Origin of the sequence: Bradyrhizobium sp. SZCCHNR3119, assembly GCF_032487775.1 — a bacterium.
Classification (GTDB): Bacteria; Pseudomonadota; Alphaproteobacteria; order Rhizobiales; family Xanthobacteraceae; genus Bradyrhizobium.
On sequence record NZ_JAUEUV010000001.1, the window covers coordinates 3,057,368 to 3,518,740 of the forward strand.

General features: G+C 64.3%; 420 protein-coding genes, 3 tRNA genes, 2 other RNA genes and 1 riboswitch (2 of these 426 only partly in view). Of the genes, 234 read left to right on the top strand and 191 right to left on the bottom strand.

All coding sequences use genetic code 11. The annotated features are described in order from the left end of the window. On the top strand, positions 1–132 hold the final stretch of the coding sequence (locus QX034_RS14260; protein ID WP_315701970.1) for a type II toxin-antitoxin system RelE/ParE family toxin. Its footprint begins 150 nt before the window's first position; the window shows 132 of its 282 coding nt (coding positions 151–282); its start codon lies off the left edge, out of view; its stop codon occupies positions 130–132. A 10-nt stretch (positions 133–142) separates the two neighbouring features. Continuing rightward, complete coding sequence (locus tag QX034_RS14265; RefSeq protein ID WP_316195497.1) at positions 143–448, top strand: HigA family addiction module antitoxin; 306 nt, start codon at positions 143–145, stop codon at positions 446–448. 346 nt (positions 449–794) lie between these two features. On the opposite strand, the gene QX034_RS14270 is transcribed toward QX034_RS14265, so the two are convergent. From QX034_RS14270 to QX034_RS14285, 4 genes are all read right to left on the bottom strand, one after another. Further along, positions 795–2,078: an IS701 family transposase gene (locus QX034_RS14270; protein WP_315727656.1), complete on the bottom strand. Its 1,284-nt coding sequence runs from the start codon at positions 2,076–2,078 to the stop codon at positions 795–797. Between the two features lie 668 nt (positions 2,079–2,746). Continuing rightward, positions 2,747–3,571 (bottom strand): PhzF family phenazine biosynthesis protein, encoded by an 825-nt coding sequence (locus QX034_RS14275; RefSeq protein WP_315701968.1) that lies wholly within the window; start codon positions 3,569–3,571, stop codon positions 2,747–2,749. 739 nt (positions 3,572–4,310) lie between these two features. Beyond that, a complete protein-coding gene (locus tag QX034_RS14280; RefSeq protein WP_409998193.1) occupies positions 4,311–5,219 on the bottom strand; it encodes an NAD(P)-dependent oxidoreductase in 909 nt (302 codons plus the stop codon). Between the two features lie 6 nt (positions 5,220–5,225). After that, entirely contained in the window at positions 5,226–6,047 is an 822-nt protein-coding gene (locus QX034_RS14285) for an N-acyl homoserine lactonase family protein (protein WP_316195498.1), read from the bottom strand. A 362-nt stretch (positions 6,048–6,409) separates the two neighbouring features. On the opposite strand from QX034_RS14285, the gene QX034_RS14290 reads away from it, so the two are divergent. The 4 genes from QX034_RS14290 to QX034_RS14305 all read left to right on the top strand — a co-directional run bounded on the left by QX034_RS14290 (position 6,410) and on the right by QX034_RS14305 (position 12,968). Continuing rightward, positions 6,410–7,930, top strand: coding sequence for a caspase family protein (locus tag QX034_RS14290; RefSeq protein ID WP_315703121.1), 1,521 nt, complete (start codon positions 6,410–6,412; stop codon positions 7,928–7,930). Positions 7,931–8,117: 187 nt separating this feature from the next. Beyond that, a complete protein-coding gene (locus QX034_RS14295; protein ID WP_409977484.1) occupies positions 8,118–8,747 on the top strand; it encodes an OmpA family protein in 630 nt (209 codons plus the stop codon). Positions 8,748–8,886: 139 nt separating this feature from the next. After that, the gene (locus QX034_RS14300; protein ID WP_315701964.1) at positions 8,887–9,813 is read left to right on the top strand and encodes an efflux RND transporter periplasmic adaptor subunit; all 927 of its coding nucleotides are present in this window, start codon (positions 8,887–8,889) and stop codon (positions 9,811–9,813) included. Continuing rightward, positions 9,813–12,968, top strand: coding sequence for an efflux RND transporter permease subunit (locus QX034_RS14305; RefSeq protein WP_315701963.1), 3,156 nt, complete (start codon positions 9,813–9,815; stop codon positions 12,966–12,968). The genes QX034_RS14300 and QX034_RS14305 overlap by 1 nt, the downstream gene beginning before the upstream one ends. Before the next feature lie 19 nt (positions 12,969–12,987). Here QX034_RS14305 and QX034_RS14310 read toward each other — a convergent pair whose 3' ends face one another. Together QX034_RS14310 and QX034_RS14315 are read right to left on the bottom strand one after the other, a co-directional pair. Beyond that, entirely contained in the window at positions 12,988–14,484 is a 1,497-nt protein-coding gene (locus QX034_RS14310; RefSeq protein ID WP_315701962.1) for a glycosyltransferase family 39 protein, read from the bottom strand. Between the two features lie 483 nt (positions 14,485–14,967). Beyond that, complete coding sequence (locus QX034_RS14315; RefSeq protein ID WP_315701961.1) at positions 14,968–15,642, bottom strand: Crp/Fnr family transcriptional regulator; 675 nt, start codon at positions 15,640–15,642, stop codon at positions 14,968–14,970. Positions 15,643–15,839: 197 nt separating this feature from the next. Here QX034_RS14315 and QX034_RS14320 point away from each other — a divergent pair, with 197 nt between their 5' ends. After that, entirely contained in the window at positions 15,840–17,879 is a 2,040-nt protein-coding gene (locus tag QX034_RS14320) for an AsmA family protein (RefSeq protein ID WP_316195500.1), read from the top strand. Between the two features lie 186 nt (positions 17,880–18,065). After that, positions 18,066–20,546 carry an adenylate/guanylate cyclase domain-containing protein gene (locus QX034_RS14325; protein WP_315701959.1) on the top strand — a complete coding sequence of 827 codons (2,481 nt, stop codon included), beginning with the start codon at positions 18,066–18,068 and terminating at the stop codon, positions 20,544–20,546. 39 nt (positions 20,547–20,585) lie between these two features. Here the strand turns inward: QX034_RS14325 and QX034_RS14330 are convergent, their stop codons facing one another. Beyond that, entirely contained in the window at positions 20,586–21,047 is a 462-nt protein-coding gene (locus QX034_RS14330; RefSeq protein ID WP_409977485.1) for a MarR family winged helix-turn-helix transcriptional regulator, read from the bottom strand. Positions 21,048–21,318: 271 nt separating this feature from the next. On the opposite strand from QX034_RS14330, the gene QX034_RS14335 reads away from it, so the two are divergent. The 5 genes from QX034_RS14335 (at position 21,319) to fahA (ending at position 26,934) form a co-directional block, all read left to right on the top strand. Continuing rightward, positions 21,319–22,956: an FAD-dependent oxidoreductase gene (locus QX034_RS14335; protein ID WP_315703120.1), complete on the top strand. Its 1,638-nt coding sequence runs from the start codon at positions 21,319–21,321 to the stop codon at positions 22,954–22,956. A 9-nt stretch (positions 22,957–22,965) separates the two neighbouring features. Next, positions 22,966–23,205: a DUF2783 domain-containing protein gene (locus tag QX034_RS14340; protein ID WP_315701957.1), complete on the top strand. Its 240-nt coding sequence runs from the start codon at positions 22,966–22,968 to the stop codon at positions 23,203–23,205. Between the two features lie 10 nt (positions 23,206–23,215). After that, complete coding sequence (locus tag QX034_RS14345; RefSeq protein ID WP_315701956.1) at positions 23,216–24,175, top strand: MBL fold metallo-hydrolase; 960 nt, start codon at positions 23,216–23,218, stop codon at positions 24,173–24,175. Next, positions 24,172–25,518 carry a homogentisate 1,2-dioxygenase gene (gene hmgA, locus QX034_RS14350; RefSeq protein WP_315742679.1) on the top strand — a complete coding sequence of 449 codons (1,347 nt, stop codon included), beginning with the start codon at positions 24,172–24,174 and terminating at the stop codon, positions 25,516–25,518. The genes QX034_RS14345 and hmgA overlap by 4 nt, the downstream gene beginning before the upstream one ends. Before the next feature lie 141 nt (positions 25,519–25,659). Beyond that, positions 25,660–26,934: a fumarylacetoacetase gene (fahA, locus tag QX034_RS14355; protein WP_315742680.1), complete on the top strand. Its 1,275-nt coding sequence runs from the start codon at positions 25,660–25,662 to the stop codon at positions 26,932–26,934. 78 nt (positions 26,935–27,012) lie between these two features. Here fahA and QX034_RS14360 read toward each other — a convergent pair whose 3' ends face one another. Next, a complete protein-coding gene (locus QX034_RS14360; RefSeq protein ID WP_315731337.1) occupies positions 27,013–27,489 on the bottom strand; it encodes an Lrp/AsnC family transcriptional regulator in 477 nt (158 codons plus the stop codon). A 121-nt stretch (positions 27,490–27,610) separates the two neighbouring features. Here QX034_RS14360 and hppD point away from each other — a divergent pair, with 121 nt between their 5' ends. Then, complete coding sequence (hppD, locus tag QX034_RS14365) at positions 27,611–28,729, top strand: 4-hydroxyphenylpyruvate dioxygenase (protein WP_315701952.1); 1,119 nt, start codon at positions 27,611–27,613, stop codon at positions 28,727–28,729. Between the two features lie 30 nt (positions 28,730–28,759). Here hppD and QX034_RS14370 read toward each other — a convergent pair whose 3' ends face one another. From QX034_RS14370 to QX034_RS14390, 5 genes are all read right to left on the bottom strand, one after another. Further along, positions 28,760–30,073, bottom strand: coding sequence for a hemolysin family protein (locus tag QX034_RS14370; protein ID WP_315701951.1), 1,314 nt, complete (start codon positions 30,071–30,073; stop codon positions 28,760–28,762). Between the two features lie 163 nt (positions 30,074–30,236). After that, entirely contained in the window at positions 30,237–31,250 is a 1,014-nt protein-coding gene (locus QX034_RS14375) for an MBL fold metallo-hydrolase (RefSeq protein WP_315701950.1), read from the bottom strand. 81 nt (positions 31,251–31,331) lie between these two features. Next, positions 31,332–32,144 (bottom strand): amidohydrolase family protein, encoded by an 813-nt coding sequence (locus tag QX034_RS14380; protein ID WP_409977765.1) that lies wholly within the window; start codon positions 32,142–32,144, stop codon positions 31,332–31,334. Positions 32,145–32,545: 401 nt separating this feature from the next. Further along, on the bottom strand, positions 32,546–34,483 hold the full coding sequence (locus tag QX034_RS14385; RefSeq protein ID WP_315701948.1) for a carbohydrate porin: 1,938 nt from the start codon (positions 34,481–34,483) through the stop codon (positions 32,546–32,548). 442 nt (positions 34,484–34,925) lie between these two features. Next, positions 34,926–35,741 (bottom strand): creatininase family protein, encoded by an 816-nt coding sequence (locus QX034_RS14390; RefSeq protein WP_315731345.1) that lies wholly within the window; start codon positions 35,739–35,741, stop codon positions 34,926–34,928. Between the two features lie 85 nt (positions 35,742–35,826). On the opposite strand from QX034_RS14390, the gene QX034_RS14395 reads away from it, so the two are divergent. The 6 genes from QX034_RS14395 to QX034_RS14420 all read left to right on the top strand — a co-directional run bounded on the left by QX034_RS14395 (position 35,827) and on the right by QX034_RS14420 (position 40,609). Beyond that, the gene (locus QX034_RS14395; RefSeq protein ID WP_315731342.1) at positions 35,827–36,846 is read left to right on the top strand and encodes an ABC transporter substrate-binding protein; all 1,020 of its coding nucleotides are present in this window, start codon (positions 35,827–35,829) and stop codon (positions 36,844–36,846) included. Between the two features lie 25 nt (positions 36,847–36,871). Then, positions 36,872–37,684 (top strand): ABC transporter ATP-binding protein, encoded by an 813-nt coding sequence (locus tag QX034_RS14400; protein WP_316195502.1) that lies wholly within the window; start codon positions 36,872–36,874, stop codon positions 37,682–37,684. Between the two features lie 38 nt (positions 37,685–37,722). After that, entirely contained in the window at positions 37,723–38,508 is a 786-nt protein-coding gene (locus QX034_RS14405) for an ABC transporter permease (RefSeq protein WP_315701946.1), read from the top strand. Continuing rightward, positions 38,508–39,491, top strand: coding sequence for a 2-hydroxyacid dehydrogenase (locus QX034_RS14410; protein WP_315701945.1), 984 nt, complete (start codon positions 38,508–38,510; stop codon positions 39,489–39,491). The genes QX034_RS14405 and QX034_RS14410 overlap by 1 nt, the downstream gene beginning before the upstream one ends. Before the next feature lie 95 nt (positions 39,492–39,586). Continuing rightward, positions 39,587–40,183, top strand: a complete 597-nt coding sequence (locus tag QX034_RS14415) for an AprI/Inh family metalloprotease inhibitor (protein ID WP_315703117.1) — start codon at positions 39,587–39,589, stop codon at positions 40,181–40,183. Between the two features lie 108 nt (positions 40,184–40,291). Then, complete coding sequence (locus QX034_RS14420; RefSeq protein WP_315701944.1) at positions 40,292–40,609, top strand: hypothetical protein; 318 nt, start codon at positions 40,292–40,294, stop codon at positions 40,607–40,609. 44 nt (positions 40,610–40,653) lie between these two features. Here QX034_RS14420 and QX034_RS14425 read toward each other — a convergent pair whose 3' ends face one another. From QX034_RS14425 to QX034_RS14460, 8 genes are all read right to left on the bottom strand, one after another. After that, a complete protein-coding gene (locus QX034_RS14425; protein WP_315701943.1) occupies positions 40,654–41,367 on the bottom strand; it encodes a hypothetical protein in 714 nt (237 codons plus the stop codon). Between the two features lie 159 nt (positions 41,368–41,526). Beyond that, positions 41,527–43,809, bottom strand: coding sequence for a multicopper oxidase family protein (locus tag QX034_RS14430; RefSeq protein ID WP_316195504.1), 2,283 nt, complete (start codon positions 43,807–43,809; stop codon positions 41,527–41,529). Between the two features lie 152 nt (positions 43,810–43,961). After that, on the bottom strand, positions 43,962–44,672 hold the full coding sequence (radC, locus tag QX034_RS14435) for a RadC family protein (protein WP_315701941.1): 711 nt from the start codon (positions 44,670–44,672) through the stop codon (positions 43,962–43,964). Between the two features lie 84 nt (positions 44,673–44,756). After that, positions 44,757–45,284 (bottom strand): alpha/beta hydrolase, encoded by a 528-nt coding sequence (locus tag QX034_RS14440; RefSeq protein ID WP_315701940.1) that lies wholly within the window; start codon positions 45,282–45,284, stop codon positions 44,757–44,759. Further along, a complete protein-coding gene (locus QX034_RS14445; protein WP_315728026.1) occupies positions 45,233–46,180 on the bottom strand; it encodes a glycosyltransferase in 948 nt (315 codons plus the stop codon). The genes QX034_RS14440 and QX034_RS14445 overlap by 52 nt, the downstream gene beginning before the upstream one ends. A gap of 319 nt (positions 46,181–46,499) precedes the next feature. Beyond that, on the bottom strand, positions 46,500–47,303 hold the full coding sequence (locus tag QX034_RS14450; RefSeq protein WP_315701938.1) for an intradiol ring-cleavage dioxygenase: 804 nt from the start codon (positions 47,301–47,303) through the stop codon (positions 46,500–46,502). Between the two features lie 139 nt (positions 47,304–47,442). Next, entirely contained in the window at positions 47,443–48,267 is an 825-nt protein-coding gene (gene map, locus QX034_RS14455) for a type I methionyl aminopeptidase (protein ID WP_315701937.1), read from the bottom strand. 88 nt (positions 48,268–48,355) lie between these two features. Next, entirely contained in the window at positions 48,356–49,675 is a 1,320-nt protein-coding gene (locus QX034_RS14460; RefSeq protein ID WP_315701936.1) for a mechanosensitive ion channel family protein, read from the bottom strand. Between the two features lie 220 nt (positions 49,676–49,895). Between QX034_RS14460 and QX034_RS14465 the strand changes: the two genes are divergently transcribed. After that, positions 49,896–51,689, top strand: a complete 1,794-nt coding sequence (locus tag QX034_RS14465; protein WP_315701935.1) for a potassium/proton antiporter — start codon at positions 49,896–49,898, stop codon at positions 51,687–51,689. Between the two features lie 16 nt (positions 51,690–51,705). On the opposite strand, the gene QX034_RS14470 is transcribed toward QX034_RS14465, so the two are convergent. Beyond that, positions 51,706–52,230, bottom strand: coding sequence for a hypothetical protein (locus QX034_RS14470; RefSeq protein WP_315701934.1), 525 nt, complete (start codon positions 52,228–52,230; stop codon positions 51,706–51,708). A gap of 110 nt (positions 52,231–52,340) precedes the next feature. Beyond that, the gene (gene mepA, locus QX034_RS14475; RefSeq protein WP_315701933.1) at positions 52,341–53,339 is read right to left on the bottom strand and encodes a penicillin-insensitive murein endopeptidase; all 999 of its coding nucleotides are present in this window, start codon (positions 53,337–53,339) and stop codon (positions 52,341–52,343) included. A 482-nt stretch (positions 53,340–53,821) separates the two neighbouring features. Here mepA and QX034_RS14480 point away from each other — a divergent pair, with 482 nt between their 5' ends. After that, positions 53,822–56,047 carry a putative bifunctional diguanylate cyclase/phosphodiesterase gene (locus QX034_RS14480; RefSeq protein WP_315701932.1) on the top strand — a complete coding sequence of 742 codons (2,226 nt, stop codon included), beginning with the start codon at positions 53,822–53,824 and terminating at the stop codon, positions 56,045–56,047. A gap of 60 nt (positions 56,048–56,107) precedes the next feature. Here QX034_RS14480 and lepA read toward each other — a convergent pair whose 3' ends face one another. After that, complete coding sequence (lepA, locus tag QX034_RS14485; protein ID WP_315701931.1) at positions 56,108–57,919, bottom strand: translation elongation factor 4; 1,812 nt, start codon at positions 57,917–57,919, stop codon at positions 56,108–56,110. A gap of 115 nt (positions 57,920–58,034) precedes the next feature. On the opposite strand from lepA, the gene QX034_RS14490 reads away from it, so the two are divergent. Continuing rightward, a complete protein-coding gene (locus QX034_RS14490) occupies positions 58,035–59,639 on the top strand; it encodes a glycosyltransferase family 39 protein (RefSeq protein WP_315701930.1) in 1,605 nt (534 codons plus the stop codon). 62 nt (positions 59,640–59,701) lie between these two features. Here the strand turns inward: QX034_RS14490 and QX034_RS14495 are convergent, their stop codons facing one another. The 5 genes from QX034_RS14495 to QX034_RS14515 all read right to left on the bottom strand — a co-directional run bounded on the left by QX034_RS14495 (position 59,702) and on the right by QX034_RS14515 (position 63,707). Further along, entirely contained in the window at positions 59,702–60,031 is a 330-nt protein-coding gene (locus tag QX034_RS14495; protein WP_315701929.1) for an HPr family phosphocarrier protein, read from the bottom strand. Continuing rightward, a complete protein-coding gene (locus QX034_RS14500; RefSeq protein WP_006611446.1) occupies positions 60,028–60,429 on the bottom strand; it encodes a PTS sugar transporter subunit IIA in 402 nt (133 codons plus the stop codon). The genes QX034_RS14495 and QX034_RS14500 overlap by 4 nt, the downstream gene beginning before the upstream one ends. Positions 60,430–60,561: 132 nt before the next feature. Then, positions 60,562–61,086 carry an HPr kinase/phosphatase C-terminal domain-containing protein gene (locus QX034_RS14505; protein ID WP_315701928.1) on the bottom strand — a complete coding sequence of 175 codons (525 nt, stop codon included), beginning with the start codon at positions 61,084–61,086 and terminating at the stop codon, positions 60,562–60,564. Next, complete coding sequence (locus QX034_RS14510) at positions 61,083–62,891, bottom strand: sensor histidine kinase (protein WP_315701927.1); 1,809 nt, start codon at positions 62,889–62,891, stop codon at positions 61,083–61,085. The genes QX034_RS14505 and QX034_RS14510 overlap by 4 nt, the downstream gene beginning before the upstream one ends. Positions 62,892–63,005: 114 nt before the next feature. After that, positions 63,006–63,707 carry a response regulator transcription factor gene (locus tag QX034_RS14515; protein ID WP_008966744.1) on the bottom strand — a complete coding sequence of 234 codons (702 nt, stop codon included), beginning with the start codon at positions 63,705–63,707 and terminating at the stop codon, positions 63,006–63,008. Positions 63,708–63,921: 214 nt separating this feature from the next. Here QX034_RS14515 and QX034_RS14520 point away from each other — a divergent pair, with 214 nt between their 5' ends. Both QX034_RS14520 and QX034_RS14525 read left to right on the top strand, forming a co-directional pair. After that, a complete protein-coding gene (locus QX034_RS14520; protein WP_315703116.1) occupies positions 63,922–64,662 on the top strand; it encodes a HugZ family protein in 741 nt (246 codons plus the stop codon). Positions 64,663–65,062: 400 nt separating this feature from the next. Beyond that, positions 65,063–66,679: a phosphoenolpyruvate carboxykinase gene (locus tag QX034_RS14525; RefSeq protein ID WP_315701926.1), complete on the top strand. Its 1,617-nt coding sequence runs from the start codon at positions 65,063–65,065 to the stop codon at positions 66,677–66,679. A 145-nt stretch (positions 66,680–66,824) separates the two neighbouring features. Here the strand turns inward: QX034_RS14525 and QX034_RS14530 are convergent, their stop codons facing one another. Continuing rightward, positions 66,825–67,646: a thioesterase family protein gene (locus QX034_RS14530; protein ID WP_315701925.1), complete on the bottom strand. Its 822-nt coding sequence runs from the start codon at positions 67,644–67,646 to the stop codon at positions 66,825–66,827. A gap of 98 nt (positions 67,647–67,744) precedes the next feature. Then, complete coding sequence (locus tag QX034_RS14535) at positions 67,745–70,258, bottom strand: glycogen/starch/alpha-glucan phosphorylase (RefSeq protein WP_315701924.1); 2,514 nt, start codon at positions 70,256–70,258, stop codon at positions 67,745–67,747. 241 nt (positions 70,259–70,499) lie between these two features. Between QX034_RS14535 and QX034_RS14540 the strand changes: the two genes are divergently transcribed. Then, a complete protein-coding gene (locus QX034_RS14540) occupies positions 70,500–70,961 on the top strand; it encodes a GNAT family N-acetyltransferase (RefSeq protein ID WP_315701923.1) in 462 nt (153 codons plus the stop codon). Between the two features lie 209 nt (positions 70,962–71,170). Continuing rightward, positions 71,171–71,602, top strand: a complete 432-nt coding sequence (locus tag QX034_RS14545) for a hypothetical protein (RefSeq protein WP_315701922.1) — start codon at positions 71,171–71,173, stop codon at positions 71,600–71,602. Positions 71,603–71,650: 48 nt separating this feature from the next. Here QX034_RS14545 and QX034_RS14550 read toward each other — a convergent pair whose 3' ends face one another. Next, entirely contained in the window at positions 71,651–72,400 is a 750-nt protein-coding gene (locus tag QX034_RS14550; protein WP_315703115.1) for a DUF2865 domain-containing protein, read from the bottom strand. A 253-nt stretch (positions 72,401–72,653) separates the two neighbouring features. Beyond that, positions 72,654–73,217 (bottom strand): orotate phosphoribosyltransferase, encoded by a 564-nt coding sequence (gene pyrE / locus QX034_RS14555; RefSeq protein WP_315742695.1) that lies wholly within the window; start codon positions 73,215–73,217, stop codon positions 72,654–72,656. Between the two features lie 192 nt (positions 73,218–73,409). On the opposite strand from pyrE, the gene QX034_RS14560 reads away from it, so the two are divergent. Next, a complete protein-coding gene (locus QX034_RS14560) occupies positions 73,410–74,036 on the top strand; it encodes a glutathione S-transferase family protein (RefSeq protein WP_316195506.1) in 627 nt (208 codons plus the stop codon). A gap of 359 nt (positions 74,037–74,395) precedes the next feature. On the opposite strand, the gene QX034_RS14565 is transcribed toward QX034_RS14560, so the two are convergent. Both QX034_RS14565 and QX034_RS14570 read right to left on the bottom strand, forming a co-directional pair. Further along, positions 74,396–75,304: an amino acid ABC transporter substrate-binding protein gene (locus QX034_RS14565; protein ID WP_315742700.1), complete on the bottom strand. Its 909-nt coding sequence runs from the start codon at positions 75,302–75,304 to the stop codon at positions 74,396–74,398. 167 nt (positions 75,305–75,471) lie between these two features. After that, positions 75,472–76,344 (bottom strand): LysR family transcriptional regulator, encoded by an 873-nt coding sequence (locus QX034_RS14570; protein ID WP_315742702.1) that lies wholly within the window; start codon positions 76,342–76,344, stop codon positions 75,472–75,474. Positions 76,345–76,540: 196 nt separating this feature from the next. Here QX034_RS14570 and QX034_RS14575 point away from each other — a divergent pair, with 196 nt between their 5' ends. Then, positions 76,541–77,173, top strand: a complete 633-nt coding sequence (locus QX034_RS14575; protein WP_315742710.1) for an RraA family protein — start codon at positions 76,541–76,543, stop codon at positions 77,171–77,173. 82 nt (positions 77,174–77,255) lie between these two features. Here the strand turns inward: QX034_RS14575 and QX034_RS14580 are convergent, their stop codons facing one another. The 4 genes from QX034_RS14580 to QX034_RS14595 all read right to left on the bottom strand — a co-directional run bounded on the left by QX034_RS14580 (position 77,256) and on the right by QX034_RS14595 (position 83,436). Next, positions 77,256–77,891: a LysE family translocator gene (locus tag QX034_RS14580; RefSeq protein WP_315728022.1), complete on the bottom strand. Its 636-nt coding sequence runs from the start codon at positions 77,889–77,891 to the stop codon at positions 77,256–77,258. Positions 77,892–78,860: 969 nt separating this feature from the next. After that, on the bottom strand, positions 78,861–79,400 hold the full coding sequence (locus QX034_RS14585) for an NADPH-dependent FMN reductase (RefSeq protein WP_316190689.1): 540 nt from the start codon (positions 79,398–79,400) through the stop codon (positions 78,861–78,863). Between the two features lie 27 nt (positions 79,401–79,427). Next, positions 79,428–82,511, bottom strand: a complete 3,084-nt coding sequence (polA, locus tag QX034_RS14590; RefSeq protein ID WP_316190690.1) for a DNA polymerase I — start codon at positions 82,509–82,511, stop codon at positions 79,428–79,430. A 40-nt stretch (positions 82,512–82,551) separates the two neighbouring features. After that, entirely contained in the window at positions 82,552–83,436 is an 885-nt protein-coding gene (locus tag QX034_RS14595; protein WP_316195508.1) for a LysR family transcriptional regulator, read from the bottom strand. A 100-nt stretch (positions 83,437–83,536) separates the two neighbouring features. Here QX034_RS14595 and QX034_RS14600 point away from each other — a divergent pair, with 100 nt between their 5' ends. Continuing rightward, positions 83,537–84,505, top strand: a complete 969-nt coding sequence (locus tag QX034_RS14600; protein ID WP_315765558.1) for a quinone oxidoreductase — start codon at positions 83,537–83,539, stop codon at positions 84,503–84,505. A 16-nt stretch (positions 84,506–84,521) separates the two neighbouring features. Here the strand turns inward: QX034_RS14600 and QX034_RS14605 are convergent, their stop codons facing one another. Beyond that, positions 84,522–85,574, bottom strand: coding sequence for an acyltransferase family protein (locus tag QX034_RS14605; RefSeq protein ID WP_316195510.1), 1,053 nt, complete (start codon positions 85,572–85,574; stop codon positions 84,522–84,524). A gap of 152 nt (positions 85,575–85,726) precedes the next feature. Between QX034_RS14605 and QX034_RS14610 the strand changes: the two genes are divergently transcribed. From QX034_RS14610 to QX034_RS14635, 6 genes are all read left to right on the top strand, one after another. Next, on the top strand, positions 85,727–87,046 hold the full coding sequence (locus QX034_RS14610) for a UDP-glucose/GDP-mannose dehydrogenase family protein (RefSeq protein WP_315701910.1): 1,320 nt from the start codon (positions 85,727–85,729) through the stop codon (positions 87,044–87,046). A gap of 117 nt (positions 87,047–87,163) precedes the next feature. Then, entirely contained in the window at positions 87,164–89,638 is a 2,475-nt protein-coding gene (hrpB, locus tag QX034_RS14615) for an ATP-dependent helicase HrpB (protein ID WP_316195512.1), read from the top strand. A gap of 167 nt (positions 89,639–89,805) precedes the next feature. Next, positions 89,806–90,303, top strand: coding sequence for a TIGR02281 family clan AA aspartic protease (locus tag QX034_RS14620; protein ID WP_315703114.1), 498 nt, complete (start codon positions 89,806–89,808; stop codon positions 90,301–90,303). 112 nt (positions 90,304–90,415) lie between these two features. Next, a complete protein-coding gene (locus QX034_RS14625) occupies positions 90,416–90,664 on the top strand; it encodes a nucleotidyltransferase family protein (RefSeq protein ID WP_315701908.1) in 249 nt (82 codons plus the stop codon). After that, the gene (locus QX034_RS14630) at positions 90,654–91,013 is read left to right on the top strand and encodes a DUF86 domain-containing protein (protein WP_315701907.1); all 360 of its coding nucleotides are present in this window, start codon (positions 90,654–90,656) and stop codon (positions 91,011–91,013) included. Before QX034_RS14625 ends, QX034_RS14630 begins: the two co-directional genes overlap by 11 nt. A 101-nt stretch (positions 91,014–91,114) precedes the next feature. After that, positions 91,115–92,614, top strand: coding sequence for a phosphomannomutase/phosphoglucomutase (locus tag QX034_RS14635; protein ID WP_315701906.1), 1,500 nt, complete (start codon positions 91,115–91,117; stop codon positions 92,612–92,614). 21 nt (positions 92,615–92,635) lie between these two features. Here the strand turns inward: QX034_RS14635 and QX034_RS14640 are convergent, their stop codons facing one another. The 3 genes from QX034_RS14640 to QX034_RS14650 form a co-directional block, all read right to left on the bottom strand. Then, positions 92,636–93,145, bottom strand: a complete 510-nt coding sequence (locus tag QX034_RS14640; RefSeq protein WP_315701905.1) for an Lrp/AsnC family transcriptional regulator — start codon at positions 93,143–93,145, stop codon at positions 92,636–92,638. 189 nt (positions 93,146–93,334) lie between these two features. Next, entirely contained in the window at positions 93,335–94,270 is a 936-nt protein-coding gene (gene nudC / locus QX034_RS14645; protein WP_316174062.1) for an NAD(+) diphosphatase, read from the bottom strand. A gap of 3 nt (positions 94,271–94,273) precedes the next feature. Beyond that, positions 94,274–94,693: an HIT family protein gene (locus QX034_RS14650; protein WP_315742299.1), complete on the bottom strand. Its 420-nt coding sequence runs from the start codon at positions 94,691–94,693 to the stop codon at positions 94,274–94,276. Between the two features lie 162 nt (positions 94,694–94,855). Here QX034_RS14650 and ffs point away from each other — a divergent pair. The 6 genes from ffs (at position 94,856) to QX034_RS14680 (ending at position 98,822) form a co-directional block, all read left to right on the top strand. Continuing rightward, positions 94,856–94,952, top strand: an RNA gene (gene ffs, locus QX034_RS14655) — signal recognition particle sRNA small type. Positions 94,953–95,062: 110 nt separating this feature from the next. After that, positions 95,063–96,964 carry a DNA polymerase III subunit gamma/tau gene (locus QX034_RS14660; RefSeq protein ID WP_315742301.1) on the top strand — a complete coding sequence of 634 codons (1,902 nt, stop codon included), beginning with the start codon at positions 95,063–95,065 and terminating at the stop codon, positions 96,962–96,964. A gap of 13 nt (positions 96,965–96,977) precedes the next feature. After that, positions 96,978–97,298: a YbaB/EbfC family nucleoid-associated protein gene (locus QX034_RS14665; RefSeq protein WP_315701901.1), complete on the top strand. Its 321-nt coding sequence runs from the start codon at positions 96,978–96,980 to the stop codon at positions 97,296–97,298. Positions 97,299–97,325: 27 nt separating this feature from the next. Beyond that, on the top strand, positions 97,326–97,925 hold the full coding sequence (recR, locus tag QX034_RS14670; protein WP_315701900.1) for a recombination mediator RecR: 600 nt from the start codon (positions 97,326–97,328) through the stop codon (positions 97,923–97,925). A 21-nt stretch (positions 97,926–97,946) separates the two neighbouring features. Further along, on the top strand, positions 97,947–98,372 hold the full coding sequence (locus tag QX034_RS14675) for a hypothetical protein (RefSeq protein WP_315701899.1): 426 nt from the start codon (positions 97,947–97,949) through the stop codon (positions 98,370–98,372). A 66-nt stretch (positions 98,373–98,438) separates the two neighbouring features. Continuing rightward, entirely contained in the window at positions 98,439–98,822 is a 384-nt protein-coding gene (locus QX034_RS14680; RefSeq protein ID WP_315701898.1) for a hypothetical protein, read from the top strand. Here QX034_RS14680 and QX034_RS14685 read toward each other — a convergent pair. The 3 genes from QX034_RS14685 to QX034_RS14695 form a co-directional block, all read right to left on the bottom strand. Next, the gene (locus QX034_RS14685) at positions 98,812–100,206 is read right to left on the bottom strand and encodes an AmpG family muropeptide MFS transporter (protein WP_315728924.1); all 1,395 of its coding nucleotides are present in this window, start codon (positions 100,204–100,206) and stop codon (positions 98,812–98,814) included. The two genes, QX034_RS14680 and QX034_RS14685, sit on opposite strands and share 11 nt — an antisense overlap. A 148-nt stretch (positions 100,207–100,354) precedes the next feature. Further along, a complete protein-coding gene (locus tag QX034_RS14690; protein WP_315701896.1) occupies positions 100,355–100,597 on the bottom strand; it encodes a GIY-YIG nuclease family protein in 243 nt (80 codons plus the stop codon). Between the two features lie 92 nt (positions 100,598–100,689). Next, positions 100,690–101,898: a DNA recombination protein RmuC gene (locus QX034_RS14695; protein WP_315701895.1), complete on the bottom strand. Its 1,209-nt coding sequence runs from the start codon at positions 101,896–101,898 to the stop codon at positions 100,690–100,692. 179 nt (positions 101,899–102,077) lie between these two features. On the opposite strand from QX034_RS14695, the gene def reads away from it, so the two are divergent. The 4 genes from def (at position 102,078) to QX034_RS14715 (ending at position 106,807) form a co-directional block, all read left to right on the top strand. Beyond that, positions 102,078–102,605 carry a peptide deformylase gene (gene def / locus QX034_RS14700; RefSeq protein ID WP_315701894.1) on the top strand — a complete coding sequence of 176 codons (528 nt, stop codon included), beginning with the start codon at positions 102,078–102,080 and terminating at the stop codon, positions 102,603–102,605. 176 nt (positions 102,606–102,781) lie between these two features. Continuing rightward, on the top strand, positions 102,782–103,729 hold the full coding sequence (gene fmt, locus QX034_RS14705) for a methionyl-tRNA formyltransferase (protein ID WP_315701893.1): 948 nt from the start codon (positions 102,782–102,784) through the stop codon (positions 103,727–103,729). Between the two features lie 120 nt (positions 103,730–103,849). Beyond that, on the top strand, positions 103,850–104,587 hold the full coding sequence (gene truA / locus QX034_RS14710; RefSeq protein WP_315701892.1) for a tRNA pseudouridine(38-40) synthase TruA: 738 nt from the start codon (positions 103,850–103,852) through the stop codon (positions 104,585–104,587). A 162-nt stretch (positions 104,588–104,749) separates the two neighbouring features. Beyond that, positions 104,750–106,807: a methyl-accepting chemotaxis protein gene (locus tag QX034_RS14715; RefSeq protein WP_315765545.1), complete on the top strand. Its 2,058-nt coding sequence runs from the start codon at positions 104,750–104,752 to the stop codon at positions 106,805–106,807. Positions 106,808–106,838: 31 nt separating this feature from the next. Here QX034_RS14715 and dapE read toward each other — a convergent pair whose 3' ends face one another. From dapE to rpmH, 10 genes are all read right to left on the bottom strand, one after another. Continuing rightward, positions 106,839–108,005: a succinyl-diaminopimelate desuccinylase gene (dapE, locus tag QX034_RS14720; RefSeq protein WP_316195513.1), complete on the bottom strand. Its 1,167-nt coding sequence runs from the start codon at positions 108,003–108,005 to the stop codon at positions 106,839–106,841. Positions 108,006–108,070: 65 nt separating this feature from the next. Beyond that, the gene (gene dapD / locus QX034_RS14725; protein ID WP_315742312.1) at positions 108,071–108,916 is read right to left on the bottom strand and encodes a 2,3,4,5-tetrahydropyridine-2,6-dicarboxylate N-succinyltransferase; all 846 of its coding nucleotides are present in this window, start codon (positions 108,914–108,916) and stop codon (positions 108,071–108,073) included. A gap of 274 nt (positions 108,917–109,190) precedes the next feature. Next, a complete protein-coding gene (locus QX034_RS14730; protein WP_315763907.1) occupies positions 109,191–109,883 on the bottom strand; it encodes a pyrimidine 5'-nucleotidase in 693 nt (230 codons plus the stop codon). A gap of 201 nt (positions 109,884–110,084) precedes the next feature. Continuing rightward, entirely contained in the window at positions 110,085–111,149 is a 1,065-nt protein-coding gene (locus tag QX034_RS14735) for a DUF1036 domain-containing protein (protein ID WP_315742314.1), read from the bottom strand. 80 nt (positions 111,150–111,229) lie between these two features. Further along, on the bottom strand, positions 111,230–112,126 hold the full coding sequence (argB, locus tag QX034_RS14740; protein ID WP_315701886.1) for an acetylglutamate kinase: 897 nt from the start codon (positions 112,124–112,126) through the stop codon (positions 111,230–111,232). A gap of 70 nt (positions 112,127–112,196) precedes the next feature. Beyond that, positions 112,197–112,568, bottom strand: coding sequence for a DUF423 domain-containing protein (locus QX034_RS14745; RefSeq protein WP_315701885.1), 372 nt, complete (start codon positions 112,566–112,568; stop codon positions 112,197–112,199). Next, the gene (yihA, locus tag QX034_RS14750; RefSeq protein WP_315701884.1) at positions 112,565–113,224 is read right to left on the bottom strand and encodes a ribosome biogenesis GTP-binding protein YihA/YsxC; all 660 of its coding nucleotides are present in this window, start codon (positions 113,222–113,224) and stop codon (positions 112,565–112,567) included. The genes QX034_RS14745 and yihA overlap by 4 nt, the downstream gene beginning before the upstream one ends. A 129-nt stretch (positions 113,225–113,353) precedes the next feature. Beyond that, entirely contained in the window at positions 113,354–115,222 is a 1,869-nt protein-coding gene (gene yidC, locus QX034_RS14755; protein WP_315701883.1) for a membrane protein insertase YidC, read from the bottom strand. A 23-nt stretch (positions 115,223–115,245) separates the two neighbouring features. Further along, positions 115,246–115,629, bottom strand: a complete 384-nt coding sequence (gene rnpA / locus QX034_RS14760; protein ID WP_315701882.1) for a ribonuclease P protein component — start codon at positions 115,627–115,629, stop codon at positions 115,246–115,248. 31 nt (positions 115,630–115,660) lie between these two features. Next, positions 115,661–115,795, bottom strand: a complete 135-nt coding sequence (gene rpmH, locus QX034_RS14765) for a 50S ribosomal protein L34 (protein WP_006609582.1) — start codon at positions 115,793–115,795, stop codon at positions 115,661–115,663. Positions 115,796–116,195: 400 nt separating this feature from the next. Here rpmH and QX034_RS14770 point away from each other — a divergent pair, with 400 nt between their 5' ends. Continuing rightward, complete coding sequence (locus tag QX034_RS14770) at positions 116,196–117,671, top strand: HAMP domain-containing sensor histidine kinase (protein ID WP_315701881.1); 1,476 nt, start codon at positions 116,196–116,198, stop codon at positions 117,669–117,671. Between the two features lie 345 nt (positions 117,672–118,016). Next, positions 118,017–118,093: transfer RNA gene (locus tag QX034_RS14775), tRNA-Arg, on the top strand. A 220-nt stretch (positions 118,094–118,313) separates the two neighbouring features. Here the strand turns inward: QX034_RS14775 and QX034_RS14780 are convergent. Next, positions 118,314–119,246 carry a LysR family transcriptional regulator gene (locus tag QX034_RS14780; RefSeq protein ID WP_315701846.1) on the bottom strand — a complete coding sequence of 311 codons (933 nt, stop codon included), beginning with the start codon at positions 119,244–119,246 and terminating at the stop codon, positions 118,314–118,316. Between the two features lie 108 nt (positions 119,247–119,354). Here QX034_RS14780 and QX034_RS14785 point away from each other — a divergent pair, with 108 nt between their 5' ends. After that, a complete protein-coding gene (locus tag QX034_RS14785; RefSeq protein WP_315730840.1) occupies positions 119,355–119,768 on the top strand; it encodes a hypothetical protein in 414 nt (137 codons plus the stop codon). A 677-nt stretch (positions 119,769–120,445) separates the two neighbouring features. On the opposite strand, the gene QX034_RS14790 is transcribed toward QX034_RS14785, so the two are convergent. Both QX034_RS14790 and hpxZ read right to left on the bottom strand, forming a co-directional pair. Next, positions 120,446–121,348 carry a DUF3891 family protein gene (locus QX034_RS14790; RefSeq protein ID WP_315701844.1) on the bottom strand — a complete coding sequence of 301 codons (903 nt, stop codon included), beginning with the start codon at positions 121,346–121,348 and terminating at the stop codon, positions 120,446–120,448. A gap of 5 nt (positions 121,349–121,353) precedes the next feature. After that, a complete protein-coding gene (gene hpxZ, locus QX034_RS14795) occupies positions 121,354–121,824 on the bottom strand; it encodes an oxalurate catabolism protein HpxZ (protein ID WP_315701843.1) in 471 nt (156 codons plus the stop codon). 418 nt (positions 121,825–122,242) lie between these two features. Between hpxZ and QX034_RS14800 the strand changes: the two genes are divergently transcribed. Beyond that, complete coding sequence (locus tag QX034_RS14800) at positions 122,243–123,136, top strand: LysR family transcriptional regulator (protein WP_315701842.1); 894 nt, start codon at positions 122,243–122,245, stop codon at positions 123,134–123,136. 187 nt (positions 123,137–123,323) lie between these two features. Here the strand turns inward: QX034_RS14800 and QX034_RS14805 are convergent, their stop codons facing one another. The 19 genes from QX034_RS14805 to QX034_RS14895 form a co-directional block, all read right to left on the bottom strand. Next, positions 123,324–125,495 (bottom strand): CDC48 family AAA ATPase, encoded by a 2,172-nt coding sequence (locus QX034_RS14805; RefSeq protein WP_315701841.1) that lies wholly within the window; start codon positions 125,493–125,495, stop codon positions 123,324–123,326. Positions 125,496–125,519: 24 nt separating this feature from the next. Then, positions 125,520–126,077, bottom strand: a complete 558-nt coding sequence (locus QX034_RS14810; RefSeq protein WP_315701840.1) for a hypothetical protein — start codon at positions 126,075–126,077, stop codon at positions 125,520–125,522. A 40-nt stretch (positions 126,078–126,117) separates the two neighbouring features. Further along, positions 126,118–126,633, bottom strand: a complete 516-nt coding sequence (locus tag QX034_RS14815; protein ID WP_315701839.1) for an Hsp20/alpha crystallin family protein — start codon at positions 126,631–126,633, stop codon at positions 126,118–126,120. Next, a complete protein-coding gene (locus QX034_RS14820; protein ID WP_315701838.1) occupies positions 126,630–126,962 on the bottom strand; it encodes a gas vesicle protein in 333 nt (110 codons plus the stop codon). The genes QX034_RS14815 and QX034_RS14820 overlap by 4 nt, the downstream gene beginning before the upstream one ends. Positions 126,963–126,974: 12 nt before the next feature. Beyond that, a complete protein-coding gene (gene gvpJ / locus QX034_RS14825; protein WP_315701837.1) occupies positions 126,975–127,583 on the bottom strand; it encodes a gas vesicle protein GvpJ in 609 nt (202 codons plus the stop codon). Beyond that, a complete protein-coding gene (locus QX034_RS14830; protein WP_315701836.1) occupies positions 127,570–127,842 on the bottom strand; it encodes a gas vesicle protein GvpG in 273 nt (90 codons plus the stop codon). The genes gvpJ and QX034_RS14830 overlap by 14 nt, the downstream gene beginning before the upstream one ends. Before the next feature lie 192 nt (positions 127,843–128,034). Then, on the bottom strand, positions 128,035–128,763 hold the full coding sequence (locus QX034_RS14835; RefSeq protein WP_315742326.1) for a GvpL/GvpF family gas vesicle protein: 729 nt from the start codon (positions 128,761–128,763) through the stop codon (positions 128,035–128,037). Positions 128,764–128,811: 48 nt separating this feature from the next. After that, positions 128,812–129,171 (bottom strand): hypothetical protein, encoded by a 360-nt coding sequence (locus tag QX034_RS14840; RefSeq protein WP_316195517.1) that lies wholly within the window; start codon positions 129,169–129,171, stop codon positions 128,812–128,814. 141 nt (positions 129,172–129,312) lie between these two features. Further along, positions 129,313–129,633, bottom strand: coding sequence for a hypothetical protein (locus tag QX034_RS14845; RefSeq protein ID WP_315767600.1), 321 nt, complete (start codon positions 129,631–129,633; stop codon positions 129,313–129,315). Between the two features lies 1 nt (position 129,634). Next, positions 129,635–130,663 carry a gas vesicle protein GvpN gene (gvpN, locus tag QX034_RS14850; RefSeq protein WP_315767598.1) on the bottom strand — a complete coding sequence of 343 codons (1,029 nt, stop codon included), beginning with the start codon at positions 130,661–130,663 and terminating at the stop codon, positions 129,635–129,637. Beyond that, positions 130,660–131,256 (bottom strand): hypothetical protein, encoded by a 597-nt coding sequence (locus QX034_RS14855; RefSeq protein WP_316195519.1) that lies wholly within the window; start codon positions 131,254–131,256, stop codon positions 130,660–130,662. The genes gvpN and QX034_RS14855 overlap by 4 nt, the downstream gene beginning before the upstream one ends. Positions 131,257–131,370: 114 nt before the next feature. Beyond that, on the bottom strand, positions 131,371–131,589 hold the full coding sequence (gene gvpA, locus QX034_RS14860) for a gas vesicle structural protein GvpA (protein ID WP_253707812.1): 219 nt from the start codon (positions 131,587–131,589) through the stop codon (positions 131,371–131,373). A 202-nt stretch (positions 131,590–131,791) separates the two neighbouring features. Continuing rightward, positions 131,792–132,202, bottom strand: coding sequence for a response regulator (locus QX034_RS14865; protein ID WP_315701830.1), 411 nt, complete (start codon positions 132,200–132,202; stop codon positions 131,792–131,794). A gap of 1 nt (position 132,203) precedes the next feature. Beyond that, the gene (locus QX034_RS14870) at positions 132,204–133,673 is read right to left on the bottom strand and encodes a PAS domain S-box protein (protein WP_315701829.1); all 1,470 of its coding nucleotides are present in this window, start codon (positions 133,671–133,673) and stop codon (positions 132,204–132,206) included. Positions 133,674–133,770: 97 nt separating this feature from the next. Then, positions 133,771–134,586: a GvpL/GvpF family gas vesicle protein gene (locus QX034_RS14875; RefSeq protein ID WP_316190700.1), complete on the bottom strand. Its 816-nt coding sequence runs from the start codon at positions 134,584–134,586 to the stop codon at positions 133,771–133,773. Continuing rightward, positions 134,573–135,976 (bottom strand): sigma-54 dependent transcriptional regulator, encoded by a 1,404-nt coding sequence (locus QX034_RS14880; RefSeq protein WP_315701827.1) that lies wholly within the window; start codon positions 135,974–135,976, stop codon positions 134,573–134,575. Before QX034_RS14880 ends, QX034_RS14875 begins: the two co-directional genes overlap by 14 nt. 444 nt (positions 135,977–136,420) lie before the next feature. Then, the gene (locus QX034_RS14885) at positions 136,421–137,104 is read right to left on the bottom strand and encodes a helix-turn-helix domain-containing protein (RefSeq protein WP_315701826.1); all 684 of its coding nucleotides are present in this window, start codon (positions 137,102–137,104) and stop codon (positions 136,421–136,423) included. A 168-nt stretch (positions 137,105–137,272) separates the two neighbouring features. Beyond that, positions 137,273–137,596, bottom strand: coding sequence for a c-type cytochrome (locus tag QX034_RS14890; RefSeq protein WP_315728922.1), 324 nt, complete (start codon positions 137,594–137,596; stop codon positions 137,273–137,275). An 88-nt stretch (positions 137,597–137,684) separates the two neighbouring features. Further along, a complete protein-coding gene (locus QX034_RS14895; protein WP_315701824.1) occupies positions 137,685–137,897 on the bottom strand; it encodes a hypothetical protein in 213 nt (70 codons plus the stop codon). A 161-nt stretch (positions 137,898–138,058) separates the two neighbouring features. Between QX034_RS14895 and QX034_RS14900 the strand changes: the two genes are divergently transcribed. Continuing rightward, positions 138,059–139,105, top strand: a complete 1,047-nt coding sequence (locus QX034_RS14900) for a zinc-dependent alcohol dehydrogenase family protein (RefSeq protein WP_315701823.1) — start codon at positions 138,059–138,061, stop codon at positions 139,103–139,105. Between the two features lie 261 nt (positions 139,106–139,366). Beyond that, positions 139,367–140,617, top strand: a complete 1,251-nt coding sequence (locus QX034_RS14905; protein WP_316195521.1) for a cyclin-dependent kinase inhibitor 3 family protein — start codon at positions 139,367–139,369, stop codon at positions 140,615–140,617. A 20-nt stretch (positions 140,618–140,637) separates the two neighbouring features. Here QX034_RS14905 and draG read toward each other — a convergent pair whose 3' ends face one another. Together draG and QX034_RS14915 are read right to left on the bottom strand one after the other, a co-directional pair. Continuing rightward, positions 140,638–141,534 carry an ADP-ribosyl-[dinitrogen reductase] hydrolase gene (gene draG, locus QX034_RS14910; protein ID WP_316195523.1) on the bottom strand — a complete coding sequence of 299 codons (897 nt, stop codon included), beginning with the start codon at positions 141,532–141,534 and terminating at the stop codon, positions 140,638–140,640. 10 nt (positions 141,535–141,544) lie between these two features. Next, entirely contained in the window at positions 141,545–142,387 is an 843-nt protein-coding gene (locus QX034_RS14915; protein ID WP_316195525.1) for an NAD(+)--dinitrogen-reductase ADP-D-ribosyltransferase, read from the bottom strand. 249 nt (positions 142,388–142,636) lie between these two features. Between QX034_RS14915 and QX034_RS14920 the strand changes: the two genes are divergently transcribed. Genes QX034_RS14920 through QX034_RS14930 form a run of 3 tightly spaced genes read left to right on the top strand, consistent with a single transcriptional unit; the run spans position 142,637 to position 143,425 of the window. Then, positions 142,637–142,834, top strand: a complete 198-nt coding sequence (locus tag QX034_RS14920; RefSeq protein WP_315767588.1) for a hypothetical protein — start codon at positions 142,637–142,639, stop codon at positions 142,832–142,834. Between the two features lie 49 nt (positions 142,835–142,883). After that, positions 142,884–143,132, top strand: coding sequence for a hypothetical protein (locus QX034_RS14925; protein WP_315701818.1), 249 nt, complete (start codon positions 142,884–142,886; stop codon positions 143,130–143,132). 56 nt (positions 143,133–143,188) lie between these two features. Further along, positions 143,189–143,425, top strand: coding sequence for a hypothetical protein (locus QX034_RS14930; RefSeq protein ID WP_315701817.1), 237 nt, complete (start codon positions 143,189–143,191; stop codon positions 143,423–143,425). Here the strand turns inward: QX034_RS14930 and QX034_RS14935 are convergent. The 4 genes from QX034_RS14935 to QX034_RS14950 all read right to left on the bottom strand — a co-directional run bounded on the left by QX034_RS14935 (position 143,410) and on the right by QX034_RS14950 (position 149,131). Beyond that, a complete protein-coding gene (locus tag QX034_RS14935; protein ID WP_315701816.1) occupies positions 143,410–143,967 on the bottom strand; it encodes a PAS domain-containing protein in 558 nt (185 codons plus the stop codon). The two genes, QX034_RS14930 and QX034_RS14935, sit on opposite strands and share 16 nt — an antisense overlap. Before the next feature lie 333 nt (positions 143,968–144,300). Beyond that, positions 144,301–145,251, bottom strand: a complete 951-nt coding sequence (locus tag QX034_RS14940) for an aldo/keto reductase (protein WP_315742348.1) — start codon at positions 145,249–145,251, stop codon at positions 144,301–144,303. Between the two features lie 238 nt (positions 145,252–145,489). Then, positions 145,490–146,620 carry a TAXI family TRAP transporter solute-binding subunit gene (locus QX034_RS14945; RefSeq protein ID WP_409977746.1) on the bottom strand — a complete coding sequence of 377 codons (1,131 nt, stop codon included), beginning with the start codon at positions 146,618–146,620 and terminating at the stop codon, positions 145,490–145,492. Between the two features lie 480 nt (positions 146,621–147,100). Next, positions 147,101–149,131 (bottom strand): acyltransferase family protein, encoded by a 2,031-nt coding sequence (locus QX034_RS14950; RefSeq protein WP_316195527.1) that lies wholly within the window; start codon positions 149,129–149,131, stop codon positions 147,101–147,103. 945 nt (positions 149,132–150,076) lie between these two features. Between QX034_RS14950 and QX034_RS14955 the strand changes: the two genes are divergently transcribed. Then, positions 150,077–151,603, top strand: coding sequence for an FAD-dependent oxidoreductase (locus QX034_RS14955; RefSeq protein WP_315701812.1), 1,527 nt, complete (start codon positions 150,077–150,079; stop codon positions 151,601–151,603). Between the two features lie 152 nt (positions 151,604–151,755). Here QX034_RS14955 and QX034_RS14960 read toward each other — a convergent pair whose 3' ends face one another. The 4 genes from QX034_RS14960 to QX034_RS14975 all read right to left on the bottom strand — a co-directional run bounded on the left by QX034_RS14960 (position 151,756) and on the right by QX034_RS14975 (position 155,576). Further along, positions 151,756–153,780 carry a YgiQ family radical SAM protein gene (locus QX034_RS14960; RefSeq protein ID WP_315728919.1) on the bottom strand — a complete coding sequence of 675 codons (2,025 nt, stop codon included), beginning with the start codon at positions 153,778–153,780 and terminating at the stop codon, positions 151,756–151,758. Between the two features lie 84 nt (positions 153,781–153,864). Continuing rightward, positions 153,865–154,584, bottom strand: a complete 720-nt coding sequence (locus QX034_RS14965; protein WP_315701810.1) for a hypothetical protein — start codon at positions 154,582–154,584, stop codon at positions 153,865–153,867. A 180-nt stretch (positions 154,585–154,764) separates the two neighbouring features. Next, positions 154,765–155,241 carry a J domain-containing protein gene (locus tag QX034_RS14970; protein WP_315701809.1) on the bottom strand — a complete coding sequence of 159 codons (477 nt, stop codon included), beginning with the start codon at positions 155,239–155,241 and terminating at the stop codon, positions 154,765–154,767. Then, complete coding sequence (locus QX034_RS14975; RefSeq protein WP_315742354.1) at positions 155,238–155,576, bottom strand: Rieske (2Fe-2S) protein; 339 nt, start codon at positions 155,574–155,576, stop codon at positions 155,238–155,240. Before QX034_RS14975 ends, QX034_RS14970 begins: the two co-directional genes overlap by 4 nt. A 242-nt stretch (positions 155,577–155,818) precedes the next feature. On the opposite strand from QX034_RS14975, the gene QX034_RS14980 reads away from it, so the two are divergent. Then, entirely contained in the window at positions 155,819–156,649 is an 831-nt protein-coding gene (locus QX034_RS14980) for a hypothetical protein (protein ID WP_315728930.1), read from the top strand. Between the two features lie 303 nt (positions 156,650–156,952). After that, a complete protein-coding gene (locus QX034_RS14985) occupies positions 156,953–158,929 on the top strand; it encodes an SPFH domain-containing protein (RefSeq protein ID WP_315701807.1) in 1,977 nt (658 codons plus the stop codon). 143 nt (positions 158,930–159,072) lie between these two features. Here QX034_RS14985 and QX034_RS14990 read toward each other — a convergent pair whose 3' ends face one another. The 3 genes from QX034_RS14990 to QX034_RS15000 all read right to left on the bottom strand — a co-directional run bounded on the left by QX034_RS14990 (position 159,073) and on the right by QX034_RS15000 (position 159,887). Then, a complete protein-coding gene (locus tag QX034_RS14990) occupies positions 159,073–159,357 on the bottom strand; it encodes a hypothetical protein (RefSeq protein WP_315701806.1) in 285 nt (94 codons plus the stop codon). A 15-nt stretch (positions 159,358–159,372) separates the two neighbouring features. Then, positions 159,373–159,507 carry a hypothetical protein gene (locus QX034_RS14995; protein WP_315701805.1) on the bottom strand — a complete coding sequence of 45 codons (135 nt, stop codon included), beginning with the start codon at positions 159,505–159,507 and terminating at the stop codon, positions 159,373–159,375. Between the two features lie 128 nt (positions 159,508–159,635). Beyond that, positions 159,636–159,887: a hypothetical protein gene (locus QX034_RS15000; RefSeq protein WP_315701804.1), complete on the bottom strand. Its 252-nt coding sequence runs from the start codon at positions 159,885–159,887 to the stop codon at positions 159,636–159,638. A 298-nt stretch (positions 159,888–160,185) separates the two neighbouring features. On the opposite strand from QX034_RS15000, the gene QX034_RS15005 reads away from it, so the two are divergent. Both QX034_RS15005 and QX034_RS15010 read left to right on the top strand, forming a co-directional pair. After that, positions 160,186–160,494 carry a hypothetical protein gene (locus tag QX034_RS15005; RefSeq protein WP_315701803.1) on the top strand — a complete coding sequence of 103 codons (309 nt, stop codon included), beginning with the start codon at positions 160,186–160,188 and terminating at the stop codon, positions 160,492–160,494. Between the two features lie 53 nt (positions 160,495–160,547). Continuing rightward, positions 160,548–160,742 (top strand): hypothetical protein, encoded by a 195-nt coding sequence (locus QX034_RS15010; protein WP_315701802.1) that lies wholly within the window; start codon positions 160,548–160,550, stop codon positions 160,740–160,742. Positions 160,743–160,777: 35 nt separating this feature from the next. On the opposite strand, the gene greA is transcribed toward QX034_RS15010, so the two are convergent. Continuing rightward, positions 160,778–161,260, bottom strand: a complete 483-nt coding sequence (gene greA, locus QX034_RS15015) for a transcription elongation factor GreA (protein ID WP_315763957.1) — start codon at positions 161,258–161,260, stop codon at positions 160,778–160,780. Between the two features lie 978 nt (positions 161,261–162,238). Between greA and QX034_RS15020 the strand changes: the two genes are divergently transcribed. From QX034_RS15020 to QX034_RS15035, 4 genes are all read left to right on the top strand, one after another. After that, positions 162,239–163,588 carry an MFS transporter gene (locus tag QX034_RS15020; RefSeq protein WP_315701800.1) on the top strand — a complete coding sequence of 450 codons (1,350 nt, stop codon included), beginning with the start codon at positions 162,239–162,241 and terminating at the stop codon, positions 163,586–163,588. A gap of 81 nt (positions 163,589–163,669) precedes the next feature. After that, complete coding sequence (locus QX034_RS15025) at positions 163,670–165,373, top strand: glycosyltransferase (RefSeq protein WP_315763960.1); 1,704 nt, start codon at positions 163,670–163,672, stop codon at positions 165,371–165,373. Positions 165,374–165,381: 8 nt separating this feature from the next. Then, positions 165,382–166,263, top strand: a complete 882-nt coding sequence (locus QX034_RS15030) for a glycosyltransferase family 2 protein (RefSeq protein WP_315701798.1) — start codon at positions 165,382–165,384, stop codon at positions 166,261–166,263. Positions 166,264–166,395: 132 nt separating this feature from the next. Further along, complete coding sequence (locus tag QX034_RS15035) at positions 166,396–167,127, top strand: helix-turn-helix domain-containing protein (protein WP_315701797.1); 732 nt, start codon at positions 166,396–166,398, stop codon at positions 167,125–167,127. A 12-nt stretch (positions 167,128–167,139) separates the two neighbouring features. Here QX034_RS15035 and QX034_RS15040 read toward each other — a convergent pair whose 3' ends face one another. Together QX034_RS15040 and QX034_RS15045 are read right to left on the bottom strand one after the other, a co-directional pair. Next, the gene (locus tag QX034_RS15040; protein ID WP_315701796.1) at positions 167,140–167,724 is read right to left on the bottom strand and encodes a PepSY domain-containing protein; all 585 of its coding nucleotides are present in this window, start codon (positions 167,722–167,724) and stop codon (positions 167,140–167,142) included. Between the two features lie 174 nt (positions 167,725–167,898). After that, entirely contained in the window at positions 167,899–169,059 is a 1,161-nt protein-coding gene (locus QX034_RS15045; RefSeq protein ID WP_315701795.1) for a patatin-like phospholipase family protein, read from the bottom strand. Between the two features lie 239 nt (positions 169,060–169,298). Between QX034_RS15045 and QX034_RS15050 the strand changes: the two genes are divergently transcribed. Genes QX034_RS15050 through QX034_RS15070 form a run of 5 tightly spaced genes read left to right on the top strand, consistent with a single transcriptional unit; the run spans position 169,299 to position 174,281 of the window. Further along, positions 169,299–169,601, top strand: coding sequence for an STAS domain-containing protein (locus tag QX034_RS15050; protein ID WP_315701794.1), 303 nt, complete (start codon positions 169,299–169,301; stop codon positions 169,599–169,601). Between the two features lie 15 nt (positions 169,602–169,616). Next, positions 169,617–169,982: a response regulator gene (locus QX034_RS15055; protein WP_315701793.1), complete on the top strand. Its 366-nt coding sequence runs from the start codon at positions 169,617–169,619 to the stop codon at positions 169,980–169,982. After that, positions 169,979–172,072 (top strand): chemotaxis protein CheA, encoded by a 2,094-nt coding sequence (locus QX034_RS15060; protein ID WP_316195530.1) that lies wholly within the window; start codon positions 169,979–169,981, stop codon positions 172,070–172,072. The genes QX034_RS15055 and QX034_RS15060 overlap by 4 nt, the downstream gene beginning before the upstream one ends. Continuing rightward, positions 172,072–172,542: a chemotaxis protein CheW gene (locus QX034_RS15065; protein WP_315701791.1), complete on the top strand. Its 471-nt coding sequence runs from the start codon at positions 172,072–172,074 to the stop codon at positions 172,540–172,542. The genes QX034_RS15060 and QX034_RS15065 overlap by 1 nt, the downstream gene beginning before the upstream one ends. Before the next feature lie 32 nt (positions 172,543–172,574). Beyond that, entirely contained in the window at positions 172,575–174,281 is a 1,707-nt protein-coding gene (locus tag QX034_RS15070) for a methyl-accepting chemotaxis protein (RefSeq protein ID WP_315767571.1), read from the top strand. A 174-nt stretch (positions 174,282–174,455) separates the two neighbouring features. Here the strand turns inward: QX034_RS15070 and QX034_RS15075 are convergent, their stop codons facing one another. Beyond that, positions 174,456–175,535, bottom strand: coding sequence for an HD domain-containing phosphohydrolase (locus tag QX034_RS15075; RefSeq protein ID WP_315742364.1), 1,080 nt, complete (start codon positions 175,533–175,535; stop codon positions 174,456–174,458). Between the two features lie 410 nt (positions 175,536–175,945). Here QX034_RS15075 and QX034_RS15080 point away from each other — a divergent pair, with 410 nt between their 5' ends. From QX034_RS15080 to puuE, 9 genes are all read left to right on the top strand, one after another. Continuing rightward, positions 175,946–178,030: a chemotaxis protein CheA gene (locus tag QX034_RS15080; RefSeq protein WP_316195532.1), complete on the top strand. Its 2,085-nt coding sequence runs from the start codon at positions 175,946–175,948 to the stop codon at positions 178,028–178,030. Next, the gene (locus QX034_RS15085) at positions 178,030–178,500 is read left to right on the top strand and encodes a chemotaxis protein CheW (RefSeq protein WP_315701791.1); all 471 of its coding nucleotides are present in this window, start codon (positions 178,030–178,032) and stop codon (positions 178,498–178,500) included. Before QX034_RS15080 ends, QX034_RS15085 begins: the two co-directional genes overlap by 1 nt. 32 nt (positions 178,501–178,532) lie before the next feature. Further along, a complete protein-coding gene (locus QX034_RS15090) occupies positions 178,533–180,353 on the top strand; it encodes a methyl-accepting chemotaxis protein (protein ID WP_315701790.1) in 1,821 nt (606 codons plus the stop codon). Positions 180,354–180,435: 82 nt separating this feature from the next. Next, complete coding sequence (locus tag QX034_RS15095) at positions 180,436–180,927, top strand: chemotaxis protein CheW (RefSeq protein WP_315701789.1); 492 nt, start codon at positions 180,436–180,438, stop codon at positions 180,925–180,927. A gap of 1 nt (position 180,928) precedes the next feature. Next, on the top strand, positions 180,929–181,774 hold the full coding sequence (locus QX034_RS15100) for a CheR family methyltransferase (protein WP_315703111.1): 846 nt from the start codon (positions 180,929–180,931) through the stop codon (positions 181,772–181,774). Between the two features lie 16 nt (positions 181,775–181,790). Further along, positions 181,791–182,885 (top strand): chemotaxis response regulator protein-glutamate methylesterase, encoded by a 1,095-nt coding sequence (locus QX034_RS15105; RefSeq protein WP_315701788.1) that lies wholly within the window; start codon positions 181,791–181,793, stop codon positions 182,883–182,885. Between the two features lie 7 nt (positions 182,886–182,892). Beyond that, positions 182,893–184,623, top strand: coding sequence for a chemotaxis protein (locus tag QX034_RS15110; protein WP_315767568.1), 1,731 nt, complete (start codon positions 182,893–182,895; stop codon positions 184,621–184,623). Positions 184,624–184,740: 117 nt separating this feature from the next. After that, positions 184,741–185,097: a hydroxyisourate hydrolase gene (gene uraH / locus QX034_RS15115; protein ID WP_315763984.1), complete on the top strand. Its 357-nt coding sequence runs from the start codon at positions 184,741–184,743 to the stop codon at positions 185,095–185,097. Positions 185,098–185,100: 3 nt separating this feature from the next. Then, positions 185,101–186,528 carry an allantoinase PuuE gene (puuE, locus tag QX034_RS15120; RefSeq protein WP_316188801.1) on the top strand — a complete coding sequence of 476 codons (1,428 nt, stop codon included), beginning with the start codon at positions 185,101–185,103 and terminating at the stop codon, positions 186,526–186,528. 251 nt (positions 186,529–186,779) lie between these two features. On the opposite strand, the gene QX034_RS15125 is transcribed toward puuE, so the two are convergent. Together QX034_RS15125 and QX034_RS15130 are read right to left on the bottom strand one after the other, a co-directional pair. Then, positions 186,780–188,255: an amidase gene (locus QX034_RS15125; RefSeq protein ID WP_316195535.1), complete on the bottom strand. Its 1,476-nt coding sequence runs from the start codon at positions 188,253–188,255 to the stop codon at positions 186,780–186,782. A gap of 492 nt (positions 188,256–188,747) precedes the next feature. Beyond that, positions 188,748–189,158 carry a RidA family protein gene (locus QX034_RS15130; protein ID WP_316196071.1) on the bottom strand — a complete coding sequence of 137 codons (411 nt, stop codon included), beginning with the start codon at positions 189,156–189,158 and terminating at the stop codon, positions 188,748–188,750. A gap of 886 nt (positions 189,159–190,044) precedes the next feature. On the opposite strand from QX034_RS15130, the gene thrC reads away from it, so the two are divergent. From thrC to QX034_RS15150, 4 genes are all read left to right on the top strand, one after another. Beyond that, a complete protein-coding gene (gene thrC, locus QX034_RS15135) occupies positions 190,045–191,460 on the top strand; it encodes a threonine synthase (protein WP_315701782.1) in 1,416 nt (471 codons plus the stop codon). Further along, the gene (locus tag QX034_RS15140; protein ID WP_315701781.1) at positions 191,460–192,749 is read left to right on the top strand and encodes a pitrilysin family protein; all 1,290 of its coding nucleotides are present in this window, start codon (positions 191,460–191,462) and stop codon (positions 192,747–192,749) included. Before thrC ends, QX034_RS15140 begins: the two co-directional genes overlap by 1 nt. A 91-nt stretch (positions 192,750–192,840) precedes the next feature. After that, positions 192,841–193,428, top strand: a complete 588-nt coding sequence (locus QX034_RS15145) for a GNAT family protein (RefSeq protein WP_315701780.1) — start codon at positions 192,841–192,843, stop codon at positions 193,426–193,428. Positions 193,429–193,563: 135 nt separating this feature from the next. Then, a complete protein-coding gene (locus QX034_RS15150; RefSeq protein ID WP_315701779.1) occupies positions 193,564–194,220 on the top strand; it encodes a hypothetical protein in 657 nt (218 codons plus the stop codon). A 133-nt stretch (positions 194,221–194,353) separates the two neighbouring features. Here QX034_RS15150 and QX034_RS15155 read toward each other — a convergent pair whose 3' ends face one another. The 5 genes from QX034_RS15155 to QX034_RS15175 form a co-directional block, all read right to left on the bottom strand. After that, positions 194,354–194,845, bottom strand: a complete 492-nt coding sequence (locus QX034_RS15155) for an ATP F0F1 synthase subunit B (RefSeq protein WP_315701778.1) — start codon at positions 194,843–194,845, stop codon at positions 194,354–194,356. Continuing rightward, positions 194,845–195,414, bottom strand: coding sequence for a F0F1 ATP synthase subunit B' (locus tag QX034_RS15160; protein ID WP_315701777.1), 570 nt, complete (start codon positions 195,412–195,414; stop codon positions 194,845–194,847). The genes QX034_RS15155 and QX034_RS15160 overlap by 1 nt, the downstream gene beginning before the upstream one ends. 28 nt (positions 195,415–195,442) lie before the next feature. Next, positions 195,443–195,670 carry a F0F1 ATP synthase subunit C gene (locus QX034_RS15165; protein WP_006615622.1) on the bottom strand — a complete coding sequence of 76 codons (228 nt, stop codon included), beginning with the start codon at positions 195,668–195,670 and terminating at the stop codon, positions 195,443–195,445. A gap of 40 nt (positions 195,671–195,710) precedes the next feature. Then, a complete protein-coding gene (locus QX034_RS15170) occupies positions 195,711–196,454 on the bottom strand; it encodes a F0F1 ATP synthase subunit A (protein WP_315701776.1) in 744 nt (247 codons plus the stop codon). 72 nt (positions 196,455–196,526) lie between these two features. Further along, complete coding sequence (locus tag QX034_RS15175; protein ID WP_315701775.1) at positions 196,527–196,904, bottom strand: AtpZ/AtpI family protein; 378 nt, start codon at positions 196,902–196,904, stop codon at positions 196,527–196,529. Between the two features lie 398 nt (positions 196,905–197,302). Here QX034_RS15175 and QX034_RS15180 point away from each other — a divergent pair, with 398 nt between their 5' ends. Both QX034_RS15180 and QX034_RS15185 read left to right on the top strand, forming a co-directional pair. Then, positions 197,303–197,890, top strand: coding sequence for a hypothetical protein (locus QX034_RS15180; protein WP_315701774.1), 588 nt, complete (start codon positions 197,303–197,305; stop codon positions 197,888–197,890). A gap of 34 nt (positions 197,891–197,924) precedes the next feature. After that, entirely contained in the window at positions 197,925–198,392 is a 468-nt protein-coding gene (locus tag QX034_RS15185; protein ID WP_315701773.1) for a secondary thiamine-phosphate synthase enzyme YjbQ, read from the top strand. Positions 198,393–198,482: 90 nt separating this feature from the next. On the opposite strand, the gene QX034_RS15190 is transcribed toward QX034_RS15185, so the two are convergent. Further along, a complete protein-coding gene (locus QX034_RS15190; protein ID WP_315701772.1) occupies positions 198,483–200,108 on the bottom strand; it encodes an MFS transporter in 1,626 nt (541 codons plus the stop codon). 393 nt (positions 200,109–200,501) lie between these two features. Between QX034_RS15190 and QX034_RS15195 the strand changes: the two genes are divergently transcribed. Then, positions 200,502–201,176, top strand: coding sequence for a response regulator transcription factor (locus QX034_RS15195; RefSeq protein ID WP_315701771.1), 675 nt, complete (start codon positions 200,502–200,504; stop codon positions 201,174–201,176). Positions 201,177–201,312: 136 nt separating this feature from the next. On the opposite strand, the gene QX034_RS15200 is transcribed toward QX034_RS15195, so the two are convergent. Continuing rightward, positions 201,313–202,281 (bottom strand): carbon-nitrogen hydrolase family protein, encoded by a 969-nt coding sequence (locus tag QX034_RS15200; protein ID WP_315701770.1) that lies wholly within the window; start codon positions 202,279–202,281, stop codon positions 201,313–201,315. 91 nt (positions 202,282–202,372) lie between these two features. Between QX034_RS15200 and QX034_RS15205 the strand changes: the two genes are divergently transcribed. Further along, on the top strand, positions 202,373–203,299 hold the full coding sequence (locus QX034_RS15205; protein WP_315701769.1) for a LysR family transcriptional regulator: 927 nt from the start codon (positions 202,373–202,375) through the stop codon (positions 203,297–203,299). 198 nt (positions 203,300–203,497) lie between these two features. Here the strand turns inward: QX034_RS15205 and QX034_RS15210 are convergent, their stop codons facing one another. From QX034_RS15210 to QX034_RS15260, 11 genes are all read right to left on the bottom strand, one after another. Further along, a complete protein-coding gene (locus QX034_RS15210; RefSeq protein WP_315742376.1) occupies positions 203,498–207,016 on the bottom strand; it encodes a PAS domain-containing hybrid sensor histidine kinase/response regulator in 3,519 nt (1,172 codons plus the stop codon). 300 nt (positions 207,017–207,316) lie between these two features. Then, a complete protein-coding gene (gene hemA, locus QX034_RS15215; RefSeq protein WP_315765513.1) occupies positions 207,317–208,546 on the bottom strand; it encodes a 5-aminolevulinate synthase in 1,230 nt (409 codons plus the stop codon). A gap of 258 nt (positions 208,547–208,804) precedes the next feature. Continuing rightward, positions 208,805–209,866, bottom strand: coding sequence for an MBL fold metallo-hydrolase (locus tag QX034_RS15220; protein ID WP_315742379.1), 1,062 nt, complete (start codon positions 209,864–209,866; stop codon positions 208,805–208,807). A gap of 250 nt (positions 209,867–210,116) precedes the next feature. After that, complete coding sequence (locus QX034_RS15225; protein WP_315765512.1) at positions 210,117–212,255, bottom strand: HAMP domain-containing methyl-accepting chemotaxis protein; 2,139 nt, start codon at positions 212,253–212,255, stop codon at positions 210,117–210,119. A gap of 274 nt (positions 212,256–212,529) precedes the next feature. Beyond that, positions 212,530–213,261, bottom strand: coding sequence for an outer membrane protein (locus QX034_RS15230; protein WP_315701764.1), 732 nt, complete (start codon positions 213,259–213,261; stop codon positions 212,530–212,532). A gap of 227 nt (positions 213,262–213,488) precedes the next feature. Then, positions 213,489–213,800, bottom strand: a complete 312-nt coding sequence (locus QX034_RS15235) for a hypothetical protein (RefSeq protein WP_315701763.1) — start codon at positions 213,798–213,800, stop codon at positions 213,489–213,491. Between the two features lie 377 nt (positions 213,801–214,177). Then, positions 214,178–214,552, bottom strand: a complete 375-nt coding sequence (locus QX034_RS15240) for a helix-turn-helix transcriptional regulator (RefSeq protein WP_315701762.1) — start codon at positions 214,550–214,552, stop codon at positions 214,178–214,180. 4 nt (positions 214,553–214,556) lie between these two features. After that, complete coding sequence (locus QX034_RS15245; RefSeq protein WP_316195536.1) at positions 214,557–214,811, bottom strand: type II toxin-antitoxin system RelE/ParE family toxin; 255 nt, start codon at positions 214,809–214,811, stop codon at positions 214,557–214,559. 293 nt (positions 214,812–215,104) lie between these two features. Continuing rightward, positions 215,105–217,369 (bottom strand): xanthine dehydrogenase family protein molybdopterin-binding subunit, encoded by a 2,265-nt coding sequence (locus QX034_RS15250; RefSeq protein WP_315701760.1) that lies wholly within the window; start codon positions 217,367–217,369, stop codon positions 215,105–215,107. After that, positions 217,362–218,435 carry a xanthine dehydrogenase family protein subunit M gene (locus tag QX034_RS15255; RefSeq protein ID WP_315701759.1) on the bottom strand — a complete coding sequence of 358 codons (1,074 nt, stop codon included), beginning with the start codon at positions 218,433–218,435 and terminating at the stop codon, positions 217,362–217,364. The genes QX034_RS15250 and QX034_RS15255 overlap by 8 nt, the downstream gene beginning before the upstream one ends. Then, the gene (locus tag QX034_RS15260; RefSeq protein WP_315701758.1) at positions 218,432–218,932 is read right to left on the bottom strand and encodes a (2Fe-2S)-binding protein; all 501 of its coding nucleotides are present in this window, start codon (positions 218,930–218,932) and stop codon (positions 218,432–218,434) included. The genes QX034_RS15255 and QX034_RS15260 overlap by 4 nt, the downstream gene beginning before the upstream one ends. 196 nt (positions 218,933–219,128) lie before the next feature. On the opposite strand from QX034_RS15260, the gene QX034_RS15265 reads away from it, so the two are divergent. Next, the gene (locus QX034_RS15265; protein WP_316195537.1) at positions 219,129–219,734 is read left to right on the top strand and encodes a TetR/AcrR family transcriptional regulator; all 606 of its coding nucleotides are present in this window, start codon (positions 219,129–219,131) and stop codon (positions 219,732–219,734) included. Positions 219,735–219,875: 141 nt separating this feature from the next. On the opposite strand, the gene QX034_RS15270 is transcribed toward QX034_RS15265, so the two are convergent. After that, the gene (locus tag QX034_RS15270; protein ID WP_316195539.1) at positions 219,876–220,577 is read right to left on the bottom strand and encodes an alpha/beta fold hydrolase; all 702 of its coding nucleotides are present in this window, start codon (positions 220,575–220,577) and stop codon (positions 219,876–219,878) included. A 174-nt stretch (positions 220,578–220,751) separates the two neighbouring features. Here QX034_RS15270 and QX034_RS15275 point away from each other — a divergent pair, with 174 nt between their 5' ends. The 5 genes from QX034_RS15275 to QX034_RS15295 all read left to right on the top strand — a co-directional run bounded on the left by QX034_RS15275 (position 220,752) and on the right by QX034_RS15295 (position 225,371). Beyond that, on the top strand, positions 220,752–221,606 hold the full coding sequence (locus QX034_RS15275; RefSeq protein ID WP_316195541.1) for an alpha/beta hydrolase: 855 nt from the start codon (positions 220,752–220,754) through the stop codon (positions 221,604–221,606). A gap of 122 nt (positions 221,607–221,728) precedes the next feature. Further along, the gene (locus QX034_RS15280) at positions 221,729–223,804 is read left to right on the top strand and encodes a HAMP domain-containing methyl-accepting chemotaxis protein (protein WP_315701754.1); all 2,076 of its coding nucleotides are present in this window, start codon (positions 221,729–221,731) and stop codon (positions 223,802–223,804) included. Between the two features lie 136 nt (positions 223,805–223,940). Then, positions 223,941–224,408 carry a metallophosphoesterase family protein gene (locus QX034_RS15285; RefSeq protein ID WP_315701753.1) on the top strand — a complete coding sequence of 156 codons (468 nt, stop codon included), beginning with the start codon at positions 223,941–223,943 and terminating at the stop codon, positions 224,406–224,408. A gap of 155 nt (positions 224,409–224,563) precedes the next feature. After that, positions 224,564–224,860, top strand: a complete 297-nt coding sequence (locus QX034_RS15290; protein WP_316195542.1) for a hypothetical protein — start codon at positions 224,564–224,566, stop codon at positions 224,858–224,860. A 91-nt stretch (positions 224,861–224,951) separates the two neighbouring features. Continuing rightward, positions 224,952–225,371, top strand: a complete 420-nt coding sequence (locus QX034_RS15295; protein WP_316195543.1) for a very short patch repair endonuclease — start codon at positions 224,952–224,954, stop codon at positions 225,369–225,371. Here the strand turns inward: QX034_RS15295 and QX034_RS15300 are convergent. The 4 genes from QX034_RS15300 to QX034_RS15315 all read right to left on the bottom strand — a co-directional run bounded on the left by QX034_RS15300 (position 225,327) and on the right by QX034_RS15315 (position 228,556). Then, a complete protein-coding gene (locus QX034_RS15300; RefSeq protein ID WP_316195545.1) occupies positions 225,327–226,586 on the bottom strand; it encodes a DNA cytosine methyltransferase in 1,260 nt (419 codons plus the stop codon). The genes QX034_RS15295 and QX034_RS15300 overlap by 45 nt on opposite strands. Further along, positions 226,586–227,764, bottom strand: coding sequence for a hypothetical protein (locus QX034_RS15305; protein WP_316195546.1), 1,179 nt, complete (start codon positions 227,762–227,764; stop codon positions 226,586–226,588). Before QX034_RS15305 ends, QX034_RS15300 begins: the two co-directional genes overlap by 1 nt. Positions 227,765–227,833: 69 nt before the next feature. Continuing rightward, on the bottom strand, positions 227,834–228,001 hold the full coding sequence (locus QX034_RS15310; RefSeq protein ID WP_316195548.1) for a hypothetical protein: 168 nt from the start codon (positions 227,999–228,001) through the stop codon (positions 227,834–227,836). A 480-nt stretch (positions 228,002–228,481) separates the two neighbouring features. Next, positions 228,482–228,556: transfer RNA gene (locus QX034_RS15315), tRNA-Thr, on the bottom strand. A 423-nt stretch (positions 228,557–228,979) separates the two neighbouring features. Here QX034_RS15315 and QX034_RS15320 point away from each other — a divergent pair. The 13 genes from QX034_RS15320 to aqpZ all read left to right on the top strand — a co-directional run bounded on the left by QX034_RS15320 (position 228,980) and on the right by aqpZ (position 242,603). Beyond that, the gene (locus QX034_RS15320) at positions 228,980–229,198 is read left to right on the top strand and encodes a hypothetical protein (RefSeq protein ID WP_315701747.1); all 219 of its coding nucleotides are present in this window, start codon (positions 228,980–228,982) and stop codon (positions 229,196–229,198) included. A 26-nt stretch (positions 229,199–229,224) separates the two neighbouring features. Further along, positions 229,225–230,940, top strand: coding sequence for an FAD-dependent oxidoreductase (locus tag QX034_RS15325; RefSeq protein WP_315701746.1), 1,716 nt, complete (start codon positions 229,225–229,227; stop codon positions 230,938–230,940). Between the two features lie 122 nt (positions 230,941–231,062). Continuing rightward, positions 231,063–231,566 carry a hypothetical protein gene (locus tag QX034_RS15330; RefSeq protein WP_315701745.1) on the top strand — a complete coding sequence of 168 codons (504 nt, stop codon included), beginning with the start codon at positions 231,063–231,065 and terminating at the stop codon, positions 231,564–231,566. Positions 231,567–231,671: 105 nt separating this feature from the next. Next, entirely contained in the window at positions 231,672–232,961 is a 1,290-nt protein-coding gene (gene murA / locus QX034_RS15335; RefSeq protein WP_315730165.1) for a UDP-N-acetylglucosamine 1-carboxyvinyltransferase, read from the top strand. A gap of 19 nt (positions 232,962–232,980) precedes the next feature. Continuing rightward, entirely contained in the window at positions 232,981–233,439 is a 459-nt protein-coding gene (locus tag QX034_RS15340; protein WP_316195549.1) for a DUF2948 family protein, read from the top strand. Between the two features lie 71 nt (positions 233,440–233,510). Next, positions 233,511–234,806 (top strand): histidinol dehydrogenase, encoded by a 1,296-nt coding sequence (gene hisD / locus QX034_RS15345; RefSeq protein ID WP_316195550.1) that lies wholly within the window; start codon positions 233,511–233,513, stop codon positions 234,804–234,806. Next, a complete protein-coding gene (locus QX034_RS15350) occupies positions 234,803–235,309 on the top strand; it encodes a UPF0262 family protein (protein WP_315701741.1) in 507 nt (168 codons plus the stop codon). Before hisD ends, QX034_RS15350 begins: the two co-directional genes overlap by 4 nt. A 54-nt stretch (positions 235,310–235,363) precedes the next feature. Continuing rightward, on the top strand, positions 235,364–235,825 hold the full coding sequence (locus QX034_RS15355) for an arsenate reductase ArsC (protein ID WP_315701740.1): 462 nt from the start codon (positions 235,364–235,366) through the stop codon (positions 235,823–235,825). Between the two features lie 192 nt (positions 235,826–236,017). Further along, the gene (locus QX034_RS15360; RefSeq protein ID WP_315728914.1) at positions 236,018–236,647 is read left to right on the top strand and encodes a Maf-like protein; all 630 of its coding nucleotides are present in this window, start codon (positions 236,018–236,020) and stop codon (positions 236,645–236,647) included. Between the two features lie 48 nt (positions 236,648–236,695). Further along, positions 236,696–236,902 carry a DNA gyrase inhibitor YacG gene (gene yacG / locus QX034_RS15365; protein WP_315764039.1) on the top strand — a complete coding sequence of 69 codons (207 nt, stop codon included), beginning with the start codon at positions 236,696–236,698 and terminating at the stop codon, positions 236,900–236,902. Between the two features lie 174 nt (positions 236,903–237,076). Continuing rightward, positions 237,077–237,152: transfer RNA gene (locus tag QX034_RS15370), tRNA-Phe, on the top strand. Positions 237,153–238,484: 1,332 nt separating this feature from the next. After that, positions 238,485–241,517 carry a hypothetical protein gene (locus QX034_RS15375; protein ID WP_316195552.1) on the top strand — a complete coding sequence of 1,011 codons (3,033 nt, stop codon included), beginning with the start codon at positions 238,485–238,487 and terminating at the stop codon, positions 241,515–241,517. 345 nt (positions 241,518–241,862) lie between these two features. Then, a complete protein-coding gene (aqpZ, locus tag QX034_RS15380) occupies positions 241,863–242,603 on the top strand; it encodes an aquaporin Z (protein WP_315764045.1) in 741 nt (246 codons plus the stop codon). A gap of 108 nt (positions 242,604–242,711) precedes the next feature. On the opposite strand, the gene QX034_RS15385 is transcribed toward aqpZ, so the two are convergent. Next, on the bottom strand, positions 242,712–243,122 hold the full coding sequence (locus QX034_RS15385) for a flagellar basal body rod protein FlgC (protein WP_315764049.1): 411 nt from the start codon (positions 243,120–243,122) through the stop codon (positions 242,712–242,714). Positions 243,123–243,480: 358 nt separating this feature from the next. Here QX034_RS15385 and QX034_RS15390 point away from each other — a divergent pair, with 358 nt between their 5' ends. Then, the gene (locus QX034_RS15390; RefSeq protein ID WP_315764052.1) at positions 243,481–245,415 is read left to right on the top strand and encodes a methyl-accepting chemotaxis protein; all 1,935 of its coding nucleotides are present in this window, start codon (positions 243,481–243,483) and stop codon (positions 245,413–245,415) included. 89 nt (positions 245,416–245,504) lie between these two features. On the opposite strand, the gene QX034_RS15395 is transcribed toward QX034_RS15390, so the two are convergent. Continuing rightward, entirely contained in the window at positions 245,505–247,406 is a 1,902-nt protein-coding gene (locus QX034_RS15395; RefSeq protein WP_316195554.1) for an alkaline phosphatase family protein, read from the bottom strand. Between the two features lie 309 nt (positions 247,407–247,715). On the opposite strand from QX034_RS15395, the gene QX034_RS15400 reads away from it, so the two are divergent. From QX034_RS15400 to glgA, 10 genes are all read left to right on the top strand, one after another. Further along, a complete protein-coding gene (locus QX034_RS15400) occupies positions 247,716–248,666 on the top strand; it encodes a sugar-binding transcriptional regulator (protein WP_315701729.1) in 951 nt (316 codons plus the stop codon). A gap of 281 nt (positions 248,667–248,947) precedes the next feature. Continuing rightward, on the top strand, positions 248,948–250,279 hold the full coding sequence (locus QX034_RS15405) for a sugar ABC transporter substrate-binding protein (protein WP_315701728.1): 1,332 nt from the start codon (positions 248,948–248,950) through the stop codon (positions 250,277–250,279). 340 nt (positions 250,280–250,619) lie between these two features. Continuing rightward, complete coding sequence (locus QX034_RS15410; protein ID WP_315701727.1) at positions 250,620–251,492, top strand: sugar ABC transporter permease; 873 nt, start codon at positions 250,620–250,622, stop codon at positions 251,490–251,492. Positions 251,493–251,495: 3 nt separating this feature from the next. Beyond that, on the top strand, positions 251,496–252,326 hold the full coding sequence (locus QX034_RS15415) for a carbohydrate ABC transporter permease (protein WP_316195555.1): 831 nt from the start codon (positions 251,496–251,498) through the stop codon (positions 252,324–252,326). Positions 252,327–252,340: 14 nt separating this feature from the next. Continuing rightward, a complete protein-coding gene (locus QX034_RS15420) occupies positions 252,341–253,345 on the top strand; it encodes an ABC transporter ATP-binding protein (protein WP_315701725.1) in 1,005 nt (334 codons plus the stop codon). Positions 253,346–253,392: 47 nt separating this feature from the next. Continuing rightward, positions 253,393–254,166, top strand: a complete 774-nt coding sequence (locus QX034_RS15425) for an SDR family NAD(P)-dependent oxidoreductase (RefSeq protein ID WP_315742445.1) — start codon at positions 253,393–253,395, stop codon at positions 254,164–254,166. A 31-nt stretch (positions 254,167–254,197) separates the two neighbouring features. Next, a complete protein-coding gene (locus QX034_RS15430; RefSeq protein ID WP_315701723.1) occupies positions 254,198–255,850 on the top strand; it encodes an FGGY-family carbohydrate kinase in 1,653 nt (550 codons plus the stop codon). Further along, complete coding sequence (locus QX034_RS15435; RefSeq protein WP_315701722.1) at positions 255,847–256,794, top strand: carbohydrate kinase; 948 nt, start codon at positions 255,847–255,849, stop codon at positions 256,792–256,794. The genes QX034_RS15430 and QX034_RS15435 overlap by 4 nt, the downstream gene beginning before the upstream one ends. A 152-nt stretch (positions 256,795–256,946) precedes the next feature. Beyond that, positions 256,947–258,209 (top strand): glucose-1-phosphate adenylyltransferase, encoded by a 1,263-nt coding sequence (glgC, locus tag QX034_RS15440; RefSeq protein WP_315742448.1) that lies wholly within the window; start codon positions 256,947–256,949, stop codon positions 258,207–258,209. After that, positions 258,206–259,666, top strand: coding sequence for a glycogen synthase GlgA (gene glgA / locus QX034_RS15445; RefSeq protein WP_315806195.1), 1,461 nt, complete (start codon positions 258,206–258,208; stop codon positions 259,664–259,666). The genes glgC and glgA overlap by 4 nt, the downstream gene beginning before the upstream one ends. 18 nt (positions 259,667–259,684) lie before the next feature. Here glgA and QX034_RS15450 read toward each other — a convergent pair whose 3' ends face one another. From QX034_RS15450 to QX034_RS15460, 3 genes are all read right to left on the bottom strand, one after another. Then, entirely contained in the window at positions 259,685–260,989 is a 1,305-nt protein-coding gene (locus QX034_RS15450) for an MFS transporter (protein WP_316190587.1), read from the bottom strand. Between the two features lie 179 nt (positions 260,990–261,168). Then, positions 261,169–261,960 carry a protein-L-isoaspartate O-methyltransferase family protein gene (locus tag QX034_RS15455; protein WP_315703110.1) on the bottom strand — a complete coding sequence of 264 codons (792 nt, stop codon included), beginning with the start codon at positions 261,958–261,960 and terminating at the stop codon, positions 261,169–261,171. Continuing rightward, positions 261,957–265,427: an adenylate/guanylate cyclase domain-containing protein gene (locus QX034_RS15460; protein WP_315701718.1), complete on the bottom strand. Its 3,471-nt coding sequence runs from the start codon at positions 265,425–265,427 to the stop codon at positions 261,957–261,959. The genes QX034_RS15455 and QX034_RS15460 overlap by 4 nt, the downstream gene beginning before the upstream one ends. 213 nt (positions 265,428–265,640) lie before the next feature. Here QX034_RS15460 and QX034_RS15465 point away from each other — a divergent pair, with 213 nt between their 5' ends. From QX034_RS15465 to QX034_RS15475, 3 genes are all read left to right on the top strand, one after another. Further along, on the top strand, positions 265,641–272,015 hold the full coding sequence (locus QX034_RS15465; RefSeq protein WP_316195556.1) for a non-ribosomal peptide synthetase: 6,375 nt from the start codon (positions 265,641–265,643) through the stop codon (positions 272,013–272,015). A 60-nt stretch (positions 272,016–272,075) separates the two neighbouring features. Further along, on the top strand, positions 272,076–272,339 hold the full coding sequence (locus QX034_RS15470) for a hypothetical protein (RefSeq protein WP_315701716.1): 264 nt from the start codon (positions 272,076–272,078) through the stop codon (positions 272,337–272,339). Positions 272,340–272,507: 168 nt separating this feature from the next. Continuing rightward, the gene (locus QX034_RS15475; RefSeq protein ID WP_316195558.1) at positions 272,508–273,986 is read left to right on the top strand and encodes a D-aminoacylase; all 1,479 of its coding nucleotides are present in this window, start codon (positions 272,508–272,510) and stop codon (positions 273,984–273,986) included. A 12-nt stretch (positions 273,987–273,998) separates the two neighbouring features. Here QX034_RS15475 and QX034_RS15480 read toward each other — a convergent pair whose 3' ends face one another. Next, positions 273,999–275,066 carry a LacI family DNA-binding transcriptional regulator gene (locus tag QX034_RS15480; RefSeq protein ID WP_315728905.1) on the bottom strand — a complete coding sequence of 356 codons (1,068 nt, stop codon included), beginning with the start codon at positions 275,064–275,066 and terminating at the stop codon, positions 273,999–274,001. Positions 275,067–275,182: 116 nt separating this feature from the next. Between QX034_RS15480 and QX034_RS15485 the strand changes: the two genes are divergently transcribed. Further along, positions 275,183–276,484, top strand: coding sequence for a M24 family metallopeptidase (locus QX034_RS15485; protein WP_315728904.1), 1,302 nt, complete (start codon positions 275,183–275,185; stop codon positions 276,482–276,484). Positions 276,485–276,635: 151 nt separating this feature from the next. After that, positions 276,636–277,601, top strand: a complete 966-nt coding sequence (locus tag QX034_RS15490) for an NAD(P)-dependent oxidoreductase (RefSeq protein WP_315728903.1) — start codon at positions 276,636–276,638, stop codon at positions 277,599–277,601. 7 nt (positions 277,602–277,608) lie between these two features. Here QX034_RS15490 and QX034_RS15495 read toward each other — a convergent pair whose 3' ends face one another. The 3 genes from QX034_RS15495 to QX034_RS15505 all read right to left on the bottom strand — a co-directional run bounded on the left by QX034_RS15495 (position 277,609) and on the right by QX034_RS15505 (position 280,556). Further along, a complete protein-coding gene (locus tag QX034_RS15495; RefSeq protein ID WP_315701711.1) occupies positions 277,609–278,922 on the bottom strand; it encodes a tetratricopeptide repeat protein in 1,314 nt (437 codons plus the stop codon). 1 nt (position 278,923) lies between these two features. Further along, the gene (locus QX034_RS15500; protein WP_315701710.1) at positions 278,924–279,934 is read right to left on the bottom strand and encodes an aldo/keto reductase; all 1,011 of its coding nucleotides are present in this window, start codon (positions 279,932–279,934) and stop codon (positions 278,924–278,926) included. Positions 279,935–280,133: 199 nt separating this feature from the next. Continuing rightward, complete coding sequence (locus QX034_RS15505) at positions 280,134–280,556, bottom strand: PaaI family thioesterase (protein WP_315701709.1); 423 nt, start codon at positions 280,554–280,556, stop codon at positions 280,134–280,136. A 135-nt stretch (positions 280,557–280,691) separates the two neighbouring features. Here QX034_RS15505 and QX034_RS15510 point away from each other — a divergent pair, with 135 nt between their 5' ends. Continuing rightward, positions 280,692–281,879 carry a hypothetical protein gene (locus QX034_RS15510; RefSeq protein WP_316195559.1) on the top strand — a complete coding sequence of 396 codons (1,188 nt, stop codon included), beginning with the start codon at positions 280,692–280,694 and terminating at the stop codon, positions 281,877–281,879. A 126-nt stretch (positions 281,880–282,005) separates the two neighbouring features. On the opposite strand, the gene QX034_RS15515 is transcribed toward QX034_RS15510, so the two are convergent. Further along, on the bottom strand, positions 282,006–282,314 hold the full coding sequence (locus tag QX034_RS15515; RefSeq protein ID WP_315701707.1) for a hypothetical protein: 309 nt from the start codon (positions 282,312–282,314) through the stop codon (positions 282,006–282,008). Positions 282,315–282,516: 202 nt separating this feature from the next. On the opposite strand from QX034_RS15515, the gene QX034_RS15520 reads away from it, so the two are divergent. The 9 genes from QX034_RS15520 to QX034_RS15560 all read left to right on the top strand — a co-directional run bounded on the left by QX034_RS15520 (position 282,517) and on the right by QX034_RS15560 (position 291,969). After that, positions 282,517–282,990, top strand: coding sequence for a hypothetical protein (locus tag QX034_RS15520; RefSeq protein ID WP_315701706.1), 474 nt, complete (start codon positions 282,517–282,519; stop codon positions 282,988–282,990). A gap of 160 nt (positions 282,991–283,150) precedes the next feature. Beyond that, positions 283,151–284,101, top strand: a complete 951-nt coding sequence (locus QX034_RS15525; protein WP_315701705.1) for a TAXI family TRAP transporter solute-binding subunit — start codon at positions 283,151–283,153, stop codon at positions 284,099–284,101. Positions 284,102–284,270: 169 nt separating this feature from the next. Then, complete coding sequence (locus tag QX034_RS15530) at positions 284,271–286,364, top strand: TRAP transporter permease (protein WP_315703109.1); 2,094 nt, start codon at positions 284,271–284,273, stop codon at positions 286,362–286,364. After that, the gene (locus QX034_RS15535; protein ID WP_315703108.1) at positions 286,361–286,735 is read left to right on the top strand and encodes a DUF1850 domain-containing protein; all 375 of its coding nucleotides are present in this window, start codon (positions 286,361–286,363) and stop codon (positions 286,733–286,735) included. The genes QX034_RS15530 and QX034_RS15535 overlap by 4 nt, the downstream gene beginning before the upstream one ends. Before the next feature lie 18 nt (positions 286,736–286,753). Next, a complete protein-coding gene (locus tag QX034_RS15540; protein WP_316195560.1) occupies positions 286,754–287,554 on the top strand; it encodes an SDR family oxidoreductase in 801 nt (266 codons plus the stop codon). Positions 287,555–287,791: 237 nt separating this feature from the next. Next, positions 287,792–288,577 carry a tetratricopeptide repeat protein gene (locus tag QX034_RS15545; protein WP_315701703.1) on the top strand — a complete coding sequence of 262 codons (786 nt, stop codon included), beginning with the start codon at positions 287,792–287,794 and terminating at the stop codon, positions 288,575–288,577. A gap of 159 nt (positions 288,578–288,736) precedes the next feature. Continuing rightward, positions 288,737–290,647, top strand: coding sequence for a propionyl-CoA synthetase (locus tag QX034_RS15550; protein WP_315701702.1), 1,911 nt, complete (start codon positions 288,737–288,739; stop codon positions 290,645–290,647). Positions 290,648–290,750: 103 nt separating this feature from the next. Next, positions 290,751–291,023, top strand: a complete 273-nt coding sequence (locus QX034_RS15555) for a hypothetical protein (RefSeq protein WP_315701701.1) — start codon at positions 290,751–290,753, stop codon at positions 291,021–291,023. A gap of 196 nt (positions 291,024–291,219) precedes the next feature. Then, positions 291,220–291,969 carry an OmpW/AlkL family protein gene (locus QX034_RS15560; RefSeq protein WP_315701700.1) on the top strand — a complete coding sequence of 250 codons (750 nt, stop codon included), beginning with the start codon at positions 291,220–291,222 and terminating at the stop codon, positions 291,967–291,969. Positions 291,970–292,062: 93 nt separating this feature from the next. Here the strand turns inward: QX034_RS15560 and QX034_RS15565 are convergent, their stop codons facing one another. Continuing rightward, a complete protein-coding gene (locus tag QX034_RS15565) occupies positions 292,063–292,755 on the bottom strand; it encodes a DUF1013 domain-containing protein (protein ID WP_315701699.1) in 693 nt (230 codons plus the stop codon). A gap of 240 nt (positions 292,756–292,995) precedes the next feature. On the opposite strand from QX034_RS15565, the gene ispH reads away from it, so the two are divergent. The 3 genes from ispH to rnhA are packed head-to-tail and all read left to right on the top strand — an operon-like array spanning position 292,996 to position 295,412. After that, entirely contained in the window at positions 292,996–293,964 is a 969-nt protein-coding gene (gene ispH / locus QX034_RS15570; protein WP_315701698.1) for a 4-hydroxy-3-methylbut-2-enyl diphosphate reductase, read from the top strand. A gap of 6 nt (positions 293,965–293,970) precedes the next feature. Continuing rightward, entirely contained in the window at positions 293,971–294,951 is a 981-nt protein-coding gene (locus QX034_RS15575; protein ID WP_315701697.1) for a homoserine kinase, read from the top strand. Further along, a complete protein-coding gene (gene rnhA, locus QX034_RS15580) occupies positions 294,948–295,412 on the top strand; it encodes a ribonuclease HI (protein ID WP_315701696.1) in 465 nt (154 codons plus the stop codon). Before QX034_RS15575 ends, rnhA begins: the two co-directional genes overlap by 4 nt. A gap of 182 nt (positions 295,413–295,594) precedes the next feature. On the opposite strand, the gene QX034_RS15585 is transcribed toward rnhA, so the two are convergent. The 5 genes from QX034_RS15585 to QX034_RS15605 all read right to left on the bottom strand — a co-directional run bounded on the left by QX034_RS15585 (position 295,595) and on the right by QX034_RS15605 (position 302,669). Then, a complete protein-coding gene (locus QX034_RS15585) occupies positions 295,595–296,080 on the bottom strand; it encodes a peroxiredoxin (RefSeq protein ID WP_315701695.1) in 486 nt (161 codons plus the stop codon). Between the two features lie 124 nt (positions 296,081–296,204). After that, on the bottom strand, positions 296,205–297,893 hold the full coding sequence (locus tag QX034_RS15590; RefSeq protein ID WP_315701694.1) for a long-chain fatty acid--CoA ligase: 1,689 nt from the start codon (positions 297,891–297,893) through the stop codon (positions 296,205–296,207). A 172-nt stretch (positions 297,894–298,065) separates the two neighbouring features. Beyond that, complete coding sequence (locus tag QX034_RS15595) at positions 298,066–299,559, bottom strand: D-alanyl-D-alanine carboxypeptidase family protein (protein ID WP_315701693.1); 1,494 nt, start codon at positions 299,557–299,559, stop codon at positions 298,066–298,068. Between the two features lie 173 nt (positions 299,560–299,732). Next, positions 299,733–301,523 (bottom strand): glucan ABC transporter ATP-binding protein/ permease, encoded by a 1,791-nt coding sequence (locus QX034_RS15600; RefSeq protein ID WP_316174162.1) that lies wholly within the window; start codon positions 301,521–301,523, stop codon positions 299,733–299,735. Between the two features lie 96 nt (positions 301,524–301,619). Further along, positions 301,620–302,669 (bottom strand): ABC transporter substrate-binding protein, encoded by a 1,050-nt coding sequence (locus QX034_RS15605; RefSeq protein WP_315701691.1) that lies wholly within the window; start codon positions 302,667–302,669, stop codon positions 301,620–301,622. 243 nt (positions 302,670–302,912) lie between these two features. Here QX034_RS15605 and QX034_RS15610 point away from each other — a divergent pair, with 243 nt between their 5' ends. From QX034_RS15610 to QX034_RS15630, 5 genes are all read left to right on the top strand, one after another. Continuing rightward, entirely contained in the window at positions 302,913–303,308 is a 396-nt protein-coding gene (locus QX034_RS15610; protein WP_315701690.1) for a hypothetical protein, read from the top strand. A 104-nt stretch (positions 303,309–303,412) separates the two neighbouring features. Then, complete coding sequence (hisE, locus tag QX034_RS15615) at positions 303,413–303,814, top strand: phosphoribosyl-ATP diphosphatase (RefSeq protein WP_315703107.1); 402 nt, start codon at positions 303,413–303,415, stop codon at positions 303,812–303,814. 87 nt (positions 303,815–303,901) lie between these two features. Next, on the top strand, positions 303,902–304,483 hold the full coding sequence (locus tag QX034_RS15620; RefSeq protein ID WP_315701689.1) for a YqaA family protein: 582 nt from the start codon (positions 303,902–303,904) through the stop codon (positions 304,481–304,483). A gap of 64 nt (positions 304,484–304,547) precedes the next feature. Continuing rightward, positions 304,548–305,180, top strand: a complete 633-nt coding sequence (locus QX034_RS15625; RefSeq protein WP_315742464.1) for a hypothetical protein — start codon at positions 304,548–304,550, stop codon at positions 305,178–305,180. Between the two features lie 166 nt (positions 305,181–305,346). Next, positions 305,347–306,315, top strand: coding sequence for a nitronate monooxygenase family protein (locus tag QX034_RS15630; protein ID WP_315701687.1), 969 nt, complete (start codon positions 305,347–305,349; stop codon positions 306,313–306,315). A gap of 80 nt (positions 306,316–306,395) precedes the next feature. On the opposite strand, the gene QX034_RS15635 is transcribed toward QX034_RS15630, so the two are convergent. The 3 genes from QX034_RS15635 to QX034_RS15645 form a co-directional block, all read right to left on the bottom strand. Next, positions 306,396–307,967 (bottom strand): ABC transporter substrate-binding protein, encoded by a 1,572-nt coding sequence (locus tag QX034_RS15635; protein ID WP_315701686.1) that lies wholly within the window; start codon positions 307,965–307,967, stop codon positions 306,396–306,398. A 653-nt stretch (positions 307,968–308,620) separates the two neighbouring features. Next, the gene (locus QX034_RS15640; protein ID WP_315703106.1) at positions 308,621–310,231 is read right to left on the bottom strand and encodes an ABC transporter substrate-binding protein; all 1,611 of its coding nucleotides are present in this window, start codon (positions 310,229–310,231) and stop codon (positions 308,621–308,623) included. A 217-nt stretch (positions 310,232–310,448) separates the two neighbouring features. Beyond that, positions 310,449–311,099: a hypothetical protein gene (locus QX034_RS15645; RefSeq protein WP_315701685.1), complete on the bottom strand. Its 651-nt coding sequence runs from the start codon at positions 311,097–311,099 to the stop codon at positions 310,449–310,451. Positions 311,100–311,628: 529 nt separating this feature from the next. Here QX034_RS15645 and minC point away from each other — a divergent pair. The 15 genes from minC (at position 311,629) to QX034_RS15720 (ending at position 325,737) form a co-directional block, all read left to right on the top strand. After that, positions 311,629–312,318, top strand: coding sequence for a septum site-determining protein MinC (minC, locus tag QX034_RS15650; protein ID WP_315701684.1), 690 nt, complete (start codon positions 311,629–311,631; stop codon positions 312,316–312,318). Positions 312,319–312,338: 20 nt separating this feature from the next. Next, a complete protein-coding gene (gene minD, locus QX034_RS15655; RefSeq protein ID WP_315701683.1) occupies positions 312,339–313,154 on the top strand; it encodes a septum site-determining protein MinD in 816 nt (271 codons plus the stop codon). Beyond that, complete coding sequence (minE, locus tag QX034_RS15660) at positions 313,151–313,426, top strand: cell division topological specificity factor MinE (RefSeq protein WP_315701682.1); 276 nt, start codon at positions 313,151–313,153, stop codon at positions 313,424–313,426. Before minD ends, minE begins: the two co-directional genes overlap by 4 nt. A gap of 74 nt (positions 313,427–313,500) precedes the next feature. Further along, a complete protein-coding gene (locus QX034_RS15665; protein WP_315742466.1) occupies positions 313,501–314,274 on the top strand; it encodes a thioesterase family protein in 774 nt (257 codons plus the stop codon). A 130-nt stretch (positions 314,275–314,404) separates the two neighbouring features. Continuing rightward, positions 314,405–315,061, top strand: a complete 657-nt coding sequence (locus QX034_RS15670; protein ID WP_316174167.1) for a hypothetical protein — start codon at positions 314,405–314,407, stop codon at positions 315,059–315,061. Between the two features lie 180 nt (positions 315,062–315,241). Beyond that, positions 315,242–315,490, top strand: a complete 249-nt coding sequence (locus QX034_RS15675; protein ID WP_316174169.1) for a hypothetical protein — start codon at positions 315,242–315,244, stop codon at positions 315,488–315,490. Between the two features lie 125 nt (positions 315,491–315,615). After that, positions 315,616–316,308 (top strand): hypothetical protein, encoded by a 693-nt coding sequence (locus tag QX034_RS15680; protein WP_316174171.1) that lies wholly within the window; start codon positions 315,616–315,618, stop codon positions 316,306–316,308. Between the two features lie 23 nt (positions 316,309–316,331). After that, a complete protein-coding gene (locus QX034_RS15685) occupies positions 316,332–316,589 on the top strand; it encodes a hypothetical protein (protein ID WP_315701677.1) in 258 nt (85 codons plus the stop codon). A gap of 88 nt (positions 316,590–316,677) precedes the next feature. Next, positions 316,678–316,896, top strand: a riboswitch (cobalamin riboswitch). A gap of 222 nt (positions 316,897–317,118) precedes the next feature. Continuing rightward, positions 317,119–319,128: a TonB-dependent receptor plug domain-containing protein gene (locus tag QX034_RS15690; protein ID WP_315701676.1), complete on the top strand. Its 2,010-nt coding sequence runs from the start codon at positions 317,119–317,121 to the stop codon at positions 319,126–319,128. 95 nt (positions 319,129–319,223) lie between these two features. Beyond that, entirely contained in the window at positions 319,224–319,802 is a 579-nt protein-coding gene (locus QX034_RS15695; protein WP_315701675.1) for a hypothetical protein, read from the top strand. Between the two features lie 228 nt (positions 319,803–320,030). Then, positions 320,031–321,824, top strand: a complete 1,794-nt coding sequence (locus QX034_RS15700) for a peptide ABC transporter substrate-binding protein (RefSeq protein ID WP_316195561.1) — start codon at positions 320,031–320,033, stop codon at positions 321,822–321,824. Positions 321,825–321,874: 50 nt separating this feature from the next. Then, complete coding sequence (locus tag QX034_RS15705) at positions 321,875–322,834, top strand: ABC transporter permease (protein ID WP_315701673.1); 960 nt, start codon at positions 321,875–321,877, stop codon at positions 322,832–322,834. Further along, complete coding sequence (locus QX034_RS15710; protein ID WP_316174178.1) at positions 322,800–323,741, top strand: ABC transporter permease; 942 nt, start codon at positions 322,800–322,802, stop codon at positions 323,739–323,741. Before QX034_RS15705 ends, QX034_RS15710 begins: the two co-directional genes overlap by 35 nt. Beyond that, a complete protein-coding gene (locus QX034_RS15715) occupies positions 323,741–324,742 on the top strand; it encodes an ABC transporter ATP-binding protein (protein ID WP_316196073.1) in 1,002 nt (333 codons plus the stop codon). The genes QX034_RS15710 and QX034_RS15715 overlap by 1 nt, the downstream gene beginning before the upstream one ends. Continuing rightward, a complete protein-coding gene (locus QX034_RS15720; RefSeq protein WP_316174180.1) occupies positions 324,739–325,737 on the top strand; it encodes a dipeptide ABC transporter ATP-binding protein in 999 nt (332 codons plus the stop codon). Before QX034_RS15715 ends, QX034_RS15720 begins: the two co-directional genes overlap by 4 nt. A gap of 27 nt (positions 325,738–325,764) precedes the next feature. Here the strand turns inward: QX034_RS15720 and QX034_RS15725 are convergent, their stop codons facing one another. Then, positions 325,765–327,624, bottom strand: a complete 1,860-nt coding sequence (locus QX034_RS15725; RefSeq protein ID WP_315701670.1) for a feruloyl-CoA synthase — start codon at positions 327,622–327,624, stop codon at positions 325,765–325,767. A 233-nt stretch (positions 327,625–327,857) separates the two neighbouring features. Between QX034_RS15725 and QX034_RS15730 the strand changes: the two genes are divergently transcribed. Continuing rightward, on the top strand, positions 327,858–328,343 hold the full coding sequence (locus tag QX034_RS15730; RefSeq protein ID WP_315742477.1) for a MarR family winged helix-turn-helix transcriptional regulator: 486 nt from the start codon (positions 327,858–327,860) through the stop codon (positions 328,341–328,343). A gap of 23 nt (positions 328,344–328,366) precedes the next feature. On the opposite strand, the gene QX034_RS15735 is transcribed toward QX034_RS15730, so the two are convergent. The 3 genes from QX034_RS15735 to QX034_RS15745 all read right to left on the bottom strand — a co-directional run bounded on the left by QX034_RS15735 (position 328,367) and on the right by QX034_RS15745 (position 335,288). Beyond that, a complete protein-coding gene (locus QX034_RS15735; RefSeq protein ID WP_315701668.1) occupies positions 328,367–330,352 on the bottom strand; it encodes a cache domain-containing protein in 1,986 nt (661 codons plus the stop codon). A 904-nt stretch (positions 330,353–331,256) separates the two neighbouring features. Beyond that, on the bottom strand, positions 331,257–334,133 hold the full coding sequence (locus QX034_RS15740; RefSeq protein ID WP_315701667.1) for an EAL domain-containing protein: 2,877 nt from the start codon (positions 334,131–334,133) through the stop codon (positions 331,257–331,259). Positions 334,134–334,289: 156 nt separating this feature from the next. After that, positions 334,290–335,288 (bottom strand): NAD(P)H-quinone oxidoreductase, encoded by a 999-nt coding sequence (locus QX034_RS15745; RefSeq protein ID WP_315701666.1) that lies wholly within the window; start codon positions 335,286–335,288, stop codon positions 334,290–334,292. A gap of 86 nt (positions 335,289–335,374) precedes the next feature. On the opposite strand from QX034_RS15745, the gene QX034_RS15750 reads away from it, so the two are divergent. Continuing rightward, complete coding sequence (locus tag QX034_RS15750) at positions 335,375–335,566, top strand: DUF1192 domain-containing protein (RefSeq protein WP_315701665.1); 192 nt, start codon at positions 335,375–335,377, stop codon at positions 335,564–335,566. Positions 335,567–335,954: 388 nt separating this feature from the next. Further along, complete coding sequence (locus QX034_RS15755) at positions 335,955–336,464, top strand: DUF1465 family protein (protein ID WP_315701664.1); 510 nt, start codon at positions 335,955–335,957, stop codon at positions 336,462–336,464. 126 nt (positions 336,465–336,590) lie between these two features. On the opposite strand, the gene rpmE is transcribed toward QX034_RS15755, so the two are convergent. Continuing rightward, entirely contained in the window at positions 336,591–336,818 is a 228-nt protein-coding gene (rpmE, locus tag QX034_RS15760; protein ID WP_315701663.1) for a 50S ribosomal protein L31, read from the bottom strand. Positions 336,819–337,075: 257 nt separating this feature from the next. Here rpmE and QX034_RS15765 point away from each other — a divergent pair, with 257 nt between their 5' ends. Beyond that, the gene (locus QX034_RS15765) at positions 337,076–338,929 is read left to right on the top strand and encodes an ABC transporter transmembrane domain-containing protein (RefSeq protein WP_315701662.1); all 1,854 of its coding nucleotides are present in this window, start codon (positions 337,076–337,078) and stop codon (positions 338,927–338,929) included. Between the two features lie 88 nt (positions 338,930–339,017). On the opposite strand, the gene QX034_RS15770 is transcribed toward QX034_RS15765, so the two are convergent. The 3 genes from QX034_RS15770 to QX034_RS15780 all read right to left on the bottom strand — a co-directional run bounded on the left by QX034_RS15770 (position 339,018) and on the right by QX034_RS15780 (position 341,555). Further along, positions 339,018–339,467, bottom strand: a complete 450-nt coding sequence (locus QX034_RS15770; protein WP_316195562.1) for a GNAT family N-acetyltransferase — start codon at positions 339,465–339,467, stop codon at positions 339,018–339,020. After that, positions 339,464–340,489, bottom strand: a complete 1,026-nt coding sequence (locus tag QX034_RS15775) for a peptidoglycan -binding protein (RefSeq protein WP_315701660.1) — start codon at positions 340,487–340,489, stop codon at positions 339,464–339,466. Before QX034_RS15775 ends, QX034_RS15770 begins: the two co-directional genes overlap by 4 nt. A gap of 79 nt (positions 340,490–340,568) precedes the next feature. Further along, complete coding sequence (locus QX034_RS15780; protein WP_315701659.1) at positions 340,569–341,555, bottom strand: flagellar motor protein MotA; 987 nt, start codon at positions 341,553–341,555, stop codon at positions 340,569–340,571. A gap of 175 nt (positions 341,556–341,730) precedes the next feature. Between QX034_RS15780 and QX034_RS15785 the strand changes: the two genes are divergently transcribed. The 4 genes from QX034_RS15785 (at position 341,731) to QX034_RS15800 (ending at position 347,947) form a co-directional block, all read left to right on the top strand. Next, entirely contained in the window at positions 341,731–342,546 is an 816-nt protein-coding gene (locus QX034_RS15785; RefSeq protein ID WP_315701658.1) for a DUF1295 domain-containing protein, read from the top strand. Between the two features lie 275 nt (positions 342,547–342,821). Continuing rightward, positions 342,822–344,021 (top strand): efflux RND transporter periplasmic adaptor subunit, encoded by a 1,200-nt coding sequence (locus QX034_RS15790; RefSeq protein WP_315701657.1) that lies wholly within the window; start codon positions 342,822–342,824, stop codon positions 344,019–344,021. A 4-nt stretch (positions 344,022–344,025) separates the two neighbouring features. After that, positions 344,026–347,175 (top strand): efflux RND transporter permease subunit, encoded by a 3,150-nt coding sequence (locus QX034_RS15795; protein ID WP_315701656.1) that lies wholly within the window; start codon positions 344,026–344,028, stop codon positions 347,173–347,175. Positions 347,176–347,371: 196 nt separating this feature from the next. Next, entirely contained in the window at positions 347,372–347,947 is a 576-nt protein-coding gene (locus tag QX034_RS15800) for a hypothetical protein (RefSeq protein WP_315789500.1), read from the top strand. 67 nt (positions 347,948–348,014) lie between these two features. Here the strand turns inward: QX034_RS15800 and QX034_RS15805 are convergent, their stop codons facing one another. From QX034_RS15805 to tkt, 8 genes are all read right to left on the bottom strand, one after another. Further along, complete coding sequence (locus QX034_RS15805; protein ID WP_315701654.1) at positions 348,015–348,806, bottom strand: inositol monophosphatase family protein; 792 nt, start codon at positions 348,804–348,806, stop codon at positions 348,015–348,017. A gap of 116 nt (positions 348,807–348,922) precedes the next feature. After that, positions 348,923–350,020: a tetratricopeptide repeat protein gene (locus QX034_RS15810; RefSeq protein ID WP_315742483.1), complete on the bottom strand. Its 1,098-nt coding sequence runs from the start codon at positions 350,018–350,020 to the stop codon at positions 348,923–348,925. Between the two features lie 16 nt (positions 350,021–350,036). Continuing rightward, the gene (locus QX034_RS15815; RefSeq protein WP_315701652.1) at positions 350,037–350,708 is read right to left on the bottom strand and encodes a thiamine phosphate synthase; all 672 of its coding nucleotides are present in this window, start codon (positions 350,706–350,708) and stop codon (positions 350,037–350,039) included. Between the two features lies 1 nt (position 350,709). Continuing rightward, positions 350,710–351,732 carry a class I fructose-bisphosphate aldolase gene (locus tag QX034_RS15820; protein WP_315701651.1) on the bottom strand — a complete coding sequence of 341 codons (1,023 nt, stop codon included), beginning with the start codon at positions 351,730–351,732 and terminating at the stop codon, positions 350,710–350,712. Positions 351,733–351,930: 198 nt separating this feature from the next. Continuing rightward, on the bottom strand, positions 351,931–352,998 hold the full coding sequence (gene fba / locus QX034_RS15825; protein WP_315701650.1) for a class II fructose-bisphosphate aldolase: 1,068 nt from the start codon (positions 352,996–352,998) through the stop codon (positions 351,931–351,933). Positions 352,999–353,058: 60 nt separating this feature from the next. Next, positions 353,059–354,252, bottom strand: a complete 1,194-nt coding sequence (locus QX034_RS15830; RefSeq protein ID WP_315701649.1) for a phosphoglycerate kinase — start codon at positions 354,250–354,252, stop codon at positions 353,059–353,061. Between the two features lie 103 nt (positions 354,253–354,355). Further along, on the bottom strand, positions 354,356–355,363 hold the full coding sequence (gene gap, locus QX034_RS15835) for a type I glyceraldehyde-3-phosphate dehydrogenase (protein ID WP_315701648.1): 1,008 nt from the start codon (positions 355,361–355,363) through the stop codon (positions 354,356–354,358). Positions 355,364–355,602: 239 nt separating this feature from the next. After that, positions 355,603–357,588, bottom strand: a complete 1,986-nt coding sequence (gene tkt, locus QX034_RS15840; protein ID WP_315701647.1) for a transketolase — start codon at positions 357,586–357,588, stop codon at positions 355,603–355,605. 324 nt (positions 357,589–357,912) lie between these two features. On the opposite strand from tkt, the gene QX034_RS15845 reads away from it, so the two are divergent. Both QX034_RS15845 and QX034_RS15850 read left to right on the top strand, forming a co-directional pair. After that, complete coding sequence (locus QX034_RS15845) at positions 357,913–358,251, top strand: DUF4164 domain-containing protein (RefSeq protein ID WP_315703104.1); 339 nt, start codon at positions 357,913–357,915, stop codon at positions 358,249–358,251. Beyond that, the gene (locus QX034_RS15850; protein WP_315701646.1) at positions 358,248–358,631 is read left to right on the top strand and encodes a cell division protein ZapA; all 384 of its coding nucleotides are present in this window, start codon (positions 358,248–358,250) and stop codon (positions 358,629–358,631) included. The genes QX034_RS15845 and QX034_RS15850 overlap by 4 nt, the downstream gene beginning before the upstream one ends. 54 nt (positions 358,632–358,685) lie before the next feature. Here QX034_RS15850 and QX034_RS15855 read toward each other — a convergent pair whose 3' ends face one another. Together QX034_RS15855 and QX034_RS15860 are read right to left on the bottom strand one after the other, a co-directional pair. Continuing rightward, a complete protein-coding gene (locus QX034_RS15855; RefSeq protein ID WP_316166073.1) occupies positions 358,686–358,889 on the bottom strand; it encodes a hypothetical protein in 204 nt (67 codons plus the stop codon). A 72-nt stretch (positions 358,890–358,961) separates the two neighbouring features. Then, positions 358,962–359,237, bottom strand: coding sequence for a DUF3551 domain-containing protein (locus QX034_RS15860; protein WP_315701644.1), 276 nt, complete (start codon positions 359,235–359,237; stop codon positions 358,962–358,964). 119 nt (positions 359,238–359,356) lie between these two features. Between QX034_RS15860 and QX034_RS15865 the strand changes: the two genes are divergently transcribed. From QX034_RS15865 to QX034_RS15875, 3 genes are all read left to right on the top strand, one after another. Continuing rightward, complete coding sequence (locus tag QX034_RS15865; RefSeq protein ID WP_316195563.1) at positions 359,357–360,265, top strand: LysR family transcriptional regulator; 909 nt, start codon at positions 359,357–359,359, stop codon at positions 360,263–360,265. A 333-nt stretch (positions 360,266–360,598) separates the two neighbouring features. Continuing rightward, complete coding sequence (locus QX034_RS15870) at positions 360,599–361,429, top strand: SDR family oxidoreductase (RefSeq protein WP_315701642.1); 831 nt, start codon at positions 360,599–360,601, stop codon at positions 361,427–361,429. A 68-nt stretch (positions 361,430–361,497) separates the two neighbouring features. Next, positions 361,498–362,748, top strand: coding sequence for a LysM peptidoglycan-binding domain-containing protein (locus tag QX034_RS15875; RefSeq protein WP_315701641.1), 1,251 nt, complete (start codon positions 361,498–361,500; stop codon positions 362,746–362,748). Here QX034_RS15875 and QX034_RS15880 read toward each other — a convergent pair whose 3' ends face one another. Next, complete coding sequence (locus QX034_RS15880) at positions 362,749–363,660, bottom strand: LysR family transcriptional regulator (RefSeq protein WP_315701640.1); 912 nt, start codon at positions 363,658–363,660, stop codon at positions 362,749–362,751. A 132-nt stretch (positions 363,661–363,792) separates the two neighbouring features. Here QX034_RS15880 and QX034_RS15885 point away from each other — a divergent pair, with 132 nt between their 5' ends. Further along, a complete protein-coding gene (locus QX034_RS15885; protein ID WP_315701639.1) occupies positions 363,793–364,944 on the top strand; it encodes an HlyD family secretion protein in 1,152 nt (383 codons plus the stop codon). Positions 364,945–365,128: 184 nt separating this feature from the next. Then, positions 365,129–366,751, top strand: coding sequence for an MDR family MFS transporter (locus QX034_RS15890; protein ID WP_315701638.1), 1,623 nt, complete (start codon positions 365,129–365,131; stop codon positions 366,749–366,751). A 270-nt stretch (positions 366,752–367,021) separates the two neighbouring features. Here QX034_RS15890 and QX034_RS34035 read toward each other — a convergent pair whose 3' ends face one another. From QX034_RS34035 to QX034_RS15905, 4 genes are all read right to left on the bottom strand, one after another. Further along, a complete protein-coding gene (locus QX034_RS34035; protein ID WP_409977524.1) occupies positions 367,022–367,360 on the bottom strand; it encodes a DUF6438 domain-containing protein in 339 nt (112 codons plus the stop codon). Positions 367,361–367,553: 193 nt separating this feature from the next. Next, positions 367,554–367,928 carry a DUF6678 family protein gene (locus QX034_RS15895; protein WP_315759775.1) on the bottom strand — a complete coding sequence of 125 codons (375 nt, stop codon included), beginning with the start codon at positions 367,926–367,928 and terminating at the stop codon, positions 367,554–367,556. After that, positions 367,907–368,188, bottom strand: a complete 282-nt coding sequence (locus QX034_RS15900; protein ID WP_315701637.1) for a hypothetical protein — start codon at positions 368,186–368,188, stop codon at positions 367,907–367,909. Before QX034_RS15900 ends, QX034_RS15895 begins: the two co-directional genes overlap by 22 nt. A gap of 152 nt (positions 368,189–368,340) precedes the next feature. Further along, positions 368,341–368,796 carry a DsrE family protein gene (locus tag QX034_RS15905; RefSeq protein WP_315701636.1) on the bottom strand — a complete coding sequence of 152 codons (456 nt, stop codon included), beginning with the start codon at positions 368,794–368,796 and terminating at the stop codon, positions 368,341–368,343. A 647-nt stretch (positions 368,797–369,443) separates the two neighbouring features. Between QX034_RS15905 and QX034_RS15910 the strand changes: the two genes are divergently transcribed. The 4 genes from QX034_RS15910 to QX034_RS15925 all read left to right on the top strand — a co-directional run bounded on the left by QX034_RS15910 (position 369,444) and on the right by QX034_RS15925 (position 372,590). Further along, the gene (locus QX034_RS15910) at positions 369,444–370,544 is read left to right on the top strand and encodes an IS4 family transposase (protein WP_315701243.1); all 1,101 of its coding nucleotides are present in this window, start codon (positions 369,444–369,446) and stop codon (positions 370,542–370,544) included. A gap of 378 nt (positions 370,545–370,922) precedes the next feature. Next, positions 370,923–371,083, top strand: a non-coding RNA gene (gene ssrS / locus QX034_RS15915) — 6S RNA. A 92-nt stretch (positions 371,084–371,175) separates the two neighbouring features. Continuing rightward, a complete protein-coding gene (locus QX034_RS15920; protein ID WP_315701635.1) occupies positions 371,176–371,763 on the top strand; it encodes a 5-formyltetrahydrofolate cyclo-ligase in 588 nt (195 codons plus the stop codon). A 2-nt stretch (positions 371,764–371,765) separates the two neighbouring features. Then, a complete protein-coding gene (locus tag QX034_RS15925; RefSeq protein WP_315701634.1) occupies positions 371,766–372,590 on the top strand; it encodes a TIGR00282 family metallophosphoesterase in 825 nt (274 codons plus the stop codon). On the opposite strand, the gene QX034_RS15930 is transcribed toward QX034_RS15925, so the two are convergent. Beyond that, positions 372,591–374,015, bottom strand: coding sequence for a methyl-accepting chemotaxis protein (locus tag QX034_RS15930; protein ID WP_315701633.1), 1,425 nt, complete (start codon positions 374,013–374,015; stop codon positions 372,591–372,593). A 50-nt stretch (positions 374,016–374,065) separates the two neighbouring features. After that, positions 374,066–375,766, bottom strand: coding sequence for a methyl-accepting chemotaxis protein (locus QX034_RS15935; RefSeq protein WP_315701632.1), 1,701 nt, complete (start codon positions 375,764–375,766; stop codon positions 374,066–374,068). Positions 375,767–376,002: 236 nt separating this feature from the next. On the opposite strand from QX034_RS15935, the gene QX034_RS15940 reads away from it, so the two are divergent. The 8 genes from QX034_RS15940 (at position 376,003) to QX034_RS15975 (ending at position 381,572) form a co-directional block, all read left to right on the top strand. Further along, positions 376,003–376,749 (top strand): YebC/PmpR family DNA-binding transcriptional regulator, encoded by a 747-nt coding sequence (locus QX034_RS15940; protein WP_315701631.1) that lies wholly within the window; start codon positions 376,003–376,005, stop codon positions 376,747–376,749. Positions 376,750–376,833: 84 nt separating this feature from the next. Further along, complete coding sequence (ruvC, locus tag QX034_RS15945; RefSeq protein ID WP_315701630.1) at positions 376,834–377,361, top strand: crossover junction endodeoxyribonuclease RuvC; 528 nt, start codon at positions 376,834–376,836, stop codon at positions 377,359–377,361. Next, positions 377,358–377,975, top strand: a complete 618-nt coding sequence (gene ruvA / locus QX034_RS15950; RefSeq protein ID WP_315701629.1) for a Holliday junction branch migration protein RuvA — start codon at positions 377,358–377,360, stop codon at positions 377,973–377,975. Before ruvC ends, ruvA begins: the two co-directional genes overlap by 4 nt. Positions 377,976–378,020: 45 nt before the next feature. Next, on the top strand, positions 378,021–378,440 hold the full coding sequence (locus QX034_RS15955) for a cytidine deaminase (protein ID WP_315701628.1): 420 nt from the start codon (positions 378,021–378,023) through the stop codon (positions 378,438–378,440). Further along, on the top strand, positions 378,437–379,483 hold the full coding sequence (gene ruvB / locus QX034_RS15960; RefSeq protein WP_315701626.1) for a Holliday junction branch migration DNA helicase RuvB: 1,047 nt from the start codon (positions 378,437–378,439) through the stop codon (positions 379,481–379,483). The genes QX034_RS15955 and ruvB overlap by 4 nt, the downstream gene beginning before the upstream one ends. Before the next feature lie 88 nt (positions 379,484–379,571). Next, positions 379,572–380,495, top strand: a complete 924-nt coding sequence (locus QX034_RS15965; protein ID WP_315701624.1) for a metallophosphoesterase — start codon at positions 379,572–379,574, stop codon at positions 380,493–380,495. 72 nt (positions 380,496–380,567) lie between these two features. Further along, on the top strand, positions 380,568–381,017 hold the full coding sequence (gene ybgC, locus QX034_RS15970) for a tol-pal system-associated acyl-CoA thioesterase (RefSeq protein WP_315701622.1): 450 nt from the start codon (positions 380,568–380,570) through the stop codon (positions 381,015–381,017). Positions 381,018–381,104: 87 nt separating this feature from the next. Next, complete coding sequence (locus QX034_RS15975; protein WP_315701620.1) at positions 381,105–381,572, top strand: nuclear transport factor 2 family protein; 468 nt, start codon at positions 381,105–381,107, stop codon at positions 381,570–381,572. 48 nt (positions 381,573–381,620) lie between these two features. Here the strand turns inward: QX034_RS15975 and QX034_RS15980 are convergent, their stop codons facing one another. Further along, a complete protein-coding gene (locus QX034_RS15980; protein WP_315701617.1) occupies positions 381,621–382,265 on the bottom strand; it encodes a glutathione binding-like protein in 645 nt (214 codons plus the stop codon). Between the two features lie 89 nt (positions 382,266–382,354). Between QX034_RS15980 and QX034_RS15985 the strand changes: the two genes are divergently transcribed. Beyond that, complete coding sequence (locus QX034_RS15985) at positions 382,355–383,014, top strand: TetR/AcrR family transcriptional regulator (protein ID WP_315701616.1); 660 nt, start codon at positions 382,355–382,357, stop codon at positions 383,012–383,014. A 159-nt stretch (positions 383,015–383,173) separates the two neighbouring features. On the opposite strand, the gene QX034_RS15990 is transcribed toward QX034_RS15985, so the two are convergent. After that, complete coding sequence (locus tag QX034_RS15990; protein ID WP_315701615.1) at positions 383,174–384,139, bottom strand: glyoxylate/hydroxypyruvate reductase A; 966 nt, start codon at positions 384,137–384,139, stop codon at positions 383,174–383,176. Positions 384,140–384,291: 152 nt separating this feature from the next. Here QX034_RS15990 and QX034_RS15995 point away from each other — a divergent pair, with 152 nt between their 5' ends. From QX034_RS15995 to QX034_RS16010, 4 genes are all read left to right on the top strand, one after another. Next, complete coding sequence (locus QX034_RS15995) at positions 384,292–384,660, top strand: YciI family protein (RefSeq protein ID WP_315701613.1); 369 nt, start codon at positions 384,292–384,294, stop codon at positions 384,658–384,660. Next, on the top strand, positions 384,657–385,928 hold the full coding sequence (locus QX034_RS16000; protein WP_315767507.1) for an RNA polymerase sigma factor: 1,272 nt from the start codon (positions 384,657–384,659) through the stop codon (positions 385,926–385,928). The genes QX034_RS15995 and QX034_RS16000 overlap by 4 nt, the downstream gene beginning before the upstream one ends. 114 nt (positions 385,929–386,042) lie before the next feature. Further along, entirely contained in the window at positions 386,043–386,456 is a 414-nt protein-coding gene (locus QX034_RS16005; protein ID WP_315701611.1) for a DoxX family protein, read from the top strand. Positions 386,457–386,486: 30 nt separating this feature from the next. Next, the gene (locus QX034_RS16010) at positions 386,487–386,897 is read left to right on the top strand and encodes a VOC family protein (RefSeq protein ID WP_316166261.1); all 411 of its coding nucleotides are present in this window, start codon (positions 386,487–386,489) and stop codon (positions 386,895–386,897) included. Positions 386,898–386,902: 5 nt separating this feature from the next. Here the strand turns inward: QX034_RS16010 and QX034_RS16015 are convergent, their stop codons facing one another. From QX034_RS16015 to QX034_RS16025, 3 genes are all read right to left on the bottom strand, one after another. Further along, positions 386,903–387,349: a hypothetical protein gene (locus QX034_RS16015; RefSeq protein ID WP_315701610.1), complete on the bottom strand. Its 447-nt coding sequence runs from the start codon at positions 387,347–387,349 to the stop codon at positions 386,903–386,905. A gap of 4 nt (positions 387,350–387,353) precedes the next feature. After that, a complete protein-coding gene (locus tag QX034_RS16020; protein WP_315742506.1) occupies positions 387,354–388,136 on the bottom strand; it encodes an SDR family oxidoreductase in 783 nt (260 codons plus the stop codon). 788 nt (positions 388,137–388,924) lie between these two features. Further along, a complete protein-coding gene (locus tag QX034_RS16025; RefSeq protein ID WP_315742507.1) occupies positions 388,925–389,446 on the bottom strand; it encodes a helix-turn-helix domain-containing protein in 522 nt (173 codons plus the stop codon). A gap of 124 nt (positions 389,447–389,570) precedes the next feature. On the opposite strand from QX034_RS16025, the gene QX034_RS16030 reads away from it, so the two are divergent. The 19 genes from QX034_RS16030 to QX034_RS16120 all read left to right on the top strand — a co-directional run bounded on the left by QX034_RS16030 (position 389,571) and on the right by QX034_RS16120 (position 409,855). Then, on the top strand, positions 389,571–389,819 hold the full coding sequence (locus QX034_RS16030) for a hypothetical protein (RefSeq protein WP_315742509.1): 249 nt from the start codon (positions 389,571–389,573) through the stop codon (positions 389,817–389,819). Between the two features lie 185 nt (positions 389,820–390,004). Then, positions 390,005–390,418 carry a YciI family protein gene (locus QX034_RS16035; RefSeq protein WP_315701605.1) on the top strand — a complete coding sequence of 138 codons (414 nt, stop codon included), beginning with the start codon at positions 390,005–390,007 and terminating at the stop codon, positions 390,416–390,418. A gap of 35 nt (positions 390,419–390,453) precedes the next feature. After that, the gene (locus QX034_RS16040) at positions 390,454–390,870 is read left to right on the top strand and encodes a YciI family protein (RefSeq protein ID WP_315701604.1); all 417 of its coding nucleotides are present in this window, start codon (positions 390,454–390,456) and stop codon (positions 390,868–390,870) included. A 33-nt stretch (positions 390,871–390,903) separates the two neighbouring features. Next, positions 390,904–391,272 carry a hypothetical protein gene (locus QX034_RS16045; protein WP_315701602.1) on the top strand — a complete coding sequence of 123 codons (369 nt, stop codon included), beginning with the start codon at positions 390,904–390,906 and terminating at the stop codon, positions 391,270–391,272. 276 nt (positions 391,273–391,548) lie between these two features. Next, positions 391,549–392,256: a TetR/AcrR family transcriptional regulator gene (locus QX034_RS16050; RefSeq protein ID WP_315701600.1), complete on the top strand. Its 708-nt coding sequence runs from the start codon at positions 391,549–391,551 to the stop codon at positions 392,254–392,256. 119 nt (positions 392,257–392,375) lie between these two features. Further along, positions 392,376–392,861, top strand: coding sequence for a DUF2852 domain-containing protein (locus QX034_RS16055; RefSeq protein ID WP_315701598.1), 486 nt, complete (start codon positions 392,376–392,378; stop codon positions 392,859–392,861). A gap of 533 nt (positions 392,862–393,394) precedes the next feature. Beyond that, on the top strand, positions 393,395–394,108 hold the full coding sequence (gene tolQ / locus QX034_RS16060; protein ID WP_315701597.1) for a protein TolQ: 714 nt from the start codon (positions 393,395–393,397) through the stop codon (positions 394,106–394,108). A gap of 39 nt (positions 394,109–394,147) precedes the next feature. After that, positions 394,148–394,624, top strand: a complete 477-nt coding sequence (locus QX034_RS16065) for a biopolymer transporter ExbD (RefSeq protein ID WP_315701596.1) — start codon at positions 394,148–394,150, stop codon at positions 394,622–394,624. Further along, a complete protein-coding gene (locus QX034_RS16070) occupies positions 394,621–395,658 on the top strand; it encodes a protein TolA (RefSeq protein ID WP_315701594.1) in 1,038 nt (345 codons plus the stop codon). Before QX034_RS16065 ends, QX034_RS16070 begins: the two co-directional genes overlap by 4 nt. A gap of 47 nt (positions 395,659–395,705) precedes the next feature. Then, complete coding sequence (gene tolB / locus QX034_RS16075) at positions 395,706–396,998, top strand: Tol-Pal system beta propeller repeat protein TolB (RefSeq protein ID WP_315742513.1); 1,293 nt, start codon at positions 395,706–395,708, stop codon at positions 396,996–396,998. A 226-nt stretch (positions 396,999–397,224) separates the two neighbouring features. Beyond that, a complete protein-coding gene (locus tag QX034_RS16080; protein WP_316188774.1) occupies positions 397,225–399,561 on the top strand; it encodes a putative bifunctional diguanylate cyclase/phosphodiesterase in 2,337 nt (778 codons plus the stop codon). Positions 399,562–399,707: 146 nt separating this feature from the next. Then, positions 399,708–400,433: an N-acyl amino acid synthase FeeM domain-containing protein gene (locus QX034_RS16085; protein WP_315742515.1), complete on the top strand. Its 726-nt coding sequence runs from the start codon at positions 399,708–399,710 to the stop codon at positions 400,431–400,433. Between the two features lie 328 nt (positions 400,434–400,761). Continuing rightward, a complete protein-coding gene (gene pal, locus QX034_RS16090; RefSeq protein ID WP_315701587.1) occupies positions 400,762–401,253 on the top strand; it encodes a peptidoglycan-associated lipoprotein Pal in 492 nt (163 codons plus the stop codon). 171 nt (positions 401,254–401,424) lie between these two features. Further along, complete coding sequence (ybgF, locus tag QX034_RS16095) at positions 401,425–402,468, top strand: tol-pal system protein YbgF (protein WP_316188773.1); 1,044 nt, start codon at positions 401,425–401,427, stop codon at positions 402,466–402,468. An 89-nt stretch (positions 402,469–402,557) separates the two neighbouring features. Next, complete coding sequence (gene tilS, locus QX034_RS16100) at positions 402,558–403,691, top strand: tRNA lysidine(34) synthetase TilS (RefSeq protein ID WP_315742517.1); 1,134 nt, start codon at positions 402,558–402,560, stop codon at positions 403,689–403,691. 238 nt (positions 403,692–403,929) lie between these two features. Beyond that, positions 403,930–405,852, top strand: coding sequence for an ATP-dependent zinc metalloprotease FtsH (gene ftsH, locus QX034_RS16105; RefSeq protein WP_315701583.1), 1,923 nt, complete (start codon positions 403,930–403,932; stop codon positions 405,850–405,852). A 187-nt stretch (positions 405,853–406,039) separates the two neighbouring features. Continuing rightward, positions 406,040–407,269 (top strand): glycosyltransferase family 87 protein, encoded by a 1,230-nt coding sequence (locus tag QX034_RS16110; protein ID WP_316195564.1) that lies wholly within the window; start codon positions 406,040–406,042, stop codon positions 407,267–407,269. Positions 407,270–407,440: 171 nt separating this feature from the next. Further along, positions 407,441–408,115 (top strand): TetR/AcrR family transcriptional regulator, encoded by a 675-nt coding sequence (locus tag QX034_RS16115; protein ID WP_315701579.1) that lies wholly within the window; start codon positions 407,441–407,443, stop codon positions 408,113–408,115. A 150-nt stretch (positions 408,116–408,265) separates the two neighbouring features. Beyond that, a complete protein-coding gene (locus QX034_RS16120; protein WP_316184574.1) occupies positions 408,266–409,855 on the top strand; it encodes a glycosyltransferase family 87 protein in 1,590 nt (529 codons plus the stop codon). Between the two features lie 225 nt (positions 409,856–410,080). On the opposite strand, the gene QX034_RS16125 is transcribed toward QX034_RS16120, so the two are convergent. Both QX034_RS16125 and QX034_RS16130 read right to left on the bottom strand, forming a co-directional pair. Next, positions 410,081–410,542 (bottom strand): hypothetical protein, encoded by a 462-nt coding sequence (locus QX034_RS16125; RefSeq protein WP_315806197.1) that lies wholly within the window; start codon positions 410,540–410,542, stop codon positions 410,081–410,083. A gap of 282 nt (positions 410,543–410,824) precedes the next feature. Further along, on the bottom strand, positions 410,825–411,226 hold the full coding sequence (locus QX034_RS16130) for a RidA family protein (RefSeq protein WP_315806198.1): 402 nt from the start codon (positions 411,224–411,226) through the stop codon (positions 410,825–410,827). 227 nt (positions 411,227–411,453) lie between these two features. Here QX034_RS16130 and QX034_RS16135 point away from each other — a divergent pair, with 227 nt between their 5' ends. The 3 genes from QX034_RS16135 (at position 411,454) to QX034_RS16145 (ending at position 413,417) form a co-directional block, all read left to right on the top strand. After that, positions 411,454–411,744: a hypothetical protein gene (locus QX034_RS16135; protein WP_315707298.1), complete on the top strand. Its 291-nt coding sequence runs from the start codon at positions 411,454–411,456 to the stop codon at positions 411,742–411,744. 236 nt (positions 411,745–411,980) lie between these two features. Continuing rightward, positions 411,981–412,628, top strand: a complete 648-nt coding sequence (locus QX034_RS16140) for an HAD family hydrolase (RefSeq protein WP_315806199.1) — start codon at positions 411,981–411,983, stop codon at positions 412,626–412,628. Between the two features lie 147 nt (positions 412,629–412,775). After that, on the top strand, positions 412,776–413,417 hold the full coding sequence (locus QX034_RS16145) for an IS5 family transposase (RefSeq protein ID WP_315806200.1): 642 nt from the start codon (positions 412,776–412,778) through the stop codon (positions 413,415–413,417). A 6-nt stretch (positions 413,418–413,423) separates the two neighbouring features. On the opposite strand, the gene pyk is transcribed toward QX034_RS16145, so the two are convergent. Together pyk and QX034_RS16155 are read right to left on the bottom strand one after the other, a co-directional pair. Continuing rightward, positions 413,424–414,860, bottom strand: coding sequence for a pyruvate kinase (pyk, locus tag QX034_RS16150; protein WP_315806201.1), 1,437 nt, complete (start codon positions 414,858–414,860; stop codon positions 413,424–413,426). After that, the gene (locus QX034_RS16155; protein ID WP_315701571.1) at positions 414,857–415,444 is read right to left on the bottom strand and encodes a DUF1036 domain-containing protein; all 588 of its coding nucleotides are present in this window, start codon (positions 415,442–415,444) and stop codon (positions 414,857–414,859) included. The genes pyk and QX034_RS16155 overlap by 4 nt, the downstream gene beginning before the upstream one ends. A gap of 205 nt (positions 415,445–415,649) precedes the next feature. Here QX034_RS16155 and QX034_RS16160 point away from each other — a divergent pair, with 205 nt between their 5' ends. Together QX034_RS16160 and QX034_RS16165 are read left to right on the top strand one after the other, a co-directional pair. Further along, the gene (locus QX034_RS16160; RefSeq protein WP_315701570.1) at positions 415,650–415,946 is read left to right on the top strand and encodes a DUF1244 domain-containing protein; all 297 of its coding nucleotides are present in this window, start codon (positions 415,650–415,652) and stop codon (positions 415,944–415,946) included. A gap of 353 nt (positions 415,947–416,299) precedes the next feature. Further along, positions 416,300–416,575, top strand: coding sequence for a DUF2312 domain-containing protein (locus QX034_RS16165; RefSeq protein ID WP_315701568.1), 276 nt, complete (start codon positions 416,300–416,302; stop codon positions 416,573–416,575). Between the two features lie 134 nt (positions 416,576–416,709). Here QX034_RS16165 and QX034_RS16170 read toward each other — a convergent pair whose 3' ends face one another. The 3 genes from QX034_RS16170 to QX034_RS16180 all read right to left on the bottom strand — a co-directional run bounded on the left by QX034_RS16170 (position 416,710) and on the right by QX034_RS16180 (position 422,645). Then, complete coding sequence (locus tag QX034_RS16170) at positions 416,710–418,338, bottom strand: DUF882 domain-containing protein (protein WP_316175071.1); 1,629 nt, start codon at positions 418,336–418,338, stop codon at positions 416,710–416,712. A 281-nt stretch (positions 418,339–418,619) separates the two neighbouring features. Further along, complete coding sequence (locus tag QX034_RS16175; protein ID WP_315701565.1) at positions 418,620–420,794, bottom strand: murein L,D-transpeptidase; 2,175 nt, start codon at positions 420,792–420,794, stop codon at positions 418,620–418,622. 345 nt (positions 420,795–421,139) lie between these two features. Next, positions 421,140–422,645, bottom strand: a complete 1,506-nt coding sequence (locus tag QX034_RS16180; protein WP_315701564.1) for a sigma-54 dependent transcriptional regulator — start codon at positions 422,643–422,645, stop codon at positions 421,140–421,142. Positions 422,646–422,764: 119 nt separating this feature from the next. Here QX034_RS16180 and QX034_RS16185 point away from each other — a divergent pair, with 119 nt between their 5' ends. The 13 genes from QX034_RS16185 (at position 422,765) to QX034_RS16245 (ending at position 434,633) form a co-directional block, all read left to right on the top strand. Then, positions 422,765–424,735, top strand: coding sequence for a M3 family oligoendopeptidase (locus tag QX034_RS16185; protein ID WP_316195567.1), 1,971 nt, complete (start codon positions 422,765–422,767; stop codon positions 424,733–424,735). Between the two features lie 89 nt (positions 424,736–424,824). Further along, positions 424,825–425,049: an AbrB family transcriptional regulator gene (locus QX034_RS16190; RefSeq protein WP_315701562.1), complete on the top strand. Its 225-nt coding sequence runs from the start codon at positions 424,825–424,827 to the stop codon at positions 425,047–425,049. Further along, positions 425,046–425,432 carry a type II toxin-antitoxin system death-on-curing family toxin gene (locus QX034_RS16195; protein WP_315701561.1) on the top strand — a complete coding sequence of 129 codons (387 nt, stop codon included), beginning with the start codon at positions 425,046–425,048 and terminating at the stop codon, positions 425,430–425,432. The genes QX034_RS16190 and QX034_RS16195 overlap by 4 nt, the downstream gene beginning before the upstream one ends. Before the next feature lie 94 nt (positions 425,433–425,526). After that, positions 425,527–425,679: an aa3-type cytochrome c oxidase subunit IV gene (locus QX034_RS16200; RefSeq protein ID WP_315701560.1), complete on the top strand. Its 153-nt coding sequence runs from the start codon at positions 425,527–425,529 to the stop codon at positions 425,677–425,679. Positions 425,680–425,785: 106 nt separating this feature from the next. Beyond that, a complete protein-coding gene (locus QX034_RS16205) occupies positions 425,786–426,913 on the top strand; it encodes a Re/Si-specific NAD(P)(+) transhydrogenase subunit alpha (protein ID WP_315701558.1) in 1,128 nt (375 codons plus the stop codon). Positions 426,914–426,936: 23 nt separating this feature from the next. Next, on the top strand, positions 426,937–427,254 hold the full coding sequence (locus QX034_RS16210) for a proton-translocating transhydrogenase family protein (protein ID WP_315701557.1): 318 nt from the start codon (positions 426,937–426,939) through the stop codon (positions 427,252–427,254). Between the two features lie 41 nt (positions 427,255–427,295). Next, the gene (locus QX034_RS16215) at positions 427,296–428,693 is read left to right on the top strand and encodes an NAD(P)(+) transhydrogenase (Re/Si-specific) subunit beta (protein ID WP_315701556.1); all 1,398 of its coding nucleotides are present in this window, start codon (positions 427,296–427,298) and stop codon (positions 428,691–428,693) included. A gap of 66 nt (positions 428,694–428,759) precedes the next feature. Beyond that, the gene (locus QX034_RS16220; protein WP_316188768.1) at positions 428,760–429,935 is read left to right on the top strand and encodes a serine hydrolase; all 1,176 of its coding nucleotides are present in this window, start codon (positions 428,760–428,762) and stop codon (positions 429,933–429,935) included. A 35-nt stretch (positions 429,936–429,970) separates the two neighbouring features. Beyond that, positions 429,971–430,771: an alpha/beta hydrolase gene (locus QX034_RS16225; protein ID WP_315701554.1), complete on the top strand. Its 801-nt coding sequence runs from the start codon at positions 429,971–429,973 to the stop codon at positions 430,769–430,771. Positions 430,772–430,871: 100 nt separating this feature from the next. Continuing rightward, positions 430,872–432,206 (top strand): sodium:proton antiporter, encoded by a 1,335-nt coding sequence (locus tag QX034_RS16230; protein WP_316196075.1) that lies wholly within the window; start codon positions 430,872–430,874, stop codon positions 432,204–432,206. A gap of 64 nt (positions 432,207–432,270) precedes the next feature. Continuing rightward, the gene (locus QX034_RS16235) at positions 432,271–433,368 is read left to right on the top strand and encodes an ionic transporter y4hA (protein WP_315701553.1); all 1,098 of its coding nucleotides are present in this window, start codon (positions 432,271–432,273) and stop codon (positions 433,366–433,368) included. A gap of 17 nt (positions 433,369–433,385) precedes the next feature. Continuing rightward, positions 433,386–433,670 carry a cupin domain-containing protein gene (locus QX034_RS16240; RefSeq protein ID WP_315701552.1) on the top strand — a complete coding sequence of 95 codons (285 nt, stop codon included), beginning with the start codon at positions 433,386–433,388 and terminating at the stop codon, positions 433,668–433,670. Between the two features lie 93 nt (positions 433,671–433,763). Beyond that, positions 433,764–434,633: a hypothetical protein gene (locus QX034_RS16245; RefSeq protein WP_315701551.1), complete on the top strand. Its 870-nt coding sequence runs from the start codon at positions 433,764–433,766 to the stop codon at positions 434,631–434,633. 250 nt (positions 434,634–434,883) lie between these two features. Here the strand turns inward: QX034_RS16245 and rpsU are convergent, their stop codons facing one another. The 3 genes from rpsU to purE form a co-directional block, all read right to left on the bottom strand. Next, positions 434,884–435,186, bottom strand: coding sequence for a 30S ribosomal protein S21 (rpsU, locus tag QX034_RS16250; protein ID WP_315701550.1), 303 nt, complete (start codon positions 435,184–435,186; stop codon positions 434,884–434,886). A 167-nt stretch (positions 435,187–435,353) separates the two neighbouring features. Continuing rightward, complete coding sequence (locus QX034_RS16255) at positions 435,354–436,463, bottom strand: 5-(carboxyamino)imidazole ribonucleotide synthase (RefSeq protein WP_315701548.1); 1,110 nt, start codon at positions 436,461–436,463, stop codon at positions 435,354–435,356. Next, positions 436,460–436,948, bottom strand: coding sequence for a 5-(carboxyamino)imidazole ribonucleotide mutase (gene purE / locus QX034_RS16260; RefSeq protein WP_315701547.1), 489 nt, complete (start codon positions 436,946–436,948; stop codon positions 436,460–436,462). Before purE ends, QX034_RS16255 begins: the two co-directional genes overlap by 4 nt. 304 nt (positions 436,949–437,252) lie before the next feature. Here purE and QX034_RS16265 point away from each other — a divergent pair, with 304 nt between their 5' ends. After that, complete coding sequence (locus tag QX034_RS16265; protein WP_315747766.1) at positions 437,253–437,948, top strand: GGDEF domain-containing protein; 696 nt, start codon at positions 437,253–437,255, stop codon at positions 437,946–437,948. 69 nt (positions 437,949–438,017) lie between these two features. On the opposite strand, the gene QX034_RS16270 is transcribed toward QX034_RS16265, so the two are convergent. The 3 genes from QX034_RS16270 to QX034_RS16280 form a co-directional block, all read right to left on the bottom strand. Then, positions 438,018–438,269, bottom strand: a complete 252-nt coding sequence (locus tag QX034_RS16270) for a hypothetical protein (RefSeq protein WP_315701545.1) — start codon at positions 438,267–438,269, stop codon at positions 438,018–438,020. Between the two features lie 75 nt (positions 438,270–438,344). Further along, positions 438,345–438,554, bottom strand: a complete 210-nt coding sequence (locus QX034_RS16275; protein ID WP_315701544.1) for a hypothetical protein — start codon at positions 438,552–438,554, stop codon at positions 438,345–438,347. 232 nt (positions 438,555–438,786) lie between these two features. Beyond that, the gene (locus tag QX034_RS16280; protein ID WP_315701543.1) at positions 438,787–438,993 is read right to left on the bottom strand and encodes a YdcH family protein; all 207 of its coding nucleotides are present in this window, start codon (positions 438,991–438,993) and stop codon (positions 438,787–438,789) included. Positions 438,994–439,281: 288 nt separating this feature from the next. On the opposite strand from QX034_RS16280, the gene QX034_RS16285 reads away from it, so the two are divergent. Further along, complete coding sequence (locus QX034_RS16285; protein WP_315701541.1) at positions 439,282–439,467, top strand: YdcH family protein; 186 nt, start codon at positions 439,282–439,284, stop codon at positions 439,465–439,467. 145 nt (positions 439,468–439,612) lie between these two features. Here QX034_RS16285 and QX034_RS16290 read toward each other — a convergent pair whose 3' ends face one another. Then, positions 439,613–440,716: an NAD(P)/FAD-dependent oxidoreductase gene (locus tag QX034_RS16290; RefSeq protein ID WP_315701539.1), complete on the bottom strand. Its 1,104-nt coding sequence runs from the start codon at positions 440,714–440,716 to the stop codon at positions 439,613–439,615. A gap of 216 nt (positions 440,717–440,932) precedes the next feature. Here QX034_RS16290 and QX034_RS16295 point away from each other — a divergent pair, with 216 nt between their 5' ends. The 5 genes from QX034_RS16295 (at position 440,933) to QX034_RS16315 (ending at position 448,317) form a co-directional block, all read left to right on the top strand. Further along, positions 440,933–443,626 (top strand): EAL domain-containing protein, encoded by a 2,694-nt coding sequence (locus QX034_RS16295; protein WP_315701538.1) that lies wholly within the window; start codon positions 440,933–440,935, stop codon positions 443,624–443,626. A 42-nt stretch (positions 443,627–443,668) separates the two neighbouring features. Further along, positions 443,669–445,228, top strand: a complete 1,560-nt coding sequence (locus QX034_RS16300; RefSeq protein ID WP_315764152.1) for a glycerol-3-phosphate dehydrogenase — start codon at positions 443,669–443,671, stop codon at positions 445,226–445,228. 32 nt (positions 445,229–445,260) lie between these two features. Beyond that, complete coding sequence (locus QX034_RS16305; RefSeq protein ID WP_315701536.1) at positions 445,261–446,433, top strand: ABC transporter ATP-binding protein; 1,173 nt, start codon at positions 445,261–445,263, stop codon at positions 446,431–446,433. Beyond that, positions 446,430–447,344, top strand: coding sequence for an ABC transporter permease (locus tag QX034_RS16310; protein ID WP_315764155.1), 915 nt, complete (start codon positions 446,430–446,432; stop codon positions 447,342–447,344). Before QX034_RS16305 ends, QX034_RS16310 begins: the two co-directional genes overlap by 4 nt. A 157-nt stretch (positions 447,345–447,501) precedes the next feature. After that, a complete protein-coding gene (locus QX034_RS16315) occupies positions 447,502–448,317 on the top strand; it encodes an ABC transporter permease (protein WP_315701534.1) in 816 nt (271 codons plus the stop codon). A 13-nt stretch (positions 448,318–448,330) separates the two neighbouring features. On the opposite strand, the gene QX034_RS16320 is transcribed toward QX034_RS16315, so the two are convergent. The 5 genes from QX034_RS16320 to QX034_RS16340 all read right to left on the bottom strand — a co-directional run bounded on the left by QX034_RS16320 (position 448,331) and on the right by QX034_RS16340 (position 454,754). Then, on the bottom strand, positions 448,331–449,317 hold the full coding sequence (locus tag QX034_RS16320; RefSeq protein ID WP_315701533.1) for an alpha/beta hydrolase family protein: 987 nt from the start codon (positions 449,315–449,317) through the stop codon (positions 448,331–448,333). A gap of 7 nt (positions 449,318–449,324) precedes the next feature. Beyond that, entirely contained in the window at positions 449,325–450,176 is an 852-nt protein-coding gene (locus QX034_RS16325; protein ID WP_315701532.1) for a carbohydrate ABC transporter permease, read from the bottom strand. Then, on the bottom strand, positions 450,173–451,048 hold the full coding sequence (locus QX034_RS16330) for a sugar ABC transporter permease (protein ID WP_315701531.1): 876 nt from the start codon (positions 451,046–451,048) through the stop codon (positions 450,173–450,175). The genes QX034_RS16325 and QX034_RS16330 overlap by 4 nt, the downstream gene beginning before the upstream one ends. 187 nt (positions 451,049–451,235) lie before the next feature. Continuing rightward, entirely contained in the window at positions 451,236–452,603 is a 1,368-nt protein-coding gene (locus tag QX034_RS16335) for an ABC transporter substrate-binding protein (RefSeq protein ID WP_409977530.1), read from the bottom strand. A 183-nt stretch (positions 452,604–452,786) separates the two neighbouring features. Continuing rightward, positions 452,787–454,754 (bottom strand): AsmA family protein, encoded by a 1,968-nt coding sequence (locus tag QX034_RS16340; RefSeq protein WP_315764549.1) that lies wholly within the window; start codon positions 454,752–454,754, stop codon positions 452,787–452,789. A 312-nt stretch (positions 454,755–455,066) separates the two neighbouring features. Between QX034_RS16340 and QX034_RS16345 the strand changes: the two genes are divergently transcribed. Both QX034_RS16345 and QX034_RS16350 read left to right on the top strand, forming a co-directional pair. Beyond that, on the top strand, positions 455,067–455,795 hold the full coding sequence (locus QX034_RS16345; protein WP_315701527.1) for a CoA transferase subunit A: 729 nt from the start codon (positions 455,067–455,069) through the stop codon (positions 455,793–455,795). Beyond that, positions 455,795–456,445, top strand: coding sequence for a CoA transferase subunit B (locus tag QX034_RS16350; RefSeq protein ID WP_315701526.1), 651 nt, complete (start codon positions 455,795–455,797; stop codon positions 456,443–456,445). The genes QX034_RS16345 and QX034_RS16350 overlap by 1 nt, the downstream gene beginning before the upstream one ends. Positions 456,446–456,529: 84 nt before the next feature. On the opposite strand, the gene QX034_RS16355 is transcribed toward QX034_RS16350, so the two are convergent. From QX034_RS16355 to QX034_RS16365, 3 genes are all read right to left on the bottom strand, one after another. Continuing rightward, positions 456,530–457,408, bottom strand: a complete 879-nt coding sequence (locus tag QX034_RS16355) for an SUMF1/EgtB/PvdO family nonheme iron enzyme (RefSeq protein WP_315701525.1) — start codon at positions 457,406–457,408, stop codon at positions 456,530–456,532. A gap of 72 nt (positions 457,409–457,480) precedes the next feature. Continuing rightward, complete coding sequence (nirK, locus tag QX034_RS16360; protein WP_315701524.1) at positions 457,481–458,575, bottom strand: copper-containing nitrite reductase; 1,095 nt, start codon at positions 458,573–458,575, stop codon at positions 457,481–457,483. Between the two features lie 224 nt (positions 458,576–458,799). Next, entirely contained in the window at positions 458,800–459,021 is a 222-nt protein-coding gene (locus QX034_RS16365; RefSeq protein ID WP_315701523.1) for a hypothetical protein, read from the bottom strand. Between the two features lie 181 nt (positions 459,022–459,202). On the opposite strand from QX034_RS16365, the gene hemN reads away from it, so the two are divergent. Both hemN and QX034_RS16375 read left to right on the top strand, forming a co-directional pair. Next, positions 459,203–460,555: an oxygen-independent coproporphyrinogen III oxidase gene (hemN, locus tag QX034_RS16370; RefSeq protein WP_315730140.1), complete on the top strand. Its 1,353-nt coding sequence runs from the start codon at positions 459,203–459,205 to the stop codon at positions 460,553–460,555. Positions 460,556–460,758: 203 nt separating this feature from the next. Continuing rightward, positions 460,759–461,373: the 5' portion of an NnrS family protein gene (locus QX034_RS16375; RefSeq protein WP_315730139.1), read on the top strand. Its footprint extends 582 nt past the window's final position; only the first 615 of its 1,197 coding nucleotides appear in the window; it begins with the start codon at positions 460,759–460,761; the stop codon falls past the right edge of the window.

Sequence of the window (461,373 nt, forward strand, 5' to 3'; positions counted from 1 at the left end):
GGCAATCGGCTCGAGCCGCTGGCGGGGGATCGCCAGGGACAACATTCGATCCGCATCAACGACCAATTCCGGGTGTGCTTTGTTTGGACGGCCGAAGGGCCCGCGGAGGTCGAAGTGGTGGATTATCATTAGGAGGGACGCAATGACCAACAAGCTCAAGCCCATGCATCCCGGTGAAGTTCTGCGGGAAGAGTTCCTCGTTCCGCTCGGGATGTCGGCGGGTGCTCTCGCCAAGGTGTGCGGCTTGCCTCGGACCCGGATCGAGCGGATTGCCAGTGAGCAGACCGGCATTACCGCAGACACCGCGCTTCGACTCGCCAAGGCGCTCGACACGACGGCTCAGCTTTGGCTCAATCTGCAGACGGACTACGACATTCAGGTCGCGAAGCGCGGTCTCGGCAAGGTTCTGGACCGCATCGAGACGGTGAACAAGCCGAGAGCTGCCTGATCGGCGGATGTGCCTGATACGGCGCTGAAGCGAGCGCCGGCGCAGCCATGAGTAAAGGCGAACGCCTAGTCGCGTGCGCAACTCCAGCATATTCAGATCGTAGGGTGGGTTAGCGGCCGCGCCAAGCATTTTGATGTCGGCCCGGAGTGTCGTTCGCGATCGCCTAACCCACCACGCTGTTCGCACGGGATTGGCGGGTTACGCTCCGCTAATACTACTGCGTCACAAATTTCTCCGCGTTTTTGGCGCCGAGACAAGGCCGCAACATGGACATCGGGGCAATGTTCTTACCAGGGCTCGGATCAGCCGGACGCGCATGGTTGCGATCGAGTTCGGCACGTGGCGCTCAGGCCGCGTAGGCGGCTCCTCTGGGTCGATAATCGGCGGGTAAGGGAGGCGCCTGGATTCTCGGGGCGCAACGCGGTCCTGAGGGGGGAATCGTCGCCTGCTCGGCGATCAGGAAGCCGTAAGCCGCGATGCAAAGCGTGGCGTGATGATGGAAGCCGCGCCAGCCGCGTCCCTCATAGTGCCCGAGTCCGACTTCCTGCTTAAGCTCCTCATAGTCGCGCTCGACGCGCCAACGCAGCTTGGCAAAGTCGACAAGGTGCCGGAAGCTGGTGTTCGCGGGCAATGTCGAGAGCCAGTATTTGGTGGGTTTCTTTTCCCCTTCAGGCCACTCGATCAGCAGCCATTCCGATTGGAGCTTCTCCGGGATCAGCTTGTTGTGCCCGACACGAACGCGCATACGGGCGAACCGTGATGACAGCCATTCGGCCGACCCCTCCCGCCACCTGATCGTGCGCCAGGCCTCCTTGGGCAGGCCGCGAGCTACTTTCTCGGCCGGTACCAGGTCCGGCTCGTCACGACGACCCGTGTTGTTCAGCGGCTTTCCCTTCCGCCGCGGGCCGCTCCCGGGCCGCCACATCAGGGTGTTCGGCAGAATGCCCGCAACATAGGTCAATCCGAGAGACGTGAGTTCTGTGCGCAGCTCCGAGTCACGGCCATAGCCGGAGTCCATCAAGACTGCCCCACGTGGAAGACCGGCTTCGCATGCACGACGTATCTGCTCGAGCGCGATCTTCGACTTGGTCATGAACTTGATGTCTTTGGGCACACCCGCCTTGTTTCGCCGGACGCGGTTCTTGCTCCAGGCTTCCGGCAGGTACAGCCGATAGGCCACCGGCAGGCTGGCGGCGTGATTGGCAATCGACAGCGATACCGTCACTTGGCAATTGGCCTGCTTGCCGAGCTCGCCACAATATTGGTGGTGCACGCCAACCGAATGCTTTCCCTTCTTGGCAAACGACGTGTCATCGAGAATCCAGGCCTCGATCGGCCCGGCTTTTTCCATCGCCGGCAGCACCATCTCGCGCACCTTGGCCAGCACCTTCTCGTCCGACCAGGAGGAGACACCGACAAAGTGCAGCAGCGACTGATGCTGGGCCGCCGTGCGGGCCGGAGCTGTCCTAGCTGCCATCGGTTCCACGCTCTTGCGCTCCCCGGGCAGCATCAGGCCTGTACAATAGTCGTGCAGCGGGCTTATTCTGTCTGCGTGCCCGATCTCGCTCGCGAGACCTTCGACATAGGACGCAAATCGACGCGCACTGGCTTCTTCAAGCTTGAGATCCATTCGACCCTCCCGCGCGTGAAAGTCTGAATCTCTACAAATACTTGATTCTTAGCCTGACGTACCGGCGGTTTTTGACTCAGTAGTACTAACCCGCCCTACGAGCTCACGTGAAGAAGGGCGCCGCGGTCGAGCTGCGTTGAGCCGCAGATTCTCACCTCCCCCGTCATTCCGGGGCGGTCGCAACGCGCCGAACCCGGAAATCCCGAGGTTGCGAGATGAGACCGCGCCTCCTTCGTCATTGCGAGCGCAAGCGGAGCAATCCAGGAATCCGAACGCCGCTGTCGTCCCCGCCTAGCGCGCAATTGCGCGCGGAGCGGGGATCCATAACCACCGACCTTTGTTGCTGCTACGATGAGTTCGGCAGCTCGCGCATCACAAGCGCCTCTGGAACATGAGTCCGACTCAAGGCCGGGACGATAGCGGTGGAAGTGGCGAAGCGGATTGCAGTGACTACGTTCGGCCGCGGTCCTGTATGGTGGGCAAAGGCGCGAAGCGCCGTGCCCGCCATATCGCCCAACGATCAATGGAGGGATCAATGCAATGATCAATGGTGGGCACGCTATCGCTTTGCCCACCCTACGGTCTGGTCGCGGTCGTGTAACCCGCCACGTTACTCGCACGCGATTTGCGGAGTGCGCTGGGTCTCACTGTGATCAGCGCTTCGCCGGCTACATCTGCCGAGCTGCTCCTGACACCCGGATGCTCGCACCGGGTTCAGAGGTGATCTCGGCTTGTAGCCGCGACGGCATACCCATGTCCTCCCCCTGTAGGATTTCGATCCTACCACCATGAGGCCATCCAAGATCGCGAAGATATCCCGCGAGGGCCGCCGCTGCGGCTCCCGTCGCCGGGTCTTCGTAGACGCCTCCCGCTGCGAATGGATTGCGGGCACGGAAGAGCGTATCGGTTTCTGCATGGACGAGACTGATGGTAACGATCCCCGCTGCAATCATGAGCCGCCGTCCTTGCTCTAGGTCATAGTGCATCGCGGCCAGCTTCTGGCGGCTCGTCAGGCCTAGCACGAGATGCCGAGCACCAGCCTCAGCGATTGCGGGAGGCAGCCGTGGGTCGAGATCAGCAACGGTATACGAGAAAAGGCTGAGTGCGGTCTCGACCAACTCCTTCGGCGCCTGTTCGCTGCGCGTGCGCGGTGATTGCAAGGCCGCCATAAGCTCGGGATTCTGCCATCCCGTTACCGTGATCCGCGTGTTGTTGAGTTGAAGCGCGAAGGTTCCGTCGCCATGGGCAAGAGCAAGCGCGGCCCCAAGCGCGATTGTTGCGTGCCCGCAGAACGGCACCTCGATCTCAGGAGCAAAGTAGCGTACCCGCCAGCCGTCCTCGTTCGGTGCGGCGAACACTGTCTCCGAGTACCCCACCTCTGCGGCGACCGCCAGCATCCGGTCGGCAGGAGGGAGGGCTTTGCAGAGCACGACACCTGCGGGGTTGCCCCCGTTCGTTCCTTGGGAAAAGGCGGCAATCCGCTGCACGTTCATTCGTCTCTCCAATGTCAAGATCACGGAACATAAGCTTACCGTTTTTCGTGCGCGTGACGCACCACCTTACTCGCACGGGACCAGCGGACGACGCTCCGCTAATCCGCTCTCGAGCTCACATCCCCCAACCCGATGGGCAATTCCGCATTCCCGTCATGCCCAAACTGCCCGTCGTGCCAGTTTGCCGCACGCTCCTGGCCTTGCCGTGTCGGGCAAATCACAACGATGATCTCGCTTATCCCGCGGCGATGAAGAGGGGCGTTTCGGCCGATCGTCACGAGGCGTAGCGGCGGGGAGCGGTGGACGCATTGGACTTGAGGCTCTGCATTGGCGAGCCGGCGAGCAAGTTCGACGCGGACGGTCAAGTCGCGTGGTCCTGATACCCCGACGCTGGTATCAAGTTCGCGACGATGCGCCTTGCGCATCGTGTGGATGACGGTGGCCAACAAGCCCGGCGCACCGGGGAGATCGCGAAGCAGCCGTTAAAACCATCGCGCAGGGAAGGCCGGGTCGTCCGGCTGGACCTGTGGTACCTGCCGCCTGCATTTTTTCTGCAGGCGGGCCACGGGCCTCAGTCGAGGTCCGGCCTTCCCTGCGCCCTCTCGTTTTCGAGGGCGATGTCGGCAGCATGACTCGGACGTATCTGCGTCGCGGGAAGGCGTTGTCACGTCAGCCTGGGCTGTTTGACACATGAATCAGACATCGGATCGCGTGGGTGCAGGCACTTAGTCCCGGGTCCTTAGTCCAGAGAGCGATCGATCAGCTTCGCAATGACCGGGAAGTACGCCTTGCCGGTGCCGGCATCGATCGCCTCCTGCAGGATGGTGCCGGTGAGCTCCGCGCCGCGCAGCGCCACGCCGGCATCGGCTGCGAGTTCGAGCGCATAGGACAAATCCTTCAGCGCATATTCGGTCGAGAAGGCGCGTTCCGGAAATGCGCCGGGCACGATCGCCTTCAGGCCATGGTTGCGGAGCGCGAAGCTGTCGGCCGAGCCCTTCGACAGCGTCTGCAGCAGGAGCTCGGGATCGACGCCGCTGCGGCGCGCCACGGCGACGGCTTCGGCCAGCGCGGTCACCGTCTCGAACAGCACCATGTTGTTGAGGATCTTGGTGACCTGCCCTGCGCCGACCTCGCCGCAAAGGGTGACGTCGGTGGCAAAGCAGCGGATGAGGGGCTCGATCGCCGCGAACAGCTCGGGCGAAGCGCCGACCATCACGCTCAGCGTGCCGTCCTGCGCCGCCTGCCGCGTGCGCGCGATCGGCGCGTCCACCCAGGCGGCGCCTTTGATCTGCAGCTGCGCGGCGAAGTCGCGGGTCTGCTTGACCGAGGAGGTGCCGAGATCGACCACGATCTGTTGCGGCCTGATATGGGCGAGAATGCCGTCGCCCTCGAATGCTGCGCGCACATGCGTGGCGCTCGGCAGGCACAGGAAGATCAATTCGCTCTGCCTGACGACATCGGCGACGGAAGCCGCGATCGCGGCGCCTGCCGACTCGATCCGCTCGAGCGGCTCGCGCGCGAGATCAAAGGTGATCACGCCGGCGTTGCTCTTGGTCACGAGGTTGCGGCAGATCGGCTCGCCCATGACGCCGAGACCGATGAAGCCAAGCCTCTTGTATGAAGAAAGCATCTTGTATGATGAGGTCATCGCGGCTCACTCTTTCACGAATGAGCGCGATGGCGCCTGATGCAGAGCGAACACGTCCACCGTCTCGCTCGCCTGCGGATAGATCTCGGCGACGATCGGATCATGTCCGGGGATGATGCGATCGGGATGGCCGGCGAGCCGCTCGACGATTTCCCAGCCGTGGGCCATGTCGCCGAGATTGTAGATGATCGGGTAGGGGCTGCGCCTGTGCAGATTGGCGAAGTAATGCGCGGCATCGGAGGCGAGCACGACCGGACCCCGCGCGGTCTCCACCCGCACCGCCTGCAGCCCGTCGGAATGACCGCCGACCCGGTGTACGGTGATGCCGGGCGCGATCTCGCCATCGCCGCAGTGGAAGACGACGCGCTCGCGATAGACATGCCGCACCATCGCCGTGACGTGCTCGACGGAGAACGGATGCCGCAGCAGGCCGTTGCACATGCAGCGGCCGGTCGCGTAAGCCATCTCGCGCTCCTGCAGATGGAAGCGCGCATTCGGGAAGCGGTCGAGATTGCCGGCGTGGTCATAATGCAGATGCGTGACGACCACCTCCCGGATCTGCGCCGGCGCCACGCCGAAGGCGGCCAGCGCCTCGACCGGATCGCAGGTGAGCTTGCGGTTGCGCAGCCGCGCCTCCTCGGCGTTGAAGCCGGTGTCGACCAGGATGTCGCGCCCCGGCCCACGGATCAGCCAGACGAAATAGTCGAGGTCCTGCGCCGTGCTCTCATGCGGGTCCGGCTGCAGATGGTTCATCTGCGGCGTGCGCCCCGACATCGTCGCATAGCGCAGCGCATAGATCTCATAGGCGATCTCATGGGCGTTCCCCATCCGGTCGTCTCTCCCCGTCGTTGTGGTCTCGTTCGGAATGCAGCAAGCCACTCCCGATCGTCGCGGTCAATGAGACCGAGAGCAGCTCGGTCGCCGCTGGCCTCATGTGCGGCCGGTCACATTCGCAAGCCGTCCAAGACGGGCATGCTCCGACGTCGAAGATCGTGCTGCAGAGAGAGGAGGCGAGAGGCGGTGCGATGCGTCGCGATTGTGACGCTTCTGCCGAGGTTCCCAGCGGTTGACGTCGGGTCACCGCGATTTGATAATGCCTGGTGCGGGGGGTAAGGTCGCTGCGGCGCAAGCGCGATCGGCGCCTTCTGTTGCTGACCTCTGGACCGCCCAAAGTCTGGACCGCCATCGTGATGACGCTTCGCCTGCTCCTCCTGCTCGGTTTGATCGTCCCTGCCGTTGCATCCGTACCCTGCTTCGCCGCCGCCGATCGCGTCGCGCTGGTGATCGGCAACGCCAAATATCCCGATGCCGACGCGCCGCTGACGGAGCCGGTGAACGACGCGCGCGACCTCGCCGATGAGCTGAAGCGCGACGGCTTCAACGTCGATGTTCTGGAGAATGCGGGCGGCGAGGCGATGCGCCACGCGCTCGATCGCCTGTACGGGAAGATCAAGCCCGGCACGGTGGCGCTGGTGTTCTTCTCCGGCTACGGCATCCAGTCCAACCGGCAGAGCTACCTGATCCCGGTCGATGCGCAGATCTGGCAGGAGGCCGATGTGCGGCGCGACGGCTTCAGCCTGGAGACGGTGCTGGGCGAGATCAACGGCCGTGGCGCCGGCGTCAAGATCGCACTGATCGACGCCTCGCGCCGCAATCCATACGAGCGGCGATTCCGGACCGCCTCGGCCGGGCTCGCACCGGTGATCGCGCCGACGGGGACGTTGGTGATGTATTCGGCCGCGCTGTCCGCGGTGGTCTCCGACAGCGGACGCGATCACAGTCTGTTCGTGCAGGAGCTGTTGAAGGAGATCCGCGTCCCTGATCTCTCGGCGGAAGAGACCTTGAACCACACCCGCGTCGGCGTCACCCGCGCCTCGCGCAATGAGCAGGTGCCGTGGATCTCCTCTTCGCTCGCTGAGGACTTCACCTTCGTCACGGGGCCGGCTGGCAACCGCCCGGCCGGCGGCGCCGCGGAGACGAACGTCACGCCGCCGCCCGCCCCGACACCGAGCCCGACGCAGGTCGTGGTGGCGCCGCCCGCTCCGCCTCCTGCGCCACCGATGCCGAGCCCGGCGCCTAGCCCGGTGCAGAAGGCCGACACGCCGCCGCCGGCACCGGCGCCGACAGCGACGCCTGCACCTGTGCCGCCTGCGGCCAGCAATTCGCCCAGTCCCGAGCCCAACGTGGCCCCGACGAGCACCCAGGTGGCGCTCGCCGACGATCCGACCATCAAGAGCCTGTCCGCCAAGATCGCTGCCAATCCGGATGATGTCAGCGCGCTGTATCGCCGCGGCCAGGTCTACGCCAGCAAGGGCGCCTATGATCTTGCGATCAAGGATTTCGACGACACCATCCGTATCAATCCGAAGGACGTCGAGGCGCTGAACAACCGCTGCTGGGCGCGCACCGTGATCGGCGAATTGCAGACCGCGTTGCGGGACTGCAACGAGGCGCTGCGGCTGCGGCCGAATTTCGTCGACGCGCTGGACAGTCGCGGGCTGCTCAACCTGAAGAGCGGCGCCAACAAGAATGCGATCGCCGATTTCGACGCGGCGCTCAAGATCAATCCGCGGCTGACGTCCTCGCTCTATGGCCGAGGTCTCGCCAGGCAGCGCAGCGGGGCGGCCCAGGAGGGGGCGCTCGACATCGCCAATGCCAAGGCGATGGACCCCAACGTCGTGCAGGAATTCGAAAGCTACGGCGTTCGCTGAGCAATTTCGCGATCGCAGCAACCGGCGCCGTTCGAACCCCAGGACGGCCCGGAATGACAAAAGGGCGAACAGCCACGGGAAACAGCGAAGGGACGCGGGCGGGCCTCGCCGTCGCTCGATCGGTGAGGACCCGCGCTCTCCGCACAGGAGGAACTGCCAGATGACGAGACCAACTCTCCCCGCCACGATGCTCGCGACGATTGCGATCGGAGCGGCGCTGTCGCTCGGCGCGGCCAGGGCCCTCGCCGCCGAGGACGTGACCGAGGATCAGATCGTCCGTGCGCTGGCCGGGCCGAAGAAGCCGCTGACGCGGGGCCTGTCGATGGCGCCGCCGGCGGAGGAGACGCCGGCCGTCTCGCCCGAACAGGACAAGTTCCTGCAGAGCGTGCGCGGCCGTACCGCACGCTCGCTGTCGTCGGCCGAGCGCGAGGAGATCGCCGCGATCGCCAAGGCCAGGCCGAACATCGACCTCGAGATCACCTTCGAGTACAATTCGGCCAACATCAGCCAGAAGTCGCTGGCGTCAGTGCAGGCGCTTGGCCGCGCGCTGACCAGCCCGGACCTGAAGGGATCGACCTTCCTGGTCGCCGGTTACACCGATGCCGCCGGCAGCGATGCCTACAACCAGGACCTCTCGGAGCGGCGCGCCGATTCCATCAAGCGCTATCTGGTCGAGAAATACGGCATCGCCGGCGCCGATCTCGTGACCGTCGGCTATGGCAAGAGCAAGCTGAAGGACCCAAGCCACCCGCTGTCGGAAGTGAACCGCCGCGTGCAGGTCGTGAACACGCAGAGCAAGACGGCGGCTGCGAAATAGTGTCTGCAGGGATCGAATTTGCGCCTCGCATGCGACTGAGGATCGGCCTGGGCGTTCCTCCCGCAGCATTGCGGGGCGCATATCCGTCACAAGCGGGCGTCCGCCGTCTCCGCCGCGAAGCTCTGGGATCAAGCCATCGATGAAGCTCACCGAGACTATCAAACCCGCCGCCGGCGCGGTGCTCGTCGCAGTCCTGCTGGGCGGCTATTACTGGTTCGAGCACCGGTCGCGACGGGTGGAAGACGAGCCGCGAATGCAGGCGCAGGTGGTCGTCACCAAGGCGGTGAACGCCTGCTTTTCCGATCTGGTGCGGGTCACCGGCTTTGTCGTGCCGCGCCGCGAAGCCGTGGTCGGCGCCGATCACGAAGGCTCGCGGGTCACCGACGTGCTGGTGAAGGAAGGCGATGCCGTCACCGAGAACCAGGAGCTGGCGCGGCTCACGCCGCCACCGCCGCAGCCGGGCGCACCGGCCGCAGCCGCCGGGCGGGCAGTGTCGCTGCGGGCGCCCGCGGCCGGCCTTGTCACCGAGGTTCGCACCATGGTCGGCGCGCCTGCCTCGCCGCAGGCCGGACCGATGTTCCGCATCGCCGTCAACAACGAGCTGGAGCTCGATGCCGAGGTGCCGAGCGTGCACCTGCTGAAACTCAATCCCGGCGCATCCGTCCGGATCAGCCGCGACGAGCAACCGGACATCATCGGGCGTGTACGGGTGGTTTCGCCGCAGATCGATCGTTCCACCCAGCTCGGCCATGTCAGGATTGCGCTCTCCGGCAATCCTGCCGTCAAGCCGGGAATGTTCGCGCGCGCCAGCATCGACGCCAAGCGCAGTTGCGGCGTCGCGGTTCCCAACACCGCGATCGATCATCTCACCATCCAGGTGGTCAAGGGCGACACCATCGAGACCCGCAGGGTCCGCGTCGGATTGGTATCGGACACCTCGACGGAGATCCTGGAAGGTCTCGACGTCGGCGAGGTCGTCGTGGCCGACGCCGGCAGCTCGCTGCATGATGGCGACCAGATCAAGACCATGTTCGCCGAAGACCTCGATCGCACCCGGGTACGCTGATGGCACTCAATATCTCGGCATGGTCGATCCGGCACCCGCTGCCGCCGGTGGTTTTCTCCATCATCCTATTGCTGCTCGGCTGGATCAGCTTCACCAAGCTCGCGGTGACCCGGCTGCCAAATGCCGACATTCCGGTGATCTCGGTTGCGGTGTCGCAGTTCGGCGCGGCGCCGGCCGAGCTCGAATCCCAGGTCGCCAAGACGATCGAGGACGGCGTCTCCGGCGTCGAAGGCGTGCGTCATATCTCCTCCTCGATCACCGACGGCCTGTCGGTGACCACGATCCAGTTCGCGCTGGAAACCAATTCCGACCGCGCGCTCAACGACATCAAGGATGCGGTGACGCGCGTGCGCGCCAATCTGCCGCAGAATGTCACTGAGCCCTTGATCCAGCGCGTCGACGTGATCGGACTGCCGATCGTGACCTATGCCGCGATCTCGCCGGGCAAGACGCCGGAGCAGCTGTCCTTCTTCGTCGATGACGTCGTCAAGCGCGCGCTGCAGGGCGTGCGCGGCGTGAGCCAGGTCGAGCGCATCGGCGGCGTCCAGCGCGAAATCCTGGTCTCGCTCAATCCCGACCGGCTGCAGGCGATGGGCCTGACCGCCGTCAATGTCAGCCAGAGCCTGCGTGGCACCAATGTCGATCTGGCCGGTGGGCGCGCCGAAATCGGCAAGAACGACCAGGCGATCCGCACGCTGGCCGGCGCCAAGACGCTGAACGATCTCGCCGGCACCATGATCCCGCTGTTCGGCGGCGGCGAGGTCCGGCTCGACGATCTCGGCACCGTTACGGACACGATCGCGGATCGCCGGACCTTCGCCCGCTTCAACGGCGATCCCGTGGTCGCGCTTGGCATCAAGCGCGCCAAGGGAGCGAGCGACGTGGTGGTCGCCGCGGCCGTACAGAAGCGCATCGATGCGCTGAAGGTCGCCTATCCCGACGTCGATCTGAGGCTGATCGATACCTCGGTCGATTTCACCAAGGGCAATTACGAGGCCGCGATCTCGACCCTGTTCGAGGGGGCGATCCTGGCCGTGATCATCGTGCTGCTGTTCCTGCGCGACATCAGGGCCACCGTGATCGCGGCCATTTCGCTGCCGCTGTCCATCTTCCCGGCCTTCTGGGCGATGGACATCCTCGGCTTCTCGCTCAACCTGGTCTCGTTCCTCGCGATCACGCTGTCGACCGGCATTCTGGTCGACGATGCCATCGTCGAGATCGAGAACATCGTCCGCCACATGCGGATGGGCAAGTCGCCTTATCGCGCCGCGCTCGAAGCGGCCGACGAGATCGGGCTGGCCGTGATCGCGATCAGCCTCACGATCATCGCGATCTTCACGCCCGCAAGCTTCATGTCGGGCGTTGCGGGACAGTTCTTCAAGCAGTTCGGCATCACCGTGTCGGTGCAGGTGTTTTTCTCGCTGCTCGCCGCACGCTTCGTGACCCCGATGTTGGCCGCCTATTTCCTGAAGCACCAGGCGCATGAGGAGCCGCCGTCCGGCCGCATCTTGCGCGGCTATCATGCCGTCGTAAGCTGGTCGGTGAAGCACTACTTCATCACGGTTGTCATCGGTTTTGCGATTTTCGCGGCTTCGATCCTGAGCATCAAGCTGCTGCCGCAAGGCTTCCTGCCGGCTCAGGACACCGCGCGTTCGCTGCTTGCAATGGAGCTGCCGCCCGGCTCGCAGCTTGCCTTCACGGAGCAGGTCACGGAGGGCATCGTGGCGCGGCTGCGCAAACGGCCGGAGGTGCGGAGTGTGTTCGTGGACGGCGGCCGCTCGCCGCCCGGCATCATGGAGGTGCGCCGCGCGGCGCTGATCATCAACTACACCCCGAAATCGGAGCGGAAGGTCACCCAGAAGGAGCTCGAACGCGAGATCGGCGAGGAGCTCAACAACGTCCCTGACATTCGCTTCTGGTTCCTGGATGAAAACGGCCTGCGCGCGATCTCGCTGGTGGTGACCGGTTCGGACAGCAAGATCGTCGACAATGTCGCAAGTGAACTCGCTTCGCAGATGAAGCGGATTCCGATCATCTCGAACGTGGTCTCGGAGACGGCGCTCGACCGGCCCGAATTGCGGATCCAGCCGCGGGCCGATCTCGCCGCCCGGCTCGGCGTATCGACCGAGAGTTTGTCTCAGACCATCCGCGTCGCCACCATCGGCGATGTCGGACCGGCGTTGGCAAAATTTGATGCCGGCGGCCGCCTGATCCCGATTCGGGTTCAGCTCGAGGACGCCGCGCGCGGCAACGTGCAGACGCTGGAGCAGCTGCGCGTCCCGCTTGGCATGCACGGCGAAAAGGGCGGCGTGCCGCTCTCGGTGGTCGCCGACATCAAGCTCGATCAGGGGCCGACCAGCATCAATCGCTACGACCGCGAGCGCCAGGCGACGGTGGCGGCCGACCTCGTCGGCTTCGCCGCGCTCGGCGATGCCACCCGGCAGATCAACGAGCTGCCGGTCATGAAGACGCTGCCGAAGATCGTCAGGGTCAGCCCTTCCGGCGATGCCGAAAGCCTGAATGAGCTGTCCGAAGGGTTCGCCACGGCGATCACATCCGGACTGATGATGGTCTATGCGGTGCTGGTCTTGTTGTTCGGCACTTTCCTGCAGCCGATCACGATCCTGTTCTCGCTGCCTTTGTCGATCGGCGGTGCGATCGCTGCACTGCTCCTGACCGGCAAGCAGCTGACCACGCCGGTCTGGATCGGCATCCTGATGCTGATGGGCATCGTCACCAAGAACGCGATCATGCTGGTCGAATTCGCCATCGAATCGATTCGTGCGGGCCAGCCGCGGGAGGCGGCGATGATCGACGCCGGCCTGAAGCGGGCGCGGCCGATCGTGATGACGACGATTGCCATGGTCGCCGGTATGATACCGAGTGCGCTCGCGGTCGGCGCCGGCGGCGAGTTCCGCTCGCCGATGGCGCTGGCGGTGATCGGCGGGTTGTTGTTCTCGACCGTTCTGTCGCTGGTCTTCGTGCCGGCGATGTTCATGGTGATGGATGACATCGGCGCGCTGTTCGGGCGCCTTGGCCGACGCCTGATCGTCTCGTCCGCTGCGGATGAGGCCGCCGATCAAGCTGCGGCTTCACCGCAAAAGGATGCGCAGGAGAAAAAGCCGCCGACGAGGATCTCGCCGGCTGCGGAGTAACTGAACGCCGTGCAGCCACTCAGTTGAGCATGGGCGGGCTTCGACGCTGGGCGCTGAAATCCTGAGCGATGCCGTTGCTCGGCGATGGCTTTGGCGCCTCATCGGTCGCAGGCGGCACGATCAGCGCGACGAAGCCCTGGCTCGCGCCCTCCAAGCCGAACAGGCTGGTGGTCAGCGAGAACGAGCTGCGAACGGCGCGATTCGTCCGCGCAGCGGCACTGTCCATGCCCGCCACGCAGGAGATATCGGTGTCGTAACACAGAGCTGCCCATCCCTGTGTGAAGGCATCATCCGGCAGCTGAAGCTCATGCGGATGCACCAGGCCGGTGTCAAAGACCGGATGATCGGGACTGTAGAACGCGGCCGCGAAGGCCAATCCTTCATCGCCGCCGACCGCTGGCAGCGCCGTGTCCGACAATGCGTGCCATTGACGCGTCAGCTCCGCGACCGCCGGCTGATAGAAGTTGCGCCCCTCATGCAGCGGAAAATAGTTGCGGTAGAGCGCGTGCAGCGGCGCGGCCACGAACGCGGCGAGGACCGCGACGCCGACGGCGGCGACAAGGAGATTGGCCGTCCGCTCGCGGGGAGCTTGATAGCTCGCGCCGCACACGATCACCACGACGAACAGGAACACGCCTTGCAGCCCCCAAAGCGGCGGCATATCCGTGCCGAACACTGCTGAAACCAACGCCGGAAGGACAATGGTTCCGATGCTGATGCTCGACAGCAACTGCAATCCGGGATCAAGCTTGAATATGTCGTCCAGCAATCGGCTCAAGCGAGGCCGCGCCATCACCAGCCAGATCAGGCCCGGGATTGCGATCAAACCGCCCATGGCGAGAAGGAATCCGGTCGCCTCGATCAGCGCCGGTCCAAGCGCCTTGCCGGAATGCCGCTCGATGGCGTAGGCAAATGGCTGAGCTCCGGTCGTTGCCAACCAATAGATGTGTGGAGCGAGGGCTGCGAGCCCGGTCGCGGAAGCGATCCATGGCGCCGAAGACGTATAGTAAGCTCGCCGCTCGCGATGCAGGAGGGCGGCGATCGCAAAGCTGCCGATCAGAAAGACCGAATAGTATTTGCCGAGCATTGCCAGAGCGCCTGCGGCGCCGGCGGCCATCGCCCAGCCTGGAGCACGGGTCTCGAACGAGCGCAGAAAACAATAGGTCGCAAGCGGCCACGTCGACAGCAGAATGGCGTTGGCGTTGAAGCGTTGTGCATGGAGCTGATAGACCGGCAACAGCATCAGCAGCAGCAGCACGATCAGGCGCTTGTCGCCACGCGCGAAACGGTGGGTGATCAGATCGACCGCCCATAATCCGACTGCCGAATTGGTCAGCGCCAGCAGGTTGAACGACCAGTTGGTGAGCGGAAAGACGATGGTCCAGGCCCGTGCGGTCCACGCCATCAGCGGCGGATGTTTCGATGAGCCCCAATCGAAGCTGCGGCCGAGCGACCAAGTTTCCAACACGTCCTGGTGAAGATCGCCGCCGATATAGGCAAGCGAAAAATAGATCATCCACAATGCGACGAAGCCTGTGAGGAGAAGCGGAATGGTCCATCCTTGTTCGACCCCGCGAGCCAAGCTCGAGACGGTCGCTCGCCAATCCCAGGACCAAGGCGCCGAAGAGCTTTCCTTACGCGCAGCCACCAACACCGCGAGACACATCGGGACTGATACTCACTGCTCTTGGAGCGTGCAAAGCCTTGCCCACGCGTACGAACGCGCGGGATGAATGGTCATCGCCGCTGCCGGATTACTTGTTTAGAACCATTAAAAAGCGTTCATGTCGCAAATTGTGAGGAGTGGTGGCCCAATTGCGATCATGTTTAGTCAGCGCAGATATGAAACGATGCGCGCCGCCCGATTTGCGTCACGCTTGCAGCCTGGAAAGGACAAGTTTGAGCTTGGGCGTGACAATAAAGTGCTTTGTCTGTGTGCTGCCTTGTCAAAGCCACGAAAAAGCACCGTGGGATTGGCCCGCATCAACGCGGCGTGCCGCTAATCGCTATGTGCGATCGCGCTGAGCGTGGTCAGGTCTTGAAGCAGGATGCGACCCCGCTGCAGTTCGAGAATCCCGTCCTTGCGCCAGGTCTGCAGTTGCCGATTGACGCTTTCGCGCGCTGCGCCGACGAAGATGCCAAGCTGCTCCTGGGAGATGTGGACCTCGGAACCGAAATCGTCGGCCAATGCGCACAGCCGCCGGGCAAGCCGGATCGGAAGCGGCTGCAGCACGGATTCTTCCATCCGTTCGCTTTGCCAGCGGATGCGTTGGCAGAGCAGCTGGATGATCTTGATCGCGACTTTCGGTTCGCGTTCCAGGAAGTCGAGAAACTCCTCACGCCGGAGCACGAACAGCTCGGTCGCTTGGCTTGCTGTGGCGTCCGCGGTGCGCTCCTGGCCGTCCAGTACGGCGACCTCGCCAAAGAGGTCGCCTGGCCCCATGAAGTTCAGAGTCAGCCGGGTGCCATCGGTTGCACCGGTCTCGATGCGGATTTGGCCGCGCCGGACTCCGAACAAGGCGTCACCAGGATCGCCTTTCTGGAACAGCACCTCACCCGCAGCGATATGCTGGGTATGACACAGGGTGGAGAGACGCTGCAGTTCGTCGTTTCCGAGGTCCGCGAACATCGGGTTCATTTTCAGAATGACCGCAAACTCGGCCTGCGTGCTCATCACTATGCCCTTAGGAACAGTTTGAAACCGTCAGTTACGGAAGCCGCTCTGGCAGAAGTGTGTCATACGTCACATAAAGTTGCGAGCTGCGCTGATTATTTTTGGCGCGTTGGAGCGATCGGTTGTCTGCGGGGCCGGTTGGCTCTGCTTGGGTCGCAGCGACTTGTCCGGCTCGCGCATCCGATTGGAACGTCGATATGAAAGCAGTGAGATACGCGGGCGCTGTGGTCGGTGTCGTCCTGGTGGTCTTCGTGGGGCTGCTGGCCTTTGGTGCGCCTGCAAGCCTGCTGGTCGCTGCGACCCAGGACCGGATCGAGCGCGGCACCGGCTACCGTTTGAGTATCGCAGGTGCCGCGAATATCGGACTGTTGCCGACACTCAACGCCACATTCGGCGATGTTACGCTGCAGGATCCCAAAGATCGCGACGGCAGCCGTCGGCTGACCATCGGCAAGGTGAGAGCCGAGCTGAGATGGTCGAGCCTGTGGTTGGGCCGCCCGGAGATCACCGCTCTCACCATCGAAAAGCCGGCGCTCTATCTGCCCTTGCTTCGGGAGCGGCGGCGCGATGAGTCCGCGCGCGATGCCGGATCTGCGGGATTCGGTACGATTGCTTCGGTCTCGATCGATCATGTCACGGTCACGGAAGGTGCCGTCATTCTGTCCAACCCCCGCGACCACGTGGAGCAGCGCATCGATGCCATTGCTGCGAGCGCCGCGCTATTGCCCGACAACACGACCAAGATCATCGGCAGCGCGCGGACCGGCGAGCGTCCGCTCGCATTCGACATCACGGCGGATGTTTCTTCGATGCAGCGGGCAGTTCCGATCGAGTTCAAGATCGACATGCCGGATACTCTGCGTTCGCCATTGTCCGGCCGCGCCGAGCTGCGGTGGAACGGAAAGCTGATCGCCATCAACAATCTCGGCGGAATGCTTGATGATGGTGCTTTCAACGGCTGGGCCTCCGTCGACATTGCGAGCAAGCCGCTGTTGAAGCTCGATCTGGACCTGCGGCGGCTTGCGGTCGGGAGCTCAAATGCTCCATCTGCTGGCCAGCGGCAGGGATGGAGCACGGCCTCGATCGACCTCCGCGCCTTGAACTATATCGACCTCCAGGCGAAGCTCTCCGCTGCCGAGTTCGATTTCGCCGGTGCACAACTCGGACCGGCCACGCTCGACGCATCGCTGGCCGGGGGTGTGCTGAAGACGGCCGTCGGCAATCTCCATCTCTACGACGGACAAGCCAGCGGTGAACTCATCGTCGATGCATCCGGGGGAAATCCAGCCTATGCGATGCATTGCGATATCGTCGGCGTGCGGGCGCTGCCGTTGCTGCAGGGTCTCGCCGATTTCGACAAAATCGACGCCAAGATGCAGGGGAAGCTCGCACTGCGCTCAAGCGGCGCCAGCGAACAGGCCATCATGTCCAATCTCAACGGTTCGGCGTTCCTGCTTTTCCAGGATGGTGCGATCCGCGGCATCAATGTCGCCCGGATGATCCGCTCCCTGACCTCCGCTCCTCTTTCGGGCTGGCAGGACTCGAAGGAGTTGTCGACCGATCTTAATCAGCTTTCTGCTTCGTTCCGCCTTGAACGTGGACAGGCGGTCACCGACGATCTCGATCTGATCGGGCCGTTGGTCAAGATGACGGGCGGCGGCACGGTCGACGTCGGCAACAAGACCTTGGCGTTGCGGGTCGAGCCCAAGCTCGTCATGACCATCGAGGGACAGGGCCGCAGGTCGGACCCTATCGGCCTCGGCATTCCCGTGATGATCGAGGGGTCCTGGAGCGAGCCGCGGATCTATCCGGATGTCGCGGGCATTTTGAGCGATCCGGATACCGCCTATGCCAAGCTGAAGCAGATGGGCCAGGGCCTGTTCGGCAAGGATGCCGCCGGATTGAGCGACCTGATCAATGGCATCGGTGGCTTGATCGGCAACGGCACCTCCAATCCGCCGGGCGGAAACTCCGGCGCAACTCCGCAAACTGCACCATCGGATCCGCTCGGAGGCGATCTCGGTGCCGCGATCGGCAATCTGATCCAGCAGGGTCTGCAGCAGGGGCAGAATGTCCGCAAGCGCGCCATCGTGCCGCCTTCGAGCCCCGATCCGTCGGTTCAACCTCCAGCGGCACAGGTCCCTGATCGGCAGGGGGCTCCGCCCGACACGTCACGTGACGGTGCGCAGGAGAGCCAGCCCATGAACGACATGTTGCGGCGCCTCTTCAACCGCTGACATCCGGCGCCTCCCGCGACGGACAACGCCCGCGGCTCCTGGCACGATTGTGTGCTAGACAGCGTTCGGCGGTCTTCTCGCGCAGTCGGCCACTCGGACGTATGCTGCCGTGACGGCTGCCGACGGGTTTAGTCTGTCATGGGGCACGGATGCGCGAGCCCTTGAAGGACAGCGCACGAGGATCGGATGAACGGGGTTGAGCACTGCGGCACGGCATTGCGCCAAAGCCTGTTCTCAAAACAAGGCCTGTTCGCCAAATATGTGGTTGCGCTGGTCGGCCTCGTCGTATTCGTGCTCGCGGTCAATGGCGTTACCGAGACCTGGATCAGCTATCGTGCCATCAAGGCCAGGCTGGTCGGCGCGATGTCCGAGAAAGCCGATGCTGCGGCAATCCGGATCGAGCAGGCGCTGTCTGACCTCCAGCGTCAGGTCAGTTGGGTCACGCGGGCGAGCGCCACCAAATTGGAGGATCGCCAGGCCGACTATATGCAGCTGCTGACGCAGGTGCCGGCTGTCACCCAGCTCTATCAGATCAATGGCGAGGGCCGCGAGCAGCTTCGAGTCTCGCGCACCGCGATCCTCAAATCGGCCGGTACGGATTTTTCGCGTGATCCGCGCTTCACTGAAACTGTCACCCGCGGGATGAGCTTTTCGTCCATCACGTTCCAGGGCACGCAGCCTGTCATGTCGGTCGCGGTTGCGCATTCCGGCTTCAATGCCGGCGTCACGGTAGCCGACATCGATCTCGGCTTTCTCGAAGATTTCGTGACCGATGCCCGGGTGGGCAAGGTCGCCGTTGCCTATGTGGTCGATCCACGTGGTCGGGTGTTGGCGAGCTCTACAAACGGGCCTGCTGTAGGGCAGGATGTCGCCAAGCTGCAGCAGGTGGCGGCGGCGATCGGCCCGCGCGGACACCCGGTCGCGTCAGGAGCCGATGCCGACGGCCGGGCGGTGCTCACCGCAGCGTCGGTGCTGCCGAAGCTCGGCTGGGTCGTGCTGTTCGAGCAGCCGACGATGGTTGCATTGGCGCCGGTCCGCGATCAGCTCCTGCGCGGCGCGCTCCTAATCGGGCTTGGCCTCGTGGTGGCCACGCTGGCCGGCACCGTGCTGGCGAGGCGCATGCTGGTACCGGTCACGGCGTTGCGCGCCGGCGCGCGCCGGCTCGGCGCCGGGGACTTCAGCCATCGCATCGAAGTGCATACCCGCGATGAGCTGGAGGAGCTCGCCGAGCAGTTCAACGGTATGGCGGCTCAGCTCGCCGAGTCCTATTCCGAGCTCGAGGCGAAGGTGGAGGAGCGCACGCGCGAGCTTGCGCAATCGATCAACGAGCTGAAAGTGCTTGAAGAGGTCGGCCGAGAGGTGGCGTCGTCGCTCGACGTCAACGCAGTGCTGCCCACCATTGCCAGCCGCGCGCTCGAGATCACCCATGCCGATGCGATCCTGATCTATTCCTATGATGCCGCGAAACGTCAATTCGAGCTGGTGGAAGCGACGGGCATAGACGAGGTGCAATGGGCTGAACATCCCGTTTTGGCCGAGGACGACGCCCTGCTCGGCGATGCCGTGCGGAGCGGCGAGCCGATTGCGATCGCCGATCTGGCGACTGGGCCGGATCTGCCGCTCCGTGATGTTGCGCTTGCGGCTGGCTTCCATGCGGTGCTGTTCACGCCTCTGGTCGAGCAGCAGGGTGTGGTCGGCGCACTGGTTGTCTTACGGCGCGTCGCTGGCCCGTTTGCGCCGAACCTGATCGGGCTGGTGCGCACCTTCGCCCACCAGGCCGTGCTCGCCATGCGCAACGCGCGGCTGTTCAGCGAGGTCGATCAGAAGGGCCGCGAGCTCGCCCTCGCCCACGCTAAAGTGCAAGAGCAGGCCGCCAAACTGCAGGAGCAGACCGCGCAACTGCGCGAGTGGAATAGGTCTCTGGAAGAGCGCGTCGAGAAGCAGCTCGGCGAGATCGAGCGCATCCGGCGGCTCGAGCGCTTCCTGGCGCCGCAGGTCGCCCAGATCATTGCGTCGTCCGATGGCCACCATGCTCTGCTCGAAAGCCACCGCCGCGAGGTGACGGTGGTGTTCTGCGACCTGCGCGGCTTTACCGCCTTTACCGAAACCACCGAGCCGGAAGAGGCGATGGATGTGCTGCGGGACTATCACGCTGCGCTCGGACAACTGATCTTCCGCTACGAGGGCACACTGGACCGCTACGCCGGCGACGGCGTCATGATCCTGTTCAACGCGCCGATCCCGTTCGAGGATCACACCAAGCGCGCGGTCAGGATGGCGGTCGAGATGCGAGACGAGATCGGCCGTCTCACCGAGCGTTGGCGCAATCGCGGCCACAGTCTCGGCTTTGGTGTCGGCATTGCGCTCGGCTATGCGACGCTGGGTCAGGTCGGCTTCGAACATCGTTTGGAATATGCCGCGATCGGCAGCGTGACCAATCTTGCCTCGCGCCTGTGCGACGAGGCGAAGGCCGGGCAAATCATCGCATCCCGGCGTGTCTATGGCATGGTCGAACCCTGGGTCGAAGCGGTGCCGATCGACGATCTGCAGCTCAAGGGCTTCAATCACCCGGTGCTGGCGATGGAGATCTTGCGCTGGCGCAATGAGGTGGAGAACGTGATCGACGTCTCCGCTGCGGCGACGGCGCGGCGGAAACCGTCGTCATAAACGCCTACGTCGCTCCGCTCTGCGTCATGACGGCGCCGATCAATACGCTTCCTTTGCGTCGGCCTCTTCGCTGGTCTGGATCAGGCCGAGGCTCTCCTCGATCTTTCCGATCAGGCTATCGAAAATCTTGCGCTCCTGATCCGACAGGCAGGACATGATCTCGCGTTCCTTCCGCTGCAAACGGGGGATCAGTTCCTCGTACAGTGTCTTGCCCTTGCGGCTGAGGCGAAGCCGGAACTCGCGGCGATCATCGGCATTTTCGACCCGTTCGATCAGTCGCCGCTCCAGCAGCGTCGTGACAGCGCGGCTGATGGTGGATTTGTGCGTGCGCGTGCAATGGGCGACATATTGCGCACTGCAGGCATCGCGGCGGAAGCCCAGCGTTGCCAGCACCCGCCATTCCGGAATGTCGAGACCGTAACGCTCGCGATATTCGCAGGCGAGCGCCGCGCTGACCTCGGCGGCGAGCCGATTGAGCCGGAACGGCGTGAATTTGAACAGATCGAGCCGCTCCGATCGCTGTGGCGTCGCGACATCGCGTGTTGCCTCGGTGGTCTTCGCCTGTTGCCGGGCGGGGCTCACGGACGATTTAGCCAAGACGGGCTCCAATTTTTTGAGTTGACGCGGCCGAGGCCGTCGGGTGTAAGATAGTTGCAGATGCGACTATATGGCAAGATGCCGGTTGCGCATCGTTGGAAACGTCAAAAACCACTTCGATAAGAACGCCGGCGACAACGGCGGTCGCGAGACAGGCGAGCAGGGCACGCGAGCGATGGTGCAGGCCAATTCGGCAGAGACCACGGGCAAGGCCAAGGTTCAATTCGGCTATCGGCGCCATCCGGACCAGGATAGCGGCGAGCCGGCCGAACATCCGGTCGTGGTGGTCGGCGCCGGTCCGGTCGGCCTCTCCTTTGCGATCGACTTGGCGCAGCGTGGCCACGCGGTGGTGCTGTTGGACGACGCCGACCGCATCGGCGAGGGATCGCGTGCGATCTGCTTTTCCAAGCGGGCGCTGGAATATTGGGATCGGCTCGGCGTCGGCGACCGCATGGTCGATAAGGGCGTGGTGTGGAACGTTGGTCGGATCTTCCACGGTCCTGCAGAGCTCTATCAGTTCAACCTGCTGCCCGAACCGGGCCACAAGCGTCCGGCGTTCATCAATCTGCAGCAGTTCTATGCCGAGGCCTATCTGGTCGATCGCGTCAACGAACTGCCGGCCATCTCGCTGCGCTGGCGCAACAAGGTCGCCGCGCTCGAGCAGAGGAACGATCATGTGCTGCTGACGGTCGAGACGCCGGATGGGCCGTATCGGCTCTCGGCGCAGTATGTCATCGCCTGCGACGGCGCGCGCTCGACGCTGCGCCAGATGGTCGGCGCCGACTTTTCCGGCAAGGTGTTCGAGGACCAGTTCCTGATCGCCGACGTCAAGATGGCGGCCGATTTTCCGACCGAGCGCTGGTTCTGGTTTGATCCGCCGTTTCATGCCGGACGCTCGGCGCTCTTGCATCGGCAGCCGGACGACGTCTGGCGCATCGACCTGCAGCTCAGCCGTTATGCCGACCCTAACGTCGAGAAGCAGCCCGAGAACGTGCGGCCTCGGATCGCGCGGATGCTGGGCCACGATGCGTTCGAGTTCGAATGGATCTCGCTCTACAAATTCCAGTGCCGACGGATGGAGCGGTTCATCCATGGCCGCGTCATTTTCGCAGGCGATGCCGCGCACCAGGTCTCACCGTTCGGCGCGCGCGGCGCCAATTCGGGACTGGAGGACGCAGAGAACCTGGCCTGGAAGCTCGATCGTGTGCTGCGCGGCTTCTCACCGGCAACTCTGCTCGATACCTATCACCTGGAGCGGAGCGCGGCAGCCGACGAGAATATCCGAGAGTCTACGCGCGCGACCGATTTCATGGCGCCGAACTCGCATCAGGAGGCGCGCCTGCGCAAGATGGTGTTGGCGCTCGCCAAGGAGACCGAGTTCGCCAAGCGCATGGTCAACGGCGGCCGGCTCTCGGTGCCCTCGGTCTATGACACGCCGCTTTCGACGGCTGATGCCGAGTTCTGGCAGGGCGGATCCTGCCCCGGCACGTCCATGGCGGATGCGCCGCTGCGCGATTCCGAGGGTCGTCCGCTGTTCCTGACCGACGCGTTCAGCTCAGCGGGGCGGGGCTTCACGCTGCTCTCCTTCGAAAACGGTTGTGCCGCCGATGACCTGCCGGACGACATGGGCGCGATCAGGATCGGCGGCGCACGCGGCTTGATCGACGCGGAAGGCTTGGCTCGCACGCGCTACGGCGCCGATCCCGGAACGTCCTATCTGCTGCGGCCGGACGGCTACGTCGCCGCGCGCTTCCGGCATCCGACGCGCTCCGCGATCGAGGCCGCGGTGGCGCGTGCAGCGGGATTGAATTGAGGTGGGCGCATGACGCTTTCGACCAGCTCCAATTTCAGCAAACCAGACGACGCCTTCCGTGCCATCGTCGAGGCGCATCGTGGCCTGTCGGACATCGAGAGCGCCGATCTCGATGCCGCGCTGGTTCTCATTCTGGCCAACCACATCGGCGACATCGGCGTGTTGCGCGAGGCGATCACGCTCGCCAAGCGGCGCACGATGGAAGCCGGTCAGCAACAACAGGCAGCCGCACCGGAGCTGCAGAGATAGGGAATCCATGATGGCGAAAGGCTTTGCATCCACCGGGGACCTCGCGGAGAAAAAGGTCACCTTTTCCGAGATCGGTCCTGATCTCTACGCGTTCACCGCCGAAGGCGATCCGAACTCGGCGGTGATCGTCGGCGACGACGGCTGCATCGTGTTCGATGCGCAGGCGACGCCGGCAATGGCGAACAAGGTGATCGAGCGTGTCAGGAAGGTCACCGACAAGCCGATCAAATATGTCGTGCTCTCGCACTATCACGCCGTCCGCGTGCTCGGCGCCTCGGCCTACCACGCGCAAGGCATCGTTGCCTCGCAGGAGACCTATCGGCTGATCGCCGAGCGCGGTCAGCAGGATTGGGATTCCGAATATGGCCGCTTTCCCCGGCTGTTCCAGGACGCGGAGAGCATTCCCGGCCTGACCTGGCCGACGCTGACCTTCGAAGGCGAAATGTCGATCTATCTCGGCAAGCGCGAGGTGCAGCTGATCCAGATCGGAGCCGGACACACCTCGGGCGATATCGTCGCCTGGGTGCCGGACGCCGAGGTGATGTTCTCCGGCGACCTGATCGAATATCACTCCGCCTGCTATTGCGGCGACGCTTACTTGCGCGAATGGCCTTCGACCTTGAACGAGGTGCTGGGCTTCAACCCCAAGGCTATCGCGCCCGGTCGTGGTGACGCGCTGAAGGGCACCGCGACCGTACGCGAGGCGATCGCGATGACCCGTGACTTCGTCGGTTCACTCTATGGTGCAGCGGAGATGTCCGTCGCCAAGGGCCGCAGCCTGAAGGAGTCGATGGCGGCGACGCGCGAGGTGATGGATCCGAAATTCTCGAGCTTCGCAATCTACGAGCATTGCCTGCCATTCAACGTGTCGCGCGCCTTTGATGAGGCGAGTGGCATCGAAGAGCCCGTGATCTGGACGGCGGAGCGCGATCGCGAAATGTGGGCCCGCCTGCAAGGAGACGCGTCATGAACATCAACACCGCGCCTGGCAAACTGAACCAGGCTTCGTCGCAGATCACGCCGGGCTATATGTCCGGCTTCGGCAATTCGTTCGAAACCGAGGCGTTGCCGGGGGCCTTGCCGACCGGGCGCAACTCGCCGCAGCGCTGCGCCTACGGCCTCTATGCCGAACAGCTCTCCGGCTCGCCATTCACAGCGCCGCGGGGGGCCAATGAGCGCTCGTGGCTGTATCGCATTCGTCCCTCCGTCAAGCACTCCGGCCGCTTCGCCCGCGTCGAGGCCGGGCTTTGGCGCACGGCCCCCTGCCACGAGCAGGAGATCACGGTGCAGCAATTGCGCTGGGATCCGACGCCGATTCCCGCAGGCGAGGTGACGTTCCTGCAGGGCGTGCAGACCATGACGACCGCGGGCGACGCCGCAACGCAGGCCGGCATGGCGGCGCATGTCTATGTCATCACCAAGTCGATGGTCGATCAGCATTTCTACAATGCCGACGGAGAGCTGATGTTCGTGCTGCAGCAGGGTAATCTGCTGTTCGTCACCGAGTTCGGCCGCATCGACGCGGAGCCGGGCGAGATCGTGGTGATCCCGCGCGGGGTCAAGTTCCGGGTCGAGCTGCCGGCGGGCGCTGCACGCGGCTACCTCTGCGAGAATTATGGCGGCGCCTTCACCTTGCCGGAACGCGGACCGATCGGTGCCAATTGTCTCGCCAACGCACGCGACTTCCTGACTCCGGTGGCGTCGTACGAAGACAAGGACACGCCGACCGAGCTCTATGTCAAATGGGGCGGCGCGCTGTTCAGGACCGAGCTGCCGCATTCGCCGATCGATGTGGTCGCCTGGCACGGCAACTACGCGCCCTACAAATACGACCTGCGCACCTTCTCGCCGGTGGGCGCGATCGGTTTCGATCATCCCGATCCATCGATCTTCACCGTGCTGACTTCGCCGTCGGAGACGGCGGGCACCGCCAATATCGATTTCGTGATCTTCCCGGAGCGCTGGATGGTGGCGGAAAACACCTTCCGCCCGCCCTGGTATCACATGAACATCATGTCGGAGTTCATGGGCCTGATCTATGGCGTCTATGATGCCAAGCCGCAGGGCTTCGTACCCGGCGGTATGAGCTTGCACAATTGCATGTTGCCGCATGGTCCGGATCGCGAGGCGTTTGATCATGCCAGCAATGGCGAATTGAAACCGGTCAAGCTCACCGGCACCATGGCCTTCATGTTCGAGACGCGGTTCCCGCAACGGATCACCAGGCATGCCGCGGAGTCCGGCACGATGCAGGAGGACTATGCCGATTGCTGGAACGGTCTGGAGAAGCGGTTCGATCCAACCAGGCCGTAGCCATAAATCTCGTCGTCATTCTCAGAGCGCCGCGTTATCAGCGAGCCCGGAATCCATGACCACGGTCGTGCGTATGGATTCCGGGGCCGGCCCTGTCGGGCCATCCCGGGATGACGAGAGAGAGTCAGTAGGATTATGACATTGCCCCATCCCAACGATCCCTCGCTCCGTTCTTTCATCCCGGTCGATCCGGCCTCCGACTTCCCGATCCAGAACCTGCCCTATGGCGTGTTCTCGGCGGCCGACTCGCCGCAACGTCGTATCGGCGTTGCCATCGGCGATTTCGTGCTCGACCTCGCCGTGCTCGAGAGCGAAGGATTGATCGACCTTGCGCCGGCTTATGACGTGTTTGCGCAGGACTCGCTAAATCCATTCATGTCGCTCGGGCCCGCGGTCTGGTCGAAGACGCGGGCACGGATCAGCGAGCTGTTGCGTCATGACAATCCGGAGCTGCGCGACAACAAGGCGCTGCGCAGCCGCGCGGTGCTCGCCCGCGCCGGCGTGACGATGCACCTGCCGTTTCACGTGTCCGGCTACACCGATTTCTATTCGTCGAAGGAACACGCCACCAATGTCGGCGTGATGTTCCGCGGCAAGGACAACGCGCTGCAGCCGAACTGGCTGCACATGCCGATCGGATATAACGGTCGCGCCTCGACCGTTGTCGTGTCGGGCACCAAGGTGCAGCGTCCGCGCGGACAGCTCAAGCCGCCCAACGTGGACGTGCCGAGCTTCGGTCCCTGCAAGCGGCTCGATTTCGAACTGGAAATGGGCGTCGTCATCGGCCAGCCCTCGAACATGGGCGAGATGCTGACCGAGGTGCAAGCCGAAGCCATGATCTTCGGCTTCGTGCTGCTCAACGACTGGAGCGCGCGCGATATCCAGCAATGGGAATATGTGCCGCTCGGGCCATTCCAGGCCAAGGCATTCGCGACGTCAATCAGCCCGTGGGTGGTGACGCGGGAGGCGCTGGAGCCATTCCGCGTGGCGGGGCCGAACCAAGAACCGACGCCGCTGCCCTACCTGCAGCAGAAGGGCGCGCAGAACTACGATCTCAAGCTCGACGTCTCCTTGCACGCTCCCGGCATGAAGGCGGCGCAGACGATCTGCCGCACCAATTTCAAATACATGTACTGGTCCAGCGTGCAGCAGCTGATGCATCATGCATCGAGCGGCTGCGCCATGAGCATCGGCGACCTGTTAGGAAGCGGCACCATCTCCGGTCCCGAGAAGCATCAGCGCGGCAGCCTGCTGGAGATCAGCTGGAACGGCACGGAGCCGGTTGAGCTTGCTGATGGCATCAAGCGCTCGTTCCTGGAGGACGGCGACTCGCTCGCCATTCGCGGCTGGTGTCAGGGCGACGGCTATCGCATCGGATTCGGCGAGGTTGAGGGGACGGTCGCAGCGGCCGGATGAGCCCCGTCATTGCCGGCTCGCTCATTCCATTCGCGCCCCGGAATGACGGTTGCAGTTAAGAACTGTCGCTGGATGACCTCAGCGCACCACGGACCGCAGCGGCAGCTTCGCGCTTTCCTTCAACCGGTCGAGCACGATCGACGAGCGCACATGGGCGACGCTCTGGTGCGGCATCAGCACGTTGTTGACGATGTCGGACAGGCTCTTGAGGTCGCGCAGCACAGCCTTGAGCAGGTAATCGGCATCGCCGGTCAGCGCATAGGCTTCCTGGATCTCCTCGACCCGATTGACGAGTGAGCGGAATCTCTTGGCATTGTCCGGCGAATGGGTCGCGAGCGTGATCTGGATGAAGGCGATCAGCTCGAAGCCGAGCGCCGCACCCGCAAGTTCGGCGCGATAGCCGGATATCACGCCCTCCTCCTCCAGCCGCATCCGCCGCCGCGAGCACTGCGAGGCGGAGAGCCCGGCGATGTCGGCCAGCTCCTGGTTGGTGAGGCGGCCGTCGTCCTGTAGGGCGGCCAGGATCTTGAGATCGAAGGCGTCGACTGAAATCATGCATCAATCCTGCATCCAATGCACGGATCGTGCACATCCGGCCGAAAATGGCAATCGTTTGCACGCCCCGTGCAGGTCCCGTGAGCCAGGATGCCTGATCGACATTTGGGAGAATCCGCCGATGGGTCCGTTTCCGCACGATGCGCCGCCTGCCACGATCTCGGCCGACAATCCGATGGGCACGGACGGGTTCGAGTTCGTGGAATATGCGCATCCGGAGCCCCCGCAACTGCACGCCCTGTTCAAGCTGATGGGGTTTGTGCCGGTTGCCCGCCACAAGACCAAGGCGATCACGTTGTATCGCCAGGGCGACATCAACTATCTGGTCAATGAGGAGCCGGGCAGCCATGGCTGCAGCTTCGTCGCCGAACACGGCCCCTGCGCGCCGTCGATGGCGTTCCGGGTGGTCGATGCGAGGGCCGCTTATGATCGCGCAGTCGCGCTCGGCGCGGAGCCGGCCGATGTGTTACCTGCGCAGAAGACGCTGGATGTGCCGGCCATCAAAGGCATCGGCGGCAGCCTTCTGTATTTTGTCGATCGCTACGGCGCCAAAGGCTCGGCCTATGATTACGAATTCGATTGGCTCGGCGCGCGCAATCCAAGCCCGACCGGCGCGGGCCTCTATTATATCGACCACCTGACCCACAACGTGCATCGTGGCCGCATGAATGTGTGGGCCGGCTTCTATGAGAAGCTGTTCAACTTCCGCCAGATCCGCTTCTTCGATATCGAAGGCCGCGCCTCAGGCCTGTTTTCGCGGGCCCTGACCAGTCCCGACGGCAAGATCCGGATTCCGATCAATGAGGACGCCGGCGATTCCGGGCAGATCGAGGAATATCTGAAGCTCTATCGCGGCGAGGGCATTCAGCACATCGCCTGTGGGGCGCGCGACATCTATGCGACGGTAGAGGGGCTGCGGGCCGCCAGCCTGCCGTTCATGCCGTCGCCGCCCGCCACCTATTTCGAAAAGATCGATAGCCGGCTGCCGAAACATGGCGAGGATGTCGCCCGCCTCAAAGCGAACGGCATCCTGATCGACGGCGAGGGCGTCGTGGACGGCGGGCACACCAAGGTGCTGCTGCAGATCTTCTCGGCGAACGCGATCGGACCTATCTTCTTCGAGTTCATCCAGCGCAAGGGCGACGACGGCTTCGGCGAGGGCAATTTCAAGGCATTGTTCGAGTCGATCGAGGAGGATCAGATCCGTCGCGGCGTGTTGAAGGTCGAGGCGGCGGAGTAGATCTCGATCAAAACCGACCCCGCCGCAAATCTACGCTGCCGGCGGCGTACCGTTCTCATCCTGCGGAAGCCGCATCGCCAGGATCTTGTCGATGCGGCGGCCATCGAGATCGACGATCTCGAAGCGCCAGCCGTTGAGATCGAAGCTCTGGCCCACGTGGGGAACGCTGCCGAAATGCTGCAAAACGAGGCCCGCTATCGTGTGGTAGCCGCGATGTGGCGGCACCTCGATCGACAATAGGTCGGAGAATTCATCGAGCGGCATCCAGCCCGAGATCAGGTATGAATCGTCTGCCCGCCGAACATAGGCGGGTTCGGGTGGCCCCTCTTCGGAGGTGAAGGCGCCGACGATCGATTCGAGAATATCCGCGGCCGTGACCACCCCGTCGAAGGCTCCGTATTCATCATGTACGAGCCCCATATGCACGGGCGAGCCCTTGAGAATCGCGATCACATCGCGGGCATCGACGCTCGAGGGAATGATCGGCACCTCGCGCACCAGGCTGCGCAGATCGGGTGTTTCGTCGCGCAAATAGGCCGCGAGCAGGTCCTTCGCCTGTAGCACGCCGATCGGACGGTCGCGCTCGCCATCGGATACCGGCAGGCGCGAATGCGGGCTCTTCGCCAGCAATTCGCGGATTGCCTTGGGATCATCGTTGAGATCGATGACGTCGACCTCGGGCCGCGGCGTCATGATGGCGCCGACGGGACGATCGCCGAGCCGCATCACACCGGCGATCATCTCCTTCTCGCCGGGTTCCAGCACGCCTGCCGTTTCCGCTTCGCGCACCAAATGATGGATCTCCTCCTCGGACACTTTGTCGTCGGAAACGCCGCTGCGGCCGAGCAACTTCAGGATCAGCTTGCCGGAAACATCGAGCAGCACGACCAGCGGCAGCGAGACTTTTGCGAGCAGCTGCATCGCCGGCGCGACCCTGACGGCGACGGCTTCGGGATCGCGCAGCGCAAGCTGCTTTGGCACCAGTTCGCCGACGATCAAAGTCGCATAGGTGATGCTGGTCACGACAAGGCCGACCCCGGCGATGTCTGCGAGCGACGGCGACAGGCCAAGGTCGAGCAACCACTGCGTCAAGCGCTGGCCGAGCGTGGCTCCGGAAAACGCGCCCGAGAGCACGCCGACCAGCGTGATCCCGATCTGGACCGTCGACAGGAACTTGCCGGGATCGGCGGCCAGTGTCAGAGCGCTCCGTGCGCCTCGGATGTTCTTCTCGGCCAGCAGCGCCAATCGCGCCGGACGCGACGAGACGATCGCCAACTCCGACATCGACAGCAGGCCGTTGATCACAATCAGGACGATGACGATCGCAAGTTCAACCGAGAGCATGGGAGCCTTCGTTGCGCCGATACGGCGGGAATCGATCCTGGCTCCCTTATATAGGATCGCGGCCGCCGTTTCGCGCCCGAATGCCGGCTGGCGACCGCATCAAGCGAACCTCGGAAGCGGAGCACGAGGAGATTCCAAGTTTCGATCAACTCCCCCGACCGTTTCACACGACCATCAGGTCCTTTGCGACGATGATCTTGCCCTTGAAGTATTTTGCCGCCCCCTCGCGCCAAGTGTCGTCGGCAATGCTGTCGAGCGGGGGCGTGAGATGCGACATGATCAGCGTTTTGACGCCCGCTTCCTGCGCGATACGACCGACGTCCTCCGATGGCGTGTGATCGGCTTTCATATGCGCCATGAAGTCATCGAACTTGACCGGCTGCCCTTTGGCGATTTCCGCTTTGACGTAATTCTCCACGGCTGGAACGTACATGGTCTCATGCACGAGCACGTCGGCGCCCTTGGCCATCACCGCGATCGCCTCCAGCGGCGCAGTGTCGCCGGAAAAGGCGATCGAGCGGTCCTTGAAATCGAAACGATAGCCGAGCGCCGGCTTTACCGGCGGATGCTCGACCACGATCGAAGAGACCTTGACGTTATCGTCCTGCATCACCGGGCCGGCGCCGGAGATTTCCTTCACACTGATTTCAGTTAGCGGCTTCGCGTGGAAGTCCTCAGCCCAGAAATCGACAGTCTGCCTGTAGGCGCGCAGGAAGTCCTCCGTCATCTGCTTGAGCGGTGGCGGACCGTAGGCGCGAACGTCGGGCGACAGACCGTGTATCCAACCGACGATCAGTAACGGGCCGTATTCGATATTGTGATCGGCATGGTGGTGGGTGATGAAGATAGACCGAAGCGCACTGAACGGGATACCGGTGTGTGCGTATTGATCCGTGACCCCCATGCCGCAATCGAGCACATAGGCCGAGCCGTTGCTAAGCATGACGTGCGAGGTCATCCGCCGAGAGCGGCCGGGCACCGGACCGGCGCCGGTGCCGAGCAGCACCAGCTTGGTGCCTTTGGCGCCTTTCAATGCGGCCTGGGCCTGTTGCGGTGTCCAGCGCGGTCCAGCTGTCTGTGCGGCCGCCGGGGAGGCCGTGCTCAAGGCAGGCGCCGCGGCGAGCCCGGCAAGGACATGACGGCGCGAAAGCCCAGGCAGGCGTGAGGTGTTGGTCACGATTTCTCTCCTTGCAGGCCTGACGTTTGCTGTTCTCTCTGCTCTGGTTGGTCGATGCGGCTCCGATCGATTGAAGCGGGGCTATAGGCGCAAGATCTTCTCGGCGTTGCCGTGGCACACCTTAGCGCGCGCGATTTCGCTGATCGGCGCGGATTCGATGAAGGCTCCGGCGGTCGTCGAATCCTCATAAGGATAGTCGACCGAGAACATCACACTGTCTTCGCCGAGCGCGGCAATCGCGCCGACCAGCGCATTCGGATCGCAGACGCCGGACGTGGTGATCATGATGTTGCGCCGGATGATGGTGGAGGGCAGATCGTCGCGCGGAAGCTTTTCGCCCAGCTCCATCTCCCAGCGGCTATCCAGGCGCCAGAGCAGGTGAGGCAGTGTCTCTCCCATATGGCCGAGGATGATCTTCAACCGCGGAAAGCGCTTGAAAGTACCGGCGAAAACGAGCCGCAGCGCGTGCGCCGCGGTGTCGGCGGTCCAGGCCCATACCGGTCCGTCGAGCTCAGGCCGGCCCGCAAACATCGCAGGTTGGTCGGCGAGTTGGCCGGGATGGAGGTACACCGGGACATCGAGGTCGTGCACGCGCTCCCAGAACGGCAGGTACATGTCGGCGTCGAGATAGTGCCCGGCGGTCTGCCCGTTGATGAGCGCGCCTTTGAAGCCGAGCTCCCTGACCGCGCGCTCCAATTCAGCTCCGGCGGCGACGCCATCCTGTGTGGGAAGATGGGCAAAGCCCGCGTATCTGTGCGGTCGCTTCTGTACTTGCCGCGCCAGCACGTCGTTGGCCTCGCGCGCGAGGCGAATTGCCAGATCAGTATCCGCGACCGCCTGAACGCCCGGCGTGGTAACCGACAGCACGGAAAGTTCGATGCCCGCGGCGTCCATCGCCTCCAGCCGCAGCTGGTCGAAGTCGGCGAGGCGGCGTTCGATGTCCGCGAATAGCGTGTCGCTCCGAGTCGGCCTCGCGACGTATGTCTTGGCAAGTTCGGGGGTCGAATAGTGCTCTTCGAGGGCGATCTTACGGATGGGTCGCGTAGCCTTGGTCTCGGCGCTGAGCCCCTCGGTCACCGCAATTCGCCCATCGCTCCGGCGGAGGTCGATCATGAGCAGGTGGCCCCGTCATTCGCGAGCCCGCCGCAGTGAGTGCCGTTTGTCGATGACGTCATCTCGGCTGGCCTTGCTGCATCAAGATCTGCAAAGGCTGCCACGTCCCTCCCTCGCGGCGTTGATCTGGATCAACGGTGAATCCGAGACGGACGCCCACCCAGATGAGGCTTCAGAGACGATCAGAACTCGGCGTGCAGGCGGGCCGAGACAATCGAGACCGGCCCGCGGTCGGCATTGTAGGCGGGATTGGCGATGAACTGGTAGTCGGCCGTGGCCGTGAAGTTCTTGGTGACCTGATAGGCGTAATAGGCTTCGAAAATCTGCTCAGGCCGGTAGTTGAGCCTGCTGTCACCGATCAGGAGCCCGGTGCCGCCAGCCGCGAGGAAATCGCGATGCGCCGCCGACAGGCCGTTGATGGCGCCGCCGATGCCAATCGTATCGTTCGCCCGGCCCCAGAAGCTGCCCTTGATCGAGACGCCGCCGGAGAGACTGCGGTCGATGTCGGTGAATGACAGGATCTCGTTCTGGCCGTCATTCCAACTCACGCGCGCGAACACGCCGACATCGGGAATGACCTGCTGCTCGAGATTGGCATAGAAGCCGTATTTCGGATTCACGTGGCGGATGCTCGCCATCACGTTGTTGATGTCTAGCGTCGGATCGCCGGCCTCGATCGCCAGCGCCTGGCGATAATTGCCGGTCACGCCCTGATTGCCGAATACGCCGAGCCTTAGCTTGCCCGGTTGCGTGAAGATGTTGTGGCGCTCCTCGAACTCGACGACCGCTCCGCCACCGGAGAGGCTGAGCTTGTCGCTGTTCGGCTGTGACGGCACCTGCAGCACTGCGCCGCGGATCGCCCAATCCTTGCGGTTGAGCTCGACCATCGCGCCTCGCGTATAGCCCGGAAGATCGGCCGGGAAATCATAGGCACCGGCTTCCCACAGCGCCCAGTTCATGAAGTCGGCGCGCGGATCGTGCGCGTAGGCGTTGTTGTCGAAGAAATCGCCGACCGCAAAGCGGCCGACGACCAGGGTCACGCGGTCGATGTCGCGCTTGCCGGCGAGCTGGTTGGGGCCGTCGGCGACGTCTTCCTGCTCGCCACCGAGGCCGAAGGTCTGCTTGATGTAATAGCGCTGCGCACGAATGCGCGGATAGGCCGCGCCGGCCTTCTGGGCCTCGCCATTCGGGAAGCCGGCAACGCCGAGCGTTCCGTCGAGGCCGAAGCCCTGCGCAATTTCAGGGTTGAAATAGAATTCGCCGCCGTCCCACAGCCGGACGCCGAGAAAGGCGGTCGTGGTCCAGGTGGACTGGAGCTGACCACGGCCGGGCAGGCTGTTCGGACCGCTATAGGGGGATGAGAAGCTGGGATAGCCTTGCGGCAGGAAGGTCGTCTGCGCGTGGACGTTCCAGTTGTCGGACTCGGGCAGCTTGGGATTTTCGGAGGCCTTCGGTGACCAAAGGCTGTCACCGAACTGATAGTTGAGGCCGACCTTGACCAGATGCAGTTGCGGATCGACCGTCACCGGCGCCAGGCCGAAGCGGTCAAGATTGTAGCTGCGGCGCGCCAAGTCGATATAGTCGTATTCGAGCTTGGCGGTCCAATTGCCGCTCACGGCAAATTCGAGACCCGCACCCGCCGCCCAGCCCAGCTGGGTTTGCCCAACCATGGCGCCGCTGCCGTCATTGACCTCGACATGCGGATGACCCCAGGCAAAACCGCCGGTCACATAAGGCATCCAGCGATCGAAGGTATAGCCGACGCGGCCGCGCAACGTTCCGACATAATCGAGCATCGTGTTGAACGGCGTCGGGGTGAGCCGTGCAACCGCGATCTGATCGACGGGGCTCGGAAATGACGCATCCGTCTCGATCCCGAGCACGACCCGGTTGGCCAATTGATAGTTGTAGCCGATCTGATAGCCACCGATCAGGCCGGTCACACTATGTGGAAACAGCACGCCCTGCATGGGAATGGGATTGGTGCCCGCCCCGAGGCTGCCGCCGCCATAACCAAAATGGCCGCCGAGATAAAAGCCGGTCCAGTCATAAGCGGGCTTGAGGGGCGATGCCTTGGCCTTGAGCGGCAGATCGGTCGCGCCGGCTGGGTCAGCCAACATCACCGCGGCACCCAGCGCAGCGCAAGCGAAGGTAAACTCTTGAGGGTAGAGACGGATCATTGAGCGGGCTGGTCCAAGCAAGGCATCACGCGGCAGCGATTACAATTGCGGGTTCAGTCAGACCTGATTTGCCCGTACCCTGTCACCAGGAAAACGAGCCGCACTCGCTCCTCTGCCGGATAATGCACAAATGGCCCAGCAGCATGTTACGCGTAACGGAACCATAATTGCGAATCATTCGCAAGTTCAACGCGCACAATGCCGCAGGTGCTTCGTTGGCACGGTTCTGTGACGCCCGTGCAACGCTATGCCGACGCGATGCGGGCTGCTCGCGGTGGCCGCCAGCCCGCTTGGAGTCCATCTGTTCGGACGCGGTCCGAATCGAGGGCTGGGCGTGTGGTGGTAAAAAATCGCTTTTATGTAGCAAGCGGTTAGCTTGCCCTCAGCCGCGAGCGCCGGGGCCACTGCCGAGCGTCTTCACGTCGAATTTATCGACGTCATCAAGCAGCTCGCAGAACGCGTGCGCACCGTGCGCGATCAGGCGTTCGCCCTTTTCGGCGCTCGCTTGCGCCGCATCGCCGACCGCGCCGCTCGCATTGAGATCCTGTGTCTGCCAAGCCATTGGCGCCGGCCGTTGTGTCGACAGCCGGCGATAGCGCGCCTCCATCGCGGTCCCCGCGGACGGAAAATTGGCGATCGCATCCATGCGGACGAGATCGGGATGTCGCGCCAGCATGATCGCGGTCTCGACCGCGCCGCCATGAATGCCGTAACGCAACTCGTCCTCCGCAAACAAACCATCCGGCGCGCCGAAGCGCGACCACGACGTGGTGACCGCGAGCATGCCGAACGCTGCGCGCAGATCCTGCGCCACCAGCGTCATGGCCGCGCTGTTGCCGCCATGGCTGGTGACCATCACCAGCTTCTTGAGGCCGGCCCGGGCCACGCTTTCGCCGATCGCAAACCAGCTCTTCAGCGCGACCTCGGTCGGTAAGGTCAGCGTGCCCGGAAAATCGATGTGCTCGGTGGAAATTCCGACCGGTTGCAGCGGCAGAAACGTCACCGGCAGTTTGTCCGATAAGAGATCGCGAACCGCAGCGAGATAGGCTTCTGCGATCAAGATATCGGTACCGAGAGGCAGATGCGGCCCATGCTGCTCGGTGGCGGCCAGCGGCAGCACTGCGATCCAGCCCGCGACATCGGACGTCTCCAGCTCGGGCCAATGAATGGCGGTCCAGTCGCGGGGCGGGAAGGGCATGGGAAGCATTGTTTCTTTCGTCGGTCGGCCGGGTTAGTACTCCACCAACCCCATCATGGGCCAGAATGAACCGGAGAGTCCAATCATGGCGCAGGCGCTTCTGTTCCGAATGTTAACGGCGGCTTGGCTGGCCGTGGCGGTGACGTTTGCGCCTGCGGCGGCCGAGACCCTGGACAAGGTCTCCTTCGGTACCAATTGGGTGGCCGAAGCCGAGCATGGCGGCTTCTTCCAGGCGCTCGCCGACGGCACCTATAAGCGATATGGCCTCGACGTCACCATCGTGCCGGGCGGGCCGAACGACAACAATCGCATGCTCCTGATCGCAGGCAAGCTCGATTTCTTCATGGCCGCGAACACGCTGATGTCGTTCGACGCGGTCGCCAACAACGTTCCGGTGGTGTCGATCGCCGCGATGTTTCAGAAGGACCCCCAGGTGTTTCTGACCCACCCGGAATCGAAGGTCAGCAAGCTCGAGGACCTGAAGCCGCTGACTTTATTCGTCTCCAAGGAGGGGATCTCGAGCTACTATCAATGGCTGAAATCCGAATACGGATTCTCCGAGAAGAACGTCCGTCCTTACACATTCAACTCGCAGCCCTTCATCGCCACCCCGCAGAGCGCGATGCAGGGCTATGTGACGTCCGAGCCGTTTGCCGTGGAGCGCGCCGCCGGCTTCAAGCCGGGCGTGATCCTGCTCGCCGATTACGGCTTCAACACCTATTCGACCCTGATCGAGACGCGCTGGGACATGGTCGAGAAGAAGCCGGATCTGGTGCAGCGCTTCGTCGATGCCTCGATCGTCGGCTGGTATCACTATCTCTACGGCGACAATTCCGCCGGAAACGCGATGATCAAGAAGCTCAATCCCGAAATGACCGACGATCTGCTGGCCTATTCGGTCGCCAAGATGAAGGAATATGGCATCGTCGATTCCGGCGATTCCTTACGCGACGGGATCGGCGCGATGAACGACGAGCGGGTTACCAGCTTCTTCGACAAGATGGTGCGGGCCGGCGTGGTCAAGCCCACTATCGATTATCGCAAGTCCTATACGCTGCGCTTCGTCAACAAGGGCGTCGGCCTCGATCTGCGGCCGAAGAATTGATCCGGCGCGAAACGCCGCACACGCGATGGCTGACCTGTCTCCGTCTGTTCCTTCCCGCATCGCTCCAGCGCCGGCCGTGAGGCTGAGCAGCGTCACCAAGACCTATGATAGCGGGGTGATTGCGCTCGGGCCGCTGGACCTCGATGTCGCGCGGGGCGAATTCATCTCGCTGCTTGGGCCCTCGGGCTGCGGCAAGTCGACCGCCTTGCGGTTGATCGCCGGGCTTGCCGCGCCGACCACCGGCAGCGTCATGTTGGCAGAGGGCGCAAGCGCTTCACGGCCGGATCACAGCATCGGCTTCGTGTTCCAGGAACCGACCTTGATGCCGTGGACCAGCGTGCGCGAGAACGTCGGATTGCCGCTGAAGCTTGCGCATATGCCTGCGGTGGAGGCGCGGCCGAAGATCGAGGCGGCGCTTGAACAAGTCGGTCTGGCCGACTTTGCCGGGCGATTTCCGCGCGAGTTGTCCGGCGGCATGAAGATGCGGGTGTCGCTGGCGCGTGCATTGGTCACCAGTCCTGAGATTCTCTTGATGGACGAGCCGTTCGCGGCGCTCGATGAAATCACCCGCTTCCGCCTCAACAACGATCTGTTGGCATTGTGGCGGAGCTTGCGCATGACGGTGATCTTCGTCACCCATTCGGTGTTCGAATCCGTCTATCTGTCGCAGCGCGTCCTGGTGATGACGGCGCGGCCGGGCCGCTTGGGCGCGGAGATCCGCATCGCAGCCGAAGAGCCGCGCGGCGACGACTTCAGGACCTCCGTCGCCTATGCCGATCATTGCCGCCGCGTATCGGAGGCGCTGGCGCCGGCCTATTCGGGAGCGTCGGCCCTGTGAGCCCGCTCCCCAAACAGACGCCGGACGCGTCCGCGGGAATGGCATTGCGGCCTGCGCTCGGCCTCGTCCTGCCGGTGTTGGTGCTGGCTTTGGGCCTGGGCATGTGGGAGTTCGTGGTTCGGTTCAACGGCATCCCGCCTTACGTGCTGCCCGGCCCGGTGCTGGTGCTGCAAACGCTGGTTTCAGATTGGAACGTGCTGTCGCAATCGCTGCTGACGACGCTGATCACGACCGCGGAGGGTTTTGCCGCAGCGGCGATCGGTGGCATTGGGCTGGCATTGCTATTCAACCAATCGAAATGGCTGGAATACGCGCTGTTCCCTTACGCCATCGTGCTGCAGGTCACGCCGGTGATCGCGATCGCGCCGCTGCTTCTGATCTATCTGCCGCAGCAGACTGCGGTCGTCGTCTGCGCCTGGATCGTCGGCTTCTTTCCGGTGCTGTCGAACACGGCGTTGGGCTTGAACTCGGTCGATCGCAATCTGCTTGGTCTGTTCCAGCTCTATCGCGCCTCGAAGCTGCAGACCTTGCGTTACCTGAAGCTGCCGGCGGCGCTGCCCTACATTCTGGGCGGCCTGCGCATTGCCGGCGGGCTGTCGCTGATCGGCGCCGTGGTCGCGGAGATCGCGGCCGGCAGTGCCGGCGCCGGCTCCGGCCTCGCCTATCGCATTGCGGAATCCGGCTACCGTCTCAACATTCCACGCATGTTCGCAGCGCTGGTCCTGTTGTCGGTAGCCGGGATTGTCATCTACGCCGCGCTGGCGCTATTTTCGCACCTGGTTTTGCGGCGCTGGCATGAAAGTGCGCTTGGAAAGGACATGTGATGGCGGCTGTTCCGTCTGACAAGATCGACCTTCTGATCTACGGGCCGCTGCGGCCGATCCTCGAAAAAGGCTTTCCGGACAATTTCAATCTGCATTTCGCCGAGACGCGCGGCGATCTCGAACGGCTCCCGGCCGGCGTGATCGAGTCGATCCGCGGCATCGCCATGACCTTCCATACGGTTACGGCCGATGCCGCGACCATGGCGCGCTTTCCGAAGCTCGAGATCATCGCAAGCTTCGGCGTCGGCTACGACAACATCGCCGCGGCGCATGCCGGCCAGAACGGCCTCGTCGTCACCAACACGCCGGACGTGTTGACCGAAGAGGTTGCCGACGTCGCGTTGGGGCTTCTGATCGCCACCTTGCGTGAGTTCATCAAGGCGGATCGTTACGTGCGGTCCGGCCTCTGGCTGGCTCAGCCTTATCCGCTCTCCGTCGGCTCGCTGCGCAACCGCACGGTGGGGATGGTGGGCATGGGGCGGATCGGCCAAGCGATCGCGCGGCGCCTCGATGCCTCCAAGGTGCCGGTGGTCTATCACTCGCGGAAACCCGCGGCCGGGGTCGCCTATCAGCACTATCCGGACCTGATCGAGATGGCCAAGGCGGTGGATACGCTCGTGGTCATCGTGCCCGGCGGCGCCGGCACCAACAAGATGATCAATGCCGAGGTGTTGAAGGCGCTCGGGCCGAGCGGCGTCGTCATCAACGTTGCGCGCGGTTCCGTCATCGACGAGCAGGCGCTGATCGCCGCCCTGCAGTCGGGCGGCATCCTGGCTGCGGGCCTCGACGTGTTCGAGAAGGAGCCGAACGTTCCGGACGAGCTGAAGAGCATGCAAAATGTCGTGCTGCTGCCACATATCGGTTCAGCCGCGGTGGTAACACGCAATGCCATGGACCAGCTGGTGGTCGACAATCTCAAGGCTTGGTTTGCCGGCAAGCCGCCGCTGACGCCGGTGGCGGAAACGCCGGTGAAAGGTCGCTGATGCTTCGCCTTCTCCCGTTGCTTTTCGCGCTGCTGCTCGGCTGCGTGCATCCTGCGCCGGTCGCAGCGCAGGATGCCGCGGGCTTGAAGAAGGCGATGATCGGGCAATGGGAGCTCGCGACGACCGAGCGCAGCAAGACCTGCGTCGTGACATTGAAGCCGGATTCGTCGCCGCGTGGATTAAAGCTCGAGCTCGAGCCGAATTGCGCCGCGGCGCTGCCCTTCACCAAGGACATCGTCGGCTGGAACGTGAGGGGGCTCGACATCGTGCGGCTGCAGGATGCGACCGGTGAAGCCGTGATCGATTTCACCGAAGTCGAGACCGGAATCTTCGAGGGCGTGCGCCAAGGCGAGGGTGTCTACATCCTGCAGAACCTGGCGGCGGCGCGTTCACTGGCGAAGTCGATGGACCAGATGATCGGCGACTGGGCCATGGTGCGCGGCAATGGCGACACGATCTGCGGGCTCACGCTCACCAACAACGACGCAGGCAACGACAATTTCCAGGTGTTTCTCAAACCGAAATGCGATGCCGCCGTCGCGGCCTTTGCGCCGACGCAATGGCGGCTCGAGCACGGTCAGATGATCCTGATGTCCGACCGAGGCGAGACCTGGCGCTTCGAGGCCGATGACAACGCCCAGTGGCGGCTGGTGCCCGACAGCGCCAATCCGCTGATGATGCTGCGACAGTGATCATCACGTCAACTTTGCGATCGGTGCCTTGACCGTGCCTTGATCTACGCCAAAGAGCCGTAGCCACGAATGGTGTAAGCAATTTCGAATTGAAATGGAGGGGTTAACATGATCCGACATATCGCGACGCGCTTCGGGACGTTGGCCGTGCTCGGGCTCGCGCTTGCCGCGCCGCTTCATGAGGCTGCAGCGCAAGATGCGTTGGGCGGTGCCATCCTGGGTGGCGCCGGTGGTGCGATCATCGGCGGCGCGATCGGCGGTGGCCGCGGCGCGGCGATCGGCGCGGTGCTCGGCGCCGGCACTGGTGCTGCAATCGCCGCCGAAGGCGAGCGCCGCCGTGGCGGCTATTACTACTATCAGAGAGGCTGCTACCTGCAGCGCCCGGACGGCGCCTATGTCCGGGTGCATCCGCGCTATTGCTATTGAGCCTCGCGGGCCTGCGGCGCGACGGCTCTTGATGGTCGCATCTGTTACTTGCGGTGGTAAAGCCCGGTAAATGTGACGCCGGCGCCACCGCAATCGTTGTTGTCTTCGACCAGCAGCCACAGGCCGATCCGCTGCATGCGGACGCGGCATTCGTCGCCCTGATTCGGGCGCTCGAACGGCGTGCTGCCGTCGTCCACGAATGCAAGCATGCCGTCCTTCGGCGCGGCTTGCGCGCCGATCGCGCCATTGTGGAAGTCGCGCGCGGTCGGCACGACCTGCACGCCGTCGATCCTGAGCTTGCCGCCTTCGCCCTTGGCGATCGTGATGCCGCCGCCCGGATGCTCCCAGCTGCCGAGCCAGTCCGAAAGCGTCGGAGTGGTCATCGGTGCGACAGTGGTCAGCGCTGCGTTCGGCAGCCAACCCCTGCTCCAGGTCTGCTTTTTCGCCGTCGGCGATTGATAGGTGATGCAGGTGAATTCGCCGGAGACCTTGCCTACGAGCACGAGATCATTGGTCACGAGATAGGCCGCTCTCCGGCAGGCCTCCGTGGCGGCGGGGCAGGTCGAAGCCTTGAAGTCGTCATCATAAGGGCTCTTGATGAAGTTGACCCGCGGCTGCGCCGTGACCTTCGCGACCGTCAGGGGACGCGTGTCGTCCCAGTCGATTCCGAGGCAGTCGTTCGGGTTCGCGGTCTCGGCCAGGGCCGAACTCACCGAGAGCGCGGCGCCGAGGACCACGCCGATCAGCCTTGCCTGCATTCGAAATCTCCATGCGCGGAAAGCGTTACGGAACTGAGTTGGCGCAGCAGCCTCCCCGGTTCAAATCCGCGCTGCGCGCTCGAACCGGCAGCACGGGACAGCAGGGCCGATCGCAACGGATTCGCCTCTGCGGCTGCCCCCGCCCGCCTAACCGCGCCTTCACGGCGAAGGCGGCACGACGCTGATCTTGGCCATCATGCCCCCGTCTTCATGTTCGAGGATGTGGCAGTGGAAGACAAAGTCGCCGGCCTCTTTGAAGGTGATATCGACCACCACCCGGCTCGGACGGCAACTGCCTCGCTTCCATGCCCCGACCGTCCCGTCACAGCCGGTCCCGCTGGGCAGCGGGATGTTGTCATGCAGGACAATGGGCTCTGCGTCAGGAGGAGACGATTGGCCGTTCGCCGGTCGATCGGTGTTGCCGGGCAGTTGCGTCGCGACGACCGAAAACCGGCTTTGGTGGATGTGGAAATTGTGGTCTTCAGCGGCGATGTTGATGAGCTCCCAGCGCTCGGTCACGCCCTTCCCGCCCGCTGCAAGCGGCAGGCAAACGGCAGGCGCCGCCGCATGATCAAACACCTTGATCGCCAGATCGCCGGTCGGCGCCGTCAGCGCTTGATCTCTCCCGACCTCGCGGTAGCCCAATCCGAATGAGAGGCTGTTCGGGTCTTCGTTCGGGAGTCCGAAAATCACCTGCCGCACCCAGTCCGGCGCAAGCGCGGAACAGGGCGCATATTTCCGGGGAGCGTTGAGCTCGGCCAGTCTCGCCGCGAATGCCGCATGTTGCGATGGGCCAACGCGCGCCTGCGACGGCGCGGCGAGGCGTGAAATCGGCGTCGGTTCTTCCAGCCCACTGACGCGCGTCTTGGCAACCTGTCCGAGCGCGCCTTGAGGTCCGAACATCGTCTTGGCCTGCGCCTCGATGCCGAGATAGGAGAGCGGCTTTTGCGCGGCCAGGGCAGGAGCAAAATCGACACGCGCCAGCTCGATGCCGGGCCAGGTGTCGCCAGCGCTGCCGGTATTGAAATTGTAGCTGCGTAGTGCGGCACTGGCCTTTCCGTCCGCGACTCCGGCGCTCTTGCGCGAAACCCAGACGTCGACGCGCGAGCTCGGCATCATCCGGATCCGATCGGCGCATACCGGCTTGCTCCGCCCGGCCGCAGTGGGCGCCCCGGCCGAGGCAACGCATTCGGAAATGTTCAGCTTGTCCGCAAACAGCGCTTGCAGACGCGCGGTCGGTATCTGTGATCCGACATCCGGGCTGACACCGTCGATTGACAGCACCTGGAACTGGAGGTCGCGTCCGCTCGCGTCGTCCTGCAATGCGAGCGAGTAGGTTGCACTCCCCGACGTGTTTGCGATGCGCCAGATCTCTCCTGCGGAATCGACCGACAATGTCGGGTCGATGGCGCCGTTGATGGTGAAGAGCCACTTGCCTTGCGAGTAATCGGTCGGCTGTTGCGCGCCCGGACATAAGCCTTTGCCGAGAACGGCGGTGCCTTGCGGCTCAAGCTCGCCGCAGAACTTCGGATCTTCCTGCAGCTTCAACGTGCCGTCGGCGCGAAGCTGGGTGTCCTTCAGCACCAGATGCCGGACTTTCACTTTATCGGGTTCGCAAGGCTTGGCGCCGCAGCGATATTGCGAAACGCTGCCGACGGTGATGATACCGGCGAGGCCGGCCGTGATCTGGTTGAGCGCCAGCCCATGGGCATGCGGGTGAAACCAGAACAGTCCCTCGGGATGATCGACGAGGTCGATATCGTAGTTGATCACCCCGTCGGGCGTGATGTCGAATTGGCTGGCATGATCGCCGCCATGGTGCATCGCCGAACCCGCCGGATCAGCCCTGTGCGCAAGCTGGCTCGGCGGATCATTGGCCGGATTGATGCCGAGCACGAAGATGTAGTCGCCGTAGCTGTCGCCCGGATCGTCGGCTCGACGTGGCTCGACGATGAGCCCATGGGTGTGCAGGTTGGTTGGATTGTAATGCAGCAAGGTCTCGCCGTTCTCGCCGACGTGCTTGAACTCGCCTTGCGGCACGTCCTTCATGACCGCCGGGAGGCAATTGACGAGGCGAACCTTGAGCCGTTGCGTTCGTGCAAGCTGTAGCCGGACGCCGCCATAAGGGCTTACCGCTTCGTCCTCAACGGTTGGACAGGTGGTTCTCTTGCCGGAGGATCCTTTCTTGCCAGGGCAGCGTCGCGCATCCGGACCCGCATCCTTCTGGAGGCATGCCTCGTAGACCCAGCCGACCGGAGAGCCTGGCAGCTCTGCCAGTCTCTGCTCGCGGGCAACCAGCAGAATCTCGAGCGGTCCTTTCTTGGCCTGGAGAACCGGCGGAATCGGTAGTTCATCGGCAGCCGGCGAATGCGTGCCCGCCAGGAGGACGGAGATGAACGGAGCTAGAAAAGCGAAGGCATGAAAAATGCTGCTGCGGCGCATGGCAATTGCATTATATATCTGTTGCAATATCGGCGTGCGCCGGTGAGAGGGCGCACGGTCGCCTTCGACAAATAAATTTTGTTACATCTTGAGATTGTATAGCGTCGCCGCGTTCGGCTGACAACCGGTCCGAAAGGGAAACGAGGCGGCATTTAGATCAGCTGCAGGCCTCTCAGGCTGGAATGCCCGTTTTTGCCGACGATGATGTGATCGTGCACGGCGATGCCGAGCGGCTTGGCGATATCCACGATCGCCTTCGTCATGCGGATATCGGCTTGCGACGGCGTCGGATCGCCGGATGGATGATTGTGCACCAGGATGATCGCGGTGGCGGAGAGTTCGAGCGCGCGCTTGATCACTTCGCGCGGGTAGACGGGCGTGTGATCGACGGTACCGGTCTGCTGCACCTCGTCGGCGATCAGGTGGTTGCGCTTGTCCAGGAACAGGAGCCGGAACTGCTCCTTCTCGGCGAAGGCCATGCTGGTGCGGCAATAGGTGATGACCTCCTGCCACGATGACAAAGCGTGGCGCTGCTTCAACTCGCCTTTAGCGATCCGGCTGGCGGCGGCTGCGATCAGCTTGAGCTGCGTGACGACGGCCTCGCCGACGCCCTCGACTTCGCGCAGCAGCGGTCCAGGTGCGTGAATAACTTCGGCGAAGGAGCCGAACTTCTTCAACAGCGCCTTCGCAAGCGGCTTCATGTCGCGTCGCGGCTGCGCCGCGAACAGCACCATCTCGAGCAGCTCATAGTCGCTCAGCGCGTCGGCGCCGGCCGCATGGAAGCGCTCGCGCAACCGCTGCCGATGGCCGTGATAATGCGGCGGCTCGGCGCTCTCGGTGGGATGTTTGGGCTCGCTGGACATCGGAGGGGGAGCATGCCTTGCGGCGAGGAATTTGCAACCGCCAAGTGTAACTGGCGCGCCGCCCGCGGACGCTCTCACATCGCGTCAGGGGGCGCGCGGCCTCATCCCCACCGCCAGGAAACGCTCGATCATCGCATTGACCTGGTCGGCCACCTCGATCGTATTGAAATGACCGGCCAGCATCGTCTTGGCGACGACGAGCTGCGGACACAGCTGCTGCAGGCGGTCGAGGTCGCGCGCCATGTTGACCATCGGCACATCGGCGGAGATGTAGGCCATGGGCAGCCGGCAGGTCGCGGCCGCCGGTTCGGGGTCGTGTGACAGGGCGTTGACGAAGGCCGAGACGGCGACATACTGCGGCGTGGCCTCGCAGGGCGGACGGATATACGCGTCGAAGATCGCCTTACGCCGGGCCGGATCGTCATAGTCGCAGCCGATCTCCCAGGCATTCGCCCGCGAGGTGGCCAGATAATTCGGTCCGCTGATGCCTTCGACCAATTGGCGAATGGCAGGCGCCTCCCGGAGGTGGCTCGGAGGCAGCACGATCGAGTCGATCATGATCAGGCCGCTCGCGAGGTCCGGATGGCGGCCGCAGAGCTCGAGCGAGAGCATGCCGCACTGCGTAGCAGGTGGACGTTATTCGGCGCCTTCAGGCTTGCGACATCGACATTGGGGCCGGCGGTCGTGACCGCCTCGACCTCGATGAGGCCCATGGCATCGATGATCCGCTGCACCAGCTCGCCTTGGCCCTGCGCGCCGGTGCTGCAGCTGATCAGCACGCGCGGCTGCTTGACGGTCGCCTTCCACGGGGCGCGCCAAGGCTCCGACCAGCTGGGCTGGTCGAGCAGCGGCCCGACATATCTGACGTTGGTGGGAAGCCAGTCGGCCTCGAAGTCGAACGCGCGGCTCGTCGCCAACAACACGCGAGCCGGCCGGTCGAACAGGTCCATGACATGGCTGACGCCGGCAACGCCGAGATGCGCACAGCTTTCGTTGAGATCCGGCAGGAACTCGTTCATGAAATCCGAGAACCGTTGGTTGGCAGCATCGATTTCGGCGCGTTGCTGCAGGGTCTTCGCCGCGCCTAAGCCGCTGGTGGCGGGCGGCTGGCCGGCCAGAGGTCGAATGCCGATGTGCGGCGAGAGCATTGCTGCGGGGGCGCCGGCGGCTTCGGCTCCGAGCACGATATCCAGGCTTAGAACGGCGTCGGTTTCAGCCCTGCCGAGTTCGTCGCGGATGTCGGCTGCATAGCGCGTCGCCGGCTCGAATACCGTACGTTTGATCAAGTCTCCCATATTGGCGAAGTCGGTCGGGTCTGCGTCGTTGCCGACCGGAGCGCGATCCCAACTCACGAAATCGAATGCAGCGGCCAGGACCTCGTCACGCATCGCCGGGTCGGCCATCACCCTGACGAGGTGCCCCCTCTGCCGAAGCTGGCGGCCGGCCGTGAGCAGAGGATTGAGGTTGCCGGATGTGCCCCATGATGCGAGCAGGAAATTGTACGACACGATGCGAGCCTCCATGATTGTCCGACGGATCCGTTCAGGTGTCGGCGAAGGCGGGCCAGCGCTCGGCTGGACGCCGACGAACGGCCTGATGCGGCACGCCTCGGCAATGTCGGCTACGGGAGAATGTCGCGTCGAAATGCGATGGTTACGCGTGTAATGGTCCGGTTACGGTGTGTAGCTGGCGGACTCGGGCCGCCATATCTCGGCCATGACAGGGCCTCTACCGGACAAGTTTGTTCGTCGTCGCCGATGCGGCACGATCGGGCGTCGCGCGCAGCCGCGCCTGCGGCTGCCGGCGCAACTAAGAACGGAGCGGCAGTCAGAACGGGCTGCGCCTCAGGCCCGGCACCAGCGCGGCCAGGCGATCCTTGATCCACGGCGCGCGGGTGGGCGGACCGCTCGGCATGATGTCGGCGCTCGGCCTCGCATTGCGATCGACCGCCAGCGTCAGCAGCGCGACATAGCGGTCGCGCTCCTCCTTCACCGCACAATAGGCGCGGTGGTCGGGATCGGCTTGTGTGGCGACCCGATCATTGGCGTTGATCACCAGGCGCTGTTTCGGCCGTCCCGTGTAGTCGGGCACATTGTTGTAGATGAATTCGTTCAGTGCTTCCGGGAAGAAGGTCTGTCCCGTCAACGCGGTATGCTCATCCAGGAACACCTTGAAATGGACATGCGTGGCACGTCCCGCATACCAGCCTGGATAGATGGTGCTGAACGCGGCCCAGCCCGCGGCATCGGCAAGCTGCGTGCCGCGCAAGAATGTCTTGCCGGTCTGGTCGATATTGTGCCCGTCGCCTTGGTCGCGAAACGCCGAATAGAGCCCGTGCGCGTCGCAATGCCAGATATCGACCCGCGCGCCCGCGATCGGCGTACATGATCCGGCTTCGATCACGCGCAGCTGCAATGATAAGGGCACGCCGGGCCGGCCTTCGGTGATATCGGCGCGCACCAGCTTCGGGTCGAGGTAATAGGGCCCTTCTTCGGATTGCGGCGTCAGGATGCAGGAGTCGTCGACAGCGGAAGCGGTCGCCTCCGCGGCGCGCCCAGGACCGGCCGGCAACAGGCTTGCTGCTCCGGCAGAGGCGAGGCCCAGAAATCCCCGGCGTGTTGCGTGTGTCAAGCATGCCTCCTCTCGCGCGATGGAGGCTGCACTCCATCAGCGCGGGATGGCAACAATCGGACCGCCGCACGAGGCGGCCAAAGCCGACGGGAGGCGCCGCCCAGATTTGGACGATCGACTTAGACGTCAGACTTACATGTCAGACTTGGACGAAAGGCTTCTCGCCGTGACGCTCGGACAGCGTGAAAATCTCGACACCGTCATTGGTCACGCCGACCGAATGCTCGAACTGCGCCGACAACGAACGGTCGCGGGTCACCGCGGTCCAGCCGTCCGAGAGGATCTTCACATGCGGCTTGCCGAGATTGATCATCGGCTCGATCGTGAAGAACATGCCGGGCTTGAGCGGCACGCCTTCGCCGGGTCGCCCGACATGGATGATGTTCGGCTCGTCGTGGAACAGGCGGCCAAGGCCATGGCCGCAGAAGTCACGCACCACGCTCATCCCCTGCGGCTCGACGAAGCTCTGGATCGCATGTCCGATGTCACCGGTGGTGGCACCGGGTCTGACCGCGGCGATGCCGCGCATCATCGATTCATAGGTCACTTCGATCAGCCGCTCCGACTTGCGCGAGATCGCGCCCACCGCGTACATCCGGCTGGAGTCGCCGTACCAGCCGTCGACGATGAAGGTGACGTCGATGTTGACGATGTCGCCTTCCTTCAACGGGCGATCGCTCGGCATGCCGTGGCAGACGACGTGATTGATCGAGACGCAGGTGGAATAGCGATAGCCGCGATACATCAGCGTGGCCGGATAGGCGCCATGGCTGAAGGCGAACTCGCGGACGAATTCGTCGATTCGCGAGGTCGGGATACCGGGTTTGACGAGGTCGGTGAGTTCGTCGAGGCACTTGGACACCAGCCGGCCGGCCTTGCGCATGCCGGCAAAGCCGGCCGCTCCGTGCAGCTTGATTTGGCCGGTCTTGCGCAATGCGTTGTCGGTGGCTTCGATGTAGCTCATGGGCGCGGTTTGTTCCCGAGAATTCGCTGGTTTAAGGGTCTAATTTAATGATCGTAGCGCCCCGCGCAAGCGCGGGGAGCACCGGAGCCTAGCCCGTCGGCACTTCCACCGTGGTTTCCACGGGGAGCGCCCCGCCACGGACGCGGATTTCGCGCACGGGATAGGGCACGCGGATGCCCTCGCGCTTGAAGGCGTCCCAGAGCGACAGCATGATCTCGCTCTTGATGCTGTCCATGTCGCCGGGATCGGAAATCCAGGCCGTCAGCGAGAATTTCATCCCGGCTTCGGTGAATTCGGTGAGCAGGCAGTTCGGCGGCTTGGATTTCAGGGTCCGCGGCGTGGCCGCGGCGATTCCGATCGCGAGCTTGCAAACGAGCCTGGGATCGGCGTCGTAATTGGTGCCGAAATTGACCTTCACCAGCGTGTTCTTGTCGGTGTAGGTCCAATTGGTCACCTTCTGGGTCACGAGGTCTTCATTGGGGATCAGGAATTCGCGGCCATCGCCCGCGGCGACCGAGATGTAGCGGGTGTTCATGGCGCTGATGCGCCCGGAACTGTCGCCGATGGTGACGAGATCGCCCGGCTTCACCGATTTGTCGGCGAGCAGGATGATGCCGCTGATGAAATTGGCGACGATCTTCTGCAGGCCGAAACCGATGCCGACGCCCGCGGCGCCCGAGAAGATCGCCAGCGCCGAGAGATTGATGCCCACCGCGCTCAAGGCGATCGCGACCGCCAGGATCAGCAGCCCCATGCGCACCATTTTGATCAGGAGCACCTGGATCGACGGCGTGAGATCGGTAGAGCGGGTGATGCGGCCTTCGACGAAATTGCTGGCGATGTTGGTCAGCCACAGGGCTGCGATCAGCAGCACGCCGAGCTTGATGACCAGGAGCGGCGTCAGTCGCAGGCCGCCCAGCACCACCGACACCGAATCGAGGGCGTCGAGCACGGCGTCGAGCTGGCCGATGATGCTGAGCGCGGCGACGAGCCAGGCCGAGATCGACACCACCCGCACCAGCAGCGTGTTGCGGATCACCGAGGTGACGAGCCGAATCACGAGCCAGGCGAGCGCAAGCTTCAATGCGACTGCGAGCAGATAGCTGCGGCTCGGCCAGGTCCACAGCACCATGACCGTGCGAGCGATCCGCATCAGGATCACGAAAACCACCGTCGTCAGGCTTTCGACCAGGACGCGCAGGAACTGCCTGAGCGGCCCCGGCCAGCCCATCGCCAGCGAGGTCAGATCGATGCGGGAGCGGATCGCCGCGCCCGCGGCAAAGGCCAATCCGGCCCCGGCCAGCAGCAGGCCGAACTGCAGGTAGAACCAGGGCGAGGTGACCTCGGCGCCAACCGACCGGGCGGCCGTCTGCAGGGCGGTCAGAACGTCGTTGAGGTCGAAGTCCATCGGGATTCTCGGATTGGAGCGGAGCCCCGAATCGATGTGGTGATTCGGGGAATTGGCGGGTCTTCCGCACGAGTGGGCCGCGCGGACGCCCATATACCAGTATACAGGCGATGCGCGTAACCGCCCAAAATGGACATATCGCCGCGATTTGCGCAAATCCGGTTGGCGGGCGAGTATGGCGCCGATAAGACTGTAACAGTCGGATTCAGTTGCACTTTTGATGTCCTCTCTCGACGCCGTCAGTATTGCCATTCTTCTGGGCGCGGTCCTCGTCATGGCCGGCATCCTGTCGAGCCTGCTCGCGCTGCGGTTCGGGGCCCCCCTGCTACTGGCGTTTCTGGTGATCGGCATGCTGGCCGGGGACTCCGGCCCAGGCCATATCGAATTCCAGGACGTGCGGACCACCTATCTGGTGGGATCGGTCGCGCTCGCGCTGATCCTGTTCGACGGCGGCTTGCGGACCCGCTTTCAAAGCATCCGCGCCGTGCTGGCGCCATCGATGGTGCTGGCCACGATTGGTGTGCTGCTGACCGCGTTCATCACTGCACCGGTCGCCAAATACGCGCTGGATTTGAATTGGACCGAGGGGCTCCTGGTGGGCGCTGTGGTCGCGTCGACCGATGCGGCCGCCGTCTTCCTGTTGGTCCATGCGCAGGGGCTGCGGCTACGTCCCCGCGTCGGCGCGACGCTCGAAGCGGAGTCCGGCAGCAACGATCCCTTTGCGGTGTTTCTCACGCTGACCTTGGTCGAGTTGATCTCGGTCGGTCACGGCTCGTTCGGCCATTTCATGGCCGAGCTTGCACGTGAGGCCATCCTGGGCGTTTTGTTCGGCGTCGTCGGGGGACGCTGCGTGGTGATCGCGCTGAATAAAGTGGCGCTGCCGCAGGGCCTGCACGCCCCCTTCGTCACGACGGCAGCCCTCGTCATTTTCGGCGCGGCGCAGATTGCCCACGCCTCCGGCTTTCTCGCCGTCTATCTGGCCGGCATCATCATCGGCAACCGGCCGACCCGCGCCCACAATTCGATCGTGACGTTTCTCGATGCCGCGACCTGGCTCGCGCAGATCGTGATGTTCGTGCTGCTCGGGCTTCTGGTCTCGCCGTTGCGGCTGCTCGACAGCATCGTGCCGGCGGTCGCCGTTGCGCTGGTGCTGATGCTGGTGGCGCGGCCGCTTGCGGTGTTCGTGTGCCTGATGCCGTTTCGCTTCAACTGGCGCGAGAAGCTGTTCATGGCCTGGACCGGCCTGCGCGGCGCGGTCGCGATCTTCCTGGCCTCGATCCCGATGCTGGTCGGCCTGTCCAAGGCCTATCTCTATTTCGATGTCGCCTTCGTCGTGGTCATCATCTCACTGGTCGCCCAGGGCTGGACGCTCGGTACGGCGGCGCGGCGCTTGCAGGTGGCGCTCCCGCGCACCGATCGCGGTCCCCGCCGCGTCGAGCTCGATCTGCCTGGCCAGCTGGAGCAGCAGCTGGTCGGCTATCCGATCCGCGCCAAGAGCCTGTTCTTTCGACGCGGCCTCATCCCGTCCTGGTCGAAGCCGACGCTGGTGATTCGCAACGAGCAGATCCTTTCGCCGGTCGAAGCCGACCCGATCGCGCCCGGCGACTATCTGTATCTGCTGGCGCCGCCCGAGAAGGCCGAGTCGCTGGACCGCTTCTTCGTCGACATGCCGCCGTCCTCGGCACCTGATCCGCATCTGCTCGGTGATTTCATGGTGTCGGCCGAGCACACGCTCGAGGAGCTCGCGGAGATCTACGGCGTCAAGGTGGCCGAAGGCGAGGCCAAGCTCACGCTCGCCGACTATTTCGATGTCCATCTCGATCACGCGCCGAAGGAGGGAGCGACGCTCGCACTCGACGCCATCGTGCTGGTGGCGCGCTCGATCTCGGGCGGACGGGTCAATGTCGTCGGCCTGCGCCTGCCGGAGGAGGAAGAGGCTGCGCCGGTCGCGACGCGCACCGAGCAGCTCAAGCGCAAACTGGCCGATGTCTGGGCCTCGGTAGCGGGGGTTTAGATGTCAAGAAGCGTCATCATTCCGCGGGCAGGATCGCGATCGAAATCGCGTCCTCCTTGGTGCCGCTGATCTGCAGCACGAGGGGCTTGGCCGCGAGTTCGTATTTCATGGTTTTGCGAATCCCGCCGCAGTCGGTGGCGCCGCTGAAGGCGATCGGCTTGATGAAATGTCCGTCCTGCAGCACGTCGATCCAGCCGCCGCTGGAGAGGCTGATGGTGTAGATGCCGGGCTTCGGTGCGGTCGTGATCCGCGCAAAGCCGGCGAAGGTGCCGTCCTTCGGCGCGCGTTCCGGCGCGGAGGGCAGCTTCGCCTCGGCTGGTGGGACCAGGCCGAGTGTGAAGCCCGATTGGGGGATGGCGGCGAATTCGTTGCCCGAGGCGAGCCGCGCGCGATCAGGGGCCGTCAACGCGGCGCGTTCGCGGTCGATGGGCCATTTGAACTTATCGCAGCCGCTCGGCTCTTCTGCCGCAAGGGCGGTGGTGGCGCCGATCAGGGTCAGTGCAAGCGCAAAAGAGGCAGATGAAGGCCGAGAGATGGACATGACGACACCAGGCAATCCGCCGCGGCAGGGCGAGGACTTTTGATCAAGAGAGCTGCGGGCGGGACCGTCATCCCGGATGATGAAAGCGCTTACGGCGCTTCGGTATGATATTAGCGGATGTTCCCCGCTTTGGTGATCCCAATCCCGTTAGCCATCCCGGCATTCGTCTTTGCATCCGGCGCATGCAACACGGCGCGGCACTCCGGCGGCAATTGCGCCATCGTGATCGGAGGCACCGGCTTGGGCGGCTCCTTGGGCGGCGGCGGATGCAGCACCGAGTCCTGAAACCAAAAGGCCAGATCGGCGGCGCTGCAACCATCGCCGCCCTCCTGCTCCTTCTGGCCGTGACACTCCTTGTCGCCCGGCGGGCAAGTGATCCGGATATGGAAATGATAGTCGTGGCCCCACCAGGGCCGCACCTTCCTCAGCCAGCTGCGGTCGCCCTTGGCGTCGCGGCACAGCGCCTTCTTGATCGCGGCGTTGACGAAGATGCGCTGAACCGCCGGCTCCCGCGCGGCGTCGCGGATGACGGCAAGATGTCCCGGCGTAAAGACGCGCGGATCGACGTCGAGCCGATCCTCCCGCACCATCATGACCGCTGACGTCTCCTCGCGCTCCTCCCGCGACAGGCGGTGATCGGGCATCGGCGTCAGCCAGATGTCGGCATCGAGCCCGATCTGATGGCTGGCATGGCCGCTCAGAGCCGGGCCGCCGCGCGGCTGGCTGATATCGCCGACCAGAATGCCGGGCCAGCCGGCGTCCTTGTGCGCCTTGGCCGCCAGCCGCTTCAGCAGCGCGATCAGTTGCGGGTGTCCCCAGTTGCGGTTTCGTGACAGCCGCATCACCTGCCAGGCGTCGCCGTTGATCGGCATCGGCTCGGCGCCCGCAAGACAGCCGCGATTGTAAGTCCCGATCACCTTGGTCGGCAGCGCCGCAGACAGCAGCTTGCGCGCGAACAGTTCCTTTGCAGGCGTGTCGGGATCGTCCGGGTGCTCCAGCGGAGGCAGCGGCTTCGGATCGACGCTGCCCTTGTCCTGCGCCGAGGCAGGCCACGCGGTCAACGTGGCGATGATGGCGAGAAGCGCGATCAGAGGAGGGCGAGCTTGCATCGGATCACTCTGTTCTGTCGACCATACCACAGGTCGTCGCTTCTGCCCATTTTGCCGCGCCGGGTCCCGCGCTCAGCCAGGTGCTCGGACGGTCCTCGTTCCTGGAGCCGCCGCCGATCGGCGGATGGAACGCAGCTCGACGGGCGGAGGCATGTGAGATGCACCGCGCCATTAAGCGCTTGGCAACCTTGATCCCAACTCGGCGGTTTCCCGCGTCGGCCGTGGAACACACGCCTTGGGTGTGCCTCTGCGCGCGTTCATTTCTCTCCATTACTCGGTATGCGGGATTATTACCACCCGGCGTTTCGTCCTGCTTATCGTCGGTTGTAGACCGCTTGTGATCCGCTTGTGCGACGGGGGCTCGCGCTGTTTTCAAGGCATCGCCTTCAGGTTGCATAGCAAAACCGTCGGCGGAACGAGATACCATTTTTTCAGACCTTGGCCGACAACATCGTGATTGAGTAAGTTGAGTGAGGCGGTGCATGCGGCCCATCAGGCCAATGAAGCGAAAGAAACCGATGCGGGTGCCGCAGGCACGCGCGCAGTTCCGTCCCGTCAAACCCAATCCATTGCTCCCGACGCTGGCGGCCTCGCCGCCGATTGAAGCGGAGGAGATCGCACGCACCCGCGCCGAAGCTGCGGCCGCCATTGCCGACGCCCAAAAGGCGCACGAACGCCTGGTCGAGGCGATCGATATTCTGCCGCAAGGCATCGTCTTCCTCGATGCGGAAGGCCGTTACATCCTCTGGAACAAGAAATACGCCGAGATCTACAATCGCAGCTCGGACCAGTTCCAGCCGGGTGCGCGGCTGCAGGATACGATCCGGGTCGGCATTGCGCGCGGCGATTACCCCGAAGCGATCGGGCGGGAAGACGAATGGGTCTCCGATCGGCTCGACAAGCTGTTTCATCCGTGCGGGCCTCACGAACAGAAATTGTCGGACGGCCGTGTCATCCTGATCGAGGAGCGTCTGACCGACGATGGCGGCATTATCGGGCTGCGCGTCGATATCACCGCGTTGAAGCAGCGCGAGGAGTCCTTTCGCCTCCTGTTCGACGGCAATCCTGTTCCGATGATCGTCTGTGCGCAGGACGATGGGCAGGTCCTTGGCGTCAATGACGCGGCCGCAGAGCACTACGGCTACAGCCGGGCCGAGTTCAAGCAACTCGGCATCCGCAACCTGCAGGCCTTCGAGAGCGATCCGCCCTGGGCCAATGAGCGCCCGAGCGAAGAGCAGGCCGCGCGGACCTGGAAGCATGTGCGCGCCGACGGCGCCCTGATCGATCTCGCCATCTATTCGCGGCACCTCGTCTATGAGGAGAGGCCCGCGGTTCTGCTGGCGCTGATGGACATCACCGAACGCAAGCGGGCGGAGGCGCGGCTTGCGTTCTTGGCCCAGCACGATGCGATGACCGGCCTGCCCAACCGCAACCTGCTGCGTCAGCAGATGGACGACATGCTGGCGCAGACGCGGCGCGGCTCCGACAAGATGGCGGTGCTGGTGCTCGGGCTCGACAGTTTCAAGTCTGTCAACGACACGCTGGGCCACGGCGTGGGCGACAAGTTGTTGCGCGCGGTCGCCAAGCGGCTGCGGTCGGTTCTGCGCGAAAAGGACATCGTGGCGCGTCTCAATTCGGACGAGTTCGCGGTGGTCCAGGGTGGCCTGAGCCGCCCGGAGGATGCCGCGCAGCTGTGCCGGCGGCTGTTGCAGGCGCTCGCCGATCCTTATTTGCTCGACGGTCATTCCATCGTGATCGGGGCCACGGTCGGCATCGCCATGGCGCCCAGCGACGGCGACGACGCCGAGAAGCTGCTGAAGAACGCCGATATGGCGCTGTCACGCGCCAAGAGCGAGACGCGCGGCACGTTCAGCTATTTCGAGGCGGGCATGGATGCGCGCGCCCAAAGCCGCCGCAAGATGGAAATCGAATTGCGCGATGCGATCCGGCGCGAAGTCCTGCAGGCTTACTATCAGCCGCTGATCGACCTCTCGAGCGGGCGCATCACCGGCTTCGAGGCGCTGGTGCGCTGGCCGCATCCGGAGCGCGGCATGATCCCGCCCTCGGAGTTCATTCCGATCGCCGAGGAAACCGGGTTGATCTCCGCCCTCGGTCGGCTGATGCTGCGCCAGGCCTGCTTTGATGCGGCGAGTTGGCCCGACGACGTTCGTGTCGCCGTCAATCTGTCGCCGCTGCAGTTTCGGGTCGGCAATGTGCTGTCGCAGGTGATGGACGTGCTGAAGCAGTCCGGCCTGCCGCCGACGCGGCTCGAGCTCGAGATCACCGAGACCCTGGTGTTGGAAAAGAGCGGCCAGGTGCTCGCGACGTTGCATGCGTTGCGCGCGCTCGGGGTGCGGATCTCGATGGACGATTTCGGCACCGGCTATTCCAGCTTGAGCTATCTGCGCAGCTTTCCGTTCGACAAGATCAAGGTCGACCAGTCGTTCATTCGCGATCTCGCGGCCAACCGCGAGGCCCAGGCGATCGTCCGCTCGATCGTCAGCCTTGGCAAGGGGCTTGGCGTGACCATCACCGCCGAGGGCGTCGAAACCGAGGCCGAGCTGCGCTGCCTGCGCGCCGAGGGCTGCCACGAAGGACAGGGCTTTTTGTTCAGCCGGCCGCGCCCCAACGCCGAGATCGTCGGACTGCTGCAGGCGCAATACGATGCGGATCAGAGGTCGTCCGGCCCGAGGGTGCTGGTGGCCTAGCTTAAGCAGACCTTTACCGCGCTTGCCGAGCCGCCCCAGGCGCGACCCATCGAGGCTGCCTCAGCTATCCACCTTGAGCGCGGCGATGAAGGCTTCCTGCGGAATGTCGACCTTGCCGAACTGCCGCATCTTCTTCTTGCCTTCCTTCTGCTTCTCCAGAAGTTTTCGTTTACGCGTGATGTCGCCGCCGTAGCATTTCGCGGTGACGTCCTTGCGCAGCGCGCGTACGGTCTCGCGCGCGATCACCTTGCCGCCGATCGCCGCCTGGATCGGGATCTGGAACATGTGCGGCGGGATCAGCTCCTTCATCTTCTCGACCATGGCGCGGCCGCGCCCTTCGGCACGGGTCCGATGCACCAGCATCGACAGCGCGTCCACCGGCTCGTTGTTGACGAGGATCTGCATCTTGACCAGATCGGCCGGCTTGTAGTCGGTCAGGTGATAGTCGAACGACGCATAGCCCTTGGAGACGGATTTCAAGCGGTCGTAGAAGTCGAACACCACTTCGTTCAGCGGCAGATCGTATTTCACCATCGCGCGGGTGCCGACGTAGGTCAGCTCCTTCTGGCTGCCGCGGCGGTCCTGGCAGAGCTTCAATACGCTGCCGAGATATTCGTCCGGCGTCAGGATCGTGGCCTCGATCCAGGGCTCCTGGATCTCGGCGATCTTGACCACGTCGGGCATGTCGACCGGGTTGTGGATCTCGATCTCGGTGCCGTCGGTCAGTTTCATCTTGTAGATGACGGAAGGCGCGGTCGCGATCAGGTTGAGGTCGAATTCGCGGCTGAGCCGTTCCTGGATGATCTCGAGGTGCAGCAGCCCGAGGAAGCCGCAGCGGAAGCCGAAGCCCAGCGCGGCCGAGGTCTCCATCTCGAAGGAGAAGCTGGCGTCGTTGAGGCGCAATTTGCCCATCGCGGCGCGCAGCGTTTCGAAATCGTCCGCATCGACCGGGAACAGGCCGCAGAACACGACCGGGATCGCCGGCTTGAAGCCCGGCAGCATTTCCGACACGGGCTTGCGATCGTCGGTGATGGTGTCGCCGACGCGCGTGTCGGCCACTTCCTTGATCGCGGCGGTGATGAAGCCGATCTCGCCGGGGCCGAGCTCGTCGACCTGCTGCATCTTCGGCGTGAAGAAGCCGACGCGCTCGACGTCATAGGCGGCACCGGTGCCCATCATCCGGATGCGCTGGCCCTTCTTCATGACGCCGTCGACGATGCGCACCAGCACGACGACGCCGAGATAGACGTCGTACCAGCTGTCGACCAGCAGAGCCTTCAAGGTCGCCTCGCGGTCGCCCTTCGGCGGCGGCAGCCGGGTGACGATCGCCTCCAGCACGTCCGGAACGCCCAACCCCGTCTTGGCTGAGATCATCACCGCGTCCGAGGCGTCGATGCCGATCACGTCTTCGATCTGCTGCTTGATCTTGTCGGGCTCGGCGGCCGGCAGATCGATCTTGTTGAGGACCGGGACGATCTCGTGGTTGTTGTCGAGCGCCTGATAGACGTTGGCGAGGGTTTGCGCCTCAACGCCCTGGCTGGCGTCGACCACCAGGAGCGAGCCTTCGCAGGCCGCCAGCGACCGCGAGACCTCGTAGGCGAAGTCGACGTGGCCGGGCGTGTCCATCAGGTTGAAGATGTAATCCTTGCCGTCCTTGGCCCGGTAGTGCAGGCGCACCGTCTGCGCCTTGATGGTGATGCCGCGCTCGCGCTCGATGTCCATCGAATCGAGCACCTGCTCCTTGCCCGCCATCTCGCGGTCCGACAGGCCGCCTGTCATCTGGATCAGGCGGTCGGCCAAGGTCGACTTTCCATGGTCGATATGGGCGACGATGGAGAAGTTGCGGATGTTGGGAATGGGGACGGTCGTCATGCGCCGCGCAGATAGCATTCAGGCCCCAAAGCAGCAACCATATTGCTGAATTTGAAGGAGCTTTCTTCACGGCAAGCTGATTCCATCGGGCCGGAAAACGCGGTACCGAGAGGCCATGTCGAGCACGTCTTTTCTTCCCGCGACGGCGCGTGCGCGCGGCCGCGCCCCTCTTGCCCGGATGTCGGCCTGGATCGCGGCGCGCGCCAGCGATCCCGCAACCGGCCTGTGGCTGGTGGTCACGTTTGCGGTCCTGCACGCGGTGCTCTGGACCGTGATCCTGACCAATCTGAAGGCGGCGCAGGACATCCATATGGATGTCGCGGAGGCCTATGCCTGGGGCAGCAAGTTCCAGCTCGGCTATGGCAAGCATCCGCCGCTGTCGGGCTGGATCGCCGGCCTCTGGTTCATGGTCTTTCCGGTCAAGGATTGGGCGACTTACGCGCTGGCCATGACCACCGTCAGTGTCGGCCTCGTCATCTGCTGGTTCATCAGCCTCAAGGTGGTTGATCGGCGCCGGGCGTTCTTCGTCGTGGTCATGCTCGCGCTCTATCCGATCTTCAATTTCAAGGGCTTCAAATACAATCCCGACCTGCTGCAGCTGGTCACGCTGCCGCTCGTGATGCTGGCCTATCTCAACGCCTTCAAGAAGCGCAGCGTCGTTTCCGGCATCTGGCTCGGCCTTGCCGGCGCGGCTGCCCTGATGACGAAATATTGGGTGCTGACGATGATCGGCGCGATCGGGCTGGCTGCGCTGATCCATCCCGAGCGGCTTAGATTCCTGGCCTCGCCCGCGCCCTGGGTCGGCATCGCCACGATGATCGTCGCGATGATTCCGCACCTCGTGTGGCTGTGGGACGTCGATTTCGTGCCGCTGACCTACGCGGGTGACGTCTACACGCTGTCGGATCGGGGGAGGGCCGCGCAGCTCGTGCTCGGCTATGTCGGCCATAATCTGGCGCTGCTCGCGCTCCCGATTGCGCTCGCCGCCCTGGTTCTGGCGTGGCCGCCGCGCTGGGCTTTCCGCAATTGGCGCTCTGGTCCAAATCCCGGCGTCAATGTCAGCCAGGCGCTCAATGTCTGGATGGTGCAGGCGATCGTGGCGATCGGGCCGCCGCTCGGTGGGCTTGCCTTCACGATCTATATGAAGACCGACTGGGGCATCTCGCTGTTCTTCCTGGTGCCGCTGGCGCTGGTCGCCATTCCCGCTCTGCGTATCCGCCAAGCGGTGGTGGTTCGTTTGACCACGCTGTGGCTCGTGCTCTCGCTGCTGACCCTGGTGGCCTCGCCCTCGATCGCGCTGCGCGAGATGAAGGCGAGCCCAAATGGCTCGACGAGTTATGCGGCCCGGTCGCAATTGGCCCGTGAGCTGACCGACGCCTGGCATGCCCGCTTCGGCTCGCCCTGGCCGCTCGTCGCCGGCTATTCGGAGATGAACACGCCGATGACGTTCTACAGTCCCGACCACCCGCGGCCGTTCACGGTGCCGTTCATGGCGGACGAGACCTGGGGATCGGGCTTGACCTCGCTGGAGGATCTCAACCGCGAAGGCTTCATCGGGATCTGCGACACGACCGATAACCGGATCGCCGCCTGCGAAGCCTGGATGGCGCAGCAGGCGCCCAAGGCCGAGAAGCTCGTGATGACCACACAGCGCTTCTTCCGCGGTCAGCAGGGTCCTGCGATCGAATGGAAGATCTTTATTCAGCCGCCGGGGAAGTAGCCCGGAGCGCGTGATTCCGAGACGCCGCGTCACGACCGCCAGGAATGACGGCAAGGGCCGGCTTACACCCCTTCTTCGTGAAACTTGTCGTTGACGAGCTCGGTAATCGCCTGGAGGGCGGCTTCGGCCTCAGGTCCGGCGGCGGAGACCAGGATCGTGGTCCCAGGGGCGGCGGCCAGCATCATCAGGCCCATGATCGAGCGCCCGCCCACGGTTTCGCCGCCGCGGGTCACCCAGACTTCGGCCTGAAACTGCTCGACCGTCTGGACGAATTTGGCCGAGGCGCGGGCGTGCAAGCCGCGCTTGTTGGTGATCAGGAGCTCCCGGGATAACGCATCTGCGGGCACCGCTGGCCCGGCGACGTGGTTCTGGGGAGCGTCCTCGTCACTCATTTGCCGGCGAGCACACGGCTGGCGATCGTCACATATTTGCGGCCGGCTTCCTGGGCCATGGCGATCGCGTCCGGCAAGGAACGCTCCTCGCGGACCTTGGCCAGCTTCACCAGCATCGGCAGGTTGATTCCGGCGAGCACCTCGACCTTAGGTCGGCTCATGCAGGAAATCGCGAGGTTCGACGGCGTGCCGCCGAACATGTCGGTCAGAATGGCAACGCCATCGCCGGTATCGACGCGGTTCACGGCTTCGATGATATCGCTGCGACAGAGATCGGAGTCATCGTCCGCGCCGATTGTCACGGCTTCGATTTGTTTTTGAGGACCCATGACATGCTCGAGCGCCGCTCTGAACTCGTCGGCGAGGCGCCCATGGGTCACCAGTACCAGGCCAATCATTGGATACTCCTCGCGGGCGCCTTGGGTGCACCGCACGAACGCGCCACTTTGACCATCCAGAGCCCCTGCGCAAGAGGGGATGTGTAGCAGTCTCCCGGAATCTGACTTGCGGAAGGGGAGGCAGTGCGCGGTCTATTCGGGCGCGATAGTGCCGATGATATGGTTACCAATTCCCTTCACACAATCGGCCGAAAGGTTACTGGAACATGAAGTTTGAGTAGTAGTCAGTTCGGCTACAACCAATGGGAGGGGTGAAAACCCGCGTCCCACCGGGATTCTCGGTAAAGAAGCACCATAGAGTTCGCACCGGAGGGATTCCGGCGCGGGCAACCGCGCCGCATCGTCTGCCATCAAATCGACAACGAGTCCGACCCTGGCCTCGGACACGAAGTCGCAGGCTCGGATTCCGAGGCCGCGAATCTCGATCAGGCCAGCCAAGGCCGGGGCCGGGCTGACCCATATTTCTTTGCCGGCTGTGGCGAGATGAACACGGTCGTCGCCCACGAGGATCGTGGGGGAAATCTGTCCCGCGCGGCCCGCCAGAATGAGCTCGAAGGCGAGGCGGGATTTGCCGGAACCGGAAGGCCCCCGGATCAGCACGGCACGGTCGCCGACTTTGACGGCGGAGGCGTGGACGCTGGCGCCCACCGCACTCATGGCGCGGGTAGCCGGACGATAAAGCGGGCGCCGGCGGCCGTAGGCATTCCATCGGCGTCCACCGGACCGGGGCGGTTCTCGGCCCAGATGCGTCCGCCATGGGCCTCGATGATCTGCTTGGAGATCGAGAGCCCGAGCCCCGAATTCTGGCCAAAGCCCTGGTGCGGCCGGTCGGTATAGAAGCGCTCGAAGATCCGCTGCAGGGCGTCCTCGCGAATGCCGGGGCCGTCATCGTCGACCACGATCTCGATCTCGGAGCGCACGCGGCGGCAGGTGATGCGGACCTTGCCTCCGGGAGCGGAGAAGGATTGCGCGTTCGACAACAGGTTCGAGATCACCTGGCCGAGCCGCGAATCGTGGCCGGGAACGGAGAAGGTGTCGTTGACGCCGCGCCCCTCGAACCGGACCTCGACGCCGACGTCATGGCCGAGCTTGGTCTCGTTGGCGACCGAGGTCAGCGTCGTCAGCAGCCGCCGCACGTCGACCAGGGTCATGTCCTGGCGCTGCAGCTCGGCGTCGAGCCGGCTGGCATCGGAAATGTCCGAAATCAGGCGGTCGAGCCGCTTCACGTCATGCTCGATCACTGCGAGCAGCCGGCTGCGGCTGTTGTCGTTGCGCGCCAGCGGCAGCGTTTCGACGGCCGAGCGCAATGAGGTCAAGGGATTCTTCAGTTCGTGCGCGACATCGGCGGCAAACATCTCGATCGCCTCGATGCGGTTATAGAGCGCTTCCGTCATGTCGCGCAGCGCGCCGGACAGATGACCGATCTCGTCGCGGCGACGGGTGAAGTCAGGAATCTCGACACGGGTCTTGATTCGGCGGCGGACGCGCTCGGCGCTGTCGGCAAGTCTCCGCACCGGCCCTGCGATCGTGCTGGCCAGCAGCAGCGAAAGCACGATCATGACGGCGGAGGCGACGCCGCCGACCTTCAAAATCGCAAGCCGTTCGGCCGTCACCATCTGGTCGATATCGTCGCCCTGCGTCGACAGCATCAAGGCGCCGTGGATCGTTCGCGAGCGTTGCACGGGAACGGCGACCGAGACGATCACCTCGCCCCGCACATTGACCCGCACCATGCTGCGCTTCTGGCCGCGCAGCGCATCGGCAACTTCCTCATAGGCGTTGCCGTTTTCGGGTCCATGTTCGCGATAGAGCGGCAGATCGCCGCGATTGAGCCAGGTGCGCACCGAGATCAGAGCGCGCTCGGCCAGTCCGGGCTTTTCCGAAGCCGGCGGCGGCAGATCGAAGCGCAGCACGTTTTCGAGATTGCGGCTGTCGAGCAGGATCCCGCCATTGGGATCGTAGATGCGCGCCCGCGTCTTGGTCGGTGAGATGAGCGTGCGCAGGACGGGAGCGACGCGCTCCGGATTGATGGGGAAGTCGAGTGGCGAATATTCATCGGGCGCGCCGTAGCTTTCGCCCGGCTTGAGGTCGAGCAGCCGTTCCGGATCGATGGTGATGGTGTTGGTCTGCACGGTCGCGGAGGCGGCGATCGCGCCCGCGATGATTTCGGCCTGCACGAGCAGGCTCTGCGCACGGGCATCGATCAGGCCGGCGCGGAACTGCGAGAGGTAAAGAATGCTCGCGACCAGCGCCAGCAGGCCCGCGATGTTCAGCGAGACGATCCGCCGGGTCAGGCTGGAGAACGAGAGCGCGAACAGGAATTGCCCGGCGCGTCGCAGCCAGCTCAGCGGCCGCTGCCAACCCGAGACGGCAGGCGTCTCTTCCGGGGCGTTGTCGATCACGACAGCCGCCGATGTGCCTTCCGCATTCAGGCCGTGGTCAGGATGCGTTCGATCGAGCAATGGGTGGTGCCCCGTTTTCGGCGTTGCTGCGCCCGGCAGTCCGCCTCGACGCAGTCTACCCCAATGAGGTCACGCCGTCAGCGCGCGAACCGCGCGCTGCGACCCGCAGCGGCCTCAGGTTTCCTTGAAGCGATAGCCGACACCGTAAAGGGTTTCGATCATCTCGAAATCCTCGTCGACCATCTTGAACTTCTTGCGCAGCCGCTTGATGTGGCTGTCGATCGTGCGGTCGTCAACATAGACCTGATCGTCATAAGCCGCATCCATCAGCGCGTTGCGGCTCTTGACGACGCCGGGACGCTGGGCCAGCGCCTGCAGGATCAGAAACTCCGTGACCGTCAAGGTCACCGGCTCGTTCTTCCAGGTGCAGGTGTGCCGCTCCGGGTCCATCCGCAACAGGCCGCGATCGAGCGCCTTGGCGTCATTCTCCTTCGGCAGCGCCGTCGGATCCTTCGGCTGCGAGCGCCGCAACACCGCCTTGACGCGCTCGACCAGGAGACGCTGCGAGAACGGTTTGCGGATGAAATCGTCGGCACCCATCTTGAGGCCGAACAATTCGTCGATCTCTTCGTCCTTGGAGGTCAGGAAGATCACCGGCAGATCGGATTTCTGCCGCAGCCGACGCAAGGTCTCCATGCCGTCCATGCGCGGCATCTTGATGTCGAGGATAGCGAGATCGGGCTGGCTGGTGCGGAAGCCGTCGAGGGCCGACGCCCCGTCGGTGTAGGTCATGATGCGATAGCCTTCGGCCTCGAGTGCGATCGAGACGGAGGTCAGGATGTTGCGGTCGTCATCGACCAAGGCGATTGTGGGCATGAGCCTGCTTTCACAGTCTGGTTAGCTGAAACGGCGAGCAATCCAGCTAGGCGCCGCATAAATGGCTTCGAACGTGGTCAACGAGCAATGCAAGCTGGGCTGAAGTGTGACCGAGTTCCACAAAACGCGTGACGAAGCGCGCGTCGCAGTCCGAAACAAGGCCCCTTTAGCCGAAAAAACACCCTCATTGCAACAGGATGGGCGAGAGATAACCATGCAACCGACTTCTGATTTTAATCCGTCCCACCTTGCCAAATCGCTACTGCGCCGGAGCCGGCAGGGGGCATTGGCGACGTTGATGCTCGACTCCGGCGATCCCTATTGCTCGCTCGTGAACGTCGCGAGCTCGCCTGATGGCTCGCCGATCCTCTTGATTTCAAGGCTCGCCGTGCACACCAAGAACGTCTTGGCCGATCCGCGGGTCTCGCTGATGCTGGACGAGCGCGCGCCGGGCGACCCGCTGGAGGGCGCGCGGATCATGCTGCTGGGTCGCGCGGAACAGGTCGGCGCCGAGCAACGTGATACCTTGCGAAGACGGTATCTGAATGCTCACCCGTCGGCAGAAAATTATGCCGATTTTGCTGATTTCTCGTTTTTTCTGATTCGCCCGTCGGGACTGCACCTGGTGGCCGGATTCGGGCGCATCCTTGATCTGAAGCCGGCGCAATTCCTGACCGACACGTCGGATGCTGCCGGTTTGCTCGAAGCAGAACAGGGCGCCGTCGACCACATGAACGCCGATCACCGCGAGGCGCTCGGCCTTTACGCCACTCGGCTGCTCGGAGCCGAACAGGCCGACTGGCGCTGCACGGGATGCGATCCCGAGGGCCTCGATCTCGCAGCTGATGGCAAGGTGCTGCGGCTGGATTTTCCGGAGCGCGTGACCTCGCCCGGCGAGTTGCGCAAGATGCTTGTGAGGCTGGCCGAGGAGGCGCGCGCAAAGCGGCTTGCTTGAACGCTGCCGTCGTTAGTCGCGACTTGAGCGTCCGCAGACGAGAACAATGTGCGGTCGGGATGGTCGCGACAGCCGCGCCGGCAAGGGTCGCGCGCTGTTGCGCGTCGCGCAAGCGATGGCGGCCGGGTCCAGCTCATTAGTATGATGATTACTGCGACGCAGCATCGGCTGTTCCGCATCGCGTCGCTTTGTCACTGCGCCTAACACTTGTTGATGTGCATCAGGCCGGCAGCGGTGCAATAAGCAATTGGCGCGGATCGTCTTGGCAAGCCCGGCGTTGGTCAGTATTAGGTCCAAGCCCGAGCCATGACAGGCAATGCGTAACGGTAACGGTCAACGCGCAACAAGCGCTTTCAATCGATCGCGCAGTATAGACGCGGACTCTCAGGAGGGGACTTTCGTGCAAGAGACGGGTATTCGCAACGGCGCCTTCGGTGCTGATAAGTTCGGCTTGAAGAATCTGAAGCAGGTGCATTGGAATCTCGGTGCGCCGCAGCTCTACCAATATTCGCTCGCGGCGGGCGAAGCGGTGCTGTCCGCGGATGGTGCCTTGTGCGCGGACACCGGCGAATTCACCGGGCGCAGCCCCAAGGACAAGTTCACGGTCCGCGATGCTTCCACCGACAAGAAGATGTGGTGGGCGGGCAATCAGTCGATCACTTCGGAGCAGTTCGAAACGCTCTATCAGGATTTCCTCAAGCACGCCGAAGGCAAGCGGCTGTTCGCGCAGGATCTCTATGGCGGCGCCGATCCGAGCTTTCGGATCAAGACGCGTGTCTTCACCGAGCTCGCCTGGCACTCGCTGTTCATCCGCACGCTCCTGATCCGCCCTGAACGGATCGAGCTCGACACCTTCGTGCCGGAGCTCACCATCATCGACATGCCGAGCTTCCGCGCGGACCCGAAACGTCACGGCGTGCGCTCGGAGAACGTCGTTGCGATCGATTTCGCCCGCAAGATCGTCCTGATCGGCGGGTCTTATTATGCGGGCGAGATGAAGAAGAGCGTGTTCACCACGCTGAACTATTATCTGCCGGAAAAGGGTGTGATGCCGATGCATTGCTCGGCCAATGTCGGGCCGAACGGCGACACTGCGGTCTTCTTCGGTCTCTCCGGTACCGGCAAGACCACGCTCTCGGCCGATCCGAACCGCACGCTGATCGGCGACGACGAGCACGGCTGGGGCGGCGACGGCGTGTTCAACTTTGAGGGCGGCTGCTATGCCAAGTGCATCAAGCTGTCCAAGGAGGCCGAGCCGCAGATCTACGCCGCAAGCAAGCGCTTCGGTGCGGTGCTCGAGAACGTCGTGCTCGATGAGGACAGCCGCGAGGTCGACTTCAACGACGGCTCCAAGACCGAGAACACGCGCTCTGCCTATCCGTTGGATTTCATTCCCAACGCCTCGCGCACCGGACGCGCGCCGCATCCGAAGAACGTGGTGATGCTGGCCGCCGATGCCTTCGGCGTGCTGCCGCCGATCGCCAAGCTTTCGCCGGCCCAGGCGATGTACCACTTCCTGTCCGGCTACACCGCCAAGGTCGCGGGCACCGAGCGCGGGCTCGGCAAAGAGCCGCAGCCGGAATTCTCGACCTGCTTCGGCTCGCCGTTCCTGCCGCTCGATCCGTCAGTCTACGGCAACATGCTGCGGCAGCTGATCGCCGAGCACAATGTCGACTGCTGGCTGGTCAACACCGGCTGGACCGGCGGCAAATATGGCGTCGGCAGCCGCATGCCGATCAAGGTGACGCGCGCGCTGCTGACGGCGGCGCTCGATGGTTCGCTGCGCAATGTCGAATTCCGCACCGACAGGTATTTCGGCTTTGCGGTGCCGACCGCGCTGCCGGGCGTGCCCAGCGAGATCCTCGATCCCGTCAACACCTGGAGGGACAAGGCCGAGTTCGATGAGACCGCGCGTGCGCTGGTCGGCATGTTCCAGAAGAACTTTGCCAAGTTCGAGGCCCAGGTCGACGCCGAGGTCCGCGCGGCGGCGCCGGATCTGAAGCTGGCAGCGGAGTAGTTCGTCGCCCTGTTCTGAAATACTGGATCGCCCGGTCAAGCCGGGCGATGACAGTTGTAGGGGCGGCGTCTTTCTCGACGCAAACGCGATGCGGTGTTTATGAGCTTCGCCGGGACGACGCCGAGCGCGCCGAGGCGTGGTGGCCTCACGCCTTGAAATAGGCGATCTGTGTCGTGGTCGCGAGCAGGCGTCCCGACGGCGACCACAATTCGCCGTGCTGGTCCTGATAGCTTCTGTTGAAGACCTTGGCGTCGGCGACCGCGAGCACATGGGTGATGTCTTCGGCCGCGAGGTCGTCGCGGCCGACATGGAAATAGGTCGTCAGCGATACCGTGCCGAACGGCACCAATTCGCCGCGCGCGTGGAAGACGCGGCCGAAGAACGCGTCCGACATCGACATGAGCGACAGCATGTCGAGCCTGCGCGGCTTGCGGTCGGAGATCCAGAGCTTGGAATAGGCGCTCTGCGGCTCTGCCTTGGCGCCGCCAGCGAGATCGGGCTGGCCCTCGACGAAGCGAAAATCATACTGCCGGGTCCACGACATTCCTGTATCGGCATGCCGCTTCACCTGATCGAAAGGCGGGGCGTCCGGCCTTTGCGCCGGCTGGTGCGACCAGGACGGGCGACGCTCGGCAAACACAGCGGTGGCGACGGTGGCCGGATCGGCATCGCCCTGGCTCAGTTCGACATACCAATGCTGCGAGGAGCGGTTGGCCTTGACCAGACGGACGTCGAGATCGAACGGGCCTTCCGCGATCGGCGCGCAATAATTCACCGTCAGCGCCAGCGGATCTCCCGCAGCGTGCGGATGCTCGATCAGCGCGCGCAAGACGGTGGCCGCGGTGACGCCGCCGAACGGGCCGACAAAGGCCCAGTAATCCGGGCAGGTCCTGCCCTGCCAGCGGCTATCACCGGCGGTGACGCGGGTGGCCTGGTCGAAGAGGTGGTCCATCATTGTGCCGGGCATGCGTTTCTCTCTGACGCTCATCGTATGATGAGCATCATGTCAAAGGCAATGACGTCCGACGTCATTGCCGGCATGCGCGCCGTGCTCTGTGTGAGCTGTCAGCCCCGCTGAGCCTGCGGCTCGATCGCCCCGATCGGCCCCACCGGCACGTTCCAGATATCGTCGGCATATTCGCGGATGGTGCGGTCGGAGGAGAACCACGCCATCCGTGCGACGTTGAGGATCGAGGCGCGCGTCCAGGCCGGCATCACCTGCCAGCGCGCGTCGATGCCGCGCTGCGCCTCGTAATAGGAATCGAAATCGGCTGAGACCATGTAGTGGTCGAGATGGCGCAGCGCGTGCGCGATCGGCTGGAACCGGGATAGGTCATCGGGCGAGAACTCACCTGATCCGATTGCATTGATCGCGCGCGCAAGCCGCGGCGAGCGCTGGATGATGTCGCTGGCATCGAGCCCCTGCTGCCGCCGTGCCACCACTTCCATCGCCTCCATGCCGAAGATCGCGATGTTCTCCGCGCCGACATTGTCGCGAATTTCGATATTGGCGCCGTCCAGCGTGCCGATGGTGATGGCGCCGTTCAGCGCGAGTTTCATGTTGCCGGTGCCGGAGGCCTCCATGCCGGCCGTCGAGATCTGCTCCGAGAGGTCGGCGGCGGGAATGATGGATTCCGCCAGGCTGACATTGTAGTCGGCGAGGAACACGATCTTGAGCCGGCCGCCGATGGCCGGATCGTTGTTGACGACCTCGGCAACGTCGTTGATCAGCTTGATGACGAGCTTGGCATAGCGATAGCTGGCCGCGGCCTTGCCGGCGAAGATCTTTACCCGCGGCACCCAGTCGCGCTGCGGCTCGTCCTTCATCGCCTGATAGAGCGCGATCGCCTCCAGAATGTTGAGCAGCTGGCGCTTGTATTCGTGGATGCGCTTGATCTGCACGTCGAACAGCGCGGCCGGATCGAGCCGGACGTTCATGCGCTCCCCGACCAGCCGCGCCAGCTGGATCTTGTTGTGATGCTTCACCGCGCGGAATTTCTGGTGGAAGCCGCTGTCGCTGACATAGTCCTCGAGCCCTGCGAGCAGCGTGGGATCATCGACGACGGCGTCGCCGCAGGATTCGCGGAGCAGATCGGTCAGCTTCGGATTGGCCAGCATCAACCACCGACGGAAGGTGATGCCGTTGGTCTTGTTGGTGATGCGGCCGGGATAGAGATGGTTGAGATCGTGGAACACGGTCTCCTTCATCAGGTCGGAGTGCATCGCCGAGACGCCGTTGATCCGGTGCGAGCCGACGAAGGCGAGCTGGCCCATGCGCACGCGGCGGCCGCTCTTCTCGTCGATCAGCGAGACTGAGGCGCGGTAATCGATATCGCCGGGCGCGCGCTCCTCTGCGAGCGCCAGATGTTGCGCATTGATGCGGTAGATGATTTCGAGATGCCGCGGCAACAGCCGTTCGAACAGCTCGACCGGCCAGGTTTCGAGCGCCTCCGGCAGCAGCGTGTGGTTGGTGTAGGACAGGGTGGCGACCGTGATCTTCCAGGCCTCGTCCCAGCGGAAATTGTGCAGATCGACCAGGATGCGCATCAGCTCGGCCACCGCGAGCGAGGGATGCGTATCGTTGAGTTGCACCGCGGCCTTCTGCGGCAGGCTGCGGAGGTGGCCGTCGGACGCGAGATGCCGCTTGACGAGATCCTGCAGCGAGGCGGACACGAAGAAATATTCCTGCCGCAGCCTGAGCTCGCGTCCCGCAGGACTCTCGTCGTTCGGATACAGGAACTTGCAGATCGCCTCGGCGCGCGCTTCCTCGGCGGAGGCGCCGAGATAATCGCCGGCGTTGAAGACGTCGAGTTTGAGCGGATCGGGCGAGCGCGCGGACCACAGCCTGAGCGCATTCACGTGATGGCCGCGCCAGCCGACGATCGGCGTGTCATAGGCCACCGCCTGGACCGTCTCGCCGGGATGCCAGATGGCGCGGTCGCGCCCCCCCTTCTCATCCACATGCTCGACACCGCCGCCGAAATGGACGTGGTAGACGATCTCCGGCCGCTGGAACTCCCAAGGGTTACCGAACGAGAGCCACACGTCCGGATATTCCTGCTGCCAGCCGTCGACGATGACTTGCCGGAACAGGCCGTAATCATAGCGGATGCCGTAGCCGATCGCCGGGATCTGCAGGGTCGACATGCTCTCCATGAAGCAGGCGGCGAGCCGGCCGAGGCCGCCATTGCCCAGCGCGGCATCCGGTTCGGATTTGCGAAGATCGGAGAGGCCGACGCCGAGATCGCCGAGCGCGGTCTCGAACACCTTCATCAGGCCCATATTGTTGAGCGCGTCGGTGAAGAGCCGGCCGATCAGGAACTCGAGGCTGAGATAATAGACCCGCTTGCGGCCGGCGTCGTAGCTCTCCTTGTCGGCGGTCAGCCAGCGGTGCACGATGCGGTCGCGCAATGTCAGCGCCGCGGCGTAGTACCAGTCGTGCTGGGTCGCCTGGCTCGCCTCCTTGCCGATCGCAAGGCGCAGCTTGGCCAGGATGTCGCTCTTGATCTCCGCCACCGCCAGTTCGTCGACGGGCTGGCCGGTGCTTACAAAGCTGCGCTGGGGCGGTTGGTTTGTCACCGTGGAACCTGTGATGCTGATGTCAGTCCAGTGAAGAGCATACGACGGATGCGCCGCCTTCGGAAACCCGGAGCGGTCCGGGGCAGTGGGAATGCTGACAAGTTATGCAAGGTTCAGGCCGAGTTCCTGCTGTTGCAACCGAGCGGAATCGATGATGTCGCGAACGTGCGACGCAATAGGTGGGCGCACTGACGACGCGGCGTGATCAAACTGCAGTGAGCGACGGTGGGGAGTGGAGCAGATGCCGGAAGCAAGGTTGGCGCGGCCAGATGACCTGGATGGCGTGATTGCGCTTTTCCAGGCGTCCGAGGTCAGCGCCGTTGTTGGCCCACGCGAGCGTGCGGCTCATGTGTGGGAACGGATCCTGTCGCGCGAAGGTGTGGCGGTTTTCGTTTCGGAGATCGATGGAGCGGTCGTCGCAACCTGCATGCTGATCACCGTGCCCAATCTCTTGCGCTCCGGCCGCCAGCACGGGTTTCTCGAAAATGTCGTAACGCATCCCGAGCATCGCGGCCGTGGTCACGGCCACGCCGTGGTTGCTGCGGCTCTGGACGAAGCGTGGCGGCAGGACTGCCATCATGTGCTGCTGCAAAGCGGCCGAACCGACCCGCGCGTGCGCCGCTTCTACGAGAGCTGCGGCTTCAGGTCAGATGTGCGGACGGCCTACGTGGCGCAGCGCTCGCAGGACCTCTGCCATCCGTGAAGTCGCGCTGCAAACTCATAAGCGCGGCCAGCTGGGCAACAGGCCCGATAGCTCGTTTCCTGCGCTTGGCTTTCGCCAGGACGACGATAAATCAGCTCTTCACAAGTGCGCAAGAACAAATTAAGAACATCTGTGATAGGAGCTGTAGACGCTTTGATTCGGTGCCCCCGGCGCCATCACACCTCATCCGCGCATCCAGCGAGGACACCATGTCCAGTATCGCCTTCGATCCCCTGGCTCTCACCCGCATTGCCGATTTCGCCCGGACCTTGTCGCGGCTGCACCGGACGGCGCGTCGCCGCCCGGTCGATGACGACCAGATCGACCGCGAGTTCAATGCAGTCTGCCTGTCGATCTGGGGCTATACGACCGACGACATTTCCGACGATCTGTTCTCCGCCACCGATCACACCTTCCTCGATGGGCTGGACGAGGCGCGGGCGCGCATCTTTGCCGCCGAGCAGGGTTATGACCTCGTCGATGACGACGGCATGCTGACCGACTGGTGGGGATTTTGCTGGATGATCCTGGCCGAGAAGCGCGGCCTGTTGACGCCGGAGAACCGCGCCGCGGCGCGGGTTGCGATCGAGGAGAAATATCTCACCGCGCCGAACGTGATCGGCGTGATCGTGGGGCGGTGAGCCGGCAAGTCCTTGCGCGGCATTGCGCCCTGCGCGAGCGCTGACCGATCAGTCCATTTCCGCGCGCTTGTCGCGGCCGGGCACGGCTTTCGGCGCGATACTCAAAGGCGGCGCCACGCTGGCGGTGATATCGGCAGATGCCGGGTCGGTCGCTGCTATGTCAGCACGCACCGGCGCGACCTTCAGCTCGGTCAGGCGGGCGCGGACCTCGTTCGTCAATCCCGGATAGGATGCCACCGGCGTGAAGTCGGCAGCTTGTGCCGTGCCGCCGCGCGGTCCGGTATAGGCAACCAATCCCTCGGTGGTGGCGACGACATCGCCCGGACGCAGCGAATTGTCGAGCGCCAGATCGACCGGCGCGAGGCCGGCGGGATCGCGGCCGTTGCAGGTGCAGTCCGCGCGGAGCGCCTTGCGATAAGCGAAGGCATTCTCGCTGTCCGCATAGCGCTCGCCGTTCGCCGCCGCGGCGTAATCGATGCTGGAGCCGAAATAGACCTTGGTTGCACTGGCTGGGCAGAAGGCCTGGCACATCTGCGCCGGCGAGGCGAGGCCGCGCATCAGCGGAAAATAGCGTCCATCGCAGGTCCGCACGCAGAAGGCGGGTCCCGAGCCGGAGGCCGCCGTGCGCGGCTGCGGCTGGGCTTGCGGATTGTTGCCGAAGGGGTCGAAGCCATTTCCCTGTTGCTGTCGCTGCGGCTTGGTGAAACCGCCGAACAGGAAATCGAACAGGTTCTCGGCTGCTGCTCGCTGCGGCATCATGGCGATCGATCCGGCCAGCGCCAGCGCGACGATCGGCATGATGTGCCGCCGCCACGGGTGCAAAGACGAGAATTCGTTACGCAACGCCCACTCCCATCCGCAACAGCCACAATCCAGGCGCGCCGCTGCCCGAGATCATGAGACCTCAAACACGCCATCCTTGTGGCGCGGCCTGTCAGCTTTGCGGTAACCTTAACGGAGGATGGTAAATGAGCGGTATGCGTTGCTGCTCGCCCGGCGGATTTGAAGTCGTGATCGGCTCATCCGCGCACTCTTGGTCGGCATCGGACCACTAGGCCGAGAGGAACTCGCTGGCCTTGTACAGCGCGCGGAACGGCAGGCCGGCCTGTTCGAAGGTTTCCGCCGCGCCCTCCTCACGATCCACCATGGTGAACACCAGCGCCACGTCGGCGCCGGCCTCGCGCAGGGCTTCCACCGCCTTCATGGCCGAGCCGCCGGTGGTGGTGACGTCCTCAACCACGACGATGCGCTTGCCGGCCAGGGTCTCGTCCTTGGCGAGCCCCTCGATGGCGAGCCGCGCGCCATGCTCCTTCGGCTTCTTGCGCACGAAAAAGGCCGCGATCGGATGGCCCTTGATCCAGGAGATCTGCGCGATGGCGCCGGCGAGGGGCACCGCGCCCATCTCGAGCCCGCCGATATAGTCGAAGTGCTCGTCCTTCAGCGCCTCATAGGTGAGCTCGGCAAGCAGCGTGGCTCCCTCCGGGTCCATCATGGTCGGCTTCAGGTTGAAATAGAAATCGCTCTTGCGGCCCGAGGCCAGCGTGACTTCGCCACGGCCGAACGAGCGCCTGCGAATGATCTCGAAGAGGCGGGCGCGGGAGGCGGATTTGGACACGGTCATCGATCCCCGTTTGGCTTGGCAGGGGTTGGCAATTATCAGCGGCCCGGCGCTCATGCCACCGGACGAGCCAGCCCGTCAACAGCGGCGAGGCGGCGCCGGCCGGCTTCGCACAGGCGGTGGGGCGCTTTGGCCGCCGAGACCTCCGATGCTACAGACAGCGCCTGAACAAGAGCTGAAGAGGCGCGGATGACCATCGAGCTTTACACCTGGAACACGCCGAACGGCCGCAAGATCTCGGTCGCCCTGGAGGAGATGGGCCTGTCCTACAAGGTCGTTCCGGTCGACATCACCAAGGGTGAGCAGATGGCGCCCGCCTTCCTCGCCATCAGCCCGAACAACAAGATCCCGGCGATCGTCGATCCCGAGGGGCCCGAGGGCAAGCCGGTGTCGATCTTCGAATCCGGCGCGATCCTGCTCTATCTCGGCGAGAAGACCGGCAAGTTCCTGCCGAAATCGCTGGCGGACCGGATCCCGGTCTATGAATGGCTGATGTGGCAGATGGGCGGCTTCGGCCCGATGCCGGGCCAGGTGCACCATTTTATCGCGCTCGACAACGAGCAGGACCGCGCCTATGGGCTGAAGCGCTACATGGCCGAGACGCGCCGGCTCTATGGGGTGCTGGACCGCCGGCTGGCCGCGCATGAGTTCGTTGCGGGGGCGCTGTCGGTGGCCGATTTCGCCATTCTCGGCTGGGCCTGGCGCCATCCCCGCCACAAGGTCGACCTCACCGACTTTCCCAACGTCAAGCGCTGGTACGAGACGCTGATGGCCCGGCCGGCCGTGACGCGAGGGATGGAGGCGAAGCTGGATTGACGGGCGATTGGCGCGTCCTCCGCGGAGGCAGGCTCGACCGCCGCATCCGCGTGTGCTTGCTCCCTCTCCCGCTTGCGGGGCCGACGATCGCATTTGGATTCGGACGGCGGTGATCGTACTGGGGCCTCATGGTTCGAGACGGCGCTACGCGCCTCCTCACCATGAGGGTTTAGGATTTCACCGCAGAAAAGGCCCTCATCCTGAGGGACCGCCGAAGGCGGTCGTCTCGAAGGATGGCCGCGAAAAGACCGGCCGCCCCAGCTTCTTCCTTATATGCGATGGCCCTGCGCTTGCGGGGGAGGGCCAGAGAGGGGGCCGGACGACGAAGGCTTCGGTTTAGGACGAAGAATGTCCCGGCCTCAGTTCTGCACGTAGGTGTCCGGATCGGGGCTGCTGCTGGGCGTCTTGAATGCGGCTCGCAACGCGGCCGGCATCGGATAGTTGAAATTGATCCCGGTCGGCGGAACCGGCGATTCGAACCACTTCCTGTAGAGCGCTTCGATGTCCGAGCTCTGATAGATCTCGGCAGTGACACGGTCGGCAAGAGCCTTGAACGGCGCATCGTCCTTGCGGAACATGATGCCGTAAGGCTCCGGCTTCGAGAAGGAGTCGTTGCTGATCATGTACGCCGCCGGGTCCTTGGACCGCGCGATCGCGACCGCGAGCTGGACGTCGTCAAGCACATAGGCCTGCGCGCGGTCGGTCTCCAGCATGAGGAATGCCTCGGCCTGGTCCTTGGCCGGAACGATGTTGATGCCGAGCTTGCGCTCCAAATTGACCTTGTGCAGCTGTGCGATGTTGGTCGATCCGGCAATCGCGACGGCCGTCTTGCCTTTCAGGTCGTCAATCGTCTCGATCGACAGCGACTTCTTGGCTGCAAAGCGCGTGGCGCTGAGAAAGTGCGTGTTGGCAAACGCCACGAGCTTCTGGCGTTCGGCGTTGTTGGTGGTGGATGCGCACAGCAGGTCGATCGTGCCGTTCGTCATCAGCGGAATGCGGTTGGACGACGTCACCGGAACGGTTTCGATCGTGAGGTTGGGCAGCCCAAGCTCCTTCTTCACGGCGTCCGCGATCCGCGCGCAGATATCGAGCGCATAACCGACCGGCTTCTGGTTGCCGTCCAGGTAGCTGAACGGCACCGACGACTCCTGGAAACCGATCGAAATCTTGTTGCTCTCCTTGATCTTCTGCAGCGTGCCCGTCAGTTCCTCGGCGCTAACGGCGTTTGCGGCGAGCGCTGCCGTCAGCAAAAATCCCCATATGCGCATTGAAGCCTCTCCTCGCACCAATCCTACTCGCACGCCGCAGGTGCCGCACGTGCCCGATGACAGCCTCGCTTTGGCATGCAACGATGAAAAGGGATAAAAACGCTTCACGTCTCATTCCAAAAGGAGATCATTGGGCGCGGCAGGCTTCCGTCGGCGCAGGCACCGCGCTAGCCCTGGAGCTGGCGACCGAAGTCGCAGGTCCTGCGTGCCAGCTGGGCTACGGCGGCCGTGAAGGCCGAGGGCCTGTCGTTGCGATACATGGCCGCATAGGGCACTGCGGGCAGCGCCGGCTTAACGGGCACGATGGCGAGCTTTCTCTCCTCGAAGAGGGGACGGAAACAGCGTTGCGGTAGATAGCTGATGCCGAGGCCGGCCACGGCGAGTCCGACCAGGGCAGTCAGATTGTCGACTGAAATCGCGCGCTTGAAGGAGACGCCGTTCGCTGTGAGCCATTTGTTGAAGAAGAGGCCGGAGCCTGAGCGGCGGCCCTGCATCAGGATCGTATGGTCGCCGAGCTCGTTGAATCCGAGAGCCCGACGCGATTGGACCAGGCCGGGGCGCGCCGTCCAGACGTTCTGGACTTCGGCCAGCCTGACCGATGTCACCTCCGGATCCGAAAACACATCCGGGATCACGATAAGGTCGATGCTGCCTTCGATGAGCCGATCGTACAGGCTGCGGCTGGTGTCCACCTCGGGCTCGATCATCACGGCCGGATGAGCTTCGCGAATAGCCGATACGAGACGCGGCAGCCATGTCAGCGCCGACAGTTCTGTTGCGCCGAGGCGGAGACGGTGGGCCGGTGCCTGCCGTCCGTCCTTCAGCTCCAGGATCTGATCCTGCAACGCCAGCATCTGCCGGCCCAGGGCAAGGATCTGCTCGCCCCTCTCAGTCAGGCGAGCGCCGCGCTGGCTGCGGTCGAACAGCGGAACGCGTGCGGAGGCCTCGAGCTCCTGGATGCGCTTCGAGATGGCCGATTGCGTCGTGTTGAGCTTTGCGGCCGCGCGCTCGAACGTGCCGAGTTCCGCGATCCAGTTCAAGGCCTCAAGCTGTTTTAGAGTGACCATGCGACATGCGAAAAAGAGATGGGTTAATATCTCTATTTATCTGTTTTTCGAATTCATGGCGAGTCCTACACAGTCGAACCATGCCATTCAAAGGAGCGACATCTTCATATGCGGTGTCGCGATGGTGCGGGAGAGCCCCATGGACGGTGCGAGAGAGCGATCAGCGAGGATGGAACACGGCGAACTGCAAGCTGGTGCGCCGATCGATCCCGCAATCATAGCCGCATTCAAGACTGTCGCCACGGCCGTGATTAGCGACAATCTGCAGCGGTTGCCCGGTGCGACGAACTTGCGGCCGTTCTATGCGGGCTCGCCCATGGCCGGGGTTGCGCTGACCGTGAACACGGCGCCGGGAGACAACCTCTTCATTCATCGGGCGCTCGATCTCGTAAAGCCCGGCGATGTCATCGTCGTCAATGGCGGGGGCGACGAGACGCGCGCATTGGTCGGCGAGATCATCGCTGCCATCGCCAGGCAACGTGGCGCGGCCGGAATCATCGTCGATGGCGCCGTCAGGGATTCCAGCGTGCTCATGAACTCCGACTTCCCAGTGTTCGCACGTGCAGTCAATCACCGCGGCCCTTACAAGAATGGTCCTGGCGCGATCAACGTGCCGGTGTCGATTGGCGGCATGATCGTCGCGCCCGGAGACGTGGTGGTCGCGGACGCCGACGGTGTCGTTGCTTTCGCGCCGGCGATCGCCTCTGAGCTGCTGGAGGCCGTGCGCGGCCAGGAGCAGCGCGAAGCGGAGATCATGGCCAGCATCCGCGCGGGGCGCTATCGCGGCGCCTATGCCGAATAGCGGATGAGTGCAATCGGGCGGCGAATGGACGCCGGGGCACTTGTCCGCCTTGTGGTCATTCCGGTCGGCGGGGTGGGAGTACTCACCCCCGCCGCGCCTCGACCGCGATCCGCACCGCCATCCCCGCCAGCACCGTGCCCATCAGATAGCGCTGCACGAGCGCCCAGCTCGGTCGCGTCGCGAGAAACAGCGCGATGGTGCCGGCCGCCATCGCAATGAGGGCGTTTACGCTGACGCTGATCGCGATCTGGATCGCGCCCAGCGCCACCGACTGCGTCAGCAGGCTGCCTGCCGCGGGGTCGATGAACTGCGGCAGTAGCGCCAGATACAGCATTGCGATCTTCGGGTTCAAAAGATTGGTGACGAAGCCCATCACGAACAGCTTGCGCGGGCTGTCGACCGCGAGCTTCTTTACCTGAAACGGCGAGCGTCCGCCCGGCTTCACCGCCTGCCAGGCGAGGTAGAGCAGATAGGCGGCACCGGCGAGCCGCAGTGCGTCATAAGCGAAGGGTACCGCAAGCAGAAGGGCGGTGATGCCGAACGCCGCCGACAACATGTAGACCACGAAGCCGAGCGCGACGCCGCCGAGCGAGATGATTCCGGCCGTGCGTCCCTGCGTGATCGAGCGCGAGACCAGGTAGAGCATGTTCGGCCCGGGTGTCAGCACCATTCCGAACGAGACGAGGGCGAAAGCGAGCAGAGACGAGGTGTGCGGCATCGGTAGCTCGAAGAGAAGGGCTGATGCCGGTTTCTATCTGGTCTCCTCGCGCGAGGTCATTGTCTAAATTGCTCTGAGTGCAATTGAGCAAGCCGCGGCCGAATACTGGATCGCGTCGGTGATATGTTGGCGACGAGACGCATGCGTCCCATGCGCGAATTGCCCGTCGGGTTACTTTGTCGCAGGCCGATGACGTTGCGCCGTCGGGCAAATCAGGCAGAGATTCTCGCATGTCCCGCCGCTGCATGAGGGGCGTTTCGCGAACGTCACGGACCGTTGGCAGTGGGATGCGATGGGTGTGTCTTGCTGCAGCATGGTTCCATCATGCGGACGAACAGCGAGGCATGCACGGTCAAGTCGCGTCGTCCTGATACCCCGATGCTGGTATCAAGCGGGTGATGATGCCTGAGCGCGTCACGCTCGTGATGGTGGCCAACAAGCCCGGCGCACCAGGGAGAACGCGAAGCAGCTGTTAAAACCATCGCGCAGGGAAGGCCGGGTCGTCTCGGCTGAGCCTGTGGTACCTGCCGCCTGCATTTTTTTGTTGCAGGCGGGCCGCGGGCGCCAGCCGGCGCCCGGCCTTCCCTGCGCCCTCATCGAGTTCAGAGGGCGGTTCGCTAGCAGAGCTCGGGCCGATCGTGCCGCGAGATCGCGATCGCATGTCCTCGCGCTGTTTGAGATGTGAATCGAAAATGCCGCGAGCCCTCCGTGCGCGGCGCGAGGTAGCAATCGAACCACGCGCAGTGGGCACGCCGACGCTTTGCCCATCTATGTGCTGGTCATGGGTGCCGTCATTGCGAGGAGCGAAGCGACGAAGCAATCTAGACCGTTTTCCGGGCTCTGGATTGCTTCCGCCGTGGCCCTTCGGGTTATCGCGGACAAGTCGCTTCGCTCACAATGACGACATATATCGATGCCGCTTCATCGCAACTATTCGCCGCGCGCGCATCGAAATGGAGCGGCCCGACCTCATGCGTCGGCCTGGTATCGGGAGATCGCGGCGGCGAAGCGGGCGATCGCATCCCGGAGCGGGTCGGCGAGCGCGTTGTCGGCAAGGATGGAGGCTGCATCGTTCGCCGTCCCTAGCAAAGGCAAGGTAATCGATTCGTCCTTGACCAGCCGGGCCGACATCGTCTCGAGCGTCAGCGTCAGCGCGGCCAGCGCATGGATCGCACGCGGGGATGTATTGATCAGCGCCACCGGCTTGTCCGGAAACTCGAAGCTGCCGACCAGCCAGTCCAGCGCGTTCTTCAGCACGCCGGCGACACCGCGCGCATATTCCGGACTGGAAATCACGATCCCATCAGCTTCCCCGATCTCGGTCCGAAACGCCGCGACCGGCGCGGGAAGCAGGTCGCCGTCGAGATCGGGGTTGAAGAACGGCAGTCTGGCGATGCCGTCGAACAGCACGATGTCGACGCCTCTGGGTGCAAGACGTGCCGCGGCGCGCAGCACCGCGGTGTTGCTCGAGGCCGCACGCAAGCTGCCGGAGATCGCGAGTATCCTCATAAGATCATCCGATCGAAGCGCGTCAGCTCAATGCGCCTCGTCCCAATTGTCGGCGGCGCGAGCGTCGACGTGGAGCGGCACCGACAGCAGCACGGCCGGGAACGGCGCGTCCTGCATCACGTGCTGAACCACCGGAAGCGTCGCCTCGACCTCCTCATTCGGCACCTCGAAGATCAGTTCGTCATGCACCTGCAGCAGCATCTGCGCCGAGAGCTTCTTCTGCGCCAGCGCCTCTTCCACCCGCGTCATGGCGCGGCGGATGATGTCGGCCGCCGTACCCTGGAGCCGTGCGTTGATCGCCGCGCGCTCGTTGAAGGCGCGCACCGAGGCGTTGGAGGCCTTGATCTCCGGGTAGTGGCACTTGCGGCCGAACAGTGTGGTGACATAGCCGTTCTTGCGGCAGAATTCCTTGGTCGCATCCATGTAGTCGCGGATGCCGGGGAAGCGCTCGAAGTAGCGCTTGATGTAGGCCGAGGCTTCCTCGCGCGCGATGCCGAGCTGGTTGGCGAGACCGAATGCCGAGATGCCGTAGATGATGCCGAAATTGATCGCCTTGGCGCGCCGCCGCACCTCGCTCGGCATGTCCTTGATCGGCACGCCGAACATCTCGGAGGCCGTCATGGCGTGAATATCGAGCCCGTCCTTGAACGCCTGTTTCAGCACTGGAATGTCGGCGATCTCGGCGAGCAGCCTGAGCTCGATCTGTGAGTAGTCGGCCGACACCAGCTTGTGGCCGGGCGTCGCGATGAAGGCGCGGCGGATCTTGCGACCGTCCTCGGTGCGCACCGGAATGTTCTGCAGGTTCGGCTCGTTGGACGACAGCCGGCCCGTGGTGGTCGCGGCCAGCGCGTAGGTGGTGTGCACGCGATGGGTCTGCGGGTGGACGTAAGTCGGCAGCGCGTCGGTGTAGGTCGATTTCAGCTTGGAGACCTGGCGCCATTCCAGGATCTTCTTGGCGAAATCGTTGCCCTGTTCGGCCAGATCGTCGAGGATCGACGCGGAGGTCGACCAGGCGCCGGTCTTGGTCTTGGTGCCGCCGGGGATGCCCATCTTGCCGAACAGGATGTCGCCGATCTGCTTGGGGCTGCCGACATTGATCGGCTCGCCGGCCAACTCCTGCAGCTCGGCCTCGACCCTTGCGGCAGTCTGGGCGAAATCGCCCGAGAGCCGCGACAGCACCTGGCGATCGATCGAAATGCCGCGGCGCTCCATGCGGGCCAGCACCGAGACCAGCGGCCGCTCCAGGGTCTCATAGACGGCGGTCATGCGTTCGGCCACCAGGCGGGGCTTGAGCACACGCCACACCCTCAAGATCACGTCGGCATCCTCAGCCGAATAGGCGGTGGCGCGGTCGATCGGCACCTGCTCGAAGCTGAGCTTGTTCTTGCCGCTGCCGATCAATTCGCCATGGCTGATGATGGCATGGCCGAGGATGTGTTCAGAAAGCGAGTCGAGCTTGTGCGAGCCGCGCCCGGCATCGAGCGCGTAGGACATCAGCTGCACGTCGTCATAATTTCTCAAGGTGATGCCGGCCTGCGCCAGCATCACCGCGGCGAACTTGATGTTGAAGCCGACCTTGAGAAGGCCCGGGGATTCCAGGATCGGCTTCAGCGCGTCCAGGGCGTCGCGCTCCTTGATCTGGTCCGGCGCGAGGCCGGCATCGAACAGTCCGCCGCCGTCGCCGGGCTGGCGATGCGCGAGCGGGATGTAGCAGGCGTCGTTGACGGAGCGGGCGAGCGCGATGCCGCAGAACTCTGCCTGCATCGGATCGATCGAGCTGGCCTTGGCTTCAACGGCGACATGACCGACATCATGGATGCGTGCGAGCCAGGCGTCGAGCTCATCGCGGCTGCGGATGGTCTGGTATGTCGCCCGGTCGATCCGCGCCGCCTTCGCGGCCTCCGCACGTGCGGCGACCAGCGCGACCGGCGTGCCCTTGCTGCTGGCGCTCTTGTCGGTGCGGGGATCGCCCCGCTTGCTCTGAGGGCTCCCTCCTCCCTTGAGGGCTGGGGAGGGGGATAAACCCGAGGCACCATTTGCGTGCGACGCCCCTGCCTGCTCCTCCCCCACAAGGGGGGAGGGAACGGAAGCAGCAGTGGTCCCGCCGCTCTTCAAATGCTCGTCCGCGGCAACATCCGCCGGATCGATCTGGGAATAGTCCGCGACCCGGCGCGTGAGCGTGGAGAACTCCATCGCCTTCAGGAACGAGACCAGCTTGCGCGGATCGGGTTCGTGCACCGCGAGCTCGTCAAGCGGCACCTCGAGCTGGACGTGATCGTCGAGCAACACGAGCTGGCGTGAAATCCGCGCTTTCTCGGCATTCTCGATCAGCGCCTCGCGCCGCTTCGGTTGCTTGATCTCGCCGGCGCGCGTCAGCAGTCCTTCCAGGTCGCCATATTCGGTGATCAGCTGTGCGGCGGTCTTGACGCCGATACCGGGCACGCCCGGCACGTTGTCGGTGGAATCGCCGGCCAGCGCCTGCACCTCCACCACCTTCTCCGGAGGCACGCCGAACTTCTCGATCACCTCGGCAATGCCGATGCGGCGGTCCTTCATGGTGTCGTACATCGTCACGCAGTCGGTGACGAGCTGCATCAGGTCCTTGTCGGAGGAGACGATGGTGGTGGTCGCGCCGCGCTCGCAGGCGATGCGGGCATAGGTCGCGATCAGGTCGTCGGCTTCGAAGCCGCTTTGCTCCAGGCAGGGCAGGTCGAAGGCGCGCACCGCCTCGCGGATCAGCGCGAATTGCGGGATCAGGTCGTCGGGCGCGGGCGGCCGGTGGGCCTTGTACTCGGGATAGATATGGTTGCGGAAGGTGACCTCCGACTTGTCGAAGATGATGGCGAGGTGGGTTGGCCGGTTGTCCTCGGGCATGTCGCGGAGCAGCTTCCACAGCATATTGCAGAAGCCGAGCACGGCGTTGACCTGCAGTCCGTCGGACTTGCGGTTGAGCGGCGGCAGCGCGTGGTAGGCGCGGAAGATGTAGGACGAGCCGTCGACCAGGAACACATGGTCGCCCTTTTGGGCGCCTCTGGCAGCCGCCGCCGGCTTGGCGGTCGGCGCAGGGGTATCGGGCGTGGTGGCGTCGGCTTTCTGGGGGGCTTTGGGCATGCGGCCAATTTAGGAATTTTTCGTCCCGATTGACAGCCATTCAAAGCGGCGTGCGCACCGGATTTTTCTCCGGCCGTCCCGGCTTCACGCAGTTCACCAGGAACTGCATGACCGCCCGGACCAGCGGCGCGCGGCTGAGGTCGCGGTGGACCACGAGCCAGATCTCGCGGCTGACCTCGCTGCGCCCGGAATCATAACGCACCAGTTGCGGATCGGGATCGCCGAGAAAATGCGGCAGCGCCGCCAAGCCGATGCCGGCGCGTGCGGCGGCCGCCTGGTTCTCCAGATCGCTGGTCAAGAGGACGATCGCGCGCTGGCCGGCAATCGATTTCAGCCATTGCTGCTGCGGCGCCTCGTCCATGCTGGCGTCATAGGCGATGAAGCTGAGTGCCGATGGCGGCGTTTCGCGCAAATAGCCCGGCGCGCCATAGAGGCTGAAGCCGAACGATCCGATCCGGCGCGCGACTAAAGCTGCGTCCGCCGGACGCGACAGCCTCAAGGCCACGTCAGCCTCGCGGCGGTTCAGCGATGCGGTCCGCTTCTCGCCGATCAGCTTGATCGTGATGCCCGGATGTTGGCGTCGCAGGTCGATCAGCTTTGGCGCGATCATCGCGTTGGCGAGCGAGGGCGGCGCGCTGATCGAGACCTCGCCCACAAGCCCCGGACGCGTCGCCTTGATGGCGCGTTCGACCGCATAGGCTGCATCCTCCATCGGCGCTGCCGCGGTGGCAAGGCGGCGGCCATCCTCGGTCAGCACGTAGAGCCGGGCGCGCCGGTCGACCAGCTTCAGCCGAGTCGCCCGTTCCAGCGCCGCAATGCGGCGGGCCACCGTAACGTGATCGACGCCGAGCGCGCGGGCGGCCGCCGAGAGCGTGCCTTCGCGGGCCAAGGTTATGAAATGGCGCAGATCGGTCCAGTCCAGCATGTGCAAAATCGAACATTAGGGGCGCAAGCTTGGACAGTTTCGCATATCGCCAGCAGCGTTCACAGTAGTCTCGTCAAACACAAACAGATGTGAGGTCGACATGGCCACTGTGGTTCGCGTGAAGGCGCCCGGAGGCGCCGAGAATTTGGAACTCGCTGGGGTCGAGCTGGCCGCGCCCGCGCCTGATGAGATCCGGCTGCGGCAGACCGCTATTGGCGTCAACTTCATCGACATTTATCAGCGCAGCGGGCTTTATCCGCTGCCAGGCAAGATTCCGGGCGTGGAGGCAGTGGGGATCGTGACTGCGGCGGGTGCCGACGTGACCGACGTCGCGGTCGGCGACCGCATCGCCTATGCGGGCGCGCCGGTGGGAGCCTATGCGTCGGAGCGTAATCTGCCGGCTTGGCGCGCGATCAAGCTTCAGCCGGCGCTGTCGGACGAAAGCGTGGCGTCCGTGTTCGTCAAGGGCATCACGGCGTTCATGCTGCTCAACCGCGTCTATCCCGTGCAGGCCGGGAGCAAGGTGCTGGTGCATAGCGCGGCAGGGGGCCTCGGCCAGATCCTGACCCGGTGGGCCAGCCGACGTGGTGCAAGCGTGATCGGTACTGTTGGATCGGATGCCAAGGCGGAGCTGGCCCGCGCCGCCGGCGCGCACCACGTCATTGTCGGTCGCGACGCCGATTTCGCCCAGGCCGTCGCTCGACTGACGGACAGCCGCGGTGTCGACGTGGCGTATGATGGCGTCGGCGGGACCACGCTGGCGAAGACGCTCGACTGTGTGCGGCCGTTCGGTGTCGTTGCCAGCATAGGACAGTCGGCCGGGCCGATCCCGAAGCTCTATGTCGAGGAGATAGGGCCACGGCGCAGCCTGAGCTTGGCGCGGCCGAGCGTGATGGCTTTCATGAATGAGCGGGAGGACTACCAGCGCGCCGCTGCCGCCGTGCTAACTGCACTTGCCAAGCGTGAATTGGTCGGCGTGGGCACGGTCTACGCGTTAGCCGACGCCGCGCAAGCCCATCGTGATCTCGAGAACGGGCGCAGCCGCGGTGCGCTGTACCTCGTTCCCTAAGCTCAGCCGGTGCGCTCTACTGAGCCGCCTGCAGCGCCGGGCGCGGCCTCCTCGGCGCGATCCAGAATGGATCGGGCCGCTCGAACAGGAAATCCGCGTTCAGCCGCAAGGCCAAGCGCCAGATCACCAGTGCCCCGACCACGCCGGCAACGGTGACCAGCAGCGACACCGTGCCGATGTCGGCAATGAGGCCGGTCTTGAGCAGCGCGCTGCGTGTCGCCGCCATCGGCAGGAAGAAGGCGAGATAGATCACGATCGAATGTTCGCCGCAGAAGCGCAAGCCGTTGAGGAGTTGGGCACGCGCCAGCAGGGTGCCGCAAACGATGATGGCACAGGCGCCAGCAAATCCGAGCCCCAGTGAGATCAACGGCCATTCGCTGGCACTGACTGCAACCAGCGTCGCATCGATCGCGGCCCAGCCGATCAATCCCGCGATCGCCAGAGCGGGGCGTGCCCGTGCGCGCTCCGACAGGGCAAACATCTGGTCGGCGAACAGATAGCCGGAATAGATGTAGACGAACCGGGCACAGAACTCGTCGATCACGGTCCAGCCCGTGGCGATCTGCGCCATCTCCAAGCCTGCGGCGATCCCCCAGAGGAACGAGGGGGGCATACGGCGCGTCAGCTTGATGACGACGAAAAAGATCGGCAGCAGGTAGATGAACCATAGCGTGCCGAATGGCTCGATGAAGGATTCCAGATACAAATAGCCGGCGTGAGTCCAGCTGGTCTCGGCGGCAAAGCCAGGGGCCTTGAAGCCGAACTGGATCGTGACCCAGAGGACGTAGAAATAAGCGAAGTGCACGACCTTGCGGTCGAGATAGGTGCGCCAGTCGCGGTCGATGACGAGGGGCAGGAACAGCCCTGAGATCAGGAAGAAATCCGGCATCCGGAATGGTTTTGCAAAGGCGACCACGAGGTGCATGAAGCCGGTATCGCCGGCAGCCAGCTCAACACCCAGCACCGAATGCATCATCACCACCATGACGATGCAGATGCCCTTGGCGTAATCGACCCAGTCGATCCGCGTCCCGGTTCCCGCGGCTGCCGATGTGCCGTTTGCGGTCATGCTGTTCCTCTTTGACGCGGAGCCGGCGCATCTTTGGTTAGAGCTGTTGCAAAGTCCTTATTGTCATCCAAATGTCATGCCGTTTTCTAAATTCCCCTTGGCCCGCAAATGCTCTATGAGGCGGGCGCATTAACCATCGAGGGCGGGTTTTCATGCGAATTGCCATGATCGGCACGGGCTATGTGGGGCTGGTTTCCGGCGCCTGCTTTGCGGATTTCGGCCATCAGGTCACCTGTGTGGACAAGGATGTCGGCAAGATCGCCGCGCTGCAGCGGGGGGAAATCCCGATCTTCGAGCCCGGCCTGGATGCTCTCGTGGCTTCCAATGTGAAGGCCAAGCGGCTCGATTTCACTACTGATCTGAAGGGGCCTGTCGGCGAGGCCGACGCCGTGTTCATCGCGGTCGGCACCCCCTCGCGCCGCGGCGATGGCCATGCCGACCTGTCCTATGTCTATGCCGCCGCACGCGAGATCGCATCCGCGCTGAAGGGATTTACCGTCGTCGTGACCAAGTCGACCGTGCCGGTGGGCACCGGCGACGAGGTCGAGCGCATCATTCGCGAGGCCAATCCGTCGGCCGACGTGGTGGTTGCTTCCAATCCGGAGTTCTTGCGTGAAGGTGCGGCGATCCGCGATTTCAAATGGCCCGATCGCATCGTGGTCGGCACCTCCGATGAGCGCGGCCGCAAGGTGCTGGGCGACATCTACCGCCCGCTGTCGTTGAACCAGGCGCCGATGATGTACACGGCGCGGCGCACCGCGGAGCTGATCAAATACGCGGCCAACGCGTTTCTCGCCACCAAGATCACCTTCATCAACGAGGTCGCGGATCTCGCCGAAAAGGTCGGCGCTGACGTGCAGGAGGTTGCACGCGGCATCGGGCTCGACAACCGCATCGGCTCGAAATTCCTGCATGCCGGTCCTGGCTTCGGCGGCTCCTGCTTCCCGAAGGATACCCGCGCGCTGATCAAGATCGCGCAGGATTACGACACCCAGCTGCGCATCGTCGAGGCCGTGCTCGCCGTCAACGACAACCGCAAGCGCGCCATGGCGCGCAAGGTCGCCGCTGCGCTCGGCGGCAATCTGCGCGGCAAGACGGTCGCCGTCCTCGGGCTGACTTTCAAGCCTGAGACCGACGACATGCGGGAGGCACCGTCGATCCCGCTGGTGACCGGCCTGTTGGACATGGGCGCGAAGGTCCGCGCGCATGATCCGGTCGGCATCGAGCAGGCCAAGAAGGAACTGCCCGAAATCGAATATTGCGATGATCCTTACGTCTGCGCCACGGGTGCGGATGCGATCGTGCTGGTCACGGAATGGGTCCAGTACCGCGCGATGGACCTGGATCAGTTGAAGAAGGTGATGGCGCAGCCGGTCGTGGTCGACCTGCGCAATGTGTATCGCCCCGAGGACATGGCGGCTCACGGTTTCACTTACGAGAGCGTTGGTCGTCCCTCGGTGAGCGGGGCGTGATCCGGACCGATTGTCATACCCCGTGCACGCGGGGTATCCAGAACGCTCGATCTTCGTGATCCGCGAGATCTGAGTTTACTGGATCGCCCGCCTCGCGGGCGATGACGGGTTCCGATATTGTCCCTCCGCTTCGACACGCCTTTGCCCATCGATGCCGTGCTCGACGAGCTGTCGCGCACGCTCGAGCGCAGCAGCTCCGCGGTGCTGGTGGCGCCGCCCGGCGCCGGCAAGACCACCCGGGTGCCGCTGGCGCTGCTCGATGCGCCCTGGGCGAAGAATAAGAAGATCATCGTCCTGGAGCCGCGCCGGATCGCGGCGCGGGCCAGCGCCGAGCGGATGGCCAAGACGCTCGGCGAACGAGCCGGGGATACCGTTGGTTACCGCGTCCGGTTCGGTTCGAAAGTGTCACGCGCGACCCGGATCGAGGTCGTGACCGAAGGCATCTTCTCGCGCCAGATCCTGGATGATCCCGAGCTCAACGGCGTCGCCGCGGTGCTGTTTGACGAATTCCACGAGCGCTCGCTGGATGCCGATCTCGGCCTGGCGCTGGCGCGCGACGCGCAACAGGGGCTGCGCGAGGACCTTCGTATTCTCGTGATGTCGGCGACGCTCGATGGCGCGCGGGTCGCCAAGCTGCTTGGCGACGCGCCGGTGGTCGAAAGCGAAGGTCGCGCTTTTCCGGTCGAGACCCGCTATCTCGGCCGCAAGGTCGATGTCCCGATCGAGCGTCAGATGGCGGAGGCGATCGCAACGAGCCTGCGCGCCGAGTCCGGCTCGGTGCTGGCCTTCCTGCCGGGGGCGGCCGAGATTCGGCGCACGCAGACGCTGCTCGCCGAGCGCGTTCACGATGCCTCCACCGAGATCGTGCCGCTGTTCGGTGCGCTCGATGCCGCCGTGCAGGACCGTGCGATCTCCCCCGCGCCCAAGGGCCAGCGCAAGGTGGTGCTGGCGACCTCGATCGCCGAGACCTCGCTGACGATCGAAGGCGTCCGCATCGTGGTCGATTCGGGGCTGGCGCGCGTGCCGCGTTATGAGCCGGACATCGGTCTGACGCGGCTTGAAACCGTGCGTGCCTCCCGCGCCGCAGTCGACCAGCGTCGTGGCCGCGCCGGCCGCACCGAGCCCGGGGTCTGCTACCGGCTCTGGGACGAACCGCAGACGGCCTCGCTCCCCGCTTACACCCAGCCGGAAATCCTGAGCGCCGACCTCTCCTCGCTGCTGCTCGATTGCGCCCAATGGGGCGTCAGCGATCCCGCAAGCTTGAGCTTCCTCGATCCGCCGCCTCAGCCCGCGCTGAAAGAGGCGCGCGAGCTGCTCCGTGAACTCGGTGCGCTCGATGGCGATGGCCGCATCACCGAGGAGGGCAAGCGGCTGCGGGCATTGGCGCTGCCGCCCAGGCTTGCCCGCATGATCGTGGATTCGGCGCGCTATGGCGCCGCCCAGGACGCTACCGAAACTGCCGCCATCCTCACGGAGCGCGGGCTCGGCGGCGACAGCGTCGATCTCGAGGTGCGCCGCGACCAGTTCCGGCGCGACCGCTCGCAGCGCGCCCAGAGCGCGCGAGAGATGGCGCGGCGCTGGGCCGCGCAGGTGAGTTCTTCTGCACCGGCAGAAGGGGAAGGGGGACTCAGCGTGGGCGTCATGCTCGCCTTTGCCTTCCCCGATCGCGTGGCGCGTAATCGCGGCAACGGCAGCTTCGTGCTCGCCAATGGGCGCGGCGCGGCGGTCGAGCAGACCTCCTCGCTGGCCCGCGCGCCTTACATTGCTGTCGGTGAGCTCACGGGCACCGCGGCCAGCGGCCGCATCCTGCTGGCCGCCCCGCTCGCTGGCGAGGATATCGAGCGGCATTTCGCCGACCAGATCGAGACCAAGGACGAGATTATCTTCGATCGCAATGCAATGGCGCTGCGCGGTCGCCGCAAGCGCAGCCTGCACGCGATTACCCTGTCCGAAGCGCCCCTCGCGCTCGCGCCATCCGATGAGACCGCGCGCATCCTTGCCGCCGGCGTTTGCGACGTGGGCATCGACAAGCTGCCGTGGTCGAAAGCTGCCAAGCAGTGGCGCGACCGCGCGATGTTCCTGCGCAAGGCCGAAGGCGAGACGTGGCCCGATCTTTCGGACGATGGGCTGGTGGCCAAGCGAGAGGAATGGCTCGTGCCGATGCTGGCCGACAAGATCGGCCTCAAGGACATCTCTCCCGGTGATCTCTCCGACGCGATCATGGCGCTGCTGCCGTGGGATCTGCGCGCCCGGCTCGATCGCGAGGCGCCGACGCACTTCGAGGCACCGACCGGGACCATGCTCGCGATCGATTATGAGGCCGAGCAGGGCCCGACCATTGCCGTGCGCTTGCAGGAACTGTTCGGCCTCAACGTTCATCCGTCAATTGCGAAAGGCAAGGTGCCGCTGGTGCTCGAGCTGTTGTCGCCAGCGCAGCGGCCAGTCCAGGTCACGCGCGACCTGCCGGGTTTCTGGCGCGGCAGCTATGCGGCGGTGCGCACCGATCTGCGCGGGCGCTACCCGCGCCATCCCTGGCCCGACGACCCGGCCAATGCGCAGCCGACCCGGCGCGCCAAGCCGCGCGGAACCTAATCAAATCTCGACAACCCGCTACGCTATTAACGCTTCGCTCACCCTTTTCGGCAAAATGGCGGCGGCAGCCTTTCGCCTTCGGTCGCACGCCGGCGTCTTTGATGGTGAGATCGGCTGCGGGGCGAGGCAATCCAAGCATCAGTCGAGCGTTGCGTATGCGTAACATCATGATCTTCGCGGCCGTTCTGGTCGGTCTCGGCACCTTCATGGCGCAACTGGCCGATCGCCTGGCGCCCGCGCCTGCCTCCGCCACAACGGCCAAGCTCGCCGTGGTCGAACCGGTCGCGGCCGGCCAGCGCAGTCTCAGCATTCCCTCTGATACGCGGGGGCATTTCCGGGCCGAGGGCCGCATCGATGGCCAGCGCATCAATTTCATGGTCGATACCGGCGCCTCGATGGTGGCTCTGAACGAGAGTTCGGCGGCGCGCTTCGGCCTGCGTCCGGCCCGCGGCGCGTATAATGCGACCGTCACCACGGCCAATGGCACCGTGAAAGCCGCGCGTACCCGGCTGCCGATGGTGGAGCTCGGCGAGATCACCGTGCGCGATGTCGACGCGCTCGTTCTGCCCGATGAGGCGCTATCGGAAAATCTGCTCGGCCTGTCGTTCCTGTCGCGGCTCAGGCGCTTCGCCTATTCCAATGGCGAGATGGTGCTGGAGCAATAGGGAGCGGATCGCTCACCAGGCCGCATCTCTCCCCAAGATGGTCGCGCCGTGCTATATTGGGCGCATGAACAGCACAGAGGCCATCGAAACCCTACGGCGATCCGAGCGAGCTTTGCGCGCCCGCGGCGTGAAACATGCGGCCTTGTTCGGTTCGGTGGCGCGCGCGCAAGCCACTGATGACAGCGACATCGACATCATGGTCGAGATCGATCCTGATGTATCCTTGACCGTCTTCGACTATGTCGAACTGAAGGAGTATATTGCGGCACTCTTCGATCGCCCGGTTGACGTCGTGAATCGCAGCGCACTCAAGCCTTATGTCCGACCGACGGCGACGGCGGATGCCATCTATGCCTTCTGATAAAGTCGGCGGAACTCTTCAGGACATCCTGCATCACATCGATTTGGCAACCTCGTTGCTCCGAGGCTTCGATCGGACTGCCTTCGAAAGCGACATTCGTACTATTTATGCGGTGACGCGCTGCCTCGAGATCATCTCCGAGGCGTCGCGCCGGTTACCCGATGAGCTGAAGGCGAGGCATCCGGCGATTGCCTGGAAGCAGATGGCTGCGGCAGGCAACGTCTATCGGCACAACTACGAAGACGTCGCAGCCCGATTCGTCTGGGAAACAGTGTGCAAATCTCTTCCGTCCCTGCGACTTGCGGTCCAGATGGAGTTAGATGGTCTGCATTCGCCACCCCAGCACTGAGGTCGCCTCGTGCCAAGAAATTCAGCCCTCGGCCTTTCGATTACCCGCCGATTTCGCTAAGGCTGCTCGGAAGTTGAGTATTTTCTCGAGGTCTCATTCGCATGTTTCCCAAGCCCAAAGCCGTCCTGTTTCCCAATACCTACGCCTTTGAATCCGAGCCGATGGTGAAGCCGACCGGCTTTCGCGAGTACGACGCGCGCTGGCTGTTCAACAAGGAAATCAACCTGATGGGCGTTCAGGCACTGGGCATGGGGCTCGGCGCGCTGATTGCCGAAATGGGTGTGAAACAGGAGATCGTGACCGGCCACGATTTCCGCGGCTATTCCGCCTCGATCAAATACGCGCTGATCTCGGGGCTGATGGCGTCCGGGTGCAAGGTGCACGACATCGGACTTGCGGTGACGCCGATGGCCTATTTCGCGCAGTTCGACCTCGATGTTCCCTGCGTCGCCATGGTGACCGCCTCGCACAACGACAATGGTTGGACCGGCGTCAAGATGGGCGCCAATCGTCCGCTGACCTTCGGGCCCGACGAGATGGGCCGGCTGAAAGAGATCGTGCTGAACGCAGCATTCGGTAACAGGAGCGGGGGCTCCTATCAGTTCCACGAGAATTTCCCGGCGCGCTATATCGCCGATCTCACCAATCGTCCGAAGCTGAAGCGGAAGCTGAAGGTGGTGGCGGCCTGCGGCAACGGCACCGCGGGCGCCTTTGCACCTCAGGTGCTGGAAGCGATCGGCTGCGAGGTCATTCCGCTCGATACCGAGCTCGATTATACATTTCCGAAATACAATCCGAATCCCGAAGACATGGAGATGCTGCACGCGATCCGCGATGCGGTGCTCGCGCACAAGGCCGATGTCGGCCTCGGCTTTGACGGTGACGGTGACCGCTGCGGTGTGGTCGACAATACCGGCGAGGAAATCTTCGCCGACAAGGTCGGCGTGATGCTGGCGCGCGACATGTCGGCGATCCACAAGGATGCGCAGTTCGTGGTCGACGTGAAATCGACCGGTCTCTTCATCACCGATCCGGTGCTGCAGGCGCAGGGCGCCAAGACCGTCTATTGGAAGACCGGCCATTCCTACATGAAGCGCCGCACCAACGAACTTAACGCGCTCGCCGGTTTCGAGAAGTCGGGCCATTTCTTCTTCAACAAGCCGTTCGGCCGCGGCTATGACGATGGCCTGGTCTCGGCGATTGCGATCTGTGAGATGCTCGACCGCGCGCCGGGCAAGTCGATGTCCGATCTGAAGGACGCGCTGCCCAAGACCTGGTCCTCCCCGACGATGTCCCCGCATTGCGCCGACGAGGCCAAGTACGGCGTCGTCGATGCGGTCGTGAAGCATTTCGAAGCGCTGCAGAAGCAGGGCGGCCAGGTGGCAGGACAGCCGATCCGCGATCTCGTCACTGTCAACGGCGTGCGTGTGACGGTGGCGGACGGGAGCTGGGGACTGGTGCGCGCGTCATCGAACAAGCCGGAGCTGGTTGTCGTGGTCGAAAGCCCCGTGTCCGAACGGCGCATGCGCGACATGTTCGAGGCAATGGACTCCGTGCTGCGCACCCATCCCGAAGTGGGTGAGTACAATCAGAAGATCTGACCGTTCTCCCGCAGCCTCTGCTCAGGCCGCCGCGGCCGGCGGCACCGGCAGCGCGGTGACCGACTTGATCTTCTCCATCGCAAAGCGCGAGGTGACGTTCTTCAGCGGCACTGAGGCGATCAGCTTCTTGTAGAAGACATCATAGCTCTGCATGTCGGCGACGACGACGCGCAGCATGTAGTCGACGTCGCCGGCCATCCGGTAGAATTCCATCACCTCCGGCATGGAGCTGACGGCTTCGGCAAATTTCCTCAGCCAGGCGTCGGAATGATCGGGGCTCTCGACCGAGACGAACACGGTGAGACCGAGACCGATCTTGTTCTGGTCGACCAGCGCGACCCGGCGCAGGATCACGCCATCGGCTTCCAGTCGCTGGATGCGTTTCCAACAGGGGGTAGACGAGAGGCCCACCCGGTCTCCAATCTCGGCAACCGACAGCGAGGCATCGTCCTGGAGCACCATCAGGATCTTCCGGTCGATGGCGTCCAGCCGGCGGTTGGATTCCGGGAGTTGCGCGGCAATGTCGGTCATGGGAAGAATTTTGTTCCATATGAGGTCATTGAAACCCTCATATAGAGAAAAACATTCCAAATCAAGGCGGCACGCTGCCGCGGCGGGATCGGCGAAGGCGCGATCCAGAAAAGCGCAGCGCCTTCAGCGCCTTGCAGGTCTTTTTGACACTCGCGCGCCGTCGGAAGGAGAGATCGTGCTGGCGATGGCCTATCCCGCTTTGAGCCATTCGCCGACCAGATGGTGGGCGATGGCGAAAGGATGTGGCCCGGTCAGTCCGTCCGGATGCTGGCGCGTGAGCATCAGCCGAGCCTCCTCGCGGCTGAACCAGCGCGCGTCCTCAAGCTCGGTGCGGTCCACCACAATATCTTCGTTCAGCGCTTTGGCGCGGCAGCCGATCATCAGTGACGACGGATAAGGCCAGGGCTGGGTCATATAATAAGTGACATCGGTGCAGCGGATGCCGGATTCTTCGAACACCTCGCGGCACACCGCGTCCTCGATGGTCTCGGCAGCCTCGACGAAGCCGGCGAGGCAGGAATACATGCCGGACGGAAAGCGCTGCTGGCGACCGAGCAGGCATCTGTCGCCGTGGGCGACCAGCGAGATGACGACCGGATCGGTGCGCGGGAAATGCTCGGTCTTGCAATTCGGGCATTCGCGCTTCCAGCCGCCCTCGCGCATCGCGGTGCGGGTGCCGCAATTGGCGCAGAATCCGTGGCGCTGATGCCAGGACACCATGGACTTCGCCATCGCGATTCCCGCGAGTTGGTCCGGCGGGATACCGCCCTGCATCGCCAAGCCGCGCAGTTCGGTGATCGCAACGTCGTCGCGTCCTGAGAGCGCCTCGGCGGCGCCCTGCGATATGCCCATGCCGAACAGCGCGGCACCATCGCGCAGGCCGAGGAAGATCGTGCCCGGATTGGCCCCGAGCCCCAGCGCCTCGTCGACCGACAGCCGTGCGCGCATGGCTTCGCCATCGCGCTTCAGCAGGATCGAATCGCGATGCACGACATAGGCGCGGGCCGACGGACTGCGCTCCAGCGCGATCAGCCTGTCGTCATGGAAGCGCAGATGCGCGGCACGGTCGATGGTGTTGTGGACGAAAGCGGGCTGTCCGAGCGGAAACAGGTCGAATGGGGACATCGTTCACCCTAGCCAGATCTTGCGGCGGATCGCGCCGATGAAATGCTGCACCTCTTCCGCATCATGCGGCAGCGCCGGCGCGACGCCCCAGACCGGGCGCGGCCAGGCGGCGTCGCTGGTGCGGCGCGCGATGACGTGGATATGGAGCTGCGGCACCATGTTGCCGAGCGCTGCGACGTTGAGCTTGTCGCATTTGGTGATCTCTTTGAGGGCGCGGGAGACGCGCGCGATCTCGGTCATGAGCTGGGCCTGCGCCACCTCGTCGAGATCGATGATTTCGACCGCGCCCTCGCGGCGCGGCACCAGCAGCATCCAGGGATAGTTCGCGTCCTTGATCACCAGCACCCGGGACAGTGGCAGATCGCCGATGTTGATCGTGTCCTTCGCAAGCTGCGGGTGCAGCGACCAGGTAGCGTCGGGCATCGGGGTTCCTGGCAGGGTGATTCGGTGGACTCTTGCGGGCGGAAGGGGTCTTGATGTCACCTAATGCCTTTCGCCGCGCTGGCACAAGCCCACTTGCGAGAGGGCGGCTCCCCGTGAAGCTCACGCTTGCTTTCCGGTCCGTTTGGCCCCAAATAGGGATCGGGAGATTGGCGGTGGACGAGCCACTCGCCAACCGGGTCAGGTCCGGAAGGAAGCAGCCCTAACGAGGTCCGGATCGGGTCGCTCGTCAGTCTCCTACCTGTTTTCTCGAGCGAATCGCGCATCACTAGCGGAGACCCCGCACCGGCGGGCGCTCGCTCCCATTCGGCCGCTGTGTCGGCTGGAAGACGTGCAATTGCGGATCGATCGATGACCGAGGCCGGCGCTTCTCCATCCACGCCCGACAGCGCCGCGCAGGCCGGCCTCGACAGCATAACATCCGCCGCCAAGCCCTATCGGGTGCTGGCGCGCAAATACCGCCCCTCCAGTTTCGAAGATTTGATCGGCCAGGAAGCCGTCGTGCGCACCGTCTCGAACGCCTTCGAGACGGGCCGCATCCCGCAAGCCTGGATCCTGACCGGCGTCCGCGGGGTCGGCAAGACCACCACCGCCCGTATCCTGGCTCGCGCGTTGAACTATGAGTTGCCGGATGGATCGGTGAAGGGGCCGACCATTCACATGCCGGTGCTCGGCACGCATTGCCAGGCGATCATGGAAAGCCGGCACATGGACGTGCTGGAAATGGACGCGGCCTCGCATACCGGTGTCGATGATGTCCGGCAGATCAATGACAGCGTGCGCTATGCGCCCGCCAGCGCGCGCTACAAGGTCTACATCATCGATGAAGTCCACATGCTGTCGACGGCGGCGTTCAACGCCTTCCTGAAGACGCTGGAGGAGCCGCCGGAGCACGCCAAATTCGTGTTCGCCACCACCGAGATCCGCAAGGTCCCGGTCACCGTGCTTTCCCGCTGCCAGCGCTTCGACCTGCGCCGGGTCGAGGCTGACGTGCTGATGAAGCACCTCGCCAATGTCGCGGCCAAGGAGGGCGTGGGCATCGAGCCGGAAGCGCTCGGCATCATCGCCCGCGCGGCCGAAGGCTCGGTGCGCGATTCGCTGTCGCTGCTCGATCAGGCGATCGCCCATGCGGCCGGCGAAGTGCGCGCCGACGAGGTCCGGCAGATGCTGGGGCTCGCCGACCGCACCCGCGTCATCGACCTGTTTCAGCATCTGGCGAGCGGGGATATCGCCGCGGCGTTCCAGGAATTCCGCGACCAGTATGACGTTGGCGCCGATCCGGTGGTGGTGCTGTCCGATCTTGCCGAATTCGTGAACTTCGTCACCCGCGTCAAGTTCGTGCCGGCCACGGCCGACAATGTCGCTTTCAGCGAGACCGAGCGGCTGCGGGGGCGCGATTTCGCCACCAAGCTGTCGATCCGTGTGTTGTCGCGGATGTGGCAGATGCTCTTGAAGGGTATCGCCGAAACCCAGACTGCGACCAGGCCCGCAGCGGCGGCCGAAATGGTGCTGGTGCGGATCGCCTACGCCGCCGATCTGCCGACGCCCGATGAAGCGATCCGGATGATCGAGCAGAATGGCGGCGCCGCACCTGGGGTCTCTTCGGCTGCGGTCCAGCGCAGCGCCCCGGCGCCGACCATGACGACGGCCGGCCTGTCCTCCTCGTCGATGCCGGCGGGCATGGCGCCGCAGCGCGCCCAAGCTCCGAGCCAAGGCTTGAGCCAAGGCCCGACCCTCGCGGCCGTCGGCAGCCCGATGCGGCCGCAGATGGCGAGCCCGCCGCCAGCATCGCAGGACGCAGCCCCCGCGCTTCGGCTTCGTAGTTTCCAGGAACTCGTCGCGCTCGCCGGCAAGAGCCGCGATGTGATGACCAAGAGCGCGCTGGAGGCCGATGTCCGGCTGGTCCGCTTCGAGGACGGGCGTCTGGAGATTGCGCTGGAACGCAGCGCCCCGCGCGCGCTTGTCACCGATCTCGGGCGCAAGCTGGAGGATTGGACCGGCCGGCGCTGGACGGTCGTCGTCTCCAACGAGCCGGGACAGCCGACCTTGCGCGAGCAGAACCTGCGCGCGAAAAGCGAGCGGGAGCGCGCGGCGGAAGCCGATCCGCGGGTTCAGGAGGTGCTGGCCCGCTTCCCTGGCGCCAAGGTGGTCGAGGTGCGCAAGCTTGCCGCCGAGCCGCCGGAATCGGAAGTTAGCAGCGCTGTCGAGCCGGTCGACGAGTCCGACAGCGACGACGATCTGGAATCGTTTTGAGAGGACGTAAGCCATGGCCGACTTTCTCGGCATGATGAAGCAGGCGGCGCAGCTGCAGTCGAAGATGCAGGAAATGCAGCAGGAACTCGGCAATCTCGAAGTCGAGGGTACCTCCGGCGGTGGCTTGGTCGCGGTCCGCATGACCGCGAAGATGGATGTGAAGGGCATCAAGATCGATCCGTCGCTGATGAAGCCCGAAGAGACCGAGATCCTCGAGGATCTCGTGGTGACCGCGTGCAATGACGCGCGCCGCAAGGCGGAAGCCGCGATGCAGGAGAAGATGCAGGCCATCACCGGCAAGCTCGGCCTGCCTCCTGGATTCGGCTTCGGCTAGTTTGCACGTCATGAAGTCCTTGAACTGATGGCCGTCGCCGGTCCCGAGATCGAACGCCTGATCCAGCTGCTCGCGCGCCTGCCCGGGCTTGGGCCGCGCTCGGCGCGCCGCGCCGCGCTGCACCTGATCAAGAAGCGCGAAGCGCTGATGACGCCGCTCACCTCGGCGCTGCAGGTCGCCATCGAGCGTATCCAGGTCTGCAAGACCTGCGGCAACATCGACACGCAAAACCCTTGCACGGTCTGCACCGATCCGCGCCGCGACGGGGCGATGATCGTCGTGGTCGCTGACGTCGCCGATCTCTGGGCGCTGGAGCGCGCGAAAGCCAGCAACGGCCGCTATCACGTGCTCGGCGGCACGCTGTCGCCGCTCGACGGCGTCGGTCCGCAGGATCTGACCATCGATGCGCTGGTGCAGCGCGCGCACGCGCCGGAGGTCCAGGAGATCATCCTGGCGCTGAATGCGACGGTCGACGGCCAGACCACCGCGCATTACATCACCGACCTCCTGCAGGAGGCGAACGTCAAGGTCACGCGGCTGGCGCATGGCGTGCCGGTCGGCGGCGAGCTTGACTATCTCGACGAAGGCACGTTGTCGGCGGCGATGCGGCAGCGAACTCTGTTCTAAGCACACATACGGAAGTTCATGATGACGAAACCCGGATTCGGCAAACGCTTGGCTTTGGGCGCGATTCTGGCGACGACGGTAGCCTCGCTTGCTGTGGCGCAGCAGAGCGATGAGCCGCTCAAGGCTGGCAAGCCGATCAATGCCGGCGACGTGCTGTCGGGCGAATTGAACATGCTGAAGGTCCGCGGAGCCAAGCCTGGCGAGCCGGCCATGGCCTATCAGATCGCCAGCGAACCGCGCCGGTTGCCGCCACCGAACGGGCTCTGCAATCTCGAGACCGGACCCGAGACGTTCCAACTCATGATCGAGAACAAGGCGCAGGCCGCGCAGCTGAAGGGCCTGCTCGGCAAGCAGATCGCGGTGAAGGTCGATCAAGTCTCCTGCGCGCAGGACGCCGGTCAGCTGAGCGAGGCGGTCGTGACGAAATGGAGCTTGGTGAAACGTTGATTCCTGGCTAGGTTGTGTCACGATGACGACGCGCCATATTCGCGCGTCATTGGGGAGGCGGCGGGAGTGAAAGTGCTATACGCGCTTGCGCTTGCGATAGCGCTGGGATCGGGAGCGGCGGCTGCATCCAACAACGAGGTTCAGGCTGACCTCGGTTATCCCACGGTTGCCTCGGCCTTGGAGTCACTACGCGCCAAGCCGGGGACCAGGAGTTCAATGCAATCTGGCTGGACCGTCATCGAGGACAAAGCGGCCCTCAGCGTCTGGTCATTTGCGCCGTCGGGTCATCCAGCCTATCCCACCGCAATTCGGCGCCATGTGGTCCAGGATGGCGATCATCTCTTCATCAAAATGGACGTTCTTTGCGAGGCCGCAAAGCCAGCCTGCGATACGGTTGTCGCGGAGTTCGAGCGGCTCAATGGAATCGTGCGCGATGACCTCAAGCGTTAGCTGAGATCTGCGTCTGCAGTGCGTCGAAATGTCCGCGCCGCTGCAGCCAGCCGAGCAGGATCAGGCTTGGGATCGCCACCAGCACGCAGATGGCGAAGAACAGCGGCCAGCCGGTCGCCTTCGCCACGTAGCCCGCGCCTGACGAGAGATAAGTCCGTCCCACCGCTGCGAGCGCCGTGAGCAAGGCATATTGAGTCGCAGTGTGCAGCGGGTTCTGGCACAGCGCGGAAAGATAGGCGACGAAGATCACGGTGCCGACGGCGCTGGTGAAATTCTCCGCTGAGATGGCGAGCGCCAGCGCCCATTGGTTGACGCCGGTGATCGCGAGCCAGGAGAAGGAGAGATTGGCCAGCGCCTGCACCGCACCGCCGATCCACAGGCTGGTCGCGAGCGAATAACGCCGCGCCACGAAGCCCCCGGCAAAGCCGCCCGCGAGCGTGGCGGCAAGCCCAACGCCTTTGACGATCGCGGCATAATCGACCTTGCTGAAGCCGAGATCGATCACGAACGGCGCCGTCATCGTGCCCGAAAACGCATCGGTGAACTTGAACAGCACCACGAAGGCCAGCGCGGCCAGCGCATCCTTGCGGCTGAGGAATTCGGAGAAGGCGCCGATCGCGGCATGGATCACGCGCGTCATTGCCGTGTCCGCGGCCGTCGCTGCCTCAGCCGTCTTGGATTGCGCCGGCTCGGTCGCGAGGAGAGCTGTGACAGTGCCGATCAGCACCAGCGCGGCCATGACGACGTAGCCCCACATCCACGATGAAGCTCGCGGCAGCCCGCGGCTTTCGAACGCCGAGACGACGACAAGTGTGCCGGCCGTCGAAATCAGCATGCCGATGCGGTAGGCGGCGACATAAGCGGCCATGCCGGCGGCCTGCTCGCTTTCGGGCAGACTTTCGACGCGGAACGCGTCGACCACGATGTCCTGGGTCGATGAGGTTGCTGCGACCAGGAGCGCGGCCAGTGCCACCATGAACGGCGCCCGCGCAGGATCAGTCAGCGCGAGCAGGATGATCGCGGCAATCAGCAGCAATTGCGCGAAGACCAGCCAGCCGCGGCGGCGGCCGAAGGCGGCCGTGAACAGCGGCACGTGCAGCGCATCGACCAAAGGCGCCCACAGGAATTTCAGCGTGTAGGGCGTGCCGACCAGGGCGAACAGGCCGATCGTTCCGAGATCGACGCCGAGCTCGCGCATCCAGATCTGCAATGTCGAGCCGGACAGCGCCAGCGGCAGGCCGGAGGAGAAGCCCAGGAACAGCACCACCAGCACGCGGGGCTGCAGGTAGACGGCGATGCTCTCGCGCCAGGTGGGGGCGGGGGCATCGGCCTCGTGCGAGCCGTTATCGGCGCTGATGTCGGATGCGGCGTCGGGTGCGGTCATGGAAGGCGTGTAGCAGATTTAGTCGCCTCCACCAAAACACTCGTCGTCGCCCGGCTTGACCGGGCGCCCCCGTATTCCAGAGGCAGTAATTATAGAGCTCCGGCAATTTGCGGATAGAGGTCAATCCAGTTCGGGTTTTCTCTTTCGATCAGAGAAGTTTCCAATCGTGTGGCCACTTCTTCAGTCGTTTTTCGCGCCGGATCGCTGGTTCAACCTGATCGAAGACTTCGAAATAAACGAGGCGAGCAACGTCGTATCGCTTAGTGAAGCCGTCGGCCACTTTCATCCCATGTTCCGCAACCCGCCGCATCAGATCGTTGGTGACACCAATATACAGTGTGCCGCCGATACGGTTTGCGAGAATGTAAACGTAGAAGCTGCGTGCGCCCATCTACGGTCTCTGGGATACTGGATCGCCCGGTCAAGCCGGGCGATGACGACTTTTGCTGAGTAGGCTTCGTCCCCCAAATGCAGCAAGCCAACTCACTCTCCCGCCTGCATCCGGCCTGAGAGAGGGAACAAGTCCGGCGCCGCGGCCGGGGTGATCCGCGGGGAATCGACTGATGCGTCGGGCTTGCTGAAATCGAGCTCCTCGATGCGGCCGGCGCGCTTCTCGATCTTGTCGGCGGAGATCAGGATCTGCCTGACATCCTCGTTCACGTCACCGAAATGCTTCTGCAGCTTGAGCACGCGCTCGCGCAGACGACCGAGATCGTCGCCGAGGTGCATGACCTCGTTGCGGATCTGGTCGGCGGCGTCGCGGATGCGCGCGTCCTTCATGATCTGCTGCATTACCTGGATCGCGAGCATCAGCAGCGACGGCGATACCAGCACGATTCGGGCGCGATAGGCCTTCTGGATCACGTCGTCGAAGCCGTCATGGATCTCCGCATAGACCGATTCCGAGGGGACGAACATCAGCGCGGTGTCCTGGGTCTCGCCGGTGATCAGGTATTTCTCGGCGATGTCGTTGACGTGCTTGAGCACGTCGGCACGCAGCCGCTGGCAGGCGAATCGCTTCTCCTCGTCGCTGCGCGCATCATGCAGTGCGGTGACGGCTTCCAGCGGAAATTTCGCATCGATGCACAGCGGACGCTGATCGGGCAGGAATACGACGCAGTCCGGCCGTTTCCCGCTGGTCAGCGTGTATTGGAATGCGTAGCTGCCTTTCGGCAGTCCATCCTGGACGATCGCCTCCATTCGCGCCTGGCCGAAGGCGCCGCGCGCCTGCTTGTTGGCGAGCACGTCGCGCAAGGTCGTGACCTGTGTTGTCAGCTCGGTCAGGTCCTTGTGCGCGTTGTCGATGATGCCGAGCCGCTCGTGCAGCACGCGCAAGGAATCCATCGTGTGGCGCGTCGTCTGCTCCATCGACTGGCCGACGCGATGCGTCACCGAATCCAGCCGCTCGTTGACGGCGCGCGCGAGCTCCGCCTGGCGGCCGGCGAGCACCTGCGTCATCGCATCGACGCGGCCGGAGGCCTCGTTCTGAACCCGCAGCATTTCGGACAGGCGCAGCTCCAGCTCGTCGGCGCGCATGGCCTGCATCATTGCAAGCGCTGCGCCGCGCCGCCCGGACCGGGCCACCGCCACCGTGATGGCAACAAGGAGCAACAGCACTAGCGCGCCGAAGCCGAGCAGTGCGTCAGAGGCCCGGACCGGCAGATCGCCGATCGCGAAGACGACAGGGTTCACGGAGGTCATCGGACCCCTATACCAGATTCCTGAGTAAATAGGAACAAAATAAGAACATTTATGGTTAACCGCGGGTTAAAACTCTTGGTTAACGAGGTTCTAAAAAACACGGTTCGCGATGACTTAAGCGTCGGCGGTTCAGATTGACCGCGTGCCGTCCGGCGCTTAAATCGCCCGCCATGGCCTTACGAGAAATCATCATCCTGCCCGACAAGCAGTTGCGGCTGGTGTCCAAACCTGTCGAAAAGCTGACGCCGGAGATCCGGCAGCTGGTCGACGACATGTTCCAGACCATGTACGACGCGCCCGGGATCGGGCTCGCCGCGATCCAGGTCGCGCAACCCTTGCGCCTCATCACCATGGATCTGTCCAAGCGGGACGAGAATGGCGAGGGCAATCCGGAGCCGCGCGTCTTCATCAACCCGGAGATATTGTCCAGGTCGGACGAAATGTCCGTCTATCAGGAGGGCTGTCTGTCGATCCCCGAATATTACGAGGAGGTCGAGCGGCCCGCGAAGGTGCGGGTCCGTTTCACCGATCTGGACGGCAAGGTGCATGAGGAGGACGCCGAGGGCCTCTATGCCACCTGCATCCAGCATGAGATCGACCACCTCAACGGGGTGCTCTTCATCGACTATTTGTCGAAACTGAAGCGCGACCGCGTCATGAAGAAGTTCGCCAAAGCCGCCAAGCGCGCGGCGGAATGATCGACGTCTCTCTCCGTCATGGCCGGGCAAAAGCGCGAAGCGCGTCTTAGCACGACAAGCCAAGCGACCCCGGCCATCCACGCTGCGGCCTTGAACGACCAAAGACGTGGATGCCCGCGACAAGTGCGGGCGTGACGAGCGCAGGGAGGCTGACCTCGCAAGACGAGATTGCGCCAATGCCCCTTCGCCTGATCTTCATGGGTACGCCGGATTTCGCCGTGCCGACCTTGCGCGAGCTCGCCGCCGACGGCCACGAGATCGCGGCCGTCTATACCCGCGCACCGAAGCCCGGCGGCCGCCGCGGGCTTGCGCTGCAGCCGACACCGGTGGAGCAGGAGGCGCGGCGGCTCGGGATTCCCGTGTTCACGCCGAAGACGCTGAAGACCGAGGCGGCGCTCGCTGAGTTTCGCGCCCACAATGCCGACGCGGCCGTGGTCGTGGCCTATGGCATGATCCTCCCCCAGGCCATCCTCGATGCGCCACGGCTCGGCTGCTACAATCTGCATGCCTCGCTGCTGCCGCGCTGGCGTGGCGCCGCGCCGATCAATCGCGCCATCATGGCAGGCGACGCCGAGAGCGGCGTCATGGTAATGAAGATGGATGCCGGCCTCGACACCGGCGATATCGCGATGGGTGAACGCATTGCGATATCGGATGCGATGACCGCGTCCGATCTGCACGATCAGCTCGCCGCGATCGGCGCCGGTCTGATGGTGCGTGCGATGGCAGCGCTGGCGCATGGCGACCTCACATTGACGAAGCAGCCGGCGGACGGCGTCACTTACGCGGCCAAGATCGACAAGGCGGAAGCGCGGATCGACTGGAACAAGCCGGCGCACGCGGTGCTGCGCCACATCCATGGGCTGTCGCCATTTCCGGGCGCCTGGAGCGAGGTCGAGGTGGACGGCGAAGCGGTTCGCGTCAAGATTCTCCGCTGCGAGCTTGCCTCCGGTTCCGGCGCGGTTCATGCCGATCCTGGCGCGGTGCTCGACGATCACCTGACGATCGCCTGCGGTGAGGGCGCGATCCGCATCATCGAGCTGCAGCGCGCCGGCAAGGCGCCGATGCAGGCTGCGGATTTCCTGCGCGGCACGCCATTGAAGCGCGGTGCCCGCTTTTCCTGAGGCTGTCATACCCCGCGGAAGCGGGGTATCCAGTACGCCGAGACGTCCATTGTCGAACCGAGTGCCGGTGGATACTGGATCGCCCGCCTGCGCGGGCGACGACGGCAACAACAGAACCATATGCCCCGCTACAAGCTCACCATCGAATATGACGGCGCACCGTTCTGCGGCTGGCAGCTGCAGGCGAGCCTGCCCTCCGTGCAGGGCGCGCTGGAGGCGGCGGCGCAGGCGACCTGCGGCGTCGCCACCCGCGTCCACGGCTCGGGACGGACGGATGCCGGCGTTCATGCGACGGGACAGGTCGCGCATTGCGACATCGAAAAGGACTTCCGTCCGGATCGCCTGCGCGATGCGCTGAATGCCCATCTGCGTCCCAACCCGATCGCGGTGCTCTCTGCGGAGATCGTGCCCGACACCTTCGAAGCGCGCTTCTCGGCGCGCAAGCGTCACTACCGCTATCGCATCATGAACCGGCGCGCCAACCTGGCACTTGATGCGGGGCGGGTCTGGCGCGTGCCGCAGCGGCTCGATTCGGACGCGATGCATGAAGCTGCGCAGCGGCTGATCGGCAAGCACGATTTCACCACCTTCCGCGACACCGAGTGCCAGGCCAAGTCGCCCGAGAAGACGCTGGATCAGCTCGACGTCATCAGAGACGGCGATGCCGTGACGGTGCTCACCTCCGCGCGCTCGTTCCTGCACAGCCAGGTGCGCTCGATGGTGGGCTCACTGGTATGGGTCGGGCAGGGGCGGTGGAGTGCGGATGATCTCTCCGCCGCGCTCGCCGCGCGCAGCCGCGCCGCCTGCGGCGTTGTCGCCCCGCCCGAGGGCTTGTATCTGGTGAAGGTGGAGTATTGAGGTAATCCTCACCGGCGGCGCCGAACAGATCGCGCGCGTCGGCTGCAAATGCTTTTCCTTATTGGCTTGCGGTTCTGCATTGCAGGGCCGAGTTTCTTAACTTCAAATTGAAGTCCTCGCAGCTATCCGGGGAGCCTTGGCTCCTCTTCGGCGAGGTCGATCGTGCGCATTCGTCAAGTCTTCCTGCTCTCGCTCCTACTCGGTGCGGTCATCGGTCTGCTCGCAACCATGTGGTTCGCCTGGCAGCAGTTGACGGCGCTCCAGGCTGCCAAGGCAGCAGGCGGTGATGCGCAACTGCTGTCTGCCATGTTGCGGCTGCCGGAGAAGCTGAATCTCGAGCGCGCCATGGTCAATCCACGCCTGGCATCGCCCAACCCTGCGACCGCGGACGAGCTTGCAACGCTGCAGAAGGTCATTCAGGGGTCGGATGATGCGTTCGCCAAGGCCCGCAGTCTCGCGTGGCTGAGCGAAGACACTGCTGCGCTGGATTCGATTCAGCAGAAGCTTCGCGCGGTCCGTGGGGCCGCGCTCGAGGCCGTCGCGCAGCCGAAGGCGGCGCGGTCCGAATCGTTCGTCCGCGATTACGTGCCGCGGATGTTCACGATTCAGGAGACGACGGGCAGCCATGTCGATGTGATCGTTCGCCGGATCAATTCGGCGAACGCGGCGGTCGGCCAGGCGGCCCGTCTCGCCGTGCTCGGCTGGGATTTGCGTGACTGGGCCGGCCGCGCCACCACGACACTCGTCCGGGCCATCGCGACGAAGCAGGCGATGACGGGTGAACCGGCCGAGGCGCTTGCCATGTTCAAGGGGCGCATCGAGCGGATTTGGTCGTCGGCCAAGCTGGCTGCTGCCGAGATTGATCAGAAGCCGATCTTCGTCGCGCTGACCGAGGTCGAGAACGGCTATTGGGCACGCGGTGGCGAGTTCTACACCTCGCAGGTTGCGCCCAATCGCGGCAAGGTGCTCGACCTCGATCCCGATCAGTTCCTGCGTTCGGTGTTCCCGATCCTCGACACGATCCTGCCGCTGCGCGATGCGGCGATCGCGGAGGCTTTGCGCCAGAGCGAAGTGGCGATCGCCGACTCCCAGACCCGTTTCGTCCTGGCGCTGGCCCTAATGCTGATCAATATCGGGGCGGCCGCACTCGGAACGATCTGGTTCAATGCCCGCGTCATCAAGCCGCTCTCCAATCTGACCGAGCTGATCCGCCGCATCGCAGGCGGCGAGCGCGACGTGCAGATCGCCTATCGCGACCGGACCGACGAAGTCGGCACGCTCGCCAACGCCATCGGCGTGCTGCAGGACAAGTCCGCAGAGGCGGACCGGCTGGCGCTGCAGGGCGCCGACGCCGAAGCGCGGCGCGATGCGCGCCGGCAGAAGATCGAGGCGCTCACCCGTCGCTTCGGCGAGGTCATCGACACGCTCTGCGGCCGCTTGAGCGACGCCGCGAGCGGCTTGAAGCAGTCGGCAGAGGCGCTCGATGGCTCCGCCGGCGCCACTGCGTCCCGCGCGACCGCCGTCGCCGATGCAGCGGCGCAAGCGACATCCGGCGTGACCACGGTGGCCGCGGCCTCCGAGGAGCTGGATCATTCGATGAAGGAGATCACCCGGCAGATCTCGGAAGCGGCCTCGGAGTCCTCGAACGCAACCAGCCAGGCGCTCGACACCACCGACAAGGTCCGCACCCTGGCGGGCAGTGCCACCCGCATCGGCGACGTCGTCCAATTGATCCGCGCCATTGCGTCGCAGACCAATCTGCTCGCCCTCAACGCCACGATCGAATCGGCGCGCGCCGGCGAGGCCGGCAAGGGTTTTGCGGTGGTCGCGTCCGAGGTGAAGAGTCTCGCCGCTCAGACCAGCAAAGCGACCGAGGAGATCGAAAGCCAGATCGTGGCGATTCAGAACGAGACGGGCAGCACGGTCGCCGCGATCGAGAAGATCGCCGCCGTGGTCAACAGCATCAGCGGCGTGACCGGATCCGTTGCGACCGCCGTGGCCGAGCAGAGCGCGACCACGCGGGAAATCGCGCGCAGTGTGCAGCAGACCGCAAGCGGCACGCGCGAGGTGTCGTCGTCGATCGCATTGGTCAGCGCGGCCGCGGCCGAAACCCGCGGCTCGGCGCGCTCCCTGCTGGATTCGGCTGCGAGCCTCGCCGGCCAGGCCACCGACCTGCGCCGCGAGGTCGATCAGTTCCTCGCCGAAGTGAAGGTCGCCTGATCCGACAGGTCGCTGGCGTAGTCCGCACCGATCACGCGAAATACTGATCGAGGATGCCGCGATAGATCTTCGTCAGCGTCTCCATGTCGGCCACCGCCGCGCGCTCGTCGATCTGATGCATGGTCTGGCCGACCAGGCCAAACTCGATGACCGGGCAGTAGCTCGAGATGAAGCGGGCATCGGAGGTGCCGCCTGATGTCGACAGCTCCGGCTTGCGCCCCGTCGCCTCTTCGATTGCCGCAACGGCAAGTTCGGTGAACGAACCGGGCTTGGTCAGGAATACGTTGGCGTTGGACGGCAGCCATTCGATATGGGCGCGGATGCGGTTGCCGCAGGCCGTCCTCAGCCGCTCCTCGACCAGTGCTCGCAGCGATTCCTGCGTATGGCAGTCATTGTAGCGGATGTTGAATTTCGCCCGTGCCGTCCCCGGGATCACGTTGCTCGCGGAATTGCCGACATCGACCGAGGTGAATTCGAGGTTGGACGGCTGGAATTGCGCGCTGCCCTGATCGAGCGGCTCGTCGGAGAGCGCGACGATCAGCCGCGAAATGTCCGGCACCGGGTTGGCGGCGCGGTGCGGATAGGCGACGTGGCCCTGCTTGCCTTCGACGATCAGCGTGCCGGATTGCGAGCCGCGGCGGCCGATCTTGATGCAGTCGCCCATCACCTCCTGGTTGGAAGGCTCGCCGAGCACGCAATGATCGAATATCTCGCCGCGCTCCGCCGCCCATTTCAGCAGCTTCACGGTGCCGTTGACCGAGACGTCTTCCTCATCGCCGGTGATCAGGAACGAGATCGAGCCGTTGCCGTCTTCACGCGGCTTTCCATCATGCTCGCGCAAGTAATCCAGCACCGCGGCGACGCTGCAGGCGATGCCACCCTTCATGTCGACCGCACCGCGGCCGTAGAGATAGCCATCCTTCACCTCGCCCGAAAACGCACCCAGGCTCCAGGCGCTCTCGTCTCCGGGCGGCACCACGTCGGTGTGGCCGGCGAAGGTAAGGTGAGGCCCCTCACTGCCGATCCGCGCATAGAGATTGTCGATATCAGCGGTGCCGGGTTCGGAGAAGGTGACGCGCTGCACCTCGAAGCCGGCGTCCTTCAAGAGCGCTGCAAGCACGCCGAGCGCGCCGGCATCGGCCGGGGTGACGGATGGGCAGCGGATCAGGTCACGGGCAATGGCGAGGGCATCGGTCATGCCCTCGCTTAACACGCTCTCTCCGGCTGCCGCTAGTAGGGCCTCGGCGGGCCGGAACGTTCGCCTCAATCCCGCAGCAGCTCGTTGATCGAGGTTTTCGACCGGGTGCGCTCGTCGACGCGCTTGACGATCACGGCGCAGGCGGTCGAGGGCCCGATCTCGCCATTCTTCATCGGTTTGCCCGGCAGCGCCCCCGGCACCACGACTGCATACTCCGGCACCTCGCCGACGAACACCTCACCGGTCTCGCGATCGACGATCTTGGTCGAGGCGCCCAGGAACACGCCCATCGAGAGCACGGCGCCCTTGCGCACGATCACGCCCTCGGCCACTTCCGAGCGGGCCCCGATGAAGCAGTCGTCCTCGATGATCACGGGGCCGGCCTGCAGCGGCTCCAGCACGCCACCGATCCCGGCGCCCCCGGAGATGTGCACGCGCTTGCCGATCTGGGCACAGGAGCCGACCGTGGCCCAGGTGTCCACCATCGTCGCTTCATCGACATGGGCGCCGAGATTGACGAAGGACGGCATCAGCACGACGCCCTTGGCGATGAAGGCGGAGCGACGCACGATTGCGCCGGGCACGGCGCGGAAGCCGGCGTCGCGAAAGCGGTTCTCGCCCCAGCCCTCGAATTTGGAGGGCACCTTGTCCCACCAGGTGGCCTGGCCGGGGCCGCCCGGAATCACGCGCATGTCGTTGAGGCGGAAGGACAACAGCACCGCCTTCTTCAGCCATTGATTGACGGTCCATTTGCCGTCGGTGCCCCGCGCGGCGACCCGCGCCTCGCCCTTGTCCAGCAATTCGAGCGCGCTTTCCACGGCGTCGCGCACCTCGCCCTTGGTCGCGGTCGAGATGCCGTCACGCGCCTCGAAGGCGTTGTTGATGGTGGATTCCAGGGCGGAGAGGGACATCGATCGATCCTTGGATTGGCGGGCGGCGCGCGGTGCATTCAGCAAAACGAGCTAGCTTTTTCTGAATTTGGGGAAGGAGAGTCAAGGATGCTCGTCGGCTCAATCGCGGACGAGGTCCTGGTCCGGTGAGAATGGCGGGACGTTGTTTGGTCCGTCATTTCGGGGCGATGCGAAGCATCGAACCCCGAATCTCGAGAATTCCCGATGCGCAATTACGCATCTGGGGTCTGGTCCTTCGGACCATCCGGGAATGGCGAACTCACGACGAGCGGCGTTACCGCGCCAGCCCTCGCAAGAACCCGGTCAGATCGTCGGTGACATAGTCGACATGAGGATCGTCCCGACCTTCGAGCTCCCAGTCCTCGCGCACCACCTCCTTGGTGCCGTCGGGCACCACCAGCACCGTGGTCATGCCGAGGGCGTGCGGCACCTCCAAATTGCGCGCGAGGTCCTCGAACATCGCAGCCCGCGTCGGGTCGACTTCGTGGAGCTTGAGGAAGCGGTCATAGGTCTGGCGCGCCGGCTTCGGCGTCAGCTCGGCCGCGATGATGTCGAACACGCCGTGGAAGTGTGAGGCGATGCCGAGCCGATCGAGCACCGCATCGACATGATCGACCGAGCCGTTGGTCAGGATCAGCTTGCGCCCGGGCAGGCGTTCGATTGCGGCCCCCATCGCGGGATTCGGTTCAAGCGGCGAATGGTCGATCTTGTGCACATAGGCCAGGAAGTCGTCGGCATGCACGCCGTGCTCGGTCATCATGCCGCGCATCGTGGTCCCGTAGCGGCGGTAGTAGTCCTTCTGGATGCGACGTGCTTCCTCGGCCGAGACGTTCAGCCAATTGGCGACGAACTCGCCGATGCGCGCGTCGACCTGCTGCCACAGATTGACGTGGTGCGGATACAGGGTGTTGTCGAGATCGAACACCCAGGTCTCGACGTGGTCGAAGGTGCGGGAGGATTTCGTCATATCTCTTTCAGCCTGTGATCCGCGGAAGGCTGCCGCAAATTCCACCGTCATCCCCGCGAAAGCGGCGATCCATACCGCGGAATTTATCTGTAACGCACCGCCGATCGTTGTCGTTCTTCGTACCAACGCCGCCGGTGGTTATGGGTCCCCGCTTCCGAGGGGACGACAGCATCGTGTGTGGCGGCACTGCACGCACGCTCATCACGGCAGCGCAAACCGTAACGTCTTGCCGCTGCGGGCGACGTCGACCGCGGTGAAGCCGGTCGCCGCAAAGCCGCGGCTCGGGCAGTCGCCCTGTTCCGAGGTCTCGAACTTGCTCTCGCGGGTGCAGAGTTGCGTCAGCCCGCCCCAGCGCAGCGGCTTGTCCTTGACCTTGATGCTGCGGTTGTCGGCATCGACGGCTTCGGCATAGCTGTACACCTTCTTCGGCTGGCCCGTGATGTCCGGATGCAGGCATTTGCCGGGATCGATGCGATACCAGCCGCGGCTGATCACGGTCCTGCCGTCGTCGGTCGCCACCGCCGCCATCACCTTGTGCGGCGTGTCGTTGCACCAGGTCAGCCCCGTCGGCGAGGGCGCCTGCACCGCATCGACCATGGTGGAAAAGAAATTCGGCTGCGAGACCACATCGGAAGCGAGGCCGCGGCTTTTCAGGAAGGCAGCAAGGGCGGCCTGTGTCTTGGGTCCGTCGACGCCGTCGATCGGCGAAGCGTCGTAGCCGGCAATGCCGAGCAGCCGCTGGATGGCCGCGAGGCGCGCCTGTTCGTCGTCATATTCGGCACTCTCGGCGAGATAGGCGACCAGGTTGCCGTCCTCGGTCTTGGTCGGCGTGATCTGGGTGAAGGGTGCCGGGGTCTGTCCGCTCCGGCACTGCCGTGCGGCGGCGATCACGAAATTGTCCTGCGCCACGCACAGCGTGTCGTTGCCGTTCTCCGCGATCGGCGAGGCGCCGTAGAGGCTGAGCGCGCGCGCATGCAACAGGATGCGGTCGGCGCTGAGTTCGCCCTGCAACACGACGCGGCAGGCCGCGGGATCGATCCGAAACCAGCCGCGCGTCGCGGTGGCCGATTTCTCGTCGACGCCGATCGCGGCCTCGACGACATAGCTCATGCGGTTGCAGAGTTTCAGGTCGGCGGCCGCGGGGCTGGTGGAGACGACAAGGGCGAGAAGAGTAGCGGATAGAGCGAGCGCGCTGCGAGTCCATAGGGACGTAGCGCGCCCGAGTATCTCCACATCGTCATGCCCGGGCTTGACCCGGGCATCCACGTCTTTGTTCCCACGACCGGAGCGAGACGTGGATGGCCGGAACAAGTCCGGCCATGACGGAGAGAGATGGCGGGGTGTTCTCACTTGTGGATCAGCGTGCCGGTGCCCTGGTTGGTGAAGAGTTCGAGCAGCACCGCGTGCGGGACCTTGCCATCCAGGATCACGACGCCCTGCACGCCCTGTTCGAGCGCGTAGATGCAGGTCTCGACCTTCGGAATCATGCCGCCGGAAATGGTGCCGTCGGCGATCAGTTTGCGCGCGTCGGCGACCGAGAGTTCGGGGATCAGCTTCTTCGACTTGTCGAGCACGCCCGGCACGTCGGTCAGAAGCAACAGCCGCTTGGCTTTCAGGGCGCCGGCCACGGCCCCGGCAAAGGTATCGGCATTGACGTTGAAGGTCTGGCCCTCCTTGGAGGTCGCCAGCGGCGCCAGCACCGGGATCAGTTCATAGCCGATCAACTGGTTGAGCAGCGTCAGATCGACTTTTTCCGGCTCGCCCACGAAGCCGAGATCGACCACCTTTTCGATGTGCGAATCCGGATCGACCATGGTGCGCGTCGCCTTGACCGCGCGCACCATGTTGCCGTCCTTGCCGCACAGGCCGACGGCCTTGCCACCGGCTTCGTTGATGTAGCCGACCAGCTGCTTGTTGATCGAGCCAGCCAGCACCATCTCGACGATCTCGATGGTGGCGGCATCGGTGATGCGAAGACCGGCGGCGAATTCCGAGACGATGCCGAGGCGCTTGAGCATGGTCGCGATCTGCGGACCGCCGCCATGAACCACCACCGGATTGATCGCGGTCTGCTCGAGCAGCACGATGTCGCGGGCGAAGGCCTTCGCCGTCTCGTCGTCGCCCATGGCATGGCCGCCATATTTGATGACGATGGTTTCTTCGTCATATTCTTGCATATGCGGCAGCGCTTCGGACAGGATGCGGGCCTGATCGAGCGGGCTGATATGGGTCGCGTCGGTCATGAGAGACAATCTCGCTGGCGGGGAAGTCGCCGCCTTCTAGCCGATTGCCGCATGCTGCGCAAAGCGGCCTTTACCCGCGGCGGGGCCACAATGCCGCGATGCCGAGCACCAGCCAGCTCGCGATCAATAGCGTGCCGCCGGTCGGCGCGGCGAACGGAAACAGGCGGTCGCCGGTGAACTGCCGCATGACGAGATCGCCGGAGAACAGCGCGGCCGCAACAACGAAGCCGCCAGCTGCGATCAGGCCGATGCGGGGGTGGATCACGCGCCGATCGGACAGTGCGCAAGCGCCGAGCACGGCGCAGGCGTGGAACAGCAGCATGGCGGAGGCCGGCAACAGCCGGCTGGCATCGGTCGCATGTGCGGCCATCGCTGCGAGCGCGACGCCCGAGGCGCCCATCAATCCGGCGAGCGCGATCAGGATGCGAACGGCCCGGATCATGCGCCGCGCTCGTTCAACAGGCGCGCGATCGCGGCGCGCAATTCCGCCATGCCGATGCCGGCGCGCGAGGAGGTCGCGAGCACCTGCGGGAAGGCGGCCGGATGTTTGGCCAGCGTGGTCTCGGTCTCGGCGATACGGGCGGCGAGCTCGGCGGGCTTGACCTGGTCGGCCTTGGTCAGGACGAGCTGATAGCTCACCGCCGACTTGTCCAGCGTCGTCAGCACCTCCTGGTCGACATCCTTCAGCCCGTGCCGAGAGTCGATCAGGACATAGACGCGGGCGAGGCTGGTGCGCCCGAGCAGGAACTGGTGGATCAGCGTGGTCCAGGATGCGACCTTGGTCTTCGGCGCGGAGGCATAGCCGTAACCGGGCATGTCGACCAAACGCAGCGGCGTGTTTTCCGGCCCCTCGAAGAAGATCAGCTCCTGGGTGCGGCCCGGCGTATGCGAGGTCCGTGCCAGCGTGGTCTGGCCGGCCAGCGCGTTGATCAGGCTGGACTTGCCGACATTGGAGCGGCCGGCAAAAGCAATCTCAAGCGGGCCCATCGGCGGCAGCGCCTCGATCGAGGGCGAGGCCCAGACGAAGCGCCACTGACCCGCGAACAGCTTTCGCCCCCGTTCGATCAGCTCGGCCTCGTCGGTGGTGCTGGTAGTCATTTGAGAGCAGTCTCACTCTGCGTCATTGCGAGGCGCGAAGCGACGAAGCAATCCAGAACCTTCGTTTCGATGCAGGATTGCTTGGCTTCGCTCGCGATGACGTTGGCCTTGTATCGCGCCGGCCGGGTGTCACGCCGCCCTTTTTTTGAAGAACACGCCCCGGATGTTGTCGAACAATTCCACCTTCACGCCATTGCGGCGCATGATGACGCTCTGCTGCAGCACCGACAAGGTGTTGTTCCAGGCCCAGTAGATGACGAGCCCGGCCGGGAAGCCCGCAAGCATGAAGGTGAAGATCAGCGGCATCCAGTTGAAGATGATGGCCTGCGTCGGATCCGGCGGCGTCGGATTCAGCTTCATCTGGAACCACATCGTGATGCCCATGATGATCGGCCAGATGCCGAGCGCGAGATAATGGCCGAACATCGGCAGCTGCGTCGGGTCGTAGTGCAACAGCCCGAACAGCGTGAACAGGTTGGTCGGGTCGGGCGCCGAGAGGTCGTGGATCCAGCCGTAGAACGGCGCGTGCCGCATCTCGATGGTGACGAACAGGACCTTGTAGAGCGAGAAGAACACCGGGATCTGCAGCAGCACCGGCAGACAGCCTGCGACCGGGTTGATCTTCTCCTTCTTGTAGATCTCCATCATTTCCTGCTGCTGCTTCATCCGGTCGTCCGGATAGCGCTCCTTGAGCGCAGCGAGCTGCGGCTGGATCGACTTCATCTTCGCCATGGAGGCATAGGACTTGTTGGCGAGCGGGAAGAAGATGAGCTTCACCAGCACGGTCACCAGCAGGATCGAGATGCCGAAATTGCCGAAGAACCGGTAGAAGAAGTCCAGCGCCAGGAACATCGGCTTGGTCAGGAAGTAAAACCAGCCCCAGTCGATCAGCAGATCGAAATGGTTGAGTCCGAGTGCCTGATTGTAGCCGCCGAGACCACCGATCGGGAAGTTGATGCCGACGACGCCCGCTTCCTTGGCGCCTGCGAACAGGCGGCTGGAGACGGTGGTGGTCGCTCCGGCCGCGACCGTCTGCGCATCCTCCAGATAATCGGTCTGGTAGCGGCGGACGTTGTCGACCAGATTCGACGAATAGCGCGCCTGCAGCTGGGCATTGGTCTCGGGCAGCAGCGCCGCAGCCCAATATTTATCGGTGATGCCGAGCCAGGCGTCGGTGGCCTTGAAGTTCAGGGCCTTCTCGTCGTCGATCTTCTTGTAGCTGTATTCCTGCAGGCCATGGTCGCCGAGATAGCCGATCAGGCCTTCGTGCAGGATGTAATAGCCGGAGACCTGCGGCGTGCCGTGGCGCGAGATCAGGCCGAACGGATAGAGCGTCACCGGTGCAGTGCCGCCGTTGGTGACCTCATCCTTGATCGTGAACAGATAATGCTCGTCGACCGAAATGGTGCGATGGAAGGTCAGCCCCTCGCCATTGTCGTAAGTCAGCGTGACCGGCGTCGACGGCGTCAGCGTGCCCGAGCCCTGCTGCTGCCAGACCGTGTTCTGGTTGGGAACGCGCACGTTCGAGCCGGCGCCGCCGACCCAGCCGAATTCGGCATAGTAGGGATGGGCGGTGCTCGACGGCGAGAACAGGACGATCGCGGGCGACTTCGGATCGACCGTTTCCCGATATTGCACCAGTGCGAGGTCATCGATCCGCGCGCCCTTCAGCGAGATGCTGCCGGCGAGGCGCGGCGTATCGATCTTGACACGGGGGGTAGCTTCGATCGCGGTCTCGCGCGGCATCACGCCGGTTCCGGAGGGGGCGTTCGCCGAAGGCGCGCTGGGCGCGCCCGAGCTGCCCGGCTGCGGCGCCGAGCTCGAACCCGCCGGGGTGTTGGACGCCTCCGGCTGCGGTGCGGATTTCTTGGCGAGCTCCGCCTGCGCCTGCTGCGCGCGCTGCCGCTCCATCTGCGGCATGTTGTAGAAATATTGCCAGGCGATCAGGACCAGCCCGGACAGGACGACGGCGAGGATGGTGTTGCGATTGTCGGTCATCGTTCTTCTTGTCGTCCGGTCATTCAAACTGGTTGGCGGGGTTTGGCCTGGGACCGCTTTGGATGCGGCCCGGCCTGACGCTGCGGCCGATCGAGCCTCTGCAGCGCGGTCTTGAGATCGTCGAACATGGTCGAGAAGTCGCGCGTGAGCGCGTCGCGTCGGCCGACCAGCACATAGTCACTGTGTGGCCGCATCGACAGAGGATCGAGCCGTTGCACCAACGCGCGCAACCGCCTGCGGATGCGGTTGCGCTCCGTGGCGGTGCCGTTCTTCTTGGTGACCGTGAAACCGATCCGGATCGAGCCCTGGTCCTGGCGTTCCCGCCGCTGGACCACGAAGGCAGGGCTGCTCGCCCGCACGCCATCGGCAACGGCGAGGAAGTCCGCCCGCTGCCGCAGCCGATCCATGATGGAAATCTCCGGGAGAGACGTCCTGGCTTCAGGCGCTCAGACGCTTGCGGCCGCGCGCACGGCGGGCAGCGAGAACCTTGCGGCCGCCGGTGGTGGCGAGGCGCGCGCGGAAGCCGTGACGGCGCTTGCGCACCAGTTTGCTGGGTTGATAGGTCCGCTTCACGGGTCAATCTCCGCTGACGGGCAAGTTGCCAGAGGGCAATATGCCTGTTTAAATTGTCGAGGATGTCCGGTGACGCGGTCAGGCCCAAGAAAGGCCGCTGCCGGCCCAGAAATCGAGCCGCCCCCGGGCAAGCCGGGCCGTCGCGGACAGTTGGCGCGGCTTATACGGGAGCGACCTGTTTTCGTCAATCGCGCGGCAGGCAGTCTGCAGAAAGCCTCCGGAGGTCGCGCTTGGCGTTGGATAGAACGATTCTACCGGGTTCCGGGCGGGATGGCATCGATCCGCCCCGAACATAGGTAATCGAAACCGGAACATGAGCGATCCGTAATTTGACGGGGCTTGGGGCCGGGCTTCATGTTGCGGGGCGGTAAGGGTTGGGATGCCTCGTGAAGGGCGACACGTGTCAGAAACCGACGACCAACCGATTATAGAGCGCCTGCGGCCGAAGCGGTCGCGCCGGCTCGGGTTGTCCGGCAAGCTGCTCTTATTGACCATTCCGCTCGTCATGATCGCGGAAGTGCTGATCTATGTCCCCGCGATCGCCAATTTCTGGACCAACCGGCTCAACGATCGGCTGGCCGCAGCCAACACCGCAGCGCTGGTGCTCGATGCGGCGCCCTCAGGGATGGTGCCGGATTCGCTTGCCCGCCAGATCCTGACCTCGATCGGCGCGCGTGCAGTTGCCATCAAGATGGGCCAGCAACGGCGCCTGCTCGCCAGCGCTGATCTGCCGGCCTCGATCGACCACGATTTCGACATGCGCGACATGACGGCGTGGTCCTCGATCGTCAATTCGCTCAAGATGATGACCGAGACCGGGGATCACGTGATGCGCGTGGTCGGGCCGGCGCCGGGCCGCGCCCAGTTCATCGAGGTCGTCACCGACGAGAAGCCGCTGCGGCGGGCGATGTACCGCTTCTCCCGCAATCTGCTGGTCGTGTCGCTCCTCATTGCCGTGCTGACGGCAGCCCTGGTCTACCTCGCGCTCCATTATCTCTTTGTGCGGCCGATGCGACGATTGACCGCAAGCCTGGTCGGGTTCCATGAGAACCCCGAAAGCGCCGCGCGGATCATCGTGCCGAGCCAGCGCAGCGATGAGATCGGGGTGGCGGAGCGCGAGCTTGCCGACATGCAGCGCGATCTGGTCTCCATGCTGCATCAGAAGAGCCGGCTTGCCGCGCTGGGGCTGGCGGTCTCCAAGATCAATCACGACCTGCGTAACCTGTTGGCCTCGGCGCAGCTGCTATCCGACCAGCTCGCCAGCGTGCCCGATCCGCGCGTGCAGCGCTTTGCGCCGAAGCTGATGCGTTCGCTCGAGCGCGCGATCGATTTCTGCCAGTCGACGCTGTCTTACGGCAGGGTCCAGGAGCCGGCGCCGGATCGTCGCATGGTCTCGCTGGAGTCGGTCGTGGCGGAGGTCCGGGAGACCGCGGGCCTGTCGCCGGATGCGTCGATCACATGGGTCGCGGCGGTCGAGCGCGGCCTCGAGGTCGATGCCGATCCGGACCAGCTGTTCCGGGTTCTGCTCAATCTGGTGCGCAACGCTGCGCAGGCGCTGGAGAGCCGGCCGGGCAATTCCGGCATCCGCCAGATCCGGATCACCGGCCGCCGCGAGGGGGCGGTTGCGATCCTGGAGGTCTCCGACACCGGGCCCGGCGTCCCGGCCAAGGTGCGGGAGCACCTGTTCGAAGCGTTCCGCGGCGCCGGCCGGCCCGGCGGCAGCGGGCTCGGGCTTGCGATCGCGGCCGAACTGGTCCGCGCCCACGACGGCGAGATCCAGCTGGTCGAGGGGACGCTCGGGGCGACCTTCCGCATCACCATTCCCGACCGTCCGGTCGAGCTGCAGAGCATCCGCAAGGAGCGCGCCAGGGCGTGAGCGGGGGGCTGCGGCCGATGCCCGCGCCAATTGCTCCAAGATTTGGGGGGGGCCAGGCGTACCCCTCCCGGCGCGGGCGCCCGCCCGATCTCCCGCGTTCAGGCCTTTCAGGAGAAGGGAACGCAGCGTCCGTTTCGAGCGACCGTACGCGGTAGCCCTCTCTGCCCTTTTTTACGGGAGGTGATCAGCGCCTGCGCCTCATCTCGGCGCAAAAATTGGCGGCAAAATCTGCTCCTGCCACCTTGCCAAGCGTGCCTGGAGCCGTTAGTCAGTGGCCCTTCGCAGGGCCCTCCGCTCGCCGGACCGGCCTTTTGGGGCATTAGCCCGAGACCACACGCGAAAAACGCGCCCGTAGCTCAGCTGGATAGAGCATCAGACTACGAATCTGAGGGTCGGACGTTCGAATCGTTCCGGGCGCGCCAAATTTCCACCATCCAGAACAAAACTCCGAACAATCCGGGTCTGATGTCTATACTCCCGCATCAGCATGTCGATCCTGCCCGTTCGCGTGCGCTCGCGCCGCTCAACCCCCCGGTCGCGATCGGTCATCACCCTCACATATGAACCCCACGTCTACGGCGAGAATCGCCTGCCGATCGCGTCCGGCACGCCGGCCGCGGAACCCTGCTGACGGCTGACGCTTCATCCCGCCTTGTCGCTGAACGCGGCAGGAAGCGTGGCGAGGAACGACATGACGCGCTGCGTGCGTAGGGGCGGGCGGCGGTCGGTGGTGCGCAGCATCCACAGGGACTCCGCCGGCGCGCGCCAGGGCGCAAGCACTTCGACGAGCCGGCCGGTGCGCAGGCCCTCGCGGACAAGCCACGCCGGCCCCCAGCCGACGCCGAATCCATCCGCGATCAAGGCGAGCGAAGCGTGCGCGTCGTCGCAAATGTGCTTGGGCTTGGGCGCGACGCGAACAGGTCCTTTGCCGCGCGGGTCGGCGAAGCGCCAGCTCAGGATCTGGCCGCTCGCGGGATTGCGGAAGCCGACGTGTTCATGCGCGGAAAGCTCGTATGGAGTCGCCGGCGCGCCGCGCGCGTTCAGATAGGCGGGCGAGGCGCAAGCGATCCAGGAGAACGTGCAAAGCCGCCGTGCCTGATGGCCGGGCGCGCGGCCGAGGGGACCCGAGCGGATCGCGACGTCGACGCCTTCCGCAGCGAGATCGAGAATCTCGTTGCGGAATTTGACCTCGATCTCGATTTCCGGCCGTTCCCGCAGGAACGCCGGCAGTCGCGGCAGGATGCAGGCGCGCGCAAACGAGGCGGGAGCGGTCACGCACACCCGTCCGCCATCGCGCGCGACTTCGCCGAGCGCGGATTGGACGCGGGCGAGACTTTCGGCCAGCGCGCGTCCCACCACCATCAGCCGGTCGCCCTCTTCGGTCAGCGCGAGCGAATGGGTGGAGCGATGCAAAAGCCGCATCCCGCGCGCCTGTTCGAAGCGGGCAACCGCCTTGGACATCGCCGAGGTGGTCGTCCCCGCCCGCCGCGCGGCTTCAGCGAAGGAGCCCGCCTCGACGACGCGGACGAAGGCGAGGAGACGCGAGAGATCAGAAGGCAAGGCCGTTGTGGACATCTAGTCCACATAATCATGACGGCGCGGCCGCTACAAGAGTCGTTCCTTTGGGGCCAAATGGGGAGCATTGGCGCGCAATCTGCGCCGCCAGAAACCACGGGAAGTCCCATGAACCCCATCGAAATCACCCTGCAAGCCCTCGACGCCGCTGAGCGCGCGATTCCCCATGGCCAGCCGGTCTATATGCTCAACCTGCTTCGCTACCGTGCGTATGCGCTTTACGAGGACGGCTTCGACGCCGCGCCTTGCTCGGGCCGCGAAGCCCTCAATGAACGCTACAGGCCGGCATTCAGGCGCCTCGCGGCCGGCAAGCCGCTCGCGCGGATGTTTTCCGGGCCATTCCTGGCGAGCCTCGCCGGCCCGCTAGGCGAACGCTGGGACGAAGTGGCGATCAATGAATACGGCGATTTCGCCACCTTCCGCTCGATCGTCGACAGCGAGACTTACCGGCGCGAAGTCGCCCCGCATCGGCACGCGGCGCTCGAAGATTTCCGGCTGTTCGCGCTCGCCAAGACGATGTGAACGAGGCGGCGGCGGCTCCTGCTTTCGCCTTAGACTAATGAGCCAGCGAGTCGCATTACAGCCGCGCCTCGCTGGCGCAGTCCTGCGTTTGTGAGCTCGATCGTAAGTAATGGTGGCGACAGTTCAGTGCGGCGTCGTGGACGGCAATTTCGATAAGCTCGCGTCGGCGCCTGCACCACCTGGCCCCTGCACGCGGCGGACCGATTGGCTGCCGTTTTGCCCTTCGGCAGGCCGGGAACGTTCGCGCGTTACCATCGCTAAGGCAGGCGACGCTGGGCCTGCCATTACTGGTTATCGGACACCCATCCCAGCGAGGACCAATGGGTGCAGATCCCATGATTACAGGGGCGCGTTTTCCGTCTGGTTTGCTCCAATTCATGTAGTGATTTCAATAACATATAAGTTAGTAGTTTTGTTGTGACTGGCACGCCATTGTTTGTCTTAGCCATCATGGAGTTGCGCCATTGCCGCCGCGGTGGAGGTGCCAGTTCGCTCGGTCGAGCGCTAACCGCAGAACGGGGCGCGTCCCGGTTTCCGGATCACGGAATTGGAGATCAGCCCGGCTCGGAAAGTGTCGTGGCACTATCATAGCAACGCCCATGACATCTTCTCCAGGTGGATCACGCGCCATCCGCGCAGCGGAACAATGCCGTCTTTGCGCTTCCCGAAAACCTGGCTTACCGGACGATTTCAAATCGAACGGTCCGTCTTTCGATTCCGGGCCAGCGACGATTGAAGTCGCTGCGAGAGCCGAAGCCTGTCGAGACACGGATCGAAACCAGAACCGGAAGCGGGCTGATGTCGAACGGGTACGGATCGAATCGCAGCCCGCGCTCGCCGACCGGATGCACCTTGATCGTCACCCGCTCCGAGGCGCTCGACCGCGGCACGCGAAGAATATTCCAGGCATACTTCTGGAAGCCTTCGACCGGCTCGTCACTCATGCCCGGCATGAGGCTCGACGACAGATAGATCGCGATGGCATCGAGCACCTGAATGAGGCGTCCGTTATGGGCGACGTTGTCACTGTCGGCCCAGTGCGCCGTCTCGCTGCGTTCGCCGAGCCGGCCGAGCAGCCTCGCCTTGAGGCGCGACATCTCGCCGACGAACTCGGCGACGTCCGCGCGGTCGCGATCGGCCACGGGCGGCAGGTGCTTCCAGAACAGCGGGTGAATATCGTTCTCGTTCGGCGCATCGTCGAGGCGAGGCTTGTAGAGATTGAGGGCATGGTGGGCGATTAGCGCGCTCCCGAAAGGGTTGCTGCGCTCGAACCGCACCGCGCCGATGCGCCAGCGTCCGAACGCGTCCGGCAGATCCGTCATCACGTCGGTGAGGTCAACCGGCAGGTGCCCGACTGGGTCGAGCCGCGGTTCTGCCTCCCACTCCCACCATCCATTGTCATGGATGGCCACCGACCGGACCGCATTCAAGCGCAGCTTGGACTGGTCATCGTCTCCGAACGGGGCGCCCATCGCCATGAACTCGTGATTGCCCCAGTGCGCCGCCAGATATCCAGCCACTTCCATGTGGTCTGGATGCGTGACCATCCAGTACTCATCGCCCACCTGCGTCCTGAACATTTTGCCTATTCCTCCCTTGCCGTCCGATGCGGGCCGTCGGCCCGGCCGGAGCCGGTCGCTTCCCTGTTTTCCTGAGAGACCGCAGGCGGCTCTTCCAGGTAGGACACGTGCGCCGAGACGATCTTCCATCCGTCCTCAAGACGGACCCAAGTCTGTGTCTGTCGTCCGAGCGTCGGTCGTCCCGGCAGTCTGAACTCGACGTGGGCGACGCCGAGGTCCTGTCCGTAAGTGGTCACGAAGCGGCCGACGACCGTTCTTGGGCGTGGGCCGGACGGGCGGGCGGCGCGGAAGGCCGCGATCTCGCCCGCGCCGTGGAGATTTTCCTGCGGCCCGTAGCGAATGACATGTTCATTGGCCGCAAAAAGGTCGGCCAAGCGCGGAAGATCGTTCGACGTCAGGGCAATCTCGTAAGCGTCGACGGCGCGGCAAACGTCCTGAAACACTTCAGGAATGTCGACTGACGTCCGCGTTATCATTGCTTCGCCTCATCGAGGGGGACGGCGCACATGAGGGCGCTTCGCTGCCGGTTCATGCATGACGGTGTGCTCGTTTGATCAGAACCTCAGAGACCTTGCGCACCGCGAGCGAGACAATCTGGGCAAATTGACCCATCGGAATCGCATGGTTCGCCGACACGGAGGCGATGGCGCCGCCCTTGATCTCGCTCTTTGCACGTTCGCCCTGATCTCGTCGATCTTTCCAAAGCTATTCGATCCGATCCGGACCAAAAACCGGAGCTCAGCGAATTGTCTATTCGCTCGCAGCGAATAATGCTGCTATCACTCCCGTGAGACAGTGACCGAATGATTCATGTCCGAGCGCTGGGCAGGCCTGTAGGCCTATATGCGTGGCGAGATCGCTCGGCGATAGCGGCAAACTCTTCTGAGACGCTTCATGGATCGCCTCGACGCAATGCGATCTTTCCGCCGGGTGGTCGAACTCGGCAGCTTTGCCAAAGCCGCAGAGGACTTATGCCTTTCGCCGGCTGGCCTCAGCAAGCAGATCAAATTGTTGGAAGATCATCTTGGTGTCGTGCTGCTGCACAGGACCACGAGGACGATGAGCCTGTCCGAGACAGGTTCGAACTATTTCGCGGAGTGTTGCAGGATCCTCGACGAGGTTGATGAACTTGAGAGGAGCGTGTCCGACGATGCGGCGGAATTGATCGGCCGCCTGCGGGTGAACGCACCGCTCTCTTTCGGAATTACCGTTCTGTCGCCAATCCTGCCGAAGTTCGCCGCGGCTCATCCCAGGCTGGCGATGGATCTGACATTGGACGACAAGCTGCTCGATCCGATCAACGCCGGCTTCGATGTTTCCATACGCGTGCGGGTGGACTTGGCGGATTCATCGATGATCACGCGCAGGATCGCAGATGTGGACCAAATCATTTGCGCGGCTCCGGCCTATCTGCAGGTTCATGGAGAACCGGTCACGGTCGGAGACCTGCATGGACATGCCTGCCTATCCTATTCGCTGGCCGACCAGCCGGGCATCTGGAGGCTGAACGGCCCGAACGGGGTGGCGTCCGTCGCCATCGCGACGCGGCTGACCGCTAACAGCAGCATCATCCTGCGCGACATGCTTGTCGCCGGGCTCGGCATCGGTGCACTTCCGGAGTTCCTTGCGAATCCGCTCATCGAAAGCGGCGCTCTCGTCCGGTTGCTTGAGGATTATCGGTTTCCGGTGCGCCATGTATTCGCCCTTTACCCCACGGGCCGGCACCTGCAGCGCAAGGTCCGTGCTTTCATCGATTTTCTTGCCGAAGAATTGCAGGGCGATGCGTGAGCGATCGTTCGCAGATATGAATATTGCATCATAGCGCCACGGCGAAACGATAGTGCCTATTTTCATCGGACGTGGCGCGCCATTTGCTTGAGAAAACCACGACTATTCGTTCTCGATCTGGTTACCGGCGATGGCGACGCCGCAAAGTGGCGGCGCAGCGACAAGGTTTACGGACCGGTGAACCTCACTACAAGCTCGCCGCGCCGTCCGAGGCCTGCTGCGCCGCGACTGCATCGTCGAAATCTCGTTGCTCGATCCGGACCGCGGCAGCCTCGATCGGCTTTCCGCCGGAGGCAGGGATGATGCGCCGGATCGCGTTGAGAGCCGCACGGTCGCAGACGAACCGGATCTCGGCAGCCGACATGCCGTCGGTCAGCTCGGCCAGAACTGCAACATCGACGTCCTTGTTCACCGGCTTCTTGCGGAGGTGAACGGCGAGGATGGCCTTGCGTCCTGTCAGATCCGGCTTCGAGACTTCGAGATGGAAGTCGAGCCGGCCGGGGCGCAGCAGCGCATCGTCCATCATGTCGAGGCGGTTGGTCGCCGCGATGATCCAGACGTCTCTTAAGGACTCGATGCCATCGAGCTCGGTGAGCAACTGGCTGACGACCCTGTCTGTGACCGGCGAACGATCCTGGCCGCGTTTGGGGGCCAAGGCGTCGACCTCGTCCAGGAAGACGATGCAGGGCGCTGCGTGACGGGCCCGGGCAAAGAGCTCACGCACACCCTGCTCGGACTCGCCGACATATTTCGACAGCAACGCTGGCCCCTTGACCGAGATGAAATTGAGGTTCGACTGCGAGGCAAGCGCCTTCACGATCAGGGTCTTGCCGTTGCCGGGCGGCCCGTAGAGCAGGATGCCGCGCGGCGGCTGCAAGCCGATCTGCTCGAACAGTGCGGGTTGACTCAGCGGCCAGGCGATCGATTCGGTCAACGTGGTCTTGATCGCCTCGAGGCCTCCGACATCTTCCCACCGCACATTGGGGACTTCGACCGCGACCTCGCGCAGGCCGGACGGCGCCACTTCGCCCAGCCCGTCATGGAAGTCGGCCATTTGCACATTCATCGTCATCAGCGCTTCGTAAGGTATCGGCCCGGTGCCGAGCGACAGATCGGGCAGTTGCCGGCGCAGTGCCGCCATCGCGGCTTCCCGGCAAAGCGCGTTGAGATCGGCCCCGGTGAAGCCATGGGTCAATTCGGCGAGGTGGTCGAGATCGACATCGGCATCGAGCGGCATACCGCGTGCGTAGATCGCGAGGATCTCCCGGCGCGCATGTTCGTTCGGAATCCCGATGGCGATCTCACGGTCGAAGCGTCCCGGGCGTCGCAACGCCGGATCGAGGCTGTTCGGCCGATTGGTCGCGGCCATCACGATCACATCGCCGCGGCTCTTCAGTCCGTCCATCAGGGACAGCAGCTGGGCGACGACGCGCTTCTCGACCTCTCCCTCCACGCGTTCGCGCTTCGGAGCGAGCGAGTCGATCTCGTCGAAGAAGATGATGCAGGGCGCGCGGCGCTGCGCATCGTCGAAGATCTTGCGCAGGCGCGCCTCGCTCTCGCCGTAGAACTTCTGGATGATCTCGGGGCCGCTGACATAGATGAAGGCCGCCTCGGATTCGTGGGCCACGGCGCGGGCCAGCAACGTCTTGCCGCAGCCCGGCAGACCGTGGAGCAGAACGCCCTTGGGCGGCGTCATGCCGAGACGCTCGAAGATCTCCGGATGCGTCAACGGCAACTCGATCATCTCCCGGACCTTGGCAACCTCCTGCTCCAATCCGCCGAGATCGTCATAGGTCACGATGTCTTCGGACTCGGTGGCGCGCTGGCCGGCGGTCCCCTCGCGCGGCCGCTCGACGGCGAGGAGGGTGTCGGGATGGATCATCACCGGGCCATCGGGCTCGGTACGGACCACATGGAAATCGCGGTGATTGCCCCCGAACAGGGCAATCCGCACGCGGTCGCCCGCCTTGACGGCGATCCCGTCCAGACGGCGCGCCGTATGCTCGATCTCATCCTCGTGCAGCGCGCCGCTTCCGAGCGGAGCTACGACGACGCGGCGCGCAACCGAATGGCTGACCTTGCGCACCGTCGCCTTCTGCCCCAACGCGATGCCGGCATTGGTGCGTCCGACGCCGTCGATCTGAATGACATGTTCGCCCCGCTGCTCCTTGAAGGTCGGCATCGCCTTGGCGACCGTCTTGCTCCGCCCCTCGATTTCGAGCACGTCGCCGGGCCCCGCACCGATGCGGCGAAGCGCCTCCGGATCGATCCGGACGATGCCGCGGCCGACATCCTCCCGGCGAGCCTCGATGACCGTCAGCAGGAGCTGGCCTTCCGGTTCCGGCGCTTTGCTCGACATGGAACTTCCCCTGTATCGTTAGGCTCATCGTCGGGTCGTCGGCGAGATCACCTCGACCTTGATGCGCGGCGGCAGAAAGCTGGTCACCTTGTGAAGGGCGCCCATGAACAGGATTCCGGTCTCGTCCTCACCGAGAGTCTCATCGATCCGCTTGGCGATGAACCGATCGCGGGCAGCGAGAAGTGCGGCGGCTTTCGCGTCGGTGCGCTCGGCTGATTGCAACAGAGCGTATTCGTCGAGAAGCAGCGCAGGCGATTCGGTCCCCACGATCGTCGCGCCGGCCTTCATGAGGCTCTCCAGGATGCGATGGTTCGGACTCCCCTTGGCCGCAAGCTCCGAGACGATCCGCGCTTCCTGGCCGCAGACCGGAAGGCTGTCCTGGTAGAGTTTGACGTGCGGCAGATCGAGCTTGAGCGCGTTGAGCATCTCGGCGATGAGGCGCCAAATGGCCTCGAATTCCGCCGTCCGTTCCGTCCACTTGCGCTCGCCATAGCGCGCGATGAAGGCGGCCTGATACGCAGGCGCTACCGAGCCCATCTCGGCGACGCTGTGCACGACCGGAACGTAGATCAACCGTGCCATCTCACCATCCGTTCCGCCGCCCGCGCGATGCGCGGGGACGTCACTTCGACTTGGTCAGCCGGACCTCCAGGACGCCGTTGCGCAGACTGATCTGCGGCGTGCCGCCAGCCAGCTTCTCCTCGATGAGCATTTCCTTGCGGTAGAGCCGTTCGCCTGTCCGCGCCTCGAGCAGCAGGATGTCGCCGTCCAGGAGGCAACGGACATCCTTGCGTTCGACGCCCGGCAGCTCGAACAGGATGACGATTTCGTCGGCCTCGTGGAAAATATCCGTGACGGGTTCGAGGAGATCCAGAGAACTCGGCTTCGGCGCTCGACGTCGTGGAGCTTCCGCACGCTGGGGCTCCTCCTCGGGCTCGGAGCGTTCGCCTGCCGCCTCGCGAAGCGTGCGGGTGTTGAACGAATATTCCATCACGCGCCCGTCCTTCTCGTGACGGCCGCGCCGCGGCAGCTGATCGAACTCGGACAGCACGTTGAAGAGGTCCGAGAGACCGCGCGCGATCTTGGTCAGGCCGGCCACGCCCGTCGTGTCGTCGCCGCTCTGTCTATCCTTGGTCATTCTGCCGCACTCCTCTGTTCCGCCGGCACTGCACCGGCACCAAGCGCGCGTTCGATTCGCTCCAACCGTTCGTCCATGGCCGCAAGCGCGAGTCGTTCGCCGGTCGGAAGGCGATCCGCACCACCGTTGTGATTCCACCAATCGAGGCCGAGCTCTCGCGCCCGATCGACCGAGCAGATGACAAGACGGATCTGGATGGTCAGAAGTTCGACCTCGACGAGCTTGACGGTGATATCCCCCGCGATGACGACGCCCTTGTCCAGGATGCGTTCGAGCAGGTCTGCGATATTCGTGCTTTCGACCGAGTGGGTCATGGAGTGGGCGGACATCGTGGCCATCCTTTATGGCGCTCCTTCCTGGAGCGCTAAATCGAGCGAAAGATCCTGGTCTGAGAAGCCGAACTGCCGCTGCAGAAGCAGAATCTCTTCGGCCTGAGCGAACAGCGCCGTCCCCACATTCTCGACCTGCGTGTCGGTCAGGCGTCCGGATTCCATGCGCCGCAGTGCTTGCCGCTCGATCACCTCGTGCAGCAGCTTGACGAGGGTGAGCACGAGACGGACGAGGCCCTGCGCGGTCGATGATCTTCCCTCGGTGCCGCTCGTGTCCCGGAGGCGCGGTGTGCCGAGTCCCATCGCTGCGGCTGCTTCATTGCCGGTCTCGCCCGAGGGGACCGGCGGCGGCGCCGGCGCGGTGTCCGGAGGCGCGAGGCCAGGCGGCTGCGGCCGCCTGACCCCGCTCGCGGTCGGACGCCCCTCCGGCCAGATCGTGTCGATGGAGCCAAGAAGCAGACGGAGATCGAGGAACAGCAATTCGACGTCGGCGACCCCGATCGTCAGATTTCCCTGAGCCGAAACGCCGCAGTGGAGAATCCGGTCGAGCGCTTCCGCCAGATCGAGACGCTGACCGTTCGACCGCGTGGTGCCGGCACGATCCGGCTCAGGAGCGATCATCACCGTTCTCATCTCCTTCACCCTCGACCTGCGCCTGCGCATGCAGCCGATCGAGGCGATCCAGCAGCTTGACCTCTCGCGCGTCGAACTCGGCCTCGGTGATCCTGCCCTCTTCGAGCGCGCGATGAAGCGCGGTCAGGTCAGCCATCGCCGATCGTTCCTGCGCCTCGAGCTCCTTCTGAACTGCCTCGTTCACCTTCTCCAGTACGAACATCAGCCCGCGCGCCGGCGCCGCCAGGAGATCGTCGATGAGAAACATGATCCTGTCCTCCGTCTGCCGTCGTCGTCCGGTCTCGATCCAGCGCCGCGGGGCGTGCCGCGCTGGATCGCTTGACGCTCACGATCTTGCTGAGAACGTGAGCCACGAGGCGAAGCGGTGCGGCCAGCAGATCATCAACGATGAACATCGTCAGGAACTCCGGGCCACCGTCTCGCGAACGAACCTCTCCGCCTATCCGTCGAGCCGCACGAAATTGTGCGGCGGCCAAGGCCCGCCGACGCTGACGACGATGTCGTCGTCGATCTGCGCCGCCGAGGCCTGGACGGTCTCTTCGAACTTGTCGATCGCCGCGCGAGGCACCAGCGCCGCGAGATTGGCGATTTCCCTGTCGCCGCGAACCGGCAACGCGATCACCTCGGCGCAGGACGGGGCCAGCGCGGCCAGGACTCGGTTGGTTCGATCCTCGCGATATTGACCCAAGGCCTCATCGACCATCTGGCCGAGCCGCACCTTTGCGTCGTGCGAAGGCGGCCGGCCGCCGCGAAAAGTTCGATCGCGCGCGATCTGCAGGGCCGGCGTCTGCGCGACCAGCCAGGCGACGGGGTCATCGACCTGAAGGGTCAAGCGCAGCCCCATTTCGACGGCCCCCGAGATCCGCTGCAACTGGGTCGACAGGCTTTCGCAGTGTTGGTCCAGGAAGGAGCGAAGGGCGGCCTCCGACTTCGTGATGGTGCCGAACGCCATCGGCAGGACGTCGAAGCGCGCATTGAGAGCGGCGAGCACGCGCTGTGCTGCGCCGATATGCCGACGCTCGGGGCGGATTGTATCGCGCCCATAGTCGCTCACGACCGCGCTCAACGAATCCGTCCCGTATCGATAGACAGGCTGGTCGAGCACGCCGGGAAGCGGCGGCGGTTCGACCGCTCCGGTGCGGCCGATGGCATAGACAAACAGGCCCATGAGCTACTCCAGTCAGCTACTCGAGTTCACTTCGGCGTGCCGGGTCACTTAATCCGGCAGCTCTTCCCCGTGCTCGTACGATCTCACGGTGAGGTCGCTGTCGAGCTCGACCGTGTAATGTTCGCGTTCGAGAACCTCTTGGGTCAGCGGCAGACCGAGCATTTTGACTTCGAGGTTCAGTACCAGGATCTCGGCTTCCGCCGTCCATCCGGTGTCGGCATGATCGTGCGGAACGATCTTGGTGATACGAACCTCCCGCGCATCGAGCTCGTGAACCAGGAAGTCCCGGATCGCGGCTCTGGCCGCGCCGAGCCTGCTGGTGGGCCTCGCCATCTCCGGGCCGAGCGGCATCTGCACCGGCGCTTTCGGCTGCTGCGGCTCAGCCGCACCGTCGATCTTGGTTGCCATCGGCTCTATCCCTCCCGTCTGCATGGATGTCCGGCGCCTCCGTTGGCGCCGCTACGCTAATGAATTGGCCGGGCTCCGGCACCCTCCCGTCGGCGGGAAGACGAGACGGAGCCCTGCTTGCGGTCGTGCATCGCCGGCGCCTCAATAGGAAAGCCGGAATTTGCGCTCGGCCCGCCGCAACCCCGCTGGCGCGGGACGCGGACCTTGGACCGGCCGGGCGCGCGGCGCTGTCCCGCGCAGGTTGGCCAGGATGTCTGCGATCTCGCCGTCGATCTCGCGAAAGCGAGCGTCGATGACGTCGACCCTGCCGCGCGCAGTCCGCATCTCCTGCAGCTTGCGAGCGCGCTCCAGCTCGAGAAAGCTGATGCGCAGATAGGCCTTGTGAGCGGGGATGCCCGTATCCGATCGCCCCGTCAGGGTGCGGAGATCGGAGACGCCGCGAGGTCTTGCATGCACGGGCATGTCACCCTCCGCCGTTTGATTTGGCCGCCTTGCGGTCGCGGCGCGCCTCGGCCGGCGTGGGCCCGCCGCCGGCGTTGGCGTCGGCATCCAGGCGTCGCAGCAGCCGATCGACCAGGGCTGATGACAATCCGCCTTCGCCCCGTCCAGAAACGGCTTGGCCGAGAATGTCCCGGCAGGCTCCCGCAAAGATCGGATTCTTCGCATCGGCTTCGCCGCCATGCGAAGCCAGGACGCGGGCGAGCGCAATCGAACCACGCAAGGTCGGAAAGCTATGATCCTGTCCTTCGGAGCGGCACAACCTCACGAGATCGACAATCTTTTCTGAGCGGCGGGTATCGAGGCCGGACTTGCTCGCCGTGATCGCGATCTCGGTGTCGCGGTCGCAGTAATTTACATGGATCGTGATCATGCGATCGAGCAAGGCATCCTGGGCGCGGAAGACGCCGGCATATTCAGCCGGATTGGAGGTGAAGATCGCGCGAAACAGCGGATGCACATTGAGATATCCCTCGCCCCTGCCATGCAGCTTCGGCAGGTTGAGGACGCCTTCCGACAGGATACTCAGGAGCGGGTTGTTCGCCTCCGGCTTGCTTCGGTTGAACTCGTCATAGATGATCGTATGACCGAGCCGGCACGCCGCCGTGATCCGATTGTCCATCCACAGCGCGCGTCCTTCCTCCTCGAGCTTGACCACCGAGGCGATGTAATTGTCGACGACGCGCGACTTGTGATAGCCGCTCTCGCGCCCGATCAGGTCGGAGCTGCCGAACTCGTGATCGCCGTGAATGAGCACCGTCGGGCGGCTCAGCTGGGTCGCGACGTGGAAGGCGAGAGTCGTCTTCCCCGTGCCGGCCGGCCCGCAGAAGTGCACGGCGTAGCCTGCGGCGAGATAGGCCAGGGCTCGCTGCGTAATGTCCTGGACCATGGGCGAGTTCACGAATGCGTCGCTCGGCCCCATCGAGATGGAGGCGTCCCCGCCGCCGAATGCCTGACGTCCTTCGTCGAGGTCGGAGAGAAGGGCGACGTTCATGCCGTCTCTCCTTCGCCACGAAGTTCGTGCGAGCCGAACTGGCCGTAACCGCGCGAATGCGGAGCCAGGATTCCACGCCACGCGACGATCGCCGCGCGGCGCTCGCGCGCATAGCCGGCTAGCCGCTCCCGTATCGCGGCAGCACGACGGCGATCGTCCTTGGCGAAGCCGCCGAGCATGGTCGCCACCCCGTTGGTGAGATCCCGCATGAATTCGGCGGCGGCCGCGCGCTGGGCGCTCGCCCGCTCGCGACGATATTGCCGCCGCGCAGTCATCGCTCGCCGGCAACGCGCCAGAAGCGACTTGATCTCGTTGCTGCGCAGCTTGATCGTCGCCACGGCCTCGTGACTTCGCTCGCGCCCGGCCCTGGTCCGCGATGCGTTCATTCCGGCGAGCAGGGAGTGTATCTCGCGATGGCGCGTTTTCGTGACGTCGTCGATGGTTGCCGCCAGCTCGCGGGCCGCGTTAGTTCGGGTTGCTTTCGCTCGCGCCAGCATCGAGCGTACCTCGGTGCGCCGGTCGCGGGTCTGCCGCTTGATTTCGGTTGCCAGCTCTGCGCGTTGCCGGCGGCCCGCCACGATGTTGGTGGCCACGCGGGGAATGTCGTCCGCTACCTTCGCCATCTTTCGTCCTCCGTTTCGAACGTATGTGGTTGCCGGGAGCGCGGCTCGGGAGGAAACGCTCTCCCGGCATCCGTGACGCCCGCGTTAAGCAGGCGCTGCCGCAGAGGCGGTGAGTCCGACCGCTTCGGCGTATTTGAGGTAGGTTTCGACCGATGCCACGACGACGCGGGCTTCGATTGTGATCAGCTCGATGCCGACCAGCGAGACCTTGACCCAGGCGTCAATCACGATGCCCTTGTCGAGGATCCGGTCGACGACTTCCGCGAGGCTCGACGAGTCCGTCGCTTTCTGTACGCGTGCCATTGAAGCTTCTCCTTACAGTGGCGGCCGAAAGAGAGCCAAAGCTCGCCGGCCGTGAACTCCCAATCGCAAATGCGATGCCAGACTCTGTTGCTTCGCCAAAAAAATAATTCTCTTCTCGATCAAGTACTTATCGTCCGGCCGCAGAGTTGAATGACAGTTATTCGCGCTTGCAGGGGTGGTGACGCCCGGGCGGCAGCGGGCATCATCCCCTCTTGCCCGGGCTTTTGCCTGCTTTCGACAACGCCGCAGCGATCCCTTCAATCCGGAATGGTTTGGCGAGGAAGCCATCGATCTCGGCGGCTTGCGCGGCTTCGGATATCGGCACGTCGTCCTCGAAATAATATCCGGACACCATGATGATCCGGATGGCCGGCTGCAGTTCCCGCAGCACCTTGATCAGCCGCAACCCGTCCATATCCGGCAGGCGCGCGTCGATGAATCCGATGGAGAAGGCCTGCTCGGCCACCAGCGCGAGAGCCTCTTGCGCCGAGCTGACGGTCGTCACGTCGCAGCCCAAATCTGCAAGCGCGACATTGAGGACCCAGCACATGTCCTGATCGTCGTCGACGACGAGCACCGTCTTCAGGGATGCGTCCTTTATCTGCTGCGCCATCTCAGCGATCCCCCTCTGCCCGATAGACCGGCAGCCGTACCGTAAACGTCGTGCCGACTCCGGCGGCTGTCCGCACCGACACGCTGCCGCCGTGCTGGCGCACGATGGAATGGGACACCGACAGCCCGAGCCCCGATCGCCGGCTGCCGCCCCGCATCGTGAAGAACGGATCGAATATCTTGGTCAGATGGGATTCCGGAATTCCCTGCCCAGTGTCCCCGATCTCAACGATCACCTCGCGGGATATCCGTCGAATACCGATCGTCAGCTGGCCGCCGTCGGGCATCGCCTGGAATGCGTTCAGCAGCAGGTTGATGACGACCAGTTCGAGCAGGTTCTGAACGCCTTCGGCGTAGATGCCGTTGGCCGGCGGCGGCGGGTCCCACTCGACATTGGTTCTCGCTGCGGCCTCGCCCGACGCGAACATCAACGCATTTTTCGCCACCTCGACCATATTGACCCGGGTCGTTTCCTTGATCGGTCCCGGCCGGGCGAAGCGCAGCAGGCTCTCGACGATGACGGAGGCGCGGTCGATGCCGCCGATGACTTTTGTGACGCATTCTTCGAGCAGGGCCGGCGAGGTGATCCCGCGTCGCAGCAGTTGGGCCGCCGCCGAGCTGACGCCGAGGGGATTGCGGATTTCGTGGGCGATGCCGCCAATGACCATGCCGAGGGCGGCGAGCTTCTCGCCCTGGCGCACCTGCTCCTCCATGGCCCGCTGCTCGACGAGATTTCGCCCGACGACGACGACGGCGGAGACCTCGCCGGTGTCGTTGGTCATTCGCGACAGCCGCCAGGAGACGGGAATCGACGTTCCGCTCCGGCAGCGCATGGGCCACTCGACCGGCTGGTTTTCGGCGATCTCGGCGATGTTGCGGAAGCAGGCCTCCACTTCGCTATTTTCCGGCTCGTCGATGTGCTCGGCCAGCCGCGTACCGCGCACTTCCGCCGCCGCGTAGCCCGTCGACTTCTCGGCCGCGGCATTCCAGGTCATGATCGCGCCCTTCGGGTCGGTCGAGATGATCAGGTCTCCGGCGCTTTCGACGATGCGGGCGAGATGCGTCTGCATCCGGCGTACTTCTTCGCTTAGTTTCAAGAGGTCCGTCACATCATCCATCACGAGAATGGCGCCGCGCGCGTCGTCCTGCAGCCGCAATGGACAGATGCTGTACGAATAGATCCGCAGCGGAACACCGGGGGCGCGATAGCTCATCCGCTGACGGTGCAGCGTATTGCCGGACGCGACGACTTTGCGGATTTGGGCTTCCAGCGCCGTGTCTTCGAACGCCGATGGGAAGATTTCCTGCAACCGGCGCCCCAAGATCGAATTCAGGGTCGCGCGCGATTTCTCGAGGAAATTGTGGTTCACGGTCACGACCGCAAGTCGCTCGTCGAGGATCAGGATCGACGACGGGATCGTCGCCATGAGGGCGTGGAACAGGGTCTCGTAATGCAGCGTCACGAGATTCATCTGTCATCCTCGGCATTATGCGACCGGCCACGACATGGATGTCGTAGCTCCCGGTGCTTGGCCCGGGGCGCTCGCGCGCTCCAGGCAACGGATCACTTCACCTGAGGTCCGGCCGAAAGCTGAAGGGCGGCCACGGACCGGAGAGGCTGAGATTGAGCAGTTGGTTCGGAGCGCAGCCGTTCAGCGCATGGGTGCGGGCCTGCAAGGTTTGAATGTTTTCCGTGGGGACGAGAAGCGCCCAGCGGGCAACCAACTCGTTCCCGCCGCTGTCACGACCGCGCCTGGCCTCGTGCATATCGGTCGTCAGAGCCTGAATGGTCCCGACTGCGCCACGCGCCATTTCAAGCGCCTTGGCGCGTCCCAGTTCATGCAGCTTGGCGCGGTCCCGGCAGATGCGCATATAGCGCGTGCCCTTGGGCAATTCCTGCCAGCCCGGCCATGCATCGCGGGCCAACTCGTCGAGCACGCCGGGATCGGCGAGGGACGCCTTCGCCTGCAGCTCCCACTCCTGCTTGCCGGCAGTCATTTCGAGAAAACGCATGATGGTCGCTTCATGCGCATGCACGAACGCGGACAGACCATCGAGGCTCGAATAGAGCGTACCGAAGGGTACAGGAAAGACCGCAGACCATGTCATGGTCCAGCTGACCAACTCGGCGTGTTGCCGTACGCGTGGCGCGAGCCAGGCGGCGTCGGCCAGATGCTCCGCAGCTGCGGCGCCGCAGTAGTCCTCGGCAGGAACGAGGCCTGCCACCGCCGCGACTTGTCCTGCGCGGTGAAGCAGGAGGCCCTCGCGCTCCAGCGGCGGAGCCCGGACCATGTCGTCAGCCCTGGCGAAGGCAAACAGGGTGACCACGGTCGCCGGTGGCGAGCGATCTGTGATGGCCTCGACAGGCCGCTCAAGGGCGCTCATCAAGAGCTGCCCCTTGGCGTTCCGTCAGCTTCTTCAGCTTCACGCGATACGTCTTGTAGTCCACGCCGAGGATCCGTGCCGCTTCGGCCTTGTTTCCTCCGGCGCGTTCGAGAGCGTCGAACACCGCGTCGCGTTCGATTACGTCGACTTCACTGCGGATGCGTTGGCGCAGCGAGGCCGAGGATGCGGTCATGCGCTGCTGCGAGCCGGCGCGAGCGGAACAGTCCCGGCCAAGGCTGCAGGCAAGATGACTCGGCATCACGTCGTCGGTGGCGAGGAGGACAGCCCGCTTGATCACATTGCGCAGCTCGCGCACATTCCCCGGCCAGCGGTGGGACTGGAGCAGATCGATCGCCGCCGGCGAGATGTCGATCGGCGGACGATTGAGCGCCTCGCAGGCCTGCTTCAGGAATCGCTTCGATAGATAGGGAATGTCTTCCGGCCTCGTGCGGAGCGGTGGCAGGGTGATGACATACTCGGCCAGACGGAAGAAGAGATCCTCCCGAAAGCTCCCGGCCCGAGCGCGCTCCTCCAGATCGTCGTTGCTTGCGGCGATGACGCGCATGTCGACGTGGATCGGGCGCGTGCCTCCGACGCGGAAGATCGTATGCTCTTCGAGGGCTCGCAGCACGGCCTTCTGTCCGCTCAGGCCGAGATTGCCGATTTCGTCCAGGAAGATCGTTCCGCGGTCCGCGGCTTCTTCGAACCAGCCATGGCGACGCTCGTGAGCGCCCGTGTAGGCGCCCTTTTCGTGACCGAACAATTCGCTGTTGGTGAGCGTTTCGCCGATCGTCCCGCAGTCGACGACAACGAGCGGCTGCTCGGCCCGGCGACCATGCTGATGAAGGCAGCGCGCGACGATCTCCTTTCCGGTGCCGGTCTCGCCTTGGATCACGACCGAATAATCCGTCGAGACGACCGCCTGGACCTGGCAAATCAGATCCTCGATCGCCTGGCTCCGCCCCATGGCTTCGGTGAGAGTCGCGGCGACGCCGCTCCGACGCCTGCGATCGGCGCTGCTCCAGCCCTTGAGCGCCCGGCGGACGATGTCCATCAGATGTTCGTTACGGAACGGCTTTGTAATGTATTCGAATGCGCCGCTCTGCATTGCGCTCACGGCACCCGGAATGCTGCCGTGGCCTGTGACGATGATCACAGGGAGATCCGGCGCGAGACGTCTTAGCTGTCGCAGCACTTCGTCGCCACCAAGTCCAGGCATGCGCATGTCGAGCAGTACGGCATCCGGCATCCGGAGCGAGGCGGCTGCCAAGCCTGCTCCACCTGCGTCGGCTTCCGCGACCGTAAAGCCGGCGCCGACAAGGATGTTGCGCATCACCCACCGCATATCCTCATCGTCGTCGATCAGAAGAACCGTGGGCTGCTGCGGCATCAGGTAGCTCCGTCGTTGCGACGGGAGGGCCGGTAAAATTGAGGATAACGTATGTTATATTCGTGGTTGTATCGTGTCAACGAGAGTCATCAGGAGTCGTGTATTAATTTATTTCACGAACGCGACTCGCTCATCTTATGGAGCTACGGGGACACTACTGGCTTCTAGGATTTTTGACAGTATATAAGCTCTGCGTCGCCGCTAAGCAGCGTGCGAGTTCTGCTCAATTCTCAATATTCTATTACGATCTATGGTTTGATATAGATAAATCTTCTACTTAGAAGGGTTGAGACGCTCGGAACGACCCCCGCCACGGACAAGCCTCAGCAAATTGATGGCTCTTCAGCGTCGCCGCCTATTCGCCATGAATATGTCCGCCCTCCCTCTGGGGTTGGCCACTTGACGAGTGGTGGCCAACCGTCGGCGGCGTCGGCCATGCGCAGCTCACGCATCCATGTCGCGCAGGTGCTGACGATTGCGCAGCACGATCTGCCGGGCACCGGAAAACCCGAGAACGCCCTCGGCATGGAGCTGGGACAGCGCGCGGGAGATCGTCTCCAGCGTCAGGCCGAGATAGTCGCCGATATCGCGCCGGCACATCGGCAGCGCCAGCATGCCGGCCCCGGCGAGCCGCCGGTCCATCTCCAGAAGGAATGCCGCGACCTTTTCCATCGCGTTCTTGCGACCGAGCAGCAGCATATGGTCTTCGGCATGCTTGAGTTCGGCGGCGGTCATGCTCCACAATTTGCGTGCCACCTGGACCTCGGTGGTCGCTGCCTTTTCGAGGCTCGAGCGCTTCACCAGGCGTACGGTCGTGTCGACAATGGCTTCGGCGGTCAGGCGGTGGGCCGTGCCGGCTTCGAGACCGAACACGTCGCCCGGCACGTGGAAGGAGCCGATCTGGCGCCGTCCGTCCGACAGCAGCTTGTAGGTCCGGACCGAGCCCGAGACCACCTGATAGACATATTCGGCGGTCTCGCCTTCGCCGAAGATCTCCTCATCCTTCTTGTAGGAGAACTCGCTTGCGACCAGGCCTGCGATCGCTGCGAACTGATCGGAAACGCGGGACACGGACGGCACCGGCTTGTGGGTGACGAGCGGACGGACGTTGAGGGCGGCGGTGAGCATGGCAATCTCCTGTTGATGGAGATCAATTACGCGAGCCGCGCCTGCGTGGAAATTTCGGCAGAATTCTTAAGGTGGTCTCCCTACGTAGATATCCTGAGCCCAACCGCGGCCGAATGGCGCCTGTAAGGCTTCGATCGCAGCAACGCCCGCGCCTCCGCCGCGCTGCGCTCATTTGACCGAGCGGATGTAGTCCGCCAGATCTGCGACATCTGCCTGATTGAGCGAGACCTTCGGCATGTTCGGATGCGGCAGGAGCAGCAGGAAGGCCAGCCTGTTCTGATCGAACTCCGGAATTGTCGCCAGATAGCTGAACGGCGGCGCCCGATCGGTTGCACTCGTCTGCCCGCTTTCGACGAGATGGCAGCTCGCGCACCAGCGTTTTGCGATGTCTTTGCCATGGGCTGCATCTGCGGCCGCACAGGGTGCGGCAATCGCGAAGACGCAACATGCGACGGACAAGAGGACGGTCGAGAGTCTGAAGGCTTCTGTCATACCGAGGGTTCCATGCGTTTGATGCCTGACCTCAACGGAAGCGGCGATCAGTCTGTCGGCCAACCGAATGGCGTGCACGAGGCTGGAACTACGACGGGAAATCGCCCGGAGCCACCTTCACACGATCTGCATGGAGAGACCAGTCATGGGTGCCGTGGATCCGGCAGAATCGTTCCTTGGCTTTCTGTTCGGCCTCGCGTTCGCTTCCCGCATCGAGCTCGACGGCATTCTCGCAGATCTCGCAGACTTGGCCGTTTTCGCCGAGGATGTCCTTCATGAATCGAACGATGAAGCGTGGCATGCGCAACCTCCTGTTCACAAACAGGTGTGATCGGCGAGCTCCGCCATCAAGCCGGTCACGGCCGTCAATTGATCGCAGGATGAATAGGAAAGAGCAGGGTGACGGACAGGCGGGCGCCTGGCGGCGCGGCCCGCGAGGTGTCGTCGAAGCAGGAGCTGCACATGAAAGCACTTGTCTATCTCGGACCCGGAACCAAAAAAGTCGAGGAGCGGCCGAAGCCGGCCGTGGTCGACGCGACGGATGCGGTCGTCAGGATCACGAAAACGACGATCTGCGGGACGGACCTTCATATCCTCAAGGGAGACGTTCCGACCTGCGCTCCAGGACGTATCCTCGGCCATGAAGGGGTTGGCGTCGTCGACGCGGTCGGCGCGGCCGTGACTGGCTTCAAGCCGGGCGACCACGTCCTGGTTTCCTGCATCTCGTCCTGCGGCAAGTGCGACTACTGCCGGCGGGGGATGTACTCCCACTGCGTGACCGGCGGCTGGATTCTGGGCAACAGGATCGACGGGACGCAGGCCGAGTTCGTCAGGATCCCGCATGCGGACACCAGCCTGTACCACATTCCGCCCGGGACGGACGAGGAAGCGCTGGTGATGCTCAGCGACATCCTTCCGACCGGCTTCGAATGCGGCGTGCTCAACGGCAAGGTGCAGCCCGGTTCGACGGTCGCAATCGTCGGCGCCGGGCCGATTGGGCTTGCCGCTCTGTTGACCGCGCAATTCTATTCGCCCGCGCGGATCATCATGGTGGACATGGACGACAATCGGCTCGAGGTCGCGTCACGTTTCGGCGCGACGGATGTCATCAACAATGTCGGCGGCAAGGCCGCCGACAGGATCATGGAGATGACCGCTGGCCGCGGTGTGGACACCGCGATCGAGGCGGTCGGCGTTCCCGCCAGTTTCATCACCTGCGAGGACATCGTCGCGCCGGGCGGGGTGATCGCGAATGTGGGCGTGCATGGCGTCAAGGTCGACCTCCATCTGGAGAAGCTCTGGGACCGCAACATCGCCATCACCACCAGATTGGTCGACACCGCGACGACGCCCATGTTGCTCAAGACGGTTCAGTCCGGGAAATTGGATCCGACGCGGCTGATCACCCATCGCTTCAAGATGGAGCAGATGATCGAGGCCTACGATACCTTTGCCAACGCCGCCAGGAACAACGCGCTGAAGGTGGTGATCGAAGCCCAGTCTGGCTGACATTCGAACTGAGCCCGGATGGTCCTGCCCTGGACGCTTGATCGCGTCCCGGTCGACGCTTTTCCTTCGTCGGTTCGAACGCGCGGCGGGTCTTGCCAACGCGCGTCGTCGTGAAGGCGAGCGGGGAGGCGTGGATCCGCCGCAGCGGGAACGCTGGTTGGGAGTTGAGCGGAAAAGGATTATGGTCGGCAGCTTCAGAGCGGAGCGCGTCGCCGCGGTGGCTACGCTGTTCAATCCAGTAGGGTTTGCGAAAGCGGCTGCATGGTTGGAGCGCGGACGAGCCAGACCCATCCTCTGGAGATCGCGGAGGTGCGGGCGAGCCCCTCGCATGGGCGGATCGGAATCACCTTCTGTCCCGGCAAGCATGACAGCGTCGCGTACACCGGGGCCTGGGCGCGCGAACTCGCCGCCGATCTCGACGTCATCGCTGCCTGGGGCGCGCGCGTGGTGCTGACGCTGGTCAAGCCGGCCGAGCTCGCAGCGCTCAAGGTGCCAAATCTCGGCGCTGAGGTCCGTGCCCGCGGGCTCGACTGGCGGCATCTGCCGATCCCGGACTATTCGGTGCCGCCTCCAGGTTTCGAGGCGCAGTGGCAGAGCCATGGCCGCGAGATCCGCGCGCTTCTGCGCCAGGGCGAGGATATCGTCGTGCATTGCAAGGGCGGGCTCGGCCGCGCCGGCATGATCGCTGCCCGGCTGCTGGTTGAGCTGGGCATGCCGCCCGAGCAGGCCATTCGCGAGGTTCGCCGCGTCCGTCCGGGCGCGATCGAAACCCCGGCGCAGCTCGCTTTGGTGAAGCGGACGAAAGCCATCGACGATGCCGATGAGGAGGTCCTCGAAATCGCCTCGATGCAGAAGATCGGCCGCGGCATGGGCAGTCATCTCGCCGGCATCTATCAGGACGCGGCGGGCCGGCGGTTCTATGTGAAGTCGCTGGAGTCGGCCGCGCATGCGCGCAACGAGATCATCGCGGCCAGGCTCTATCGGCTCGCCGGCGCTCCGACGCTCACTTACATCAAGACCAAGGCGCCGGATCAGGTCGCGACCGTGTTGGTTGCGCTCGCGAAGCGCCATGTGTCGGAGCTCAGCGCGGACGAGCGCAGAGCGGCGCAGCGCTGGCTCGGCGTGCACGCCTGGACGGCCAACTGGGATGCGGCGGGATTCGAGGGCGACAATCAGGGCGTCGTGAACGGGGTTGTCACGACGCTCGACGTCGGCGGCGCGCTCGAGTTTCGCGCGCAGGGGGACCCGAAAGGCAAGGCATTCGGTCCGCGCGTCGGTGAACTCGATACACTGCGCACAGATCCCGACAATCCGCATGCGGTCAGGCTGTTCGGCGACATGAGCCTCGCTGCGATCGAGGACGCCATCGCCGTGGTCACCCGCATTCCCGACGATGCGATCCGGACGGTGGTGACTGCGCATGGCGGCAGCATTGGACTGGCCGAGAAGCTGATCGCGCGCAAGGCCGACATGGCGGCGCGGGCGAGCGCAGCAGGCCGTCACGTCGGTTGATCGGGAGCGTTCCGGGTTGATCAGCCTTCCGGGCCGGCCGCCCGTGACATCGCCAGCAGTTGCACCGCCTGCGCGCGGATCGTTGCTGCGACGTCCTGGTCGAGCGCCGTGAGCCAGCGCCCAGGGATGGCCTCCAGCCCGTAGGTTGCGCCGGCCAGCATCCCGGCGATCGCGCCGGCGGTGTCGGCGTCGCCGCCCTGGTTGACGGTTTGTACGACGATCTCGGCGAAGGAGTCCGCGCCGAAGTAATAATGCAGCACGGTCTGCATGGTGTCGACGATGAAGGCGGAGCATTGCCCCGGATAGGGCGTGAAGCGAAACGCGCGGTGCTTGCCGACAAGGGCCTCGGCCTCGTGCCGCACCGCGTCTTTTCCGCCGCCCTGCAGCAGGCCGTGCGTCATGCGCACCAGCGCAAGGCATGCGTCGTCGGAAAGCGGATGATGATGCGTGGCACGCGCCTGCGCCAGCGTCCACTCCTGGGCCTTGCCGGGCGCGCCCAAGGTCGCGAGCGCCACGGGCAGCACGCGCATGGCCGCGCCGTTGCCGGCGTCGCCCTCGGAGAAGGTGCCTTCGACTGTGCCGTGCGCGACATAACGGCGGATGCCGCGTCGGCAGGTGTTGCCCACATCCGCCGGCCCGCTCATCAGCCAGCTTGCAAATTCCTCGCAGACGTCACGGGCATCGAAACCAGCCTTGCGGATCAGGGAGCGGCCCAGGGCGAGCGACATGTCGGTGTCGTCGGTCACCTCTCCCGGCGCGAGCTTCAGCCAGCCGCCGCCGATGATCTCACGATGCACGCCGTACTGCGCGGCGATCTCGCTTCTGGTCATGAACTCGACGGTGGCCCCGAGCGCATCGCCGATCGCAAAGCCGAGATAGGCGGCGAGCGCGCGATCCTCGAGGTCAGTCGCGGTCATGCGGGCTTTCTCAGACATAGTCCACGCCGACGCGGAATTCGCCGCCGATCACCAGATACTCGCCTTCACCCTTGAGCGGATGCGACGACAGCAGGCTGTTGAAGAACAGGATCTTGCACAACGGCACGCGCGCGGTGAGGATGGTATCGCCGAAGCAGCCGGCAGTGTCGCGGTCGGACGAGAACGAGACCAGGTTGTTCAGCCGCACGACAGCCTCGCGCCGCGCCGTCCGCTCCACGATCCAATGCTCGTCGAACGCGTTGACGCCGCGATACAGCGTCAGATGCGTCTGGCCCGGGAAAGCGAAGCGTCGGATCGCCCATTGACAGAACTCGAACAGCAGATCCAGCTGCACCCAGATCGCGTTGTTGTGGAAGCGGCTCGACATCTTCTCTTCGACATAGCGCGTCCAGGCGCGGCTCGACACCCGCTCGATGATCTCATTGTGGAAGGAGGGACAGATGCCGAACCTGCTCTCGACCCAGCCCTTCAGCACGGCGCCCTCCGCCCCATTGCTGTCGAAGCTCCAGCCCTGGATCAGCCGCAAGAACGACGAACGAAAGCGCCGCTTGTCGGCGGCGGTCGCCGGGCGCTGCTCGGGATCGAGGCCGAACATCGCCATCATGTAGGAGGAGAACGCCTCGCCGGCTTCAGCGAGGTCGTCGGCCTGCGCCAGCATCGTAAACAGGTTCGCGTTCATCTCGACGACGCCCCAGATGTGCAGCGGCACCGGCGCGTCGTTGAAGGCACAACTCGCCAGCCACTCGGAGGGGCGTCCCACGAGATTGGTCGAATGGCCGATGGTGCGCCGCGGGCGCTGTCCTGCGTCGTTCATGACGTTCATGGAGACCATGATGAGGCTTCGCGCGGCGCCAGGAAAGCCCTGCGCAGCCTGTTCGTGCGCCCAATCCTGCGCGATACCGTCAGCTTTGGCGGTGCGGCTGCCGCCGGCTGCTTCCGCGCCCCACCGCTGCTGCGGCGTTCCGCACCCGGCGAGGGATGAGACCGCAGCTCCGGCGAACTACGTAAGGAACGCCCCCGAATGGCCCCTGGGCGCCGGTTTGCGTAAGTTTCGACTGCGGACAACGGCTTCGGTGCTCCGATGAACCATTCGATTTACACCGCCGATCGAGCGACCCATCTGAAGATCGTGATCATGGCTTTGGTGGCGGCAACTGCCGTTGCAGCCGTCAGTATCTCGTTTCGCTCGGCGGACATCGCAGGCCGCGAGAGCGTTGCCGTCGTCGTGGCGGCGAAGGCGCCGGTGATGGCCAGCGCCGTTGCCGGCATCGCGCGCTGAGCCAAGCCGGCGCAGCGACAATTGATGGCGTCTGATCGGGAGCACTGGCATGGATCGCATGGTCGAGTTGAAGCATTTGATCGACGCCGACAAGCGGGTTGCGCAAGGCGCGCATCACATGGCTCGTCAAGAGCAGATCGTTGCGGAGCTGGATAGTCATGGCCACGACGCCACGTCGGCGCTGGCGCTATTGGATACGTTTCGCCGCTGCCAGGCCGGGCATGTGGCGCACCGCGACTCCATCTTGAGGGGATTGCAGCAACATGCACCGCAGCCCGCGCGCTCTACGATGCAGTAGCGCTGCCCGGGATTGACGCAGCGCAACCACGCCGACACAGGGACGGCCTATCAGCCATGGACCGCAATATCGTCTACAAGTGCCCGAGAACGGGGATGAACGTGCAGCATTGGCTCACGGACCTCCCGCCGGACCTCCCGCTGTGCGAGAGCGACCAGGCCTATGTTTCGATGCCGTGCCCAGCCTGCGGATCCCTGCATTTCGTCAATGGCAGCACCGGCAAGCTGCTGGTGCAAAGCGAGCCATCCGGTCGCGGTCCGGCGCGGCCGCGTCGTTCTCAGCGCACCACCTGATCGGTGACGTCTTCCACGTGATGCAGCAGGAAAACCAGCCGTCCTTCATCGTCGTGGATGGGCGTGTTCACCGGCTGCCAGTGTTTTTCGACGAACGCGCCGGCCGGACCGCGCACGTCGTAGCGCTGGATGGCCATCGCATGCGGGCGGCCGGTCTGGGCGACCGTCTTCAGTGACGTGTAGAGGTTGCTGACGCCGTCGGCGAGGGGCTCGTCCGGATTGTCCGGGAAGACCTCGAACAGCGATTTTCCGGCGATGTCCTCGCGCGTCGTGAAGGTCGCGGCGGCGTAGGCGGCGTTGATATCGACGATCTGCAGGCGCGGTCCGGGATCGAGCAGCATGTAGGGATGCGGCGAGCCGTCGAAGTCCGCGAGGAATTGCCGCCGGATCGAGGCTGCGTCGCCGGGCTCGGTCGGGCGTTGCCCGTGCAGCGATGGGGCCGCCCCGTCCTGATCCGCGTCGAGCAGCGCCAGCTCGCGCTTGGCGGTCGCCAGCAGCCGTCCCAGCGTCCCTTGCAGGGTCGGCTCGCTGGTTTCGCTCAAAAGCCGCTGAAAATGAGCGACGTTCTGCTCACAGATGAATCGTTTCATGATCCTGTAAAGCAAATGGCGCGGATGCGCTTACCGCGCTCCAACCCAATTCTATGCCAGGGCGGACCGTGTGGGAAGCCCGCCGGGTGCTTCAGAATGTCCGGATAGCGCGGCTCAGGTCTCCTTGACGGCCGATTAACCCATCCTCGCCCGAGCGAGTCAGATGCTGAGATCGGCCTTCGCGGGGGCTCTTTGCGGGTGCGGCGGGCTAGGCGGCGCGCCGAGACGCGCCGGTGGCTGGGTGCCGACCAGATCGGCGGGGCCGGACTTCCGTCGGTTCGCGGCTCACGCGCTCGCTGCGTCGAGCCGCGCGACCTGGTCCTTGCTGAGCGCGAGCTTGGTTGCCGCGACCAGCGTGTCGACATGCTCCGGCTTGGTGGCGCTCGCGATCGGCGCGGTGACCGATGGCTTGGCCAGCAGCCAGGCGAGCGCGATCGAAGCCGGCTCGGCACCGGTCTCCTTGGCGACCTCGTCGAGGCCGGCCAGGATGCGCATGCCGCGCGGGTTCATGTATTTGGCGACGCTGCGCTCGCCGCGCGGGCTCTTGCCGAAATCGGCTTCCGAGCGATACTTGCCGGTCAGGAAGCCCGCAGCGAGTGAGAAGAAGGTGATGACGCCGACCCCGTTCTGTTCGCAGACGCGCTGCAGCGCGCCTTCGTAGGACGAGCGTTCGGCGAGGCTGTATTCCGGCTGCAGGCTTTCATAGCGCGGCAGGCCGTCGTTCTTGGCAATGTCGAGCGCGGCCTGCAGCCGCTCCGCGGAGAAGTTCGAGGCGCCGATCGCGCGCACCTTGCCGGCCTTGATCAGCTTGTCATAGGCCGCCAGGGTGTCTTCCTGCGGCGTCGTCTCGTCGTCCTTGTGCGACTGATAGAGATCGATCACGTCGGTCTGCAGCCGGCGCAGGCTATCCTCGACCGCGCGGGCGATGTAGTCGGCCTTCAGCCCGACCTTGCCGTCGCCCATGTCCATGCCGACCTTGGTGGCGAGGATGACGCGGTCGCGGTTGCCGCGCAGCTTCATCCATTTGCCGATGATGGTCTCGGACTCGCCGCCGCTATGGCCCGGCACCCAGCGCGAATAGACGTCGGCGGTGTCCAGGAAGTTCAGCCCCGAGTCCAGCACCTTGTCGAGCAGGCGGAACGAGGCGGCCTCATCCACGGTCCAGCCGAACACGTTGCAGCCGAAGCAGAGGGGCGGAACGGTGAGGCCGGAACGGCCGAGCGGACGAAGCTTCATGGGCGCACTCGATTTCTGGCGTGGCGGGTGGGCGACGACGACGGGTCACAATGACCTTGTTCAAAAGGGCTGACCACCCCGGCAACGGCATGGCGGGACATCGCGGGACGTTGATCTGACGGGGGGTGCGGACGGTTTCGCCACCCGCCTACGGAGTCGATACGAATCCGGGTGTCGGTGCTGTGTCGTCCTCTTCGGCTTCAAGGCACGCCGGTCACGTGTCGCGCGGTGGCCCGCCTTACCGCGCCTCCTTGGTCCGCTGCCGTCTTAGGAAATCGCTGTAGAGCTGCGCGGCCTGTTCGGGCGTGAGATTGACCTGAGCCTTGCGCTCCTGGAGGAACTTGCGGAATTCCGCCGGAGATCCTTGGATCTGCGGCGGCGATGGCTCCGTTCGCGCGCCGTCCAGCCATTCCTGCGCCGCCTTGAAGCGTATCAGTCCGGGGACTGTGGCCGACAGCACGGTGTCGCGCCATTTGGGATTGCGTGGCGGCGACTGCAGAATCTGGATCTTGTCGAACAGCGCGTTCACGAAACGCGCCGTGCGCCGGTAACGCTCGCTCTGCTCGGGCCAATTATAGACCATGAGCACGGTGGGCGCCGCGACGGTCTCGATCTTGATGCCCGGCGGCACCAGGTTCGGATATTGGTCGGAGGTGAAGTTCGAGGGGAAGTAGATGTCCTGCAGCGAGCGGTCGTAGGGAACCGAAAGCAGATGCAGTCGGCCGCCGTCGTTCTTGACGCTCTTGATGATGGGCGCATCTCTCGACACGGAGGCGATCCAGGCGTCTCCCTGGCCGTCGATGAGCTTCTGCAGACCGCCGGTCGGATCGGTTTGCGAGTCGATGTCGGCCCGGATGCCGAAGCGTCTGAAGATCGCGCGCGCCGCCGGCAGGCCGATACTGCGTTCGGCGAACACGCGCTTTCCCTCGAGATCCTGCAGGCTGCGGATTTCCGGCCGCGCGATGATATGAACCTCGTTGTAGAACAGCTTTGCGATGTAGCGCACGCGCTGGCCGAGGTCCGGGATGTTGTATTCGTTCTTCACATAGTCCAGTGCGTCGGTCGTGACGAAGCCCATGTCGATGTTCTTCAACATCACGATGTCGATGAGATTTTGCGCCGGGCCCCTGCCCAGGATCGGCAGCACGCGCAGATTCTCGCCGTCGTCGAGGACGGCGGCCATGTCGGAGCCCATCACCGACATCGGACCGCCGATCGGAGCGGTGATCACCGTCACGGTCCCGGAATTCAGCGCTTCCCGATCGGGCAAGGAGCCCATGGAAGGACCCACCGCTGGGGCGGCGGGGGCGACAGCGGCTGCGGGCGCGCGCTGCCGCAGTTGCTGGGCTTTGGCGCTGCCGGCCGGCATCGCAACGACGGTCGAGATGAGTGCGCAAACAACTACGCGCGCTGCACAATGCACCGAACGCTCCCCCAATTTTTCTTACTATGCACGCATGGTTCCATTGGAACCGGGCTGAAGTTTGGCTCAGGTTTGGCGAAGCCCGGATAGCGCCAAGCCCATGGCGGTATTGCGATGGTGGTGGTTCGTCGGCAGCGGTGTAATTGTGGGGCAGCGTAGCGAGCTGAAGTTGGGCGGGACCTCGATCCTTCCGTTGCTCCGGCCGTTCGTGTGCCGGCCTCGGTTTGCGCTATCAACTGCAGCAGATCGTGGGCGGGGTAGCGACCGCGCCCAAACACGTCCGAATTTGTCCGGAGTTCGTCCGCGGCCGCGTAACCCGCCATGTTCTTAATGAGATGGCGGGCTGCGCCTTGCTGGACTAACCAGGCTTACGAGCCGGGCGCGAGGGAAGCCAAGGCGTCGTCATCGTAATTCCCTCCCTCCTGGTCACTTCGCGACAGCGCTCCCCCGCGCGTCGGCCGGTGGCTGGACGTCGCGCTGGATCAACGGCGTAAGCAGGTGCTCAGCAAGGTAAAGGGACGCTCGAGGCCGCAGGTGCGCATTGTCGAAGCTCACGAGGCCTTCGCGCCGGTTGCGGTCGAGATAGATGAGGCAGCCTTCTGCGTTGCAGAAAAAGTCGAACAGGTTCTGGTATTCGAAAGGTTCGTTCGCCTGGAGCTCGCTTCGAAATGCCTTATCGATGCCGAGCGCGTGCTGGTCGAGATGCGTCGAAATTCGTGATGGGGTGAGCTGCCAATAATGCTGCATGACCACCTTGAAGAGAAACGGATCCCAGTGAGGTACCAGTCCGAGAACGATCACCCTCTTCACGCCGAACTGTCGGATTTCGCGCGACACCTGCCGCAGATATTCCGTGTCGAAGGCGTTGTTGAAGGAGATGACCACGACATCGGGGACGACCTGTCGTATCGTCGATAGCGCAAATGAGTTGGACTTTTCGCAGTAGTCGGTTTCCAGCTTCGTTACATCGATCGGGTGTGGACGGCACGCCGAAGCATAGGTGAGCAGCAAGGATACGTCGGACGGAAGCGTTTTCCGCAGGCCGTAAAAAAGATGTGCCGAATGGGAATCGCCCCACAGAAGCACGGTTCTGTGGGAGTGGCTGGTGTAGCAATCCGGGCTGATCGCGGCGCGGGGAACCCGCGTCGGCAGCGGACTCTCGAAGTTGTAGAAGTTGCACTGGTTTTGGTTGACATCCACCATCTCTTCGCGAGCCGGCGATGCGCCGTTGCGAAATGAATCGAAATAGGCTGCGTAGCTGTCGATATCGTCTGGATGAATGGTCCAGCCATAGATCATGGCCAGGGCGCCGACCCCCGCGAGCGTCGCCAACGTACCGCCCAGCAAGGGGACCGATCGCAAGGCGGATCGACCAGAACGAATCGGCTGTTCCAGAAACCTGTACGTGATCCAAGCCAATCCCACGCTGAGCACGACGACGCCGAAGCGGACCGGCGCGGAGCCAGCCCCGCCGAGCCAGGTGCGAGTAAAGACGAGCAGAGGCCAGTGCCAGAGATAGAGCGGGTAACTAATCAGCCCGACTCCGACCAGGATGGGATGCGCAAGAACATGCCGGGCTACCCAGCTGTAAGGTCCGGCGCCGACAAGGATGCAGGTGGCTATGACGGGCATCAGTGCAGCCCATCCCGGAAACGGAGTATTTTTTGAAATCAGGATCAGGCTCGCCGCCAATAGAACCAGCCCTGAAATTGCGAGCAGATCGGAAACGGGCATTCGAAGGCGGGCGTCAGGGATAAAGCCGAATGGCCGTTTGGTGTGTTGGGACGATGCGATCGCCACCAGGCCGCCTGCGAACAGCTCCCATGCTCGCGTGAGCGGCGAGTAGAAGGCCTCTGCCGGGTTGAGAGTCGTCGCTCTGATGTTAAGCAGAAACGATGCGATGAACAGCAGCCCCACGAGGTACGGCAGAGCGCGCTTCTTTGTCCGCCAACACAGCCATAAGAGGGCCGGCCAAACGATGTAATATTGCTCTTCGATACCCAGCGACCACAGGTGCAGCAACGGCTTCGTTTCCGCAGCCGCGTCGAAATAGTTCGCCTCCTTCCAGAACAACAGGTTCGCGGCAAATCCGGCGCTCGCAACGACCTGCTTGCCAAGCTCCTTGTATTCGTCGGTGTATAGAAACACGTAGCCGAGCAAGAGTGCCGTGAAGAGAACCAGGATCAGGGCCGGGAAAATGCGCCTGACGCGACGAGCGTAAAAGGTCGAAAGATGGAACGATCCGTTGGCGAGGTCCGCGACGATGATCGAGGTGATCAGAAATCCGGATATGACAAAGAAGATATCGACCCCAACGAATCCGCTGCGAAGCGCATGAGGGAAGGCGTGGAACAGGACGACTGAGATGACGGCAACGGCTCTAAGTCCGTCGATATCCGGCCTGTACGCCGTGCCATGGATCAGACTCGGTTTCGAATCGGCAACTGGCGCGTGCATGTGCTTTTCCCCAACGATCCGGTCGTGGTTTTAGCTTTTGCTCGCCCCGTCGGCAATCTATGCGCGAGGTTTTTTGCCGTTCGATCAGGAGGGGGCAGCCAAAGCAATCAGGGAGGATGGCCGCTTCGGAGCGACGTGGCGGCCCGCGGTGTTGCGATCCGCAACTCGTGCAATCATCCGCCCGACGGGCATGTTCCGCATGACCTCCCTGCGCAAACTGCCCGTCGTGCCAGTTTGCCGCACGCCCCTGGCCTTGCCGTGTCGGGCAAATCACAACGATGATCTCGGCCATCCCGCGGCGATGAAGAGGGACGTTTCGGCCGATCGTCACGAGGCGTAGCAGCGGGGAGCGGTGGACGCATCGGATTTGGGGCTTTGCATTTGCGGGCCGGCGAGCAAGTTCGATGCGGACGGTCAAGTCGCGTGGTCCTGACCTCCCGACGCTGAGGTCGCGCTGATGCGAAAGCAGCATGCGTAAACGGTGGCCAACAAGCCCGGCGCACCGGGGAGATCGCGAAGCAGCCGTTAAAACCATCGCGCAGGGAAGGCCGGGCTCGTCCGGCTGGACCTGTGGTACCTGCCGCCTGCATTTTTTCCGCAGGCGGGCCACGGGCCTCAGTCGAGGTCCGGCCTTCCCTGCGCCCTCTCGCATTTTCGAGGGCAGACGAACTGCACAACCCCGGGCGCTGATGCGCCGCGGGACCGCGCTTGTGCGCGTGTGCAGAGTTCGAGCGGCGCGTTGTCAGCACGGCCTTTTGAACCGGAGGAACCGATTGTCCGATTGTGGCTTGGTGGCAAGGCAGCTCTGATCTGCCGGAGCCGACGCGGGAGTGGGGACGGGATCGCGTCGAAGCGCCGTCACGCTCTAGGTTTGAATGAGCATGATCTTTTCGGAAAACGCTTCGCACCGTTCCGGATCATGCTCCAGCGAAGGAGGCATCCGCCATGTCCGACGACGAAGGCAAGCTGGAAGGTCCGGATCTCGCGCTCGGCGTGTCGTTGAGCGATTTCAAGAACGGCATGCTGCTCGGTCACGTGGACAAGGAGGCCGTGCTGCTGGTGCGCACGGGCTCCGACACTTTCGCGATCGACGCATTCTGCAGCCACTATCACGGCCCGCTCGCCGACGGCCTCGTCGTCGACGCCAGCGTCCGCTGCCCCTGGCATCACGCCTGCTTCGATTTGCGCACCGGCGAGGCGATGCGTGCCCCTGCGCTCTCGTCGCTGTCCGTCTGGCAGGTCGAACAGGCGGCCGACCGCGTTGTCGTGCGGCGTAAGCGCGATCACACAGGTCCGGCCAGGACGCCGCCGGCCGACGCACCGCGTCGCATCGTCATCATCGGCGGGGGCGCTGCAGGCTTTGCCGCGGCAGAGATGCTGCGCCGCGACGGTTACGGCGGCGAGATCACCATGCTCAGCAACGATGAGGCGCCGCCGGTGGATCGCCCGAACCTGTCCAAGGATTATCTGGCCGGCAAGGCGCCCGAGGATTGGGTGCCGCTCCGGCCGGATGATTTCTATTCCGAATTGAACATCGGTCTTCGGCTGCGCACACGGGTCGCGGCCATCGATGGGAAAGCGCGGCATGTGGTGCTTGGTGACGGCAAGACCGTGCCGTTTGACCGGCTGCTGCTCGCGACCGGCGCCGAGCCGGTCAAGCTGAAGATCCCGGGCGCGGACCAGCCGCATGTTCACATGCTGCGCACGCTGGCCGACTGTCGCGCGATCATCGCGGGTGCCGCAACGGCAAAGCGCGCCGTTGTGATCGGCGCCAGTTTCATCGGTCTCGAAGTTGCCGCCGCGCTGCGCGAACGTGACATCGAGGTGCATGTGATCGCGCCTGAGCGGCGGCCAATGGAGCGCATCCTAGGGCCTGACATGGGCGATTTCGTGCGTGCGCTCCACGAGGAGCATGGCGTCGTCTTTCATCTGCAGGATGGCGTGACGGAGATCGACGGCAGGCAGGTCAGCCTCAAGGGCGGAAGCACGCTCGAAGCCGACCTCGTCGTGGTCGGCATTGGCGTGAAGCCTCGCCTCGATCTGGCGGAGCAGGCCGGCCTCAAGGTCGATCGCGGCGTCATCGTCACCGCGAATCTCGAAACCAGTCTGCCGGGCATCTTTGCAGCGGGTGATATCGCACGCTGGCCCGACCGCTATTCCGGCGACAGCATCCGCGTCGAACATTGGGTAGTTGCCGAACGGCAGGGCCAGACCGCTGCTCGCAATATGCTCGGACTGAACGAGCCCTTCGACGCGGTGCCGTTCTTCTGGAGCCAGCATTACGACGTGCCGATCAACTATGTCGGTCACGCCGAGACATGGGACGAGATCGCGGTCGAGGGCGACATCAAGGCGAAGGACTGCGTGCTGCGCTACAAGCGCGCGGGCCGCGTGCTCGCGGTCGCCTCGATCTACCGCGACATCGACAGCCTCAAGGCCGAGCTGGAGATGGAGCAAAATCCGATACGGTAAATGGGGGCAAATGTGTGCGTGCCAATGCGCCAATGCGGAGGCTGCCGGTTGCCTCGGAAAAAGCTGGCTGGAAAGATCAAGCCTCAAGCCCGGGACGACAGCGGAGAATGCGATGCGCTCTTTCGGCGAGGCCGCCAGCCGTGACCCCAGCGCTACTTCCTGACTCGCACGCCCTTGGTCGTGAAGCGCTGTGGGCGCGGTTCAGGGCGCACGGGCCGTCGCGTGCCGGCGGCCTTGCCGGTGCCGGGCGGCTGGTGCGCGGGCACGAGTTGGTCGGGACGCGAGCCGATCAAGTCGCTGCGGCCCATCGCCTTCAGCGCCTCGCGCAGCACCGGCCAGTTGTCCGGGTCGTGATAGCGCAAGAAGGCCTTGTGAAGCCGCCGTTGCCGCAGGCCCTTGATCGCCTCGACCTTCTCGCTGCCGCCGCGCCGCACGCCGCGCAGCGGATTGACGCCGGTGTGATACATCGCGGTTGCCGTCGCCATCGGCGAGGGCAGGAAGGTCTGCACCTGGTCGGCGCGGTAGCGGTTCTTCTTGAGCCACAGCGCGAGGTTCATCATGTCCTCGTCGCTGGTGCCGGGATGCGCGGCGATGAAGTAGGGAATGAGATAGTATTTCTTGCCGGCTTGCTCCGCGGCGGCATCGAACATCCGCTTGAAGCGGTGATAGGCGCCGATGCCGGGCTTCATCATCTTGTCGAGCGGGCCGCGCTCGGTATGTTCGGGCGCGATCTTCAGATAGCCGCCGACGTGATGCGTCACGAGCTCCTTGATGTAGGCAGGGCTCTCGACCGCGAGGTCGTAGCGCACGCCCGAGGCGACCATCACGCGCTTGACGCCCTTGACTTCGCGCACCTTGCGATAGAGCCGGATCAGGTCGTCATGCGAGGTGTTGAGGTTCGGGCAGATCTCGGGAAAGACGCAGCTTGGCCGCCGGCATGCGGCCTCGACCTTCGGGTCCTTGCATGCCATCCGGTACATGTTCGCGGTGGGGCCGCCGATGTCGGAGATGACGCCGGTGAAGCCCGGCGTCTTGTCGCGGATGCGTTCGATCTCCTGCAGGATGGAGCCTTCCGAGCGGCTCTGGATGATGCGGCCCTCATGCTCGGTGATGGAGCAGAAGGTGCAGCCGCCGAAGCAGCCGCGCATGATCGTCACCGAGAACCGGATCATCTCCCAGGCCGGGATCTTGGCATCGCCGTAGGACGGATGCGGCGCGCGGGCGTAGGGCAGATCGTAGACGGAGTCCATCTCCGCCATGGTCAGCGGGATCGGCGGTGGATTGAGCCACAAATCGCGATCGCCGTGGCGCTGGACCAGCGGCCGCGCATTGTGCGGATTGCTCTCCCGGTGCAGCACGCGCGAGGCGCGCGCATAGGCTTCGCGATCGGTTTCGACCTGCTCGCAGGACGGCAGCCGGATCACGACCTCGCCCTTCTGGCGCGCGGCGCCTTCGTCGGCGGAATCCAGATCGTCGGCATGCAGCTCGGTGGTATTTTCGGGCACGCGGCGGAACAGCGCGACGCCGCGGATATCGTTCAGCTCGCGCGGCGCTTCGCCGGCAGCGAGCCGGTGGGCCACCTCGACCACGGCGCGCTCGGCATTGCCGTAGAGCAGGAGATCCGCCTTGGCGTCGGCCAGCACCGAGCGGCGCACCTTGTCGGACCAGTAGTCGTAATGCGCGATCCGGCGCAGCGAAGCCTCGATGCCGCCGAGGATGATCGGCACATCCTTGAACGCCTCGCGGCAGCGCTGGGCGTAGACCAGCGTGCAGCGGTCCGGCCGCTTGCCTCCCTCGCCGTTCGGCGTATAGGCGTCGTCATGGCGCAGCCGTCGGTCCGCCGTGTAGCGGTTGACCATGGAGTCCATGTTGCCGCCGGTGACGCCGAAGAACACGCGGGGGCGGCCCAGCGCCTTGAACGGTTCGGCCGATTGCCAGTCCGGCTGGGCGATGATGCCGACGCGGAAGCCCTGCGCTTCGAGCAGGCGGCCGATGATCGCCATGCCGAAGGAGGGGTGGTCGATATAGGCATCGCCCGTCACCAGCACGATGTCGCAGGCGTCCCAGCCGAGCGCGTCCATCTCGGCGCGGCTCATCGGCAGGAACGGCGCCGGCTTCTTGGGGGCCGTCCGGTGGCGGGGCCAGGAACTCAGGGGGGCTGCGGTGAGGCTTTCCATTGTCCATGGATAAGACTCCGCACCTGCAAGTTCAACCGCGCGAGACGCCGCTTCGAAGGCCGCCGCGGCCGGAATGATCCGGCCTCAGTGCATCGCGTTCGCGGTCTGGGTCCTGTCCCTGAACCAACCCCAGGCCAGGAAGGCCACGAAGGCGCTCAGCGCGAGCGCCAGCGACACCGGAAAACGGGTCTCCTGGTCGCTTTCGGCGGTCGTGTCGGTCGTCTGCGGTGCAGAGGCGGCATCCGTCGCCGAGACTGCCCCGCTTTCCGGAAGGTCGCTGCGGGCGCTGTCGGCGACTCGGGCGCTCACGAGCGCCTGGACCGGAAGCGCTCGAGTCGCAAGCGCCTGGGCCGGAAAGCGGTCGGCGATCGGATTGGCCGGCGCCGGGGACGCAGCTTCGACGCGCGGCGTCTCCGTGGATTGCGGCGCTGCATCGCGCGGATTCGCATCGTTCGGCTTGGGAATTTGCGCGAACGAATTCAGGCCCAACCGGCGTGCCGCAGCCGCATGATGAAGCTTCCGCTCCAGCTTGCGCTCGTGAACGGCAGTCCGCGCTTGCGATTGAGGCAGGGCTCGCGCCTGCGACCGCAACTGGGGATGGGGCGGAAGGAATTTCGCCATCATCCGATCGGACCAGGACATATACGCTTTGCAGAGCTCGTTGCATGGCAATCCGTTGACAGTGGTCATCCCGGACGCATTCGGGGTCGCCGCATGCGAGGCGCCAAGTCCGGCGAGGGACACTGCGCAGCCGAGCAGCATGGTCACAGCGAGCCTTTGCGTCATCGATTGCAGGTGGCTCATCATCGCAATTCCCCCTTCGGTCGCTTCTCGCTTGTGGGAATAACGACAGCAGCACAGGTCGATTCTTGGATCAGATCGCGTCAATATCCGGATCAGATGCGGTCAAATTTTCGGAGCGGCCAGGGGCTACAGCGTCTGTTCAGCGATCTATTGCAGTGCAAGTCGAGGTCCGGCCGGAGATCAGATCGGCGCTTTCTCGCACTGGCTGAGCAAGGCATCGCGAGCTGCCGTGATGCGGCGGTAAAGCGCGCTGCTGCCGCCGCCATCCGGATGCGCCGTCTTGGCCTTCTGCCGAAACGCAGCCTTGATCTCAGAGGCTGTCAGCACGCCCTCGAGCGGCAGCGCCAGCGCTTCGCGGAATTCGCTGTCGTCATCGCCATTGGCCCGCTGCAGAAGCGCACGGCGCGCTTTCCGGGCCTCGCTGCGCAAGCCGGCCTGGTCCTCCCGCCACCGCTGGCGCGACATGACCAGGCAGGCGCCGAAGGCGATGCGGCCCTCCGTATCGAGTTCGTCGAGACTGAACGGCCCGACCACATCATAGGGCGGCGCGAGCCAGGCGCGCCGGCCATTTTCGCCGTGCTCGATCCGGCCGATCGTCGCCATGTCCACGACACCGAGCGAGCCGTTCCAGACCACCCATTGTGCCGTGTCGGTCACGCCGGCGCGCGGGCTGGCTTGGCCGGCCCGAGATCGACCTGGATCTCATCGCCTTCGATGCGGAGCTCGTAGGGATGCAGCACGTTGCGGACGATATGGGTGACGCATTTGCCGCTTCTGCCGTCGAAGCCCCAATGATGAATCGGGCAGGTGACGGTGGTGCCGTCGAAGCTCGCATCCGTCAGAGGCATGTCCGCGTGCGGGCAGCGTCCGCGATAGGCCTTGAGCTCGCCGCCAGCCGGCCAGACCAGCAGCACGCTCTTGCGGCCGACCTGAAACAGGCTCATGCCGCCTTCGCCCACGGCATTGGCAGGACAGACAGAGGTGAACGCCATCGCGTCGCCTTTCGACAGTTAAGCCTCTCGAACCGGTCATCACGCAAGTTTCGGACCAGCGAAAAAGCACGCCTTGCGGCGCTTCCTCGCGCCACAATGTCGGAAATGCGACGAGCCGGACGATGCGATATGCGCGGGAGCGCGAGGCGGCTTGTTCGGATCGCGATGGCGTGGGATGGAAGCGTGCGCTGCGCGTGCCGGATGCGTGGGCGTTCTTCACCCCGCATGAGGTCACGTTGACCATGTCCGTATCGCGTTTCTTGTTTGCTTTCGCAGCGCTGCTGGTCGCCTCTGCCGCCTTCGCCGCCGACAAGCCCGGTGAGATCAAGGGGACGATGCTGGAGCCCTCGCCCGACAATCTGGCGCTGACCTGGGCCAAGGCCAATCTGGTGCTGCCGGCCATGCTGGTCGGCGGGCGGCGCTGGGAGGGACACGCGGAAGAAGCGCCCGATGTGATCGGCATCGCGCCGCTCGTCATCGTGATGCACGGCTCCAGCGGCGTGGCGCCGGCCGTGAAGGAATTTCAGGTCTGGCTCGCTGACGAGCTCGGCGTCGCCTCGGTCGCGCCCGATAGCCTCGCGATTCCCGATCGGCTGACCTACACCTCGCCGGTCGACGTCGATACCTACGAGCGCGTGCATGCGCTGCGCCTCGCCGAACTCGATCACGCCGTGAAGGCCTCGCGCGAGTGGAGCTGGGTGGATCGGCTGCGCCTCGTTCTTGCCGGCACCAGCGAAGGCGCGGTGGCGGTCGGTCGTTACGCCGGCAAGGAGGCCGCGGCGCGGTTGATCTATTCATGGTCGTGCGAGAGCAACTACTTCGTCACCGAGCCGCGGCTCGGCGTCGGCGCGAAGGAGCCGGTGTTGAACGCGATCGCGGCCCGTGATCCTTATTTCTCGGCCGCCAATCCCTGGAATAAGGACCGGAGCGTCACCGGCTCCTGTGGCGCGGCGCTGAAGGCCGATCCGAAGGCGGAGGTCATGGTGATCGATGCGGACGTGCATACGATTCTGAACCGGCCCGAAGTGCGCGCGCGGACCGCCCAATTCCTGCGCGGCGTGTTGAATCCATGAGGTCGCGCGCATGATGCGGCATGTCCGAAGGGCGGGCAGGAGGCCGCACCGGTCGTCCGTATGAGTCGCCGATCCGGGACCCCGGTTCATCGTCCCAGATGATTTATTTTCAGCTTGAGTTGTTAGCTTGAACGCCGGCGCTTCGGAATAGACCAAAGTATCGAGCAGAATTTGCCGCCGGTGTCTGGGAAATCCCGCTGCAATGCCTAGCTCTCGCGCGCCGATATTGAACGGCGCGATCGCCCGATGGCGCGGGCTGCATCAGCAGCCGCGCTGACATCGCGCGACATTGGAGTTGTCATCATGGATCCTAACAGTCTGATCCAGCCGGCCCTCTGGGCCGCTGCCGTTATTGTGCTGCTTGCGCTGCTCAAGCTCTCCAACACTTTCTGCTACATTCCGAACAATCAGGTCGGCATCGTCGAGAAGCTCTGGACCTTCCGCGGTTCTGTCGCCGAAGGCTTTATCGCGCTGAACGGCGAGGCCGGTTACGAGCCCGAAGTGCTGCGTGGCGGCCTGCACCTGTTCTTCCCCTTCATGTACCGGATCCACCGCTCCGATCTCGTTACGGTCGGCCAGGGCAAGATCGCCTATGTGTTCGCGCGCGACGGCGCGCCGCTTGGCGCCTCGCAGGTGCTCGGCGCCAATGACGGCGAGGACAAGTCCGACTTCGAGGACGCGAGGCGCTTTCTGTCCGCTGGCGGCCAGAAGGGACCGCAGCGCAAGATCCTGCGTGAAGGCACCTATGCCATCAACACCACGCAGTTTGCGATCATCACCGATGAGCGGGTCTATGGTCACGCCCTGAGCGCACAGGAGCGCACGGTGCTCGACGGCATGCAGCTCACCATCGCCGAGCGTTGGGGCTTCACGCCGGTGATCCTTGCCGCCGATCACGATCTCGTCGGTGTCGTCACCGTGCATGATGGGCCGTCGTTGCCGCCCGGCGAGATCATCGCGCCGGAGGTCGGCATCGCGCTCGACGACGAGGCGACGTTTCACAACAACTACCAGGAGCCGGAGAAATTCCTCGCAGCCGGCGGCTATCGCGGGCGCCAGCTTCAGGTCATCGTCGAGGGGACCTGGTATATCAACCGGCTGTTCGCGACCGTCGAAGCCGTGCCGAAGACGGTCATCCCGGTCGGCAATGTCGGCGTCGTCATCTTCTACACGGGCCCGCGCACGGCGGACGTGTCAGGCGAGCAATATCGCCACGGCGAGCTTGTCTCCAATGGCAGTCGCGGCGTCTGGAAGGATCCGCTGCTGCCGGGCAAATATGCCTTCAACACCTACGCCGGTAAGATCGAGATCATCCCGACGGTCAATTTCATTCTGAAGTGGGTGCGCGGCGAAGTCGGCGCGATGAAGCTCGACGAGAACCTGTCGGAGATATCGCTGATCACCAAGGATGCGTTCGAGCCGACGCTGCCGCTCTCGGTCGTGATGCATATCGACTACAAGAAGGCGCCGATGATCATCCAGCGTTTCGGCGACGTGAAGAAGCTGGTCGAGCAGACGCTCGATCCCATGGTCAGCGCCTTCTTCAAGAACATCGCGCAGAAAATGACGTTGATCGAGCTGCTGCAGAACCGCGCCGCGATCCAGGAGGAATCCGCCTCCGTGATGAAGGTCAAGTTCGAGGCCTATTCGCTCGATCTGCAGGAGGTCCTGATCGGGACGCCGCGCGCCGCGCCCGGCGACCAGACTATCGAGAACATCCTGATCCAGCTGCGCATGCGCCAAGTCGCGCGCGAGCAGGTCGAGACCTTCCAGGAGCAGGAGAAGGCCGCGATCCAGGAGCGTACGCTGAACGAAGCCAAGGCGACGGCGGCGGCGCAATCGGCGCTGACTCAGTCGCTGATCCAGATCAAGGTCAATGAGAACGAAGGCGCGGCGGCACTCGCGCGGGCGCAGAAGGACGCCGAGACGCGCAAGGTCACGGCGGCCGCGGTCGGTGAGCAGTCGCGGCTGGAGGGCCAGGGCGAGGCCGATCGTGTGCTTGCGGTCGGAGCCGCCAACGCCCAGGCCACCAAGCTGTCTGTCGATGCCTATGGCGGCCCGGAGTTCCGCCTGGCCGAGCAGAACTTCGCCAAGTTCGCGGACGCGCTGACCCGGATCAACCAGCCCCTGGTGCCGCAGTTTCTGATGTCGGGTGGGCAGGGGCAGGAGACCGGCAGCGCCGGCCTGATCCCGACCGCGATGCTCAGCTCGATGTTCGGCCGCATGATGCCGGACGCGCTGGAGAGGTTGAAGGCCGAGGCGCCGCGGGCGGCGCGGTGAGCTGCGATGATCGATTGATCTTTAGCTAAGAACAAGGCGTGCATGTCGATACGACGTGCAAGCCTATCTTCCCGTCATGAAATCAGGGTGGGGATCCTGGAGCTGCGCCGGCGCGTTGGCGCGGCATCGTTTCCAAGGGCGCATCAACCTTCGAGCGTCGGAAGGCTCATAATGGGCGTCGCCAAAAAGACCTCTCGCAACATGTCTATTGATGATCGCGCGGTAGGACCCGTCGCGAGCGTGAGATCGCTTTCAGGAACGATCCGCTGATGGATCTCCGCGCTGCTCTTGATGCGATAGCGCGGGCTTTCCGAGCTGATCTCGGGTTCCGGCATCAAGCGTATGATTTCGTACGCGCCTGTCGCGGCCGCACGCATCAGGTTCGGCTTCAGTTCGACGAACTGGCCTACGTGGAACTCATGTCTCAAAGTGAAAGACCTTCTCTATTTCTTCTTGCTGGAGCCGAATGTCGGCTGCCACGCGCCGACCTTTTGGCTCGGCGCTGCGGCGATCGACTTGATCTTCTGCTTTTTTGGTTTCTTGGCTTCCCGATTGCCTCTCTGCTCGCCTTTGGCCATGTCGATGTCTCCTCACGTATGATGATGGGCAGGTGTTGAGGTCGGATTATCGTTGCCGGCCGTGCATCGAGAGCGATGGTGGACGCCAGGTCAGCGGGCTTCGAAAAGTGCTGCCGGGGTCGATATCATCACGGCATCGAATCGAATTCATCCGGCACCCGACCGGCGCGAAAGAACACCACGGGCTGATCGTCATAGTCACCGGTTTCGACGTCAGAGGATGTTGAAAAGGCGACCACTCCGGCCTTGGTCAGCGCGAGCTTTTCGGCGGTTCGACGCGCACCATCTTCCGAACGGCACACGATCGGCGCGCCAGCCTTCAATTGATCCCCTTTCGCAGGGTCGAAAGCTTGAACCAGGAAGTGCGTCTGGCGCGACATCGAGACTCCCTTTTCAGAACTGTGCGCCCTTTTTCGCCCAATAGCTAATCATTTGTTTGGATCGCGATCTGCATCCCGTAGGAGCGTGTTGGATGGCCACCGCCAAGTGGCTGAGAGAAAAGGAGTGGCTATTTGGCTTGAAAGCGCGCATGGTACGGCGATGCCCAGACATGTTGAGCTCGCAACGCCGGGAACGCAGGTTCATGATGACGCGTTCGCGACGGGAACCTCATCGATGGATGATGGTCTCGATCCCTCCGCCGGAATTGTCTGATGCCCATCATAGCGACGCCGCCACATGAATGAGCCGCCGATCGATCTCGACAAGCATCGCGGCATCGCCGCGCAGAAGGCGACTGATATCCGGCGCGTGCTTGCAGACGTTGAAGCGAACGCAAAGGTTCTACGGGACCAGCAAGCCGCGATCGAGGACCAACTTCTGTCCGCGCCTGCGACCTCGTGGGCGGAGGCGGCAGCAAAGGCGCGCTACGTGCTGAACCTGTATGCTGCAAGCCTTGCGGCCAATGATACCCACCATCGCGATCTGATCGCGGCCATCGTGGCGGACTTCGCCCGGCTTTCGGCGGTCCCTGGCTCCGACGACTGAACCCGCTGCCCCTGTGCTCGATGCCAAATCGAGCGCGCCACCGAAAGTATATCATGCAAAATCTCTCGCCGCGTCACGTCCAAACGGAGGAGGCGCTTCGTCTCGGTGTCGTTTCCGGTTGGTACGCGACCAAGGTCAGCGGCACCTTCGTGTCGGGCCCGCATGGGTCGTCGGCCGAATGTGTGCGCAGGATTGCCGAGATCGATCCACCGCCGGTCAAGAAGAAGACGAGAAGGCAGCCGGCATAGCGGCTTCGGAAGATCGCAGCCTTACACTTGACACGCTACGCGATGGCGATGATCTCGAGTTCTTGCTGCCCTGAGCCGACCACGTCCCCCACGGCCTTCCCCATCATGGACCTCGCCACCGGTGATACGAAGGAGATCGATCCGGCCTTCGGATCTGCTTCGTCTTCTCCCACGATGCGGTACGTCTGCACGCGGCCGTCGCCGCGGCTGAAGGTGACGGTGCTGCCGAAGGCGACCGTGTCGGTGGATGTCGGACTGGGAACAAGTTGGGTGGTTCGCAGCCGTGCCGAAAAGTAGCGCATATCGCGCAGCGGGACCGCGGCCTGACGCCGTCGCTCGTTCACGTCCTCGATTTTCTGCGTGGCGTCGTAAGCCTCGCGCGCCTCTCGAAGCTGCGCTTCCAGCGCCTTCAGCCCCGCCTCGGTGACCAGGTTCGGATGCGGCGAGATCGGGCGATCCGGAAGCAGCGTCTCGGACGCGGTCTCGGCACTTTCTTCCTTCGTGAAGGCGACGCTCAATCCTGAACTCCGTCTCAATGCATCGTGGGCGGCTTGTCCGCCCTATGCTGACGTAAGCCGCGGCGAACGACCTGCAAGGTCGCCAAGCTGACAATTCGCTGACATGGGCCGACAGGCTTCAGTCAGCGCCGATAAACCATGTTCGCGGCCGAAGGCCCGCCGGATCGGCCGGAGTGGGCCGAAGGTGAGACGCATGCGTAAACTCCTGATCGTGGTGGGGCCCTCGGAAAAGTCCCATCGACCGATGATGCCAGCCGGTCTTGCTGGTGCCGGCGAGGATCAGGACCGTCGTCCAACCGCTATTTCCACCCGAGGCGAGGCCAGCGTGGACAGGCGCCGGGCAGCTTCCCAACGACCGTTTCGGTGGGTGGTCAGTTTGGGCCGCTCGATGTCAGCAGCCCTCGCCGGGCTGAAGGACAGGATCGCAGGTCTGGCGGCCCATGCCCGACGACCCGTGCTCGAAGGGCCCGGCGTCCGGTTCCTGAGCACCTGCTCCAGGGCCGCTCCTTGGCATCGTCTAGCAAGCAACGGGCGGCGCTACCCGCCTGTTACGCGCATGCCACAGCCGGATGGAGATCTGCCGATCCGCGACGGAGTCTCGCTTCGAGATCGAGCCCGTTCGTTGCGCACCGGTCGCGCGGCGCGGCGGCGGCTGCGTCATCGTTGAGCTTGCACCAGCGCTCCATCAGTTCGCGGGCCTCCGACCAACGGGCGCCTGAGCAAACCCTCGAATGCCTTGTGGGCCCCTGTTGAACGTCTCGTAGAGGTCGTTCCGGTCGCCGGGCAGAAAGCCGCGGGTAAAATCCAGAGCCGGCGAGTGCCAATGAGCAGCCACGGCTGCATGCGAGCTCTGCATTGTCAAGGGGTTACTGGGCCGCCCCGCTGTGCCATCAGAGCCCCCATTCCGGGTCATGGACCGTCATCTGCCGGCTCGCGCGGGCTCTTCTCCCGCGCGAATGAGGAGTTTTTAACACGTCAATGTCGACTGTCGCCATCGAGACCTCTCCCGCCGTCCCGCTCAATCCACGCTCCCGCGTTATCCTGGCGAGCCTCGTCGGCACCACCATCGAGTTCTACGACTTCTACGTCTACGCCACCGCGGCCGTGCTGGTGTTCCCGCACCTGTTCTTCCCTGCCGGCAATGACACCACGGCGCTGCTCGCCTCCTTTGCCGTGTTCGGCGCGGCCATGATCGCGCGCCCGCTCGGCGCGGTATTCTTCGGCCATCTCGGCGACAAGCGCGGCCGCAAGATCACCCTCGTCGGCGCGCTGCTTACGATGGGCATCGCCACATTCCTGATCGGCGTGCTGCCGACCTTTCCGGTCGCCGGCTGGATCGCGCCGGCGCTGCTCGTCGTGCTCCGTCTCGCGCAAGGTTTTGCGCTCGGTGGCGAGTGGAGTGGTGCAGCGCTGGTCGCCACCGAGAACGCGCCCAAGGGCAAGCGCGCCATTTTCGGCACTTTCCCGCAACTCGGCGCGCCGATCGGCTTCATCATCGCCAACGGCCTGTTCCTGATCATCGCCGCGATGCTGCCGTCGGGCGATCCGTCGCGGCCGTCGCAGGCGTTCCTCGCCTGGGGCTGGCGCATCCCGTTCCTGTTCTCGGCCGTGATGGTCGTGGTGGGCCTGTGGGTGCGACTCAATCTGGTCGAAAGCAAAGCCTTCGAGAAGGCCGTGCGGACCGGGGCGGTGCACAAGCTGCCGCTCGCGGCCGCGTTGCGCACCTATTGGCGGGAACTGATCCTCGGCACCTTCTACATGCTTGCGACCTATGTGCTGTTCTACCTGATGACCACGTTCTCGCTGTCCTACGGCCGCGCCGCGGTGAGCGCGCCGCTGCCGGGCCTCGGCTATGATTATCGCAGCTTCGTGCTGATGATGATCGTCGGCGTCGTGTTCTTCGGAATCTTCACCCTCGTGTCCGGCCCCTGGGCCGATCGTCACGGCCGCCGCAAGACCCTGATCGCCGTGACCTCGGCGATCGCGGTCTTCGGCCTGCTCTGGGTGCCGATGCTGAAGGCGGGTTTCGTCGGCGTAATGGCCTGGCTCGTCCTCGGCTTTGCGCTGATGGGCATGACCTTCGGCCCGATGGGCGCGCTGTTGCCGGAACTGTTTCCCGCCAATGTGCGCTATACCGGCTCGGGCATTTCCTACAATGTGTCGTCCATCCTTGGTGCTGCGGTCGCGCCGTTCATTGCGATCGCGCTATGGAGCGCCGGCGGCGGCTCCCCGTTCTTGGTCGGTCTTTATCTTTCCGCGATGGCCGTGTTGACGCTGATCGCGCTTCTGATCGGCAAGGAGACGCAGCACATCGACATCGACGCCTGACCAGACAAATTTCTCGCCTGATTCAGCGCGAGGTTACGTTTCAGATCCAGGGCTGTTTCGGCCGGCACGGGCAGGCATGTCATGGATCATCAGGCGTTCAAGCAATCCGCATCCGGCGCGGACACCGGCCGGCGTCCGCGCATCGCCTTTCTCGACATCTTGAAGCCGCAGGAGCTCTCGTTCCTGCGCGACATCATCGCCTATCTTGCGCCTGACCACGACATCCGCTTCCTGCATTCTCGCAACGAGCGCGAACTGCTCGAGGCGATCGCCTGGGCCGATATCGTCTGGCTGGAATGGTGTCTGGAGCATGCGGTCTGGGCCACCAACCGCGTCGATATGCGCGCGCAGGCCAAGAAAGTCATCGTTCGGCTGCATTCGACCGAGGTGATCGACGGCCGCTTTCCGCACCAGGTGAAATGGGAGGCGGTCGATCATCTTATCTTCGTCAGCGAGGATATCCGCGACGAGCTGTTCAAGCAGTTGCCCGAGCTGCCGAAGCACGTCAGCCACTCGGTGATCTCAAACGGCATCGATTGCAATCGCTTTGCGCCTGGGCCGGATGCAGGCGACCCCTTTCGCATCGCCTGGGTCGGCGATGTCGCGATGAAGAAGAATCCAATGCTGGCGCTGCAGATCCTGCGTCGCCTGGTCGATATCGATCCGCGTTATCACCTCCATGTGGCGGGCGAGGTCAACTGCGCGCGCACGGCGCGCTACCTCGACCATCTGATCGGCGCGATGGACCTCAGCCGGTCCATCAGCTTCTACGGGCGGGTCGCCGATATCGAGCATTGGTACCGCGACAAGGGCGTGCTGCTCTCCACCACGCTCTATGAAAGTTTTGGCATGAACATCGGCGAAGCGATGGCGAGCGGTTGCTGGCCGGTGGTGCACGACTATCCCGGCGCCGCCAAGACCTGGCCTCAAGACGCGCTGTTCGCCAGCGTCGATCAGGCCGTCGCGCGCATTCTACAAGCCCAATCCAACGCTTATCGGTCGTTCGTCGTCGAGCGCTATTCGGTCTCGCGCCAGGAGCGGGCCGTCCGCGGGCTGCTCGGCGCGCTCGACAGATCGGCGGCGTTCGACCCGCGCGCCTATTGGGAGCAGCGGCATGTTTCGTTCAAGGGTTCGATCCGCAGCGTCGGTCATATCGGCCTGAGCGACGGACAGAATCAGGCGGATTATGCTGCTAATGCCGAGCGTCTGCGCGGGGCACTGCTTGAGAAATTCCCCGAGCCGAACGGCAAGCTCCTGCTCGATGCCGGCTGCGGCATCGGTCTCGTCTCTGCGCTCTGTGCCGCCCTCGGCTTCGACGTGATCGGAGTCGATTTCTCCGAGACCGCGATCGGAGAAGCCCGCATTCGTGTGCCGAACGGCACGTTCATCGCGGGCGCCTTCGACCAGGTCGCGGTGCCGCCGGTCGACGTCGCCATCTGCATGGACGTGTTCTTCCACATCGTCGATGACGAATTATGGGCGCGCGGCCTCAAGGCGCTCGCAAGCGCGTTGAGGCCCGGCGGTCGGCTGCTGGTTCTTGAGCATTTCCCGGACACACCGAGCGCTGCCCGGCATGTGCGCTGGCGCTCGCTCGATGCCTATCGCAATGCTGCCGCCGTGCTCGGTCTCACCTTGAGCGCAGTCGATACTTATCATCTGCAGCAGATCGGCGCCGACAAGACCCTGCTCGTGTTCGACAAGGCCGTCGCTGAGGTGGCGATGAAGGCTCCTGCGCTCGCGCCCGAGGCGGGCGATAACTTCGCCCCCATGATGCTTGCGAATTAGGTCATCCCATGCCGCGCGTCTCCGTCATCACCCGCACCAAGGACCGCCTGGTCTTCCTGGCGCGCAGCCTGCTCAGCGTACAGCAGCAGCATTTTCAGGATTGGGAGATCGTCATCGTCAATGACGGCGGCGATGCCGAGGCGCTGGACGGTCTGCTCACCCAGATTCCCGAAGGGGTGCGCAACCGCGTCTCGGTGATCCATCACGCCGAGTCCAAGGGGCGCTGGGCCGCAGCCAACGCCGGGGTTCGGGCCGCTCGCGGCGAACTCCTCGTCGTTCACGACGACGACGACAGTTGGCATGAGAGTTTTCTGCCGACCATGGTCGCCGCGCTCGATCGCCAGCCGGCGTCGGTCGCCGGCGTGGTCTGCCATACTCAATGTATCGACGAAGTCGTGCTCGATGGCACCATCACGCGCGAGGGTGTGCGTCCGTTTAATCATTGGATGCGCAATGTGACGCTGTTCCGGATGGCGTCGCGGAATTTCGTTCCGCCGATTTCGTTCCTGTACCGGGCCGGCGTGCACCAGACGGTGGGTCTCTATCGCGAGGAGCTTCCCGTTCTCGGCGATTGGGACTTCTACATGCGCCTGCTATCGCAGTTCGACATCCAGGTCGTGCCGCGCGTTCTCGCCAATTATCATTTGCGCCCTGCCGATGTTGGCGAGCAGTTCGGTAATTCGGTGAAGGCGGGATTACAGAGCCACATAGAGGTTGAAGCGCGCATCCTCAATGCCTTGCTGCGCCAGGATCTGGCGGCAGGCAGGGTCGGGCTCGGGACCATCGCCAACCTGGCTTACGACCTCCGCGAGTTGAGGGAGAACTCGTCGGCGACGATCGGCGGCCTCGCCGAGCTTGCACAGGGGGTGCGCCTTCGCGCGGCGGGTTGACCCGGAGTCCCAGAGCGGGGCCTCTGTTGCCAGGCAGAACGAACGCCGAGACCGGGTCTATTGCCGGTCGAACCAGAACGTGTCATCCGATGACGGACGCCAAATGGCTTCAGTCAGTCGAGATCGCGCCGGATGAGTCGAACCCAGGCCAAAACCCAGGTTAAGCCCCAGGTCAAGACCCGGGCGAAAGCCCAGACCAAAACCAAGCGTGCGGATCCGGTGCGACGGGTCGGCAGACCGCCCAAGGACCTGGCCGGCGACGTCGACCAGCGCATCCTCGATGCCGCGCAGCATGTGTTCCTGAAGCGCGGTTTCGGTGGTGCGACCATCGACGAGATCGCGGAAACCGCGCCGGCCAGCAAGCCGACCATCTATGCGCGGTTCTCCGGGAAGGAGGCGCTGTTCATCGCCGTCGTGGCGCGTGTCGTCCACGGCTTGACGGATTTCGAGAACTATACACCCGTGGGACGGACGCTGCAGGAGAAGCTGATCAATCTTGCCAGCGCCGTCGTCGATTGCGCGCTGAAAGAGGCGGTCGGTCTGCTGCGCGTGACCATCGCGGAATCCGGCCGTTTTCCCAAGCTGAGCCGCGATGCGCACCACGCTTCGCGCGACCACGCGCAGAATGCGGTCGGCAAGCTGCTGGTGGACATGACCCGCGGGCCGACACGCACGGCCAAGCGAGCAGCCGCGGGCCGGAGCGCGGCCGCGACCGCCGAGATATTCCTGGACCTGATCCTGCTTCCCACCCTGATGGGCTGTCTTATGGGTGCCGACGAGGCCACGGTCCGCAAGGAGCTGCCGGACTTCATCCGCGAACGCGTCAATGTCTTCCTCGCGGCGTGCGGCCCGGAGGCGGGTTGACGCCAGGCCCGGTCAGCGTCTGGCGCGCGGCACCGGTTCGAGCTGCACCTGCTTCAGGCCGTCCTTGCTCACCACGATGATGACGAAATTCAACTGGCCGTCCTTGTTCGCCAATCCGCCGGCGATGGCCTTGCCTGCAGCCGATCTCTCCGCGATCAGCACCGCATCGGACATCTTGAGGCGGGCCGAGCGCAGCGCGAGCAGGTTGCGGCGGTCGATCTCGTTCAGGCCCTGCAGCGACGAGAACGGTGTGCTGTTCCTGATCTCCGCGGTTGTCCCGTCCACCTCGCATTCAAAGATCTGGCCGCTGCTGACGGTTCGGACCTTGTACAGCGGCGCGCCGAGCGCCCCATCGAAGCTGATATCCGCCGTGATGGAGCCCGGATGAGCCTTTTCGGCGATCCGCAGCGCCTGGCGCAGCGAGATCCCCGCCTTGCGAAACAGGTCGAGTTCGCGATCGACGGCCTCTTGAGACAGACTCCCGTCGTCTCCCGATTGAGCAGTCGCGGGGGACTGGGGTTCGATCGAAACGGCATGGGCCGGACCGAAGGCCAGTGCGCCGGTCAGGACAAGCGCGCGGAGATATTTGCTTGGCATCGGCTGCTCCTGGTGCATTCCTGCGTCGATCATCCCGCTCCGCACTGGCCGTACAGTGTGGCGGCAGTTTTCGATCGCAGAGCCTCATGAATAAAACTATACTGTATCGTTTATATCGAGCGTACGCAGGTGTCAACTGCGGACAATAGCAGTTCTGCGCCGTTTTGGCGCGGTTCACAGCTCGGGCGGCGAATGCTGCCAGAGCTGTTTGGAGCGGGCCATGTCATAGCCGAGACGATAGAGGCTTCTCATGTAGTCGGTCTCGAAGCCGACCCCCGGGCTCTCGGGAACCGATGCATCGATCGAGGTCATGCTGAAGGCGAGGCCGTTGCGTTTGGCATATTCATATGTTGCCGCGAGATAGGATCGCGTCTCGCGCTTGCTTTTCAGCGAGAGTGAGCGAACCGCAATCGCCCGCGTGCCATTCTCCACAGGTTCGAACGCCGGCGACGTTCGCCCGTTCATGATGACGTAGATCGCGGGCTTGGGCGCAAAGCGGAGCTTTGCGCCGTCCGGCTGGCGCAAAAGGCGATCGGGAAAGGTGAAGACCTGCGTCGAGACCCCGCCATCGACGTGCATCTCATCGATGAAACGGCCATCGGCCGATGCCTGGATCATCATCGGCGGGAACGCGACCGGTGCGCTGGCCGAAGCGGTGAGCACCTGGCGGAACAGCGCGAGTGCGCGGGGGGAGGGAGAGGAGGCGATGGCTCCCATGTCCCATAACACCGGACGGGCGGCATCCAAATCCGTCGTCACCACCAGAAGTCGCCGCCCCTTGGCGTGCTCGATCGCGATCGCCTGCAGGAGTTCCGGCGTGGCATAATGGCTGATCGCCTCGTGCAGCGGCTGGCCGTCGAAGATCGAGGACCCGAACAGTGCGCCGAAAGCGTTGGGCGAGGCGGCAAAGGAACTTGCGAGGCCGCTGGTGTACAGCTCCTTCAGCGTCGCGTCATAGCTCGGTCCGAGGAATGCAAAAGGAGCGATCAGCGCGCCGGTACTGACGCCGGACACGATGGTGAATTCAGGACGGGTGCCGGTCTCGGTCCAGCCGTTGAGCACGCCGGCCCCGAAGGCGCCATCGCCGCCGCCGCCCGAGAGCGCAAGGTAGGCGAACGGCTTGTTCGGCTGTTGTCGGGGCTTGATCGACGAACGGTCAAAACTCTCCGGCGGCGCGTCGGCCCACATCCGGATTTCGCCGAAGCCGTCGATGGTCGCGCGCTTCGCCTCGGTGGCGGAGTAGGTCGCACGCTGCACCGTCGCGCATGCAGCCAGCATGCAGGCGAGGCTGCACAGCGCCGCGGCGACGAGGGATCGACGACGTTTCGAAACCATTGACACGCACGTTTCCTTTTTGAACGAAAACTAAAAGATACTGTATCGTATCATTATTGATGGCCAATAGCAAAGGGCTCTGCTGGTGTTCGATTTACCATCGCAGCCGCACGCAATGCATGTCAGCTCGCGCAACTGCTGATCATTAACGCTTTTCTCATTCCTCAAATCTATCGTCCGTGAGGTAAGCGGTTCACGTCACGAGTTCTGTGGATCGCAGAGCTTTTGGAGGCTGACCGATGTCTGATCTGACTCCACCCAGACAGGCGTTGCGTCTGCCGGCCGACTGCAGCATTGCGGCGATCCGGGCCGTGTGCGACCTGATCCGCGACGCCTTTCGCCGTCACGACAGACTCGAAATCGACTGCTCGAGCGTCGATAAGGCGGATGTGACATCGATTCAGCTGCTGCTGTCGACGGCCAAAACGGGCCGGGCCGAGGGACGCAAGGTCGTTCTGACAGCGTTCTCGCAAGCGCTCCGTAAGACCATGCGCCGCGCCGGGTTCACCAGCGACGAAATGATCGAGCATCATTTCCATTAACAAGAAGAGGCGCCCATGGCGACCATCCTGACCGTCGACGACTCTCCGAGCATGCGCCAGATGATCAGAATGACGCTGGAGCCCGCCGGCCACAGCGTGATCGAGGCAGGTGACGGCGCTCAGGGACTTGCCAAGGCTCAGGCCAGCCGGCCTGACATGGTGATCACCGACCTCAATATGCCCGTGATGAACGGGTTGGAGTTGATCCGAGCGTTGCGCAAGCAGCCGACGCTTACTGGCTTGCCCATTGTCTTCCTGACCACCGAATCCAGCGACGGCGCCAAGCAGGAAGCCAAGAGCGCCGGCGCGACGGGGTGGATTACCAAGCCGTTTGTCCCTGCGCAGTTGCTGGCCGTGGTGGGCAAACTGGTGCGGGCATGAACGTCCTCGACGCCACCGCAGTTTTCCGTCAGGAAGCAAGCGAACTGTTGGAGGCGTTGGAAGGAACGCTGCTGGATCTTGGTCAGCGTCCGGAAGACAAGGAGCTGGTCGACACTGCGTTTCGTGCGCTGCATACGATCAAGGGCTCCGGGGCGATGTTCGGCTTCGACCAGGTCGCAGCCTTCACGCATGAGTTCGAGACCGCGTTCGATCAGGTGAGGAAGGGCGAGATCAGCCCGACGGAAGATCTGATCTCGGTCGCGCTGGCGGCGAGGGACTACATCCGTGCGCTGATCGAGGCACCGGACGACACCGACGCGATCATCGGCGAAGCGATCCTGGATGATCTCAGGCAATTCGTGGCTCCGCGGGAGCAGGCGGCGGAGCTGCCTGCCGCAACGACAGCCGTGGCGCCGGTGCAGGCGGGCGGTGTCGCGGGCTGGAAGCTCTATCTCGAGTTCGAGCAGCAGGTGCTGCGCAACGGCTCGAACCCGCTCGACCTGCTCGACGACCTCTGCAAACTGGGTCCGTGCTTTGCGGTGCCGCTGACCGACGCCATTCCGCTGCTGGATGCGCTGGAGGCGGACGACTGCTATCTCAAATGGGACGTCACGCTGCAGTGTGACTGCGAGCGGAGCGCGATCGACGACGTCTTCATGTTCGTGTGCGACGAGATGAAGCTCGTGGTGACGCCGCTGGCGGTGGCGGATCTGGCGCTGGTGCCCGTTGCTGCAGCACCAGATACGCCGGCGGCGATCGTTGCTGAGGTTGACGCGGTGCCAATCGTCTCCGTTGAGGAGGCGCCGCTTGCCCCGGCCGCCGTCGCGCCCGCCGCCACCGAACCTGCAGCTGCGCCGGCCACACAAGCTCCGGCCAAGGCGCGGCGCGAGGAGGGCAAGCGGGGCGAGGATCGCGCGGTGGCGACGGTGCGGGTGCAGGCCGAGCGGCTCGACGAGCTGATGGACCGGGTCGGCGAGCTCGTGATCGCGCAGGCAAGACTGAGCCAATTGGCCGCGGCAAGCTCGGACCTGTCGATCAAGATGATCGCCGAGGAGATCGAGCGGCTGGCCGGCAGCCTGCGCGACACCACGATGGGCGCGCGCATGGTGCCGATCGGCTCGCTGTTCGGCCGCTTCCGCCGCCTGGTGCACGACCTGTCGCGCGATCTCGACAAGCCGGTCGAGTTCATCACAGCGGGCGAGGACACCGAGCTCGACAAGACCATGATCGAGTGCCTTGCCGATCCCCTGGTGCACCTGATCCGCAATGCGATCGACCACGGCATCGAGGATACGGCGAGGCGGACCGCGGCCGGCAAGACCGAGCCGGGCCGCATCGAGCTGCAGGCGATCCATTCCGGCGCCCAGGTGCTGGTGACGGTGCGCGACAATGGCGGCGGGCTCAACACCGCGCGTATTAGAGCCAAGGCCGAGGAGCAGGGCCTGATCGCGCCGGGCGCGAGCCTGTCCGACAACGACATCCACCAATATCTGTTCCACCCGGGCTTCTCGACCGCACAGACGATCTCGGCGCTGTCGGGCCGCGGCGTCGGCATGGACGTGGTCAAGCGCACCATCGAGAACATGCGCGGCACCATCGACCTTGCGACGAAGCCAGGGCAGGGCACCACGGTGACGCTGCGGCTGCCGTTGACCTTGGCGATCATCGAAGGGCTTTTGATCCGGGTCGGGGCAGGCCGCTACATCATCCCGCTGTCGGCGGTGGAGGAATGCGTCGAGCTGACGGCTGAGGACCAGCGCTCGCGCGGCCGCAGCTTCCTCAATGTGCGCGGCGGCCTGGTGCCGTTCCTGCGGTTGCGCGAGCTGCTGCATGCCGGCGGCACGCCGGACCCGCACCAGAAGACGATCATCATCTCGACCGGGGAGAGCCGGGTCGGGCTGGTGGCGGACCAGATCATCGGCAACCACCAGACCGTGATCAAGTCGCTGTCGAAGCTGCATTCGGACGTCACGATCTTCTCGGGCGCGACCATCCTGGGCGACGGCACCGCGGCGCTGATCCTGGATGTGGCGCAGCTGGTGGCGCTGGCGCAGGCGAAGGCCGAGAAGCAGATGAACGAGGCGGCGTGATGAGCATCGGGCAGAGCCGGGACATGACCGCGGCCGGCGACCAATCGCTGCAGGTGGTGATGATCGGGCTGGGCGAGGAGAAGTTCGCGCTGGAAGCCGAGCTGGTGCGGGAGATCATTGATCCGGTGGCGGTGACGCCGGTGGCGGGCGCCAAGCCGTTCGTGGCGAGCGTGATCAACGTGCGGGGCAATGTGATCCCATTGGCGGACCTTCGCGTCCGCTTCGGGATGCCGCAAGCCGACGCCTCGGTCGACAGCCGGATCGTGGTGATCGAGATCAAGCTGGACAACGAGCCGGTGCTGGTCGGGCTGACCGCGGACAAGGTCTACGAGGTCACCGAGATCACGCGGGCCGACGTGCAGCAGACGCCGCGGGTCGGCATGCATTGGCGGCCGGAATACATCCGCTGCATCAGCAAGTGGCGTGAAGAGTTTGTCATCGTACCGAATATGGAACGCATTTTGAACTAAGGACGTCCTGGGCTGGGACGAGTGGGGCTGATATGAGATTTACCATCAAAGCCAAGCTGGCATGTGCGTTCGGAGTGATCATCGTCCTGTCGATGGCGGCCGGCGGGATCGCTTACATGAAGCTGAGCGATATGATCGCCAATGCAGACAGCATGGCGCTGCGCGCGAAGCGGATGGAGAAGGCTGCGGAGATCGAGAAGGAGATATTGATCCAGCTTCGCAACGAGAAGAACGCCGTCCTCGGGACGGAGCAGCAGGCCGAGCAGTTTGTCGCAGACACCGCGAAGAGCCGGGAGGTCACGCAAAAGACCAGGGACGAGGTCTATGGTCTGGCAAGCGAGACCGGAAGAAAGCTTCTCGACGGCTTCTCCTCTGCCTATTCGCGAATGATGGCGTTCCAGGACGAAACGTTCAAGCTCGCCCGAACGGACAAGGCAAAGGCGACCGAGCGCACGATGAACGAGGGCCGCAAGGTGGTGGCCGAGGCTCTCGAAGCCATGACTGCCTATGTCTCGAACACGAAAAAGCTGCTGGCTGAGCAGGTGGTTCAATCGCGAGTCGAAGGCCAGCAAGCCCAATTCATGCTCATGACCATCATCGGAGCGTCGCTGGCGATCGCGATCGCGGCTGCCATCTGGATTTCACTCAGTATCAGCCGGGCTCTCGGGCGCGCGGTCGATTTGGCGGGCGCGGTCGCCAACGGCGATCTCAACCGGACCATCCCTTCGGCGAGCAATGACGAGATCGGAGACCTCATTCGTTCGCTCAACGGCATGGTGGAAAAACTGCGGCAGGTGGTCACCGAGGCGCTGACCGCGGCGAACAACGTCTCCGCCGGCAGCCAGGAGCTGTCGGCCTCCGCCGAACAGCTGTCCCAGGGTGCGACCGAGCAGGCCTCCTCGGCCGAAGAGGCCTCCTCCTCGATGGAGGAGATGGCCGCGAATGTGAAGCAGAACGCCGAGAACGCCAGCCAGACCGAGAAGATCGCGACGCAGTCCGCCAAGGACGCTGAGACCAGCGGTGCCGCGGTTGGCCGTGCCGTCCAGGCGATGCAGACCATCGCCGAGAAGATCACCATCGTGCAGGAGATCGCACGGCAGACCGACCTGTTGGCGCTGAACGCGGCGGTGGAAGCCGCCCGCGCCGGCGAGCACGGCAAGGGCTTCGCGGTGGTCGCCTCCGAAGTGCGCAAGCTCGCCGAGCGCAGCCAGGCTGCGGCGGCGGAGATCGGCACGCTCTCGACCGACAGCGTCAAGGTGGCGCAGGAAGCCGGCGCGATGCTTGGGAAGCTGGTGCCTGACATCAAGAAGACCGCAGAGTTGGTCCAGGAGATTACCGCAGCCTGCCGCGAGCAGGACGTCGGCTCGGCGCAGATCAATCAGGCGATCCAGCAGCTCGATAAGGTCGGCCAGCAGAATGCCAGCGCCTCCGAGCAGGTGTCTTCGACCTCCGAGGAATTGGCCTCGCAAGCTGAGCAGCTGCAGGCCACCATCTCCTTCTTCCGGATCGACGACGCCGCAATCGATGCGGCCGGGGAAACTGGGGCGCCCATCGATCGCGCCGTCGGCCAGCTGCGCGCCAAGGCGGCCAAGATGGCGGTGGTCGAGCGTGGCGCCAAGAAGTCCGCGCCGGGGCGGGCAGCGCCGCCGCGGCGCAATCTCAAGGCAGCCGGCGGCGGCGGCTTTGCCTTTGCGATGGACGATGGCGTGGACGAGCGCGACGGCGATTTCCAGCGCTGAGCCAGGCGGCAGCGCCGGCCTGCATCGATCGCGCATCGGAGTTCATCGAAGCCGGATCAATCCGGCTTCGATGGCAGCGAGCGCATTCGCATCGGAAGACGCAGTCCGGGTGAAGGCTAAGCTCTCTCGAACTTGATGGCGATCGCGTTTGGGACTGGCGCGCGATGGCCGCGCTCAGGCCACCAGCCGTGACGGCCGGTCCTTGCGCTGGAACGGCGGCAGTGACTGCGTCGTTGCGATCGTCGCGACTTCGTCCCAGCGCGACAGGAACGCGTCGACGCAATCGGGATCGAAATGCCGGGCCCGGTTCCCGACCAGATAGTCGCGGGCGTCCAGCAGCGACATCGGCTCCTTATAGGGACGCCGCGTCGTCAGCGCATCGAAGACATCGGCCACGGCGACCACGCGCGCCGCAATCGGAATCTCCGCCCCCTTCAGTCCATTCGGATAGCCGGCGCCATCCCATCGCTCATGGTGTGCGAGCGCAATCGTTGCCGCGAGCCGGATCAGGTCGCAGTCGCTGTCCGCGAGGATGTGTTCCCCGATCTTGGCGTGAGTCCGCACGATCGACATCTCGCTGTCGGTGAGCCGGCCGGGCTTGAGCAGGATGTGGTCCGGAATCCCGACTTTGCCGACGTCGTGCAGCGGGGCGGCGAGATAGATCTCGCGACAGACGCGCGACGGCAGGCTCAGTTGCTCGGCGATGATCTGGCTGTATTTGGCGACCCGCAACGTATGCTCGCCGGTGTCGTTGTCGCGATATTCGACGGCAAGCGCGAGGCGCAGGATGATCTCCTCCTCGCGTTCCTGCAGCTTGCGCGTTGCAGCTGCGACTTCGACGGCGAGATGCGAGGCGCGGTCGTTGAGGCTTCTGACGGCCTGGCCGAGGCTGACGAGATTGCGCAGGCGCACCCTCACTTCGACGCTGTTGGGACGTTTGGGAAGGAAGTCGGTCGCACCGGCCTCCAATGCGCGCAGCTTGATGTCGTCGGAGTCGCTCGATGTGATCATGGCCACCGGCGTCTCGCTGAAGCCCGCCAGCGAACGCAGCTCGCGGATGAAGCGGATGCCGTCCATCTTCGGCATTTCATAGTCAACCAGTACGATGTCGAAATGGCGCTCGCGGGCGATGTCCAGGGCCTGGACGGGATCAAGGAATGTGCTGGCCTCGACTGCGCCGTCGGCTTCGATGAGACGCTTCAGGAAATCAAGAACCGATGGGCTATCGTCAACGATGAGCGCTTGGGTCAACATCCGCCGATCTCTGCTGAAAATTTGGACGGTAGCACCAAAGTCGCCAAAGCTAGGGGCCGGTTCTTACCTCGCGGTTAATCACCCTGTCCCTTGCAGAAGCCGGGCTCAATCGTCGACGTAAGCTCACTGCCCGCGCATTTACGTAATGATACGGGAAATTTTTCTTATCGCTTTTTAGCAATTCCCTAATCCTCAATTCCTACCCTGATGCCGTCTTGGCGCTTCGAGGGCGCGGCGAGCCAAGATCGTGTGGGGGCATGCGTGGCTGATCCTGTCGACTCGAAATTCCGGCTTCCTGTCAGTTGCGACATGGTGGCCAGCCGTAATGGCCATGGCGTCACGCAGCAGGCCGATCGACGGCCGTCGATTGAGTTCGTCTTGAGCGCCAAATTGGATGAGGCGGGACGGCCATGAGCAGTCTCGATCCCTCCGAGGTTTTTCGCCAGGAAGCAAGCGAACTGTTGGAGGCGTTGGAAGGAACGCTGCTGGATCTTGGTCAGCATCCGGAAGACAAGGAGCTGGTCGACACGGCGTTTCGTGCGCTGCATACGATCAAGGGCTCCGGGGCGATGTTCGGCTTCGACAAGGTCGCGGCCTTCACGCATGAGTTCGAGACCGCGTTCGATCAGGTGAGGAAGGGCGAGATCAGCCCGACAGAGGATCTGATCTCGGTGGCGCTGGCGGCGAGGGATTATATCCGTGCGCTGATCGAGGTACCGGACGACACCGACGCGATCATCGGCGAAGCGATCCTGGACGATCTCAGGCAATTCGTGGCCCCGCGGGAGCAGGCCGCGGAGATGCCTGCCGCAACGACAGCCGTGGCGTCGGCCGGTGCAGCGGGCTGGAAGCTTTACCTCGAGTTCGAGCAGCAGGTGCTGCGCAACGGCTCGAACCCGCTCGACCTGCTCGACGACCTCTGCAAGTTGGGTCCGTGCTTTGCGGTGCCGCTGACCGACGCCATCCCGCTGCTGGATGCGCTGGAGCCGGACGACTGCTATCTCAAATGGGACGTCACGCTGCAGTGTGACTGCGAGCGGAGCGCGATCGACGACGTCTTCATGTTCGTGTGCGACGAGATGAAGCTCGTGGTGACGCCGCTGGCGGTGGCGGATCTGGCGCTGGTGCCCGTTGCTGCAGCACCAGATACGCCGGCGGCGATCGTTGCTGAGGTTGACGCGGTGCCAATCGTCTCCGTTGAGGAGGCGCCGCTTGCCCCGGCCGCCGTCGCGCCCGCCGCCACCGAACCTGCAGCTGCGCCGGCCACACAAGCTCCGGCCAAGGCGCGGCGCGAGGAGGGCAAGCGGGGCGAGGATCGCGCGGTGGCGACGGTGCGGGTGCAGGCCGAGCGGCTCGACGAGCTGATGGACCGGGTCGGCGAGCTCGTGATCGCGCAGGCAAGACTGAGCCAATTGGCCGCGGCAAGCTCGGACCTGTCGATCAAGATGATCGCCGAGGAGATCGAGCGGCTGGCCGGCAGCCTGCGCGACACCACGATGGGCGCGCGCATGGTGCCGATCGGCTCGCTGTTCGGCCGCTTCCGCCGCCTGGTGCACGACCTGTCGCGCGATCTCGACAAGCCGGTCGAGTTCATCACAGCGGGCGAGGACACCGAGCTCGACAAGACCATGATCGAGTGCCTTGCCGATCCCCTGGTGCACCTGATCCGCAATGCGATCGACCACGGCATCGAGGATACGGCGAGGCGGACCGCGGCCGGCAAGACCGAGCCGGGCCGCATCGAGCTGCAGGCGATCCATTCCGGCGCCCAGGTGCTGGTGACGGTGCGCGACAATGGCGGCGGGCTCAACACCGCGCGTATTAGAGCCAAGGCCGAGGAGCAGGGCCTGATCGCGCCGGGCGCGAGCCTGTCCGACAACGACATCCACCAATATCTGTTCCACCCGGGCTTCTCGACCGCACAGACGATCTCGGCGCTGTCGGGCCGCGGCGTCGGCATGGACGTGGTCAAGCGCACCATCGAGAACATGCGCGGCACCATCGACCTTGCGACGAAGCCAGGGCAGGGCACCACGGTGACGCTGCGGCTGCCGTTGACCTTGGCGATCATCGAAGGGCTTTTGATCCGGGTCGGGGCAGGCCGCTACATCATCCCGCTGTCGGCGGTGGAGGAATGCGTCGAGCTGACGGCTGAGGACCAGCGCTCGCGCGGCCGCAGCTTCCTCAATGTGCGCGGCGGCCTGGTGCCGTTCCTGCGGTTGCGCGAGCTGCTGCATGCCGGCGGCACGCCGGACCCGCACCAGAAGACGATCATCATCTCGACCGGGGAGAGCCGGGTCGGGCTGGTGGCGGACCAGATCATCGGCAACCACCAGACCGTGATCAAGTCGCTGTCGAAGCTGCATTCGGACGTCACGATCTTCTCGGGCGCGACCATCCTGGGCGACGGCACCGCGGCGCTGATCCTGGATGTGGCGCAGCTGGTGGCGCTGGCGCAGGCGAAGGCCGAGAAGCAGATGAACGAGGCGGCGTGATGAGCATCGGGCAGAGCCGGGACATGACCGCGGCCGGCGACCAATCGCTGCAGGTGGTGATGATCGGGCTGGGCGAGGAGAAGTTCGCGCTGGAAGCCGAGCTGGTGCGGGAGATCATTGATCCGGTGGCGGTGACGCCGGTGGCGGGCGCCAAGCCGTTCGTGGCGAGCGTGATCAACGTGCGGGGCAATGTGATCCCATTGGCGGACCTTCGCGTCCGCTTCGGGATGCCGCAAGCCGACGCCTCGGTCGACAGCCGGATCGTGGTGATCGAGATCAAGCTGGACAACGAGCCGGTGCTGGTCGGGCTGACCGCGGACAAGGTCTACGAGGTCACCGAGATCACGCGGGCCGACGTGCAGCAGACGCCGCGGGTCGGCATGCATTGGCGGCCGGAATACATCCGCTGCATCAGCAAGTGGCGTGAAGAGTTTGTCATCGTACCGAATATGGAACGCATTTTGAACTAAGGACGTCCTGGGCTGGGACGAGTGGGGCTGATATGAGATTTACCATCAAAGCCAAGCTGGCATGTGCATTTGGTCTTGTGCTGACGCTGTTCATGGTTGCAGGCGCCGTCAGTTATTTCAAACTAAGCGACATGGCGACGACAACCGAAGTTCTGGTCGGCGCAGCCGGCCGCATGGACAAGGCGGCCGCGCTGAAAGAAAACGTTCTCATGCAGATCCGGGCCGAGAAAAATGCTCTCATGGCCGCCACGGACAGCGAGACCGAGCGCTACATCGGCGAGACCGTCAATCTCCGCGCCTCGGTGATCAAGCTCCACGATGAGATCTACGCCGTGGCGACCGAAACCGGCAAGAAGATGCTGGATAAGTTCTCAGCCATCTATAGCAACGCGAATTCGGTCCAGGACCAGACCTTCAAGGTAGGCAAGGCAGACAGAGCGAAGGGGATCGAGCGTTCGGTGACGGACGACCGCAAGGCTTTTGGCGACGTCCTCGCCTCGCTCGATGACTACACTGGCTTCCTCAAGAAGCTGATGGCCGAGCGCTCCGACCAGGCGCGGGAGGATGGCGCGCGAGCGCAGATGATCATGATCAGCCTGGTGCTGGTGTCGCTGGTCCTCGCAATTGTGGCAGCGTTCTGGATTTCGCTCAGCATCAGCCGCGCGCTGTCCCGTGCCGTCGGACTCGCCGACGCTGTGGCCATCGGCGATCTCAGCCAGAACATCAGCGTCTCGAGCAATGATGAGATCGGGGATCTGGTCAAGTCGCTCAACAAGATGACGGCGAACCTCAACGAGACGGCGGCCGTCGCAAACCAGATTGCGCAAGGCAACCTGACCGTCGACGCCAAGCGGCTGTCGGACAAGGATACGCTCGGGATCGCGCTGGAGCGGATGGTCGAGAAGCTTCGTCAGATCGTCTCGGAGGCATTGACCGCCGCGCAGAACGTCTCCGCCGGCAGCCAGGAGCTGTCGGCCTCCGCCGAACAGCTGTCGCAGGGCGCGACCGAGCAGGCGTCCTCCGCCGAAGAGGCTTCGTCCTCGATGGAGGAGATGGCGGCGAATGTGAAGCAGAACGCCGAGAACGCCAGCCAGACCGAGAAGATCGCGGCGCAGTCGGCCAAGGACGCGGAAGCGAGCGGCGCCGCTGTCGGCCGCGCGGTGCAGGCGATGCAGACGATCGCGGAGAAGATCACCATCGTGCAGGAGATCGCACGGCAGACCGACCTCTTGGCGCTGAACGCGGCCGTGGAAGCGGCCCGTGCCGGCGAGCACGGCAAGGGTTTTGCAGTGGTCGCCTCCGAAGTGCGCAAGCTCGCCGAGCGCAGCCAGGCTGCGGCGGCGGAGATCGGACAATTGTCTGGCGACACCGTCAAGGTCGCACAGGAAGCCGGCTCGATGCTGGCCAAGCTGGTGCCCGACATCAAGAAGACGGCCGAACTGGTCGAAGAGATCACCGCCGCCTGCCGCGAGCAGGATGTCGGCTCCGCCCAGATCAACCAGGCGATCCAGCAGCTCGACAAGGTCGGCCAGCAGAACGCCAGCGCTTCCGAGCAGGTGTCTTCGACCTCCGAGGAATTGGCCTCGCAAGCCGAGCAGCTGCAGGCCACCATCTCCTTCTTCCGGATCGACGAGCCTGCTGCGGCCGCTGCCAGGGTCACCGCTTCCGCGCCGATCGATCATGCGGTCGGTCAGCTCCGCGCCAAGGCCGCAACGATGGCCGCGGCCGATCGCGGACCTAAGAAGGCGCCGAGCGCCGCGCCGCGCCGCGCCGCGAAGGCGGCCGGAGGCGGCGGCTTTGCATTCACGCTGGACGACGGCGGCGATGAGCGGGACGCCGATTTTCATCGTTGAGCTCGACATCGGACAATGCGGCGCGGCGCTCTGAGAGCCACGCCGCATCTGAAGTTTCCCCACAGGTTCAAGGAAGGTCAGCATGGCCGCCATCTCGCAATATCTGACGCTCGGCCTCGCCGGGGAAACGTTCGGCATCAGCATCCGCAACGTCCGCGAGATCCTGGACATGCGGCCGATCTCGCGGCTGCCGCATGCGCCGCATTTCCTGCTCGGCATGATCGACGTACGCGGCAGCGGCTATCCGATCGTCGATCTCAGGCTGAAGCTCGATCTGCCGAGCGTGCCGCCGACCGATGCGACCCGCATCATCATCCTCGACGTTCCGATCGAGGACCGCATCGTCGGCGTCGGCTTCGTCGCGGATTGCGTGTTCGAAGTCACCGACATCGACGAAAGCACGACCGAGCCGGTGCCGTCCGTCGGCGGGCGCTGGCAGTCCGACTACATCGCGCGGATCGGCCGCAAGGGAGAAAAGTTCATCATCATCTTCGATCTTGCGCGTCTGATGTCCGATACCGAGATGCCGGTGGCCCGACAGGCCGAATTGGAAGCGGCCAGTGTCGTATCATGAAATGATCTCCGCCGTTCCCGCTACACAGCTGTCCGATCGTCATTTCCGTTCGATTGCCCAGCTGATCGAGACAGAGGTCGGCATCAAGCTGCCGGCGGCCAAGCGGCTGATGCTCGAGGGACGCCTGCATAAGCGCGTCCGCGCCCTGAATTTTTCCGGCATCAGCGAATATGTCGAAACCCTGTTCGAGCCCGGTCAGCTCGAGGTCGAGCTCACGCATCTGATCGATGTCGTCACCACCAACAAGACCGACTTCTTCCGCGAGCCGTCGCATTTCGAGTTCATGAGGGACGTCGCGGTGGCCGAGCTTCTGAAAGCCCGGGGCCGCAAGGACCTCAAGATCTGGAGCGCGGCCTGCTCGATGGGCATGGAAGCCTATACCGCTGCCATGGTCCTGGATGACATGACGAGAACCGGCGGCAGGTCGTTTCAGTTTCGCATCCTGGGCACCGACATTTCGACCACCGTCCTGGCGTTCGCCAAGGCCGCGATCTACACCCGCGACGTGCTCGCGCCGGTCCCGCAGGAGTTCGCGAAGCGCTATTTCCTGAGGTCGAGGGACCGCACCAGCGGCGAGGTGCGCATCGTGCCGGAGCTGCGCCGGCTGACCAACTTCATGCGCATGAACCTGATGGACGGCAGCTATCCTGTCGATCGCGACGTGGACATCATCTTCTGCCGCAACGTGCTGATCTATTTCGAGCGCGAGACCCAACGCAAGGTGATCGAGCAGCTTTGCTCGCACTTGAGGCCCGGCGGCTACCTGATGGTCGGCCATTCCGAATCGATGATCCACAGCGTCGTGCCGGGCCTGAAGCAGGTCCAGCCGACCATCTTCCGTGTCTAGCGAAAGGGGGCGTGTGGTGATCGAGCCAAAGATTCGGGTGCTGATCGTCGATGACTCCGCCTCGGTGCGTCAGATCCTGACGACGATCCTGAGCGAAGATCCCGACATCGAGATCATGGGCACGGCGTCGGACCCGTTTGCGGCGGCGCGCCGGCTGCAAAATGAGCTGCCCGACGTGATCCTGCTCGACATCGCCATGCCGCGAATGGACGGCATCACCTTCCTGCGCAAGATCATGGCGCAGCGCCCGATTCCCGTGATCATCTGTTCGTCACTGACGGAAGACGGCTCCGAGCAGATGCTCGAAGCGCTGGAAGCCGGCGCAGTGGACATCGTGCCCAAGCCCCGCATCGACACCCGGCAGGCGCTGTTCGAGAGTTCGGCGCGGCTGCGCGAAGCGGTGAAGGCGGCGGCGCGTGCGCGGGTGCGGTCGCGCCCGGCGCGCCGGACGCTGGTCGAGAAGAAGCTGACCGCCGATGCGATCATTCCGCCGCCGCTGGCCAGCCGCTCGCGGCCGGTGACTGAGCGCATCGTGTGCATCGGCGCGTCCACCGGCGGAACCGAGGCGCTTGCCGATGTGCTCGAAGCGTTGCCGCCGCATTGCCCGGGAATCCTGATCGTGCAGCACATGCCGCAGGGCTTCACGGCGGCATTCGCGAAGCGGCTGAACGGCACCTGCCAGATCCATGTCAAGGAAGCGGAAGATGGCGAGCCGGTGCAGTCGGGCTCGGCCTATATCGCGCCGGGCGCGCGCCACATGCTGCTGCAGCGGACCGGGGTTCGCTATCACATCGCCATCAAGGACGGCCCGCCGGTGTCGCGGCATCGCCCGTCCGTCGATGTTCTCTTCCGCTCGGCAGCCCAATATGCCGGGCCCAACGCGCTCGGCATCATCATGACGGGGATGGGCGACGACGGTGCGCGCGGGTTGTTGGAGATGCGCAGGCTGGGTGCGGCCACGCGCGCGCAGGACGAAGAGAGCTGCGTGGTGTTCGGCATGCCGAAAGAGGCGATTGCCCGCGGCGCTGCGGAGAAGGTGGTTTCGCTACGCCAGATTCCGCGGGAGATCATGCTGTGGCAGCAGGCCGGCCAGGCCGTCATGACGGATTGAGGCGGTGATGTCCGTGACCGACATGATGACCGATGCAAGCGCTGCGGCGGTGACCGCCATCGCGGACGTATCCTCGCGAATCGAGGAGGCGTTCGCCGAGGTTGGCGATCGGCTCGGCCGCAGCCACGCGGTCTTCAAGGAGCTCGAGGGCGGCCTGTCGGTGCTGTCCCGCGAACTGTCGGGCGGACGGATCGAAGGTGCGTCGCAGGCGCTGCAGGATATCGCGGATCGCTTGAACGCGGTGGCCGACGCGCTGCCGGCCGAAGCTGCGCTGCTCGCCAATATCGGTGAGGAGGCGAAGCAAGCCTCTGCCGTCCTCAAGCTGTTGTCCGGCCATATCCAGACCATCACGATCGTCGCGCGCAGCGCACGGATCGAGGCCGCATCGTTCGATGGCGAGCGCCAGAGCTTTCTCGATTTCACCCGCGAAGCGTTCGAACTCGGGCAGTCGGTGCAATGCTCGGTCGAGGCCTGCGCCCGCGACGGCATCCAGCTCGCCAAGGCCGTCGAGGCCGCGCTGGCGCGGCAGCGGGAATTCGAGAACCTCTATCGCAGCGAGCTGTTGTCGGTCGCCGCCGGGTTGGTAACCGCCCGTTCGGAGCTGGCCGCACAGCAGGTGAACGGGGCGAGGCTGACGGAGATGGCCGCGACGGCCGCAAGCCGTATCGCGTCTGCGATCGCGGAGGCCGTCATGGCGCTGCAATCGGGCGATGCCACGCGGCAGCGGCTCGAACATATCTGCCAGGGGCTGGGTCACACGGCCCAGCACGCGCCACCCATCGTGCCGGAGCCGCTCGGGCCGGCCGGGTCTGCGACCTGGCTGATCGGCCAGCTCCAGGCCGAACAGCTGAGGGATACCAAGCGCGCCTTCGATCTGGATCTCGCGCGCACGGTGAGCGCGTTGAGCGCGATCATGTGCGATGCCGAGGGCCTGGTCGCGCAGAGCCGCGCCATCTATGGCGGCGAAGCCGACGAACCGTCGTCCTTTCTGTCCACGGTGAAGCAGCGATTGTCGCAGGCATCGAGCCTGATCGCGGCCTGCGAGCAATCCGGCGGATCGGTCGATGAGGCGCTGTCCGTGGTCACCGAAACGGTGGCGCGCTTCCGCGAGGCGATTTCCGGCCTCAGCGATGCCGTGGACGACATCATCCTGATCGGCATGAATGCGAGCCTGCGCGCAGCCCGTGCCGGCGTGAAAGGCAACGCGTTCGTGGTGATCGCGAACGAGCTCAAGGCGTCCGCGGACCAGATGTCGGCGGGCGCCATGCGGCTGAAGCCCGTTCTTGACCGGATCGAAAGCTTTGTCGGCGAGCTGCGCGAGCGGCGCGACCAGGGCGATGCCGCCGAGCTCGCCCGGCTGGAGCCTGCGGTGCTGAGCGCGCTGCACGAGGTCGAGGCCGGCAACGCGCAACTGGCCGGGCTGATGACGCGGCTGGCGCGCGAGAGCGCCGCGTTCGACGAACTGCTGAGCCGGGCACGCGATCGCATCACCGCGCTCGATCAGGCATCCGCCCGGCTTCCCGGCGTGGCCGCCACGATCGCCGCGCAGAACAGCGTGCCCGCGCAGGTCGCGCTGACGACAGCCGATCAGCCGCTGCTGGATGAGCTGTTCGCACGCTATACGATGGAGCGCGAACGCGAAGTTCACCGCGACTTGCTGCAGAGGTTCGGCCTCGCTTCCGCCATGCCTGCGCCCGCAGCGCCGGTGGAGGAAGATGACGGCGTGCTGCTGTTCTGAAACCGCACATAAGTCGCGAGCCCCGGGTACTAGGCCCCACGCAACGATCGATATAGGCTTGATGCCCGGAGGCAGGCTCGGGCACTCTGCCGGAGCGATCTGACGAGGACGGCATCGATGGGGCGGCTGAGCACGCATGTACTGGACACGGTGCGGGGAAAGCCCGCGCAAGGCGTCACGATCGAGCTTGCCATGCTCAGGCCGGACGGCGCTTGGCAGCGCCTCAACCAGGTCGTCACCAATGCCGATGGCCGCACGGCCCAGCCGCTGCTCGCCGGCGATGCGTTCAGCGCAGGCACCTATATGCTGACCTTCCACATCGGGGCCTATTTCGAGGCCAGCGGTCTTGCCGTGACAGACCCGCCGTTTCTCGATTTGGTGCCGCTGCGGTTCACGGTCGCGGATGCGGACGCGCATTACCACGTGCCGCTGCTCGCCACGCCCTGGAGCTATTCGACCTATCGTGGAAGCTGAGACATGACCTCCGACCTCTATCCGCGCGACCTGATCGGCTACGGACGCACGCCGCCGCATCCCCATTGGCCGAACGATGCCCGCATCGCCGTGCAGTTCGTGATCAACTATGAGGAGGGCGGCGAGAATTGCATCCTGCATGGTGACGCGGCTTCGGAGGCGTTCCTGTCCGAGATCGTCGGCGCGCAGCCCTGGCCGGGGCAGCGCCACATGAACATGGAATCGATCTACGAGTTCGGCGCGCGCGCCGGCTTCTGGCGGCTGTGGCGGATGTTCACCGCGCGCAAGCTGCCGGTCACGGTATTCGCCATCGCGAGCGCAATGGCGCGCAATCAGGACGTTGTCGCCGCGATGAAGGAGGCGCAGTGGGAGATCGCGAGCCACGGCCTGAAATGGATCGACTACCGCGATTTCGCCGAAGAGGACGAGCGCGCGCACGTCGAGGAGGCCGTTCGCATCCACACCTCGCTGGTCGGTGAGCGGCCGCTCGGCTTCTATCAGGGCCGCACCTCGGTGCATTCGCTCGACGTCGCGATGAAGGAGCAGGGCTTTCTCTACGGCGCCGATTCCTATGCCGACGAGCTGCCCTATTGGGTCGAGGGGCCGCACGGCCCGCAGCTGATCGTGCCCTACACGCTCGACGCCAATGACATGCGCTTTGCAACGCCGCAGGGCTTCAATTCCGGCGATCAGTTCTTCGCCTATCTGAAGGACAGTTTCGACACGCTCTATGCGGAAGGCGCGGAAGCGCCGCGCATGCTGTCGGTCGGCCTGCATTGCCGGCTGGTGGGCCGCCCCGGGCGTGCGGCGGCGCTGGCGCGTTTTCTCGATTACGTAATGAGCCACGACAAGGTCTGGATGGCGACGCGGCTCGACATCGCGCGGCATTGGATCAGGACCCATCCGCCGGCTGGCGGCTATCGTCCGTCGCACATGCCGCGCGCGCTGTTCGTCGAACGCTTCGGCGACATTTTCGAGCACACGCCCGAGATCGCCGAGCGGGCGCACCGCGCCGGTCTTGCCGCGCTGGACGATACACCGGAAGGGCTGTACGTGACGCTGATGGGCGTGGTCCGTGCCATGACGCGGGACGAGAAGCTGGCGCTGATCCGCGCGCATCCGGAGCTCGCGGGCCGCGAGGCGGTGGCCGGCGAGATGACGGCCGATTCCGCCGGCGAACAAGGCCGGCTCGGTTTCACGACGCTGTCGCGCAGCGAGTTCGATCGCGTCGCCGATATCAACCGCCGCTATCGCGAGAAATTCGGCATGCCGCTGATCGTAGCGCTGGCGTTGCATGAGGATCGGGCGTCGGTGATCGCCGAGATGGAGCGGCGCACCGATTACGACATCGAAGCCGAGATCGCGAACGCGATCGCCCAGATCGGCCACATCACCAAGGCGCGCCTCGCCAAGAAGTTCGAGGCCTCGTAAGGCGCGCGCCTTGGCTCTGCCCGCGTGCGGCAAGGATATCGCACGTGGGGACAAACTTGGGCCGACAATATCTCCCGCCGCCGTCCTTCGCGACGCTCGCCTCTGGCGAGCTCCTCAGGACGAGGTCCTTTTTCGCGGCGAATTATCAGACCCTCATGGTGAGGAGGCGCAAAGCGCCGTCTCGAACCATGAGGCCCCCGGTGATCGCTCTAGCGCGTGAGGAGACCGTTGGCACCGTGGGAGCGCAGCACTCAGCTCTTGGTCGCATGCACGGCCGGCGTCTCGCCGCTATTCCATCGGCCCTCGATCGCACGCTCGATCTGGGCGCCGAGCTGCAGCAGCAGCCCGTCATTGGCCTGCTTTGCCATCGCCTGAATGCCGAGCGGCAGCCCGTGCTCGTTTTTCGCCAGCGGCAGCGAGATCGCGGGAATGCCGCAGAGATTGGCGAGCGGCGTGAAGGCGAAATTGCGCCAGAGATTGCCGAACCAGTCGAGCACGTCGGGATTGTCGCTGATGGTCAGATATTCCGTGGTGCCGACCTTCGGCGTCGGCAGCGCGGTGATCGGGGTCAGCATGATGTCCCAGTCCTCGAAGAATGCGCCGAAGCCACGCGACGTCGTGTTGAACACCGCCTGCATCGCTGCGCGTTCGGCGAAGCTGGTATCCTTGCCGGCTTCCCAGATGCGGATGTTGATCGGCTCGATCAGCTCGGCCGGCGGGCGCTGCAGCCCGCGCTGGCTGAGCATGTTGTTGATCACCATCGCGAAGTTCGAGATGTAGCAGGTGGTCTGCGCTGCGAAGGCGGCCGCATAGTCGATCTGCGGCTGCGCATAGGCGACCTCGTGCCCGAGCCCTTCGAGGAAGCGGCCGACACGTTCGAGCTCGGAGATGATCTGCGGGGTCGCGCGGTACTCGCCCCATTGGTGCGACAGCGCGATCTTCAAGCGGCCCGGATCGCGCTTGATCTGCTCGGCATAGGGCTCCGCCGCGCTCCAGTAGGGCATGAATTCGCCCGGCGCACCGCCTCGGCAGGCGTCGACAAAGGCCGCCGTGTCGCGCACCGTGCGCGACTGGCAGCCCTGGATCGAGACCAGGCCGGTGAGATCGGACAGATGCGGCGCGATGGAGAACACGCCGCGCGAGACCTTCAGTCCGATATTGCCGTTGACGCCGGCGGGGATGCGGATCGAGCCGCCACCGTCGGTCGCATGCGCGATCGGCACCGCGCCGGCGGCGACCATCGCGGCACTGCCGGCCGACGAGCCGCAGGTGGTGTAGTCGGTGTTCCAGGGATTGCGCGTGACGTAAACGGACGGATTTTCAGCGGAGCTGCAAACGCCAAATTCCGGTGTCGTGGTACGCCCGATCAGATTGAGCCCGGCCCGGCGCATCTTGGCGGTCAGGAAGGTATCGGCGCCGGCGCGGTTGCCGCGCATGAACAGCGAGCCCATCTCCTGCAGGCGGCCGGCCATGGTCGGCCCGAGATCCTTCATCAGGAACGGCAAGCCGGCGAACGGGCCGGCGAGATCGGCGCCGGCCTTGGCCGGATCGGTGAGCGCGTCGTCGAACAGTTCGACCACGCCGGACAGTGCAGGATCGACCTTGGCGATCGCAGCGGCCGCCTGCGCCGCCAATTCTGTCGCGGTAAGCTCGCCGTTTTTCACCCGCGCCGCAAGCGCCGCGCCGTCATGCCGGGTCCATTCGTCCCAGCTCATAGCTAAAGTCATCGCCAATTCCTCTCGAAGAGACGGCACAGTAGGTTCGCAAGACGGCAAGTCAATCAACCGTGACAGCATGCGCCGCATACGATCCGGTCATGCCGTCGGGCGGTCCCATTATGAGGAACCAGGGCACGCGCACATTTCCTGGTCCAGCGTATCGCAGGCTGACGCAGCGCATTCGATGCGCTTCTTCTTCCGTTCTTATGGGGAGAGGGTTGGGACGAATGAAGTTTTGTGCTCGTTCTTCTCCACGTCGTCATGGCCGGGCTTGTCCCGGCCATCCACGTCGTTCGGTATCTTGGGAAGGACGTGGGTGCCCGGGACAAGCCCGGGCATGACGGCGTAACTGATAAGCAGGCTTTGTGCAGCTTGATCACGGAACTAAGGTCATGCCCTAGCTTCAGCCCGCTATCTTAGGTGTCAGCGATGTCAATACGTCCGCCAGGCGCTCGATTGATAGCAGAGCGATGAAGACAGATCGCTCTCGCCGCGCCTATGCTACGCCACTGTGTTGCGGTCGATGCGCTCTGGAGCGACAGCAATCGCTTCGATCTCGATCACGAATTCCGGTCGCACTAGGCCGGCGACCACGATCAGCGTGGTCGTGGGCGGCGTCCCCGGAAATTGCCGGTCGCGCGATCGCCTGTAGCCCTGCATGTGCTCACGCCCTGTCACATAGACGCTAAGGCGGACAACATCCGACATCGTCATCCCGTCTTCGGCCAGGATCGCCGCAATGTTTGCGAAGCAGATGTCGGCCTGCGCTTCGCTGTCCTCCGGAATGCTCTCGTCGACAGCGATACCGAGTTGCCCGGCAGTGATGACCAGCCGGTTCCCGGCCGGCACGGCGATGCCATGGCTATAGTTTGCCAAAGGTGGTCGAATCGAGGACGGAGACAGTGCTCGCATGACCGCTTCTCGATTGGAGGTGCGTGATTTCACCAATGCTATGTGAGGTCGCGACATGTGGTCAATAAGATGCCGCCTTCGGCAGGACTGGTTTGCCCGTCGCGCAGTCTCTGCGCTGGTTTGGAGCGGAGCGGGGCTCCGAGCCGTAAACATCACCTGCGCGGAAAAGCCAAATTCGTTCGTCGCTTCAAGCTGATCATCCCTGTCCAGTCCTTTTGCGAAAAATATATCTCTTTCGTTTTTTCAGAATTTGATGTTTCCTGCTCATGTCCCGCCTCGATGAGAGGGACGCTTCGCGATCGTCACGAGCGTTGGGTGTGGGATGCGGTGGCCGTGTCGGGTTGCAGCGCGCACTTCGCGAGCGGACGAACAACCTCGATACGGACGGCGAAGTCGTGTGGTCCTGGCGCCTCGGTGCTGGCGCTCAGCGCAACGTTTGCGCGTTGTCGCGACGCGATGATGCTTCGCATCACGCGGACGGGGGCAAGAATGCCGATCCCCGGGGAGATCACGTATAAGCCGTAAGCCCATCGTGCAGGGAGGGCCGGGATGTTTCGGCTGAACCTGTGGTGACTGCCGCCTGCTTTCTTTGATGCAGGCGGGCCATGGGGGCGGCCAGCTCCCGGCCTTCCCTGCGCCCTCTATCCAGAGAGCGCGGACGATCGCCAGGACCCGGACGCAGATGCGCCGCGGGGCGGCGAAGGTGCGCCCCGATGGAACCTGGATGACGCGCGGCACCCGTCGCAGCGATGCCGGACTGTGACAACAACCGGTTTCCCGACGCAGGCAAAACCATTATGGTGCCGGACCGTGTTGCCGCCGGACAGATTACGATGCTTAATTATATCAATGGTTTACGGCGGCCGATGCGGGTCTGGAGAACGGTTTGACGCGCTATTTGTCCACGCGGGGCGAGGCCCCCGTGCTTTCCTTCTGTGATGTGATGCTGACCGGGCTTGCCCGGGACGGTGGCCTGTACGTACCGGAAACCTGGCCGCAGCTTTCGCCCGACACCATCGCCGCCTTCTTCGGCCGGCCCTATTGGGAGGTCGCCGTCGAGGTCATCAAGCCGTTCGTCGCCGGCGAGATCTCGGATGCCGAGCTGGGGCGGATGGCCAACGAAGCCTATGCCTCCTTCCGCCATCCGGCCGTGGTGCCGCTCGATCAGGTCGCCCCGCACCAGTTCGTGCTGGAGCTGTTCCATGGGCCGACGCTCGCCTTCAAGGACGTGGCGATGCAGCTGATCTCGCGGCTGATGGACCACGTGCTGGCCAAGCGCGGCGAACGCACGACCATCGTGGTCGCCACCTCCGGCGATACTGGCGGTGCGGCGGTCGAAGCTTTTGCCGGCCGCGACAATGCCGATTTGATCGTACTGTTCCCGCACGGCCGCATCTCCGAGGTGCAGCGTCGGATGATGACGACGGCGGGCGCGGCCAACGTGCATGCGCTCGCGATCGAGGGCAATTTCGATGATTGCCAGGCGATCGTGAAGGGCCTGTTCAATCACCACAGCTTCCGCGACCAGGTGGCGCTGTCCGGCGTCAATTCGATCAACTGGGCGCGCGTGGTGGCGCAGGTGGTCTATTACTTCACCTCGGCGGTCGCGATCGGCGCGCCGGGTCGCGCGGTCGATTTCACCGTGCCGACCGGCAATTTCGGCGACATCTTTGCCGGCTACGTCGCCAAGCGCATGGGCTTGCCGATCCGCACGCTCCGCATCGCCGCCAATGTCAACGACATCCTGGCGCGCACCTTGAAGACCGGCATCTACGAGGTGCGCGAGGTGCATGCGACCACCTCGCCCTCGATGGACATCCAGGTCTCCTCGAATTTCGAGCGGCTCCTGTTCGAGGCCTCCGGCCGCGATGCGGCCGCGGTGCGGCGGCTGATGGAGAGCCTGAAGCAGTCCGGCCGCTTCGTGCTGCCGGATGCGATGCTGGCGGCGATCCGTACCGATTTCGACGCCGGCCGCGCCGACGAGACCGAGACCGCGGCTGCGATCCGCGCCGCTTTCCGCGAGGCCGGCGATCTGGTCGATCCGCACACCGCCGTGGCGCTCGCGGTCGCCGACCGCGACGGCACCGATACTTCGGTGCCGAACATCGTGTTGTCGACCGCGCACCCGGCGAAATTCCCTGATGCCGTGGAGACGGCCTGCGGCGTGCGCCCGCATCTGCCGGTCTGGCTCGAAGGACTAATGACCAGGCACGAGGATGTCAGGGTGATGCGCAACGATCAGGCCGAGGTCGAAAAATTCATCCTTTCGGTCAGCCGTGCGGCGAAACAGGGAGTTCATTGATGGGCGTCGAAGTCACCAAGCTCCCGACCGGCCTCACTGTCGTCACCGACACGATGCCGCATCTGGAGACCGCCGCGCTCGGCGTCTGGGCCGGCGTCGGCGGCCGAGACGAGAAGCCGGACGAGCACGGCATCTCGCATCTGCTCGAGCACATGGCGTTCAAGGGCACCACGACGCGGAGCGCGCGTGAGATCGTCGAGGCGATCGAGGCGGTCGGCGGCGATCTCAACGCGGGTACGTCGACCGAGACCACGGCCTATTATGCGCGGGTGATGAAGGCCGACGTGCCGCTCGCCCTCGACGTGCTCTCCGACATCCTCGCCAATCCGTCTTTCGTGCCCGAGGAGCTGGAGCGGGAAAAGAACGTGATCGTGCAGGAGATCGGCGCGGCGCAGGATACGCCCGACGACGTCGTGTTCGAGCATCTGAACGAGCTGTGCTATCCCGACCAGCCGATGGGCCGCTCGCTGCTCGGCACTGCGAAGACCCTGAAGACGTTCGATCGCGACAAGCTACGCAACTATCTGGCGACGCATTATCACGGGCCCGACATGGTGGTGGCGGCAGCCGGCGCGGTCGATCACAAGCAGGTGGTCGAGGAGGTGGCGCAGCGCTTTGCGGGCTTCAACGGCGCGCCGGCGCCGCAGCCGCAGCCGGCGAACTTCGGCCAGGGTGGCTCGCGCGTGGTGCATCGCGATCTCGAGCAGGCGCATCTGACACTGGCGCTCGAAGGCGTGCCGCAGAACGACCCGTCGCTGTTCTCCTTGCAGGTGTTCACCAACATCCTCGGCGGCGGCATGTCGTCACGCCTGTTCCAGGAAGTGCGCGAGAATCGCGGCCTCTGCTATTCCGTCTATACTTTCCACGCGCCCTATACCGACACCGGCTTCTTCGGTCTCTACACCGGCACGGATCCACACGATGCGCCGGAGATGATGGAGGTCGTGATCGACATCATCGGCGATGCGGTGGAAACCCTGACCGACGCCGAGGTTGCGCGGGCGAAGGCGCAGATGAAGGCCGGGCTGCTGATGGCGCTGGAAAGCTGCAGCTCCCGTGCCGAGCAGCTGGCGCGTCATATTTTGGCCTATGGCCGGCCGCAGACCCTGCAGGAAATGGTGCAGAAGATCGATGCGGTCAGCGTCGAGAGCACGCGGGATGCGGCGCGGGCGCTGCTGGCGCGCAGCCGGCCGGCGGTGGTCGCGCTCGGCAGCGGCAGGGGTCTGGACACGGCGGTCAGTTTCGCGGAAGGTCTGAGCGGGTCGAAGTCGAAGGCTCAGCTACATTGATGCAGCTCATTGCTGTCGTCATGGCGTCGTCGCGTGATGATGCGGATTGCTGAGCCGATTCGGCGAAGACAGAGCAGGGGGAACATCAGAGGTGGCCCTGTTTCGTTTGCCATCCAACGGGCCTACCGCGCTCGCCCCGCGCGGCGGCGGGCTGCTACTGCGCGCGCCGCAGATGGCCGACTATGCGCAATGGGCGCATTTGCGCGACATCAGCCGCGACTATCTGACGCCATGGGAGCCGATCTGGCCGTCCGACGATCTCACCCGCTCCGGCTTCCGGCGGCGCCTGCGGCGCTATGCCGAGGACATCGCCGCCGACCGCTCCTACCCGTTCATGGCATTCCGGGAGGGGGATGGCGCCATGATCGGCGGCATCACCCTCGCCAATGTGCGACGGGGTATCGTGCAGGCTGGCACCATCGGTTACTGGATGGGCCAGCCCTATGCGGGCCGGGGCTACATGACGGCGGCGCTGCGGCTGCTGTTGCCGACGCTGTTCGGCGAGCTCAATCTGCACCGGGTCGAAGCCGCCTGCATCCCCACCAATACGCCCTCGATCCGGGTGCTGGAGAAATGCGGCTTCACCCGCGAGGGACTGGCGCGGCGCTATCTCTGCATCAACGGGGTCTGGCAGGACCATTTCCTCTACGGCCTGCTGAACGAGGATTTTCGCGGGTAGGGCGGCGCCTGTATTCGGTTGCGGGCGAGAGACGGCCGCTGAATTTTGCTAAGAAGCAGGTGCCTTGGCTTCGCCGCGATCGCGCTGTTAAAGCGAGACGCGGTGGCCGGGCATTGATGAAGCCAGGGACATCAGATGAATGACTTCCGTGTGATCAGGTTGGCAACGCTAGCCGCGGCGTTGGCGTTGGGAACGGCCGCTTTGGCCCCGCCGGCCGCCGCGCAATCGCTGACCGACCGGTTCAAGAGCCTGTTTGGCGGCGGTTCCGACGACAAGCCTGCCGAGCAGCAGAACGCGCCCGTCTCCGCAGGCCCGCAGGCCGATCCGACGGAGGGGCTGAGCTGCCCGCCCGTCACAGTCCGGTCCGGCGCTTCGACCTATGCGGTGGCTGCACCCGGCAAGCAGGCTGTTGGCAACGACGTGCGCTTCCAGGCCACCATCACCAAGATGGCTCGCGAGTGTGCGCTCAACGGCAACGAGATCACGGCCAAGATAGGCATCCAGGGCCGCGTCATTGCCGGCGCGGCCGGCGCGCCGCCCACCGTGGAAATCCCGATGCGCATCGCAGTGGTCGAGGGCGGCGTCGGCGAGAAGGTGATTGCGACCAAGGCCTATCGCACCACGGTGCAGATGACCGAAGACGGCAGCGTGCCGTTCAGCCTGGTGGCGGAGGACATGGTCTATCCGGTGCCGCCGCCGGGCAGCAATCCCGACAACTACGTCTTCTATATCGGCTTCGATCCCCAGGCCCTTGCGCCCGAGCCGAAGTCCCGCGGCAAGAAGAAGCGGTAGGCAAGGCCAGCGGCCAACGGGAATCCCGCCGTGACCGGGCCACCTGCCGACCCGACAACCCGACAAAAAAAGCCGGCGCGATCATCTCGCGCCGGCTTTCGAAGTGATGATACTGACGGCGGGTGAGGCCCGGTCAGTTCAGCTTTTGACGGACTTCGGTGATGCCCTTGGCGATCAAGCCGTCGGCGAGGTCGCCCTTGACCGATTGCGAGAGCACGGTGGTTGCGGCCTGGACCGCGGCGTCCGCTGCGGCTGCGCGGACGTCCGCCAGCGCCTGGGCCTCGGCGAGGGCGATCTTGCTCTCGGCGGCCTTGGTGCGGCGGGCGACGAAGTCTTCCATCTTGGCCTTGGCGTCCGCGGCGATGCGCTCGGCTTCCGCCTTGGCGCTGGTCACGATCTCTTCGGCCTCGCGTTCGGCGCTGGCGCGGCGGGTCTTGTACTCGCTGAGCACCTTCGCCGCCTCTTCCTTGAGGCGCTTGGCCTCGTTCAGCTCGGACTTGATCCGCTCGGCACGATGGTCGAGCGCGGTCAGCATCATGCGGTGGACGCCGAGATAGGCGAACAGCCCCATCAGGATGACGAAGGCGATCGCGACCCAGGTTTCGGGATCGGCAAGCAGGTGCATCAGGCCGCTCCCTTCAACGAGGCATCCACGGCTGCCTGGACGGACTTGCCGTCGGCGGCTTTGCCGGTCAGTTGTTGCACGATCGCGCCCGCCGCATCTGCGGCGATGCCGCGGACGTTGCTCATCGCGGACGTGCGGGTCGCCGCAATGGATTTTTCGGCGGCTTCGAGCTTGGCCGCAAGACTGTCTTCCAGGCTCTTGCGTTCGGCTTCGGAACTGGCCGCAAGCTTCTCGCGAGTCTCGGTTCCGATCGCCTGGGCGCGGGCCCGGGCTGCCGCGAGTTCGCCTTCATACGCTTTCAGCGCGACTTCCGACTCGTTCTTCAGCCGCTGTGCTTCGGCGAAATCGCTATCGATCGCCTTTTGGCGGGCGTCGATGACGCCGCCCACCTTCGGCAGCGCCAGACGTGACACGATCACGTACAGCGCGACGAAGGCGATCAGCAGCGAAACGAGCTGTGAGGGGAAGGTTTCCTTCTGGAACGGAGGGAAACCTCGCCCGCCCTCGGCCTCGGTATGTGCCGTCGTGCCGTGGGCAGCCTCTTGGGGCCCGCCATGACTTTCAGCCACGGGCTTCTCCTGTCCGGCTCAGGCCGTCTTAGACGGCGTACAGCAGGAGCAGCGCGATCAGCAGCGAGAAGATGCCGAGCGCTTCGGTCACCGCGAAGCCGAAGATCAGGTTGCCGAACTGGCCCTGGGCCGCGGACGGATTGCGCAGCGCCGCCGAGAGGTAGTTGCCGAAGATGATGCCGATGCCGGCGCCCGCGCCACCCATGCCGATGCAGGCAATGCCTGCGCCAATGTACTTCGCTGCAACCGGATCCATGAAACGAACTCCTTTGAGGGGTTTGGTGAGACGGGCCGGATCAGTGGCCCGGATGGATAGCATCGTTGAGATAGATGCAGGTGAGGATGGTGAAGACGTAAGCCTGCAGGAACGCGACCATCAGTTCGAGCGCGGTCAGCGCCACCGTGAGCCCGAGCGGCAGCAGCGCGCCGACCTTGCCGACGGTGCCGAGCGTGCCGAGCATGATCACGAAGCTTGCGAACACCTTCAGCGTCACGTGGCCGGCCAGCATGTTGGCGAACAGACGGACGCTGTGCGAGATCGGGCGGGAAAAGAAGGAGATGATTTCGATCAGCACCACCAGCGGCAGGATCACCACCGGAATGCCGGACGGCACGAACAGCTTAAAGAACTTCAGGCCGTTCTTGTAGAAGCCGTAGAGGATGACCGTCAGGAACACCAGGATCGCCAGCGCGAAGGTGACGATGATGTGGCTGGAGACGGTGAAGGTGTAGGGAATGATGCCGACGATGTTCGAGACGAAGATGAACATGAACAGCGAGAACACCAGCGGGAAGAACTTCATGCCTTCGCTGCCGGCACTGGTTCTGATGGTGTTCGCGACGAATTCGTAGGACAGCTCGACCACGGACTGGAAGCGCCCCGGCACCAGCTGACGGCCTGCGCCCATCATCATGATCGCGATGATCGCGACCGCGAGCAGCATGTAGCCGGTCGAATTGGTGAAGGCGATCTCGTGATTGCCGATATGGCCGATCGTGAAGATCTTGTTGAGGTCGAATTGTTCGATCGGATCGATCATCCGCGTGGCGTCTCATTGTTCACCGGCCACGCCGGCGCCTTGGGCAATTCGTTCGACGGCATCCGCATGCCCTCATCGGCGGGTTCGGTCCGGAGCCACGCCTGCAGATCTCACCACGTTCAACACGCCGGCGGCGAAGCCGAGCAGGAAAAACACGATAAATCCGAAGGGCGATGTCGACAGCAACCGGTCGAAGCCCCAGCCGAGCACCGCACCGACAATGACGCCGGCGATCAACTCGGAAGACAATCGGAGACCTCGTGCCATCGCCGAAGCCCTGGCCGCGGAGTCCCCGCTTCCATCTCCCGGTTGGTCAGTCCCGACCTTGCGGTTGTCGCGAAATTCGGACAACCGCCGATCCAGACTTCCGAGCCTTGCGGAAAGCGCAACCTCATCAGGCGACTTGTCGCGATCCCCCTGTCCGCCGTTCTCGTTCGTGCCTTCCGCCATGATGTGGAGACCCGATCAAGCTGCCGCGGGTGTTCAGGAATTGCGCCCCATCGCCCTTTAAAGCCGCGCGGACCATACTGACCGCATCCCCCCAAGTCAAGATTGCGTGTGGAAGTGTTAGCTCCCTGATTTTGCTTAATTTCTCAGTCTGTCGCCAGATCGGTCGGCGGGTGTCACCGCGCCGCATCAACAGCCTTTCCGCACCGCGTGCGCGAGTTCGCCGCGCATCGGCCGGCCCGAGGCGCGTGTTGATTTCTCTCCGCCCTGACCCTACCTCGATGGAGCAGGAAAGTCGGGCGCGACGCCGTGACGCGGCAGTTTCTTGGGACAACGCGGCCCCGACAAAATTTCCGCGCTTGGGCACGTTATCCGGGCCGCTCCATTTGGCGGAGTTCAGCATGAGCCTTATGACGTCGTCTCTGCGTAACCTCACAGCGTCCTCGGTCGCCGCCGTCTGTTTGTTCGGACCCTTGTGCTTGTTCGGATCCTTGGCCGAGGCCGAGGAGGTGGCGTCCGATAGCGAGAACGGCCGCTATACGATGTCGACCACGGCCGACGGCGTGATCCGGCTCGATACGCGGACCGGCGGGATCGCGACCTGCAACAACAGCGCGGGCACCGGCTGGGCCTGCTACGCGGTGCCTGACGAGCGCGCGGCGATGGACGCCGAGATCGGTCGTCTTCAGGCCGAGAACGAGAAGCTGAAGGCGCAACTCGCCGCGCGTGATCAGACCGTCACCGGCAAGATCGACGAGCCGTTGCCGAAGGATCAGGCGCTGCCGAAGTCCGATCAGTTGAAGAGGGCCGAGCCGAAACCGGGAGCGAGTACACCCGATCCCAGATCCGCCGACGGATCGCGCAAGCTCGAGATTCCGCTCCCCAGCGACCAGGACATGGATCGGGCGATGACATTCCTGGAACAGGCTTGGCGGCGGCTGATCGACATGGCGATGCGGGTGCAGAAGGACGTGTCGGGCAGGATCTGAGGGCGCCTCGTCCGAACCCATCGAGGAGCTGTCGATGTCCATCAGATCATTGTCCCGCGGCGCGTCCTCGACTGCCACCGTGAACACGGTCGCGACCTCGTTGCTGACAGCTCAGACCCCGGGTCGAGGCTTCGTCGATCTCACGTCCAAGGTCGCCGCATTCCTTCGTGACGCCGGCGCCAAAGAAGGCGCGGTGACTGTGTTCGTCCGTCACACCTCGGCGTCCCTGACGATCCAGGAGAATGCCGACCCGTCGGTGCTGCAGGATCTCACCACGGCATTGTCGCGGCTAGCGCCGGAAAATGCCGGCTGGATCCATGACACCGAAGGCCCGGATGACATGCCGGCTCACATCAAGACGATGCTGAGCGGAACTTCGCTGCAGATTCCGGTCGTGAGCGGCGAGATGCTGCTCGGCACCTGGCAGGCCATCTATCTGATCGAGCATCGCAGCCGGCCGCACACTCGAGAGGTCGTGCTGCAGTTCATCGGCGCATCCTGATCCGCCACCCGCAAACAGAACGGCCGCGGATCCGATCCGCGGCCGTCTGTGTCAGTACAGGGCGGGCGGCACTCCTGCCGCGCGCGAAGGTCAGGTCGACTGGATGTCGACGTCCTTGGTTTCCGGCAGGAAGATGAAGCCGACCACCGCCGTGATCAGTGCGAACACGATCGGATACCAGAGGCCGGCATAGATATCGCCGGTCGAGGCGACGATCGCGAACGCGGTCGCGGGCAGGAGGCCGCCGAACCAGCCGTTGCCGATGTGATAGGGCAACGACATCGAGGTGTAGCGGATCCTGGTCGGGAACAGTTCGACCAGCATCGCCGCGATCGGGCCGTAGACCATCGTCACGAAGATCACGAGGATCAAGAGCAGCCCGATGATCGCGGCCACCTGCGGACGGAAGATGTCGAACGGATGCGCCATCTTCACGATCGCCGGATTGCCCGCCTTCGGATAGCCGGCCTCCGCAATCGCGGCGGTCAGCGCCGGGTTGCCGCTCTTGGCGTCGGCGTAGGGTACTTCCTTGCCGTTGAACGTCACCTTCACGCCGGAGCCCGCCGGGCCGGGAACGGTCGCGTATTTGACCGACGACTGGGCGAGGAAGGCGCGGGCGGTGTCGCAGGGCGCGGTGAAGACGCGGGTGCCGACCGGGTTGAACAGGTCACCGCAGCCGGCCGGATCCGCCACCACTTCCACCTTGGTCGCTTCGATCGCCTTCTCCAGCGCCGGGTTGGCGTTGGTGGTGATCAACTTGAAGATCGGGAAGAAGGTGAGTGCCGCGATCAGGCAACCGCCCATGATGATCGGCTTGCGGCCGATCTTGTCGGAGAGGATGCCGAACACCAGGAAGAAGCCGGTGCCGAGCAGGAGCGACCAGGCGATCAGGAGGTTGGCGGTATAGCCATCGACCTTCAGGATCGATTGCAGGAAGAACAGTGCGTAGAACTGGCCAGTGTACCAGACGACGCCCTGGCCCATGGTGCCGCCGATCAGAGCGAGCAGCACGATCTTGGCATTGCTCCAGTTGGCGAAGGCTTCCGTCAGCGGCGCCTTCGAGCTCTTGCCCTCATCCTTCATCTTCTGGAACACCGGCGACTCGTTGAGGCGCAGACGGATCCAGACGGAGACGCCGAGCAACAGCACCGAAACCAGGAACGGGACGCGCCAGGCCCATTGCGTGAACGCCTCTTCACCGGTCAGCGTGCGCGTGAAGAGAATCACCAGCAGCGACAGGAACAGACCGAGCGTCGCGGTGGTCTGGATGAACGACGTGTAATAGCCGCGCTTGTCGTGCGGCGCGTGCTCGGCGACATAGGTCGCGGCTCCACCATATTCACCGCCGAGGGCGAGCCCCTGCGCCAGACGCAGTGCGATCAGGATCACGGGCGCAGCAAAACCGATCGTCGCGGCATTCGGTAGCAGGCCGACGATGAAGGTCGACAGGCCCATGATGAGGATGGTGACGAGGAAGGTGTATTTGCGGCCGACGATGTCGCCGATGCGGCCGAACACGATGGCGCCGAACGGGCGGACCAGGAAGCCGGCGGCGAAAGCGAGCAGCGCGAAGATGTCGCGTGTAGCCGGTGGGTAGGCGCTGAAGAACTGGGCGCCGATGATCGTGGCCAGTGACCCGTAGAGATAAAAGTCATACCACTCGAAGACAGTGCCGAGGGACGACGCTAAAATGACAAAGCGCTCGTCGCTCGTCATCCCTCCCGATCTCGCTTGTGTGGCTACCATTGTCGACATTGGCATTCTCTCCCCAGAGTGTTGCTTACTTTCGCTTCGCCCGGACCGATTGCGATCGCGTGCGAAGGGCATTGGCGCCCTAAGTAACATTGCAGTGAAACCAGCCCCAATACGACTTTCGGCCCTGACCGGCTTGAGGTGGGGAGAAATGGCGCGCGGTGCTCAATTCGCGGCGGGCGTGCCCCGCGACGGATGCTGCGTTGCACAAGCAGGAGATTAACTGCTTTCACTGCAAGTGGAATTGCCTACTTGCATGCGACCACCGGTCGGGTGTGTATTCCAAGTGACAGCTTGCGACAGGTCCTGACCGGCTCATCGCCAGCCCCCGAGAGCTTTGTAAGATTATTTCCAAGTATGGTGGCTGCCAGCACCCATCTCGTCATCGCCGATGATCACCCGCTGTTTCGCAACGCGTTGCGACAGGCGGTCGCGAGCGTCGTGAGCGACGCCGTCGTCGACGAGGCCGGCTCGTTCGAGGATCTGACCGCTCTTCTCGAGCGGGATTCCGAGATCGACCTCATCCTGCTCGATCTGATGATGCCGGGCGTCTCCGGTTTCTCGGGCCTCATCTATCTGCGCGCGCAATATCCGGCGATTCCGGTAGTGATCGTGTCGGCCACCGACGACGGCGGCACGATCCGCCGCTCGCTGGACTTCGGCGCCTCCGGCTTCATCCCCAAGCGGTTCGGGGTCGACCCGTTGCGCGATGCGATCGTCAAAGTGCTGGCGGGCGATGTCTGGGTGCCGCCCGACACCGACCTGTCGGCGGCCGCCGACCCCGAGATGAGCAAACTGCGCGACCGCCTGGTGACGTTGACGCCGCAGCAGGTCCGGGTCCTCATGATGCTGTCGCAGGGGCTGCTCAACAAGCAAATCGCTTACGAGCTCGGCGTCTCCGAAGCCACGATCAAGGCGCACGTGTCGGCCATCCTGCAGAAGCTCGGTGTCGAAAGCCGCACCCAGGCCGTGATCGCCGCGGCCAAGATCGCAGGCTCCGCCTGGCGGCAGGAGACGCCGACGGGGAAGTGATCCTTGCTCGCAAGACGCGGATACGGTGAGGATCTGAACGGACCTGACGGCCTTCCTGCCGCAGGATGGCGTGCGCGTCCCTTGGTCGTTCGTGACTCGCCTTCATGGCCTCGCGGGCGTGTCCGGCGTCCACGCGCTATCCGGCCTGCTCGCTGAACGACGCAATCGTCTGCCGTTGACGGTTGACCACCAGGCGCGTCACGTCCGGTCGCGAATAGTGGCCTGCCTGATCAAAATTCTGCCGTTCGCGCCGCACCATCCGCTGATCCAGTGTCGCGACGATCAAGTCCTCAATGTCTGTCACGGGGGCAACGATCCACTCGCCGTCCGGCCCGGCGACGCACGACCCGCCGTTCGCCAGCACATCCGGGCATCTTTCGAGCATTGCTCTTGCCGGGCTGCCATGCGGCACGTCGGTCTTCCGCATCAGGCCAGAGACGGACAACACGTAGCTCCTGCCTTCACGGGCGAGAAAGCGCGTGGTGCCTTCGGTATTGCGCAAGTTGCCCGGCCAAAGTGCCACGTGCAGATCTTCGCCCTGCGCATAGAGTGCTGCGCGCGAGAGCGGCATCCAATTTTCCCAGCAATTGAGCCCACCGACATGGAATGGGCCGACAGGATGCACCTGCAGGCCGTTGCCGTCGCCAGGCGCCCAACTCAGGCGTTCCTCATACGTCGGCATCAGCTTGCGATGCACTGACGCGATCGTCCCGTCGCTGCCGATGTGGACGCGTGAGCAATAGACGCTGTGGCCGCCGCGATCAGCCGGGCGCTCGATGATCCCAAGCATCACTGCAAGGCCAAGTTCCTTGGCAACGTTGGTCACGGGCTCCAGGTGGCCGGCCTCAATCTGGACGGCCTGATCGAGGTAATGTGCGTGAATTTCTTTCTGAAGGCCCGATTCGAATCGGGCGCCATCGGTGTGCTCGATCCAGAACGGATAACCGGGCGCAAGCGCCTCGCCAAACGCCAGGAAGCCGCAACCCCGCTTGGCTGCCGTCACACAACAATCGACCACTTTCTGGAGTGTAGCCGTGCGTTCCAGCCAGACTGGCGCAATCTGGGCCAGGCCGACGGTCAACTGGTCGCGGTCAACGGTGGACATCGTAGAATTCATCTTCTGCCTTCTCGCTATGCGGGACTGCTAGTTGGCGCTATAGCATCAGTCAAATTAATCATATCGATAGGGCACGATCTTGTTTCCTAATATCACTCTGGTCCAGACCCGCTGCTTCTGCGGTGTCGCGGAGAAAGGCAATTTCACCGTCGCAGCCGAGCATCTGTGCCTGTCGCAGTCCGCGGTCAGCCAGGCGGTGGCCGCACTGGAGCGGACGTTGGGTGCTCAGCTTCTTGTGCGGGGTCGGGATGGCGTCACGCTGACGAGCGCCGGGGTTGCTGCGCTGGCCGAGGCCCGCGCAGTCCTTGCGGCGGTCGAACGCCTTGCGGGCAGCGTCCGCCGCGCGGCCACATTGAGTGGCAGCTTGCGCATCGGCGTGGTCCAGAGTGCTGCGATACGCCTGTTGCCGGGCTGGCTCCGTCAGCTCCGTGCCGCCCATCCCGATGTTTCGGTGACGCTCTATGAAGGGACCGACCCGGAAGTCACCGCATGGGTCCAAACGGGGATCGTTGACATTGGCTTCACCAGCCGCACGCACGCGGCGCTGGCCGCATCGCCTGTCTTCCAGGACGACTACGTCGTGCTGGTTCCTCAAGGGCATGCCCTCGCCGCAAGAACCTCGGTCGCCCTGCGAGATCTGGACGGGCAACGCATGTTGTTGTCTGGAGGCGGGTGCGAAACGCTCGTCCAGGAGCTCTTGGCGACCGCCTCGAGCAATCCCGACATCGTCTGCCTTGTGCGCGACAATGCAACACTGGCCAGCATGGTGAGCGAGGGGCTGGGGCTCACCATCATGCCCGAACTGGCGTTGCCGGCGGATCGGCAGGGTTTCGTTACGCTCAAACTGCGTCCGAACATGCGCCGTACACTTCATGCCGTGACGAGGAGTCCCGAGGAGCTCGGGCCTGTACCCTTGGCATTTCTGAAGCTGGTCAAGCGCAGCATGAGATCGGAAGCGAGCAGCCAATTAACACGGCGAAAGGTGAAGCTGTCACGACCGAGATGAGTCGATTTGAGTGAGGGTCGAGGGCTGGCACTTGGCGAAGTCCGTGACAATCGACTTGCCGGAAAGCGGGCTCGCTCGTCTTCCGTCCCGGTCAATGTTGCTTGCCGACCGATGCCGACGGGATCAGAAAATCTGTCATGAGGAAAAGCGCGTGTGCCGCAACTCCGAAACGCGAAGCTCGCCACCGCACCGCGTCCACTACTCCGCCGCGACCATCTGCTGGATGCGCCACTGGCCGAGCAGCGCGCGCAGCGACGCCGGCTTCACCGGCTTGTTGAGCACGGCGATGTTCTCCTCGCGCGCGGCGGCGCGGACATGCGGGCTGCGATCCGCCGTGATCAGGATCGCCGGGAGGGTTTCGCCGAAGCGACGGCGGATATCGCGGATTGCCGCGATGCCGTTGCCGCGATCGAGATGATAATCGACCAACAATCCGGTCACGGCGGCGCCCCGGGCTTCGATCGCCTCGACCGCGGACTCCGGGTCGGGCACCGCGATCACCTCGGCATCCCATGCCGTCAGCAAGGTCTTCATGCCGTCGCGAATGGCGGGGTCGTTTTCGATGCAGACGATCAGAGCGCCTGAGATCGTCGTCTTGGCAAGGGGAGTCGCGCTGGTCACCGCTGCGGTGTGGTTGATCGCCTTGGCGATCGGGACCGTGATCGAGAAGGCCGAGCCGCCGCCCGGCTGCGAGTCGAGCGCAATGCCGTGATTGAGCACGCGCGCGATGCGCTCGACGATCGACAGTCCAAGCCCGAGGCCGCGCGCGATCCGGGCGCCCTGTTCGAGGCGGTGAAACTCCTTGAAGATCTCGCCGCGCTTCTGCAGCGGAATGCCAACGCCCGTGTCGTAGACGCCGATCTGCAGCGACCGGCCGCGGCGGCGGCAGCCGACCAGCACGCGGCCGTGCGGGGTGTATTTGATCGCGTTCGAAATGAAATTCTGCAACAGGCGCCGCAACAACAGGCGGTCGGATTCGACCGGCAGCGAGCACGGCACGAAGATCAGCTCCAGCCCCTTGGCGCGTGCGGCCGGCGCGAACTCGATCTCGAGCGAGCGCATCAGGTCCGCCATCTTGAAACTCGAGATCGCGGGCGTCATGGCGCCGGCATCGAGGCGGGAGATGTCCAGGAGCGCGCCGAGGATCTCTTCGATCGCCTCCAGCGATTCATCGATGTTCTCGACCAGACGCGAGTCCTCGCCGAGCCTCTGCCGCTCGACCAGGCTGGTGACATAGAGCCGCGCGGCGTTCAGCGGCTGCAGAATGTCGTGGCTGGCGGCGGCGAGAAAGCGCGTCTTGGAGATGTTGGCATCTTCGGCGGCGCTCTTGGCCAGCGCCAGTTCCGAGTTGAGCCGGGTCAGCTCTTCGGTTCTGTCGCGCACCCGCTTCTCCAAGGTGGCGTTGGCGCGCTCCAGCGCTTCGGCCGCTTCGAAGGACGGCGTGACGTCGGTGAAGGTGATGACGAGGCCGCCGTCGGGCATCCGATTGCTGCGCACCTCGATCACCATGTGGCGATCGGCCAGGCGCTCCAGATGGGGCTCGCCCTCGGCCGTGTAGGCGGCCAGCCGGCGCGCCAGCAGCGCTTCTCCGTCCTCGTAAGTTGGGGCACCGATCGAGCCTATGAATTCGAGGATTTCCTTCAATGGGCTGCCGATCTGCACCAGATGCGGCGGCAAGCCGAGCAGCTCCACGAATTGCCGATTGGAGCAGATCAGCTGCAGATCGACGTCGAACACGGCGATGCCCTGCCGCACATGGTTGAGCGCGGTCTGCAGGATCTCGCGGTTGAAATGCAGCGCGGCATGGGAATCGTCGAGCAGCTTCAGCGCGGTCTTGGCGGAGACGGTCCGCTTGCGCAGCAGCAGCGACATCACCAGGCGCGAGGACGCCGCGCCGATCGAGGAGGCGATCAGGCGCTCCGCATGGCGCAGCAATTCGAAGTCGGCAGGGGCCGCCGGATCGAGCGTCGTGTGGTGGTTCGCCGCGAAGGCTGCGAAGGAGTCGCGGGCGCGGTCGGGCCCGAGATATTGCGCCACCGTGCTCTGGATGTCCTGCACGGTGACGGTGGACCGCCAGCGCCGGAAGCTCGGCGCGATCGGCGTAAGTTCGGCCGGAACGAACAGATCGGCCTGCACCAGCTCGATCGATGACGGCTGGCGCGCCAGCGACAGCAGCACATAGGTCAGGAAATTGAGCGACAGGCTCCAGAGCACTCCATGCAGGAGCGGCGGCAACTCGGTGCCGAGCAGGGCTTGCGGCCGCAGCGCATCGATGCCGAACGGGCCATGCTGCAGGAACAGGATTCCGGCCGTCGATGTGTCGAGGAAGCTCGGAATGAACAGGGTGTAGAGCCAGACCGCGAAGCCGATGATCATGCCGCCCATCGCGCCGCGCGCCGTGGCGCGACGCCAGAAGAGCCCGCCGAAGAACGCCGGCGCAAGCTGCGCGATCGCGGCAAAGGACAACAGGCCGATCGCGGCAAGCTGGGTGTTGCCGAGCGCGCGATAATACAGATAGGCCATCACCATGATCGCGAAGATCGCGATCCGCCTTGTGCCGAGCAGGAAGCCGGCGAAACCGCGCGTTTCACGGGTGTCCTGCTGGCGCTGCAGCACCAAGGGCACCACGATGTCGTTGCAGACCATGATCGAGAGCGCGACGCATTCGACGATCACCATGGCGGTCGCGGCCGACAGGCCGCCGACGAAGACGATGATCGAGAGCGTGGTCGCGTTCGCCTCGATCGGCAGCGCCAGCACGAACATGTCGCTGTCGACGGCGCCGAACGGGAAGGTGATGAGCCCGGCAAGCGCGATCGGGACCACGAACAGGTTGATGGCAATGAGATAGAGCGGAAACAGCCAGCGCGCCCGCGTCACCTCGGCGTCGTCGGCATTCTCGACCACGCTGACATGGAACTGGCGCGGCAGCAGCATCGCGGCGCAGAACGACAGCAGCGTCATGGTCAGGAAATTGCCGATGCCGGGAATGTATTCGATGGTGCGCTCGGCCTCCGGCGATCGCATCGCACGCTCGATCAGTTCGTGCGGCGAGAACATGATGAAGGTGACGAAGACGCCGGCGGCGAGGAAGGCGACCAGCTTCACGATCGATTCCGTGGCGACGGCGAGCATCAGGCCGTGCTGATGCTCGGTGGCGTCGGTCTGGCGGGTGCCGAACAGCACGGCGAAGGTCGCCATCGCCAGCGTCACCAGCAGCGCCATGTCGCCGACCAGCGGCATGCGCGAGAACGCCTGATCCTCGCTGAGGATGGTTTCGAGCGAGGAGGCGACCGCCTTTAATTGAAGCGCGATGTACGGCACCGAGCCGATGATCGCGATCAGCGCCACCGTCGCCGCCACCGCCTGGCTCTTGCCGTAGCGGGCGCCGATCAAGTCGGCGACCGAGGTGATGTTCTGCGACTTTGCCAGATGGATGACGCGGCGGAGCAGCGGCGTGCCGAAGCCGATCAGCAGGATCGGCCCGACATAGATCGCGAGGAAGTCGACATTGGTGCGGGTGGCGAAGCCGACCGAGCCGAAGAAGGTCCAGGAGGTGCAGTAGATCGCCAGCGACAGCGGGTAGATCAGCCGCGAGAAACGGCCACGCCCGTCCGAAGGCCGCCGGTTGCCAGCCCGATTGCCGCGGCTCGCGACCAGGAACAGGAAGCCGATATAGCCGAAGGCGGCTGCGATCACTGCCCAGTCATGCAACATCGCTTGCGTGTCTCCCGACGTCTCCTCGGCTTCGGGCTTGTCCCGTTATTCGGGAAATCTAGCGCGTTGCGGGAGGGGAGGCGACAGTGATCTTGCTGCGCGATCGCAGAACTTCGCTCATCGTTAGCGATGGCGGGCGTGCGGCATAGGTTCGTCATTCCGGGGCGCCCATAGGGCGAGCCCAGGAATCCATTTTCACGGCGAGGGATGAGGATAGGTGGATTCCGGGCTCGCGCGTTCCGCGCGCCCCGGAATGGCGAAAAGAGGGTCGGCAAACCGGATGCCGCTACCCGAAAAGGTCTACTCCGCCGCCAGCGCCTTCTTGTTCAGCGGCAGGCCGAGCCGCTCCCAGACCTGCACGAGCGACTCGGCGAGGCGGTCGATCAGGCCGTCGTCGTGATAGGGCGACGGCGTGATGCGCAGCCGCTCGGTGCCCTTGGCCACGGTCGGATAGTTGATCGGCTGGATATAGATGCCGTGCTCTTCCAGGAGCAGGTCGCAGGCCTGCTTGCACTTCTCGGGATTGCCGACGAACAGCGGCACGATATGGGTGTCGCTCGACATCACCGGCAGCCCTGCGGCCGAAAGGATCGCCTTGACCCGGGCGGCACGGTCCTGGTGGCGCTCGCGCTCCCAGCTCGAACTCTTCAGATGCTTGATCGCGGCGGCCGCGGCCGAGCAGATCGGCGGCGGCAGCGAGGTGGTGAAGATGAAGCCGGGCGCATAGGAGCGCACCGCGTCGATGATCTCGCCTTTCCCCGCGATATAGCCGCCGAGGCAGCCGAACGCCTTGGCGAGCGTGCCTTCGAGGACGTCGATGCGATGCATGACGCCGTCGCGCTCGGCGATGCCGCCGCCGCGCGGGCCATACATGCCGACGGCATGGACCTCGTCGACATAGGTCATCGCGCCATAGCGTTCGGCGAGATCGCAGATCGCCGCGAGCGGGGCGACGTCGCCATCCATCGAATACAGGCTCTCGCAGGCGATCAGCTTGGGCCGGTCGGGCCCGGCGGCGATCAAGAGCTCCTCGAGATGGGCGAGGTCGTTATGGCGCCAGATCTGGCGCTCGCAGCCGGACTGGCGCACGCCCTCGATCATCGAATTATGGTTCAGCGCGTCCGACAGGATCAGGCAGTTCGGGATCAGCTTGGCCAGCGTGGAAATGCCGGTCTGGTTGGAGACGTAGCCGGAGGTGAACAGCAGCGCCGCTTCCTTGCCGTGGAGGTCGGCGAGCTCCGCCTCGAGCTGCACCAGCGGGTGGTGCGTACCGGCGATGTTGCGGGTGCCGCCGGCGCCGGTGCCGACGCGGGTCGCGGTCTCGACCATGGCGCCGACCACCTTCGGATGCTGGCCCATGCCGAGATAGTCGTTGGAGCACCAGATCACGACGTTGCGCGGGCCGTTTGGCGAATGCCAGATCGCGTGCGGGAACCGGCCGGCGATGCGTTCCAGATCCGCAAATACACGGTAACGGCGCTCCTCATGCAGACGACCGAGGGCGGCACTGAAATACTGGCTATAGTTCATCACGAAACCTAACGTGGCGCGCTGCAGTGCAGCACCGAAAACGGAGCCTCGCGGCAGCGAAGTCTGACGATCTTATTAGAGCGTTTCCAGCTCGGCTGTCGAGTTGGAATCCCGAGCCCGGCGTTGGGCGATTTGTCCAAGCGCCAGCCCTCGGGGCTCAACCATCAAGCGCCGACGATCGCGACTGAACCGCGCTCGCATTGCGGCAACCCTGCGGCGGGATCGCAGCCGGTTCGGGCCGGCGGATTTGCCGCGGCCTCAGGTCGTCCGATACTGGAGCACGCCGCCCACTTCCGCCGCCGTGAGGCGGCCTTCGACCAGCATGTAGTTGACATGTGCGATCAGCTCGCCCGCGGCAAAGCCCATCTGGTGCGGATCGAGCACGTGCTTGTGGAACACGACCGGCACCAGCTGCGCCGAGGTCTTCGGCTCATCGAGGCAGGCTTCCGCGATCATGCGGCAGCGCTCCTCGTGATGATCGGCGAGCTGCTTGATCCGCGTCTTCAGGCCGTAGAACGGCACGCCATGGCCGGGCAGCACCAGCGCGTCGTAGGGCAGGGTGGTGGTGAGGCTCGCCAGCGAGGCCAGATATTCGCCGAGCGAGTTCTGGTCGGGCTCGACCGCCCAGACGCTGACGTTGGGCGAGATCTTGCTCAGGACCTGATCGGCCGAAAGGAACAGCTTGTCGGAGGCACAATAGAGCATCACCTGGTCGAGCGCATGGCCGCCGCCGGTGATCACCTTGAAGCGGCGGCTGCCGATCTGGATCTCGTCGCCGTGGGAGATGCGCCGATAGGAGGGCGGCAGCACCGAGACCCGCTTCAGATAATCCTGGCCGCGGCCGAGCAGCTTGTCGGTCAGCGTTTCGTCCATGCCGTGGCGGCGGAAGAACTGGCGCTGCGCGCCCAGCCGCTCCTCGCTGCCGCGGTTCTGGTGATAGACCGACTGCAGATACTCGACCTGCGACATCAGAAGCGGGCAGTTGAAACGCTCGACGATCCACCCCGCGAGGCCGACGTGATCGGGATGCGAATGGGTCACGATCAGCCGCTTGAGCTTCACATGCTGCAGCGGTCCTTCGAGCAGCCTGGTCCAGGCCGCAATCGACTCCTCATTGCCGAAGCCGGAATCGATGGCGGTCCAGCCGTCGCCGTCTGCGAGCAAATAGATGTTCACATGGTTGAGGCGGAACGGCAGCTTGAGCCGCAGCCAGAGCACGCCGGGCGCGACCTCGACGACCTGATCCTCCCCGGGATGGCTTTCCCAAGGGTATCGCAATGCCTCGGCGGAGGAGTGAACGGGGTGTGTCTTCGAATGCATGCCATCGGCTTAAACGCCGCCGCGGACGAGCGCCAGCCGAAAAAATCGCGGGTGGGTAGCGGCTCGGCGCAAGGCTTGGAAACGAGGCTTGGAAATGAGGTTCGGGGTGACGCTTCATCCTCCGTGTCGTCCCGGCCTTGTGCCGGGAGCCAAACCGCGGAATCCATCTTGAGGGCTCACGGCCGATACCGGCCAACGTCCTTCTGTGGATATAGATCCCAGCGTTCGCCGGGATGACCATGAGCGTGGATCACGCCGCCCTGATGTTGGTCAGGAACGCGTCGACCTCGGCGCGCAGGCTGTCGGCCTCATGTCGCAGGGCGTCGGACGCGCTGAGCACATCTGCCGCCGCGTTGCCGGCCTGGGCAGCCGCGCTGGAGACGCCGGTGATGTTGCCGGAGACTTCGCTGGTGCCGCCGGCCGCTTGCTGGATGTTGCGGGCGATCTCGCGCGTGGCGGCGCCCTGCTGCTCGACTGCGGCGGCGATCGTCGTGGTCACGTCGTTGATCTCGGCGATGGTCTCGCCGATGTTGCGGATCGCCGTCACCGCCGACGATGCGACCTGCTGCATGCCGGCGATCTGGCTGCGGATCTCGTCGGTCGCCTTGGCGGTCTGGCTCGCGAGGCTCTTGACCTCCTGCGCCACCACGGCGAAGCCGCGGCCGGCTTCGCCGGCGCGCGCGGCCTCGATGGTGGCATTGAGCGCCAGCAGGTTGGTCTGCGAGGCGATCACCTGGATCAGGTCGACCACCACGCTGATGCGGCTCGCATTGTCCGCCAGGCCCTGCATGGTGGCGTCGGTCGCGCCGGCCTCCTCCACCGCCTTCTTGGCGATCCCTGCCGAGGTCACGACCTGTCGGCTGATCTCCGCGATCGAGGATGACAGCTCCTCGGTGCCGGCCGAGACGGTCTGCACATTCGCCGAGGTCTGCTCCGCCGCTGCGGCCACCGCGCCGACCAGCGAGTTCGATTGCTCGGCACTGTCCGACATGCTCTGCGCCGTCGTCTGCATCGCGTTCGCGGAGGCCTGCAGGTTGGCCAGCGCATCGCGCACCGTCGCTTCGAATTCGGCGATCCGCGCTTCCATGCGCGCGGCCCGCTCGGCTTTGACCAGGCGATCCTGGTCCTGCTCGGCCGCAAGCGTACGGGCGTTGATCATGCCCTCGCGGAACACCGCGAGCGTCGCCGCCATCGCACCGATCTCGTCCTTCTGGCCGCCATGCCGGATCTCGGCGTCGAGGTCGCCGCTCGAAAGCCGCTGCATCGCCCGTTGCAGGCGGCTGATCCGGCGCAGGATGTTGCCGCCGACATAGAGCCAGACGAACAGAACCGAGCCGATCAGCGTTGCGGTGCCGGCCCCGATCATGATCAGGGTCGCGAGCTCAATGTCCTTGCCCGCGCGCGTGGTCGCGGTCTCGGTCGTGGTGCGGACACCCTCGACCAGCTGCTGCACGCTGATCTCCAGCCCGATATTGAGCTTGCGCGTCTCCTCCAGCACGGTCTGGCCGTAATCGAACGCGTCGAGTTCCTTTTCGCGCAGCTTGAACACGCGCGTCTTGCCTTCGCCGAGCGCAGCGAGCTTCGCCGCCGCCTCGCGCAACGCGGCGGTCGCGCGATTGTTCGGCAGCAGTTCGAGGTTGGATTTCAGCTGCGCCAGCGCTTCCTTGAAGGCCTTCTCGGTCGTCTCCAGCGTATCGGCATCGTTGGCGGAGAGCGCGGCGGCCATATGCGCGGCAATCAGGTTGCCGCTGGCGATGACATTGCCGAGCTGCTCTACAAACCGCGCGGCGGCGGTCGCGTCGTCGACGGAGATCTCCGCGGCGCTGAGCACGGCGTTCAGCTCGGTCTGCGCGTCCAGCATGGGCGCGCTTGCGGCCGCGGTGAAATCGGCCTGGGCCCGGCGCAGCGCGTCGTATTGCTTGTTGTGAGTTGCCGTCACCTCCAGCCGCTCGCGCGCGGCCGAGACCAGGCTCTGGTTGGCCTCGCTGATGTTCTTGATCGTTTCGGCAAGTGGAGCGACGACACTCTTGTCGGCGCCAAGCGTTGCGATCTCCTTCAGCCGCTGCTCGGTGATCTTCTGGATCTCCTGCATCTTCTTCAGCCGCTCATCGAGCGCCTCGTGAGTCTGTGATCCCAGGAGGGCGGGGCCGAGGCTCGCAAGGCTCTGGCTCTGCGCGAGCAGCTGCAGGCTTGCGGTGAGGCGCGGAATGTCGCGGCCCGACAGGTCGACCATGGTGCCGCCGATATAGCGCAGCATCACGCCGGCTCCGGCGCTGATGAGGATGGCCATGCCGGCAATCACGGCAAAGGCGGCGAACAGGCTGCCCTTGACGCCCCATCGCGGACGCAACAAGGCGAACGCCCTGCCGATGCTGAACCGAACCGCCATTCTGTTTCCCCCGACACACAACGACTTGGAGCCGAATTTTGGGCGCAGTATCGCGGTCGCGAGTTAACAAATCCGGGAAAACACTGGATCGATGCAGAAATTTTAGGCGCCTGCGCATTTCATCCAGCGGGATTTAACGGAACGGCAAGACCTGGTCGTTCTGCGCGGAGCGCGACGCCGTCGAAGCGACATGCGGCGACGAGCGGGTGCGCAAAAGGAAGGGGCCGGCATCGCTGCCGGCCCCCTTTGACGTATGTAGGTCGTTGGATGCGGCTCAGTAGCGCGCGGCCACCGGAGCGCCCCAGTTGAAGCGATAGTTCACGCCGGCCTTGAAGGTGTGATCGTCGGTGGTGAAGCTGCCGGTCGGCACCAGTGCCGGCGGCGCGGTGAAGCTCGCGCTGCCGAAATTGTAGTAGTCGTACTCGACCTTGGCCGACCAGCTCGGGGCGAACATGTATTCGAGGCCCGCGCCGACCGTGTAGCCGTTGCGATGGTCGCCGGTGGTGCCGAACCCGACCGGAATCCCGCCCAGCGTCACGCTCTCGTTGTTGTCGGAATAGGCGTAGCCGCCCTTCACGTAGACGAGGCCCGGACCCCAGGTGTAACCGAAGCGGCCGGTGATCGAGCCGAGCCCGCGCTGGCTGTTCTTATAGGTGTAGCCGCCGGGGAACACGGCGCCCACGTTGCCGCCGACCCAGCTGTACTGACCCTCGGCACCGATCACCCAGTTCGGGGCGAACTGCCAGTCGGCACCGACCTGCAGACCACCGAGGAAGCGGCCGTTCGAATTGTTGCCGGTGGCAAGGCCGGAGAAATTGCTGTCGCTGGAGAAGGCGCCGCCGAGATGCGCGCCGAGATAGAAGCCGGTCCAGTTATAGATCGGCGCGACATAGGCCGGAGCCTTGGTCGCATAAGGATAGGAGCGCGCTCCGAGATCGGCAGCGCGAGCGGACTGCGCGCCGGCCAGGACCGCGAGCGCCACAGTCACGAGCAGAAACTTCTTCATCGTTCATCTCCAACGCATACAAACGTCAAGTCGGACACCAAGTGCGGCGTCATCGATGCGTCAGGAGATAGATCGCTTTTGAATAAAATGCTGTCACTCGCGAAACACAGGGGTCCTTAACCCAACCTGTTGGCGTGCGAACGTTTTCTCGTGGTTAGCGGAAGCTTAAGGAAGGCTGAAGCGGGCGTTAAGATCGGCTCGCGCCGTGTCGGTTTGAGACATCGGAATTAAGGTGCGTTAAGCGCTGCGTGAAGAGCTGCGACGGCCTCGGCCAGCTGGTCGCGATGCAAGACATCGTCCTTGGGAATCGTTCCGATGTCGGCGGCGATCTCGCGCAGGATCGCGGCGAGCAGGCCATAGTTCAGATGGAGGTGGATCGACTTGCGGACTTCCTCCGATCCCGGATGTTCCAATGTCAGCGCGAGCCCGCTCGGTTCGAGACGAGCCTCGAAGCGGGAGGAGTGCTCGAAGGTGCCGACGTAGAATTTGTCGGGATATTCGAGCGCGACCTCAGCCTTGTCCGGAACCGGTTTTGACATCAGGTACCTCATTCAGATCGAGCGAATGTTGGCGGGATGGCGCCAATCGGCTTTGCGCCAGATCATGTCCTGCGCCTGCGGCTCGCAGTGGGCACCCGCAGTTCTAGAGCATGATCCGGAAAAGTGGAAACCGGTTTTCCCTCGCGACAAACGCCATAGGCGTTTGCGCGGAGATCATGCTCAATCAAAGAGATGAGATCATGAGGCGAGCCCAAGGAGCGATCGCCTTTCCGGAGGCGAGCAACGTTCCATCAGTACTGTCCATTTTGAGTTCCCGCGGCTCGCTGCTGGTCATCTCACCGCTGCGTAGCGGCTTCAATTCCTCATCGGCTGATCGAAGATAAGGGGACGGCTGCCGGGATCTTGGATGTATCCTGCTAAGCGATATCGTCGATATCGACGCGGAGCGCAGCCGCGATCTTCTTGAACGTATCGATCGTTCCCTCACGATTGCCGGTTTCGAGTTGCGAAATGTACGGCGCGGCAAGGCCGGTTTTCTCGGCCAACTCTTTGCCGGTCATGCCGCGATATTCGCGCCAGACACGGATCTTGTTCTCGCCGTTGATGAGTCTGTCCGCGAATTCAGCGGGGATCAGCTCCTCCTCACCCGTCGCAAGCTTGCGCTTGATCTCATCAACAGCGCGCGCGTCGGCAGCCTCCTCGGCAGCTTCGATCAGGCGCTCATATTCTTCGAAAGGAATCACCACCATACGATCCCCGCTCGGGGAGGTGATGATGTTCAGTTTGCGCATGATCCTAATCCTCGTAAACGCTGCCGCGCGGGCCCACCTTCAGGACGTCCATGACAACGCCGTCTTGGGTAAAGATGACGCGCCAATCACCCACCCGCAGCCGCCATTCGTCCTCGCGCCCTTGAAGCTTCTTCACGTTGTTCGCCAAACTTGCCGGATTCTCCGCGCATTGACGGATTTTCTCCTGGATCAGCTGCGCCGTGTTGCTTGGCAATTTCGCTAGGGCCTTGATGGCGGCTTTGGTGTAGCGAATTTCCATGGGTTGAATATTAGCAAATAGCTAATCGATGTCAATTTCAAAATAGCAAATCGCTAATATTTGTAACTGCCCCTTTTAGCTCGGGCAAAATGCCGCTCCTGAGTTTCTTGCCAGCTACAAGGACATCGGACCGCCTCGATCCGGGCGTTCACGGCACGCGCAGCGATGCCGGAACAGGGCCGGGACCGCGGCAGCGGCCCCGACCGCCAGTTTAACGCTTCAGGAACGCTGTCATTCCGAGGCAGTAGCGCTCCATAGTTCGATACTGTCGCATCGCTCCGGAATGACGCCTGCTAGTTGGTTTGCCGCACCAGGTCGCTGATCCGCACCGGGAAGCGCCGAATCCGCACGCCGGTGGCGTGCCACACCGCGTTCGCCACTGCACCGGCCGAACCGGTGATGCCGATCTCGCCGACGCCTTTGATGCCGAGCGGATTGACGTACGGATCGTGCTCCTCGACCGTGAACGCTTCCATCGCCGGGATGTCGGCATTCACAGGCACATGATACTCGCCGAGATTGGCGTTCATGATGCGCCCGGTGCGTCGGTCGGTGATCGCCTCCTCGTGCAGCGCCAGCGAAATGCCCCAGATCATGCCGCCGAGCAGCTGGCTCTCCACCAGCTTCGGATTGATCACCCGGCCGGCTGCGAATGCGCCGATCATGCGGCTGACCCGGACCTGGCCGAGATCGGGATCGACCTTCACCTCGGCGAACACCGCGCCATGCGAATGCATGGCATATTGCTCGTTGAGCGCCGGATCGGGCGCGCCGCTGCCGGAGGCGTCAATCTCGGCGAGGCCGGCGCGCGCCAGGATGTCGCCGTAAGCTTCGCCGCGGCCCTCGTCGTCGCGCCGGAACAGCCGGCCGTTGCGCGCGATGACGCCGGCATTGCCGGCGCCGAACAGCGGTGAGCGTTCGTCCGAGGTCGCAAGCTCCGCGAGCTTGGCGATCACGGCCGCGCCGGCGTTGTGGATCGCGGTGCCGACGGTGGCGGTATGCGCCGAACCGCCGGCGATTCCGGCATCCGGCAGGTCGGAGGTGCCGGCCTTGTACGCGACCTGATCGATGTCGAGTGCCAGTGCATCGGCCGCGACCTGCGCCAGCGCCGTCCAGGCACCCTGGCCCATGTCGTGCGAACCGGTTTCGATGGCGCCAGTGCCGTCGCGGCGGATCACCGCGCGGGCTTGGCCTGCGAACATCAGCGCGTGGAAGGTCGCCGTCCCCATGCCCCAGCCGACCAGGAAGCCGTCCTTGTCGCGCATCATGCGGGGCTTCAGCGGCCGATCCCACCAGCCGAAGCGCGCCGCGCCCTGCGTGTAGCATTCGCGCAGCGCTTTCGAGGAGAATGGCTTGCCGGTGGCCGGCTCGACCTCGGCGTAGTTCTTGACGCGGAAGGCGAGCGGATCGAGGCCGCAGGCTTCCGCCATCTCGTCCACCGCGCTCTCCAACGCGATCGATCCCGGCGCAATGCCGGGCGCGCGCACGAACAGCGGCGTGCCGGTATCGACGCGCACGGCGTCATATGTGGTCGCGATCGCCGGCGCCGCATACAGCGTATGCGTCAGATGCGCCGCCCCCTCGTAGAAGTCTTCGAAGCTGGAGGTCACCACCCGGGCGTGATGATGAATCGCCGACAACTGGCCTTCGGCGCTCGCACCGAGCCGCAGCGTCTGACGGGTCGGCGAGCGATGGCCGAACGGACCATAGAGCTGCTCGCGACGGACCACGAGCTTCACCGGACGTCCCACCAGTTTGGCGGCGAGGATGCCGAGCACCTGCGGCCCCGCCATGATCCCCTTGCCGCCGAAGCCGCCGCCGAGGAATGGGCTGCGGATCAGGATGTTCTCCGGCGGGATGCCGAACAGGCCGGCGATGCGCGCCTGCATCATCGCAAGCCCTTGCGTCGGCGTGTCGATCACCAGCCTGTCGCCCTGCCAGTTCGCTACGATCGCGTGCGGCTCCATCGCATTGTGGTAATGCGGCGGCGTCTCGTAGGTGGTCTCGATCGACTTGTCGCTGCCGGCCAGCGCCGCCTCGACGTCGCCATGGCGGCTTTCCGCGGGAAAGCCCATGCCGACCACGGGAGGCACATAGGCCCCGTCGGCATCGAGGCCGATGCGCACCGGCTCGACTTCATAACGCGGCGCCAGCAGCGCCGCGCCTTCGGTCGCGGCCTCCAGTGTCTCGGCGATTACGACTGCGATCGGCTGGTTTACATAGCGGACGCGATCGTTCTGCAGCGCCTCGAACCTGAAGGCGAACGGATTGGGCTTGCCGTCGGGATCGTCCGCGAGCGGCGGACGGTTGGCTGAGGTCCTCACCTCGATCACGCCGGGATGAGCCTTGGCCGCTTCGACATCGAGCGAGACCACGCGGCCGCGCGCGATACTGCTCACGGCAAGCACCGCATGGAGCAGGCCAGTCGGATTGTTGTCGGCGGCGTAGCGTGCGGCGCCGGTGACCTTCAGCACGCCGTCGCGGCGGGACAGCGGCTGGCCGATGGTCGAGCCGTGCCGGACGTGGGCTGGATCACGGGACAGGTTGAGTTCAAGCATGATGGAGAACTCCTGGAACGGAGGAAACGGGAACGGAAGAAAACGGAGAGGCGGGTAGCGCCGGCACGCGGTCGGGCGTGCCTTGGGCGGCGGCTTGCAGCGCGCGTACGATCAGGTTGGTTGCGAGCGGGATCTTGTAGGCGTTGTCGCCGGACGGCTTTGCGCCGGCGAGTGCCGCAGCGGCCGCGCGTTGAAACGCGCCGGCTTCGGCGGCTTGGCCGGCGAGCAGGGCTTCGGCTTCGCGCGCCCGCCACGGCTTGGCGGCGACGCCACCGAGCGCGAGGCGCGCTTGCTTGATCGCGCCGTTCTCGACGATGAGACCGGCTGCGGCCGAGACCACGGCGAAGGCGTAGGAGGTGCGCTCGCGCACCTTGAGATACCGCGCGTGTGCGGCGAAGGCGCGCGCGGATGCCGGCAGCCTGATCCCGACGATCATTTCGCCCGGCTCCAGCACGGTCTCGCGCTCCGGCGTGGTGTCTGGCAAAAGGTGCAGTGCCTCCAGCGCGACCTCGCGCCGCCCCGGTTTGCCCTCGATCTCGACGACCGCATCAAAGGCCGCGAGCGGCACGCAGAAATCCGATGGGTTGGTGGCGATGCAGGCCTCGCTCCAGCCCAGCACCGCGTGCTGGCTGTTCTCACCGTCCCGCGCGTCGCAGCCGGCGCCGGGGCTACGCTTGTTGCAGGCCGAGGCCGGGTCGTAGAAATAGGCGCAGCGCGTCCGCTGCAAGAGGTTGCCGCCGACGGTCGCCGCGTTGCGCAGCTGCGCCGAGGCGCCGGAGAGCAGCGCTTCCGCCACGGCCGGGAAGTCGTTTGCGAACACCGGATCGTGCGCAAGGTCGGCATTGCGCACCAGCGCGCCGATCCTGACGTCGCCATTGCCGAGCCGCTCGATGCGGTTCAGTTCGGGCAGGCGCGAGATGTCGACCAGCCGTGATGGCCTGACCACATTGCCCTTCATCAGGTCGAGCAGATTGGTGCCGGCGGCGAGATAGGCGGCGCCGGGCTGGCTCGCGGCAGCAATTGCTTCGGCAATGCTCGCCGGCTTCACATAGTCGAACCGGTTCATGCCGCGCGCTCCGCCTTCGTCTTGCTCGCAAGGGTCTGCTGGGCGTCCTGCACCGCCTCGACGATGCCGACATAGGCGCTGCAGCGGCACAGATTCCCGCTCATGCCTTCGCGGATGCGCTCGGGGTCATCGCCGGCCTGGCCTTCATTGATCAGGCCGATCGCGCTCATGATCTGGCCCGGCGTGCAGAAGCCGCATTGCAGGGCGTCATGGACGATGAAGGCGTCCTGCACCGGGTGGAGCTGGTCGCCGTCGGCCACGCCCTCGATCGTGGTGATCGCGGCGCCGTCGAGGCTGGCGGCCAGGGCGAGGCAGGAATTGATGCGGCGGCCGTCGACCAGCACGGTGCAGGCGCCGCATTGGCCGCGGTCGCAGCCCTTCTTGGTTCCGGTGAGGTCGAGGCGTTCACGCAGGAGGTCGAGCAGCGTGACACGGGGGTCGTCGAGCGCAAGCGTTCGCGGCTCACCGTTGACGGTGAGTCTCACAGTCCAATTCATGCGTTGTTCCGATCGAAGCTATGGCCTAATCGGATCGCGGGCGGCCACGCCTTACGGGCGGTGGTCCGTGCGGGATCCGGGCACCCCTGGGCTTGGCAAGGAGAAGTGACTGGCCCGGGGTGACACGCCCATTTATACGGAGGACGCCTCCGTTTATCAAGGGGGACCTCACAGGGGTTCATCAAGAGCTGGTGAGATGGCGACCAAACCACAAGAGCGGCCCCGGAAGCCGCGTGCCGATGCCCTCCGCAACCGCGAGCGCGTGCTGGAGGCGGCCAAGGTCGTGTTCTCGGCCGGTGGCGCGGACGCGAGCCTCGAGGCGGTGGCGCGGCAGGCCGGCGTCGGCATCGGCACGCTCTATCGGCATTTCCCGACCCGCGAGGATCTGTTCGAGGCGGTCTATCGCCGCGAGGTCGAGCAGCTCTCCGAGCTGGCTGAGCAATTGAAGAGCGAGCCCTCGGCGCTGGAGGCGCTGCGGCGCTGGCTGCGCTCGACCGTGCAATTCGTCGCCACCAAGAAAGGCATGATGGCGGCGCTCGCCATCGTCATGAATGCCAATTCCGAGCTCGCCGCCTATTCGCATGCGCATCTCATCGCTTCGATCGGCGCGTTGCTGTCGCGCGCGGTCGCGGCCGGCGAAGTCCGCGGCGACGTCACCGCGGACGACCTGCTCCGCGCCCTCATCGGCATGTGCTACATGCACGACCAGACCGGCTGGCATCAGAGCGTGCTGCGGCTGCTGGATGTGTTCGTCGATGGGTTGCGGGTGACGAGACCTGGAGCAACTCCATCAATTGATTGATGCTCGCCGATGTCGCCGGCGTTGTGCGCTATGATCTAGGATGATGAAGCGGCCCTACCGCTTCGGGCAAAATGGCTGCGCCTTTCGCCAGCGCGAATCCCCGGGGATGACGGCGCTCTGTCGGCTCCAACGCGAGCCATCTCAGCCCCGCAGCCACTCCACCAGCGCCTGCGCGGTTTCCTCCGGCTGCTCGAGCTGGGGCAGGTGGCCGCAATTGTCGAGCACGACCAGCCAGCTGCCGGCGATCTCGTCGGCCATCTCGGTGGACAGACTGTTCGGGATCATGTCGTCGGTGTCGCTGGTCAGCACCAAGGTCGGGCAGCGGATCGCAGTCAGCGTGGGGCGAGAGTCCGGTCGTGCGATCATCGCGGTCTGCTGCCTGACGAAGCCGTCGACGCCGACATCGTCGGCCATGTCTCGCACGAGCCTGCGCAAGCGTGCATCCTCGCGCCGCGACGGATGCACGAAATTCACGGCTAGCTCGTCGACGATGGCCTGATACTCGCCTTCCCTGGCGCGGGTGATCATGGTGCGGCGTCGCGCACCGGCTTCCGGCGCATCCGGCCGCGCCTGGGTGTTGATCAGCGCCAGCTTGGCGACGCGCTCCGGGGCCTGGCGCATGATCTCGAAGGCGATGTAGCCGCCCATCGAATGGCCGGCGAGCGCGAAGCGCGGCGGCGCCTCTGACAGGATGCGGCGCGCGATCGCGCCCATGCTGTCGTCGCGGATGTGGTTGGCGATCATCACCGGCCCGTGCCGCCACAGCGCGGGAACAAGAGGCGCATAGATCCGGGGGGAGCAGATCAGCCCGGGCACCAGCACGATCGGCAAAGTTTCCGTCATCAGCTTTCCCCCCATGTGTGCGCGTTATTGATCCGGCTACGCCGGCGGCCTAGCCTCTGCCGTCACCTGCGATGCGGCGGTCTGCTACCTCGGTAACACCGCGTCATTGCGCGGCCATTCTGCGGCATTATCGCCGGATGATCGAAGCGTATCACAGTCAAATCGGGAAGCGCCATGCGCCATCTGCTTGTCCTGCTCGTCTTCGGTCTTGCCGCCTTGCAGCCCGCCGCCGCCGAGCCATGGGAGATGCTGCCGCCGACGCCGCAGCCGGTTGCTACGCAGCGCGCCGGTCAGGCCGTCGTGAACGGCATCAAGATCTATTATCGTGTTTACGGCCAAGCGCCGCAGCAGGGCGGGACGCCGGTGATCCTGCTGCATGGCGGCCTGGCGAACGCCGATTATTGGGGGCATCAGGTCGAGGCGCTGGCGCCGCATCACATGGTGGTGGTGATAGACAGCCGCGGCCATGGCCGGAGCACGCGTGATGCGCGTGCTTACGGCTACGATCTGATGGCCGACGACGTCGTGGCGCTGATGGACGAGCTCAAGATCGCCAAGGCCGACATCGTCGGCTGGAGCGACGGCGGCATCATCGGCCTGGATCTGGCGCTTCGCCACAAGGATCGCGTCGGCAAGGTGTTCGCCTTCGCCGCCAATTCCGTCACCTCGGGCGTCAAGGACGGCGTCGAGAAGAATCCGACCTTCGCCGCCTTCATCGAGCGCGCCGGCCACGAATACCGGTCGAATTCCGCCACGCCGAATGCCTATGAGGATTTCGTCGCCCAGATCAGCAAGATGTGGGCGGAGCAGCCGAACTGGAGCGACGCGCAGCTGCAATCGATCACTTCGCCGGTGTGGATCGTCGACGGCGACCATGACGAGGCGATCAAGCGCGAGCACACCGAATATCTCGCGGCCACGATCCCGCATGCGGGGCTGTTGATCCTGCCGAATACCAGCCACTTCGCCTTTCTGCAGGACCCGGAGCTGTTCAACGCCGCGATGCTGCGCTTCCTCGACGGCAAATAGCGCGACCGAAGGACGCGCCCGGCTCCGCATTACTACGGAGAGTGGCCCGTACTTAGCCAATTGTTAGTTGTCCAGGTCACATGTTCCAAACAAATGATAAGCATGTGGTGGAAGCCGGACCTATGAAGATCGGTCAGTTGTTTGCGGTGTCGATGCTGTCGGTGACGGCGCTTGCCGTCGTGCCCGCGGCGGAGGTCGTGGTTGGGCAATATCGGATCCTGGCCGATAGGGCGGATGCCATCAAGACAGTCGAGGCGTTCGGGGCGGTTCTCCTGTTTGCGCAGAACATGGTGGGCAACCGGGCGCCCTACATCACCCCGTTGTTTGCGGAGGGGCCGGCCACCGAAGCGCAGCTGGCGGTGATCGCCAAGACCAGGCAGTCGACCGATGCGGCGTTGGCGAAGGCGCGAAGCGCCATTGCGGAGCTCGGCGACGGCAAAGCGGTTGGCCAGACTCTCGATCAGGCCGGAGCCAAATTCGCCGAGATCCGTGCCGCGACGGACGCCGCGCTCTCCCGTCCGCTGAGCGCCCGCGACCCGGCCGTGACCAAGGGCTTCCTGCCTGGCGTCGCCCAGGTCGCGGTGATGATCGAGCCGATTCTGAACCGCCTGCAAAATGATGTCGCCAACGCGGATGCCTCGCTCACGACGCTGCTCGACGTCTCGCGCACGGCTCAGGACTTGCGCGTCACGGCCGGTGGCCGCGCGGCCCTGCTGTCGCCTGCGCTGAGTGCTCACCGCCTGGTGACGCCGACGGAGAAGGCCACGATGGACCGCGGCCAGGGCCGCATCGAGACGGACCGCGACCGCATGGAAGCGGGCGTCCAGCAGCTCGGCGATCCGGCCGGCCTTGCGGCGGCGCTGAGGAACGCCAAGGAGTCCTATTTCGGGCAGGCGGGGCCGCTGATCGACAAGGAGATCGCGGCGGGGCTGAGCGACACCAATTATTCCATCACCGCCGAGCAGCTGGGTGAGCGGGTGGTTCCGGCGGTCGAAAAGTTCTTCGCGGTTCGGGATGCCGCGATCGCGGAAGCGCGCGACCGCGCCAGCGCCTCGCGCGACTCGGCGCGCGTGATGCTGGCCGTCGCCGCCGCGCTCGTGATTGCCTTGCTCGGGCTCCTGGTCGGCGTCACCATGCTGCTACGCCGCCGTGTGATCGCGCCGATCGTGAACCTGACCAAGGTGATCGGCGAGATGGCCCAAGGCCGCGACGATGTCGCGATCCCTGCGAGCGATCGCGACGACGAGATCGGAGCCATGGCAGGATCGCTGGAGACGTTCAGGGAAGCGCTGCTGGCGAACAAGGCCGCCGAAGCCGCGGCTGCGGCCGATGCGCAGGCCAAGATCGAGCGCGGCCAGCGCGTCGAGCGCTTCACGCGGGAGTTCGAGACCGCGATCGGCGAGGTCATCAGCGTGGTCTCGGAGGCCGCAGGCGAATTGGAGCGCTCCGCCGGCACGCTGACCGCCACCGCCGGACGCTCGCTGGAATTGGCGACCGTGGTCGCCGGCGCCTCCGAGGAGGCGTCGACCAACGTGCATTCGGTTGCTGCAGCGGCCGAGCAGATGACCTCCTCGGTCGACGAGATCAGCCGCCAGGTGCATGATTCCGCGCGCATCGCCGGCGAAGCCATGGAGCAGGCCCGCAGGACCACCGATCGCGTCGGCGAGCTCGCCAAGGCGGCGTCGCGGATCGGCGACGTCGTCGAGCTGATCAACGCGATCGCCGGCCAGACCAATCTCTTGGCGCTCAACGCCACCATCGAGGCGGCGCGCGCGGGCGAAGCCGGCCGCGGCTTTGCCGTGGTCGCCTCGGAGGTGAAGGCGCTCGCCGAGCAGACCGCGAAAGCGACCGGCGAGATCGGCCAGCAGATCGGCGGCATCCAGAGCGCGACGCAGGAATCGGTGGGCTCGATCCAGGAGATCAGCGAGACCATCTCGCGCATGTCGGAGATCGCGTCCGCGATTGCCTCCGCAGTCGAAGAACAGAGCTCGGCGACGCGCGAGATCTCCCGCAACGTCCAGCAGGCCGCGCACGGCACCCAGGAGGTCTCCGCCAACGTCGCCGATGTCCGCAAGGGCGCCGACGAGACCGGCTCGGCCTCCTCGCAGGTGCTGTCGGCCGCGAAGTCGCTCGCCGGCCAGAGCAGCCGCCTGCGCAGCGAAGTCGCGCGCTTCCTGGATTCCGTCCGCGCGGCGTGACGGCAGAGGACGAGTAGTTGGGCAAAGCGACTTGTCCGTCGTAGCCCGGGGGACGAAGGCGGAAGCGCGCCCGCCGCCCAGCTACCAACTCAGTGTGGTAGGCTTCAATGTGATGCCCTTGGTCGGTGATCGCTGAATGGCATTCAGGCTCGGCATCATCTCCGATACGCACGGCCTGTTGAGGCCGGAGGCCGTGCATCGGCTCGCCGAGGTCGATCACATCATCCATGCCGGCGATATCGGCCGCCCAGATGTGTTGGACGGACTCCGCCGCATCGCGCCGGTCACGGCGATCAGGGGCAATGTCGATAGCGCCGAATGGGCCAGAGGCTATCCCGAGACGGCGACGGTGCAGCTTGAGGGCCGATCGTTCTATGTCCTGCACGATGTCAATGCCCTGAGCATCGACCCAGTCGCGCGCGGCATCGACGCGGTGATCTCCGGCCATTCACACAAGGTTCGCATCGAGACGATCGGCGGCGTGCTCTATCTCAACCCCGGCAGCGCCGGCCCGCGGCGCTTCCGCCTTCCCATCACGCTGGCGACGCTCGACCTCGGGCTGGGTGACCTGCAGCCGGTGATCCACGACCTCAGTGGTGGTTGAACGGATGAGTGCGGCGGTGCGCTCCCGTCGAGCACTGTCAGGCACTTCTCCTGCACTGCGGCACACTGGGTTTTGGCTGCGCGGAGGCTCGCGCCGGCTTGGAAAAGGCGCTACGATGGAAAACGTGATGTCAATTGAGCCCAGGGAGGCTCGTCATGAAATCACAAGCTGTCCCCTTCGAAAATCGCTGGACCAACGGTGAGCACGCCCGGCAGTGGCATCGCGAGCTCGAGCGGCTCGGCGTGCAGAATGTCAGGACGATGTTTTGCGAGCACGAAACGCATCATGGCGAGGAGTGCGCCGTCGTCTTCGATATCCCTGCGGGATTTGTGCGAGACTGGCTCGCCTTCCACGACCGCCAGACCGCGCGTCAGCAGCTCCTCTGGCGCGGCAGCGTCATTGCATTGGGCCTGATCGCTGCCTCCGGAGCCGTGCTCGGGCTTTTGAGATAGACTTTCGGTGGGACTTGCGGGTCGGGGTAGGGACGCTCATTACTGAGCGCCCCTACCCCGACCCGTAATTCTTGTGGGATGACCTAAGGCCATGGGCTCGATCGCGCCGCAAGTCCGCTCGAACATGATGCGGAGCATCCGTAAGGAGAATACGGGTCCTGAGAGGGCTGTGCGCAGCCTCATCCGTGCGCTGGGCGCGAGAGGTTACCGCCTACATGCCAAGGAGCTTCCAGGCCGGCCGGACATAGTGTTCCGCCGACGCAAGCTGGCGATCTTTGTCCACGGCTGCTTTTGGCATCAGCATGGCGGCTGCCATCTAGCCAAGAAGCCCTCAGCTCGCGCTGAGTATTGGCTTCCAAAGCTCGCTCGTAATCAAGAGCGGGATTTGGTCGCGCTTCAAGCGCTCGCAGCGGCTGGCTGGGACGCGCTCGTAGTGTGGGAATGCGAGTTATCAAACGTCACGATGCTAACGGCCAAGCTCAAGCGCTTCCTGCGCATCCGGCGCGAGTGATTGCTGAAGCCGCGAAGCTCGATAACCCTTACCAGTGCCGGGATGAGCATCGTGATCGCCTCGCAAGGCGAGATATGTCTCCGGCACCTTGGCCACTTTCTGAGGGCCAATGGGCGGCTTTGGAGACGGCTGTATGGCAAGAGTGGGACGGCCCTTGAGTGCCCTACCCAACAATTGACTGCTGATCGCTCGCGCAAGGACCTCGGCAAGCAGCGAAGGAACTGCATTACCAAGCTGCCGTTGCGCGTCAGCGTATGATCCTGCAATCTGAATATTTGGGAATGTTTGAAGCCGCGCCATCTCCGTAACGCTGAGGCGACGGTTATCCCAGTGGAATGGGCCAGTCGCAGGACCAGGCTGCGCTTGTATCGTCCACGAGGGAGTGTTCTTGGCCAGCTTCAACAGAAACGACCAATATCGGCGTCTCCAACCGAACAGTGGTTCCCCGCCTCCTCGTTCCGTGTGCCAGAGATAATTCTGTCCTTCTGGAATGCTGGGAAGCAAGTCGGCCCACTTGCCTCGAACTCGCAGTTCCTCAAGCTCCTCCTTGTGGAGACGGATGCTTCTGAGGGCGTCCCAAGCAGTGAGATGTCTGTCCTGCGTGGCCATCAACTCGTCGCCTGCGAAGTGTGTTGGTGACGGGAACGTGAAAGCGCTTCCATCGCGAGCGCCTACCACGAACAACCGTCGTCGGAGCTGAGGTACGCCGTAGTCTACCGCATTGAGGATCGCTGTAGTCGCTCGGTACTTGGTGCCTTGCTTCGCGTTGATCTCCGCAAGCCGGGCACTGATGTACTGTAACCCTTCATCCTTGCCACGGAATCCAAGCCCCTCAACATTCTCGATCAGGAATGCGCGGGGTTGCGTCTCCTCAAGAACCCGGAGGTAATTCTCCAACGTCGATGCTCGCGGGTCTCTGAGACGCTTGGTTGTCCCGGTAGCCCAAAAGCCGGATTTTGAGAAAGGTTGACAGGGAGGACCACCGATTAAGGCGTCTGCCTCGCCACATCGCAGCTTTGCCTTGGCCAGGATGGCTTCAGTTGAAATCAGGTTGATGTCGCCTTGAACAACTGGCCAGCGACGGTTGAGGCGGATCGTCTCAACGCATCGCTCGTCCATCTCAACTGCAACCGCCGTGCGGAATCCTGCGGCCTCGAACCCATAGTCCAAGCCACCAGCGCCTGTGTACAGGCTGATCACGGTGAATTTTTTCATCAGTGTCTCACGGAGGCTGCAGCTTGGAATACGGGTATGGGATCAGGTTGCCAGTTGTCATCCACTCGGAGATTGTTCCCTAGCTTGCCCACGCATTTGGCATGGGTCGGTAGGCTCTGCGGAAGGATGTACCTGAACTCCCATCTTTCTGTGACAGCGTGGAGGCAAGCTGCCACAACGTCGAAATCATCAGGGGCGTAATACCTCGAACACGGATCGGCCTTCGAAGCCCTGGTCCGCTGAAAGTCCAACCGGTAGCGGCCACTGGCATCTGTCTCGCGAAGAATGTTCTTGCATTCAACGGTAAGCAAAGGACCGTCATGCAACCTAACATAGAGATCAGCTGCCCCTTCTTTATTGATGGGCTCGCAATGAGTGACGCCGGCTGTTCGTGCGAGAACTTCTCGCAGGTGATGTTCGGCGACCCATCCTCGAACAGCCATCTTAAGGCGCTGCGCACCTGCAATGACATCCAAGACTTCATCAGGCGAAAGGTCAAGCTCCTTGGCCAAAGGGTGTGCGATCTTGGCCAGCTTCGCTGTGGACGCTAAAGTCGAAGGTGACCGAGTGAATAGCTCGCGCTTCTGAGCAAGAAGTTGTCGATTCCCGGCGTCCAGCCCCTGCGCGGCCCGTTCAAACCGGATCAAGTCTAGAAAGTGATCCTTTGTTCCTCCGACCATGACTTCAACCGGATCATCCTCGCGATTAATCCGACTTCTCTCCCATGCGATCCAACCATGCCGCTTGATCTCTTCGGCATTACGGTCCTTGAATTCGATGCGGATGAAGAACTTGGTCGGGTTATGAGCTTCCGGGTCTACGGCCACGAAGAAGTTCTCCTCTGGCGAGATGCCGAGGAAGATGGTGGTGAAGAGGCCAAATGGGTCTTGGAAGATCGGTTGTGGCCTATTGTTGAGCTTGCTGCCATACTTGACCTGGAAGCTACGCTCATCCAACGGACGGTTCTTTGTCACGGTTCTCGTAGCGGTGAATGCGTAAGCGATCACCCCCATCCTCTCACCTGTAGGTGTTTCGAAAGTTATGATGAAAGGGGCCTTCGTGGGCTCAGAAGCATAGATGATTCGGCAGTCTTGTGCCTTTAGCGCCTCAAGCATGAACCGCACCAAAGGTTCGCGGCCTGCTTTTTGAACACCGTATAGACGTGGCCCAGCGAACATTCAGCTCCCCCAATAAGCTGCAGCTTCTGCATTCGGGACGTTACCTGCGCCGCCCTTTGGAAGCCCGAACTAGTATCGCTCAGTACTTAGCTTAATATCAAATTGTACCAATTGCGCGAGAGGCAAAAGGGGCTGGGAGATTGTCTGGCCGGCGTCCAGCTTGAACCCTTCATCCGCTTGCCAGCTTTCAGTATTCGCCTCGACGCCAAAATTATGTTTCGCTTTTTCAGAAATCATGCTATATCCCCCACATCCCGCCTCGGTGCGAGGGGCGTATCGCGATCGTCACGAACGTGGAGGCGGGGAGCGGTGGCCGTGCGGGCGCGCAGCATTCTCTTGAATGCCGACGAACGGGTCCGTGCGGACGGCGAAATCGTGTGGTCCTGACCTCCCGGTGCTGGGGTCAAGCTCGCGTGCTTCGACGCGCATGCGGGTGATGGGGGCAAGAGAGCCGGTCCCCAAGGAGAGCGCGTATAAGCCGTAAGCCCATCGCGCAGGGAAGGCCGGGTGTTCTCGGCCCAACCTGTGGTGACTGCCGCCTGCTTTTCTTTCTGCAGGCGGGCCACGGGCGCGGCCAGCGCCCGGCCTTCCCTGCGCCCTTGCGTTTCGCGAGGGCGGTCGACCAGCAAAGCTCGGACGCGAAACGCGCCGCGAGACCGCGAAGCTGCGCGTTCGGCCAATTCAATGGATCATGAAGGGGAGGAGCCCTGGGTCCCATGGTGCTGCCGGACAGGATTGAACTGTCGACCTCTCCCTTACCAAGGGAGTGCTCTACCACTGAGCTACGGCAGCAGACGGGACATCGCGGGAATCGGCCCTCGAGGGCCGCAACCAAGCGCGGGCGGTTCTTGCCACAAGGTCTCCCCAGGTGCAAGCGCGGCGGCAGGGTGTCGGGGCCAAGAATGGGCCGACGGCGCACCAAATCGGTGAGTATCCTCGCCATTATGCACAAATGCCTGGGCCCGGGCTTGATCCAGGCCGGCGGGCGTCCGGTTGCGAGGCGGGACGGGGGGCTGCCTGTCTGCCGCAACCTCCCCATTAGGGCAGGAGACGCTGGCCGCGGTGGAACTTACCTGTGCCGGCGCTTGCGGGCCTGGTCTTTGCTTTGGCGCTTGCTCGGCTCTTCCTTGGCTTTTGACCGCGTGGCCCCAATTGTGCCTTGAAACGACGTGACGGGACGCTACCTGACGGTGCTTTACTTGACGGGACTTGGGCATGACGGACCAGAAGCAGAGTGGGGCAATTCCCGTGACAAGTCCGGTGAAGGGATCGCGGCAGGAGCGGTTGAAGCGGGCGCTGCGCGAGAATCTCAAGCGGCGCAAGGCGCAGACGCGCGAGCGCAAGCCCGACGACGCGGCGCCTGCGAGCCTTCATGACGCTGGATCGGATGATGCCACCGATCGCGGGCCGGACGGGTCCGCGGGCGGCGTGTGAACTCAGTGACGAAAAGGGGGAGAGCGATGACTGCGGAAAACGAATGGGACAGCGCCGCGGCGGGGCGTGCCGATCTCGCCAAGACAATGCCCCGCTTCGACCAGACCTTTCCGGAGCTGACGGCGCAGGAAATCGAACGGCTGCGCGGCTTCGGCGAGGTCAGGCGCTATCGTGACGGCGAGCAGCTGTTCGCGACCGGCAAGCCGGGGCCCGGCATGTTCGTGATCCTGTCCGGGCATGTCGCGATCACCCAGCGCGACGGCCTCGGCCGAATCACGCCGGTGATCGATCAGGGGCCGGGCCAGTTCCTGGGCGAGATCGCCCAGCTCTCCGGCCGCGCCGCGTTGGTCGATGGCCATGCCGAGGGCGACGTCGAGGTGATTCTGATCCCCCTGGAGCGGTTGCGTGCGCTTTTGATCGCCGAGGCCGAGCTTGGCGAGCGCATCATGCGCGCGCTGATCCTGCGCCGGGTCAATCTGATCCAGGGGGGCGCGGGCGGGCCGGTGATGATCGGGCCGCCGCAATCGGCGGCAACGGCGCGGCTGCAGAGCTTTCTCACCCGCAACGGCTTTCCGCATCATCTGCTCGATCCCGCCAGTGATCACGACGCCGCCGACCTGATCGCGCGCTATTCGCCGCGTCCGTCCGATCTGCCGCTGGTGGTGGTTGCCGACGGCAGCGTGCTGCGCAATCCGAGCGAGACCGAGCTGGCGCGTGCCATCGGCATGATCGGCGGGCCGCGCGGCGAGAAGGTCTACGATGTCGCGATCGTCGGCTGCGGGCCGGCGGGGCTCGCCACCGCGGTGTATGGCGCCTCTGAAGGCCTGTCGGTCGCCGTGCTGGATTCCCGCGCGTTCGGCGGCCAGGCCGGCGCCAGCGCGCGAATCGAGAACTATTTCGGCTTCCCGACCGGCATCACCGGGCTGGCGCTGACGGCGCGCGCCTTCAACCAGGCGCAGAAGTTCGGGGCCGAGATCATGATCCCGGTCTCGGTGACCTCGCTCGATTGCCAGCGCCAGAACGGCGCCTTCGTGCTCTCGCTCGATTGCGGCGACGAGGTGCGGGCGCGCTCGGTCGTGGTGGCGAGCGGGGCGCGCTACCGGCGGCCCGACATCGATCGCCTGAAGGAGTTCGAGGGCCGCGGTGTCTGGTATTGGGCCTCGCCGATCGAGGCGCGGCTGTGCTCGGGCCAGGAGGTCGCTCTCGTCGGTGCCGGCAATTCGGCGGGGCAGGCCGCCGTGTTCCTGTCCGGCCACGTCGACAAGGTGCGGATGATCATCCGCGGCGGCGGGCTCGCCGCCAGCATGTCGCGCTATCTGATCGAGCGCATCGAGGCGACGCCGAACATCGAGCTGATGTTCAACACCGAGATCGTGGCGCTCGATGGCGGCGCCGACACCGGACTGGAGCGCATCACCTGGAAGAGCAGGCTGTCGGCCGAGCAGACCACGGCCGACATCCGCAACCTCTTTCTGTTCGTCGGTGCCGATCCCGCCACCGGCTGGCTCGACGGCTGCGGCGTCACGCTGGATCGCGGCGGCTTCATCGTGACCGGCGCACAGTCGGAGCAGAATGCCGGACGCCTGGTGTCGTCCTTGGAGACCTCGGTTCCCGGGGTCTATGCGGTGGGGGACGTGAGGTCGGGGTCCGTCAAGCGCGTCGGCGGTGCGATCGGCGAGGGCGCGCAGGTCGTGGCGGCATTGCACGGGTTTCTCGCCGACAAGCTGACGCCGCCGGTCTGACGAGGAGGGGCTTATTTGTTGCACCGCTGTGGAACCTTCGCGGGTTCCGTGTGGCAATACCCATTTTCGCCATATCGATCCTGGCATTGTGGCGGGCTCGTCACGGGGGAGGAGCCTGCGCCATGATGCTCGGATTGAGCCTGTCCGCGTTCACCACGCTTCACGTCATCATCAGCCTGATCGCGATCGTGACGGGTCTTGCGGTTACGTTCGGCATGCTCGGCTCACGCCCGCTGCCGGCGCTGACCGCGACCTTTCTGTTGTTTACGATTCTGACCAGCGTCACCGGCTTCCTATTTCCGTTCACCGGGCTCTTGCTGTCGCACATCTTCGGCATCGTCTCGTTGGTGCTGCTCGCAGCCGCCTGCATCGCGCTCTATGGGATGAAGCTGAAGGGCCTGTGGCGGCCGATCTATCTCGTGACCGCGCTGCTCGCGCTCTATCTCAACATGGTGGTACTGGCGGTGCAGGGGTTCCTGAAAGTTCCCGCGCTGCATGCGCTCGCGCCCGGCAATCCGCCGGATGGCACCATCTTCCTGATCGTGCAGGGGGCGTTGCTGCTGTTTTTCGCCGGCCTGGTCGCGGGCATCCTGTTGCGCTTCCGGCCGAGGCCGCTCGTTGCCTAGCCGAGGAGCACGTTCCCCGGCCATTGCGAACTCATGAAATCGCCGTAATGTCGCGACTCTTGCCGGAACCCTCCCTTTCCTCCCGGCAGTCTCAGCAGGATCAGTATGGATCGCATTCGCATCATCGGCGGCAACCCGCTCAATGGCACCATCCCGATTTCGGGGGCGAAGAACGCCGCGCTGCCGTTGATGATCGCGGCTCTTTTGACCCCGGAGACGCTGATCCTGGACAATGTCCCGCGGCTCGCCGACGTCGCGCAGCTGCAGCGCATCCTCGGCAACCACGGCGTCGACATCACCGCAGTGGGCAAGCGGCACGGCGATGGCGAGTATCAGGGCCAGACCTTGCAGATCTCGGCCGGAGAGATCATCGACACCACCGCGCCTTACGAATTGGTCTCGCGGATGCGGGCGAGCTTCTGGGTGATCGCCCCGCTGGTGGCCCGCATGCATGAGGCGCGGGTGTCCTTGCCCGGCGGTTGCGCCATCGGGACCCGGCCGGTGGATCTTTTGATCATGGCGCTGGAAAAGCTCGGCGCTCAGATCGAGATCGACGGCGGCTACGCGGTCGCCAAGGCGCCCGGCGGCCTGCGCGGTGCCGAGATCGCATTCCCGAAGGTCACGGTGGGCGGCACCCATGTGGCGGTGATGGCAGCGGCCCTCGCCAGGGGGACGACCGTCATCAGCAATGCCGCCTGCGAGCCGGAGATCAAGGATCTTGCGGACTGTCTGAACAAGATGGGCGCGCGGATCGAAGGCGCCGGCACGCCGCGCATCGCGGTCGAGGGCGTCGAGGCGCTGCACGGCACCCGGCACAGCGTGCTGCCCGACCGGATCGAGGCCGGCACCTATGCGATCGCGACCGCCATGACCGGCGGCGATGTCCAGCTCGCCGGCGCCAGACCCGAATTGCTGCAGTCCGCGCTCGACGTGCTGGCGGAGGCCGGCGCCGAGATCACGGTCAACCGTGAAGGCATCCGCGTCACCCGCAACGGCGGCGGCATCCGGCCCGTTCAGGTGACGACCGCGCCGTTCCCGGGCTTTCCGACGGACCTGCAGGCCCAACTGATGGCCTTGATGGTGCGGGCGCAGGGGGCCTCGGCAATCACCGAGACCATCTTCGAAAACCGCTTCATGCACGTGCAGGAGCTCGCCCGCTTCGGCGCCAAGATCAGCCTCGACGGCGAGACTGCCCGGATCGAGGGGATTTCGACCCTGCGCGGGGCGCCGGTGATGGCGACGGATCTGCGGGCCTCCGTATCTCTTGTGATTGCGGGGCTTGCCGCGGAAGGCGAAACTATGGTCAATCGTGTCTACCATCTCGATCGCGGCTTCGAGCGGCTCGAAGAGAAGCTGCAGGCCTGCGGAGCGGCGATCGAGCGCATCCGCGACTGACGAATGAGGGTGGGATGCCGTGACCGACCGCCTCAAACTGATCGCGCTCGACGCCGATGATCTCGCGGTCATTTCCACCCATGTGCAGGATGCGCGGGTGCAGATCGCCGACATCATCTGGCGGCAGGCCGAGAAGCGGCTGGTCATCGGCATCAACCGGCTGGATTGGGAGCAGACGCTGTCCGGCCAGACCGAGCCGCGACGGCTGGTGGCGGCGCTCCGGTTCGACCGGGTGCTGGCCTGCAAGTCCCGCAAGATCGACCTCGAGACGCCCGATGCCGTGCTGGAGCTGATCGGGATCGAATTCCATCCGACCGAGCCGCCCGGCGGCTGCGCGCTTCTGCTGTTCTCCCATGGCGGCGCGCTGCGGCTCGACGTCGAATGTCTGGAATGCGAGCTGACCGATCTCGGCCCGGATGAACTTGGTGCCCCCGATCCCAGCGAAGGCGAGGAGGCGGGGCCGGGCGGGAAGGGTTGACGGCCCGGCGCCGCCGCGCCATTGAGCAATGCTGGGTCGCACACCCAAAATCCTGCCGGAAAGCTCCAGAGATGCCCATCCGCCTGACCCGTAACAGCGCCGATTTCGACGAGAATTTCCGGCAGTTTCTCGCCGCCAAGCGCGAGGCCTCCGCCGACGTCGAAGCCGCCGCGCGCGTCATCGTCGATGACGTTGCCAGGCGTGGCGATGCGGCGCTGATCGAGGCGACGGCAAAGTTCGACCGGCTCCAACTGGATGCTTCGTCCCTCCGCGTCAGCCCTGCCGAGATCGCAGCGGCGGTGAAGGCTTGCGATTCCACCACGGTCGAGGCGCTCAAATTCGCCCGCGACCGCATCGAGGCCTTTCACCTCAAGCAGAAGCCGGCCGACCAGCGCTTCATCGACGCGGCCGGCGTCGAGCTCGGCTGGCGCTGGACCGCGATCGAATCGGCCGGCCTCTATGTGCCCGGCGGGACCGCCGCCTATCCGTCCTCGGTGCTGATGAACGCGGTGCCGGCCAAGGTCGCCGGCGTTGCGCGCCTCGTGATGGTGGTGCCGGCGCCGGACGGCAGGCTCAATCCGCTGGTGCTGGCTGCCGCCCAGCTCGGCGGCGTCGCCGAGATCTACCGCGTCGGCGGCGCGCAGGCGATCGCCGCGCTGGCCCATGGCACCACGACCATTGCCCCGGTCGCCAAGATCGTCGGCCCCGGCAACGCCTATGTCGCGGCCGCCAAGCGGCTCGTGTTCGGCAAGGTCGGCATCGACATGATCGCCGGGCCCTCCGAGGTGCTGGTGATCGCCGACGACACCGGCAATGCCGACTGGATCGCCGCCGATCTGCTGGCGCAGGCCGAGCACGATGCCAGCGCGCAGTCGATCCTGATCACCGACAGCCGGCGGCTGGCGGATGACGTCGCCCGCGCCGTCGAAGGCCAGCTCAAGACGTTGCCGCGCGCCGCGATCGCCGGCGCCTCCTGGGCCGATTTCGGCGCCATCATCGAGGTCGATCATCTCGACCAGGCGGTGCCGCTGGCGGATGCCATCGCCGCCGAGCATCTGGAGATCATGACGCGCGACCCCGACGCCTTCGCCGCCAAGGTCCGCAACGCCGGCGCGATCTTCCTGGGCGCCCATACGCCGGAGGCGATCGGCGATTATGTCGGCGGCTCCAATCACGTGCTGCCGACCGCGCGGTCGGCACGGTTCTCTTCCGGCCTGTCCGTGCTCGACTTCATGAAGCGCACCTCGCTGCTGAAATGCGGACCCGACCAGCTGCGCGCGCTCGGACCGGCCGCGATGACGCTGGGCAAGGCGGAAGGGCTCGACGCCCATGCGCGCTCGGTGGGATTGCGCCTCAATCTGCCATGACCCAGAACCCGCCAGCCGACGATGCGACCAATCGGATCGTCGCGGTGACGCTCGACGAGGAGTCGATCGGCCGCTCCGGTCCGGACATCGAGCATGAGCGGGCGATCGCGATCTACGATCTCATAGAGCAGAACCTGTTCGCGCCGGAGGGCGCTTCCGGCACCGGGCCGTTCACGCTGCATCTCGGCATCACCTCGAACCGGCTGATGTTCGACATCCGGCGCGAGGACGGCACGCCGGTGGTCACGCACCTGTTGTCGCTGTCCCCGTTCCGGCGGATCGTGAAGGACTACTTCATGATCTGCGACAGCTACTACCAGGCGATCCGCACCGCGACCCCGGACAAGATCGAGGCGATCGACATGGGGCGCCGCGGCATCCATGACGAGGGCTCGCGCACCCTGCAGGAGCGACTCAAAGGCAAGGTGCGGATCGATTTCGAGACCGCGCGGCGGCTGTTCACGCTGATCACCGTCCTGCACTGGAAGGGCGAGGGCGGCTGATGCGCGCGATCCCGTATCTCGCGGCGGCCCTCCGGGCCGAAGGCCCGTAAGCGCATGGCGGAGGCTCCGCGTGCGCACCATCCGCAGGCGGTGCTGTTCGCCTGCGGCCAGAACAGCGTTCGTTCGCCGATGGCCGAGAGCCTGTTGCAGCACATGTTCCCCCAGGCCCTCTACGTCCGCTCCGCCGGCGTCAAGAAGGGCGAGCTCGACCCGTTCGCGATCGCCGTGATGGCCGAGCTCGGCCAGGACATCTCGCACCATAAGCCCATGACGTTCGAGGAGCTGGAGGACTGGGAGGGGCTGAATTTCGACCTCATCATCACGCTGTCGCCGGAGGCGCATCACAAGGCGCTGGAGTTGACCCGCACGCTCGCCGCCGATGTCGAATATTGGCCGACGCCCGATCCGACCGGCGCTGAGGGCAATCGCGAGCAGAAGCTCGCGGCCTATCGCGAGGTCCTGGACGGTCTGCTGGCGCGGATCCGCAGGCGTTTCGCCCGGCCCGCCGGATTGTGATCGGCGACGGCCGGTTCCACACCGGCTGTCATCGAACCGAAACATCGACGTCGCGTCCCGCTCACGTTACCGTCTTAGACGGAACGTGAATCGCCTCATCTGCAGCGCCGGCATCGGGTTGTGGAATGACAGCCCATCCGATAGGTTCCGCGCGCCTCATTCATCCGAACGAATCTGTTTAGCCCCTCACGCATGCTCGGCCGCCCCAAAATCGTTCTCGCATCCGGTTCGCCGCGGCGTCTGGCGCTGCTCAACCAGGCCGGCATCGAGCCCGACGCGCTGCGTCCGGCCGATGTCGACGAGACCCCGAAACGCGGCGAGCTGCCGCGCGCCTGCGCCAACCGGCTGGCGCGGGTCAAGGCCGAGGCGGCGCTGAAATCGGTCCAGCTCGACGACGAGCTGCGCGGCGCCTTCATTCTTGCCGCCGACACCGTGGTCGCGGTCGGCCGCCGCATCCTGCCCAAGGCCAATCTGGTCGACGAGGCCGCGCAATGCCTGCGGCTGCTGTCGGGCCGCAATCACCGCGTCTACACCGCGATCACCCTGGTGACGCCGCGCGAAGGCTTCCGCCAGCGCCTGGTCGAGACCCGCGTCCGCTTCAAGCGCCTCAGCGACGAGGACATCCAGGCCTATATCGGCTCCGGCGAGTGGCGCGGTAAGGCCGGCGGCTATGCCGTGCAGGGCATCGCCGGCTCCTTCGTGGTCAAGCTGGTCGGCTCCTACACCAATGTCGTGGGGTTGCCGCTCTATGAGACGGTGAGCCTGCTCGCCGGCGAGGGCTTCCCGATCCGCTTCGGCTGGCTCAACACGGTGGGCGTGTAAGCCGCGCCGGGGATGGACCCGCCCGCCATCGCGCCTAGATAGAAGACGATGTCGAACGAATCGCACCTTCAGTCCAAGGGCGCCGTGCAGGCCTCCGCCAAGCCCGTCCGCCGCTGCCCGATCTGCTCCCGCCCGGCCGCCGACGACGTACGCCCGTTCTGCTCGCCGCGCTGCCGTGACGTCGACCTGCACCGCTGGCTCGCCGGCGCCTACGTCATCCCGTCTCGGGAGGGCGAGGAGGACGACGTCGAATAGGCCAGCTTTTTCAGTCTCTTGTCTGCGCGGCGTGCCTTCGTCACGGAGCCGCCAGCCCGGTTCAGCGATGATCTCCGGCATGTGGAAACAATCCGTGCGCAGGCGGTAGACAGCGCCGTCCCGGCCCACTATAACCCGCCGGCTCGTCGGGCTTTTTTCCGCCCCGGCGAGTTCGCCCAGGTAGCTCAGTTGGTAGAGCATGCGACTGAAAATCGCAGTGTCGGTGGTTCGATTCCGCCCCTGGGCACCACGCTTCGCCCGTTGGGCTACGCGTGGCGCGGCCACGCTCGACGCTCTCTTCGACCGTAAAGCGGTGAAGCTTACCCGGCGAAGCTCCCGAGCGAAGCCGGACCGCTCCGCATTCTGATTCAACTGTCAAACAGCCCCGAATTGATGGCCGCCGTCACTTCGGCTGTCATCGCCCGGTTCAACCGGGCGATCCAGCATCCCAGAGACGGCAGTCTTTGCCCGCAACGCCTCCCAGCTCCGTCATTGCGAGGCGCAGCGCGCCGAAGCAATCCAGGGCCAGGCACGAGATGCTGGCAAGAGATTCTGGATTGCGTCGCTTCGCTCGCAATGACGGCGGCATGAGTCCGCAGCCTCGCGGCGCGATCGGCGTCCGAGCTCTGCATCAGACCGCCCTTTCGAAATCGAGAGGGCGCGGGGAAGGCCGGGCATCGGCTGATGCCCGTGGCCCCCGTGCGAACAAAAAGCACGGGGCAGGAACCACAGGTCCAGCCGGATGATCCGGCCTTCCCCGCGCGATGGGTTACGGCTTACTCCGTGCTCTCCCCGGGGATCGGCATTCTTGCCCCCGTCCGCGTGATGCGAGGCATCATCGCGTTGCGACAACGCGTGAAGCGTTGCGCAGAGCGCCAGCACCGAGGCGCCAGGACCACACGGCTTGACCGTCCGCGAAAGCCTGCGCGCGAGAACCGAACCGACGGACTTGGTACCTTCCCGTCGAAGCCTCGCGCGAAAGCCGATCAGCTCGTTCGTCGGCGTCATCAGACGCACATCGAGCCGTCGCGGCCACCGCTCCCCGCCTCACGTTCGTGACGATCGCGATCCGTCCCTCTGCTCGAGGCGGGATGCGCGAGAAGATGCAGGTGATTTGCCCGACGACACAACGGGCGCAGGCTGCGACAGAGTGGCACGACGGGCAGTTTGGGGATGGGGTGGTGTGCGCCTTGAGCCGCTCGCTGCACGGATGATCGGATAAGCGCGCTGAAGGTCGGGCCAGTGGAAATGATTAGGGGAAAGCCGTTCTTGCTCTCATGCATCCCATAAGTACGAGAAAATGATTGACCGCACCTCCCAACCACACGCTAGGGTAGCCACAACGAATAGTGGATGACTGATGCTGATGAGGCCCGCTAGGGCGCCTGACGTTGCCACTGAATGACGGGCCGAACGAATGATTTGCTCGTCAGCGGAGCATCCGAGATAGCGCGAGCTGTGCACGATTTAACAGTAGTCACTGAGAGACCCAGGTAACGTTATGAACTGGACTGATACAAGTTTATGGAAAGCTATTTTGAGCCGCGGCAATCAGAATGCTCGCCTTACCCTTGAAAATTGCATGCCACAGATCGAGACTGTAATCGGCTCCGCCGGAACATCCCCTGTCGACTTTACCTTACATGACGATCAACATAGCTTCCGTGTCGCGGAGCGCATGTTTGCCATTCTCGGACAGCAAGGTGCTTTGCTGACCGACGTAGAGCTTTGCCAATTGCTGCTAAGCGCATATCTTCACGACATTGGCATGTCTCCATCTCGATCTACGATAACCTCCCACTATCAATATCTGTGCAGCGGCGACGATCGACTTCTAAATCCGATCGAGCGACAGTTGCTCCAACATTGGCTCGATGAAAGCTGGCCCGGCGTTGATATCCCTATGAGCGGAATAAACACGGCGACGGGAATTGCGCTAGCCGAGGAGATTTGCGGGTATTACTGCCGAGCTCGCCATAATGATTGGAGCGAAGAATGGATCGACGAAAACCTGAAGAGCGTTAGCCCCGGCCTCTATCCCGGATGGGCCAGTGATTTGATCACTTTATGCAAGAGCCATCATGAGGGCTATTCAGAACTCCTAACTTCGAAATATGACGCCCGCTTGGTCGGCTCCAGAGCTGAGACGCTCAACCTGAGATATTTGGCGGCGATCCTTAGGATGGCCGATGTATTGGAATTCGATCCCGAACGCACACCCGAGATAATCTTGCGGCATAGGAATATCGCGCCGAACAGCCGAATTTATTGGTATCGAGATCACGGCATCGCGTTTTCGATGAATGTAGATGGAGGCGAATTAATCTTCTCGGCTCGAACGCCAAACGCCGTGATTCACAACGCCGTACTGTCCGTAGCCGATCTCGTGAATGCAGAATTGGTCCTGTGCCGCAATCTGAGCTTGTATGGCGCATATCTGCGTGGCGCAATGAAGCCTGATGACCGAGAGCGATACGCCTGGAAATTGCCTATGCAATTAAGTTTGGACGTTCGGGAGCAGGAAGGAAAATTTACCTACATTGATGGAACATTCCAGCCAGAGGTAACAAAGCTGCTTGAGCTTCTTTCCGGCACGCAGCTGTACAGCAATCGGCTTGCTGCTGTTCGCGAGCTAATTCAAAATGCGGCAGATTCAATTGCTGAGCAGATCGCATATGAACGATTGCAGCAGGACGACCCAGGTAATCCGGAATATGAGGTTGCGTTTGCATCGCTACATAAGATTAGAATCACGTTTGAGTTTGATGGCGCTCGGTACTGGTTGCGCTGTAATGATGACGGCGTTGGCTTGACAAAGCGACACATCCAAACACGATTGCTCCGTAGCGGTTCGAGGAACAGGCCTGACTTCAAAGCTCTAGAGCGCGAGGCGGAAAACCGCGGGTTCAAGGTCTTTCGCACTGGACAATTTGGGATAGGCCTTCTTAGCTACTTTATGATCGCCGACCTTGTTGAGTTTACAACGAGGCGGAGCGATGCAACCAAAGATGGCGGGGACGCATCTTGGGCTTTTGTTACTGAGGGGGTGGCGAGTTTCGGAGAGCTAACGAAGGGGGCGCGCGAAAAGCACGGTACGGACGTTCGATTGAGGCTTCGAGAAGAGGTTATCGATGGCGATTCCGAAGGATGGTTTGATCTACTGTTGGACTACATCAGGCGGACCGTTCGTCATTTGCCATGTAAAATTGAGATTAGAAGCAACCTTCGGAATCCTGCAATACAGTGGTCAGTCGGTCCGGGCTGGACGGCACTTCCGACCGAATTCGATGACAAGCTAATTAGTGAATTTTGTGAGGATCGCTATTTCGGACCTAATGCGCTCCTGACTTTTGAAGAGGAGGCGTCAAAGCAGAAGACTGAGGGCCGATTTGCGGAATTGCGGAGCTCTGCGCGAGAGCGGCTTCGCTGGTTCGGTCCTATCGAAGCAAGAGGTGAAAGCTGGCAAATACGGTATTGGCTGCCATACTTCGAGCTTAATGGCGGAGCTTCTGTCGCATTCATTGATCTCGTAGATTCCAACGTTCAGCAGATTCCGGACGATAGGGATGCCCTTTTCCCGAAGGCGCGCGTCCTAACCTCGTGGAAGGGCTTCGCTCTAGAGGCGCCGCACTTACGGCTTGAATATGGGGTCGCTGAAATCGATCTCCTTTCTGGCGCAGAGATCGCAATAGACCGCACACACATATCCAATCTCGACAGGGCGGCAATAACTGAGGCAGTTCGCGGGGTCCAACGCGACGCGCGCGATCGATTCTTAGCCGAGCACAAGAGCTCTCACTTCCAAGTCATTAATAGGCAGGCTTTCAAGTTTATTCGCAAATACGCTGCGCCACTCTTGCCAAATTCGTACTGGATCAATCATGGCAAATTGCAGCCTGTTTCGTATCCATTCGTCGTCATGCCGGTTGCGTCATACGAACGCCGCGCCGAGCGCAACTATCTTGGCTGGAACGGAAAAAACATTCCCGTTATGTCTCCAATAGTGTTCTCTTCGAGCTCCTATTTAAACCTTGCGCGCGAGATCGGTAGTCCGCAATTGGGTCTTCATGGCGTATCTCACATCAGACCTGTAGGTCTTTGGACGGCGCCGCCCGCTCAGAATCAACTCTTCTGGACTTCGAGCTTTCCTTTGGGGTGGGAGAAGCTTCTTTATGTGAGAGCCAATGGAATCCAGTTTTGGAATGCCGGGCACGATCTAACGCGGCTACTAAGCAAGCATCCTAACGTTAGACTCAGAGCAGATAATGTGGAGGGGCAATTTAGAGAAAGTCTATCTTCGGATGTTCTCGCAGTACGTTTCTTGTTTTTGATGATGACTGAGGATATTCGCCCGCTGCAAGCGCTGAAGGATCGTTATCCATCGGAGTTTGAACGGTTTGTAGTCTTGTTGGGCGGAGATAAGCGTCCAATCTACTGGTGGTCTTTCGATTCCATCTACTCCCCTGCTACTAAGACCTGCATGCTGTCTCATGATAAGGTGTTGGAGCAGCGGGCACTCTATGAGCAACGGTACGTATTGTTGCTGCCAGACGGAGAGACATTATCCCCGCCCAAAGACGGGCCTCACGTTCTAAATGATCCTCATGAGGTTTGATGGCCATCTTGTACCGCGCCGCACATAGCGGAGAATGCGAGTATGAGCGCAGCGGTGTTGGGGCTCCGAAGAATTATCAAACGCGGTTAGGTCCTCATCGGACCGTACGACGCCTCTTGACTGATCGCCATCAGCTGCTCCGGTAAGCTGGCCGGTAGCACATTATCGCGGCAGCTCGTAGCAACCAATAAGTTGAGGCACCACTTGCGACGCGCCCATCTTAGTGAGTGCTACAGCTTACAGCCGCGACTCGGCCTTTGACTCAAGGTTGCCGAAGTGATCTTCTTCGCCTGAAGCGGGAGATTCGGAATTCAGCAATCCACACATGTCGAGGGGAGGGCGACCATGAACGGCAACGGCAACAAGCTTGTGGCGGAGGCGATCGGGACGTTCTGGCTGACGTTCGGCGGATGCGGCAGTGCGGTGATCGCGGCCGGAGTGCCCGATGTGGGAATCGGAATGCTCGGCGTGGCCCTGGCGTTCGGTCTCACCGTGCTGACGATGGCCTATGCGATCGGGCACATCTCCGGCTGCCATCTCAATCCGGCGGTGACGGTGGGGCTGGCCTGCGGCGGGCGGTTTCCGACCGGCCTGATCGTGCCTTACATCATCGCGCAGCTCATCGGCGCGATCGTTGCCGCTGCCGTGCTGTATGCGATCGCCAGCGGTGCGCCCGATTTCAGCCTTGCCGACGGCTTTGCCGCCAATGGCTATGCCGATCATTCGCCGGGCAGATATGGGCTCGGTGCCTGCCTGCTCAGCGAGTTCGTGCTGACGATGATGTTCCTGTTCGTCATCATGGGCTCGACGCACGGCAAGGCGCCGGCCGGATTCGCGCCGATCGCGATCGGCCTGGCGCTGACGCTCATTCACCTGATCAGCATCCGCGTCACCAACACCTCGGTGAACCCGGCGCGCAGCACCGGGCCGGCGCTGTTCGTCGGCGGCTGGGCGCTGGCGCAGCTCTGGCTGTTCTGGGTGGCGCCGCTGCTCGGCGGCGCGGCCGGCGGCTTCATCTATCGCTGGCTGAGCCCCGAGCCGGCCGGCGAGGTGATGGGACAGAGCCTCGTCGAGAAGGGCATATAGGAGGCCGCAGCGCTGATAGGGTCGGCGGTGATGAAACCAGCTCGCGCTCGCTGGCTCCGCTGACCCGGGACGGCAGCGCCCTGCGTGCCGCGGCGCGCCGCTTTCGCCTCACGCCCTCACGTCGAGCAGCGCCTTGGTCATCTGGTCGTCGGCCTTCATGACCTTCAGATTGGCCGCATAACTATATTTGGCGACCATCTGGCCGATCATCTCCTGCGCGAGGTCGACATTGGGCGCGGCGACGAGGCCGTTCTGGTTGGCGAAGGGCGCCTGCGGGTCCGAGCTTGCGACGGTGGACGGATTGCTGGTCCTCACGCTGGTCTGCGTGCCGCCATCGGCGCTCGCAGTCTGCACCACATCGAGCGCCGCATAGGCCTGCGGCGCGCCTGAAGGCACCGTGCCGTCAGTGTTCGGTAGCGCGCCCGTGCTCATGACATTGGCGACGTTGCTCGCGGACACTTCGAGCCGGCGCGACGCCGCATTCATGCCGGACAATGCGATGCTGGAAATGCTGCTCATCGACGGGACCCGCGGAGGACGATTCGTGCCGTCATCTAACTAGCGCCTGCAACCGCAAGCAGGACCTAAAATAGACCGCGGCATTTGCGCGCGGCCGGTGAGGCGCCGTTTACCATGAAGGCCGGACAGCCCGGGATCAGCCTGAGCGCCGCGCGCCGGCGTGCAAAAGCGCGGGGCGCCACTTGCGGGAAGCTTTACCGCGCTACCTTAAGGTTTGGCTTACTCTCTGCGCCGATACTGCCGGCAGGGGAAGTCATGCTGCTTCGATCCGGCAGATCGGAGCGCGGTGCGCGCGCCGGATGAGACCTTGCAATCTGCACGGCCCGCGCGTCGCAAAGCATCTGATTGGGGACCGGAGATGAGACTGACTGTCAAGACGAAGTTGGCCGCGGCTTTTGGCCTCGTGATCCTGCTGTCCGCCATTGCAGGTACGGTCGCCTACCTGAAGCTCAACGATCTGGCGACGACGACGGAGGTTCTGACCGGCGCGGCCGGCCGCCAGGACAAGGCCGCCCAGCTCAAGGAGCTGATGCTGCTGCAGATCCGTGCCGAGAAGAACGCGCATCTCGCCTCTGCCGAGGCCGACGTGGAGCGCTACACCAACGATGTGCGCGATCTGCGTGTGAAGTTGCTGAAGACCAAGGACGACGTCTACGCCACCGCCACCGAGACCGGCAAGAAGCTGCTCGACCGCTTCGTTGCCGCCTATGCCCAGATGAACAATGCGCAGGACCAGGCGCTGAAGATAGCCAAGACCGATCGCGCCAAGGGCGTCGAGGTGTCGACCACCGAGGTTCGCAAATCGGTCGGCGAAGCAGGCGCCATTCTCGATGAATATGTCGCCTTCCTGCGCAAGCTGATGGCGGACCGCTCGGACGAGGCGAAACAGGAAGGCGCCCGCGCGGAGATGATCGTCGTCAGCCTGGTCCTCGTCTCCCTGCTGGTCGCGATCGCCGCCGCCGTGCTGATCGCGCTCAACATCAGCCGCGGCCTCGGTCGCGCCGTGAACCTTGCCAATGCGGTCGCAATCGGCGACCTCGGCCAGACCATCGAGGCCTCCAGCGACGACGAGGTCGGCGACCTGATCAAGGCGTTGACCGCGATGACTGCCAACCTCAACGCGACCGCCGCCGTGGCCGGCGAGGTCGCGCAGGGCAATCTGGATGTCGTGGCCAGGCCGCTCTCCGACAAGGACACGCTGGGCCTTGCGCTGCAGAAGATGCTGGCGAGCCTGAACGCCACCGCTGCGGTCGCCAACGAGATCGCGCAGGGCAATCTCACGGTCGAGGCGAAACGCATCACCGACAAGGATAAGCTCGGCATCGCGCTGGAGCGCATGGTCGAAAAGCTCCGCCAGGTGGTGTCCGAAGCGCTGACCGCGGCGCAGAACGTCTCCGCCGGCAGCCAGGAGCTTTCGGCCTCCGCCGAGCAGCTCTCGCAGGGCGCGACCGAGCAGGCGTCCTCCGCCGAAGAGGCTTCGTCCTCGATGGAGGAGATGGCGGCGAATGTGAAGCAGAACGCCGAGAACGCCAGCCAGACCGAGAAGATCGCGGCGCAATCCGCCAAGGACGCGGAGGCGAGCGGCGCCGCCGTCGGCCGCGCGGTGCAGGCGATGCAGACCATCGCCGAGAAGATCACCATCGTGCAGGAGATCGCGCGGCAGACTGACCTCTTGGCGCTGAACGCGGCAGTGGAAGCGGCCCGTGCCGGCGAGCACGGCAAGGGCTTTGCGGTGGTCGCCTCCGAAGTGCGCAAGCTCGCCGAGCGCAGCCAGGCGGCCGCGGCGGAGATCGGCACGCTCTCGACCGACACCGTGAAGGTGGCGCAGGAGGCCGGCTCCATGCTGGCCAAGCTGGTGCCCGACATCAAGAAGACGGCCGAATTGGTCGAGGAGATCACCGCCGCCTGCCGCGAGCAGGATGTCGGCTCGGCGCAGATCAACCAGGCGATCCAGCAACTCGACAAGGTCGGCCAGCAGAATGCCAGCGCCTCCGAGCAGGTGTCGTCCACCTCGGAAGAGCTGGCCTCGCAGGCCGAGCAGCTGCAGGCGACGATCTCCTACTTCCGTATCGAGCAGGGCCACGACCGCGCCTACGCGCCGGTCGATCACGCCGTCGAGCAGCTCCGCGCCAAGGCGTCCGCGATGGGTTCAAGCCCGGCCGCCGGCCGCGGCGCGCGCAAGCCGATCCCACCGGCAAAGCCGATGCGCGCGGCGAAGGTCGCGGCGGGCGGCGGCTTCGCCTTCGACATGAATGGCGGCGGCGATCAACGCGATGCTGATTTCGAGCGCTAGGCGCCCGACCGATCAACATCGACCGCAATGAGAAAGCCCGCAGCGGGTGACCGCTGCGGGCTCTTTGTTGTTGACGGCTGCTTTCGCGATCAGTCGCGCCAGCCCCAGTTCCAGGCCTGGTGGCCGCCGAAGACGCCGTGCTCGTTCCAGCCGTGATGATCGTCACCGTCATGATCGCCGTCGTCGTCGCGATCGCCGAAGGTGAAGAGGTTCATCAGGTCGCCGATCGCCGGACGGTTGAGCGGCTTGTAGCGGTGCTCGGACCGGTCGTGGATCGGGTTCGGCAGGTGGTCGCGGCTGAGCGAGGAGATCTTCGGCAGGCGCCAGTTGCGCTCGATGAATTTCAGCACCGAGACGTGATCATAATAGGTGTGATCGACATAACCCTGCTTGGCATAGGGCGACACCACGATGAAGGGGATGCGAGTGCCGTCGCCGAAGAAGTCGACCGGCTGCACATAGCCGGAGTCGTAGTAGCCGCCGCCTTCGTCGGTGGTGATGATGATCGCGGTCTTGGCCCACAGCTGCGGATTGGCCTTGACGCGATTGATCAGCTCCCCGAGGAACTTCTCATAGAGGTCGGTCGTGGAGTCGGCCGGATGCCCGGCCAGCGCCTCGAACGGACGCACGAACGACACCGCCGGCAGCGTGTTGTTCTGGACGTCGTTGAGGAAGGCGCCGTAGTTCTGCAGCTTGGCTTCCTCAGTCGGGTTCTTCATGATGCTGAGATAACCCGTCAGCGGATCGCAGATGCCGCAATAGGAGTGGAACAGCAGCGACACGCCGTCGACCGAGCTCGCGAAGGTGGTCGGATCGTTGCCGCGGTCGGCGCTGTAATACTTCCAGGAGATGCCGTGCTTGGTCATCACGTCGGCGATGGTCGGCGCCGACTGCGGCGGCAGCGTGAACTGGTCCGAGCCCAGCTTGCGCGTCGCGCTGGAGGTCTGGTTCCAGTACATGTTGTAGTTATTGACGAGGTAATAGGTATTCGACGCGCACTTGCCGTCGGCGACGCCGTGCTTGTAGAGCTGCTCGTTGACGGACGAGACGCCCGGCGCGCTCGGATCCGAGCAGTTGACGTAGGAGCCGCCGCTATAGCCGTCCTGCGTGTAGTAGTTGTTGGTGCCGGAAACCGGATCGGGATTCTCGATCTGGTTGGCGTAAGGCACCGCGGCCGAGCCGTCGAGCTTGTCCGGATTGGTGAAGAAGGCGGCGTGACCGTTCACCAGCGCCTGGAAGTTGGCGCCCGTGCCGCCCATGATCGCCTGGTGATAATTGTCGCTCATCGCATAGGTGTCGGCGAGCTGCTTGAAGAACGGCGCATCGCCGCTCTGCGCCTTGCCGGACGCGTCCGTGTAGGGATTCATGTTGTAGAATCCCATCGAGATCGCGCCTTCTTTCGGGTTGAAGCCGCCGGCCGGATAGGGCGCGCCGTTCGAGCCGGTGCCGATGGTCTGTTCGACCCACACGAACTTGTCGTGCTTGCCGCCGTCGATGTCCTGCCACATCTGGAAGAAGCGGTGCACGGGGTCGCCGGAATAGGCGGCGTAAGGCACGTATTTGGAGATCTGGTACGGGCCGTTGGGCAGGTTGGCCGGGAAGCGGGTGTCCGGCACGTTCTGCGGCAGGCCGATGCCGTAGGTCGTGTAGGGCTGCGGCAGCGTCGTGTAGGCGGCGGTCGAGGCGGTCTCGGCGTTGTAGCGGACCTCGTCGCGGCCGATGCGCTGCTCGGCCTTCTTGAAGTGCGGCCCCGGCGTGCCGTCCTCGTTGACGATCCCCTTGCTCAGGAGGTTGTCGATGGTCTGGCCGGCCTTCGGCTTGTAGGTGCCGAACAGGTTGTCGAACGTGTGGTTCTCGCCGACGATGATGATGACATGCTCGATCGGCGTGGTGGTCGACGCGCCGGCAAAGGCCGGCATGACGCTCGTGGCGGTGAAGAGCACGGATGTGGCGAGGCAGAGCGCCTTGAACCGCCCTGTGGGCACTTTCATGAATCGTCTCCAATTGGGAAAGCTGAGGCGCGACGAAACGTCGCGAAGGTCCTCGCCGCCCTTATCGTGTCCCCACATTTCCGTGCGTTGTCAGTTGCGAGTCGGTTTGATGAAACCAATGTGACGTGGCGGTCACGAACGCTCTTGCAACGCAATCGCAAATAGCCGCTGCCGTGCATGGCGGAGGACGCGGAGCGGCCGATCGGACGGGACAACGCGGTTGCCTCGCGGCGCGAGCTATTGCCCATATGAAGATCATATGTTCTGGTGCGCCGATGCCCGCCCCAGAGAGGGATTTTTAACGGCGCCATGGCCGCCAACGACAGCGACAAGTCCCGTCTCGACGACGCCGCGCGCGCCGGCTGGCTCTATTTCATCGCCGGTCATACCCAGGACGAGATCGCCAAGATGCTGCAGGTGTCGCGCGCCTCGGCGCAGCGGCTGGTCTCGCTCTGCCTCGCCGAGCGTCTCATCACCTTCCGGCTCGAACATCCCATCGCATCCTGCATGGAGCTGGCGGCGCAGCTCAAGAGCCGGTTCGATCTCGTGCATTGCGAGGTGGTGCCCACCGATCCGGCCGCGCCGGCAGCGGCGGCCGGCATCGCTGAGCGCTGCGCCAACCTTTTGGAATTGACCCTGCGCGCGGAGACGCCGGTCATCATCGCGCTCGGCACCGGGCGCGCGGTGCGCGCCGCGGTCGAGCGCGTTTCCCCGATCGATCGGCCCGAGCATCAGATCGTCTCGCTGGTCGGCAACATCCTGGCCGACGGCTCGGCAAGCTTCTTCGATACCGTCGGCCGGCTCGCGGACCGCACCGGCGCGCGGCATTACCCGATGCCGCTGCCGTTCCTGATGGCTTCCGAAGACGAGCGCGACCGCATGGTCCGGCTCGATGCGATCACCAAGGTCAAGGCGGTGGCCGACAAGGCCGACCTGAAGCTGATCGGCATCGGCCAGATGGACCAGAAGGCGCAGATGTATGTCGATGGCTTCGTCACCCGTGACGAGCTCACCGAGATGATGCGGCTGGGCGCGGTCGGCGAGATCACCGGCTGGGCCTATGATGCCAAGGGCCGGCTGATCCAGGGCGGCACCAACCGCCGCCTGACCAGCATTCCGCCGGACGTGCCGGCGAAAGCGATGACCATCGCCGCGGCGCTTGGGCCGGCAAAAATTCCGGCGATCCGCGCCGCGCTTGCCGGGCGCCTGATCAACGGCCTGATCACCGACGAGGCGACCGCGCGCGCCATTCTTGCGTGACGTGCTGCGACTGAGACCGCCGCGGCCGGTTGCGGACTGGCTGCAACCTCACTCCGCCAGGTGAGGGAACGCATCGCACTCGTCTTTGACCTGCCCGCACCCGCACAGCAGCAATCTTCCGCATTGCGTAACTACAAGGCGCCGGGCTGTCCTTGACAAAACTTGACTGCTGTAGTGAACATCAGCTCAACGCGTGAGCATATATTCAGAATGCGCGGGTAAGGGAGGATGCTGTGAGGAACGATGCTGCAAGGCACGCTGCTGTAAGGCACAGTTACAGTTTGAGGACCGGCTTCACTGCGACACGACTTCTGGGCGGCCTGTTCGGCGCCGCGGCGTTGCTCCTGGCAATGCCGGCGAAGGCCGAGACCACCCTGACCATCGCCACGGTCAATAACGGCGACATGATCCGCATGCAGGGTCTGACCGGCGAATTCACCAAGGCCAACCCCGATATCTCGGTCAAATGGGTGACGTTGGAGGAGAACGTGCTGCGCCAGCGCGTCACCACCGACATCGCCACCAAGGGCGGCCAGTTCGACATCCTCACCATCGGCACCTACGAGGTGCCGATCTGGGCCAAGAAGAGCTGGCTGGTGCCGCTCGACAAGCTCGGTCCCGACTACGACGCCGGCGATCTGCTGCCGAAGATCAAGGATGCGGTCTCCGTCGACGGCAAGCTCTATGCCGCGCCGTTCTACGGCGAGAGCTCGATGACGATGTATCGCACCGACCTGTTCGACAAGGCCGGGCTGAAGATGCCGGAGAGCCCGACCTGGGACTTCGTGGTCGATGCCGCCAAGAAGCTGACCGACAAGCAGGCCGGCGTGTTCGGCATCTGCCTGCGCGGCAAGGCTGGCTGGGGCGAGAACATGGCCTTCCTGACCGCGATGTCGAATTCGTTCGGCGCGCGCTGGTTCGACGAAAAATGGCAGCCGCAGTTCAACACGCCGGAATGGAAGAAGACGCTGACAACTTACGTCGAGCTGATGAAGGAGGCTGGCCCTCCCGGCGCGAGCTCGAACGGCTTCAATGAAAATCTGGCGCTGTTCGACGCCGGCAAATGCGCGATGTGGATCGATGCCACCGTCGCTGCATCCTTCGTCACCAACCCGAAGGACTCCAAGGTCGCCGACAAGGTCGGCTTCGCGATGGCCCCGAATACCGGGCTCGGCAAGAGCGCGAACTGGCTCTGGGCTTGGAGCCTCGCAATCCCCGCCGGCTCGAAGAAGGTCGATGCGGCCGAGAAGTTCATCGCCTGGGCCACCGGCAAGGACTATCTCAAGCTGGTCGCCGCCAAGGAGGGCTGGGCCAACGTGCCGCCGGGCACCCGCACCTCGCTCTATCAGAACCCGGATTATCTGAAGGTCGCTCCGTTTGCGAAGCCGACGCTGGCCTCGATCAATGCCGCCGATCCGAACCATCCAACGGTGAAGCCGGTGCCTTACGTCGGCGTGCAATATGCGGCGATTCCGGAATTCCAGGGTATCGGTACGGCGGTCGGCCAGCAGTTCTCGGCGGCGCTCGCCGGCTCGACCACGGTCGATGCAGCGCTCGCCGCGGCGCAGTCGGCGACCGAACGGGAAATGAAGCGGGCCGGCTACATCAAATAGGCCGCGATTTGTGTCAGCTCGTCAAAATTCCTCCCGAGCTGATCCTTGCGGCCATCCCTTGTACAGCTTGGGATGGCCGCCTTTTTCTCTCTCTCTTCTCCGTAGGCTGTTGTGCAGGGCGTAGGGTGGGCAAAGCGAAGCGTGCCCATCGAGAGATGATCAACTCGAACTGACGTGGGCACGGCGCACCGCGCCTTTGCCCAACCGACGCAAGCCATCGGTTCGTCATTGCGAGGAGCCGAAGGCGACGAAGCAATCCAGGATCTTTCCGTTCGACGATACTGGATTGCTTCGCTCCGCTCGCAATGACGACCTCTCATCGCGCGTAAGGAACGACGATATGGCCACCAGACAGACGCAATTGCTGGCGCGGGCGCTGATGTCTCCGGCGGTGCTGCTGCTGTTCATCTGGATGATCGTGCCGCTGGCTCTGACGATCTACTTCTCGACCTTGCATTACAGCCTGCTCGATCCCGGCTCGGAAAGCTTCGTCGGGCTGGAGAATTACACCTACTTCCTCACCGATCCCGCCTTCCTTGCCTCGCTGCAGAACACGCTGGTGCTGGTCGGCTCGGTGCTGGCGCTGACGATCGGACTCGGCATCCCGCTGGCGATCCTGCTCGATCAGCCCGTGATCGGCCGCAATTTCGTGCGGCTGATGGTGATCGCACCGTTCTTCGTGATGCCCACGGTCAGCGCGCTGGTCTGGAAGAACCTGTTGATGCACCCGGTGTCCGGCCTGTTCGCCTGGATCGCGACCTCGCTGGGGTTGACGCCGATCGACTGGTTCACCGACGCGCCGCTTCTCGCCATCATCTTCATCGTCGCTTGGCAGTGGCTGCCCTTTGCCACGCTGATCCTGCTCACCGCGCTGCAGTCGCTCGACGAGGAGCAGAAGGAGGCGGCGGAGATGGACGGCGCCAGCGCGTCGTCGCGCTTCATCTATCTGACGCTGCCGCATCTGGCGCGTCCGATCACGGTGGTGATCCTGATCGAGACCATCTTCCTGCTTACGGTCTTCGCCGAGATCTTCGTCACGACGGGTGGCGGGCCGGGCCTGCAGACCACCAATATCGCCTTCCTGGTCTATTCGCAGGCGCTGATCCAGTTCGACGTCGGCAGCGCGTCGGCCGGCGGCCTCGTCGCGGTCGTCATTGCCAACATCGTCGCCTTCTTCCTGGTGCGGATCGTCGGCCGCAATCTGGAGGCTTGATAAATGGCGCGCAAGGTCACCGGACGACACGTTGCGATCTCGACCATTGCTGCCTGGCTGGTCGGCTTCCTGATCTTCTTCCCGATCCTGTGGATGGTGCTGGCGAGCTCCAAGACCGAGCTCGAAGCCTTCGCGACCCCGCCGTCCTTCCTGTTCTTCCACTGGACCACCGAGAACTATGCCACTGTGCAGGAGCGCAGTGACTATCTGCACCACGCGCTCAATTCGATCATCATCGCCGGCGGCTCGACGCTCATCGCGCTGTTGATCGCGATTCCCGCGGCGTGGTCGATGGCCTTCTCGCCGACCAAACGCACCAAGGACATCCTGCTCTGGATGCTCTCGACCAAGATGATGCCGCCCGTCGGCGTGCTGGTGCCGATCTATCTGATCTACAAGAATGCCGGGCTGCTCGACACCCGTGCCGGCCTCGTCTTCATCCTCTGCCTTGGCAATCTGCCGATCGTGATCTGGATGCTGTTCACCTATTTCAAGGAAATCCCGAAGGACATCCTGGAAGCGGCGCGGATGGACGGCGCCACGATCGGCCGCGAGCTGATCTATGTGTTGACGCCGATGGCGATCCCGGGGCTGGCCTCGACCCTCCTGCTCAACCTGATTCTCGCCTGGAACGAGGCATTCTGGACCTTGAACCTGTCCACCTCGGAGGCGGCGCCGCTGACCACCTTCATCGCCTCCTATTCAAGTCCGGAAGGCCTGTTCTGGGCGCGGCTGTCGGCGGCGTCCACGCTCGCGATTGCGCCGATCCTCATCATCGGCTGGTTCAGCCAGAAGCAGCTCGTGCGCGGGCTGACGTTCGGCGCAGTGAAATAACGAAAGGCCGGATCATGGGACGGATCACGTTGGAAGGAGTCCAGAAGTCGTTCGGGCCGGTCCACATCATCAAGGGCGCCGATCTCGACGTCGCCGACGGCTCGTTCGTCGTGTTCGTCGGGCCGTCCGGCTGCGGCAAGACCACGCTGCTCAGGCTGATTGCCGGCCTCGAAGACGTTTCGGACGGCAAGATCCTGATCGACGGCAAGAACGTCGTGAATGTGCCGCCGGCCAAGCGCGGGCTCTCGATGGTGTTCCAGTCCTACGCGCTCTATCCGCATATGAGCGTGCGCGGCAACATCGCCTTCGGCCTCAAGATGGCGGGCCTGCCGAAGGACGAGATCAACCGCAAGGTGGAGGCGGCCGCCGCCACCTTGAACCTGACGCCGTATCTCGACCGCAAGCCGCGCGAGCTTTCCGGCGGTCAGCGTCAGCGCGTCGCGATCGGCCGCGCCATCGTGCGCGAGCCGAAGGCGTTCCTGTTCGACGAGCCGCTGTCGAATCTCGATGCCGCGTTGCGGGTGCAGATGCGGCTCGAAGTGACGCGGCTGCAGAAGCAACTCGGCACCACGGCGATCTATGTCACTCACGACCAGGTCGAGGCCATGACCATGGCCGACAAGATCGTGGTGCTGAACGCCGGCAAGATCGAGCAATATGGCTCGCCGATCGAGCTGTACCAGAAGCCGGCCAACCTGTTCGTCGCCGGCTTCATCGGCTCCCCGAAGATGAATTTCATCACCGGCGCGGAAGCCGCTATGCGCGGTGCCGCCACCATCGGCGTGCGGCCGGAGCATTTCAACATCGTTAGCGACGGGCAGGGCTGGCCGGGCAAGGTCTTGGTGGCCGAGCATCTCGGCAGCGACACTTTTCTTTATGTCGACGCCGGAGCGCTCGGCACCTTGACCGTGCGCTGCGTCGGCGAGAAGAGCCTCAAGCCCGGCGACCAGATCGCGCTGCAGCCCGACCCCAATCGGATCTACCGCTTCGACGACAACGGCAACGCGATTGTTGCGTGAGAGGTGACGTCCCCTTTGGGCGTCAATGAGAAAGACGGACGACGACCATGTATCTGGAAAAATTCAGGCTCAACGGACAGATCGCGCTGGTGACCGGAGGCGGGCAGGGCATCGGGCTCGCCTGTGTCGAGGCGCTGGCGGAAGCCGGCGCCAAGGTCGTCATCGCCGACCGCGATCCCAAGGTTGCCATTGCGGCGCAGGCCGAGATGAAGGGCAAGGGCTTTGACACCGAAACCGTGATCATGGACGTGACCGACTCGGCGCGCGTCACCGAGGTTGCCGATGAACTGGCGGCGCGGTTCGGCAAGGTCGACGTTCTCGTCAACAATGCCGGCATCGCCCGGAGCGAGACGCCGGCGGAGACCGTCACCGATGAGCATTGGCTCAACGTGCTGGACGTGAACCTGAACGGCACCTTCTGGTGCTGCCGCGCGTTCGGCAAGCACATGTTGGCGGCGAAATCCGGCAACATCGTCAATATCGGCTCGATGTCCGGCTTCATCGTCAACAAGCCGCAGGAGCAGTGCTTCTACAACGCCTCCAAGGCTGCAGTGCACCATCTGACCAAGTCGCTGGCAGCCGAATGGGGTGCGCGCGGCGTACGCGTCAATGCGGTCGCGCCGACCTATATCGAGACGCCGCTGAACGCCTTCGTGAAGAACAATCCGCGCATGTATGATGCCTGGATTGGCGGCACGCCGATGGCGCGGATGGGGCGGGTCGACGAGATCGCGTCGGTCGTTTTGTTCCTCGCCTCCGAGGCGGCCAGCCTGATGACCGGCAGCGTCGTCGTGGTCGATGGCGGCTACACTTGCTGGTAAGCTCGCGTCAAATCATTGGCGGGAGTGAAACATGCGGCAGGCCTTTATCGGCGTCGATGTCGGAACGTCGAGCACACGCGCAGGGATATTCGACGAGGCCGGCCACCTGCTCGCAGCGGCGCGGCACCCGATCAGACTGTGGCAGGAGGCCGGCGACATCGTCGAGCAGTCGTCCGACGACATCTGGAGCGCTTGCTGCATCGCGGTGCGGGCGGCGCTGGCGGAGGCCGGCGTCACCCCTGATGCGGTCAAAGGCCTTGGCTTCGATGCGACCTGCTCGCTGGTGGTGCTGAACAAGCAGGGCGGGCCGCTCACCGTCAGCACATCGGGCGATCACGCGCGCAACGTGATCGTCTGGATGGATCACCGCGCCGTCCCGGAAGCGCGCGACATCAACACCGCTGGGCACGAGGTGCTGCGCTACGTCGGAGGGGTGATCTCGCCGGAAATGGAGATGCCGAAGCTGCTGTGGCTGAAACGGCATCTGCGCCAGAGCTTCGATGAAGCCGGTCATTTCTTCGATCTCGCCGATTATCTCACCTTTCGCGCGACCGGTTCGCCGGCGCGCTCCATGTGTACTGTCACCTGCAAGTGGAACTACCTCGCGCATGACGGGCGCTGGAGCGCCGACTATTTCCGGCGGATCGGGTTGCAAGACTTCGTCGAGGAGAACTATGCGCGGATCGGCACCGACATCGTGGCGCCAGGCACGCCGCTTGGCGCGGGGCTTTCGCGCGCCGCGGCGCAGGATCTCGGCCTCACTCCCGGCACGCCGGTCGGAGCTTCGCTGATCGACGCCCATGCCGGCGGCGTCGGCGCGATCGGCGGCCGCGAGGCCGATGGTGCCGAGGTCAATGTCTGCGAACGGCTCGCTTACATCATGGGGACGTCGGCCTGCATCATGGCAACCACGGTCGAGCCGTGCTTCGTGCCAGGTGTGTGGGGGCCTTATTACCAGGGCATGGTGCCGGGCTTCTGGCTCAACGAGGGCGGTCAATCGGCGGCGGGTGCGGCGATCGATCATCTGCTCCGTTCGCATCCCTGCTATGGGGAGGCCAGCGCCGCCGCGCGGGCTCAGGGCATCGACGTCATCGACTATCTGGAGCGGCGGATCATCGCGCGCGTGAAAGCTCCGGGTGCGGCCGCACTCCTTGCACGCGACATTCATGTCCTTCCCGAGTTTCTGGGCAATCGCTCACCTTACGCTGATCCGGATTCACGCGCGGTGATCGCCGGCCTCGACCTCGCGTCCGACATCGGCGCGATGGAGCGGCTGTTCGTCGCCGCCCTTTGCGGCCTCGCCTATGGTCTCGCCGACGTCATCGATGCGTTCGCAGCGAACGATGTGAAAAGCCGCATCGTGGTGATGGCGGGCGGCGCGTCGCGCAGTCCGCTGGTGCGACAGATCATGGCCGACACCACGGGGCTCGTGGTGGCGCTGCCGCGCACCCAGGAGCCGGTGCTGCTGGGTGCGTCCATGCTCGGTGCGGTCGCGAGCGGCACCTTCCGCTCGATCGGCGACACGATGGCGGCGATGTCGGCACTCGGGCGTTCGAGCGATCCGACCAACCCGAAGCTCGCCGCCTTTCATCGCAGGAAGCGTGAGGTGCACGGGCTGATGCGCAGGCTCGATCGCGACAGTCGCGCGATGATGCGCGACATCGTAACGGAGGGACGCGCATGATCCTGAGTTGTGGCGATGCGCTGATCGATTTCGTGCCGGCGGCTACGGCGGACGGACGGGCCGCTCTGCGGCCGGTCGTCGGTGGCTCCTGTCTCAATGTCGCGGTCGGGCTGGCACGGCTGGAGGTGCCGACCGGCTTTGTCGGCGGCATCTCGACCGACATGTTCGGCCGCATGATCGCCGAGCACGCGCAGAGTTCGCAGGTCGACCTGCGTTATGCGACCCGCAGCGCCGACCAGGCCACGCTCGCCTTCGTGCAGCACATCGCCGGCGAGGCGCAATATGCGTTCTATGACGCCGAGACCGCGGCGCGGAAGTGGACCTATCGGCCGGGCAGCATCCCGTTCGATACGGTGGAAGCGCTGCATGTCGGCTCGACCACCCTGGTCCACGACCACGGCGCGGCCGAGACGCGTGCGTTGATCGACGCGGCCCGTCATCATGCGACGATCTCGTTCGATCCGAACTGCCGGCCGAACCTGGTCACGGACAAGGCGGCCTATCGGGTGCGGATGGACGAATTCGCCAACCTGGCTGGCATGATCAAGATGTCGGATGTCGATTTCGAATACCTCTATGGCGGCGACGATTATGCCGCACGCGCCGAGATCCTGCTGAGAGGTGGCTGTCATCTTTTCGTCGTGACCTGCGGGCCGAAGGGGGCTTTGGCCTGGCACCGCAAGGCCGGTGCGGTCGAGGTCATGGCGCCCGCAATCGAGGTCGTTGACACGATCGGAGCCGGCGACAGCTTCCAGGCCGGCCTGTTGTTTGCACTGCGCGCATTGGGCCGAGTCGGGCGGGATGATCTGGCCGCGCTCAGTGCGGCGGAGCTCCGCCGGACGCTCTCCTTTGCTGCCGCCTGCGCGGCAGTGACCTGCACCCGGCCGGGGGCGGACCCGCCACGATGGCCTGAGATGGTGGCGACCTGGCATCGGCTCGGCTGACCGCGGCCTTGCACAGCGCAACGGGCATTGCATAGCGCAAACGGAACTGGTTGGCTGTTCCTCAGTCATATTAAGGTGGGCAACGGCCCGGTTGCATGCCGGTTCGGCATGCGGGCGGACCGATCGCACTGCCGACGCAAAAGGAGGAAACCATGGCACCCGCCGGAACTGAGCCGCTATCACGCCACGCGCTCGCCTTCGTGCTGGCAGGGGGACGCGGCAGCCGGCTCCTGGAGCTGACCGACCGCCGCGCCAAGCCCGCGGTCCATTTCGGCGGCAAGTCGCGCATCATCGATTTCGCGCTGTCAAACGCGGTCAATTCCGGCATCCGCCGCATCGCGGTCGCCACCCAATACAAGGCGCACAGCCTGATCCGCCATCTGCAGATGGGCTGGAATTTCTTCCGTCCCGAGCGCAACGAAAGCTTCGACATTCTCCCGGCAAGCCAACGTGTGTCCGAGACCATGTGGTACGTCGGCACGGCTGACGCAGTCTATCAGAACATCGACATTCTCGAGACCTACAACAGCAAGTACATCGTCGTGCTCGCCGGCGACCACGTCTACAAGATGGATTACGAACTGATGCTGCAGCAGCATGTCGACCAGCGCGCCGATGTCACTGTCGGTTGCCTGGAGACGCCGCGCGCGGAATCCTCGGGCTTCGGCATCATTCACATGAACGAGGATGAAACCATCCGCGATTTCATCGAGAAGCCGAAAGATCCGCCGCCGATCCCGGGTAAGCCCGACATGTCGCTCGCCAGCATGGGTATCTACGTGTTCGACGCGAAGTTCCTGTTCGACGAGCTCAAGCGCGATGCGGCCGATCCCAACTCGAACCATGATTTCGGCAGGGACATCATTCCCTATCTTGTCAAGAACGGCCGTGCGGTCGCACATCAGTTCAACCGCTCCTGCGTGCGCACCGACCACGATCCGCGCAGCTACTGGCGCGACGTCGGCACGGTCGACGCCTATTGGGCGGCCAATCTCGACCTGACCGACGTGACGCCCGAACTGGACCTTTATGACCGCACCTGGCCGATCTGGACCTATTCCGAGATCACGCCGCCGGCGAAATTCGTCCATGACGAGGATGGCCGCCGCGGTGAGGCGACCTGTTCGCTGGTGTCCGGCGGCTGCATCGTCTCCGGCGCCTGCGTGCAACGCTCGCTGTTGTTCACGGGCGTGCACCTGCACTCCTACTCCAGGCTGCACAATTCGGTGCTGCTGCCTTACGTCAATGTCGGCCGCCATGCACGGCTGCAGAACGTGGTGGTCGATCGCGGCGTGCAGATTCCGGAAGGATTGGTCGTGGGCGAAGACCCCGAATTCGACGCCAAGCGTTTCCGGACAACCGAGAACGGCGTCACTCTCATCACCCAGCCGATGATTGACGGGCTCAATCGATGACGCCCATGCGCGTGTTGTCGGTCGCGTCGGAGATCTATCCGATCGTGAAGACCGGCGGGCTTGCCGATGTGGCCGGTGCGCTGCCGATTGCGCTCAGGACCGAAGGCGTCGAGATGCGCACGCTGGTGCCGGGCTATCCTGCGGTGATGAAGGCGCTGGAGCAGACCAGCGAGATCAGCTCGCTGCCGAATTTCTTCGGCGGCAACGCGCGGCTGCTCGGCGGCTCGCATGGCGAACTCGACCTGTTCGTGCTCGACGCGCCGCACCTCTATGCGCGCGAGGGCAATCCTTACGTCCAACCTGACGGCACGGACTGGCCGGACAATGCGTTCCGCTTTGCCGCGCTGGCGCGCGCCGCGGCCTATATCGGGCTTGGCTCCGCGCCCGGCTTCGTGCCGGATGTGGTCCACGGCCACGACTGGCAGGCCGGGCTGATGCCGGCCTATCTGCTCTACAGCCATCAGCCGCATCCGGTCACGGTCATGACCGTGCACAACATGGCGTTCCAGGGCCGCTTTCCCCGCGACCTGCTGGGCCCCCTTGGGCTGCCGCCGGAATCGTTCTCGATCTATGGGGTCGAATATTACGGCGACATCAGTTTCCTGAAGGCGGGCCTCCAGTTCGCCGATCGCATCACCACGGTGTCGCCGACCTACGCCGTCGAGATCCGGAGCGACGAATACGGCATGGGTCTGGCTGGTCTGCTGCGCCAGCGCGCGAGCGATCTGTCCGGCATCCTCAATGGCATCGACACGGCAGTATGGGATCCCGCGACCGATCCCGCGCTTCCCGCGAACTACAGCGTCGAGCGGCTCGAGGCGCGCGCCGCCAACAAGGCGGCGCTGCAAAGGCGCATGGGGCTCGAGGTCTCGCCGGATGCCTTCCTGCTCGGTGTGGTCAGCCGGCTGTCCTGGCAGAAGGGGCTCGATCTGTTGCTGGCGTGCCTGCCGACATTCGCGAGCGGCGGCATGCAGCTGGCGCTGCTTGGCGACGGCGATGCGGACCTGCGCGATGCGTTTCGCGCTGCCGCTGCCGGCGATCCCGGCCATATCGGCGTCGTCACCGGTTATGACGAAAAGCTGGCGCATCTGATCCAGGCCGGTTGCGATGCGCTGGTGGTGCCGTCGCGTTTCGAGCCCTGCGGCCTGACCCAGCTCTGTGCGCTCCGCTATGGCGCGATCCCGATCGTCGCGGCGGTCGGTGGCCTCGCCGACACCGTGCGCGACGAGAGCGCGGCAGGTCCGGATGCCACCGGATTTACCTTCAGCCCGGTGACGGCTGAAAACCTCGACCAGGCGGTGCGGCGCGCTGCGGCGGCGTTCTTCGCCTCGCGCAGCCATGCCTCGAACTGGCCGCGCATGCAGCTCAACGGCATGCTGACAGACGTTTCGTGGCGGCACCGCGCCGGCAGATATGCCGAGCTCTATCGCAGCCTGGTCGCCCAGCACGGCGGCTGATCGCGGCCGCCGCGAGACTCAGCTCTTCAGCGGCAGCCGCGCCGTCTCCGGCGTCGCCAGCACGGCCAGCGCGCTGATCAGCGAGAGCGCGATGATGTAGAGCGAGATCGCCCAGGATGCGCCGGCCCAGACCAGCAGTGCGGTGGCGATCATCGGCGAGAATCCGCCGCTGAGTGCCGCCGCGACATTGGCGCCGAGCGAGGCGCCGCTATAGCGCACGCGTGTACCGAACAATTCCGGCATGAAGGCGGCCTTCGGCCCGAACAGCAGCGCGTGTGTCATCGTCATGGTGACGATCATCGCGACCGTGATGATGGTCGGATCCCTGGTGTCGAGCAGCCAGAACAGCGGGAAGGCGAGCACGATCGTGGTCAAGGCGCCGGTCAGGTACAGCGCCTTGCGGCCGTAGATGTCGGAGAGCCAGCCCGCCAGCGGCAAGGTGATGAATTCGACGAGAGCGGCATAGACCACCGCGTTGAGCACGACCTCGCGCGGCAGCGCCAGCCTGCTGTTGGCATAGGTGATCACGAACACGGTCAGGATGTAGGCGAGGCCGACCTCGGAGACGGTGATCCCGACAGCCAGCAGAAAGCTCCGCCAGTCGCGCCTGATGACCTCCACCACGGGCTGGGCGACCCGCTCCTTGCGCGCGACCAGTTCCTGGAACGCGGGCGTCTCGGCCAGCCGGAAGCGGACGAACAGGCCGATCGCGACCATGATGATGCTCGCGAGAAACGGCACGCGCCAGCCCCAGTTCAGGAAGCTCGCCTCGGGAAGCGCGCTCATTACGCTGAAGATCGCGGTGGAGGCGGCGACGCCGGCCGGAAATCCGACCTGCACCAGGCTGCCCCAGAAGCCGCGGCGATCGCCGGCATGTTCGGCCACCATGATGACCGCGCCGCTCCACTCGCCGCCGAGCCCGATGCCCTGCACGAAGCGCAGCGCGACCAGGAGGATCGGCGCCCAGATGCCGATCTGCTGGTACGTCGGCAGGCAGCCGATCAGGAACGTGCCGGCGCCCATGATCAGCAGCGTTGCCATCAGCATCGTCTTGCGGCCGAGCCGATCGCCGAAATGGCCGATAATGGCACCGCCGATCGGCCGGGCCACGAAGCCCACGGCATAGGTGCCGAACGCTGCGATCGTCCCCATCAACGGATCGAAGGCCGGGAAAAACAGTTTGTTGAACACCAGCGCGGCAGCCGTGCCGTAGATCAGGAAATCGTACCATTCGATCGCGGTGCCCAGCACGCTGGCGCTCACCACATGGGCGATCGGCGAAGCCGTGGTGCGGTCGGATAGGGTTTCGGTCGCCATCGTCATCGTGCAATCCCTTTTGATGCAATCCACCAGGCTGGCATTCAGTAACAGCCAGGCCTCGATCAAAATGCAGGCTCAGTCGTCAGCATGTGTCATGCTACCGCCGTTTGCGGAAGCCAACCAGAACGCGGCGTGAGCCGTCCACGCAAAACAAGAGCGAGCTGAGCGCGCCACCGCCACGCTCAGCCGCATGGCAGCCCGTGCTCGATCCGACGGAAGCGCACGGGCGCGATCGCCGCCGCGCGCTCCCACCACTCGACCACACGTTGGTCGAGCGCGCTGCCGCCGCGGCCCTGGCCGGGAAATATCGCGATGCGCCGGATCGCCTCCGCCTGATAGCCTTTGTCCAGCCGCCGGATCCTGATCACGGTGCCTTCGCGCGAGGGGCCGGTGAGCGGCAGCAGCAGCCGTCCTCCGGGCCGCAGCGCGTTGATCCATGCCGGATGCGGCTGCGTGAAGCCGGCATGGACGATGATCACGTCGGCCTTGCCGCCGATGTCCCGGCAGCCGTCGCCGCAGACGACCTCGACATTCCCGTAGCTGCGCAGGTTGGCCCCGGCGCGCGCGGCGAACGCCGCGTCGCATTCGATGGCGCGGACGTTACCTTTGGGGCCGACGATCTCGGACAGGATCGCGGAGTAATAGCCGAGGCCGCAGCCGATCTGCACCACGCGCTCGCCCTCCGCGACGTCGAGCACGTCGATGAAATGAGCCCAGAGACTCGGCAATCCGGTGTCCAGGCGCCGGCGCGCATCGATCGCAACCAGCACGTTGTCGTAGAGATGGACCGGATCGGCGCTTTCGGTCTTGTAGTAACTGCGTGAGAATTCGCTTCTGATCCGCCAAGGGCCCTTGCGCAGGAAGGCTTCCCGCGGCACGGCTTCGAGTGCTGCAAGCAGCCGCGCGGAGGCGATGTGCTCCCGGCCCGCAATGCGCGCGACGTAATGCTGCCGCGCGGCTGCGAGCTCGTTCAATCCGTCGGCTCGCTCCATGGCTGATCCTTGCTGTCCAGGCCGAGCTCGTCCATCAGCTGGATCGCGTCCTTCATGTCGGGCGTCTCAAACCCTTCGGTGAATTTGCGGCACACCGGCAGGATGAGCTCCGCGGCCTGCTGCTGCCGTCCGGTGTCGCGCAGCAGGCGGGTGAGGCTGACGGAGCTGCGCAGCTCCCACGACAACGCGCTCTGCTCGCGGGCAATTTCGAGCGATTGGCGAAACAGCTCCTCGGCATCAGGCGCAGCGGTCAGGCCGCCTTGCATCAGGGTGATGTCTCCCTGCAGGCGGTAGATCTCGGCCAGGAGGAAATGGTCGCCGGTGCGCTTGGCCATGGCGAGCGCACCGTCCAGCGCGCGAAGCGCCGCGTCGGGCATGCCGGCGCGGACATAGGCGCAGGCAAGCATGCTTCTGAACCAGGAGCTGGCGAGCCAGGAGTCCGTACCCTCATAGGCATCGAGGCCGGCCTGCAATTGCTTCAGACCGTCATCGATGTCGCCAAGCTCGGCGGCGGCCCAGCCTTTGAGGATGCTGGCTTGATATTTGTAATGCAGAAAGCCGTGTTCGGACGAGATCGCGAAGGCGCGCTCGGCGTGCCGCATGGTGCCCTCGACATCGCGCAGATGCTGGCACAGATAGGCACCGAACTCGCACGCAAAGGCCAAGGTGAACGGATGGCGCAGCGTGCCAGCGATCGAAATTGCCCGTTCGCTGTATTCGCGCGCCATGTCGGGATGGCCGAGAAACCAGAGCAGATAGCCGAGATAGGACAGCGACACGACGCCGGAATCGATGCCATGGCGCTCACGCAGGTCGTCATAAAGATCGCTGCCGTAGAGATTGATGCAGCGCTGCAGATGGTGATGTGAGGCGGTGAACCGGCCGCGATACAGCATGGTCATCGCGATCGCCCGGTGCGCCTCGATCAGATATTCCTTCCTGTGATGCGCCACCTGCTGCGTTTGATTGGCGCGATCGCGCTTGGCGAATTTCAGCAGCTCCACGCTGAGATCGTGAGCCTTCTTGAGATCGGCGCGGATGAAGTGGCAGACCCAAAGCCCGCGCATCGCGGCGAACACCTTGGCCTCGTCGTCGAGGCGCTGACCCAGCTCGAGCGCGCGCGCGAAATTCTCCTCGACCTCCTGCACCGCATAACCTTTGGCGGCGATCAGCGCGGTCCCGAGTGCGAGCCGGAGCTCGAGCTCCATCTCGTCGCACCGTGGCATGTGCGGATTGCCCTGGACGACGCCAAGCCCGCGCCGCAGATGGCCGATGGCTTCGAGATTGGCGCCGGTCTGAGCCGCCTGCCGGCCGGCTTTGAGCCAGAAGCCCGCAGCCGGTTCGCTCTGGCCGGATTCGGTCAGGTGATAGGCAAGCAGTTCCGGCTCCCGCTCGGCCTTGTCGGGATATTGGCTCGCCAGCACCTGCGCGATCCTGGCGTGCAGCTTGCGCCGGTCGCTGTGCAGCAGGCTTGCATGCGCGGCATTCTGGATCATCACATGCTTGAAGGTGTAGGCCGCCTCCGGCGGATAGCCGCGGCAGACGATCAGCCCTGCCTCCTCGAGATGATCGAGGGCCGCTTCGATATGGTCCGGCGTGGCGTCGGCCACCGCGTTCAGGATCTTGTAGGAGAATTCCCGTCCGATGGTGGCGCCGACCTGGGCGATCTTCTTGAACGGCCCGGTGCGGTCGATGCGCGCCATCAGCGAGTCCGTCAGCGTTGCCGGGATCGCGAGCTGCCGCCAGGGTCCCGCGAACACATAGCGTCCCTGCTTTTCGGTCAGCATGTTGGATTCGATCACCGCCTTGGTCAGCTCTTCCAGGAACAGCGGTACGCCGTCGGTCTTGACGATGATCTCCTCGATCACCTCGCGGGGCAGCTCGGTGCGGCCGGCGACACGTTCGACCAGGGTCGTCCGCAGCTCGCGGTTGAGCCGGCTCAAGGTCAGCATCGCCATATGGTGATCGGCCTTCCAGCTGGGCTGAAATTCCGGACGGCAGGTGATCACCAGGAGAATGCCCGCGTTCTGGACCTTCTCCACCAGCAGATCGAGCACCTCGAGCGAAGACGGATCGATCCAGTGCACGTCCTCAAAGCCGACCAGCAAGGGCCGGTCGCTGGCCAGGCCGATCAGGTGGTTGACCAGCGCCACCACCATTGCGTCCTTCTGCTGTTGCGGAGAGAGGTCGAGGCGGGCGTAGCGGTCGGCGGTCGGTATCGACAGCAACGCCGCAAACAGCGGCGCCACGCGCTCCGCATCGCCCTTGGCCGCGGCGACCGTCGCCTCGAGTCCCGACAGCGACGGCGCGCCGGGACTGTCATAGTCGAGGCCGAGGGCGAATTTGAGCTGTTCGACAAAGGGGTGAAACGGGGTGCTGACATAGTAAGGAGAGCACTGGAACGACACATGGCCATGCGGCTCACCCGCGACCCTCTCGCGGATCTCCTGCACGATGCGCGACTTTCCGATGCCGGGATCGCCGGACAGCAGCACGACCTGGCCCTTGCCTTCCTTGGCCTGCAGCCAGCGGCTCATCAGCACCGTTAGCTCTTCGTCGCGATTGACGAGCCGGGTCAGTCGCGGTCCCATCGCGGCGAAACGAGTTTCGACCCGAGACGGGCGGACCACGCGCCATGCCTGGATCTTTTCGGTGATCCCTTTGAGCGCGTGCATGCCGAGATCTTGGTAGTCGAACTTGCCCTTGAGCAGGGACTGCGTCGACTGCGCAATGACGAGGCCGTTGGCCGGCGCAAGCCCCTGCAGCCGCGCGGCGAGATTCAGCGTCTCGCCGACGGCGGAGTCGCGCTCCTCCGTGCTCTGGCCGATGAGGTCGCCGACCACGGCGAGTCCCGTCGCAATGCCGATCCGAACCGCGGGTGTGTGGCTCGGCTTGCCGGCGGGCTTGTCGTCCCGCGCCATCGACAGCGTTCGCACGATCTCAAGGCCGGCGCGCACCGCACGCTCGGCATCGTCTTCATGCGCGTTCGGATACCCGAAATAGACCAGAATGCCATCGCCGACATAGCGGGCCGCGAAGCCTTCGTAGCAGCGCACCACCCGCACGCAGGTCTCGCGGAAGCTTGCGATGATCTCGCGGACGTCCTCCGGATCGAACTGTTCGGACAGCGAAGTCGAATCCACCATGTCGCAGAACATGACGGTGAGCTGTCGCCGCTCGGCCAGCACGGTCGTGCGTGGCGCGGCGCTCTTTGAGTTCTCTTGAGTCTCGGGAGCCGCCGCGCGTAGCGAGGCTGCCGCGCGTTGCAGCCGCTTGCGATCGCCGAGCGGGATGCCGAGTTCGGCGAAATTGGCCTCATTCAGATCGGGGATGACGTCGAGATCGATGCGATGAAGAACGAACAGGTCGTGATATTGGCCAAGTCCGAAATCTTCGAGCCAGCGCGCTAAACCTTCTCCGCGTCCGGAGCTCAGCTCTTGTTTCGGCATAACGACCTGTCTGGCTTAAGCGTCGCCGCAAACGTACCGTCTCCGCATTATTAGATAAATTGGGGACTCCGCTCTACGTTGGGCTGGACACGCTCTCAAAGGTTTAAAACAATAGCCTACACTTTCAGAAAAGGCACCAATTTGCCAGATATTGATTTTCAGTCGTCCCCAGGATCAGCCGTCGAGCCATTCTTCTCGAGCATCGGGGCACTTTTGCAATGTCATGCAGCAGCGAGTCCCGATCGCGCAGCCATTATTGGTCCAACGGGCGCCGCGGTTAGCTATGCGGAGCTCTGGGCGCTCACGTCCGAGCTCTTGCGCGATCTCCGCGCGCTGGGCATCGGCCCCGCCGACCGGCTCGCAGTCATGCTGCCGCGCGGCTCGGAGAACGCGATCGTTTTGACTGCTGTCGCTGCAAGTGCGGTCTGCGTTCCCGTCAATCCGGATTTCACCGCGGATGAGCTGCTGCGCTATTTCAGTGATCTCCGCCTTTCCGCCCTGGTGACGCGTGCAGACATGTCGTCCGCCAGTCGTGGCGTCGCGCACACGCTCGGCATTCCCGTCATCGAGATCGCGCCGAGAGAGCGTGCAGGTTTCGTGTTGACCGGCCGTCCGATCCGGCCCGCCGTGGCAGCGGGTGTGGCGACGTCAGCGGACGACGCTTTCATCTTGCTGACGTCGGGGACGGCCTCGCGGCCGAAAATGGTGCCGCTCACGCAGGCGAGTGTCTGTCGTTCGGCCTACAATGCGGGTGCGGTGTTGCGGCTGACGGGCGAAGACCGTCTGCTCAATGTGCTGCCTTTGTTCCATGCCCATGGTCTGATCTCCGGCGTGCTCACGGCGCTGAGCGCCGGATCGAGCGTGATCTGCACGTCGGGCTTTGATGCGCAGGGCTTCTTCGCCTGCCTGCGCGAGTTGCGGCCGAGTTGGTACACCGCGGTGCCTGCGATCCATCGCGCGCTGCTGTCCGCGTCGGAAGCGCAGGCCGATTCGGTTTCCGACTGTTCGCTGCGCGTGATTCGCTCTGCCTCGTCATCCCTGGCGCCGGCCGTCCTCGAAGGCCTGGAGGCGCTGTTCGGCGTGCCGGTCATCGAGACCTATGGCATGACCGAAGGCGCATCGCAGATCGCGGCCAATCCGATCGAGCTCCGCAAGGTCGGGTCGGTCGGGCGGTCGGCCGGTCCTGAGATCGCGATCATGGACGAGCAGGGCGGGGTGCTCCCGGTGGGCGCCCGCGGCGAGATCATGCTGCGCGGCCCGACCATCACGCGCGGCTATTGCGATGATCCCGCCGCAACCGCAGCCGCGTTTCGTGACGGCTGGTTCAGGACGGGCGATCTCGGCTATCTCGACGCGGATGGCTATCTCTTCATCGCCGGGCGGATCAAGGACATCATCAATCGCGGCGGGCAGAAGGTGTCGCCGGAGGAGGTCGAGCAGGTCCTGCTTCGTCACCCTGACGTGCTGGAAGCGGCCGCTTTTGCGATGCCGCATCCACGGCTTGGCGAGGCGGTCGCAGCCGCGATCGTCCCGAAGCCAAAAGCGAGGTTGGATGCGGACCAACTGCGACAGTTCGCCGGGACGCAGCTCGCCGGATATAAAGTCCCCAGCGTGATCCATCTCGCGACGGCGCTGCCGAAAGGAGCGAGCGGCAAGATCAAGCGGAGCGCTCTCGCAGAGACGTTTGCGGCGCCTGTCAACGCGCCGGCGGCGGGCGCGTCGGCACCGCGGACCGAGGCGGAAATGCAGCTCGCCGGGATCTGGGCTGGACTGCTCGAGTGCAGCGAGATCGGTGTCGATCAGGACGTGTTCGCGCTCGGTGCCGACTCGATCCTGGTGACGCAGTTCCTCTCCCGCGTGCGCGACCAGCTTCGGGTCACGCTGTCATTTCGGGATGTATTCGACGCACCGACGGTGGCGGCCCTCGCCGCGCGGCTGCAGGCAACCTCGCGCAGGCGGGCAATCGCCGCACCAGGCTGGCGCGCCCCGGCCGCCTATGAGGTCGCAGCACCGCTCTCCTTCCAGCAGCAGCGAATCCATTTTCTGGCCGATCTCGATCCGACAGGCTGTCATTATAATGTCGTGGAAGCCGTGCGGCTCACAGGTCCGCTCGACGTTGCGGCTCTCGACGCCAGCATTGCCGAGATCTGCCGGCGCCATGACACCCTGCGCAGCACCTTCTCCGAGCGGCGCGGCAGGCGGGTTCAAATCGCTCAGCCAGCGCCGGCCGAGCTGCATCGGATCGACCTGGGCGACACTCCGGCCGCCGACCGGGATGGGGTGGTGCGCAACGAAGTGCTGCAGATCATGCGGTCGAAAGCCGACCTTGCGCAGCAGCCGCCATTCCAGGCCTGGCTGTTTCATTTGGCTGACGCCGACCATGCACTCGTCATCCGCATCCACCATGTCGCGACGGACGGCTGGTCGCAGCGGCTGTTTTGGGAGGAGCTGGGCGCCCATTACGGGCGCCATTGCGGCCTTTCGGCCGATCGGCTGCCACCGCCTGCGATCCAGTATCGCCAATTCGTCGCCTGGCAGCAGGGTTGGCTACGCACCCAGGCCGCCAAGCAACAGCTGGCCTATTGGCATGCGCAGCTCGAGGGCCTCACGGTGTTGCCGTTGCGGACCGATCGTCCGCGCCCGGTGAGCTTGAGCGGCCGCGGTGCCCGCCATGCTCTGGCGTTCACGCCCGTTTTGTCTGAGCGAATCCGAGCATTCTGCCGCGCCGAAGGCGTCACACCGTTCATGACGCTGCTCGCGGCGTTCCAGGGCCTTCTCTATCGCGTCACCGGCCACGCCGACGTCGCGGTTGGCTCGCTGATCGCCAACCGCAACCAGGTCGAGATCGAGCGGCTGATCGGCATGTTCGCCAATACGATCGTGCTGCGCACCGATTTATCGGGCGATCCGAGTTTCCGTGCGCTGCTCGCGCGCGTCCGCACCGTCACCATCGATGCCTATCGCAACCAGGATCTGCCGATTGAGGAGGTGCTGCGGACCGCGCCGCTGCTGCGCGGCCAGGATGCGGCGCCGCTGTTTCGGGTCATGTTCGTTCTGCAGAATGCCACGACCACGACGCCGACACTTCCGGGATTGTCCGTCGATCTCATCGACGTCGATCCGGGAGTGGCACGCTTCGATCTGACGCTGGAGCTCAACGATTCCGGCGAGGCCTATGCCGGCTTCCTCGAATACAGCACCGACCTGTTCGAAGCTGGCACGATTGCGCGAATGGCGGCGCATCTCGATACGCTGCTTCAGGCTGCCCTCGACGATCCGGGCGCGCCGATAACGCAGTTGGAGATGCTGCCCGCCTCGGAGCGGCGTGAGGTTCTGGAGTTGGCGGCGGGCTCGCGGATCGATTTCGGATCGCAGGGCGATGTGCTGGCGGGCCTCGCCGCGCAGGTCGCGCGCATGCCGGAGGCGATCGCGGTGTCCGATGCCGGGCATCGCATCAGCTATCGTGAACTCGATGCGTCCAGCGCAGCGATTGCCGGCCGGCTGATCAGCGAGGGTCTAGGGCCGGAAGCGGTGGTCGCCCTATGGGGCGCGCGCTCGCCGCATCTGCTGGCGGCTATGGTCGGCGTGCATCGTGCCGACGCCGCGTTCCTCTGTCTCGATCCTGCGCAACCGGCGCCGCGCCTTGTCCATATGCTCAAAGACAGCGGCGCAGCCTTTATTCTGGCGTCGAAGGGCGAGGTCGCGGCGCTGCAGCCGGTCATGGATCAATTGGCGACCGAGGTTCAGCCGAGGATTGCTCTGATCGACGAACTGGTCACGACGCCTCCGTCCGGTGGCGCTGCGTTGCCGAGCGTCGCAGAGACTGGTCTCGCCTATGTCATCTACACGTCGGGCTCGTCGGGTTGGCCGAAGGGTACGCTGATCGAACGGCGCGGGCTGGCAAATCACCTTGCCTCGGTGGTTGCCGCGTTCGGACTTGGCCCTGGCGACGTAGTCGCGCAGACTGCGCCGCAAAGTTTCGTCATCGCGGTGTGGCAGTGCCTGGCTGGACTAACGGTCGGCGCCCGCATTCATGTCTGCGCCGCCGAGGTGGTGAGGGATCCCGTCCTGCTGGCGCAGGAGATCGGCGCGCACGGCATCACCGTGCTGCAGATCGTACCGTCGCTGCTGCGCGCGCTGCTGGAGCAGGTCGAGGACCAAGCCATCACGCGCGCGCTGTCCGGCCTGCGCATCGTCATTGCAACCGGCGAGCCGCTGACCGTGGATCTTTGCCGCAGCTGGTTGACGCACTTTCCGGATATCCCGTTGGTCAATGCCTATGGCGCATCGGAATGCTCCGATGACGTCACCTTGCATCGCATGACCTCTGCACCGGAGCCGGGCGGCGTGGTTTCGATCGGCCAACCATTGCCGAACACGCAGGTCTATGTGCTGGACGGACAGTTTCAGCCGGTGCCGATCGGCGTGGTCGGCGAAATCTGCGTCGGCGGCGCCGGCGTGGCCCGTGGCTACCTCAATGACCCGGCTCGGACAGCTGAGCGGTTTGTGCCCGATCCCTTCTCGGCCATCGCCGGTGCGCGGCTCTATCGCACCGGCGATCTCGGTCGCCGGCGTGCGGACGGGGCGCTCGAATGCCTCGGGCGCATGGATCGCCAGCTGAAAATTCGTGGCCACAGAATCGAGCTGCAGGAAATCGAGCAGGTTCTGCTCGATCACCCGCTGGTCCGCCACGCGATCGTCGAACCGCATGGCCTCGCTGGTCGCGACATCCGGCTGATCGCCCATGTGGTGCCGGCCTCTGGCGGTCGGCTGACCGCGAGCGAGCTACGCAGCTTTATCAAGGCGAAGCTGCCGGGCCATATGATCCCCTCGGCCTTCCTGTTTCTCGACCGGCTGCCATTGAATGCACATGGCAAGGTGGATCGCGCGGTCCTGAAGGCAAGCCCGATCGCGGATGTCACGGAGGGGCCGGAGCCGATCGCGCCCGAGAACGCGATCGAGACGCTCGTCTGCGAGATCTGGGCCGAGGTGCTGAAGCGACGCCGCATTGGCGCCACCGACAATTTCTTCGAGCTTGGCGGCCACTCCCTGCTGGCGGGCCAAGTCATGGCTCGCCTCGCCGCAGCGTTGCAGCTGTCTCTGCCGATGAAGGTTCTGTTCGAGGCGCCGACCGTGACGGCGTTCGCGCAACGGATCGATCAGGCCCGGGCCCAGCAGGTCCAGCCAATGCAGCTCATTCCGGCGATCGCACGGGGGGCTGGGCCGCAGGCCTCAATGGCGCAGGCGCAGATGATCAGGATGGAGCATGCGCTGCCTGGGCTGCCGCAGTTCAATCTGCCCTTCGCATTCCGGCTTGTCGGCCCCATCAAGATCGACGCGCTCGCGCGAGGTCTTTCCGATGTAGTGAGACGTCATGACGTCCTGCGCACCGGGTTCGGCAGGGGTGACGACGAGCCTCACGCGGTCGTGATCGCTCCCGATCAGGTGTCCGGAATCCTGTCGGTGGAGGATCTGGCCGATGGTGCTGCAGACGACGATCGGCCCAGCCAGCGTTTGCGTCTGAGGGCTGCGAAGCTGATCGCACAGCAGGAGGCCTGGACACCGTTCGATGTCAGCCATGCTCCGCTGCTTCGCGCGCGGCTGTTGCGGCTCGCCGTCGACGATCACGTCCTGCTGATCACCTTCCACCATGCCGTCGTCGATGGCTGGTCGATCGGGCTGCTGCTCGAGGAAATCTCGCAAACCTGCTCGTCGTTGCCCGCACCCGAGCCGCTGCTTCCGCCCCAGGGCAAGCTGACCTTCTCCGACGTCGCCCGATGGCAGCGTGCGTGGTGTACGACCGCCGCCGCGGATGAGCAGATGTGTTATTGGCGCGAGGTTCTGCATGCGGCGACGCCGGTGTTTGGTCCTGGGGGGCGCGGCGTCGCAGCGCGGCTTGGCGCACGCACCGGCCACGAGCCCGTCCAGCTTACGCGCAGCCTGATCAAACGGTTGGACGCGTTCGCGAAATCGCAGAACGGGACGCTGTTCATGGGTCTGCTGACCGCACTCAACGCGGTGCTCATGAAGCGGACCGGACGGCAGGATATTTGTATCGCGACCTCGATGGCCAATCGCGTCCAGCCGGCGACCGAGCGCGTGGTCGGGCCGTTGGAAAACACGGTCATCATTCGCACCCGACTCACGCCGGACCTGTCGTTTACTGAAGCCTTCGATCGGGTGCGCCGCGCGGTGCTCGATGCGCATGCCCGGCAGGAACTGCCCTTCAACGTTCTGGCCGAGCAATTGGCCGACAAGGATAGTATCGATCCCGCCGGTCTGATCCAGGTGTATTTCACTCTGCAAAATCCGCTGCGTCAGCCGTTGAGGCTGCCCGGCGTTGCCGTGAATCCGCTCGGAGATGTGGCCCGTGAAGGCCAGCCGGTGCTCCCGGTCAATCAGACCTGGCTTAGTCTGATGCTCAAGGAGCGTCCGACCGGCATCACCGGCACGCTGGGCTACAAGACCGATCTGTTCGCGTCCGACGACATGGCGACATGGGTGGCGGATTTCAGAGCGATCCTCGAGATGGCCATCGCCGGCTCTCGGACGTCATTGGCCGAACTGCTCGATCGCCAGGCGGCTTGAACCGGTTGACGACGCCGAACTCAGATGTTCGGCCTGTGAGTAGCGCGGGATCGATCTTGATTGTTCGCTGGCGCCGGGCAACAGTGCGCCCCGTTGCAATCGGCAACCGCGAGCCGAAAGGAAGGGGTTACTATGGGCTTTGTCAAATATATTGATTTCAGCGCCTTGTCCGATGAAGAGCGGGAAGCTCTGCAGAAGATGCTCGAAAGCCAGAAAGAAGAATTGATGGAGGCCCTGAAGAACGCAAATCAGGGTCTTTCCGCACTGAAGAAGCAGGCCAAGAAGTCTGCGAAGAAGGCCAAGCCCAAGAAGGGCAAGAAGTAAACGGGCCTTGCGCCGGCGCCTTGTCCATTCGATGAGTTCGCCAATTGCCGCCCATTCGTACTCGCCAATGTCCGAAGTTCGCCGGAGTCCGGGGGGGCAAGATATCGTGCCGATGTCTGCGAATGCTGAGTTGCGAACTTCGGCAAGAAGGTGCTGGCGCGAGTCATTATGACTGAGCAGACCCCGGGCTTCGATTTCCTTATCCGCGGCGGCGTCGTGATCGACGGCACCAAGGCGCCGCGATTTGCTGCCGATGTCGGCATTCGCGACGGCCGCATCGCCGCGATCGGCGATCTCGCTGGCCAGTCTGCTCACCGGACGATCGATGCAGACGGCAAGATCGTCGCGCCGGGCTTCATCGATTCCCATACCCATGATGACGGCGCGGTGCTGCTCGACCCGCAGATGGTCTGCAAGATCTCGCAAGGTGTGACCACCGTCGTCACCGGCAATTGCGGCGTCAGCATCGCCCCGCTCAAGCCGGGAACGCCGCGGCCGATGCCGCTGGGTCTGCTTGCCGCCGGCGACGGCCGCAAGGCCGAGTTCGCCACCTTCGCCGCCTATATGGCTGCGCTGCGTGCGGCGCCGGCTTCCGTCAACGTTGCGCCGATGGTCGGGCACACCGCGCTGCGCGCGTCCGTCATGAGCGACCTCGGCCGTGCGGCAACGGATGCAGAGGTGGCCGAAATGCGCGCCTTGGTGCAGGAGGCGCTGGATGCCGGCGCGCTGGGCATCTCCACGGGCACCTATTACCCGCCGGCGGAAGCGGCGCCGACCGAAGAGATCATCGAGGTCTGCCGTCCCTTGACGGGGACAGGCGCGGTCTATGCAACGCATATGCGTAATGAGGCGGATCGCTGTGCCGAGTCGCTCGAGGAGAGCTTTGCGATCGGCCGGGCACTCGACGTGCAGGTGGTGATCTCACATCACAAGCTGGCGGGGCCGGCGAATTTCGGCAAATCCAAGCTCACCCTGCCGATGATCCGTGGCGCGATGCAGTGCCAATGCGTCGCGCTCGACTGCTATCCCTACAACGCCTCCTCGACGATGCTGCACCTCGATCCGGCCAAGCTGCAGGTGAAGGTGGTCGTCGCGGCCTCCAAGCCGCATCCGGAGATGGCCGGCCGCGATCTCTCGGACATCGCCGCCGAGTGGGGCGTCGACCGGCTCGAAGCCGCGAAGCGGCTGCAGCCGGCCTCGGCGATCTACTTCTCGATGGATGAGGCCGACGTGCAGAACATCCTGGCGTTCGAGCCGACCATGATCGGCTCCGACGGGCTGCCGTTCGGCGAGCGGCCGCATCCGCGGCTCTGGGGCACGTTCCCGCGCGTGCTCGGCTATTACTGCCGCGAGCTCAATCTGTTCTCGCTGGAAACCGCGGTGTGGAAGATGAGCGGGCTGACTGCGGCGAATTTCGGCATCCGGGAGCGCGGGACCATCGCGGTCGGCAACCGCGCCGACATCACGATCTTCGACCCGGCCACGGTGCGAGACACCGCGACCTATGACGAGCCCTGCGTGCCCGCCGCTGGCATCGAGGCCGTCATCGTCAACGGCGCGCTGACCTGGTTGCAGGGCGTGCATCAGGGCGCCAACGCCGGACAGGTGATCACGCGCGCCATGCCGGACGGCAAAGCGCTCCAATAACATCCGTTACCGTCAGCGCTGCGCAGGTCCCGACGTCGAGCCGCGCACGATCAGGCTCGGCGCCAGCACGACATGCTCGAGTTTCGCCGCCGGACTTGCGATACGGCCGAGCAGGAGCCGGGCTGCCGCTTCGCCCATCCGACGTTGCGCGATGCGCACCGTGGTCAGAGGCGGCGAGACCATATCCACGAAGGGCATGTCGTTGTGGCCGACCACTGAGATGTCCTGCGGGCACTTGAGCCCGCGTGCGGCGAGCGCGTCGTAGACGCCGAGCGCCAGCAGGTCATTGGCCGCGACGACCGCGCTGGGGCGCGCCTTGCGGTCGAGCAGCCTTAGCGCCGCAGCTCGCCCGGCCTCGCGTGTATAGGCTGCGGCAGTCTCCACCATGATGCCGTCCGCAGTTAGTCCGAGCTGCTTGGCGCTGGCCTCGAAGCCGGCGCGGCGCCGCGCGCCGGTCGAGACGTTTGCCGGCCCGGCGACGTGAGCGATGCGCCGATGGCCGAGACCGACGAGATGATCGACCGCAAACCGCATGCCTGTTTCGTCGTCGCTGGCCGCTGAAGGCAGCCGCGCGCCGGCATCGACCCGGTTGACCAGCACGACCGGCAGCGCCGCATCCAGGCAATGCTTTACGATTCCGTCGCGCAAGCCGACGGTGGCGAGTACGAGGCCGTCGACGCCGCGGGCGATCAGGCGATCGATCAACTCCTGCTGCGAGCCGTTTGCTCCGACGTCGACGACGATGGTCGCATAGCCGGCGGCCTCGAGCTGCTCGGCAATGCCGGACAGGATCGGCGGGAAGCCGGGGTCGGCGATATCGGGCGCGAGCACGCCGATCAGGCCGCTGCGCCCGGTGCGCAGGCCCTGGGCCGCCGTGTTCAGGCGATAGCCAAGGGCGTTTGCGATCCGCTGAACGCGCTGCGCGACATCGTCCGCCACGAGATGCCTCATGGCCGGGCTCAGCGCGCGCGACACGGTCGAGGGATGCACGCCGCAGCGCTCGGCGATGTCCTTGATGGTCGGGCGCGCCGAGAAATTTGTTGCGCGCTTGCGCGGCGATGGCAGCGGGTTCCGTTTCATCTGCGTGATCTTCATGCCGCGTCGCAGCGACGTTTGAACGTCCGTCCGCCTTGACAGCTTTCGGCCATCTGCAATAAACCCGCATTTGCAATCGATTGCAAGCCGGAGATCCGCAGATGACTGCCAGCGCTCTCAAGCCGCATCTTGTCAGTCCCGAGCATCTCGATCCGCATTGGCGTTGGAACCGCGCCATTCCTTCGCATGGCCACGTCTCGGTCGATTTCGAACGCCGTGTCGATTTCGACCGGCTGCGGCGCTACCGGCTGGCGCGCGCGCGTGCGGCGCTGAAGGCGTCGGGCTGCGGCGCGCTGCTGCTGTTCGACGTGAACAACATCCGCTACGTCTCCGGCACCAAGATCGGCGAATGGGAGCGCGACAAGCTCTGCCGCTTCGCGCTGCTGGCGGGCGATGGCGAGCCGATCGTGTGGGATTTCGGCTCGGCGGCCGTGCATCACCGGATCTTCTGCGACTGGCTTGCGCCGGAGAATTGCCGCGCCGGCATGCTCGGCATGCGCGGCACCGTGCCGCCTGCGGTCGGGCTGATGAAGGCGCATGCCGAGGAGGTGATGAGCCTGCTGCGCTCCGCCGGCGTCGCCGACATGCCCGTCGGCGTCGACCTCGCCGAGACCGCGATGTTCTTCGAGCTCCAGAAGGCCGGCATCAAGGTCGTCGATGGCCAGCAGGTGATGCTGGACGCGCGCGAGATCAAGAACATCGACGAGATCATGCTGTTGAACCAGGCCGCGGCCATGGTCGACGGCGTCTATCATTCGATCTACGAGCATCTGAAGCCGGGTGTGCGCGAGAACGACATCGTCGCGCTCGCCAACAAGCTGCTCTACGAGATGGGCTCCGACGACGTCGAGGCGATCAACGCCATCTCCGGCGAGCGCTGCAATCCGCATCCGCACAATTTCACCGACCGGATCCTGCGGCCCGGCGACCAAGCCTTCTTCGACATTCTGCAGTCCTACCAGGGCTACCGCACCTGCTACTACCGCACCTTCAATGTCGGCCGCGCCACGCCGGTGCAGCACGATGCCTACAAGCAGTGCCGCGAATGGCTCGACAACGCGATCGCGCTGATCAAGCCGGGCGTCTCGACCGATACGGTCGCGAAGGTCTGGCCGAAGGCGGAGGAGTTCGGCTTTCCATCCGAGATGGCCGCGTTCGGCCTGCAATTCGGCCACGGTCTTGGCCTTGCTCTGCATGAGCGTCCGATCATCTCCCGCCTGGTCTCGCTCGAGCATCCGATGGAGATCAAGACCGGCATGGTGTTCGCGCTGGAGACCTATTGTCCCGCCGCCGACGGTTACTCCGCGGCGCGGATCGAGGAAGAGGTCGTGGTCACCGACAAGGGCTGCCAGGTGATCACGCTATTCCCGGCGGAAGAGCTGCCGATCGCCAACCGCTATTGAGCAAAAGGACTTGGCGACTAATAAAGTTGTTTTCGCGCTTTCGTCATTGCGAGCGAAGCGATCCAGGGGCGGTGGACATGACTCTGGTTTGCTTCGTCGCTTCGCTCCTCGCAATGACGGAAGCCGTCGCAAGTAGGACGGAGAGATGACAATGACGGCGACGCACACGCTGGGCTGGATCGGCATGGGCCGGATGGGCTTTCCGATGGCCGAACGGCTGTTGAAGGCCGGCCACAAGGTCTCGATCTTCAACCGCACCCGCGCCAAGGCAGAGCCGCTCGCCGCCAAGGGCGGCGTGATCGTGGATCGCCCGAGCGATCTTTCCGCTTGCGACATCGTGTTCTCGATGGTCTCCACGGCCAAGGATCTCGAGCAGGTGTATTTCGGCGAGCATGGCCTCGTCTCCGCCAGCTCGGGCACGCGGCCCAAGATCCTGGTCGATTGCTCCTCGATCGGCGTCGAACAATCCGAGGCGATCGCGGCCCGGTTGAAGGAGAAAGGCTGTGAGTTCGTGCGCGCGCCGGTCTCCGGCAACGGCAAATGCGTCAAGGCCGGCAAGCTGTCGTCCGTGGTGTCGGGATCGAAGGCGGCGTTCGATCAGGTCGCGCCGTATCTGGCGAAGATCGCGGCTTCCGGCGTGTCCTATGTCGGCGACGGCGAGCTCGCGCGCATCTGCAAGATCGCGCACAACGTCTTCCTTGGCGTCATCATCCAGAACCTCGCCGAGATCACGATCCTGGCGCAGAAGGCCGGCGTGCCGCGCCATGCCTTCCTCGACTTCATGAATGCGAGCGTGATGGGCTCGACCTTCACCAAGTACAAGAGCAACGCGCTGGTCAATCTCGACTGGACGACGACCTTCACGCCGGCGCTGCTGCGCAAGGATCTCGATCTCGGCCTTTCGGCGGCGCGCCAGCTCGATGTGGCGATGCCGGTGACGGCGGCCACGCGCGAGGCGCTGCAGGCCCATGTCGGCGCCGCCAGCTTGCAGCCCGATCCCGCCGGCTATCTGGAAAAGGACTTTGCCGCGCTGCTCGAGACCGTCGCGCTCGCCGCTGGCATCAAATTGCAGCCTGAGAACGTGCCGATGCCGACGGGGCTGGAGACGGAAGGATAGTCGAGGCCTACGCGCTCGCCAATGCCCGCCACCGCGTGTCGCGTGCCGAGGGGCGGCGGTGCAGGCGAGCATCGAGCACGGCACGCGCCCGCGCGAGCTTGCCACTGCGGATCAGTGCCAGAATGTAGGTGTCCTCGATCACCTCGCGCTGGGCATGGCTGCCGCCGATCCTGGCGAGATCGCCGATGACGGGGGTGAGCTGATCGACGCAGGCGCGCCAGTTGCTCTCGGCGAACGCGCGCAGCGCGCGCACCATGTGCGGAACGATGCGACCGGCCGCGAGCTTGCCCTCGGCCAAGCGTCGTTCGATCGCAGCGAGCCGTCCGCTCAGCGCGGCGCGATCATGCGTCGCTGCTGCGATCAGCGTCAGGTGCATCTCGACGAACGGCAGGCTCGACCCCGCGAAGCGGTTGTGTGCATAGCTGGATAGATCGGTCCAGGCGCCGGGCGGTACGGATTGTCCGTCTGCCGCGAGCCGCCACAGCAGCGAGGCGCAGTCGGAGAGCGCGTTGAGCGGCGGCGCGGAGACCATGGCCGGCGCGAGCACGTCGGAGTAGAGGGCCAGCGCCTTGGCGGAGTCGCCCTGGTCCAGTGCACCGAGCGCCTGATGCCAGCGGATATGGCCGTGCAGCATGCCGGTCCGGTCGTAGTCGTCGATCCAGTCGGTCACGAGCGCGTCGGCCTCGCCGATCGAACCCTCCTCGAACATCGCATGCAGCAGCGCGTGTACGACATAGGCGTTCTGGCGACGCAGCGCAAAGCTGCGCTCGGTGATGGCGCGCCCTCGCGTGAGCTCGCCGGCCTCGGTCAGCGCCCAGCCATGGTTGGACTTGAACCACCAGTCATCGCCATAGGCGTCTGCGTAGCTGTCGCACAGCTCGCGCCGGGCGGCGTCATGATCGGCACGGCCGGAGAATGCCAGCAGGCCGAACGCCCCGAGCGGCAGTGCCATCACCATCGCGTCGCGCGGCCAGCTCGCAAGATGCGACAACGTCGCGGTCAGCGCCTCCGCGCTGCGGCCCTGGATGGCGAGCGATAGCGTCGCGACATGGCTCCGCTCGCGTGCGGTGCCGTGCCGTTCGACCAGTTCGCGCGCGCGTCCGATGGTCTGCAGGGCAGGCTCGCGCTGCTGATAGATGGCGTGGACCCGAGCGCGGGCGGCATGGGCCAGCGCGAATTCCGGATCGCGCATGATCGCCCGCTCGAATGCTTCGGCAGCACCGGGCCAGAATGCGAGCAGGAGATCGACGCCCTCGCGATAGGCCGTAGCGGCCTCGGCGGAGGTGGTCGACAGTGGCAGCCCGTAACGATCCTCGTCCATATCAGCCCACCAGCGGCCTGCGGCCTTCGATCGGATAGGCCGGATCGTTGTAGCCCGGCGTCGAGGCGTGGCCGGTGACGACGAGGCGATCGATCAATGCCTCGTCATCGGCCGCGAAGGGGTAGTCGAGCGCGCGGAGGTAATCGTCCCATTGCGCCTCGGTGCGAGGGCCGGCGATCACCGAGCTCACGAAGGATGAGTTCAGCACCCAGGCGACCGCGAACTGGCCGGCGGTGAAGCCTTTGGCCTCGGCGTGGCGCTTGATCTCCTGGGCGAGCCGTAGGGACTCCGGCCGCCATTCGGTCTGCATCATCCTGGTGTCGTTGCGTCCGGCGCGGCTGTCCTCGGCCGGCGGAGCATCGGGGCTGTATTTGCCGGTCAGCACGCCGCGCGCCAGCGGGCTATAGGGCACCACGCCGAGACCGTAGTAGCCGCAGGCCGGCAGATGCTCGACTTCCGGCATGCGGTTCATCGCATTGTAATAGGGCTGGCTGACCGCCGGACGGTCGATGCCGAGCCGGTCGCAGATGTTGCAGATCTCGGCCAAGCGCCAGGCGCGATAGTTGGAGACGCCGAAATAGCGGATCTTGCCGGCCCGCATGAGGTCGCCGATCGCGCGTACCGTCTCGTCCAGCGGCGTCGCGTGATCCTCCTTGTGCAGATAGTAGATGTCGATGTGGTCGGTGCCCAATCGCGCCAGGCTTTCATCTGCCGCCTGCAGCACCCAGCGCCGCGACAGCCCGGCGCGATTGGGATCGTCGCCCATCGGATTGGCAAGCTTCGTGGCAAGGACCCAGCTGTGGCGGTCATTCGCAATGGCGCGCCCCACCACCTGCTCGGAGAGACCCTTGTTGTACGCGTCCGCGGTGTCGATGAAGTTGATGCCGGCGTCGTGAGCCCCGGCGATGATGCGGGCCGAGGTTGCCTCGTCGGTCGGGCCGCCGAACATCATGGTGCCCAGGCAGATCGGCGATACTTTCAGGCCGCTGCGGCCGAGCTGGCGGTAGTGCATGGGGTGAGCCTTGTCCTGCTTTATCTTGCCGCGTACGCGGAGATCGGATGGAAACATAGATCTCTCAGCGCGTCATTGCGAGCGCAAGCGGGTGGACGCGTCATTCCGGGGCGATGCGAAGCATCGAACCCGGAATCTCGAGATTCCGGGTTCGCTCGTTTCACTCGCGCCCCGGAATGACGGAGTGAAGGCCAAGCCATCACTCGCTCTTCAGGATCTTGAACACGCCGCTCGCCATCGCGATCACGCGGTGCTCGACGGTGATCTCGGTGGTGATGAAGACCAGGCTGCGCGTGGTGCGCACCACATGTGGCCGCGAAATCAGGATTTCGCCGATCTTGCCGGCTTCGACGAAATGGGTGTCGAACTGCACGGTGGCCATGTGCGGCTTGCCGGCGACGTGGCGCGCGGTCATGCCGCAGCTGCGATCGGCCAGCGTCATGATCACGCCGCCCTGGACCAGGCCCCGGCGATTGTGATGCTTGTCCTCGGTCACCAGTGCGTGTTCGAGAGCACCCTCGACCTGACGCTGCCACAGCGGCCCGATCAGGTGCAGGAAGCCCGTGGTGTCTACGATCTCCCAGCCGTCGGAAATCATCCTGGTTGCGACCTTCTGACTCATCGGCGGCGGTTCCATCCCTGCTACGGCTGCTCGAAAGACGTCATCGCCGGCGGTTCCTGCAGCGTCAAGTTCCCGGAAGCTGCCATCGGCCGGTCTCCGTCTGGAAGTCGCCGCGGTTTCGGCTACAACCGAGCCATGCTCCATCGTCCGATTCGCGCATCCCTGTTGATACTTGCCTGCGGGCTGTCGCTCGCAGCCCCGCCGGCGCTCGCCGCGGGGCCGAACGCGTCGTTGCGGGCGGCTGCGGACGCCATGGCGCAAGCCGCTTCACCGGAGGCGATCGCCGATTATCGCCGCAAGCTTGCCGAATATCAGGAGGCTAGGGCCGCGTTCGAGCAGGAGGCTGGCGCCTATTGGAAGGCCATCGCAGAGAAGCGGCGCGGTCGAAATGCCAAGCGGCGCGAACACCAGCCGATCGCGCTGGACGACTACGTCCTGGAGCAGCCGCCGGTTTATACCGGGCCGAAGCGGCCGGTGAATCCGGAGCCCGAGCAGGAACCGCCGCCGCGCGAGCGCAAATACATCCCTGTCGTCGCCGATCTCGTGAAGGCGGCACGGGAGCAATTCCAATGGCAGCCGCAGCAGCCGGCCAATGACATCGATTTCAAGCGTGCCTATGCCCGCTTCGCCGCCGCGAGCGGGCTGACGCGCGAGCAGGCGGTGCGGGTCTATGCGTTCGAGACCGGCGGCAACGGCCGTCACGACTCGCAGTCCGGTTTCAAGGCCAATCGTGCGATCTCGACCGCGGTCGGCTACAATCAGTTGCTCACCACCAACAGCGTCGAGCTTCTGGCGGAGCAGGGGCCGCTGTTCATCCGGCTGTTGGGGGAGCGCGTCGCCCAGGCGTCCGGCCCGGCTCGGGCGGCGATGGAGCGCAAGCTCTCCGTCCTGAAGAAGATGGTCGCGATCGCGCGCTCGGTGCCGGACGATTGGTCGGCGCACGAGAAGATCGGCGACACCGAGCAGGGTTGGGCCATGCATGCGATGGTGCTCGACATCGATGTCGGCCCGATGCTGCAAACTCATAAACTCCTCACCTCGGTGCTGTTCGCGCGCGCCAAGGGCTACACGCGTCCGCTGACCGCGGCCGAGCTCGAGATGATGAACCTGACCGGAGACGGCACCGGCTTCGACATGGTCACCATGCCGCTGGCGATGCGCGACCAGGTGCCGACCACCAACTTCTTCCAGCGCTCAGGCTATGAGCGCAATCCGGTCGCGGTCCGCCATAACACCGTGGCGAAGCTGCTCGCGGTCACTGACGCCAGGATGGATTCGCTCAGCAACCTGCCGGGCGCGAAGGAATTGGCCGCGGCATTTTAGCGCGGCCAACAGGACGAGTTGGACGAAAGCGCCGGCGCAAATGCGCTGGCTCACCTCCTTCTTCCACGTGGGATTGGGTGAGCACCGCTACCGAGTCCGGAGGTCGCTCGCGCCAGCGACGAAGCTCTATTCGTCTGCGCCGAAGGAGAAGCTGCCGTCCCCCTCCAGATAGGGGCCGGTGCGCATATAGAGCTGGCCGTTCTCGCCGAGGAAGAACAACGTACCCTTGGGGACCTTCCTGGCCCCCTTGAACAGCATGCCGGCGTTCCTGGTCCCCATCTTATAGGCGAGCGTCTTGCCGTCCTTGCCATAGGCATAGCCCATGTTCGGCTTGAGCTCCCACGGAACAGGCGCGGCGGGCGCCGCAAAGGCCGTGACCGCCACCAGGCCGAAGAGGCCGGCCGTCACAAATGTCTTTGATATTAAACTCGTCATCTGATCCTCCCACAGCCCCGTCGGCCGCTATCCCCATCGAACAAATCACGAACGTCATCTGCCCCGCCAATGCAGGGTAGCGGCGAGTTTGTCGCACCGCCTAGCGATTCATTTTACGACTTTTCACCCGGGATCTCGCGACTATGTTGGTGCCATCGTCTAGAAATGAACCGCAAAGCAAATGCGTGCAGGGATGATTCGAATGAACCTCGTCACGAAGATCGGTTTGGGGTTGGCATTGGTGGCGCTGGTTCCGGCAGCGCAGGCCGATCAATTCAAGCTATCCAGCAACCAGCGGATCGCCTGCAGCCGCGGCCTGTCTGCCGGCAAGCTCAACACGGCAACCTGCAAATCCTACAGCTATGTCTTCAACGTCAAGACTTCAGAATATTACCGCTGCCAGATGTCGCTGTCGCTGACGCGCGACAACAAGGAGGTCATCAACGTGCAAGCCGATGGCGGCTGCGCCCAGAAGCCGCGCGTCTTCGACACCGACTCCAACTACGAATTCGATGCCACCGAAACCGAGCCGGCGAACACCAACTCCTTCTTCGGCAACGGCGGCTATTCGATCTGGGTGGCCGACACCACCCAGCAGAAGGTCCGCGGCTGCATTACCATCTCCTCCGGGTTGGGCTCTGATATTTCGAAATGCCTGGACATGACGTTCCGGTGAGACCGGGGAGCAGTATTTATCGGCCGACATCCGGCGACGATCCTCGCCAGCACAAAATCAGGCGGTGCGGCGAGCCGGTCCGGCCTGCAGTCCTTCGGATGGGTTGACCGGAGCTGCACATCCGGCCAATTTGCCGGCAAAATCAAAATAGGGAGGAACGATGCGTTCTATCAAAATCGTAGGCTTGGCACTTTTTGTCGCAGGCTTGGCCTACAGCCCCGTTGCCAAGGCGCAGAGCTTCATCAACGTGCTGACCGGCGGTACCTCGGGCGTTTACTATCCACTCGGCGTTGCGATCGGAAAGATCTACAGCGACAAGATCCCGAACGTGAAGACCCAGGTCCAGGCCACCAAGGCCTCGGTGGAGAACCTGATCCTGCTGCAGCAGGGCCGCGGCGAGCTCGCCTTTGCGCTCGGCGACTCCCTGAAATCGGCCTGGAACGGCGAGGAGGAGGCGGGCTTCAAGAGCAAGCTCGACAAGCTGCGCACGATCGGCGCGATCTATCCCAACTATATACAGATCGTGGCCACCGGCGATTCCGGCATCAAGACATTAGCGGACCTCAAGGGCAAGAGCCTGTCGGTCGGTGCGCCGAAATCGGGCACCGAGCTGAATTCGCGAGCGATCCTGGCCGCCGCGGGCATGAGCTACAAGGATCTGGGCAAGGTCGAATATCTGCCGTTCGCCGAATCCGTCGATCTGATGAAGAACCGCCAATTGAACGCGACGCTGCAGTCGGCCGGTCTCGGCGTCGCCTCGCTGAAGGACCTGTCGACCTCCAGCGAGATCACCGTCGTGGCGGTGCCGAAGGAGGTCGTGGAGAAGATCGGACCGCCGTTCGTGGCAACCGTCATCCCGGCCGGCACCTATAAGGGACAGGACAAGGATGTGCCGACCGCCGCCGTGATCAACTACCTGGTCACGAACGCGACCGTATCGGACGATCTCGCCTATCAGATGACCAAGCTGATCTACGAATCGCTGCCAGAACTCGCGAATGCGCACGCAGCCGGCAAGGAGATCAAGCTGGAGAGCGCCGCGCAGGGCAGTCCGGTGCCGCTGCATCCGGGCGCTATCCGCTACTACAAGGAGAAAGGCCTGATGAAGTAGCGGCTGCATCGCAGTCGTCCTCTCGGCGTTGCCTGATGTCGAACAGGCTGGAATGAGACGCGCACATGGCGATCTGCGATCGTAAATCACTTGAGCTCGGACGAGGCGGCCATCCGGCAGCCCCGCCCGCGCAGGCGCTGGGGGAAGCATGACGTTAGAAGCAGTCAGCATGGAAACGCCGGTCAAGGTCGAGTTCGACAATTTCGAACACGGCTTTCCGGAGGGATTTGGTCCCGGCCGCTGGGGCCATCTGGCGTATGGGATCGGCATCGTCTTCGCCGCCTTCCAGCTCTATGTCGCAGCCTTCAACTATCTGCCGAGCCAGGTGGTCCGCGGCGTCCATGTCGGTTTCCTGCTGCTGCTGACCTTTGGCCTGATCGGAAATTTCACGGCCAAGAGCAATGCCGGCCGCGCGGCGGCCTGGCTGATCGGTGCAGCCGGATTCCTGTGCGGCCTCTACCAATGGATCTTCTATGCCGACTTGATCGCGCGTGACGGCGATCCCACCTATGGCGACCTCGCGGTCGGGACGCTGCTTGCGGTCCTGATCTTCGAGGGCACGCGCCGGCTGATGGGTCTGGCGCTACCTTTGATGTGCGGGGCCTGCCTGCTTTATTGGTTCTTCGGGCAGTATCTGCCGGCGCCGCTCAACCATCGCGGCTACGATTTCGATCAGGTCATCACGCATCTGTCCTTCGGCACCGAAGGCTTCTATGGCGTGCCGATCTATGTCTCGGCGACCTACATCTTCCTGTTCATCCTGTTCGGCTCGTTCCTCGAACACGCGGGCATGATCCAGCTGTTCACCGACGTCTCGCTCGGCCTGTTCGGACGCACCCGCGGCGGCCCCGCCAAGGTCGCCGTGTTCGCCTCGGGCATGATGGGCACGATCTCGGGCTCCGGGGTCGCCAACGTCGTCACCGTCGGCCAGTTCACGATTCCGCTGATGATCAGGTTCGGCTATCGCCGCGCCTTCGCTGCCGGTGTCGAGGCGACGGCATCGATGGGCGGCCAGATCATGCCGCCGGTGATGGGCGCGGTCGCTTTCATCATGGCTGAGACGCTCGGCGTCGACTATTCCGTGATCGTCAAGGCGGCGGTCATTCCTGCCATCCTCTACTTCGCGTCGGCCTTTTGGATGGTGCATCTGGAGGCCGGCAAGCATGGCCTGACCGGCATGAAGGCCTCCGAGATCCCGAGTGCTTGGCACGCGCTGGTGGCGCGCTGGTACCTGGTCCTGCCGCTCGCCGCGCTGGTCTACATGCTGTTCGAAGGCTTCACGCCGCTTTATGCCGGTTCGATGGGCCTCGCGCTGACGGTGGCCCTGATCCTCGGCACCTGCATCACCATGGGCGTTTCGAATCAGGTGCTGCGTTACGTCTTCTGGATCGGCCTGGCGCTGATCGTCGGCGCGCTCTCGCGCAATGGCCTGCAGATCCTGCCTGTCGCCTCCGTCGTCGCTGGCCTCGTCGTGATCACCGCCTTCGTGCGCGGCGGCATGGGCACGCTGCACGCCTGCAGGGATTCTCTCGCCGAGAGCGCCAAGTCGGCGCTGACCGTCGGCATGGCCTGCGCCATCGTCGGTGTCATCATCGGCATGATGACCCAGACCGGCGTCGGCTCGATCTTCGGCAGCTGGGTGATCGGACTCGGGCAGACGAGTCTGTTCGGCGCGCTGATCATGACCATGCTGCTCTCCATCCTGCTCGGCACCGGCATCCCGACCATCCCGACCTACATCATCACCGCGGCGCTCGCCGCCCCCGCTTTGGCCAAGCTCGGCGTGCCCCTGATCGCGAGCCACATGTTCGCGTTCTATTACGGCATCATGGCCGACCTCTCGCCGCCGGTGGCGCTGGCCGCGCTGGCGGCTGCGCCGATCGCCAAGGAGAACCCTGACAAGATCGGCTGGGAGGCGATGCGGATCGCGCTTGCGGGCTACGTGATCCCCTTCATCTTCGTCTATTCGCCGGCCTTGATGCTGCAGCCTGGCGATCCGATGGCGGCCGAACTCGGCTTTGCCGGTGCCGTGGTGTTTGCCACCGTCAAGGCGCTGATCGCGATCGGCCTGTTCGGCATGGTTGCCATCGGCTTCCTGTTTGCCCGGATGAGCGTGATCGAGCGCATTGCTGCGCTGGCCGCGTCGATCTGCCTGCTCGGCGAATTCGCCTACAGCGACGCCGTCGGCTTCGTGATCGCGCTTGGGGTGGTGCTGTGGCAATGGCGGCAACGGCCGTCGCGCGCGGCGGTTGCCGCCGCGTGAGTCTCTGCCTTGCGTCCGCGGGCGTGGTGAAAACGCTGTCGATCGCGGCGTTCACCCTTGCGTGGACTCATTCGGTCGAGAAGACCGCCTGGCAGGAGGACTGGCAGACGACCCCGCGCGGGCTCGAACTGGTGCGGGCGCGGGTGAAGGGTTCCGGTGCCGGCATGGAGCCGCCGCCCGAGGCGCGGCTGGTCGAGGGCTGGTTTCAGTGGAGCCCGCAGCGGGCGCCGCTGGCCGAGGTCGTGCTCGGCAATTCCGGCGCGGCTGGGGAATGGCGGATCTGTTCGGACGGACGATGCCGGACCTTCTCCGATATTTTCGGTCATGATATCGGCTCGGCGACGATCACCATGAGCGTCTGCAACAAATAACAACAGATGGAGGAAACGATGGAGCGTCTCGAGGGCAAGGTGGCCATGGTGGTCGGGGCCGGCTCGATCGGTCCCGGCTGGGGCAATGGCAAGGCGACCGCAGTCACCTTCGCCCGTCACGGCGCGCAGGTGTTCTGCGTCGACCGCAACCGGGATGCCGCGCAGGAGACGGTCCGCCTCATCGAGGGCGAGGGCGGTAGCGCCACGGCCTTCACCGCCGACGTGTCGCGCGGGGCTGAAGTTGCGGTGATGGTGCAGGCTTGCCTTGCGACCTATGGCCGGATCGATGTGCTGGACAACAATGTCGGCATCGCCGAGACGGGCAGCGTCGTCGAGGTCGAGGAGACGGAGTGGGACCGCGTCTTCGCGGTCAACCTGAAGAGCGCCTATCTCGCGATGAAGCATGTGGTGCCGGTCATGATCGCCCAAGGCGGCGGCTCGATCGTCAACATCTCTTCGGTCGCCTCGATCAGCCATGTCGGCATTTCCTATGTCAGCTACGGCGCCAGCAAGGCGGCGATGAACCAGATGACGCGGACCTCCGCCGTGGAGTTCGCGCCGCATCATGTGCGGGTGAATGCCATTCTGCCCGGATTGATGAAGACGCCGATGGTCGAGCACTCCGCCGGACTGGCGGCGAGCTACGCCAAGGGTGATGTCGAGGAGATGTGGAGGAAGCGCGATGCCCAGGTCCCGATGGGACACATGGGCGACGCGTTCGACGTCGCCAATGCGGCGCTGTTCCTGGCCTCCGACGAATCGCGCTACGTTACCGGGATCACCTTGGTGGTCGATGGCGGGCTGACATGTCGGAGTTGACATGGTTGGCCGCCGGCCGACGTGCGAAGGCGACGGCGGCCATCGTCGCGGCGATTGCAGGACTGTCCTAAATGACAGGCTGATGATCCATTCGTGTGTCGTCAAACGAAACGACCTGCGCTAGGGTGCTCGTCGTCCCCAGCGCAGCATCCAAAACATACGTCGGGATCGGTGCCGCAAATTGCTCCTTCAGCTCGGCTGCGCCCACTCATCCTTGCTCACCGTCGCGAACTCTTGATGCGTAAGCCTTCGAATGCCCGTACCGTCGGTGTCCTTTACGTGATGGTGGGCGCCGCCATGTTGTCGCTCGCGGCCCAGGCGCATGCAGTCGGCGCCGCCGATCCGGCCAAGGAGCTGCCGGTCGATCCCGCGGCCTGCGTCACCGCTTCCCAGGCCAGCGATGCGGACAAGGTGCTGAGCGAATGCAGCGCGCTGATCGACAATCCCAAGGCGACCAAGACCGACCGCATCAATGCGCTGATCGCGCGGGCGTCCGTCCTGATCAGCAGAGGACAGACCGATCGCGCGATTGCCGATTACGACGTCGTGCTGCAGCTCGATCCCACCTTTGCCGACATTTTCAATGCGCGTGGCGAGCTGCAGCGCAAGCGCGGCGACCGGCCGAAGGCGCTCGCTGATTTCGCAGCCGCGCTCAAGCTCAATCCCACGCATGCCAGCGCGCGGAGCAATTATCGTTCATTGGCCCAGGAGATCGAACGGCTCGGCGCGCGAATGGCGGTCGCGGGTCGGCCGAGCTTCAACTGCGACACGGCCCGCCGGCCGGTCGAGAAGGCGATCTGTGCCGATCCGGAATTGGCCGATCTCGATCGTGAAATCTCGGTCGTCAACGGCTGGGTCGTCCGCGAGGCCTCCAAGGTCGATGCCCGCGCGGCGCGATTGCGCCAGCGCGAGCAGGAGGCCTATCTCTCCCGCCGCAACGCCGATTTCGGCCGTCCCGGCTACGACTTGAAAAAGGCGATGCGCGACCGGCTGCAGCAGCTGCAGGGTGCGGACGGATATTAGCCGGATGGCGGGGCCGCGCGAGCCGCACTTTCCGGCTTGAAATGCGCCCGCTTCGCGGGACAATGCTGCCAAATCGTCGTTGGAATTGATCCGGATCATGGCTGGGGCGCCCGCCCTGATCCACTCGATCCCACCAGAAAAACATGCCGGAGGTAGCCCATGAACGTTCAGGGACAGAGCCGATATTTCGAGGTCCATGCCCGGTCGCTGCAGGACCCTGAGGGTTTCTGGGCAGAGGCGGCGCGGGCGATCGACTGGATCGAGCCGGCCAAGAAGGTCTTCGACCCCACAATGGGCGCCTATGGCCGCTGGTTCGCCGGCGGCGTCGTCAACACCTGCTACAACGCGCTCGACCGCCATGTCGCCTCCGGCCGCGGCGATCAGCCGGCGCTGATCCACGACTCGCCGCTGACGAATTCGGTCACGACCTTCACCTATGCCGAGATGCTGAAGGAGGTCGAGACGCTCGCGGCCATCATGCAGGACTTTGGCGTCGTCAAGGGCGACCGCGTCATCCTCTATATGCCGATGGTGCCGGAGGCGATGGTGGCGATGCTGGCCTGCGCACGGATCGGCGCGGTGCATTCGGTCGTGTTCGGCGGCTTCGCGGCGAAGGAGCTCGCCACCCGGATCGACGATGCCGCGCCGAAGCTGATCCTCTCCGCAAGCTGCGGCATCGAGCCCGGGCGCATCGTGCACTACAAGCCGCTGCTCGACGAGGCGATCAAGCTCGCAGACAAGAGGCCGCAGGCCTGCATCATCCTGCAGCGGCCGCAGCACGTCTGCGAGCTCATGCCCGGGCGCGACTATGATTGGGCCGCCTTGCGTAAATCCGCTCTCGTCAACGGCAAGCGCGCGCCCTGCGTCCCCGTGCTCGCGACCGATCCGCTCTACATCCTCTACACCTCGGGCACGACCGGCAAGCCGAAGGGCGTGGTGCGCGACAATGGCGGCCATCTCGTTGCGCTGAAATGGTCGATGGAGAATCTGTACGGCATCAAGCCGGGCGAGGTCTGGTGGTGTGCCTCAGATATCGGCTGGGTGGTCGGCCACAGCTACATCATCTACGGGCCGCTGATCCACGGCGCGACCTCGATCATGTATGAAGGCAAGCCCGTCGGCACGCCCGACGCCGGCGCGTTCTGGCGCGTGATCAACCAGCACAAGGCCGTGGCATTGTTCACGGCGCCCACGGCCTTCCGCGCCATCCGCAAGGACGATCCGGACGGCAAGCTGCTGGGCCAATACGACCTGTCGCAATTCCGCACGCTGTTCCTGGCCGGAGAGCGCGCCGATCCGCCGACGGTGGAATGGGCGGAGCAGCAGCTCAAGGTGCCGGTGATCGACCATTGGTGGCAGACCGAGACCGGCTGGTGCATCGCCGGCAATCCGGTTGGGCTCGGGCTGTTGCCGGTCAAGCACGGTTCGCCGACCGTGCCGATGCCGGGCTATCAGGTCGATGTGGTGGACGAGGCCGCCAAGCCGGTGCCGGCCAACACGATGGGCTCGATCGTGATCAAGCTGCCGATGCCGCCGGGCTGCTTGCCGACGCTGTGGCAGCAGGATGTGCGTTTCAAGGAGTCCTATCTCAGTGAGTTCCCCGGCTACTACAAGACCTCCGATGCCGGCTTCAAGGACGAGGATGGCTATATCTTCGTGATGGGGCGCACCGACGACATCATCAATGTCGCGGGCCACCGGCTGTCGACCGGCGGCATGGAGGAGATCCTCGCCTCCCATCCCGATGTCGCCGAATGCGCGGTGCTCGGCATCAAGGACGCGATCAAGGGCGAGGTGCCCTGCGGCTTCATCGTGCTCAAGGCCGGCGTGGCGCGCAAGCCTTCGGAGATCGAGAAGGAGATCGTGGCGCTGGTGCGCGACAAGCTCGGTCCGGTGGCGGCGTTCAAGCTCGCGATCACGGTCGGCCGGCTGCCGAAGACCCGTTCCGGCAAGATCCTGCGCGGCACCATCAAGAAGATCGCCGATGGCGAGGAATGGACCATGCCGGCTACCATCGAGGATCCCAAGGTGCTGGACGAGATCGGCGAGGCGCTGAAGAGCCGGGTATAACGGGGCGGGTTCCGGGCCGGCGCGCGGGCGCGAGCCCGGCGCAGGCCACTTACAAACCCCGCATTTTCGGCTAAACAGGGCGCCCATTCAGGCTGTGAGTCCGATGCGCCCGATCCGTCCGCTCCTCGTCGTCCCGTTCTGTTTTGCCTTGGTCCTCGCCGGCTGCGCCGCTCGGCACCAGGGGCCTGCCGCCGCAGCAGGCAATGACGACGATGATTCGTTCTGCCAGGCCGGGGGAACCGTGGCGCCCGGCTCGGCGCAATACGTCGCCTGCCGCAGGGACCGCGACGTGCAGAGGCAGCGGGCCGAAGCCCGCGCCGACCGCAGGCAGCGGGATCTGGGCGAATACATGCTCAACCATCCCGACCGGCCATGAAATACCAGGACGGCGCGGCGGCGTAGTTGCGATCTGCTGTCGCGTTCCGTGGCCTCCCGGCCACAGTTGCATGACATTGCCGCCACAACGGCCGCGATTGATCTAGATCAAATCGGGTAGGTTCCCCTCTCTGCCACATCTTCGCCCGTAACGCGCGGCTTGGCCCGCGCTGAAGTGTGGCGATGGGGACTTTCTGATGAACAAAATCCAAAAACTCACGTCGTCGCTGCTGGTGGCGGCGGCGTCGATCTGCGGGGCGGTGGGCTTCGCGCAAGCGGCCGATCTGCAGGCGGCGCCGGTCTACAAAAAGGCGCCTCCGGTGGTGGAGACCTGGAGCCCGTGGCAGATCCGCCTTCGCGCCCTCGGCGTGCTGCCGGATTCGGGCGGCAGCTCGGTCAATGTGCTGGGCATCCCGGCGCTGTCGTCGCCGAATTCCGGCCTCAAGATCGGCGACTCGGTCGTCCCTGAGCTCGATATCAGCTACTACTTCACCCCGAACATCGCGGCCGAACTGATCCTCGGCGTGACCCGGAACAAGATCAGCGGCACCGGATCTCTGGACGGCCTCAGCATCGGCAAGACCACGCTGCTGCCGCCGACCCTGACCTTGCAATACCACTTCACCAATTTCGGCGCGTTCCAGCCCTATATCGGCGCCGGCGTGAACTACACCGTGTTCTTCAACAATAGCGCCAGCAACACCACCTCGATCATTGGCGGTCTGCCGCTCACGGTCACCAATCTGCATGTCAGCAACCAGTGGGGCGGCGCAGTGCAGTTCGGCTTCGACTACATGATCGACCGGCACTGGGGTCTCAACCTCGACGTCAAGAAGCTGTGGCTGCGGCCGAACTATTCGGCCACCGTCAACGGCGTGATCCCGGTCACCGGCAGCGCCCATATCGATCCCTGGCTGATCGGCGGCGGCGTGACCTACCGGTTCTGAGCCGGACGGCTTCTGAATCGTTCCTGAAAAACGAAGGCGCCGGAAACCCTCCGGCGCCTTTTTTCTGTCCTGAGTTGAGGCGGCTTGCCGCGCCTACTCGTCGTCCTCGGCCTTCTTGCCGCCGAGCGTCTTCAGCTTGGCGAACACGGCGTCGACGTTGAGGTCGTCCTGGTCGCGGTCGGCGTGCTCGAATTCATCCTTGCGGGTGGTCTCCGAGGCCGGCAGCAGGGTGGCCCCGCTGTACTGGGCGTCGATCGGCCGCTCCTTGGCGGCACGCTGCACCTCGAAATCGAGCTCGATCTGCGAGCACAGGCCGAGGGTCACCGGATCCATCGGGGTGAGCGTCTGCGCGTTCCAATGGGTGCGGTCGCGGACGCTGGCGATCGTGCTCTTGGTCGTTCCGACCAGGCGCATGATCTGGGCATCCTTCAGCTCGGGATGGTTGCGGAGCAGCCAGAGGATGGCGCTGGGGCGCTCGTGGCGGCGCGACACCGGGGTATAGCGCGGACCCTTGCGCTTGCCCTGCGCGGGCAGCACGACCTTGCTTTCCTGCAGCCTCAGGCGGTAGTTCGGGTCGCGCTCGCCCTTTTCGATCTCCTCGCGGGTGAGCTGGCCGGTGGAGATCGGGTCCATGCCCTTGATGCCCTGGGCGGCGTCCCCGTCGGCAATGGCGCGCACCTCGAGCGGGTGCATCTTGGTGAAATCGGCGACCTGGTCGAAGGTCAGCGCGGTATTGTCAACCAGCCACACGGCAGTTGCCTTCGGCATCAGCGGGGCGTTGCTCATGGCAAATCTCCTTTGTGCTCCGCCCCCTGCCTCGGAGGCGAAACTGCGGTCATCGACGATGACGGGAATTGCCTCCTATATAATCTGTCCGGGGGCTCTGGCGCAATGGCCTCAAGAACAGCCTTGACAGGGCCGGAAACCGGTCCCAAGTCGTGTCTGGACGCGCATTTGCAACGACCGCCCCTGCTTGCCGGCCCGGGGATGTTCGGTCGCCGAAATCAGCCCGCACAGATCAGCTTCATGGCAGCCAAACCAGACCTTAAAATCGTGCTTTGCTCGCCGCGCGGCTTCTGCGCCGGCGTGGTTCGGGCCATCGATACCGTGGAACGGGCGCTCACCATCTATGGCGCGCCGGTCTATGTCCGCCACGAGATCGTCCATAATAAATACGTCGTGGACAGCTTGAAGAAAAAAGGCGCGATTTTCGTCGAGGAACTGGCGGAAATTCCCGACAGCACCAATGCCCCGGTGGTATTTTCGGCGCATGGCGTGCCGAAGTCGGTTCCGGCCGAGGCCCAGGCACGCAATTTCTTCTCGCTGGACGCCACCTGTCCGCTGGTGACGAAGGTGCACCGGGAGGCCGCCATCCACTTCAAGCGCGGCCGCGAGATCCTGTTGATCGGCCATTCGCATCATCCCGAGGTGGTCGGTACCGTCGGCCAGCTGCCCGTCGGGGCGGTGACGCTGATCGAGACCGCCGAGGATGCCGAGACCTTCACTCCGAAGGACCCGAACAACCTCGCCTTCGTCACCCAGACCACCCTGTCGATCGACGACACCAAGGATATCGTTGCGATCCTCAAGGGGCGCTTCCCGAACATCTCGGGCCCGCATAAGGAAGACATCTGCTACGCCACCACCAACCGTCAGCTCGCGGTGAAGAAGGTGGCGCCGGTGGTCGATGCGCTGATCGTGGTGGGCGCGCCGAACTCGTCGAATTCGCAGCGGCTACGCGAGGTCGCCGAACGCGAGGGCTGCCCGATTGCAGTCTTGGCTCAACGTGCCTCGGAGATCGACTGGACGCGCTTCGAGGGTATCAAGAGCCTCGGTATCACCGCCGGCGCCTCGGCGCCCGAGGTGATCGTCGAGGAGATCATGAGCGCTTTCGCCGAGCGCTTTACGCTGCATGTGGAGACGGTGTCGGCGGCGGAAGAGAATGAGTTCTTCCCACTGCCGCGTTCGCTCAGGCCCGAAGCGGCGGCGGAATAAGCTTACATGGCGGTCTATACCGACGTCGCCGCCGATGAGCTCGCGGAATTCCTGAAACAATACGACATCGGCGATCTCCTCTCTTACAAGGGCATCGCCGAGGGCGTCGAAAACTCCAACTTCCTGCTGCACACCAGCAAGGGCTCGTTCTTCCTGACGCTCTATGAGAAGCGCGTCGCGAGGGGCGATCTGCCGTTCTTTCTCGGGCTGATGGCGCATCTGGCCGGGCACGGCATCGTCTGCCCGCAGCCGGTCAGGATGAGGAGCGGCGAGACGCTGTCGAGCCTCTGCGGACGGCCGGCTGCAATCATCGACTTCCTCGAAGGGGTATGGCCACGCAAGCCGCATGCGAGCCATTGCGCTGCGATCGGTCAGGCGCTGGCGAAGCTGCACCTCGCCGGCCGTGATTTCCCGATGCACCGCGCCAATGCGCTCTCGGTCGCCGGCTGGCGGCCCTTGTTTGCGCAAGCCGCACCGCGCGCCGACGGCGTGCAGGCCGGGCTTGCCGCCTTCCTCGCGGCCGAGCTCGATCATCTCGAAAAATCCTGGCCGACCGCGCTGCCCGCCGGCGTCATCCATGCCGATCTGTTTCCGGACAACGCGCTGTTCCTCGGCGACCAATTGTCCGGCTTGATCGATTTCTACTTCGCCTGCAACGACATCCTGGCCTACGACGTCGCGATCTGCCTCAATGCCTGGTGCTTCGAGGCCGATCATTCCTTCAACGTCACCAAGGCGCGCGCCTTCCTTAATGCCTATGGCCGCGAGCGTACGCTCTCCGAGGCCGAGCAGGAGGCCTTGCCGCTGCTGGCGCGGGGGGCGGCGATCCGCTTCCTGCTGACGCGGCTGGTCGATTGGCTCAACGTGCCGCCCGGCGCGCTGGTCAAGCCGAAGGACCCGCTCGAATATGTCCGCAAGCTGCGCTTCCACCAGAGCGTGGCGAGTATTCGCGACTACGGGCTCGGCGTATCCGGAGCCATGGCGTGAGCGGTCTTCCCCTGGTCATCGTCCATACCGACGGCGCCTGTTCGGGCAATCCCGGCCCGGGCGGCTGGGGCGCGATCCTGAAGTTCGGCGACAAGGAAAAAGAGCTGAAGGGCGGCGAGCCGCACACCACCAACAACCGGATGGAGCTGATGGCCGCGATCTCGGCGCTGGAGGCTCTGAAGAAGTCGTGTCAGGTCGAGCTCTATACCGACAGCCAGTACGTCCGGCAGGGCATCACGGGGTGGATTCACGGCTGGAAGCGGAACGGCTGGAAGACCGCGGACAAGAAGCCGGTCAAGAATGCCGAACTGTGGCAGCGGCTCGATGCGTCGCTGAAGCCGCACCAGGTGAACTGGCATTGGGTCAAGGGCCATGCCGGCCACGCCGAGAACGAGCGCGCCGACCAGCTGGCGCGCGATGGCGTCGCGATGGCAAGGCTGCAGAAGAATGTGAGAGGGTAGTAACCGAGCGAAGCTCGAAGCTCCTATCTCGCCGTCATCGCCCGGCTTGACCGGGCGATCCAGTATTCCAGAGACGGCAGTGATCGATCGAGAAGCCGCGGCGTACTGGATTCCCCGCTTCCGCGGGGAACGACAGCTGTTATGTGGAGGCCGTATGCCTCAAGCTTGCTTGGCTGCGCGCTTCACAGCTGCCCAAGCAGCGTGTCGCCGCCTGAGACCTCGACCTTGCCCGGGGCGGGCTCGAGGTTGAGCTTCTTCACGACGCCATCCTCGACCAGCATCGAATAGCGCTTGGAGCGGATGCCGAGGCCGGCGCCGGAGGCATCGAGCTCCATGCCGATCGCCTTGGTGAAGTCGGCATTGCCGTCGGCGAGGAAGATCGCTTCGTCCCGCTGGTCGGTGTCGCGCTTCCACGCATTCATCACGAAGGCATCGTTGACCGAGACGATCGCGATGGTGTCGACGCCCTTGTTCTTCATGGCGTAGGCGTTGAGGAAGATGCTCGGCAGATGCATCTTGTGGCAGGTGCCGGTATAGGCGCCGGGCACGGCGAACAGCGCGACCTTCTTGCCCTTGAAGATGTCGTCGGTGCTCCTGACCTGGGGGCCTTCTTCAGTCATGACCCTGAACTGGGCCTGCGGTAGCTTGTCGCCTACTTGGATCGTCATCCTCAATCTCCCTCGGTGCATTCATTCATGCGTGGCGCGTGTACCTTATTCGCGGCTAAGAAAACGGCAACGGCGGCCCGCGTTCACGTGTCCGTCATCGCCGCTCATGCGGCGGCGATGATCATCAAGCGGCTGCAGGCGGCTTCTTCTCGTCCCGCAGCTGTCGGCGCAGGATCTTGCCGACATTGGTCTTCGGCAACTCCGTCCTGAACTCGACCTGTTTTGGAACCTTATAGTTGGTGAGCTGCTCGTGGCAGTATTTGACGATGTCGTCGGCCGTCAGATCCGGGTCTTTCTTGACCACGAAGGCCTTCACCACTTCGCCTGATTTCTCGTCCGGCAGGCCGATGACGGCGGTTTCCAGCACGCCCGGATGGGTCGCGATGACTTCCTCGACTTCGTTCGGATAGACGTTGAAGCCCGAGACCAGGATCATGTCCTTCTTGCGGTCGACGATCCGGATATATCCGTCGTCCGACATCACCCCGATGTCGCCGGTGCGGAAAAAGCCGTCGGCGGTCATCACCTTTGCGGTCTCGTCCGGGCGATTCCAATAGCCCACCATGACCTGCGGTCCCTTGGCGCAGATCTCGCCGGGCTGGCCGAGCGGCACTTCGTTGCCCTCGTCGTCACGGATCGAAATCCAGGTCGACGGCACGGGAATGCCGATGGTGCCGTTGAATTCGGTGGCGGTCGGCGGATTGCAGGTCAAGGTCGGTGACGTTTCCGACAGCCCGTAACCTTCTGCGATGCTGCAGCCGGTGATCTTCTGCCACTGCTCCGCGACCGGACGCTGGACGGCCATGCCGCCGCCATTGCAGATCTTGAGCTTGGAGAAATCGATGTTCTTGAAGTCGGGATGATGCATCAGCCCGTTGTAGAGCGTGTTGACGGCCGGGAAGTTGTTGACCTGATACTTCATCAGCTCCTTGATGAAGCCGCCGATATCGCGCGGGTTCGGGATCAGGAGGTTGGTCCCGCCGGCGCGCACGCCGAGCAGGAAGCAGGCGGTCAACGCAAAGATGTGATAGAGCGGCAGCGCGCAGACGATCAGCAGTTGATCGACGTGCGGCGGCTTCTCCAGGGCCGGCTGCAGCCAGGCATCGTTCTGCAGCACGTTGGCGACGATGTTGCGATGGACCAGCGTGGCGCCCTTGGAAACGCCGGTGGTGCCGCCAGTATATTGCAGGAACGCGACGTCGTCGGGACCGATCGAAGGCTTGGTGAAGCGCTTGGTGCGGCCATTCGCAAGCGCCTCATTGAACCGAACGGCACCCGGGAGCGAGTAGGCTGGAACCATCTTCTTCAGCCGACGGACCACCAGGTTCACGATCACGCCCTTGAAGCCGAGCAGGTCGCCCATGCTGGCCACCACGACGTGCTTCACCTGCGTGTGGCTCAACACATGCTCGACGGTATGCGCGAAATTCTCCAGCACGATGATGGCCTCCGCGCCGGAGTCCTTGAGCTGATGCTCGAGCTCGCGGGGTGTATACAGCGGATTGACGTTGACGACGGCAAAGCCCGCGCGCAGCACGGCCGAGATCGCGACCGGATATTGCAGCACGTTCGGCATCATCAGTGCGACGCGTGCGCCTTTGGCCAGACCTAAGCCCTGGAAATAGGCGGCGAGCGCGACCGACATCTCGTCGAGCTCGCGATAGCTGATCGCCTTGTCCATGCAGATGAAGGCACGGCGATCGGCGAATCTTGCGAAGCATTCTTCCAGCAGTTCGACCAGCGAGGAATATCGGCCCGGATCGATATCGGCGGGAACGCCGGCCGGATATTGCTTGAGCCAGATGCGCTCCATGGTCTTCCTCTCTCGTTTCTCGTGTTCGCCGCGTGTGGCGAGGCTCTTGGCGGCCAATATCGAATGTCCAGCCGCTCAAGGCAAGCAGCCGGGAACCGTCGTGGCGACGAGGATTAACGCCAACAGGGGCTCGGCCGAGCGCGCGGCCGCGGATGTTCCTCTCGCTCTCGGGTCAGCCGTTCTTCGGCGCTGGCTTGGCGTCGGTGCTGCCGGTCCCGGCCCCGCTCTTCGGCTTGGCCGCGGCTTTTGGCTTGGCTGGCTTGGCGGAGGCGCTGTCGGAGCTTGCCTTGTCCGCCGGCTTATTCGCCGATTTGCCTGCCGGGTCCGGCTTGGCATTGGCATGGCGCGACGGCGCCTGCTTGGCGTCCGGCTTTGCCGCCTTGCCAGGCTTGACGTCGATCTTCATTTCGGTCCGGGTCGCCGTCTTGGAGCCTTTGTTGGGGCCTTTGGCGTCGGCTTTGCTGTCGGCCGCGTCGACCCCACCTTTCCTGGCAGCGATGCGCGCCTTTTTGCCGCGGTGCTTTGGCGGTGTCTGGGCGTCGGCATCGGCGGCTATGGCAGCGATCAGCGCCGCGCCGGTGCGGGTCGGGCCGGTATAGACCGGGATCGGTTCGGACGGTTGGGGCGCCGCAGCCAGCAGTTCCGACGGCTTGAGCGCAGGCGGCTGCAGGCCAGCGAGCACGGTGCTGCCGCCATTGTCGCTGCCTGCACTGGCCACCGTATCCTCGTCTTCGTCGCTGGCGGGTTTGTGGCGCTTGCCGCCGCACATCTCGTCGCGAAGATTGGGTGGCGGGGCATCGACCGGCACCAGGCTATCCACCGTGCCGAGCGACGGCTTCAGCCAGGCGAGCTGGTTGCCGTTGAAGCCGCGCTCCAACAATTGGGCAGCGCGCACCGCGCGCATCTGTCCCGAGGAAGCGCCGAGCACGACCGCAATCAGGCGGCGGCCGTTGCGCGTCGCGGAGGCCACCAGATTGTAGCCGGAGGCACAGATGAAGCCGGTTTTGAAGCCGTCGGCGCCGGGATAGCGGCCGATCAGTTTGTTGAAGTTCTGGGTAATCCGCTTGCCATAACGGATCGAGGGAATGTGGACGAAATACTCGTATTCCGGCAGATCGCGGATGATCGCGCGCGCCAGGATCGCAAGATCGCGGGCGGAGGTGATCTGGCCGTCGGCCGGCAGACCGTTCGGATTGACGTAGCTCGTCTGGGTCATGCCGAGCTTCTGCGCGGTCTCGTTCATCATCGTGGAGAAGCCGTCGATCGAGCCGCCCACGCCTTCCGCCAGCACCACCGCCATGTCGTTGGCGGACTTCACCAGCATCATCTTCAGCGCGTTGTCGACCGTGACCTGGGTGCCGGGGCGGAAGCCCATCTTCGAGGGCGATTGGGAAGCCGCGGTCGGCGACACCGTGAACAGCGTGTCGAGCGTGATCTTGCCGTCCTTCACCGCCTTCAAGGTCACATAGGCCGTCATCAGCTTGGAGAGCGAGGCGGGGTACCAGGGATTAGTCGGGTTCTGCGCCTCCAGCACCTTGCCGCTGTCGGCTTCGACGAGCAGCAGCGCTTCGGCCAGCGCGAGGCGCGGTGCTAACAGCGTCACCAAGGCAGCGACGATGAGAGATTTGAAGGGCGACTTGCGGAGCAACGGACGACGAGGCTGCACTATTCGATTCCGGTCCTTTGAGAACCCGCCTCTGTCGGGAGAGGAGGGCAAGTGTGTCTCGGGTTTCAAGCGTATCCGGTGCCGATGGTTGCGGCAGGGCCGCAAACCTATACCGGCTCGGCAGTCCGGGGTAGGGGCCAACTCATCAATTCCACGATGAAGGCGTGTGACGTCTAACGGGTGACGGCAGGGCTGTCCTTGGCCGGCTTCGCAAGGCTGGCTTGCAGGTCGCTGTGCACCATGAATTGAGCTTTGGCGAGTTCCGCGAAATGGCCGCCTTTGGCGACAAGTTCGTCGAATGTTCCGCTTTCGATCACGCGGCCTGCTTCGAACACCAGGATCCTGGTGGCATTGCGGATGGTGGAGAGCCGATGCGCAATCACAAAAGTGGTGCGGTCCTTCATCACCTCGTCGAGCGCCGCATTGAGCTTGGCCTCGGTCACCGCATCCAGCGCGCTGGTGGCCTCGTCGAGAATCAGGATCGGCGGATCCTTGAGCAGCGCACGCGCGATCGACAGCCGCTGGCGCTCGCCGCCGGACAGCATGCGCCCACGCTCGCCGGCATTGGAGTCGAAGCCCCGCTCGGAACGCTCGATGAAATCGAGCGCCTGCGCCCGGGCTGCCGCCGTGCGCAACTCGTTCTCGGTTGCATCGGGCTTGCCGACCAAAAGATTCTCCCGGATCGAGCGGTTGAACAGCAGCGCTTCCTGGAACACGACGCCGATGTTGCGCCGAAGCGCCGACAGCTTCAGCCCGCGCACATCCATGCCGTCGATCTTGATGAAGCCGGATTGCGGATCGAAGGCGCGATGCAACAGCGCGATCGCCGTCGATTTGCCGGCGCCGGTCGGGCCGACCAGCGCAATGGTCTGGCCCGGCAGCGCGGTGAAGGTGAGATCCTCCACGGCCGGCCGCTTGCCGTCATAGGAGAACGACACGTCACAGAATTCGATGAGGCCCGACAGCCGCCCGATGTCGATCGCATCGGGCCGCTCGCGCACCGCCGGAACCGCATCAAGCACGGTGAAGAATTCGGCCAGCCGCGGCGCCTCCATGAACACGTTGTTGATGAAGGCGACCACCTGTTCCAGCTTCTGGATCAGCATGGTCGCGAAGGAGACGAACATCACGATCTCGCCGACCGACGACAGTCCGGCCTGATGCAGCGCGATGCCGAGCGTGAAGATGGCGAGCACCGTGATCGTGGTCGAGGCGCGGGTGATGACGGAGACCACCGCCCACCAGCCCAGCACCGGCATCTGCACCGAGAGCAATTGGCTCGCGACGTGGCGCAGGCCCTGCACCTCGGCATCGATGCGCACGAAGCTCTGCACCAGCGCGACGTTGCCGAGCGCGTCCGAGGCGCGCGCCGAAAGATTGCTGGCATGCTCCTCGACCTCGCTCTGCATGCCATAGGTCTTGCGCACGATCAGCGTCGTCATCGTCGTGAACACGACGCAGAGCACGAACAGCAGGATCGCGAGCCGCCAATTGAGATAGAGCGACAGCGGCAGCAGCACGATGACCGACATGATCGCGGCGAAATGCTCGCGGAAGAACGACAGCCAGAGCCGCCACAACGCGTCGGTGCCGTTCAGCATCACCTTCATCAGGCGTCCCGAATGGGTGCCGGAATGGAAGGTCAGCGGCAATTGCAGGACGTGCTCGAAATAGCTGCTCAAGACCGCCTGGCGCTGCCGGTGCGCCAGCCGGTCCGCGTGCAATGCGACCGCGGCGCCCGCCAGAATCGTGAACAGGCCGAACCCGGCCCAGGCGGCGAGCAGCGGCCAGGCCGCCGCTCCGGATGCATTGCCGGACAACGCATCGATGATACGGCCGAACAGCACCGGCTCGGCGAATTGCGCGCCGGCGAGCGCCAGGTTGGCGAATGCGAGAATCCAGCCGAGCCGGGCCTCCTTGCCGAGCAGGCGAAGCACGCGGACATAGAGGCGGAGCAGGGACATGGCGAGAAGCTTGCATTGGCGGAACGAGCCAGCGAGAGTGCGGGCGCGCTATTTAACCCGGGATGGTGACGGAGCGACAGCGCTTAATTGGAGCGCTCAATCGATCAGGCGACTGTCGACCGGCGGCAGAAAGCTGTCGTCGAAGATGTCGGTCGCCTTGGGCCGCGTGTGGAATTGATAGTCCTCGGCGATCTGGTCGATCGCGCGCTCCAGCCGGGCGGGATCGATTCCGCCGATCCCGTTACGCCGCACCTCCGGCGTGAGCACGTTGTCGGCCAGCACAGTCTCCAGCCGGCTGAGTTCAAGCTCGCGGGAGCCGTCATCCATCCGGCTGACCACCTCGGCCGCGGCGACCGGCGGGTCCTTGATCGCGAGGTGCAAGCCGCCCACCAGGGCGCGCAGGAATCCTTTCACCGCGGCCGGCTGCGCCGCGGCGAAAGCCGGGCTGACGATGATCGCCTGCCCATAGGCTTCGCAGCCGTAATCGGCAAAGCGTAGCACTGCGAGGTCCGCCGCCGGCACGCCGCGGTCGCGCAGGTTCACGGCGGAGAGATAGGAAAAGCCGCTGACGGCATCGACCTGACCGGCGGAGAGAATCGGCTCGCGCACCGCGGCTCCGATGCGCGACAGTTTGACGGCGGAGGTCTTGATGTCGTTCTGCCGCGCCAGCGCCGGCCACAGCCGGATCGAGAGATCGCCTTCGGTCACGCCGAGCGTCTTGCCCTCGAGATCCGCGAGGGCATGAATGCCGCGGCTCTTGCGCGCGATGATGGCGTAGGGCGCCCGGTTGAACAGCACGAACACCGCTTTGACCGGCGGGTTCGCGGTATTGTCACGGTAGCGGATCAACTCATTGATGTCGGCGACTGCAAGCTCGCTCTCGCCGGATGCGACGCGCGCAATTGCATCCGCCGATCCCTTCGCGATCGTCGTTGTCACCGCCACGCCTTCGCCGCCGAACAGCCCGTGGCTGGTTGCCAGCACGACCGGCGCCATGCTGGCCTCCAGCGGCCGCTCGAGCGCGAGTTGGATGGCGACCTGCCGTTTCGTCTCCTCCGCCAAGGCTGCACATGCACCAAGCCCGGCCAGTACGACTGCTGCCAGCAGCACCGGACGCCAGAGGAGGGGGGATCGTTGCACGCGCATCTGATGACGCCCGGCGCCCGGGGGACGCGCTTTCGAATTTTGAGATCTGCCCGCCGGCTGTATGTCAGCTTTGTGACGGACGGCGCGGCCCAGGCCGACGCGCCTTATCGTGCTCGATCGAAGCTGAACAGTTCATGAGCGCACCTGCGGCGATTTGCTCCGGAAGCGCCGGTTTCAATGGGGGAACCCACTCTCCATATTGATCGTTGACTACCCGGACCAAGAGCATTGGAGGTTTTGGAGATGATCACGACCCATGGAGGACGTGCCCGTACCGGTCGCGCCGCGGTGCTTGCGACGGTTACGGCCGTGGCGCTCACCGCTGTCCAGCCGACCCTCGCTTTCGCCGGCGCCGCGCCGTCGGCTCGTCCATCGGCTGCGGCGGCCAAGGATACCGGTCCGACCGATATCAGCGCCCGCCGGCGTCACCATCATTATCGCGGCAATGGCGGTGCTGCGGCTGCGGCGGCCTTTGCCGGCATCGTCGGCACCGGGCTTGCCATCGCGGCCGAGCAGAACCGGCGCTCCTATTATGAGGATCATTACGGGTACGGGTATTACGGGCGCCCGGCCTATTACGGCCCGGGCCCCTATTACTACGGCGGTGGCCCGTATTACGGTTATGACCAGGGCTGGTGATCCAGTTCTGCTTCGCCTGATCCGCCGGCCTCGCGCCGGCGGATTTTTTGATTTTCGACACAGGCGTTAACGTGCCTGCCATGGCCTTTAACTATTCTGCCGTCATGGGTGATTCGATCGAGCGGCTCTATCTCGCGGTGCTGGCGGCCAGAGACCTGGATCCTGCCCGCTCGCGCACGGCCAAGCTGTTGCAGCAGGGCACGCCCAAAATGGCCAAGAAGCTCACCGAGGAGGCCGTCGAGGTCGCCATCGATGCGGTCAGGGGCGACGCCCAAGCGGTGGTGCGCGAAAGCGCCGACCTGATCTACAATCTCGCGGTGCTGTGGGCCGAGATCGGCGTGCGGCCGGACGACGTCTGGCGCGAGATGGCGCGGCGCGAGCTTTTGCTGGGCATCGCCGAGAAGCTGCCGAAGTCGCCGGTAAAGGTCCCCAAACCGGCGCAGGCTCGGCTGGCCCGGCGGCCAATTGTCGCGACCGAAGCGCGCGCTTTGCGCAAGCGGCACTAATCCGGCTGCCATCCGGAGCGGGGGCGAAGCTCGCCTTGAACAAATGGGCCGTGGACAAATGGGCCGCGGTTTGCTTCATCGCGGACCATGCTCAGACGGATCTACGATTGGTGTCTCGACGCCGCCCACAAGCCGCATGCCCTCTGGATCATGGCTGCGGTTGCCTTCGCCGAGAGTTCCTTCTTCCCGATCCCCCCGGATGTGATGCTGATCCCGATGTCGCTGGCGAAGCCGCAGCGGGCCTGGCTGTTCGCCGGCGTCTGCACGCTGGCGTCGGTCGCGGGTGGAATGCTCGGCTATGCGATCGGCGCGCTGCTCTACGACTCGCTCGGACATTACCTGATCCAGCTGTACGGGCTCGGCGGCAAAGTCGAGGCTTTCAGAGCCTCCTATGCCGAATGGGGCGCGGTCATCATCCTGCTCAAAGGTCTGACGCCGATCCCCTACAAGCTCGTGACCATCACCTCGGGCTTTGCCGGCTACAATCTGCTGCTGTTTGTCTTGTGCTCGATCGTGGCCCGCGGCGCCCGCTTCTTCATCGCCGCCGTTCTGCTCAACCGCTACGGTGACTGGATCAGGGTTCGGATCGAAAAGCATCTCGGGCTGTGGGTTGCGCTTGGCGCTGCGGTCTTGGTTCTCGGCTTCGTCATCGCATTCAAGATGATCTGATGGGGTCTTTGCTGGAGAGTTCTCTGTGCTTTGCGAGGCCTCTCACGCGGTCTAGATTGCGGCAATGACCCTCCGATCCGGCGCGCCCTTCTCCAGCCTGCAATATTCGGCAGTCACCGCGTCGATCCTGGTTGCACTCTGGCTGATTGGGGCCGGCGCAGCATGGGCGCAGTCTCAGCCATCCCTCGGCCTGCGGGAGCAGCCACCGGCCACGCCAGCACCGCCCAATGCGGGAGAGGCGCCGGCGCATTCCGACGGCTCGGGGATCGTCGACGAGCTCGGCAAGCTGTTCGAGAAGATGTCGATCCTGCCGCTCAAGAGCGCAGGCGAGACGGGCGGCGACAAAAATGCGGCCCCTGCCGAGCCGGCAAAGGATGCGGCGAGCATCCCGGGCAAGGACGGCGACGGCGAAACGGTCAAGGACGCGCTCAAGCAGAGCGGTGAGACCCTGTCGCGGCTCGCCAAGCCGTCGAGCATGGTCTCGGGCCGCTCGGTCTGTCCCCTCGCCGCGAACGGCACGCCGGATTGCAAGCTCGGCGCGAACAAGCTCTGCCAAGGCAAGGGCTACAAGGAAGGCAAGAGCCTCAACACCGATGCGGCCGAGTCCTGCTCGGCCAAGGTCTTGATTCCCGGACGCCAGCGCAAACCGGGTGATTGCCGCACCGATACCTACGTGACTTCGGCGCTCTGCCAATAGCCGCGCACGGCGATGGACACGCAACGCGCGGCAGCATGTCCACGCAAGACCCCGTCAGCAATCTCCTGATCGGTTCCCTTCCGTTTGCGTTGCGGTCATGATGTCTGGCATCGTCGGCGCTGCCCGTTGATCCCCGAAGAAGAGTGAAAAAGAGGAAATCCCGTCCATGTCCATGCCTGCCTTGTTCAAGGGCCGCCTGTCGATACCCGTGATCGGGTCGCCGCTGTTCATCATCTCCGTGCCCGATCTCGTGATCGCCCAGTGCAAGGCCGGCGTGGTGGGCGCGTTTCCGGCGCTCAATGCCCGTCCGCCGGAATTGCTGGACGAATGGCTGGCCCGGATTACCGAGGAGCTGGCGGCCTATGACAGGGCGCATCCGGAACGTCCGTCGGCGCCGTTCGCGGTCAACCAGATCGTGCATCGCTCCAACAACCGGCTCGAGCACGATCTCGCACTGTGCGAGAAATACAAGGTGCCGATGATCATCACCTCGCTCGGCGCCCGCGAAGAGCTCAATCAGGCCGCGCATCGCTGGGGCGGCATCGTCTTCCACGACGTGATCAACCAGACCTTTGCGCACAAGGCGGTCGAGAAGGGCGCCGACGGGCTGATCCTGGTCGCGGCCGGAGCCGGCGGTCACGCCGGCACCATCTCGCCGTTCGCCTTCGTGGCGGAGACCCGGGCCTGGTTCGACGGCCCGATCGCGCTGTCAGGCGCGATTGCCAACGGCCGCGCGATCCGCGCGGCGCGGATCCTGGGCGCCGATTTCGCCTATGTCGGTTCGGCCTTCATCGCCACCGAGGAGGCCAACGCGGTCGAGGCCTACAAGGCTATGATCACCGCTTCGGGCGCCGACGACATCGTGTATTCGAATTTGTTCACCGGCGTGCACGGCAATTATCTGAAGCCGTCGGTCGTCGCGGCCGGTCTCGATCCCGACAACCTGCCGACCTCCGATCCATCCAAGATGAGCTTCGGCACCGATGCGTCCGGCGAGCGCGCCAAGCCGAAGGCCTGGAAGGAGATATGGGGAAGCGGGCAGGGCATCGGCGCGATCAAGAAGGTGGTGCCGGCGGCCGAACTGATCGCCCGCTTTAAGAAGGAATATGACGAGGCGGTCGACCCGCCGCTCTGACGCAAAGATGCGCAAAGCAAAGCGCGGCAGTTTTGGCTGCCGCGCTTGCGAGATCAGGCGTATCGGTCCGGGGATCAAGCCTATTCCAGCTCGATCGCCTGGTACTTGCCGCGCTCGTCGAGCGCCGTACCCCAGATCTTGTGCGAGGCCTGGTGCTCCGCGCGACCGAAACCGAGCTTCGCGCCGAGGCCGAGATCGACGTCGCGCATGTTCTCCAGCGTGTCGATCAGCGCTTCGGTGTCGAGCTGCGGGCCGACGCGCTTCAACGCCTGGATCAGGACGTTGGCCGAGACGTAGCCTTCGAACGAAACGTAGGACGGCGCTTCGCCGGGGAAATACTTCTCCAGCGCGGTCTTGTATTCGAGCACGGCGCTGGAATAGCCGCCGACCGCCGGCACCACCTGGGTGACGATGACGCCGCTGGCATAGCGCGGGCCGAGCAGCATCAATTCATCCGACAGCTCGGTCGAGCCCACGAACGACACGTTGGTGTAGATCATGTTCGGATACAGGTCGCGCGTCCGCTCGATGAACTTGGCTGCCGCGCGATAGGTCGCCACCATGACGATGGCCTTGGGCGGGTTCTTCATTGCCCGCATTTGGTTGACAGCCTCCTCGACGTCGACGGTATTGCGCTTGTAGTTCAACCGCAGGATGGCCGAATCGGGCAGGCCGAGCGCGCGGAACGCCTTGGACACGCCGGCGAAGCCGGCGTCGCCATAGGAGTCCTGCTGTGCGAAGACGGCGATGTCCTTCGGCTGCAGCCGGCGGATCTTCAGCAGATAATGCACGACCGAGTTGGTTTCTTCGGCGTAGCTTGCACGATAGTTGAAGACATAGCGGTCCGGCGGATCGTTGCGCAGGATATTGGCGCCGGTGAATGCGCCGTAGAACAGCGCCCGGTGCTGCAGCGCGTAGGGCATCGCGACGGCGGCGGTCGGCGTACCGACGTTGCCGACGAAGCCGAACACCTTGTCCTTTTCGTAGAGCTGCCGCATCGCTTCGAGCGTGCGCGCGGGCTCGTAACCGTCGTCGGCGGCAAACAGGCGCAGCGACCGGCCGGCGATGCCGCCGGCGTCGTTGGCGCGGTTGAATGCTGCCTCGATGCCGAGCTTCATCTGCCGGCCGAGCTCACGCGAGGCGCCGGAGAACGGGCCGCAGATGCCGAAGCGGATCTCGTTGGCGGTGACGCCCTGGACGTTGCTGGTGAGTGTCGCCGGCAGGGTCGCGGTCGGCGCCGTGGCCGCCGCGGCCGGGGTCGCCCCGATGACGCCGCCGAAGCCGGAGCTGGACTGGCTGGGGGCGGCCTGGCCGAGCGAGCGCTCCAACTCGGCGAGCTGGCGGCCCGCCGTGGTGCAGTCGGTCTGCGATGCGCCCACGCGGTTGCGCCCGTCGGCGACAAAGCCGTTGAAGACGCGGGTGAGCTCGTCGCGGTCGGAAGCGCCCGCGGAGGCTTCGCGGATCACCTCGCGAAACTTGTCGACGATGGCCTGAACCCGGCCCTGGTCGATCGCCTGGCACGCGGAAGCTGCGCCTACGATCGGTCCGACCCGGCTCGCGAGATTGCGCACCACGTCAGCGCTGGTGCCAGCGGCGTTAGCTGCTCCTGCAAGCAGGGTCGCCACCAAGAATACGCTTACACGAAAGATCATTTTGCCACTATCCCACTTTGGACCCCATCCAGGTCTTCGCCTGGTGATTGACGCCTGGGCGTGATGACGGGAGGTTGGAAACATCATCGCGCACATCCTAGCATTTTCGAAGAGCATGACCTTTTCGGTAATACGCCGTGCTTTTTTTGATCATGCTTTAGGATTAGCTAATACGTCACGTCGCCAGAGCGTCCTCCTCTCTGAGCAACACGATTGCAGTTACGTAGTCTGAACTTGCGTAGCTGTGATACGTCACAGCGCGAGAGCGCATGACCTTCGGCCATGTCCCGGTTGAAGTTGTGGGTCGGCGAGGGAAGTCGAGGTTAGCGGATGCTTGTCGGACTTCGCGGAATTTAGCGACGATCATATCGAAAGAGTGCACGACTTCACGGCATCGTGCGGCCCATCCGGGCATCAGCCCACCGCGGCTTGCCGAGCTGCGCAGAATGCCGACGGGAGCGAATGCGGAGCCGGCGGCCGCCGCAAGGAATGTCCCGGTCAACAACGCAGACCCGCTTAGGAACATCGTCATATCCGCATATTCTAGGTCAAGGGCCTCGTGATATCAGCCATACGTCGGCATTGCGAACCAATTGGGTTTCCCCACCCCATTTTAGCGTGCCCGCCGGCGTTTCCGTCGGCCAAGCAGTATCCTATTCGAGCTCAATCGCCTGGTACGTCCCGGTTTCGTCGAGCGCCGTGCCCCAGATCTTGTGCGAGGCCTGATGCTCGGCGCGGCCGTAGCCGAGCTGCGCGCCAAGCCCGAGATCGAGATTGCGGATGTTCTCGAGCGTGTCGACGAGCCGCTCCGTATCGAAGGTCGGGCCGACCCGCTTGAGGGCTTCGATCAGGATGCTGGCGGAAACGTAGCCTTCGAGCGAGGTGTAGTCCGGTGCCTCGCCGGGGAAGTACTTGGCCAGTGCGTTCTTGTAGTCGAGCACCAGGCTCGAATAGCCTGACACGCCGGGCACCACCTGGGTGACGATCACACCGTTTGTATAGCGCGGGCCGAGCAGCGTCAGTTCGCTGGCGAGCGAGGAGGCTCCGACCGCCGACAGGTTGGCGAAGATCAGGCCCGGAAGCTGCTCCTGCGCCTTCTCGATGAACTTGGCCGCGGCGCGTGTCGTCGCGACCATGATGACGGCGCGGATCGGGATCCTCTGCGCCTTCAGCTGGCTGACCGCAGGCTCCACGTCGACCGTGTTGCGCGTATAGTTGACGCGGAGAATGGCGTTGTCGTTGGCGCCCAGCGTCCGGAATGCTTTCGCCACGCCGGCATAGCCGGCGTCGCCATAGGCGTCGTCCTGGGCGAATACGGCGATCTGCCGCGGCTGCAGGTGACGCATCTTCACGAGATAATGCACCAGAGCTTCGGTCTCTTCGGCATAGCTCGGGCGGTAATTGAAGACGTAGCGGTCGGGCGGGTCGTGCCGCACCACATTGGCGCCGGTGTAGGCGCCGAAGAACAGGGTGCGCCGCTCCAGCGCATAGGGGATGGCCATGGCCGCATTGGCCGTTCCGAAATTGCCGATGAAGCCGAAAACCTGTTCCTTCTCGTAGAGCTGCTTCATCGCATCGAGGGTGCGATTGGGGTCGTAGCCGTCGTCGGCGGCGACCAGCTTCAGCATGCGGCCATTGATGCCGCCGCTCTCGTTGGCGCGATCGAATGCAGCTTCGATGCCGAGCTTCATCAGCCGGCCGGTCTCCCTCACCGGACCCGAGAACGGGATGACGATGCCGAACTTGATCTCGCTCTGGGTGACGCCGCGCACGTTCATCGGCGGCGGCAGGGTTTGCGTCGGCGCGATCGCCGCCATCGCAGCCGGCGGTCCAAACCTCACTTCCGGCAAGCCCGATGTGGTCTGCGGCGGACTTGCGATCGACTTTTCCAGATCGGCAAGCTGGCGATCGGCGGCGCGGCAATCGATCCGTCCGCTCGTCACCATGCTGCGGCCTTCGGCGACATAGCGATCCAACAGGCGTGTCACCTCATCGCGATCGGCCTCCAGCGTGGAGGCCTCGCGGATGACACCCTGAAATTTCTCGATGATGAGCTGGATGCGGGGCCGGGCGATGTCGCGGCAGGCCAGCGCGGAGCCGACGATCGGACCGACCTTGCTGCTGAGTTCGCGCACCACCTTGAGATTGTCGCCGGGCGCCGCGTGGACAGTCCCGGCGAATAGCGCGCCGAACAGCAAGGCAGCCAGACGAACGGAGATACGCACGTCTCGCACCGCGGCCACACGGGGCCAGAGGTCAGACATAATAGTCATGGTGATGCCGTTTCAGCTCGCTTGACGCCTAGTGCCCCTGTCGTACTCCGAATTCCGAAGTTCGCATCATGTCGCGCACCCTCGTTTGCGAACTTCGGAATTCGGAGAGCACTGCAAAACCTTTGGTTCTGGTGCGGCGTCGAACTTGAAGTTCCGATCAGGGCTGCGAGACGCCGATCGAAACTTCAATTCGCCGCACCAGAGCGAATCATTGGGCTCTGTCGGATTGGCTCGCTCTCTGATTCCACTGCATGAATTGCTGCAGCAGCGGCTTTTCCGAGCTGGCGCTCTGGCCTTGCGCATCCGACGGCAGCAGCGACTGGAATTGCGACAACGCGGACGTCGTCTTGACGTCTGTCTTGTCCACCTGCGTGTCGTCCAGTTCGGCCTTGATATCCTTCGCTTCCACTGCGGCCGGGGGCGGCGGCAGCGTTGTCTTCATCGCCTGGACCGCCGCCACGAACGACGAGCTGGCGTCCTGCTGTCGGGACGAGGGGACGATATTGACGAAGAAGAGCGCAACCACGGCAGCGACTCCGGCCGCGGCGGCCAGGCGGCCTGCGATCTTGAACGTCACGGAGCGACGGTCGCGTTCGCGTGTGAACTCAGGCGGCTCGCGCATCACCTGCGGGTCGAGCGAGTGGCGCAGCGATTCGAATACTGCACTCTCAAGCCGCGATTCGATGGTGGTTTGCCCGGCGGGCGCTCGCTCGCTGCGTTCGCCCGTCTGGGGCTTCTCTCGGGTTTCTTCGACGAGAGAAAGTCGGGAGGCCTCTGGTCTTTCGCGGACCCAGCGCGGTGCATAATGCAAAGGATCCTGCGGGTTGGTCGTCGGATTCTGCTCACTCAAGGAACTCATACGCTACTCCTCTAACGCTCAACTCCGGTATACGTACGCCACTGCCCTCGCCGCAGGCGACAAAGGTGCTAATGGAAAAAGGGGGCGCGTGAACGGTCGCATGCGACCCCATCGAGCCGGAATATCTGCAGCGACCGAAGCAAAGCGCCGGCGCGCCTCTGTGCGCGCAGCCTCGTCCCCTGCATCGCGCTACGAGCTCTCATTTGCGCTCGCAACGCTTCCATCGATCCCATGCCCCGCCCCCTGACGAGTGTCAATCTTCGAACAGGCCGGTCCTCCGCAGGACCATCGTTATATGAACCTTAAGGTTATCAGCTGGATGTGATTAAAATGAGGCGCGTAATGCCTTGACTTGGGAGTGCCGGCACTCGGCCACGATTCTGCTGCGAAAGGGACGCGGTTCGGTCGCGTTCCACGTACGGCCGTACCGCCGGCAGTTTAATTCAAGTCGATGACGTGTTCTTAACTCTCCATTAACCAACGCCGTCCGACAGTTAACCAATCGCTAAGAAAGGCTGGTCGGATGGTCATGAACGTCAAGATGGAGCAGACACGTCAGTTCATTCGTCTACGCGGCCGTTCCTATGTCGCCTTCGTGTTTTCTCCCGTTGTGCCTATTGCCGGTTGGCTTGCGGAGCTTGATGCAACGCTGGCGGGTTCTCCGGGCTTTTTCGTCGGCAAGCCAGTGGTTCTCGACCTCTCCGCGGTGGATCTGAGCCCGCTTGCGATCACGCATCTCATCAAGAGCATCGAGGCGCGCAACATCCGTGTGTTGGGCCTCGAGGGCGTCGAGCCCGGCCGCCTTGCGATCGGCATGCCGCCGCTGCTCACCGGCGGGCGTCAATGCGCCGTGCTCGAGGTGGAGCCTGACAAGCCGGCGTTGCAGCCTTTGAAATCGATGCTGCTCGAACATCCGGTACGCTCGGGGCAATCGATCGTCTTTCCCGACGGCGACGTCACTGTGCTTGGAGCCGTTTCGTCCGGCGCCGAAATCGTCGCCGGCGGCTCGATCCATGTGTATGGCGCGCTCCGCGGCCGCGCGATGGCCGGCGTCAACGGAAACGCGGCGGCGCGCATCTATTGCCAGAAGATCGAGGCCGAGCTGCTCGCCATCGACGGCTACTACCAGACAGCGGAGCAAATCGACGTCGCATTGCGCGGCAAGCCCGCCCAAGCCCGGCTGGAGGGCAACTCCATGAAAATCACGCCGTTGAACTGAACGACAGGAGACAATCAAAAATGGCAAAGGTGCTCGTTGTGACCTCGGGCAAGGGCGGCGTCGGCAAGACCACGACGACGGCCGCCATCGGGGCGGCGCTGGCGCAGGCCGGCCAGAAGGTCGTGGTGGTGGATTTCGATGTGGGCCTGCGCAATCTCGATCTCGTCATGGGCGCCGAGCGGCGCGTCGTGTTCGATCTGATCAACGTGGTGCAGGGCGTCGCCAAGCTGCCGCAGGCCTTGATCCGCGACAAGCGGCTGGAGAATCTGTGGCTGTTGCCCGCCTCCCAGACCAAGGACAAGGACGCGCTGACCGAAGAGGGCGTGGGCCGCGTCATTGCGGAATTGCGCAAGATGTTCGACTGGGTGTTGTGCGACAGCCCCGCCGGCATCGAGCGCGGCGCCATGCTCGCGATGCGCTTTGCGGATGAAGCGATCATCGTCACCAATCCGGAAGTCTCCTCGGTGCGCGATTCCGATCGCATCATCGGCATGCTCGATTCCAAGACGGTGCGCGCCGAGCACGGCGAGCGGGTGGAGAAGCACATCCTGATCACGCGCTACGATCCGGCACGTGCCGCGCGCGGCGAGATGCTCTCGATCGACGACGTGTTGGAGATCCTGGCCACGCCGCTGCTCGGCATCGTGCCGGAGAGCCAGGACGTGCTGCGCGCCTCCAATGTCGGCTGCCCGGTCACCTTGAACAGTCCGGCCAGCACGCCGGCGCGCGCCTATCTCGACGCCATGCGTCGGCTGCTGGGCGAGCATATCGAGATGATGGTGCCTGCCGAGCGCAAGGGCCTCATGAACCGGCTGTTGGGACGGAGGGCTGCATGAGCATGCTGCGGCTATTCTCCGGGCGCACGGCCTCCGCGCCGATCGCGCGGGAGCGGCTGCAGATCCTGCTCGCGCATGAGCGCAGCCTGCGCAGCCAGCCGGATCTGCTGATGCAACTGCGCGAGGAAATCCTCGCGGTGGTTTCGCGCCATGTGGTACTCGATCCCGACAAGGTCATCGTGCGGATGGATCGGGGAAAGCATGTCTCGACGCTTGAGGTCGATATCGAACTGCCCAATGGCGCCGATCGCGCTCTTGCCACCGCCGGCTGAGGCGCGGCGACGGCGCTTGCCCGCAACGAGACGCGCGAGCAGGGGCGCGCATTGCGGGGCGCGGTATTGAGTTGATGCAGCCGATTTTTCGTGTCGAGGACAATCGCGTCATCGTCAGTCCGGACGCGGCCGGTCCGTGGGATCCGAGCATGCAGCACGGCTCGCCGCCGGCGTCGCTCGTGGTCTGGGCCGCCGAGCGCATGCCGACCAAGGCGCCGATGCGCATCGCCCGTCTCACCATCGATCTGATGCGGCCGGTGCCGCTCTCCGAACTCACGATCGAGACCGAGGTGCTGCGCGAAGGCCGCAAGATCCAGCTCTGTGCGATCAGATTGCGCGCGGCCGGCGTGGTCGTTGCCGCCGCGACCGTGCTGAAGGTGCGGCAGGAATCCGTCCCGCTGCCGGGCGACATCGCCGATCTGCCGGTCGATTATCCGGCGCCCGATGCCTCGCGTCCGGAGCCGGTGGATTTTTCGTCAAGTCCGTTCGTCACGGGCATGTCGCTGCGCGCCGCGCGCGGCCGTTTCGGCGTGAAGGGCAAGGGTGCGATCTGGTATCGCGTCGATTGGCCGCTGGTCGACGGTCACGCGGTCTCACAAGCGATGCGCGCCGCGGTCGCTGCCGACTTCTGCAACGGCACCTCGCCGGCGCTGGATTTCAATCTCTATACGTTCCTCAATGCCGATCTCACGCTCAGCATGGCGCGCGAGCCGGTCGGCGACTGGATCCTGCTCGATGCCGACAGCTGGATCGGTCCGGACGGGACAGGGCTCGCGATGGCGCGGCTCGGCGATGCCAGGGGCTATTTTGGTCGCGTGGTGCAGAGCCTCGTGATCGAGAAGCGGTGAGGGCGGACGCTCTCTCTGCGCAATTCCTCGCCATCTTCCTCCTGTCATCTGCGCCCCCAACGCTCATTGGGCTTGGCCGGAACATCGCCGCCGTGAGGGCGTTGCCCGGCCAACCATAAGGAGCGGGATCATGCGCAACTCGACAGCCTATTTTGCGGGTGCGGGAACCGTCGCCATTGCGATCGCGGTGGGTCTCGGCGGCGGACTCGTGATCGCGGAGAAGATGAATCCGAAGACACCGCCGTTGGAATCCACCAAGCTGGAGCGACGCGCACCGGAGCCTTCGCCCTTGCCCAGCGCATCGCCGAGTTCCTATCTCGCTGCGACGCAGGCCGCGACGACGGCACCCATCGTGGTGACGCCGACCGCGGCGAAGGCCGCCGATCAGCCGCAGCCTGCTGCGGATCAGGGGACGCCGCAGCCTGCGCCGTCGCCGGTGAACTCGGCGTCCAATGCGCCCGCCGCGCAGTCCTCCCCGTCGCCGTCGATCCCGCCAGCTCCGCAGCAGCAGGCGAAAGCGCCGGAGCAAGCGAAGGCCCCCGAAAACGCGATGGCCAAGGCGGACGATGCCGATCTGAAGTCGCGCGACAGCCAACGCAAACACAGCGATCGGCGCCGTGCCGAACGGCACCAGCAATGGTCCGAGCGCCGGCATTGGACTCGGCGCCGCGAACCGGATCTGAGCGACGTCGAACAGGCGGTGCGGGAGGACAGCGCGCCGCGCGCCTATGTGGCGGAGCCGGTCGACATGCCGACGCCGCGCTTCAGCCTGTTTGGCGACGATTGAGCGCCGCGTCTGGGGGCAGGTCGCATCCTGCCCGGAAAACCGCGCATTCCCGCAGGACCCCAGATCCCATCCGGTTGCAACTTTAACGCGGCATTAACCATCCCAGGCCGACAATCCGTGCGTGGCGGTATCCCGTTCACCGCGGGAGACTCGCAAGGCTCGAATCACGAGGGATGCGCGATGGGCTTCGGGACGCTGATGGACAAGACGCCGGCGACGCTGGAGGAAATCAGGGTCCGCGTCGGTCACGCGCTGCAGCGGCACCCGCTATGCCGTACCGTGCGCTTCGATATTGTCAGCGTTCCGCGCACCGCCCGCGGCGGCAACTGGACCATCAGCCTGCGTTCGGTGGAACCCGCGGCCTTGTGGGAAGCCTCCGATATCGTTGCCGATATTCAGGCGGCCTACGACCTGCACGCGGCTGCATAAGGGCGCCCTCAGAGCGCAATTGAGCCGGTCAGTGAGGCCCTCCGGCAACAATGGAAACCGAAAGCCTTAATTTGCTCCCAGTTTTCGGCAAAGTGCGGCGTACCGCCGGGGATACGGAGATGTGCGTGACGAAATCGATCACCCTTGTGGCTTTGGTGTGCGTGCTCGTGGCAGGGGCAGCTGCGACCAGCATCCTGTTCCGCGACAGCGTGCCGTCCGCCGGTATTGAAATGCCGGCCGTAGTGGCAAAGAGCCCTGTCTCCAACCGGCAGGCCAAGGGCGACCGCCTCACTGTCGCTCACTTTTCATCGCTGACCGAGGACATCCAACCGGCCGCTGCGCCGAGCGAGCCGGTGCGCCAGGCCTTTGCCTATGCCGCCGCCGACGCTGAGATGCCGAAGCCGGCTACGCCAGCGCAGATCACCGGCGCCATCGTGGCGTCCGCACAAGTTGCCGAGCCGGCCGCGCCCAGGCAGAAGCCATTGGTGGCGCTGCGGCCCGAGGTGCAGAAGGCCTATGCCCTGCTCAGCGATGGCCAGATCGCCGGCATCAAGGAGCGGCTGAAGCTATCGCCCGATCAGGAATATTACTGGCCTGCGGTGGAGACCGCGCTGCGCGCGGTCGCCCGCAAGATCCACGCCACGCGTCAGGGCAATCCGAAACCCGGCAGCATGCCGATCGACCCCGATTCCGACGAGGTGCAGCAGCTGAAATCGGCGGCGATGCCGCTGCTCTGGCAGCTTCGCGACGACCAGAAGGACGAGGTGCGCAAGCTTGCGCGCATCATCGGTTTGGATAAGGTCGCCGCCGCGATCTAAACGCGGCCGACGACGAGGATTTGGTGTCCGACTACGACTCCTTACGCGATTTTCTGAAACAGCAGACGCTTCCCGAACTTGTGCTCAGCTTCGATCAGATCGAGGAGCTCATCGGCGCGAGCCTGCCGCGTGCGGCGCAGCGCGCCTCGTGGTGGGACAGCCTGCGCAGTCCGCAGGAGAGGATGCCGCAGCGTGAGGCTTGCCTGGACGCCGGCTATGTCGCCACCCGGCTGCCGGACGGCAAGAGCGTCCGCTTCAAGAAGATGAAGCGCGAGAGATAAGGCAGAGCGCCCCGCGGCTGCCGTTTTCGGACCTCTGCTGACCGTTCTGCGTCGCGCCGGGCCGGCATTGACACCGTCACGTCCCTCCTTCTATGTGCCTCCCGACGGTTCCCCTTCGCCGGGGATCAAAAGGGAATGCGGTGCCGGGAGATCTTCCGCGATGGAGATCGCCCGAAGGCCGCAGCTGCCCCCGCAACTGTAAGCGGCGAATCTCGCGTCAGATGCCACTGGGAATCTCGGTCCTGGGAAGGCGGCGCAAGGTGACGACCCGCGAGCCAGGAGACCTGCCGTCAGCCGTGGTCACACGCGAGGATGTCGGTCGGGGAGTACTGACATCGTTTCACCCGAGGCGCGTTGCCGCGTCCTGGCGTGAGACCTCGTTCGCGGTGACGTGCCACTGCCGTCCCGCCGAGGTCTTCGACCCATGTCTCCGCCATTCTTGTCTCAGCGTTGCATCCGTCTTCCTCTCATCGCCGCTGCGCGCTTGCGCGCCGGCCCTGTCGCGTCTCGTGTTGTCGCTGCCATCGTCATGGCCGGTCCGCTCGCCGCCGAAGCGCAGCAGTCGGCCTCACCCGATCTGCTGCCTCCGGTCGAGGTGGCGGCGCCCAAACCCAGACCTAAACCCAAGTCGCAGCCGAAGCGTGCGCGACCTTCAGCTTTCCATGCGCCAGCGGATGCGCGGACGCAGTCGCCTACGCCTGCAGCATCGACGTCCGCGAATGCCGTATCTGTCGCCGTCAGTCCGACCGGCATCGTGAGCCCGGCGGCCCAGGCGGCAAGCTCGATCAGCATCGTCACCGCCAAGGACATCCAGACTCAGCAATACCGGACCGTGCCCGACCTGCTGAGCACCATTCCCGGGTTGAATGTGGTCCAGGCCGGCGGTCCTGGCGGACAGGCCTCGGTGTTCGTGCGCGGCACCAATTCCAACCACACCAAAGTGCTGATCGACGGCATCGAGCTCGGCAATCCCGCCACACCGAACGGCGCCTTCGACTACGCGCATCTGCTCACCGCCGACATCCAGCAGCTCGAAGTGTTGCGCGGTCCGCAAAGCGGTCTCTATGGCTCGGATGCGATCGGGGGCGTGGTCTCGATCGTCACCCGCAAGGGCGAGGGTCCCGCCCGCGCCGTTGCGTCGGTTGAAGCGGGCTCGTTCAATACGTTCAACCAGACCGCGGGCGTCAGCGGATCGCAGGACAATTTCAACTACGCAGTCAACGTCGCGCACCTTCATGCCGGCGATGTGCCGGTGACGCCGTTGCAGCTGCTGCCGCCCGGACAGCAGGCGATCGGCAACAGCTACGACAACATGACGTATTCCTCGAAGCTCGGCCTTGCGCTGAACGACGAGTGGACCGTCAATTCGGTGGTCCGCTACACTGATGCGACTTTGTTGTTCACCGGCGACGGCGGCTTTCCCAGCGTGCCGAATGCCGCGCAGAGCCGGCACAATGTGCACCAGCTCGCAACGCGCCAGGAGGCGGTGTGGTCGCTGCCCGGCGGCCGCATCACCAATTATTTCGGCGTCAACTACACCAGTGATAGGAGCTCCGATCTCGCACCCGGAGATCTCTCCTCCACCGTGGGGCAAGGCGAACGGCTCAGATACGACTGGCACGCGGTCACCCGGATTGCGCCGGGAAACGACGTCATCGTCGGTGCGGAGCAGCAGGCTGAACGCCTGACCACGGCGGCGCTCTCGGCGGAAAACGGCAACAAAGCGGGCTTCATCGAACTGCAGTCGTCATTCGCCGAGCGATTTTTCCTGGTCGCGAATGTGCGCGATGATCTCAACGACGCATTCGGCTCGCATGCGACCTATCGGATCGCGCCGGCCGTGATCGTGCCGTTGACCGAGACCAAGCTGAAGGCAAGTTACGGCACCGGCTTCAAGGCGCCGACGCTCAGCCAGCTCTACCAGGATTTTCCGGCGTTCAATTTCTTCGGCAATCCCAACCTGCGGCCGGAGGAAAGCACTGGCTATGATCTCGGCTTCGAGCAGCCGCTGTTTGCCAGCCGCATCCGGTTCGGCACGACCTATTTCCACAACAGCATCACCAATCTGATCGCGACCAACGACACGTTCACCTCCTACGCCAATGTCGGCCTGGCCAGGACGGAGGGAACCGAGAGCTTTGTCGCGGCCGATGTCACCGGCCGGCTGGCGGTCCGCGCCGACTACACCTTCACCCGCGCGGTCGATGCGATTACCGGCCAGCAATTGCTGCGCAGGCCCAAGCAGAAGTGGAGCGCCACCGCGACCTGGCGGCCGGTCGATCCGCTCACCGTGTCGGCCACCGTGCTGCATGTCTCCGATTGGCGCGACGTGAGCCGTGACGGCTTGGTCTCCGGCCTGACCGCGCCGGGCTATACCATCGTCAATCTGCGCGGCGATTATGCGCTCAGCGACCAGGTGAAGCTGTTCGCGCGCGTCGATAATCTCTTCAACAGGCACTACCAGAACCCGACCGGTTTCCTGGCGCCGGGGCTCGGCGTGTTCGGTGGCATCCGGGTCGCCAGCTATGGCGTGCAATGAGGGTGTCTCCCGAGCGCGGCCGCTCCGAGGCGGATCGTGCGGCCTATCGCCATCCGACAGAAAAGTTTAGACTTAGCAACCGAAGGAGAATTGTCATGGCTCTTGATCGTCAGTTCCGCCCCGCGATGGGCATTTCGCTCGCATCGGTCGCGCCGCGATATCAGCCATTGTTCGCATTTGCTCTGCTGTCCGCCGCGAGTTGCCTCGCCAGTCTCGCGCTCGCCTGTGCGACGCCGTTCGCGGCGTTCGCCGTGGTGGCGGCTGCGATGCTGCCGCAGGGCTCGGCGCTCGCGGTGATCGCCGGCGCATGGCTCGTCAATCAGGGCATCGGCTTCTGCGCGCTGGGCTATCCGATCGACGCCACCACGTTGGCGTGGGGCTTTGCCATCGGCGCCGCCGCGCTGGCCGCAACCCTGCTCGCATCGGCGGCGTTGCGCGTCTTGCCGCGGCTTGTTCCAGCACCGCTCGCGCTCACCGCCACGCTGCTCTGCGCCTATGCCGCTTATGAGTTCGTTCTGCTCGCCGCGACGCCGGTGCTCGGCGGCGCGGCGGCTTTCGAGCCCGCGATCGTGCTGCGCATCGGTCTCACCAGCATGGCATGGTTGATCGGATTGGTCGCGGTTTGCGAGGCCGTTCGCTTGCTGGGCTCGTTCCGCGCCGAGCGCGCCTTGTAATTGTGGTGCGGCCTGCCGGTAGTTCCATTTTCCGGTATCGCCCTGGAATGATCCTGCCGCAGCTGCGAAGCGAATCCCGCGGCAGGTCATCTAACGAAGGTCGAATCAAAGGTTGGCCCGGAATCTGCTTTGACAGTTGCTCCGAACGCTGATCCAATTTCACGCCGCTCCAGGCATCTGCATGGAGGCGTAACGTTTTCTTGGATGAGCATCAGCTGGAGCTGTTGAATGTACGAGCGCGACCTTCGAAACCAGATCACCGATGTCAAAGCCGGGCGCCTGTCCCGCCGAGAATTTGTGCAACGGATGATCGCCGTTGGGCTGAGCGCACCGATGGCCGGTGCGATGCTGGCCCATTCTGGGGTCGCAATCGCCGCGGAAGAGATCGTCTATAAGCCGACCAAGGCCGGCGGCGGCGGTCCGCTGAAGCTGCTGTTCTGGCAGGCACCGACCCTGCTCAATCCGCATTTCGCGATCGGCACCAAGGATCAGGAAGCCTGCCGGCTGTTCTATGAGCCGCTGGCCGGGTGGGACGCCGACGGCAATCTCGTACCTATCCTCGCGGCCGAGATTCCGACCAAGGAGAATGGCGGCCTTGCGGCCGACTACACCTGGGTGATCTGGAAGCTGAAGCAGGGCGTGAAATGGCATGATGGCCAGCCGTTCACCGCCGACGACATCATTTTCAACTGGCAGTATGCTGTTAATCCCGACACGGCTGCGGTCTCAATCGGCAGCTATAAGAGCCTGAAGTCGGTCGAAAAGATCGACGATCACACCGTGAAGCTGACGTTCGTTCAGCCCACCCCGTTCTGGGCCGATCCCTTTGTCTCGGCCTTCGGTCAGATCATCCCCAAGCATGTCTTTGCCGACTACATCGGCGGCAAATCGCGCGAGGCGCCGGCCAATCTGAAGCCGATCGGCACCGGCCCCTATATGTACGTCGATTTTAAGCCCGGCGATTCGATCGCCGGCAAGCGCTTCCCAGACTATCACCAGCCGAACCGGCCTTATTTCGACACGGTCGAGGCCAAGGGCGGCGGCGATGCCGTGTCCGCAGCGCGCGCTGTGCTGCAGACCGGCGAATACGACTATGCTTATCTTCTCCAGGTCGAGGACGAGATCCTGACCAAGCTGGAGGCGGGCGGCCAGGGCAAGGCCCAGCTGACGGTGACGGGCCATATCGAATACATCGCCCTCAACGTCACCGATCCCTGGACCGAAGTCGACGGCGAGCGCGCCAGCATCAAGACCAAGCATCCGTTGTTCTCGGATCCGGCCGTGCGCAAGGCGATGAACCTGCTGATCGACCGCGCCTCGGTGCAGAAATTCATCTATGGTCGCGCCGGCGTCGCCACCGCGAACTTCCTCAACAACCCCGAACGCTTCCGCTCGCCGAACAACAAGTTCGAGTTCAACATCGAGAAGGCGAACCAGATCCTCGAGGAGGCCGGCTGGAAGAAGAATTCGTCCGGCATCCGCGAGAAGGACGGCAAGCAGCTCAAGGTCGTGTTCCAGACCTCGATCAATGCGCCGCGCCAGAAGAATCAGGCCATCATCAAGCAGGCCTGTCAGAAGGCGGGCATCGAGGTCGAGCTCAAATCCGTGGTCGCCTCGGTATTTTTCTCCTCGGACGCTGCCAACCCGGACACCTACACGCATTTCTACTGCGACATGGAGATGTATCAGACCACCATGCCGCAGGCCGACCCGCAATTCTTCATGAACCAGTTTGTCTCGTGGGAGATCGCGAACAAGGAGAACAAATGGCAGGGCCGCAACGTCTCGCGCTGGCAGAACAAGGAATATGACGAGACCTACCGCCAGGCTCAGAGCGAGCTGGACCCGGTCAAGCGCGCGGCGATGTTCATCAAGCTCAACGATCTCGTCGTTCAGGACAACTACATCCTGCCTGAGATCAATCGCCGCAACTGCATCGGCTTGAAGAACGGCATGGTCGCGAATAAGAGCGGCTGGGACAACGATCTCTGGCAGATCGCGAACTGGTATCGCGAGACTTGACGCGCATCACGCCACCCCGATGATCACCGCAACTTTGTAAGGCGGGAGCGATGGGAAATTATCTTCTCAGGCGCCTTATCGTCGCTGTGCCGAGCCTGCTCGGCATCAGCCTCATCCTGTTCGTGCTGCTGGCGCTCGCCCCGGGCGATCCGTTCGGCGAACTCGCGAGCAATCCGAACATCCCTCCCGAGGTACGCGAGGCGCTGCGCCTCAAGTTCGGGATGGATGATCCAATCATGGTGCGCTACCTGCATTGGCTGATCGCCATGCTGCATGGCGATTGGGGCTTCTCCTTTGCCAGCCGCGTCAACGTCGACACGCTGATCATGCAGCGGATTCCGGCTACGCTCTACGTGGTCGGCACCGCGCAGCTTCTGGCGCTGGCGGTGGCGCTGCCGATCGGCGTGCTGGCGGCGATGCGGCCTTATTCGGTGTTCGACCAGATCGCCAATACCTTCGCCTTCATCGGCTTCTCGCTGCCGACCTTCTTCACCGGCCTGCTGCTGATCCTGATCTTCAGCGTCAATCTCGGCTGGCTGCCGTTCGTCTATCGCACCGACATCCACGCCACCGGCTGGCTCTGGTACTGGGAGAACATCAAGCAGGCGATCATGCCGGTGGCGGTGCTCGGCCTGTACCAGGCCGCGTCCTATACCCGTTACATCCGTTCCGCCGTGCTCGACGTCATCAAGCTCGATTACGTCACCACGGCACGCGCCAAGGGTCTCAACGAGAAGAAGGTGATCGTCAAGCACGTGGTGCGCAACGCGTTGATCCCAGTGGTAACGTTGGTCGCGCTGCAGATGCCGACCGTATTCGGCGGTGCCATCGTCACCGAGCAGATCTTCCGCATTCCCGGCATCGGCTCGCTCCTCATCAGCGCGATCCTCGCCAACGACACGCCCGTGATCATGGCGGTGACCTTCGTGTTCGCCTGTCTGGTCGTCCTGTTCAACCTCATCGCCGATATCCTGTATGGCTGGCTTGACCCACGTATCTCCTTCCGTTGAGACGGTCGTCGCGCGGGTGGTGCGCAAACGCCGTTTCTCGCCCGGCCGCGACGCGGTTCGGCGCTTTCTCCGCCATCGCCTCGCGGCGGTCAGCGTCCTTGTGCTGGCGCTGCTGGCGTTGTCGATCCTGATCGGGCCTTGGCTGTGGCGCGTGCCGATCAACGAGATCGATTTCACCGCGCGCCTCGCGGCGCCGTCCTGGGATCATCCGTTCGGGACCGACGATCTCGGCCAGGATCTGCTCTCGCGCATGATCTATGGCGGCCGCATCTCGCTTGCGGTCGGCTTTGCGGCGATGGCGGTCGGCCTGTGTTTCGGCATCATCGTCGGCGCCATTGCCGGCGCCTCGAGGGGCGTCGTCGATGCCGCGCTGATGTGGCTGACCGACCTGTTCCTGTCGTTGCCGCAACTTCCGCTGCTGCTGCTCGTGATCTATCTGTTCCGTGATTTCCTCAAGGGCTGGCTGGGGCCGGAGGGCGGCGTGTTCGTCCTGATCGTGCTCGTCATCGGCGGCTTCCGCTGGATGCCGGTGGCGCGCCTGGTGCGGGCGCAATTCCTCTCTCTGCGTGAGAAGGAGTTCGTCGAGGCGGCCCGTGCGCTCGGCGCCTCCAACCTGCGTCTCACGGTGCGTCACATCCTGCCCAACGCACTCGGCCCCGTGATCGTCGCCGGTACCATCGACGTGGCGGCCGCGATTATTGCCGAGTCGACCCTGTCGTTTCTCGGCCTCGGTTTTCCGCCTGACATCCCGACCTGGGGCCGCCTGCTCTATGATGCCAAGGACTATCTCGACATCGCGCCGCATTGGGCGCTGTTCGCCGGCGGGGCGATCTTCCTCACCGTCATCGCGATCAATTTCATCGGCGACGGCCTGCGCGACGCGCTCGATCCACGGAAGGTGATGTGATGGATGCGTGCGTGACGCCGCTGCTCGAGATCAAGGGGCTCAAGACCTATTTCGACAGCGATGAAGGCAAGGTGCAGGCGGTCGACGGCGTCGACATCTCGATCGGTCGCGGCGAGACCTTGTGCGTGGTCGGCGAGTCCGGCTCCGGCAAGACCGTGACCGCCATGTCGGTGCTGAAGTTGATCGCGATGCCCCCCGGCCGCATCGTCGGCGGCCAGATCCTGTGGCAGGGCCGCGATCTGGTGCCGCTCGGCTCGTCCGAGATGAACAAGATCCGCGCCAGCGAGATCGCGATCGTGTTCCAGGAGCCGATGACCTCGCTCAACCCGGTCTACACGATCGGCGAGCAGATCACCGAAGTGATCCGGCTGCATCAGGGCCTTTCGAAGCGCGCAGCGCTGGAGCGCGCGGTCGAGATGCTGGCTTTGGTGCAGCTCCCTAATCCGCAACGTCGCGTGCATGATTATCCGCATCATTTTTCGGGCGGTCAGCGCCAGCGCGTGATGATCGCAATGGCGCTGTCCTGCAATCCGAAGCTCCTGATCGCCGACGAGCCGACCACCGCGCTGGACGTGACGATCCAGGCCCAGATCCTGGACCTGCTGCTCGACATGAAGGAGCGGTTGGGGATGTCGATCATGCTGATAACGCATGCGATGGGCGTGGTCGCCGAGGTCGCCCAGCGTGTCGTCGTCATGTATGCGGGGCGCGTGGCGGAGGAGGCGCCGGTCGATCGCCTGTTCGCCAATCCGCGCCATCCCTATACCCAGGGCCTGATCCGCTCGATCCCGCGCATCGACCTCGATGCGGTGCGCAAGACGCGGCTCGAGAGTATCGCTGGCACCGTGCCCAAACTGGTTAACCCGCCGGAAGGCTGCCGCTTCGCCTCGCGCTGCCGTTTCGCGCTTCCGGACTGCAAGCGCGCCCAGCCGGAACTGCGTGAGATCGAGCCGGGCCACAAGGTCGCCTGCATCCGCGCCGAGGAGAGCTTGCTGCAATGAGCGCGCTTGCTGAAGCCACACCCGCCGCTGCCGCGCCGCTGCTCAGCGTCCGCGATCTGACCAAGGCGTTTCCGATCCGCGGCGGCCTCTTGAAGCGCCAGATCGGCAGCGTGCGCGCGGTCGACGGCGTCAATTTCGATATCGGCGCGAGCGAGACGTTCGGCCTCGTCGGCGAGTCCGGTTGCGGAAAATCGACCACCGGCCGCTGCGTGCTGCGTCTGATCGAGCCGAGTTCGGGCGAACTCCGCTTCGAGGGCAAGGACGTGATGTCGCTGTCGGGCGACCGCTTGCGCGCGCTCCGGCGCGACATCCAGATCATCTTCCAGGATCCTTATGCCTCGCTCAACCCGCGCATGACGGTCGGCGCCATCATCGGCGAGGCGCTCACGATTCACGGGCTGGCGGCGACGCGGCAGCAATACGAAGCGCGCATCGTCCATCTGCTCGAGACCGTCGGCCTGCAGGCCGACCACATGACACGCTATCCGCATGAATTCTCCGGCGGCCAGCGCCAGCGCATCGGCATCGCGCGGGCGCTCGCGGTCGAGCCGAAGCTGATCATCTGCGACGAGCCGGTGTCCGCACTCGACGTCTCGATCCAGGCGCAGGTGATAAATCTGCTGGAGGACCTGCAGCAGAAATTCGGCATCGCCTATCTGTTCGTCGCGCACGATCTTTCGGTGGTCGAGCATATCAGCCGCCGTGTCGCGGTGATGTATCTCGGCCGCATCGTCGAGACCGCGGCCGCGCGGCAGCTCTATTCGACGCCCAAACATCCCTACACCGAAGCGCTGCTGTCGGCGGTGCCGATCCCGGACCCGTCGGTCAAGCGCAAGCGCATCCGCCTGAAGGGCGAGGTGCCGAGCCCGATCAACCCGCCGCCCGGCTGCCATTTTCACACCCGCTGTCCCCTGGCGAAGGACATCTGCAGCAAGGAAGTACCGGCGCTGAAGGCGAGCGCTCCGGGGCACCTCGTGGCGTGTCACTTCAGATAGGCAAGGGGCGGCCGCAGATCGTCGGGATCACCGCGGCGCCAGCTCGATCACGCCGGGGGCCGCATCGGTCCGAAGCATCGCGATCAGCTCCGCCCGTCGTGCCAGCACGGCGCGCTGGTTGATGTAGCCTTTGTCGGTGATCTCGCCGGCATCGAGCGATGGTGGCTCGGCCATCAGCAACGCGCGCGTTGCAAAGCGCGACGAGCCGACTGCGTCGGCGCGCAGCTTCGCAAGACCTCGCGCGACCGCCTCCCGCACGGCCTGATGCGCCAGGACCTCGGTGACCGGAGCTGTATCAGGCAGTCCGGCCGTGACCCGGCAGGCGGGCAGGCTGGGAACAATGAGGAAATGAACCTCATCGGTGCCGTGACCTGCGATCACAATGTCCTGCGCGAGCGGCGCCAGTGCCGCAATTCCCGCGATGCGCAGCGCCCCGACATTCACCCAGGTGCCGGAGCTGAGCTTGAAATCCTCGGTGATGCGGCCGTCGAAGAACAGCCCGCGCTCCGGACGGTCAGGGTCGGCAAATTTGACGGCGTCGCCGATCTTGTAGAAGCCTTCCTCGTCGAATGCCGCCGCGGTGAGCTCGGGCGCCCGCCAGTAGCCTGGCGTCACGTTGGGTCCGCGCACCCGGATCTCCAGCTTCTCGCCGGCAGGCACCAGCTTCAGCTCGGTGCCAGGTATCGGCACGCCGATATTGCCGGCGCGCTCGGCAAAGAAGTGGCAGTCCGTGGCAAGCGGAGACGTCTCGGTCGCGCCCCAGGCCGAGATCAGCGGTGCCGGCCGGCCGGTCGTTGCCTGACACAGCTCGTTCAGCGCATCCCACAGGTTCTGCGGCAGGGCCGCGGCTGCGTAGAAGATGCATTTCACGCCCGAGAAGAAATTCTGCCGAAGCTGGGCATCGGATTTCAACGCACCTACCAGCATGTCGAAGCCGCGGGGCACGTTGAAATAGACGGTCGGCACCACGCTGCGCAGGTTGGCCAGCGACGTCTCGAACAGGCCCGGTGCCGGCTTGCCTGCATCGATGTAGAGCGAGCCGCCCTGGCTCAGCACGAGATTGAAGTTGTGGTTGGCGCCGAACGTGTGACTCCAGGGCAGCCAGTCGACGATGACCGGGCCGCCCTCGATCTCGCCGAGAAATGTCCAGAGCTGGGCCTTGGCCTGCTGGCTCGTCGTCAGCATGCGCTGGGTGTTGATGACCGCTTTGGGTTGGCCGGTCGATCCCGAGGTGAACAGAAGCTTGGCTACCGTATCCGGCGTCACCGCGGCGAAGGCGCTGTCGACCTCCGTGCCGGCGCGCGTCGCGATCACCGATTGCAGCGGCACTGACGTGGCCGCATCGCCATCCCCGGCGATGATCGCCGCATCGTGATGTCCGTCGATCGCCGCCAGCGCCCGGGTAAACGGTTCTCGCTGCGCGACGAAGATCGCGCCGGGGTCGAGCAGCCGCATCATCGCGCGCAGCTTCTCATGGTCGGTCGACATCAGAGAGTAGGCCGGCGAGATCGCGCTGACGGGTACGCCGACATACTGCGCGGCGAGTGACAGCATCGCATGCGCGATGCTGTTGTCCGAGAGAATCGCGAGCGGGCGGGCGGGCCCGAGACCTTGCGATAGCATCCAGGCTGCGGCAGCGCGAACCTGAGCCAGCGCTTCGCGATAGCTGAGCCTGGTCCATGTTTCGCCGCAGCGCTCGGCGAGGAAAGTCCGCTCCGGAGCCTCCCGTGCCCAGTGTTCGAGCCATTCGCCCGTGCACCGCGCCGACGCCGTCAGCGGCATGGGCGAGCGCAGGAGGATGATGCCGTCGTTGCGCCTGGTTGCTTCGACCGAGGGTTCAGCGAACATGGCGTCCTCGGCGGTCATGACGCGCTCGGCGAAGCGCATGGGGCGCCTTCAAGAATGCGCAACCTGCTTCGTTGCGCCGCGGCATTTCGGTCGCGCCGCATCCGGCCGCTGCCTCACGGGCTGACATGGCTCCTCCCCTCATCTTCTTTATTGGAACAGAGAGTAGCAGAATAGTTGCACTTTGCAATTATTGTCGATGCAACCGATCGGGCCGGCTTGCTCGCGGCAAGGACCCGGTCTACGGGGATCATCGTGCGGGATCGCGAGTCAGCATGTCCAAGAACGGGGACGCCGCCGCATCGGCGCAACAGGAAACAGGCAGGACACAAGCCAAGATTGGCCTCGGGGAGCTCGAGAGCCATCTCGGCTATTTCGTGCGACGGGTCCAGCATTGGATTTTCCGCGACGTCAATGCGACCTTGGCTGACATCGATCTCGACGTCATCCGCTATTCGATCCTGGAGACCATCGCTGCGAATGGTGGCATCACTCAGGTCGCGGCCGCGGGCGCGTTGGGCATCGAGCGAGCCCGCATGGTGGGTCTGCTCGATGATCTGCAGCGGGCGGGGGTCATCGTCCGGCAGCGCTCGGAGCTGGACCGGCGGGCGCATGCACTGCATCTAACGCCGCGCGGCCGCGTGACCTTGAAGAAGGCCAATGCGTTGGTTGCCGCGCACGAGAAGAGGGTGGAGCGGCGGCTTGGCGCCGACAATTACCGGCGCGCGCTGTCCGCGCTGGCGCGGTTCAATCAGGATTAGCCTTGGGACGATCGCTGCGCCGTTTACGCCGCCTCGCGATCGGAGATCACGTTGATCAGCTTTCCAGCCTGCTCGTGGCTAAGCGAAAACTGCAGCAATGCGGTGTGATCGTTCACCCGCATCACCGTTCCCGGCAGCTCCGATGTCATGTCGGTCACCGTGAGGGTGACCGGCGTATTGGCCGTCAGCGCGATCGGGATTGCTTCGATCAGCGCACCACCGAGCGCGATGTTGCGAACCCTGACCGGAACGCTCTGGCCGTCGACCTGCAAGATGCCGGGGCGGTTGATGTTGAGCCGCGAGGACAGTCGGCGGTCCACCTCGGACGTCGAGGTCCGGATCACGTGCACCAGATCGGTCCGCAGCTCCTGAACCTTGCGCGCGATCTGGGCGGAGCCGTCGCGGATGTCGGTCGAGTGCCGTCCGGCCTGGCTCGCCTCCCGGGAGACGGAGGCGATCTGCGTCGCCACCTCGTGCGCCGCGCTTGAGGTCTCCGCGACGGTGCGCGAGATCTCGACGGTCACGTTGTTCTGCGCCTCGATCGCATCGGCGATTTCCGATGAGACGGTCTCGACATTGCGGATCACCTCGCCGATGACGCCGATCGCGCCGACCGAGGCGCGCGTGGAGTCCTGGATCTCCGCGATCTGTTGGGCGATCTCGCTGGTGGCCTTCGCAGTCTGCTCGGCGAGGGATTTGACCTCGGAGGCGACCACGGCAAAGCCGCGGCCGGCATCTCCGGCGCGCGCGGCTTCGATCGTCGCATTCAACGCCAGCAGATTGGTTTGCCCGGCGATCTCGCTGATCAGGCTGGTCACGGCGCCGACCTTGTCGGCGGCTTCCGAGAGCTTGGCGATGGTCGATTGCGCTTCGCTCGAAACCGAAACGGCCTTGCGGGTCAGCTCGCGCGATGAGCTGACTTGGGATGCAATTTGGGCGATCGAGGCCGCGAGCTGCGAGGACGCCTTGGCGACCGTCTGCGTGTTGGCCAGCGCCTGTTCAGCGGCCGCGGCGACGCTGCTGGAATTCTGCTCGACGCTCAGTGCACTCTCGGTCATGGACCTCGCATTGTCGGCCATGTGGCCGGTGCCGTCGGCGACCTCGCCCACGGCGAAGCTTGCCGCGCGCTCGACCGCCTCCGCCATATCCTTGAGCGCCATGCTCTTGATCCGATCGGCGAGTTGGCGTTGCTCATCTTCCAACAGCGCGGTCTGGTGCGCCTTCTCCTCGATTTTCTGCCTGAACTGTTCGATCGAACGGGCCATGTCGCCGAGTTCGTCGCTGCGTTTCAGGCCGGGCAAGGTGATGTCGAAGTTGCCGAAGCCGAGCTGGGTCAGCGCGCCGCGCATCGAGGCCAGCGCAGCGGACATGGAGCGCGCGATGAGCAGCGTGATGGTGCCGAGCAGGAGAATGATCGCCGCCGCTGCAATCACGACGTTGCGCTTGCTGTCCCACATCTGCGCTTCGAGATCGTCGACGTAGACGCCGGTGCCGATGACCCAGCCCCACGGCTCGAAGCCGGCGACATAGGATAGCTTGGGCTGGGGAGCGTCCTTGCCGGGCTTCGGCCACATGTACTCGACGACACCAGCGCCATCGCGCCTGACGACGTCGACCATCTCGGTGAACAGGTGTTTGCCGGTCGGGTCCTTGTTGTCGGCGAGCATCTGGCCGTTCAGTTCGGGCTTGATCGGATGCATCACCATCCGCGGGCCCATATCGTTGATCCAGAAATAGTCGCCATTGCCGTAGCGCAGTCCGCCGATCCGCGCCGCAGCCCGCTTTTGCGCAAGCTCCGGCGTGACCTTGTCGCGGGCGACCGTCTCGTACTCTTCGCGGGCGATGCTGAGCGCGGTCTGGGTGAGATGGATGAGCTCATTCCGGCGCTGCTCTTTGAGCGCGGTCGCCAGGTTTGAGCTCTGCGTGACGGCAAGTCCGACCAGCCCGCAGAAGGACAGGCCGATGATCGCGTAGATGCGGAGAGCGAGCGAAAGTCGCGGTCGGGTCATCGAGAATATCCGGGAAAGTGCGAAGCGTTGTTGTTTGCACGAAATACTAGCCGGGCGCTGTTGATGCGGCGTTAAGCCGATCCTTACAGAGCAAGCATCCGTCAACGTCTGAGCGGTATTCCGTTGCTGCTAATAGTAATGCAGCGCCTGTTTGTTCGTTTCCGCGGCAATGAGCTCATTGCGCCGGTCGCGAACGGCTGGTGCGCTGACACCGGGGAATGTCGCGGTGCTTGGACACGTCAGCCATGCCCAAATTGCCCGTCGTGCCACTCTGTCGCAGGCTGCGCGGCTTGCCGTGTCGGGCAAATCAGAAGCACATTTGTCCGCGTCTCGGCCCGCAAGAGGGACGCTTCGCGATCGTCACGAGTGTCGGGCCGGGATGCGATGGACGCGATGATATCGCAGTGTGCGTGAGCATACCGACGAACGATATCGCCGCGTACGGTCAAGCCGCATGGTCCTGGCATCCCGACGCTGATGCCCCGCGCAACGCGCGTTCCGCGCGTTGTCGCGATCGCGACGAGGCTTTGCCTCGCGCGGCGGTGACCAACAAGCCCGGCGCACCGGGGAGAATGCGGAGCAGCCGTTAAGACCGTCGCGCAGGGAAGGCCGGATCATCCGGCTGAGCCTGTGGTTCCTGCCCCGTGCATTTCTATCGCACGGGGGCCGCGGGTATCAGTCGATGCCCGGCCTTCCCTGCGCCTCTCTTCTCGAAGAGGGACGATGAATTGCAAAGCTCGGGCGCGGAAAGCGTCGCGAGAACGGGAATGCATGTCGTGGGACCGTCATTGCGAGCGAAGCGAAGCAATCCAGAGCTGCGGCCTGATTCTGGATTGCTTCGTCGCTCACGCTCCTCGCAATGACGGAACAGAAACAGTGCCGCATCTGTCCGGCACAGGTCGCCTTAGCTCGCCGCTTCGAGCCGCTCTTCCGTCAGCAGCCGCATCGCGGCGTCGGCGTCCATCGGTTCACCGAAGGCGTAGCCTTGGGCGAATTCACAGCCGAGGTGGTAGAGCTCGACCGCATCCGAATCCGTCTCTGCGCCTTCGGCGACGACATCCATGCCGAGATCATGCGCCAGCGCGATGATCGATTTGAGGATGACGGGACGGGTGCCGCGCGCCGTGGTGCGCACGAAGGACTGGTCGATCTTCAGCGTGTCGAACGGGAAGCGCTGCAGATAGGCCAGCGACGAATGGCCGGTGCCGAAATCGTCGATCGAGAGACCCACGCCGAGCTCGCGTATGCGGGTCAGCATCTGCGCCGCGTGCTCCGGGTTCTCCATCACCAGCGATTCCGTCAATTCCAGCTTCAGCGAGCCGCGTGCGACCGAGGAGCGCGCCAGCACCGAACGGATGTCGTGGATCAGGTCGTGACGCAGCAGCTGCCGCGAGGAGACGTTGACGCTGGCGAAGATCGGCTCGCGCGCGCGCATCGCGCGCTGCCAGATGGTGAGCTGCCGCGCGGTCTGGTCGAGCACAAACGTACCGAGGTCGACGATGAGTCCGATCTCCTCGGCGATGGTGATGAACTCGATCGGCGACATCCGCCCCAGCTTCGGATGGTCCCAGCGCGCCAGTGCTTCGAAGCCGGCGACCGAGCGATCCTCGAGCCGCACGATCGGCTGGTAGAGGATCGTGATCTCCTGGCGCTCGATCGAGCGGCGCAGCTCGCTCTCGAGCGTGAGGCGGTCGTTCTTGCGCGCGCGCATCGCAGGCTTGTAGACGTCGATGCGATCGCCGCCGATCCGCTTGGAGTGATACATCGCCAGCTCGGCGTCCTTGATGATGTCCTCCGAGAGCTGGACTTGCGGGTCGGAGAGCGCGAGCCCGATCGAGGCGGTGAGGAAGATCTCGCGCTCGTTGAAGGCGATCGGCGCGCGGATCGTCTTGCGGATGGTCTCGGCAAAGGCGGTGATGCGCGGGGGATCCTGTTCGGAGAGCAGGATCAGGCCGAACTGATCGCCGGCGAGCCGCGCCAGGGTGTCCTGCGGTTTCAGGATGCGGGAGAGCCGCCGGGCCAGCGTGAGCAGGATGGAATCGCCGACCGCGATGCCGACGGAATCGTTGACCTGCTTGAAGCGGTCGAGGTCGATCACCATCAGCGTCGGCCTGAGATTCGGCATCGACTTGCCGAAATTGGCCACCGCGGCGAGACGGTCGATGAACAGCTTGCGGTTGGGCAGGCCGGTCAGATTGTCATGCACGGAGTCGTGGAGCAGGCGCTCCTCGGCATTCTTGAACTCCGTCACGTCGGTCAGCGTGCCGACCACGCGCGAGACCTCGCCGTCCGAGCCGACCACCGGGCGCGCCTTCAGCGCGAACCACATGAAGTGGCCGTCCGGGGTGCGCAGGCGGAAATCCTGCACCAGGCGGCCGCGACGCTGGTCGAGCACGCTGTCGAGCGCGGCACGGAAGCGGTCCTGGTCCAGCGGGTGCAGCACTTCCAGCCACTTCGCCGCCGGTCCTTCGAGCGTGCCGCGCTTCAGCCCGAGCAGGTGCTCGGTCTCAGGGCTGGTGAACACCTTGTCGGCGGAGACGTCCCAGTCCCAGATCAGATCGCCCGAGCCGGTCAGCGCGAGCGCGCGGCGCTCGACATCGGAAACGATGCCCGTGGTGGCGCCGCCGCCGGCAAAGGCGTGCTGCATGACGGTGAAGCCGATCAGCATCACGATCAGAACGAGACCGCCGAGCAGGGCCGGGCCGACGATGTCGTTGGTGACCGAGCCGGCAACCGTCAGGCCGGCGGCGCCGACCCAGACCGTCAGCAGGAACCAGGTCGGGATCAACAGCACCGCGCGATCGAACCCGTGGCTGGAGAGATAGACGATCAGCGCGAAGCCGGCGACCGCGATCAGGAGCAGCGACATCCGCGCGATGCCGGAGGCGACCGCAGGATCGAAAAGCGCGACGGCGACCAGGGAGCCCAGGAAGAACAGCCAGCCCACGGTGATGTGGGAATATCGGACATGCCAGCGCGACAGGTTCAGATAGGCGAACAGGAAGACCAGCAGGGTGGCGGCCAGGATCGCCTCGCCCGAAGCGCGCCAGACGCGCTCGGCGTTGTTCGACATGTCCAGGACCTTGGCCCAGAAGCCGAAGTCGACGCCGATATAGACCAGCACCGCCCAGGCCAGCGCGGCCGCCGCCGGGAACATGATGCTGCCCTTGACCACGAACAGGATGGTGAGCACGAGGGCAAGGAGGCCGGAGATGCCGATCACGATGCCCTGGTACAGCGTGAACGAGTTGACCTTGTCCTTGTAGGCCTCCGGCTCCCACAGATAGAGCTGCGGCAGCTTGTCGGTGCGCAGTTCGGCTACGAACGTGACCACCGAGCCGGGATCCAGGGTGACACGGAAGACGTCGGCCGTCGGGCTGTCCTGCCGATCCGGCAGGTCGCCGACCGAGGGCGTGATGGTGGCGATGCGGGACAGGCCGAGGTCCGGCCAGAACACGCCGGAGCCGACCACGCGGTAATGCGGCGCCACGATCAGGCGATCGAGCTGGTCGTCGGTATTGTTGGCGAGCGCGAACACCACCCAGTTCTGGCCCCCCTCGCGCGCGCGCACCTCGATGCGGCGGACGATGCCGTCGGTGCCGGGCGCGGTGGAGACCTGGATGCGGTCGCCTTCGCTCTTCTGATGCTCAAGGATGCCGGTGAGGTCGATCGCAGGCGCATCGCTGCGGACGCTGACCGCGTCGACGGCATGCGCAGGGGCTGCGGCAACACAAATCACGAGGCCCAGCGCAAGCGACGCGAGGCACCTGATCAGATGCAATGTCAAATCTCCGCGTTCGACGCCAATCCAAAGCGAAACAGGTCAAACCGAAAGCCGCAGCCAGAAGGGGATGGCAATGTCATAGGATTGCGCGATCATTGCCACGAAAGCGTGGAAAATCAAAGGGTTTCCGAACACACTCTGTTTAGAGTGCGCCTAGATCTCCAACACAATTTTGCCAATATGTTGGCTGGTCTCCATGCGTGCGTGCGCTTTGGCGGCGTCCGCCAGCGGAAAGGTCGAGTCCATCAGCGGCTTGATGCGGCCCTCGCGCAGGAACGGCATCACTTTCTGCTCGATCGCCGCGACCATCGCGGCCTTGTCCGCGTTACTACGGGGGCGCAGGGTCGAGCCGGTGTGGATCAGCCTCTTCACCATCAGCTTGGTGAAATTGACGGTCGCCTTGGGGCCGCCCAGGAAGGCGATCTGGACGATGCGGCCGTCGGGCGCCGCGGCGTCATAATTGCGCTCGACATAGTCGCCCCCGACCATGTCGAGAATCACGTCGGCGCCTTTGCCACCGGTCGCGGCCTTGGTCGCGGCGACGAAGTCGTCGGTCTTGTAGTTGATGGCGTGATCGGCGCCGAGCTTGAGGCAGGCTTCGGCCTTGTCGGAAGCGCCGACGGTGACGATCACCTTGGCGCCGAAGGCCTTGCCGAGCTGGATCGCCATGGTGCCGATTCCCGACGAGCCGCCATGGATGAGCAGCGTCTCCCCGGCCTTCAACGCGCCGCGTTCGAACACGTTGTGCCAGACCGTCATCAGGGTCTCCGGCAGCGCGCCGGCTTGCAGGATCGAGAGCGATGGCGGCACCGCCATCGCCTGGGCGTCCTGGGCGATGCAATATTCGGCGTAGCCCCCGCCGGCCACCAGCGACATCACGATATCGCCGAGCTTGTGCCGGACCGCACCTTCGCCGCGCGCCACCACTTCGCCGGCGACCTCGAGGCCGGGCAGGTCGCTGGCACCGGGCGGCGGTGGGTAGCTGCCGGAGCGCTGCGCGACGTCCGGGCGGTTGACGCCCGCGGCCTTGACCTTGATCAGGATCTCGCCAGGACCCGGCTTCGGCACGGGGCGGGTTTCGGGCTTGAGCACCTCCGGCCCGCCGGGCTTGCTGATGCCGATCACGGTCATTTGCGCGGGCAGCTGTTCCATGAGATGTCCTTCGGGAAAATCGGAGGCTTGCTTGCTAAGCTGCTTAGCCAGCCGGGCTGCGGCTGGCAACCGGGAGGAGGTCGGGAATGGCAGGCGAAGACGATGATCGGCCGCGCAAGGCGGCCTCGCACGAAATCGGTCAGGATCTGTCGATGCTGTCGGTCGAGGAGCTCACCGGGCGCATCGACCTGCTGCGCGGCGAGATCGCGCGGCTGGAGCAGGCGGTTGCAAAGAAGCGCGCCTCGCGTGACGCGGCGGCCAGCATTTTCAAGTCGTGATGTTCGGAGCGGGGCGGCAGCCGGCCGGCTCGGCCAATGGCCGACATGGCTAACGAAGGCTGAATTTTTTCCGCTATTTACGGTTGATTAAGCTTTCGCCTTTATAACCGGAGCCGTCCTCGTTTGGACACCGAGTGGCTCCTGTCCACTCTGTTTGACGCCTCCCTGTTATCAACTTTAAAAGCCGCCGGAAACGGCGGCTCTTTTTTGTTTTTGCACGGTTGTGGCCGTCCTGCGGCGTCCGCACGCTGCACAGCAATAGCTCCCACTTCGCGGAAACCATATTCGGTCTTGCTGCTGGACTCTCGTAACGTCCCGCGCAATGATTTGTTCATCATACCGGCGAGGCAAGCCGGCTTCGTAAACAGTCGCGTAAGAGGCGTTAACCATGTCGGACCGTTTGCAGGGCGATGGTGCTCTTGTTCAGTTCAACGAGCGGCTCACCAATTCCGCTGCATTCGGGGCCTTGTTTCGGGAAGGCATGGATCTGGTCGAGGAGACTGCCGCTTATCTCGATGGCGCCGGCCGTACCGAGGCCAAGGCGCTCGACCGCGCCGTGAGCCTGACCTACGCGACCGAAAGCATGCGGCTCACCACCCGCCTGATGCAGCTCGCCTCCTGGTTGCTGCTGCACCGCGCGGTGAAGGAAGGCGAGATGACCTTGAGCCAGGCCAATCGCGAGAAGACCAAGGTGAAGCTGACGGCCGCCGATCCGGGGCCAGCCGACCTCCTGGAGAAGCTGCCGCAGCAGCTGCAGGACCTGATTACACGCTCGATGAGCCTGCAGGCCCGTGTCCGCCGGCTCGATACCTCGATCCACACCCCGCCGGACCAGACGGCGATCGGTAATCCGCTGGTGCCGCAACTTAACCGGCTCAAGGCCGCCTTCGAGCAGTAAGGCCCGCCCGCGCCGGGGCCGCGCGCCGAACGATCAACGCCAAACAAAAACGCCCCCGAATTCGGGGGCGTTTTGCGATCTGGGCCAAGATTAAGAACGGGTGCCGCATGCAGCACCCGGCAGGGATCAATCCTTCTTGAGGAAACCCTGGAACTTCTTCTGGAAGCGGGAGACGCGGCCGCCGCGATCCATGATCTGCTGGGTGCCACCGGTCCAGGCGGGGTGCGACTTCGGGTCGATATCGAGGTTGAGCTTATCGCCCTCTTTGCCCCAGGTCGAACGGGTCTGGTATTCGGTTCCGTCGGTCATCACGACCGTAATCATATGATATTTCGGATGAATGTCGGCTTTCATGGCATATCCTACGGCACGGTGAGGCGCGACCGCGCCTGTTCCTGTCATCACTGAAGGGGGACAATTGCGGCGCTCTATAGCCGAAGGTGGCGGCCAAAACAAGCTCATGCTCCGAATCTGGCGGCGGTGACAGTCCCGGAGTCAGGTTCGCCACCAATTCTGCCGCACTTGCCCCCTTGGTATATTTCCGGATTTGCCAAGCCGCGGGGCCGAGGCCTATCAGGACTGGCAGAGTTTTGAAGCATTTCAGGTGATCCATGAGCGCAGTCGAGCGGCTTGACGACAGGCAGGACGAGACCGGTCCCGATCCGGTGGGAGACGCCGCGGCGGCTGTCGAGGCGCTGACCGAGGAGGCTGCCCCTGGGCGTCGCTCCAAGCTGCGTCCGCTCCTCGCGCTATCGCCCTATATCGCCCGCTATCGCGGCCGCGCCATTCTGGCGCTGATCGCACTGACCGTCGCCGCCTTGACCACGCTGCTGGTGCCGGTGGCCGTGCGTCGGATGATCGATTTCGGCTTCACGCCCCGCGGTATCTCGCTCATCAATGATTATTTCAGCGTCATGATTGCGGTGGTGGCCGTGCTCGCGCTGGCAAGCGCGTCACGGTACTACCTGGTCATGACGATCGGCGAACGTATCGTTGCCGACCTCCGGCGCGACGTGTTCGCGCATCTGATGTCGCTGTCGCCGGCGTTCTTCGATTCCGCGCGCAGTGGCGAGTTGATCTCGCGGCTCACGGCCGACACGACCCAGATCAAGTCGGCGGCCGGCGCCTCGGTCTCGATCGCGCTGCGGAATGTGCTGATGTTCGTCGGCGCCACTGCGATGATGGTGATCACCAGCCCGAAACTATCCGGCTTCGTGCTGCTCGCTATTCCGCTGATCGTGCTGCCGCTCGTCGCATTCGGACGCTGGGTGCGGCGGCTGTCGCGGAATGCGCAGGACACGCTGGCGGAGGCGTCGGCCTACGCGTCCGAACTCGTCGGCGCGATCAGGACGGTGCAGGCCTATACCAGCGAGCGGCTCGCGGGCGACCGCTTCGGCCGCGAGGTCGAGCAGGCTTACGAAGCCGCACGGGTCTCGACCAAGGCGCGCGCGGTCCTGACCGCGATCATCATCTTCATCGTGTTCTCGAGCGTCGTGGCGATCCTCTGGATCGGTTCGCATGACGTGCTCGCAGGCCATATCAGCGCCGGCCGTCTCGGCCAGTTCGTGCTCTATGCGGCGTTCGCCGCGGCAGGTCTTGGGCAACTCAGCGAGGTCTGGGGCGAAGTTTCGGCAGCCTCGGGCGCTGCCGAGCGGCTATTCGAACTGTTGCATGTGCGGCCGGAGATCGCGGCACCCGCTGCGCCTCGCGCGCTGCCGGAGCCGCCGCGCGGCGATCTCAGCTTCAATCATGTCAGCTTTGCCTATCCAGCGCGGCCCGATGTTCGTGCCATCAATGACGTGTCGTTTGAAATCAAGGCCGGCGAGAAGGTCGCCATCGTCGGCCCGTCGGGTGCCGGCAAGAGCACGCTGTTTCATTTGCTGCTGCGCTTCTACGATCCGGTGTCCGGTCGGATTGCGCTCGACAGCGTGCCGGTCCGCGATGCCGATCCGCGCAAGGTGCGCGAGCGCATTGCGCTGGTGCCGCAGGAGCCGGCCGTGTTTGCCGCGAGCGCACGCGAGAACATCCGCTTTGGCCGGCCCGAGGCCAGCGATGCCGAGGTCGAGCGCGCGGCTGAGCTGGCTCATGCGAGCGAATTCATCCGCCGCCTGCCGGAAGGCTTCGAGACGCCGCTCGGCGAGCGCGGGGTAACCTTGTCAGGCGGGCAGCGTCAGCGCATCGCGATCGCACGCGCGATCCTGCGCAACGCGCCGCTGCTGCTGCTCGACGAGGCGACGTCCGCGCTGGATGCCGAAAGCGAGACGCTGGTGCAGACCGCGCTGGAGGAACTGATGCGCGGCCGCACCACGCTGGTGATCGCCCATCGCCTTGCGACGGTGCTGTCATGCGACCGCATCCTGGTGATGGAGCAGGGGCGCATCGTCGAGCAGGGCACCCATGCCTCGCTGGTTGCTGCCAACGGACTCTATGCGCGGCTTGCGCGCCTGCAGTTTGAAGGCGTGTGATCGCGCCATCAATTTCGGCTCTGTTCCCTGCAACCTTTTTCGGTGCTTGGTCGTTCCGGGCGCTGTTCCGCGGCGTATAGCGCGACCGCTACGGCTTCCACGCCATGCGCAGCACTGGCCGGCCGGAGGTCGGATTGACGTCCTCGCCGTCGTCGACGAAGCCGTTGCGCCGATAGAAGCGGATTGCGCGCGCATTGTCCTTGTTGACCAGCAAGGTGACGCCTGACGGCGCGTGCTCCTTTGCGGCATCGACCAGCACCGTCGCGAGCGGCGAGCCCCAGTGCTCCGGTGCGACCACGAGCTGATCGAGATAACCCGATGCGTCGATGGTCACGAAGCCGATCAGCTGCTGGTCCTGCTCGGCGACGATGATGGCCGCGTTCGGCACGAGCTCATCGCGCCAGCGGGCCCGCCACCAGTCCACGCGCGCAGCGAAATCGATCGCTGGATAGGCCTGTTGCCACGTCCGCTGCCACAGGGTGATCGCGGCGTCTTCGTCGGCTGCGCAATAGCGGCGCAAGGTGAATGTGCTCGTCACCGTTCCGTCAGCTTCAGCTCGATGCGACGATTGCGGCGGAAGGCATCTTCGTTGTTGCCGGGATCGAGCGGCTGGAATTCGGCAAAGCCGGCGGCGACCAGACGCTGCGGAGGAACACCGAGCGAGATCAGATATTGCACCACGGAGATCGCGCGCGCCGAGGACAACTCCCAGTTCGACTTGAAGATCGGGCTGTTGATCGGGCGCATGTCGGTATGGCCATCGACACGCAGCACCCAGGCGATCTCGCTTGGGATTTGCTTGTCCAGATCGATCAGCGCCGATCCCACGGAGTTCAGCTCCTGCTGGCCTTCGGGCAGCAGCGTCGCCTGGCCGGTATCGAAGAATACCTCGGACTGGAAGACGAAGCGGTCGCCGACGATGCGGATGTCAGGACGGTTGCCGAGAATGGCGCGCAGTCGGCCGAAGAATTCGGAGCGATAGCGTGACAGCTCCTGCACGCGTTGCGCCAGCGCGACGTTGAGGCGCTGGCCGAGATCAGCGATGCGACTCTGCGATTCCTTGTCGCGCTTCTCCGAAGCATCGAGCGCCTCTTCCAGCGCGGCGAGCTGGCGGCGCAGCGCGCTGATCTGCTGGTTCAAGACCTCGATCTGCGCGAGTGCACGCGCGGAGGTCTGCTTCTCCGAATCCAGCGCCTTGTTCAGCTCGTTGGCGCGGCCGTTGGCATCGTTGCCGGCGTTGGCGAGCCCGTCGTACAGGCTCTTGACCCGATCGCGCTCGGCTTCCGCCGAGGCGAGGCCAGCGCGCAGCTGCGACACCTGGTCGTCGAGGCTCATCTTGCCGAGCTTCTCCAGGGACAGCATCTCGTTGAGCTGGGCGATCTTGGCGTTGAGCTGCTCGAGCGCCTTGTCCTTGCCGGTCACCTCTTGCGAGAGGAAGAATTGGACGACCAGGAAGACGGTGAGCAGGAACACGATCGAGAGGACCAGCGTCGACAGGGCGTCGACGAAGCCTGGCCAGTAGTTCATGCCGGACTCTCGGCGGGTACGGGCAAGGGCCATTCAATAGTCTCCGCGATTTGGTTTTGCTCCGAGCGTCCCTCCTCGTGGGAGAAGCCGGCGGACGCGCCGGGTCAGGGAGCTAACTCTTCTCAGTTTGCCGCGCGAGGCGCTCGAGCAGCCGCTTGATCTCGCGGTTCTGTTCGCCCTGGCCGTCGGCCCATTCGCGGATCATCTGCTGCTCGGTCCGCATATGCGCGACCAGGCCCTGGATCGCCTCGGCGAGATTGGCCATCGCAGCGGTCGCCCCGCGGTTGGAGCCTTCCTCCATGGCAGAGCGCAGCCGCTCGATCGCGCCCGATAGGTCGCCGCCCTCGACATCGCCCGTCCCATATTCGCGGACCGTGCCGGCCAGCCAGTCTTCGAGGTCGGTATAGAAGCGGTTCTGGGCCTGGCTGGATTGCAGGTCGAGGAAGCCGAGGATCAACGAGCCGGCGAGACCGAAGAGTGACGACGAGAACGAGATGCCCATGCCGCCCAGTGGCGCGGCGAGCCCGCCTTTCAGGGTGTCAAACAACGCGCCGGCGTCGCCGCCGACCTTCAGCCCGTCGATCACCTTGCCGACCGAGCCGACTGTCTCGATCAGGCCCCAGAAGGTGCCGAGCAGGCCGAGGAAGACCAGCAGACCGGTCATGTAGCGGGAGATGTCGCGGGCTTCATCGAGTCGGGTAGCGATGGAATCCAGCAGGTGCCGCATCGTCTGTTGCGAGATCGTCATCCGCCCGGTGCGCTCGCGGCCGAGGATCGCCGCCATCGGCGCCAGCAAGGTCGGATAGCGAGCCACGGCGAGGCCCGGGTCGGCGATGCGGAAATTGTTGACCCAGGACACCTCCGGGTAGAGTCGGATGACCTGGCGGAACGACAGGATGATCCCGATGAACAGCACCGCACCGATCAGCGCATTCAGCCCGGGATTGGCGAAAAACGCCTGAACGATCTGCTTGTAGAGCACGACCCCGACCAGGGCGCAGAGCACCAGGAAGACCAGCATTCGCACCAGAAAAATCCGGGGCGAGGACAGTTTGGTCAGTTCGTCCATCGCGGAACGGGAAGGGGAGCCTTGAGCCATTGTCGATGACTTCCGTTACGGGGAACCGGTCCTGGGGCACACTATGGCATAGCAGCGGCGGGAAAGAAGCTGCGATTGCTGCAATCCCGCACTCTGCATGGAATCGTGTCCCGAAACCGGTCAGCGGTCGGTGCGTATTTCAGTTGATATTTAGCGGGAACGCCCGGCATTTGTCATGACCATCCTTGGATATTTGGCAGCCGTGCTGCTGATTGGCCTCTCGCTCTCCATCCTCATGGCGTTGGCCTGGGCGGTGCAGCAGGGCACCGGCAATTCCGGCTGGGTCGATACCATCTGGACGTTTTCGGTCGGGCTGGTTGGTGCCGCCGGCGCCTTGTGGCCGTTGACCGGGACGGCGCCGAACGCCCGGCAATGGCTTGTCGCCATCCTGGTTACGATCTGGTCGCTGCGGCTAGGCACACATGTCGCCCTGCGCACCGCCAAGAGCGGTGATGACCCCCGCTATGCCGAGTTCGCCAAGCAATGGGGATTGGCCGCTCCCCGTCGGATGTTCCTGTTCCTGCAGCAGCAGGCCTGGGGCTCCATCCCGCTCGCCTTCGCCATTTTCGTTGCAGCTCATGCACCAGCGAGAGATCTGCGCGCACAAGATGGCCTGGGCGCGCTGATCCTGCTGCTCGGCATCGCAGGGGAAGCCCTCGCCGATGGTCAATTGAGGTCCTTCCGCTCCGATCCGGCCAACCGCGGAAAAGTCTGCGATGTCGGACTCTGGCGATGGTCGCGGCATCCCAACTACTTTTTCGAATGGGTGTGCTGGCTGTCGTATCCCGTGATCGCGCTATCGCCGGATCATCCCTGGGGAGCAGCCGGCCTGCTGGCGCCGCTGGTCATGTACTGGATCCTGGTGCATGTGACCGGCATTCCGCCGCTGGAACAGCAGATGCTGCGCTCGCGCGGCGCCTGCTATCAGGCTTATCAGGCGCGCACCAGCGCCTTCTTCCCGCTGCCGCCCCGCAGGGAAACTGCGGCATGAGTGCCTGCGAGATTCTGTCGCTGCCATCGGACCAAGAGTCGCGATCGGCGCTGCGGGAACCCTGAGTTCCGCTCGATCTCGGCCGGCTCACAATCCGGTGAATCGAAAATCGCGTTGTTTCTTCAGGCACATACCTCCGTGTGACATCAAGCCGCCGCAATCCGCATTGCGCTGCACCAGCTCACTTCTATGTTGGCGTCGGCAGCGCCAGAACAGCGCAAGGTCATCCCGTCGCATAGTCAGCCGTTACTCCAACTATCAGGAGCTCATCTTTCATGTCTCGTCTTCGCGCGTCATTGGTTTGCAGCGCATTGCTGCTCGCAGTCGTCGCGCCACTTCTCGCCGCCTGCGACGATGCCACCACGGCCCAAGCGTCATCGACTAATCAGGTTGATATTCCCGAAGTCGGGATCGTTACCGTCGAGCAGCAGGCCCGCGCCATCGTTCGCGAGCTGCCGGGCCGCATCGCGCCGACGCGGGTGTCGGACGTGCGGCCTCGGATCTCTGGCATCGTGGTCGAGCGGCTGTTCCGCCAGGGCAGCGAGGTGAAGGCAGGCGATCCGCTCTACCGGATCGACCCCAAGCCGTTCGAGGTCGAGGTGTTGTCCGCCAAGGCTGCGCTGGCCAAGGCCGAAGCGGTGCACGAGCGTGCCGTCCAGCAGGCGCGGCGGATCGCTCTGCTGTTCAAGGAACGCGCCACGCCTGAAGTCGAAAACGAGAAGGCGATCGCCGGCGAGCGCGAAGCGGCTGCTGACGTCGAAGCCCGCAAGGCGGATCTGGCCCGCGCTCATCTCAATCTCGATTACGCGACGGTGCGTGCGCCGATCGATGGCATCGTGGGCGCGGCCCAGGTCAGCGAGGGCGCGCTCGCGGTGCAGAACGAGACCTCGATGGTGACCATCCAGCAGCTCGACCCGATCTATGCCGACTTCACCCAGTCGGTCACCGAAATGCACCGCCTCCGGCGCGCGTTCGAATCCGGCGATCTCGAGCGCATCGTGCACGATGCGATCAAGGTCCGGCTGCTGCTGGACGACGGCACGCTTTATCCGGTTGCGGGCAAGCTGCTGTTCTCTGAAGCCAAGGTCGATGCCGCAACCGGCCAGGTCACCTTGCGCGGCGAGTTCGCCAATCCGAAGCGGGAGCTCTTGCCCGGCATGTATGTCCGGGTGCGGATCGAGCAGGGTATCGACAGCGACTCCGTCGGGGTGCCGCAGCAGGCGGTTCAGCGCACTGTGGGCGGCGGCAGCGAGATCTTCGTCGTCCGGGACGACAACCGCGTCGTGGCGCAGCCGATCCGCACCGGACCGATCCAGGACGGCCTGGTGCTGGTCACCGAAGGTCTGAAGGCGGGCGACAAGGTCGTGGTCGAAGGCTTCCAGAAGTTCGCCGCGGGCGACAAGGTCGCGCCGCAAGCCTGGACCGAGGTTTCCTCGGCCGAGGCCGTCTCGGTGCAATCGTCGGCGACGAGGTAAGCTCATGCCGAGCTTCTTCATCGACAGGCCGATCTTCGCCTGGGTCGTCGCGCTGTTCATCTGCTTGATCGGCGCGATCTCGATTCCGCTGCTGCCGATCGCGCAATATCCGATCATCGCGCCGCCCTCGATCTCGATCTCGACCAGCTATCCCGGCGCCTCGCCCGAGAACCTCTACAACAGCGTCACGCGGCTGATCGAGGAGGAACTCAACGGCGCCTCCGGCATCCTGAACTTCGAATCCACCAGCGACTCGCTGGGCCAGGTCGAGATCACGGCCAATTTCGTGCCGGGCACCTCGACCAACGACGCCTCCGTGGAGGTGCAGAACCGCCTCAAGCGCGTCGAGGCGCGGCTGCCGCGCGCGGTGATCCAGCAGGGCATCCTGGTGGAGGAAGCGTCCAGCGCGGTGCTGCAGATCATCACGCTGCGCTCGACCGACGGCAGCCTCGACGAGGTCGGGCTCGGCGACTTCATGATCCGCAACGTGCTCGGCGAAATCAGGCGCATTCCGGGCGTCGGTCGCGCCACGCTGTATTCGACCGAGCGCTCGCTGCGGGTCTGGCTCGATCCGGCCAAGCTGATGGGCTATGGCCTCACCGCCGATGACGCGACGAAGGCCATCAGTGCGCAAAACGCGCAGGTGGCCTCGGGCTCGATCGGCGCCGAGCCGGCCACATCGGGCCAACGCACCTCGGCGCTGGTGCTGGTCAAGGGCCAGCTCGACTCGCCCGATGAGTTCGGCTCGATCATCCTGCGCGCCAATGCCGACGGTTCGACGGTGCGGCTGCGCGACGTCGCCCGCATCGAGATCGGCGGCCTGAGCTATCAGTTCAACACCCGCCTCAACGGCAAGCCGACCGCCGGGCTGTCGGTGCTGATGTCGCCGACCGGCAACGCCCTGGCGACCGCGAGCGCTGTCGAGGCCAAGATGAAGGAGCTGTCGCGCTTCTTCCCCGCCAACATCACTTACGAAATTCCCTACAACATCACGCCGGTGGTCGAGGCATCGATCGAGAAGGTGCTGCATACCCTGCTTGAGGCGGTGGGGCTGGTCTTCGTCGTGATGTTCCTGTTCCTGCAGAACCTCCGCTACACCATCATTCCGACCATCGTCGTGCCCGTCGCGCTCTTGGGCGCCTGCTCCACCCTGATGCTGCTCGGCTACTCGATCAACATGCTCACCATGTTCGGCATGGTGCTGGCGGTCGGTATCCTCGTCGATGACGCCATCGTCGTGGTCGAGAATGTCGAGCGCATCATGTCCGAGGAGGGGCTGCCGCCGAAGGAGGCGACGCGCAAGGCGATGTCGCAGATCACGGGCGCCATCATCGGCATCACCCTGGTGCTGATGGCCGTGTTCGTGCCGATGGCGTTCTTCCCGGGCTCGGTCGGCATCATCTACCGGCAGTTCTCCGTGACCATGGTGGCGGCGATCGGCTTCTCGGCGCTGCTCGCGATGTCGCTGACGCCGGCATTGTGCGCGACCTTGCTGAAGCCGGTGCAGGCGGGGCACGGCCACGCCAAGAAAGGCGTGTTCGGCTGGTTCAACCGCTTCATGGATCTGAGCCGCAATCGCTACGGCGGTGTCGTGAGAGGCGCACTGGGGCGCACCGGCCGGCTGATGCTGATCTACGCGATCCTGCTCGGCGGATTGACCTTTGCCTTCGTCAGGATGCCCGGCGGCTTCCTGCCGGTCGACGACCAGGGCTTCATCACCACCGACGTGCAGACGCCGGCCGATTCCTCCTATGCACGGACGCTGGGAGCAATTGAGCGGGTCGAGAAATATCTGTCGGAGCGGGCCGGCATCGACAACGTCACCTTCCTGACCGGCTTCAGCTATGCCGGGCAGGGCATCAACACGGCGCAGGCCTTCATCTCGCTGAAGGACTGGTCGGAGCGCGGTGCGAAGGACAGTGCGGCCGCGATCGTTGCCGACATCAACCGCGACCTCGCCTCGATCCGCGACGCCAAGATCACTGCGCTGCAGCCGCCGCCGATCGACAATCTCGGCAACTCCTCAGGCTTCAGCTTCCGCCTGCAGGACCGCGGCCAGAAGGGCTATGCGGCGCTGACGGCGGCCGCGGACCGTCTGATCGCGGACGCCAATGCCAGTCCCGTGCTGCAGAAGGTGTATATCGAAGGCCTGCCGCAGGGCCCGCAAGTGAACCTGACCATCGATCGCGAGAAGGCCGGCGCGTTCGGCGTCACCTTCGAGGACATCAACAACACGATCTCGACCAATCTCGGCTCGAACTATGTGAACGATTTCCCGAACCGCGGGCGCATGCAGCGCGTGGTGGTGCAGGCGGATCGGCTGAGCCGCATGAATGCGGACGACATCCTGAACTACAGCGTCAAGAATGCGAGGGGCCAGCTGGTGCCGCTCTCCTCCTTCGCTTCGGTCGAATGGGCGAAAGGACCGATGCAGATCGCCGGCTTCAACTATTATCCCGCAGTGCGTATCTCGGGCGAAGCCAAGCCGGGCTACACCTCGGGCGACGCGATCGAAGAGATGGAGCGGTTGGCGTCCAAGCTGCCGCGCGGCTTCGGCTATGAATGGACCGGACAATCGCTGCAGGAAAAGCTGTCGGGTTCGCAGGCGCCGTTCCTGCTGGCGCTGTCGGCCTTCGTGGTGTTCCTGTGTCTGGCCGCGCTCTATGAGAGCTGGACCATTCCGCTCGCGGTGCTGCTCACGGTGCCGCTCGGCATTCTCGGCGCCGTCGTAGCGGCAAGCCTGCGCGGCTTGCCCAACGATGTCTATTTCACGGTCGGCCTGATCACGATCATCGGCCTCGCTGCCAAGGACGCGATCCTGATCATCGAGTTCGCCAAGGACCTGCGCGCCCATGGCAAGCCGCTGGTCGAGGCGACGATCGAGGCGTGCTCCCTGCGCTTCCGTCCGATCGTGATGACGGGCCTTGCCTTCGTCTGCGGCGTGCTGCCGATGTCGATTGCATCAGGCGCCGGCGGTGCCAGCCAGCAGGCGCTCGGCACCAGCGTCATGGGCGGCATGATCGCGGTGGTGATCCTGGCGCTTCTGATGGTGCCGGTGTTCTTCGTCTCGGTGCAGCGCGTGCTCGCGGGCGACCGCGAGAGCGTCGCGCCGCAGGACGAGGTCTATGGTCCGCCGTCGCCGGTGAACTTGTAGGTGGTGTCTCCACAAAGCCGCCATCCGGCTGACCAAGGGTCCGATCATGTGGCTGACGATGGACAACGCCTGACGTCGATCACTCCGTGGTCGGCGCATCGTCCTGCGCTCGAGGCCGCCACTGGCATTCTCGGCGCCGTAAGCGTATAATCCGGCATCACATGACGGTAACGAAATGTCGAACTTCGCAGGCAGATTGAGTCTCGCGCTGGCCTTGGCTGCGCTCTCGCTGGGCTGGCCGACGGCGCATGCCCAGATGGCTCCAATTCAGTATTGGGTTCCTGGCTGGCCCGTCGACCTGGGGAGCGCCGGTGAGAGCCTGGACAGTTACGGTAACTTCCCAAGCTTCGATGCAAGCGGCCGGGACAGCGGCTTCTTTACGCGGCGCTACAGTTACTCGAACAACTGGTCCGCCTTGAACAGCACGGGCCTGAGCATGCAGGGGCTGAACGCGTATGGCTCGCTCGGCTCTCTGACGGCAGAAGGCTCGCAGTTCGGTTACAGGTTCAAGAGCGGTGTCGCGCTGTATGGCGGTTTCGACACTTTGAAAGTCGACCGCGGCAGCAGCGCTTTCGCCGCCTTCGATTCCAATTCCGCGACTCTGCCCGCCTATCGCGCGAATGCGGGCATCGAGTTTCAGCCAGCGCCAAATGTCAGCTTGTCGTTCGGTCTCAGCTATACCGGACAGCAGTCGGATCGTCTCGACAGCGACATCAGATCACCGCTGTTGCCCGGCGAGACGCCGTCCGCCTTCACCAGCGGTCGCCGCTGACGTAACTCCAGAGTGTAGGGTGGGCAAAGCGCTGTCGCAATGCGCCTTTGCCCATCCTACGTCAGCCTTACGCCGCCGCCTTGAGCACCTTCACCAGCTCGCGGTGAATGACCTCGTTGCCGCAGACGACGTGACCGGTGGTGAGAGCATCGTCCTTGCCGTCGATGCCGGAGACGGTGCCCCCGGCTTCGCGCACCATGATCGTGCCTGCCGCGATATCCCAGGGCGAGAGGTCCCGTTCCCAATAGCCGTCGAGCCGGCCGGCCGCCACGAAAGCGAGGTCGAGCGAAGCTGCCCCGAAGCGGCGCAGACCCGCAACCTTGGTCTGCAGCGCGGTCATCTCGCGCATGAACAGCGCGTGATCGCCGCGTCCGATATGGGGCAGGCCGCACGCGATCACGCACTCGTGGAGCTGGCGCCGCGCGGCCACGCGCAGTCGCTGATCGTTGAGGAATGCGCCCTTGCCACGCTCGGCGATATAGAGCTCGTCATTGGCGGGATTGTAGATGACGCCCGCGATCACGGCGTCCTCGCGCTGGAGCGCGATCGAGATCGCGAATTGCGGAATGCCGTGCAGGAAGTTGGTGGTCCCGTCCAAGGGATCGACGATCCAGGTGTGCGACTTGTCGCTGCCCTCGCGCACGCCGCCTTCCTCACCGATGAAGCCGTAGCCCGGCCGCGCCTTGGCGAGATCTTCATAGATCATCTCTTCGGCCCGCTTGTCGGCGCGCGAGACGAAATTCGCAGGTCCCTTCAGCGACACCTGCAGGTGCTCGATCTCGCCGAGATCGCGCTTGAGGCTGCGGCCGGCGCGGCGCGCGGCCTTGACCATGACGTTCATGAGGGCGGAATGGATCATGAGCTCGATACGGCTGGCTGATGCACCTTGCGGCGCGCATCTCTCCCGACAGGGAGATGAGGATGGATGAATGAGAGCTGTGGGTGCCCTGTACAGGGCGCGGCGTCAAGGGCGGATCATTTGGCCCCGATCCAGCGCTTGGCGGCTTCTTCGCCTTTGGCGCGCTCCTCGGGGCTCAATTCGGCGAATTTCTCGTCCAGCTTGGGATCGCCCTTGCCGGCGGTCTTGGCGACCAGATGCCATTTGTACGCCTCGACCCGGTCCATCGGCGTGCCGCCGACACCGTAGAATAGCACCCAGGCCAGCCGATTCTGTGCGATCGGGCTGTTCTGCTTGGCGGCCTTCCGCAGCAGTGCCACGGCGCCTGCTTCGTTCTTGGGGGTCCCGCTGCCGTTGAAGAGGGCGATCGCGTATTCGACCTCGGCATCGACATTGTCGGCGAGCGCTGCGGCCTGCAACAGCCGTGCGGCCTTCTCCGGATCCTTCTGAACCGCTGTTCCCTCCTTGTAGAAGGTTGCCAGCGCATATTGTGCTTCGGGGTTGCCGGCGTCCGCCGCCATCTGCAGCAGCTCGGCCGAACGCTTCAGATCCTGGGGCAGGGTCTGGCCGTCAAGATAGAGCAGAGCGAGATTGTAGGCCGCCTTGGGCTCGCCCAGCTTGGCGGCGGAGGCGAGCAGCTTCACCGCCTCCTGCTTGTCCGTCGGGCCGCCACGGCCGGCCAGCCGCATCATCGCCAGCGCAAACATCGCCTCGCGGTCCCCGGCCTCCGAGGCACGCTTGTACCACGTCGCCGCCTTGTCGAAGTCGCGCCGGACGCCCATGCCATTTTCATAGAGCTGGCCCAGCATCGTCATGGCCTTGGCATCGCCGGTCTGCACACGCGCCGTGGCGAGGTCGAACGCGGTCTTGTACTGGCCGCGCTGATAGGCGCCATAGACCAGGTCGACATTGGGGTCGTTCGCGGTCGGGAGCGCGTTGGCGGAGGGCTGGCTCGCGGGCGGAGCGGCCGGCGTGGGCGGCTTGGCGGAAGCGCCCGGTGCAGGCACAGGCTTTTTCGCCGGCGGCTTCGGCTTTTCGACCGGCTTTTCGACGGCCTTGGGCTTTTCGGCGGGCGGCTGCTGAATGCCGGGCGGGGTCAGCGAGATCTGCGCAAGCGCGCTGGTCGAAGCGAGCAGCAAAACCGTGAGAACGGATGTCAGGCGCAGCATCGGCATCTTAATGGCGTTACCCTTATCCGGCTCGCGCCGCGGGGATCGCCATATAGGCCTGCTTGATGGCGCTGTCGATATCGGAAAGGGCCGCAGCGGGGCCGCGCGCATCGTTCCAGATGAGGTCATCGACCAGGACGAAATCGGCGCCGGCGGCCACGAATTCGATCGCCTCCTCGCGCGTTGCGGCATAGCCGACGCAAGGCGGCTCGAACAGCTCGGCCCACCATGACAGCCGTTCTGCAATAGCGTCGACGGACGGCCGCTTGCCGTCCGCATCCTTTTCGCCGAACAGCACATAATCGGCGCTGCGCTCGCCGGCCGTCATCGAATCGTGCCGGGTGGCGAGCCCGCCGACGCCGGCGATGCGGTCCGGTTTCAGGCTCGGCAGGGCCTCGTCGAGCGCAGCGAGGCCCGTCAGATGCGCGCCGTCGGCGCCGGCGCGCGCCACGATGTCGGCATGCCCTTCGATCAACAGCGCAGCGCCCGCATCCTGAATTGCGGGCGCCAGCGCTTTCACGTTTCTGATCATGCTGCGCGGATCGCTCTCTTTCAGCCGCACCAGCACGGCGGCGACATCGCCGCTGCGGAGAATGCCTGGCAGGCTCGCGGCCAGCGGCGCCGGGTCTGCGACCACGGGCGTTGCAAGATAAAGCCGCGGCGCCGGCCGCTGTGGGGTCGTTTTGCCCGACACGTTATGCCGCCTTCCGTTCCAATTCGGCTGCCCATTGGCCGAGGCTGGCGAGCCTGTTCATATGAGCGCGATGCGCGAATGCGCGCTGGCCGGCCGCCACGTTCTCCGCCTTGCCGGACCATGCCTTTTGCGGCGCCGCCTGCAGGGCCCGGCCGTATGAAAAGGTCAGACGCCACGGCAGATGGCCGATGCGGTTCATTGCATCGAGATGCGCGGTGGCCTCCTCGTCGGACTGACCGCCGGAGAGGAAGGCGATGCCGGGAACGGCCGCGGGGACGCATTCCTTGAGCAAACGAACCGTCTTCTCCGCCACCTCCTGCACCGAGGCTTGTTTCATGGATTTCTTCCCCGGCACGACCATGTTGGGCTTCAGGATCATGCCCTCGAGCGCAACGCGCTGGACGCGGAGTTCGCGGAAGACCTCGTTGAGCACGCGCCGCGTGACCTCGTAGCAGCGGTCGATGTTGTGATCGCCGTCCATCAGCACTTCCGGCTCGACGATGGGCACGATCTGCGCCTCCTGGCACAGCGCGGCATAACGCGCCAGCGCATGCGCATTGACATGGATCGCGGTCATGGAGGGGATGTCGTTGCCGATGTCGATCACGGCGCGCCATTTGGCGAACCGCGCGCCCTGCGCATAGTACTTCGTCAAGCGATCCGCCAGCCTGTCGAGGCCGGCCGTGATCGTCTCGCCGGGGCAGAAGGGAAGGGGATGGGTGCCCTCATCGACCTTGATGCCGGGAATACTGCCGGCCTGCTCGATCAGCTTGATCAGCGGCGTTCCGTCCTTGCCGTGCTGCCAGATGGTCTCGTCATAGAGAATGACGCCGGAGATGTAGCTCATTCCCTCGGCGCTGCGAAACAGCATCTCGCGATAGTCACGCCGGCTCTCCTCGGTCGACTCCACCTTGATCGCATCAAACCGCTTCTTGATCGTGCCGGTGGATTCGTCGGCGGCCAGGATGCCCTTGCCCGGCGTCACCATGGCAACCGCGACGTCGTTGAGATCGGAGAGGTTCATGACGGCATGCTCCAGAGTGCACCTGCCCTGCTCGCCAAAATAGACCGTTCTCGGGCGGATGCCGAGAAAACATTGTTGTGGGCGGGGCAGGGTTCCCGGAGGCGTGAAGGCCGAAGTGGCTATTGGAGAAGCGCGCGCCAGGCGCTGGTCAGGTGGCCTCGCCCCGCAAGCGGGGCGAGGAGACAGCGCGGGACATGCTTAGGCGACCGTCGGGTCGAGCTCGCCCTTGGCGTAGCGCTTGGCCATCTCGGCGGTGGTCAGCACGCGCTTGATCTTGGAGGCTTGGCCCGCGGTGTTGAATTCCTGGAGCCGCTGCTTGCACAGCTTGGTCATCGCCTCCATCGCCGGCTTCAGATACTTGCGCGGGTCGAACTCTTCCGGGTGCTCCTGCAGGATCTTGCGGATCTGGCCGGTCATCGCCATGCGGTTGTCGGTGTCGATGTTGATCTTGCGCACGCCGTTCTTGATGCCGCGCTGGATCTCGGCGACCGGTACGCCCCAGGTCGGCTTCATCTTGCCGCCATAGGTGTTGATGATGTCCTGCAGCTCCTGCGGCACCGACGAGGAGCCGTGCATGACCAGATGCATGTTCGGCAGCTTGCGGTGGATCTCCTCGATCACGCCCATGGCGAGGATGTCGCCGTCGGGCTTGCGGGTGAACTTGTAGGCGCCATGCGAGGTGCCCATCGCGATCGCGAGCGCATCGACCTTGGTCTCGCGCACGAACTTCACGGCCTCGTCCGGATTGGTCAGCAGCTGATCGTGGGACAGCTTGCCCTCGGCGCCGTGGCCGTCTTCCTTGTCGCCCATGCCGGTCTCGAGCGAGCCGAGCACGCCGAGCTCGCCCTCGACCGAGATGCCGCCGAGATGCGCCATCGTGGTCACGGTCTTGGTGACGTTGACGTTGTAGTCCCAGTCGCCCGGGGTCTTGCCGTCGGCCTTCAACGAGCCGTCCATCATGACGGAGGTGAAGCCGGACTGGATCGCCGTCATGCAGGTCGCGGGCTCGTTGCCATGGTCGAGATGCACGCACACCGGGATGTGCGGATAGATCTCGGTCAACGCATCCATCATGTGCTTGAGCATGACGTCATTGGCATAGGCACGGGCGCCGCGCGAGGCCTGGATGATGACCGGCGCATCGACGGCGTTGGCCGCCTCCATGATCGCCAGCGCCTGCTCCATATTGTTGATGTTGAAGGCCGGGACGCCGTAATCGTTCTCCGCCGCGTGGTCGAGCAGTTGACGCAACGTGATGCGAGCCATCGATCCTGTTCTCCGTTGTGGGCCCGGTGCGAGCAAGCCTCGAGCCTCGTATGTCCAAAGTCAGCGATTTTTTAAAACTTCCACGCCCGGCAGCGGTTTCCCTTCCATCCATTCCAGGAAGGCGCCACCGGCCGTCGAAACATAGGTGAAATCATGCGCGACGCCGGCCTGGTTGAGCGCCGCCACGGTGTCGCCGCCGCCGGCGACCGAAATCAGCTTCTTGGCCTTGGTGCGCTCGGCCGCATGCTTGGCCGCGACCATGGTGCCGCGGTCGAACGGCGCAATCTCGAACGCGCCGAGCGGGCCGTTCCAGACCAGCGTCGCTGCATCGTCGATCGCGGCATGGATGCGGGCGGTCGATTGCGGGCCGACGTCGAGGATCATGCTGTCGGGCGGAATGGCATCGAGCCCATAGGCGAATGAGGGCGAATTGGCTTGGAAATGATAGGCCACTGTCGCGTCCACGGGGAGGATGATCGCGCAGTTCGCGGCTTCCGCCTTCTCCAGGATCTTCAGCGCGGTCGGCGCCAGGTCCTTCTCGGCCAGCGACTTGCCGATCTGCACGCCCTGCGCATGCAGGAAGGTGTTGGCCATGCCGCCGCCGATGACGAGCGCGTCGACCTTGGTGACGAGGTTTTCGAGCAGGTCGATCTTGGTCGAGACCTTGGCGCCACCGACGATCGCGATCACCGGCCGGGCAGGCGTGCCCAGCGCCTTCTCGAGCGCATCGAGCTCGGCCTGCATGGTGCGGCCGGCATAGGCCGGCAGCTTGTGGCCGAGACCTTCGGTCGAAGCGTGGGCGCGATGCGCGGCGGAGAAGGCGTCGTTGACCCAGATGTCGCCGAGCTTGGCGAGCTCCGCGACGAAGGCCGGATCGTTCTTCTCTTCCTCTTTGTGGAAGCGGGTGTTCTCCAGGCACAGGATGTCGCCATCCTTCATCGCGGCGGTCGCTTTTGCGGCCGCCTCGCCGATACAGTCGTCGGCGAAGCCGACCGGACGCTTCACGACCTCCGCCAGAGCGGCTGCGACCGGCTTCAGCGACTCCTTCTCGTCGCGGCCCTTGGGGCGGCCGAAATGCGCGAGCAGAATCACCTTGCCACCTTTGTCGGAGAGCTCGGTGATGGTCGGTACGACGCGCTCCAGCCGCGTGGCGTCGCTGACGTGACCGTTGTCCATGGGAACGTTGAGGTCGACGCGCAGCAGCACGCGTTTGCCCTTCACGTCGACGTCGTCGAGGGTGCGGAATAGTTTCATGTCGAACATCTCCGTCCGTCTTGACCCGGCCATCCACGTCTTGCTTGCCTTGTGGCCAAGACGTGGATGCCCGGCACAAGGCCGGGCATGACGGTGAATGTGGTTACAGCAGCTTGCCCATCGCGACGGCGGTGTCGGCCATGCGGTTGGAGAAGCCCCACTCGTTGTCGTACCAGGACATCACGCGCACGAAGTTGCCGTTCTGCACCTTGGTCTGGTCCATGTGGAAGGTCGAGGAGTGCGGATCGTGGTTGAAGTCGATCGAGACGTTTGGCGCAGTGGTGTAGCCGAGAACGCCCTTCAGCTCCTGCTCGCTGGCGCGCTTCATCGCCTCGTTGATCTCCTTCGGATCGGTGTTGCGCTTGGCGACGATCTTCAGGTCGATCACGGAGACGTTCGGCGTCGGCACGCGCACCGAGACGCCGTCGAGCTTGCCTTTCAGCTCAGGGAGCACGAGGCCGATCGCCTTGGCGGCGCCGGTAGAGGTCGGGATCATCGACATCGCTGCGGCGCGGGCGCGGTAGAGGTCCTTGTGCAGCGTGTCGAGGGTCGGCTGGTCGCCGGTATAGGCGTGGATCGTGGTCATGAAGCCGGTCTCGATGCCGACGGTGTCGTTCAGCACCTTGGCGACCGGGGCGAGGCAGTTCGTGGTGCAGGAGCCGTTGGAGACGACCAGATGATCCTTGGTCAGGCTTTCATGATTAACGCCGTAGACGATGGTGGCGTCGGCGCCATCGGCCGGCGCCGAGACCAGCACGCGCTTGGCGCCGGCGGTCAGGTGCGCGGAGGCCTTCTCCTTGGCGGTGAAGATGCCGGTGCATTCCAGCGCGATGTCGACGCCGAGCTCCTTCCAGGGCAGCTTGGTGGGATCGCGCTCGGCGCTGACCTTGATCTTGCCGTTGCCGAGGCTGATCGAGTCGCCCTCGACGGTCACGGTGCCTGGGAAGCGGCCGTGCACGGAGTCGTAACGGAGCAGATGGGCATTGGTCTCGACCGGGCCGAGGTCGTTGATCCCGACCACTTCGATGTCCTTGCGGCCGGATTCTGCGATAGCGCGCAGGATATTACGGCCGATGCGGCCAAACCCGTTGATTGCGACCCGGACTGCCATCTTCGTCTCCTTCAATGACGTTTCTCACCCCTGCGAGAGGACCCATGCAGGCCCCACCAGGGTGTTTCGCGGTGTTAACGCCCGGTTCTGCCGGACGGGAGCGGATAGTATGGCTCTTTCGTAGTCCTTTTTTTGCGATCGCTCAACCGCCCCTTGCGGCCAATCTGGCCTTCCCCGGCTGGCGTGCCAGGGAACGTGGTGAACCGCGCCGAGATCCCGCTCGGCGCGCCCCCCTTTTTTTACGACAACCGCTTCACCGCGGCTTCGACCGCGGCCTCGGCGGTGATGCCGAAATGCTTGTAGAGCTCCTTGTAGGGGCCGCTTTCGCCGAACGAATGCATCCCGATGAATTCGCCGTCCTTGCCGATCACGGCATCCCAGCCCCAGCGCACCGCGGCCTCGATCGCGATCTTCACCGGTGCGTTACCGATGACGGCAGCGCGGGCTTCGGCCGGCTGCTCCAGCAGCAGTTCCAGCGAGGGCACCGAGACCACCCGCGCCGGAATGCCGCGCTCGGCGAGCTGCTTCTGGGCGGCGACCGCGATCTCGACCTCGGAGCCGGACGCGAACAGCGAGACCTTGGCTTCGCCCTGAGCCGCTACCAGCTCATAGCCGCCACGGCCGCACGGGTTGTCCGCCGGCGCATTGGTCCGCAGCTGCGGCAGGTTCTGCCGCGTCAGCGCCAGCACGGTCGGACCGTTGGTGCGGTTGAGCGCGAGCTCCCAGCATTCGGCGGTCTCGATCGCGTCGCAGGGCCGGAACACGCGCATGTTCGGGATCGCCCGCAGCGCCGCCAGATGCTCCACCGGCTGGTGCGTCGGGCCGTCCTCGCCGAGACCGATGGAGTCGTGGGTCATCACATAGACCACGCCCGCGCCCATCAGCGCCGCCAGCCGCATCGCCGGCCGCGCGTAGTCCGAGAACACCAGGAAGGTGGCGCCGTTCGGCGCGAAGCCGCCATGCAGGAAGATACCGTTCATGCACGCGGCCATGCCGTGCTCGCGGATGCCGTAATGGATGAAGCGGCCTTTCGGCGTCTTGGCCGAGAACGAGGTCGCCGACTTCGCCTTGTTGTTGTTGGAGCCGGTGAGGTCGGCACTGCCTGCGAGGAACTCCATCGGCATCGCGGCGGCGATCACCTCGATCGCGGCTTCCGAGGATTTGCGGGTGGCGATGTTGAGCGGATTTTCCAACAGCGCCTTCTTGTGGTCCTTCAGCGCCTTCGCCAGCGAAGCGGGGCGCTCGTGGCGCAGCCGGCGCTCGAACTCGGCGCGCTTGCGCGGGCCCATCTCGGCGAGCCGCCCGTCCCATTCGGCGCGCGCAGCGGCGCCGCGGGACCCGGCCTCGCGCCAAGCCTTCAGCACGTCTTCCGGCACGAAGAACGCCTCCTGCGAGATGCCGAGCTTCTCCTTGGCGCCCTTCAGCTCCTCAGGCCCGAGCGCCTCGCCATGCACCTTGGAGGTGCCGGCCTTGGTCGGCGCGCCGAAGCCGATCGTGGTCTTGCAGGCGATCAGCGACGGCTTGCTCGATTTCTGCGCGCGTTCGATCGCAGTTGCGATCGCAGCGGGATCATGGCCGTCGATCAGTTCGGCAGCCCAGCCGGCCGATTTGAAGCGCTTCACCTGGTCGACGGAATCGGCGATCGAGGTCGGTCCGTCGATCGAGATGCCGTTGTCATCATAGAGCACGATCAGCTTGTTCAGCTTCCAGTGCCCGGCCATCGCGATCGCTTCCTGCGAGATGCCTTCCATCAGATCGCCGTCGGAAGCCAGCACGTAAGTATGGTGATCGACGATCTTCTTGCCGTATTCGGCCTGCAGCATCTTTTCCGCGAGCGCCATGCCGACCGCCGTGGAAATGCCCTGGCCGAGCGGGCCGGTGGTGGTCTCGATGCCCTTGGTGCGGAAATTCTCCGGATGGCCCGGCGTCAGCGAATCGACCTGGCGGAACCGCTTGATCTGATCGAGCGTCATCTCCTCGTTGCCGGTCAGATAGAGCAGCGCGTAGAGCAGCATCGAGCCGTGGCCGGCGGAGAGCACGAAGCGGTCGCGGTCGGGCCAGGCCGGCGCCGCCGCATCGTATTTCAGGAAGCGCGTGAACAGCACTGTGGCGACGTCGGCCGCGCCCATCGGCAGGCCGGGATGGCCCGATTTGGCCTTCTCGACGGCATCCATCGCGAGCGCGCGGATGGCATTGGCCATGCGGGAATGATCGACCTGCGTCATGATGGAGATCCGTCTTGAAATGAGATGCCGTGTACGAGGAGCCCGCCGGTAACGGCGGATGGTGCGAGATTCCGGGCTGGATAGCACCTCGGTTCCGGGAGTGAAAGGCAATCAAACGCGGAAACCCGCGCCCCGTTCCGTGGTGCGGCAGGCGCTATCCGGACAAATACGGGAAATCCGCTTAGCAGTGCATAGTTTTGCCGCAGCGTTGCGCTTTCCTCGCCCGGCACGTAAGTTTCTGCCCGTAAGCGCTTGCCGGACGGCGGCTTTTGACCCGCGGCGGGCGCTTCTCGAAGGGCCCGCGTCCGACCCATGAGTGATCATCTGAGTGATCATGCCGCCACGCTTCCCGGCCAGGCGGAACCTGCCGCTTTCGAGCTGGAAGCGGCGACCCGTCGCCTGATGGCGGCGCTGGACGCGCTGGAGAGTGCGGTGGAACGGCGCCGCGAGGCCGATCGCGATGAAGACGAGCTGGCGACACGGATCCAGGCGCTCGGCGCCGATCGTTCGCGGCTCGCCGATGAGCTCGACGGCTCCCTGATGAAGTCGCGCAAGCTCGAGCGCGCCAATCGCGAGATCGCCGAGCGGCTCGACACTGCGATCGGCACCATTCGCGCGGTGCTCAACGGTGGCGGAAGTCACGACGAGGATGCCGAGGAATGAGCCACATCAACGTCACCATCAACGGCCGCCAATATCGCATGGCGTGCGAGGAAGGCCAGGAACTGCGGCTGCTGAAGCTCGCCGAGAGCCTGGAAGCGCGCATCACCAATCTGCGCGGCAAGTTCGGCGAGATCGGCGACGCCCGGCTGACGGTGATGGCGGCGCTCACCGTGTGTGACGAACTGATCGACTCCAATCAGCGCGTGCGCGCGCTGGAGGAGGAGGTCGAAGGCCTGCGCAGCGTGCGCAACCAGGCTACCGACCGCGCCCGCGCGACCCAGACGGCCGTGGCGAAAGCGCTCAACGCCGCCGCCGAGCGCATCGAGAAAACGACGCAGGTTTTGAACCGCACCATCGGCGGCGGCGTCGCGATCGGGTGAGAGCCCGACGCGTACTAACAGCTGTCTAGCGCGACAGCGGTGTTATTTGCTCCGTCATTGCGAGCGAAGCAATCCAGGGTTACGCGAAGAATCTGGATTGCTTCGCTTCGCTAGCAATGACGCCGCAAAATCGAACTGGCACCAGGGGGCGGCCAGCTCGCCGAGGCTCAGCCCGACGAAGCCGAGCACGAACGCGCCGCCGATGCCGTGACGGCTGAAGCTGGAGTTCGCGCCGATCGCCGTGCCGAGGATCAGCATGCTGCCGGTTCATGCCGCGTCGCGCCGCGGTTCCGTTGTGCCGCAGCGAAGGCGATCGCAACGCGAGGGCGATCAGTCGTGACGGCGGGTCTTGTGTCGCGCCGTCGACTGGGCCATCGCATTGCTCGCGTTGGCGCTGCTGCCGAACGGGTTGGGATCGCAATAGCCCGAGGCGCCCGAGGCCCGGGCCTGACACTGCGCGAGGCTGGTGTAGCCGCAACCGCGCATGCCGCTGGTGCTCATCAGGCAGTAATCGTCGGCACGTGCGGCCGGCGCTGTGGCAGTGACGGATATGGCGGCGCAGGCGGCCGCGGCGGAGAGACGGATCGACCGGGAGATGATGGTCATGTGTGTACCCAGTGTTGGAGGAGGGGCATCGGGCGATGCTCCATGAGTCCAACTTGCCGGCGATCTGTTATTTTGATAATTCCGATGAAATCAAATAGCTTATTTGAAAAGGCCAAATAATGAGCCGCTTGGAGATCGGCGAGCTCGCTGCCTTCGCTGCGGTGGCGGAATCGCTCAGCTTCACCCGCGCTGCGACTCAGCTCGGACTCTCGCCGCCGACCGTGAGCCAGACCATCCGTGCGCTCGAAGACCGGCTCGACGTTCGGTTGTTCAATCGCACGACGCGGAGTGTCGCGCTTACGGAAGCTGCCGAACGCCTGCTGCGCGAGGTGCAGCCGATCCTGCGCGCCGTCGATGACGCGCTCGAGAACGTCAATCTCTTCCGCGACAAGCCGATGGGAACGCTGCGCCTGGCCGTGGTCCGCGCTTTCGCATCTCGCGTGCTCGTTCCTCTCATCGAGCCGTTCCTGCTTGCCTATCCGGACATCCGTCTGGAACTCGCGGTCGATGATACCGAGAGCGACATCGTCAGGAATCGCTTCGATGCGGGTGTCCGGCTCGGCAGCATGGTCGAGCGCGACATGAAGATCGTCAGGGTCACCGACGACTTCCGGCTGTTCGCGGTTGCCGCGCCGGCCTATCTCGCGACCCATCCCGCTCCGCTGCAGCCGCAGAACCTGCATGCTCATAACTGCATCCGCTATCGGCGCCCCGGTGACGGCGCGATACAACCATGGGCCTTCGCGAAAGGCCGTCAGCGCGTTGAGATTTCGGTGGAGGGGTCGCTCACGATCAACGACGTCGAATTGCAGCTGGATGCGGCTCTCGATGGCGTCGGGATCACCTATCTCCCTGAGCCGATCGTGAGCGGGCATCTCGCGACCGGCCGGCTGGTCCGAGTTCTGCACGGTTGGGAAGATCTGGTTCCCGGACTTTTTCTCTATCATCCGAGCCGCCGGCAGACGCCGGCGCCACTCCAGGTGTTTCTCCGCTTCGTCAAGGACTGGCGCAAGAAGCAGCCGGCATAGGGCACTCTCCTGAGTGCTGTGTCCATCTGTCCGCGGATGTCTCGGTGATCGCGGCCGCGCCAGGCGTTGATCACGCGCATCATCGTCTCGATACCTGCCTTGTCGTTCTGCAGAGTTGTAGGGTGCACAAAGGCGCGGAGCGCCGTGCCCACGGCCTATCGAGCTGGAAAAAATTGGTGGGCACGCCTCCGCCTTCGCCCTTCGGGCTACGGCGGACAAGTCGCTTTGTCCACCCTACCCGATTTGTTGCACGCGCGATCGAAACAAGCGGAACTCCATTTGGGCGTGCGAGTCTGCTAGAGCTTGAGCGCGCACCTGAAGCCGGAGCAGAGCATGTCAGCCAATCCGCCCCAATTCCCGTCCCGCCTTCTCGACCGCTACGCCCTCGTCACCGGGGCGCCGCAAGGCATCGGCCGTGCGGTCGCCATTCGCTTCGCGCAGGAGGGGGCGCATGTCGCCCTCAACTACATCGGTCCGCGCGCGGCGGCGGAAGACGCGCTGGCGCGGGTCCAGGCGGCCTCGGCCGCGCGCGGACATGAGAAGCGCGACCATGTCATCGTGCATGCCGATATCGGCGTCGAGGCCGATATCGACGCCATGTTCGAGACGCTGCTGTCGCGCTGGCCGCGGCTCGACTGCCTGGTCAACAATGCCGGCTTCCAGCGGGAGTCGCCGAGCGAGGCGCTGGACGTCGAAACCTATCGCAAGATCCTCGAGGTCAATCTCACCGGCGCCGTGCTCTGTGCGCGACATGCGCTGGCGCATTTCGTTGCGCGCGGCGAAGGAGGCAACATCATCAACACGTCGAGCGTCCATCAGATCATCCCGAAACCAGGCTATCTCGCTTATTCGATCTCAAAGAGCGCGATGGCGGGTCTCACCCGTACGCTGGCGCTCGAGTTCGCCGGCCGCGGCATTCGCGTCAACTCCGTCGGCCCGGGTGCCATCGACACGCCGATCAACGCGGCCTGGACCGACGATCCGGTCAAGCGCGCCGCTGTTGAATCCCACATCCCGATGGGGCGGGTCGGCACGGTGGAGGAGATTGCCGCCGTGTTCGCATTCCTTGCCTCGGACGAGGCGAGCTACATCACCGGCCAGACCCTCTATGCCTGCGGCGGCGTCTCGCTGTTTCCCGAATTCCGCGACAACTGGGCGAGTTAACTCTGCGGGGACAGTGCTACGACGGGCTTGATGAATGGCCTGAGGAGGCGCAATGTCGAGCCGGTTTCGTGATTGTGATCAGGGAACAATTCGTCGCGCTTAACGGGTCCGGCCAGTCGATGAACGTGGTGAGCAGGACATCGAACATCCGAGTCATCCTGTTGCTGGTGGCGATTGTCGTCAGCGGTAGCTTGGCGCCGCTCTATTTCAGCGACCTGTTCACACGCCATGATCAGCCGGCCCCCGTCGCGCCTTCGGCGAGCAACGACAGCGATGCTGCGAAGCCGCCGACTTCGCAGCAGGCCGCCCCCACGACCCTCGCCGGGGTGCAGAAACAGGCCAGCGATCTCGCCGCGACGCTGGGACCATCGCCATCTCCTTCGGCACCGGACGACGGCACCCCGTCGTTCGATGTCGTCAGTGTCGAGCCGACGGGCGAGGCCGTGGTCGCCGGCCGGGCGGCGCCCGGTGCGACGGTCGAGCTGTTGCGCAATGGCGAAGTGCATGATCGGGCGGTTGTGGGCAAGTCCGGACAGTTCGCGATGGTGCCGCGCCCGCTGCCACCCGGAACCTACGACTTGACCCTGCGCGCCAGGCAGCCGGACGGCAAGGAGATCGCGTCCAAGCAGAGCGTGGCAGTGGTGATCGATCCCACCAGCGAGCGCCAGAAATCTGCCGGCGAGCGGCCGATGGTGGCGCTGATGACCCCCGATAAGCCGACGGTCGTGTTATCGCGCCCGACCGGTCCGGCGGAGAGCGTGGCGGTGGAGACGGCCGACGTCGATGCCTCCGGCAAGCTCCAGGTGAGCGGCCGCGCGCATCCCGGCGCCGATGTCAGGCTCTATCTCAACGACAGCTTCATCGCGTCTGCGACGGCCGGCGCAGACGGGCGGGTTGCCATCACGATCAAGGAAGGCGTGGCGCCGGGCCGCTATCGTGTCAGGCTCGACGAGGTGGAGTCCGGATCTGGAAAAGTCCGCAGCCGCGCCGAGGTGCCGGTCACGGTGCCCGAGATGACGGCTGCGCTGTCGCCCCGGGAGCCTGCAGCGGCCGCGCCGGAGAAAGGTGCGGCGCGGCAGACGGCATCGGCCGACGCCTCCGGCACTGTCCCGCCGGATGAAGGCAATCCGTCGTCTGTGGTCGTATCCAAGATCGCCACCGTCACCGTGTCCCGCGGCGATAGTTTGTGGCATATCAGCCGGAAGGCGCTTGGCATCGGCGCGCATTACGCCGTCATCTACAAGGCTAACCGCGAGCAGATCCGAAATCCCGACCTCATCTATCCCGGCCAGGTCTTCGTGCTTCCAAAGCGGCCGTAATTACGCATAGGGGTCGATCAGCTTCTGGTGCTCGGCGCTGTGCCGAACGAGCATGTCGATGAAGGCCCGGACCTTGGCGGACAGGTGATGCCGGTGTGGGTAAACCGCATTCATCGACATCTCCACCGGCCGGTACTCGGGCAAAAGGCGCACCAGCCGTCCGGCTTCGAGATCGTCGCGCACCAGAAAGCCGGCCGCGAGCGCAATTCCGACGCCCTCGAGCGCTGCACGCCGCAAGGCCTCGCCGCTGCTCGATACGAGATTGCCGGACACGCGTACTGATGCCGGGTGCCCGTCCCGATCGACGAAGCGCCATTCGGTGCCGAACGGATAGTTGGCGTGACGGAAGCAGTTGCGTGCGCTCAACTCGTCCAGCGTTTGCAGCGGCCCATGCTTTTCCGTGTAGCCTGGCGAGCAGCACAGCACATGCCGCCAGGTCGCGAGGCTGCGGACGATCAGGCTGGAATCCGGCGGCGTCGTCAGCCGTAGCGCCACGTCGAAACCCTCCTCGATCAGATCGACACTGGTCTCGCCCATCATCAGCTCGACCTTGACGTCTGGATAGCTGGAGAGGAAGTGCGCCACCACCGGTGCGATGAACGGCACGATATGGGTCGCCGAATGGACCCGGAGGGTGCCGCGCGGGGTCGCGTGCAAGGCGCTCGCGATGTCGTCCGCCTGCTCGAGATCGGCGAGAATCTGCGCGGTGCGGTCGTAATAGGCCTTGCCGATCTCGGTGAGGCTCACCTTCCGGGTGGTCCGATTGAGCAGCCGGACGCCCAGGCGGTCCTCGAGCGCCTGCACATGGTTGCTGACCATGGTGGTCGACATGTTGAGGCGGCGCGCCGCGGCTGAAAAGCCGCCGGTTTCGACCACCCCGGCGAAGGCGGTCAGGCTGGCAAAGCGGTCCATGTCCGATCTCCGATTGTCCGCTCTGACCGGATAATCCTTTCAGATTTGGACGGATTATCACGAGCCGCAGGACATCGCATCTACAGCTGCAAAGGACGGCGCCTCTGTCACGCGCAGCGTCCGGAGCAAGCCATGTCAAATGTTGCCTATGTCTCTGAAGCAAAACAGAAAACGAGTCTCCGCCCATCGCGCACGGCGATCAAGCGGGCTGGGCTCGGGCTGCTGCTGGTGCTCGGCGCCGTTGCCGCCTCCCGTTACGGCTACGATTATCTGACCGTCGGGCGCTACCTGGAGTCGACCGACGACGCCTATGTGAAGGCGGATTCCACGATCATCTCGCCCAAAGTGTCCGGCTATATCGCCAAGGTGCTGGTCGGCGACAACGAGAAGGTCAGCGCCGGCCAGGTGCTGGCGCGGATCGACGATCGCGACTTCAAGACGGCGCTCGACCAGGCCCGCGCCGACGTCGCCGCGGCTGACGCCTCGGTCCATAACCTCGATGCGCAGCTGGAACTGCAGCAGCAGATCATCGCGCAGGGCAGCGCCGATGTCGCCGCCGCCGAGGCCAATCTGAAATTCGCGCAGGAGGAGCGCGCCCGCTACGACGATCTGATGAAGACCGGCTCCGGCACGGTGCAGCGGGCGCAGCAAACCGATGCCGCATTGCGCGCCGGCAACGCGCAAGCGCAGCGCGCGAAGTCGGGGCTCGCTGCCGCGCAGCGGCAGGTCGATGTGCTCACCACCGAACGCGCCAAGGCCGTGGCGCAGCTTGCCCGGGCCCGCGCGGTCGAGCAGCAGGCGTCGTTGAACCTCTCCTATACCGAGATCATTGCGCCGGTTGATGGCACGGTCGGCGCACGGTCGCTGCGTGTCGGCCAATATGTGCAGGCGGGCACGCAGCTGATGGCCGTGGTGCCGCTGGATGCGGTCTATGTGGTCGCCAATTTCAAGGAAACCCAGCTCACTTACGTGCGCGCCGGCCAGTCGGTCGAGATCAGCATCGACGGCTTCCGCGACCAGACCCTGCGCGGCCATGTCGACAGCCTGTCGCCGGCCAGCGGGCTCGAATTCGCGCTGCTTCCGCCGGACAATGCGACCGGCAATTTCACCAAGATCGTGCAGCGCGTGCCGGTGAAGATCGTGCTCGACGATCACGGCCTGACCGGCCTGTTGCGTCCGGGCATGTCGGCGGTGCCGACCGTCGATACCAAGGCCACCGTGCTCGCCGCGCGCGACGAAGCCAAGCGGCTGGCCGCCAACGCCATCCGGCCGCACGGCGGCTGATGTTCTTACGTCCCGCGAGCAAGAGCTGCTCGCGGGCAAAAGACTGGATCGCGTCGCTGCGCTCGCGATGACGAGAGTTGTGGGCGCATGACGGCGAACCCCGGCCGTCATTGCGAGCGAAGCGACGCAATCCAGACTTCATCCACGGACGAATCGTCCGAGATTTATCTTCCAGGAGGCGCCGATGAGCGCTCGTCATCCCTCAACTGCGGTGCAGTCCGCGGCTTCGGCCTCGCCAAATTCTCCGAGTTCAGCCGCTTCTGCGACCGTCTCAGCCAAGACCTGGATCGCGGTGATCGGCGCCACACTCGGCGCCTTCATGGCGGTGTTGAACATCCAGATCGTCAATGCCTCGCTCGCCGACATACAAGGCGCGATCGGCGCCGGTATCGACGACGGCGGCTGGATCTCGACCTCCTATCTGGTCGCCGAGATCGTCGTGATCCCCTTGAGCGGCTGGCTCGCCCAGGTGTTCTCGATCCGCCTCTATCTCTTGACCAATGCGATCCTGTTCCTGGTGCTGTCCGCGGCCTGCGCCCTGGCGCAGGACCTGCCGCAGATGATCGTGCTGCGCGCGGTGCAGGGCTTCACCGGCGGCGTTTTGATCCCCATGGCATTCACCTTGATCATCACATTGCTGCCGCGCGCCAAGCAGCCGGTGGGGCTCGCGCTGTTTGCGCTGTCCGCGACGTTCGCGCCGGCGATCGGCCCGACCATCGGCGGCTATCTGACCGAGAATTTCGGTTGGCAGTACATCTTCTATGTCAACCTGGCGCCGGGTGCGATCATGGTCGGCATGCTCTGGTATGCGCTGGAGCCCAAGCCGATGAAGCTTGCGCTGCTCCGCCAGGGCGACTGGCCGGGCATCGTCACCATGGCGATCGGCCTGTCGGCGCTGCAGACCGTGCTGGAGGAGGGCAACAAGGACGACTGGTTCGGCTCGCCCTTCATCGTCAAGCTCTCGGTCATTGCGACGCTCGCGCTGACGGCGTTTTTGCTTATCGAGCTCAGCGTCGAGAAGCCGCTGCTCAACCTGCGCCTGTTGTTCCGGCGCAATTTCGGCTTCGGCATCCTCTCCAACTTCCTGCTCGGCATTGCGCTGTACGGTTCGGTGTTCATCCTGCCGCAATATCTGTCGCGCATTCAGGGCTACAATGCCGAGCAGATCGGCATGGTCTTGGCGTGGACGGGGTTGCCGCAGCTCGTGCTGATCCCGTTGGTGCCGCAGCTGATGCAGCGCTTCGACGCGCGCGTCGTGATCGGAATCGGCTTCGTGCTGTTCGCCGGCTCCAACTTCATGAACATCTTCATGACCAACGATTACGCCGCCGACCAGCTGTTCTGGCCCAATGTCGTGCGCGCCATCGGGCAGGCGCTGGTGATGGCGCCGCTGTCGGCGGTTGCGACCGCCGGCATCGAGCCGGAGAACGCGGGCTCGGCCTCCGGCCTGTTCAACATGATGCGCAATCTCGGCGGTGCCGTCGGCATTGCTGTGCTGCAGACCGTGCTGACCAAGCGCGAACAGTATCATTCCAACGTGCTGATGCAGTCGGTCACCGTGTTCGAGCCGGCGACGCGGACGCGGCTCGATCAGCTCACACAGTATTTCGTCAATCATGGCATCGCCGACCGCACTGATGCCTCGCGCCGCGCCTTCGTCGCGATCGGCCACATCGTGCAGAAGCAGGCATTCATCCAGGCCTTCAGCGACACCTTCTTCCTGCTCGGCGCCGCCCTGATCGTGGCCCTGGTCGCGGCGATGTTCTTGAAGAAGCCCGGGCACGTCTCGGCGGGGGAAGCGCATTAGGAAGTGCTCGTAGCCCGCGTGAGCGAAGCGACACGCGGGACCGCCCGCGCGGCCCCCCGTATGTCGCTTCGCTCACCCGGGCTACATGACGGTGGCGCTTTGCTCCCCTTGCTTGCTGTGGACTCTAAGCGGAACAAGGTCGCGGTCATCGTTGATGTCTTGAGCCCACGAAGCGAGCGATAGGAAGACTGCCTGTTGCACGTACCAATGAGCTCCACATCTCCGCAGGCACCTTTGGATTGAGACAGCCAGAATAATAGAGGTGCTCATCTAGGTGTCCTTCCGACGACCACGTAATTCAATGGACGGGGCGTCGGTCGCGTATTCGAGGCAGAGAGCAGAGCCAGGTCGGACAAGTACATCTTGTCCTTGTTTCGGGCGGTAGCGTGCAAGACGCGAACGGAATGCCTCGAACTCGGATGGACTCACCTGAAAAGAGCGTTCTCCGGATACAGCAACATGGCTCTCGCCTTTGTAACTGCCTTTCCCATCACTCGATACGCTTACGGTGTAGACCGGACATGAACCAAGACAGGCCGTTGCATGATAGGTGATGGTCTCGGGTGGCGACGAGGCCGCCAGGACGGTAGTAAGTAGCAGCGCTTTCATGACCGCAGCCCCCCAAAGTTCCGCGCGGGCTCTTCACTTCCGCCAACGCGCCATTCAACGGTGACAGCTGTTTGTCTGCTCTTGGCTTAAACGCGATAGCCGGGCCATGGACAGCAGCGTAGGTTGGGCAAAGGCGTGTTCGTGACACATCCACGTTCCAGCACTCAAAGGTGCCGTGCCCACGTGTTGCTCATTAATACAGGCTCTGATTGTGGGCACGCGCGACCGAAAGTGGCGCTTTGCCCACCCTACGGTAGCTACAGATAGTCGACGGACTGCCCGGGCGGAACGTATCCATACACCCGGAAACCATCGTCCGTTGCAGATGGATCTTTTTGAGTGCGCTTCGAATCTTTTGGCGGTGAGATTTGTCGGTCGCGAATATATCCACGTATCGAATGTCATCGTATCCGCCCTCCTGAAAGTGATAAAACCAGTCGGCATCCGGCGGTGCGTAATATCCGTTGGTGCTCATGGTTCGATAAGTTGTTGCGGATTCGATCTCGAGCAGGGCAGTCCGAAATTCTCTCCATTTCGTGTTGTTCATCACGGGATGAAGTTCGGACATCCTTGCCTTGAAGGAGGGGCAGTCGCCTCCATGGCATGATGATCGTTCAGGCCGGTGTCTAAGATCGTCACGCCTGAATTCTTGCCAAGGCGTTTGCGCCGAACTCTCGCCAAACCGCGCTCCACGCAATAGCGGATCACCGGAGCCAGCTTCTTGCCGTTGATCATCAGCATCCCGCTCTGCAGAGCGGGACGTTCGGCATTCACGCTGCGCAAGAACTCCATAGCTCGCATGTGCTTTTTTTGCTTATCTTTGCTCACGTGCCGATGTCCTGGCTCTCCATGCGCTGTGTCCACGCAATCCTCATCAATATAGCCTGTAATCGTGGGCACGCGCCACCGAAGGTGGCGCTTTGCCCACCCTACGGCAGCTTTACGCGATAATGTCGGAAGAGAAGCTGCGGCGCTCGCCCTCACGGCTTCAGATAGCTCCAGCCGCTTTCCTGCAGTTCGATCAGCCGGATGGCGCCTGATGGCACCAGGCTCGCCTCGGGCACGATGGCGATGGGGTGCCCCTCGCGCTTCTCCATGCCCATCTTGGTGATGTTGCAGGCGGAGAATCTGATGCGGGACGGGAAGCTGAGCTCGGCAATCTGCTTGATCCGGTCTTTGACCGGCGAGGTATCGTCGCGCAGCATGTTCAGCCCAGGACCGTAGGCGACGAGCTCGATCTCGACCTCTTCACCTTTGTCCTTGTATGTTTCCATGATGTTGGTGGCGTTGTTCAACGCGAGGTTCATCACGGCCGGATCGTTCTGATCGACCTGGATGGCCACCCGATGGGGTTTGGCGTCGGCGGCGAGGGCGGGGCTGAGGGCCGCGACCAGAAGGGCGCAGGCGGCCGTGAGCGTCTGGAGGACGGAGCGCATGCCATATCTCCATGGTGGGGCAGAGCGTGGACGGGTCATTGTTGTACGATGTCGTATCGGTAAATCTCAGCCGACCCGCGTTGTTACGGCTAGGGCCGAAGATCTTCAATGGAGGGATCGCGTCCTTTCGGGCTGCGCACCACGTCGATGTCGGTTTGCTGCGTGCATGTCCGCCATGCGCGAATTGCCCGTCGTGCCAACGTGTCGCACGCTACGCGCCTTGTCGTGTCGGGCAAATCAGGACGATCTTTGGTGCGTCCCGTGCTCATGAGAGGGGCGCTTCGCGATCGTCACGAACGTTGGGCGCGGGATGCGGTGGACGTCCTCATATCCGGCGCTATTGCGCAAGACGACTGATATGGCGGCGGACGCGAAATCGCGTGGTCCTGGCATCCCGGTGCTGGTGCCAAGGTCGTTCGGCTTGTCGAGTCCAGCGGCCGACGGGGGCAAGAACGCCGGTCCCCGAGGAGAGCGCGTATAAGCGTTAAAACCATCGCACAGGGAAGGCCGGTTGTCCGGTCCGGACCTGTGGTTCTGCCGCGTGCATTCTTCTGCACGCGAACCGCGGGTGCGGCCAGCACCCGGCCTTCCCCATAGGCGTTAAGTTTATGCTTGAGTGTTGGAATCCGCCGTGATTCGAACAGGGGATGGCAGACGAATCGCTCCTGAACGAGGACTGGACGAGAGTGGTTGCGCAGCTGGGCGGGGCTGCGCAGCTCGAGAAAACTGCGCGCCAGACGAAGGCCTTCGCGCGTCGGCGGCAGATTCCAGATGCGGTGACGTTACTTCGGCTGATGCTGGCCTATTGTTTGGGTGAAAGAGGGCTGAGATCGACAGCCGCATGGGCGGCTTCTGTTGGCCTTGCCGACCTCACCAGCGTGGCGTTGTTCTATCGGCTGCGTCAATGTGGTGATTGGTTTGCGGTGCTGGTGGAGGGCTTGCTCGCTGCGGCAGCTCCGAAGGCGAGCCAAGGCCGCCTGATCCGCATCATCGATGCGACGACAGTGCCTCAGGCGGGACCGGCTGCGCGCAAGAACAGTGAGCTTTGGCGCGTTCATAGCGCATTTGATCTGCCCTATGAGCGCTTTGGTCACTTCGAGCTGACAGATCAGCAAGAGGGCGAAACGTTTGACCGGATACCAGTGGTCAAGAACGAGATCCGCATTGCTGACCGCGCTTATCTGCAACCTGACCGCATTGCGGCCGTCCGCGAAGCCGGGGCCGACGTTTTGATCCGAGCGGGCTGGAAGAACGCACGTTGGCTTGACGCCAAAGGCCTTCCGTTCGATCTGATGGCCCAATTGCGTGCCGCGAAGGCGCGCGGACTGGTCGATCGGGAGATTTGGATCAAGCGCAAGGGCGGCGCGCCTCTGGCTATGCGTCTGGTCGCAATCAAGAAGCCCACCGGTGCGGCTGCTGCTTCTCGGCGTAAAGCCCGGCAAGACGCAAAAGATGAAAACCGCATCATCTCCAAAGAAACTTTGGAGGCTGCGGATTGGGTCATTCTGATCACGTCGCTCGCGCGGGACGAGTTCTCCACCAAAGATGTGCTTGCGCTCTATCGATTGCGATGGCGGATCGAGCTTGGGTTCAAGCGACTGAAGAGTCTGATTGGCCTCAAGACGCCGCCAGGAACCGATCCGCGCTCTGCCAAGCCCTACCTGCTGGCCCACCTCCTGATCATCCTGTTGCTCGAGCCGCTTGCCAGCGACTTCGAGGACTCTCCCCACTGGACGCAGGCCGCTTAACGACGCCTGGCGCTTGGCGGGTCCTGCAGCAGCTCGTTGCATCCTTGCTGCAAGCAATCATTCCACAACCAACCATCCGTTGCTTGCGCCGCAGAAAACGCGCGTTGGGGCGCCACCTTCGCGAGCCTCCTCGAAAACGCAAGTATCAATCGATGCTCGCGCTACCTTAACGCCTATGCGGCCTTCCCTGTGCCCTCTTCCCAGGAAGAGGGTGACGAATTGCAAAGCTCGGGCGCAAATTGCGTCGCGAGAGTGTCGATGCGTGTGCTCTGATCGCCGTTTGAAATGTGAAGCCGTCCACGAAAATCTTCCAACTTGTGGGCACAGACTGGCCGGCCGCCGCTGGCGAAGCGGCGAGGTCGTTGTTACATTGGGTCGGCGAAGCTGTGGCGCGCGTCAGGAGCCATATATCCCCGGGGCCTTATCGATCCTTTAGGGAACTGTCCCTGGCCGGGTCCGTGGATCCGGACATATGGTGCCCACCTACTTTCGTAGGGAACTCCGGGATCGAGCGCTTCAACGGCGTCCGCGGCTTCGCGCTTTCCTTCCCGTGCTCCCTTCAGTTGCTGATCCCCTGCGTTTCTGCGAGGTTCGATCGCCCGCTTTGGGCTTCCAGCGGAGATAACGTTGCATGCCGTCGAAGGCGGCTCAGCATTCCAAGCAGGAGTTGCGCGCCGCAGCGCTCGCGGCGCGGGACGCGTTGAGCAACGAGGAGCGGACGGCCGCGGCGCAGACGATCGCGGCGCGGGGACTGCCCTTTGCCATTCAGCCCGGCACGGTGGTCTCGGGCTATGCGCCGATCCGGAGCGAGTTCGATCCGATGCCGCTGATGCTCAAGCTTGCGGAAGAGGGCGCCCGGCTCGCGCTGCCGGCGATCACGGCTCGGGGACACGCGCTGCTATTCCGGGCCTGGGCGCCGGGCGACCGTCTGGTGCTCGGCTCGCTCGGCATCACCGAGCCGTCGCCGGCCGCAGCCGAACTCGCGCCTGACGTGATGCTGGTGCCGCTCGCCGCCTTCGATCGCTTGGGCCATCGCATCGGCTATGGCGGCGGCTACTACGATTACACCTTTTCGCATCTGCGGAAGGCAAAGCACGTGATCGGAGTCGGCCTTGCCTTTGCCGTGCAGGAAATCCCGCTGGTGCCGGCACTAGCCCACGACGAGGCGCTGGATTATGTGCTAACCGAAGCTCAGACATTCGACTTCCGGAGCACATAGATTTGCGAATTCTCTTTGTCGGCGATGTGGTCGGCCGGGCCGGCCGCACCGCCGTCTCGGACCATCTGCCTGGTTTGATCCGCGCCTGGGCGCTCGATCTGGTCGTCGTCAACGGCGAGAACGCCGCCGGCGGCTTCGGCATCACCGAAGCGATCTATCAGGAGCTGTGCGACGCCGGCGCCGATGCGATCACGCTCGGCAATCACGCCTGGGACCAGCGCGAGGCGTTGGTGTTCATCGAGCGCGCCCCGCGCTTGGTGCGTCCGACCAATTTTCCGCGCGGCACGCCGGGCCGTGGGGCCGCCTTGGTCGAAACCAAGACCGGCGCCCGCGCGCTGGTGGTCAATGCGATCGGGCGCGTGTTCATGACGCCGTTCGATGATCCCTTCGCCGGGATCGGCGCCCAGCTCGATGCCTGTCCCTTGCGCGAGGCGGCCGATGCAATCGTGGTCGACGTGCATTGCGAAGCGAGCAGCGAGAAGCAGGCGCTCGGCTATTTTTGCGATGGACGCGCGAGCCTGGTCGTTGGCACCCACACCCATGTTCCGACGGCCGATCACCAGATCCTGCCGGGCGGCACGGCCTATATGACCGACGCCGGCATGACCGGCGATTATGACTCGGTGATCGGGATGCAGAAGGACGAGCCGCTGCGCCGCTTCACCTCGGGCATTCCCTCGGCTCGGTTCGAGCCTGCGGCGGGAGCGGCGACGCTGAGCGGCGTCGCCGTCGAGACCGACGATGCGACCGGGCTTGCGGTGAAGGTGGCGCCGGTGCGGATCGGCGGCCGGCTCTCTCCGGCAGCGCCGGAGTTCTGGGGGAGCTGATCAGCTCTGCCGGAAGCCCATGCGGAAGGCGCCCCAATGCCGTCCCTTGACGAAGATCGGGGCCGACAGATCCTTCATCAGCACGAACTGGCCGCCGCCCATGTCGCGCCGATAGGTCTGCAGCAGGAACGGCCGCTTGCTCTCGGCGACCTTTTTGACTGCGCGATCACTGAATAGCCGGCGGTTGCGGCAGTTCGCGTTGTTCCAGACCGGGTCGGAGCCTTGCGGCAGGCGGTAGTTCGGATTGTGGGTCGGCAGGTAGCCGCCCTTGGCCCAGGCGACGCAGAACACGATCCGCGGATCTGATTTCTGGATCGGGTCCTGGATGGCCGGCAAGATCCGATCGGTGAATTCGACATAGTCGGTCAGGTACTGCTTGGGATCGGTGCCGAGAATTTCACGGTAGTTCTCGTCCATCAGCTGCGCCACCGTGATCTCGCCGCGCTCCACCGCCGCATCGAACGCGCTTGAGATCACCTTCGCGGTTTCGACCACGGTGCGGATCAGCGGTGCATCCGCGGTCTCGACGCCGCTTTCGGCGATCAATGCGATCAAGCCTTCCGACAGGTCGAGCAATTTGGCGATCCGGCTGTCGGCCTGCTTCAATTCGATCGAGGACCGATCGACGCCCTTGGCGAGTTCGGCGAGCTCGGTGATGACCATGTCGCAATGCGCGAGATTGGAGGTCGCGGCGCGCGCGACCCCGTCGATCTCCTGGCCGACATGGGTGAAGCCGTTCTGCACCCGCGCGATGATGTCCTCGATCCGCTGGGCGCCGTCGCCGGCATTTTTGGCGCGCGAGGACGCCTCCCCGCTCTCCCCGAGCAGGCCCTTGATCTGGCCATCGAGCCCGCGCAGCGTATCGCCGATCTGCTGCGTCGCCTGGCGGGTCGCTTCGGCCAGGCTCTTCACCTCGCTGGCGACCACGGCGAAGCCGCGCCCGGCATTGCCGGCCCTGGCCGCCTCGATGGTGGCGTTCAACGCGAGCAGGTTGGTCTGCTTCGCAATCGCCTCGATCGAAACCGAGACTTTTGCGACCTGCGACAGCGCCGAGCCGACCGCTCCGAGCCGGTTCTCGATCCGGTCCACCGCCTCGATCAGCTCCGAGATGTGCTTCACCGCGGTCTCGACCACCGTGCGCGACTGCGTGATCTCGCCGACAGCGGCGGAAGCTGCCGTCTGCACCGCCTGGGACGCCGTGGCGATGTCGTGATTGGCGGCGACCATGGTCTGCGCCGTGTTCTGCAGATGGCCGAAGCGCTCCGACTGGTGGGCGACGCGGCTTGCGACCTCCTGGACGTTGCCGGCGACGTCGGCAAGCTCGACGCCGAGCCCGCCGATGCGGTTGGCGAGCTCGTCGATCAGGCGTTCGGCGCCGGAGGATGCGTCCGCAGTTTCCAGGAACACGCGCTGCGCGAGCGACATCGTAAGGCTCCGTCAGAATGAAGTGAAAAATATGGCTGGTCTTTTCGCACTCATAATTTGTAAGCCGTCCGGAAGCCGCCCCAATGGCGGCCACGGACACGGATCGGCACGTCGATCTCGCGCATCATCACGGTGTTGCCGTTGCCCATGTCGCGCGCGTAGCTCTGAATCAGATAAGGCCGCTCGTTGCGGCCGGCGGCAAGGCCGGCGGCATCGTTGAAGATGCGGCGGTTGCGGCTGTTGGCGGTGTTGAAGGCGACATCGCCCGGCCGCTGCGGATGCGAGTAGATCTTGTTGTGGACCGGCAGATAGCCGTTGCGGTCGATGGCGACGCAAAACGCCATTCGCGGGTCCTTGGCCAGGAAGGCTTCCTGGAACAGCGGCAAGGCGCGGTCGGCCCAGTCGAGAATCCTGGTGCGGTGCTGCTGCGGGTTGGTGCCGGGGATTTCGACATAGTCGGCGTCGAACATGTCATCCATCGAGAGCTCGCCGCGGGCGACCGCGCTCTCGAACATCCTGGTCAGCTCGGTCCCGGCCTCCATCGCGCGCGCGACGAATTCGTTGTTCTCCTCGCGGAGCGCCCACAGCTTGTCTTCGACCTTTTCGCGCAGATCGGGCGTGTTCGCCTCGAACCGCGCCTGCGCGCCGGCCTTTGTCTGCTCGGTTATACGCAGTGTGCAGGGACCCACGTCTTCCAAGACTCCGCCGAAGCGCTCGTTGACGGCGAGTCGGCTTGCATCGGGCCCGGTGATCAGGATGCCGTCATTGCCGATCTCGTAGACCGGCGCAGTGATTGTACGTCCGGAGAGCTTGATCTCGACCTTGAGATGGCAGGGCAGGCGCTGGCTCGACAGCTTGTCCTCGCCTTGCCCTTGGCGCAGCAGCACCGCAGCGCGGGCCTTCAGTTTCTGCGCATACATGGTGACGGCCTTGCCCGCGCTGCTGACGCGCTCGCCGTAGCTTTCGGCCTGCTTGGTCGCCCCCTCGATCTCGGATGCGCTGTCGACCACGGAGGCGATGAAGCCCGACGCCTGGGTGGCGTTGTCGGAGATCTCGCCGGTGGTCTGGTTCTGCTCGGCGACTGCGCCGTCGACATTGGCAAATACCGGCCGGATCGCCTCGATGGCCTGCGCGATCCGGTGCACGGCGTCGGCCGAGCCGTTCGCGTCCTTCTGCAGTGCCTCGATCTTCTTGGTGATCTCCTCCGTCGCATTCTGCGTCTGCACCGCCAGCGCCTTGACCTCGGTGGCGACCACGGCAAAACCGCGGCCCGCTTCGCCGGCACGGGCCGCCTCGATGGTGGAGTTGAGCGCCAGCAGCGTGGTCTGGCGGGCGATCTGCGCGATCAGGTTGACGACATTGCCGATCGCAGCCGAGGACTCCCGCAGGCGGTCGACATTGGCCCTGGCTTCCTGGGCGGCAGCGCTCGCCTGATCGGCGAGCGCGCCGGCGCCGCGGACCTGGGTGCCGATGTCGTGCGCCGACCGGGTGACCTTCTCCGCGGCTTCAGCGAAAGTTGCCGCGGTCCCTTGCGCGGCGCTGCTGCGTTGGGTCAGTGCATCGGCGCGCGTGCGGATATCGGTGAGGGTGCTGGCGGTGGCCTCGGCGCCGCTCGCCACCGAATTTGCGGCGCGTTCGAGCTGGCGGATCATGCCGCCGAGTTCCAGCTCCAGGAGTTCGAGGATTGCCTTGGCCGATTCGGCCTCAGCCTGGCCACGCGAGTCCAGCGCTGGGGCTGCCGGCGGTGCCATGATTTCCTCCACCGGTGCAGCGCGCTTCGGCGCGCCTCTTCCGAACCACGCGAACGGCATCGGGGCTCTCTTGTATGCATTGACGGCTGAGGATCCATCCTTGCATCTGATGGTTAACAATGGCTTCAGAGAAGCTCTACTAAAATACCTCTGCACTACCATCTTTGATTTTGATCATCGCCGGCCTATAAGGCCGCGCTCCCCCAATTCCCCAGACGATTCCGAAGAGACTTCGCATGGCCGGCCATTCCCAATTCAAGAACATCATGCATCGCAAGGGCCGGCAGGATGCGATGAAGTCCAAACTGTTCGGCAAGCTGGCCCGCGAAATCACCGTCGCGGCCAAGCTCGGCACGCCGGATCCGGCCATGAACCCCCGCCTGCGCGCCGCCATCGTGGATGCGCGGGCCGAGAACATGCCGAAGGACAATATCGAGCGTGCGATCAAGAAGGCGCTCGGCGGCGAGGGCGAGAATTACGAAGAGATCCGCTATGAGGGCTATGGACCCGGCGGCGTCGCCGTCATCGTCGAAGCGCTGACCGACAACCGCAACCGCGCCGCCTCGGACATCCGCTCCTATTTCACCAAATCCGGCGGCAACCTCGGCGAAACCGGCTCGGTGTCCTTCATGTTCGACCGGGTCGGGATCATCGAATACGATTCCAGTGTCGCCTCCGACGATGCTATGCTGGATGCAGCGATCGAGGCCGGAGCCGACGACGTTGTGTCGAGCGAAGGCGGCCACGAGGTCTATGCCTCCCCGGAGAACTTCCGCGAGGTCGCCAAGAACCTGGAGGCCAAGTTCGGCGAGCCGCGCAAGGCGGCGCTGACCTGGAAGCCGCAGAATACGGTCGCCGTCGACGACGAGACCGGCGAAAAGCTGCTCAAGCTGATGGATCTCTTGAACGAGCATGACGACGTTCAGAACGTCTATGCGAACTTCGACATCTCGGACGCCCTGATGGCCAAGATGGGCGGTTAGCGTTCTGTTGACCAAGGGCGCACACCGGCCGTCATCCGTTCTGTTTATGTTTCGCTTCAGGCGGACGGACGCTATCACTACAGCATGACCGTCCAGCCGATTCGCTCACCCGTTCGTATTCTCGGCATCGATCCCGGCCTCCGCCGGACCGGCTGGGGCGTGATCGAGAGCGAGGGCAATCGTCTGGTCTTCATCGGCTGCGGCTCTGTCGAGCCTCCTGACGATCTGCCGCTGGCGGGCCGATTGCTTGCGATCCATGAGGGACTTGCCCGCGTGCTCGGCGAGTTCAGTCCGATGGAAGCGGCCGTCGAGCAGACTTTCGTCAACAAGGATGGCGTCGCCACGTTGAAGCTTGGGCAGGCGCGCGGCATCGCCATGCTGGCGCCGGCAATGTACGGCATCACTGTCTCCGAATATGCGCCGAACCAGGTGAAGAAGACCGTGGTCGGCGCCGGCCATGCCGACAAGAACCAGGTCGCCGTGATGTTGAAGCTGCTGCTGCCCAAGGCCGATCCGCCTTCGGCTGACGCAGCCGATGCACTGGCGATCGCGATCACGCACGCCCACCATCGCCAGGGCGCGGCGCTGCGAAGGAAGGTGGCGGGGTTATGATCGGCAAGCTGAAGGGCCTGATCGACTCCTATAGCGAGGATTTCGTGATCCTCGATGTCGGCGGCGTCGGCTATCAGGTGCATTGCTCGACGCGCACCTTGCAGGCGCTGCCATCGCCCGGTGAGGCGGCGGTGCTCTCGATCGAGACCTATGTCCGCGAGGATCAGATCAAGCTGTTCGGTTTCAGGACCGACGCCGAGCGCGAATGGTTTCGCCTGCTGCAGACGGTCCAGGGCGTGGGCGCCAAGGTCGCGCTGGCCGTGCTCGGGACCTTGCCGCTGGCCGACCTCGCCAATGCGATCGCGTTGCGCGACAAGGCGGCGGTGGCGCGCACGCCGGGCGTCGGCCCCAAAGTGGCCGAGCGCATCGTGACCGAACTGAAGGACAAGGCGCCGCAGCTTGCCAGCGTCGATCCGGCCGTGGTCCACCTGTCCGGCGCCTTGGACGAGGCGCGGGCGCCCCAGCCGGTCGCGGACGCGATTTCGGCCCTGATCAATCTCGGCTACGGCCAGCCGCAGGCCGCGGCTGCGATCGCGGCGGCGACCCGAACGGCAGGTGACAAAGCCGAGACGGCGCAATTGATCCGGCTCGGTCTCAAAGAGCTCGCAAAATAGGCTATCGTCGGCCAGTGCCGACCGATGAAGGACTTGATCCCGATCATGCTGAGTAAGGAAGACCAGGAACTGATCGACGCCGCGACCTCCGTGATCAGCGACCGCTATCGCAACGACTGGCAGGAAGTGGGCGCGGCGATGCGCACCCGCGACGGCCGCATCGTTACCGGCGTCAATATCGACGCCTATATCGGCCGCATCGCGGTCTGCGCCGAGGCGATCGCGATCGGCCGCGCCATTACCGAACATGGCGATCACGGTATCGAGACCATCGTCGCCGTGCGCCATCCCAAGCCGGACGAGCCCGGCAAGATCGCGGTGGTGTCGCCCTGCGGTATCTGTCGCGAGCTGATCCATGACTATGACGCCAAGGCGCGCGTGATCGTGCCTGACCAGGGTCGCGAGCCGAAGGTGACGAGCATCGGAGAGCTTCTGCCCAACAAGTACAAGCGCGGCAGCGAATGAAGCCGCCCGCCCGCATGGTCAGCCCGGAGCGCCGCTCCGACGATGTCGGGGACACCGCGCTGCGCCCGCAGCAATTGTCGGAATTCGTCGGGCAGCAGCAGGCGCGGGCCAATCTTTCGATTTTCATCGAAGCCGCGCGCAAGCGCGGCGAGGCGCTGGACCATGTGTTGTTCGTCGGTCCGCCGGGTCTCGGCAAGACCACGCTGGCGCAGATCGTCGCGCGCGAGCTCGGCGTCGGCTTTCGTGCAACTTCGGGCCCAGTGATCGCAAAAGCCGGTGATCTCGCCGCGCTGCTCACCAATCTCGAAGAGCGCGACGTGTTGTTCATCGACGAGATCCATCGGTTGAGCCCCGCGGTGGAGGAGGTGCTCTATCCCGCGATGGAGGACTTCCAACTCGATCTCATCATCGGCGAAGGTCCGGCTGCGCGCTCGGTGAAGATCGATCTGGCGAAATTCACGCTGGTCGGCGCCACCACCCGCGCCGGGCTTCTGACCAATCCGTTGCGCGATCGCTTCGGCATTCCGATCCGGCTCAACTTCTACACCGTCGAGGAGCTGGAAAGGATCGTCACCCGCGGCGCCCGCGTGCTGGAAGTCGGCATGACGGCCGATGGCGCCAACGAGATCGCCCGCCGTGCCCGCGGCACCCCGCGTATCGCCGGCCGGCTGCTCCGCCGTGTCCGGGATTTCGCGTCCGCCGCCAATGCCGATGCGATCGATCGCGCCATTGCGGACCATGCACTGAGCGCGCTGGAGGTCGACGCCGCCGGGCTCGACGCCATGGACCGCCGCTATCTTTCGACCATCGCGCTGAACTATGGCGGCGGTCCGGTCGGCGTCGAGACCATGGCGGCCGCGCTGTCCGAGCCGCGCGATGCGATCGAGGACATCATCGAGCCTTACCTGATCCAATGCGGTTATCTGCAAAGGACGCCGCGGGGCCGGCTGCTCACCTCGCACGCGTTCCGGCATCTTGGCCTCGCCGAGCCCAACCGCGATCCGGCGCAGTTCGGATTGTTCGGCAGTGATGCGGATGATTAACGAAACTGCTGAGAATCTGCAAAAGCGCACCCAAAATCGGCTTTAATCCCTGCGCACAAGATCGCGCAGGGATCATGGTTCATAAGTCATGCTGACACGTCGACGTTTCCTGCAATTCTCCGGTGCGTTCGCGGCCTCCGGAGTTTCCACGACGGCCTATGGCGTCGGTGTCGAACCCCTGGTCCGGCTGCAGGTCGCGGACTATCACGTCCAGCCGGCACGCTGGCCCGAGCGCCTGCAGCTCAAGATCGCCGCGATCGCCGACCTCCATGCCTGCGATCCCTGGATGTCGCTGGCTCACATCGAGGAGATCGTCGCGCGCACCAACTCGCTGCACCCGGACATCATCGTCATGCTCGGCGATTATGTCGCCGGTCATCGGCACATCATCCAGCGTATCGAAGCGCCCGCATGGGCCTCCGTACTGGCCGGCCTGAAGGCGCCGCTTGGCGTTCACGCCATCCTCGGCAATCATGATTATTGGGACGATCACGAGGTGCAGCGCGCCGGCCGCGGACCGACGGTCGCACGGCGCGCGCTGGAAGCGATTGGAATTCCCGTCTACGAGAACGATGCCGTGCGGCTCGTCAAGGACGGCCAACCGTTCTGGCTTGCAGGCCTCGGCGATCAATTGGCCTACATGCCGGCACGCCGCTTTCGTCCCGTGAACCGGATCGGCGTCGACGATCTCGCAACCACGCTCAGGAAGGTGACCGACGACTCGCCGATCGTCCTGCTCGCCCACGAGCCGGACATTGCCGCGCACGTGCCGCAGCGGGTTTCGTTGCAGCTGTCGGGTCACACACATGGCGGCCAGGTGAGGCTGCTCGGCTGGGCGCCGATCGTCCCCTCCCGCTACGGCAACAAGCTCGCCTACGGCCACACGCAGATGGCCTGCGACGTGGTCGTGTCCGGAGGGCTCGGTTGCAGCATCATGCCGGTTCGCATCGGCGTGCCGCCGGAGATCGTCCAGGTGACGGTCGGTGGCACTCCGCCGGACACCGTGTCCTAGCGCGTCCCAGCGCTTGCGCTTGCCGCTCGATTTGCGCAAAACGAGCCTTTGCTCGGCAACCGAGGGCATCCGGTGACATATTCCCATCTTGACGGCGAGATCCGCGACGGCCGTCATCATATGCAGGTGCGCGTCTACTACGAAGATACGGACTTTTCCGGCATCGTCTATCACGCCAACTATCTGCGCTTCATGGAGCGCGGGCGCACCAATCACCTGCGGCTGATGGGCGCGGAGCAGCACGCGCTGTTTGCACAGGCCGAAAGCGAGGCGCCGGGATTTGCCTTCGTCGTGCGTTCGATGGCACTCGACTATCTCAAGCCGGCGCGGATGGACGACGTGCTCGACATCGTGACCTGGCCGGTCGCGGTGAAGGGCGCTTCCATCACCCTGGCGCAGGAGGTCCGCCGCGTCGATGAGGTTCTGGTCAAAGCCGAGGTGCGGGTCGCCTTCATCAGCGAGGGACGGGCGCATCCGATTCCGAAGGCGCTGCGCGAGCTCTTGAAGGCCGATATCATTTAGCAATGGTGCGATCAGAAATGCGCCATCGACTCGCACCGCTTCGGCGCTAGAGTGCGGGCTCCTTCGGCTGACGATCACGAGGTCCCGATGTCGCGCCCGCCATTTCCGCCGTTCACGAAAGAGACCGCGATTCAGAAAGTCCGGATGGCGGAAGACGCCTGGAATTCGCGCGATCCGGAGCGGGTTTCGCTGGCCTATACCGAGGACAGCCGCTGGCGCAATCGCAGCGAGTTTCTTCAGGGGCGGCCGGCCATCGTCGCGTTCCTGACCCGCAAATGGCAGAAGGAGCTGGACTACCGCCTGATCAAGGACCTCTGGGCCTTCGACGGCAAGCGCATCGCGGTGCGCTTTCAATACGAGTGGCACGATGCCGACGGGCAGTGGCATCGCTCCTACGGCAACGAGCAGTGGGAATTCGATGTGCAAGGCCTGATGCAGCGGCGCGAGGCCAGCATCAACGACATCGCGATCGCCGAGGCGGATCGCCGCTTTCACTGGGCTGCGCCGGGGCCGCGGCCGGCCGACGTGCCGGGCCTGAACGAAGACCCGTTCTGACGATCCGCGCCGCCGCGGCAAAAGTCGGGGCGGCGCGATCGACATCATTCAGGCCGCTGCCCTGTGGCGGGCGATCTCGGCCTTGTACAGCTCGAACTCCTCGGCGATCGCCTTCGCGATCGATGGCCGCGCGCGCAGCCGCTCGTAATAGGCTTTCACGGCCGGCCATTTTGCCAGCTCGATCGGCGGCGTCGCCATGGTCCAGTTGATCACCGTCACCAGATAAGCGTCGGCCACGCTGAAATGGTCAAGCAAATAGTCGCGCCCTTTCAGATAGGTCTCGAGATAATCGAGGCGCGAGAGGTTCTTCTTCAACACATGCGCCTTCATCTCCTCCGGCGCGGTCTTGTCCAGCATCGGAATGAACAGGCCCTTGTGCAGCTCGGTGCCGATGAAGCAGAGCCACTGATGCAGTCGGCTGCGATCCATGCCGGGCGAGGTGCCAAGATGAGCGTCGGGGAAATGATCGGCGACATATTGCAGGATCGCCGCATTCTCGGTGAGCACCTGACCGTCATCGGTGCGCAGGGTTGGGACCAGACCGAGCGGATTGATGGCGCGGAAATTCGATCCATCCTTCAGCACGACCTTGGTCTTCGGATCGACCTCGATGAAGCTCGCAGGCGCGCCGGCCTCATAAAGCGCGATGCGGGTGGCGAGCGAGCAGGCGAGTGGCGAGAAATAGAGATCCATGGACGCCTCCATAAGCTCCAGACCGGAGCTGTTATTGATTTTTATACTGTTCTGCATAATATGGATGTCGTCAAGGAATTTATTGCGATATGGTACAAAAAAGAAAAGGTGGCTCCGATCCGGCTCCGCCAAGCGAGCCCGTCGCCACGAAGCGCCGCGGCCGGCCGCGCGCCTATGAGCCGGACGTCGCGCTTGGCAAGGCGCTGGATCTGTTTCGGCAGAGCGGCTTCGCCGCGACTTCGCTCGATGATCTCTCCGCCGCGACCGGGATGAACCGGCCGAGCCTCTACGGCGCCTTCGGCGACAAGCGCGAGCTCTATATGAAGAGCTATCAGCGCTATCGCGACGAGGCCCGTGCCAAAATGGCGGAGATCTTCCGCAACGACTGGCCGGTGCGAAAGCAGCTCGAACGCATCTATGCCAGCGCCCTCGATATCTATTTGTCGGGCGAGGAGGGGCCGCGCGGCTGCTTCACGGTGATGACGGCAGGCTCGGAGGCGGTTACCGATCCAGACATCCGGGCGATGGTGCAGGATGCGCTGAGTGGGCTCGACAAGGCTTTCACCGTTTGCTTTCGCAGTGCCCTGGAGAAGGGTGAGCTGCCCGAGCGCGCCGATCCGGTCGTGCTGGCGCAGCTTGCCTCGGCGACGATCCACACGCTCGCCGTCCGCGCTCGTGCCGGCGCGCCGCGCAAGGAGCTGGACGCGATCGTGAAGGGGGCGATCGACGTGATGCTGGGCAAGGGCTAGCCAGCCTGTCGTTCCGGCGAACGCCGGGACCCAGACCGCGCGATGTCGCTGTGGGATGCGACTGCAACGACCAGCTCGCGCCATCATGATGGACTGTGGTTATGGGTCCCCGCTTTCGCGGGGACGATGATCATGGGCATCGGTAAGCCTCGATGGACATCAGTATCCCCGCGTCCGATCCACCACATTCTGCAGCGCGTTGCCGGCTTCGAAGCGCGCGATCTGCTCGGCGACGTAGCGCGAGATGGCGTCGGCATCGGTATCGGCCGCGTTGTGCGGCGTCAGCACCACCTTGGGATGGGTCCAGAAGCGGCTGCCGGCGGGCAGCGGCTCCTGCGCGAACACGTCGAGCGAGACGGCGCCAAGCGTGCCGTCGTCGAGGCAGGCGAGGATATCGTCCTCATTCTGCAGGCCGCCGCGGCCGGCATTGATCAGGACCGGTGCGCCGAGCGGGCTGGCGCGGTTGAGCTTTTCAAACAGGCTGCGGTTCAGAATGTGCCGCGTGTCCGGCGTCAGCGGCAGCAGCGAGACCAGAATGTCGGTTCGCGAAAGAAACCCATCGAGCTGCTCCGCGCCATGGAAACAGTCGATGCCATCGATCCGCTTTGCGCTGCGGCTCCAGCCGGCCACGCGGAAGCCGAGCCGCTTCAAGACATCGGCCGCGTCGGCGCCGAGTGTGCCGAGCCCCATGATGCCGACGCCGATCGCAGAGGCCGGCCATTGATAGTGGGGCGCCCAGCGCTTCACGCGCTGTGAGTCCCGCAAGTACAGCTCCTGGCGATGATGCATCAGCACATGCAGCGCGACATATTCGGTCATGCGCGCGGTCAGGTCATCGACCGCAACCCGGACCAGCGGCACAGCCGGCAATGTCGTGTCGGCCATCAGCGCGTCGACGCCGGCGCCGAGATTGAAGATCACGCGCAGGTTCGGAAAGGCGGCCAGCTCGCCGGGAACGGGCTTCCACACCGCGGCGTAGTGCACCTCGGCCGGATCGAGACCGGCATCGGGCAGCAGCACGACGTGGCGGTCGCCGCAGACCTCGTCGAAACGTGTTTTCCAGCGCTGCGGCGACCAATTGTCGGTGCCGCCGTGGATCAGAAGCGCCAGCGCGCCTTTGCTCATCCTATCGTCCTTCTTGGTGTGTGGAAAAATCGGTGACGGGTCCGACCGCGGCGCGCGACCGCTTTCCGCAGGGAACCCGGCAAAATTTCTTCGCTGATGTGTCGGCTGAAGGCATACTGCACCGTCTTAAGAACAAATGGAGACGCCTTCAGATGCTGTATGCCCTGCTTTGCTATCACGACGAGGATTTCGTCGGCTCCTGGAGCAAGGAGCAGGACGCCGCGGTCATGGCCAAGCTCGCCGTGGTGCAAGAGAAGCTCGCCAAGCAGGGCCGGCTCGGGCCGGTGGCGCGGCTGTTGCCGACCACGGCGGCTGCGACCTTGCGCAAGGAGGATCCGCCGCTGGTGATCGACGGTCCTTATGCCGAAACCAAGGAGCAGCTGCTCGGCTTCTATATCATCGACTGCAAGAACCTCGACGAGGCGCTCGAGGTCGCGCGCGAGCTCGGACAGGCCAATCCCGGCGGCGCCTACGAGATCCGTCCGGTCGGCATGTTTGCGCCGGGAGGTGTACTGAAATGACCGACACGGCCTGGATCGATGCGGCACTAACATCGGCGCGTCCCCAGGCCGTCGGCGCGTTGTTGCGCTATTTCCGCGATCTGGATACGGCGGAGGAGGCCTTTCAGAACGCGTGCCTGCGCGCGCTGAAGAGCTGGCCGGAGCACGGGCCGCCGCGCGATCCGGCTGCATGGCTGATCATGGTCGGCCGCAACGCGGCCATCGACGAGGTCCGGCGCGGCCGGCGGCAGCAGCCGCTGCCGGCCGATGAGGCGATCTCCGATCTCGACGATGCGGAAGCCGAGCTCGCCGAACGGCTCGATGGTTCGCACTACCGCGACGACATCCTGCGGCTCCTGTTCATCTGCTGCCACAAGGAGCTGCCGGCGACCCAGCAGATTGCGCTGGCGCTGCGCGTGGTCTCCGGCCTCACGGTGAAGCAGATCGCTCGCGCCTTCCTGGTCGGCGAGGCGGCCATGGAGCAGCGGATCACGCGGGCGAAAGCGCGCGTGGCGCAGGCCAATGTGCCGTTCGAGACGCCGGGCCCCATCGAGCGCAGCGAGCGGCTCGCGGCCGTTGCGGCGATGATCTATCTGATCTTCAACGAAGGCTACACGGTGAGCGGAGAGACGGCCGACATCCGCAGGCCGCTCTGCGAAGAGGCGATCCGGCTGGCGCGGCTGTTGCTGCGGCTGTTTCCGAGCGAGCCGGAGATCATGGGGCTGATGGCGCTGCTGTTGCTGCAGCATGCGCGCTCGGCCGCGCGGTTCGCAGCCGACGGCACGCTGATCCTGCTGGAGGATCAGGATCGCTCGTTGTGGAACCAGCCGATGATCGCGGAGGGCATGGCCCTGATCGACAAGGCCATGCGTCATCACCGCAGCGGGCCATACTTGATTCAAGCTGCGATCGCGGCCCTGCATGCCCAGGCCGCGACGCCGGAGCAAACCGAATGGGCCCAGATCGACCTGCTTTACGGCGCGCTGGAACTGGTGCAGCCCTCGCCGGTGGTGACGCTCAATCGCGCCGTTGCCGTGTCGAAGGCTCGCGGTCCGCAAGCGGCGCTCGAGATGATCGAGCCTCTGGCCGAACGGCTGCAGAACTACTTCTATTTCTACGGCGTCCGCGGCGCGCTCTTGATGCAGCTTGGACGCAATCAGGAGGCGCGAACGTCGTTCGATCGCGCCATCGCGCTGGCGCACAGCCCGGCCGAAGCCGCCCATATCCGCATGCAGCTCGACCGCCTGATGCGCGACTGCGCGCAGGAGCAGGCCACGGCCGGCCGGTGAACCCGCCCTGGCATGCGCGCAGGGCTGCGGCTCTGAGATAAATTTCTCGCCCGAGCTGTCGTCCGTCGCCATCCCCGTTCGTCCTAGGAACAAAGCAGCACGATGGAGCGGAACATGTCGACGGTCACGCTGGATCAGCCGGTTTCGAAAGCCGAATTGTGGAGCGGCCGGGTTCTCAGCGGCCTGGTCATCCTGTTCATGCTGTTCGACGGCGCGATCAAGCTGTTGCCATTGTCTGTTGTCACAGAAACGATGGAGCGGATAGGTTATGGCTCCAGCGAGGCGATGGCGCGATCGCTCGGCGTCATCACGATCGCCTGTACAGTGCTGTACGCGATCCCCCCGACCTCGATGGTGGGAGCCATCCTGCTCACCGGGTATCTTGGCGGCGCCATCGCTGCGCATGTCCGCATCGGCAGCCCGCTGTTCAGCCATGTGCTGTTCGGGCTCTATCTTGGGCTGATGGTGTGGGGCGGCCTTTGGCTCCGCGACCGGCATCTCCGCGCGCTGCTGCCGTGGCAGCGCTGACGATTGAACGAGTTCACCAAGGAGGAAGCGATGCTCAATCCCTATCTGAACTTCGATGGCAACTGCGAAGAAGCGTTCAAACATTACGAGAAGGTGCTCGGCGCCAAAGTCCAGGCGCTGTTCCGCAACGCGGACGCACCGCCCGAGATGCCGTATCCACCCGAGCGCAAGGACAAGATCATGCACGGCTCGATCACGATCGATGGCCAGGTGCTGATGGCCTCCGATGTGCCGCCGGAATATTTCCAGAAGCCGCAGGGTTTCGCGGTGTCGCTGACCGTCAAGGATCCTGCGGAAGCCGAGCAGAAATTCGCAAGCCTGGTGGAAGGCGGCTCGGTCACGATGCCGTTCGGCAAGACCTTCTGGTCGAAGGGTTTCGGCATGGGCTTTGATCGCTTCGGCATCCCCTGGATGATCAACTGCCCGGCCGAAGGCTACTGATCGCGTTAGCGGCACGTCGGGTATATCGCCTTCAGCTCGCGTCCGCGCAGCAACAGAAGCCGCGACGTCAATCCGCCGCGGCGTTCGATCCAGGCGCGGACTGCGTTCGGATAAGCCTTGAGCACGATCTTCGATGCCTCGGGCTCGGAGAAGGTGTGGCCGCGGGGATCGACCGAGCGCGCGGCGTGAAAGCCGAGCACGGCACGGCGGGTCACGCAAATGCGGTTTTGCGGCACCACGCTCAGGACCAGCGTGCAGGCCGACAGGCACGGGCCGTCGATCACGACGCGCTCGCCGGAATCGCGCACCTTTTCGAACAGGTCGAGAAACGGGCCGACCTCTCCGCCGGGGCTGGCGAGGATGCGGACGTCGGCCCGCGCCAGCACCGAGGCGATGGCCCATAGTGCGACCGCAAGAACGAGGGTCAGGATGATGCGAGTCCAGCTGAACATGATCTCATCCGTTCTGTCCCCGGCCTCGCAAGGCCGGCAAGCCGATCCCGGCGGCATCGAACCCGCCGTCCACGGCGAGAACCTGGCCGGTGATGTAACTGGAGCGGTCGCAGCTCAGGAAGAAAATGGCCTCCGCCAATTCCTCTTCAAGGCCGTAGCGGTTGAGCGGAATCGCGTCGTGATATCCGGCACGGATATCGGGCGTATGCACGGCCTTGGCCATCGCGGTGTCCACGGGGCCCGGCGCGACCGCGTTGACGCGGATGCCCGCGGACGCGAGCTCGACGGCGAGCTGCTTGGTGAGATGCGCGAGCCCGGCCTTGCTGGTGCCGTAGGCCGAGCGCAGGGTGGAGGCGCGCACCGCCGAGATCGACGTGATATTGACGATCGTGCCGCCCTGTTCGCGCAGCAGCGGCACAGCGGCCTTGGTGCAGAGAAACGGGCCGGTCAGATTGACCGCCAATATGCGATGCCAGTCGTCGTCCGAGGTCTCCATCAGCGGCGCGAATTGGGCGATCCCGGCATTGTTGACCAGCGCGTCGAGCCGGCCGAAACCTCGAGCCAGCTGCACGAAGGCGCGAGTCACCATCGCCGGGTCCGCAACGTCGCAATGCAGCGCCAAGGCCGCATCAGGACGTTCGAGTTGTGTTGCTGCGTCCTGGAGCAATTGCTCCTCGATGTCGAGCAATGCCACCCGCCAGCCCTCGCGGAGGAAGCGCTTGGCGGTCGCAAGCCCGATGCCGCGCGCGGCTCCGGTGACAAGGGCTACTTTTTCGGAAGACGTCATCGCTGTCAGCTACTCCGGCCGGGTCTTCCGGCGCCATCTGGCGCGATCCTAGCACAAGGTCCGGGCGGCCGCTGCAGCGAAGCGGCATCGAGATGAACGACCGCCTTCTCGCGGCGCGATTTGCGTCCGAGCTTTGCCACGTCAATCGCCCTCAAGATAGCGAGGGCGCAGGGAAGGCCGAGTGTTTAGCCAACACCCATGGCCCGCCTGCAACAAAGAAAGCAGGCGGCAGTCACCACAGGTATGGCCGCACACCGGCCTTCCCTGCGCGATGGTTTTAACGCTTATACGCGCTCTCCTCGGGGACCGGCGTTCTTGCCCCCGTCATCGGCGCGATGCGCAGCATCGTCGCCAACTTGACACCAGCACCGGGATGCCAGGACCACGCGATTTCGCGTCCGCCGCCATATCAGTCGTCTTGCGCAATAGCGCCGGATATGAGGACGGCCACCGCATCCCGCGCTCAACGTTCGTGACGATCGCGAAGCGCCCCTCTCATAAGCACGGGACGCACCAAACATCGTTCTGATTTGCCCGACATGACAAGGCGAACAGCATGCGACATGTTGGCACGACGGGCAATCTGCGCAGGGCGCCCATCTCTCTCCGTCATTGCGAGGAGCGCAGGCGACGAAGCAATCCAGAAATGGTCCTGGCCTCAAGTCTGGATTGCTTCCGCCTTCGCTCTTTGAGCTTCGGCGGACATGTCGCTTCGCTCGCAATGACGGCATTGTCTGATATCTGCGGCCCGTCATGTCCGATCAAATTCAGCTTCGCTCTGATAGTCCTCACCTCTTGGCCTTCTTCGCCAGTACCTTCTCATAAGCGGCTTGCTCATAAGCGGCTTGCAGGCGCTCGCCGACGCTCGGGCCGGTTTTGCGCCTCGGTTTGCGGCCCAGGTGAATCTCGCGCAGCTCGTCCATGAACTCGGCCCACAGCTTCGGGCCGCCCTCGGTCAGGAGCTTGGCGCGGATGCCGAGCTCTTCGGTGACCGGCAGATATTTGTAACCCCAGCCCGCCATCTGCGCGAGGATCGGCAACAGCTCGATGCCCTGCTCGGTCAGCGAATAGATCCCTTTCTGCTTATGGGTGGGATCATCCTCGCGCGTGATGATGCCGGCCTCGAGCAGCGTCTTCAGGCGGTCGGCCAGGATGTTGGATGAGATGCCTTCTTCGGACTTGCCGAGCAGCTCACGAAAATGCCGGCGGTTGCCGAACATGATGTCGCGGATGATCAGAAGGCTCCATTTGTCGCCGAGCACTTCCAGCGAAAGATTGATCGGGCAGCCGGAGCGTTGCGCGTCGGTCATTGGGCATTCCAGTCAGGGGCATTCCAGTCAGGCTTCGTCGCGGTAAAAACCGCTTGCAATATTGCATCGGTTTCGGCAGTCTACAACCAGTTGCAAAATGCAAGCGGTATGGGAAGGCGACGGGTTGGCCAGGTTGATCATGTGGGACCTGATGACGTTGGACGGATTCGTGGAAGGACCGGGACGCGACATCACCTGGCACAATGACGTCTGCGGTGAGGAGCTCGAACGGCTCTCGCTCAGGCAATTGCACGGGGCCGGTGGGCTTCTGTTCGGTCGCGTCACTTATGAGCTGATGGCCGGCTACTGGCCGACCGCGAGCGGCGAGATCGCGGACTTCATGAATTCGGCGCCGAAATATGTCTTCTCGTGATCCTGAACTACGTTCCGCAGCTCTAGGAGGGGCCATGTCGCTCACGCGGGGCGGGAACGCGGACCGGCCTGCGACGCAATGACCTCCGAAATAATTTCCTCCCCGATGTCGGTGCCGTAAGGGCCGGTTCGTCTTTGTGGTGAGGCCGGGGTGATCCCGGCGGCAGCGGACCGGGGAGAGCGACGATGCGGTTCATGGTGATCGTGAAAGCCACCAAGGATTCGGAAGCCGGCATCTTGCCGAGCACCGAGGAGTTTGCGGCGATGGGCAGGTTCAACGAAGAACTGGTGAAGGCGGGCATGATGGAAGCCGGCGAGGGGCTGCATCCGACCGCCAAGGGCGCACGGATCGATTTCTCGGGCGATCAAGTCCAGGTGACGCGAGGACCGTTCGAACTCTCGCGCGATCTGACCGCGGGCTTCTGGATCCTCAAGGCCATGTCGCTCGACGAGGTGATCGAGCAGATGAAGCGGGCGCCGTTCCCGAGCGGCGAGATCGAGATTCGGCAGGTCTATGCGGCGGAGGATTTCGGCGAGGCCCTGACGCCGGAACTGCGTGCCCAGGAGGAACGGCTGCGCGCGAGGGCCGCCAACGGCTGATCGGACAGGACGATCCAGGAGAGGAGCAGGCAAAGATGCGATTCATGATGCTGATGATTCCGCTCGGCTATGAGAATGCGCCACCGGACGTGAAGCTCGATCCGGAGCGGGTCACTGCGATGATGCGCTACAACCAGGATCTGCAGGACGCCGGCGTGCTGATCACGCTGGACGGGCTCCATCCGCTGTCGATGGGCGCGCGGGTCTCCTTCGCCGCCGGCAAGCCGGTGGTGACCGACGGTCCGTTCGCCGAAGCCAAGGAGGTGCTCGGCGGCTATTGGATGATCGAGGTCGCCTCGCGGGACGAGGCGATCGCATGGGCCACGAAATGCCCGGCCTCCGACGACGAGATCATCGAGATCCGCCAGGTCCAGGAACTGACGGATTTTTCCGAAGACGTGCAGAAGGCCGCGGCCGGGTTCGACGATCTGCCGCGCGCCGGCCGTTGTTAATCCAGCAGATCGAACAAGCAGAGGGAAGAACCGATGAGCGACAACAGCAACACCTATCTCGCCGTGTTTCTTGGCAGCAGGACCAGTCCGCAATGGAAGGCCTGGGAGGCGCTGTCCGAAACCGATCGGAAGGCGAAAGAGCAGCAGGGCATGGCCGCCTGGCACACCTGGGTCGACAAGCACAAGGACGCGATCGTCGGCATGGGCGGTCCGCTCGGCAAGACCAAGCGGGTCGCCAAGGACGGGATCGCCGACATCAGCAACGAGATGGGTGCGTTCACGACGGTTCGCGCCGCCTCGCATGAGGCAGCGGCGAAGATGTTCGAGAACCATCCTCATTTTGCGATCTTCCCGGGCGAGCGGGTCGAGATCATGCCGGTGCTGCCGATCCCCGGCGGTTAGGACAGAGTGGCTCTGGAGAGGCTCCCATCGTGCGGCGCGGGCGGTGCGTTCCCTCCCCCCTTGCGGGGGAGGGTCGGGGAGGGGGTACTCCATCCACAGTGTCCGGTGTGGACCCCCGCCCCCAACCCCTCCCCGCAAGGGGGAGGGGAGTCCACGGCCTCCGGTGTTGGAGATCGCGCCCTGTCGGCTGTTCACCCCGCTGTCGCTTAAGCGCGGGACATCTCCGTGTGAAAGTTTCTGGCCTCCGGCCGTTCCGCTCATGTAAAAGCCATTCACATGAGCTGGCGCAAGGAAGAGCGCCGCGCCGAGCGCGGCTATCATCACGGCAACCTCAAGGAGGCGCTGCTGCAGGCGGCGCTCGACCTGATCGCGCAGAAGGGCGCCGCCGGCTTCACCTTTGCCGACGCCGCGCGGATGGCGGGCGTCAGCCCCGCTGCGCCCTATCGCCATTTCCGCGACCGCGACGAGCTCCTGACCAGCATCGCCCAGCGCGGCTTCGAGCAGTTCGAGAGCCAGCTCACGGCGGCCTGGGACGACGGGCGGCCCGATCCGGTCACCGCATTCGAGCGGGTCGGCAAGGCTTACCTCGCCTTCGCGCGCGAGGAGCCGGCCTTCTATTCGGCGATGTTCGAATCCGGCGTGCCGGCCGATTCCACGCCCGGCCTCATGGCTGCCGGCGAGCGTGCATTCGGCGTTCTGCGCGCGGCCGCGGAACGGCTTACGGCATTGGCGCCGGCGGGCATCCCGCGTCCGCCCGCGATGATGATGGCGCTGCACATCTGGTCGATGGCCCATGGCATCGCCTCGCTGTTCGGGCGCGGCGATGCGGCGCGCCGCAAGCTGCCGATGTCGCCGGAGGAGCTGCTCGAAGCCGAGCTCCTGATCTATCTGCGCGGCCTCGGTTTCCCCGGCGATCGCCGCGCCGCGCCGCCTCCTCTGCCCGAGGACGAGCGGCCGTCGGGACCGTGGGGCCGGGCGAAATAATCTTTCAAAAATAATTCGGGCGGCGCGTCAGGTGGTCGCCTTGACAAAATCCCGGGTTGAGCTAGCTATGTAAATGTTATTTACATTCACAGCGGCGTGACGCCGTGATGGAGATGCAGATGGCCTACAGCGCAGATGTCAATCGATGGCGCGGCCCCGACGAGGACCAGTACCGGCGACCCCACATGATGGAGTCGCCCTGGCATCCCGGCTGGATCGCTGTGACCATCCTCGGCTTCATCATTTGGTGGCCGATCGGACTTGCCCTTCTCTTTTTCACACTCGGGAGCAGAAAGATGGCGTGCTGGAACGGCGGCGATCGCTGGCAGAGCAAGATGGAACGGATGCAGTGGAAGATGGAGCGGATGCGCGACAAGATGGAGCGCCGCGGCTTCGGTTTCGGCTTCACTCCGGCCTCGAGCGGCAACCGCGCCTTCGATGAATACCGCATGGAGACGCTGCAGCGGCTCGAGGAGGAGCAGCAGGAATTCAAGGAATTCCTGAGCCGGCTGCGCCATGCCAAGGACAAGGAGGAGTTCGACGCCTTCATGGCCCAGCACCGCCAGCGTCCGACCCCGCCGAACGACCAGCCGCAGCAGGGCTGACGACCTCCGCGACATCGCGCCTCAGGTTGATCCAGCCCCAAACCTGACGGCTCACAAGACGCCCGTCTGCCTCGGCAGGCGGGCGTTTTGCATGGGTGGCTGTGAAGCCGGCGTCGCGCCGCGGCCTTGCGCGCCCAGATGCCGAGCTTGTGATCGCGCCGTGACTATAACGGGTTGCGTTGCCTCAGCTTTCACCCTTGAAACGCACGCGCGGTAACTCCGCCTTAACCACCGGCGGGGTTTGGTGACCCCCGAGTAAAGTCGCGCAAGCAGCCCTTGTTTTGACATTTTGGCGGGAGAAGGAGGCCAGAAGGCTTCGGCGGGCCTCCCAAGCGACCAAGACAGGGTTTCATCGCGTAGGCGCTTTACCGCCGCGACGGCAGCGGCCATGAAACCTGCCAGCTGCCTGTTCCCGGAATACCTGCAGCACGCGTTTGCAAGACGGGGCTTGCAACACGAGATTTGGAACGATCAAGGCTTTGAGGTTCGAGATTTGGAACATCAAGGCTTGGACACTTGAGAGGATACTGCCAATGAATCCGGCCGACGTCGGTCAGTCCGCCCTCCCGGTCGTCTCGGGCGACGTCTCGCTGATCGCGCTGTTCTGGCAGGCGCATTGGGTGGTGAAATGCGTCATGCTTGGCCTCATCACCTGCTCGGTCTGGGTCTGGGCGATCGCCATCGACAAGGTCTTTCTCTATTCGCGGACGCGCCGGGCGATGGATCGCTTCGAACAGGCGTTCTGGTCCGGTGAATCGATCGAGGAACTCTATCGCGCGCTCTCCGCCAAGCCGACGCATTCGATGGCGGCCTGCTTCGTGGCCGCGATGCGCGAATGGAAGCGCTCCTTCGAGGGCCATGCGCGCTCCTTCGGCGGGCTGCAGATGCGGATCGAAAAAGTGATGAACGTCTCGATCACGCGCGAGGTGGAGCGGTTGGAGCGCCGGCTGCTGGTGCTCGCCACGGTCGGTTCTGCCGGCCCCTTCGTCGGCCTGTTCGGCACCGTCTGGGGCATCATGTCGAGCTTTCAGTCGATTGCGGCCTCGAAGAACACCTCGCTCGCGGTGGTCGCGCCCGGCATCGCCGAGGCGCTGTTTGCCACCGCCATCGGCCTGATCGCCGCCATTCCCGCGACCATTTTTTACAATAAATTCACATCGGAGGTGAACCGGCAGGCCCAGCGGCTCGAAGGCTTTGCGGATGAATTTTCCGCCATCCTGTCGCGTCAGATCGACGAGCGGGGATGAGGACGGGTATAGTGCGGCACGGATGGTGAGCGCCACGACATGGGCATGAGCATGGGAAGCGCGTCCGGCGGCGGTGGCCGTCGTGGCCGGCGCAACAAGGCTGTCATGGCGGAGATCAACGTCACGCCCATGGTCGACGTGATGCTGGTGCTGCTGATCATCTTCATGGTCGCAGCACCACTCCTGACCGTGAACATCCAGGTCGACCTGCCGCAGGCGCAAGGCGGCTCCGCCTCGACCGCGGACGCCAAGCCGCCGCTCGAAGTCACCGTGAAGCGGACCAGCGGCGGCTGCCAGTCCAAGGTCGACGTCTATCTCGGCGACACCCAGATCGCGCTCAACGAGCTCGAGCCGAAGATCAAGGCGATCAAGGACGCCAATGCCGGCGGCGAGAACGTCGTCAAGATCCGCGGCGATCGCGACGCCTGCTATGCCGACATGATGAAGGTGCTGGGCATGGCGCGTGACGCCGGCTACCGCGCCAGCATCGTGGTGATTCCGGACCAGGGCTCATGACGGTTTCCGACCTCGTCAGTTTTGTGCGGACGCGCAAGGGCACGGTGCTCTCCGTGCTGTTGCATGTGGTCGTGCTCGGCTGGGGTCTGTTCACCTTCTCCGCACGTTCGGTGGTTGCGCCGCCCGAAGACCTCGTACCGGTTGACGTGATCTCCGACGACAACACGTCCAAAGCCAAGGCCGGCCACCTCGACGGCAGGAAGGACGCTCAGAAGCCGCTCGTCGACAAGATCGGCGACAAGAAGCCGGCCGAGGACATCGTCGGCAAAGTCGATCCGAAGCCGGTGACCGAGACCGACGCGGCCCCGACGCCGCAGCCCAAGCCGGACAAGCCGGTCGAGAAGAAGCCCGATCCGCCCAAGCCCGTCGAGAAGAAGCCGGAGCCGCCGAAGCCCGTGGCCGAAAAGAAGCCCGAGCCGCCGAAGCCCGCGCCCGCCGACAAGCCCAAGCCCGAGGACAAGAAGCCCGATCCGTTCAACCCGGACCAGATCGCGAGCGTGCTGAACAAGGAGAAGGCCAAGCAGCCGCCGAAGCAGCAGCAGGCCGACGCGGCGCAGCCCGAGCCGCCGAAACACAAGAGCGAGCGCAAGTTCGACTACGAGAAGATTTCGAGCCTGATCAACCAGAAGGACCCGACCCGTCAGGCCGCCGCTGGCGCCGAGCTGAACGCCAATGCCGCGCTCGGCACCGTTCGCGGGAATGCCGACAGCAACGTCGCGAGTTGGAGCAACGCCTTTGTGACGGCGGTGACGCGCTGCTTCAACTTCCCCTACAACGGCCTTGATGCGGAAAAGTACAGCGTGGACGTCGACATCGAGATGCGCCCAGACGGCACCGTTGCCGCGACACCTCGGGTCACGGCGCTTAATGGCCCGTCAAGGTCGATCGCAGAGGCGCTCGCCGAAAATGCGAAGCGCGCAGTCGAAAGTTGCCAGCCGTATTCCTTCCTGCCGAAGGATCGGTACGCGAGCTGGAAGATCATCTATACGAACTTCAACCTTGGAACCATGAATTCCATACGAGGACGAACTTGACGACATCTCGATTTGATGGCGCTGGACGCCTGACTCGGCGCGGATTCATGACGGTGGCGGGTTCGACCGCAGCCGCCTTCGGCTTACGGCCTGCATTCTCACAGCGACTTCAGATCAATCCAGGCGATTTTCAACCGATTCCGATCGCGATTCCGCCCTTCGTGCCGGGCGGGCCGGGCGACGCCGACGTTGCCAACGGCGTGTCGGGGGTCATCACCAACAATCTGAAACGCAGCGGGCTGTTCGCGCCGATCGATCCGTCCGCGTTCATCGAGCGCATCACCAATTTCGATGCCGTGCCGCAGTTTGCAAGCTGGAAGCAGATCAACGCGCAGGTGCTGCTGGTCGGGCGCGCCACGCGCCAGGGCGACGGTCGGCTGAAGGCCGAATTCCGGCTGTGGGACGTCGGCTCGGGCCAGCAACTCGCCGGCCAGCAATACGTCACTGCGCCCGAATTCTGGCGTCGCCTTGGTCACATCATCTCCGACCAGATCTACACCAAGATGACCGGCGAGAAGGGCTATTTCGACAGCCGCATCGTGTTCGTCGACGAGAGCGGCCCGTCGGAGCGCCGCGTCAAGCGGCTGGCGCTGATGGACCAGGACGGCGCCAATGTGCGCTACCTGACGCGCGGCGCCGACCTCGTGCTGACGCCGCGCTTCTCGCCGTCGACCCAGGAAATCACCTACATGGAATTCGGGCAGGGCGACCCGAAGGTCTATCTGTTCAATATCGAGACCGGCCAGCGCGAGATCGTCGGCAATTTCCCCGGCATGTCGTTCTCGCCGCGCTTCTCGCCGGACGGTCAGCGCATCATCATGAGCCTGCAGCAGGGCGGCAATTCCAACCTGTTCGTGATGGATCTGCGCTCGCGCACTACCACGCGGCTCACCGATACGCCGGCGATCGACACTTCGCCCTGCTACTCGCCCGATGGCAGCCAGCTCTGCTTCGAGTCAGATCGCGGCGGCAAGCCGCAGATCTATGTCATGCCGGCCGGTGGCGGCAACGCGCAGCGCATCTCCTTCGGCGACGGCACCTACTCGACGCCGGTGTGGTCGCCGCGCGGCGACTACATCGCCTTCACCAAGCAGGGCGGCGGCCAGTTCGCGATCGGCGTCATCAAGCCGGACGGCTCGGGCGAGCGCATCCTCACCGCCGGTTTCCACAATGAGGGGCCGACCTTTGCACCGAACGGTCGCGTGCTGATGTTCTTCCGCGATCCCGGCGGTAATTCGGGCCCGTCGCTGTATTCGATCGACATCTCCGGCCGCAACGAATTGAAGGTGCCCACCCCGGGCTATGCCTCGGACCCGGCCTGGTCCCCCCTGTTGTCCTGAGGGATGGCAGGCCATCACCGAGAAACGCATGTCCGCGTGTGTCGACAACTCGATACACGCATCGGTGTCATGGTGCCGGTGCCGGGTAAGCCTTGCCTACTTCATTGACTTACTGAGCGGTTTTGCGCGTTACGCGGCTGCTGCAAGCTTCCGCTAACGATATTCGCTCAGAAAGGCTTCACCTGACACCAGTAATACTACGCGCGAACGGGACACGCGCGGCCGAATGCAGCTTGCAAGTCAGAACGGATATGCGGACCAGAGGATGTCGCCCGCGATTCACGCGGCGCTGATCGATTCTCTGTTCCAGGACCCCGGTCCGATGTTCGCCGGCGCGCTCTGCGCTGCGATTGCGGCCATCATGACCGCCGTCAAGAGCGGCGACCCTTATCTCTGGCCGTGTGCCGCTCTGCTGATCATCGTCGGCGCGTTGCGCTCGCTCGACATGCGCCATTACCGGCGGCTGCGCGACGCCAATCAGCTGTCGCAATCCGCAACCGCGCGCTGGGAAATGCGCTACCAGATCGGCGCGATGGCCTACGCATTGGTGCTCGGGGTGTGGAGCCTGGCAGCGGTGCTCGACAGTCGCGACCCCGTGGTCCATTTGATCGCGATTACCGTCACCCTCTGCTACATGTCCGCCGGCGCCGGCCGGACCTATGGACGCCCCTGGATATTCCATGTCCAGATCCTGCTGGCCTGTGGACCGCTGACTGTCGCGCTGATGCTGGACGGCAGCCCATACTACCTGGGCATGGCCGTGTTCTGCGTGCTGTTCTTCCTCTCGCTGAAGCATATCTCGACCAATCTGCAGAAGATGTTCGTGCAGGCCTTCGTCGCCCGGGAGGGCGAGACGGCGCTGGCCAACCAGTTCGATACGGCGCTCAACAACATGCCGCACGGCCTGTGCATGTTCGGCGCCGATGGCCGGCTCGCCGTCATGAACTACCGCTTCTGCCAGATGGCGGCCCTGCCGGACGATATCATCCACAGCGGCGCCAGCGCCTCCGACATCGTCGGAGCGTGCGTCAGCGCCGGCTCGATCTCGGCGGTCAACGGCACGATCATTCTGGCGCAGATCGAGCACACCAAGGCCCACAACATCGTCACCACCGATTCGGACGGCAGACGCAACCGCTCGCTGTCCTGGACCTTCCAGCCGATGGACGGCGGCGGCGCCGTGGTGTTGCTCGAAGACGTGACGGAGCGCCGCCAGGCCGAAGCGCGGATCACCCATCTGGCGCGGTACGACGAACTGACTGCGTTGCCGAACCGCGTCAGTTTCCGCGACGAGATCGAGCGTCTGCTCACCATTCGCCAGCAGGACGGCCAGCTCTCGGCGCTGTTGTTCGTCGATCTGGACCAGTTCAAACAGGTCAACGACACGCTCGGGCATCCGTGCGGCGACCAGCTGCTGTGTGCGGTGTCGCAGCGGCTGCGCGACATGCTGCGGCCTGAGGATTTCGTCGCCCGCTTCGGCGGCGACGAATTCGTCGTGTTCCAGCGCAACATCCGTTCCAACGACGATGCCGCGACCTTGGCGCGGCGCATCGTCGACCATTTGAGCGAGCGCTACAAGATCGACAATCACCTGGTCGAGATCGGTGCCAGCATCGGCATCGCGATGACGACGCCGGGCATCAGCGCGGATACGCTGTTGAAGAACGCCGACATGGCGCTGTATCGCGCCAAGGCCGATGGGCGCGGCACTTTCTGTTTCTTCCGCGACGAACTGGCCCAGACGGTGGAAGCGCGGCGCACGCTCGAGCTCGACCTGCGCAAGGCGCTGGCCAACGAGGAGTTCGAGCTGTTCTACCAGCCGCTCGTCAGTCTCAAGTCCGGCAAGATCTCGACCTGCGAAGCGCTGCTGCGCTGGAATCATCCGGTGCGTGGCACCGTCTCCCCGGTCGACATCATTCCGGTCGCCGAGGACATGGGGCTGATCGTCGATCTCGGACGCTGGATCTTGCGCAAGGCGTGTCTGGAATGCGTGAAATGGCCGGAAACGGTCAGCGTCGCGGTCAATTTCTCGCCGCAGCAGTTTCACCAGCGCGATGTGCTGAGCGAGGTGCGCTACGCGCTGGAGATCTCGGGCCTGCCGCCGCATCGCCTGGAAATCGAGATCACCGAGTCATCATTGCTGCGCAACACGCAGCTGACCCACGACGTGCTCTCCCAGCTGCATGCGATCGGCGTTCGGATTTCGCTCGACGATTTTGGCACCGGCTATTCCAGCCTGAGCTATCTGCACAACTTCCCACTGCAGAAGGTCAAGATCGATCGCTCCTTCCTCGAAGGCATCGACAGCGATCGGCCGCTGACCTTGTTGCGCGGGGTGGCGCGGCTATCAGCCGATCTCGGCATGTCGGTGGTGGTCGAAGGGATCGAGACCAACGAGCAGCTCGAACTCATCAGCGTCGACGGTACCGTGAGCGAGGCGCAGGGCTATCTGTTCAGCCGGCCCGTGCCGGCCATGCGCATCCGCCAGCTCCTCAACGCTTCGCATGGCCGCCAATCGGACAGCGATCCTTTCCTCGCCGTCGGCGGCCGCTCCCTCGGCTGAGACTCAAAGGCACCAATCACATCGGTTGTATTGCGCAAGACCTGCACTCCATTAACTCTACATCCCTGAAATCTTTGCATCCCCGTTAACGAGCCGTTAAGCTTCTTTCGGTTCGCGTAAGAGTTTGTGGTGTAAAGAGGTTTCCTATGAAGTCTGCGGCTGGAGCTGCCGCTGATGCTCTGGAACGGAAGGCGGATCCGCTCGAGAACGTCGATTACCGACTGGCTGTAACCCCGGAAGACAAGGATCGAATTTACCGCCTCCGCTATAATGCCTATCTGCGTGAAGGGGCGATCCTGCCGTCCGAGAGCGGGCGCGTCACGGACGAGTACGACGATCTTCCGAACAGCTTCATCTTTGGGGTCTACGTCGACGATGAACTGTACAGCTCGATTCGCATCAGCGTTCTGACCCCGGACTGGCGCGACTCCCTCTCGGCCGGCATGTTCTCCGACCTGATCTATCCGGAGCTCGATCGCGGCAAGGTGATCATCGATCCGACGCGATTCGTCGCAGACCACGAGAAGGCACGCCGTTTTCCGGCTCTGCCCTACGTCACGGTGCGTCTCGGCTATGTCGCCTGCGCCCACTTCAACGCCGACATCGGCCTTGCCAATGTCCGACCCGAGCATCGGGCGTTCTATCGCAAAGTGTTTCTCCAGGAGCCTTGGGGCGAGCCGCGACTCTATTCCGGCCTGACCAAGCCCGTCGGATTGGTCGCCGCGCACTATCCCTCGATCCGGGAGCGGGTTTTTCAGCGTTTCCCCTTCATGCGATCGAGCGCGTTCGAGCGGCGCGTGCTGTTCGAGCGCTCGGGCGATGACGCTTTTGCCCGTTCGTTCAGGATTCGCCCGGCCGCGATTGCGGGCTGACCGGCGCGCCATCGGTCCGGTTCTTTGGGCTGCATGCTCAAAATGCCCACCAAAAGGGCACCAATATAAGCGGCGGAACGCCAGATCCGTCGCCGGGCCGCGTTTTGTTGCGGAAATCCCGACTGGAACGTCCGCATTTCCGGCTGCCGGACTCTTGCCTTCACCCTGGCGCCACATTTACAACGCATTAACCAACGCAGTCGCTTTTGGCGGTTCCTTGGCTTTTGACCCAGTCCGGCAAGACCTCGTCAAGGTTGACGGAACGTTCGCTTAACCATCGCCCTGTAGACCGGACGACAGTCTAGAACGTGAGCGTGGAGGCTCCGGAATGAAATATCAGATGCGTATCCTCCAGGGATTGAAGCTGGCCGCCGTGCTCGCGGTCGCACTGTCGATGGGCGCGTGCGCCAACAAGAATCTCGGCGGTGCCGACGCCATGGCGAGTGCCGCGACCCCGGGCAGCCAGCAGGACTTCGTCGTGAACGTCGGCGACCGCGTGTTCTTCGAGAGCGACCAGACGGACCTCACGCCGCAGGCGACCGCGACCCTCGACAAGCAGGCGCAATGGCTGCAGACCTATTCGCGCTATTCGTTCACGATCGAAGGTCATGCCGACGAACGCGGTACCCGCGAATACAACATTGCGCTCGGCGCCCGCCGCGCCCAGTCGGTCCGCAACTATCTCGCCTCGCGCGGCATTGACCCGAGCCGCATGCGCACGATCTCCTATGGCAAGGAGCGCCCGGTCGCGGTCTGCAACGACATCTCCTGCTGGTCGCAGAACCGCCGCGCCGTCACGGTCCTGAACGCCAGTTCATAAGCCTGAACGACATTCCGAGAATGCAAGCCGGCGTCTGCTGTGGACGCCGGCTTAGTTCGTTGCGGGGCGTGTTTTTCGCTCGAACGTCATTTGTCTGAAAGCCATTTTTGCAGTAAGTGCCTCGCGCAAACGGGCGCGTTCTGGTGGCGCCGATCCGGTCGTCAGGGCAACATGTCATCGAAAACTCTTCAAGGAAGCGCAGCTGCAGCGGTCGCTGCATTTGTGATGCTATCGTCGCAGCTATTGCCGTCGCAGGCCTTCGCGCAGGCCGATGAAGATCCGGAGGTTCGCATCGAGCGGCTGGAGAATCAGCTGCGGCAGCTCACGGGTCAGAACGAGGAACTGCAGTATCGTAATCGCCAGCTGGAGGAGCGGCTGCGGCAGCTCCAGGGTGGGGTGCCGGGAGCGCCCGGCGCGTCGGCGGCGTCGGCACAGCCGAGCCCCGCTTATGGTCAGCCAGCGCAGCCGGCCTATGCCCAGCCGGCCCAACCGCAATATGGCGGCCAGCCGCAGACCTATTCCCAGCAGCCTGGTTATGGCCAACCGCAAGGTACTGCGCCTGCGCCGATCGCGCAGGATTCGGCTGCGAACGGAGGCGGGCGGCGACGCGGCGACGCGTTCGATCCGGGCCAAAATCCCGGTGCGCCAGGCGCACCGCAGGCGCTCGGCGGCGGTCAGTTGCCGATCCAACCCGGCGGCGGCGCGCCCTCCGGACGCCCGGTCGGCGAGCCGATGGACCTCGCCAACACCCCGGGCCGCTATCCGCAAGGCGCGGCGCCGGCCGCCGCGCCCGGTCCAAGAGCGGGCGGTCTCGACACCGCGCCGCCGACGCAGTCGCCGCGCGACGAATACGACCTCGGCATCGGTTATATGCAGCGCAAGGACTATGCGTTGGCAGAGCAGACCATGCGCAATTTCGGCCAGAAATATCCGAACGATCCGATGGTCGGCGATTCGCAATATTGGCTCGGCGAGAGCTTCTTCCAGCGGCAGCAATATCGAGATGCCGCGGAGGTCTTCCTGGCGGTGACTACGAAATATGAGAAATCGGGGAAGGCGCCGGATGCGTTGCTCAGGCTCGGCCAGTCGCTGGCCGCGCTGAAGGAGAAGGAGGCCGCCTGCGCGGCCTTCGGCGAGGTGACCCGCAAATATCCGCGGGCGTCCGCCGGCGTGAAGGCTGCGGTCGATCGCGAGCAGAAGAAGGTGAAGTGCTGAAGACAGCTCGCGCGTAGGCGCGCTGGCGGCGTTCGCCGGGACGACGGCTGAGTTTGTGGTTTGCAGCTCCCGCGCCTAATCTGCCGGGCATGGCACGGCAGAAGACAGCGCAGACCGACGCCTCAGACGATGGTCGTCCCGTCACGGCCGCGGAGGCCGAACGGCTGTTCGCGGCTTTTGTCGACGCGCCGGGGCTGGCGCTTGCGGTTTCCGGCGGTCCCGATTCGATGGCGCTGATGTGGCTTGCGGCACGCTGGCGGCAATCGCTGGCGCGCGGCCCGCGGCTGATCGCGGTGACGATCGACCACGCCCTGCGGCCTGAAGCCGCCCGCGAAGCGCGTGAGGTCAAGCGAGTGGCGCGTACCCTCGATCTGCCGCACCGGACCTTGCGCTGGCGCGGCGACAAGCCTGCCTCCGGGGTGCCTGAAGCCGCGCGGGCGGCGCGCTACCGATTGCTGGCGCAGGCGGCGCGCACGGCCGGCGCAAGCCATATCGTCACGGCCCATACCAGGGACGATCAGGCCGAAACGCTCTTGATGAGACTGTTGCGCGGCAGCGGCGTCGCCGGCCTGGCGGCCATGGCCGCTATCAGCGAGCGGGAGGGACTGCTGTTGGCGCGCCCGCTGCTCGGCATCGCCAAGGCGCAGCTCGTCGCAACGCTGCGGGCGGCCAACATCGATTTCGTCGAGGATCCAACCAATATCGATCCGGCATTCACCCGGCCGCGGCTGCGTGCGCTGATGCCGGCGCTCGCAGCCGAAGGCGGCGATGCACGCAATTTGGCGCGGCTCGCGGCCCGGTTTGCCCGGGCCAATGCGGCGATCGAGGTGCTGGCCGACGGCGCCGAACGCTATCTTGCTCTGACCGGCCACATCGAATCAGGGGGGCTGCGCGCCGGGCGCAATCCGCTCCCGAACCGCCAAGTGAAGGGCCTGGTGAATGGCCAAGCCTTCGATCTCCAGGCATTCGCGCGGCTGCCGGAGGAAGTTCGGCTGCGGCTCCTGATGCGCGCGATCGATCGCTACGGCTCCGAGGGGCCGGTGGAACTCGGCAAGGCCGAGGTCCTGCTCGCGAAGTTGGACCGGACTCTTGCGGGGATCGCCGGAGGTGGCGCAGCCACGCCAGACAGGCTAAAACAAACCCTTGCCGGTGCATTGGTAAGCGTAACCAAAGGACAGGTCCGCATCGAGCCGGCGCCAGCCCGCCGCCGAGGCGGTGGCTAGCGGCCTTCGCGGACCCTTAACCACCTGCGATGACGCGGTTTTCCTGCGTCATTTTTCGAGCAGGAATCGGCGATAGATGCGGTAAATAGTCCTGCGTGGTTCCCTTGGCATTGTCGCGAGTGGCACCTAGATTAAACGACGGTCGACCGGGGGATTCCCTCGTGGCTACCTAGGGATAAGTCCGGGATCAATCCAAAGGACAGACGGCCGCGATCCGCGCGACCACGAAGGAAAATCGATGAACGCCAATCTGCGCAACTTCGCCCTTTGGGTCATTATTGTTCTGTTGCTGTTGGCACTCTTCACGCTGTTCCAAAATCCAAGCCAGCGCGCGTCCTCGACCGATATTTCGTTCTCGCAGCTGCTGACCGAAGTGGATCAGGGCCATGTCCGCGACGTCGTGATCCAGGGGCCGGAGATTCACGGCACCTTCACCAACAATACCTCGTTCCAGACCTATGCGCCGAGCGACCCGAACCTGGTCAAGCGGCTGTACGACGCCAAGGTTCAGATCACGGCGAAGCCGCCGGGCGACAACGTGCCGTGGTTCGTGTCGCTGCTCGTGTCCTGGCTGCCGTTCATCGCGCTGATCGGCGTCTGGATCTTCCTGTCGCGGCAGATGCAGGGCGGCGCCGGCAAGGCGATGGGCTTCGGCAAGTCGCGCGCGAAGATGCTGACTGAAGCGCATGGCCGCGTCACCTTCGAAGACGTCGCCGGCGTCGACGAGGCCAAGCAGGACCTGCAGGAGATCGTCGAATTCCTGCGCGATCCCGGCAAATTCCAGCGCCTTGGCGGCCGCATTCCGCGCGGCGTGCTGCTGGTCGGTCCTCCCGGCACCGGCAAGACCTTGATAGCGCGTGCGGTCGCAGGTGAAGCGAACGTGCCGTTCTTCACCATTTCGGGTTCGGACTTCGTCGAGATGTTCGTCGGTGTCGGCGCCAGCCGCGTCCGCGACATGTTCGAGCAGGCCAAGAAGAACGCGCCCTGCATCATCTTCATCGACGAGATCGACGCGGTCGGCCGTCATCGTGGCGCCGGCCTCGGCGGCGGCAATGATGAGCGCGAGCAGACGCTGAACCAGCTGCTGGTCGAGATGGACGGCTTCGAAGCCAATGAGGGCGTAATCCTGATCGCGGCCACCAACCGGCCCGACGTGCTCGATCCCGCCTTGATGCGCCCCGGCCGCTTCGACCGCCAGGTCGTGGTGTCGAACCCCGACATCATCGGCCGCGAGCAGATCCTCAAGGTCCACGTCCGCAAGGTGCCGCTGGCGCCCGATGTCAACCTGAAGACCATTGCCCGCGGCACGCCCGGCTTCTCCGGCGCCGACCTGATGAACCTCGTCAACGAGGCCGCCCTGACCGCCGCGCGCCGTAACAAGCGCATGGTGACTCAGGCCGAGTTCGAAGAGGCCAAGGACAAGGTGATGATGGGCGCCGAGCGCCGCTCCATGGTGATGACCGAGGAGGACAAGCTGCTGACCGCCTATCACGAGGCGGGCCACGCCATCGTCGCGCTCAACGTGCCGAGCCATGATCCGATCCACAAGGCCACGATCATTCCGCGCGGCCGTGCGCTCGGCATGGTGCAGTCGTTGCCGGAGGCCGACCGTCACTCGCATACCCGCGAATGGTGCGTCTCCAAGCTGGCGATGGCGTTCGGCGGCCGCGAGGCCGAGGTGCAGAAGTTCGGTCCGGAAAAGGTGACCAACGGCGCCACCGGCGACATCCAGCAGGCCACCAACCTCGCCCGCGCGATGGTGATGGAATGGGGCATGTCGGACAAGCTCGGCCGCGTGCGTTACCAGAGCAATGAGCAGGAGGTCTTCCTCGGCCATTCGGTGGCGCGCAGCACCAACATCTCCGACGACACCGCCAAGCTGATCGACTCCGAGATTCGCGGGCTGATCGAGGCCGGCGAACAGGAGGCGCGCCGCATCATCACCGAGAAGCGCGAGCAGTGGGAGGCGATCGCCCAGGCGCTGCTCGAATATGAGACGCTGACCGGCGAGGAGATCAACGACCTGCTGAAGGGCAAGAAGCCCAACCGCGAGTCCGTGGTCGAGCCGTCGACGCCGCGAGCCTCCGCCGTGCCGCCGGCCGGCAAGCCGCGGCCGCGCCCCGATCCGGATCCCGGCCTGGAGCCGCAGCCGCAGGCCTGAGCAAATCTATCCGCGTTGACGAAAAGCCCGGCGATGAGCTGGGCTTTTCCTATTTTGGCGACCGACCGCTTTCTTTGTCAGGGGGAAGAGGGCCCCGCGGACCTTGAGCCTGTTTAAGCCTTCCTCAAGCGGTCTTCACTTATTGCTCCTCGGTGCGAGCATCATTCTCAGTCCGCACGAGGATTAGATGGCCAACAGCTTCCGCGCTTCGCGGCTCGAGCCGCAGGCGAGCCTCGTTCCGGGCGGCCTGTTTGCCGTCTGCTTCGTGCTGGCCTGGATCAACGCCTCGTTTTTCCCGGCGGCCTATCTTTGCGGTGGGTGGATCTGGGACGCGCACGGCCTGGGCATTCCGACCGATTTCGTCAATGTCTGGGCGGCGGGCAAGCTCGCGCTGCAGGGCCATCCGGCGCTGGCCTGGGACTGGGACGTCCAGCGCGCCGTCGAACTCGATGTGCTCAAGCAGGATTGGCCCGGCGGCTATTTTGCCTGGCACTATCCGCCGCCGTTCCTGTTCGTGGCGGCGTTCCTGGCGCAGTTTTCCTATTCGATCGCCTTCATCGGCTGGGTCTGCGCAAGCTTCGTACCCTATCTGGTGGTGATGCGCGCGATCGTGGGCCGCGCCTTCGGCTTCGTGCTTGCGGCCGGCTTTCCGATCGTGTTCTCGAATACGATCGTCGGGCAGAACGGGTTTCTGACTGCCGCCCTGGTCGGCGGCACGCTCTACCTCTTACCCGTGCGGCCGGTGCTCGCCGGCATCTGCCTCGGCCTTCTCACCTACAAGCCGCAATATGGTTTCCTGTTTCCGATCGTGCTGATCGCAACCGGCCGCTGGCCCACCTTCGTCTCCGCCGCCATCACCGCCGTCGTGCTTGCCGGCATCTCCACGCTCGCTTTTGGTGTCGAGAGCTGGCAGGCCTTCTTCCATTGGATGCCGACCTTCTCGCAGGCCTTCCTCACCGAGGGCAAGGCGACCTGGTGGAAGCTGCAGAGCATCTTCTCGCTGGTCCGCTATTTCGGCGGCACCGAGGCGCTGGGCTGGGCGTTCCAATGGGTGCTGACCGCGGCGGTCGTGGTGGTCCTGGTCGCGATATGGCGCAGCCCGGTGCGCTACAGCCTGAAAGCCGCAGCCCTGGCGGTGGGGACCCTGCTCACCACGCCGTATCTGTTTCTGTATGACATGATGGTGCTGGCGATCGCGGTGGCGTTCCTGGTGAGGATCGGGCTGAAGGACGGCTTCCGTCCCTATGAACTGCCCGCGCTCGGTTGCGCCGCGCTGCTTCTGATCGCCTTCATCCTGTTCGGAGTTCCGGTGGGTCTTGCCGCCAATCTCATTGTCGGCAGTCTGGTGCTGCTCCGGGCGGGGCCGTGGTGGCGGCGCGAGCCGGCGCGCGCTGCGCACGCGCTCGCGGCGGCGTGAGGCCATTCCGGCAGATCAGACCTTCGTCCGAGTCAGCCCATTTCCGGCTTGTCATCCGCTCTGAATAGTTGTTCAGTTCTTCCTGACGCATAACGGGGCTTGCCTCCAAAAACAGTGAATTCCTATTCGTCGCGGCTCGGCCGGGACGGTGGGTGGGATGAGAGACGCGCCATGGTCTATCGGCGAACCCATCAGGTGGTGAAGCGGCTGGCCGCGCGGCGCAGCGCGATCCTGGCTGCTGCACGCGAGGCCGCCGCCGAAGGCGGCATGGCGGCGGTGCAGATCGCGCCGGTCGCGGTGAAAGCCAACGTCGCCGCCGGAACGGTGTACCGCTACTTTCCTTCCAAGGCAGATCTGATCTCCGAATTGATCGCCGAGGTGTCCCGCGACGAGCTTGCGGCGATCCGGCGCGCCGCCGATGCGGCGCCGGGACCATCCTCGGCGCTGGCAGCCGCCATCTCGACGGTGGCGGTTCATGTCCTATCGCAGCGCAAGCTCGCCTGGGGCATTCTCGCCGAGCCGGTCGATGTCGATGTCACGGCGTCCCGCATCGCAAGCCGGCTTGAGATCGCGAGCGAGATCGGCACCCGGATCGAAGCTGCGGTTCGCGCCGGCCACCTGCCGGCGCAAGACACTCAGCTGGCTGCGACCGCGCTGCTGGGCGCGCTGCACGAGGCGCTGGTCGGGCCGCTGGCCCCGGAGAATCTCGACGATCCCATCAAGCTGCGCGATACGGTGCAGGCGGTCACGCTGCTGGCGCTGCGCGCGGTCGGCGTGATGGATGCCCGCGCCCGCGGCCTGGTGGTGCAGGCCGTGCTGCCGGTGAAGACCCTGGTCGGCGCCTGAGCGCGACCACGCGCCTCAATCCGGCTTAAGCAAGGATTCACGCGCGAAGGTCATGTTGCGGGAGGCTTCCAGGATGCGCCCGCGAACGGCGGCCGCATCGCTCACGCGGGCGCTTCTGCCGGGATGTTCATCTCACGCAAACAAGTAGTTATGCCGCTGGTGATCGCCGCCGCAAGCGCGGCCGGCGCGATCTACGCCTATTTCGCCGGCGAAGATATCAATTGGGACTGGCAGAACTATCACGACTATGCCGGCTTCGCGTTGCTGCACGGCCGCTTCGATGTCGACGTCATGCCGGGCGGCTTCCAGAGCTTTCTCAATCCGCTGGTCCATGTGCTGCCTTATCTGCTGCGCCACGGCCTCGCCGCGCCGTGGTGGGGCGTTGCACTCGGCGCGCTGCACGGGCTCAATCTTGCGCTGGTGTGTTGGGTCACGCGGGTGATGCTGGAGAAGGATGCACGCGTGCCGGCGCTGCTCGCCGCCGTGCTGATCGCCGCATGCGGGCCGATGACCTTGTCGGAGGTCGGCACCAGCTTCGCCGATATCCTCACGGCCATGCCGATCCTTGCCGGCGTCGCGCTGATCTTTGCGGACAGCGAACAGGACGGCCGGCGTATTTTGCTGGCCGGGCTACTGATCGGCGCGGCGACCGGATTGAAGCTGACCAATGCGACCTTCCTGATCGGCGCCGGCGTTTGCTTGTTGCTTGCGCCGCGCCCGCTTGTCGCGATGCTCCATTTCGGCGCGGGCAGTGCTGTGGGGGGACTTGCGACCGGTGGCGCCTGGGCGCTCAAGATGTGGCGCGACTTCGGCAGCCCGCTGTTTCCGTTCTACAACGCGATCTTCCGCTCGCCGGAGGCACCGCCGGTCTCGATCATCGACACGCGCTTCATGCCACATGGTCTGATCGAAGCTCTCGCCTATCCCTTCGATTGGCTGGTCGGACGGCATCCCTCCTCGGAGTGGCCGTTTCGCGATCCGCGCTTCGCCGTCGTTGTTGTACTGCTGCTTGCGACGATCGCCGTCGGCGCATGGCGCCGGCGTGAGCTCTTGCAAGCGCGCGACAGACAGTTCCTGCTGTTATTCTGGGTGAGCTACGCGCTGTGGATGCTGGCCTTCTCGATCCAGCGCTATCTGATTCCGCTCGAGCTGCTGTCAGCGCCGCTGATCGTGCTGCTGCTCACGCGGCTCGCGGCGGCAGGGCGGCCGTCGCTCTCGTTCGAACAGGGCGCGGCTTTGCGCGCATGTCATCTCCTCACCATGACGGCCGTGCTTGCGGTCGCGCTGTGGTCGCAGCCGACCGATTGGATGCGGCGGCCATGGTCGGATCCATATCGCCCGCAGCTTGCGGCCGCATTGCAGAAGCCGGCGACCTTTCTGCTCCTGCACAAGCCGCTGGGCTATATCGTGTCCCAGCTTCCTGCCGGTTCGCGCGCCTATCAGCTCTCCGAGATTGTGCTGCCCTTGGTGCCCGGCGGCGTGCTGGAACGCCGCGTCCGCGCCGGGCTGGCCGAGCCGCTGCCCGGCGGGATCTGGGCGCTGTATTTCGCGACGAGCCCGGCGGACAATCCGCCCCGGCTCGCGGCGCTGGATGCCTATGGTCTTGAGCGTGACCCCGGGAGGGCTTGCGAGCGGATCGCTGCCGTGGACGGCAGCGACATCGAGGCGTGTCCGGTGATCTCGCGTGCGTCGTCGGCATCGGCGGCCGAACTCGATCGAACCGGCCGCGATTCGAATTAGAGCATGATCCGGAAAAGTGGAAACCGGTTTTCAGAAAAGATCATGCTCAATAAGAGAGACTAGATCATGATGCGATTCCTTCTAATCGCATCATGATCATCTAGGCTGCGTACTCATAAATTAACCGCGTGAATCGATGTCCGCTTGTCTCCAAGAGCGGCGCGAAAGCGGACGTTGTCGGACTTCCGAGAAGGGCCAGAAGCCGACATTGGCCGCCGATGCATCTCAACCTGATCGGCAAGTCGTTGCGGGTTCAAATGCTGCCTTGCGCGACCGGACCTTGAGTTCTACCGCTTTCCGGGCAGTCTCCCACGGCACCGCGAACGTGCCTGTCATCCGATCATTCGTAAATTTGCCGTCGAACTGAATATCGCGCGTTTTGCCTCCGTCCCATTCAATTGAAACTGAAAAAGATAATTTGCCGGATCCTCGATCGTAGTCAGTGACTTTAGCGGCGACAGGCTGCTTCAGTGCGCCTTCAGACCAACTCAGCCTGATCACCGGGAAAGGCTTACCGTCCGAGACGATGACAACATAGCCGCCGATGTCGCCGCTTTCCTGTTCCACGCAACTGTCAGTGTAATAGACGGTCTTGTCTGCAGATGCGGGCGAACAAGTCGCTTCGATAATAACCCCTGCCGCAGCTGCAAACCAGCACACGCCGCGCTTGAACTTTTTGGTCAGCACAGTTGATCTCCTTGACTGTCGAGCTACCACCCGGACCGGGCTTCTGTCAGCGGGCCATAGCGATGTGGATGTGTCGAAATGACGGTCTGGGTCAAAAGCGGCCGGTCAATCCCACGACCGCTTACTTCCGGTCGAGGCCAGGAAGCCGACGTCGCGGATGCAGACCGGAAGGTCCGGGACGGGCCAAATGCGGCCTTCCGGCAGTCCGACAGCTTAGCACTGGTTGAACCCCGAAAGCGGATATCCCGATGCCGGCCGGATGGTCCGAGAGGCCTCGAGTCGCTACGCAGCTGCAACCCCTTCGATCTCGATCAGAAGCCCTTCTGCGAACAGCCGTGAAACTTCGATCAATGTGATCGCCGGTGCAACAGCGGGCTCAACGCTTGTCAGAAAGCGATCCCTAGCTCGCCGGTATTCGACCAATTTGCTCATGTCGCGGATGAACACAGTAAGCTTGATGAGATTTGCAGCCGAGCAGCCGACTGAGGCGAGAGCAATTGACACGTTCTTGAAGGCTTGGTCCGCCTGAGCTTCGAGATTAGCGCCGCCGACGACTTCGCCATGTGCATCGAGAGCAGCCTGACCTGAAAGGAAGATCAGACGGCTGCCACGGACATCAACGACATGAGAGTATCCAGGCGGCTTCTCCAACTCGGGCGGATTAAAATATCGTATCTCTGACATACCGACCTCCGATTGTCGGCACTTTAGCTCGGCATCTGAGGTCTGCAACGGGTCACGACCGGCGGTCGCAACTCCCGAGACGCGCGTCCGGTCTGACCTCGACAGCAGACCTGCACAGTATTGCCTGCTTGTTCGCCTTGGGGCCAGAAGGCGACATCCCGATCGGGAACGTTCGGTTGTCGAATTGTGCTAGACTGCGGCCGGCGCGGGGGCAGGCAGGCATTTTGATGGGCACATTCTATACGGACAAGCAGATCCAGGAAGCGATCGCGGCGTTGGAGAGTAACTCTCCTGGTATCTGGGAGAGGATGAAGAAGATGACCGCCTTGCCACCAGGGCCTCTCACCGAGGAAGAGGAGCTTGAACAAGGAGCCATTGTGCGCGTGCTCACCATTGTCCTGCCTCAGGTGTCGTTTGTCGTGCAAGCCGAAGACAAGAATGAAGCAAGAGCCCGTCTGAGCATTGATCTGGGCAACGCTGTTCGTGCCGCAGTCGTCGGCGATCGGGATGCTGTCTAGATCACAACCGCCGCAGCGGGTCACATCCGGAAGAACTCAGGTTGAACAAATCGAGTCCGCTTCAACCAAAAGAGCGAACTTCTGGCGGACATATCGGGTCGGCCGCTTAGGGCCAATTTCGGAAGTGATTGGGACTCGCGTCGTCGAACAACAGTTATGCGAAGCATCGAATATACTCTACTTAACCAAATCCTCGTGCCGGTCATGCTGTGACCGTCTTTCCTGTGGACCTAATCGTGATTGAGCTAGTCATCTTCGACTCGGATGGTGTGTTAGTCGACAGCGAGATCATTGCGCTGACTGTCTTAGCCCGAGCGGCATCCGAGGAGGGCGCTCCAATTGACGTGGAGGAGGCGATCCGGGCTTTCCGGGGGCTAAAAATGGCGGACTGTGTGCGAGAAATTGAGCGCCGCTTAGGTCGCGACGTTCCGGAAACGTTTGTGGCGGATGTCAGACAAGCAACGGCATTGGCGTTCGATGCCGAACTGAAGCCTGTCGAAGGAATCCATGCAGCTTTAGCCGAAATCTCTGTTCCTGTTTGTGTAGCGTCAAACGGGCCGATGTCGAAGCTCACGCACACGCTCGGATTGACCAAGCTTCTGGAGCGCTTCGAGGGACGTATATTTAGCGCGTATGAGGTGGGTTCGTGGAAGCCAGACCCTGGCCTGTTCCTGCACGCGGCGCAAACGTTGGGCGTTCACCCTTCACGCTGCATCGTCGTCGAGGACTCATTATCCGGAGTTTACGCAGCTCGGGCCGCGGGGATGCGGGTCCTGGGTTTTACCGACGGCGATCCCGGAGTTGACCAGGAATTGCGAGCGATCTGCGAAGATCTCTTTCATCGGATGAGCGACCTTCCAGATTTGCTGCAACGAGCGCATTGAATGATCGTGACCTTAACCGGTTTCCGAGTCGGGTCATGAACGACAATACTCAAGGTAAGCATAATAGGTCCGCTTTCGGGTGCACAGCGACCAGTTGAGCCTGACAGCCGAGCCATGATTCGAGCCACCAGACGGAAGGGGCCGATCATGCGCTACGAACTCACAGACAATGAGTGGTTCGCTATTGAGCCGATGCTGCCGAATAAGCCGCGCGGTGTGCCACGACGGGCGGGCGTGTGGGCCAAGCTCATGAGCGCACTGGCCGGTGCTCATGATGCTGCGGTGCAGATGATCGACACGTCTATTGTTCGCGTGCATCAACATGGGGCCTGTATCACAAGGAACCCGCGCCAATCGATGGGAAGGTCACGCGGCGGCTTGACGAGCAAAATCCACGCGGTGGTCGATGGCAATGGTCTGCCGCCTGTACGGCTGGCGTTGAGCCCCGGCGAGGCGCACGACGTTCGACTGGCCGGAAAACTGCTGTCCCGTCTTAAATTCGGATCGAGGCTGCTTGCCGACCGAGGCTATGACGCCGACTGGATCAGGGAGCTTGCCATGAAGAAGGGCGCATGGGCCAACATCCCGCCGAAAAGCAATCGCAGCGATCCGATCTGCTTCAGCCCGTACCTCTACCGCGCTCGCAATCAGGTCGAACGGTTCTTCAACAGGATCAAGCAATGCCGTCGGGTAGCGACGCGCTACGACAGGCTCGCCGCCAACTACCTTGCATTTGTTCAACTCGCGTCAATCCGGTTGTGGCTGCGCCTTAGTGAGTCCGCGTCCTAGCTGCGCTCACATGTAAGCGTCGCCGGACGGACCGACATAGGCGATGCGCACCATGTTGGTGGTGCCGGGTGTCCCGAGCGGCACGCCCGCGACGATCAGCACGCGCTGGCCGGCGCGGACGAAGCCGTCGCGAAAGGCGATCGAGCCGGCGCGGTCGACCATGTCGTCCTGATCGCGCGCATCCTCGGCAACCACGCAATGCACGCCCCAGACCACCGACAATTTGCGGCCCGTGGCGAGATTGGGCGTGATCGCGACGATCGGCGGCTTCGGCCGCTCGCGCGCGACGCGGATCGCGGTCGAGCCAGACGAGGTCCAGCAGATGATGGTCGGCAGGTCCAGCGTCTCGGCGATCTGCCGCGCGGCATCGGCAATGGCATCGCCGGCGGTCGACTCCGGCTCCGGCCGTTGCGCGGTGATCACCGAGCGATAGACGAGATCGCGCTCCACTTCCTCGCCGATCCGGTTCATGGTCGAGACCGCTTCGACCGGATATTTGCCGGCCGCCGATTCGGCCGAGAGCATGATGGCGTCGGCGCCCTCATAGACCGCGGTGGCGACGTCGGAGACTTCGGCGCGGGTAGGCACCGGCGACTGGATCATCGATTCCAGCATCTGCGTCGCGATCACCACGGGTTTGCCGGCGCGTCGCGCCAGCCGCGTCATCTGCTTCTGCAGGCCCGGCACCCGCTCCAGCGGCAGCTCGACGCCGAGGTCGCCGCGCGCCACCATCAACGCGTCCGAGGCCTCGACGATGTCGGTGAGGCGGTCGATCGCCTGCGGCTTCTCGATCTTGGACATCACGGCGGCGCGGCCGCGGATGATCTTCTTGGCTTCGAGCACGTCGTCGGCGCGCTGCACGAAGGAGAGCGCGATCCAGTCGACGCCGGTGTTGAGCGCGGCATCGAGATCGGCGCGGTCCTTCGGCGTCATCGCCGAGACCGGCAGATCGGTGTCGGGCAGGCTGACGCCCTTGCGGTCGGACATGCGGCCGCCGACCACGACGCGTGTGACGGCGAAAGTCGGCGAGGTCTCCTCGGCCACCAGACGCACCTTGCCGTCGTCCAGCAGCAGCACGTGGCCCGGTCGCAGCGCAGCGAGGATTTCCGGATGCGGAAGGTAGACGCGATTCGAATCGCCCGGCGTCTTGTCCGAATCCAGCATGAAACTCTGGCCGTTCTGCAACTGCGTCCCGCCATCGGCAAAGGTGCCGAGCCTGAGTTTCGGTCCCTGGAGGTCGACCAGGATGCCGATCGGCCGGCCATAGCTCGATTCGACGTTACGGATCGTGGCCACCAGCTCCCGCATCTTGTCATGAGAGGTGTGGCTCATGTTGATGCGGAAGATGTCGGCGCCGGCCTCGAACAGCTTGCGGATCATCCCGCTGTCCGAGGATGCCGGGCCCAGGGTCGCCAGGATCTTGATCCGGCGCAGCCGCCTCATGGCTTCGGCGCTGCGGCAGGCGGCGCAGCTGCGGGCGGAGCGCCTTGCGGCGGGGCCGGCAGCCCCGGCACATTGCCGCTCGGCCCCAGCGTTCCGGGGATACCCGGCACCCGCTGTTGCGCCGGCTGCTCATTGGCTTCGGTGAGCTGCACGGTCCAGGCGCGCTGGTCACCGGTGTCGACCTCGAAAAAGCCGGTGCGGTCGAAGCCCCGCGCCAGACAGTTCTCGGTGCCCTTGATGGTGAATTCCTTGTCGCGTGAGCACATGAAGGCTTGGCCCGACCATTCGCCGCCGCGGTCATAGTCCAGCGCGTAAATATAGTAATAGCGCGCGACCAGGGTTCCCTTCAGCAGGGTTTCGCAGCTGCGCGAGGACACGTTCCACCAGCCTTCGGTGGTCCAGCCTTCAGCATCTTTGTAACCGAGCGCAACGCCGACGCGGCTCGAGGTGTTGTTGCACAGGCGGAAATCGGCCGCCGCCGGGCTGGTCCAGAGGCAGAGCATTGCCAAACCGAGCACCGACAGCAGTCCGACACCCGGCCGACAGATCGGAAAACGGAGGAGGGCGGAGATTTCGGGGATCATTGCGCGACGCTATATCAAACGTTGGATGGTGTCGCGTGACTTGGCTGCGGCTCTCAACATTGAGGGCGATGGCGATGCAACGCTGCAACCGAGCCCCCAAGCTCTTCGCTGCAACGCGATTTGGCCAAACCGGCGACGAGGCCAGACTATATACCAGAAATCTGGCATAACGCGACACAGGGAACGGAACACGAAAGAGGCGACGATGGATACAACCACCCGGACCGAGCTTGAGGCGGCTGCTTTCCGCAGGCTGGTCGAACACCTGCGGAGCCGGACCGACGTTCAGAATATCGAATTGATGAATCTGGCCGGCTTCTGTCGCAATTGCCTGTCGAACTGGCTGAAGGACGCTGCGGATGCGCAGGGCGTCCCGATGACCAAGGATGAGAGTCGCGAGGCGATCTACGGCATGCCTTACGACGAATGGAAGACGAAGTACCAGCGCGAGGCGACGGCTGAGCAGCTCGAGGCGATGAAAAAGGTGCATCCGGGTCACTGAATCGTGCTGGCGAATCATGCCCGGTCAATTCGGATGAATCCCCCTGAGCCGTCTGCCCAACGATAGGTTGGATGCTTCCTTTCGCGTTACTTTCGCGGGATAGGACGGGAGAAAGCCTGCGCCACAGTCGCGAATCGGGCCGATCCAGGAGACGCAAGAAAAACGCAAGCGGCGCGGCCGCATTTTGTGGGCTGCGGGCGTGTGGCCGCAACAAGATGTGGGCGCGCTGTGGATGAGGGCGATGTTGCCTTGACGCAGGGCACGCCAAATTTGAGGGTCTTCCTGAAAGAACGCGCGCCTTGCAACGATTGGCGCCCTCATCGAGCCACACCAGTTCCACTCAGGAGTATCAGATGGCCACCGCCGCCGCTGCGAAGGATGACGACTCGCCTGCAACCCGCTTTGCCGTAGACCAACTGAAGTCGATCATCGAGCGCATCGAGCGCCTGGAGGAGGAGAAGAAGGCGATCTCCGAAGACATCAAGGACGTCTATGCCGAGAGCAAGGGCAACGGTTTCGACGTCAAGGCCCTGCGCACGATCATCCGCCTGCGCAAGCAGGACCCCAACGAGCGCCAGGAAGAAGAGAGCATTCTCGAGACCTACATGCAGGCGCTGGGAATGATCTGAGCTGACATCGAATGCTTCGTTGAATGCTTCGTTCCGATGCTTCCCGTCCGCGACGGGGAGCGTCGTTTTATTGGCGTACGGCGACTGCGGTGTCTTCGCCCGGGGCGACGCTCGCTAGCCCCGGGGCAGTGCCGTCAGCGCAATGCTGCGGAGCGCAAGACGAAGGCCTTCGTCTCGAGCTTCACCGTCGCCGAGCCCGAGAACTGGACGTAGCTCAGGCCCTGCGCAGGATCCTCCGAGAAGCTCATCGCAAGCACCATCTGCGGCTTGACGAAATAGTTGCGCATGAGCGTGAGGTCGGGGTCGCCCAGTGTGGTGACCGACATCGAGCTCGACACGCTCGGGGCCAGCAACATCGCCCGCATCCAGATCGTGTCGGTGCTCTTGGCGGCGGAAATCCGCGTCTCGGTCGTGATCACACCGTCATGCCCTTGCGGGTCCTTGGCGGCCCGCGTGGTGGTCTCGGCCGCAGGTGCCGCATTGCGTGCCGGCGAGCGGGTGTTGCGGACCGGGATCGGTGCCGATGCTGCGACGATCCGGGAGCGGTCGACCGGGGAGGAAGCGGGAGGCGCGAACGCCATCGCGTTCATCAGACTGGCGGTCGGCTGCGGGTCGGCCGCGTGGCGCGCCGCAATCGCTGCGACCTGCTCCGGGGTCGCCTGTTTCGGATTGGCGGGATCGTCCCCCCAGAAGCCGCGCGCATTGATGATGTCGGACATGGTCTGCGGTGCAGCCTGGTCGCCGGCGGCCTGCGCCCCGCCGCTAGCCGATGACGCCGGCTGCGGCTTGCCGGCCTGAACCAGCTGCGAATCGGCGGAAGCAAGTTGCAACGTGTTCACGAGCTTGCCGCGAGCCAATTTGGCCTCCGTGGCTTTGCCGTTTGCCGTCTTGCTGTCGCCGGCCTTCGGGTCCGTTGTTTTGGCCGGAGCCATCGCTGCGACCTGCACCGGCTTGGCATCGGCTTCCGAGGCGCTCTCCTCCTCATCCTCGGCAGGACGGCCACGGAACAACCGCGCAAACAGGCTCGGCTTGCTCGAACCTGCATCATCGCCATTGCCGCGCTTCTCGATATCGGCCCGCGCGAGCTCATAGCCCTTCAGCGGCGCGCCATCGGACGGAATATGAACGGTGCGGCCGTCGGGGAAGACTCTGACCAGCTGGTCATGGGTCATTCGTGGCCAGTGGCGGATATTGCCGGTGTCGAGATGAACGAAGGGCGAGCCGGACGTGGGATAGAAGCCGACGCCGCCGCGCTGCAGCCGGAGGCCGGCATAGCGAATCTGTTCGAGGGGCACGCCGGGGATGAAGAAATCCATCGCATGCCCCAGCATGTGCTGGCTGTAGCGGGCCACGCCCGTATGCGCCGAGCGCCGGCGCAGCATCGCATTGGTGGCCGGCGAGCGGTAGGACGAGATGATCTGGATCGGCTGCTTGCCGTCGACGTCGCGATAGACTTCCCACAGGATGTCGAACAGATGGCGATTCATCACCGTCTCGTCCTGGGTGCGCCAGTCGCGCAGGTAATGATTGAGCTTCTTCAGCGCCTCTTCGTCATAGCGGCCCTCGCGCTTGAAGGTGACCGTGAGGTCTTCGCCGGAATGGGTGTGGTGAAAGGAAAGCGTGCGGGTCTCGTTCAGTGCCGTCGCGTCATGGACCGACCCGGCAGCGCCGAACAGCAGCACCGAGACCAAGCCGATCTGACATCCAGCCTTGCGGCCCGTCCTGGGCAGCGAATGCCATTGGCGCGCGAAAATAGACAGCAAGATGCAGCCCACCCGTCGACGAGCGTTTACTCAAATACCCTCTTGCGGCCCGTCCGGCGGAAGAGAGAGCAAACGCGTATTTAAGGCGGGATGGTTAAGGGAGATTGACCGGCCCGCCCCCCAGATTAGGCTTAACATAAGCGCTTGAGTGTGGCGAAAAAGTGCCAGTGATTCTTGGTGGGTTGGAATGGTTACCAAAAGAACAACCCCGCTCACGGGCCACGGGCCGGGAGCGAGGTTGGCGAATCAGCCGGACAAGCTGGAACAGTCGGCCCGCCAGCTCAGCGGGTGAAGATCCGGCGCTGCTGTGACTGGCCGCGACGCCCCACCGGAGCCGGTGGCGTCGGGTTGCCGAAGCCGCCGCCGAACAGGCGCTCGAAGAAGTTTGGCCCCGACGAGAAATCATTGCCGCTGGCGACACTGACTGAACTCGGCAGCGGTCCGGTTGGGCGCGAATAGCTCGGCTGCGCGTGGGCGACCACGTTTTCGAGGTCCTTGCCGCGGTTGTTCTTCAGCATCCCGATCATGGTGGCGTCGCGGCCGTAGATGTCCTTGCGGACTTGCAGCTTGCCGGCATCGTCGACGAAGGCGGTCTGATAGGTGATGTTGACCGGAATCGGGGTCGGGAATTTCAGATCGACCTCGCTCGAGCCGTACATGCTGCGGATCTTCTCCGGCGTGTAGTGCTCGTTCGGCTGCGTGATGTTGAGCAGCACCGAGGCATATTGATCCGGATACTGCACGCGCATGCAGCCATGGCTGTAGGCGCGCTCGTCCTTGGCGAACAGGTATTTGTCCGGCGTGTCGTGCTGATAGACCAGGAACTTGTTCGGGAAGTTGAAGCGGACGCGGCCGAGCGCATTGCCGTCGCCCGGCGGCTGCGAGATGTGCACCGAACCGTCGCGGTTTCGCTCCAGCCTCAGACCCATGCGCGCGAGCACGTCCGGATCCTGCTGCAGCGCCGGCAGGTATTCGCCATAGACGATCGAGGGCGGCACGTTCCAGGTCGGATTGACCGTGATGTATTTCATGGTCTCGGTCAGCAGCGGCGTGGCGTGAATGCCCGGCTTGCCGACGACGACCCGCGTGGTCCAGACCTGCGCGCCGTGCTGCATGACCTTGAGCGTGTAGTCGGGAATGTTGAGGATCACATAGGCGTCGCCGATCCCGGGGGCGCCGAGATCGCGCGGCAGCCAGCGCCAGCGCTCCATGTTGACGACGATGGTGTCGATCTGCCGGTCGCGCTTCGGCGTGTTGAGCGCTTTGACCGTGCGATCATCGAGAATGCCGGTCGGCTTGAGGTCGACGCCTGCCTGGAATTTGCGGACGGCGGCGGCGAGCTTGGCATCGTAATTGGTGTCGTCCGCGTTCTCGGTGAGCCCGAGCCTGGCGCGCAGCTGCGGCACGCGCGGATCGGACATCTGGGCCTCGGCCTCCGGCGCGTTCTTGCCGCGCGCCGGCGTATATTTCAGCGCCGGGCCGTCATCGATCTTGATCGTGCCGGCACCCGTATCGCCGCGCAATTCGGCGAGCTTGGCCTTCAGCTCCTTGTAGAGCTTCTGCGGCGGATTGTAGCTGTCGAGCGCGGCGGAGGCATCCTTCGCGCCGATGACATTGGCGAGCACCTCGTTCGGATCGACCGGGTGCTCGGGATATTGGATGTCGCCGGAGACCTGGGACCAGTGCAGGCGGCCGCTCTGCGCCTGCCGCGCATAGTCCAGCATGCTGGCGGTCAGCTTCAGGTCGGCTTCGGCGAGCGCATCGGGCGAACTCGTTGCCGCGGCGAAATCCGGCACCGGATAGTCTTCGGGATTGAGCCCGTCGGAAGCGGCATCCTGCAGCCGTGCGATGACGCCCTTGGCCGACGCCGTCAGGCTGCCAGCTTGTGTCCAGATCGGGGCGTAGTCGCGGGTCGTATAGAACTTCTCGACGGCCGCACGCTCGGCCTTGCGATCGAAATAGCGGAGGCCCTTGGTGGTCATCAGGTCGCGCAGGCGATCGGCGACCGGCTGGTCGGCGGCCGGCACATTGCTTGCGGCCTTGACCGGATCCTTTGCGGGCTCGGCGGTGGGCGCAGTGGCCGTGGCCGGAGCGGATGGCGCGGCGGCCGGTGCCGTCGCGGCCTTGTCCGGCTCGGTCGACGGCGCAGCCGCGCTGCTCGCCGGCTTGATCACGGGAGCAGGCGGCGCGGTCGCGGTGTCCTGCGGTGCTGCAGGCGCTTTGGCCGCATCCGGCGAAACCGTGGCGGTGGTGTCGAGCTTGAAGTCGCTTGCGGTCGGTGGCGGCACATTGGCGGGCTCCGGCCGCGGGATCGCTGCTTCGATTGCGAGTTCGGCGGCGCTGCTGCGCGCATCGCTTTGCGCCAGCGCCGATGTTGCCGATACCGCGAGGAAGCTTGCCGCGACGGCCATCAGCACGCGGTCATATCCACCACGGTTCTTCGAACAGTCTCGCATCGTCGCTTCCCTTGGATGTTCTGCTCCGGCAGGGAGCAGCGTCGGTTTTCGTCGGTCGGCTCAAGCGCCAGTTTCTGAGAGCGGCACGCCTGCACGCAACGAATTACGTCAAACGGTAACCAAGCCCCGCTTACGCGGCCAGCGCCATGCGGAGCAACTCACGACAAACTGACTCTCCGGAAAAAACCCGATCAGCTCTATCGTGCGTTTGTGCCACGCGTTTTTTCCTGTGTCTGTCACCGCAAGGCAACGGTTCAGATGTTCCATGGTTGCGCAGCCTTGCGGCGTTTTTCAGTCGATCAAGAGGGCATGTCGCTCTAATTCGATGCAGGGGGGCGATTTGCCTCATTCGACCGGAGGGTGGCTCGCACTGGTGTCCGCCTCGGCATCGTCGCCATTGATGTCATCGAGTTTGCGATAGAGCGTGGAGCGGCCGATCTTCAGCCGTCGCGCCACTTCGGACATCTGGCCGCGATAATGCGTGATCGCAAACCGGATGATCTCATTTTCGAGCTCTTCCAACGGGCGGACCTCGCCCTCCGGCGTGAGCATGGCCAAAGCGCCGTGAAGGGGCAGGGGAGCGATTGGTATTTCATTACCTGGAACGACTGCAGGTGCCGCCTGGAGGGGACGCTCGATGACGAGCGGCGGCGCCGGCTGCACCGGCGGTGCATGGGTGGGAATCAGCGGGAAATCGGCGAGATCGAGCTGGTCGCCCTCGCTCATCACGACGGCGCGATAGACCGCGTTCTCGAGCTGGCGGATGTTGCCGGGCCAATCGAGCTGGGTGAGATAGCCGACCGCCTCGCCGCTGATGCCGGTCAGCACACGATTTTCCTCGGCGGCGAAGCGCGCGAGGAAATGCCGCAACAGGTGCGGAATGTCTTCGCGGCGCGTGCGCAGCGGCGGGATCGTCAGCGGCAGCACGTGCAGGCGGTAGAACAAGTCCTCGCGAAAATGGCCTTCTTTCACCTGGTCGAGCAGCTTGCGGTTGGTCGCGGAGATGATGCGCACATCGACCTTCACCGGCCTGCGGCCGCCGACCGCCTCCACGGCGCCTTCCTGCAGCGCGCGCAACAGCTTCACCTGCGCGGTGAGCGGCAGCTCGGACACCTCGTCGAGGAACAGGGTGCCGCCATGGGCCTCGACGAACTTGCCCATGTGGCGTTCGGTCGCGCCGGTGAATGCGCCCTTCTCGTGGCCGAACAGGATCGATTCCACCAGATTGTCCGGGATTGCGCCGCAATTGACCGCGACGAACGGTTTGCTCTTGCGCTCGCTGCTGCCGTGAATGGCGCGGGCGAACAGCTCCTTGCCGACGCCGGATTCACCTTCGATCAGGACCGGGATCGCGGATGCCGCAGCCTTGTCGGCGATGCGCAGGATCGGCGTCATCGCCTCGCTGCGGCTGATGATGTCGGCGAAGGTCAGTCGCCCCTCGCGGCTGTGGCGGATGCGTTGCAATTCGCCCTTCAGCGCCGAAGTGTTGAGCGCGTTGCGAAGTGAGACCTGCAGCCGCTCCAGGCCGACCGGCTTGACCACGAAATCGTGCGCGCCGGCGCGCATGGCCGAGACGACGTTATCGATGCCGCCATGGGCGGTCTGCACGATCACGGGGATGGACAGACCGGCTTCGCGCATCTTCGCGAGCACGCCCATGCCGTCGAGACCGGGCATCACGAGGTCGAGCAGGAGAGCGTCGATGGCGGCCGCATCAGGGCCGGTCAGCTTGTCGATGACCGCGTCGCCGGTGTCGACGACAATCGCTTCATAGCCGCATTTCTGTACCATGTTCTCCACCAGCCGACGCTGGACGGGATCGTCGTCGGCGATCAAAATGCTGGCAGCCATGGCTTTCCTCGCACGCTACAACTATCTGTCTCGAATCGGGGCACTCTCGCCGACACCGATTAACGCAACCTTAATCGTTGCGGTTCGCGACAACGTTTGAACAACAGGTTACGGACACGATGAGCTCGCGCGCTTCTTCTTCTGCCCTCCGCAAGACCGCCAAGCCGACTGCGAAGCCGGCCACCAAGTCAGTCGCCAAGGGCAAGGCCCCAGCGAAGCCGACCAAGAAGAGTCTCGCCAAGGGGCCGGCGAAGCCGGTCGCCAAGACTGTCGTCAAGGCTGCCGCCAAGAGCGCTGTCAAGGGCGGCATCAAGACCGGCGCGTTGCCGGTGTGGAACCTGGACGATCTCTATGCGGGAATCGAGGCTCCGGAGATCACGCGCGATCTTGAGCAGATGGATGCGGACTGCATCGCGTTCGAGACCGATTATAAAGGCAAGCTCGCCGAGCACACTGCGCGCGAGGATGGCGGTGAGTGGCTCGCGGGAGCCGTCCGACGCTATGAAGCGATCGACGATCTCGCAGGACGGCTCGGGTCTTATGCAGGGCTCGTGCATGCCGGCGACAGCGTCGATCCTGCAATCTCCAAATTCTACGGCGATATTTCGGAACGGCTGACCGCGGCCTCGATGCACCTTCTGTTCTTTCCGCTCGAACTCAACCGCGTCGACGATGCGGTGATTGAGCGTGCGATGCAGGCGACCGCGCTCGACCATTACCGGCCCTGGATCGAGGATCTGCGCAAGGACAAGCCGTACCAGCTCGAAGATCGCGTCGAACAGTTGTTTCACGAGAAATCACAGACCGGCTATTCGGCCTGGAATCGGCTGTTCGACCAGACCATCGCCGCGCTTCGCTTCAAGGTTGGCGGAAAGGAGCTCGCAATCGAGCCGACGCTCAGCTTCCTGCAGGATCGCGACGGCGCCAAGCGCAAGGCGGCTGCCGAAGCGCTGGCCAAGACCTTCAAGGCCAATGAGCGCACCTTTGCGCTGATCACCAATACGCTCGCCAAGGACAAGGACATTTCCGACCGCTGGCGCGGCTTCCAGGACGTCGCGGACTCCCGCCACCTGAACAATCGCGTCGAGCGCGAGGTGGTCGACGCGCTGGTTGCTTCGGTGCGCGCGGCCTACCCGAAACTGTCGCATCGTTACTACGCTCTGAAGGCGCGCTGGTTCAAAAAGAAGAAGCTCGCGCATTGGGACCGCAATGCGCCGCTGCCCTTCGCCGCCACCTCGACCATCGCCTGGCCCGAGGCAAAGAACATGGTGCTGACGGCCTATCGCGGCTTTTCGCCTGACATGGCCGACATCGCCCAGCGCTTTTTCGATCAGCGCTGGATCGATGCGCCGGTGCGGCCGGGGAAGGCGCCCGGGGCCTTCTCACACCCGACGACGCCCTCCGCCCATCCCTATGTGCTGATGAACTATCAGGGCAAGCCGCGCGACGTGATGACGCTCGCCCATGAGCTCGGCCATGGCGTGCATCAGGTGCTGGCGGCCAAGAATGGCGCGCTGATGGCGCCGACGCCGTTGACGCTGGCGGAGACCGCGAGCGTGTTCGGCGAGATGCTGACCTTCAAGCGGCTGCTGGGCGAGACCAAGAACGCCAAGCAGCGCCAGGCGCTGCTTGCCGGCAAGGTCGAGGACATGATCAACACAGTGGTGCGCCAGATCGCGTTCTATTCGTTCGAGCGCGCCGTGCATACCGAGCGCAAGAACGGCGAGCTCACTGCCGAGCGCATCGGCCAGATCTGGCTGTCGGTGCAGAACGAGAGCCTCGGCGAGGCGATCGAGATCAAGCCGGGCTATGAGAATTTCTGGATGTACATCCCGCACTTCATCCATTCGCCGTTCTACGTCTACGCCTATGCGTTCGGCGACTGCCTGGTGAATTCGCTGTATGCGGTCTACGAGCACGCCGCGGACGGGTTTGCCGAGCGCTACCTCGCGATGCTCGCTGCCGGCGGCACCAAGCATTATTCGGAGCTGCTCAGGCCGTTCGGCCTGGACGCAAAGGACCCGAAGTTCTGGGATGGCGGCCTGTCGGTGATCGCCGGCATGATCGACGAGCTGGAGACGATGGGGTGAGGGCAGGGACGTAAAACATCTGTTAAACGGTTGCCTCGGGCGTGTTGTACGGATTGTATAACGCGCCCGTAGGCTATCTGGAGCCTGTCATGAAGATCGAGATCAAGAAGATCGGCAATTCCGATGGGCTCTTGCTGCCGCGCGAATTGATGCAACGGCTCGATCTCAAGCGCGGCCAGCAGTTGCATATCGTCGAGCTTCCCGGCGGCGGCTTCCAGGCGCTGCCTTACGATCCGGATTTCGAGCGGACGATGGAGATCGCCGACGAGATCATGGATCAGTACAGGGATACCTTGGTGGCCCTCGCGAAATGAGCGAGGCGCCGGAGCCGCTCTGGATCAGTTACGAGCAGGCCATCGCGATCCATACCCGCCAACTCCGCCGCTTCGGCGGGGCGTCGGGCTTCCGCGACGAGGGAATGCTCCGCTTGGCACTCGAGGAGCCCGTCAATAAATGGAGCTACGAGCACGCCATGCTGCCTAGGCTCGGGGCGGCCTATGCCTTCGGCCTTGCAAAGAACCATGCCTTTGTCGACGGCAACAAGCGGATCGCTTTCACGGTGATGACGACGTTTCTCCGAAGAAACGGCACGGCCTTTGCGCCCGATCCTGCACAGGCCACGATCATCATCCTCTCCCTCGCTGCGGGCGAGGTCAGTCTGACCCGCTGGATCCGGGACAATTGGCCGCCTCAATGACCTGATAAGAAAAGGCGTGCAATCGGGGCGCCGTTGCCCTGCGACCGGCTTTGCGCTATGCGAGCCATTAAAGGAAATTTTTCGGGGGACCCAGATGGCAGATCACGGCGAAGTCGCCTATTCGACGGCTGACGGCAACGACTACGCGGCGCATGAGGCGACCTATGAGGGCTTCATCAAGCTGGTGAAGTACGGCACCATCACCGTCGCGCTCATCGTCATCTTGATGGCAATTTTCCTCACTTAAGTCCATTTGCCCGCCGCAAGTTGCCGGCGGGCTTTCGGCCGCCCGGCTGAAACACCTGGAATTCCGCACCCTACCAGCTCGCGCGCGCGCCCGCGCCGGAGGCCTCATGAAGATTGCCGTCGCCAAGGAAATCGACCCGTCGGAGCCGCGGGTTGCCGCCTCGCCCGATACGGTGAAGAAATTCAAGTCCTTAGGCGCCGAGGTTGCGGTCGAGCCGGGCGCCGGCGTCAAGTCGGGCGTGCCGGATGCCGAGTTTGCTGCCGCCGGCGCCACGGTGAGCGCCGATGCGCTCAAGGACGCCGACATCGTCATCAAGGTGAAGCGGCCGGAGCCGTCGGAGCTTGCCCAATATAAGCGTGGCGCGCTGGTCATCGCGATCATGGACCCCTACGGCAATGATGGCGCACTGAAGGCAATGGCCGATGCCGGTATCTCGGCCTTCGCCATGGAGCTGATGCCGCGCATCACCCGCGCGCAGGTGATGGACGTGCTGTCGAGCCAGGCCAATCTTGCGGGCTACCGCGCCGTGATTGAGGCCGCCGAGGCATTTGGCCGCGCCTTCCCGATGATGATGACCGCGGCCGGCACGGTGCCGGCCGCGAAGGTCTTCGTGATGGGCGTCGGCGTCGCCGGCCTGCAGGCGATCGCGACCGCGCGTCGTCTCGGCGCGATCGTGTCCGCGACCGACGTGCGGCCGGCCACCAAGGAGCAGGTCGAGAGCCTTGGCGCGAAATTCCTCGCCGTCGAGGACGAGGAGTTCAAGAGTGCGCAGACCGCCGGCGGCTACGCCAAGGAAATGTCCAAGGAGTATCAGGCCAAGCAGGCGGCACTGACGGCCGAGCATCTCAAGAAGCAGGATATCGTCATTACGACCGCACTGATCCCGGGCCGGCCGGCCCCACGGCTGGTCACGCTCGACATGGTCAAATCGATGCGGCCCGGCTCGGTGCTGGTCGACCTCGCCGTTGAGCGCGGCGGCAATGTGGAGGGCGCCAAGCTCGGGGAGACGGTCGACGTCGACGGCATCAAGATCGTCGGTATTCCGAACCTCGCCGGCCGCGTCGCGGCCTCCGCCTCCAGCCTCTATGCGCGTAACCTCCTGTCCTTCATCGAGACCATGATCGACAAGGCAACCAAATCCCTGGCCGTCAATTGGGATGACGATCTGGTCAAGGCCACGGCTTTGACAAAGGATGGCGCCATCATCCATCCGAATTTCCAGCCGAAGGCATAGTCAGAGGCATCAGGAGAAAAGTCATGGAGCATGTCGCCCAAGCCGTTGATCCCTTCGTGTTCCGGCTCTCGATTTTCGTGCTGGCCGTGTTCGTCGGCTACTTCGTCGTATGGTCAGTGACACCTGCGCTGCATACGCCGCTGATGTCGGTCACCAACGCGATCTCCTCGGTGATCGTGGTCGGGGCGCTGCTCGCGGTCGGCGTCGGCATGATCTCGAGCGGCAGCGGCTGGGCGCGCGGCTTCGGCTTCATCGCCTTGATCTTCGCCTGCGTGAACATCTTCGGCGGCTTCCTCGTCACCCAGCGCATGCTGGCCATGTACAAGAAGAAGTCCAGGTAACAACGCCGCATCGCGCGCAGGCATCAACGGGGCATCTCGCAATGAACGCCAATCTGTCGGCACTCCTTTATCTCGTGGCAGGTGTGCTGTTCATCCTGTCGCTGCGCGGCCTGTCGAGCCCGGCCACCAGCCGGCGGGGCAATTTCCTCGGCATGGCCGGCATGGTGATTGCGGTCGTCACCACGCTGGCCAATCATCCGCCGGCGGATGGCGTCGCCTGGATGCTGGTCATTCTCGGCATCGCGATCGGCGGCGGCATCGGCGCGGTGATCGCGCGCCGGGTGCCGATGACCGCAATGCCCGAACTTGTCGCGGCCTTCCACTCGCTGGTCGGTATGGCCGCGGTGCTGGTCGCGGCCGGCGCGTTCTATGCGCCGGAAGCCTTCGACATCGGCACGCCCGCCAACATCCACACCCAGAGCCTGGTCGAAATGTCGCTCGGCGTCGCCATCGGCGCGCTGACCTTCACCGGCTCGGTGATCGCGTTCCTGAAACTGTCGGCGCGCATGAGCGGTGCCCCGATCATCCTGCCGGCGCGGCACCTCATCAACATCGTGCTCGCAATTGCCCTGGTCGCCTGCATCGTCGGCCTCGTCGTTACCGGCAGCGCGGGCTTCTTCTGGCTGAACGTCGTCCTGGCGCTGGCGCTCGGCGTGCTCATGATCATCCCGATCGGCGGCGCCGATATGCCGGTCGTGATCTCGATGCTCAACTCCTATTCCGGTTGGGCCGCGGCCGGCATCGGCTTCACGCTCGGCAATTCGGCGCTGATCATCACCGGCGCGCTGGTCGGCTCGTCAGGCGCGATCCTGTCCTACATCATGTGTCACGCGATGAACCGGTCCTTCATCTCGGTCATCCTCGGCGGATTCGGCGGCGAGACCGCAGCCGCAAGCGTCGGCACCGGCGAACAGAAGCCGGCCAAACTCGGCTCGGCCGAGGACGCCGCCTTCATCATGAAGAATGCCTCCAAGGTCATCATCGTGCCCGGCTACGGCATGGCGGTGGCGCAGGCCCAGCACGCGCTGCGCGAGATGGCCGACACGCTGAAGAAGGAAGGGGTGGAGGTGAAATACGCCATCCACCCGGTCGCCGGCCGCATGCCCGGCCACATGAACGTGCTGCTCGCCGAAGCCAACGTGCCGTACGACGAGGTGTTCGAACTCGAGGACATCAACTCCGAATTCGCCCAGGCCGACGTCGCCTTCGTGATCGGCGCCAACGACGTCACCAACCCGGCGGCCGAAGAGGATAAGTCCTCGCCGATCTACGGCATGCCGGTGCTGCAGGTCTGGAAGGCCGGCACGGTGATGTTCATCAAGCGCTCGCTCGCCTCCGGCTATGCCGGCATCGACAACCCGCTGTTCTACCGCGACAACACGATGATGCTGCTCGGCGACGCCAAGAAGATGACCGAGAGCATCGTCAAGGCGATGTAAATCACCAGACGCTATGTCGGAAACCGGCTAAACTCGCTTGGCCAGAGACTAGGCTGGAGCCATCCAATGCTGGACCGTCGCGAGGTGATTGCAGGCGCAACCGCAACCTTGGCGGCTGGCGATGTCGGTCTCGCGAGTTCAGCCGCGCCTGCCGGGCCATGGCAAAAAGCGGCTCCTACCGATGCCGGCCTGACGGCGGACCTTGCGCCGCGTCTCGACAGACTGATCGCGGACAAGCGCGTATGGGGCCTGCACGGCGTGCTCGTCGTGCGCCACCGGCGGATCGCGTTGGAACGCTATTTCGAGGCGGAAGACAATAATTGGGGGCAGTCGCTGGGCCTCGTGCGATTTGGCCCAGATACGCTGCACAATCTCTATTCGGCAACCAAGAGCATCGTCGCGCTGCTCTATGGCATCGCGCTCGCGGACGGCAAGGTTCCGCCGCCAAACGCGCCGCTCTACGCGCAGTTCCCTGAATATCAGGACCTGGTTGCGGCCGATGAACGGCGCAGGCAGCAGACCATCGGACATGCGCTGTCGATGTCGCTCGGCACCCGATGGAACGAGATCGGTTTAGCCTACGACAGCCCAGATAACGACGAGATCGGCATGGAGATGGCGGAGGATCGCTATCGCTTCGTGCTGGAGCGGCCAGTCATCGGGCCTCCTGGCAAGCGCTGGCAATACAGTGGCGGCGCGACCGCGCTGCTCGGCCGGCTGGTTGCCAAGGGCACGGGGCGTTCATTGCCCGACTATGCGCGCACCGCGCTGTTCGATCCGCTCGGCATCGGCCGCACGGAATGGATCACCAGCAGCGAGACCTGGGTCGGCCGGCAACGCGGCTCGGCCGATGGCGAGCCGGTGGCAGCTTCCGGCCTGCGCATGACGCTGCATGATCTCGCGCGCATCGGCCAGCTCGTGATGGACGATGGCAAGGTTGGTGCGCGCCAAGTGGTGCCCGCGGATTGGCTCACGGAGTGTTTCGTCCCGCGCGTCTCCGTCAACGAGCTGCAGCGCTACGGCTATCAATGGTACCTTGGCGACATGGAGTTTCGCGCCGGCGACAAGGTGCATCTGGAGCATTGGGTCGGCGCCGCAGGCAATGGCGGCCAGCGGCTCTATGTTATGCCTGATCTCGACCTGATCGTTGTCGTCATGGCAGGAAACTACAGCGCGCCCGATCAATGGATGCCGCCGATCCGCGTCGTGCGCGAGGCCGTGCTGCCGAGCCTGTTGATGTGATGATTGATGCCGGTAAGCACTTGGCGGCGCGCCCGATGGCTCTCCTCAAATGGCTTCTTATCGTCCTTGCCGGGCTCTACGCTTGCGGGCTTGCCGTGCTGTTCGTCAAGCAGCGCACGATGCTGTTTCCGATCCCGCCGGTCGGCCGCACGGCACCTGACGCGGCTGGATTTCCGCAGGCCGAAGAGCATGTGCTGACCTCGGCCGATGGCGAGAAGGTCGTCGTCTGGCATGTGCCGGCCAGGCCCGGTCGCAAGGTCGTGCTGTATTTCCACGGCAACGGCGATGTCCTGGCGGGTCTCGTCCCGCGCTTCAAGGCGTTGACGGCCGATGGCACCGGCCTCGTCGCGCTATCCTATCGCGGCTATGCCGGTTCGACCGGCAGTCCGAGCGAGCACGGGCTGCTATTGGACGCCGACGCTGCCTATGCCTTCACGGCCGCGCGCTATGCACCTGACCGCATCGTGGCCTGGGGCTTCTCCCTCGGCAGCGGCGTCGCCACCGCGATTGCGGCCGACAAGCCGATCGCCAAGCTGATCCTGGAAGCTCCTTATACGTCCATTGTGGAGGTTGCCGGCGCCATGTTCCGGTTCGCGCCGGTCAGCCTGCTCATGCTGGATCGGTTTCGATCCGATCTGCGGATCGCACGCGTCAAAGTGCCGCTGTTGATCATGCATGGGGAGAAGGATCCTGCGATTTCGATCCGCTTCGGGGAACGACTATACAGGCTTGCGCATGACCCCAAGCAATTCGTAGCGTTTCCTGACGGCGGTCACAACGATCTGGATAGGTTTGGTGCGACGGAGACAGCGAAGCGATTCATCGACGGATCATAGGACCAATATCACGCGTCTGTTGTGCTGGTTTGTTGCTGTCGCGCTGCTCGCGACGTGGCCTGTGAGCGCGCAGGCCGCCACCGGGCTTGATGGCGCTGCCATGGGCTGGCCGTTTGCCTTGCCCTTTGCCGGCCTGCTGCTCTCGATCGCGCTCGGGCCGCTCTTGTTTCCCAAGTTCTGGCACCATCATTACGGCAAGGTCGCGGCTCTCTGGTCGCTCTTGACCTTCGCTGCGCTGACATCGTCTGCCGGCCCGACGCCTGCGTTCGAGGGATTCATTCACGCGCTGCTCGGCGAATATTTCAGCTTCATCGTGCTTCTGTTTGCGCTCTACACCGTGACGGGCGGCATTCTCGTCACGGGCGACATCAGAGGCACGCCTGCGACCAATGCCGGCATTCTGGCGCTGGGAACGATGATCGCCTCCATCGTCGGGACCACCGGCGCCGCGATGATCCTGGTGCGCCCCTTGATCCGCGCCAATTTGACCCGCCGGCACAATGTCCATGTCCTGGTCTTCTTCATCATCCTGGCCGGCAATGTCGGCGGCGCGTTGAGCCCGCTCGGCGATCCGCCGCTGTTCGTTGGCTTCCTGCGCGGGGTCGATTTCTTCTGGACCACACGGCACATCTGGCCGCAGACCGCGATCGTAGCGGGGCTGCTGCTGGCCATTTTCGTCGCACTCGACTGGTGGCTGTCCCGCGCTGAACCAGGGATGGGCGATAAGACGCGGCGCGAGCCGGTTCGAATCCGTGGTCTCGTCAACCTCGTGCTGATCGGAGCCGTGGTTGCCAATACGCTGTTCTCGGCGAACTGGCACCCAGGCGTGGCGTTCGACGTCTTCGGCACGCATCTGGAGCTGCAGAATCTGGTTCGTGATGCGCTGCTGGTCGTGATCGCCATGCTGTCGTTGTGGCTGACGCCTGACGAACATCGCGAGGCCAACGGCTTCAACTGGGAGCCGATCCGGGAGGTCGCAAAGCTGTTCGCGGCGATCTTCACCGCGATCGTTCCAGTGGTGGCGATGCTGCATGCAGGCCGCAGCGGCAGCTTCGCCTGGCTGTTGGATGCGGTCACGACCCCGAGCGGGGCGCCGCGGGAAGTGGCCTATTTCTGGTTCACCGGATTGATGTCCGCGTTCCTGGACAATGCGCCGACCTACCTCCTCTTCTTCGAGCTCGCCGGCGGCAATGCGTCGACTCTGATGCAGGAGCTGTCCGGCACGCTGGCCGCGATCTCGATGGGCGCCGTCTATATGGGCGCGCTGACTTATATCGGGAACGCGCCCAACTTCATGGTGGAGGCAATCGCCCGCGAGCGCGGCATCAGGATGCCGAGCTTTTTCGGCTATATGCTGTGGGCGGCAGCGGTGCTGATTCCGCTCTTTCTCCTGCTCACCTTCCTGCCGATTTCGCCGCGGCTCGGCGCCGGTTAAGCTAGTGCCAAGCTGGTGCCGGTGCGGCGGGCATCGCGGACGCACAATTGAGGGGCTCTGTCACATGAGTGCTGTGAACGCGACGCCCAGATCGGCCGTGGTCTTTCCCGCATTGGCCGTGGTGCTGTTTGCGCTGGTGACAGCCACGCATTACGAGTTTGCGCCCACATTAGGCGGCCTCGTGTTCGCTGGCGGATTGCTGATCGTTCTGTTCGGGACGGTGTTTGCGGCCGTGCATCACGCCGAGGTGATCGCGCATGAGCTCGGCGAGCCCTATGGAACGCTGCTTCTGACCTTGGCTGTCACGGTGATCGAGGTGGCGCTGATCGCGACCATCATGCTCGGCGACAAGTCGGTGCCGACGCTCGCCCGGGATACCGTGTTTGCGGTGGTGATGATCGTCTGCAACGGCCTGGTCGGAATCTGCGTTTTCATCGGCGGCCTGCGCTACCGCGAGCAGGATTTCCAGGTCTCGGGCGCGAATCTGTATCTCAGCGTGCTGTTCACGCTGGCGACGATCACGCTGGTGCTCCCGAATTTCACCTTGACCGAGACAGGGCCGGTCTATTCCGCCGCCCAGCTCGGATTCGTCAGCGTGGTCACGATCCTGCTCTATGCCGTTTTCCTTTACACCCAGACGACGCGACACCGCGATTATTTCGTGAGCGGCGCTTCGGCATTCACCGACCATGATCCGAAATTGCCGCCGCGGATGCTCGCGTTCAGCATCGGCCTCCTGCTGGTGGCATTGCTGTCGGTCGTGCTGCTTGCCAAGAAGTTCTCGCTGGTGGTCGATGCCGGCGTGGCCGCGACCGGCGCCCCGCCGGCCTTGGCCGGCGTGCTGGTGGCGGCGCTGATTCTGCTGCCCGAGAGCGTTGCGGCGATCTCGGCTGCGCGCGCCAATGATCTGCAGCGGAGCATCAACCTGGCGCTCGGCTCTTCGCTTGCGACCATTGGGTTGACCATTCCCGCGGTCGGGCTGGCCGGCTACGCGCTCGACAAGCCCCTGGTGCTCGGCCTGAACCCGCCTGGAATGGCGCTCCTGATTCTGACATTCGTGCTGAGCATGCTCACCTTCGGCACCGGCAGGACCAACGTCCTGTTTGGGCTGGTGCACATGGTCGTGTTCGCCGTATTCGTGTTTCTGTTGTTCGTGCCGTGATCAGCAGGGAACGTGAGATGCTCAGCGCCAAATCCGATATTCAGGTCGACACTCCCGAAGTGCGCGTCACCGAATGGCGCCTGGCCCCCGGCAGCGCCACCGGCCGTCACATTCATGAGATGGATTATGTCATTGTTCCCGTCACTGCCGGCGAGATGACCATCGTGGCGCCAAGCGGGGAACGGAACTCGGCGCAGCTTGCAGTCGGGAAATCTTACTTCCGCAAAGCAGGTGTGGAACACGACGTGCTGAACGAGACGTCTTCCGAAATTGTCTTCCTGGAAATTGAGTTGAAGCCGTAAAGCTTTTCTTTACTAAAATGCCACTGATGTGTCGTATCTGATCCCTTAATTGTGCCTCAAAGTTCCCCCAAATACCGGCGGGGAGTGGTCAGCATGCTGAAATATCTGAAAAAGCTCGCCATGGAGATCGTCCCGTCGGTGGTCGCGACCATCCTCGGGGCGTACATCGTCAATCACTATATCAACGCCAAGCCCGCCACCCCTTCAGCCACGGTCGCGGCTGTGGCGCCGACGACGGTCGACTCCAAGAACGACGCTTCCAAGAACGACGCTCCCAAGGCTGACGCTTCCAAGACGGCCGGTGCGAAGCCGGACGCCAAGCCGGCGGAGACGTCGGTCGAGCTCTCGAACTTTCCCGGTCCCGGCATCAAGGCTAAGGGCATTGCCGAGAAGTCGGTGAGCGAAAAGGCTGCTGGAGAGAAGTCGATCGAGGCCAAGCCGGCTGAGACGGCAAATGCGCCCGCCGAGGCGCAGCGCCATGTGCCAGCGCGGGAAAAGCTGATCGCGCGCAGCACGCCCGCTGAGATGCCTGCTCCGGAAGAGCACCGCGACGCCGCCGATCTGGCCCGGGCCGCAATCGAGCGGCTGCGGGCGAGCGAGGCGACCAAACCTGCCGAGAAGCCCTCGGATCCTGCTCGTGCTCCGGCGGATCCGTCGCGCATCGTGACCGCTGCCCCGCCGCCGGTGTCTCCGGTGCGGCCATTGCCGCCTCCGATCACCGTGTCCACGCCACCAGCCGACACGTCGGTCGTGCTTGGTCCTCCGCCCGGCAACCCTGCGATTACCGGCTCGGTTCAGCCGGACGGGCGTCCGACGCCGCCGGCCGATATCCCCCTGGCTTCGCCGCTCCGCCCGCTCGATCTGCGCGCCGACACGGAATCCGCCAAGGAGCGTATGCATAACGTCGCCGAGGATATGCTCTCCGCGGCCAAGTCGGTGTTCCACGCGGTCATCCCGAAGTAATTCGTCGGGCAATGCTTCCGGTCGGATCGGGCCGGAAAGCTGAATTAGACGAGACGTCGGTGGTCGCCGTCGCCGCGGTCCTTCCCTGCGGCGCTCTGTCGCAGGTAGACGACCTCGGTCTCCCGATGATTGTGCAGCCGGGCATTGGAGCCCATGACGACGGCGTGTGAACCGACGACGCCATAGCCCAAAACAAAAGCGCGAGCCCGAAGGCCCGCGCTGTCATCTCAAAACTCGAATTGGTTCGCGATCAGCGCATGCCGCCGCTGCGCGCACCTGCGCCCGGACCACGGCCCGCACCCCGGTCACCACCGGCGCCAGCGCCGAACACCGGCTTCGGCTTCATCGGCAGCAGGCCTTCACGCTGCAACTTCTTGCGCGCCAGCTTGCGTGCGCGGCGCACGGCTTCGGCCTTTTCCCGGGCTTTCTTCTCAGAGGGCTTCTCGTAATGTCCGCGGAGCTTCATCTCGCGGAAAATACCCTCGCGCTGCATCTTCTTCTTGAGCGCCTTGAGGGCTTGATCGACATTGTTATCGCGAACGAGAACCTGCACGCGGCATCCTCTTTCTCAGTACATCGGTTTGGAATCGGGTGAAGCCAGGGCTGGCAAATGGCCTCGCCCTTAACCTTGAGCGCGCCGATGTATCAGACTACGGGACCAATGTCCACCCGCCCTGGTAACCCTGACGCAAAGTTTAGCTGTTCCGCGGGCGGGTAGGATCAGGCGGATTTCGGCGGGGTCGGCGACACCAGCGTCACGTGTCCCATCTTGCGGCCGGGTCGCGGGGTACCTTTGCCGTAGAGGTGGACGGTCGCGCCGGGGACGGTGAGCCATTGCTCGTAGGTGTTGATCTCGTCGCCGATCAGATTGGTCATCGTGACCTCGCCGTGGCGTACCGGCTTGCCCAGCGGCCAGCCGGCGATGGCGCGGATGTGCTGCTCGAATTGCGAGATCGAAGCGCCGTCCAGGGTCCAGTGCCCCGAATTATGCACCCGCGGCGCGATTTCATTGACGAGCACGCTCGGCCCCTGTTTGCCGGGCACCACGAACATTTCGACTGCGAGCACACCGACATAATCGAGCGCGGTCGCGATCCGGCCGGCGATCTCGCGCGCCTGCTCGGCGAGCGCGTCCGGGATTGCGGCCGGCGCCCGCGAGATCTTCAGGATGTGATCGCGGTGTTCGTTCTCGGTCACGTCGAAACATTCGACCTGGCCGTCGGCCGCCCGCGCAGCGACGACCGAGATCTCGCGCTCGAATGGAACAAACGCCTCGAGGATCGCGGACCTCGTACCGAGCTCGGCCCAGGCGCGCTCGAGATCGTCGCCCTGGCGTATCTTGATCTGGCCCTTGCCGTCATAACCGAAACGGCGGGTCTTGAGCACGCCGGGCAGGCCGATGCGGACGATCGCCTCGCGCAAGCCTGCCACCGAGGAGACGTCGGCGTAATCCGCAGTCCGAATGCCGAGCGAGGTGACGAAATCCTTTTCGGCAAGGCGATCCTGCGTCGTTTCCAGCACCGTCCGGCTCGGCAGCACCGGCCGCCTCGCAGCCAGCACCATGGCTGCCGCGGAGGGGACGTTTTCGAATTCATAGGTCACGACGTCGACGTCGTTGGCGAAGAACTCCAGCGCCTCGACATCGGCATATTCGGCGCAGGTGGCGCGCTGCACGACGTCGAAAGCCGGAGAATCCGGATCCGGCGAAAACACCTGGCAGCGCAGTCCGAGCCGCGCCGCCGCGAGCGCCAGCATGCGCCCCAATTGTCCGCCGCCGAGAATGCCGATGGTGTCGCCGGGCTTGAGCCGCACCGGATGAGACGCAGTCACGCCGATCCCTCCGGGCGTTCGGCGACCTGCTCGGTCTGCTGTGCTCGCCAGGCTGCCACGCGCGCCGCAAGTTCCGCGTCGGTCAGCGCAAGCACGCTTGCCGCCAGAAGGGCCGCGTTGATCGCGCCGGACTTGCCGATCGCGAGCGTCCCGACCGGAATTCCGGCGGGCATCTGCACGATCGAATAAAGCGAATCGAGCCCGGACATGGTCTTGGACTCCACGGGCACCCCGAATACCGGCAGTTCGGTCAAAGCGGCGGTCATGCCGGGCAGATGGGCGGCGCCTCCGGCGCCGGCAATGATCACCTTGAAGCCGGCCGCCTTCGCTCCCTTGGCAAACGCGTAGAGCCGATCGGGGGTCCGATGCGCGGATACGATGCGGGCGTCGTAGCCTAATCCCAGCTCCGCCAACGTATCGGCGGCATGGCGCATGGTATGCCAGTCCGACTGGCTTCCCATGATGATGGCGATCGGGGCAGTCATAAGCTCAATTCTTCTCGGGAATCCAGAAACATGAGCCGGAGTATAGGGGCCGGCCCGACCGCGGCAAGGCATGGTAAGGAGACGCGAATGCACTATCCCGTCTTGGCGAATCGCGGCAAGCCCATAAGTAGCGTTCCGCCGCCGATGTTCGCGCAACGTTCTGGCGAGTTTCGGATGCGTGGATCGCGCGCCGATCGACCGCCACGGTGCGGCTCGAATCGTGCAGATTGAGTTCGAAGTTCCGTCATGTGCCACCGCTCGAACTGCAATCCGCCGAGGCACGGCGGTGCGCGTCAGGGATTCGATGAAACAGAAGCGTAATGGGCGGCCCCGCGTATGGGCGAAACCAGGGATCCTGGTTCGGCGGCAGATCCGGACATTCGGTGACGCGCAAGCCGAGGTCAGTTTCCCGGGTACGCGTCAGACCATTCACCGGCTGCGGCGGGAACTTGCGCAGGCGGCGAGGCAGATCGAAGAACTCAAGGCGAGTGCCGAGCGGGACTTCCTCCTCGACATCTTCAACCGGCGAGGATTCGTCCGCGAATTGGATCGGTCCGCAGCTTACATCAAGCGCTACGGGGCGACCGGTGCACTGATCCTGCTCGATGTCGACCGTTTAAAGCCGGTCAACGATACCTTCGGCCACGCGGCAGGCGATGAGGTTCTGAGGGCGGTAGCGCGCACCCTGTCGGGGCAGGTGCGCTCGTCCGATGTGGTCGGGCGGTTGGGCGGTGACGAATTCGGCATCCTGTTGTGGAACTTGAGTGCGCTGGATGCTGCTGCCAAGGCTCTCACGCTGGAGCACGCGATCGATGCGCTGAGTTTCGAATTCGAGGCGCAAACCGTGCGGGTCGGTGCATCGGCGGGCGTTGCGATTCTGGACCCGCACACGGATGCCGCGCGCGGCCTGGAAGCGGCGGATCGCGCCATGTACATCCGCAAGAGAGAGCGACGGTGCGCTTCGATTCCGAAATTCGCAAATGAATGCGCCGCGAGCTGATCGATGTTCGGAATCGAAGCATCGGCCGGTCAGTTCGTCCGGTTTGGCAACGCATCCGAGGATGTGCGGTTACATCCCGCCGAGATCGTCCGGCACCTGCCCGAATTTGCGTAACAGCCGTGCATCGCTGAACTCGCCCATCATGGGATCGCCGCTGCGGCTGAAGGCAACGGCGCCGATATTCCCCTCCAGGTGCGACATCATCTCCGCGCGCAGCAGCGCCGTGGTCGAGCTTTGGCATTCCTCTGCGGTGCCGGCGATCAGCATGCCGGAGGCATCACGCGTGAACGGCATCGCGACATAGTAGGTGATCTCGGACATTGCGCTATCTCCTGACGCTCCTTTCAACTGACCAATGCTCTGCGAAGCTCACCCATCGCGGGGCGAGCTGCCAGCTTATGCGGCTTCGCTGTTTGCGCGATCGAGCGGGTTCGGCACGCAGCCGCAGACCACCGCAGCGCGCAGCTCCTGCAATTCCAGCTCGAGATATTCGTTGGCCATGATCAGGGCTTTGATGGTCGAGCGGAGATTGCCGCTGCACATCGCGATCGCCTGATCGCAGGCGCGTTCGTAAAGGCCATCATCGGACGGGAAGGCTGCTTGCATCGGGATCTCCCTTGGTCGGGGTGACGTCGGCGCGTTGCCAGGGCGGTGAATACTGTGCCGATTGTTCCTGTTTTGTTCTGGATTGTCAATCGTGTTTTCGATGATCGGGAGATCCGGGTCCGATCGGCGTTTTTGCCGACGGCGTAAAGGCAACCGACAATCGCTTCGTGAGCCGCATCCCTCGCGCCGGCTTGCGGCCAAGCCGGGCGGCCCGCTCGCCAAGGCCTACAGATCAAGCGATGATATCGGGCGTGATCTGGTCTTCGATGAAGGCGATCCGATCGCGCAACAACAGCTTGCGTTTTTTCAACCGCTGCAGCCGCAAGAGATCTGGCGCGGGCGATTGATGCAGCGCATCAATCGCCGCGTCGAGGTCGCGGTGTTCCTGCTGCAAGCGTGCGAGTTCTGCGTGCAACTCGCGCTCGTCTGGATCGGCCATGATCTATATTAGCAAAAAAGCACAGAGGGAGGAAAAGGCTTGCGGAGGGACGATCGACTATTGCTGCAGCGAAGCTGCGACGCAAGTCACGATGTTCCCGATGGCCGCATTGTCCTGCCGAATTTCGCGTTCGCGCAAGTCAGGACTGCGCGTGATCTGCTCACGCTTCATTACACATGGTGCGCAAATTTGCGCCCGCGGTTCTTTGGCCCATCGACACGACAAGCGAGTCGTGTACACTCAATAGTCCTGGTCGAATCTCAGGTTAACTCACCAAGGAGGTTGCGAATGGCCATTCAGGCGCATCTCGTTGAACTGGAACGTAAGCACAAAGTTCTTGAAAACGAATTGCATGATGCTCTCCTGCACCTTTCGACGGACGACCTGCGAATTGCCGAATTGAAGCGACGAAAGTTGATGGTGAAGGACGAGATCGAGCGCTTGAAGCTCGCCACTAGCGAAACGGTTCACTGAAGGCGAACCACATCATTTTCGAAATCCTTCTGGGGTGGACGGTCTCGCTCCATCCCAGATGGCATGCTGACCTAACCTGCTTACCTGGCCGCCTACTTGGCTCTTGTCCCATTTGGCTCGTTCCCATGATGAACGAGCGGCTTTCCTAAATACCTGCGAGCTCGCCGACATGGTCGGCAATCGCCAGCGACGATGTCAGTCCCGGCGATTCAATTCCAAACAGATTGATCAGCCCTGCAACGCCGTGATCGCTGGGGCCCTGAATCAGAAAGTCCTGCGTCGCCACGGCGGGCGGTACGATCTTGGGGCGCATGCCGGAATAGGCCGGCATCAGCGCACCATCGGGCAGCGTCGGCCAATATCTGCGGATCGCCGGATAAAACCGCTCGGCCCGTGCCGGATCCACCGCATAGTCGATATGATCGACCCATTCTACGTCGGGACCGAAACGGGCCTGTCCCGCCAGATCTAGCGTCAGGTGCACGCCGAGGCCGCCGGGCTCCGGCACCGGATAGATCAATCGCGCAAACGGCGCCCGGACGCTGCAGCTGAAGTAGTTGCCCTTGGCCAGATAGGCCGGCGGAATCAGCGCGAGCGGCATGCCGTCGATCATGCGCGCCACCGCGGGTGCATTCAGCCCGGCCGCATTGACGAGCAGCCGGCAGCCGAGGATCATCGGCTGGTCGCCGCCGGCATCGAGCTCGATCTGGTCTGCATCGGCCTTGGCCCGCAGCAGCGGCGTGTGAAAGGCAAATGCGGCTCCTGCGGCTTCTGCTTCGCCGCGCAGCGACAGCATGTAGGCGTGACTGTCGATGATGCCCGTCGATGGCGACAGCAGCGCGGCCGCGCAGGCGAGCGCAGGTTCGAGGGCGCGTGCCGCATCCCCTGACAGCAACTGCAGGTCGTCGACCCCATTGGCCGCCGCGTGCGCGCGAATGCCTTGCAGTTTGTCGGTTTCGTTCGCGGTCGTCGCTACGATCAGCTTGCCGCAATTGCGGTAGGGAATGCCGTGCTCGTCGCAATAGCGATAGAGCAAGCGCTTGCCTTGGACGCAGAAGCGCGCCATCAGGCTGCCGGCCTTGTAGTAGATGCCGGCATGGATCACCTCGCTATTGCGCGAGGAGGTGACGGTGCCGATGTCCTCGGCCGCCTCCAGGACCACGACCTCGCGGCCGGCCTTTGCCAATCGCCGGGCAATCGCGAGGCCAACGACACCGGCGCCGATAACGACGCAGTCGACCTTATCCATGGTGTGACCGCCGCTGCATAGTTAGCAAATTCGCGGGTCTGCACGCCGCAGTTGCGGGGCAAAGGCGGAGCGGCGATCCTGATTTTAACGAGGCATTCATCATCATTGGTCAAAGGCGGACGTCGGCGCTGCCGTTTTCGCGAAGCGCGAGAAGCCGTTTACCCGATCCAAACGCGTCCGACCAGAGATTGTGCTCCCGAAATCCGCGGGTGATCGATGGCTGGCAACAATTGGCAGGCAGGCGGCAAGAATCTGATTCCTGCGCAGGCCATTGCGGGCTTCGCTGCAGTTGCGATGTCGCTCGCGCCTGTGCGGAGCCTGGCTGCGAACGTCCCGCAGCAACGTGCCTTCGGCGATCTCGATGCAAACGTGCTCTGGGAAATGCTCATCGGAGGCCTTGTCGTCTGCGCGTTTCTCGCCTCTGTCCTGCTGTGGGTCCATTCGGCGCTGCGCCGTTACAAGCGCGAACAGTTGCATCGCGACGCATTCGTCAGTTCCGCGCTGAACAATCTCAGCCAGGGCATCATGATGACCGATGCGGCCAACCGCATCGTCTTCTACAATGATCGCTTCTTGGACATCTATGGCCTGAGCCGCGCCGACATTCCGCGCGGCTCGACCGGCCGCGAACTCGCCGAGCTTCGGCGCAAGCGCGGCTTGCTCAACCTGTCGATCCAGGAATACGCCCGTCGGGCGCGCGAACCGGAGGGCTACGTCACCGAGCTGCCGGATGGCCGCGCGGTGGTGGCGAAACTGTTTCATCTGCCGGATGGCGGTTCGATCGGAGTTCACGAGGATTGCACCGAGCGGCGCAGGCTGGAGCGGGAGCTCGCCTCGACCAAGCAGTTCCTGGAATCGGTGCTGGACCACGTGCCGGTCTGCGTAGCCGCCAAGAACATCGACGACGGCCGCTATATCTTCGCCAACCGCGCCTTCGAGAAATTCTCGGGCCTGCCTCGCGAGCGAATCACGGGCCGGCGCGCCAGCGAGTTGTTCTCACCCGAAACGGCTGCGAATATCGAGGCCGCAGACCGCGCTGCATTGCTTGCGTCCAGCGAGGCCTACCGCAGCGAGCTGATGATCCGGCGCGGCGAGGAACGGCGCATCCTCGCCTCCAATCGCGTCATCGCGCGCAACGAGAAGAACGAACCGCAGTTCCTGATCGCGCTGCTCGACGACGACACCGAGCGCCGCGCCTTGAGCTACGAGCTCGAAAACGCCAAGAGGTTCCTCGAGCTCGTGGTCGACAACATCCCGGTTTCGCTGATCGTCGAGCGCGTCAGCGACGGCCGCTATCTGCTTGCCAACCGCAGCGCGGAGATGATCCTCAATCGCCGGCGCGAGGACGTCACCGGGCTGACCACCGCCGACATCTTCAATCCGCGGGAGGCCAAGCTGATCATCGCCCGCGATGAGGCCGCGATCAAGAAGCGCAGCCTGATCACCGAGGAGCACCCGATTTCGACCAAGGACGGCCTGCGCCTGTTCCTGACAAGGCGGATGATCGTCAACGGCGACAATGACGAGCCGCAATATCTGATCAAGACCTACGAAGACGTGACCGACCGTCGCCAGACCGAGTCGCGGATGGCCCACATGGCCTATCATGACGGCCTGACCGACCTGCCCAACCGGGCCGCCTTCCTGCAGGCGCTCAGTCAGATGATCGAAGCGTGCGGGGCGACCTGCGAGGAGTTCGCGGTTCTCAACGTCGACCTCAAGGGGCTGAAGGAGGTCAATGACGTCTTCGGCCATGCGATCGGCGACAAGCTCCTGATCGAGGTTGCGCATCGGGTCCAGGACGCCGCACGGGGCGGGGTCGTGGCGCGGCTGTCGGGCGACGAGTTCGGCTTGATCATCGACGGCAAGCAGCCCGAGGCCGGGCAGCGGCTGGCCGAGCAGCTGGCGCAAGCCATCGCCATCGAGTTCCAGATCGACGGCAAGTCGATCCGCACCGCGCTGACGACGGGCATCTCGGTGTTTCCGCACAATGGCTCGGATCCTGCCTCGCTGCTCGCCAATGCCGGTGCGGCCCTGTTCCGTGCCAAGGCCAAGTCGCGCGGAAGCATCACCTTCTACGAGCCCGAAATGGATCAGCAGATCCGCGATCGTCGCGTGCTGCACCAGGAGCTCTCGGTCGCGATCAAGAACGGCGAACTGTCGCTGTATTTCCAGCCGCAGGCGAGTTCCGGCCGCACGGTGGACGCCAGCGAGATCATCGGCTTCGAGGCGCTTGCCCGCTGGCAGCACCCGCAGCGCGGCTTCGTTCCGCCGAGCGATTTCATCCCGCTGGCCGAGGAAAGCGGCCTGATCGTCGAGATGGGCGAATGGATTCTGCGCGAGGCCTGCCGCGAGGCGGCGTCCTGGCCCAAGCCGCTGCAGGTCGCCGTCAACCTGTCGCCGGCGCAATTCGTTCACGGCGATCTGGTCGGGCTTGTGCACTCGATCCTGATCGAGACCGGTCTCACGCCGGACCGGCTGGAGCTCGAAATCACCGAAGGCGTGCTGATCGAGGATTTCGATCGCGGTCTCGGCCTGCTGCGACGGCTGAAGGCGCTCGGGGTGCGGATCTCGATGGACGATTTCGGTAGCGGTTATTCCTCTTTGAGCTATCTGCAGGCGTTCCCGTTCGACAAGATCAAGATCGACCGTGCCTTCGTCATGAATCTCGGACGCACCCCGCAGTCCGCCGCGATCGTGCGCGCGGTGATCGATCTCGGTCACGGCATGAACATGCTGATCGTGGCCGAAGGGGTCGAGACGCCGGAGCAGCTCGGGTTCCTGGCCGAGGAAGGCTGCGACTCCGTTCAGGGCTATCTCCTGGGCAAGCCGCTGCCGATCGAGAAATATGATGCGCTGGTCGGCCGCAATGATGCCAATGTCATGGAGTCAGTGCGCAAGACCGGTTAGGTAAAGCGCGCACCATTTCGGCGCGCTTCGGCACATTCGCGCATGACGGATTACGATCTGGCGGTCATCGGTGGCGGGCTGAACGGCGCAAGCCTGGCGCGCGATGCCGCCGGCCGCGGGCTGCGCGTGATTCTCATCGAGCAGGGCGATCTCGGCGCTGCGGCCTCCTCGGCGAGCTCGAGGCTGGTCCACGGCGATCTTGCCATGCTGGAGCGCCGCGGCTTGCTCCGGGTCCGCGCGGCGCTGTCCGAACGCGACATCTGGCTCGATATCGCGCCGCATCTGGTGCGGCCGATCCGGTTTGCTGTTCCCGCGCACGCCAATGAGCGTCCGCCCTGGCGCCTGCGCGCCGGGTTGTGGCTTTACGATCGGCTGGGCTCCCACAGTCGCCTGCCGGCCGCAACGACCCTGGACGTCACGCACCACCCGATCGGCAATGCGCTGCAGCGCCCGATCGGCACCGCCTTCGAATATTCCGATTGCCTGGTGGACGATTCGCGCCTGGTCGTGCTGACGGCGCTCGATGCGGCGGAGCGGGGCGCCGCCATCTGCACCGGCGCCCGGTGCGTGCGCGCTGATCGCGATCGGATCTGGCGGCTCGCGGTGATCGATCGCGGCTACCGGCGCATCCTGACCGCGCGTGCGCTCGCCAACGCCACCGGCGCCTGGAGCGCGTCCACCGCAGAAACAGTGTTGCGCCAGCCCTCGCCACGGCTCGTCGCGCGGCAGGTGAGCCAGATCGTCGTGCCGCGCCTGTTCGATGTCGATACCGTCTACGTGTTCCAGAATCCGGATGGGCAGCTGATCTTCGCCAGTCCCTATGCGCGGGATTTCACGCTGGTCGGCACGGTCTCCCATGCCTTCAAGGGCGACCCCGCGGTGGTCGCGGTGCCGGCCGTGGATGTCGCCTATCTCTGCACGGCCGTGAACCGCTACTTCCGGGCGGAGATCCAGCCCGTCGACGTGATCAGGACCGTGTCGGGTGCCAACATGGTGTTCGCGCGCGACGGTGGTCGCGCGCCGGCGGCCAGTATGATGGACTTTGATGCCGGCCGGAGCCGGGCGCCGCTGCTGACCCTCTCGGGCGGTGATGTCACCACCGTCAGGCGTCGTGCTGAACGCGCCATCGACCGGCTCTCGCGGGTTTGTCCGATGGCGCCGCGCTGGACGGCGCGGAGGCCGCTGCCGGGCGGAGATTTTGCCTGGGACCGCTTCGACGAGCAGGTCGAGCTCGCGCGCGAGCGCTGGCGCTTTCTGACCGAGGCAGAGGCGCAGCGTCTGGTTGGCGCCTATGGCTCCCGGCTCGCCGACATATTGGGCGAGGCCAAGAGCCGCACCGATCTCGGTCGGAGCTTCGGGGCGGAGCTCACGGAAGCCGAAGTGCGCTATCTCATGGCCAAGGAATGGGCACGGTTCGCCGACGATATCCTCTGGCGCCGCACCAAGCTCGGTCTGACGATGACGCCGGCGGAGCGGGACGCGCTGGCGGCCTTCATGGGAGGCGCAGCCTCAGGGCAGGCTGTGGGCGTCCTGGACGTCCTGGGCGATCGGAGAGGGGATAGCGCGACGACGCCGGTTGAGCCGTGGCCGATCCGTCGTTAGCTTGCGGCGGGCATCGCAACGCTTATCGGGACATGGCTGAGGACATCGCGAATACGGAGATCGCCGCGGAGCCGGCCAAGCCCTTGCCCTTGCCGGATCCGATCATGCCGCTGCTGCGCATGGAGGGCGTCGTCAAGGCGTTCGGCGGTTTTCGCGCGGTCGATGGCGTTTCGCTCGAGATCCACGCCGGCGAGTTTTTTGCGCTGCTCGGCCCGAGCGGCTGCGGCAAGACCACGCTGCTGCGGATGCTGGCCGGCTTCGAGACCCCGGACGAGGGACGTATCCTGCTCGGCGGCGAGGATATCGCGCAGGCGCTGCCGCATCAGCGTCCCGTCAACATGATGTTCCAGAACTACGCGCTGTTTCCACATTTGTCGGTCTACGACAACATCGCCTTCGGTTTGAGACGGGCCGGCATGGCGCGGCGCGAGATCGCCTCGCGCGTGGCGGAGATGGTCGCGCTGGTCAGGCTGGAGGGGCTGGAGAAGCGCAAGCCCGACCAGCTCTCCGGCGGCCAGAAGCAGCGCGTGGCGCTGGCGCGGTCGCTGGCACGGCGGCCGCAAGTGCTGCTGCTCGATGAGCCGATGGCCGCGCTCGACAAGAAGCTGCGCGAGAGCACGCAAGTGGAGCTGATGGAGTTGCAGCGCCGGCTCGGCATGACCTTCATCATCGTCACCCACGACCAGGACGAGGCGATGACGGTTGCAAACCGGATCGGCGTGATGGACGCCGGCCGGTTGGAGCAGGTGGCGACGCCGCGGCGCCTCTATGAAGAGCCGGCCTCGCGCTGGATCGCGGAGTTCGTCGGCGACGTCAACCTGTTCGAGGGCGAGGTGAAGGGGCACGAGCCGCATCGGTTGACGATCGCGACGCGCAATGCCGGCGAGCTCGTCGCCGCCGCGCCGCTGATGCCGCTCGCCGAGTCGGCTGTTGCGGTCGCGATCCGGCCCGAGAAAGTGCGGCTGGCGCGACGCGGGCCCGCGACCGACGCGCTGACCGCCCATGCGATCAACCGCATGGAGGGCGTCATCACCGAGGCCAATTATCTCGGCGGCACCACGGTCTACAAGGTCAAGCTCGACAGCGGCGCTGTGCTGCGCGCGGCAGCGGCCAACACCGCGCGGCTCGACGTCGATGGCTATGGCGTCAGCCATCGCGTGGTGGCGTGGTTTACGCCTGACGACTGCGTGGTGCTGGAACGATGAGCGCGCGCCGCACCTTTGCCCGTCCGGCGCGGCTGGCCGCGATCGCACCTTACGTCTGGATGGCGCTGTTCTTCCTGGTGCCGTTCGGCTTCATCGTGAAGATCAGCCTGTCGCAGACGGTGATCGCGCAGCCGCCCTACGCGCCGGTGTTTTCCGTGGCGGACGGTTGGACTGGGATCAGGGACGCTTTCGCCGCGCTGTCGGCGGATAATTTCCGCCTGCTGTTCTCGGACGATCTCTATCTGTTGTCTTATCTGCGCAGCCTGATGGTGGCAGCGACCTCCACCGCGATTCTGCTCGCGATCGGCTATCCCATCGCCTATGCCATGGCACGCCTGCCCAGGCGCTGGCAGGCAACCGCGATGCTGCTCGTCATCGTGCCGTTCTGGACCTCGTTCCTGATCCGCATCTATGCCTGGATCAACATCCTGCAGCACGATGGCCTGCTTAACCAGATCCTGCTCGCATTGCATCTGGTCTCCTCGCCCGTCGCGTGGCTCTCCACCGACACCGCGATGTATATCGGCATCGTCTATTCCTATCTGCCGTTCATGATCCTGCCGCTCTATGCGACGCTTGCGAAGCTGGAGCCTGCGCTGGAGGAAGCCGCCGCCGATCTCGGCGCGTCGCCGCGGGAAACCTTCTGGCTGGTGACGTTTCCGCTGTCGCTGCCCGGCGTCGGCGCCGGAATATTGCTCTGCTTCATCCCGATCGTCGGCGAGTTCGTGATTCCCGATCTGCTCGCGGGCTCGCAATCCCTGATGATCGGCCAGACCCTGTGGCTGGAGTTCTTCACCAACAAGGACTGGCCGGTGGCTTCGAGCATCGCCGTGGTTCTGCTGGTCGTGCTGCTGCTGCCGCTGCTGCTCTACGACCGGCTGCAGCGCCGGCAGCTGGAGGAGGGCAGATGATGTTCTGTTTCCTCCCACTTGCGCCGCTCTGTTCCCTCCCCCCTTGTGGGGGAGGGATAGGGAGGGGGGTAGGCTACGAATACCGTGTCCGTGGTACCCCCACCCCCACCCCCAACCCCTCCCCGCAAGGGGGAGGGGAGCGCACTGGAGTCGTGTGATGGCTCCGAAACTCATCCGCCTGTCCCGCTTCAACATCGCTGCGCTGTCGCTCGGGCTCGCCTTCCTCTATCTGCCGATTCTGATCCTGGTGATCTATTCCTTCAACGCCTCGCGGCTGGTCACGGTGTGGGGCGGCTGGTCGCTGCGCTGGTATCACGAGTTCTTCAACGATGACGCGATGATCGATGCGGCCTGGATGAGCCTGCGGGTGGGCGCGACCTCCGCCACGATTGCCACCGTGCTCGGGACGCTCGCCGCAGTCGCGCTGTCGCGCGGGCAAGGCTTTCGCGGCAGGACGCTGTTTTCCGGCATGCTCTATGCGCCGCTGGTGATGCCCGAGGTGATCACCGGATTGTCGCTGCTGCTGCTGTTCGTCGCGCTGAATGCCGAACGCGGGTTCTGGACGGTGACGATCGCGCATACCACGCTGACGATGTGCTTCGTCGCCGTGGTCGTGCAGTCGCGGCTGGTCGCGCTGGACAGAAGCGTCGAGGAGGCCGCGATGGACCTCGGCTGCGACCCGTTCCGCGCCTTCGCGCTGGTCACCTTGCCGTTGATCGCGCCGGCGGTCGCGGCCGGCTGGATGCTGGCCTTTACACTCTCGCTCGATGATCTCGTGATCGCGAGCTTCACCACCGGGCCCGGCTCGGCGACGTTGCCGATCCGGATCTATTCGGAGGTGCGGCTCGGGGTGAAGCCGGAGATCAACGCGATCTGCACGCTGGTCATCGGCGTGATCGCGGTCGTGATCGTGGTGGCCTCGCTGGCCTCAAAATTGTCGAGCGAGCGTGGCGAGAGCGCCGCGCCGTTGTAGATGTCGTCGTCCTTCAGAAAGAACTGAACAGCTCCGCGGCCGTTGCCGCCACATGGCGGTGGATCGCGCCCCGATCCACCGAGGGTGGGTCGACGCAGCAGGTCGGATCGGCGCGGCGTCCGGCCTCGGTGCTCTCGGGCAGGAACACGTAGTGCCCGGCCTCTTCGGCGACGATATCGAGGGTGCTGTCGGGCAATCGTCGATGCAGCCAGCGCGCCGTCGGTGCGAGGACGTCAGCGCCGCCGACCATGATGTGAGTCGGCACGGCGATCGAGGCGATGCTTTCGTCGGAAAAGCATTGCGCGGAACGGCCGGGCGCCAGCAGCAACGCCGCCTTGATGCGGGGATCGCGATAGGATTGCGACATCCGTGCCCAGGACTCGCGGAAGATGCGGCTCTTCTCGAGCAGGCGCGGCAGGTGGTCGACGAGGTCCGGGAATTCGCGCGGGCCGCGGCCGAGATTGGCGCCCGGCTCGAACGGCGAGCGCACCATGACCGCACCGAGCAGGGACGTTGCCGTCGCACCGCCGAGAGAATAGCCGACGGCGACGATGTGATCGGGATCGACAGCTCCGGCGAACTCAGGGATTGTCCCGATCCGATCGAGCAGCAGGGTGATGTCGCGCGCACGCTCCCACGAGCACAGGAAGCCTTCGGCGCGATAGGGCTCGGCGTTGGTGTTGCCGTGATGATCGACGGCAACCGCGATGAAGCCGCGGCTCGCCAGATCGCGCGCCAGCCATTCCTGTTGCAAGCCGTTGCCGCCGGTGCCGTGCGAGAACACCGCGAGTGGATAACGTCCGTCCCTGAGAGGCGCATCGAGCGCGGCCCTGCCGGCCTTGAACCAGCCTTGCGGCAGCGGAGCCATCGGCAATTCCGCTTCGGCTGCAGCGTCCGGGGCCGGATACCACGCCGCCCAGTTCACGGGCCGGGGCGCGTCGCCGTCCCAGTTCGGCCGTGCCGGATCCTCGAAGCGGCCGCGCGCAAATCCAATCAGCATCTGTCCATCACGACTTCACCGCGCCTGCGGTCAATCCGCCCACCATGTAGCGCCTGAAGACATAATAGACCGCAGCCGGCGGCAGCGCATAAATGAAGCCGGTGGTCATCAGAAGCTCCCAGGGCGAATCGTCGGCAGCAAGGAAGTTGCCGAGCGCGACCGGAAGGGTGATGTCCTTGTCGTTCGACAGGAGCAGGAAGGCGTAGAGATATTCGTTCCAGGCGAGCAGCACCGCGTAGGTGCCGATCGCAACCAGCGAGGGCATCATCAACGGCAGATAGACCAGGCGGAAGATCTGCAGCGGACTCGCGCCGTCCATGACTGCGGCCTCGTCGAGTTCGACCGGCAGCTTGTCGGAAGCCTGTTTCAGCACCCAGATCGCGTAGGGCGAGGCGATGGTTACCATCGCGAGGATCAGCGACCAGTGCGTGTTGAGCAGTCCGTATTTGCCCATGGTTCGATACATCGGCACCGCGAGGAATGCGGCGGGGATGAAATAGGTGAACAGCGCCAGATTCATCACCATCCGGCTGCCGGGCACCCGCAGCCGCGAGATTGCGAACGCTGCGGAGGTGGCAATCACCAGCGTCAGCGCGCCGACCGCGGCTGCGATCAGCACGGAATTGCCGAATTGCAGCCAGAAGTCGCGCAGGAAATAATGCTGCTGGTGGAATACGATCGAGAAGTTGTGCAGGGTCGGATGATCCGGCCACAGCTTGCCGGAAAACGCGTCCTCCTTCGGCGAGATCGCGAACAGGAACATGTGATAGATCGGAACCATGGTCCAGATGAAGACCGGGATGCCGATCAGGAGCAGGCCGGCCTCATTGCCGATTTCGCGTAAGGTCGGGAGCTTCATCGCGACAGCCGTTTCATCATGAAATAAACCAGGGGCAGCACCAGGGGCAGCGCGCAGACGATGGAGGCCATCGCGAGGCTGAGCTGGTCGAGCCGGAGATAGCGGATGCCGAGCGTGGACAGCACATGGGTGAGGTCGGCCGGCCCGCCGCCGGTCAAGAGATAGACGCTGTTGAAGTCACCGAGCGTCCAGATCATCGAGAGCAGCGTGCAGGTGATGTACAGCGTCTGCATCGATGGCCAGGTGACGTAGCGGAATTTCTGCCACCAGGTGGCGCCGTCGACATCGGCGGCCTCGAACAGATCGTGCGAGATCGCAAGCCGCCCGGTCATCAGGATCAAGGTCCAGAACGGCAGCGACTTCCAGATGTGGACGCCGATCGCCATCGACAGCGCCACGGTCGGATCGTTCAGCCAGTTCGGCCCGTCATCGCCGGTGAACTGGAAGATCAGCTGATTGATGACGCCCCATTCGGGGTTGAGCATGAAGCGCACCGACAGGATGGTCGGGATCGACGGCACGGCCCAGGGCAGGATGAAGATCACGGAAAGCCATCTGATCCAGCCGCGCTGCTGCACGAAGAAGCCGGAGAGGAACAGCGCGATCAGCATCTTCAGATTGATGCCGATGACCAGGAAGATCAGCGTGTTGATCGCGGCGCGCGCGAAGATCGGATCGTTGTAGAGCGCGACATAGCTGGCCGGATGCCGCGCCAGCCAGAGGCCGTAGCCGACCGGATAGACTACGAAGGCGAGGAATACGAGCAGATAAGGCGCGAGCATCACGATGCCCCAGACCTGCGGGGACGTCAGCCGGGGCGGGCGTGGGGCGACCGCTATCGCCTGGTCCGATGCTGAGAGTGTGATCGCCATATCGTCTCTTTCTAACGGTGACGCTGCTGCAGTGGCGGTGTCGTCCCGGCGAACGCCGGGACCCATACGCCGCGGCAGGTGCTGTTGAAAGGCGGCGTCAACGACGTCCTTTCCTCATCACGGCGGCCGGCGGTTATGGGTCCCCGCTTTCGCGGGGACGACACCAGTGTTCGGGCGGCCATTCTGCCTAGCCTGCAACTTCCTTGATCCGCGCGATCAGCTCGTCCACGGCCTTGTCGACCGGCACCTTCTCGCTGACCACGCGGTTCATCGCCTTGGCCCAGACGTTCTCGTTGTTGAGGATCGTGAACTTGTAGTTCTTGGTGAAGTCGAACGGCGTCGTGCCGCCGGTGAACTGGGCATAAACCGCCTTGCGGTGACGGTCGGCCTGCCAGAACGGGCTCTTCTGGCCGGCGAGCGTGACCGGGAACCAGCGGCCGAGCGCGCCTTCGACATAGGGCCCGAGATTTTCTTCCTGCATCAGGAATTTAATGAACTGCTTGCCTTGTTCCTTGTGCTTGGCGTTGGCGAAGATCAGACCCGTCTTGACGTCGGAGCGGTATTTGATCGGCGTGCCGTCCGGCTTGTTGGGGAAGGACGCGGTGATGATGTCCTCCTCATAGGCCTTCTTGCCGGCGGCGCGCTGCTCGGGCGTCAGTGCCGGGTTGGTGGAGTCCTCGAACCATTTCGCCGCGATCGAGATCGTGAAATTGTGGGTCATCACGATCGTCTTGTTGTGGAAGGCGACGTTGTTGTCAGGGTCCTTCCAGGTGGTCGACGAGGGCGGGGTGCAGCCCTTGATGTAGGTGTCGGTGTAGTCCTTGAGCGCGTGGATCAAGCCGTCGCGCACCTTGGGATCATCGACCAGCAGCTTGCCTTCGTCATCGACCAGCTTGACGTTATAGGCGTCCATGAAGGTGTAGAACGATTGAAAGGAGTCGGTCGACTCGACGCCCATCGGCTGGCCGACGCCGTAGATGCGCTCGCGGGTGGCCTTGCGGACCGCGGGTTGCACCTTGTCGCACCAGAACGACCAATAATCCTCCCATTTGGTCGGAATGTCGCTCTGCTTGAACCCGGCCTTCTGCAGCATGTCGCCCCAGATCTGCACATGCATGCTCTGCTGCTTCAGCGGGAAGCCGTAATAGGCCTTCTTCTTGGTGACGTTGTTGTAGAGATAGGTGGTCTCGATTGTGTTGGGCGCGAACTCCGCCTTCATCGGCACGAGAATGTCGCTGAGATCTTCCAGCTTGCCCTCATAGGCCCACTTGCCCTGCGCCTGCACGTCGTAAGTGTCCGAGTAGGCGACGTCGGGCACGGTGCCGGAATCGAGCGCCGCCACCGTCTTCGGGATCATGTCCTGGATCGCATATTGCGACAGCTCGACCTTGATCCCGGTCTTGGCCTCGAATTTCTTGACGACGTTCAAGAGCGCATCGTCTTCGGACTTGTAGAAGCCCTTGCCCCACCAGACGGTGATGGTGTCCTGTGCGACGGCTGGTGCTGCAGCGCAAAACAGCCCGGCAACTGCAGCCGCGAGCGAAAGCGCCCCCATTCCTCTGGATCTCACGTGTCTCTCCCTGTTCCGCCGATCTTGTGGTCGGTCGCAGGAAGACTAGCGCAGTGCGAAGGTGCGATCCAGTTGCATGTTGTCAGACATAGGTCGCGGTTCGTTGGTCCGCGGACTTGACCCGCGCGACACTGAGCCGCACGCGACACGTGAGCAGAGGATCGTTCTCTAATTCGACTTGCTTTGGTCGTTGTTGCGGTCGTTGCTGCCCTGAGCCTCAGGCGAAGACGGCGCGGGCGTCTCCTGCGGCGTCGGCCGCAAGCCTCCACCAGTAAAATGTTCGAGCACGCCGCGGATGGTGTCGCGGGTCTTGCGGTCCTTCACCGCATCGAGCAGCGGTGCAGCCGCCGGGGCGCGGCGGATCAGGCTCTCCGGATCCGGGAAGATCAGCGGGTCTTCCCACGGCCCCTGCACCACGAAGGGCAATTCGAAGCTGTTGCCGCCATTGGCGGGCGCAGGCAGGCTCGCGACGCCCTTGAAGTCGTATTCCCGCGTCGGCACCGATGCCGTGCCTGTCATGGTGATGCGCGCGGTCGGCCCCTCGACGCGGATATCTTCGGCGGTGGCGATGCCGTCGGCGAATTTGACCGCGATCGTGAGATTGTCATAGGGCGTCGCGCCGCTGCGGAAATTGCCGCTGCCCGACAGAGGCCGTCGCTCCAGCCGTTTCAGCAATTGCTCCACGTTGAAGCCGGAGATCGCGCCATCGTGCCCCTGCAAGGTGGCCGTGCCGTCGAGCGACTGCGCAAGCCCGAACGGGCTCGAGCCCGATGCGGTCAGCGAGACGTTGAGATTGCCGTGGCCGGACAGCGACGAGACGCCGAACAATTCGCTGGCGCAGCCCTGCAGGTCGACGTCGCTGAACTGCAATTCCGCCTTGACGTCGGCCATGGTGTCGGCGCGCGCAACGCCGAACGATCCGCGGATCATGCCGCCGCACATCTGCGCTTCGCCGACCGACAGCGCGAGCACGCCGTTGCGCAAATTCGCCCCGAATGCGGTACGTCCGAGTTTCGACGGTCCCACCGTGACCCGCGCCGCCGACAGGCGCATATCGAGATCGGTGGTCGAGAGCGCCTTCAGGTCGAACAGCTGCCGGTTCCAGTCGCGCGCGCCGTTCGCGAGCAGACGGAAGGTCGAGATGTAAGGCGTAAAGTCGAGCGCGTCCGCGGCCAGTGTCGCCTGCAAGGTCTGCCGGCCGTTGTTCGCATAGGTCATCACGCCTTCGGCGGAATTGCCATCGAGCTCGACATTGACGTTGGTCAGCGCGATCGAGGCGCCCACCACATTGGCCCGTGCACGGAGCGCAAAGCGGCCGAAGCCGCTGCCGCCGAGCGGCGTCTGTCCGGTCCAGCGCAGCGCCTCGCGCAGCGAGGGGCTGTCGACGGTGAGCGTGCCTTCCATCAGGGCGCTGGTGCGGTTGGCGATGGTGCCATCGAACGCGACCTTCAGCGGCGGACTGGCCAGCCGCATCTTCAGGCCCGAGCGGTCGCCCGAGAGCGCGGCGAGGAAGTCGCTCACGCTGATCGCGCCTTCGATGCGTTGGCCTCGCCAATCGAACTGCCCGGTCGCGGCAAAGGAGCGCGAGATCGACGGCCAGGCCAGCGACAGGTCGATGTCATCGAGCTGTTCCGAGGCGTGCGTGCCGCCGTTCTCATAGGCCAGCGTGCCGTCCTGGATGCGGATCTCGGAGAACGACATCTGGCTCTCGGAGCCGGGTCGCATCGTGCGCGTGATCGTCTGGATGAAGGGCGTCCAGTTGCTGCTGCCGTCCGCGTCGTGAACGACGTTGATATGCGGGCGCAACATCATGAGGTCGGCGATTTCGAAGCGCTGCAACAGCAGCGGCAGCAGCCGCAGATTGGCTGTCAGCACATCGACACGGAGTGCGGGGTCTCCGCTGCCGCCGCCCTTCAACCCGACATCGTGGAAGGAGACGTAGCTGCCCGGAAAAACCGAGATGTCGATATTCCCGTTGACCACGAGCTCCAGCCCGGTCACGGCCCGGATCTGCGCCTCCACCGCCCGGCGCAGCATGTCGCGATTGATGAGCCAGGAGCTGGTGACCATGCCGATCAGCGCCAGCCCGAGCAGCGCCGCAATCGGCGTGCCGAGGCGCCTCATTCCTTGGGCCATGGTCACGGACATTTCTGGATTATCGTCGGATCGCTGTTTCAGGACGATGGGCAGGGCGCGCCGAAACCCGTGCCAACATCAACAACTTGATCGGATTTCTTGACCCTTTCAAGGCCGCGCCTTGGATGTGACCGGATTGCGGCGATCGTTCAAGGTGCAGCGTTCCGTATATCCACCGTCGCGCAAGGTGGCAAAACGTTGCAGCGGGTCTGACGCGCGGGAGGGCGTCATTGACGCATCGCGAAGAATTCGCCTAATAATCTGGATTATCCGGCGCGCTGGGCCGTGCTTTGCTTTCCACAGGTCATTTCCATGAACAAGGTCTATCCCGACGCCAAAACGGCCCTCGCCGGCCTTCTCAAGGACGGCATGACCATCATGTCGGGGGGCTTCGGTCTTTGCGGCATCGCCGAGACCTTGTCGGACGCCATCCGCGACTCCGGGGTCAAGAATTTGACCGTGATCTCCAACAATGCGGGCGTCGACGGCATCGGCCTGAGCCGTCTGCTGGAGACGCGGCAGATCAAGAAGATGATCTCGTCCTATGTCGGCGAGAACAAGCTGTTCGCCCAGCAATATCTGGCCGGCGAGCTGGAACTGGAGTTTTGCCCGCAGGGAACCCTCGCCGAGCGCATCCGCGCCGGTGGCGCAGGGATCCCCGCCTTCTTCACCAAGACCGGTGTCGGAACCCTGGTCGCTGAGGGCAAGGAAGTCCGCGAGTTCGACGGCGAGAAATACCTGATGGAGCGCGGCCTGTTCGCCGACCTTGCCATCGTGCACGCCTGGAAGGGCGACACCGCGGGCAATCTGGTTTACCGCAAGACCGCGCGCAATTTTAACCCGATGATGGCGACCGCGGCGAAAGTGACGGTGGCGGAGGTCGAGCATCTCCTGCCGGCAGGCCAGATCGATCCGGACCACATCCATACGCCCGGTATTTTCGTCAAGCGCATCGTTCAGGTCGGGACTGCGTTGAAGCGCATCGAGCAGCGCACCGTGCGCAAGCGCGAGACCGCCGCCGCAACCGGAGAGGAAGTCTGATGGCCTGGACCAGAGAGCAGATGGCGGCGCGCGCCGCCAAGGAGCTGCGTGACGGCTTTTACGTCAATCTCGGCATCGGCATTCCCACTTTGGTGTCGAACTACATCCCGCCCGGCGTCGATGTGGCGTTGCAGAGCGAGAACGGCATGCTCGGCATGGGGCCGTTCCCTTATGAGGGCGAGGAGGATCCCGACCTCATCAACGCCGGCAAGCAGACCGTCACCGAGTTGCCGATCACCAGCTATTTCTCCTCGGCTGACTCGTTCGCCATGGTGCGCGGCGGCCATATCGACCTGTCGATCCTCGGCGCCATGCAGGTCGCCCAGAACGGCGATCTCGCCAACTGGATGATCCCCGGCAAGATGGTCAAGGGTATGGGCGGCGCGATGGATCTCGTCGCCGGCGTCAAGCGCGTGGTGGTCGTCATGGAGCACAGCGCCAAGGACGGTCCGAAGCTCTTGAAGCAATGCACGCTGCCGCTGACCGGCGAGCGCGTCGTCGACATGGTGGTCACCGACCTCGCGGTGTTCACGATCGACAAGCACGGCAACGACGGCATGGCGTTGATCGAGCTCGCCGACGGCGTCACGCTCGATGAAGTGAAGGCCAAGACCGAGGCCGAGTTCCGCGTCGCGCTGACCAACACCTAGAACGTCCGCCAAGGAAGGTCCGCCAAGGAGTTCGCGTGTCAAAGGACAGACGCGCGCCTCTTCCCGGATATCCTGTGCGCCAGACTACGACGACCGGAGTGTTGCTTTGAGCCGGCTCGCCATCCGGTCCGTCCACGATGGCTGCTCGCGCACCAGGCGAAAGCCGAGATTGTTCGGCGGCGTCCCGGCGGCGCAGCCGCCGGCGCGGGCGTCGCGAATGAAGTCGGTGACATAGGCGCGATGCGCGCCTTCGGCGATCCGCACACCGCAATTCGCATAGCTCTTGATCGTGCGCCCTGCATCGTCCCGGACGTTGCGCGTGAAGCAGGTCGAGGTCCACTCCCAGACATTGCCGGCAAGATCGGCCAAGCCGTTTTCATTGACGCCGAAACTGCCGAACCTCTGGGGCTGCTGCCCTTCGGATGCGCCCTGTTCGCGCTCGTAGCGTTCGATCCAGCGCCGCGAGGGGTCTTGCGTGTCGACCGCAATGCCATCATCGCGGAAGCGACTGCCCGCCGCATAGGCCCATTCGGTATCGGTCGGCAGGCGATAGGTGTCGCCGGTCTTGCGTGAGAGCCAGGCGGCATAGGCCACCGCATCGTGCCAGCTCACCTGCACGGCCGGAAGGTCGATCGCGATGGCGACATCGCGGTCCAGGGCGCGACATGCGCGGTCATCGACGCAGGCCTGATAATCCGTGGCGCTGACCTCGGTCTTCATGATGGCGAAGGGCCGATCGAAGTGAATCGTCGTCAACGGCGCGTCGCTCTGCTGGCTCTTGCGGGTAAAGTCGCCGGACTCACGATAGGCCATGGTGCCGTGTGCGATCTCGACGAGCGCCGGTGCCGGATATCCGGCCTCCGCTGTGCTGTGCAGTCCGCCGGCCAGCGGCGCCAGCGCGAGGGGGCCGGCCAAGCCGGCCGCACATGCAAGCGCGAGTTTGATCTTGAAGGCGAGCAGCATGGCGGCCTCCGGGATGTTGAGTGCGACGGGGGGCCGGAGCCGGCCCCCGAATTTGGGTGTGAGTTGTGGCGCTCAGTTCGTGGCGCCGGTTGGAATTTCGGCGGGCGCCTTGACCTGGGTCATCAGGTCGTCGTTCCACTTGCCTTCGACCTTGAAGTGAGCGGTCGCGCCGAGGTCGGCGGCTTCGATCAGGTTATGCGTCACATAGGCGTAGATGCCGGGCTGCAGGAACTTGTACATCGCAGCTCCGGCCGAGCCGCCGCGGATGAACCAGGTCTCGAGCCCGGTCTCCGGCGGGTTGGAAAACTTGCCGGTCTCCCAGACGTAGTCGCCATGGCCGCCGATCAGATGCGGGCGGCTGTCGCGATTGGCCTGCGAATGCACGATCAGAACGTTGTCGCCGACATTGGCGGTCAGCGCGTTCTTGCCGGTCAGCGCGCCGACCTTGCCGTTGAAGACGACGTGGGTCGGGATCAGCTTGCGCATCACCTCTTCGGTGTCGGCGTAGGCGTCGCCCGGCGAGTCGTAGGATTTGAAATTGCCCTTCTCGTCCCGCGGAATGTAGAGGTCCTGTTCGCCGATGTAGTAGATCTTGTCGTAGTGCAAGGGATGGCCGTGGCCGTCGTTCAGTCCGTCGCGCGGCAGCACCATCACGGCGCCGTTCATGCCGGAGACGACATGCCAGGGAATCATCGGGCCGCCCGGCGCGCAGTGATAGACGAAGACGCCGGTGCGGGTCGCCTTCCAGCGCAGCACGACCTGTTCGCCGGGGTTGATCAGCGTGAGCGCGGCGCCGCCGAGCGCGCCGGTCGCGGAGTGGAAGTCGATGTTGTGCGGCATCGTGTTGGTCGCGGGATTGACCAGCGTCACCTCGACATAGTCGCCCTCGTGCACGACCATCAGCGGGCCCGGCATCGAGCCGTTGAAGGTCATCGCCTGCATGGTCGTGCCCTTCTCGTCGATCACCATCTTCTTTTCCTGGATCACGAGCTTGAACTCCATGATCTTCGGACCCTGCCTGGTTGCCTGTTCGTGCGGATGGACGAAGGGCGGCGCGACCAAATCCACTTTCTGGCGCGGCAGCTTGAGGTCGTCGGCGAAGGCGGGCGCGGCCAGCATCATCGTTGCAACGGCTGCGCTGAGGAGAGCGGCTCGGCGGGTCAACATGTGATCGCTCCTTGATCGGATCTGTTGTGGTGCCACGATCACCATGCGCCTGTTCGCCGCGAGCTTGTTTGTGCTGCAGCAATCTTCTGCGCATCTGCAGCAGACAATGCGCAGGGCTGAGCCATGCAACTAATTAGCAGAACGCTCGCCGTGCGGTGGCGCCGCCGAAGCAAAGCGCGAGGAGCAAACATCTACATGAGGACAGCTGGGACGCCGGCGGCGATCTAATTCGGCCAGCGAGCCGCGAGCAGGACGGCGCCGGTGAGCGCGGCGGCGAAAGCCGCCGTTGCGACGACCAAGCCGACGACGGTGCGGAGTGGTCCGCCGAAACCTCCGCCCGCGGCGGAATCGTCGCGGAAGGGTTCGAAGCGATCGGATTGTGGAATATGCCCGCGGATGCTGGTCAGGACAGCGAAGACCCGGATCAGCATTTCCAGACCGTGCATGTAGACCTCCGACTCGTCGATCGAGGCAACATAATGGCGCGAAATTCGACCCGCGACTTTGAGGAAGCTCAAAGTCCGCCGCGAAAATTGCAATTTAATTGCTCAGCACGGTACTGGCTTCCGGCCAAAGCGGCAGGAGCCATCCCGGATGCGGAACTTCGGAATACGGCGGTAGGTAGACATGAGGTCAGATCTGGCAGTCCATTACGGGCAGGAGCGTCTGCCCCGCTATACGAGCTACCCGACCGCGCCGCATTTCTCGCAAGCCGTCGGACCTGCCACTTATGCCGACTGGCTGCGGGCGATTCCGCCGCATGCCACGGCATCGCTCTATTTGCATGTCCCGTTCTGTCGGCAGATGTGCTGGTACTGCGGCTGTAACACCATGGTCGCCAAGCGCGACGAGCCGGTCTCGGTGTATGAGTCGGCACTCCGCTGCGAGGTCGACCTTGTGGCGCGCAAGATCGGCCGCAGGCTGCAAGTCGGCCATATTCACTTCGGCGGCGGCACGCCGACGATCATGGCCCCCGATTCATTCGTCGACCTGATCGGATTGCTGCGCCATGTCTTCTTCGTGCGGCCGTCGGCCGAGATTGCAGTTGAGATCGATCCGCGGACGCTGACCGTGCCGATGATCAAGGCGCTGTCGCTCGGGGGTGTCAACCGGGCAAGCCTCGGCGTGCAGAGCTTCGACCCCGTCGTGCAGCAGGCGATCAATCGCGTGCAGAGTTTCGAGCAGACTGCGGCAGTGACCGGCAGCCTGCGGAAGGCCGGAATCTCCGGCATCAATTTCGATCTGATCTATGGGCTGCCGCATCAGAACGTCGCATCCTGCCTGGATACGGTCCACCGCTGCGTGGACCTGCGTCCCGATCGCTTTTCGGTGTTCGGCTACGCGCATGTTCCTTCCTTCAAGAAACATCAGCGCATGATCGCGGAGGCGTGGCTGCCGGACAGCGCGCAGCGCTATGACCAGGCCTGCGCGATCGCGAATGCGTTGAAGGAAGCCGGTTACGTCCAGATCGGGCTCGACCATTTCGCGCTGCCCACGGATTCGATGACGATTGCTTTCAACGAAGGGCGGCTGCACCGCAATTTCCAGGGCTACACCACCGATAGCAGCGAGGTGCTGATCGGCTTCGGCGCTTCGGCGATCGGACAGTTGCCGCAGGGCTATGTGCAGAACCAGACGCAGGTCCGCGCCTATGAGGAAGCCATCGCCTCCGGCGGGTTTGCCACCGCAAAGGGTTATGCGCTGACCGACGACGACAGGCTGCGTGCCGATATCATCGAGCGGATCATGTGCGACTATGGCGTCGACCTCGAGACGGTCTGTGCGCGTCACGGCGCCGAGCCGGCCGCGATGCTGAAATCAGCGCCGCGGCTGCAAGAACTGCTCTCCGACGGTGTGGTCGAACTCCATGGCAAGACGCTCGCCGTTGCGGAAGGTTCCCGCTTCCTGGTGCGCAGCGTCGCCGCGGCATTCGATGCGCATCTCGATTCCTCCAAGCAGTTGCACAGCCGCGCGGTCTGATCGTCGCGTCCCGCCGCAATGAGGAACCCCTGGCGTTCCGCTCGAATTCGTTCGATGCGGAGGCAAGGTTGTGTGCGGTTCATCGGGGGATGACCGGGAAGCGATGCGGTGGAGTTTGTGCTGGCACAATCACGCGCCGACAGCCACCGGTTAGGTTTCCGGTCAATCGATCAATGACCCGGAATGAATGAGGGAAAGAGCAGATGGCCATTCCCCGCTATCGCGAGCATCAGGGCTTGCCCATTCTCGCCAACGGCTTTCGACCATTTTTCCTGCTCGGCGCCATCCAGGCCGCGCTGACAATCCTGGTCTGGCTGCCGGTGTTCTATGGCGAGCTGAAGCTGACCTCGGCCTTTGCACCGCGGGACTGGCACGTCCACGAGATGCTTTATGGCTACCTGCCTGCCGTCATCACCGGATTCCTGCTCACCGCGATTCCGAACTGGACCGGACGGCTGCCGCTGCAGGGCATGCCGTTGCTGACGTTGGTGCTAGCCTGGATCGCCGGCCGATTGGCCGTCACCTTTTCCGCCGGGGCGAGCTGGTGGCTCGTGCTCGTGATCGATGCCGGTTTCCTTGCGCTCGTCGTTGCGGCAACTGCGCGGGAAATCATCGCCGGCAGGAACTGGCGCAATCTGCCGGTGGTCGGCCTGGTCACCCTGCTGCTGGCGGGCAATGTCGGCTTCCATCTCGAAGCCCATGTTCACGGCACCGCCGACACCAGCATCCGCATCGGTGTCGCCGTCGTCGTGCTGCTGATCGCGCTGATCGGCGGCCGCATCACGCCGAGCTTCACCCGCAACTGGCTGGTTCGCCAA

Coding starts and splice junctions, on each gene's coding strand:
- QX034_RS14265 (WP_316195497.1), top strand. CDS start 143: ATGACCAACAAGCTCAAGCCCATGCATCCCGGTGAAGTTCTGCGGGAA.
- QX034_RS14270 (WP_315727656.1), bottom strand. CDS start 2,078: ATGGATCTCAAGCTTGAAGAAGCCAGTGCGCGTCGATTTGCGTCCTAT.
- QX034_RS14275 (WP_315701968.1), bottom strand. CDS start 3,571: ATGAACGTGCAGCGGATTGCCGCCTTTTCCCAAGGAACGAACGGGGGC.
- QX034_RS14280 (WP_409998193.1), bottom strand. CDS start 5,219: ATGACCTCATCATACAAGATGCTTTCTTCATACAAGAGGCTTGGCTTC.
- QX034_RS14285 (WP_316195498.1), bottom strand. CDS start 6,047: ATGGGGAACGCCCATGAGATCGCCTATGAGATCTATGCGCTGCGCTAT.
- QX034_RS14290 (WP_315703121.1), top strand. CDS start 6,410: ATGACGCTTCGCCTGCTCCTCCTGCTCGGTTTGATCGTCCCTGCCGTT.
- QX034_RS14295 (WP_409977484.1), top strand. CDS start 8,118: ATGCTCGCGACGATTGCGATCGGAGCGGCGCTGTCGCTCGGCGCGGCC.
- QX034_RS14300 (WP_315701964.1), top strand. CDS start 8,887: ATGAAGCTCACCGAGACTATCAAACCCGCCGCCGGCGCGGTGCTCGTC.
- QX034_RS14305 (WP_315701963.1), top strand. CDS start 9,813: ATGGCACTCAATATCTCGGCATGGTCGATCCGGCACCCGCTGCCGCCG.
- QX034_RS14310 (WP_315701962.1), bottom strand. CDS start 14,484: ATGATCTATTTTTCGCTTGCCTATATCGGCGGCGATCTTCACCAGGAC.
- QX034_RS14315 (WP_315701961.1), bottom strand. CDS start 15,642: ATGAGCACGCAGGCCGAGTTTGCGGTCATTCTGAAAATGAACCCGATG.
- QX034_RS14320 (WP_316195500.1), top strand. CDS start 15,840: ATGAAAGCAGTGAGATACGCGGGCGCTGTGGTCGGTGTCGTCCTGGTG.
- QX034_RS14325 (WP_315701959.1), top strand. CDS start 18,066: ATGAACGGGGTTGAGCACTGCGGCACGGCATTGCGCCAAAGCCTGTTC.
- QX034_RS14335 (WP_315703120.1), top strand. CDS start 21,319: ATGGTGCAGGCCAATTCGGCAGAGACCACGGGCAAGGCCAAGGTTCAA.
- QX034_RS14340 (WP_315701957.1), top strand. CDS start 22,966: ATGACGCTTTCGACCAGCTCCAATTTCAGCAAACCAGACGACGCCTTC.
- QX034_RS14345 (WP_315701956.1), top strand. CDS start 23,216: ATGGCGAAAGGCTTTGCATCCACCGGGGACCTCGCGGAGAAAAAGGTC.
- hmgA (WP_315742679.1), top strand. CDS start 24,172: ATGAACATCAACACCGCGCCTGGCAAACTGAACCAGGCTTCGTCGCAG.
- QX034_RS14360 (WP_315731337.1), bottom strand. CDS start 27,489: ATGATTTCAGTCGACGCCTTCGATCTCAAGATCCTGGCCGCCCTACAG.
- hppD (WP_315701952.1), top strand. CDS start 27,611: ATGGGTCCGTTTCCGCACGATGCGCCGCCTGCCACGATCTCGGCCGAC.
- QX034_RS14370 (WP_315701951.1), bottom strand. CDS start 30,073: ATGCTCTCGGTTGAACTTGCGATCGTCATCGTCCTGATTGTGATCAAC.
- QX034_RS14380 (WP_409977765.1), bottom strand. CDS start 32,144: ATGGACGCCGCGGGCATCGAACTTTCCGTGCTGTCGGTTACCACGCCG.
- QX034_RS14385 (WP_315701948.1), bottom strand. CDS start 34,483: ATGTTGGCTGACCCAGCCGGCGCGACCGATCTGCCGCTCAAGGCCAAG.
- QX034_RS14390 (WP_315731345.1), bottom strand. CDS start 35,741: ATGCCCTTCCCGCCCCGCGACTGGACCGCCATTCATTGGCCCGAGCTG.
- QX034_RS14395 (WP_315731342.1), top strand. CDS start 35,827: ATGGCGCAGGCGCTTCTGTTCCGAATGTTAACGGCGGCTTGGCTGGCC.
- QX034_RS14400 (WP_316195502.1), top strand. CDS start 36,872: ATGGCTGACCTGTCTCCGTCTGTTCCTTCCCGCATCGCTCCAGCGCCG.
- QX034_RS14405 (WP_315701946.1), top strand. CDS start 37,723: ATGGCATTGCGGCCTGCGCTCGGCCTCGTCCTGCCGGTGTTGGTGCTG.
- QX034_RS14410 (WP_315701945.1), top strand. CDS start 38,508: ATGGCGGCTGTTCCGTCTGACAAGATCGACCTTCTGATCTACGGGCCG.
- QX034_RS14415 (WP_315703117.1), top strand. CDS start 39,587: ATGATCGGGCAATGGGAGCTCGCGACGACCGAGCGCAGCAAGACCTGC.
- QX034_RS14420 (WP_315701944.1), top strand. CDS start 40,292: ATGATCCGACATATCGCGACGCGCTTCGGGACGTTGGCCGTGCTCGGG.
- QX034_RS14425 (WP_315701943.1), bottom strand. CDS start 41,367: ATGCAGGCAAGGCTGATCGGCGTGGTCCTCGGCGCCGCGCTCTCGGTG.
- QX034_RS14430 (WP_316195504.1), bottom strand. CDS start 43,809: ATGCGCCGCAGCAGCATTTTTCATGCCTTCGCTTTTCTAGCTCCGTTC.
- radC (WP_315701941.1), bottom strand. CDS start 44,672: ATGTCCAGCGAGCCCAAACATCCCACCGAGAGCGCCGAGCCGCCGCAT.
- QX034_RS14440 (WP_315701940.1), bottom strand. CDS start 45,284: ATGCTCTCGCTCGAGCTCTGCGGCCGCCATCCGGACCTCGCGAGCGGC.
- map (WP_315701937.1), bottom strand. CDS start 48,267: ATGAGCTACATCGAAGCCACCGACAACGCATTGCGCAAGACCGGCCAA.
- QX034_RS14460 (WP_315701936.1), bottom strand. CDS start 49,675: ATGGACTTCGACCTCAACGACGTTCTGACCGCCCTGCAGACGGCCGCC.
- QX034_RS14465 (WP_315701935.1), top strand. CDS start 49,896: ATGTCCTCTCTCGACGCCGTCAGTATTGCCATTCTTCTGGGCGCGGTC.
- QX034_RS14470 (WP_315701934.1), bottom strand. CDS start 52,230: ATGTCCATCTCTCGGCCTTCATCTGCCTCTTTTGCGCTTGCACTGACC.
- mepA (WP_315701933.1), bottom strand. CDS start 53,339: ATGCAAGCTCGCCCTCCTCTGATCGCGCTTCTCGCCATCATCGCCACG.
- QX034_RS14480 (WP_315701932.1), top strand. CDS start 53,822: ATGCGGCCCATCAGGCCAATGAAGCGAAAGAAACCGATGCGGGTGCCG.
- lepA (WP_315701931.1), bottom strand. CDS start 57,919: ATGACGACCGTCCCCATTCCCAACATCCGCAACTTCTCCATCGTCGCC.
- QX034_RS14490 (WP_315701930.1), top strand. CDS start 58,035: ATGTCGAGCACGTCTTTTCTTCCCGCGACGGCGCGTGCGCGCGGCCGC.
- QX034_RS14495 (WP_315701929.1), bottom strand. CDS start 60,031: ATGAGTGACGAGGACGCTCCCCAGAACCACGTCGCCGGGCCAGCGGTG.
- QX034_RS14500 (WP_006611446.1), bottom strand. CDS start 60,429: ATGATTGGCCTGGTACTGGTGACCCATGGGCGCCTCGCCGACGAGTTC.
- QX034_RS14505 (WP_315701928.1), bottom strand. CDS start 61,086: ATGAGTGCGGTGGGCGCCAGCGTCCACGCCTCCGCCGTCAAAGTCGGC.
- QX034_RS14515 (WP_008966744.1), bottom strand. CDS start 63,707: ATGCCCACAATCGCCTTGGTCGATGACGACCGCAACATCCTGACCTCC.
- QX034_RS14520 (WP_315703116.1), top strand. CDS start 63,922: ATGCAACCGACTTCTGATTTTAATCCGTCCCACCTTGCCAAATCGCTA.
- QX034_RS14530 (WP_315701925.1), bottom strand. CDS start 67,646: ATGCCCGGCACAATGATGGACCACCTCTTCGACCAGGCCACCCGCGTC.
- QX034_RS14540 (WP_315701923.1), top strand. CDS start 70,500: ATGCCGGAAGCAAGGTTGGCGCGGCCAGATGACCTGGATGGCGTGATT.
- QX034_RS14545 (WP_315701922.1), top strand. CDS start 71,171: ATGTCCAGTATCGCCTTCGATCCCCTGGCTCTCACCCGCATTGCCGAT.
- QX034_RS14550 (WP_315703115.1), bottom strand. CDS start 72,400: ATGCCGATCGTCGCGCTGGCGCTGGCCGGATCGATCGCCATGATGCCG.
- QX034_RS14560 (WP_316195506.1), top strand. CDS start 73,410: ATGACCATCGAGCTTTACACCTGGAACACGCCGAACGGCCGCAAGATC.
- QX034_RS14565 (WP_315742700.1), bottom strand. CDS start 75,304: ATGCGCATATGGGGATTTTTGCTGACGGCAGCGCTCGCCGCAAACGCC.
- QX034_RS14575 (WP_315742710.1), top strand. CDS start 76,541: ATGGAACACGGCGAACTGCAAGCTGGTGCGCCGATCGATCCCGCAATC.
- QX034_RS14580 (WP_315728022.1), bottom strand. CDS start 77,891: ATGCCGCACACCTCGTCTCTGCTCGCTTTCGCCCTCGTCTCGTTCGGA.
- QX034_RS14585 (WP_316190689.1), bottom strand. CDS start 79,400: ATGAGGATACTCGCGATCTCCGGCAGCTTGCGTGCGGCCTCGAGCAAC.
- polA (WP_316190690.1), bottom strand. CDS start 82,511: ATGCCCAAAGCCCCCCAGAAAGCCGACGCCACCACGCCCGATACCCCT.
- QX034_RS14595 (WP_316195508.1), bottom strand. CDS start 83,436: ATGCTGGACTGGACCGATCTGCGCCATTTCATAACCTTGGCCCGCGAA.
- QX034_RS14600 (WP_315765558.1), top strand. CDS start 83,537: ATGGCCACTGTGGTTCGCGTGAAGGCGCCCGGAGGCGCCGAGAATTTG.
- QX034_RS14605 (WP_316195510.1), bottom strand. CDS start 85,574: ATGACCGCAAACGGCACATCGGCAGCCGCGGGAACCGGGACGCGGATC.
- QX034_RS14610 (WP_315701910.1), top strand. CDS start 85,727: ATGCGAATTGCCATGATCGGCACGGGCTATGTGGGGCTGGTTTCCGGC.
- QX034_RS14620 (WP_315703114.1), top strand. CDS start 89,806: ATGATCTTCGCGGCCGTTCTGGTCGGTCTCGGCACCTTCATGGCGCAA.
- QX034_RS14630 (WP_315701907.1), top strand. CDS start 90,654: ATGCCTTCTGATAAAGTCGGCGGAACTCTTCAGGACATCCTGCATCAC.
- QX034_RS14635 (WP_315701906.1), top strand. CDS start 91,115: ATGTTTCCCAAGCCCAAAGCCGTCCTGTTTCCCAATACCTACGCCTTT.
- QX034_RS14640 (WP_315701905.1), bottom strand. CDS start 93,145: ATGACCGACATTGCCGCGCAACTCCCGGAATCCAACCGCCGGCTGGAC.
- nudC (WP_316174062.1), bottom strand. CDS start 94,270: ATGTCCCCATTCGACCTGTTTCCGCTCGGACAGCCCGCTTTCGTCCAC.
- QX034_RS14650 (WP_315742299.1), bottom strand. CDS start 94,693: ATGCCCGACGCTACCTGGTCGCTGCACCCGCAGCTTGCGAAGGACACG.
- QX034_RS14660 (WP_315742301.1), top strand. CDS start 95,063: ATGACCGAGGCCGGCGCTTCTCCATCCACGCCCGACAGCGCCGCGCAG.
- QX034_RS14665 (WP_315701901.1), top strand. CDS start 96,978: ATGGCCGACTTTCTCGGCATGATGAAGCAGGCGGCGCAGCTGCAGTCG.
- recR (WP_315701900.1), top strand. CDS start 97,326: ATGGCCGTCGCCGGTCCCGAGATCGAACGCCTGATCCAGCTGCTCGCG.
- QX034_RS14675 (WP_315701899.1), top strand. CDS start 97,947: ATGACGAAACCCGGATTCGGCAAACGCTTGGCTTTGGGCGCGATTCTG.
- QX034_RS14685 (WP_315728924.1), bottom strand. CDS start 100,206: ATGACCGCACCCGACGCCGCATCCGACATCAGCGCCGATAACGGCTCG.
- QX034_RS14690 (WP_315701896.1), bottom strand. CDS start 100,597: ATGGGCGCACGCAGCTTCTACGTTTACATTCTCGCAAACCGTATCGGC.
- def (WP_315701894.1), top strand. CDS start 102,078: ATGGCCTTACGAGAAATCATCATCCTGCCCGACAAGCAGTTGCGGCTG.
- fmt (WP_315701893.1), top strand. CDS start 102,782: ATGCCCCTTCGCCTGATCTTCATGGGTACGCCGGATTTCGCCGTGCCG.
- truA (WP_315701892.1), top strand. CDS start 103,850: ATGCCCCGCTACAAGCTCACCATCGAATATGACGGCGCACCGTTCTGC.
- dapE (WP_316195513.1), bottom strand. CDS start 108,005: ATGACCGATGCCCTCGCCATTGCCCGTGACCTGATCCGCTGCCCATCC.
- dapD (WP_315742312.1), bottom strand. CDS start 108,916: ATGTCCCTCTCCGCCCTGGAATCCACCATCAACAACGCCTTCGAGGCG.
- QX034_RS14730 (WP_315763907.1), bottom strand. CDS start 109,883: ATGACGAAATCCTCCCGCACCTTCGACCACGTCGAGACCTGGGTGTTC.
- argB (WP_315701886.1), bottom strand. CDS start 112,126: ATGACCGACGCGACCCATATCAGCCCGCTCGATCAGGCCCGCATCCTG.
- QX034_RS14745 (WP_315701885.1), bottom strand. CDS start 112,568: ATGATCCGGGCCGTTCGCATCCTGATCGCGCTCGCCGGATTGATGGGC.
- yihA (WP_315701884.1), bottom strand. CDS start 113,224: ATGACTACCAGCACCACCGACGAGGCCGAGCTGATCGAACGGGGGCGA.
- yidC (WP_315701883.1), bottom strand. CDS start 115,222: ATGACCGACAATCGCAACACCATCCTCGCCGTCGTCCTGTCCGGGCTG.
- rnpA (WP_315701882.1), bottom strand. CDS start 115,629: ATGGATCGGCTGCGGCAGCGGGCGGACTTCCTCGCCGTTGCCGATGGC.
- QX034_RS14780 (WP_315701846.1), bottom strand. CDS start 119,246: ATGTCCACAACGGCCTTGCCTTCTGATCTCTCGCGTCTCCTCGCCTTC.
- QX034_RS14785 (WP_315730840.1), top strand. CDS start 119,355: ATGAACCCCATCGAAATCACCCTGCAAGCCCTCGACGCCGCTGAGCGC.
- QX034_RS14790 (WP_315701844.1), bottom strand. CDS start 121,348: ATGTTCAGGACGCAGGTGGGCGATGAGTACTGGATGGTCACGCATCCA.
- hpxZ (WP_315701843.1), bottom strand. CDS start 121,824: ATGATAACGCGGACGTCAGTCGACATTCCTGAAGTGTTTCAGGACGTT.
- QX034_RS14800 (WP_315701842.1), top strand. CDS start 122,243: ATGGATCGCCTCGACGCAATGCGATCTTTCCGCCGGGTGGTCGAACTC.
- QX034_RS14805 (WP_315701841.1), bottom strand. CDS start 125,495: ATGTCGAGCAAAGCGCCGGAACCGGAAGGCCAGCTCCTGCTGACGGTC.
- QX034_RS14810 (WP_315701840.1), bottom strand. CDS start 126,077: ATGGCACGGTTGATCTACGTTCCGGTCGTGCACAGCGTCGCCGAGATG.
- QX034_RS14815 (WP_315701839.1), bottom strand. CDS start 126,633: ATGACCAAGGATAGACAGAGCGGCGACGACACGACGGGCGTGGCCGGC.
- QX034_RS14820 (WP_315701838.1), bottom strand. CDS start 126,962: ATGTCCGCCCACTCCATGACCCACTCGGTCGAAAGCACGAATATCGCA.
- gvpJ (WP_315701837.1), bottom strand. CDS start 127,583: ATGATCGCTCCTGAGCCGGATCGTGCCGGCACCACGCGGTCGAACGGT.
- QX034_RS14830 (WP_315701836.1), bottom strand. CDS start 127,842: ATGTTTCTCATCGACGATCTCCTGGCGGCGCCGGCGCGCGGGCTGATG.
- QX034_RS14835 (WP_315742326.1), bottom strand. CDS start 128,763: ATGGGCCTGTTTGTCTATGCCATCGGCCGCACCGGAGCGGTCGAACCG.
- QX034_RS14840 (WP_316195517.1), bottom strand. CDS start 129,171: ATGGCAACCAAGATCGACGGTGCGGCTGAGCCGCAGCAGCCGAAAGCG.
- QX034_RS14845 (WP_315767600.1), bottom strand. CDS start 129,633: ATGCCCGTGCATGCAAGACCTCGCGGCGTCTCCGATCTCCGCACCCTG.
- gvpN (WP_315767598.1), bottom strand. CDS start 130,663: ATGAACGTCGCCCTTCTCTCCGACCTCGACGAAGGACGTCAGGCATTC.
- gvpA (WP_253707812.1), bottom strand. CDS start 131,589: ATGGCACGCGTACAGAAAGCGACGGACTCGTCGAGCCTCGCGGAAGTC.
- QX034_RS14865 (WP_315701830.1), bottom strand. CDS start 132,202: ATGGCGCAGCAGATAAAGGACGCATCCCTGAAGACGGTGCTCGTCGTC.
- QX034_RS14870 (WP_315701829.1), bottom strand. CDS start 133,673: ATGAATCTCGTGACGCTGCATTACGAGACCCTGTTCCACGCCCTCATG.
- QX034_RS14875 (WP_316190700.1), bottom strand. CDS start 134,586: ATGAGCGCCCTTGAGCGGCCTGTCGAGGCCATCACAGATCGCTCGCCA.
- QX034_RS14880 (WP_315701827.1), bottom strand. CDS start 135,976: ATGCCGCAGCAGCCCACGGTTCTTCTGATCGACGACGATGAGGATATG.
- QX034_RS14885 (WP_315701826.1), bottom strand. CDS start 137,104: ATGCTCACCGCCGCCCTCAACGTCCGTCCGCTCGTCACCCACAAGCCG.
- QX034_RS14890 (WP_315728922.1), bottom strand. CDS start 137,596: ATGACAGAAGCCTTCAGACTCTCGACCGTCCTCTTGTCCGTCGCATGT.
- QX034_RS14895 (WP_315701824.1), bottom strand. CDS start 137,897: ATGCCACGCTTCATCGTTCGATTCATGAAGGACATCCTCGGCGAAAAC.
- QX034_RS14900 (WP_315701823.1), top strand. CDS start 138,059: ATGAAAGCACTTGTCTATCTCGGACCCGGAACCAAAAAAGTCGAGGAG.
- QX034_RS14905 (WP_316195521.1), top strand. CDS start 139,367: ATGGTTGGAGCGCGGACGAGCCAGACCCATCCTCTGGAGATCGCGGAG.
- draG (WP_316195523.1), bottom strand. CDS start 141,534: ATGACCGCGACTGACCTCGAGGATCGCGCGCTCGCCGCCTATCTCGGC.
- QX034_RS14915 (WP_316195525.1), bottom strand. CDS start 142,387: ATGGTCTCCATGAACGTCATGAACGACGCAGGACAGCGCCCGCGGCGC.
- QX034_RS14920 (WP_315767588.1), top strand. CDS start 142,637: ATGAACCATTCGATTTACACCGCCGATCGAGCGACCCATCTGAAGATC.
- QX034_RS14925 (WP_315701818.1), top strand. CDS start 142,884: ATGGATCGCATGGTCGAGTTGAAGCATTTGATCGACGCCGACAAGCGG.
- QX034_RS14930 (WP_315701817.1), top strand. CDS start 143,189: ATGGACCGCAATATCGTCTACAAGTGCCCGAGAACGGGGATGAACGTG.
- QX034_RS14940 (WP_315742348.1), bottom strand. CDS start 145,251: ATGAAGCTTCGTCCGCTCGGCCGTTCCGGCCTCACCGTTCCGCCCCTC.
- QX034_RS14945 (WP_409977746.1), bottom strand. CDS start 146,620: ATGCCGGCCGGCAGCGCCAAAGCCCAGCAACTGCGGCAGCGCGCGCCC.
- QX034_RS14950 (WP_316195527.1), bottom strand. CDS start 149,131: ATGCACGCGCCAGTTGCCGATTCGAAACCGAGTCTGATCCATGGCACG.
- QX034_RS14955 (WP_315701812.1), top strand. CDS start 150,077: ATGTCCGACGACGAAGGCAAGCTGGAAGGTCCGGATCTCGCGCTCGGC.
- QX034_RS14960 (WP_315728919.1), bottom strand. CDS start 153,780: ATGGAAAGCCTCACCGCAGCCCCCCTGAGTTCCTGGCCCCGCCACCGG.
- QX034_RS14965 (WP_315701810.1), bottom strand. CDS start 154,584: ATGAGCCACCTGCAATCGATGACGCAAAGGCTCGCTGTGACCATGCTG.
- QX034_RS14975 (WP_315742354.1), bottom strand. CDS start 155,576: ATGGCGTTCACCTCTGTCTGTCCTGCCAATGCCGTGGGCGAAGGCGGC.
- QX034_RS14980 (WP_315728930.1), top strand. CDS start 155,819: ATGTCCGTATCGCGTTTCTTGTTTGCTTTCGCAGCGCTGCTGGTCGCC.
- QX034_RS14985 (WP_315701807.1), top strand. CDS start 156,953: ATGGATCCTAACAGTCTGATCCAGCCGGCCCTCTGGGCCGCTGCCGTT.
- QX034_RS14995 (WP_315701805.1), bottom strand. CDS start 159,507: ATGGCCAAAGGCGAGCAGAGAGGCAATCGGGAAGCCAAGAAACCAAAA.
- QX034_RS15000 (WP_315701804.1), bottom strand. CDS start 159,887: ATGTCGCGCCAGACGCACTTCCTGGTTCAAGCTTTCGACCCTGCGAAA.
- QX034_RS15005 (WP_315701803.1), top strand. CDS start 160,186: ATGAATGAGCCGCCGATCGATCTCGACAAGCATCGCGGCATCGCCGCG.
- QX034_RS15010 (WP_315701802.1), top strand. CDS start 160,548: ATGCAAAATCTCTCGCCGCGTCACGTCCAAACGGAGGAGGCGCTTCGT.
- QX034_RS15020 (WP_315701800.1), top strand. CDS start 162,239: ATGTCGACTGTCGCCATCGAGACCTCTCCCGCCGTCCCGCTCAATCCA.
- QX034_RS15025 (WP_315763960.1), top strand. CDS start 163,670: ATGGATCATCAGGCGTTCAAGCAATCCGCATCCGGCGCGGACACCGGC.
- QX034_RS15030 (WP_315701798.1), top strand. CDS start 165,382: ATGCCGCGCGTCTCCGTCATCACCCGCACCAAGGACCGCCTGGTCTTC.
- QX034_RS15035 (WP_315701797.1), top strand. CDS start 166,396: ATGAGTCGAACCCAGGCCAAAACCCAGGTTAAGCCCCAGGTCAAGACC.
- QX034_RS15040 (WP_315701796.1), bottom strand. CDS start 167,724: ATGCCAAGCAAATATCTCCGCGCGCTTGTCCTGACCGGCGCACTGGCC.
- QX034_RS15045 (WP_315701795.1), bottom strand. CDS start 169,059: ATGGTTTCGAAACGTCGTCGATCCCTCGTCGCCGCGGCGCTGTGCAGC.
- QX034_RS15050 (WP_315701794.1), top strand. CDS start 169,299: ATGTCTGATCTGACTCCACCCAGACAGGCGTTGCGTCTGCCGGCCGAC.
- QX034_RS15055 (WP_315701793.1), top strand. CDS start 169,617: ATGGCGACCATCCTGACCGTCGACGACTCTCCGAGCATGCGCCAGATG.
- QX034_RS15060 (WP_316195530.1), top strand. CDS start 169,979: ATGAACGTCCTCGACGCCACCGCAGTTTTCCGTCAGGAAGCAAGCGAA.
- QX034_RS15065 (WP_315701791.1), top strand. CDS start 172,072: ATGAGCATCGGGCAGAGCCGGGACATGACCGCGGCCGGCGACCAATCG.
- QX034_RS15070 (WP_315767571.1), top strand. CDS start 172,575: ATGAGATTTACCATCAAAGCCAAGCTGGCATGTGCGTTCGGAGTGATC.
- QX034_RS15075 (WP_315742364.1), bottom strand. CDS start 175,535: ATGTTGACCCAAGCGCTCATCGTTGACGATAGCCCATCGGTTCTTGAT.
- QX034_RS15080 (WP_316195532.1), top strand. CDS start 175,946: ATGAGCAGTCTCGATCCCTCCGAGGTTTTTCGCCAGGAAGCAAGCGAA.
- QX034_RS15085 (WP_315701791.1), top strand. CDS start 178,030: ATGAGCATCGGGCAGAGCCGGGACATGACCGCGGCCGGCGACCAATCG.
- QX034_RS15090 (WP_315701790.1), top strand. CDS start 178,533: ATGAGATTTACCATCAAAGCCAAGCTGGCATGTGCATTTGGTCTTGTG.
- QX034_RS15095 (WP_315701789.1), top strand. CDS start 180,436: ATGGCCGCCATCTCGCAATATCTGACGCTCGGCCTCGCCGGGGAAACG.
- QX034_RS15100 (WP_315703111.1), top strand. CDS start 180,929: ATGATCTCCGCCGTTCCCGCTACACAGCTGTCCGATCGTCATTTCCGT.
- QX034_RS15110 (WP_315767568.1), top strand. CDS start 182,893: ATGTCCGTGACCGACATGATGACCGATGCAAGCGCTGCGGCGGTGACC.
- uraH (WP_315763984.1), top strand. CDS start 184,741: ATGGGGCGGCTGAGCACGCATGTACTGGACACGGTGCGGGGAAAGCCC.
- puuE (WP_316188801.1), top strand. CDS start 185,101: ATGACCTCCGACCTCTATCCGCGCGACCTGATCGGCTACGGACGCACG.
- QX034_RS15125 (WP_316195535.1), bottom strand. CDS start 188,255: ATGACTTTAGCTATGAGCTGGGACGAATGGACCCGGCATGACGGCGCG.
- QX034_RS15130 (WP_316196071.1), bottom strand. CDS start 189,158: ATGCGAGCACTGTCTCCGTCCTCGATTCGACCACCTTTGGCAAACTAT.
- QX034_RS15140 (WP_315701781.1), top strand. CDS start 191,460: ATGGGCGTCGAAGTCACCAAGCTCCCGACCGGCCTCACTGTCGTCACC.
- QX034_RS15150 (WP_315701779.1), top strand. CDS start 193,564: ATGAATGACTTCCGTGTGATCAGGTTGGCAACGCTAGCCGCGGCGTTG.
- QX034_RS15155 (WP_315701778.1), bottom strand. CDS start 194,845: ATGCACCTGCTTGCCGATCCCGAAACCTGGGTCGCGATCGCCTTCGTC.
- QX034_RS15165 (WP_006615622.1), bottom strand. CDS start 195,670: ATGGATCCGGTTGCAGCGAAGTACATTGGCGCAGGCATTGCCTGCATC.
- QX034_RS15170 (WP_315701776.1), bottom strand. CDS start 196,454: ATGATCGATCCGATCGAACAATTCGACCTCAACAAGATCTTCACGATC.
- QX034_RS15175 (WP_315701775.1), bottom strand. CDS start 196,904: ATGGCGGAAGGCACGAACGAGAACGGCGGACAGGGGGATCGCGACAAG.
- QX034_RS15180 (WP_315701774.1), top strand. CDS start 197,303: ATGAGCCTTATGACGTCGTCTCTGCGTAACCTCACAGCGTCCTCGGTC.
- QX034_RS15185 (WP_315701773.1), top strand. CDS start 197,925: ATGTCCATCAGATCATTGTCCCGCGGCGCGTCCTCGACTGCCACCGTG.
- QX034_RS15190 (WP_315701772.1), bottom strand. CDS start 200,108: ATGACGAGCGACGAGCGCTTTGTCATTTTAGCGTCGTCCCTCGGCACT.
- QX034_RS15195 (WP_315701771.1), top strand. CDS start 200,502: ATGGTGGCTGCCAGCACCCATCTCGTCATCGCCGATGATCACCCGCTG.
- QX034_RS15200 (WP_315701770.1), bottom strand. CDS start 202,281: ATGTCCACCGTTGACCGCGACCAGTTGACCGTCGGCCTGGCCCAGATT.
- QX034_RS15210 (WP_315742376.1), bottom strand. CDS start 207,016: ATGTTGCATGACTGGGCAGTGATCGCAGCCGCCTTCGGCTATATCGGC.
- hemA (WP_315765513.1), bottom strand. CDS start 208,546: ATGAACTATAGCCAGTATTTCAGTGCCGCCCTCGGTCGTCTGCATGAG.
- QX034_RS15220 (WP_315742379.1), bottom strand. CDS start 209,866: ATGCATTCGAAGACACACCCCGTTCACTCCTCCGCCGAGGCATTGCGA.
- QX034_RS15225 (WP_315765512.1), bottom strand. CDS start 212,255: ATGGCGGTTCGGTTCAGCATCGGCAGGGCGTTCGCCTTGTTGCGTCCG.
- QX034_RS15230 (WP_315701764.1), bottom strand. CDS start 213,261: ATGAAGAAGTTTCTGCTCGTGACTGTGGCGCTCGCGGTCCTGGCCGGC.
- QX034_RS15235 (WP_315701763.1), bottom strand. CDS start 213,800: ATGTCAAAACCGGTTCCGGACAAGGCTGAGGTCGCGCTCGAATATCCC.
- QX034_RS15240 (WP_315701762.1), bottom strand. CDS start 214,552: ATGCGCAAACTGAACATCATCACCTCCCCGAGCGGGGATCGTATGGTG.
- QX034_RS15245 (WP_316195536.1), bottom strand. CDS start 214,811: ATGGAAATTCGCTACACCAAAGCCGCCATCAAGGCCCTAGCGAAATTG.
- QX034_RS15250 (WP_315701760.1), bottom strand. CDS start 217,369: ATGCTTGAACTCAACCTGTCCCGTGATCCAGCCCACGTCCGGCACGGC.
- QX034_RS15255 (WP_315701759.1), bottom strand. CDS start 218,435: ATGAACCGGTTCGACTATGTGAAGCCGGCGAGCATTGCCGAAGCAATT.
- QX034_RS15260 (WP_315701758.1), bottom strand. CDS start 218,932: ATGAATTGGACTGTGAGACTCACCGTCAACGGTGAGCCGCGAACGCTT.
- QX034_RS15265 (WP_316195537.1), top strand. CDS start 219,129: ATGGCGACCAAACCACAAGAGCGGCCCCGGAAGCCGCGTGCCGATGCC.
- QX034_RS15270 (WP_316195539.1), bottom strand. CDS start 220,577: ATGACGGAAACTTTGCCGATCGTGCTGGTGCCCGGGCTGATCTGCTCC.
- QX034_RS15275 (WP_316195541.1), top strand. CDS start 220,752: ATGCGCCATCTGCTTGTCCTGCTCGTCTTCGGTCTTGCCGCCTTGCAG.
- QX034_RS15280 (WP_315701754.1), top strand. CDS start 221,729: ATGAAGATCGGTCAGTTGTTTGCGGTGTCGATGCTGTCGGTGACGGCG.
- QX034_RS15285 (WP_315701753.1), top strand. CDS start 223,941: ATGGCATTCAGGCTCGGCATCATCTCCGATACGCACGGCCTGTTGAGG.
- QX034_RS15290 (WP_316195542.1), top strand. CDS start 224,564: ATGAAATCACAAGCTGTCCCCTTCGAAAATCGCTGGACCAACGGTGAG.
- QX034_RS15295 (WP_316195543.1), top strand. CDS start 224,952: ATGGGCTCGATCGCGCCGCAAGTCCGCTCGAACATGATGCGGAGCATC.
- QX034_RS15300 (WP_316195545.1), bottom strand. CDS start 226,586: ATGAAAAAATTCACCGTGATCAGCCTGTACACAGGCGCTGGTGGCTTG.
- QX034_RS15305 (WP_316195546.1), bottom strand. CDS start 227,764: ATGTTCGCTGGGCCACGTCTATACGGTGTTCAAAAAGCAGGCCGCGAA.
- QX034_RS15310 (WP_316195548.1), bottom strand. CDS start 228,001: ATGATTTCTGAAAAAGCGAAACATAATTTTGGCGTCGAGGCGAATACT.
- QX034_RS15320 (WP_315701747.1), top strand. CDS start 228,980: ATGACGGACCAGAAGCAGAGTGGGGCAATTCCCGTGACAAGTCCGGTG.
- QX034_RS15325 (WP_315701746.1), top strand. CDS start 229,225: ATGACTGCGGAAAACGAATGGGACAGCGCCGCGGCGGGGCGTGCCGAT.
- QX034_RS15330 (WP_315701745.1), top strand. CDS start 231,063: ATGATGCTCGGATTGAGCCTGTCCGCGTTCACCACGCTTCACGTCATC.
- murA (WP_315730165.1), top strand. CDS start 231,672: ATGGATCGCATTCGCATCATCGGCGGCAACCCGCTCAATGGCACCATC.
- hisD (WP_316195550.1), top strand. CDS start 233,511: ATGCCCATCCGCCTGACCCGTAACAGCGCCGATTTCGACGAGAATTTC.
- QX034_RS15350 (WP_315701741.1), top strand. CDS start 234,803: ATGACCCAGAACCCGCCAGCCGACGATGCGACCAATCGGATCGTCGCG.
- QX034_RS15355 (WP_315701740.1), top strand. CDS start 235,364: ATGGCGGAGGCTCCGCGTGCGCACCATCCGCAGGCGGTGCTGTTCGCC.
- QX034_RS15360 (WP_315728914.1), top strand. CDS start 236,018: ATGCTCGGCCGCCCCAAAATCGTTCTCGCATCCGGTTCGCCGCGGCGT.
- yacG (WP_315764039.1), top strand. CDS start 236,696: ATGTCGAACGAATCGCACCTTCAGTCCAAGGGCGCCGTGCAGGCCTCC.
- QX034_RS15375 (WP_316195552.1), top strand. CDS start 238,485: ATGCCACAGATCGAGACTGTAATCGGCTCCGCCGGAACATCCCCTGTC.
- aqpZ (WP_315764045.1), top strand. CDS start 241,863: ATGAACGGCAACGGCAACAAGCTTGTGGCGGAGGCGATCGGGACGTTC.
- QX034_RS15385 (WP_315764049.1), bottom strand. CDS start 243,122: ATGAGCAGCATTTCCAGCATCGCATTGTCCGGCATGAATGCGGCGTCG.
- QX034_RS15390 (WP_315764052.1), top strand. CDS start 243,481: ATGAGACTGACTGTCAAGACGAAGTTGGCCGCGGCTTTTGGCCTCGTG.
- QX034_RS15395 (WP_316195554.1), bottom strand. CDS start 247,406: ATGAAAGTGCCCACAGGGCGGTTCAAGGCGCTCTGCCTCGCCACATCC.
- QX034_RS15400 (WP_315701729.1), top strand. CDS start 247,716: ATGGCCGCCAACGACAGCGACAAGTCCCGTCTCGACGACGCCGCGCGC.
- QX034_RS15410 (WP_315701727.1), top strand. CDS start 250,620: ATGGCCACCAGACAGACGCAATTGCTGGCGCGGGCGCTGATGTCTCCG.
- QX034_RS15415 (WP_316195555.1), top strand. CDS start 251,496: ATGGCGCGCAAGGTCACCGGACGACACGTTGCGATCTCGACCATTGCT.
- QX034_RS15420 (WP_315701725.1), top strand. CDS start 252,341: ATGGGACGGATCACGTTGGAAGGAGTCCAGAAGTCGTTCGGGCCGGTC.
- QX034_RS15425 (WP_315742445.1), top strand. CDS start 253,393: ATGTATCTGGAAAAATTCAGGCTCAACGGACAGATCGCGCTGGTGACC.
- QX034_RS15430 (WP_315701723.1), top strand. CDS start 254,198: ATGCGGCAGGCCTTTATCGGCGTCGATGTCGGAACGTCGAGCACACGC.
- QX034_RS15435 (WP_315701722.1), top strand. CDS start 255,847: ATGATCCTGAGTTGTGGCGATGCGCTGATCGATTTCGTGCCGGCGGCT.
- glgC (WP_315742448.1), top strand. CDS start 256,947: ATGGCACCCGCCGGAACTGAGCCGCTATCACGCCACGCGCTCGCCTTC.
- glgA (WP_315806195.1), top strand. CDS start 258,206: ATGACGCCCATGCGCGTGTTGTCGGTCGCGTCGGAGATCTATCCGATC.
- QX034_RS15450 (WP_316190587.1), bottom strand. CDS start 260,989: ATGACGATGGCGACCGAAACCCTATCCGACCGCACCACGGCTTCGCCG.
- QX034_RS15460 (WP_315701718.1), bottom strand. CDS start 265,427: ATGCCGAAACAAGAGCTGAGCTCCGGACGCGGAGAAGGTTTAGCGCGC.
- QX034_RS15475 (WP_316195558.1), top strand. CDS start 272,508: ATGACTGAGCAGACCCCGGGCTTCGATTTCCTTATCCGCGGCGGCGTC.
- QX034_RS15480 (WP_315728905.1), bottom strand. CDS start 275,066: ATGAAACGGAACCCGCTGCCATCGCCGCGCAAGCGCGCAACAAATTTC.
- QX034_RS15485 (WP_315728904.1), top strand. CDS start 275,183: ATGACTGCCAGCGCTCTCAAGCCGCATCTTGTCAGTCCCGAGCATCTC.
- QX034_RS15490 (WP_315728903.1), top strand. CDS start 276,636: ATGACGGCGACGCACACGCTGGGCTGGATCGGCATGGGCCGGATGGGC.
- QX034_RS15495 (WP_315701711.1), bottom strand. CDS start 278,922: ATGGACGAGGATCGTTACGGGCTGCCACTGTCGACCACCTCCGCCGAG.
- QX034_RS15500 (WP_315701710.1), bottom strand. CDS start 279,934: ATGCACTACCGCCAGCTCGGCCGCAGCGGCCTGAAAGTATCGCCGATC.
- QX034_RS15505 (WP_315701709.1), bottom strand. CDS start 280,556: ATGAGTCAGAAGGTCGCAACCAGGATGATTTCCGACGGCTGGGAGATC.
- QX034_RS15510 (WP_316195559.1), top strand. CDS start 280,692: ATGCTCCATCGTCCGATTCGCGCATCCCTGTTGATACTTGCCTGCGGG.
- QX034_RS15515 (WP_315701707.1), bottom strand. CDS start 282,314: ATGACGAGTTTAATATCAAAGACATTTGTGACGGCCGGCCTCTTCGGC.
- QX034_RS15520 (WP_315701706.1), top strand. CDS start 282,517: ATGAACCTCGTCACGAAGATCGGTTTGGGGTTGGCATTGGTGGCGCTG.
- QX034_RS15525 (WP_315701705.1), top strand. CDS start 283,151: ATGCGTTCTATCAAAATCGTAGGCTTGGCACTTTTTGTCGCAGGCTTG.
- QX034_RS15530 (WP_315703109.1), top strand. CDS start 284,271: ATGGAAACGCCGGTCAAGGTCGAGTTCGACAATTTCGAACACGGCTTT.
- QX034_RS15540 (WP_316195560.1), top strand. CDS start 286,754: ATGGAGCGTCTCGAGGGCAAGGTGGCCATGGTGGTCGGGGCCGGCTCG.
- QX034_RS15545 (WP_315701703.1), top strand. CDS start 287,792: ATGCGTAAGCCTTCGAATGCCCGTACCGTCGGTGTCCTTTACGTGATG.
- QX034_RS15550 (WP_315701702.1), top strand. CDS start 288,737: ATGAACGTTCAGGGACAGAGCCGATATTTCGAGGTCCATGCCCGGTCG.
- QX034_RS15555 (WP_315701701.1), top strand. CDS start 290,751: ATGCGCCCGATCCGTCCGCTCCTCGTCGTCCCGTTCTGTTTTGCCTTG.
- QX034_RS15560 (WP_315701700.1), top strand. CDS start 291,220: ATGAACAAAATCCAAAAACTCACGTCGTCGCTGCTGGTGGCGGCGGCG.
- QX034_RS15565 (WP_315701699.1), bottom strand. CDS start 292,755: ATGAGCAACGCCCCGCTGATGCCGAAGGCAACTGCCGTGTGGCTGGTT.
- ispH (WP_315701698.1), top strand. CDS start 292,996: ATGGCAGCCAAACCAGACCTTAAAATCGTGCTTTGCTCGCCGCGCGGC.
- QX034_RS15575 (WP_315701697.1), top strand. CDS start 293,971: ATGGCGGTCTATACCGACGTCGCCGCCGATGAGCTCGCGGAATTCCTG.
- QX034_RS15585 (WP_315701695.1), bottom strand. CDS start 296,080: ATGACGATCCAAGTAGGCGACAAGCTACCGCAGGCCCAGTTCAGGGTC.
- QX034_RS15590 (WP_315701694.1), bottom strand. CDS start 297,893: ATGGAGCGCATCTGGCTCAAGCAATATCCGGCCGGCGTTCCCGCCGAT.
- QX034_RS15600 (WP_316174162.1), bottom strand. CDS start 301,523: ATGTCCCTGCTCCGCCTCTATGTCCGCGTGCTTCGCCTGCTCGGCAAG.
- QX034_RS15605 (WP_315701691.1), bottom strand. CDS start 302,669: ATGCGCGTGCAACGATCCCCCCTCCTCTGGCGTCCGGTGCTGCTGGCA.
- QX034_RS15610 (WP_315701690.1), top strand. CDS start 302,913: ATGATCACGACCCATGGAGGACGTGCCCGTACCGGTCGCGCCGCGGTG.
- hisE (WP_315703107.1), top strand. CDS start 303,413: ATGGGTGATTCGATCGAGCGGCTCTATCTCGCGGTGCTGGCGGCCAGA.
- QX034_RS15620 (WP_315701689.1), top strand. CDS start 303,902: ATGCTCAGACGGATCTACGATTGGTGTCTCGACGCCGCCCACAAGCCG.
- QX034_RS15625 (WP_315742464.1), top strand. CDS start 304,548: ATGACCCTCCGATCCGGCGCGCCCTTCTCCAGCCTGCAATATTCGGCA.
- QX034_RS15630 (WP_315701687.1), top strand. CDS start 305,347: ATGTCCATGCCTGCCTTGTTCAAGGGCCGCCTGTCGATACCCGTGATC.
- QX034_RS15635 (WP_315701686.1), bottom strand. CDS start 307,967: ATGATCTTTCGTGTAAGCGTATTCTTGGTGGCGACCCTGCTTGCAGGA.
- QX034_RS15640 (WP_315703106.1), bottom strand. CDS start 310,231: ATGTCTGACCTCTGGCCCCGTGTGGCCGCGGTGCGAGACGTGCGTATC.
- QX034_RS15645 (WP_315701685.1), bottom strand. CDS start 311,099: ATGAGTTCCTTGAGTGAGCAGAATCCGACGACCAACCCGCAGGATCCT.
- minC (WP_315701684.1), top strand. CDS start 311,629: ATGAACGTCAAGATGGAGCAGACACGTCAGTTCATTCGTCTACGCGGC.
- minD (WP_315701683.1), top strand. CDS start 312,339: ATGGCAAAGGTGCTCGTTGTGACCTCGGGCAAGGGCGGCGTCGGCAAG.
- minE (WP_315701682.1), top strand. CDS start 313,151: ATGAGCATGCTGCGGCTATTCTCCGGGCGCACGGCCTCCGCGCCGATC.
- QX034_RS15665 (WP_315742466.1), top strand. CDS start 313,501: ATGCAGCCGATTTTTCGTGTCGAGGACAATCGCGTCATCGTCAGTCCG.
- QX034_RS15670 (WP_316174167.1), top strand. CDS start 314,405: ATGCGCAACTCGACAGCCTATTTTGCGGGTGCGGGAACCGTCGCCATT.
- QX034_RS15675 (WP_316174169.1), top strand. CDS start 315,242: ATGGGCTTCGGGACGCTGATGGACAAGACGCCGGCGACGCTGGAGGAA.
- QX034_RS15690 (WP_315701676.1), top strand. CDS start 317,119: ATGGCCGGTCCGCTCGCCGCCGAAGCGCAGCAGTCGGCCTCACCCGAT.
- QX034_RS15695 (WP_315701675.1), top strand. CDS start 319,224: ATGGCTCTTGATCGTCAGTTCCGCCCCGCGATGGGCATTTCGCTCGCA.
- QX034_RS15700 (WP_316195561.1), top strand. CDS start 320,031: ATGTACGAGCGCGACCTTCGAAACCAGATCACCGATGTCAAAGCCGGG.
- QX034_RS15705 (WP_315701673.1), top strand. CDS start 321,875: ATGGGAAATTATCTTCTCAGGCGCCTTATCGTCGCTGTGCCGAGCCTG.
- QX034_RS15710 (WP_316174178.1), top strand. CDS start 322,800: ATGGCTGGCTTGACCCACGTATCTCCTTCCGTTGAGACGGTCGTCGCG.
- QX034_RS15715 (WP_316196073.1), top strand. CDS start 323,741: ATGGATGCGTGCGTGACGCCGCTGCTCGAGATCAAGGGGCTCAAGACC.
- QX034_RS15720 (WP_316174180.1), top strand. CDS start 324,739: ATGAGCGCGCTTGCTGAAGCCACACCCGCCGCTGCCGCGCCGCTGCTC.
- QX034_RS15725 (WP_315701670.1), bottom strand. CDS start 327,624: ATGCGCTTCGCCGAGCGCGTCATGACCGCCGAGGACGCCATGTTCGCT.
- QX034_RS15730 (WP_315742477.1), top strand. CDS start 327,858: ATGTCCAAGAACGGGGACGCCGCCGCATCGGCGCAACAGGAAACAGGC.
- QX034_RS15735 (WP_315701668.1), bottom strand. CDS start 330,352: ATGACCCGACCGCGACTTTCGCTCGCTCTCCGCATCTACGCGATCATC.
- QX034_RS15745 (WP_315701666.1), bottom strand. CDS start 335,288: ATGGAACAGCTGCCCGCGCAAATGACCGTGATCGGCATCAGCAAGCCC.
- QX034_RS15750 (WP_315701665.1), top strand. CDS start 335,375: ATGGCAGGCGAAGACGATGATCGGCCGCGCAAGGCGGCCTCGCACGAA.
- QX034_RS15755 (WP_315701664.1), top strand. CDS start 335,955: ATGTCGGACCGTTTGCAGGGCGATGGTGCTCTTGTTCAGTTCAACGAG.
- rpmE (WP_315701663.1), bottom strand. CDS start 336,818: ATGAAAGCCGACATTCATCCGAAATATCATATGATTACGGTCGTGATG.
- QX034_RS15765 (WP_315701662.1), top strand. CDS start 337,076: ATGAGCGCAGTCGAGCGGCTTGACGACAGGCAGGACGAGACCGGTCCC.
- QX034_RS15775 (WP_315701660.1), bottom strand. CDS start 340,489: ATGGCCCTTGCCCGTACCCGCCGAGAGTCCGGCATGAACTACTGGCCA.
- QX034_RS15780 (WP_315701659.1), bottom strand. CDS start 341,555: ATGGCTCAAGGCTCCCCTTCCCGTTCCGCGATGGACGAACTGACCAAA.
- QX034_RS15785 (WP_315701658.1), top strand. CDS start 341,731: ATGACCATCCTTGGATATTTGGCAGCCGTGCTGCTGATTGGCCTCTCG.
- QX034_RS15790 (WP_315701657.1), top strand. CDS start 342,822: ATGTCTCGTCTTCGCGCGTCATTGGTTTGCAGCGCATTGCTGCTCGCA.
- QX034_RS15795 (WP_315701656.1), top strand. CDS start 344,026: ATGCCGAGCTTCTTCATCGACAGGCCGATCTTCGCCTGGGTCGTCGCG.
- QX034_RS15805 (WP_315701654.1), bottom strand. CDS start 348,806: ATGATCCATTCCGCCCTCATGAACGTCATGGTCAAGGCCGCGCGCCGC.
- QX034_RS15810 (WP_315742483.1), bottom strand. CDS start 350,020: ATGCCGATGCTGCGCCTGACATCCGTTCTCACGGTTTTGCTGCTCGCT.
- QX034_RS15820 (WP_315701651.1), bottom strand. CDS start 351,732: ATGAACCTCTCCGATCTCAACGACGTCGCGGTTGCCATGGTGACGCCG.
- fba (WP_315701650.1), bottom strand. CDS start 352,998: ATGGCTCGCATCACGTTGCGTCAACTGCTCGACCACGCGGCGGAGAAC.
- QX034_RS15830 (WP_315701649.1), bottom strand. CDS start 354,252: ATGAAACTATTCCGCACCCTCGACGACGTCGACGTGAAGGGCAAACGC.
- gap (WP_315701648.1), bottom strand. CDS start 355,363: ATGGCAGTCCGGGTCGCAATCAACGGGTTTGGCCGCATCGGCCGTAAT.
- tkt (WP_315701647.1), bottom strand. CDS start 357,588: ATGACGCAGGTCGATCATTCCCGCATGGCCAATGCCATCCGCGCGCTC.
- QX034_RS15850 (WP_315701646.1), top strand. CDS start 358,248: ATGAGCCACATCAACGTCACCATCAACGGCCGCCAATATCGCATGGCG.
- QX034_RS15855 (WP_316166073.1), bottom strand. CDS start 358,889: ATGCTGATCCTCGGCACGGCGATCGGCGCGAACTCCAGCTTCAGCCGT.
- QX034_RS15860 (WP_315701644.1), bottom strand. CDS start 359,237: ATGACCATCATCTCCCGGTCGATCCGTCTCTCCGCCGCGGCCGCCTGC.
- QX034_RS15865 (WP_316195563.1), top strand. CDS start 359,357: ATGAGCCGCTTGGAGATCGGCGAGCTCGCTGCCTTCGCTGCGGTGGCG.
- QX034_RS15870 (WP_315701642.1), top strand. CDS start 360,599: ATGTCAGCCAATCCGCCCCAATTCCCGTCCCGCCTTCTCGACCGCTAC.
- QX034_RS15880 (WP_315701640.1), bottom strand. CDS start 363,660: ATGGACCGCTTTGCCAGCCTGACCGCCTTCGCCGGGGTGGTCGAAACC.
- QX034_RS15885 (WP_315701639.1), top strand. CDS start 363,793: ATGTCAAATGTTGCCTATGTCTCTGAAGCAAAACAGAAAACGAGTCTC.
- QX034_RS15890 (WP_315701638.1), top strand. CDS start 365,129: ATGAGCGCTCGTCATCCCTCAACTGCGGTGCAGTCCGCGGCTTCGGCC.
- QX034_RS34035 (WP_409977524.1), bottom strand. CDS start 367,360: ATGAAAGCGCTGCTACTTACTACCGTCCTGGCGGCCTCGTCGCCACCC.
- QX034_RS15895 (WP_315759775.1), bottom strand. CDS start 367,928: ATGTCCGAACTTCATCCCGTGATGAACAACACGAAATGGAGAGAATTT.
- QX034_RS15905 (WP_315701636.1), bottom strand. CDS start 368,796: ATGCGCTCCGTCCTCCAGACGCTCACGGCCGCCTGCGCCCTTCTGGTC.
- QX034_RS15910 (WP_315701243.1), top strand. CDS start 369,444: ATGGCAGACGAATCGCTCCTGAACGAGGACTGGACGAGAGTGGTTGCG.
- QX034_RS15920 (WP_315701635.1), top strand. CDS start 371,176: ATGCCGTCGAAGGCGGCTCAGCATTCCAAGCAGGAGTTGCGCGCCGCA.
- QX034_RS15930 (WP_315701633.1), bottom strand. CDS start 374,015: ATGTCGCTCGCGCAGCGCGTGTTCCTGGAAACTGCGGACGCATCCTCC.
- QX034_RS15935 (WP_315701632.1), bottom strand. CDS start 375,766: ATGGCACCGCCGGCAGCCCCAGCGCTGGACTCGCGTGGCCAGGCTGAG.
- QX034_RS15940 (WP_315701631.1), top strand. CDS start 376,003: ATGGCCGGCCATTCCCAATTCAAGAACATCATGCATCGCAAGGGCCGG.
- ruvC (WP_315701630.1), top strand. CDS start 376,834: ATGACCGTCCAGCCGATTCGCTCACCCGTTCGTATTCTCGGCATCGAT.
- ruvA (WP_315701629.1), top strand. CDS start 377,358: ATGATCGGCAAGCTGAAGGGCCTGATCGACTCCTATAGCGAGGATTTC.
- QX034_RS15955 (WP_315701628.1), top strand. CDS start 378,021: ATGCTGAGTAAGGAAGACCAGGAACTGATCGACGCCGCGACCTCCGTG.
- ruvB (WP_315701626.1), top strand. CDS start 378,437: ATGAAGCCGCCCGCCCGCATGGTCAGCCCGGAGCGCCGCTCCGACGAT.
- QX034_RS15965 (WP_315701624.1), top strand. CDS start 379,572: ATGCTGACACGTCGACGTTTCCTGCAATTCTCCGGTGCGTTCGCGGCC.
- QX034_RS15975 (WP_315701620.1), top strand. CDS start 381,105: ATGTCGCGCCCGCCATTTCCGCCGTTCACGAAAGAGACCGCGATTCAG.
- QX034_RS15980 (WP_315701617.1), bottom strand. CDS start 382,265: ATGGATCTCTATTTCTCGCCACTCGCCTGCTCGCTCGCCACCCGCATC.
- QX034_RS15985 (WP_315701616.1), top strand. CDS start 382,355: ATGGTACAAAAAAGAAAAGGTGGCTCCGATCCGGCTCCGCCAAGCGAG.
- QX034_RS15990 (WP_315701615.1), bottom strand. CDS start 384,139: ATGAGCAAAGGCGCGCTGGCGCTTCTGATCCACGGCGGCACCGACAAT.
- QX034_RS15995 (WP_315701613.1), top strand. CDS start 384,292: ATGCTGTATGCCCTGCTTTGCTATCACGACGAGGATTTCGTCGGCTCC.
- QX034_RS16000 (WP_315767507.1), top strand. CDS start 384,657: ATGACCGACACGGCCTGGATCGATGCGGCACTAACATCGGCGCGTCCC.
- QX034_RS16005 (WP_315701611.1), top strand. CDS start 386,043: ATGTCGACGGTCACGCTGGATCAGCCGGTTTCGAAAGCCGAATTGTGG.
- QX034_RS16010 (WP_316166261.1), top strand. CDS start 386,487: ATGCTCAATCCCTATCTGAACTTCGATGGCAACTGCGAAGAAGCGTTC.
- QX034_RS16015 (WP_315701610.1), bottom strand. CDS start 387,349: ATGTTCAGCTGGACTCGCATCATCCTGACCCTCGTTCTTGCGGTCGCA.
- QX034_RS16020 (WP_315742506.1), bottom strand. CDS start 388,136: ATGACGTCTTCCGAAAAAGTAGCCCTTGTCACCGGAGCCGCGCGCGGC.
- QX034_RS16025 (WP_315742507.1), bottom strand. CDS start 389,446: ATGACCGACGCGCAACGCTCCGGCTGCCCGATCAATCTTTCGCTGGAA.
- QX034_RS16035 (WP_315701605.1), top strand. CDS start 390,005: ATGCGGTTCATGGTGATCGTGAAAGCCACCAAGGATTCGGAAGCCGGC.
- QX034_RS16040 (WP_315701604.1), top strand. CDS start 390,454: ATGCGATTCATGATGCTGATGATTCCGCTCGGCTATGAGAATGCGCCA.
- QX034_RS16045 (WP_315701602.1), top strand. CDS start 390,904: ATGAGCGACAACAGCAACACCTATCTCGCCGTGTTTCTTGGCAGCAGG.
- QX034_RS16050 (WP_315701600.1), top strand. CDS start 391,549: ATGAGCTGGCGCAAGGAAGAGCGCCGCGCCGAGCGCGGCTATCATCAC.
- QX034_RS16055 (WP_315701598.1), top strand. CDS start 392,376: ATGGCCTACAGCGCAGATGTCAATCGATGGCGCGGCCCCGACGAGGAC.
- tolQ (WP_315701597.1), top strand. CDS start 393,395: ATGAATCCGGCCGACGTCGGTCAGTCCGCCCTCCCGGTCGTCTCGGGC.
- QX034_RS16065 (WP_315701596.1), top strand. CDS start 394,148: ATGGGCATGAGCATGGGAAGCGCGTCCGGCGGCGGTGGCCGTCGTGGC.
- QX034_RS16070 (WP_315701594.1), top strand. CDS start 394,621: ATGACGGTTTCCGACCTCGTCAGTTTTGTGCGGACGCGCAAGGGCACG.
- tolB (WP_315742513.1), top strand. CDS start 395,706: ATGACGGTGGCGGGTTCGACCGCAGCCGCCTTCGGCTTACGGCCTGCA.
- QX034_RS16080 (WP_316188774.1), top strand. CDS start 397,225: ATGCAGCTTGCAAGTCAGAACGGATATGCGGACCAGAGGATGTCGCCC.
- QX034_RS16085 (WP_315742515.1), top strand. CDS start 399,708: ATGAAGTCTGCGGCTGGAGCTGCCGCTGATGCTCTGGAACGGAAGGCG.
- pal (WP_315701587.1), top strand. CDS start 400,762: ATGAAATATCAGATGCGTATCCTCCAGGGATTGAAGCTGGCCGCCGTG.
- ybgF (WP_316188773.1), top strand. CDS start 401,425: ATGTCATCGAAAACTCTTCAAGGAAGCGCAGCTGCAGCGGTCGCTGCA.
- tilS (WP_315742517.1), top strand. CDS start 402,558: ATGGCACGGCAGAAGACAGCGCAGACCGACGCCTCAGACGATGGTCGT.
- ftsH (WP_315701583.1), top strand. CDS start 403,930: ATGAACGCCAATCTGCGCAACTTCGCCCTTTGGGTCATTATTGTTCTG.
- QX034_RS16110 (WP_316195564.1), top strand. CDS start 406,040: ATGGCCAACAGCTTCCGCGCTTCGCGGCTCGAGCCGCAGGCGAGCCTC.
- QX034_RS16115 (WP_315701579.1), top strand. CDS start 407,441: ATGGTCTATCGGCGAACCCATCAGGTGGTGAAGCGGCTGGCCGCGCGG.
- QX034_RS16120 (WP_316184574.1), top strand. CDS start 408,266: ATGCCGCTGGTGATCGCCGCCGCAAGCGCGGCCGGCGCGATCTACGCC.
- QX034_RS16130 (WP_315806198.1), bottom strand. CDS start 411,226: ATGTCAGAGATACGATATTTTAATCCGCCCGAGTTGGAGAAGCCGCCT.
- QX034_RS16135 (WP_315707298.1), top strand. CDS start 411,454: ATGGGCACATTCTATACGGACAAGCAGATCCAGGAAGCGATCGCGGCG.
- QX034_RS16145 (WP_315806200.1), top strand. CDS start 412,776: ATGCGCTACGAACTCACAGACAATGAGTGGTTCGCTATTGAGCCGATG.
- pyk (WP_315806201.1), bottom strand. CDS start 414,860: ATGAGGCGGCTGCGCCGGATCAAGATCCTGGCGACCCTGGGCCCGGCA.
- QX034_RS16155 (WP_315701571.1), bottom strand. CDS start 415,444: ATGATCCCCGAAATCTCCGCCCTCCTCCGTTTTCCGATCTGTCGGCCG.
- QX034_RS16160 (WP_315701570.1), top strand. CDS start 415,650: ATGGATACAACCACCCGGACCGAGCTTGAGGCGGCTGCTTTCCGCAGG.
- QX034_RS16165 (WP_315701568.1), top strand. CDS start 416,300: ATGGCCACCGCCGCCGCTGCGAAGGATGACGACTCGCCTGCAACCCGC.
- QX034_RS16175 (WP_315701565.1), bottom strand. CDS start 420,794: ATGCGAGACTGTTCGAAGAACCGTGGTGGATATGACCGCGTGCTGATG.
- QX034_RS16180 (WP_315701564.1), bottom strand. CDS start 422,645: ATGGCTGCCAGCATTTTGATCGCCGACGACGATCCCGTCCAGCGTCGG.
- QX034_RS16185 (WP_316195567.1), top strand. CDS start 422,765: ATGAGCTCGCGCGCTTCTTCTTCTGCCCTCCGCAAGACCGCCAAGCCG.
- QX034_RS16190 (WP_315701562.1), top strand. CDS start 424,825: ATGAAGATCGAGATCAAGAAGATCGGCAATTCCGATGGGCTCTTGCTG.
- QX034_RS16195 (WP_315701561.1), top strand. CDS start 425,046: ATGAGCGAGGCGCCGGAGCCGCTCTGGATCAGTTACGAGCAGGCCATC.
- QX034_RS16200 (WP_315701560.1), top strand. CDS start 425,527: ATGGCAGATCACGGCGAAGTCGCCTATTCGACGGCTGACGGCAACGAC.
- QX034_RS16205 (WP_315701558.1), top strand. CDS start 425,786: ATGAAGATTGCCGTCGCCAAGGAAATCGACCCGTCGGAGCCGCGGGTT.
- QX034_RS16210 (WP_315701557.1), top strand. CDS start 426,937: ATGGAGCATGTCGCCCAAGCCGTTGATCCCTTCGTGTTCCGGCTCTCG.
- QX034_RS16215 (WP_315701556.1), top strand. CDS start 427,296: ATGAACGCCAATCTGTCGGCACTCCTTTATCTCGTGGCAGGTGTGCTG.
- QX034_RS16220 (WP_316188768.1), top strand. CDS start 428,760: ATGCTGGACCGTCGCGAGGTGATTGCAGGCGCAACCGCAACCTTGGCG.
- QX034_RS16225 (WP_315701554.1), top strand. CDS start 429,971: ATGGCTCTCCTCAAATGGCTTCTTATCGTCCTTGCCGGGCTCTACGCT.
- QX034_RS16230 (WP_316196075.1), top strand. CDS start 430,872: ATGGGCTGGCCGTTTGCCTTGCCCTTTGCCGGCCTGCTGCTCTCGATC.
- QX034_RS16235 (WP_315701553.1), top strand. CDS start 432,271: ATGAGTGCTGTGAACGCGACGCCCAGATCGGCCGTGGTCTTTCCCGCA.
- QX034_RS16240 (WP_315701552.1), top strand. CDS start 433,386: ATGCTCAGCGCCAAATCCGATATTCAGGTCGACACTCCCGAAGTGCGC.
- QX034_RS16245 (WP_315701551.1), top strand. CDS start 433,764: ATGCTGAAATATCTGAAAAAGCTCGCCATGGAGATCGTCCCGTCGGTG.
- purE (WP_315701547.1), bottom strand. CDS start 436,948: ATGACTGCCCCGATCGCCATCATCATGGGAAGCCAGTCGGACTGGCAT.
- QX034_RS16265 (WP_315747766.1), top strand. CDS start 437,253: ATGAAACAGAAGCGTAATGGGCGGCCCCGCGTATGGGCGAAACCAGGG.
- QX034_RS16270 (WP_315701545.1), bottom strand. CDS start 438,269: ATGTCCGAGATCACCTACTATGTCGCGATGCCGTTCACGCGTGATGCC.
- QX034_RS16275 (WP_315701544.1), bottom strand. CDS start 438,554: ATGCAAGCAGCCTTCCCGTCCGATGATGGCCTTTACGAACGCGCCTGC.
- QX034_RS16280 (WP_315701543.1), bottom strand. CDS start 438,993: ATGGCCGATCCAGACGAGCGCGAGTTGCACGCAGAACTCGCACGCTTG.
- QX034_RS16285 (WP_315701541.1), top strand. CDS start 439,282: ATGGCCATTCAGGCGCATCTCGTTGAACTGGAACGTAAGCACAAAGTT.
- QX034_RS16290 (WP_315701539.1), bottom strand. CDS start 440,716: ATGGATAAGGTCGACTGCGTCGTTATCGGCGCCGGTGTCGTTGGCCTC.
- QX034_RS16295 (WP_315701538.1), top strand. CDS start 440,933: ATGGCTGGCAACAATTGGCAGGCAGGCGGCAAGAATCTGATTCCTGCG.
- QX034_RS16300 (WP_315764152.1), top strand. CDS start 443,669: ATGACGGATTACGATCTGGCGGTCATCGGTGGCGGGCTGAACGGCGCA.
- QX034_RS16305 (WP_315701536.1), top strand. CDS start 445,261: ATGGCTGAGGACATCGCGAATACGGAGATCGCCGCGGAGCCGGCCAAG.
- QX034_RS16310 (WP_315764155.1), top strand. CDS start 446,430: ATGAGCGCGCGCCGCACCTTTGCCCGTCCGGCGCGGCTGGCCGCGATC.
- QX034_RS16315 (WP_315701534.1), top strand. CDS start 447,502: ATGGCTCCGAAACTCATCCGCCTGTCCCGCTTCAACATCGCTGCGCTG.
- QX034_RS16320 (WP_315701533.1), bottom strand. CDS start 449,317: ATGCTGATTGGATTTGCGCGCGGCCGCTTCGAGGATCCGGCACGGCCG.
- QX034_RS16325 (WP_315701532.1), bottom strand. CDS start 450,176: ATGAAGCTCCCGACCTTACGCGAAATCGGCAATGAGGCCGGCCTGCTC.
- QX034_RS16330 (WP_315701531.1), bottom strand. CDS start 451,048: ATGGCGATCACACTCTCAGCATCGGACCAGGCGATAGCGGTCGCCCCA.
- QX034_RS16335 (WP_409977530.1), bottom strand. CDS start 452,603: ATGGGGGCGCTTTCGCTCGCGGCTGCAGTTGCCGGGCTGTTTTGCGCT.
- QX034_RS16340 (WP_315764549.1), bottom strand. CDS start 454,754: ATGGCCCAAGGAATGAGGCGCCTCGGCACGCCGATTGCGGCGCTGCTC.
- QX034_RS16345 (WP_315701527.1), top strand. CDS start 455,067: ATGAACAAGGTCTATCCCGACGCCAAAACGGCCCTCGCCGGCCTTCTC.
- QX034_RS16350 (WP_315701526.1), top strand. CDS start 455,795: ATGGCCTGGACCAGAGAGCAGATGGCGGCGCGCGCCGCCAAGGAGCTG.
- QX034_RS16355 (WP_315701525.1), bottom strand. CDS start 457,408: ATGCTGCTCGCCTTCAAGATCAAACTCGCGCTTGCATGTGCGGCCGGC.
- nirK (WP_315701524.1), bottom strand. CDS start 458,575: ATGTTGACCCGCCGAGCCGCTCTCCTCAGCGCAGCCGTTGCAACGATG.
- QX034_RS16365 (WP_315701523.1), bottom strand. CDS start 459,021: ATGCACGGTCTGGAAATGCTGATCCGGGTCTTCGCTGTCCTGACCAGC.
- hemN (WP_315730140.1), top strand. CDS start 459,203: ATGAGGTCAGATCTGGCAGTCCATTACGGGCAGGAGCGTCTGCCCCGC.